The sequence below is a fragment of the Brucella intermedia LMG 3301 genome, assembly GCF_000182645.1.
GTDB lineage: Bacteria > Pseudomonadota > Alphaproteobacteria > Rhizobiales > Rhizobiaceae > Brucella > Brucella intermedia.
The window spans coordinates 1519707-1919951 of the sequence record NZ_ACQA01000002.1 but is presented as its reverse complement, the minus strand read 5'-3'; the positions used below and the strand labels follow the sequence as shown (position 1 = coordinate 1919951).

The window sequence follows — 400245 nt, the reverse complement described above, 5'->3', positions numbered from 1 at the left end:
TCGCCGCCTTCCAGCGTCGAAGAGAGTGCGTGCCGTTATCTTCAACACGCAACCCAATCGCGGTGACCCACTCATGACCATTGCTCGTGTTCGAATCTCTTCGCCGTGACCCGAGTTTCGATCTTAATCTTGACGAGATCACAGTCACTTAGCTTGCTGTCGATCGGGCGATCAAACAACGCTCGGTCTCGCATGCGCGCCTCTCTATCAAGGAAGAAGCGAACTGCCAAAGTTGCCGCTGTTTGAGCGGTTCTTTACGTCAACCTTCCTGCCAGCGTTCCATACGAAGCGCCCAGTGCAGCAGAAGCATATTGTGCGATGCCCATTTGAGTTCTCCCGGCCACCCTGGGCCACTGGAAGAACGAGTCAGTTCGAGATTCGTGGCCGGGGACCGTTGACGAAATGACCAGTTTTACCTAAAAGAATTGGAAAGCAGACATATTGTCCGTCGATCTGATTGAGTGCCAGTCCAAAAGCAGGGGCCTGATTGTAAATTACCAGAGCTTCTACTGCCGGTTAGTTTGCCGATTTGTCAGAACAATCTGCTAACTTCGAAGACCAATACGCCATTCGATCCTTTCTGCTTTCTCAACAGACTTCGAACTCTGGAGATCCGCCAAGACGACATCTCGCACGTCTATGGGCAGATCTGCTGCCCGTGGATGCTTCCCTTCTCGACTTACGTGCATCAAGAGTTGCTCGCAGAGTGCCAACATCTCCCTTTCCGCATTGTACAATCTCATGAATAGATGCAAACGTTTGTGATCGGCATCGATCAAGGCCAGCTCTACCTGTAATATTTCGCCGGCATGACATTCTCTCAAATACGCGATACGACTATCGAGCGTGTAGAGAGTGGCATTGTTGGTCGCACGATAAACAGCGTCGATGCCAATTCGATCCATATAGGCGGTCGCCGCGTCGGAAAAGACGATTCCATAGGCATAGTCCCCCATATGGCCGTTGTAGTCTATCCAGTTTGGCGAAACGCTTGTGCTATAAATCGTTAATGCTTCGCTCATGCTCATTTCCTCCGCTCTAACCACCCGTAGAACTCGCCTATGATTCCCTTCCGGAAGAGGAGGACGCATGCCATGAAGATGACGCCGGTTACGATCGTGACGGGGAAGTCCGATGTTGCGAGATAGTTCTGGAGGGCGACGACGAAGGCGGCGCCGACGATGGGGCCGATGAGCGTGCCAATGCCGCCCAGAAGCGTCATCAGGATCACTTCGCCCGACATCTGCCAGCCGACATCGGTCAGCGTTGCAAACTGGAAGACGAGCGCCTTCAGGCCGCCGGCAAGGCCGGCAAGCGCTGCCGACATGACGAAGGCTGCAAGCTTGTAGCGGTTGACGGAATAGCCCAGCGAGATGGCGCGGTTTTCGTTTTCGCGCACCGATTTCAGGATCATGCCGAAGGGCGAGTTGATGATGCGCCAGATGACGAACACGCCCAGCACGAACACCGCCAGCACAAAATAATACATGGTCATCGGCTGGTTGAGGTCGATGATGCCGAAGAGATAGCCGCGCGGCACGCCCTGCAATCCGTCCTCGCCATGGGTGAAGGATGCTTGCAGGCAGAAGAAGAAGAACATCTGCGCCAGCGCCAGCGTGATCATCGTCGAATAGATGCCCTGACGGCGGATGGCGAGATAGCCGATGACGAGGCCAAGGGCTGCGGCGGCAAGGACGCCGAGCACGAGGCCAAGCTCCGGCGTGACGCCCCAGACCTTGACCGTATGGGCGGTGATATAGGCCGCGCCGCCGAAGAAGGCGGCATGGCCGAAGGACAAAATGCCGGTATAGCCCAGAAGAAGATTGAAGGCGGAGGCGAACAGCGCGAAGCACAGCATCTTCATCAGGAAGATCGGATACACCATGAAGGGTGCGGCCAGCAGCCCGACAAGGGCAATGCCGAGGATGACGGCCGAGAGGCTGTTGACGGCAGGCGCCTTGCTGTCGCGCGAGGCCGTATTTGCCTTGAGAGCGGTATCAGCCATGTCAGGCCTCCTTCCCGAACAGTCCGGCGGGGCGCACCAGAAGAACGATGGCCATGATGACGAAGATGACGATGCTGGAAGCTTCGGGATAGAAGACCTTGGTGAGACCTTCCGCCAGCCCCAGCACATAGCCGGTGATGATGGCGCCGAGGATCGATCCCATGCCGCCGACCACCACCACGGCAAAGACCACGATGATGATGTTGGAGCCCATCAGCGGGCTGACCTGATAGATCGGCGCGGCCATGATGCCCGCAAGTCCGGCAAGGGCGGCACCGAGCGCATAGGTGAAAGTCAGAAGCAGCGGCACATTGATGCCGAAGGCCTTCACCAGCGTCGGGTTTTCAGTCGCGGCGCGCAGATAGGCGCCGAGCTTGGTCTTTTCGATCAGGAGCCATGTGCCCAGGCAGACGATGAGCGAGGCGACGACCACCCAGGCGCGATAGTTCGGCAGGAACATGAAGCCCAGATTATGTCCGCCCGCAAGCGACGGCGGCACCGCATAGGGCTGGCCCGCCGCGCCATAATAATAGCGGAACGTGCCTTCGATCACGAGCGCCAGGCCGAAGGTGAAGAGCAGGCCATAGAGCGGGTCGAGATTATAGAGCCGCGACAGCGCCACGCGCTCCACGATCGCGCCGCCCAGCCCGACGATGAGCGGGGCGAGGATCAGCGCCGGCCAGTAGCCGATGCCGAGCCAGCTCAACAGCAGATAGCCGACAAAGGCGCCCAGCATATATTGCGCGCCATGGGCGAAGTTGATGATGCGCAGGAGGCCGAAGATGATGGCAAGGCCGAGGCTCAGCATCGCATAGAAGGAGCCGTTGATGAGGCCGACCAGCAACTGCCCGAGAAGTGCCTGCAAGGGTATTCCAAAAATCATTGTCATTCAGACCCCCAATGCATGCGTGAGTTCTGCCATGCGGGCGGGCAGTTCGGCGGTGGGGAAGTTGTCCGTCACCACGCCATGATCCATGAGGTAGAAGCGGTCGGCGACCTTGGCGGCAAAGCGGAAGTTCTGCTCGACCAGAAGCACGGTCATGCCGCGTTTCTTCAGTTCCACCAGCACATCGCCGATGCGCTGCACGATGACGGGCGCAAGCCCCTCGGTCGGCTCGTCGAGGAGCAGCACCTTGACGCCGGTGCGCAGGATGCGCGCAATCGCCAGCATCTGCTGCTCACCGCCCGACAGCTTGGTGCCGGGGCTGTTGCGGCGCTCATGCAGGTTGGGAAAGAGTTCGTAGATCTCATCGAGCGACATGGCGCTCTGGCCGTCCCTGGCGACGACCGGCGGCAAAAGCAGGTTTTCGTGCACGTTCAAGGTGGCGAAGATGCCGCGTTCTTCGGGAACAAAGCCCAGGCCCGCATAGGCGATGCGGTGCAACGGCACGCGCATGATGTCCTTGCCGTCGAGCGTGATGGTGCCGGTGCGCTTGCGGATGATGCCCATGATGGCGCGCAGCGTCGTCGTCTTGCCGACGCCGTTGCGGCCCAGAAGCGTGATCGTCTCGCCGGGCCAGATGTCGAGGTCGACGCCGTGCAGGGCATGGCTTTCGCCATACCAGGCATTGAGCCCGCGCACGGACAATAACGGTTGGCCTCTATTCATGTTCGGTTCCCATATAGGCGGTGCGCACGCGCTCGTCCTTCGAGACGGCGGCATAATTGCCGGAGGCAAGTATTTCGCCGCGTTGCAGCACCGTGACGTGGTGGGCAATGTCGGCCACCACCTTGAGATTGTGTTCGACCATCAGCACCGCGCGGTCCTTCGCCACATCGGCGATGAGGGCGGCGATGGTGTGGACGTCCTCATGGCCCATGCCGGCCATCGGCTCATCGAGCAGCAGCACCTTGGGATCGAGCGCCAGCGTGGTGGCGATCTCCAGCGCGCGCTTGCGGCCATAGGACAGGTCGGCGGCCAGCGCATGGCGGGCATCGGCAAGGCCGACGCGCTCCAGAAGCGAAATCGCCTGCGCGTCGAGCCGGTCGAGCGCCGACAACGGACGCCAGAACTGCGTGGCAAGCCCGTTGGGGCGCTGCAGCGCGACCTTGACGTTTTCCAGCACCGTCAGATGCGGAAAGGTTGCCGAAATCTGGAACGAGCGCACCAGCCCCATGCGCGCCACCCGGGCCGGATCGGCTCTGGTGATGGTTTCGCCCAGAAGCGTGATCTCGCCGCTCGATGGCTGCAGGAATTTGGTCAGGAGGTTGAAAACGGTCGTCTTGCCCGCGCCATTCGGCCCGATCAGCGCGTGGACGCGGGCATGTTCCACATCGAGATCGACGTTCCTCACCGCGTGAAAGCCGCCAAAGGACTTGCCCAGTCCGCGCGCCGACAAAACCGTCCGGCCGCCGGATGAGCCGCCATCGTCCGGCCCTGCTTCATGCAGGGCCGTCATATTGCCAGTTGCTGCGTTCATTCAACCAGCCTCTTTTACTGCTTCACAAGCGGGCAGCCGCTTTTATCGAGCGGACGGAACGCTTCATCACCCGGGATGGTGCGCAGAACCTTGTAATAGTCCCACGGGCCGTTGGATTCTTCCGGCGACTTAACCTGAACGAGATACATATCGTGGACCATGCGACCATCTTCGCGCAGTTTGGCGTTTCGGGCGAAGAAATCGTTAATGTCCATGGTGCGCATCTTGTCGAGCACAGCCTTGCCGCTGGTGGATTTTGCAGCTTCGGAAGCTTTGAGGTAATTCATGACAGACGAATAAACGCCAGCATGAACCATGGTCGGCATCTTGCCGTTCATTCGTTCCCCGAAGCGCTTCGACCAAGCACGGGTCTGGTCATCATAATCCCAGTAAAAGCCGGTAGTCAGTGTCAGGCCCTTTGCAGTTTCGAGACCGACGCTGTGCACGTCGGAGAGAAACAGCAGCATTCCTGCAATTTTCTGGCCACCTTGCGCTATCCCATATTCATTCGCCTGCTTAAGGGCGGTCATTGTATCGCCCGACGAGTTAGCAAGAGCAATAACGTCAGCGCCCGATGCTTGCGCCTGCAACAGGAACGAAGAGAAATCGGTGGTTTCGCGCGGATGACGCACAGAGCCCACGACTTCACCGCCGCTAGCCTTGACGGCTTCCGCAGTATCGCGCTCAAGCGCATGACCGAAGGTGTAGTCAACAGTAATGAAGTACCATTTCTTGCCCCCCTCCTGTGTCATGGCGCGTCCCGTTCCGTTGGCAAGCGCATAGGTGTCCCAGGTCCATTGCGCGGTCGTGGGTGAACAAGCTTTCCCCGTCAAATCCGAAGAGCCTGCGGTGGACGCCAGAAACGCCACATCCTTGTTGCGGGTGATTTCCTGCACGGCCATTGCGACCGAGGACGTGGGGACGTCGATAATTGCCTTGACGTTCTTCTCATCGATCCAGCTACGTGCCAGAGTGGACCCGATGTCAGGCTTATTCTGATGATCTCCAACGATGACTTCGATAGGCTCGCCATTCAACTTACCCCCGAAATCCTCCACAGCCATCTTAGCCGCGACGACCGACCCGTCGCCTGCAAGATCGAAATTCATGCCGGACATATCCGTCAACACGCCCAGTCTAACCGGTTCTGCCAAGGTCGGGCTTGCGAGCACCATGGTGGCAAAAGCACCCGAAAGCATCATTGATTTCATTTTCATGTTTTCCTCCTCCCAAATTATAAATGTGTCAGCCCGATTGGCTGCTACTTTCCGCAATCAGTCTCGCCAGATAAAACTGGTCGGCTTCGTAAGATGCGGCCCAGTTGGCGCGGTGTTCCTGATCAATGGCTCTTTTCGTCATCCGCAAGCCCATGGGCGGGCATTCAGCGATGGTCTGCGCGAAGCGCTTGGCGGTTTCGACCGCGCCACCGGCCGGTGAAAACTTGTCGCAAAGCCCCATATGAAGCGCGTCCTGCCCGCCAATTCGTTCATTGGCGAAAAGCGCACGCTTGGCGCGTGTCGGACCGATCAGCGATGAAAGTAACGGCAGTCCGCCCCAGCCTAGCGTCATGCCCAGACGAACTTCAGGAAACTGAAAGAAGGCCCCCTCAGCCATCACGCGGAAATCGGTTGCCAAAGCCAGAATGCCGCCGCCACCAATCGCCGGGCCTTCAACCGCTGCTATAGTGATCTGTGGCAGCAACCGCCACCGATCACACATGACGCCGCCAAGCGACATGGACGTATGGCGTGTGACAGCGCCCGCGTTGACGCGCCACAGATTCTCGTCCGTCAGGTCCACTCCACCGGAGAAACGACTTTCGGTTCCTGTTAGGATAACAACCTGGACACTGTCATCCGCTGATAATTCGTCCGCCGCCTGTATGAGCGCAGTTATCGATTCTTCATTGAGAGCATTGGCCTTACCGCCACGGTCATAGCGCGCCACCGCAATCGGTCCTTCACGCCTTATATCGACTATGGCCATTTCCACATTCCTCAGGTTTTCACTTTGACATACTACCGAGTATGTTGCATATTCCGAATAGGTTTGCAACAGGCCTGTTTTGGCGGTTTAGTTGCGGCCGAGTAGGAGGAATTCAGAACATGACGCCAGACCAGCGCGCGCTCGACCGCAGCCATTCCGTGTTGCGATATCTTCTCGATCGACATGCAGCGGAGCGCCCCGCAGCACCATTCGTGCATTTTTGGCCTTCGACCGAATGGGATTACAAAACGACCAGAGACCGCGTCCGTCAGCGGGCGGCGACGCTTCAATCACACGGCGTGAAACGTGGCCATCATGTGCTTTGTTTTATGGGTAACGGCCCGGATTTGCTCACTACCTGGTTCGCAATCAACTATATCGGGGCGGTCTATGTCCCCATAAACACTGCAGCACTCGGGCGCTCCCTGGAACATATCCTGGGCGATGCGGATGCCGCGCTGATGGTTGCCCATGCCGATCTGGTGGAGCGATTGCTGGACGTTGCCCCCGGCAAGCTGCGCAAAGTCCTGGTGGTCGAAGGCTCTGCAAGCTGCGCCATTGCTGGGGTGGAAATCCTGCCTTTGACTGACGTGGAAACCGTTAGCGAGAGCGAACTTGCCCTCGACACGCCGATTGAGCCGTGGGACACGCTTGCCATCATGTATACGTCGGGCACGACCGGCAATGCCAAGGGCGTCGTGACCTCTTATGTGCAACTTTACACGATGGGTCCCGACGCCTTCGAGTGCGTGGATGAAACGGACCGTTGTATGATTTGTGGTCCGATCTTCCATTGCGGCTCCACGCTCTATGTCTATGCGATGCTGGCGCGCGGGCTGTCGATTGGCATGATGCGCGAGTTCAAAACGCAGCATTTCTGGCAGGCGGTGCGGGAAACGAACTCGACCTATTGCCTGTTGCTAGGCGTCATGGCGAGTTTCCTTCTGAAACAGCCGGTTTCACCGGATGATCGCAACCACCCGCTGCGACGCGCCTTCATTACCCCATTTGGCGAGGATGGCCCCTTATTTGCGGCAAGATTTGGCGTCGAGGCCTGGACTATCTACAACATGACCGAAATCGCTAGCCCACTCGTTGCCGGACCCGGGATTTCGCAAAAGGGAATCGCGGGAACACCGCGCCCCTGGTATCAGCTGCGCATCGTTGACGAGAACGATATCGAGCTGCCCGATGGCACAGCCGGTGAGTTGGTCATTCGTTCCGACCGCCCCTGGGCCTTGATGAAAGGTTACTACAACAATCCGAAAGCTACCGTCGAAGCCATGCGCAACGGCTGGTTTCACACAGGCGATAGCTTTCGCAAGGACGAAAATGGCGTCTATTTCTTCGTTGATCGTCTGAAAGACATCATCCGACGGCGGGGCGAAAATATCTCTTCCTTCGCTTTGGAAGCCGAAGTGCTTTTCCACGACAGCGTCAAAGAGTGCGCGGCTATCGCGGTGCCAAGCGAATTGAGCGAGGATGAAGTTCTTATCGCCGTAACCCCTGTCGAAGGCCACCAAATCAATGCTGGAGAACTGCTGGAGTTTCTAACAGGCCGCCTGCCCCGCTTTATGGTGCCTCGCTATGTACGAATTCTGGATTCTTTGCCGAAGACGTCAAGCGGTAAAATCCAGAAACATATCCTACGCAGCCAAGGCATTACCGGAGATACAATCGATCGCGATTTCAACGCCAAGCGCGCAAGCTGATCTCTCAAAATCGACAGACCTGAAACAAACTTCGTCATCAACACCACGCCATCTATCGTGCAACAAACCGGCGGGCTGGCGAAAATGGTTGATATTACAGAGCGTTTGCTGGGCAAGAGCGTCGTTATCGTCACCGACAAGGGAGCGCAAGCTCGGATCACTGAGCCGGCCAGAGGCGGATGCCCTGTCGATTTATAAAGCCGCATATTGATCGCAACGCAGGCAATCTTATAAAAAAAGGCCGGTTTTCACCGGCCTTTTTCGTTTCCATCAACAAATTTCAAACAGGCCCGCAGCACCCATGCCACCGCCGACGCACATGGTTACCACCACATAGCGTCCATTGCGCCGTTTGCCTTCGATGAGGGCGTGCCCGGTCATTCGCGCGCCCGACATTCCATAGGGATGGCCAATCGAAATAGCGCCGCCACTCACGTTCAGCTTTTCATTATCGATGCCAAGCTTGTCGCGGCAATAAAGCACCTGCGCCGCAAAGGCTTCGTTCAATTCCCACAGATCGATATCATCGACCGTCAGGCCATGCTGTTTGAGCAGTTTCGGCACGGCATAAACAGGGCCGATACCCATCTCGTCCGGTTCACATCCGGCTACAGCCATTCCGCGATAGATACCGAGCGGCGAAAGCCCCCGTTTTTCAGCCTCCTTCGCTTCCATCAGCACCGATGCCGAGGCGCCGTCCGATAATTGCGAGGCGTTGCCAGCAGTGATAAAGTGACCCTGTGCTATCGTCTGACCATCGGAAAAGACAGGCTTCAATCCGCGCAAGCCTTCCAGAGTCGTTTCGGAACGATTGCCTTCGTCCATAGCCAGCTCAACGTTTTTCGCGGAGACTTCTCCGGTGGTCTTGTCCTTGACCAGCATGGTGGAGCGGATCGGGACGATCTCGGCGTTAAGGCGACCTGCGACCTGCGCGGCGGCAGTGCGCTGCTGCGATTGCAACGCATATTCGTCCTGCGCCTCACGCGATATGCCATAACGCGCCGAAACGATCTCCGCTGTTTCGATCATGCTCATATAGGTGGCGGGCAGATGCTCCGTCAGCCACGGATCGCGCCAGCGATAGACGTTCATATGCTCGTTTTGCACCAGCGATATCTGCTCCACGCCACCGCCAATGGCAATCGTCATACCATCGGCGGTAATCTGCTTGGCCGCTGTGGCAATAGCCATCAGGCCGGACGCGCATTGGCGATCCATAGACTGGCCCGGAACGGAAACCGGAAGGCCAGCCCGCAACAAGGATGTACGGGCGATATTCATGTGGGTCGAGCCTTGCTGAAGTGCCGCACCAAGGACGACATCCTCCACTTCCGCGCTATCAATACCGGCGCGCTCCACTGCAGCGGCAATCGCGTGGCCTGCTAGGGTTGGCGCGGTCGTATCGTTGAAGGCTCCGCGATAGGCTTTGCCAATCGGCGTGCGTGCAGTTGATACGATTACAGCTTCTCTCATCAGATCTCCTCCGCTGACGCGGGCACGTAAAGCCTTTCGGCCAATTGTCTCAGCTCCGGGGTCAGCGCAACCGGGCGTCGCGTGTCTCGGTTGACATAGACATGCACATATTCGCTTTTAGCTGCGGCCAGCTCTTCGCCATCCTTGAAAATGCCAAATCCCCACAGCAGACTGGTATTGCCGATATGCTCGACACGAACCCCAACAGCGACATTGTCCGGGTAGGAAATCTCGGCGAAATAATTCGTCGAATTGCGCGCAACGATACCAATGGGCGTGGAGCCAAGCAGATCCAGTGCACCCGCCGCAATAAGCGATCGGTTCAGTGCGGCATCGCAATACTGCATATAGACGACGTTGTTGACATGGCCATAAATGTCCATGTCGCTCCAACGCGTCTGCATCTGATAAAACTCCCGATAGGCTGACCGTGGTTCAGCCTTGGGGCGGGGTTTTGAGGCCGTCATTCGATGACCTCATGTGCGCGGGAGGTCGCGATAATGCGATCAACATGCGCCAAACCGGCATCGGTCTCGATAAAGTTGGATATGTCGCCGATCTTTTTGAAAGCAGCAGCAACGGCTTCTGGCGTCCGCTCACTTTTCGGCAGATAAACGCCTTCACTTTCCACAATCGCCATACGGGCTACAGTGCCCGCGCCTGCCAGAAGCATGGTGCGGCTTGGCGCCTGATCGCTGACAAGGAAGAGAGCCGCAGGAACCACATTTTCGGGTGCGAGACGCACCAGCATTTCCTCGTCCAGCACATCGCCTGTCATACGGGTTGCCGCTGTCGGGGCAATCGCATTGACATGAATGTCATATCTATCACCCTCAAAATGCAACACATTCATCAGACCGACGAGCCCCGCCTTCGCCGCACCATAATTGGACTGGCCGAAATTGCCATAGACGCCCGACGTGGACGTCGTCATCAGGATGCGGCCAAAGTTTTGGCCTTTCATAATGTCCCAGACGGCACGGCTGGCGTTGGCCGAGCCAATAAGATGCACATCCACCACCGCGCGAAAATCAGCCATTTCCATTTTCGCGAAGCTCTTGTCACGCAAGATCCCGGCATTGTTGATGAGAATATCGATGCGACCGAATTCTTCGACTGTGCGCTTTGCCAGCGCCTGCATATCTTCCAACTTCGTGACATTGCCCGCATCAGCAATGGCGACGCCGCCCCTGGCGCGTATCTCCGCAACGACCTTTTCCGCCGCTTCAGAGGTGCCGCCGGTGCCATCACGGCTGCCGCCAAAATCGTTCACGACGACTTTTGCGCCGCGCCCTGCAAGCTCAAGGGCATAAGCACGCCCAAGTCCACCGCCTGCACCCGTTACGATTGCAACACGATTCTCGAAAGAAATAGCCATGTGGTCCTCAACCTACTGTCAGTATGAGCCAGTCAGCGGCGAGTGCTGGCTTGGTTTCGTCTTTGATTTCAATAGTCGCTGCAAGGGACTGGAGCTGACCATTACCCTTTGGTTGAACCGATTTGGAGCTGAACACACCTCGAATGGAAGCTCCCACCTTTACTGGTGAAAGGAAGCGAACCTTGTCGAAACCATAGTTGACTTCAATCGTGCCACTTGCAACCTCCGGCAATACCTGGCGACTGAGCTTGGTCAACAGACCAAGCAGGAGAAAACCGTGGGCGATAGTTCCGCCGAAAATACTTTCCGCCGCTGCGCGTGCCGGGTCGGTATGAATGAATTGATGATCGTCAATCACATCTGCAAACCGATCCACAAGCTGCTGATCGATCTTGATCCAGTCCGAATAAAGGGGCTGGCTTTGTGCGTCTGCTGGGCGTGCACACGCAACAGAATTAGGGCTAGTTTCCAAATTACATCCTCCAAGCGTCGAGAAATGGACAGTAGCCCATTACTTAACAACATACTGAGTAGTATGCACTTGAACGTAGCTCTGTCTAGTGGCATTCTGACATCGAAATTTGCTAAGCTGCCGCTTACCTATGCATAAATCGGAGAAGCAGATGGCTGAAAGCCGCCGTAATAACCGAACGGACAGTACCGGGAATGTCGTAATCCTGGAAACCGCCGCTCAGTGCTTCATGGAGCAAGGCTTCGCCACAACAAGCATTGATGATGTGGCGCGCAGGATGGGTTCGACCAAAGGGCGCATTTATCACTACTACTCGTCGAAGACGGATTTGTTTTTCGACGTGCATCGCGAAGGTATGGATCGGCTGTTCAAGGCTGTCGAACCGGTCATGACGATGAACAGCTCGGGCCTGCACCGACTTGAGGAGATGCTCATGGCGCATGCGCTCGCCATGATGACCAACGTCGCTTTCGAAGCCGTCGTGGTGCAAGGCGTCCATATGCACAAGCTAGCAGCAACCACGCCAGATCAGCGCCGCACACTGAACGAACTTATTTCCATCCGGCGCCGTTTCGAAGGTTTATTCAAGCAGGCTATTCGCGATGGAATAGAGGACGGCAGCATTCGGCAAGTTGATATATCAATAGCTGCCAAGGCGGTGCTCGGCGCGATCAACTGGTTGTCCATTTGGTATCAACCGAGAAGCGCAGAAACCGAAAACGACAAAATCACCTTAGCTAAGGAGATCGTGGGAATTCAGATAAATGGGCTTCGTTTATCCAACTAAGCATACGCTAGCAAACAATTGTAACATCCGAGATTGTACCTTGCCGTGTCCGAAACCATTGTCGGCAAAGCGAGGCCGAAGTGTACGCATTTATCGCGTTGATTAGTCGGAGTTACGCCGAGTAGAAATTGGCCCAACGATCGAGGCGAGGGTGAGTCCTGGGCTCGCGGTGCGTTAGGTGGCGTGAGGAGAACTCTAATCATAAAAAGAACGAATCGAGCCAAGTTGCCTGTCAAGGACCGCGGCAGGTCCAACAACATCGCAGATATTCTGGTAAAGGAAACGAGCGGGATTGACGTTCGTTTCTTCGGTAACGCTGATGTCTTGGAACTCCCGACGCTTGTAAGAACGCCGCACAGGTCAAGGCGCAGAGAGGTGAATACGGACTGGCCGAGAATGTCGATAAGGTCATTCTCTATGGCTCGATCATGGCCAGCGGCTGCAGAAGAACGCACCCTGGCGTAACAAGAAAAAGCGCTAAAGAAGCCCGAATAAATGAATGGCCCGGATATCCGGGCCCTTCATTTATGTCGATCAGAAACGAAATGTCTTCACTTCGTTTCCGCGCTCGATATTTCGGTTTTCGTGATGACGGACAGCCTCTGCATTTTCAATTTCGTCTTCCTGCAGATGTTTCAGGACCATTTCCAGACGTTCCAGCGCCGTTGCCTTGTTTCTATGCTGAGATCGCTCATTGCGCGCGATCAGTTGGATGCCCGTTGGAATATGAACAACACGTACGGCACTGTCGCTTGTGTTCTGGTGCTGACCGCCTGGACCACCAGCACGCAAAGTTTCGAAGCGAACATCATTTGGCTGAATGACAATGTCATTAATTGCTGGCCGCGCGATCCTGCTCACCGAAATAAACCAGTGCTGCCGCTTATGCTGCGGTCGAACTGGGCTTTTGAAAACCAACAGATAGCGAGTCAGCCATAAGATCATTCATTGCCGTAGACAGGGGGGGAGATGTCAGACCTTACCGTAGAAACGGCGGCGATCGACTGGGTGGATGTTACTTGCTGAGTGTTGCGGCCATCGGCAGTGATCGGCGAAACTGGCAGGCCGGGCGGGATTCGAACTTTTAGGGCGCGCTCGACTGACGCTCCGCCATTCCGCAGTATATGTCAGCTTTCGGGGACTCTTGGGGCGCACGGGCGTAGACTGCCGGAGGAAGCCGGCGGCTATAAGGTGGGCGTTCTTGTGCAGAGCAATTTCGGCAAGCGGCGGACCGATACCCGGCTCCTGCTTTATCAATTGAAGCGTCTTGCGCGGCCCGTGCCGATCGGTATCGGCCGCGTGGGTGGCTTTGGTGGCAATGGCAGCGGCGATATCTTCATTGCCTTTTCCACCGCCAACGAAGGGGCTTCAGCCGCGAGAAGAATGCGACAGCCAAAGTCGTTTCCAACGACGAGAGGGACCCGTTGATCCATGCGACGGCGCTCGCGTGGTCAATGCCGTGGTGGCGGCGGGAACCGCGACGACAACCTGTCCTTCGCGATCACACATGGCCATCAGCGGGGGAACCTCAGGAAATACAACCGCCGCAACCAATAGCTTGGATTGCGCGCGCTCAGTCTGCGTTCTTCGGTCGGTGCGGCTTGCCGGGCACCTGTTGACGCAGACTGTTGACGAGATAGCCTCGCCTCCCATTTACTCCAGATAAAGGCCGTTCGCTTCGTCTCGTCGCTCTGGCGTTGGACGACCGGTTGGTGAGCAGGAGTATCCATGGCCAGTCCCGACACTGTACCTTCCGAGCCAGCCGCGAGCGGCTCGCTCGCGATCGGCGACGTGACAATCATCGATAATGCCAAGCTGAAAAAAGCCATCACGGCGGCCGCGCTCGGGAACGCCATGGAATGGTTCGATTTCGGTGTCTATGGCTTCGTGGCCTATGCGCTCGGACAGGTCTTTTTTCCCGACGCTTCGCCCGGCCTTCAGATGATTGCTGCGCTCGGCACGTTCTCGGTGCCCTTCCTGGTGCGTCCGTTGGGTGGAGTGTTTTTCGGCGTGATGGGCGACCGATTTGGTCGTCAGAAAGTGCTGTCGCTTACCATCGTTATCATGGCCGTCAGCACGCTTTGCATTGGACTCATTCCGTCTTACGCGCAGATCGGGATCTGGGCGCCGATTCTGCTTTTATTGTGCAAGCTGGCGCAGGGTTTTTCAGTCGGCGGCGAATATACCGGTGCCGCCATTTATGTCGCTGAATATGCGCCCGACCGTCGACGGGGGTTTTTGGGAAGCTGGCTTGATTTCGGCTCCATAGCGGGCTTTGTGCTTGGCGCGGGGGTGGTGGTGCTGATTTCGACTATTCTCGGCGAAGAACGTCTTCTGGAATGGGGCTGGCGCCTTCCATTTTTCCTTGCGGCCCCGCTTGGCTTAGTGGGGCTTTATCTGCGCCGCGCGGCGGAGGAAACGCCGGCGTTCCAAGAACAGCTGGAAAAGATGGAGCAGGAGGACAGAGATGCAGTCCAGAATCCACCGCGTATCTCCATCCGGGTCATTCTGCGCAAATTTTGGCACGCGTTCGTCGTGTGCATTGGCATCGTGCTGGTAACCAATGTCACCTATTACATGCTGCTTACATATATGCCGAGCTATCTGTCCCACAACCTGAATTATTCCGAGGACCACGGCGTGCTCATCATCATTGTGGTGATGATCGGTATGTTGTTCGTGCAGCCGGTCGTGGGTTTTGCGAGCGACCGCTTGGGACGTAGGCCGTTCATCATGGCGGGCAGCATCGGGCTGTTCGTTATGGCATTGCCCGCCTTCAGGCTCATCATCAGCGGCAATATCGGTTTCATTTTCCTGGGTCTGCTGCTTCTGGCGGTGCTGCTTAATTTCCTTACCGGTGTGATGGCATCCACCCTGCCGGCCATGTTTCCGACACGCATCCGCTACAGCGCTCTTGCAAGTGCTTTCAACGTATCGATCATCGTGGCGGGCCTTACTCCCACGCTTGCCGCCTGGCTGGTCGAAAGCACCGACAACCTGATGATGCCGGCCTACTATCTGATGGCCGTGGCTGTGGTGGGGTTTGTAACGGCACTCATCATGAAGGAAACAGCTAACCGCCCGCTGCGTGGCGATACGCCCAACGCTTCCAGCCATGCGGAGGCGAAGGAACTGCTGCAGGACGCTTATGACCATATCGAGCAACGCGTCGAGGATATCGACGCCGAGATCAAAGCGGTCCGTGCCCAGCTCGCGGAGCTGGAGGCGCGGCGCCGCGACCTGGTGAACCAGCATCCTGAACTGGAGTAAAAGCAACGGTGCCTTTCGTCAAGCGACCCATCGGCTTTCGGGAATGGCGGCACCGGTCGCATAGCGGAGATCGAGGCCGTACCATCTCACGCGGCTGCAGGAAGACTCACTGCGGGCGGTTAGACTCGCCATCGCAAGCGCAGCGCAGGCCTCGGGAGGATCATCGGCGACAGCGGGATCCCTCGTCCACGAGTATTAGTTTCCGCCCCACAGTTGCATGAGTTCCAACCCTCTCCCGGAAATGCGTTAAGCCTATGGCAACGGATGAGGCCCAATAATCAGTCACACCACTGCATCCTATGCTTCAATATCCTCGCCTGCGGTCGATCTCTCCAATAAGCGCTTCGTCTCTATGCAGCCGCTTGAGGTTTTCAACCAGTACGTCTGCCGCGCCTTGGCTGTCAGTCATGCAAGCGATATGCGGGGTAACGATCACCTTTGGATGAGACCAGAGTGGATGTCCGGAGGGGAGCGGTTCCGGTGCTGTTACATCAATGAAGGCGGAGGAAAGCTGGCCGCTATCGAGCGCTGCAAGAAGCGCGTCGTAATCCGTCTGCGGCCCGCGACCGACCAGAACTACGCTTGCCCCTGTGGGCAAGCAGGCCAAAAATTGGGCATTGATCAAGCCTTCCGTCTCTGCCGTGAGCGGTAGCAGACAGACCAGAATGTCTGTTTGCGCAACGAATGTCCTAAACCCTTCTGCCCCGGAGAAACAACGTACGCCCTCGACATTCTTCTCGCTTCGGCTCCAGCCGGACAGAGGGAAGCCGAAAGGCTTGAGGGCCGACAACGCAGCCTGCCCCAGATATCCAAGCCCCATTACACCTACCCGACGGCAGCGGGCGCTTGGCTGGGGCAACGTCTGCCAGATCTCCCTACGACTGTGTTCCAGATAAGCGGGCAATTGTCGGAATAGAGCCAGCACGGCGAGTGTCACGTATTCCTGCATCATACGGGCAAGACCCGGCTCGGTCATGCGGACGATGCGGATATGAGCAGGGATCTCCGCCTGGAGAAATTGCTCTACACCCGCCCCGCTTGAGAAAATAATCTCAAGCGCAGGGAACCGATCCTGCAGCCTGTCAGGAACCTGCCAGCATAGCAAATGACGCACCCTTGCCGAAGCATCGGCATCCAACTCCCCTGAGAGGAACTCCACTTCCGGCAATTCGCGCGCAAATACCCCGCGGATTACTCCGGCGCGGGCCGGATCGAGGGAACAATAGAAAGCCATAACGCCTCCCCTTGCGCGACACGCAACCCGCGTCGCGCATCCATATAAATCAATGATTAAGAACGCGGCGCAGGAAGTCCTGCGTACGCGGATGCTGTGGCGCGCCGAGCACTTCCTTTGCCTTGCCCTGTTCCACGATGACGCCGCCATCAAGGAAAAGTACCCGATCAGCCACGTCGCGGGCGAAGCCCATTTCGTGCGTTACGACCAACATGGTGAGCCCCTCGTCAGCAAGGCTGCGCATGACATCGAGCACATCGCCCACCAGTTCAGGATCGAGCGCTGACGTCGGCTCATCGAACAGGATCGCCTGCGGGCGCATTGCTAAGGCACGGGCAATCGCAACACGCTGCATCTGACCGCCGGAAAGCTGGCCCGGGTAATGGTCGGCCCGGTCTCCTAGACCTACGCGCTGAAGCAGGTGTTGGCCGTATTTACGAGCTTCACTTGGGTTTTCGCCTTTGACGTAAACCGGTCCTTCAACGACATTTTCGAGGGCCGTGCGATGTGGAAACAGGTTGAACCGCTGGAAAACCATCGCCATCCGCGTGCGGAGATCGCGGATCGATCGATCCTGCGCGTCAACCCGCTGACCTTCGATCAAAATGTCGCCACCCTGATAGGTTTCGAGCCCGTTCAGGCAGCGCAGCATCGTCGACTTTCCCGACCCAGAAGGGCCAATCAGACAAACGACTTCACCCTTCTGCACGTCAGCGCTGATGCCTTTGAGGACCTGAAGCGGACCATAGGATTTTGTGACGTTCTTTATTTCAATCATCGCCATGATCAATGTCCGTTTCTTTTACCAAAGAGCTTTTCAAGACGCCCGACAGCCATCATCAGCGGCAAGCTCAGGCAGAGATAGAACATGGCAACCAGCGTATAGACGCTCATATTCTTGAAGGTCGAAGCAGCGAGCAGCTGGCCTTGCAGGGTCAGTTCGGCAACCGTGATGGCAGACGCCTGCGAACTGTCCTTCAAGAGCATGACCATTATGTTGCCATAGGGCGGCAGGATCACTCGAACGGCTTGCGGCAGGATCACGCGGCGCATCGTCATGAACCAGCCCATACCGATGGATTGCGCGGCTTCTGTCTGCCCGTGATCGATGGCCTCGATGCCGGCACGGAAATTCTCTGCCTGGTAGGCCGAATAGGCAATTCCGAGGCCTATGATACCGGCCTGAAGAGCGGAAAGCGCAATGCCGAATTCCGGTAGAACGAAGTAGATATAGAAGAGCTGCACCAGGATAGGAATGCCACGGATCACATTGACGATAGCTCCGGCAACAGCCGACAGCCAGCCGATTCCCGACACCCGCATCAGCGCCCAGACAAGCCCCAGAAGGGTCGAAAGGACAAGTGAGCCCAGCGTCACGAGGAGTGTATATTTCACGCCTTCCAGCAAGATCGGGAAGAACTCGCGGATGTCCATAAGGAAGTTTTGCATTGACTTTAACTCTATTTATTTGGCGCGATCAAACGCGGATGAGGCGCTGCGGCCGGTAAGCCCCGTTTCGGGCGCAGGCCGAGAAGCACAAAGAGCTTCTGCTTGGACGCGCGTGGAGCACACCTGAATTGTGAGCATGGGGATCAATCCCCATGCTCACACCGGAATTATTTCAGTCCGTATTTGGCAAGAATTTTCTGAAGCGTGCCGTCCGACTTGATGCGGGCGATGGCTGCATTGATTTTGGGCATACGTTCGTCGCCTTTGCGGAGGGCCAGACCGAACTCGCCCCCGGCCGACGCTTCATAGCTCTCGACCATCTTCACCTTGGGGTAGCGGCCCTGCGAGAGGTAGTAGGCAGCCATTGGTCCATCCCCGAAGCCGGCATCGATGCGCCCGGCATTCACGTCAGCAATGATATCGGGAATGCCTTTGTAGACCTTGACATCACTGAACAGGCCGCTCTTCCTGAACAGATCAACGAAGGTGGTTCCCACCTGTACGCCGACGGTCTTACCCTTGAGATCCGCATAGGTCTTGTAGGCCGTATCATCGGAAACCGGCACGAAAACGCCTTCACCATAGCCATAGACCGGATCGGAAAAGTCCACGATTTTTGCGCGCTCTTCAGTGATGAACATTGCCGAAGCAATCATATCGATCTTGTTCGCGGTGAGCGACGGCACGAGCGCCGAAAACTGTACGGCCTCGAATTCCGCCTTGATACCGATATCGGGTTCGATGGCCTTGACCACATCGATCAACACGCCATCCATGGCCTTGGTTTCCGTGTTCACAAAGGTAAACGGCAAACCGGTGGGAGACGAACCTACTTTGACCGCTTCCTGAGCCAAGGCAGGCATTGCGCCCCACATGATGATCGCCGTAGCTGCCAAACCAAAAATTTTCTTGAGACGCATGGCATTCTCCTTCCTAAATGCAGCGATAAGTTTTCTATTCGAAACGCCGGTCGTGAAACCACGTTTGATAAAGTGAAATTTGTTGTGACCAGCGTTCACGGTGCAGCTTCTCAATTGCGTTCACCCTGGAAGCTGGCACTGTTTCTCAACGCCCGTTCATTGGATGCTGTTGCTTCCAACTTGCGATCCTTTCGTTCAAGGTCGGCAAAAACCAGCGGCATGAACCAGGCTTTTCCGCGCCAGGTCGGCACAAACTGCGGCGCGCGAAAATCGAAACTGCTTTCGCTGTTCGGCACCCCCAGTATTTTCTGCGCGACCTTGAAGCCGAGCCATGGTGCCCAGACAACACCGGAGCCACAGAATCCTGTTGCATAATGCACTGCCCCGCGCTGAAAAATTCGCGGAACCATGTCCCTGTTCATGGCTACATAGCCGAACCAGCTATGCGAAATACCGACACCTTCCAGTTGCGGAAAAACCTTGCACATTTCCGTATAGTTACGTTGCGTAGCGCTATCCGGATCGCCGCGGCTCGTAACATCCCGACCACCAAACAAGATGCGTCGCCCATCCGGCGACGGGCGGAAATAGTAGGTCATCGCCCGGGTGTCGGTGAGCATTTTCAATCCTGGCACCAACGCGCTTACACGTTCCTCGCCCAGATCCTCGGTTGCGATTATTCGGGAACGCAATGGCACCAGTCGCTGACGCAGCCAGCGGTCCGAATGATCGGTATATCCGTTCGTGCAAACAAGGGCATCGCGCGCCCGGGCACGACCGCGTGCGGTTACTACCGTTTTCCTATCAGCTCCTTGGTTGATGCCTTCCACGCGACATTCGCTGTGGATCAATACTCCCTCAGCAACGACCAGCCGTACCAGTTCTGCATGAAACTTTGCGGGATGCAGGCCACCAATATCCATACGAACACTGCCGCCCGCATAGAGGTCAGTCGCGATATGCCGGTGGACCTCGCTAAGAGGAACCGCGTAGGATTCGACACCGGTTGCTCGCTGGATAGCTTCAGCGCTTCGCGCCATGGCATCATATTCTGCGCGCGTCATCGCACCGCTGAATCGACCCACAAGCTTGAAATCCGCGTCAACGCCTTCATTGGCCAGAAAATCGATCATGAAGCGACGCGCTTCATGGCCTTCAGAAGCAATCTTTGCCGCCCGTTCCATACCGAATTTGCGGATCAGCGTCTTGTCATCGGGACGAATATTGCCACTGGTAAACCCGCCGTTACGACTGGAAGCACCAAAGCCAAGTTGTTCCCGCTCGAAAACCTGAACCTTGCGCCCGGCTCTCGCCAGATAAAGTGCAGCGCAAAGGCCCGCATAACCGGCGCCAACGATGGCCACATCGCAGTCCGGCTCGATGGCACGTTGTCCGACGCTTCGCGGCGGGGCGGCCTCCCACCAGTAGGGCGTATCCTTGTGAGCCATTTCTGACATGTCCCCTCCATGTTCTGGATGGATTTTGTTTTTAGTTTATTGAATGTATGACGATTATGAAGCAGAATACTAAAAACTAATCAACCCCGATTCATTCGAGTTCGTAGCGAGAGCCATTAAAAGATGCCAAAAGTGAACAAGGCAGAGATATCGCGGATCGCCCCTATCAGCGAACCCACACCGAACGATGCGGGGGATATCGGAGCACGTATCCGTACGCGCAGGCAGGCACTGGGCCTCACTCTTGGCTATCTGTCGGAAGTGTCAGGCCTATCGACAGGGGCGCTGTCCCAGATCGAACGCGGTCTGGTGTCGCCAACGGTTCGCACCCTTTATACTATTGCCGATGTGCTCTCCATGAGTCCGGCGCAGCTCATTGACCCGCAGGGGTTCGCAGCTGCAGCTCGCGCCAATCCCTACGTATTGCGGGCAAGCGAACAGCCCGAAGTGTTGAACGGTGGCGGTGTCATCAAGCACCGCGCTTCGCCAGAACTCATTGAAACCATGAAGTCCTTCGCGGTGCGGATCGTTCCGGGAGGGAGTTCCGGTGAGGAGTGCTATACCCATTCCGGCGAGGAGCTAGGGTATGTCATTTCGGGCAGTTTCACGTTGCAGATTGAAGATGCTCAATATCTGCTTTCAGCAGGTGACGGATTTGCCTTGCCTTCAACGACCCGCCACAGATTCTTCAATAATAGTGAAGCGGAAGCTTTCGTTCTCTGGGTGAACAAACCCGAGTGAAATCACCTGGCAGGCCAAAAAAAGCTGGAGAAAGATGAAAATGGCAAGCAGTCCTGAGAGCTTCTCGCGCTCGCTCTGGTGGAACGCGGCTGGCGAAGCAAAGCCGAACCATCCCAAACTGAACGGCGTACACGATGCGGACGTCGTTATTATCGGCGGCGGCTTTACGGGTCTTTCAAGCGCATTGTTCCTTGCCGAGCGTGGCAAGACGGTCGTGGTCCTTGAAGCGCGTCATGTCGGCTTCGGTGCATCTGGACGTAATGGCGGACAGGTGATCCCCGGCTTGAAGCACGATCCGGAAGATCTTATTGCGACCTATGGGCTCGAACATGGCAAGCGCATGATCGACCTTGTAGGGGGCGCAGCCGATCTTGTCTTTAGCCTTGTGCGCGAACACGCTATCCTATGCTCGCCCGTTCGCGCCGGATGGATTCAGGCCGCCCATTCTCAGCTTGCAACCGCTGCCGTTCACAAGCGTGCCCGACAATGGCAGGCGCAAGGCGTCGAAGTCGAGATATTGGACCGCGAACAGATTGCCAGACTTTCCGGCACGGAGCGCTATTTCGGTGGATGGCGTGATCCACGCGCCGGCGCCTTGCAACCGCTGGATTATGCCCGAGGGCTGGCGCGGGCCGCTTCGGCACGCGGCGTTCAGATTTTTGAAGATTCGTCCGTCACGTCTCTCACGCACGAAAACGGCGATTGGGTGGCACGGACGGCGCGTGGAGCAATTCGCGCGAGAGAGGCCCTCGTCGCAACCAACGCCTACACCGACAAACTCGTGCCGAATCTCGCCCAAAGCATTCTTCCTGTGCAAAGCATGCTGATCGCGACAGAGCCCCTTTCAGAAAAGCAACGCGGGGAAATCATGCCGGGGGGTGTGGTACTTTCCGAAACGCGCAAGATTGCTTTTTATATGCGTCAATCAGTAGACGGGCGTTTTCTCATTGGCGGACGCGGCGCCGTGGGAATGAACGAAAAGAAGGCACTCATGGAAGCGCTGAAGGCCGGAATGGTTAGGCTGTTTCCGCAACTGGATGGCATTGGCATCGACTATCACTGGTCCGGTCATGTGGCGCTAACGATGGATGGCCTGCCTCATCTTCACAATCCCGCTCCAGGTTTGCACGCAATGCTTGGCTATAACGGCCGAGGCGTAGCGATGGCGACCGCTTTTGGCAAGATGTATGCCGAATACATCGCCGAAGGCCGCCCCATGGTTTATCCCACCACGCAGATACCGCGCCTTTCCTGGCACTCGATCCGCAAACCCGTCATGGATGTTGGCATCCGCTGGTATTGGGTCAAGGACAGTCTTGGATTCGCATCGAAATAAACCCTCTGCAGAAAGTACTGGACTTGTTGAAAAACGTAATCAATCTGGGAATTGCGCCCTCTTGCGCCGCGGATTTGGAAGCAGCTTTCCAAGCCCTCACTTTGAATGGACAGTCTACTGAACCCTTCGGCGTCGGACGCGCTGTTCTTTCAGGAGAAGGAAAGGGGACGAAAAGCCTGTTCCCCTCTATTGTAATGGTTCGTGAGGGCTCTTTATCGCTCGTGGACAGTAACGGTTTCGAAATCGTGCTGGCCAAGGGTGAGGCCGCGAGCCTACCCGCGTCCAGTTTTGCATGGAAGGCACAGGCGGCCGATTGCGTAATCCTCACGATTCATCAGGGGACCGCGCCAGTGTCGTTCACCAAACTCGACCTTGACCATCCCATGGTTCCCGGTGGCGCGCCCAATGCAGCGCTGCTTACCACGCCCGCTCCGACGACTCATCGTCACGAATTCCAGAGTGACGATCCACTTTCCTGGGGCATTTGGGCGACTACGCCTTACGCCCGCCATCCCATCAACTATTCCTTCTCTGAACTGATGATGCTGCGCAAGGGCGACGTTACCTTATCCAACCCAGACGAGGGGAGCGTGTCTTTTGCGGCAGGGGACATTTTCCTTATTCGCCCCGGCGCTATCGCCGCGTGGAGCAATCCTACGGATCTGCAGAAGTTTTGGATCATCCACGAGCCAGATTAGGTCACATACCCTTGTGCTCCACTGTATCCATCGATTTGAAGGCAGTGATAGCCCCCTTGTTCCGATGAAGTGCGTGATACCCTGTTGACGACCTGAGGATTTTGAACGTAAGCGCGATTTTCGATGCGGATTGACGGCTGTGGCACCGCTAGAGCCGCCTTGCATCGGAAGCGATATCCGGCTCCGTTAGGCGGCGGAGGTTTTCGAGAAGTTGATCGGTAGCAGGTCGCCGATGTCGGCATCGTCGTCTCGCTGCGGCACTCCGTGAGCACGTGCCGCAGCCAGATCAGAGTGTCCACAGGCGCGGCATGTCAGCATCAAACTATAGATCACTGCGCTGGCCCTGGCTCCGTCAGCAGTGTCGCTGAACAGCCATGATTTTCTTCTGGTCGCAAAACTCTGATGTCACATTCCAAAATATTGTTATCGATCGGCATCCTGCCGTCGCTGATGTAACGCGTCAGGCCATTGCCCATTCACTGATGGGCAATTCCGAACTCCTGCTGCTCGAGGAACCTTCGCTAGGTCTGGCGCCGATTATCATTCACCAGATTTTCGAGATCATGATCAAGCTCGCCGAGGCGGGTGTCTCCATTGTTCTGGTCGCACAGAATGTCGATCTGTCCCTCGAAATAGCCGATTATGTTTATGCGTTCGAACATGGCGAGATCCACGTCTCCGGCCCGGCTGACAAGTTGTCCGGCGATGCGCGCGTGCGTGAAATCTACTTGCCAGCTTAACTTGTTTATCAAACGGCAAAGGGGATTATTCAGTAAAGTAAATGATACCCCCTATAGCCACTGAAACCGGACACCAGCCTTCAATGGGACAATACGAATTTGGAGAAAGATCTCTTCTCAATTTAACCTCGATCTACATGATGACGTAGGTTATGAAATACTTTGTCCAACGACAACGTCCTTTGCCGTGAATGGAGCGCCGCTTGCCTCTGCCAATAGGCGATGTGTTGATTGCCAGTCGATACTGGATTCCATGTTTGGCATGGTCAATGCGCTTCGCTCCGTCAGACCTCGACCCCTTCATTTCGTTGGTCAAAGCTTGCAGTGACGGGCCATCATTTCGGCGAGGTGTTCCCGCCCCTCTTCATGCAACTTTTTGATCGCTGCACTCATATCTGCTGCCCGCTCATCCTGTCCCAGCTTGAACTTGACTTCCATCTTCTCAATAGGCATTTCGTAGCCGACAATATTGCGCAGACGCCGCTCCAGACCACCGGGGCCGAGTTCCTTCATCTGCCAGGGGTTGTCACGACCCTTCTCCATATGTTTGACGAGTTCGTGGAGATGCTTTGCAGTCGCTCCTTCCGATAAGATTTTGGGCGTGCCATGGATATGAGCAACCATGAAGCTCCAGGTCGGCGCGCTGTCCCTTTCCGGACAACCCGGATACCAAGACGATGACACATAATGACCAGCATCCATCAGGATTGCAATTGATGGCAGGCCACGTTTCAGAAACTCAACATGATCGTTGGATGCAGCAACATGCGAGACCAGCGTGCCGTTTTCGCCGCGTGTCCGATCCATTATGAAGACCGGGTGCGATATTGCAACACCATCCTCATGACTGGCTTACCACGAATGATGCCTTGAAGACCCATAGACCTCATAAGTCGAGCCACAGTGCAGCGGGCGACATCGAACCCCTCACGCTTCAATTGCCGCCAGACCTTGCGAACGCCATAAACGCAGAAGTTTTGCTCGAAGACACGACGTATCTCGATCTTCAGACTGATATCGTTGCGGGTGCGGACCGACAGCCGGTTGATGTCCAGGCGCTTGGCGACGTTCTCGTATTAGGTTGACGGGGCAATCGGCAATAATCTGCAGATCGGCTCGACCCCAAACACGCTACGGTATTCGTCAATGAATGAAATCATCGTTTGAAGGGGCGGTCGAGCTCCGCCTGGGCAAAATAAGCAGACGCTTTGCGCAATATCTCATTGGCCTGACGAAGCTCGCGATTCTCTCGCTCAAGAGCCTTCATCTTCTCGGCGACATCGCTCGGCAGGCCTGCTCGTTTACCAGTGTTGACCTCGGTCTTCTTCACCCACTCATGCAGGGTGGCTGGCGAACAACCAATCTTGGTAGCGATTGATGAAACGGCAGCCCACCGAGAAGGGTGCTCTGCTTCGTGATCCAGCACCATACGGATGGCACGTTCACGCACTTCAGGTGAAAACTTGTTCGTTGTTTTGCTCATAGTGGCCCCAATCTCTCAGAAGTTGGAGCCTCCGGCAAACCCGGTACGGTTCAGTTTAGATATCTGCGCCGTCAGGAGACCAATGAGGCGATACAAGGATTGGCCAAGAAGGGAATATCAATTCGGCAGATTGTCCGGCAAACCGGTCATAGTCGAAAACTGGTTCGCGATGTCCTGCGTGGTCAACGCCTCGATGTATTCCGAACGAAGCCGAGTTCGCTGGATAACTGGCTGCCATGGCTTAACAACCGTTGGGAAGAAGGGGCGCGAAACGCCTTGGCGCTGTGGCGCGAGATGAAAGCAAAAGGCTTCCCAGGACAGAGCGGTGTTGTCTCGCAATGGGCACAACGTCGACGTTTGGCTGAGAAGGCAGGCCAGAGCGGATTTGCGCGCACGCCATCGTCGCGGGTTATTGCTCGACTGATGACCGCCGCACGCGATGACCTGGCAAAATCCGAGGCTATCCTTGTCGCGGCAATCGAAGTGAACGTTCCGGAGTTGGTTGCTGCCCGCAAGGCCATTGGGGACTTTCAATCTATGATCCGTTCAAAGTCAGCGGCGAAACTTGAAGGCTGGCTTGAAACCGCCAGGGACAGTTTGATTGGGTCCTTTGTAGGCGGCGTTGAAAAGGACCTCGATGCAGTCCGAAATGCTATCGTCTCCCCTTGGTCGAACGGGCAAACAGAAGGCCAAATTACCCGCCTGAAACTGATCAAACGCCAGATGTACGGGCGCGCAAAAATCGACCTTCTGCAAGCACGGCTGATTGGTACATCATAGGGCTTCTACTTCAGCAAATCTGCGTCAGAGCCGAGAATTGACCCGCCTTTTAATTAATGTTCGGGTTTTTATTCACGGTCAAGTTTCGTGTATTCCTTTGCTCGTTTTGGTTCCTGAGCGGAACTGTTTTTGAACCTGAAGCTTTCATTTCCGGTTTCCAGTATGTGGCAGTGATGGGTGAGCCTGTCGAGCAATGCAGTCGTCATTTTGGCGTCTCCAAACACGCTTGCCCATTCACTGAAGCTGAGATTGGTGGTGATTATGACACTCGTGCGCTCGTAAAGTTTGCTGAGCAGGTGGAATAAAAGCGCGCCACCGGATGCACGAATGGTAGATATCCGAGCTCATCAAGAATGATGAGATCAGAATAAATGTAAGCGTGTAGGCGATCCCACGTAGCGCGTTTGTGCTTGGAAGCTCATTTTCTGCATGAATCATGCGGAGAGTCATATGAGCGACAAGGTGAATCAGGTTCGGACATTCGAAGTTTTGACGGCGACGCCGTCGCGACGTTCGCCGCGGCATTGGTCTGATGACGAGAAAGCGCGGCTCGTAGCGGAAGCGTTTTCGCCGGCAGGCACGGTGGCGGAGGTTGCGCGCGCCTATGAACTGGACGTGTCGCAACTTTATGCGTGGCGCAGGAAGGCGCTTTCCAGGGGGGCGATGGCGCCATTGACGGTGCGATTGGGCGGACGAACCATGATGGAAAGCGAGCCGGCGAAGTTCACGCGCTTTGAGGCGAGCGGCGGCGCGACGGTGGAGATCGTGATTGGCGATGTCGTCATGCGGGTACGCGGTGATATCGATCCGGACCAGTTGGCGGGCATTATCGGCGCGGTGCGCAAGGCATGATTGCTTCCGGCGTTGTGGTTTACGTGTCTTGCCAACCGGTCGACTTCCGCAAGGGAGCCGCATCGTTGATGGCGTTGGTGCGGGATGGCGGCCTCGACCCGTTCAATGGCGCGCTTTACGTCTTCCGGTCGAAACGGGCGGACTGTGTCCGCATTGTCTGGTGGGATGGCAGCGGGGTCTGCCTCTACTCGAAAACCCTGGAAGAGAGCAGCTTCTGCTGGCCGGGCATATCGGCGGCGCGGGTGCGTCTCGACCATTCACAACTGATGGCGCTTCTGGCCGGAATGGATTGGAAAAAGATCCGTCCAGCCAAGGTCCGGCGACCGTTGCTGACGGGCTGATACCTGCCTGCGGCAAGATGAATCATGATGGTGTAATGGTTGGGAAAATGGCCGCATTTGTGCTCTATTTCTCCCATGGTTTTGCCTGCTTCCGAATTACCAGATGACGTCAGTGCGCTGAAGGCGGACCTGCCAGCTGTTCCGGTTTCATAAAACCGGAACATAATCATTTCAAACTGGATCATAGCCGCAAGCAGCAAATTATCTGGCGCACAGGATCGTAGCTTTGGATATCGTAGCGTGCTATAGCGTGGTTGCGGGGGTGTGCAACCACCGATGCCGACATTCATTGCAAGTACCTGTTTAGAAACAAGATATCATGGCTCTTTGCCTTTCTCCTTTAGGATCAGCCGCTAGGTTGGTGAAATTTGGGAGGTATTCCAGCACCACGGACGGATAACGATTGGAGAAAAACCATCATAGTTACGAACATTGAGGCGAACTATGATGACAGAGTCTATCAATCTTCAAACGGAAGCAGACTACGAGGCCGCGTCGGCTGAGGCAACCGCTTCCAACGAAGTGATGAAGCGCGACTTCGGCGTTCAAGTCGTTCGCATATCACAAGGCCTTGAACTTTTATGTCAGGTGATTACTTTCGGTGGTACGGCGTGTGCTGCGTGCGCCCAGGGAATGCCCTGACTACGGAGACTGTTTTTAACCGTTTCTGACAGGGAGTTGCCCATGGCTGGCCGCATCCAGAATACTATCCGCAATTTTCTCGACAGCGAATCCGCAGGTGGCCTGCTTCTGATCGCCTCGGCCATCGCCGCCCTGATGGTGGCGAATTCCCCGGTCGCGGATTCCTATTTCCATGTACTGCATTTCCATCTGGGGCCCCTTTCTGTCCAGCACTGGGTCAACGACGCCATGATGGCGGTCTTCTTTCTGATGGTCGGCCTCGAGATCAAGCGTGAAATGGTTGACGGGCATCTTTCGTCATGGCCCCGCCGCATTCTGCCCGGTGCAGCCGCAATGGCCGGGATGGCCGTGCCGGCAGTCATCTATCTCGCCTTCAACCTGAACAGCGGCGCTTCTCACGGATGGGCCATTCCCGCCGCCACCGACATCGCGTTCGCGCTTGGCGTCATATCTCTGCTCGGCCCGCGGGTTCCAACCTCTCTCAAGGTCTTTCTCGCCGCTCTCGCCATTATCGACGACCTCGGTGCAGTGGTCATCATAGGCCTGTTCTACACCACTGGCGTCTCGGCAATTGATCTCGGACTGGCTGCCTTGGTCTTTGCGATTCTTCTCGTCCTTAATCTTACGGGTGTGAAGCGTCTCCTGCCCTATCTGATCCTTGGACTCCTCCTCTGGATCTTCACCTATCGCTCCGGCGTCCACGCAACGATTGCAGGTGTCCTGCTGGCGTTGACGGTGCCGATCAAACGAACACCCGCCGCACCCGAGGCCCATATTTCCGAAAGCCCGCTACACCTCCTCGAACATAGCCTGATCAAACCCGTATCTTTCGTTATCGTTCCGATTTTCGGTTTTGCCAATGCAGGCGTGAACTTTACAGGTCTGGGTATCGATGCAGTCTTTGCTCCGGTGACCATGGGTGTGGCAGCGGGGCTGGCACTTGGTAAGCTCATCGGGATTTTTGGCGCGGTTCTGATTCTTGTAAAGAGCGACATCGTCGATCTGCCTGCCGGTGCAAGCTGGCAGCAGATGTTGGGAACGACACTTCTTTGCGGTATCGGCTTCACGATGAGCCTGTTTATCTCGCTGCTCGCCTTCAACGACGTGCTCCTTCAGGATGAAGCAAAAATAGGAATTCTGATCGGCTCTCTGATCGCCGGCCTGGCTGGCTATATCGTGCTGAGACTATCGAAACGCGCTGACGGGCGTTTTATATCGTGAGGCGCGATTCCGGCAGATTTCCATGTGCCGGAACACCCGACCCTCCTTGCATACTATGTGCGACAGTTGATCCAAGGCAGATCGCGCTCTTCGCTGCTCGAACTGTCCCCAAGAATTATATAGTCAAACCCGCCTGGCGCGGGAGGAAATTATTCTTCCGTCTAACAACGTCCAAAAGCACTTGGGATTTTCTCCGGAATGCTATAGCGTTTTTCTCTCGTTCCAAGGGAGGAAATTTGCGAACGTGGTGAGGGAAATGATCTTCATGAATCTCCCTGCTTCGCAGCAGATTGTCGCGGCACAGCGATATCTATGAAAGGGAGGAGGAAACATGAAATTCCTGGACAAGAAGACGGCCGTTTCTCTGGCGACAGCGCTTGGATTTGTTCTCGGCGCGGCGCAGGCCCGTGCCGAGGAATTCGTCAATATCCTGACCGGCGGCACCAGCGGGGTCTATTATCCACTCGGCGTTGCCATGGAAAAGATCTATTCCGGCATCCCCGACGTACGGCCTTCCGTTCAGGCCACGAAGGCATCGATCGAAAATATCAATCTGATCAACAGCGGCCGTGGTGAAGTCGCCTTCACACTGGGCGATTCCCTGCGCGATGCCTACGAGGGCAATGAAGCCGCCGGTTTCAAGACGAAGCTCACCAAGCTCAGCACGCTGGCGGCTATCTATCCCAATTACGTCCAGATCGTCGCCTCGAAGGAATCGGGCATCAAGACTCTGGCCGACCTGAAGGGCAAGCGCCTTTCCGTCGGCGCGCCGAAGTCCGGCACCGAACTCAATGCGCGCACCATTCTGGAAGCGGCGGGCCTTTCCTACGACGATCTGGGAAAGATCGAATATCTGCCCTTCGCGGAATCGGTCGAACTGATGAAAAACCGCCAGCTTGACGCCACCCTGCAGTCTTCGGGCCTCGGCGTCGCCTCGCTGCGCGATCTCGCCAATTCGGTTGAAATCAATGTCGTTGAGATCCCTTCGGACGTTATCGAGAAGATCGGTGCGCCCTATCAGGTCAACACGATTCCCGCGAACACCTATACTGGGCAGGACAAGGATGTCGTGACCGCCTCGGTCATCAACTATCTGATCGTGCGCCCCGACATGGATGAAGAACTGGTCTACCAGATGACCAAGGGCCTGTTCGAGAATCTCGACCAGCTTGCGGCAGCGCACGCTTCCGCCAAGGCGATCAAGCTCGACAAGAACACCATCGTCTCGCCCGTTCCGGTCCATCCCGGCGCAATGCGCTATTTCAAGGAAAAGGGGATCGAATAGATCGCCGGCAGATCGGCGAGGCCTGCCGCCTCGCCCAATGCTCAGATGCCCGGACGACACATCCGGGCATCCATCCGTTCCCCCCAATGCATAATCTGGTGAAGGTTCCTCATGGCGCAGAGCGAAAAAACGGCTGCCGAAACGGCTATCGAATCGGCTGAACATATTCCCGGCTGGGGTTCAGGCGCAGGCGCAAGGATCCTGTTCGCCATCGCCGTGGCCTTCTCCGTTTTCCAGCTCTGGACCTCGGCTTACTCGCCCCTGCCGAGCCAGGTCGTGCGGTCCGTCCATGTCGGATTTCTGCTTTTACTGCTGTTCGGCCTCTACGCCAATGCGGCGACGGACGCCGCCAGACGGACCGTGTTCTGGCTGGCGGCGGTCGTGGCCTTCGCGCTCAGTCTCTATCACTGGATCTTCTATGAAGACCTCCTGATTCGGGCGGGCGAGCCCAGCCACACCGATATCGTGATCGGGGTCCTCGCCGTCGGGCTCGTCTTCTGGGCCGGCAAGAAAATGATGGGCTGGACCCTGCCGCTCATCTGTCTGATCTTTCTGGCCTACGGCCTGTTCGGCCAGTATCTGCCGCATCCGTTCAATCACCGCGGCTATGATTTCGAGCAGGTGGTCGAGGTCCTGTTTCTGGGAACCGAGGGCATTTACGGCACGCCGATCTATGTGTCGTCGAGCTATATCTTCCTGTTCATCCTGTTCGGCGCGTTTCTGGAGCGCGCCGGCATGATCCAGCTTTTCAATGACATCGCCATGGGCACAGTTGGCGCGTCGCGGGGCGGCCCTGCCAAGGTTTCGGTGATCTCATCCGCGCTGATGGGCACGATCAACGGCTCCGGCGTCGCCAATGTGGTGACGACGGGCGCTTTCACCATTCCGCTCATGAAGCGCTCCGGCTTCCGCCCGGCCTTTGCCGGGGGCGTGGAGGCCGTGGCGTCGATGGGTGGTCAGATCATGCCGCCGGTGATGGGGGCCGTCGCCTTCATCATGGCCGAAACGCTCGGCCTGCCCTATGTCGAGATCGTCAAGGCGGCCATCGTGCCGGCCATCCTCTATTTCATCACCGTCTTCGTGATGGTCGATCTGGAAGCGCGACGCCTGAGGATGAAGGGCCTCAACAAAAGCGAAATGCCGAGCGCGCTGGAAGCAATCCGCAGGCGCTGGTTCCTCATCCTGCCGCTGGCCGCTTTGGTCTGGCTTCTCTTCTCCGGCTATACACCGCTTTTCGCCGGCACGGTCGGTCTCAGCCTCACCGCGCTCATCATACTGGGCGTGCCGGTGTCGGGTGGCCTGTCGATGCCGCTGCGGGTTCTGTTCTGGATCGCGCTCGGCGTGATGTCCGCCGCCGCCTTCGGCACCACGTTCAACATCTTCGGTTATGCGCTGCGCGGGATCACGCTGATCATTCTCCTCGTCGCCCTTCTGGTAGCGATCAATTTCGCGGTGCGCGGAGGTCGGGAAACGCTCAGCCTTTGCTTGGAAAGCCTTGCGGAAGGCGCCAAGAACGCGCTGCCGGTCGGCATCGCCTGTGCGCTGGTAGGCGTCATCATCGGCATTCTCGCGCTGACCGGAGCCGGCTCGACATTTGCCCGCGTCATCGTCAGCGTGGGGGAAAACTCGCTGTTCTTCTCGCTGGTGCTGACCATGCTCGCCTGCCTCGTGCTCGGCATGGGCATTCCCACCATTCCGAACTATATCATCACCTCTTCGATCGCCGGCCCGGCGCTTCTGCATCTAGAAGTGCCGCTTCTCGTCTCGCACATGTTCGTCTTCTATTTCGGCATCATGGCGGACCTCACGCCGCCGGTGGCGCTGGCCGCCTTCGCCGCCGCGCCCATCGCGCGGGAATCGGGGATGAAGATCGGCATGCAGGCGATCCGCATCGCGGTGGCAGGCTTCGCCGTGCCGTTCATGGCCGTCTATGAGCCGGTCATCATGCTTCAGGAAGGCGGGCCCCTTACCGAAAAATACGGCTTCTGGCTGGCCTTCGCGTATATGCTCGTCAAGGCGCTGCTGAGCATTCTTCTGTGGGGCGCGGCGGCCATCGGACATCTGCGCACGCCCCTCCAGCTATGGGAGCGTATCTGGGCATTTGTAGCAATCGCGCTGATGCTCGCCACCTATCCCTATAGCGACGAACTGGGCTTTGCGGCCTGCGCGGCCTTCCTCATATGGCATTTCTGGAGGTCGCGGCCATCCGTCGTCGCGTCGTCGGGTTGATGGCGATCTGCATCACGACGGCCGGCGGCCTCATGAAAATCGCCGCCGCAAGCTTCGTCCTCTCATGGACCCATAGCGTGGAAAAAATTCCTTGGCAGGAACACTGGTCGGTCACGGATCAGGGGCTGGTGCTCACCGAGGCGCGCATCAAGGGATCGGGAGCCGGGATGGAGCCACCGGAAGACGCGGTCTTGCGGAACGGCTGGTACAGCTACCATCCGCACATCCCGCCGCGAAGAGATATCGTCCTCGCTGCGTCCGGCAAGACGGGTGGCGGCTGGACCCTGTGCGCCGGCCAGACCTGTACCGACCTGGGCAAGGAGGCGGAAGCAGAGCCGATCCATATCAGGTCGTGTGACTAAGACGCGATAACGGCGCAAAAAGGAATGTTGCAGCCTGCGCGAGAAGCCAGTCTTTCGAAACAGGCACGTCGGCTCGCGCCGACTGCCTGAATAAGTAGAGATAGCGGCCTCCGACAAAGCTGCTGCCGAATTCACGCTCGCCTTAAATTGCTGCAGGCTCTTTCCGCGCTGCAAGATGGCGGATCAGAACGGGTACCAACAGCAGCAGACCTACGGCCGACGAGTAAATCTCCGGTGCGACCAGAAGCATCGCGCCGACGATCATCAGCACATTTTCCCACGCTTTGGTCCGCACGAGGAAGAAACCGGAAAGTGCAGCTCCCAGTGCGGTGATGCCGATGGCGCAGCCGAGAAATGCCAGCAGGAAATCCGCCCAGTTGAATCCCGACGTTACCAGCAGCAAAGACGGCGAAAAGACGAAGACGAACGGCACCAGCACCTTGCCCAGTCCGAGGCGGAATGCGGTGTTGCCCGTCTTGAACGGGTCCGCACCCGCCATGCCCGCGGCCGCATAAGCCGCCAGCGCTACGGGCGGCGTGATGTCTGCCAGAACGCCGTAATAGAAGACGAAGAAATGCGCGACGATCGGCTCGACGCCCAGAAGGCCGAGGGCCGGAGCGGCGATGGTGGCCATGATGATGTAATTGGCCGTCGTCGGGATGCCACAGCCCATCAGGATGCAGACGACGCCGGTCATGATGAGCGTGAACAGAAGGGTGAGCGTCTGCGGACCGAACCAACTTGCCGGCAGAACGGTACCGAAGAAGGCAGCAAGCTGCCCTGCGGTGGATGTGACGATATAGGAGATCTTGAAGCCCACGCCGGTCAGCGTCACTACGCCAACGATGATGCCGACCGTGGCGGCAGCCGCGCCGACGGCAAGCGCATATTTCGCACCATCGCGCAGACCATCGAAGATTTCGCTGACGGTCATACGCTTGCGCGGATTGAGCAACCCTACCGCGATGCACAGCGTGATGCCCCAGAAGGCCGCGAGATAGGGCGTATAGCCGGACAGAAGCACACCGATCAGCACGATCAGCGGAATGACGGTCGGCCAGTCGCGCTTGAACGCTTCCTTCAGATCAGGCAGTTCCTCGCGGGTCATGCCACGCAGGCCGTTGCGCTTGGCCTCGAAATGCACCTGCATCAAAACGCCGAAGAAATGCATGAAGGCCGGAACAATGGCGGCCAGAATGATCGTCGTATAGGGCAGATTGAGGAATTCTATCATCAGGAAGGCGGCAGCGCCCATGATGGGCGGCGTGATCTGACCGCCGGTCGAGGATGCGGATTCTACGGCGGCCGCGAAATGGCGCTTGTAGCCGAGCCGGATCATGGCCGGGATGGTCAGCGATCCGACAGTGACTGTGTTGGCGACCGAGGAACCGGAAATCATGCCGAACAGCGCGGAGCCGAAAATCGACACTTTCGCGGGACCGCCCGCAAAACGCCCTGCCACCCAGGCTGCACAGTCGAGGAACAACTGGCCAAGGCCGATGCGCGTGGCGAAAACGCCGAACAGCACGAAATGGAAGACATAGGTTGCGACGACGCCGAGCGCGATGCCGTAAATGCCCTGTGTGGTCAGATAAAGATGATTGACCAACTGGCTGACCGTGGCGCCGGGATGAACAAGAATACCCGGCATGGACGGTCCGTAAAGTGCGTAAAGCATGAACAGGATAGAGATGATCGGCAGGGGCCAACCCACCGATCGGCGCGTCGCTTCCAGAAGAATGAGGATCAGGAGGCCCCCGAGCACCACATCGGTGGTCGTCGGATTGCCGACGCGGAAAGCCAGATCGTCAAGCGGGATCAATGGCACATGGAGAACAGCCACGACCGCGACAATCGCCAGCGCCCAGTCGATGATCGATATGCCGAGCGGCCGCAGCAGCGAGGAAACCGCCGGCTTGTCATAACCCGTGCGGGAGAAAGGAAAGACGAGAAACACGAGGCCGAGCACGAACGAGAGATGGATGCCGCGGTGCACCATTTCCGACAGGATACCGAAGCCGGCCGTGTAGTAATGAAAAAGCGACAGGACGATCAGAAGGCCGCCAACGATGCGGGCAGAGAGCGGAGCCAGCGGGCGGAAACGAATTTCGGTATCGAACTGCTCTTCCAGTTCGCGCGCCTTGACCTCGTCCAGTTCCATCGGCGCGAGTTTTACGTTCTGGTCCTCAGACATGTCGGTTCAACTCCATGTCGCCCGTTCTGACTGGGCCAAATAAGAAATTGGGAGACGGCCGCTCAATCTCTGAGTTGCCGTCCCACATGCTTCGATTCTTTCATGAAAACGGTAGGAAGTTTCCTGGAATTATTTCAGGACACCCGCTTCCTTATAAAAGCGTTCCGCTCCCGGATGCAGCGGAATGCCCTGGCTGGCCGTGGCCGTATCGAGCTTGATCAGCTTGCCCTTGGCATGGCCGGCATCGAGGGCCTTCTGACTGGCTTCATTGAACAGCACCTTGGTGATGTTGTAGACGAGTTCATCCGGCTGCTTGGCGCTCGTCACCCATTGCGCAGCGACAGCAAGCGTCTGGGTTTCGCCGACGTCCTTATAGGTGTCGGCGGGGACGGTATCCTTCGTGAAGAATGAATACTTCTCCAGAATCTTGTCGGCTTCCGGGCCGCTGATCGGAACCAGAGCGATACCGTTGGAGGTGGCAAGTTCGGAAATCGCCCCGGTCGGATAGCCGCCAACGAAGAAATAGGCGTCGAGCGCGCCGTCTTTCAGCCGTTCACCCGCAGGGCCGGGCTTGAGATGTTCCGCCTTTACGTCGCTCTCGCTGAGGCCATAGGCTTCAAGAACGATGCGCGCATCGACGATCGTGCCCGAACCCGGCTCATCAAGCGAAACACGCTTGCCCTTGAGATCCGCAACCGACTTGATGCCGGAATCCTTGCGCGCGACCAGATGGATGGTTTCGGGATAGAGCGTGGCAAGAAGCCGGAGGTCTTCCACCTTTCCCTTGCCGTCATAGAGTCCCGTTCCCGTATAGGCCCAATAGGCTACGTCCGACTGTGTGAACCCCGATTCCAGCGAGCCCGACTGCACCGCGTTGATGTTCGCCACCGAACCGTTCGAGGACACCGCCGTCGCCACCAGGCCCGGCACACCCTTGTCGCCCGCGCCGGAGATCGCGTTCGCGATCAGGCCGCCGATGGGATAATAAGTACCGGCCGTACCGCCGGTACCGATGCGGAAAAAGGCAGGAGCCTGTGCAAACGCGATACCGGCGCCTAGAGCCACAGCCCCTGCAAACGCTGCAATCATCCCGCGCCGGGTAAATATTCCAAATGTCATAACCGCCTCTTTCCCTCATAAATTATGTTCGAATTGTGTCCGTCGAGCATGGAAAGCATAACCCGGCTTGTCAATAGTCCGGTGGACAATTTGGATAAGTCGACCGACTCGTCTACCGCTTGTGCATAAAACGGAAACGCGTGAAGCAGCATGACAATCAGTTGCGGGCGGCCTACCAAAAACCTTCACGCTTATAGTCTTAATGCGTCACGAAATCTTGGTCCGGGGATTCGCCCATGGCGTGGTGTGATACGCTGCCGATTCACAGCGATGGATGAGCGACATGGAGAGGATGGACGATGGGCGGGCAAGCGCGTTCGATGAGTATGTGGAGGCGCTGGTCAAAGTGATCGGACACCGCTGATCGTGCGGAATCTCTATTGTACGGGGTTGATGATGCCGTGGCGCGCAACAGCGTAGAGCAACTGGCAGCGGTGAAGGCCCTGCCCGCGCTTCTGCCAAGCACCATCTTTGCTGCATTTCGTAGGATGTCATTAAGCATGGAATAAGGACCCCATTTGAGGGGTTATCGGCATCCAAACGGGACCCCTTATTTAAAGGGTAACATGACCTTCGATTTCAATCGGAGGTTTTCTATTGGATGCTTATTGTGGAGACTATTTCGAAGATACGACGTCTTGTTCATGTGCAGGGCAAAACGATCAAAGCGATCTGTCGGGAACTGGGCGTTTCGCGCAAAGTTGTGCGGAGGGTTCTGCGCAGTGAAGAAACTGAGTTCAAATAGGAGCGCAGCCGTCAACCACAGCCAAAGCTCGGTCCCTGGCGTGACCATCTTGATGGAATACTGCTAGCTAATGAGGCGAAGGCCTCGCGCGAACGCCTGACACTGATCCGGATATTCGAAGATCTACGCGATCTGGGTTACACGGGTGGCTATGATACGGTCCGGCGTTATGCACGCTCGTGGTTGAAAGAGCGTGGGGCCGTAACGGCGGAAGCCTATGTACCACTTTATTACGCACCGGGCGAAGCTTACCAGTTCGACTGGAGCCACGAGATTGTTGTTCTGGGCGGTGTGACGACGACCGTGAAGGTTGCGCATGTCCGGCTCTGCCACAGCCGGATGATGTATGTGCGGGCCTATCCGCGCGAGACGCAGGAGATGGTCTTCGACGCCCATGACCGGGCATTCGCCTTTTTTGGCGGGTCCTGCACGCGCGGCATCTACGACAATCTATGGACGCCTCCCGGGCGAGAAGAACATTTGGCGGCAACTCGGCATTGGATGCGTGAATCTATCCGGCCTATCGCTGGAGCGATCACGCTCCTGGCCTTGATGGGAGTCCGCTACCTCTGTCCTCATAACATGATCGACCTTTATGGCCTTGTCGTAAATCAGGATCCGAAGCTGCGGTCCGTGCCGTTACGCCATCAGTTCTTACCCCGCATTCATCATTGCCTCATCGGCAACGATTGGCAAATGACTATTGTGCGGCGTATCGCTCCTGTCGTGTGAGCAGGGCCCATGCTATCCGCGCGGTCTTATTGGCAAGCGCTACGATCGCTTTGTTATAACCCCGGCGAGAGACGAGCTCTTTCAGCCATTGAGATCGACGATCATCGTGACTGGCAAGTCGGCTGATAACTGCACGTGCGCCATGAATCATCTGGCGACGTAGATAATGGTTCGCTCGGCGGCCAATTCCGCCAAGGCGTGGTTTGCCGCCAGTCGAGTATTGTCGCGGGACCAGCCCGATCCAAGCCGCCAGCTCTCGCCCGGATTTAAAGTGACGTCCGTCCTCAACGCTAGCAACGAGTGCCGTTGCAATGATCGGACCGACGCCTGGCAGTTCGGACAAACGACGGCAATCCTCTCGATCGCGGCAAATCTCGCTAATCTTCCTATCAATCTTGGCAATTCGGTCATTCACATCGGTGAGTTGGTCGAGTAGTTCGAGGAATAGCTCGCGCCCGAGATCGGAGAGATCAGCGCTCTCAACAGCCGCGGGTGCCTGGGATACAAAACGCCATGCTCCTTGCGGCAACACGATGCCATATTCGGCGAGAAGACCGCGTGCATGATTGATCAGCGATGTACGCTGGATGATCATACGTTCTCTAACTCTATGCAGCGACTGAACGTCTTGCTGTGTGATCGATTTGACCGGCACAAATCGCATGGTCGGCCGGGTCGCCGCTTCATAAATTGCCGCAGCATCTACGGCGTCGTTTTTGGAGCCGCGAACGAAGGGCTTCACAAAGCGAGGGTTGATAAGCAGGACCTCTCGCCCATTATCTTTGAATTGCCGTCCCCAGTGATGCGCACTGGCGCACGCTTCCATAGCAATCGTCTTTGGTGCGAGTGCGTTAACAGTCTCGGCCAACTTCGATCTGCTGACCTTGCGCGACAGAATAGCGCCATCTGAAGCAATGCTGTGCAGATGAAACGACGACTTTCCGAGATCGATTGCGAGCAATTCGAATGTCATGACTTCCTCCTTTGGTTGGCCTTTCATTCTGAAGGTTCGGAGGGAGGCGTCCATCCCATAATATGAAGACCGCAGTGGAAACGGTCTTCGTCGGTAAAGAGCGGCAATACAATCGACGCTTTCAGCAAATGTGAAGTCATTTTCTGGTCGAGCCAGTGGCCTGTACACCGGCGTCGGGCTGGGAGAAGGGTCAGGTCGAGAACCAAGTTAATCTGGTCCGGGAACGCTTCTTCACGCCACGGCTACGCTTCAAATCTTACGATGAGTTGAACGGCTGGCTACTGGATAAATGCATCAGCTACGCGCGCGCTCATAAGCATGTCGATCAGACGGAGCGCACGATCTGGGAGGTATTCGAAGAGGAGAAGGCTCATCTGGTCGGTTATCCCGGCAAGTTCGATGGCTTCCACGCAATACAGGCCTCGATCGGCAAGACCTGCCTCGTGCGTTTCGACAACAACAAATATTCGGTGCTATCGACTGCCGTTGGCCGCCCGGCCGAGATACATGCTTATGCCGACCGCATCGTCATACGGCAAAATGGTGTCGAGATCGGCCAGCATGAACGCTGCTTCGGCCGTGGCGAGACGATTTATAATCCATGGCATTATGTTCCGGTCCTGACGCGCAAGCCGGGAGCACTGAGGAACGGTGCACCATTCCTTGATTGGGTCCTGCCAGCCTCCATGGAGCATGTTCGGCGAAAGCTCAAGGCCATGCATGATGGGGACCGGCAGATGGTGTCGATCCTGGAATGTGTCAGTATCGACGGCCTTCCTGCAGTCGAAGCGGCCTGCCAGGAGGCGCTTGATCAAGGCGTATTCTCCGCCGCTGTGATCATCAACATTCTGGCTCGCAAGCGAGACCCACAGCCCGCCGCCATTCTTTCCATCCCCGATGCGCTGCGCCTGACCCATGAGCCTGTGGCAGACTGCGCACGTTATGACAGCCTCAGGAGGGCAAGCTGATATGGAACGATCCCAAATCTTCGACATGATGAGCACGCTGAAGCTTTACGGCATGCGCAGCGCCTATGACGAGATCATGGCCTCTGGCATCAAGCGCCAGCACGAACCACCGCGCATTGTCGGCGACCTGACACGCCGGTCAATGAAGGACTGGTGCGCCAGCTTGCGAGCGGAGCTTTCCTTGCCGAGCAGCACAATATCGTTTTCGTTGGAGGAACTGGCACTGGAAAATCCCATTTGTCCATCGCACTTGCCCGTGCCTTGATCCGCAACGGCGCGCGCGCGCGCTTCTACAACGTCGTCGATCTCGTCAATCGTCTTGAAACGGAAGCGCGTAATGGTAAGCAGGGGCGTCTTGCCGACTTTATCTCCAGGCTCGATTTCGTCATTATGGACGAGCTTGGCTATCTTCCGTTCGCCCAGGCCGGCGGACAGTTGCTGTTCCACCTCATCAGTAAGCTCTACGAGCGGACTTCAATCATCGTCACCACAAACCTGACGTTCGGCGAATGGCCGACAGTCTTCGGCGATGCAAAAATGACCGCCGCTCTGCTCGACCGGCTTACCCATCATTGCGAGATCGTTGAAACGGGAAATGAATCGTGGCGCTTCAAAAATCGCTCTCAAAGCTAAAGCCGAAGAACGCTAACGATCCGCGCGCGCAGACCCTGCACTAAATTTAAAGTTCCGGGCCCGCGCACGCTATACCTTGCAACCTAAAGGAGGGGTACTTTTTGGACGCCGATAAGGGGTCCCGTTTAAACGCCGATTGACAGCGTGATATCGCATGGGACAGTGCCGTCCGAACATTCCACATATACGCACTATCTACGCCGGAGATCGTTAAGGCGACGCCACCTCACTGGCCGGAATTTTGTTATACACAAATTGCGAATTGTTTATAACCTTTGCTCCATTACTAAGTCTGTGCTATCGGTTGTACACAAATTGCGGAAGAGGTACAACGCCCGATGAAAGAGATCGACATCACGTTTAAAACCATGTTCTCGGAGCTCGAACAGCGATCCCTGGATGCATCGTTTGCGACAGAGTTCTCGACCGATGGCAATTTTGTCAGGCAGACATCTAAAGACAAAGAATTCTGGTATTTCCAAATCAGAACGGATGGTGTAGCCCACCGAAAATATGTTGGACCGATCTCAGACGAGGAGATCACAAAACGCGTTCGGGCGTTCAATGAAATCAAGAACGATCTCAAATCACGTCGGCAACTCGTTTCGACCTTGACCCGAAATGCAGGCTTGCCGAAGCCGGAGAATTTCACCGGTGATGTTGTCGAGGCCCTCGGCAACGCGGGCTTCTTCCGGCTGCACGGCGTCTTGGTAGGGACGGTCGCATTTCAATGCTATTCAGGTCTTCTGGGGATCAAGCTGCCGATCAGTGCTATGCAGACAGGCGATACTGATTTCGCCCAATTCCATTCTGTGTCGGTTGCTGTGGGGGACAGTCTGCCGCCGATGCTCGATCTTTTGAAGCAGCTTGATGAAACGTTCAGGGAAATCCCCCATCACAATGACGGCCGATACACCACACAATATGAAAATTCGAAACGCTACAAGGTCGAGTTCTTGACGCCAAATCGTGGCAGTGATGACCTGTCGGGACATGCTTCGCCAATGCCTGCCCTTGGGGGTGCGAGTGCTCAGCCGTTGCGGTTTCTGGATTTCTTGATCCATGAGCCGATCCGAACCGTAATGCTCCATAAAAGCGGTGTGCCTGTCACGATTCCGGCTCCAGAACGCTTTGCCGTGCATAAGTTGATAGTCAGCACCCGCAGGCGAACGGATGCGGCAGGCTATTCGAAGCGGGATAAGGATCTGATGCAGTCGAAAGCCTTAATTGACGCCCTCATTCAGACCCGCAGAGAAGGCGATCTGGCAACAGCGTTTTCGGAAGCTTGGCACAGAGGCCCCTCATGGCAGGAAGCTCTTAAATTGGCACTTGGAACGTTTTCAAGAGGCGAGTTTGGAAACGTGGTGGAGGCGCTGCATCTCGGGTTTAGGCAGATTGGTGAAAAGGCGTCCAATTTTCATTTCTAACGCGAACGCACTTCCCAAATGGTAGAACGTCAAAATCCCCCGGGGCGAGCCATGGGTTTTGAAGTCATTTAGGAGGAGACTTGCCTGAAAAGTGCTTCGACTTTCTAACTCACTCGAAGAATTCGAAAACAAGTTCGGCATTTTTCAACTTCGAAGGGTGGGGTCGCCTTAACGGAAATGTGCGTAGTTGGATGATAAGGCTGGGCATGACCGAAGAACACCAGTTTCACTATCACCGCCATCGTTTTCCTGCTGAGATCATCGCGCATGCGGTTTGGCTTTATTATCGGTTTCCGCTCAGTTTTCGCGACGTTGAAGACCTCTTTGCCGAGCGCGGCATTGAGGTCTCGTTTCAGCTCCAGCACTGAAAGAATAGTGCATTTACGTTCCTCGGGTCCCATCGGCGCGTCGATCATGTCCGATCTGGATCACCACTTGCTTACCGTCTTTTCGTTGATCCCATAGCGACGCGGCAGTTCCGCGACCGGAGCTATCGACCGCTGTAGCTTTGCTCGAATGGCGTCCGTGTCTGAGCGCTCCCGAGCGGAAATTGACCCATAGAGCTTCCCTTTGTATTGGCGTCAAAGATACACCAACACATGCTGGGACCAAACACCTAAAGTGCTAGCAAGCTTTTGATGGGGTGAAGATGGGAAGTGGATAAGTCTGTCCTAAAACCACTCCGGCTTCGCGCAAAACCGCCGGGGGCGCAGCAAAGGGTTTATGAATCCAACAATCCGGTAGTGCTGCAATCTCGGGCACCCATTTGCGCACATAAACGCCTTTTGTATCGAATTTTTCTCCTTGCAGGACCGGATTGAAAACCCGGAAATATGGGGCGGCATCCATCCCGCAACCGGCTACCCACTGCCAGTTCCCCGGATTGCTCGCGACATCCGCGTCCACTAAGGTATCCCAGAACCATTTTTCCCCTTCGCGCCAATCGATTTGCATGTTCTTGCATAAGGCCGATGCCACCAACATTCTCACGCGGTTGTGCATCCAGCCTGTCGCCCAGAGCTGACGCATACCAGCATCGATTATCGGGATGCCTGTTTTACCCCTCCTCCAGGAATTGATCCCCACTGAATTGCTTTGCCAGCGAGTATTGGCCAGAGTGTCGCGCATGTCTATTTCAGCAATATCTGGACGATAATAAAGTTGATGATAATGGAAATCTCGCCAAATCAGTTCAGAAAGAAATTTTTGACCACCAGGCACAGTACTATGATCTTGATCCATAAGTGACACAGTAGCATGCCAGACTTGTCTCGGGCTAATTTCGCCGAAGCGCAAATGGGCCGAAAGTTTTGATGTGCCGTCAAGATCGGGACGATCTCGATCTCCGGCATAATCGCGAATAGTTGTATCGAAGAAATGATACAGTTGGTCAATGGCAGCCGCTTCGCCGATCATCCAAAGACCGCTCATCTTTCTGGACCAGACAGCCTCTTTGTAGTTTTTCTGCTTGGGCGTGTGTTTGACGGTCGTCGTTTCGACACTTCGGTCTGGCAAGGGTAGTGGTCTGCTCACACCATGCTGGCGCAGTGATTTGGCATATGGTGTAAAAACTTGATAAGATCCGCCGTTGCCGGATTTGATCTCCCAGGGTTCCACCAGCAGATTGCCTGCAAAAGACTCCACGCGCAGTCCTTTGTCCTTTAAGCCGGATTTGATGACTGCATCGACTTCTCGCTCTTGAGGAGCATAACGACGGTTCCAGAAAACGGTATCAAAGTTGTTTTCCTCAATTAATTGTTCGATGGTATTGAGCGCTTCGCCGTCGGCAACAATCAACTCTATATTTCGTTCATTGAGACTTCTTGCCAGCAAGTCCAGGCTCTGTTCCAGCCACCAACGGACGGCAGCGCCCGGGTCACGCAATTGCGGATTGGACTCATGCACAAAAAGGGCCGTGATCGCGCCACCCAGCTTGAATGCGGCATGAAGGGCAGGATTGTCAGCAAGGCGCAGATCGTTGCGCAACCATACAAGCGCTTTGGCAATCATTCATTGATCCTTCGTTAAACGGTTGCAGGACATGTTTTCAGACGCAAAAATCTCACCATATTCATGACGAACGCCGTAATCTTCCCGGTGTTTTTCGGGGACCAGGGAAAAACGCGTTGACCCGGCCTTGCAGAGCACGGAATTTTTCACCCCGCGATCTCAGCATGTGTTCTTCAAGCGCAGGGATGCCGGAGACATGCACCAGCAGCCAATACATCTGGATCGGAGCAAGCAGCGACAGCCAACTCCATGGCGATCCGGTAATTGCCATCGACGGCCACGCGCACCAGAACAGCCATTCAAAGAAATAGTTGGGATGTCTGGAAAAAGCCCAAAGACCGGTTTCGCAAATTTCTGTTTTGGCTTCTGGAGTCATGCGAAACTGCGCAAGCTGCGCATCAGACAGCGCTTCACCAATCAACGCTATGGCGATGATTGCAACCCCGACCATATCCCCGACATATGGAAAACCGGGGCGACCAACCACAGCGAGATAGACAGTCACAACCAAAATGAAGGCTGCGAGAGCCTGTATCTGCAAAAACCAGAAGAGGCGAACGGATGCGTTTTCGCCCCATTCTTTTATCAGCCTTGCATAACGGGGGTCTTCCCCATGGCGCATGCTGCGCTTGGCGATGTGAAAGCCAAGGCGAAGAGACCACGCCAGAATGAGGATCAGTATCACTGAACGCCGTTGCCAGGTCGCATCTGCAAACATGACGGCTATGATTGAGCCCGCCCCAACCGAAAACGACCAGATGGCATCGATCCAGCCGCTTTTACCGGTCTTTCGTTCAAGCGCCCAGGCAAATGCCATGATGGCAGACAGGCTGATGGCAACAACTAAGAGCAGACCGGGTTGCATGTCGGACCTTTATTGGAGAGTTTGCTTTTCCGCATGCAATACGTTCTGTTTGTCTGCTTGGTTTCTTAAGCGGCTCAAAAAAATCAAAAAGTTGGGTCGCCGATTGAACCAAACTTCTTCTCAAAACGTAAAACGATGAAAATGCAGCACACACGCAGCCTCAACTCGCGGTGAAGAGAGGGACTATGGATATCACGAACAGTCCGGGCAGCCATAAGCATCTCAGCGTCGCGATCATCGGTAGCGGGATTTCCGGATTGTCTGCTGCATGGCTGCTTTCGCAACGCCACGATGTGACTTTATTTGAAGCATCGGACCGCATTGGCGGTCATAGCAACACCGTCGAATTTGAGAGCGGTCATGGTCCTGTGGCCGTCGATACCGGGTTCATTGTCTATAATGAAGTGACCTATCCCAATCTGACCGCCCTGTTTCGCGCGCTTGAAGTTCCAACCGCCGCGTCGAACATGTCGTTTGCCGTTTCAGTCGGAAACGGCGCTTACGAATATTCCGGCGGTACCCGCCTCGGCCTCTTTTCCCAGCGCTCCAATCTGGTCAGCCCGCGCTTCTGGTCGATGATCCGCGATCTCTTGCGATTTTATCGCAATGCACCAAAAGACCTGAGTATCATGGGCGGTATTTCGCTTGATGATTATCTTGAACGCAATGGTTATGGCCGGGCTTTTCGTGATGATCATCTTTATCCGATGGCGGCAGCGATCTGGTCCACCCCTGCCATGGAAGTCGGGCAATATCCGGCTGCAAGCTTCGTCCGCTTCTGTTGCAATCACGGTCTTCTTGCTCTTCGTGACAGGCCAATCTGGCGTACGGTAACTGGCGGCAGTCGGGAATATCTAAGGCGGATCACAAAGCCCTATGCGGACCGGATCAGGCTCTCAACACCGATCAAATCCGTGCGACGTGCCGAACATTCCGTCGAGTTGATCGACGGAAACGGCATTTCCCATGTGTTCGACGATGTTGTGATTGCCACGCATGCCGATCAGGCTTTGCGGATGTTGGCCGATCGGAGCGGGGATGAAAGCCGCATTCTTGGCGCGTTTCAATATTCACGAAATGAAGCGGTGCTGCACAACGATATTTCACTGATGCCCAATCGTCGTGCGGCGTGGTCCAGTTGGAATTACCTTACCAACGCAGCCACTGGCCCGACGCAACCATCCATTACTTACTGGATGAACCGCCTGCAACCGCTGGGCAACGCGCCTGAGACTTTTGTTACGCTCAATCCTTGTCGTGCACCGCGCGAGGAACTGGTGATCCGTCGCGAGATCTATGAACATCCGATTTTCGACATGGCAACGGATCGTGCGCAGAAAGAAATCTGGTCCTTGCAAGGGCAGCGCCGGACATGGTTTTGCGGCGCGCATTTCGGCTCCGGCTTTCATGAGGACGGTCTTCAGGCCGGTCTCGCCGTGGCAGAAGATCTGGGCGGTATGCGCCGCCCATGGCTGGTCGAGCAGGAAAGTGGGCGCATCGTTCGCCAGAGTTTGACTCTCCGGGAAAGGGCACTGGCATGACCGACAGCTTCCAGTCGGCACTGTTTCCCGGTCATGTGACCCATGCGCGGTTACGACCGAAGGTTCACAAACTGGCCTATAAAATCTACTCGATCCTGCTCGACCTTGATGAACTGGAAGCCCTCGATCGCAAATTGAAGCTGTTTTCACTTGACCGTTTCAATCTGTTTTCTTTCTACAGGAAAGACAGAGGCGATGGATCGGCTCTGCCGCTGCGTAAGCAGGTGGAACATGCCATGGAGGCAGCCGGAATACTGCCTGATGGCGGTGCGATCCGCCTGCTCACTATGCCGCGTATTGCGGGCTGGGCATTTAACCCGCTCAGTGTTTTCTTCTGCTATAATTGTGGCGGTGAGCTTGCGGCAATCCTTTGGGAAGTTGATAATACTTTCCGCCAGCGCCACGGCTATATGATCCCGGTCCATAACTGCGTTAACGGACGCATCGTACAAAGCTGCGACAAGGCTTTTTACGTCTCGCCCTTCATGGACATGAAGCTGCGATATGAGTTTGAAGTCACGCCTCCCGCAGACTGGCTTTCCATCCGGATCAACAGTTTTGACGATGAAGGCCTGCTTTTGACTGCTCGCCATCTGGCGCGCCGGGTTGAATTGAGCGACGCCGCCTTGCTACGCGCCTTTCTTACAATTCCGTTTCTCACCTTGAAAGTGATTGGCGGCATTCACTGGGAGGCGCTGAAAATATGGTTGAAGGGCATCGGTTTACGCAAACGACCCGCAGCGCCTGAGATTTCCATCACATCTGTTCGTAACGAGACCGCCCAGCAGAGGAACAAGGCCGCATGAGCCAGCTCGACGAATATCATCAACTATCGGCATCAAGCCGGACTGAACGACCGGCTTTCAGCCCCTCGGCTATCGTGTTGAAACGGCTGCTGAAGCAGGTTCAGCATGGGCGATTGGTGCTTTCGCTGCCCGACGGTCAGGTCATTGCCGTTAACGGTCGATTGCCCGGACCGGAAGCCAAAATTGCAATTGTTAAATGGAACAGCCTGCGTCGCCTGCTGACGGGCGGGGATATCGGCTTTGCCCAAGCCTATATCGAAGGCGAATGGACATCGCCCCATCTCACATCGGTCATCCGTTTTGCGGCGCGCAATCGCGATACGCTTGTATCCACATTACGCGGATCTGGTTGGACGCGAGCGCTGAACCGTATCGGACATCTGCTCAATGCAAACACGCGTCGCGGCAGCCGGCGCAACATCGAAGCCCACTACGATCTCGGCAATGATTTCTATGCCCGGTGGCTCGACCCTTCGATGCTTTATTCATCAGCGATCTGGACTGAGACGACCCATAGCCTTGAAAGTGCCCAAGAGCAGAAGTTGCAGTATATTTCTGAAAAACTGGCGCTTGAGGGCGGCGAAAGAATTCTGGAGATCGGTTGTGGCTGGGGTGCCTTAGCTGGCTATCTCGCAAACTGTCGTAATGCCCATGTGACAGGAATAACCCTGTCGCCGTCGCAGCTCACCTGGGCAAATGCCGCAGTTGAAAACGTCGGGCTCAGCGAAGCCGTTGACCTTCGCTTGCAGGATTACCGCGATGTCCAGGGCCAGTTCGACCGCATTGTATCAATCGAAATGTTTGAAGCCGTTGGCGAAACCTATTGGCCGGAATATTTCGCAACCCTGAAGCGTTGTCTCAAGCCCGGCGGTCGAGCCGTCCTGCAAGTCATTTCGATAGAAGAAACACGCTACGAAAACTATCGTCGCAAGGCCGATTTCATCCAGAAATTCATCTTTCCGGGAGGCTTTCTGCCGTCGGATAAAGTGCTTGAACGCGACCTTGCAAAGGCCGGTCTGGTTTTAAAGGAGACCGAGCATTTCGGCCGTTCCTATGCGCTTACGCTTGCCGAATGGCGTCAGCGCTTTATCGCCAACTGGCCTGAAATCGAGAAGCTTGGATTTGACGATAAATTCCGGCGGCTTTGGGAATACTACCTTTGCTATTGCGAAGGTGGGTTCGAGGAAGGAGCAATCAACGTTGGGCTCTACACGATTGAACATGCTTAGACTCCACACCTACTAACGAAGGAAGCGTCGATGAAATGGATACTGACGGTCGGCACGATGATGGTGTTGTTTCCTTTCTCGGCGCAGCCGGCTGAGATCAACGGTAACTGGGCGCGCGGAGATGGCAACGCGCGGGTGAGAGTTGTGGGATGCGGCAAGGATCTCTGCGCGACCAACACCTGGATCAAGCCCGGAACACCAAAAGAGAAAACCGGCGACCGGCTGGTGATGAGCATTAACGAAACTGCGGACGGGCAATATTCTGGTACGGCTTTCGATCCGCAACGCAACCTGACCTACAAGATCAGGGTGAAAGTCGACGGCGACACTATGACGACCAATGGCTGCGTTCTGGCTAGCCTCCTGTGTCGCAATGTGGGCTGGACCCGCATCAAGTAAGAGAGCGAGCTATCGATGAAAGATTATCTCATAGCCTATTTAGTGACAGCGGTTGCATTTCTGGCAATCGACTCCGTTTGGTTGTCCAACATGGCGAACGTGTTTTACCGCCCTGTCATGGGTGACATGCTTGCGCCGGGTTTTCGTCTCGCACCAGCTGTCGTTTTCTATGTGATTTTCGTGTTTGGACTGGTTTTCTTCGCGGTCAAGCCCGGACTTCTGGCCGGTAGTGGTACAGTCACACTCGTTCACGGGGCGCTTCTCGGATTTGTCGCTTATGCGACTTATGATCTGACCAATCAGGCCACTTTGAAAAACTGGTCATGGACACTGACAATCGCAGACATGGTCTGGGGCACTCTCCTGTCTACCGCGTCAGCCTATGTTGGCTATTGTGTTACGTCACGGATCAGCGGCTAGGTTGGAGTAAGAATATGCAAAAATGGGGTCTTCTGGCCGCCGTCGTCCTCGTCATCATTGTCGTAGGAATGGCAATCGGTATCGGTTTCCCGCCGGGCGAATGGTATGCAGCGCTTCAAAAACCTTGGTTTACCCCGCCTAACGCTGCCTTTGGCCCCATGTGGACGATACTTTATATCTTCATTGCCACTGCAGGCTGGCGCACATGGATAAACGATCGTGGTTGGCAGCGGCGCGGACCGTGGTTTGGCCAGATGGTATTGAACTTCCTCTGGACGCCTATTTTCTTCGGCGCTCACATGACCGTGCTGGGGCTTGTCGTAATCATCGGCGTCTGGCTTTGCGTGCTTTTGTTTATCATTCGCGCATGGCGACCAGATCGCATCTCGGCACTGCTATTCGTGCCTTACCTCATATGGCTGTCGCTGGCGACAGCATTGAATGCGGCAATTGTCGTGTTGAACTAATGAAAAAGGCGGCAAATATGCCGCCTTTCTTTAGATGCCGATCAATGGCTGCATGAGCCGCATAAGCCAGCTCTGGAATTTGAGCGGTGCGTCAGTCACCGCAAGACAGATGCAATCGCCATCCGATGAGGCAATCGGTTGATGCACGAGATCAGCATCCGCTTCCTCAATATCGCCGCGCGCAAAAAGCCCGGTTCCATCATGGAAACTGCCGCTCAACACCAATGTCAGTTCGCGACCGCCATGCCCATGTTCTGGCACTGGCTTTCCTGCGGGAATTCGCAAAAGTCGAACCTGCGTTTCGCTGTCTCGAGTTTCAATTGACACCTGATAGGCACCCCGGCCAAGCGATTTCCATTTCAGCTCCGGCAAATCGCCACCGACGTAGGATCGCAGTGGTTCCGGTATCACGGCAGGCTGCTTTATCTCGAAGCGCGGTGCCGAAGGTTCCCTTGATTGCGGTGTCTTCTGCAACCTGTCCTTGAAACTATCCCATGTGGATACTTCGAGTTTCTGCGGCTCACCCGCGTCAAGAAGCTGTCCGCCAATCTGTTCAAACTGCTTGAGCCTTGAACGGCAGGCCGGGCAGAGCGCAAGATGAGTGGCGACTGCGATGCTCCAACCCTCGGCCAACGTGCCTGCAGCATAGCCTGAAAGGAGTTCGTCGCTCAAATGATGCTTGATATCCATCAGTGCGCTCCCGAATTATCGAGCGCTGCGCGCAATTTGTTGAATGCCAGCCGCAGGCGGGATTTAACCGTACCAAGCGGGAGGTTCAGCTTCTTTGCGATGGCGCTATGCGTGCGTTCCTCGAAATAAGCGAGTTCAAGCAAGACAGATTGCTCCTTCGGCAAGTCGGCCATTGCAGCGCGCAACTGGCTGGCGGATTGCCGCTCGGCAATACTCAGGTCAGCGAGCTGTTCCTCATCGGGCACAAAGGCCGGATCGGTTGGGTCGAACTCCGGGCGCCGGGCGCGTCGCACTGCATCGATGCGCTGGTTTCGTGCAATGGTGAAAATCCAGGTGGACAAGGCTCCTTTGGCAACATCGAACTGATCTGCCTTGTTCCAGACCGCAATCATAGTCTCTTGCATTAATTCTTCCGCTGCTTGCGTATCAGCAGACAGTTTGGCCATATAAGCCTTCACCCGGGGTGCGAAATGCTTGAAAATCACCTCGAAAGCGTCCACGTCGCGTCGGGAACTGACCGCCAGCATCAATTCTTCCATTGAAGGCTGATCTTCAGTTGCGGTCTGTCCATTCATCCGTATTAAACCCCATCCGCTCAGAAGTAGCGAAGTCAGAACCTGTAAATTAATGCTGAGCTTCCATGTGCCACTATTGCGAGAGGAACGAAAATTTTGTGTTCATCAGCATTATACGCAACCAGATTTAAACTGGATCACACCAGATTTCAAATGTTGGGGGTCAGCGCACGCAGCACTCTCGAACTCTGCCTTTTCAACACTAAATCATGCATCAGCTGAGTTAATTCTAGCCGGCGCGAAGCCTTATCGAAAACGCACTCAAACACGGCGCACAGGACATGCCTGCTGGAGGTGATTTAGAAAGTCGTTTTACGTGCATCTTCTCTCGGGACTGCCAGATTCAGATTTGAATGACGGAAACTGGCGCACGGATTTCCTCCACAATACCGTCGGTGAGGGATAGGGGTGACTTCTATTACTCATAAATATATGTCGTTGAGAGCGATAGAAACGGGAAGCCTCTTAGTCTTGATTGAGTTCGCGCGCCACAGCAGCCTGCTGGCTACTATCCATTGACCGCATATCGACCACAAGAGCGGCAGCCTGTGCATTGTGGTCCTTGCTGTCTGCATTGCTGAAGTTTTTTGATGATGGTGCTGGCGATGACGCTTGTTCCGATGATTGGGCTGGACAAAACGCAGTTCCTCACTTGCCGCAACCCAAAAGACTGCGTTCACCGTCGTCCCGCACAGCAGGCGGGCAGCTGTTCCGACGTCCACCCGCCTGACGGGCTGCGCCGCTATCAGCCTGCCTATCGTTTGCTTTGTCACTTCCACGCAAGCGTTCTGGGTCGACCACTGCGTCGGATCTCTAAGAAAAGCATGTTCAACGAACGAGGCGGTGCGGCGCATCCGAGGATCGAGCGCCATTTCAACCTATATCGCGCCTTCCAGCAGTAAGGCTTCACATTCGTTCGGCACGCTTATCGCCGCCTGCTGCGCGCGCAGTGCCACTTTTAAGTCGACTGGAGCGACGATCACTGCCAGCAAACCCTTCTTGTCACCGACATTATGATAGAGCGTCCCTCGTGCAAGCCCGGCATCTGCAGTCAAACTGCGAGGAAATTTCAGAGGAGCAGGTCATCGCACATCTCTTGACGTGACGGGGAATAGGCAGCGCTTCACCAAAATCTGCTTACTTGCTCATTAATTATCATCCATACCGTTCTGCTTGAGTTCGGCAAACTTGATGGCCATCGTTGGATTTCCGCGGGTGAGCCGTTTGACCGTCAGGTCTTCCGCCTTGTCGTTTGCAAGCCGCAAGTTATTGGCAGACTTGTGAAGCGCTTCCTTCGTTTTCTCCAGATCCTTGATGGCTTCGTCGATGCGTTTGACTGCTTCCTCAAAGCCATCTGAAGCCAGACGCCAGTTGCGCCCGAATGCGGCTTTGAAGTCGTCAAGCTGGGATTCGAAGTTTGTGATGTCGACATTTTGTGCCTTCACCAGTGCCAGCTCATTCTTGTAGTGGAGCGAGTTCATCGCCGCATTGCGCAGCAGCGTGATAATCGGGATGAAAAACTGCGGTCGCACGACGTACATTTTCGGATAGCGGTGGGATACGTCAATGATCCCGGTGTTGTAGAGCTCATTCTCAGGCTCAAGCAACGAGACCAGAACGGCGTATTCACAGCCTTTCGCGCTCCGGTCCTTGTCTAATTCCCTGAGAAAGTCTTCGTTCTTCTTCTTGGTAGCCGTCTCGTCATTTTCGTTCTTCATCTCGAACATGATCGAGACGATTTCAGAACCTGCATCATCCCTCTCGCGGAAGATGAAGTCCCCCTTGCTACCGTTGCGCGCGTCGTTATCCTTCTCAAAATACGCGCGGGGGAAAGCGGTCGCACGAATGCGGTCAAACTCGATTGAGCAGTGCTGCTCCAGCGTCTCGCCGACCATTTTTGTCGATAGTTTCGCTTTCATATCCCTCAGACGCTCGATTGCGTCGTTGCGATCCTTCAGCTGCGTTTCGTATTTGTCCCTAAGTGCAGTTTCAGCAAGCTGCTTTTCGAGCGTGATCCGAGCAAGTCCATTCTTCAGTTCGTCACGCTCTTTCTCAACTGTTATGACGGCTTCGGTAACCGCGAGCTTCTGCGAAAGCGCCCCCGCATCGAGCCTGGCCTTCAGGCTCTGGATCTCCGCGTCTTTAGTAGCGGCTATTTTCTGTAGTTCGGCAATAAGCGTCGCCTGGGCCAGTTTTGATGCAGTTTCTTGCTCCCTTCTTGCTTTCTCAAGCTCATACAAAAGAGTATCGCGTTGTTTTTCGACAGCACCCAGCGCCTCAGCAACTGCGAGTTTCTGCGCGACTTCACCGGATTCAAGTCTCGCCCTCAGTTCCTGGATTTCAGAATCCTTGGCTGCGGCAGTCTTCTGCAGTTCATTGGCAACTTTAGCCTGTGCAAGCTCAACAGCGTTACGCTTGTCCTGATCAGCCAACTCCAAGCGCTCATGCAGCTGTTTCTCGAAATCACTGTCACGCACCTGCCTCAGTATATCGGCATAGCCCGTCTCATCAATTTTGAATGCCTTGTTGCAATGCGGGCAGATGATTTCATTCATGATTATTTCCATTCGCCTTGGCCAGACGCTCTTGGACAAACTCCCGGAGCTTCTGTTGATCCGTCATCTTGTGAACGATCACTGTCTGCGCGGTCAAGGTTGTTTACGGTTGCTTAACAAGCCTGCGGTCTAGCGAACCGAACACCCCGGCTTAGATCAGCCACGCTACAAACATGAAGCAGTGCTCGCCGACTACACAGAAGGCCGATTGTTGGTCAAACGGCTGTACCAACGCACGGATAGGCATCCGGCTTGCCTGAAATTTCAACTGTCGGCTTTAAACCAATAAATATGTCGCGGCCTGCTGGTCGAAGCCAACAATACGCTTACCTTCGTCGAAGGCAGTCAGCAGCTGTTGGCGAAGCGACACCCTTGCATTCATTGCAGCCGCCGGATCAATTGCAAGCAGGTGATCGATATCGCCCGGTATTTTCACGCGTCGAGCATCTGCGGGAAACTCAAGTTTCTGGCCGCGAGATCGAGCTTCTACACGCAGATCGTCCAATTGCCAGTCAGCCACGATTCGGTCCGAAGGCAAGCCAGAATTGATGCCGACCATTGGGCCGTAATAGTCGATATGATAAGTGGACGATGTGGCCCCAAGGCTCGCAATGTTCAGACTGGCGTTGACCGCCCGGATCGGATCATAGGTCCAGCGCACATGCGTAATGCCTCTCGCAAGGCACCAATCGCGCTGGAACCACTTCATCCGCGCGCCAAGTTTCAAGCCTCTTGCTTCCGGAAGAACCGCCAGACGGTGAGAATGCTGAACGCCCGGCGTTGCACTTGGGAAACCAAAGATGAAGCCAATCATCTTCCCGCCATCGAACGCTCCGGCAACAAGGCCGCCTTCGTGCTGGATTGCAAGCAACAGGTCTGAGGCATCGACAGGATCGTCCTCTCCCCACACCAGCCGCTGAACGGTCTCCGAATCCTTCATCTCGTGGAGAGAGGCGAGCTCGCGGACCAATATTACGCTCATGCGACGAAATCCTCACGGTGGCTGGTGACCGTATCGAGAAATGCATGGTCCAACGTCACACCGATACCCGGACCGTTCTTGGGAACGGCCATTCGTCCATTTTCAGCTTCCAGCGGCTCGTTGACAATATCGCGCGGGAAATAGCGGCTGGCGGATGATGTGTCCCCCGGTTTGGTGAAATTCGGCAGGGTGGACAGATGAATATTGTGGGCCCGGCCAATGCCTGCTTCAAGCATCCCGCCGCACCATACAGGTACATCGAAGGCTGCGCAAACATCGTGAATCGCGCGTGACGTACTATGTCCACCGACCCGACCCACCTTGATATTTATGACACGGCAAGCTCCTGCGACAAGCGCCTTGCGCGCATCCACCGAAGACCGAATGCTCTCGTCCAGGCAGATGGCAGTCAGCAGCTTTTCCTGCACATGGACATGGTCGCTAATGTCATCGAAAGCCAGGGGTTGTTCGATATAATCGAGTGCGAAAGCATCCATTGCTTTCAGAAGAGGCAAGTCGGAAAGCCGGTAGTCCGTATTGGCATCAACTGTCAGCTTGGCATCTGGGAAACGCTCGCGGACCGCCTGAATCATTGCGAGATCATGACCGCGCCTGATCTTCAGCTTAACGCGCTTGTAACCGGCATCGAGCGAGGCCGCGACCCGGTCAATCGTCGTTGGAATATCGGCAATCCCAAGGCTGACACCCACATCGATAGCATCGCGAACGCCGCCAAGCGCAACGCTCAATGGCAGGTTCAGTGCTTTCGCCCAAAGGTCCCACACGGCCATTTCAACCATGGCCTTGCTCATTCTATGCCCGCGCCACGGATCAAGAATTGCGGACAGATCCGCCGGACCGGAGAAGCGTTTCCCAACGATCTGTGGCAGCAGGACGTCCCGCAGGAAAGAGAGCGAACCGGAGATAGTCTCCTCCAGATAATCCGGCAACGGATCCATCACGCCTTCGGCGTATCCTTCCAGTCCTCCAGATCGCAGGGTGAGGACCGGAATGATCTTTTCAGTCATTGTTCCGGTGGAAATCACGAAAGGCACGAGCAGCGGCAAACGTATGACACGTATTTCAGCCGCCTCGATTTTTAACCCGGCGAAGATTGGCGCTGCGTGCATCGGACACCCCATCCATGAGTACAAATGATCAATCTGGTCCAGGAGTTCGATGGTGACGAAACGTCATCCTGATTGTTCCCCTCTACCGAATTAAATTCCCTGTTCGCTGTCAAAAGTCCAATAGTTTCACCAGCACACTTAGTGATGTTGATCCGGCAGTGTGTCCAGGGGGAAAATCGGACGCCGCACGCGAGCATAAGTCCGTCTCGACAGGTCAGGCGAGCTCAGGCCACCAGCATCGGTGACAAGGATCTGTGTCGCAATCGCGCCGAACGCCCCTTTGAAATGCTGCATTGATTTGACCGCCAGAATGGATTTTTCTTTCGGCTCGATGCCGACGATACGAAAAATGTTCTGGTCCAGCATCTGCATGCGTTCCGACACAATCATGATATCGATCCCCTCGACGCGGAGGCACACGGCTTTTCCGGTTGTGCCGGGCAAACCCGTAAACATCGGCCCCTCAAAGACGAAGGCACCGTCGCTGACCGACATGACACGACCTGTCACGGTCAAAGGACCGCCACCGACTGATGGATCAGATTTGCCGCCGATCGTTACCGTAACAGTCTCTCCTATCGCCTTGGCTGCAATCTCCGCCACCGCTTCGGGGTCGAGAATCGCGCCTGCGGCAGCATTGGTCACACCTGCCTGAAGCATCGCTGCAATGAGCGCAGTGCAATCGCTATAGGCCCCCGAACCGGGATTATCGGAAAAATCAGCGACGACAATCGTGCCTTCGGCCCCTCGGGCCTCCTTCAATTGCCGAATACATTCATCGAGAGGTATCGGCTGCGACCACTGATCCTTATAAGCCCAGATTTCATCGCACATCTTGTCCGCGACATCGCAAGCGGTTTGTCGGCTAACGCGTTTACAGTCGAAGGTGACGATCACACTCGGGCCCGCCGCCCAGACATCAGCATCGGTAAAACCGGCATTGACCGCCACATTAAGGATTCCCGGTTGTTGCATCTCACCGTATGCACTTTCGAGCAGGCGGCACATGGGACCGTTATCTGTTGTGCGACCATCATCACAACCAAGAAGCATTGGTGGGCGCCCAATGGCCAGCGCAGGTTCGATTTCCCCTTTCATGGCTTGATCCAGCAACGAACAGGCCTCTACTCCGACCTCACTCATATCGATATGAGGATAAGTCCGGAATGAAACTGCGATCTGCGCCAGATCAGCCAATTCATCAAAAATGTTCGCGTGAAGGTCCAGGGTGATGGCGATCGGCACAGCGTAACCAACCACCGACCGGATCTCCCGAAGGAACTGGCTGTCGCCATCCTGATCGGTCTCCGTCACCATGGCACCATGCAGAGCAACAAATATGCCGTCAAAAGGTCCGGCTTCCTTCAGCCGCCGCAGGCACTCGCCGGTGATTTCCTGACGCGCAGTTTCAAGCACCGGTCCGTTAGGTTCCGCATGGGCTGCGGTGATATAAACAGGCGTCCAGCTCTTTTCGTCCGCAACCTTTATCGCGCCACCGACCTCTGAGCCGGTGCCTCGGAAATTGGCTGGAATCTCATCGCCCTTGAAATAATGCGACGCCCGAAAATCACTGATGCTCGTGCGATTTTGCGTGAAGGTATTACTTTCATTGATGAGTTCAATGATCGCAACGCGATAGGACACGGATGGACCTTTCTTTTGTCGGCGAAGACCACTCTGTGTTGGTCGAAACGAAATGGCTGACCTGACAATGCCACACGCAGTGAGCACCTGATCTGATGTGGTGTCTCAAATCAGGTACTCTGGGTGGCAATGGGAGCAAACTACTTCGCGAAGATTTCACTCGCGAATTTCGGCTTTTCCCTGATGTCGAAATCAAAGTACCTGGCACTGATCTTGTCGTAGCTACCGTCTCGGATGATCTCCGCAAGCGCCTTGTTGACGCGCGTTCGCAGTTCAACGTCATCCTTGCGGAAGGCCATTCCGGCACCCAGAGTTCCATCCAGAAGGAACTCGTTGCCGACAAATTCGCAGCAATCTGCACCCTTCTTAATCCAATCGCTGAGAGCGAACTTGGATTCCAGCAAGAGGTCAATGCGGCCATTCTCGATATCCAGGAAGGCTTCTTCAAGTGTCGGATAGAGCTTCACCTCATTATTGGGGAAAAAGCGCTGCAAAGCATCGAATGCGATAGAGCCTGTCTGGGTGCCTATGACCTTTCCCTTGGCACTTTCCGGCGTCACATCCTTGAGGCCAAGCTCCTTCAAAGCAACAAACCGCATGGTGTTGTAATAATAGGGATCGGAGAAGCTGACCTGCTGCATACGCGATTCAGTAATAGCCATTGACGAAGCCATGATGTCGAACTTCTTTGACTGAAGCGCCGGAATAATCCCGCTCCACTCGTTAGCGCTCCATACGCAATCAGCTTTCAGCTTCTCACAGATCGCATTGCCGACGTCGATATCAAAGCCTTTGAGCTGCCCGCTCGGGTCCAGATAATTGAAGGGGGCATAAGCACCTTCAGCTCCCATGCGGATTTCTTCAGCGTGGGCCGGAAGCGCGCCACATACGGCAACAAGAGCAGCAACAATTCCCATTTTAGCTTGCGTAAGCACGTTTCGTTCTCCTTTTATACGCCGTTGTCCGGTACATCTGAGATGCTCTCTGAAGTGCGAGACCAGAACCAAATGATACCCAAGGGCGTTTTTTGTTTATTGACGATTATGCTTGTGCCGTGGGTCGATCAATGCAAAAGAACTATTCAATGGTATTAGAAAAATTCATGACGATATGACTTCAAGGGCGAAGCGGCGAAAACTCCCAAGCTTGAAAGCCTTAAGGGCTTTTGAGGCCGTTTCACATTGCCAAAGCTTCACTGCCGCCGCAGAAGAGCTTGCAGTCAGTCAGGGCGCTGTGAGCCATCAAATCAAACTCCTGGAACAGTCGTTGGGTTGTCAGTTGCTTATTCGCGGCTCGCGCGGTGTATCCGTTACCGCAGAAGGCGCGCTGCTGCTGGAGGTTTGTGCTCGCGCATTTGATGAAATCGGCGCAGTTGCGACGCTGATCGGACAGGACAACAAGACCAAAATCCTCCGGGTTCGCGCCGGTCCTTTTTTCGCAATGGAAGTGATCGCGAGCAGGATTGCTGGCTTCTTGAAGCAAAATCCAGGCATCCAGCTTCACCTGAATAATATCGACATAGATTCCATCGCTCAGGATACAGAAGACGCACAGATAAAATATTGTCTGCATCCGCCAGCAGGCATGTACAACATCGAACTTCTAAAAGAAAAACTGGTACCTGTCTGCAGTCCCTTACTTCTGGCCAATGTGGCAAATCCAGAAGATCTTCTCGTGGACCCTGGCATTCCTCGCTTGCATTATCGGGACGTAAAGGACTGGAAAAGATGGATATCCCACCACGGATTTGATGATCTAACCGCCAATTCAAACCTCTTTTTTGACGACCAACACACATTGTTGGCGGCTGCTCGTTCCGGACAGGGCATCGGTTTTTCTCATCGACCTCTGGTCAAAAACGACGTGGAGCGCGGAAGCCTGTGTATTGTGTCCGAGCGCTATTTCGAGCCCGAGGAATCCTACAAGTTTATATGCTCCCAAGAAAACATTGCCACCAACCAGGCGCTGCAGCTTTTTCGCGACTGGCTCGTCAACGAAGTGTCGACCATCTGTTAGTTAAACATTTGATCCCAGATGGAGAGAGGTAACAGATTTAAACGTGTCGGGCGTTTGGTCATGCTCAGAGGTTTTCCTTGTGAAATGGCGTCAGTTTCGCCAACGCCTTTCCGCCCGGTTTCCGGCTTGTCTTAAACATCGTAGTGCAACCAACGCTCAACGGCGACCAATACGCAGAGAGGTTCGACTATTGCAATATCTCCAAATGGCACGGCGGACAGGCGTAGAGGCTATTAGCGCGAGAAACCCAGTCCTCCATCGCAGCTTAATCGCCAGAGAGCTATGCATCTACTTTAATGATCAAGTCCTATCCTTGTTTATATTGCATTGTTTATGTGGTCGGTTGGCAATGAAGTCGTTGCTGATATATAAAGCTGCAACGTAGTAGCTAACTGCGAAACAGGGGGCCAGTAATGGGGCATAATTTTTCTAAAACCAGATCTTCGCAAAACCAGGTTTTACCGCGTGCTCGAAAATCATTTTGGTTTGCTTCAACTGCATTTGTTCCCAACGTTTTTCTCATTGCCCTCCTCCCCATACAGGTATTGCTTATTAGTCCAGGTGGGGTCACACCATCCTGGGCTGGCATATGTAGCCCGAGCGATTTTACGGGCTGTGGTGCGCCAGGCGGCCTTGGTGTCCCCGGGCGCAGCGGCGACGGAGGGGTCGGCAATGGCCAAGGGGGCGGTTCCAGTCACATCGATAATAATGGCGTAACGCAACAGGACTCCGGCAATTGGGGCGCAGACGGGGCCGGAGGATCCGGCGCACAAGGAGATGGAGGTCTGCCCGCTGATGGAGGCGGACCGGGTTTCATCACATCTGCAGATGGCACTGTTACTTTAACGAGAGTGCAGACGTAACGTATTCTTTGGCGCATCTGTCATGCGGATTTCAGGCACGTGATTTCGCGCCACATGTCAGTGGCGGCTTGTCGTAACTCACGATGATCGGCGGCATTGAATTGGTTTCCGGGGAAATAATTTAGGTTGTAGATCGGATCATGTATCGACGTGAAATTTTGCACATGTCGCGCCGATTTAAAGCGCTTCATAACCCGCTCTCGTCGTCGGATCGGCTGATGCGAATTCTCTGCCCGATTGTTCAAACCCTTATGCTGGCGATGATCGCAAACGCTAAGTCCCATCGTTCGTTTGGCAGCGCCATATGATCGTAGTTTATCGGTGACCATGATCCGGGGTGCACAGCCCTGTGCAGAGAGAAGCTTGCGCATGAAGCGCTTGGCGGCCTTGGTATTACGGCGTTTCTGGACCAGAACATCCAAAACAAAACCATCCTGATCAACTGCTCGCCAAAGAATGTGATGCTCACTTTTGATAGATATTACACATTCATCCAGGTGCCATTTATCGCCAAGCCGCGGTGTGCGGCGACGGATATTACTGGCATAAGCACGTGCGAATTTCTCCGCCCATTCGTACACGGTCTTATATGTGACGAAGATGCCACGATAAGCCAGCATGTCTTCAACCATGCGAAAGCTTAGCGGAAAGCGGAAATACAACCACACCGCCTCTGCAATAATCTCAGATGGATAACGATGGCGGCGGTAAAGCGAAGAACGAGGTTCGGTCATCACCCGTTATCGCAACTGATGTTTACACTTAGGTTAAGGTAACAGTGCCTTCAAAGGCGCCGAATAAAAACCTCGTAGCCCAGTTAAACAGCGAGCGCTGATCGCGAAGGAGATTATCAACTTCCGGCGCCCTTCCCCCCGTAGGTATCCTCGGCCAATTCTGCCACTTCCAGGATTCCAACAAGCTCTGCGACTCTTCCTGACGGCAGTGATCGTCCCTCGTTGGCCAACGCTTCGTCAGCATTAAATCAGGCCCAAGCTTCGGCGAGTTCAGCCGCTGACGCGCCGGTTCGGTTGATTTCCGCAACAAGACTGGAGTCTACCGGGCCCAGGACAGAACTAATTTCATCCAGCGTCATTTAGTTACCTCCTGCATTTCGGGTGCTATCCCGATCATTCACCTGGCTATTAGATAAGCGGCGCGGTCACAGAAAAAAAGTGTTAAGGTGCGCTCGGCGACCTCTTGAACAGGCAAATTGCCAAACCTAAATCGCAGTCGCCGGACGCCCATCGGGGTCTGGCCCGTCGAACGATGAATGACATCGCTGACGGAAATAGAAACTTGTACCCATGTTGCTTCACAAGGAGGATGTGGCTATGAGAACCACTTTCGATTTTACTCCCCTGTTCCGGTCGAGCATCGGCTTCGACCGAATGCTGAACGCGCTCGAAGCTGCGAGCCGTGTCGAGACCATCGACAACTGGCCGCCTTATGACATAGCCAAGACCGGCGAGGACGACTACCGCATCACCATGGCGGTGGCCGGCTTCTCGCAAGACGAACTGACCATCACCCAGGAGCAGAACATGCTCGTGGTGTCCGGTCAGAAGGCTGGCGAGGATAACAGCCAGTATCTGCATCGCGGAATTGCCGCGCGCACATTCCAGCGTCGCTTTGAACTGGCCGACCACGTGAAGGTCGTGGGCGCTAGCCTCGTCAATGGTCTGCTGACGATTGATCTCAAGCGTGAGATTCCCGAAGAGATGAAGCCGCGCAAGATCCAGATCGCGGCCGGCGAGGCACTGCCCAAGGTCGAGACCAGGCAGATCGAGGCCGACAAGCAGGCCGCCTGAGGTAGCTCTCTCAGCGTAATTCGCGCAAGGTGCCGGGCACTTCCGGGCGCCGACGGAAAGCATTGTCAATCGAACGAACAGAAAGGAGAAGAATAATGAGTGTCCGTGATCTGATCCCCTGGGGCCGCAGCAGCGGCAATCAGGTTCCCAGTGTCTTGCGCGATGGCGATCGTGATCCGTTCCTTTCGCTGCATCGCGAGGTAAACAGGCTGTTCGACGACGTCTTCCGCGGCGTCGGCTCGAACCTGCCCTCTATCGTGGGAGCTTCCGCCTTCAGCGGCGGCTGGCCGAGCGTGGAGATCTCCGACGGCGAGAAGGAAATCAAGGTGACAGCTGAGGTGCCGGGCCTCGAAGAGAAGGACATCGAGGTCCTGCTCGACGACGGCGTGCTGACGCTGCGGGGCGAGAAGCGCTCCGAGACGGAGGACAAGGACCGACAGTTCTCCGAGCGCTTCTATGGCCGCTTCGAGCGTCGCATCCCGCTCGGCTACGAGGTCAAGGACGACCAGGTCGACGCGCGGTTCAAAAACGGCGTGCTGACCGTGACCTTGCCCAAGAGCGAAAAGGCGCAGTCGCAGGTGAAGCGCATCGCCATCAAGAGCTGACGCATGGCAGGCGCCGGCGGCGGGCCATCTGGCCGCCGTCGGCTGCATCCTTCGCCAGAGAGGGAGGGATGAACAATGGAGATGACGAGACAGATCAACAGATCAACTGGAAATTCAATTCCGCAAGAGTGGCCGTCGAACGACAACCGGCACAAGCCCCTTTCGATGGGGCGCTCGGTCTTCCCGGATGGCGCGGTTGCGCGTATCTACAAGCCGTCCCGCGCGGTGACGACCTCCGGCAAGGCCCGCACGAAGGGCTGGCGACTTGTGTTCGAGCGGCGCACCGCGCCCTTCATTGAGCCGCTGATGGGCTACACGGGCGGCGACGATACGCTGACCCAGGTCGAGCTGAGCTTCCCGACATTGCAATCGGCCATCCGCTATGCCGAGCGACAGGGTCTGACCTATATGGTCCAGACACCGCCCCGGCAGAAGACAGGCAATGGCCGCAGCCAGCGCGCCGATGAGAAGCAGGCGTATGTAGGAAAATCAACCCACGCCTTCTCGGACGCGACCCTCGACCGGCTCGGGCTCGCCGCCCTTCAGGAGACCTACGGGCGTGCGCTCGACGGCGCGGTGAACCGCAACGACCCGTCCGGTCCTGAAAGCTGGACGACGCCCATGAAGGTGATCAGCGATCCGAAGCTAACGCTAGAGGCGAAGCGCGCGATTCTGATGAACTGGGCCTGGACCGAGTACCTGATCGACCAGGCCACCAACGAAGGCATGCCCGAGAACGACCGGCCGTCGCGGCTCTACGAGGTCGAGCAGGCGCTGCTCGCGCTTGAACGCGAGGTTGCGGATGATCGGGATGATTCAGACACACGAAAGGCAGCATGAGGTGCGGCGATGGATACGCATGTCGTTTTCGATTGCCAGAAGGTTCTGCCGAACCGGTTCGCGCTAACGCTTGCCGCTGCCTCCCGCATCCGGGCGCTCGCCCGGGGCGCGGAACCGAGGCTCGACGCAGTCGATCGCAGCGTGGGCGATCTTGCCCTGCACGAGATCGCAGCGGGCGTGTTCACGCGGGATGAACTCGCACCGTTTCTGCCTGGGGCGGATGAAAGGCAGCTTTTGCCTCCGCCCGATCCGGCTTCCAAGCTTCGTGATGGCGGTGTCGGAGGCGCCGCCGCACCCGCCTCCCGTTCGCGAAAGACGGTTCATTGAAGAGGCAAGCAAACCGACACGGAGGAATGAACGATGCTGAAGTCTTTGTCTTCCTATAACCGGACGGCTTTCGATGTCGTCAACATCATTGCCGGTCTCGGTCTTCTGCTCTCGCCCTGGTATCTCGGCTATGCGGCTGAAACCTATGCCGCATGGAATGCCTGGATCGTCGGTGCTGCCGTGACGCTGATCGCGGTCGCTGCGCTCTACACATTCCATCAGGTCGAGGAATGGACCAACGTGGCGCTCGGCCTTTGGTCCGTAATCGCGCCTTGGGCACTGGGCTTCTCTGCCCTCCCAGCCGCGATGTGGGTGCATGTGGTCGCCGGCCTCGTCGTCGCCGTGCTCGCTGCGGTCAGCCTGTGGTCCACGACAAACCGACCTCTTTCGACAGCATGATTTTGCAACGTGGCCCGGCACGCGCCGGGCCATTTTCTTGCACTCTCCGTCTAACCTCAGGCGGAACAGAGGAGCCAACAGACTGGCCAAACGGAGATCGCTCATGTTCAGGAATCTCATAGCCCTGCGTCCGCCCATCATCACATTATGCGCCATCCTCGCCTTCGCGGGGCTGCCGTGCGCGACAATCGGGCAGGCCGTGCCGGGCGTTGCGGGAGAGCTTCCCACCCTTGCCCCCGTGCTGGAACGGGTGACGCCGGCTGTCGTCAACATCTCGGTTGTCTCAGAAACACCTGGGGCATCAAATCCACTCTACAACGATCCTTACTTCCGACGCTTCTTTGATCTTCCGCATGCGCCGCCTCCGCAACAGCGCATGAGCGCCGGTTCCGGGGTGATCGTCGACGCGGCCAAAGGTCATGTGCTGACCAATCATCACGTGGTGGCCAATGCTCGCACGATCACGGTCACACTGAAGGACGGGCAACGCCTGCGTGCCGAGCTTGTCGGCTCCGATCAAGCAGCGGACATCGCGCTGCTCAAGGTCAAGAGGAGAAATCTCGTCGCGTAGGAGGTCGGCGATTCGGATCGCCTCAAGGTCGGCGACTATGTGGTCGCGATCGGGAACCCCTTCGGCCTGGGACAAACGGTAACCTCCGGTATTGTCAGCGCGCTCGGTCGCAGCGGCATCAGCAATGACGGCTACGAGGACTTCATTCAGACTGACGCCTCAATCAATCCGGGCAATTCCGGCGGTGCCCTGGTGACCCTAGACGGCACGCTAGTCGGCATCAATACGGCGATCCTTACGCCTGCGGGTGGCAACATCGGCATCGGCTTCGCGGTGCCTAGTAACATGGCCGTAACCGTCATGAAGCAGTTGATCGAACACGGTGAAGTGCGGCGCGGCAGGCTGGGCGTCGGTATCCAGGACCTTACGCCGGATATCGCGGAGGCGCTCAAGCTTGGCGAACTGCGCGGAGCTGTGATCGTCAGCATCGAGCCCGGCTCTCCGGCACAGCGCGCCGGCTTGCAGGTGGGCGATGTGGTCACCGCGATCGGCGGGCGTGCTGTTCAGGGCGCGACAGACCTGAGAAACCGCATCGGCCTCACGCCAGTCGGCAGCACGATCAGCTTTACAATCAAGCGTGGTAGTAGCGAGCGGGTCGTCAGCGCTAAGATCGCTTCAGAAACTGGTGCATCCGCCGATCTATCCGGCACCCCGCTCGATGGCGCGCACATGCGCGCCGCTTCCGTTAACGAGGCGCGGCAAGCCGGCGCCCCAGGCATTTTGATTGAAAGCATCACGCCGAGCAGTCCGGCTGCGCGTGCTGGCCTTCGAGCGGGCGACTTGATCGTTGCGGTCAACCGGTCGCCTGTTTCTTCCTTGGCTGATTTGCGCAGCGCGATCGCGCGCCAGCGTGCCATCCTAGCGCTGGAACTGTTTCGCGATGGCGGCCGCCTTCTGCTGGTCGTGAGATAACCGGGAGCGGCCACAATGGAAATGAACAAGAAAACGCAGTTCAACATCTGGTACTGGATCGCCGCCTTCTTCCTCCTGATGGCGTTCCAGTATTTCTTCACCACCGCCACCCAGGTGACGCAGATTCCCTACAGCCAGTTCGAGACCTACCTTGACGAGGGCAGGATAGCGGAGGTGGCGGTATCCGACCGCTTCATCCAGGGAACCTTCAAGCAGCCGGTCGACGGCCGGCCAATGTTCATCACCACCCGCGTCGAGCCCGACCTCGCACGTCAGCTTCAGGAGCGCGGCGTGGTGGTCACCGGTCAGATCGAAAGCACCTTCCTGCGCGACCTGCTGTCCTGGATCGTGCCAGTCCTCCTTATCGTCAGCATCTGGATGTTCGCGCTGAAGCGCATGGGGGGCGGCATCGGCGGCGGGCTCATGCAGATCGGCAAGTCGAAGGCGAAGGTCTACGTCCAGTCTGACACCGGCGTCACCTTCAAGGACGTGGCCGGCGTCGACGAGGCCAAGGACGAGTTGAAGGAGATCGTCGACTTCCTCAAGGATCCGCAGGGCTACGGCCGGCTGGGCGGGCGCATGCCAAAGGGCGTGCTGTTGGTCGGCCCGCCGGGCACCGGCAAGACGCTGCTGGCAAGGGCCGTGGCGGGCGAGGCCGGCGTGCCGTTCTTCTCCATCTCGGGCTCCGAGTTCGTGGAAATGTTCGTCGGCGTCGGCGCAGCGCGCGTGCGCGACCTCTTCGAGCAGGCCCGGGCCAAGGCGCCGGCCATCATCTTCATCGACGAGCTGGACGCGCTCGGTCGCGCCCGCGGCATCGGCCCCATGGCCGGCGGCCACGATGAGAAGGAGTAGACGCTCAACCAGCTCCTTGTCGAGCTGGACGGCTTCGATCCCTCGACCGGCCTCGTGCTGCTCGCCGCCACGAACCGGCCGGAAATCCTCGACCCGGCGCTCCTGCGCGCCGGCCGCTTCGACCGGCAGGTTCTCGTCGACCGCCCGAACAGAAAAGGCCGCGTGCAGATCCTGAACGTGCGACTGAAGAAGGCGAAGCTCGCGCCGGACGTCGAGCCGGAAAAGATCGCGGCGCTGACCCCCGGCTTCACCGGCGCGGACCTCGCCAATCTCGTCAACGAGGCGACGCTGCTTGCCACCCGCCGCAAGGCCGGCGCGGTGACGATGGAGGATTTCAACAATGCGGTGGAGCGCATCGTGGCGGGTCTCGAAAAGCGCAACCGGCTGCTCAACCCGAAGGAGCGCGAGATCGTCGCCTATCACGAGATGGGCCACGCGCTCGTGGCCATGGCGCTGCCGGGCGTCGATCCGGTCCACAAGGTCTCGATCATCCCGCGCGGTATCGGCGCGCTGGGCTACACCATCCAGCGGCCGACGGAGGACCGTTTCCTGATGACGCTGGAGGAACTGGAGAACAAGATGGCGGTGCTCCTCGGCGGCCGCGCGGCGGAAAAGATCGTGTTCGGCCATCTGTCCACCGGCGCCGCGGACGACCTCGCCAAGGTCACCGACATCGCCCGTGCCATCGTCACGCGCTACGGCATGTCGGAGAGGCTCGGCCATATCGCACTGGAGAAGGACCGGCGCTCGTTCCTCGCCACCGACCAGCCATATTATGGCCCGCAGGAACGCACCTATTCCGACGAGACGGCCGCCGCCGTCGACAAGGAGGTGCGCCGGATCGTCGACGAGACGTTCGAGCGGACCGTCGGCCTGCTGGCGGAACGCCGGGACATGCTCGAGCGCACCGCCCGCCGCCTGCTGGAGAAGGAGACCCTGGATGGGTTGGAAATACAAGAGCTTGTCGGCAAGCTCGAGGAATCAGTCACGAGTGCCGCTGTCTGATGCCGCAGATCTGGCTTGGAGAGGGGCATGCGGCAAACTCGGTCTACTGGCTGATGATGTCCACCGGCCCCAAGGCGTCGGAATGTGCTGAAGATGCTCTAAAGCCGGAGGAGCCGGATAATCTGGTCTACCACCGAAGCATGGCGCGCTTGGACAGGGCCGCCTTCGTGGCTTCGTCGGCCAAAAGCAGACAGGCAAAACAACCATCCCAATTTGCAATGCGACAATTGCACTAATTTGAAGTGCCATGGAGGGATATGGAGTAGATATAGTTCTCATGGCTATCCGTTTTTTCCCAGCCATCTTGGTCGGGCCAATCCGTGTCCGAGATCTGCCGCCGCCAATGACTGCCTTTTCCCGCTTCAATCATTTTTCTCAAAGTGCCTCTTGAAGCATCGAGAGAAACGCGCGGACAGCAGGATTTGCGCGTCGGCTTTCTGGCCACAGCGCCGTAATATTATGGCGCTCGACAGCAAAGTCCGAGAGCACCGGCACCAGTTCGCCGCGGGTCACATAAGGTGCCGTGACGAATGTTGCGCACATTCCAATGCCCGCGCCCGCTGCCAGAGCGGCAATCAGAGCATCGCTTGCATCGACCGTCATGCCGGAAGCTGGCGTGATCTCCAGAAGGCGGCCTCGCAGGAAGATGGGCAGAAGGTTCGCCTTCGGGCGGAAAGCTTTGCCGACCATTACAGCCAGGCGCGCCAGTTCTACCTGAGCCAGACCGAGACGGAGCAGAAGCATATAGCGATGGCGCTGACCTTCGAACTGTCGAAGGTGGAAACGCCTGTGATCCGCGAGCGTATTGTGTCTAATCTGCTCAACATCGATGCCAACCTTGCGGAAGCGGTCGCCGGCAAGCTTGGCATCCGCAAGATGCCGAAAGCTGCGGATGCGATGGTGCCCGTACGTGACGATCTTGCTCCGTCTCCTGCACTCAGCATTATTGAGAACGGACCCGGCAGCTTCAACGGCAGAAAGATCGGCGTGCTTGTTGCCAATGGCACTGATGCGCAGGTGCTCAAGGGTATCCGGCACGCCGCGGAGAAGGAAGGCGCAATGGTGGAACTGGTTGCGCCGACGGTCGGAGGTTTCGAGGCCTCCAGCGGCGACTGGATAGAGGCCGATCATATGATCGATGGCGGTCCATCCGTCTTGTTCGACGCTGTCGCACTTGTACTGTCCGACGAGGCAGCTGATCGATTGACCAGAGAAGCCGCGGCGCGGGATTTCGTTGCCGACGCCTTTGCCCATTGTAAGTTTATCGGGTTTACCGCAGGCGCGATGCCGCTACTGGCAAAGGCGGGCATTGAACCCGATATGGATGAGGGACTAATCTCGCTGGACAATGAAAAGGGAGCGTCGGAATTTGTTACATCCTGCCGCAAGCTCCGGTTGTGGGCGCGGGAAAATGCCGTCAAGCTCTGATCTCGCAGCATACAACTGATGTGAAGAGATGTTCGAACTGCAAACACAAGCGGGCCGGCCCAGCTGGGCCGTTTACCACGCGTATTGGAATGTGGAGAAATTGGTAATCGCCCATGAAGAACATTGCTATTGTCGGCACCGGTCCGACCGGGATCTACACTTTCTTTTCGCTGCTCAAATTCGCAGAGCCAATGTCCATCTCGATCTACGAGAAGGAAGATGAAGCTGGCGTAGGCATGCCTTATAATGACGATGAGAACAGCCGGATGATGCTGGCCAACATCGCCAGCATCGAGATTCCGCCGATTACCTCGACCTATCTGGACTGGCTGCGCAAGCAGGACGAGACGCGTCTCGCTCGATACCGGGTCGACAAGGAAGGTCTTCACGATCGACAATTCCTGCCTCGCATTCTGCTGGGCGAATATTTCCGGGATCAGTTTCTGGCTCTTGTCGAGGCAGCGCGTCGAAAAAACTTTGAAGTCGAAGTGCACGAATCCTGCGAGGTCACGGATATCGAAGCCACGGCCGATGGTGTCAAACTCTGGACTGAGGGGAAGCTCGATTCGAAACTCCTCGATCTCGTCGTCATCGCCACCGGCCACGTCTGGCCCGACGGCGACGAAGCAACGCGCAGTTATTTTCCCAGCCCCTGGTCTGGACTGATCGAAGCCAGGATACCAGCGTGTAAAGTGGGCATTATGGGGACATCGCTCAGCGCCATCGACGCAGCAATGGCGGTCGTTGCCCAACATGGAAGCTTTATCGAGGAAGAAGACGAAAACCTGCGCTTCGACCTTGACCCGGACAGTAAAGGTCTGGCGATAACGCTTATGTCCCGTTCAGGCATCCTGCCAGAAGCGGATTTTTATTGCCCGATCCCTTACGAGCCCTTGCAGATTGCCACGGAGCAGGCGATCAACAGGGAGATCGAGAGCGGTGCCAGTGGCTTGCTTGACAGGATATTCGCCTTGGTCGCGCGCGAAATCGAGGACGCCGATCCGGCCTGGAGCGAGCGTGTTTCGCTTTCGGAACTCAACGCTGACAGCTTCGCTGATGCCTACTTTGCCGACCGCCAAAACCACGATGCGTTCCGCTGGGCAGAATACAATCTCAAAGAAGTCGAGCGCAACAAGCGGGAGAAGCATACCGTCCCCTGGCGCTATGCAATCCTTCGGCTGCACGAGGTCGTTCAGGAGATTATTCCGCGTCTCAATGAAGAGGACCGCAAGCGGTTCGATACAGGACTCTGCAAGGTCTTCGTCGACAACTATGCTGCAATCCCGTCGGAATCGATCCGCAGGCTACTGGCGCTGCGCAAGGCCGGCCTGATAGACGTCCTCGAACTAGGGCACGATTACGACATGGAGGTAAGGAACGATCACACCGTCATCGCCATCGGCTCGGAAGTACGGACATTCGACGTGTTCATCGACGCCCGAGGCCAGAAGCCACTCAAGACGAAGGATTTGCCGTTTCCGTCACTGCGCCGGCAACTCGTTTCGGTCGGAGAGGATATTCCGGAGGTCTCAGACGACTACACTCTGCTGGTACCGGACATTGCATGTGGCAAGATTGCGTTCGGCGCGCTGCCGTATCTGATGCACGACCAGCCCTTCGTGCAGGGAATTACGGCAAGTGCCGACATTGGAGCAGCAATGGCCACTGCTGTCAGTGAACTAAAACACCAAACGCGCCGGCGGCTTCCTTTTATTGATCTCTCCTGATCGAAGCTGAAACATTGACGGGTCAGACAGATACGCCCATGCGAGCGGCCTGGATTATATCTTCGATCAATTCACGCCTTGCACGTTCTCTCGCGACACTGTCGTTTAACCGCAAGATATAGGATGGATGCCAGGAGATCAGCACCGGTCCACCATGTAACCCGATTTCAGCCTGACCGCGTCGCGAAGTAAGAGGAGCGTTGTTATCCGTCAGAGCGAACGCCGCAGAGGCCCCCAACGCAACCACCATGCGTGGACGGATGAAAGCCAATTCGAGCCCCAGCCACCAGCGACAATGCAGAATTTCCTGCCGGTCAGGATTTTGATGCAGGCGGCGCTTGCCACGCGGCATGAACTTGAAGTGCTTAACTGCATTGGTCAGCCATGTCTGCCTGACTTCTGCTCCTGCTGCAACCATGGCTTCACGCAAGAGGTGACCTGCCGGACCTACGAACGGTCGACCTTCCAGATCCTCACGATCACCCGGCTGTTCTCCTACAATCATGAGCTCAGCGTCTTCGGGCCCCTCACCCCAAACAGTCTGGGTTGCGGCCTCGCATAATCCACATCGCCGACAATGTCCGGCAGCCGCTCGCGCTTCGACCATTGTCTGAGGGAACTCGGGCGTTTGCGGCATCGCAGCGCGATAACGGGTCGAAATCGCGACTGCGCCAGCCGCTGGTGACGTTTCTGCGGCCGCGCGCATTCGCTCCACTCGCGACTCGGCATCTCGTAACATATCTGGAATCAGGCGCGTTTCGGGTAGGTTCTTCCAATACTTCTTAGGCATTTCCGCGCGCATCGCATTCAACTTTACCCGTGCCGGATTGAAGATGTTCGCGAAATAGGTGCCCCAAAGCGTTTCGGTGGCATCTTCCGATAAGTCAGGGCGTGAACCGCCTGGATGGTAGCTAAGTCTGCCGGCTTCAAATCGAGCTGTAAGCCTTGGCGTGGCGATCACCCAGTCCATATCCGCGAAACGCTTTGCGAAAAAGGAACTACCCGGCTCGACTATATTATGCTCCGGCTCAAACCAAGCAGCAAAGCGACGACGCAATCCAGTCTCAGGTAATTCGCGAAACCGTACGAAAGCATGCATCTTGTGGATATCACGACCAACCGATTTTGCCATGAGATGCAGCCGCCGCCCAAGCGGGTCCGCATGGCTTAAAGGTTCTCCCGCGTTTCGGTCAAGCCGCCACAACGCCTGATAGAGCAGTCCGAACCGTTCCGGATTAGAATGCCAGATAACCGAATGCGCAAGCTTCAAAAACCCCTGCGTAACGCTTGCCTTATGCTCACCAGGCGCATTGGGCAGCGACGCCCCATCAAACAATCCGTCTGCTCCGATCCAATCGATATCATTTGGCTCGATACCATGTGATATCGCGATGCGCGCCATCTCACGCCACGCATCGAAGGTGCCGCCGTCGGGTAGTTTAACGGAATAGATCATAATAGCCGCAGTTGCTCAGCGGGAGGTGCACATCGAGCGCGTAAATCGACGTTGTCGATGAGCCGCCCCGGCGACCAGCCAGGTGTCATGATAAAAGGGCGTGCCTTGTTCATGTTGGCACCTATCCGCACCAGATCTTCGTATCTTAAACCGCCGTTCTGGCGCGCAACGATTATGCGATCCACCGTGCGGGTGCCAAATCCAGGAACACGCAGCAGCAATTCACGGCTTGCACGGTTTACATCCAGAGGGAACAGGCCACGGTGCTGTATGGCCCAGGCAAGTTTTGGGTCCAGTTCCAGATCAAGATGACCAGCCTTCATGCCGGTAGCGATTTCCTCGGCAGTGAAACCATAAAAACGCAAAAGCCAATCTGCCTGATATAGGCGGTGTTCACGCAGTAGAGGAGGCTGGATCAAGGGCAGAGCTGCGGAGGCGTCCGGGATCGGGGAGAATGCTGAATAATAAACCCGTCGCAGCTTGTAACCACTGTAAAGCCGTGTCGACATTTTGAGGATGGTCACATCGTCTGCCCCATCCGCGCCGATGATCATCTGCGTACTTTGCCCGGCCGGTGCAAACCGGCGCGGCTTACGCCCGGTATGGGTCTTATCTTTTGCCGCCTCGCCTTCCAGCCGCACTTGTGCCATCGCACCACGGATCGTTTCAGGGCGTTTTTCCGGAGCGAATTTGCGCACACTTGCGTCCTCCGGCAATTCGACATTAATCGATAGCCGATCAGCCCAAAGCCCGGCCTCCCGGATCAAGTCCGGACTTGCATCGGGAATCGTCTTGAGATGGATATAGCCGCGGAAGCCGTGACCCTCCCGCAATGTCCGCGCGATGCGTACCATATCGGACATGGTCTGGTCGGGGGACTTGATGATGCCCGAGGACAAGAACAGGCCCTCGATGTAATTGCGTCGATAAAATTCCAGCGTGAGTGAGACAACTTCCTCGACTGAGAACCGCGCCCGTTCCACGTTCGAGCTGACCCGGTTTATGCAATAGGCACAGTCGAAGATGCAGAAGTTGGTCATAAGAATTTTCAGCAGGCTGATACAGCGCCCATCCGGAGTGTAAGCATGGCAAATCCCTGCGCCTCCCGACGATCCGACACCGCCCTTGCTTGCATCGCGCTTCTCGCCACCGCTTGACGCACAAGATGCATCGTATTTTGCCGCATCCGATAGGATGGCAAGTTTATCCTGAAGGCTCTTTTTCACCATGTGAGCGAAGATACATGTTCATGTTTTGTTCGTCAATAAAAGAGATTTTTTTGCGGATCGCTCACCACGACGTGACCTGTCGCCTGCAAATCTGTTCCCGAAGCCACCGACGCACCGATCTTCCCGATTTCCCAAATGCCAATAGACACCCGATCGAAGTGGGAAAGCGTGCGTCTAATGGCGGCTGCCTTCGACATAAGCCTCGCAAGCGGCCCCCTGCAGGACACGCGCGACGGCGGCAAAGACCTCTTCGCGTTCCTTGATGCTGAGGTCTTTGATGAGTTTTATCTTCTCTTCTCTTCTCTTCCCTATCCGGTCTCACTCTGAACAGACGTGGGATATTGACCGATCTCATCAAGCCTCGGTCACGACAGAGCTAGGATAGAGGAAATTTCTGTTCAAGACCTCAGTGAAGCTTGAACTCGCCTTCGACGCGGCGCCATTCATTCGGTCCGATCAAGCACTGATGCGTATAGCGGACAGAATGGAGCGGGCCTTCAAGCCTGGACTGCCAGAAATCCAGGAACCTGTGCATCTCAGGAAAATCGGGTGCCAGATCGTAGTCCTGCCAGACATAGGTCTGCAGCACGGATTCGAAATCAGGAATGCGATAGAGGATGTGCGCGGTGGTGAGGCCGTAGCCATTGAGCTGACGTTCCAGATCCGATGAGAATTGCATGCTTCATCTCCGTTTCATGACACTGTGAAGTGTGTCGCAAAATTTCACGACCATCAACGGATTTTTAGACGCAATCGCGCCGTTTATTGTTCCTTTCCAGTATGTTAGTAGCATCAGAAGACGAGTGCTAATTTTTTCGTTTCTCCCTCTTGAAATCGAAAAATCTCAAAACCAGATCATTTTGCGCAAAATGCTCGACTTGAGGTTTTGCACCCGCCTGGACCGATCATTCGGTCCGGCCAGAGGGAACAACGTCATCATTTTTGCTCAACGGAGGAAAACATGTCGTTCCGACCGCTTCATGATCGCATTCTCGTCCGCCGGGTCGAATCCGAAGAAAAGACCAAGGGCGGCATCATCATTCCCGACACCGCCAAGGAAAAGCCGCAGGAAGGCGAAGTCATCGCCGTAGGTCCCGGCGCGCGCAACGATGCCGGCCAGATCCAGGCGCTCGACGTCAAGGCCGGCGACCGCATCCTGTTCGGCAAATGGTCCGGCACCGAGATCAAGATCAACGGCGAAGACCTGCTGATCATGAAGGAAAGCGATGTCATGGGCATCATCGAAACCCAGGCAGAGCAGAAAAAAGCTGCCTGAGGCGATAACCCGTCAATCCAACCCATCAGTCAAATAGCTGCCTATTGAGGAGTTAGAGAAAATGGCTGCGAAAGAAGTCAAGTTCCACACCGATGCCCGTGAACGCATGCTGCGGGGAGTCGACGTACTGGCCAATGCCGTGAAGGTCACGCTCGGTCCAAAGGGCCGCAATGTCGTGATCGACAAGTCCTTCGGTGCCCCTCGTATAACCAAGGACGGCGTTTCCGTCGCCAAGGAAATTGAACTGGAAGACAAGTTCGAGAACATGGGCGCCCAGATGCTGCGCGAAGTGGCATCGAAGACGAACGATCTCGCCGGCGACGGCACGACAACCGCGACCGTGCTTGCCCAGGCCATCGTTAAGGAAGGCGCCAAAGCCGTCGCCTCCGGCATGAATCCGATGGACCTGAAGCGTGGCATCGATCTCGCCGTCGATGCGGTTGTCAAGGAGTTGAAGACCAACGCCCGCAAGATCACCAGCAATTCCGAAATTGCTCAAGTTGGTACCATCTCCGCCAACGGGGATACGGAGATCGGTCGTTATCTTGCCGAGGCGATGGAGAAAGTCGGCAACGAAGGTGTGATAACGGTCGAAGAAGCCAAGACCGCTGAAACCGAACTCGAAGTCGTCGAAGGCATGCAGTTCGATCGCGGCTATCTCAGCCCCTACTTCGTCACCAACCAAGACAAGATGCGGGTGGAACTGGAAGATCCCTATATCCTGATCCATGAGAAGAAGTTGTCGAACCTGCAGGCGATGCTGCCGGTTCTCGAAGCCGTGGTCCAGTCCGGCAAACCGCTCGTCATCATCGCTGAAGACGTCGAAGGGGAAGCTCTTGCAACGCTCGTCGTCAACAAGCTGCGTGGCGGCCTCAAGATCGCTGCCGTCAAGGCTCCTGGCTTCGGCGACCGCCGCAAGGCCATGCTGGAAGACATCGCCATCCTGACGGGAGGAACCGTGATCTCGGAAGACCTCGGCATCAAGTTGGAAAACGTCACCCTCAACATGCTCGGCCGGGCGAAGAGAGTGGCGATCGAGAAGGAGAACACCACCATTATCGATGGCGTCGGTTCCAAGGCGGAAATCGATGGCCGCGTTGCCCAGATTCGGGCTCAGATCGAGGAGACAACCTCCGACTACGACCGCGAAAAGCTACAGGAACGTCTTGCCAAGCTTGCCGGGGGCGTTGCCGTCATCCGCGTCGGTGGCTCGACGGAAGTCGAAGTGAAGGAGAAAAAGGACCGCGTCGACGATGCGCTGCATGCGACCCGCGCCGCGGTAGAGGAAGGCATTCTCCCGGGTGGCGGTGTCGCTCTCCTGCGTGCCGTTAAGGCGCTCGAGGGCCTTCCGATCGCGAACGACGATCAGCGTGTCGGCGTCGAGATCGTGCGACGGGCGATTGAAGCACCTGTTCGCCAGATCGCCGAAAATGCCGGTGCCGAAGGTTCGATCATTGTCGGCAAACTGCGTGAAAAAACCGACTTCTCCTATGGCTGGAACGCCCAGACCGGCGAATATGGTGATCTTTATGCTCAGGGTGTCATCGATCCGGTCAAGGTTGTGCGCACTGCGCTGCAGGACGCAGCCTCGGTTGCCGGTCTTCTGGTGACAACGGAAGCGATGATCGCGGAGAAGCCCAAAAAGGAAGCCACTCCAGCCCTGCCGGCTAGCGCCGGCATGGATTTCTAAGCGATTGTCTTTGGCTCGCCTCCGCTGGGGGCGAGCCTCCAATGAGGAGATGAAACATGGTTCAGACTACAATCAAGCGCTCACCCCAACCACTCTATTCTAGAGACCTTGTTGTCTGTCAGAGGGTTTTCGATGACATTCGATCGAGAGCTGGAGTTACCAAGGAAACTGAGGAAGCGGAGCGGATGGCGGCCATCACTGTGGAATTATACAGGCAAGGTGTTCGCGAACCGAGCCATCTAAAAACAATGGTCGAGGCCGCGCGAGGCGTGTTCGATCACCAGGCGCACTAACGACCTGCGCCACATGCAACCGAAACCATCCACTTGGCATCAAAAGGGGGGTCAACCTATGAGAAAGGAAAGATTGCAAAATTCGATTCCGGAGAAACCAGCAGCAATTAGCGCCGAGCATCTGCATCATCCGGCCCAACATTTCGGTCATCCCCGAGACGTTCTTGCAGCCGACGATATCGACATAGACGAGAAACGCGCCATTCTTGCGTCGTGGGCATCTGACATCTTTGCCATCGATTCCAGTCCGACCCTTCGCCTTTATCCTGGAACCGATAAGGCCGTCTCATATGACGAGATCATCGAAGCGCTGAAGACGCTGGACCTGTCTGATCGGCAAGGGCGAGGCGCTCAAGTATCGAAGAATGCACGGCAAAATCCGCAGCTAATCCGTCGAACGGCCAGCGCTACCAGATGTTTCACCAATCGCGGATTAAAGCCCTGTACGGGCCTTTGAAGTTAGCGCATCATCAAGAAACCGGACGGCATTGAGGATCGCTTGATCCGCTTCAGGCAGGAGACCGGCCAGCAGATGCCAGACATGGACATGCCCGGCCAGACTTCGAGCGACGTGCGCACCCGTGCCTCGCCCAGATTGGACGCAAGACGGATCGCATCGCTAAGCATGACCTCGTTTTCGCCGATCTGGATCAGCACCGGCGCCAGATCGTGAACATCGGCGAAGACTGGAGAGGCATCAGGATGTGTCGGCAATTCACCGGCGAGGAACATGCGCGCTAGCTTGTTCAGGAATTCCACGCTGCAAAGCGGATCGATCCCATCGCGCACGGTGGCTGACCGCCCGCTATGGGTCAGATTGGCCCAGGGCGAAAAGGCGACACCTGCCGCAGGCAATGCGATCCCCGCATCGCGGGCCTTGCGCATCATGGTGACGACCATAGCGCCACCAGCGGAATCGCCCGCAAGAACGAGATTTTTCGGATCAACGTCCGATGAGAGAATCGCGCGATAGGCGGCAAACACATCATCAATCGGGGTTGGAAACGGAAATTCCGGTGCCTGACGATAATCGGGTGCATAGATCTTCGCATTCAAGGCCTTGGCCAATCGTCCAGTCAGACCACGATAGCCCTCGACACCGCCATGAACATAGCCACCACCGTGGATATAGAGCAAGACCCGTTGAGGTTCCGAGCCTTCAGGAACAGCCCTCATCGTCGGCACGGAATCCAGCGTGGCGGTTCCATAGGAAACGTCTTTAAGCGCGGGAAACAGGTGGCCAAGACCGCTCATATAATCAGTACGGACTTGCGCCCAACTGGCTTCTGACGTGCCGTGAATCTTTTCTACCACGGGACCCGCGGCCTCGATCCAGCCGTTGAGGGCCGCCTGTGCATTTTCGTAGCCTGCAACTGCTCGAAGACCTTGCCGAAGCCGGGGCGAGCATTCGTCAGAATCAGCTTCGACCGCACGGCACACTGCGCCTGACGGTCTCCGAAGGCTACGGGAAGGCGAAAATCATTCCCTACCTTGCAACCTATCTCGAAACCGCACCCGATCTGGCCGTGGAAGTGAGCTTCACCGACCGGCTGGTCGATCTTGTCGAGGAAGGGTTCGACCTTGCGATCCGGGTCGGGTCGGTCGCGCCGAACGGGCAGTATATCACGCAGGTGATCGACCGGGCGCGGCTCGGAATTTACGCTTCGCCCGAATATCTCCTCAAACAGGGCATACCGGCCAGCGTCACCGATCTGGCGCATCACAAGCGGCTGGTCTATGGATTAGGCTCGACATCAACGGTATGGAGCCTGCCCGGCGAAGACGGGCAGCCCGTCACGATCCATGGCGGTGCCCATGCCCGCTTTGACAGCGGCGACGCGATCCGTGTGGCCGCGCTCGCGGGCCTTGGGATCGCGCTTCTGCCTTCATTCATCATTGAAAAAGACATCGAGCACGGCAATCTGGTGGAAATCCTGCCGGAAACCGCAATGAACGAAGTCGCCATCCATGCGATTTATCCCAGCAGGCGTCACCTTTCGATCCGCACCCGAAGCTTCATAGAGGGACTGAGGCGTTCTTTCAGTTAGGCCGCGCCATACCGTTCAATTTGGCTCATTCACATTTATGGTCAGGGATAGACCCGCCATAAGGATGATGAATGCGCCAAACCCCAGCACAGTATCGAAAACACCAATCTGGCCTGCGGCATATCCGGCGATCATCGCCAGAAGCGCGTTCGGCAGATAGCTGGCAATGTAGAAGGACGAGATCAGGCCGGCGCGTTCTTCGGGCCTTGCACGCGCCACCAGACCGCGCAATACGCCAAGGAACCCGGCGCCAAAGCCGATGCCTGTCGGCAGTGAACCAAGCAGAAGCAAGACAGGGCTGTGAAAAAGCGCACCAAGCAGGACGATCCCGGTTCCGGCAATAATCGTCAGCCCGGCCCAGTTGCGAGCGCTTGCAGCCGAACGGTCGCGGAACAGCATGACGGCACCTGCACCCGCCAGAGTCAGAATTCCGACCGCAGCGCCACTCAGCCACGCCATCGACGGTCCTGTCGCCATTTCATGCAGAAGTCCGGGCAACAGCGACAGGAACAGCGCGCCCAATCCCCAGACGGCGACATTCAGCGGGATGATGCGGAGAAACATTCCCCGCACCTCGGTCGGAATCTCGACCTTTGGCCGCAGGGACAAGCCTTTGCTGGTTCGATTCCGGAAAGTCTCCGCTGAAAGCAAGGTGCGCAGGATCTGGATCAGGGAAAGCCCCAAGGTCAGCGCATAGACCAGCCGCAAGGGCAACGGCGCGAACTGAATCAGTACACCCGCCCCGATCGCGCCCAATGCCATGCCGACCATAGGCGCTAAGCTGTTGATCACCGCACCCGCCTTGTGATCGACATCCAGAAGCGCTGCCGCAACCGCCGTGGTCGCGATGCCTGTGGCAAAGCCCTGAACCAGACGCGCCGCCACGAGCCAGCTTCCGCCGTCCGCAACGAGGAACATGACAAGTGCTGCGCATTCCACCGCGAGCGCCGCCACGATGACAGGCCGTCGGCCATAATGGTTGGATAAAGCCCCCAGAAACAACAGCGAGACGAGCAGCGTGCCGACATAGACCGCGAAAATCACGCTGATCAGAAAGGCCGAAATGCCCCAGCTTGCCTGATGAAGCGGAAAGAGCGGCGTCGTCATGCTCGATGCCGCGAAAAACAGAATGATGGTGAGGCCGTGCAAAGCAAGGGCGGATGATCTTTCCGCCCCACCCCGCGTCTCGTTACAAAGGGTGGTCATGTCAGCGATTCCATGCTAAAAGCGAATTTGTTGCGTTTGTAGCGCAAATTGACCACTAAAGCAAATTATTTGCGTTAGTGGCGTTTGATGCGTCATGCCATACCGTGGAAGACCTTGAATTGTCCTTGAGAGATCAAACAGATACAGCCCCTGCCCCAATCAGCCGACCGGGAGGCCGCGCGGCGCGGATACAGGCCGCCGTTCTGGAAGCCGTGGAAACACTGCGGCAGGAAAAGGCCGCATCCGAGATCACCGTGCCGATGATCGCGGCCCGCGCAGGCGTCACGCCCTCGACCATCTACCGCCGTTGGGGTGATCTTTCACAATTGCTGGCCGATGTCGCCGTGCGGCAGTTTCAGGCTGATGCCCTGCCGCCGGATAGCGGTAACTGGCAAAGCGACCTTGGCCTTTGGCTTGAACAATTCGTCGATGAAATGAGTTCCGGCCCCGGACGCGAATTGCTGCGTGAAGCGCTGGCCGGAAGCTCGACCGAACGTGCGGGCCAATGCACGGAATGTATCCTGCGCAACCTCGCCAGCATCATTGCTCGCGGTGTCCGGCAAGGCGCAACCCCGCCCGACGCGGAAACCCTGCTCGACCGAGTCGTGGCACCGGTGATCTACCGGATATTGTTCACGAAAACACCTCCCACCACGCGATATGCCGCAGGACTGCTGCGGCAGTGCCTTGATGGAGAGATAGATTGACTTTCGCCGCCTGCCTGAATCTTTCGGTCAATGGGTAGCCGCTACGGCTTCCAGTTGCGCGGGTGCCATAAGCGCGAATGCGGAGCGCATCTCGCGCGCCTCTTCTCCGGGACTGCGACCGAAAAGCCGTTTGAACTCGCGGTTGAACTGTGACGCGCTTTCATAGCCGACCCGTGCCGCAGCGCCCGCAGCCGTTACATCGTCACGGATCATCATAAGGCGCGCCTGATGCAGGCGAACCGACTTGATATATTGAATGGGTGAAGTTGCTGTAACCGCCTTGAAATGGGCATGGAACGCGGGAGTGCTAAGGCCTGCTTCACTTGCCAGCGAGCTCACATCGAGCTGCTGCGCGTAATCGCTATGAATGCGCCGCAGAACACGCGCGATGCGTCCGAAATTGCCATGGCTTGCCAAGGCGGCCCGGATCGCACCGCCCTGCCCGCCCACCAGAACGCGGAAACACAATTCCCGCACGATGGCAGGCCCCAGCACCCTTGCTTCCAGCGGCGAACACAATGCGCGAAGCAGCCGCACCGTCGTATCGGCCAGTGTGGCGTCCAATGGCGTGGAAACGATGCCGGCGGGCGGGCTTGCCGGACTGGTGGCCTGTTGATCGACCTCGATGATCAGATCGGCCACGGCGGTCATGTCGAGACGAACGGAGACAGCCAGCAAAGGCTCTTCGGGGCTGGCTTCCGTCTCTGTCGAGAAAGGCAGCGGGACGGAAAGCACCAGATAATGCTGTGCATCGTAATGATAGACCTGATTGGCCAGATAGCCGCGTTTGTGCCCCTGACAGACGATCACGATGCTGGGCTCATAAAGCACCGGCGTGCGGCCCAGCGGATGATCCGCCCGCATCAGGCGCACGCCATCGAGCAGCGATTTCGTATGACCCTCATGCGGAGCAAGCTGCCGGATCAGCGACGCCATCTCGGCTTGCCGCGAGGTATCCGACTTGAATTCTCTCGTATTTATGTGCCGGTTATCCATACAAAATGGATACAATAACACGCATATTATCTGCAATAGGCATCAAAAGAAATAGTTTTAGGCAATGATGCAAGAGGCTTCGGTCTAGCTCGCTCCGCACCGCCTAACTAACTTCTTTCTCGTTCAAACACCCTCTGCGGTGCCGCATGCGACTGCCGCGGGAAAGGAGGAAAAAACATGGATATATCACCAGATGCCAAAGTCATTCTTTTGACTGGTGCCAGCAGCGGCATTGGCGAAGCCACCGCCCGCCATCTGGCCCGAATGGGCCATCATCTCGTCATAGGTGCGCGTCGCACCGAACGTCTTGCAGTATTGCAGAAAGAATTGCGGGCCGAAGGCTGTGAGGTTGACACCGTGGAACTCGACGTCACACGGCTTGAAGGCCTTCAGCGCATGGTTGATTTCGCGCGCGAACGGCATGGGCAAATCGACGTGCTGATCAACAATGCCGGCGTCATGCCGCTTTCCCCTCTGGCGGCGCTAAAAGTCGATGAATGGAACCGCATGATCGACGTCAATATAAAGGGGGTCTTGCACGGCATTGCAGCCGTCCTGCCGGTCATGCATGCAGAGGGCAAAGGGCACATCATCAACATCGCTTCAATCGGCGCGCATGCCGTCTCGCCCACTGCCGCAGTCTATTGTGCAAGCAAGTTTGCAGTACGCGCCATTTCAGATGGTCTGCGTCAGGAAACCGACCAGATTCGGGTGAGCGTCATCAGTCCCGGTGTCGTGCAATCTGAACTGGCGGATCACATCACTGATGAAACGGCGCGCGCCGCCATGGAGGAATTTCGCCGTGTTGCCCTGCCCCCGCAGGCGGTGGCGCAGGCAATCGCCTATGCGATCTCGCAACCGGACGACGTGGATGTCAGCGAAATCATCGTGCGTCCCACTGCCAGCCCCTTTTGAGCGACAAATCCCAATCGACAAGGACTATCATGTCACAGACAATGACAACATCACCCCAACACGACCTGCCCTTTGCAGGCAGGGTCGCTATCGTCACCGGTGCCGCCAGCGGCATCGGCCTTGCGACAGTCGAGCTTCTTCACGCTCAAGGCGCACGTATCGTGGCGGTCGGCCGTAGCGATAATGTCAAGGCCCTCGCCCGCGACAGCATCGTGCCACTGGTTGCGGACGTCGCGCAGGAAGCGAGCGCGGCACGTGCGGTGGATACAGCGCTTTCAGAATTCGGGCAACTGGATATTCTGGTTAACAATGCCGGTATCATCATCAACCGGCCCTTGGCCGAGATGAGCCTTGATGAGTGGAACCAGGTGCTTGCGGTCAACGCGACTGGTGCCTTCCTGTTTTCGCGTGAAGCCATGCGGGCGATGATGCCTGCCCGACGCGGGGCAATCGTCAATATTGGCTCCTATGCCTGCTTCCAGTCCTTTCCCGGCATTGCCGCCTATGCGGCATCCAAGGGCGCGCTGGCGCAACTCACCCGCACGTTGGCGCTTGAGGCCATCGGCCACGGCATCCGCGTCAATGCGGTCGGCTCAGGTGATGCAGTGACCAATATCACGAATGCAATCCAGCCAGATGGCCGCGCCTATCTTGCCGAACATGGCCGCAAAGCACCGATCGGTCGCGCTGCTTCCCCTGAGGAAATCGCTGAAGTCGTCGCTTTCCTCGCCTCGGACCGCGCAAGCTACATAGTGGGTGCCATCGTCATGGCCGATGGCGGGATGAGCGTGGCCATTCAATAATCAACAAACAACAGGAGTATCCATTCATGCAGCAACAAACTCAAAACAAGGTCTGGTTCATCACGGGGGCTGCGCGCGGCATCGGCCTTTCTCTGGCACGGCAGGCCATGGCCAAAGGCGATAGCGTGGCCGCCACCTCGCGCACGCTCGAAAGCCTGCGGCAGGCATTTGGCGACGACAGCGCGCAATTTCTGGCACTGGAAGTCGATCTCGTCAGCGAGGCAAGCGTGAAAGCCGCCATCGACAAGACCATCGCCAGTTTCGGTCGCATCGACCGCGTGGTCAACAATGCCGGCTATGGTCAACAGGGCGCTGTGGAGGCGCTGAGCGACGCCGAACTGCGCCGCAATTTCGACGTCAACGTCTTCGCGCCCCTGCATGTGCTGCGCCATTCATTGCCGCATCTGCGCAGGCAGCGTAGCGGCCATATCTTCAATGTGGCATCCATCGTCGGCTTTCAGGGTGGTTATGCCGGATGGGGCAGTTATGTCGCGAGCAAATTCGCGCTTGCCGGTCTGACCGAAACCCTTGCCGCCGAACTTTCAGAACTGGGCATCAAGGCGACGGTCGTCTATCCCGGCCCGGTGCGCACGGGGTTCCTGTCGAAGGACAGTCTCGTCGTGGCCGAGCGCTCCATCGACGATTATACTGAAGCTCAGGCTTCGCTCGATCTGCATCTCAACGAGTTGGACGGCAAGCAGGCGGGCGATCCCGAAAAAGTGGCGACGCTGGTCCTGCAGGCGGCAAGCGTGGCCGAACCGCCGGTGCATCTGTTTGCGGGCAAGATCGCCAATATGCTGGCCGAACAGAAGATGGAAGCCGTGCGCAAGGACATCGATGCATGGCGTGGCGCGTCAGACGCCACCGACTTCGACGAATAACCGCATGAATAAGGCCCTCCGCAGGCATGGCTTGCGGCGGGCCATCAAATTCACGATGGATCTGTATCATGTTTGACGAATTTCCGGCTGAACAGGCCTATCGCATTCTCGAATCCGGCCCAATCCTGCTTGTATCCACGCGCGGGACGGATGGTTCCGCTAACCTGATGACCATGGGCTTTCACATGATGATAAGCCACGATCCGGCATTGGTCGGCGCCATCATCGGTCCGTGGGATTACAGCCATCAGGCGCTTTTAGAAAGCCGTGAATGCGTGCTGGCCGTGCCGACTGTCGATCTGGCGGAAAAGGTGGTGGATATCGGCAATTGTTCAGGCGAAACGCTCGATAAATTCGAGCGTTTCGGCCTCACACCCGTCGCTGCAAAAACCGTGAACGCGCCGCTGGTGGGCGAATGCTGGGCCAATCTCGAATGCCGCATCGCGGATGATGGATGGTCGCAACGCTATAATCTGCTTGTGCTGGAGGTCCAGCGCATATGGGTGGATAACACACGGCAAGAAAAGCGGCTGATCCACCATAAGGGCGATGGCCGCTTCAGCGTCGACGGCGAGATGATCGATCTGGGCGAACGCATGGTGAAATGGCGTTATCTCATGGATTGATCCGTCGGCTCTGTTTTGCTAACAGCGTCGCACGCTCATTCGAAAGCACGGCGCTATAATTTATTAAAGCTTTGTATAATATTTCAAAAGTCGACTCTAATTATAGCGAATGCTGTACGCAAACTTAAACATCATGCCCGATAAGGTTAGCCCTCGCCACATGCTGGCGGGTGTCATTTCACAGCTGGAAATAGTACCCAGGCAATCGCAGACAGCCTGATATCTGTAAGGTGAATTCACGCCGATATTCATAAAAGGTGAAAGAGCGCCTGTACAACGGTTAAGTGCAAATTCCACTGGCAGACAGCACGTTATCGAAACTGCTACAGTCAAACGGCGAAGCCTGCAATCCTGAAACACCTCTGCCGGAAGCTCGACGGTGATCTTGACCGGCTTATCGTCAGGAATCGCGGAGAGTTTCAGCTTGGTCATGTCGGCTCCTTCGCCGCGCCATATATCTGCATCTGTAAATCCCGCTGGACGATCACGCGCACCAGGAAGCCCGGCCGGATGGTGAGCGTCGGCTGGATGTTGAGCCGGCGTCGCACGATCTGCTGGCCGACGTCGGATGCGGTATCCTGCGCGCTTTCGCGGATCGCCTTGGCAATCTCGGCCTCGTCATTGCTGGAACCGATTTCCGTGCCGATATCAAGCAGCGTCGAGAGGGCCGCGGCCCTGAACAATTGGCCCCAATGGTAATCGACGCCATCCTCCAGACCGGAGTAGCCTTGCGGATCAGCCCCTGAAGGCGTTCGAGCACGATGGATGTACCGTCCGGCATGATGAGCCGGTTCCATACCAGCAATACGCGGGACTGACCGAACGCGACCTGGCTGTCATACTGACCGATCAGGCGGGAGCCTTGCGGGATCAGCAGGTGGCTCCCGGTCGGGCTGTCATAAACGTGTTCCGTGACCTGCGCGATGATCTGGCCGGGAAGATCGGACTTGATGCCGGTAATCAGCGCGGCGGCGATCACGGTTCCGGCCTGCACGATATAGGGCGACGCCTTTTCCTGCACGCGGTCAGCGCTGACGGTGCGGTGGTCGTTATCGGCGTTGACGAAGGCAAGTTTGCGATCCTGCATGTTCTGCGCCGAACCGGAATCGAGCGGCGGGGTTTCGGCCGCAAGAGCGAGACCGGTCGCGGAATCTATGCCCGAACCTGTTGCCGTCGCCGCCGTAGTGGATGCGACCTGCGGATTACCGGCAGTCCGCTCTCCACGGCTATCGGTGAAGAGTTTCGCCTGCCGCGCCGCCTCGATCTCGGCAAGCCGGCGCTGCTCTTCGGGATCGACGCGCGGCGTCTGGATATTCGGCGCCATGGACGCCGTCATTGACCAAAACCCGCGAGTGGAAGCGCGAGAGGCTTTGGCCATTTTGACGAGCAGCATCAGAGGTCAACCTTTTGACTCCCATCCGCCACGCATCCAAGTAATATTTAAGGAGAATATTCCAGAGCTTTAGAAGCCCTGTCTATTCCCGATAAAGACGCAAAGGATACCTGTTTCAAAAAACAATTCTAGGTCACTTTCAAGTCGATAGTTTTGAACACGATCCATCAAAGGTCTCACATACATCTAGCTTACCCGCGCGCAACACGCTGGGAGCTGGAACAAGGCAAATAACATGGCACTTCAATCAATCTTGCAATGCGCTGATTGCCAGTCAACAACGGGTCTTCACAGCCATCCGGTGTTCAATACCGTGCTTGTTGAACGTGGCATCCCTCTTAAAGAGTGCTGTACAGGTATTGCGCGGTAAACAGATCGAGATGCCCGCCGCCAACATTTTTGTAGACGGTGATCTGGCGGTCGTCGCTGCGGCCTGGATGTTTTCCCTGACATAGCTCAATCAGATCAGCTTCGATTTGCTCATGGTTGATAAGTCCTGTAGCGAGCGGAATTCCGAGTTCACCCGAACCATCACAGCAATGGCGCGTATCGACAAATACCCGTCCGGCACGACGGAACACGTCATCATCGGCTTCACGCATGTCTGGCATATAGGCACCGATCAGATCAACATGAGCGCCCTCTTTGAGGAGTTTTCCCTTAACCAGCGGACTGGTCGACATGGTGACACACGATATCACTTCCGCCTTCGAGACTGTGTTATCGAGATCCTCCACGGCAACGATGTTGACGCCGGCAATGTCAATTCGGCTGGCAAGTTTTTCCGCCCTGTCGAAGTTGCGGTTCCAGATAAAGACTTGATCGATCGACGGTCGGCTGGCGCAATGAGCCTCCACCACATGGGGCGCTAGCCCCCCGGCACCAACCACCAGCAAGGTACGGGCGTCCTTGCGCGCCAGCAGGCTGGCGCCAAGTGCCGAATCTGCCGCCGTCTTCTTGAAGGTTTCAATGGCGCCATCACAGACCATGAGTGCTTCGCCGGTCTGACCGCTGAACAGCGTTACCGTGCCCTGGATCGAAGGTTGGGCCACAGGAAGTTTGACATTCGCAGGGAAAACACCGACCAGCTTGACGGCAACCGCCTCCCCTTCGAGCCAAGCTACCAGGGACACAAACTGGTTGTCTGCGCTTTTCCGATCCTGAAGCACGGTAGTGTCGCTTTGCGGTCGTTTGCCGCTCGCATGCGCTTGACGCAAGGCTTCGATCAATCCCGGATAATCGAGCGCGGCTTCGGTTTGCTGTGCATTGAGAATTATCATCATTCGTTCCTGTCACGCCACGCGCTTCAAAAAACTTTTAGTACGCGGATGTTGTGGATTGCCCATAACCTTTTTAGGCGGGCCGGATTCAACAATCACGCCACCATCCATGAAAATCAGAAGGTCGGCGACTTCGCGAGCGAAGTTCATTTCATGCGTGACGACAATCATGGTCACGCCATCTTCGGCCAACTGGCGCATCACCGCCAGAACCTCACCGACCAGTTCCGGATCAAGAGCTGATGTGGGTTCATCAAAAAGCATCAGCCGAGGCTGCATCGCCAATGAACGGGCAATCGCCACGCGTTGCTGCTGCCCACCGGAGAGCTGGTCGGGATAATAATTCGCGCGCTCGGTAAGGCCGACTTTTTCCAGCAGCTTCATCGCCGCGGCGGTGGCCGACTGGCGACCTATCTTGCGTACGATCATAGGCGCCTCGATGATGTTTTCCACCACGGTCTTATGGGGGAAGAGATGGAAGCCCTGGAACACCATGCCCATTTTCTGGCGCTGGCGTGCCAGTTCGTTGAAGGACATCGTATAAAGCCGCTCACCCTGCCAACGCATGCCGATCGGCTCGCCTTCGAGCAACACGGCACCGGAATCCGGCACTTCGAGATAGTTCAGGCAGCGCAGCAATGTGCTTTTGCCGGAGCCGGATGGGCCGACAATGCAGGTCACGTCCCCCTTTTCCACCGTCATATCGATGCCGTCGAGCACCCGGTGATTGCCAAAAGATTTGGTCAGTCTTTCCACCTGCAACAGTGGCAAGCTCGCGGGCGTTTCACTCATTTTTGATATCCAAGCGCAAATTTGAAGGGGAGCAGTCTGGACAGGAATGACGCGGAACAGGTGATCTGCCGGGATTTCAGGTGGTTCTCGATATGGTGTTCGATGATAGTCAGGGCGGTTGACAGGATGAGATACCAGATCGTAGCCACGATCAGCAGCGGAATGGTCTGATATGTGCGCGAATAAATCATCTGCGCCGAATAGAGCAGATCGGGCAAGGCAAGCACGCTGACCAGCGACGTGAATTTCAGCATTGAAATGGTGTCATTGCCGATCGGCGGAATGATAATACGGATTGCCTGCGGCAGCACGATGCGCTTCATGATCTGAAACCGCGTCATGCCAAGTGTCGCGGCGGCCTCGGTCTGGCCCGGATTGATCGCCTGGATGCCAGCGCGGATGGTTTCGGCGGCATAGGCGCTTTCTGTAAAGGACAGGCCAAGCAGTGCTGCACTCATCGGCGTGATCAGCGTGTTCATGTCCCAGGACCACAAGGTCGGCCCGAACGGGATGCCAATGGTCAGATTGGGAACCAGAAGCGCCAGATTGTACCAGAAAATCAGCTGAACCAGGGGTGGAACGCCGCGAAAGAACCATATCCACAGCCAGCTTGCCCATTGCAGCACCGGATTGGCCGAAAGGCGCATCACGGCCAGTATGATGCCGATTGCAAAACCGAAGATCATTGCGGCAAAAGTCAGGAACAGCGTGCGCGCCAAGCCAGCGAGAATGTCGGGATGAAACATGTAGCGCACAACAATGTTCCATTGCAGGTTCTCATTGGTCGCCAGCATATTGGCAAAACTCAATGCGATCAGAATGAGCACGGCGCCGGTGATCCATCGAGACGGATGGCGCACGGGTATCGGTTTGACACTATGTATATCCGGCCGGTGCGCGACCGTCTTTGCTGTTCTTGCCATGATTTACTCCAGACTACCGTATCGTGTTTAGCGAAATTCGTATTCGAACTTACCAAACCCGCCGGCCCGTGTTCCGGGCCGGCCCTTGCGTAATGGACCGCGGCTGTATTCGCACCGCCGCCGGCTGACAGGCGTTCTCCTTCAATCGGCCCTGACTATTTTGGCTCCGGATTGTCCTTAGTAACCAGCACCGCCTTTTCCAGGGTGCCGGCGCCATCAACGCCCCACTTTGCCATGATTTCCTTGTAGGAGCCGTCATCGATCATGGACTGGATGGCATCACGGAAAACTGGCCCAAGCGCATCACCCTTGCGCACGCCAATGCCGTTGAAGACCGGATTGCTGACCAGTTCAGATACGCTGAAGCGCCCCGTAATCTTGGCCATATAGTGCATTTTTGCCGATCCGGCCGCCACCATCTCAACACGCCCCGAGGACACAGCCAGTTCGGCGGCGTTCTGGGTGGTGAATTGCTGCAGGTTAATCGGCTTCTCACCGGCGGATTCGCACAATTCCGCGCTCTTTTCCTTCAGATATTGGTAGTCCCAGGCGCCTGTCATCACTGCAACGCTCTGGCCGCACAGATCTTTTTCCGACTTGATGGAAAAGTCTTTGCCTTTCAAGAAGGCATAGGCGGTACCTTCCTTGCGCTGAGGAATGAAATCAAGCGAATCAAGCCGTTCCGGCGTCACACCGAAGGAAGAAAATCCGGCGTCAAAACGCTTGCTGGCCAGTCCCGGAATGATGGCGTCGAAACTGGTTGCGGTAAATTCGAATGGTACGCCAATGCGTTCCGACATGGCTTTGGCCATGTCGATGCTCCAGCCTTTCAGGACGCCGTCTTCGACAAACTCGTCCGGTGGCCAGTCATTGAAGGCAGCAATCTTGACGCCCTTCCTGTAATTCTCCGGCACAGCGTCCTGTAGTGCCTTGATCGGTGCGGCATGCACCGAGGTGATGCTGGCGGCCGTGGCCAGCGCCGCCAGCGCTACCATCATGCGCCGGGATGCGGTTTTGCGACGATTGGTCATTTATCTCCCCTTTGATTGGAACTTTATCCCCGTGCGAGGCTCGTCTTCTACTTGCGTTGCTGAGAATGATATGCGAACGTTCTCACAATATAGCCATTGATTGAACGCATCCGTCAAGTTGAAAGTTGAGATCAGGCCCATCATCGCCTATGAAACGGTACAGGTATTGAGCAGCGTGGAACTGCTTGGAAGGAACGCGCAGACATGAGTGAACGACGCGCCGACAAGACGACCATTGCCGATGTAGCGCGCCTGGCCGGCGTCAGCACCGCGACCGCCGGACGTGTCTTGGGCGGCTATGGCTATACCAGCGAAGAAATCCGCGACAAGGTGAAGAAATCCGCTGATATGTTGGGCTATCGCCCCAATCTGCTGGCACGCAGTCTTATCACCGGGCGCAGCAAGACCATAGGCGTTGTCGCGGGCGACATGCAAAGCCCGTTTTACGCCAGTATTCTGCGCGGTATTTCCGATGTGGTTCGTGCGCGCGGCTTTGGCTTGATCGTCACCAACAGCGATGAATCGATCGATCGTGAGCTGGAGGCAGTGGATCTTCTGCGCGAAAAGCAGGCCGACGGCATCATCATTGCGCCCTGTGATATTCTCAAGGCGCAGCACTTGCACGATGTCGTTGCCAGCGGCTGTCCGGTGGTTCAGATCGATCGCCGCGTGAAGGGATTGAAGGCGGATTCGGTGACCGTCAATGGCCGCCAGGCCGCCCACGCCGCAGTGACCCAAATGATTCTCGACGGCCACAGTCGGATTGGCGTACTGGCGGAACTCGAGCATGGCCGCTACAAGAATCTCAACGCATTTCTTCACGACCGCCAGCACAAGAAAATCGATATTTCATCGCTTTATCCGAGCTGGCAACGTCTGCTCGGCTATATCGAAGCGCATGAGGAAGCCGGGATCGCCTTTGATCCGAGCCTCGTTGGCCAGGTGGGCAGCTATTCGATCGATATTGCCCGCCAGCACGCCATCGCGTTGCTGACCCGGGAAACCCCGCCTTCAGCGCTGTTTACCACCGATGGATTGATGTCAGCCGGCGCCATGCTGGCAATTAGCGAACTCGATATTTCCATTCCGCAGCAACTGTCCGTGGTCTGCTTCGACGATCTGGACTGGATGTCGTTCTTTACCCCTAAACTGACGGCAATCCGGCAGCCGCTGCTCGAGGTTGGCGAAGCCGCGGCCCGTCTGGTCCTGGAGCGGCTCGATAGCGCCGATCGCGCGCAGCAGGATATCGTGCTGCATGCCGAATGGCAGCCCCGTTGTTCGCTCGCCCGCCATCCCGGTTGATCTGGCCGGTCTTAACCTCGAAAAGACATGCGCAGCGAGCTCAATCCTGCAACTCGGCTATAGGCTCGCCGAGATCAATCGGCGCGGCATGACCTGTACCACCATATTGGCCACATGTCGCCGCAGCAACGCGTGACGCCGCCTGTAGCAATGTTGCGGGCGCCTCGCCTTTCACCAGGCCATAAAGGGTGCGGGCGATGAAACTGTCACCAGCGCCTAACGTGTCAACCGCCACAATCGGCGTTGCTTCGGTATGGAAAACCCCTTGCGCACTGGCAAGAACTGCGCCCTTGGTGCCGCGGGTGACCAGCACCCAATCCGCGCCGCTCTCGCGCAGGCAGGCAATGGTCGCCGTAATCTCGTCCGGCGAAAGCTCACCGCCCGAAACAGCGGCCAGAAAGCATTTCGGGCCGATGCGTCGATAGTGTTCCACGTCGCGACGGGTGGAGAAATCATAGGACAGACGTTGCGGCGCAATGGCATCCAGCCAGCCGTCAAGGCCGCTCGACTGACCGATATGGACGGCATCGAACCGGCGCGCAAACTGAATATCGGCGGCGCTCGGCTCAAACATCGACACTCCGAGATCAAAGCGGATGAAATAGCGATCATTGTTACCGCGATGACCAATGATGCAATAGGCCGTCTTGCCTGTGCCCTCCATGCGCAGATGCGAAGTATCGACGTCCTCGTCGCGCAGTGCGGCCTGAATGACCCTTCCGGCCGCATCTGCGGCAACCACACCGATATAGGCCGCCTCGGCCCCAAAACGGCTCATATGGATAGCGACATTGACACAGTTACCGCCTGGAAACATTTCCCGACGCGAAATGTAACAATCGACGACATTATCGCCCATCGCCGCGATTTTGATCATTCTTATTTTCCCAATTGACAAGATGTGAGAACGTTCGCACACTAAAGTAGAACTGTCAATGTATCGCGGGGTTGGTACCGGGAAATGTTGCACTGGACCGGAACGGCTGCCGATCGGCGCAGCCAGGCTCTTCAAGACGCTGAAAAGAGGAATAGAATGCCCAAACAACTTCCTACCGATATTGCTGAAACCCTGAATGCGCTTGCGCAGCGGGATTTTTCGCATGTGTTTCTGGTTGCCTGCGGCGGATCGCTGTCAATCATGCATCCGGGCAAGTATTTTCTGGATCGCCATTCGGGACTGCTGACCTCTGATGTCTATAATGGCGAGGAGTTCGTCACACGCGACCCGCGTCGCCTCAACAGCGATGCCATTGTAATTCTGTGCTCCCAGACGGGCACCACCAAGGAAACGGTGCGGGCGGCAGAACATGCCCGTCGCCGGGGCGCCTGCGTGATCTCCCTGACGCTGGATCCGCAATCGCCGCTCGCCGCCGCCGCCGACCACGTGCTGCAATACCAGGCGTCCTACACCACCGGCATTCCGATCGATGGTGCCGACAGCAATTACAGCGTGCTTTACATGTTGCTGGCGGGCATTGTCGATTTACGCGACAAGACCAGCCTGCTGCCCAAACTGCTGGAAAGCCTGCCGGCACTGCAACCGGCCATTGAACGCGGTCAGCAGCATTTTGATGAAACCTTTACCAGATATGCAGAGCGCTACGGCCGCGAAAAAGTCGTGTACACCATGGCTAGCGGTCCGGTTTATGGCGCAGCCTATTCATTCTCCATCTGCGTGCTCATGGAAATGCTGTGGATCAACTCGCAAGCTATCCACGCCAATGAGTTCTTCCATGGCCCATTCGAAGTCGTCGATAAAAATGCCTGCTTCGTCGTCATGATTGGACTCGATGAAACGCGTGCGCTGGCCGAGCGTGGCCGGGATTTCCTGTACCGTTTCGGCGAGCCGGACAATATATTGGTGCTGGATGCAGCGAAACTCGATCTCGCTGACATAGATGACACTTTCAAGGGATATTTCGTGCCGTTGATTTTCTTCGATGCGCTTTGGAAATTTGCCTACAAACTGGCGGCGAAGCGTGAGCAGGTCATGCTGGATGGTCGCCGCTACATGAAAAAGATCACCGATTACTAAACAGCATCGGGTGCTGGTCCATCTCTGTTGAAGCTGGGCCGGCGCTGCGCGTAATTCTCACGAGACAGTCGAGCCGCTCAGCGTCGCCAAGGTCCTGGCGTGAGCCATCTGTTTCGCTGATTTACGGTGCTTCTCAACTAGAACTAATCACTTTTTTTGGCAAGCAAGAACCCAGAGGAGATAAAGTCCCCCTAATAGCCCGGTCGTAAGACCAATCGGCATTTTGATGCCGAATGGCACATGCTGGCTTAACAAGTCAGCAACCACCAGAAGGGTTGCCCCCATAAGGGCGCCCGAAATGAGTGGGACATTCGAACTCGCCGTCAGACGCCGGGCCAACTGTGGCGCTGCCAGAGCGACAAAGGAAATCGGTCCGGCGGATGCGGTAGCAACAGATGTTAGCGTGACCGCGACCAACACCATTGCCAGACGCGTACGCTCCGGCTGGATGCCGAGCTGGCATGCTGCATCATCGCCCATTTCCAAGATATTGACAGATTTGGCGTAATGAAGCGCCAACGGCACGGTTACCGCGAAACCGACCATTGCTGGGACAACATGTGCCCAGCTTCTTGTATTGAGTGATCCCGATAGCCAGAGTTGGGCCGACGCGGCCTGGTCCAGATCGCCCGCGACCAGAAGTACGGTATTGATGCCCGAAAGAATGGCCCCCACGCCAATTCCGACAAGGATAAGCCTATAGCCGCCGGTTCGTCGCCCCTTGACAGCCAACATAAACACAAGAACTGCCGCCGCCATTCCACTTGCAACGGCTGAAAGCGCTGTTTCAAGCGGACCGGCATTGAACAATATGATTTGTGCAATAGCGCCAGTTGCTGCACCTGTCGTAAAGCCGATCACGTCGGGCGAGCCAAGGGCATTGCGCGAGATTGATTGGAAGATCGCGCCTGCCATACCGAGTGAAGCACCCACAAACAAGGCTGTGACAAGGCGAGGTAAACGTACGCGCTGGATTATGCGATCGGCGGTCGCGTTGTCGCTTCCACCAACCAGACTCGAAATGACCTGGAAAGAGCTGAATGACATTGTACCTGTTGCGATATGGAAAACCGCAAGCAGCAGGATGGCTGCAAGCAAGAGGCAGCAGATCATCAATGGGCGCGATTTCCAGCGAACAGAAACAGGACCTATCCGAAATATATTCATTGATGTGCTCATAGTTTCGTCAACCGGAATTTGCGCACGACAAAGATAAAGAACGGCCCGCCGATCAACATGGAGACAATCCCGGCTGCAACTTCCGAAGGTGCTACAATCAGCCTTCCTATGATGTCAGCGCCTAGCAAAAGATTGGACGCCAGCAATGCGGAATATGGCAGTATCCAACGATAGTCCGGTCCAGTGATGGTCCGGGCCAGATGAGGAGCCACCAGTCCGACGAACGCGATGGGGCCAGCCCCAGCAGTGGCAGAACCTGCCAGAAGCATTACGGAAAGACAGGCCACAAGCCAGGTCACGTGCAGGTTGACGCCAAGCGCAGCACCAAAATCCCTGCCCAGCGCCATTGCATTCAGGTTTCCGGCGATCGACATCGCCACGCCAAGCCCTGCGATGACTGCCGGAGCCAGAATGGCGACGACATCAAGGCCGCGCCCCTCAACGGAGCCTGCGGCCCAGTGACGAAACTGGTCAAGGACAGCGAGCGGTGCATTGATGACAACAATGCCCGTGACCGATGCAAGCACAACCGACAATCCGGCTCCGGCCAGCACCAATTGCACGGGATTATTCGCTTTGCCGTGGGTGTCTCCGAGAATGAAGACGGCAATTCCTGCAAGAGCAGCGCCCGCAAATCCGAACCAGACATATTGCGCCATTGTCGTCAGGTTAAAGGTCACGATCCCCAGAATGACCGCGACGGCTGCACCTGCATTGATCCCCAGCAATCCTGGTTCGGCGAGCGGATTGCGCGTTACAGCCTGCATGATGGCGCCAGCGGTTCCAAGAGCCATCCCTGCGATGATTGCAACGATGGTGCGCGGGATACGCAGTTCGAGAATGACAAGATGTTCGTTGTTCGAAAAATCAGGCTGCCATAGCGCATGGATGGTCTCGGTAAGGGCGATTGACCGGGAGCCCAGAGCAAGGCTGCAAAGCGCCATAGCGGCTAAACTGGCGGCGACAATAACAAGACCCCGAACACGCCGCTTCTGCAATGGCATGATGAATTGTATCCGTCTGGGCATCATTTGCGAAAATTGGACGCGACAGCCTCGATCATCTGGAGACCGGAATAATAGTCGATACGGAATGAAGATGGTCCGAGAGGATAGACGTTATGATCGCGGACCGCAGGAAGGTTCGCCAGTACTGGATCTTCCAGCAATGCCTGAACGTCATTTTGTGAGCCGCGCAATAGAAAAATGCTCTTGCCTGTAATCGCTGCCGAGAGGTTCTCGTGGGAAATGAAATCGAAATCAGACCGGCGTCTGACATCCTTGGCTACCGTATCGGGCAAGCCATCGACCTTGAAACCCAATGCTTGCAGAAGCAGGGACTGCGGGCTTGAGGTTCTGCCGACCGAGTAACTGTTTCCGATATTGTAGCCGACGATTGTAACCGGTTCGTTGGGCGGCATAATCGTTGCAGCCACCTCTGCAACCTTGGCGTCGAAACGGGCGATCGTCGCGCCGGTCTCATCTTCCAACCCCAACGCTGTGCCGAGCTCAGTAGCAATCTCCTGCCAGCTCTGGTTGGAATAATTGACGACCAGCGTTGGAATGCCTTGCGCTTCCAATTCGCTATAATGTTGAACGACACTGTCGGCTCCGGTCGCCGATGCGATCAGCAGGTCCGGTTCAACCCCGATAATAGCTTCCATGTCGAATTCGAGATTGGGATATAGCACTTCGACGCCCCGCTCGTCGGCAACTTCTGCCCATTGAAGGAAGAAGCCCTTGTTATCTGTCAGTGGGCTCGGGGTCGTCGCGGCTGTCGCAACCAGAGGAGCGCCCATGGCCAGCAGTATACCGGTTATGCTGGGTGTGGTCGATACGATGCGAACGGGTTTGGTTTTCAGTACGAGTTCGCCCGCTTCATGCTTTACGGTACGTGGCCAGGCCTGTTCGGCGACCATGACCGTCCGAGGTGGAGAAAACAGAATGACCATGGTGGCGAGAAGCAAGAAAATCGGACGTGCAGCTTGCATGGCTATTCTCCACCAACGCAAATTGGAAATCTTCAGATGGAAAGCTTTCCGAACGAACGCGCGACCAGCCAGCGTTTCGAATGGGAAAACACTGCGCCGTTATCGAACAAGGAGCGAGCGGTCTGCTTCGGCTCCGAAAACTGGAGCTGATTACTCCATATTGCAGAATGCGTTCTACAATGCAATACGAACAGCCACGTGATTTCCTCCAGGGACGACCAACCATGATGCAACGCCTGCATGCAGACGCCATTACATTGCGCTACGATGATCGGGTCATCGTCGAGAACTTGTCGATCATTATTCCCGATGCGTCTTTCACTGTCATTGTCGGTCCCAATGCGTGCGGGAAGTCCACATTGCTGCGTGCCTTGTCACCATTGCTTGCTCCGGTCAGTGGAAAAGTCGTGCTGGATGGCAGGAACATAAGCCATTTGCCGGCGAAGGAAGTCGCGCGCAGGCTTGGTCTTCTGCCACAAACCTCGGTCGCCCCAGACGGCATCACCGTTGCGGATCTGGTATCTCGAGGTCGGTATCCGCATCAGTCCTTTCTGCGGCAATGGTCAGTGGAGGACGAGGAAGCAGTAGCACGCGCCCTGGAAGTCACCCGTATTTCCGACCTCGCCAACCGTTCAGTCAACGAACTTTCCGGCGGCCAGCGTCAGCGCGTCTGGATTGCTCTTGTCCTGGCCCAGGAAACACCGATCCTTCTGCTCGATGAACCGACAACTTATCTCGATATCGCGCATCAGATCGAACTTCTGGAATTGCTGGCGGAACTTAACCGCGAGGGCCGGACTGTCGTTGCCGTACTACACGATCTCAATCATGCCTGCCGATATGCTTCACATCTGGTGGCCATGCGAAACGGGGCGATCATGGCGGAAGGCGCTCCATCCGAGATCGTTACAGAAAAGCTGATAGAAGATGTGTTCGGCCTTGCATCGGTAATCATTACCGATCCGGTTTCGGGAACGCCGCTCGTCGTCCCCCGAGGAACGCCCCCGCAATCTCCGTGACATTTCAATCGATGGCGTCGCCCCCCTCCCCGTCTACGATCCTTCCGCCAGTTGCCTGATTGACCAGTGACGCCTCATGAAAGAGCGCTCTCCGCTCGTCCTCGCTTCGCAATTGTCCAAGATCAGCCACCGTCGTCATGACGCAAACGATTTCCCGCTGCGCGTCGAAGACCGGTGCGGCCTGCCCTGTAACATTTGAAAGAAGATGGCTGGTCATTTCGGACCATCGTTCGTTGCGCACTTGGTCCAGCAATGACTTTGCCGGCGGGCTGCCCCGAAAGTGAGCTGGCTGTACCTTACGCGCTGCATCGACCGTAGCCTTGGGTAGAAAAGCCTGAAAAACCAGACCGCAAGCCGTATTATCGATGGGCAATGTGTCTCCCAGAGCCAGAGGATTGACCGAGAAATACGCACTTCGATACCAGCGCACGAGGGTCGGGCCACGATCTGTCCAGATAGCAACACCACCACTGACGGCATGTCGTTGCGAAAGGGCCTTCATGTGTTGCGCCGCAATCTCCACGGCGTCCACACGTTTCAAAGCGCCAATGCCGATGCTCAGCGCAGTCGGCCCCAGATCGTAAAGACCGCTCGCAGCGTCCTGTTTCGCAAGGCCTTCCTTGACAAGGCTCTGCAGATAACGATGCGCTGTCGATCCTCCCGTCTTTGCCCGTCGAGCGACTTCGCCCAACGCAAGCTCGGTTTCAGCATTGGCCAGAATCCGGAGAAAGCGCGCGGCAATGGAAACCGACTGTATTGTACCCGAGCGTTTTTCACTCGTGGTGTCGCTCTCATCGGACAGGTCGTTCTCGTTCAAATGCTTTGCCTCCTCCGCGGTAATAGCAAAACAATGTTTAGCGACAAGCCGTTGGAAAGTCATGCCCTCTGCATTGCGAATGCGATGGGCGAACCTCGAGGGTTTTGGACGGATTGAATTGGCCCTCCCTCACTGTTGCGGGCATGCAACACATATCGGAGGCTTGATAGTATACTGTATTGCGGCATGCATTCCTTATTGCGGAATGACACCCTTATGCTTTAACAGAACATGACTAATATACTCATGTTTGGGGCGACTTATGAATATCCGTTTGAATCGTGGCTTGATGTCCAGCGCCAGTGCACTCACGCTGGCGGTGTTTGTGGTAACGCCTGCGCTTGCCCAGGAGGCTGCGAAAGCCAGCTCCGATGCGATTGTGCTTGATACTGTGGTCGTGACAGGGGAAAAAGTTGCGCGCGACATCAAGAACACGGCGTCATCTGTCACCGTCATTTCGGCCAAGGAAATCGACAAGGAAAAGACAGGCGATTCATCCGTGGCTGAAGTGATCGCGAACGTTCCGAACGTCATCTATACCGACAATGTCGGCGCTCCTATTATTCGCGGGCAGGATACGCAGGGCCCAAACACAGGGCAGAACGTGTTCTGGGGCGGCACCGTGCCGCGCGCCACGATCAATCTCGATGGGCATTATCTGAATTATAACGAATATTACTTCGGCGCGACTTCGGTGTGGGACCTCGATAGTATCGAGGTGTTCCGTGGCCCACAGACTACATCTCAGGGTGCGAATGCAATTGCAGGTGCGATCATCGTGAACACCAAGGACCCGGTATTCACACGTGAAGGTGCTTATCAGGTCGAGATCGGCAACTACAATACCAAACGCACCTCAATCATGCTGAACAGTCCCATCTACAAGGATGAGCTGGCCGCGCGCCTCGCGATCGACTATTCGGGCCGCGATACCTTCATCGACTATATCAGCCCCAACTTCATTTCCGAAAAGACAAATCAGGATTTCGAGGCGTTGAATGCACGGCTGAAACTGCTGTGGGAACCAGCGGAGATACCAGGCCTTACGGCAAAGCTGACCTATTCCCACAATCGATCCAACCGTCCAAGCCAGGAAGCAGCATCCGCACCATTCGATGAGCTCGAACATCTGACCACGACCATGCCAAGCTGGAAGCAGGATACCAATACAGGCATCCTTGATGTCGGCTATGATTTCGGCAACGGCGTGAAATTCTACAATCAGGCGCAATATTCCGCCTCCTCGGTGCATCGCCATACCGGCATTGCGAATAACGGCAAGGCCGATATCAATCAGAAGAACATTTCCAATGAGTCTCGTATCACGTTTGGCGAGCAGGAAGACGTCATCAGCGGTGTCGCCGGTATTTTCTACGCCAATACCAAGTCGGACGAGTTCATGCTGCTTCAAGGCACGACGACGTTTGACGATACGAAAGACAATCTGGGGCTTTTTGCCGAAGTGAGCTACCGGCTCGATGACCAGTGGACGTTGACCGGTGGGCTACGTTACCAGCAGGATCGTGTACAGCGCATCGGAAAATCGGCACTGGCGCCAACGCCACTCGATTACGACGAAACATTCTCCGCGCTCTTGCCAAAGGTATCGCTGGCATATGCTGTCACCCCCGATCTGACGATCGGAGCGTTGGTCAGCAAAGGTTACAACCCCGGCGGGGTTTCCCTCAATCTCAATTCGCGGCAGTGGAAGCCTTTTGAGGATGAGACACTGTGGAACTACGAGTTGTTCACGCGCGCCAATCTGCTCGACGACAAGCTCACGCTGACAGGCAATCTGTTCTACATGGACTTCAAGAACGCCCAGTACAACATTCCTGTCGTCGTCTCTCCCGGTGTGGCGCAATCCTATACGATCAATGCCGAAAAGGCTCATGCCTATGGTCTTGAAATGGGGCTCGACTATCAGCTTTTGTCTAATCTGACGATCAAGACAAGTGCTGGTATTCTCCGCACCGAAATCGACGAAATTTCGAGCAATGTAAGCTATGAGGGCAATGAGTTCGCCAAGTCTCCCGGTTATATGTTCAGCATCGGTGCGAGCTGGGATGCAACGGAAAAGCTCAATATCTCCGGACAGGTTCGCCACACTGACGGCTACTATTCAGACCTTGCCAATACACCGATCTATGTCGTGGACGCCTATACGATTGCCGACGCGCGAGTGAGCTATGATTTCCATGAATCGCTGCAGCTTTATGGCTATGTGAAGAATATCTTCGACGAGCGCACTCCAACCTATCTGCAGCAGAACCGCGGCATTGGTGGCATCGAGGCAAGTATAACCACGCCACGCACATTCGGCGTCGGTATCAAGGGCACGTTCTAAGTATCCTGTAAAACCGCCAACCAGTCGGTCACATCTGTGGTCGACACAGCTTTTTATATGCATTAACGGGAGCCTGGAATGGGTGCGCAACGGAAACTTCACATTGGTATGTCGCTGGCACCGACCTGGCTGAGTGGCGACGGGTGGCGGCATCCGGACAGCAACATCGAAGGGACATTCGGCTCGGACTTTTACGTCGATATCGCCCGACGTGCGGAAGCAGCAAAACTTGATTTCGTATTCCGTCCCGATAGCCTTTTCATGAACCATCAGATCATGGAAACCACTCCGGGCTTCGGCAGCATGGATGCAACGCTCGTCATGGCGACACTGGCTCGGGAGACTTCGCATATCGGTCTTCTGACCACGATATCGACAACTTTCATGCCGCCTTATGTCGTTGCTCGTCAGGTCCAGTCCCTGCACTGGCTCAGCAAAGGCCGGGCCGGTTGGAACATTGTTACGGCACTCGATGGCAACGAGAATTTCGGTTTGACGGAAATGCCTTCATCTGACGAACGCTATGCAAGGGCAGCCGAATTCACCGGCGTCGTGCGTGATTTGTGGAAGAGTTTTCCCGGATCGGCCTTGAAACGTGATCGTGAAAGTGGCCGCTTTGCGGATACGGCAGCCATACATCCGATAGACCACGAAGGTACCTTTTACCGGGTTAAGGGTCCGCTCAATGTCCCCTCCGTTCAAGATGTTCCCATTCCGCTTATTCAGGCTGGCGCGTCACCGGCAGGGCGCGACTTTGCGGCATCCGTTGCCGACGCCGTCTTTTCCGCGACCCCGGATATGGAAGCGGCAATCGATCTTCGCCGCAATCTTCGCGACCGTGCGCAATTCCATGGCCGAAAGCCGAACGACGTCCGCCTGCTCCCCGGTCTCAGCCTCTATTTGGCACCAACGCGGAAAGAAGCGGATGAACTGTTCGCCTACACGCATGCGCGAGGTGATCGGGCTCGAAAAATCGCATTCATCCACGAAATGACCGGCCTCGACCTATCGAAATGGCCCGCAAATCGTCTCATTCGACCGGACGACCTGCCACCTCGACCGGAAAAGGTTCGAAGCAAAACCCATGCAGGATTGCTTCGGCGTTTGTTACAGCGTGAAGAGCTTTCACTAGATGAACTCTTGCGCAGACCAGAGGTTATCAGCGCCGCACACTGGCAGGTCATCGGCACGGTGGATGATGCTGCCAAAGACATTCGCAAATGGTTTGAAGCAGGTGCGATCGACGGGTTCATAACCGCGCCGGGTGGCTCAACCGGATCAATGCGGCTAGCGCTTGATGAACTCATGCCAAGGCTTAGCGAAGAAGGATTGCTGCGTTCAGAATATTCAGGAGATACGTTCTTCGGGCATCTCACGGAGTAAGGCGGTTCTCGTACAAAAGATGGAACGGATTCTTAAAAAGACGCCTTCCAGCCGAGTTGTTTCCGATCTCTCAGGCATTCAGCATCGTAGACCGAAATCATCAGGATTGGGGTGGGAACAAGATCTGTTCCCACAAACACGATAAGGCAAACGATAGCCGCCCTGGGTATTCTCCTGACGGAACGGCGGCTAGGTTTGTGACAAATCCAGCCCGTTCGGCAGCGCGATCCAGATGACAGTCTGTGCTTTCGACGAATGACGTGACAAGTATCTTTTGCCATGTACGTCCTGGACCAGCACAAAACTGCCTGCCGGAACATGGCGGACCTCGCCATCGCTCGTCTCATAATCTACTGATCCGTCCAGCCTGACAGTTGGAACCGGCTCAGGGACTTTACGCCAAATAACCTCACGCATACCGGCCGGGATATGGGTGACCCGGATGCGGAAGGCCGGATAGCTGGCCGTTACGTCAAAGGGCGCTCTCCTCCACGACCTGCCTCCGCTCCCGAACCTGATCGGACTCAAGGCCGGCATATTGCTTCTTCCATCGATAATAGGCAATCCCAGCTCTACCTGCTTCAACGCCGCGACGATCTGCTCCGTCGAATACCATCTCTTCTTCATGGCAAATTCTCCTTCTCAAATCGGGAAAATCCACCGGAAAAATAACATTAAATCCGGACCATTTTAACACGGGCACGTCACACACTTTTCCGCGCCTGATCACATCCGGACCATCTTCAGGGCTAGCGATGCTGAATTCAACGCCCCAACATCAACGCCGTCGCAAACGAGATTTCCGATTCCATGCAATAATGTGACAGCCATCACTATTCCCTATAGCTCACCTAAATCGATCGAAGTTTTACGCCCTGTCAGTTCTCAGAACCATCCTGCTTCGCTTTTAACCGCTCATTCAATAGGAGCTTGAGCCGCGCATTTTCCGCTTCCAGCTCTTCCAGTTCTTCGTCTGTCACCGGTCCATCTTCAGTCTTGGAACTTGGCCTTTTCGCACGAAGCCGCTTTTGTGGTGATTTGCGAATGGGAGGTAAGGTGACAGTTTCATCTATCCCCTCCTCTTTCCGCTCGGGCTCCACAACAACTGGCGCTTCTTGAGGGACCTTCGGCTCTTCAGCGAACGATAATACCTCCTGAAGAGGTGCCAGTTCAACCTGCCGGATTGCCTTGTCACTCTCTTCGTCGGGATCTTTGGTCGTAACTTTGATGGATAGTCGCGTTGGCAATATAGGTTCAGGCTGCTCAGGGCTTTCACTGGCCGCCGGTCCAGCGTCTGGCATTTCGTCCGGCAAAGCCGGCTTCTTCCGCGATCGCCAGCTTTTCAATCCCGCAATAAGACGCTTACCCAGTGACTTCATCGTGATCGACCTCCCTATACCTGCCGCAACAGTACGCAGAAATGCTGTCAGCTTAAGCCTGACAACACAATAGTTTTGGCAACCATAGCTCTTACACATGTCACCAGAACGCGTGAACAGATCAGTTATGAGGCCAGCAGAGCAGTCTTAGCGACCGTTTCTCTATTGCTTTTCCAATCGTCGAAGCATTTTGAGCAACTGCCTGTTCTCCATGCGTAATCTGGCGGCCAGTTCACGTTTCAGATCGGCATTCTCTATTTCAAGAGCTGACAATTCAGCCTGAATATCAGGCTCGGCAAACACCCGAATTGCCGCTTGTTGTTTCTGCGGAGCTGATTTTTTCATACCACGTCGAACAGACGGCTTTTTCTCACTGACAACAGGATTTCCCACCATGTTTTCCGTTTGCAGCTCTTCCATTGTAAGGGGTGCTTCTTCCGGTTTCGAGGCGTCCATGTTGGAAAGTTCTTGCTCGCTCAAAGCCTCTTCAACTTGCTCGATGACCGGCTCAGTTTGCGACACAGCATTTATGGTCGTAGTCTCAGTTTTGCGTTCAATCGGCTTGGATAGATCAGGCTGGACCTGAGCGTCCATAGGAGATTGGGGCGCATCCGCTTCCACTTGTTCGGTGATCGACTTCAGATCCAGATTCCCCCACAAAGATGACGAGCCCTTGCGAGTACGCTTGTTCTTATAATCAACGACAACATTGCGGATTCGATTTTTCATCCGTGAGTAGCTTTCCCGAGGAAATTTGAAGGTACGCTCTACGCGCGTCAAAGGGCTTTTAGCAGTAGCTACATATTATGCGGCGGATTTTCAACACTCAACAGAATGTCCGACCTGATCGATATGCCCTGAAAGCAAGTTTATCTCATCTTGAACACATGATGTACACGGCCTTATTGTTACATCAACCATTGACCTGTATTTTTGACGCCTAAATGAATTTCCAAACATCGATCTGGAGAAGCATACCATGGCAGACGAAACCATTGCAGCAGTAAACGAGACACCAGTTGAGGTTAGAACCGCCGAGCCTGTAGGCATCACGAAGAAAACCCGTGCGTCACGCAAAAAAGCTGAGCCTAGGCCCGCAAAGGCGGCTACAGCACCTGCCGCTAAAACTACCAGGGCCGCAGCAAAATCAGCCTCCGTTGCAGCAGAGCCAGCCACCCGCACGGTCAAGAAATATACTCCCGCACAACGCACTTCAATTCTTGCTTCCGTTGAAAAGGCGACCAAAAGTGGCAAGACCACATTGAAAGCCGCGCTGCAGCAGTTGGAAGTCAGCGAACAGACTTATTACAACTGGAAGAACGCCGCCGGAAAAACAGCACCGGCAGCAGCAAAGGCAAAAACGACAGCGGGGGCGAGCGACGATCTAAAGGCCCTGATTGCGCTTGAAGCGGAAAACCTGAAGCTGCGCAAGGAACTCGCCGCAAAACTGCGCGCAGAAAACGAAGAACTGCGCAGACGTCTCGGACAGGCTTGAGACTAATTGCAATCGTAGTATCTGCGAAAGCGCCATCAGAACAGGTGACTTCCTACACGCCGGTCACCTGTTCGCATTTCAGTGAAAGAAATCCGGACCCGTTGCTTTCTCTTTTGAGAAGTCATCCAACACGGCCGTGAGTTATGATCGAATTCGCATTTGACTTAGATTGACGGAGCCGCCCATGCTTTTAAACGACGCTCAAGCCCAGGCGCTCTACAAAGCGATACAAGCCCTGAATGAAGGTGGCTGCCAGCTACTTACGGCTTCCTTTGACGCATTTGCCCTCGGTGAGGCAATCATTGACGTTTGCACGCACACTGATGATCGCATCGAACTGCGATCTGCAGGCAATGTACTGAAGTACACGTCGACCTATCCGCTTTCGCAGCTGCCTATCGTTTGCAAGCACTGTGATTGCTTAAGCGAAGAATGACATTGTTTTTGATTTCAGTTTTCTATCTATAAAATCTTCGTCCAGACCGCTCGACGGAGACTTAACAGAAGTCAATTAAAGAAAGCGCTTGGCCTCTAGACAGGGTCATCGTCCGATGACGGACTTTTTTGCTATTTCCAAGGCCTTCCGTGCATTGTTCTCAGCGGCCTCCTCAGTCGGTGCGGCCGACTGGATTGTGAGCCTGTCTCCGGCTTCTACGACAAAAATATTCACCCCTTTCAGGCCACCTACATTCGGAAGGCGGATAAGTCGCCCAATTGCAGGGGAGAGGTCGATTTTCTCAATCTTGAACCCGATTTTTTCGGAACTGACGTCCAGCTCTGTGAGATAACCTTCGTCCGTTCTGTTTTCTTGCCCTTGCTCGTCGACATGGCGATCGATAGCGATCATCAAATGCTGGTCGTCATCTGTTCCGCAGCAGGACATCCGAAAGTTAGTCGGTTCTTCCGCATGATGCGCGGAGGCATCGAAAATTGACCAGAACTCCTGCTTGATGGGCGTCAGCTCATGGATTTTGAAACCGTCGGCCCGCACGGGGACATTAATTCCGGCAAGTGCAATCGCGATGACGACCGCTATAAAAGTTCTATTGTTCATTCAGGGCACCATTACATTAATTTAAGCGCGGCCAAGTTAGGTCTGAACCATTGCGCTTAGACCGAACCCAAGCAAGTGGTTTCACGCCTCTTGCAGAGGTGGTTTGGCTCGCCGGGACTACCACTTTCTTGTCCGGCAGGAAGCTCATTCTCCGATTTTGGCATTGGCCTGGAGTGCTATCGTGGAGAGATTGGAACGACAGGCCCAATAATTTTATTTAACCGTTCTTCGGGCCCGATCTCTTCGGCAGTCCTATTCTTGATCAATGTAAATCCCACCGTAAGCTACGGATTGCTGGCCTATTTCAAGGCGGAGAAACGAGGACGGATGGCCTATTGGGGACGAATTATTGCGGCTGCAACCGCCACAATAGCGCTCGCAGCAATCAGTTATTACCACTTCCCGCTAGGCGTTTTGTTTCCAATCACCATCCTGCTGATGATCTACAGTGAATGGAGCAGTCGTACGCCCAAGCTATAAATACGGGGCTCACTACTGGGATGGATTTGAGAAACCAAGGCGTAAAATTTGCTATACCATTAAATTCGTAGACACCCAGCTTTGTCATTGGGGAGACCTATTGGCGGGGAACGATCTTGCCGCTTTTGTGAGCCTTCGTTGTAACCGATCATCGTCCGATGTCTCATTCAGCGCCGCATCTATGGCCTCCTGCCCGGACTTTCGCATCATCACGAGACCAAAGATTGCGGCCTCGCTTACCTTTTCGTCGTCAGTCCGCTTCAGGATGGCTACATAGGCGGAGGACAACCGTGGATCATTGTGAAAGCTACTGTTCGTAAGCCTCATTATATCAGTTATCTCATCTGGATCGTTGGAAGCCTGCAAAGCGGCAAATAACTGCTTCTCACCGGGCTCGCCGGTGGCCCGCATTGCAGATACAAGTTCGGCTCTCTCCTCAATCCTATGTGCCCGGTTGAATGCATCCGCAAGCGCACTAGCGACGCGATCGCTGCCGTCGGTCTGTTTCCTGACTTTACCGGCGGCGAGGCTCAATTCGACTTCTGTTCGGGCGGAAGCGAGATCTTTCAAGGCAGATTCCAGCAAAGCGTCATTTTTTAAGCCCGCCTTCCCGAGTGTTCGCGCAGCCGACTGACGTGCGCCAGCGTTGTCAGATTTAAGCAAATCCTGCATTTTGGCAATCGACCGTTCACTGAGGTCCGTATCGGCGAGCAAATGTGCCAGATCTCCGCTGAACCTGTCATTGGTGCTGGCGTAGAATGCGTTGTGTACAAGAGGTAGAGCCTCTTCCCCCTGATAGACGATTGCTGCCGAAGTGGTGGCTCGCAAGGCTTCGTTTTCCGTTCGCTCCAGCAGGGCGAGTAATCCCGGACCGAATTCGGCGGGATGAGGAGCTACAACGGTGAAATTGGCAAGATTGGCTTCAAGTTGCAGGTTTCTCGTTTCAAAAAGAAGTCTTCCGATAAGAGAGACTAGTTCAGGCGGCAACTCGATTGGCTCTCGCTTGAATTTCATCGGACCAATAATTCCGGCAAGGAGATAGGTGACCTCGATACGCTCATCGTCGTCCTTGGCTGCAGCTAGACGTTTTGTCAGACTCGGCAACGCGTTAGGGCCAAGTGCAATGATGCTGCGCGTTGCAGCAAAATATGCATCTTCGCTTTGGGCAGACGCCATCGCATCAAAAGCGTTCTGAACAGACGTTTCAACTGTGTCAGCCCAGGACGGAGCACTCGCCGATAGAAATATCGCAATCAGACAAGCGGTTGAGAAGGGGGTCTTCATAGTTTTTGGGCATTCCTGAATTTGAGTTTCCGAGAGCGGCGATGTGTAGCAAAAATTTCTGCAATCAATTCTGTGGTCCTGAAGGTGGAGCTTTATGTTCGTTGCGCGGCCACAAGGCGATGAACCAGAACAGCCCTGCGACAACGGCGCTGTGAGCTGCCATCGCTGCAAAGCCAAGAATGATCGGCGACGGGCGCCCGTGATATCCGCCATCAAACGCGACCATCACACAGCGCACGAATAACCCAAGTCCGGCACCGCCAAGGAGCACAGCCCTTAAGCTCAGCCACCCAAGATATCGGGCAACGAAGAATCCAGGTATTCCGAACATCAATGCGAGTGGATAGCTGAACATAATGATCGGGAAGCCGTGAAAGCCTCCCATGAGGATCATGTTCAGTACGCCCGATGCAAGAGGTGACAAAGCAAATCCCAGTATGATCCTTGCGGTACCTGTCACGCGCCCACCCCGAAGCATTCGTCCAGCAGCGATCTGAAAGCCAGCAGGACTGTGACGCAAACGATCAGCATCCCGCCACTGGGAATGAACGAAAAAGATGTAGCCTGTCTCAGAATGCCCATTCCTATACATACCAGGAATTGAACGCCGGCGACCGCAACTAGGATCGATCTGATTTCGCCGCACGCTATCTCAGGCTGGGTGATTGAAATGAGCCGGTGATAGCCGTAGACGAAAAGCGGGATGAGGATGGCGGACAATGCCAGAGCCCCCAGGTTCAGCAGCCAGGGCGTGTCGGAAAACAATTCCGGGGTGAAGATCAGCGGGACGATGAACAGATAGCCGGCAACGGTACTGGCGAGAAATGGTGGCCAGAGCAGAACCGTCAGCGAAAGTTTTGGCGCTGCTTCACCACCCTTTCCTGATAACAGTGCATTGGCGACAACGATCATCCAAACGGCCAGAAGGATGACAGGGGTGGCGATCAGCCAGTCCATGGCGGAAACCGCGCCAAAGCGCGTCAGTTCGATTGATGTGACGAGATCAAGCGGTAACGCGCCGAGAAGCGGGATCGCCAGAAGCAACCAGACGCCATTACCCAAATTGGGGAAGCGCGCGATGTCGTTTAGCCAGATCAGCACCGCGGTTGTGCCGACGAATGACACGATTCCGACACTCGTCGCTCCAGGAAATCCCTCCACGAGGTCCATGGCCGCCAGCGCGCTCATCATGCCGTATGCCTGGATGGCAGTAAAAAGGAGGACAATGGACTTGATGACTACGCTAATCCGAAAAGCATTTCCCGAAGAGGCAATCTGACAACGCGCCAAAGAGGGGAAAATCAGTTTCGCAATTTCCACATGGGCAAGCACAGTGAAGAGCGGCATGACCCCAAGCGCGAAGATTGAGAAACGCGCCAGCGCTCCGTTAGGAGAGTAAATCGCCTGCTCGGCCAGTACAGACGTATCGATACCAGGCAAGGGGATTTGCGAGGCGACAAGAACGACGATGACTGCTGCTGTGACCGGTACAACTGATTGCCATAACAAGGTCGCCGATCTATCTGGCGGTAGAGAATCAATACTCATACAGATTAGCTTACTCAATACTCGCCACATCTCAAAATTGGCCAGAATGTGCGAAAAGCCAGACGATCATTCTAGGTCGATATCTGCTTTGCCGAGCCATATGTGCTGGATTATTGTTAAACGTCATTAACATCGTTCGGCAGAAATTGGCGTTTGTTTTTTCCAGTTCCCCATCTTACTTTGGAGATCAGTCAATTTCGTCATGGATAGCGATTCAGGATATTGCAAGACCCTGCAATATCGGCCGCTTCACAATGAAGGATGGGACAATTGATGGAAGGAAATGAATGTCGAAACTATTGAGACCTTTCGTTTCTCTGGCAGTTTTTGGCGTTCTCGCTGTCACTCCAGTTTTAGCCCAGGAACAGCAGGAAAGCATCGTCTTATCCGTTTCACCGAAAATGGTACGGTGGGCCGACGTCTATAAAGTACGTCCGGAGCGAGCAGATGATCCTTATTATCATGTACGGGTCATTGAGAGGCAAAAAGGCTGGAAAGTCTGGCAGTTCAATGAGCTGGCCTTTCATATGGCCGTAACCCCGAAAGCGCTGCAGGCGAGCCGCATCGACAAGAAGGTGAAAATCTACAGTTATAAGGACGTGGAGATTCGTAGCGCGTATCATCGGTGGCTGGATGAGCCCGCAACACGGTCCGAAGTTCCCGTTTGCGATGTTGATATTCTAAGTTGCATTAAAAAACTACCACCGCAATAAACGAGGAGCCGTCCATGCAAGGTTTGATCTATGGCGCGGTTTTATCCGCATTGCTCTGCAGTTCGGCGACCGCCGAAGATACTGGCGGCGTTGCCTTTCAGAATAGACTGGCAGCATGCGTGACGGTCAAAGCCGCAGAAACTGAGACGATAACGAACCTCGTTTCGGTCAGAACCAGTTTTCAATTATACAAGCCAATTGGTGACTGCGGATGTTTCTCGGCGCGGGCAGCCTATATTAGCAGCGTCAATATAGGAGGCGCGCGAGAAGTATTGCAGCAAGGCGTTATCGTGATCAATAAGAATGCAACAAAGTCTCTTGTTCTTGCGAGCGAACCTGGACTGGCCGCCAATCGGGAAATCCAGATCCAGTTGACTTGCGCAAGTCCAACATAGGTCAAAGCTTTCGCCACTTACTTTCAATACTGCGCCGAAAAGGATCTGACGATGCTCAGAAAATTTGTTCTCCTGGCGATTTTTATAGCGACGACGTTTGGGGCTAGCGGGATGATTAACGGCTGGCCAAAAACTGCGATAGTGAGGTGCACCCCGAGTAGCCAAAGAAATTGTCACTAATTGACGCTGGATACGATCCCTGCAATTATTTGAATCGGATATTTTCAATTCACAGGTTGATCATATGATTCGGCTGGCTGAGGCTCCGAGTGCAAAGTTCGGTTTATAGGCTCAGGATTGTATAATGCTAAAGTGACGTGCCAGTTTCGAAAACAAATACAGAAAAATGACCAGAGGATTAAACCTCTGGCCATTATCCTACTGCTATACTCTCTATCGAGAGTTAATGGTCCAGAAATCCTGCCAATCCTGTAGCTTCGAATAGTCGCTTTCAGCAGTCTCGGAATGTGGAACATAGAGTTGGTCGATGACGTTAACGATGCCGGAAACTTCGCTTTCCGGAATCTTCGCTCCCTTGCTCGATGAGATCTTTCCGTCGGCCAGCTGCGGCGCCATGCCCTCTTCCGTCATCATGTAATGCACGAAGAGCTTCGATGCATTCGGGCTTTTCGTACCAGATGCGATAACGGCAACGCGTGGTGTCAGCTGTCCGGCCCAGGGCTTCATGCCCGCGCAAATGCCCATCGTGTAGCCATTCTTCTTGGCGTCACGGAAGATTGAGGTGCTGAGGAAGCCCATAAATGGCTTTTCCTGCCCCTTTGCACCGATGATCGGACCGACTTCCGTATCGCTGCGTGTAACGCTCGGACGGTTCTTGGCGAAGCGCTTGACCCATTCGGCAGTCGCGCTTGCTTCCTCGGTTTTCAGTGGCTCACCCAAGAACTCTTCATATGCCTTGCGCATGGCTTCATCATCATGCTCGGCAATCTGATTGAACCAGAACATGGTTTCGTTGCGCAGAAGCGGATCAGGAATAGCAATGCGGCCCTTCCATTCTTCCGTGGTCAACGCCCAGATATTGTCGATCGGGCACTTATCGCCATGAACATCAGAGTTATAAGCCCACACCCATGGATTGAGACTGGTAATGGCTGGGTTCTGATATTCCGCCGGCACCTGATCCTTGAGATCGACGGGAAGCCAGCTGAGACCTGCGCCCTGAACGATGATTTCCGACGTAACTGATGGTAGATTGCTCATGTTGAAGACGTCCGTGCGAACATTGTTCGCGGCCGCTTCACGCAGAATGACCTGCTCCTGGTTCTGGCCGTTCATCTTCACGCCTGTAGCCTTGACACCGTATTTTGCGGTGAAGGCTTCAGCCATGGTGACGATCTTGCCAGTGGCATCCACAACGGTAATGCCAGGCTCTTTCTTGGCCGCTTCAATCAGTGCGTCGAGCGAATAATCTGCATCCTTGATACCGATTTCAGCGACAGGCTCTGCGAAGGCAGCTGTGCTTGCCAGAAGTGCGGCACTCAATGAAAGGGCCGCATATTTGCGAAGGGTTGAACTCATTATTTCCTCCAAAGTTGATAGTTATTGTTTGAAAGCGAAAGCATCGACGCGCATTCGATACGCCTCTTTTCAGTCGCTGATGCGCTTGCCTTCTCTGTCGAACACATGGACGTGACTGCGTTCGACATGGAACCAGATTTCATCGCCAGCCTTCTGGGCTGGAGCATCTGCGACGATTGCAAAAAACTGCTCGCCATGAACTGACATTTCGACGATCCAGCTACCGCCGGTGGGCACGATATCGACCACTTTGGCCACACATCCCTGCTCAACAGGCGTATCGCTGAGTGGCACGGATTCCGGCCGGATACCGACGGAACCGACATTGCTTGCCGCAATGCTCTGCGCCTTGAGGTAATCGCGTGCCCATGTCGCCAACGCGCCGTTATTGCTGTCATTAAGCTCGATGATATTGATCGGCAGATTGCCGATGAATTCAGCCACAAAGCGATTGGCCGGCCGCTCGTAAATGTCGTCAGGCGTGCCGAGCTGTTGCAACTCGCCTTCGCTCATCACCGCAATCGTGGTTGCCAATGTCATGGCCTCCCACTGGTCGTGGGTTACGAATACGACCGTCGACCCCATCTCCTGATGAATACGCTTGAGTTCCGCACGCATTTCGAGACGCAGTTTCGCATCGAGATTGGAAAGTGGTTCATCGAGCAAAATAATATCGGGCTTAAGCGCCAGCATACGCGCAAGCGCTACGCGCTGCTGCTGACCGCCAGACATCTGCGCTGGCAAACGGTCGCGATAACGCTCAATGCCAAGCTTCTGCAGAACGTCATCGATAATACGCTGACGCTCAGCCTTGGCTACCTTATGCAACTTCAAGCCGAACTCGACATTCTGTTCGACCGTCATATGCGGCCAAAGGGCATAGTTCTGGAACACCAGCCCCATGCCACGCTTTTCTGGTGGTACATAAATGCCGTCATCCACCGATACGATCTTCTGACCATCAACGAGGATCTGACCTTCGGTTGGATATTCAAGACCCGCAATCATGCGGAGCGTCGTCGTCTTGCCGCAGCCCGAAGGTCCAAGCAGGCAGAGAAACTCCGACTTTGGAATTTCGAGTGAAAGCTTTTCAATTGCGGCGCGGGCGGCTTTGCCGTAGCTCTTTCTGACATCGCGAATAGTAATGCTCGACATTATTTGCCTCCCAATCCGTCAGACAATTTGCTGTTGGTGAGTTTTTGAACGATGACCGTGCCGCCAAAGGCGATGACGCAGATCATCAAAACGACTGCATTCGCGGCCTGGCTATAGCTGTAGTCGACGAGGCGCAATGCATAGGTGGTGAGAACATCCGTGCCCGGCACAGCCAGCACGACGACGAGGCTCAAGCCTTTGATGCCGGAGATAAACGGCAGCAGAATACCAGAAACCAGAGAGCCTTTCTGGATCGGCGCGACAATCGAAACCAGACGACGCCAGAAACCGGCACCCACGATCTGGGCCGCTTCTTCAGGCGCTTTGCCAAGCTGCATCATTGCAGAGATACCCGCGCGCGATGCGAATGGCATCTGATCGGCAAGGATCGCGAGAACCAGCAGGATCGGCGTTCCGTAAAGGGGCGGGAAGCGGACCACGCTGCACTGCAAACATCGTGAGATAGGCCGCAGCAAAGGCAATGCCCGGAACCAGATAAGGCAGGAATGTCACCTGACGCAGGAACGTGCCAACAAGCGAAACAGGCGTGCGAGCCACGACATAGCCGACCAGAAGACCAAGCAGACCTGCACCCAAAGCAGCCGAGCCGACGATCCACAACGTGTTCCAGGTCGCTTTCCAGAACTCGCCTGTCAAGAGGATGCCATTGCTCATCGCGGTGGTGTTAAGATCGGTGCTGAACTGCCCCCCATTTCGACCGGACAGTCGGCATAAGCAGAAAGGCTCAAGCACAGGCTTGGGTATAGGCTTATGTCTAACGAGTATCGACACGTTGAATTGCTGACGGGTGATGTTCGCCGCAGGCGGTGGACAACCGAGCAAAAGCTGACAATCATTGAGCAGAGTTTCGAACCAGGCGAGACGGTATCGTCCACCGCTCGCCGCCATGGCGTCGCGCCCAATCTGCTTTATCGGTGGCGCAGGCTCTTGAGCGAGGGAGGTGCTGCAGCTGTGGATTCTGACGAGCCGGTGGTCGGCAATTCGGAAGTGAAGAAGCTGGAAGATCGCGTCCGCGAGCTGGAGCGCATGCTCGGCCGCAAGACGATGGAGGTCGAAATCCTTCGGGAAGCCTTGTCCAAAGCAGACTCAAAAAAACGGATATCGCGGCCGATCTTGTTGCCGAAGGACGGTTCGCGATGAAGGCCGTCGCAGACACGCTGGGCGTATCCCGTTCCAACCTCAACGAGCGGCTGAAAGGCAGATCGAAGCCGCGCGGCTCCTATCACAAGGCCGAGGATGCAGAGCTTTTGCCCATCATTCGCAGGCTGGTAGATCAAAGGCCAACCTATGGCTATCGGCGGATCGCCGCGCTCCTCAATCGCGAAAGGCGAGCCGCCGATAAGCCTGTCATCAACGCCAAACGGGTCCATCGCATCATGGGCAACCACGCCATGCTGCTGGAAAAGCACACAGCCGTTCGCAAGGGCCGCCTCCACGATGGCAAGGTCATGGTCATGCGCTCCAACCTGCGCTGGTGCTCGGATGGGCTGGAGTTCACCTGCTGGAACGGCGAGGTCATCCGTCTCGCCTTCATCATCGACGCCTTCGACCGCGAGATCATTGCCTGGACGGCGGTCGCCAACGCGGGCATCTCCGGCTCAGACGTGCGCGACATGATGCTGGAGGCGGTCGAGAAACGCTTCAATGGAACCAGAGCCCCACATGCAATCGAGCATCTCTCGGACAACGGCTCTGCTTACACCGCGAGGGACACGAGGCTGTTTGCGCAAGCACTCAATCTGACACCCTGCTTCACGCCGGTCGCCAGCCCGCAGTCGAACGGCATGTCGGAGGCCTTCGTCAAAACCCTGAAGCGGGATTATATTCGCATCGCAGCACTACCGGACGCAGAAACAGCGCTCCAGTTCATCGACGGATGGATCGAGGACTATAATGAAATCCATCCACATTCCGCGCTCAAGATGGCTTCCCCTCGGCAGTTCATCAGGGCTAAATCAAACTAGCCGACCTGTCCGGTGAAATGGGGAGCACTCCAGGTGCCGATCCAGAAATCCAGCGTGAAATTATCCAGCGTGAAAACGCCCGGCACACGCATAACCGTCGTCAGCAAAAGCGCCATCAACGGAATGAACGCGCTGACAACGAACATGAGTGCGGCGAAGCTGAATGCAGGTACACGGAAGCGCCCAAGGTCTGTCTCACGGTTCATCGAGCCCTTATTGCCAATAGTGACGAAACGGCGCGCTTCCTTGAGCAGATACATATCGAGGAAGATTGAAATGCTACCAAGCACGACAATGGTTGCCGCAAGAACGGCACTCATGCCAGTCTGACTGGTTGAAATTGCACGGAAAAGAGACGTCGCCAGAACGTCAAAACCAACCGGCACGCCAAGAATATAGGCAACACCAAAGTCGCCGAGGCATTTGGCGAAGATCAGCGTTGAAGCCGACACAAGCGAGGGCAGCATCAATGGAAGAATGATGCGGCGCGCAATCAGCAATTTGCCTGCGCCCATGACACGGGCTGAATCTTCAAGCGTGGAATCAAACTGCCGCAACGCATTGCCGAAAAGCAGGATCACGAATGGCGTATAGTGCATGGCCAGGATGATCGTGATTGGCAACATGCCGTAAGCAAGCCAATCAGGTGGCGAGAAGCCCAAAGCTTCCATCCAGCTTGGCTGACCACCGGTGGTGCGGTTTTTAAACAGGGTCAGCCAAGCCAGTGCGAAGGTCCACGAAGGCAGCATGTAAGGAACGATCAATGCTGTCGAGAACCACTTCTTGCCCGGCAAATTTGTGCGACTCAAAAGCCATGCGAGTGGAATGCCTGTGACAAGCGCAAAGGCAATCGAACCAAGTGCGATGATTGCTGTGTTCCAAAGCGGACGCCAGAACACATCGGTCGAAATCGCCGAGAAGAACGCACGGTTGAGATAATAAAAGGTCAATTCACCAATCTGCTGGCCCGAGCGTGCCCGATCAGCAAATTGGACAATCACTGCATCTGACAAAAGCAGCACGATTGGCGCTGCAATCAGATAGGCAAAAACGATTGCCAGCATAACCCCGATCAGTGTCGTGGGGTCTGCATTATAGACCTTATATTTGTAGGGTAGTTGCTTGTAAAAACTCATTATTTTATCCACTTTGAGCCGAAGAGACTCCGACCGAAACCCAATCGGGTTGCAGTTAACTGTGTTCTGGCTTGCTGCGGGAGCTGGCACTCAGAGAAATGCCATGCGAATTGATCGCTTGCTGCGAAGCGAATTATGGAGGCGGTGCGCCAGCCTTCTCGCTCACCTCACGCACCACGGACCACGCGGCTGCATAATCTATGGGAATGAAGTGATCGTCGCCCTGAAACTCGGCTCTCATTTCAGGCGTGAATGTGAAATTGAAGAAGCAGCGCTTCATCTCCGCCACGAGCGACGGCGCAAGATTGTGAGCATAAGCAAATGAAGAGGTCGGAAACAGATCGCTCTGATAGATCAGACGAACGGCATCACGCTTCACAAGCCCCCGCTCGATCATGCGTTCAAGTACATCGGAGGCAACAGCCGCCATATCGTAATCACCGGCGACAACACCGAGGATCGATTTATCGTGTCCGCCCGACATGATAGGCGCATAGTCCTGCCCCGGCGTGAGACCTTCTTTTGGAAAGAGAGCGCGTGGCGCGACATTGCCAGAATTTGAGAACAATGATGCATGGGCGACGCGATGCCCTTTAAGATCACCCAATTTTTCATAGGGCGAGCCCGCGCGCACGACCGCGACCAGCCTATAGCCGCGCATCTGATCGCCAGTGCCTTTGGCGGCAAAAGGAACCGCACCTGCACGATTGACCGCCTCAATTGTCGGCCCTGTAGAGAAGCCCGCAAAATGCAGGCGTCCTGAACGCATCGCCTCAACTTCATCAGCACTGGACTGAATCGGATAATAAACGATCTGCCGTCCAAGGCAGGCTTCAAGATGCTGGGTGAACGGCTTAAAGAGCCGAGCATAAACCGCCGGGTCTTCGATGGGCGAATAAGCCCATACGAGTGTTTGCGGATCACGCCATTGGGAAGCGTCTTTGGGAGTATCTGCGACAAGGTCGCGGTTCTCGTCGCAATAACGCTCATCCAGCGCACCGCGATAAGCGCAAGCAGCATCAGCAGCATTCGCATAAGCGATGCACAGCTGAAGCCCAAACAAGGTCATGCCGATACGACATGCCAACCCGCGCCAGAACATTTTTTCCTCCCTGGACACTTGCTATGATACAAGTGCCGCAGCCTCATCCAGTATTTTCTCAGATACTAGCAATTCTAACTGTCAGAATCCTGTCGTCCCGAAAACCTTGAATAGAATCGTCGAACACAACATGCGTATCCTTCTTGTAGAAGACACAATCGATATTGCGTTTGCTATTGCTTCAAAGCTTGAAAAGGAAGGCCACTCTGTCACGACTGCCTATGATGGTGTGCAGGGGGAAGATCTGGCTGTGAATGGCTCCTTTGATCTGATCGTACTCGACATCAACCTTCCGGGACGTGACGGTTTTGCCATCCTGCGCAGTATGCGAGAACAATCCTTGTCATGCCCGGTATTGGTGATCACCGCTCGCAATCAGATTGCCGACAAGATCGATCTTCTCGAGCTTGGCGCTGATGATTATCTGGTAAAGCCCTTCGATCTCAGGGAGCTTTTTGCCCGTATCAGAGCCGTCGCAAGACGGCATATGGGCGTGGCACAGCCGGTTTTGCGGATCGGCGAATTATCGATCAACCTAACACAAAGATCAGTGATGCAGGGTGACGGGCCACTGGATTTCGGGCGGCGGGAATTCGACGTTCTGGAAATGCTTGCCACCCGTTTCAATGTCACGGTTCCAAAAGATATGCTGGTTCTGAAACTGTTTGGCCATGAAGATACCGGCACACCCAATGCTATCGAACTGCTGGTTTCACGCGTGCGGAAGAAGCTCGAGCACAGCACAGTTGAGATTGTTACACAACGCGGCGTGGGTTATTTGCTCCGGCTTAAAGCGCCGCAGCTCTGATGGTCAAAGGAGCCGCAAACAGGGAATATTCGATCCAGCGCCGCATTTTGGTGGGCAGTGGATTAACGCTGCTTGCCGTCACCGTTCTGCTCTTCTTTCTTGGTCGCTGGTATGCGCATCGTGCAGCCGATGAAGCATTCGACCGTGTTCTTGGAGCGGCGGCCCTATCGATCGCAGACACGATAACTCTGCAGGATGGTGCGCTCAGCGTCGATCTTCCACACTCGGCCTTTTCCATTCTGGGCACTTCGCGCCTCAATCGCATTTTCTATCGTATCGTAGCACCCGATGGCAGCCTCCTGACCGGTTCGCCTATTCTCGGGCTCGAAATTCCGCATGGCAACAATAGCCGCATTCGCCTCAGCGACAGTGTTTATCGCGGTGAAAAAGTACGAATTGCTGCAGTCGCACGCTATCACAGCGACGCAAGAGGCGGCGGCTGGGTCGATGTTCTGGTGGGTGAAACGCGCGAAGCGCGGAGGCAGCTAACCTTGCAACTAAGCCTCAACACTCTCTTGCCTGCGCTTGGAGTGGCTTTGCTCGCACTGGTCCTTATCTGGCTCGCAATCCGGTTTGCATTCAGACCGCTGCGAACGGTTGAGTTTGATCTGCGCCAGCGCTCCTCATCCGACCTTAACCCGGTTGCCGGTCCTATTCCCAAGGAAGTCAGCGCACTTGTCACAGCGCTCAATGATTTCATGGGGCGGCTGAACGATGTGCTTGCCGGATTAAAGCTGGTCACAGCCGATGCAGCACATCAGATGCGCACGCCACTTACCGCCTTGCGTGCCCTGACCGAACTGTCATTCGAAGAAACTGATCCAGACCGGCAAAAGGAAATCCTTGCCCGTGTCCATACCAACTCCATAAGCGCAAGTCTTCTCGCAAATCAGCTTTTATCTGAGGCGACGACGCTGCACAGTATTCAATCGCGAAGGCTCGAAACGCTCGATCTACGGCAGGTTACACAGGAAGCAGTCCGAAGACTGCGCGCTGAAGGCAGTTATTTCGATCTGCAACAAACCATCAGCTTTGATATGCCCGATGAGCCGCTCTATATGAGTGGCGAAGCCATCAGCCTCAGAGAAATGATCCGCAATATCGTCGAAAACGCACTTATTCATGCGCCCGGCCCTGTTACTATCAGCCTTAGCCAGAATGGAGCTACGATCACCCTTGGTGTTCATGACAGAGGCGCAGGGCTTGCGACCGACATGAAAGACCGTGTCTTCGAACGCTTCGTCCGAGCAAATCAATCAAAGCCCGGTTCCGGCCTTGGTTTGTCGATAGCAAAAATGGTTGCGGAAGCGTTGGGCGGCCAGATTAAACTGCGCGACCGCGAAGGTGGTGGAACAAGCGTGCTGGTGACATTGCCCGCAACGACACCGGAGCCGCGCGCATGAAATGCATTATCCTGCAATTCTGTGCCGTTCTGATATTGATTGTTCCTTCATGGCATAACACGCATGCGCAAAATGACCCGGTCTCAAAACCCGAATTTCAGATTGTCGGCGACATCGCACCCGGAACCATAGCCCCCGTACAGGCTGGTCTTGCCCGTCAATTGCTCGGTGTGAACATTGCTTATCGGCAGATCAGACCGGGTGAATGGACTTTGCGGCTTCTTGCTGGCGCTAAAGAAGCGAGCACCGCCGATCTCGTTATCCTTTCGACGCCCGATCTTGCGGTACTCATCGCCAATGAAGGTGGCGCGCAACCAAAAAATGGAATTGTTCGCAATGCAGGTTTAGCACCACAAGCTCATTGGCGTAGCGAATTGTTCAGCATCGGTTTCGATCCAGCGGTGAGCGTTGTCAGACGTCGCGCGCTCGACAATGAACTGCCAACGACACGCATTGAACTTGCACGATTGTTAGAGCAAAACGCACCGCGTTTTCAACGGCGCGTCGGCGTCGTCAATATCGGCATTGATAATGTCAGCTATACGCTGGCGGCTCAGGATTCGATCCGCTCTCCATTATTCTGGCGTATTGTCCGCGCCTTCGGCGCATCGCAAGCGCGTATTTTCGACACGAGTGAAGAGCTATTACAGGCATTGTCGGCTGGCAGCATCGATCTTGCCTATAACGTGTCGTTGTCAGACGTGAGCAAATGGCAATATGACGCACGGGATTTTACAGTGATCATACCACAGGATTACGTCGTCGCTCTACCCTGGACCGCGCTCATCCCAGACCGAAGTAGACACGCAAACATTGCCGAACAGGCAATCACATATCTTCTGTCTTCTAACGGTCAGGCGATCCTTCAACAAACTGGTCTTGTATCGGAAACGAGCCCTTCGGATGTAGCATCGCTGCAACCTGTCGAGCTTGGGCCGGAGCTTCTGGTTTATCTGGATGGATTAAAACGAAGCCGCTTTCTCGACACTTGGTTTCAACTCACTGTTCATGAGTAACAACACCAGTCAACAAATCCTGACAATGACTTATCCGGGTTAGGAGTATTACTCCTTCGTCTTTCGAATGGATAGCAAGAACACCGTCACCCTCTTGCCATCGGGACGAAAATCGAGGGTGTTGGGGGCCTCCAAACCTCCATACTGGCTTGTCAGCTCGTACAATCTGAATCCCACTGAAAATTCAGAAAGTTGGACAGATTAATTGGTTGGCACTCCGTCTTTGATCTAAAGACACAGGTAAGATGCTCTGGTCCGACCAAAGGCGAACCGCTTAATTTCCAGGTTGCCAGTCAAAAATGCAGCTGTCGCCGGAGTGCCTCTCCGACGAACATAAATTAATCTCGATTTCGCTAAATTACCATTATCTTGATCCAGGAAACAACAAATCGAGAAATCTTGCGGCAGTCGGTTGGGGCTCATGATTAGCAAGCCCCGGACGCTCATTGGCTTCAACGAAGATATAATCCGGGTTTTTGGGTTGCTTGACCATGAAATCGATCCCGACAACGGGAATACCGATTGCCCGGGCAGCCTTACAGGCAGCATCAACAAGGTCTCTATGAACAGTAGCTGTAACGTCGTGGATCGTACCGCCTGTATGAAGATTGGCCGCCTTGCGGACCGTAATTTCGCGATGATCCTCCAAAACAGAATCGAGCGACAGACCTTGTTCCTCCAGGCATCTTTTCGTTTCAGCATCTACAGGAATACGGCTTTCTCCGCCTGTCGCCGCAGCGCGTCTGCGGGATTGTATCTCGATAAGCTTGCGGATTGTTGCTTTGCCATCGCCGACCACCCGTGGCGGGCGGCGAACCGCAGCTGCAACGAGCTGGTAGTCTATTATCACCAGCCGAAGGTCCTCGCCTTCAAAACACGCCTCCAGCAGCACACGGTCGCACACGGTTCGCGCCTGTTTGATCGCCGTTCGCAGGTCTTTCATGGTCGAAATCCCGACGGAAATGCCTCTTCCCTGTTCGCCCCGGGCTGGTTTCACCACCAGCTTGCCGTGATGCTTTAGAAAATCTTCCAGCGCACCGTCATTCGCTTCGGCGGCAATCTGCTCCGGCACTGTCAAACCCGCCTTCTCGACGACACGCCGCGTCACGGCCTTGTCGTCACAGATCGACATTGCGACACCAGATGTCATTTCAGATAGGCTCTCACGACAATGAACCGAGCGTCCGCCATAGGAGAGACGGAAAAAGCCACCATCGGCATCGGTCACTTCAACCTGAACACCACGGCGCACCGCTTCATCAATAATGATGCGGGCATAGGGATTGAGCGCGTCAAAGGATTCCAGATGTGAGGCGAAGAACTTCTCATTTATTGCGTTCTTGCGCTTGATCGCGAAGAGCGGAACACGGCGAAACCTCAGCTTTTCATAGAGCCTTATAGCATTCTCATTGTCGTGCAGAACCGATAGATCGATATGGCTCAAACCACGAGCCTGAAAATGCTCGGCAAGTTTACGCACCAGTTTTTCGCCAATACCGGGCTGTCGTGCTTGCGGATGGACCGCAAGACACCAGAGCGAAGCACTGCGATCAGGATCGTCGAAAAGACGCTGATGATCGATACCCGTCACAGTGCCAACAATTTCGCCGGTAGCATCGTCCTGAGCCACAAAATAGGTAACAGCACGGTTGTCTCGCTCCGATGAGAAAAAGTCGGGACGCAGTTGAACCATGCCACAGGCCGCATAGACGGCGTTGATGCCTTCCGCGTCCACTTCGGAGACTGCACGACGGATGGTTATGCCGCGTGTCCGCCGCCCGCCCGGGCGATAGGTAGCAAGTTCAATCCGATACGTATGCGACGGATCGAGAAATATCTCGTGTGGTGCGAGCGACAGCAGCACATGAGGATCGCTGACGTAAAAGACGATATCGCGGCTTGCTGGTGCTTCCGCCCGCAAAGCTTCCACAATGGCCTCATTGGTTTCGAAGGTCTGCGCGAAGAGCAGCCGACCCCAGCCACAATCGACAAACACATCCTGCTTGCGATCTCCGCTTCCCGTCTTGTCGTGGCCATGCGCATGTTCCTGATAAAAGCCAGCGCTTTCAGGCGTACGCAAGCGCGTTAGACGGTGCGAAAAGGCTTTGCGACCTTTCGCTTTCTGCCGGGTCATATCCACCTCACCGGTTTTCCGCATTTCATGCCTCCTGCGTTTGCAGCCACATTTCAAGGAGGCCAACCTGCCAAAGCTCCGAACCGCGCAACGGCGTTATGTGTTCGGACGGTTTTGCAAACAGGCGTTCAAGATAATCGCGTTGGAAAAGTCCGCGCTCCCTCGCCTTTTGTGAAGAGAGGGCATCTCGCAACATATCGAGATAAGGGCCATCGATGTATTTGAGCTGCGGAACCGGGAAATATCCCTTCTTGCGGTCGATCACTTCGCTTGGAACGACCTTCCTCGCCACATCCTTGAGGATACCCTTGCCGCCGTCACGCAGTTTTTCCTCCGGCGGAATGCGGGCGGCAAGCTCGACCAGCTCATGATCCAGAAACGGCACCCGCGCTTCAAGCCCCCAGGCCATCGTCATGTTGTCCACGCGCTTGACCGGATCGTCCACGAGCATCACATTCGTATCGAGCCGCAGCGCACGGTCGACAGGCGTATCCGCTCCATCCTGCAGCAGATGTTCTTCCAGAAGGTCCTGACTGTAATCACGTTCCGGCATCCATTCCGGCGATAGCTGCGTGACGAGAACGTCGTGCGAGCGGTCACGGAACCCTTTGGCATAGTCGCTGACGACATCGTTGGAATCGACTAGCGGTGGATACCAGTGATAGCCGCCGAACCCTTCATCCGCGCCCTGTCCCGACTGGACAACCTTGATATGCTTCGAAACTTCCTTGGAAAGAAGGTAGAAGCCGACATTATCATAGGACACCATTGGTTCGGACATTGCCGCGATCGTTCCCGGCAAGGCGTCCATGAGGTCTGCAGAAGGCACAAAGATCTTATGATGTTCGGTCCCGAAATGCTCGGCGATCAGATCGGAATAGACAAATTCGTCGCCTTTTTCCCCGTTTGCTTCCTCAAAACCAACTGAAAAACTCATCAGGCCCGATTGACCTGCCTCAGCCAGCAGACCGACGATCAGGCTTGAATCCACCCCTCCGGATAAAAGCACGCCGACCGGCACGTCGGAAATCATCCGGCGCTTGACAGCGACACGCAGCATGGCGAGCAATTGCTCCTGCCATTCCTCGCGGCTCAACGCGCCGTCGCCGGGTAGACGACGATAAGGCGCCTGCCAATAGACGCGGTCAGCAAAACGTCCATTCGGTTCATAGACACGGATTGTCGCCGGGGGGAGCTTTCGAACACCATTATAGATCGTGCGTGGTGGCGGCACCACGGCATGAAAACTCATGTAATTGTGCAAGGCCGCGCGGTCTATCGAGGTGTCGATGCCGCCTGCCTTAACCAGAGCAGGCAAAGAAGAGGCGAACCGCAAGGCACCGGCCACCTCGGCGATATAGAGCGGCTTGATGCCGAAGCGATCACGCGCCAGGATAACCCTGCCGGTATCGCGTTCGTGAATGGCGAAAGCAAACATGCCAAGAAAACGCGTAACGCAGCTTTCGCCCCATGCATGCCATGCCTTGAGAATGACTTCTGTGTCACCGTCGGAGAAGAACTTGTAGCCCTTCTGTTCCAGCTCTGTGCGCAATTCGCGGAAATTATAGATGCAGCCATTGAAAACAAGCGTCAAACCGAGGTCGGCGTCGATCATCGGTTGCTGCGATTTTTCGGAAAGATCAAGGATTCTCAATCTTCGATGCCCGAAGCCGATATTGCCCCGGACCACAATCCCGGATGCATCGGGCCCGCGAGGACTGAGTACATCCGCCATTTTCGAGACTGCCGAAACTGACGGGGAACGACCGTCAAACCTGACTTCTCCGCAAATACCACACATAAAAAGGGTCGAAACCTCCATTATCAGTCATAAACAAATGAGGCCGTCGCATCTTTCATGGCGACGGCCTGCATAATTGCAAATGCGGGAGCGCCGGGATGGTTCCCAACTTTTTAGTTTCCGTTATGCGATCTTTCGGACCGTTTCCGCTTTGGAAAGCATATAGTTTTCGGCGGAAACCATATGTTCAAACGCGATGAGTCGCGCATCTTCGCTGCGATTTTCGACAAGCGCCGCCAGCAATCGATGCTGAAAGATGAGCCCTTCTTCACGCGAGGCTGGCGTGGGGTCCGCATAAATTGCGCGTGCGATTGGCAGGCTTCGCAGCAGGTTATGGGTCAATCCGCAGATGAAGCCGAGCAGGCGGTCCGGACAAAGTTGCGCCAGCAGGGAATGGAAATCCAGCTCCGCAACACGCTGGCGATACTGGTCGTCGAGATCAACTGGTGGACGGTCATAAATCCGCATTGTGTCTTCTAGTCGGATGATCTCGTCCTCGGTCAGCCTTCCCGACAGGATAGCCGCGACCTCCGGTTCAAGAAGCTTGCGGATAGCGTAGACTTCCGCAAGGCTCGGATGGTCGAAGAAAAAATAACTCCCAAGCATTTCCATTGCGTGCTGGGCGGAAGGTTCGGCCACAAAAGCCCCGCCCCCGGGACCGCTGCGCGTAAAAATCAGACCCTGCGTCTCCAGCGCCTTCATCGCTTCGCGCACAGTGCCCTTGGCGGCCTTGAACTGGTCAATCAGTTCCTTTTCCTGTGGCAGTCGATCTCCCGGCCTCAATGCATCGGAACGGATAACATCCTTGATACGGTCGGCAATCTCTTCCGGTCGCCGACGGACCTTTGCCGCCCTCGCGCGATATTGCGGTTCGTGATCGGAATTCAGGCCCATTTTGACCATATCCTGCTACTCTCTCCTGATGCGCGGCGCGCTTTCCACGAGTTTTCGTGTATAGGCATGTTCAGGTCTGGCAAAAAGAGCGCTTGCGGTTGCTTCTTCAACGATTTCCCCGAAATACATAACCGCAACCCTGTCGGAGATGGCTTCCACCACAGCAAGGTCGTGACTGATGAAGAGATAGGAGAGACCAAACTCTTTCTTCAGTTGATCCAAAAGCAGAAGAACCTGCGCCTGAACAGAGACATCCAGCGCGCTAACCGGTTCGTCGAGCACGACGATTTCCGCTTCAGCCGCCAGCGTGCGCGCAATGGCGATACGCTGGGCCTGGCCCCCGGAGAATTCGTGCGGAAAGCGTTTCAGCGTATCCTTGGGCATATGAACGGCGTCCAACAATTGGATCATGCGTTCCTGCCGTTGAGTTGGATCGAGGCCGCACAGAAGCCTGAGGGGTGTTTCCAGGATCTGCCCGATTGTCTTTCGGGGATTGAGCGACGCGACAGGATCCTGAAACACATATTGTATGACCTTGCCAAATGCCCGTGCGCCGGCATTTCGCAGTTTACGCGCATCGCGGCCAGCAATCGTCATCGTACCACCCGTCGGCTCTGTCAGTCCGACAAGCATTCTGGCGAGCGTGCTTTTGCCCGATCCGCTTTCACCGACGATCGCCAAGGTCTCACCGCTTCTAAGATCGAACGAAACATTTTTAACCGCCTCGACTTTGTGACGCTCCTTCCCCAGAAGTGTTCGCCCGCCACCGAAGGTTTTTGTGAGATCGCGAACGCTGATTGCATTTCCGCTCATCCTGTCGCCTTCCCGTTTTCGCGCTTGAAGAGACCCGCCACACGCTCCAGAAAGTCGGCGCCTTGCCCAAGTTCGGGAACGCAAGCTATCAAGCGTTTCGTATAGCTGTGCTGCGGATTGGACAGAACTGCCGAAGTTGTACCCGTCTCGACAATCTCGCCGTCTTTCATCACTGCCACGCGGTCACAAATCTCCGAAACCACTCCGAAATCATGGGTAATAAACAGAAGAGCCATGCCGCGCTCGCGCTGGAGATTGCGCAGCAGTTCAAGAATGTGCGCCTGCACCGTGACATCGAGCGCTGTGGTCGGCTCGTCTGCAATGATGATGTCAGGATCGTTGGCCAGAGCCATGGCAATGCCGACGCGCTGGCGTTGACCGCCTGACAGCTGGTGCGGATAGTGATGGGCCCGCTGTGAGGCGTCCGGAATGCCAACTTTGTCAAGAAGCGCAACCGCCTGTTTCCGCCGTTCACTGGCTCCAACCCGCCGATGCGCCGTAATCGCCTCCTCGACTTGACGTCCGACCGGATACATAGGATGCAACGTCGTCAGTGGGTCCTGAAACACATAAGCAACTCTTGCGCCCCGTGCCGCCGTCAACTCGGTTTCAGACATTGAAAGAACGTCCCGGTCGCCCAGACAGATCGCGCCGTTGCGGATAAGTCCGGGCGGGGACGCCACGAGGCCCATTACTGACAGGGCGGTCACGCTTTTTCCCGATCCGCTCTCCCCAATCAGGCCGAGACATTCGCCGCGTTCAAGTTCGAGTGAAACATTGCGGACAGCGGGGGTGAAATGCCCGCCATTGACGAAGCCCGTTTCGAGACCGGCAATAGAAAGAGCTTTTTGGCCATCCTTGATCATAGGCGATGACCGGTCCTTGGCAATATCGGTTATCGCGCCTGGCCGCCCCAGCGCACCTGACCGCAATCGCGGATCGAGAACATCGCGCACCCCATCTCCCAATACGTTGAGACTGATGACCAACAGCAAGATCATCAATCCCGGCACGATGGAGACATGCGGGGCATTGAACAGTTGCGCGCGGCCTTCGCCGAGCATGGAGCCGAGATCGGCCTGCGGCGGCTGCGCGCCAAGACCGAGGAAGCTCAGGCCCGCCGTTTCGAGGATCATCCAGCCCGCCGTGGTCGACATGGTAATGACGATAACCGGCAGCACATTGGGCAGCACTTCGCTTAACAGGATCGAAACCGGACTTTTCCCGGAGAGCCGGGCAGCATCAATAAACCCACGATGCGCGAGACCAAGCGTAACCCCGCGAACATTACGCGCGAAGAACGGAATATTGACCACCGCAATCGCGTAAAGCGCATTCATCAAGCCCGGCCCGAGCACTGCCACGATAGCCAGCGCCAGCAGGATATAAGGAAATGCCATCAGCATATCGATGCCGCGCATCATCAAATTGTCGGTTCGTCCGCCCGCATAGCCGGCCACAAGACCGATAGCCGAGCCGACGATTGCTGCGATCAGCGTCGCTGCAAAGCCAACTGCAACGGACACACGCGTGCCCCATATGACACGGCTCAGTATATCGCGCCCGAGCTGATCCGTTCCAAGAAGATGTCCTTCGCTGAACATGGGTTTCAATCGCATTGCAGGAGAAGTCGCGTCGGGATTGGGAAGCGGGAGAACCGGGGCCAGCAGAATGATGAAGCAGATCAGAACCAGCAGAAAAAAACCGAAAGCCGCCAGACGATTGCTCATCAGGAGACGCCAGGAGGACATGCGGACCGCCGCAGGCGCGACAGAAATTTCTGGAAGCGCGCTCATCAGCGTATCCTTGGATCGAGCATAGTCTGGATGACATCGGCCAGCAGATTGAAGAGGACATAACTCGCGGCAACCACTAGCACGCCACCCTGCACCAGCAAGATATCGCGGGTGGAAATGGCTTTCACCAGCATGGCGCCAATACCGGGCCACTGGAATACAGTCTCGATGTAGACCGCGCCGCCCAGCACAAATCCCGCCTGAATTCCGATCACAGGAATGACGCTGACAAGTGCGGCGCGAAACGCATGACCGTAAATCACGCGACGTTCGTTGAGACCTTTCGCCCGGGCTGTCCGGATATAGTCCTGGCGAAGCACTTCCAGCATCGCGCCGCGGGTCAGACGGGCGATCACCCCTGCCGCTACCACGGCCAGCGTCGTGGCAGGCAGGATCAGATGCCAGAGCAGATCCTTCAGGTCACCGCCGCCATAAACAGCATACATGCCGGACGCGGGCAGAATGCGCCAATGGACCGCGAAGAGATAGATCAGAAGCAAACCCAACCAGAATGAGGGAATGGAAATTCCCGCAAGCACGATGAAAGTGATCATCCTGTCAGCCCGGCCGAACTGGCGTACCGCCGAAACGATGCCCGCGAGCAGGCCGAAGACTGAACACAGTATCAGTGCTACGCCCGCAAGCACGAGTGTCGCCTGAAATCGCTCCATAACCTCATCCAGCACCGGACGATTGAGCACGAAGGAACGCCCGAAATCTCCATGCAGGAGATTGCCCATCCAGATGATCTATTGTTGCAGCAACGGCTTGTCGAGACCAAGATCGCGATTGATCCGCTCTACATTTTCCGGTGTTGCGTATGATCCAAGCAACGCAGTCGCCGTATCACCGGGGATCATCGCCATGACGAGAAAAACGATGATCGAGAGCCCGAGCAACACAGGAACAACGGCCAAAAGTCGCTTGAGGAAATAGGCTGGCATGAATGCCCTCCCTGCTTATTCCTTGGTTACGTCTTTCAAATGCAGCAGGAAGGACGGCTGCAACTTGAACCCCTTGACGGCAGCGGTCGTGACTGCGTTTTGCTCCCAGTTCGCCACGAACAGCCATGGTGCATCGTCATGGACAATGCGCTGCACTTCGCCATAAAGCTTGCCGCGCTGCTTTGATCGGTCGATGACCGCGCCTTTTCCAGAAGCTCATCCACCTTGGGGTTGGAATAGTAACCGGAATTGAAGCCGCCCTTGTCCGGCAATGCATCACTGCGCAGCGTCAGATAAGGCACCGTGTCCGGATCATTGGTCATCCACGCCATCTCAGCCATATCGGCCTTGCCCTCCAGCCCCGGATTGACCCGGCCAAGGAACGTGTTCCACTCATAGGTTTCTATCTTGACCTTGAAGCCCACAGCCTGGAGATCGGCCTGGATTGCCGCACCCATCGTGATGGGATCAAGCATGCCCGAACCGCCTTCGGTCACATAGAACGTAATTTCAGGATTGCTTGCACCAGCTTCGGCAAGGAGCGCCTTGGCCTTTTCCGGATCATAAGGATAGGGTTCGGTTTTGTTCTCGACCCAATTGAAGGCGGGTGGAATCGGCCCCGCAGCAACAGTTGCGGAACCCTGCAACACATTATCTACAAGGCCTTGCTTGTTAACCGCATAATTCGCCGCCTGACGCACTTTCTTATCCGCGAATGGACCGCTCTTCGCGTTCAGGATGGTAAACCAGACATGGGGGCCCGCCTGTTCGGCGACCGCGAAATTCGCGTCCTGTTTGAAGGTGGCAAGATTATCTGGCGGCACTTCCACCATGACATCCAGCCCGCCTGCCATCATCTCCGCGACGCGTGTATTGGCATCCGTGATCGGGCGGAACGCAACTGCTTCCAATGCTGGCGCTGTGTCCCAATAGTCGGGATTACGCTCCACCACCACACGCTGGCCGGATTGCCATTCCGCGAACTTGAACGGGCCGGTTCCAGATGGATGACGGCCAAATTCCTTACCGTATTTCTTGACCTCTTCCGGCGACACGATCAGGCCGGTCGGATAGGCCAGATTGGAAAGAAATGGAGCGAAAGGCTCCTTCAGCTTGAACTCGACAGTGTGTTCATCGAGCACATTGACTGCATCAATGGACGAGAAATTGAACGAAAGCGGAAATGGGCCGGTGTTATAGAACGGATGGTCTTCCTTTAGCATTCTGTCGAAGTTGAACTTGACCGCTTCGGCATTGAAATCCGAACCATCATGGAACTTCACACCTTGACGCAGCTTGAACGTATAGGTCTTGCCGTCGTCCGAAACCGCCCAGCTTTCCGCCAGTGCCGGTTCTACTTCCAGCGTTCCGTCCTTGTAGCGAACAAGGCCGTCATAAATATTGACGAGGATGCGGAAATCATTGGTGGCCGTGACTGTATGCGGATCGAGCGATTGCGGCTCAGCAATCTGCCCGACAATCAGCACATTGGGCGGCGTTTGGGCCAGCGCGACTGTGCCCGCCCCGGCGATCGAAAGCGCCATAGCAGTCAGGACGGCACGGAATAACCTTCTCATGGGGTTCCCCTTCATTTGTCAAATCCGTCAGACTCTAATTTATAGGCATAAATCAACAATCATCAATGAATTATCATAATTAATTTTCGCGAGACAAAAAAGCGGGCCTGAGCCCGCTCGCGATTTCAGAAAGTTCAGAGCCTATTCTGCAGGCGTATCCTCGGGTTTCAAATCCTGCTCCGCCTTGCTCGATTTCTGATGCGTGAAACCCTTGAGGCCCTTGGCGGTTTCCTCGGCATCTCGTTTGATCTCGACTTCGCTCATTGCATAATGAACTGCAAGTTTTGCGATGGACGTGAGCGCGCTCAGATGAATGCGCTCATAACCATGCGAGGCATCGACACCGAAGGTCAGCAAAGCCGTGCGCACATCATGCCCCGCCTCAACCGCAGACGCAGCATCGGAACGGTAATAACGGAACACGTCCTTCTGGACCTGAATGTCATGCTCTCCGCAAAGCTCATAGAGTTTTTTGGTCAAATGGTAATCGAACGGCCCGGTCTGGTCCGCCATGGCAAGCGTGACGCCGAACTCCGACGAATTCTGGCCTGGTGCAGTCGTTCCATTATCGATGGCGACCAGCGAGGCAATATCCGGCACAACCACCGCAGAGGCCCCCACTCCAACTTCCTCGCCGATGGTGAACAGCCAATAGCTGTCGACCGGCGTTTCCAAATTGGATCTCTGCATTGCCTCAAGGGCTGCAAGCATTATGGCGACACCCGCCTTGTCATCAAGGTGGCGCGAGACGATAAAGCCATTATCGATGAATTCTGGCGCCGGATCGATGGCGACAATATCACCGACATCGATACCGAGTTGTAGCAGATCATCGCGATTTCGGGCGAGCGCATCGACGCGGAGTTCAACATAAGGCCAGCCGACCGGTTGCGTATCGACTTCCTCATTGAAAGTATGCCCCGAAGCTTTCAACGGCAGGATTGACCCGCGATAGATTCCTTTGCACGAGAAGATGGAAACCCGAGCACCTTCGGCGAAACGCGCGGACCAATTACCGATGGAAACCAGTTCCAGGCGCCCGTTTTCCTTCAGATATTTTACCTGCGCACCGAGTGTATCGATATGCGATACGATCCCGCGCGCCGGTTTCTCGCTCAGACCCGTCCTGCGCGCACGAATAGCACCCCGGCGCGTCAGCATAACCTCAAGCCCAAGAAGCTCCAGCTCTCGCGCAACGTAACGCACGGCTTCGTCAGTAAATCCGGTGGGACTCGGGATGGCAAGAAGCGCCTTCAGTCGTTTTACGAGATAGTCCTGATCGATCATAATTGCGGTCTGCATCTTTCATGTTTCGCAAAACAAGACCCTAACGTCAACGTGTCATCGGCGCCTTGGGGGCGCTTTCGATGACGATCATTAACGCAAAAGGAGCTAAGCAATGGCATCCTCCTTGGGCGATATCCAAATTCCAGTCACAGCGTGAGACGGGGGCTGCCGATTGTCTGTCGGAGCGCTTGAGATTGAACCCTGGAAACGCTAGCGAATCCTCTTGCTTGTGCGAGACATTTAAAAAATCAATGCGCGAAAGTTCCTTATTCCTGGCAAATAGTTTTGACGATCATCGCTGCACATGGGAAAAATAGCGGCTAAGCTCAACGGAGCAACAATACACCCGCGAGATTGTTCATGATCAATGGATGGCTGTCGTGAATCGGGAAATAGTCTGGACGTTGTCATTGTTGATAGTCCTGATTGTCAGCGCGGCCGCGGGCGCATTTTTACGGGTCCGGCTCCCCGCTCCACACCGCAGCAATGAATCCTTGGACTTTCTCCGAATTGTAACTGCACTCCTGGCAACCTTTGTTGCGTTGGTTCTGAGCCTGCTACTGGCTTCCGAACTGGCTTCCTATAACACAGCCTCTCATGACCGTAATCATTATGCCGCAAAACTGACGCAGCTGGATGGCTGCATGAGAGATTTCGGTCACGAACTGGCAGAACAGCGGCAGCAATTGCACGGTTACACAGCGGCAGTCATAGCAAGCACCTGGCCCGACGAACCGCACCCTACAGGCGTGAATTATCCCGACACGTCGCAGTTTCCGCTCGTGGGAGAAGTCCCTGTGCTCACGGGCGTGATGAACGAGATCGGCATTGCATTGGCAGCTTTGCAACCACAAGACTCGCTACATAAAGCGCTTGCGACCCGTTGCAAGGACATCTTCGCCGCTGTCTCCGCAGCCCGCTGGACCGTTATCGAAGATACCCAAGGGGCGCTTTCAGAACCTTTTGTTGGGGTACTGGTGTTCTGGCTCACGATGATGTTTCTCAGTTTCGGCCTCCAGGCGCCGCGAAACTCCCTATCCTTCTGCATCATCGCAATTGCTATAGCGTCGGTAATAAGCGTGGTGTTCGTTATTCTGGACCTTGATCTACCGTATGGTGGAATTTTTGGTATCTCGAGCCACTCGATGCGCCTCACACTTGCCGACATGTTGCGTTGAACAGCGTGTCAGCAGACACATGGGGAGTTTCTCGACCCAATCGTGGTTTCGACTGTTTGCCATTGTAAGAACCGGCCCTGGTTCCAACCTGCTGAAAAAACTGAGCGGCCCACCGATCCTTTCGCTATTTGAATAATCCAATCCCACAAACTGATTGCCAGTCAAGATTCGACATCCTCGCTTAATCATTCGAGTGATATGCTATCGCTGAGCATAATTAATCAGTGCTAAACATCGCTGCGTTAATGGGGGGGTAGTTTGATTCTGGACAATGAACGTCGACAACATCCTGTGGGACAAGGTTTTTTTCATTCTGGCTTCATCCTTGAAGACAGAGAAATTCGCCTGTCTTATGTGTATGACTGCGGCTCTATGGCTGCATACAAGGGTGAACGCGACCGGGAGATCGATAGCTTTCATCGCCAAGCTGCAAATTTAAAAACGCTGGATCTACTTTATCTTTCCCATGTTCATGCCGATCATATAAACGGGGTCGAAAAGCTATTAGAAACGGATGCTATCGCTCATGCCCTGGAACTGGACACAGTATGCTTGGCCACATTTCCGCTATGACGTGTCTGCACTCGCGGCACTGGAACAGCGATTTCTGCTCTCCTCCGGCGAAGTCTCGGCGCTGTGCGTCACATCGATCCCGATGACCGCGATCGGCTGCGCATCGAACTAACGGTTTCTAGCCAGCCATCAAGTTTCGCCGATGACTTTGAACGGATCATAGATTGAAAGTCCCAATGGCCTTGCGGGCAGCAACCAGCTTCGGAACGTTCACTTCGATTGCCGCGACAAGGATTGCCTCGGATTTTGCCAGGTCTTCGCGTGCGGCGGTCACGAGTCGAGCAATAACATGCGACGAGGGCGTGCGCGCAAGTCCGCTCTGGCCTGCCTTCTCAGCCAAAACGTCGACGTTGTGCCCATTGCGAGACCACACCACTCTGCTCTGGGAAGCGTTTTGCTTTCATCTCGAGCCACAGCGAGCCAGCGTCAATGAATCAAAACAAAACTGATTTGGGAACCGCTGTCGATTCAGAATAAAACGGAAACGCTCTAAACAAAAGCTCTCTCCAGCGCCTTGTCAGCGGCAGTTCGAAGCGGATTTTCTTGATCCTCTTTTCACCCCAGCGGTCAGCGGTCCTACTCCGCAATGGCCGAGCTTTGAAACAGCGACAAATAGCGTTCTCCACTATCGGGCAACACAGCGACTATGGTCTTTCCTGCATTCTCCTGCCGCTTTGCAACTTGAAGCGCAGCAGCAATCGCTGCACCTGAAGACGTACCGACCAGAAAGCCCTCTTCACGCGCAACCGACACGGCCGCCCGGCGGGACTGTTCCGTGGTCACAGCGATGATTTCATCAACAACGGTCCTGTCGTAGTTTTCAGGCAGTACGTTTTCTTCGATGTCGGTGACTTTATGGACACCCTCGATGGTTTCAACGCGCGGATTATCGATCGAGGGCACGGAATCCGCCGTCGGCTCCACAAGGATAACACGAAGCGATGACTTCTTTTCCTTTAGATATCTACCCGTACCAGAAATGGTACCGCCCGTACCGACCGTACTCACCAGAATATCCACCGCCCCATCCGTATCACGCCAAATCTCGGGTCCCGTGGTTTCAAAATGGATCGCCGGATTGGCAGGATTGGAACGCTGGCCAGTATAATATGCGTCGGGATTTTCGCTGCGAATGCGATCAAGCACCCTTTGCAGCACTCCCGGCTCCAGCAGTTCGTCATTATCGATCAGGACGATTTCAGACCCGAACTGACGGAGAATATTAATCTTGTCTTCGCTGATCGTATCGCGCAGATAAAACTTTGTCCGGTAGCCCTTTGCAGTGGCAATGGCCGCAATGCCAATGCCGGTATTGCCGCTTGTCAGATCGACCAGAAGATCACCCGGTTTGATTTTACCGCCCCGTTCCGCATACCGAATGATCCCCAACGCTGTCCGATCTTTGATGCTACCAGCTGGATTGAGATACTCGATCTTTGCGAGAAGCCGCGCTGATATTTCATTGCTCTTTTGCAGCCGCGAGAATGAAACAAGGGGTGTATCGCCGATAAGCTCCGAAATGTCATTATATATCTTACCCACGTTCCACTCCCTTTAGGTGACTTACATCAATATTCGGCGCCTAATTTTCACCAGCCAAAGATTTTTATTAAGAAAATTATTTACTTAGTTCGCTAGGCGCGTAGATTTGCACCCCATTGCGGACAGCCAATTTGCATTGATATTCACGTGTCGACGCTACTTGGATCATTAAGAATGATGTCCCCTGTTCGATAGACTGACCGGATTGGTACGAACCTTGCTGACCGCTGCCTTAAGAACCGAGGGTTCCGGTTTTTCATGCCCCAACCATCGGAACCGTATCCAGCCGTTCTGATCCACGAGAAAGCTTGCGCCATCGGCAGTAGGTGTCAGAAGCCGCATGACCACAGCCGCAGTCTGGTCGGAAACATCACATTCTGTCGCGATGCCATTGCTATCGAGAGCAAAGACTTCAAGATGTTTGTCCTCAAGAAGAAGCAGCCAGAAATTGTCGTGTTGCCGCCCGACTTCATGGAGCTTTCCCCCGCAATAAACTGCAATCCGCGGGCTGGATGCCGGGTAAACCGCGCCATCTGGCGCTGGTAGGCTAATTGTCCGGGCAGACGCAATCGTGCGAATATAGTCCACAAGCGACCAAGCTGTTTTTGCATCCAGCACCGATTCAAAACCGGGCATGGATTGACGACTATCTTGTAACTCCTTGCCATGCATTATCGTCCAGAAGAATTCGCCGTCTCGGCGATCCGCAAACAAGGGTGCCGTCAGATCGGGCGGCCATATGGGGTCGCCGGTTGCCTGTTCACCGCGGCCGCGCCCGTCATTACCATGACAAGACGCACAATTGCTTCCAAAAGCTGCAGCGCCCCTCGCGATTGCGATCGACGTATAGGACGTGGGCGAGCGCAGAAAACTCGCCTCATTGGCATCCTGAAGAAACAATTCCGTTCGTGGTGGCTGGAAAAATATCAGACCGGCAAATGCCACAACAATAACCGCCTGCCACCGCCATTTGGGCAGAAACAGACAGCCGATACCGATCAATAGCGCCACCGGCAGCGGCTTGAAACTGCGCCACGCTGCATCGGCAAGAAGCGGATCGCTAAGAATGTTGTCGCGCAGGCGATAGTCAAACGGCCAGATTATATTCTCATGCACAGCAGGCGGCTGCGTTGCCAAAAGAGAGGCGGCGAAAAACACAGCCAGGCCGATTATCATCTCAAAGATCAGGGCATAACGAAGTCCCTGCCCGCTGCGTCCATCGGCGCTCAACCGGAAGCGATTAAGCGCTGCAATCATAAGCATGAAGGCAAGCAGAACGACTTTTATAATAATGATCTTGCCGTAACTGGTGCCGATCAATCCCGGAACTCCACCGGTCAGCACCCATCCGGCAATGGCGGCTCCGGCAATAAGAAATGTAACAAAAACAATGCCGAACCGGGAAAAGCGCCGCGCGACCTGAAGACCTGAATCACGCGAAACGCGCAGAAGCAGATACAGCGGCAGCAGCGATCCGAACCATAATGATCCGGCAATAACATGGGCTGCTACGGCTGATGGCAGCCAAAGGCCGTCGGCGGCAGCGGCATGACCCATGCGCATCTGAAGGCCTAACGCCAAAACAGCTATCAAAAACAACAGGATGCGTATGGTCGGAGATTTTTCTGCATGAGGCAGAAGCAAAACCAGGAGCACGATTGCCAAGGCCCGCAGGCACGATGCGATGCCGAACGCTGTGCCCAACAGTCCGCTTGGGAGAAAAGCTAATGCATCAGAAAAACTATTCGCACCAGATAGCAGTGAGAACTGAAGTGGTACCCACAGGGCCAGTCCGAAAGCGCTGACCGCCACGAAATAGCCACAAAATCGGCACCACATTCTCAAAAAAGCCGTCGTTTTGCCTTCGCTTTTTACGCCTGGAACGACCAATATGCGCAAAAATACCGCGCCTGCGAACGTGGCAAGGCCAGCAAGATTGAGGCATCGCACAAGCGCAATGACAATATCAATTCCAGTCATTGCGCCCGGCAACCTTAATTAGTGATCTTGAACTTGAACGAGCCTTCGGTGCGGTGCGTATCGACCGATGCAGCGCCCCACTCGACCGTATAAGTACCCGGCTTCAAAGCTGGCGGTGTGACCGAGAGCGTCTTGGGGTTGCCGTCAATATGTTCAGGCTTACTGGTCTCGATAGTTGCCCCGCTCTCATCCTTGAGGACAAGTTTGCTAAGGCCTAGTTCCAGCGCATCGGTATATTCTATGGAAACAGTGGCAGGCGTTTTATTGAGCACAGCGTCTTCGGCTGGCTCGGACTGTGCGAGATGAGCATGAGCATAAAGTTGCGTCATCGACCCCAATAAAAGGGCCGCTGTAAGAATTGGTTTTTTGAACATTTTTCTTTCCTGATTTTACCAGTCTGCATCCAGCCCGAGATGCGCAAGCGCCTGCCTGCGCAGTTCCGCCAATCGCGGATCGCCGCGATGGCGCGGATAGCTGAGATCCACTTTAAGTTCGGCTTCGATGCTTGCCGGACGGTTGCCAAAGATGATGACCCGCTGCGCAAGGAAAATCGCTTCCTCGACATCATGCGTGACGAGCAGTGTGGTAAAGCCGTTGCGTTGCCAAAGATCGAGAAGCTCAGCCTGCATGGCAAGCCGCGTCAGGGAATCGAGTTTCCCCAATGGCTCGTCCAGAATGAGCAATTTCGGATCATTGACCAGCGCACGCGCCAAGGCTGCACGCTGCGCCATGCCGCCCGAAAGCTGACGCGGATAGGTATTGGCAAAAGCCGACAATCCCACCAGCTCAATTGCTTCATCGATGCGGTGTCCCTGAGTTTTAAGCACGCCACGCGCCTGAAGCCCCAAAGCCACATTGTCCCGCACCGTGCGCCATGGATAAAGTGTAGGGTCTTGGAAGACCACCACGCGCGACGGATTAGGACCGAGGATTTCCTCGCCATCGGCCAGAATCCGCCCTTCACTTGGCGGCTCCAGGCCGGCAGCGAGCCGCAAAAGCGTACTCTTGCCGCAACCCGATGGACCAAGAATGGCAACAAATTCACCCGGTTGCACATCAAGCTCGATGTGGTTGAGGACTGGCAATGACTTGCCTTCAAGACCAAAGCAATGGCTTACTTTTTCAACCTGGATATGAAAGCCACGGCTTTCATTAACGGAAGTGGCGGGCGTTTGTTTGAGGGCAGCATTTACCATTTCACATCCCCCTTCTGCCATGTCAGAACGCGATCACGCACAGTAAAGAGCAGCGTAATCAGACCGGAAAACACAATCGCCATGATGATAAGCGCGCCATAGAGATTGTTATAGGCCGCCCAGCCTTGCGCCCATTGCAGATACCAGCCGAGACCGGACTTGACGCCCATCATTTCGGCGGCGACCAGCACCGAGAAAGATGCACCCAACCCCATGAAAAGACCGACAAAAACATGCGGCAATGCTGCGGGAATTGCGACGCGCAGGATAAGGAACAACTGACTGGCGCCCAAAGTGCGGGCAACATCGTAATAAGCTTTATCGACACTCGCCACGCCCGACCATGTCAGAACCGTAAGCGGAAACCATGTTGCAAGCGCGATGAGAAAGACAGCGGCTGAAAAGCCCGATGGAAAGAAATAGAATGCCATTGGTAATAGTGCAGTCGATGGAATTGGCCCCAGAAACCGTAACACCGGATGAACCCAATAACCGATTGCCTGTACCCAGCCGATGGAAACACCCGTCAGAAAGCCGGCAATTGCACCAAGCACAAAGCCGGAGGCCAGCAGCTTGAACGAGTTATACAGGCTGTCGAGCAGACGCGGCCAGTCATCGAGATAGACCTCCAGCAGAGATGATGGCGGTTGGAAGAACGGCACCGGGAGCACTGCAAACTTGGCCGTAAGCAATTCCCATACACCAAAAAATATCGCCAGAGCCGTCAGCCATGGCGACCAGTAAACCAGCCGTTTGCCAAATACCGGATGGACCGCAACCAATGCCGCACCGACTGCCAGAAGGATCGTCCAGCCGATGAACACGCCATTGGTTTCACGAACGTAAAGCGGCTCTGCAAAGCCAACCACCACATTGGGAAGGAAGAAGGAAATCGCGCTGACGATAGCCCAGGCGACCACCGCCACAAACGGCCATAGCGAGCGGCGAAGTGCGGAGGGCAGAGCCTCCCGCGCATCGCCCTTGGACGAGATATAGACTGTGTCAGGTGATGACATTGGCGACGATCTTTTCGGCAAATGTATCCGTATTGGTATTTGGCCGGATGACATTGATGATCTTGAGTTCGTCCACGAACAAAGCGACGTCCTTACGCAGCGCGTCACCTGTTGAATGGTGATCATGCGTGTGGCTGCGCAGGATACGCGCCACATCAGTTGCAGAGACATTGCCCGGAACGAACGGAGCGAAGATTTCCGCACTTTCATCAGGATGGGCCGCAGTCCATGCCTGAGCCTCCACGATGGCACGCGAAAGCGCTCCAGCGACTTCCGGTTCATCGCGGACAAGGCTGCCACGCAGGCCAAGCACGCAGCACGCCGAGTTGACATATTGTCCGTCAAGATTGGTTGCGACTTCCTTCAGGCCATCGCGTTCGCGCTGTAGGAAGGCATGAGGGTCATCGCCAGCCACCGCCTGCACTTCGCCCTTTTTCAAGGCCTCTGCAAAGAGGTCGGCAGGATATTGCAGCCATTCGATTTCGGTATCGGGATTAATGCCTTGCTTGGCGGCCTGAATGGCGAAGAAATTGCGGATCGGGCTTGCCTGATCGCTGACAGCAACCTTCTTGCCCTTCAAGTCCGCAATCGAATTGATGCCGGAATCCGGCGCTGCGAGAAGGCGCATACATCCTCCATGCGTACCGACTGTCAGCGACACGTCAAAACCCTGCTCCAATGGCTTGAGCCAGCGCAGCGCCATGCCGATGCCGCCATCCGCCTTGCCGGTCGCGATTGCCTGTAGCAACTGATCTGTCGGACCGGAGAAATTCACCGGCTCAACAGTCAGACCATATTTTTCAAACAGCCCCTGTTTGAGCGCAACCGAAATTGGCGACTGACAAACAGCGGTCTGCCCCCACGCCAGCTTGATCACTCTCGGTGATGATGAGGTACTTTGTGCAAAGGCCCTGCGCACCAGGCCACCGGAACCGCCAACCGCTACAGCACCAACACCAGCCGCAGAAATTCCCAGAAAAGAACGCCGGGAAAGATGAGATTTCTTACTGTCGGAAGCCATTAATTCACCCCAATTAAAATTATATATTTTATCTTATTGATACAATTAAAAATATGTCAGAAATTTATATTTAAAATCCCCAGATCAATTGGAAATTGTTTTTAAATATAATCGACTTTCTCTATCGTATAATCTGAATTTATATTTTCAAATCTCGGCATCTTTATCGGAACCATCTTCATAAGGCCATCTACCACTAATCGCCGTCTGGAAAAGCACCAGGGAGGATCGCGAAGATGCTTCACAACGCAATCCCGTTTCCCACATGCGTGAACTGATCTGAAAATCTAGGGCGCCTCGCCGCGCAGATGGCTCGACAGGAAACCCAGATTATCCTGGCCCCAGTAAATTTCGCCGTCATAAATGTAGGTCGGAAATCCGAAGACGCCTTTTTGGGTTGCGATCTCACGATCGTTTCGCCATTTTTCCTGAACGTCGCTATCCTGCTCGCGTGACAAGAGATGATCACCGTCGAAGCCTAAGGCATCGGCCACCGCGCTCCGCACAATTGATTGTCCTATATCCTTTGCTTCTTCCCAGAAGGCCTGTTGCAGTGCCCGCGCCAGTTGCAACCAGTTTTGGCCGTCAAGATAAGCAGCTATTACCAGATAAGATGCGGGCGTCGGGTCTCCCAGCGCAGGACGATTTTCCACCAGCAAGGGCTTACCGCGAAACTTCGCCCATCGTTTCAGATCACGAGAGCCGTAGGCACGGCGCGCGTCGGGACGGTTTCTGGCAAAAATCCCGCCATTCTCCTCAATGATAGTAGTCAGATACGGCTTGATCTCGACCAGATGTCTTGCGGCCAGCTCTTCCAGTGTATCTAGTCCGAGATAGGACCACGGCGACCCGAGGGAAAAGAAATACTCAACAGTTTTTGTCACTTTCGATCCTTCAATTGCATGGAAACAACGTCCCGGTTCAGTTGAACTTCGGCAATCCAGGCGGATTTGTCTCGGAACGGGGAAGCGCTTCTTCCTCCAAATGCCAGCGTTTGAGAATTTTGGCATAGGTCCCATCTTCAATCAGCCCATTGGTGGCGACTGTCAGCGCGTCAGCCAGGCCACTTCCCTTGCGGGTTGTGATCGCAACATCAGAACGATCCGGCCACCCGGCGCTCAACGTCCCGACCCTTTTGATGTTCTTGTCACGTGCTGCAATGAAAACGAGTTGGGCGTGGGGTTGCACGATCACATCCGCGCGGCCCGACCGGAGCGCGAGCAGGCTTGCTGCCTCATCGTCGTAATATTGAAGATCAATAGGCTTCAGACCCGCCGCCACATTCTCCTCGCTCCATTTTACGAGAATGCGCTCCTGATTTGTCCCCGCCCCAACGATGATGCGCAAACCAGCAGCATCCTTTGGTTCTTTGATGGAGGTGAACGGACTGTCCGACTTGACGAAGAACCCATGCAGGCCCTGCCGATAAGTTGAAAAGTCAAATTTTTCCTTGCGTTCCTCGGTCACGCCAACATTCGAGATGACGGCATCATACTTGCCGGAAGCCAGCCCCAGCGGCCAGTCAATCCATGCCACCGGAACGAGCTCCAGTTGCAGGCCCAGACTTTCAGCGATCGCAGAAGCATATTCCGGATCCGCGCCGACGACCGTTCGCGCATCAGTGGCATAACTGGCCAGAGGCGGGCCACCCGGAGCCACGGCTACAGTTAAATTACCCGGCGCAACGAATTTGAAGCCGGGGGGAACGGCTGTCACAGCGGTCTCATTCTTCTTCGTGTGAATACGACCAGGTTGCTCTGGAGAGAGGTCGAAACCGTCCCCTGCCATTGCCGTCAGAACCGGAAATGCCACCCACGCAAGGGCCGCGATTAACAGAGCTCCTGCTCTCATGTAAATTTCTCCAATATCGCAGAAATATGCGGGTCGGTTCGCGTCCCCTCAAACCAACCCGCCTCTCACCTTTCAACTTACGAGCCGCTCTTTGGCAGTCCTTGCGGATTGGTTTTCGCTTCGGTGATTGCTTCCGGTCCGAGATTCCAGGTTTCCAGAACCTTCTGATATGCCCCGCTGGCGATCAGATCGTTGAGAACGCCGGTCAGCGGCTGGGCAAGGCCACTTCCCTTGCGCGTCGTGACAGCGATTTCAGCCGTAATTGGCCAGCCCCCACTCACAGTGCCGACGAGCTTCGTCTTGCCATTAATGCCCGCAGAGTAAGCTTGGGTAGCATTCACGCTGAAAACAGCGTCGGCGCGTCCGCTCTGGATGGCGAGATCCTTGACCGCATCGTCATCGTAATATTGAACCTCGATGGGCTTCAAACCGGCAGCGACATTCTGGCGATCCCATTCCAGCAGGATTTTCTCCTGATTGGTGCCAGCATCGGTGATAACCCTGAGGCCCGCAATATCTGCCGGAGACTTGATCTCGCTGATCTTGCTGTCCGACTTCACGTAGAAGCCAAGCTCATCCTTGCGATAGGTGGAGAAATCGAACTTCTCCTTGCGTTCTTCCGTCACCGTCACATTCGAAATCACCGCGTCGAACTTGCCGGAAGAAAGCCCCATCGGCCAGTCGGCCCATGCGACAGAAACCAGTTCCAGCTTGAGACCCAGACTATCGGCGATGATCTGCGCCAGATCGACGTCATAACCGATGACGGTCTTTGAATCCGACGCATAGTCATGTAACGGCAGATGTCCGCTGGTGCTGATGCCGATGGTCAGAACACCATCCTTGACGAACTTGAAGTCCTTGATCTCCTCAATGCGCTTGTCGATCTTTTCGACACGCAGCCGGTTCGGTTGTTCCGGGCTGAGATCGAATTTCCCCTCGCTTCGCGCAATACCGGAACCAAACAGCCCGATCGCGATAATCCCGGCGGTCCAGTAGGCTGCCTTTCTGATAAATGTCATTTCCCGTCTCCTTGTTGTGTCAGTTCTTCCGGCACCGGTTCAAAGAACCTTGGCCAGAAATTCGCGTGTGCGCGGATGCTGCGCGTCGTTGAAAATGCTGGACGGCGGACCGGCCTCTACAACCTGTCCGGCTTCCATAAAGACAACCGTGTCCGCAACTTCGCGCGCAAAGCCGATCTCATGGGTGACGATCACAAGCGTGGTCCCGGTGCGGGCAAGTTCCTTGATGACGTCGAGCACCTCACCAACCAGTTCCGGATCAAGCGCCGACGTCGGTTCGTCGAACAGGATGACCTTCGGACGGAGCGCCAACGCCCGGGCAATCGCCACGCGCTGCTGCTGCCCTCCTGACAATTGGCGTGGATAGGCTTCAGCCTTGTCACAGAGGCCAACGCGCGCCAGCAGATCAAGCGCCAGCCGGATCGCTGCATCGCGTGCAAGGCCGCCTACCTGAATCGGCGCTTCGATAATGTTTTCCAGGACCGTCATGTGCGGAAATAGATTGAAGTTCTGAAACACCATCGCGATATCGGCACGACGCTTTAGAATGTCCTTTTCCTTCAGCTCATAGAGCGTATCTCCATCTTGACGGTAACCGACCAGTGCCCCATCAACGGAAATGAAGCCCTCATTCACACGCTCCAGATGATTGATCGAGCGTAGTAGTGTGGACTTACCGGAACCGGACGGGCCGAGAATTGCCGTCACGCTGCCTGCCGGAAAGGACAGTTCCACATGGTTCAGCACCGTGTTCGTACCGAAGCGCTTGGAAATATCGTGGATATGAATAGGTGCGCCCGCAGACATTGTGCCGGCATCGCCGAAACCGGCGACTGGAACCGTCCTGTGTACTTGTCCCGACAGCCCCGAGGTCAACGGCAAGGAGCGCTTGTAGCGATTGAAGAAGGTCTGGAATGGCAGGGGAACGGGATTGCGAACCGCGCCCTTCGCGAAATAGCGCTCGATGTAATACTGCGCCACAGAAAGCACGGTCATGATGACCAGATACCAGACGGTCGCGACCATCAGCAGCGGAATGACTTCCAGATTGCGCCTGTAGATCACCTGGACCGTGTAGAACAGCTCAGGCAAGGCGAGCACATAGACCATGGAAGTGCCCTTGGCGAGACCGATAATCTCGTTGAAACCCGTCGGAAGGATGGAGCGCATGGCCTGTGGCAAAACAATTCGCAAGGCTTGCCGGGTGCGCGGCAGGCCAAGCGCCGCAGCGGCTTCATGTTGCCCCTGATCGACGGAAAGGATGCCGCCGCGCACAATCTCGGCGAAAAAGGCGGACTGGTTCAGCGTCAGACCGAGAAAGGCAGCTGCAAACGGCGTCAACAATTGCACCGTCGGGTAATCGAACAATACGCGATCCGTGAAAGGCACACTCAGCGTGATGTTCGCATAGAGGTAGCCGAGATTATTCAGGATGAGCAGCAATACAATAAGGGGTATGGAGCGCAGCAACCATATATAGCCCCAGGACAGACCCGAAAGCAGAGGCGACCTCGATACACGGGCTAATGCCAGCAGCGTACCGAGAATGGAACCTGATACGGCCGCGAGCGCTGTTAACAGCAGTGTTCGCCCGAGGCCGACCAGTACCGGTTCGGCAAAGAACCATTCCGCAAAAACGTTCCAGCCCCACTGTGGATTGGTAAAGATCGAATAGAGCACAAGGCCGATCACGATGGCCGCGAACACGCTGCCGGCTAAACGTGCTGGATGCTTTGCCGGAACGATCCTGTAGCGCGAATAGTCCTGCTTGCGCTCCACCGAACGGGTTGCAATCTGCACGTTTGTGAATTCTGTCGTTACTGCCATCTGGTCGTTCCTTGGCCTTCAGCCCTGTGATGAAATTCACGGGTTGGCGATTTGTTGACGGTCCGTGATGCGATGATCAGTGCCGCGCCCCAGCGGAGCGCACAGATGGCCGATCTCCTTTTCAAAGGGCAGCGTCTTGTAAATTTCAGGATCTGCACTCGTGTCGAAAAGCGCCGTATACCCGTTGTTGAGATAGAGACCTACGGCTTCCGGCTGACGAAAGCCCGTCGTCAGGTAGATGCGGGAATAGCCCTGTCTTGCTGCCTGCTCTTCCAGTTCCACGAGAAGCTTGCGCGCCAGCCCCTGTCGCCGCAGATCCGACCGGGTCCAGATACGCTTGAACTCCGCAGTACGTGCATCAAAAGCCTTGAAGGCACCGCCGCCGATGGTTTCACCGTCCCGGATCAACAGCAAAAAATTACCGCTGGGTGGCGCAAATGCTTCGGGCGGATAGCGGTTCATTTCCGCCGCTGCACCTTCCGCGTTGAAATATGTGCCGTAACGGCTGTCATATTCATACAGAAGTTCATCGATGAGCGGCTTTGCACGCGGATCAAGAGAACTGGTATACAGAAAGACATCGCTCATCATCATCACCGTCTGTTTTCATTGAGAAAGGCTTCGGCGAGCTGCACCCAATAGAGAGCGGCTGGCGCGATGATCTGATCGTTGAAGTTGTATTCGGCACTGTGCAGCGGCGCGCTGTCGCCGTTACCGATGAAGAGATAGCTGCCAGGCTTTGCCTGCAACAAGAAAGCAAAATCCTCGCTGGCAGTGCGCGGCGCAAATGCGCCCTCCAGGACATCATCCCCGAACGCATCGGCTGCAACCTTGCGGGCGAATGCGGTCTCCTCAACCGGATTGATGACAGAAGGAAAGCCCAACCTATAATCGACCTCCGCAACGCCACCAAAACTTTCAGCCTGAGCGCGAGCAAGCGCCGGGATACGTACTTGCAATCCGCGCCGCACCTCTTCGCTGTAGGAACGGATCGTCAGTTGCAGTTCCACCGAACCAGGAATGACGTTTGAAGCTTCGCCGCCATGGATGGAGCCAACCGTGACAACCGCCATTTCACGCGGATCGACATTGCGCGAAACAATACTCTGCAAGGCAGTTATGAGAGACGCAGCGGCGACAACAGGGTCGACAGCATTGTGCGGTTCAGCTCCATGACCACCCTTGCCGACGATCTTGATGACAGCCTTGTCCACGGATGCCATAGCCGGTCCGTTGACAAACCCGAAACGTCCAGCAGTGACACCCGGCCAGTTGTGCAATCCGAACACCGCATCGACGGGAAACTGCTCGAAAAGCCCTTCGCTTATCATCTTGCGCGCTCCGGCGCCGATTTCCTCTGCTGGTTGAAAGACAAGATCGAGCGTACCGCTGAAATCGCCCTCCTCGGCCAGATATCGTGCGGCGGCGAGCAAGATCGTCGTGTGCCCGTCATGGCCGCAAGCGTGCATCACACCCTTGTTTCGGCTGGCGTAGTCAAGCCCCGTCGCCTCTTCTATCGGCAGAGCATCCATATCTGCCCGGATCGCGAGACGGCGCCGACCTTCCCCCCGGGGCAAGGTCGCTACCACGCCGGTTCTCGCAATTCCCGTCGTGACGTCATAACCCCAGGAGGCGAGTTTTGACGCAACGAGACGACTCGTGCGATGCTCATGGAAAGCGAGCTCCGGATACTGATGTATGTCATGGCGAAGCGCTATGAATTCATCGAGATGCGCGGCAATGGCTTCTCTCGCGGCATCAAGCCTGTTGCGGGGTCGGGAGGTAACATCCATGAAACCGGCTCCTCAGGCCCGCGCAGCCTTGTTTACCGGTTGATCCACAGCCGACGAATAACGGCTTTCGCGGAACGGCAGCCCAAGATGATCGCGGAGCGTTTCACCGGGCAGTTCCGGGTTGAAATAGCCCCGCTTTTCCAGGATCGGCAGTACATGTTGAATGAAATCGTCGAGACCTTCCGCAATGACGGGAAAGCCGAGAATGAAACCATCGGCAGCTTCGCTTTCCACCCAATTGATCAGTTCATTGGCGATAGCGTCCGCAGTTCCAATGAAGGCAGTGCGTGGTGTCGCGACATCGAGTGCGATCTCGCGTAATGTGGCACCGGTTTCCCTTGCCGTCTTCTTGATGCGATCTGTCGTGGCGCGGAAACTGTTCTTGCCGATTTCACCGAGTTCAGGGAAAGGCTCGTCGAGCGGATAGATGCTGAAATCGTGATGGTCGAAGAAGCGACCGAGATAAAGCAGCGCCTCATCAACCGAAACCAGATTACGGATGGCTTGATACTTCTCCTCTGCTTCTTCCTGCGTACGCCCGACAATTGGGCCGATACCGGGAAAAATCCCAACATCAGAAGAACTGCGGCCTTGAGCGACCGCGCTTTGCTTTACCTGCCTGTAGAAGGATCGCACGTCCTCAATCTTGGTGCCGTTCGTAAACACTGCATCGGCATGTTTACCGGCAAGCCGGATGCCGGAATCCGACGATCCAGCCTGAAACACCACCGGCTGCCCCTGCCTGGAGCGACTGATATTCAGCGGGCCTTCGACATTGAAAAAGCGCCCTTTGTGATTGATGCGATGTAACTTATTCTTGTCGACATAGACACCGTTTTCGCGATCGCGGACGAAGGCATCGTCATCCCAGGAATCCCATAGCCCTTTGATGACGTCGAGATATTCGTCTGCTATTTCATAGCGCAATTCATGCTCGGGATGCGGGCGCCCGTAATTGCGGCCTGAGCCTTCCAGCGGTGACGTGACTGCATTCCATCCGGCGCGTCCGCCGGAGATAAGATCAAGTGACGCAAACTGGCGTGCAATGGTGAACGGGTCGCTGTAGGACGTCGATACGGTGCCGACCAAGCCAATTTTCGATGTGGAGGCCGCGAGTGCCGAAAGGATCGAAATCGGTTCGAAACGATTGAGAAAATGCGGTATCGACTGCTCATTGATGTAAAGTCCATCAGCAACGAACGCAAAAGCGATCCCTGCTGCCTCCGCCTTGCGTGCGGCATTGACGAAAAACTCGAAATTGGTGCTCGCATCGGCAGGGCCGCTGGGATGCTTCCATGCGTTCATATGACTGCCAGGCCCCTGCAGCATGACGCCAAACGTGATTTGTTTTCGTCCACTCATGTCATTTCTCCAAGGAAGTGTTCCGACGCCAGGCGTCTATCTCGGGGCTCCCGGTGGCGCCGCAATCGCACCGAGCGACTTGCCATTTTCCATCTGAAACAGCCTAAACACACACTCGCGCATCCGTAAGAAAAGTAATTCTATAATTTTTATATACTTTGAAATTGCGAGGCAGCCTGAAGCGGTGCGGTGCAGAATAGAATGGAGCCAATCGGGGAGAGAGATTGTGAGATCGTTCTTTTTTGCGGGGTAACGGGTTCAGGAAAGGCAGACTGAAAAACGCGGATATCGAGGCGTCTCATCCTTGAGGCAGAGCGCTCAGCGCCCCTTTCAAACATCGATACGAGCTATACCTGCATCTTCATCATCGCGTTGCTCCGTTTCATCATTGAAGCGCGATAATCATCGTCTCTGCTTTATTATTATATGTCGCCCTCACCGTGCGAAATCGGCCAAACCCGCGCTACTGCGACACTCGGCCAATTACGGTAGGCTATTAATTCTCTCGATTTCATGCAAAAGCAGCCTGGCGAAACATCGGCGGAGTGCACATGCTCACCAAGAAGGGCAAGTATGGTTTGAAGGCTCTGGCTCACCTCGCGGCGCTTGCGCCGGGTGAAAGCGCCTTTGTCGCGGAAATTGCCGCTCGGAACAATATTTCCAAGAAGTTTCTCGACGCCATCCTGCTGGAGTTGCGCAATGACGGGATTCTCCGGTCGAAGAAAGGTCCCGGCGGCGGTTACAGTCTTTCCAAACCGGCATCCGAAATTACCATCGGGCAAGTCGTCCGCGTTCTCGATGGGCCGCTGGCGCCAATCCGCTGCGCCAGCCGCACGGCCTACGAGCCATGCGACGATTGCGAGGATCATCGCGCTTGTCAGGTTCGCCGTTCCATGCTGCTGGTGCGCGAAGCAATAGCTGGCGTTCTTGATACAATGACGCTCGAACAGTTTGCACGCAATGGCGGGCTGGAAGATGATGGTTCTGCACCCGCATGGGCGCAGCTAAGTGCCTGAGAGCGCATCGAGAAGGCGATAGCCCCCATTGTGATAGAGGAGAGGATCACCTGAGCCGGTGACGATCTTCAGAACGCGCCCGATCACGATCGCATGGGTATGCCGCTCGATGACATCTTCCACGGCGCAATCAACCGAAGCCAACGCACCGGCAAGAGCCAGCGCACCGCTTTCGAGCGCATACCAATCAGCATCCGCATAGCGTTCAACGCCCTTGATGCCACCCTTGCCAGCGAAACGATCGGCAATGGACTGCTGGCCGGAAGACAGCACATTCACGCAGAAATGGTTATGGCGACTAATCGCCGTCCAGACCGACGAACCCCGATTAATGTTTACGATAATCGTAGGCGGCTCAACCGAAAGCGCAGTGGCTGACGTTACAGTCGCCCCGGTGCGCCCCTCATCGAAACCCGCTGTAACAACACTCACGCCGCCTGCAAGCTGACGCATTGCTGCCTTGAGCTCACCTGGAGAAACTTCGATATCTACCGGTTCTTCGATATATTGCTCAATACTTTCGCGGAGATATGTAACCGTTGATCCCATGTCTGTATTTTACTCCCGATTTACCATTCCCTGCACGGTAGCAGCGACCGGAAGATTGGCCGAGAATGCACTTTCTATATTCTACTGACTTTGTAGAAAATTAAAGCCTACAGCTAAAACAGAGTGAAAGCGGGTCCGGTCAAAAAACAGGTTCACGGGAACCGCTCTAATTCATCGTTTTACGCATTATCCGACGCATCGAAGCAGGACCAGAAATCAGTCCGGTGAACTGGTTTCCCGTCCGTGCGCTTCGCCCTTTTGCTGGCAATACTATGAATGTAGGGTGACGCGATTGCGCTGCTACCAATTGCATTTGGTGATCACGCTGACAAGCCGAGATTTTCTTTCAGTGTTTCTCCGGTATACTCGCCACGAAGCACGCCTTTTTCCTGAAGAATTGGAACGACTTTCTCGACAAATTCGTCGAAGCCACCAGGCGTGAGATGGGGCGCAAACACGAACCCATCTGCCGCATCCGCTTGCACATAGGCGTTGATTTCCTCGGCAATTGTCTGCGGGGTGCCGACAAACTGCTGACGCGCTGTTACTTTGATAATAAGGTCACGAATGCTGAGCTTTTCCCGCTCTGCCAACTCGCGCCATGTTCGAGCGGTTTCAATGCGGTCATCGTAGCGTGCTGCACGACCCAAAGCCAGCTGCTCATGCGCAACATCCGGCTCCAGTTCCGGCAACGGCCCATCTGGATCGTAAGCGGAAAGATCGCGGTTCCACACCTGCTCCAGAAAGGTGATCGCGGATTTCGGGCTGACCTGCTGCAAACGGATTTCGCGCAGCTTTTCCTCCGCATCCTCTTGCGTGTCACCAAGGACAAAGGTTGCTCCCGGGAGAATTTTGAGTGAATTCGGGCTGCGCCCGTAGCCAGCCAAACGCTTCTTCACATCGCGGTAGAACGCCTGCCCTGCTTCCAGCGTTCCGTGACGGGAGTAGATGACATCAGCGTGGCTTGCGGCAAGTTCCCGCCCTTCCTGCGAGTCGCCCGCCTGCGCAATGACCGGCGCGCCTTGTGGCGGCACCAGATCTGAGCGACCGGCGATGTCGAAATGCTTGCCCTTAAAAGCAAAATCGCCGCCAGCCCATATTCTCTGCGCGGCGTCGATAAATTCTCGCGCGCGCTCATAGCGCTCCTTGAAAGGCAAATGATCGCCACGCCGGAAGTTTGCGCCAGTAAACGCGCCTGGCGATGTCACCACATTCCAGCCAGCCCGCCCGCCGGAGAGAGTGTCAAAGGTCGCCAGCTGCCGCGCAAGCGCATAAGGCTCGTTGAACGTGGTCGTCAGTGTGCCGATCAGCCCCACATTTTCGGTGATCGCAGCGAGCGCGGTAAGAATAGCCAGCGTATTGGGACGGCCAGCAACATCAAGCTCGTGAAGCTTTCCCTTTTGCTCGCGCACGCGCAAGCCTTCCGCAAGAAAGATGAAATCAAACTTCCCGCGCTCAACCGTTTCGGCAAAATGCTTGAACGACGAGAACTCGATCTGGCTACCCGCTGCCGGATCACTCCATACGGTGAAATTGTTGACGCCCGGAAATTGCGCTCCAAGAATAACCTGCTTCAGCTTTGTCATTTTCCCGGTTCCTTCGCTCATGCGGCTGTGGAGTAACGATTGATTGCTTCCGGCAAACCGAACCGCGCTCGCAGCGTAGTGCCTTCGCCGTTGTGAACGAGCTTGTGAACCTGCAATGCGGGCAGCAGTTCTTTGAGAACGAAATCGCTTTGCGATTGCGGATCAGACAAGAGCAACCGTATGCCTGAAGCGCCCAACTTTTGGCTCTCAGTAACCGCATCAATTATTTGCTGAACACTCGGTTTGTCAGAAAGCGTGATGTCGGTGACGACAAACGGCGCCGGGCGATCATGCACGGATGCGCCCGCAGCTCTGATAAGCTGTTCATCTGCTGGAACAAAAACCACATCCGCACTGCGAGCGATGTTCAGCTCATCAAGGTTTGAAAGTGCGGCCGCTACAATCGGCTGGCCCTGCGGTGGACGCGGGGTGATCGAAGGCCCAAGAACCCTGAAATTGTCGCTTTCAAAGTTGATGTAATGCAGTTTGGATGCATCCAGAAAACGTTGCGTTTTCTTGTCATGGATAACGGCATCGTCTTCCCAGCTATCCCAAAGCCTCCGAATAACTTCGATTGCGTCTTGAGTGTCCGTTTTAAGCGCCTGTTGATCAAGCGAAGGATAACCATCCAATGCACCCAGCGCTTTGCTGGCTTCCAGATTGCGCTGGTTTGTGAGCCACTGGACAAGAAGTCCAGCACGCCCTTCGCTGACATAATCGAGCGTCGCAATGGCGGTCGAAAGGTGGAAAGGTTCCAGAAAATTCAGCGGCGCACCGGCGATGACACCAATATTGCTAAGACGCGGTGCAAGCCAGTTTGCCAGCAAGAGGGCGTCCAGCCCATCGCCGCCCTTGTGTGCAAACTCATCTTCCAGTGTCAGAAATGTAACGGCACCATCGAACGATTTTGTCAGCTCCGTCCAGAACTGCCGTGATTGCTTGAGGCTGGTTTGAGGTGCGATTGCGGCGCTGAGACCCACCCCCAGAAGCAGGGCTTTAGACTGCGTCATGATTGAATTCCGATCGTAGTTGAATGGTTTGGATACCTAGCCAGCGCGAACAACGCTCAGCTCTGGCTTGCTTGGGGCCGACGCAGGAAGAAGCCGCGCGAAATCTGTGAGTATTTGCGCATAATCCGCGGCATGAAACTCATAAGGCAGCTCCAACCGAAATTCGGAGACAAGCGGCAAAACAGGATCGGCTGCGAGTGTTTCCAGAATTTGTTCTGTCGTGCCCACAATATCGGGCAGAAACAGCGTGCGGCGCGGACCATGGGCAAAACCCGTTCGCTTGTCGCGATCTGCCGCAAATTCCGCGTAGCGACGTCGCGCATCGGGACTTGCGCTGTCCGTGGGCAGGATCACCCGGCCAAGTGCAACACGCGGCGCACGGTCATGCACCCACTCCTGACGGAACCTTTCTATGAGTGCTTTCTGGGCCGTCAGAAAATCATCCGTGTTGTCACCGCTGACAATGTTTCCGGTCAGAAGATTGAACCCAGCCTGACCCGCCCAACGTGCGGAATTCTGTGATCCACCTCCATACCACAAGCGGTTGGGCAGCCCTTCGGCAAAAGGCCTCAAACGGGGAATTTGCGCACTAGCGGCATTGCCCGCTTCGGTTTCGCCCGAAAGCGGTTCTGATCGCAGTGCCTGTGCCAGTTTTTCTGCGCGCGTATGGCTGTAATCGGCAATTGGTGCGGCATCGACTAAATCTGCGATAAGATGAGCGAAAGGCGGCGCCCCCACTGAAACCCCAACATTCAGCCTGCCGTTTGACAGCAGGTCCACAGTTGCAAGATCTTCGGCGAGCCGGAACGGGTTTTCATAGCCGAGCTGGATAACGGCAGTGCCAAGACCAATGCGTTTCGTCCGCTGCGAAGCGGCAGCGAGAAAGGTAGCAGCAGAAGAAATACCACGCTCCAGATGGCGCTGACGCACCCATGCGCTGTTATATCTCAGTCGCTCTCCATGTTCGAAAAGCTGGAGCGTATCCTCTAGCCCCCTTGCGGGATCATTCTCCTGATGACTGCCCGGAACGAGAAAGGCGAAATGTTCGATATGTGAAACGGGCATGGCTTGATTCCCTTCTCACGCAGCGGTTTCGCGATAGCTCTGAAGTCGCGCCAGAATTTTTACTTCCTGCTCCGCTTTGCGCTCTTGCACGCGCTGCGTTGCCTCTTCAAATGAAGCCGATGCGGGATAGAGCGGCGACGATATCGGCTGGCCCAGCTTGGCACCAATGTGCTTCTCAAAAGGCAGCGAGCGATATTGCTGAACATCTAAAGATGTGTCGAAGAGCGGGCGATAACCGAGTGAAATGTAAAGCGCTGTTGCCTCGGGCTGGCGAAAGCCGGTCGAGAGATAGGCGCGCGTGTAACCCAGATCACCGGCACTTTTTTCAAGCGCCAAAACGATACGGCGCGCCAGCCCCTGTCTGCGCAAATGCGGTGCGGTCCATATTCGCTTGAGTTCGACGGTTTCTTCGTCATGGCTCATATAGCCGCCACCGGCAATGGTTTCACCATCGCGCTGCAGCAAATGGAAACCGCCAAGTGGCGGCGCAAACACCTCCGCGGGATAGCGCAGAATTTCACTGCGCGCCCCGCCCGGCCGATCCAGATTCGCATAACGGCTATCATATTCATGAACCAGACCGTCAATAAGCGGCTGTGCGGCAGGGTCCAAAAGAGAAGACTGGACGATAATATCAACCATAGAAAGCCTCCGCTGAAACAAATCCTGTCCAACCTGTGTTGTGTGGAGGCAAAGGCCGCCATCGAACAGGGTCTCCTTTAACGGTGCCTCGTTGCTCGCCCGTTTGCACGGCATGAACGTTTAATGAGCGTGCAAATATTGGAAGATCGTTGCTCGATTAATATTCTATAAAAAACATAGATTATCTCCTCATTGAAGTTGTTGGTGAGGATCAAATGCCCTACGCGCTCAGTTTTCTCGATAAAAGTCCCATTCATGATGGCGAAGCAGCCCAGGCGGCGCTGACCCGCACGATAAAGCTTGCGCAGAAAGCAGAAGCTGCAGGCTTTCACCGTTTCTGGGTGGCAGAGCACCACAACTCACCGGGGCTTGCCAGTTCGTCACCGGAGGTACTAATCGGCTTTTTGCTGGCCCACACCCAGCATATCCGGATTGGTTCGGGCGGTGTGATGCTGCAGCACTACAGCGCTTATAAAGTCGCTGAGAACTTCAACCTTCTTGCTTCGCTTGCCCCTGGACGGGTCGATCTGGGGGTCGGAAAAGCGCCCGGAGGTCTGCCGCTTTCAACCCGCGCCTTGCAAGGCGCTTATGACCCGGACCGAAAACCATCCTTCCAAAAGCAACTCGCAGAGCTCGATGGCTTTCTCGATCATGGTTCTGAAAAATCAGATGATGATAAGGGCATCGCCGCATATCCGGTGCCGCCGCAAAAACCTGAACGTTTCCTGCTGGGTGCGAGTGTCGAAAGTGCTGAACTTGCGGCTCACCTTGATTGGAACTTCGTCTATGCCGGCCATATTCAGGGCGATCCGGCAGCGATCGAAGAAGCGGTTGACGCCTATCGGGCAATCGCGAACCGTCCTGCCGTGTTAGCGGTCAGCGTTATCGTTGCTGAGAGCGACTCTGAGGCAGAAAAACTGGCAGGTGATATTCGCCGCTTCCGTGTTGCGGTCGAAGGCCTGCAGCCGGTCAATGTGGGGAGTCACGAACAGGCGCTTGAATATGTGCGGCAGGCCGGCGCCACACAATACAGCATCGAAGAGCGCACGCCCCGTGTCATTCGTGGAACAGCCTCGCAAGTTCACACGGAACTTCAACGTCTGCACCGCGAGTTGAGTATCGCTGAGTTCGTTATCGACTGCCCTGTTTCCGAAGGCAGCCAACGTCTCAAAACCATTGAGCTGCTTGCCAATAGTCGCCCTGCAATCGCGGCATAACACTCTCCCAATTCCCGACACTGGATATTCAACGTGATTACGAGACGAGATTTTCTGGCTGGCGCAAGCGGTATTGTTCTAACTATCGCCACCGGAGCTGAAATCGCTTTGACGGAAGCGCGTGCCGAACCCGTGAGGGGCGGTTCGCTCACATGGGGCGTCGAGTCGGAGCCAAGCACCCTCAATCCCCATTTGAACGGTCAGGCCAAAGCCAAGCTCATCCTGCGTAACAGCTATGAATCCCTTCTGGCACGCACGCCGGACGGTAGTTACGTGCCCTGGCTCGCCAGGAGCCATGAAGTATCAGAAGACGGCAAGACCTATACGTTCAAGCTCCGCGATGGCGTGAAATTTTGGGACGGCGAGAAATTCGATGCAGCAGCCGTTGCGCTCAACTTTACCAAACTCAAAGAACCTACCTATTCGGGAAGCATCAGTGCGGGCCACGTCGCGCGTGTCAGCGAAGTCACCGCCGTTGACCCGCTCACACTCGTCATCAGGCTTGACCGCGTTTACGCACCTTTCCTGGATGGTGCGGCTGGCATTGAATTGATCTCACCCAAAGCATTCGGGTCTGCCCAGCTAAAGGCCGGTGGAAGAGAAGTCGCGGGAACCGGGCCATTCATAATCGACCGTTATATCAAGGGTCAGGAAATCCGCTTCGTCAAAAACCCGGACTATAACTGGGCGCCTGAAAATGCGGCCCATCAAGGTCCAGCCTATCTGGATGATGTGACCTATCGCTTCCTGCCGGAATCTTCGGTGCGTATCGGCGCACTCACCTCCGGCCAGATCGACGCAGCTGAAGGCATTTCCGGCAATGACGCGCAACTTTTCAAGGATAACCCGGAATTTACCTACCAAACTTCGATCAACACCGGAACGCCTTATACGCTCTACCTCAACGTCAATCGTGCGCCCACTTCTGATGTCAACGTGCGCAAGGCCGTGCTGGCTGCAATTGATGTCGAACGCATTATTCAGTCGGTATATCGCGGAGAACGTGAACGCGCCTGGGGCATCCTCACCCCAGCCGATACTGACTTTTACGACAAGTCCATTGAAGGTACTTACGGCTTTAATCCGGAACTTGCCAACAAGCTTCTCGATGAGGCTGGCTGGACAGAGCGCGATGCCGACGGGTTTCGCAACAAAGACGGCAAGCGCCTGACAATCGAGGTTGTGCAGTCACAATCCACCGTGCGCGACCAGCGGGATATTCTGTTGCAGGCCGTACAGGCGCAGGCCCGGCAGAATGCCGGCATCGATATTGCGCTGCAATATGTTGATGCGGGAACCTATTCCAGCCGCCAGAAAGACGGCGAATACGGCATCATTCCAAATTCGACGACGACGCAGGAAAACGGCGTCACCATCTACTTCCACTATCTGCCCCGCGATAAGGGCGGCTCGATCAACTATAGTCGAACCGAAGACCCGAAAGTCTCCGCATGGCTGGACCAAGGCGCTTCCACGCTCGATTCCAAAAAACGCTTTGAAATTTACGCAGAACTGCAACGTTTTGCGCTGCTCGATCAGGCTTATGGCCTGCCGCTCTATGTGCCTGCCGATCAGATCGTCGCATCATCTCGCGTTCAAGGCATCGGTTTCCGCCCTTTCAAGCGGCTTCCGGAAAACGCCTACGATATCTGGCTTCAAGATTAATTTCATCCTGCTTACGAGAAACCGATACATGTTTAATCGCCGTTATTTTCTCACGCTCGGAACTGCACTTTTCGCGGCAGTCGCACTGCCAAAAATCGCTTTCGCGCAAGATGCCAAACCCATTGAAGGCGGCAAGCTGGGCTGGGGTGTTGAAACCCAGCCGGCGACCCTTAACCCGCAGCTCAACGGTCAGGACAAGACCAAACTCCTGCTGCGAAATTCCTATGAATCGCTGCTTGCGCGCACCGCTGAAGGCGGTTACGTGCCTTGGCTGGCGAAAGACCATGAGATTTCGGAAGACGGTAAAACCTACACATTCACACTGCGGGACGATGTAAAGTTTACGGACGGCGAAAAGTTCAATGCGGAAGCCGTGGTAGCCAACATTACGGCGCTCAAAGACCCGGCTTATTCAGGCAGCACAAGCACCGGGCCTGTTTCGCGCATTGCAGAAGCGAAGGTGCTTGACGAAAATACCGTCAGTTTCACGCTCAAAGGCATTTACGCGCCATTTCTCGATTATATTGCCAGCCTGGAAATTCTCTCGCCTGCTGCATTCAAATCCGAAGAAATCAAATCCGGCGGACCTGAGATTGCAGGAACCGGTCCTTTCATTTTGAAGCGTTATGCCAAAGGACAGGAACTCAATTTCGTAAAAAACCCGGAATACAACTGGGCACCGGCGAATGCGGGTCATCAGGGTCCAGCCTACCTTGATGAAGTGACCTACCGTTTCTTGGGCGAGTCATCGGTCAGAACCGGCGCGCTTACCTCTGGTCAGGTTGATGTCATTGAAGGTGTATCCGGCAATGATGCAGCGCTGTTCAATGACAATCCTGATTTCACCTATCAGACAGCGTTGAACACCGGCACACCTTATTCGCTTTTCCTCAATGTCGAACGGGGTCCGACGCAGGAGCTCAATGTCCGCAAAGCGCTCATTGCTGCGATCGACGTCGATGCCGTACTCAAATCCGTCTATCGGGGTGAGCGCACTCGCGCATGGGGCATCACTTCGCCGATTGATCCGCAGTTTTACGACAAAAGCATCGAAGGAAAATACGGGGCCAATCCAGAACTTGCCAACAAACTTCTCGATGAAGCGGGCTGGACCGAACGCAATGCGGAAGGCTTCCGCACCAAGGATGGTAAGCCGCTGACGATTGAAGTTATTCAGGCGCAGGCAACGGTGCGTGACCAGCGCGATGTTCTCTTGCAGGCTTTGCAGGCACAGGCGCGCCAGAGCGCGGGTATCGATCTGAAGATTGTTTATGTTGATGCCGGGACCTACACAGACCGCCGCAAGACAGGTGACTTTGGCTCGATTGCCAATTCCAACACGCCAACCGACGCCATCGACATAGAACTGCACTACCTGCCACTCGATAAAGGTGGTTATATCAATTACAGCCGCGCTTCAGCACCTGAATTGGCGCAATGGCTGAATGAAGCCGCCTCAACGCTCGATCAGGCCAAGCGGTTTGAACTTTACAGCAAGCTGCAGAATTTCGCCATTCTGGATCAAGCCTATGCCTTGCCGCTCTATGAGCCAGAGGATCAGATTGCTGCTGCAAGCTATGTCAAGGGCATCAGCTTCCGTCCCTTCAAGCAACTTCCTGAAAGCGCATACGACGTATGGCGCAGCGAGTAGCTACGTCTTCCCGCGGATTTCGGCACAGAGGAGCTACAGATCATGGATGCTGAAAATACCACGACCATCGGTCGCGCACCTGCAAGCTGGTTGCCCCGGCGTTTCGGAGTCCCGCGTAACAGTCTTATGGGACAAATCACCCTTCGCATAAGCTCAGGCCTGCTGGTTCTTTGGGCTGCAATCACCCTGAGCTTCATAAGCGTCCATCTCGCACCCGGCGACATTGTCAGCATATTGATAGGCGAGCAGCTGCGCACGCCTGAAGTTGAAGCGGCCATTCGCGCAGAATGGGGGCTGGATGATCCAATCTTCATGCAATACCTGTCCTATCTCGGACGTATTCTGCATGGCGATTTTGGCCGCTCCTATTACCTGCAGACGGATGTCTCGCAGCTTCTGTTTTCTCAGATGTGGCCCACCTTGAAACTTGCCGGTGCAGCACTTGTCGTCGCAATCGTCTTTGCAACTGTTAGCGCTGTTTTGACAGCCGGCAAAAAGCTGCCGCGCTCAATCGCGGCAGGCGTTGAACTGGTGCTCATTTCAACACCATCCTTCTGGCTCGGTATTGTCCTCCTTTTCGTCTTCTCCTTCACGCTCAAGCTATTTCCAGTGTCAGGGGACAGGAATTTTGCGGCACTCATCCTGCCAGCGCTTTCGCTGGGCTTGTCCTTGGGCGCTGTCATTGGACAGGTTCTACGCGAAGGCCTGGAGCGCGCGCTGGAGGAGCCCTTTGCCCTCACGGTGCGCAGCTGGGGGACCAGCAATCTTGTGTTGCGGCTGAGGCACGGTTTGCGCCATGCGTCGCTGCCAGCCGTAACACTCACCGGCTGGCTGATTGGTGGGCTTCTTTCAGGCGCCGTCATTACCGAAGCCGTCTTCGGGCGTCCCGGTCTTGGCCGCATCACGGTTGATGCAGTGCTTTATCACGACCTGCCGGTCGTGCTGGCTGTCGCTATTTTCTCGGCGTTTATCTATGTGGTGATGAGCACCATCGTTGATGTGCTCTATCTGCTGATTGATCCGCGCCTGAGAACCGAAGGCCGGAGATAAGCCATGAGTGTCACCCCCGCACTGGAAACACGCCCGGCGGCAAAGCCGGCTGCCACTAGCTTACCTAAACAGGTCCGATTGGTCCTTTCCAGCCCGACACTGGCACTACCAACGCTCTTTCTAACGCTAATTACCGTTGCAACGCTCTGGCCGGGTTTACTTACAACAGCCGATCCATTGCTAGCGGATCCTCTACAGGCACAATTGCCGCCTTCGGTAGATCATTGGTTTGGTACTGATCATCTGGGCCGTGACGTGTTTTCACGCGTGGTTCACGGTGCGCGTTATTCCGTTCTGATAGGCTTTAGCGCTGTGGCAATCGGTGCTGTCGCCGGTTCCATTTTCGGGCTGCTTGCTGGATTATCGCGCGGCCTGATTGATGAAGCAGTTTCCCGTTTTCTCGATGTGGTGTCTTCGTTTCCCGATCTGCTGCTGGCATTGGTGCTCATCTCGTTCACGGGACCGGGCACCGTCAATCTGATTTTTGCGCTTGGCGTGGCCATCATTCCGCGTTTTGCCCGCGTCGTGCGTGCACAGACCTTTGTCGTCGCGCAGAGCGGTTATGTCGAGCAGGCCAAAACATTTGGGCTGAAGCGTCACATCCTCGTGCTGCGGCACGTATTGCCTCACGCCATTGCACAAGTGCCGATCCTTGCAACAATAGGACTTGGCACAGCAATCATCAGCGCAGCGGGCTTGAGCTTTCTTGGTATGGGACCGCAACCCCCAGCACCGGAATGGGGGGCGATGCTTTCAGAGGCGCGCAATTATCTGCGTGTTGCATGGTGGATTGGCGTCTGGCCCGGTCTGGCCATCACACTCACCGTTATCTCCATCAGCATTCTCGGACGCCGTTGGCAGCTTGCCTTTGAAGGCCGGAGGCAGTCATGACAACGCCCCTTGTTGAAATCCGCAATCTATCCATCAGCTTTCAACGCGATGACCAGTTGGTCAAAGTCGTTGAAGGCATTAATCTGACCATCCACCCAGGAGAGACGATGGCGCTGGTCGGAGAGTCCGGTTCGGGCAAATCTGTGACGGCACGCGCATTGATCGGACTCTCAGCACCTGGCGCAATCGTCAAGGCCGACCTTTTCGAGATCGATGGCTTGAGTGTCCTTGATTACCGTGACAAGGAATGGCGGAGTTTACGCGGCCACAAGATCGGCTTTGTCCTACAGGACGCACTTGTCTCGCTTGATCCACTGCGTCGCATCTCGCAACAGCTTTCCGATGCCTTCGGCGTGAAGGGCTTTTTCCAACGACCAGATGTCAGGGATCGTAGCAAGGCTTTGCTGCGCTCGGTTGGCATTCCCGACCCGGATCGCAGGTTGCTGCAATATCCACATCAGCTTTCGGGCGGTTTGCGACAACGTGCGCTGATCGCAACAGCGGTTGCACGTTCGCCGTCGCTGCTCATTGCCGACGAGCCGACCACAGCGCTTGATGCAACGGTTCAAAAGCAGATTCTTGATCTTCTTGCGGAGCGCCGCCGGGCTGGCGAGACGCTTCTTCTGATCAGCCATGATCTTGCTGTTGTATCACAGATGGCCGATCGCATTCTGGTCATGCACAATGGGCGGATAGTTGAGGAAGGCCCAACGATGCAGATACTCAACACACCGAAGGAAGCCTATACGCGACATTTGCTTGAAGCCGTACCGTCGGCGGGATCACGCGGCTATCGCCTCTCGCCCGTACAGCCGCACCAACCGCAAGTCAGGATGGCCCTACCAGCAAAGCGCATCGATGAGAGCACTAATGTTCTGGAAGCCAAAGGGCTTTTCAAACATTATGGTAAGGCCAACACGCCTTTTGCCGTCAATGATGTCTCATTCTCGCTAAAAGCGGGTGAAGCGCTTGGCATTGTTGGGGAATCCGGCTCAGGTAAAACCACCGTCGCCAAGATTGTTCTCGGGCTTACAGAACCCGATCAAGGCACATTGCATATTGATGGCAAGCTGTGGAGCAATCTGCGCGAGGAAGAACGCCGCTCGCAACGTAAGCATATGCAACTGATTGCGCAGGATGCGCTCAGTTCGTTCGACCCGCGTTATACGGTTGAAAAGATTGTCGGTGAAAGCCTTGACTCGGTTCATGTCTATGGTGACGAACGGCGCAGGCGCGTGGTGGAAGTGCTGGATGCCGTGCGTTTGGGATCGCAGCTTCTCAAACGCTATCCCCGCGAGTTGTCTGGCGGTCAGCGCCAGCGTGTTGCCATCGCGCGTGCCTTTGCACCGCGTCCGAAACTTCTGGTCGCTGATGAGCCTGTGAGCGCGCTTGATGTATCGGTGCAAGCTCAGGTACTCGACCTTCTGGCTGAGCTACAAGCTGCCTGCGGCACGTCGCTTCTGTTCATTTCCCACGACCTTGGCGTCGTCCAACATCTGACAGACCGTGTTCTGGTGATGAAGGACGGTCGCATCGTTGAAAGCGGCGCTGTTGAACGCGTCTTTTCCCAACCCCAACACAGTTACACACGCGCATTGCTGGATGCAGTTCCAACGATAAGCGCCGCTTGAATTATTATTTAACGCGCATCTTGTCCGAAAACCGTTTCTCACTTTTCGGGATGCGCTTCTTGAGGAGATCACAATGACCAGAACACGTACCCGCCGCTTGAAAACCCTGTTTGGAGCCAGCAACGTTGTTTGCGCGGACAATGATCAGGACAAGACCTTTGGGTTCAAACGCGCAATTGAGCTGGCAAAGAAGGCTGAAGCCGAGAAAATCACCGGCCTTTTTACAGCCGACCTTCTGCAACTTGATCCGGCGGGTCTTGCAGGCACAACCGGCACACAAGACCCGGTTATCGCTCTTGCAGCGCTGGCCCATGCCACATCGCATATCGGGCTTATTGCGACCGTCTCAACGACGTTTCTGCATCCTTACAATCTTGCACGCCAGATCGGAACGCTGGACCATTTGAGCGGTGGCAGAACAGGCTGGAATGCCGTGACCTCTTCGGTCGGCGAAGAAAATTTCGGCGGCGACCTGCCAAGTCCGGAAGAACGCTATGAACGGGCTGCAGAATTTATTGAGATCGTCAACGCCCTCTATGATGCGAATGAACGCGATGCAATCACCCGCAAGGCGTCAGGTAATATCTCTGTCCACCCGAAAAAATTTCACCCTATCAACTATCACGGCAAGCATTTCAGCGTCGAAGGCCCCCTGAATGTGCCACCTCTGCCGCAGGGTCGTCCGGTTCAGTTTCAGGCTGGTCAATCCGATGCCGGTATCACGGTTGGCGCGCGCTATGCCGAGGTCGTCTATACGTCACAGCCGAAGCTTGAAGATGCAGTGGCATTTGCCACCGAGCTGCGCCGCCGCGCGACACAGTTTGGCCGTGGGAATAATCTGCCATTCATCATGAACTCGCTTCATTCGCTGATTGGCTCTTCTGAAGCGGATGTGGCCCGACGCCTGAAAGACAAGCACGAGGCAATCGACTATGATCAGGGACGGATCAAGCTTGCTGATATGCTCGGCGGGCATATAGATCTGAGCGATCTGCCGCTTGACAAGCCGCTGCCAGAAAACCTGTTGCCGGAAATCACCAGCATTAACCGTCGCCGGGGCCGTGTCGAGGTGTTCCGTCGTTATGCGCGTGAAGGCCTCACCTTGCGCCGGTTGATCATTGAGGCGCAGGAAACCGGCCACTGGTCGATTGCAGGTACGCCAGAGCAACTCGTCGATGCTATTGAAGAACGTTTCAATACAGGTGCTGTTGACGTTCTCACGCTGCACGGTATTGGTAACCCCGATCAGGAAGATCTGCTTCTAAATGGTCTGATCCCGGAGCTTCGCCGCCGGTCGCTGATTGATACAGATTACATCGGAGCAGATTTCCGCACCAACCTGGAACTGCCGCCCTTATCTGTTACCACACCATCTCAGGCCCGGAGCGCTTGAAATGGCAAAGCGTGAGGGTTTTCTGCGTTTTGGTTTGTTCGTCTATCCTGTCGGCCACCATATTGCGGCATGGCGACACCCGAACGCTGTCGCAAATGCTGGCATCAATTTCGACTATTACCGCAACGTTGCCTCGCTGGCAGAAGCAGCCAAATTCGATCTGCTGTTTCTTGCTGATGGTGCGGGAACTCGCGGCGACAATCTCGAAATTCTGAGCCGCACCGCGCATAGCTATGTAGCACAGTTCGAGCCCCTCACGCTTTTGTCCGCGCTCTCGGCTGTCACTAGCCATATCGGTTTAGTTGCAACCGCCTCATCGAGCTTCAATGAGCCTTTTCACATCGCACGAAAATTTGCGTCACTTGATCATTTAAGCGGTGGACGTGCGGGCTATAACCTTGTGACTTCCGCGAGCGACTTTGAGGCGCGCAATTTCAATCTCGACCGGCATTATGAACATGCCGACCGTTATGAGCGGGCGGAAGAATTGGCAGATGTCGTCAAGGGTCTTTGGGACAGCTGGGAAGAGGACGCCTTCCTCTATGATAAGGAAGAGGCGCGTTTCTTCGACCCTAGCAAGCGGCACGTGCTCAATCACAAGGGAAAGTACTTCTCGGTTCAGGGGCCGTTAAATGTGCCACGTTCCCCGCAAGGACATCCCGTGACGGTGCAGGCCGGTTCGTCAGCGGCTGGAAAGGAACTGGCAGCGAAAAGTGCGGATGTCGTTTTCACAGCACAGCAGACAGTTGAGGAAGCCGCCGCCTTCTATAAGGACGTCAAACAACGTGCAGCGCACTATGGCCGTGATGCCGACGACATCAAAATCATGCCAGGCATTTTTCCGGTCGTTGGCCGCACCCGGCAAGAAGCCCAAGATAAATTTGACGAATTGCAGAATCTCATTCACCCATCAGTGGGGCTCAATATTCTTTCTTCAGGCTGGTCTGGTCCGGACCTCTCCCAATTTGATCTAGACGGCCCCGTGCCCGAATTACCAGAAACCCAAGGCAGCAAAAGCAGACAGGAGCTCCTGTTTGAACTGGCGCGGCGCGAAAACCTGACCATCCGCGAACTATATCTGCGGGTTGCAGGCGCTCGTGGTCATCTGCAAATCGTAGGCACGGCAACAGACGTGGCCGACGCACTCGAAGAGCGTTTTGAAACCTACGGCGCAGATGGATTTAATGTCATGCCACCGATCTTTCCAACCGGTCTTGAAGATTTTGCCAAGCTGGTTCTGCCGGAGTTGCGCCGCCGCGGGATTGCCCGCAGCAATTATGATGGCCCGACATTGCGGGAAAACCTTGGGCTGAGAGCCCCAACAGCCAGCGACAGAAATACAAATCAAACTTAGGTAAGGCAGATCTTTGTGACTCCGCCGAACCTAGACGCGTCCATCAAACTCCGGATGCTTTGAAATAGAGAGGTGGCTACGAGAAAGTATGATCGCTCTAACGCAGCCACCACCGTGATGACGCGGCGGATGGTCTCTACGTTCCTCCGAGCAACCCGTTTCGCGGCTCCCCTTCGGCCCTCTTAATGGTGATGGCCGCCTCCCGTATCCCGATGTGGTTCGGTTCAGTGACACTGACCGGTTTTTGACGAAGCCGGATTTGAACTTTTAAACCGGCCACTCGTCTGGTTCGCAGCGTTTCGCATCCCCGATGAGGTTGTGCCAGAACGTTGGCGAAATGCAGGGTTAAAATAAGAAAGATCGCCAAAGCCAGCCTCATAAGCGATTGAGCTGACTAGACACTTAGCCGAGTTCATAACGCGCCCTCTTGACATATCTAATCGACGTTCAAACGTATCGGGAGAATGTCGTATTCTCGGCCTGAAAGAGCTTTTGTACCTAACGGGCCGACTGAGATGAGGACGCGCTACTGGCCTGCAGCTTTTGTGGTCCCATTGAAGGCATTCTTTTTATTCGCCTGGATCAGTACAAGATGACAATCGACAGTCGCGGTTTTTTTTGATCTCTTGCGACAGAATACTACTATCGATCGAATGCCTTTGCGGAGCCAGATAAGTTCGCATATTATTCGCGCGCCGGTTCAATCGTGACGGTTGCGGTGCGGCCCGCAATGAGCCGGACCGCATCCGGGATGTCATCGATCTCGATCCGTACCGGAATCCTCTGGGCCAGACGGATCCAGGAAAATGTAGGAGCCACACTTGCGAAAGAGCCGACAGAGTCGCTTCGCTCCCGATCCTCTATACCGGCGGCGATGCTTGCGACATGCCCGACTAGCGGTTCCCGCTCACCCATAATATCGATCCTCACCACATCATTGATGTGGATTCTAGGAAGCTTCGTCTCTTCGAAATATCCTGCGACATAGATGGATTCTCTTTCAACAAGAACACCGATCGCACTTCCCGCAGAAACATAATTCCCTTTGCGCAAGGAGAAATTGGTGATCGCCCCTGATGCCGGTGCCTTCACGGTTGTGCGCTCAAGGTTGAGTGCGGCCAGATCCCTCGCCGCAAGCGCCGCTTGATATGCTGCGTCTGCCTGATGCATCTGGCTCTCCGCCTGCTGCCGCTGCTTTAGGCTGGCTGCTCCTTTCGAGGCGAGCAGTTGATATCGTTCGAAATCTGCCCTCGCCAGCTGCACGGCGGCCTTCATGCTCTGTATCCGGGCTTCCGCTTCGCGGAGAGCAAGCTTGAAACGATCTGTTTCTATGCGGAACAGCGGCGCTCCTTTCTCCACCCAGGCGTTGTCGGGCACCAAAATCTCGGCAACGGGTCCAGAGACATCCGGCGCAAGTTGCACAATATCAGCACGGATGTGAGCGTCGCGCGTCCACGGCGCCTCCATGTAGAAGGTCCATAGGTGCCAGCTCAGTACCGCCGCGCAGCCAACCATGGAAAGTGTCAAAAGGACACGCCCTGAAATAATGGTAATGTATTTCATCTTTGAAGCCAGTTTAAAACGGCGGACAACCCTCCGAGGAGCGTGACGTAGAATGCTAGATTGAAAAGCGGACGATGCCATACCAGTCTATAAAATCCGATTTTGCCGAGAACGGGAGCGAGAACGCGGAATACGCCGTACGCGAGAAGGGCCACCACCGCAAACCACGGCATGAAGACTCCGTAGAGATCAAACTGCCCGGTCACGCGACGATCCCCCTTGCAGGTCGCGTTGTTAAAACCGGCGGATCAGCGTCCGGGGAGAGGCAAACTCGAAGAGCGGCCGCGCTCACCAAAAGCTCCCTTTCCACAATCGATGGGACCTTGCCCGAAGGGGAAACAACAAGATCATCCAAAGTCGTGAGGACATTTTCCAAAGATCCCCGACGGCGACCCGACCGAGGGTCGTACACCTCTTCCAGCGCCTCGAAGACTGCTTCCGCTTTACAGCGGATAGAGCTGGACGCTTCATCGGCAAGTCTTCGCATCGCCATCATATGAAATCCCGTTCGCAGATCGCGTGTAAGATCGGCATTTGCGGCATCGGAAGTCGATGGAAGTTTTGCAGCTCGGGAAGCGAAGAGGCCGGCAACATCGATGAGGCGATGGTGCGTGACGTGGCTGTCGGTATGTCTTCCAGCAGCGATTTTCGCGACATGCTTCTGTGCAACGGAAAAAAGCCTTCTGGCGTTGGTCTCCGCCCTGACCGATCGGAAAAGCCTGCAGACCACAATCGTCCAGATCATCGCAAGAATGGTCGCGATTCCTGTGTTCGCGAACATGACGAAGTCATTGCTCTGGTGTGACTGGAGCATCAGAAGAAGAGGAAAGTTTATACACAACCCCATCCCGACGACTGCCAGGGAGGGCAAAGCGAGACATATCCCGGCCGGAATCAGAAACAGCCCGAGAGCGGCGGCGAGCGGCACGAAACCATCGATCATCGGAAGAACCGCGAAGCCGTAGACGAACGCCGCGACGAACGCCCCGATTGTCACGACAACAAACTTGCGCATGGCAGGGACTGGATCGTCCATCATCGCGAGGAGGCAACAAAGAACACCTGATATCTGGGTGAGTGTCATTCCCTCAGACCAACCGCTCGCGATCCAGAATGACGACGTGGACGCGAGGCAAATCGCAACTGCCAGCGCTGATAACAAAGCCATGCCGACGTCATGATGCTGGGCCGGGGGCTGGTTGGGAGCAGCGAGGCGGCGCGCCGCTCTCGCCGTGTTCTCCTCTTCTAAGGCTTCACGAAGGGTGGCGCAGTCGTCGTTGATCCGAAGAGTATCCCGGAGGTTTCGAGCGGCATTGGCCAGAAGGAGCTTTTCCCAAGAAAGGGCCGCATCAGAAGGGCCCAGCGCGTCAATTTGTGTCTGGAAGCTTCTTGGGAGGGGCTTTGATTGGGAGCCGATCGCCGAGCCGACAACCGCAATCAACGACAAAGCCTCGTTCGAACCGGGCGTATCAAGCTTGACCAGTGATCGTCGTAAATCCTCCAATTCTGACAAGAGCGGGAGGAGAGCAACCATGCGGTGCTGCAGGGATCGCACCAACGATATCCCAAACCGATATCTGGAACCATCATATTGAAGATGGATTGTAAATGACCGCAAGTCTGCCGCGTCCGCAGCCAAACACTGTCGTTCTATTCTGTTCCGGGTTTCGCCATATTCTCCGACCGCTGTTGCTGTCAGGAGCGGCCACGCCCTGGCGATCCATCCGTCGATCCGATTGACGAGAACGGTACCCAGATGAGCCGGAAACACGACATGACTGATGATTGACGCACATATAATTGCAAGACCGATTTCCTCAATGCGGGACACAACCGTGTCGAATGTGTTCGCCGGCGCCGTGACCAACGGCAATCCTGCAAGAAGCACCGTATATCCGGCCAGCAATGGAACATAGCTACGCGGTGTGCGGTCAAGAAGACTGACGAAAGTGCATGCCGATACCCATGCAATGATAGCTGCTGAAAGCATCATCGGTTCGTTCACCAGGTTTGGAACCATTGCGATCGTTACACCGCCGCCGATGAGTGTTCCGAACAATCGATAGACCGACTTCGATGAGGTCGCGCCCGAAAGCGGATGAGCGACGATGTATACGGTCGCCACCGCCCAGAACGGTCGAGGAAGATCGAAACTGATGGCGATGAAATAGGCAAGCATTGCCGCGAGGAATGTCTTCAATGAAAAGACGACTGCCGCGGTGGTAACAACCGGCCGAGCGTTCACACCTCATCTCCTGGCTGGAAATTCCTTCCCGAAAAGCCTCGCTCGTCAATGGTGCCGATGAGGCCGTAAAGCGCAGGAGAAACATAGAAAAAAGGCGACGCGGCAACGCAGGCGTGGAAGTAAGATTCCGCAGGGTCTACACATGCAATGGCCGGCGTATTTATTGTCGGAGAAGTCAGCAAGACCCGGCACCTGGAAAGGGAGGAGCTCACTCTCCTCAGTACAGGGAGGAGGCGACTTAGAGCTGCCCCGATCCGCGATGGCTGGAATGAGACTTCGATTGATGAGGGGCGGTTATATTGAGGATCGTTTGGTTGAAATGCCATTGTAGTCTCCGAACGTCGTGTCCATTCGAAAGCCTATCGACAAATGAGATCGGGGAATTTAGTTATTCTCCCAGATGATAGCGAAATCCAACCAACCTCCGCTTTCCCTTTCCTGGGCTCGGGACGATCATGATCTTGACAAATCTCCGGCACGGGTGAGTGCTGTGAGGATTGATGTGTCGCAAAATGAACGCGAAGCCCCTGAACATCGCCATTGCAAAGGCCAGCTCGTTATGGCTTTGCGCGGTGGAGTGACTTGTCGCGTTCCGAGCGGAATGTGGATGGTGCCTCCTCATTGTGGCATCTGGGTTCCAGGGGGTATGCTGCACAGCAATGTGGCGACTGCCAATGCTCGATTATTCTTCTTGTTCATTGAGCCAGGCGCTGCCGAACTCCCGAACCGATGCTGCACGCTTTCCCTGTCTCCGCTTGTCAGGGAACTTATCATCGAGATGGCTGACCAGTCTCCCGTCGCGATGGCCAATACGGAACTTATCACCACGTTGCTTCTATCGGCTCTGTCGCGTATGCCAGTACAGGATCTGCATCTGCCACTGCCGGATGAACCTCGGCTTGGGCGGATCGCGAGAGCCCTGGTCGACGATCCTTCCGACCGTAGCACGATAGCGCAATGGGCCACGCGAATGGCGATGAGCGAGAATTCGCTCGCTCGTCTGGTTCAACACAAAACCGGCTTGAGTTTCGGTCGTTGGCGACAGCAGTTGCAGTTGATCATCGCACTGCGAAGCCTTGCAGCCGGGGCGACGGTGCAGCAGGTTTCTGGCGATCTTGGATATGAATCTGTGTCCGCGTTCATCACTATGTTCAAGAAAGCGCTCGGCACGACGCCGGCCAAATATCTCAAGAACTGGGATCTTTAATCCTCGGTGACTAGGTTAAAGACGCGAAAGGCAATTATGAATAACCTTTGGAAGGAAGACTGCTATATCACCCAATTCCCAACTCTATCACCAAGTTCGCAGCCAGCAAAAATGTTCGACATTCCTGTCGGATAGTTGAGTGGTGTGTCTGCTTTTACAGACAGCCATCTGCACGACCGTAAACCCGAACCCCGACAAGCAAACTATCGGCGTTCGCGTTGATCAGTTTGCCCCCAGATCATAGCCTCCTGCTTTTAGAGCATTTCCAGCAAAAGTGTGAAACGATTTTGCTGGAAATGCGATAAAATAAATAGTTAGAGCGGTTCCGGCGATTCTGTTAGAACGGGAACCGCTCTAGCACACAGCCCCCGGCACCAATTTCCAGTCCATAAGCTATTCGACCACATCTTCCATGGCTTCGGTTCCAAATTCCCTTCCTTCAAGGGCGCATCCGCTTTCGGCGGCTGGCCGAGCGCGGATATCTCCGGCGGCAAGAGGAAATCAAGGTGACAGCTGAGGTGCCGGGTCTCGAAGAAAAGGACATTGAGGTCCTGCTCAACCAGGGCGTGCTGACGTTGAAGCTCGAAAGCGCTCCGGGACGGAGGACAAGGACGACCAAGTGGATGCGCGATTCAATAATGGCGTTCTGACCGGTAGCTTGCCGAATAGCGAAGAGGCGCAGTCGCAGGTGAAGCGCATCACCATCAAGAGTTAGCGTATGGCAGGCGTCGGCGGGGGCATCTGCCGCCGTCGGCTGCATCCTTCTCCAGAGAGGAAGGGATGAACAATTGAGATAATGAGACAGATCAACTGGAAATTCAGTTGCGCAGGGTTACCCTCGAACGACAATCGGTACTCTCGCGCTGACGTTTGCCGCTGTCGCCGGGCGCTCGTGCGTGGCGCGTGAGCGAGGTTAGACGCGGTTGATCGCGTCTCCTTAAAGCCAATACGCCGTGGCGATTGCTGCTTATGGAATTGTTGGCTGTGATCTGAATGGCCGAAATGGAGGCGCAAACAAGACCCGCAGCGACGTATCTCGCAGCATTTGCGCCGGGAAATAGGCCAGCTTAACCCGCTAAAATATTTGCGACAGAACCGTTACAAGGACGTTCGCCGCGACAAAAGGACGAGGAAGCAAGTCCCGCCGAGAAGCGAAGCGAAGAGGCCAAGCGGCAAATTGTAGGGAAAGGTCACTATCCGCGCGAGCCAATCGGCGCTGACCATCATCACCACGCCAATCAGCATGGAGGACGTGAGGAAGCGCTTGGGCGTGTGCAGCCCGAAATTGCGCGTCAGATGCGGAGCGATCAGCCCAACAAATGAGAGCGGCCCGACCATCATGGACGCAATCGCCGTCAGAAGCGCTGCAATCAGCACGATCACAAGGCGCGGCAAAATGAGCGAAAGACCGAGGCTGCGCATCGTCACCGAACCGAGCGGCAAAATGTCGAGCCAGCGCGACAAAGCGAGCAGGATTGTAAAGCCGACGACCAAAGCGAAACCGGCCATCCAAAGCTGCATGGGCGCCGACTGCGTGCCGGTGCCGCTCAACCAGCCGAGCAGGACAAGGGCCTGTGGCGAACCAGTTGCTATGATTGCGGTCAGAATGGAGCTGACCATCGCGCCAAGGCCGACACCAGCCAGAAGCAGTTTTTCCGCACCGAAACCACTCCGTGCGGCGACCGCCAGAACGAAGATCAGCGCCAGCACCGAGCCGATCGAAGCGCCCAGCCATTGCAGGGAAACGCTCCCGACGGGAAGCAGGAGAACCACCGCCAGACCGGCACCGGCACCAAGGCCGACGCCCAGAATTTCGGGGCTGGCGAGCGTATTGCCGGTCATGCGCTGAAGAATGGCTCCAGCCAGAGCCAGCATGCCGCCGGATAAGCCCGCAAGCGCAAGTCTTTGCGCCCTCCAGTTGAAAAGCGCATCAAACAGTTCACCTCGAGCGAGAACGAAGCCTTCCTCACTCCGACCAAGACCGAGCGTGATGGCGGCGACAATCAAGACAAGGAGCAGCAGAATGCCGAAGAAAAGCCCCGTGCGCCTGAGGCGAACGGCCCTTACCTCACTCTGGCCCGATGGCCATTCGAACATACGCAGACGCGGTAGCATCCACAACAGCACGGGGCCGCCAAGCAGTGCAGTCGCAGCGCCCACCGGCAGGCGGTCACCGGTGACGTTCTGCAACAGGCTGACGCATCCGTCGGTCAACCAGAGCAAAATCGCTCCAATGGCAGGCGCGGTGATCAGCTTCGTCTTGAGACGCCGCGCACCGGACAGTTGCGCCAGCGTCGGGGCGACCAGACCAACAAAGCCTAGTATGCCAACCTCGGCGGTGATGCTCGCCGCCAGCCAGACAGCGATGGTAATCACCAGAAGGCGGCTTGCCGCCAGCGACAGGCCGAGGCTGCGCGCATTGGCGTTGTCGAGCGCCAGCAATGTCAACGGACGCAGCAGGAACAAAGCAGTACCGCCGCCGATCAGAACCCTGAGGCCAAGCGAGATGCCGGGTCCCCAGCTTTGCTGTTCCAGCGAACCTCCGCCCCAGACGAACAGCGAGAAAACATATTCGCCATTGGCGAGGATAAGCGCCGTGCTTGCCGCCGTTGCGGTCAGCGACACGATCATGCCGCAAAGAATAACCGAAGCCGGTTCCAGCACGCGTTTCCAGTTGAGCGCCAGCACCAGACTGACCGCCGCCAGCCCACCCGCCAAAGCCAACCATTCGCGAAAGATGAGGGCCGCGGGCAGATAGAGCATACCCGCCGTCATGGCGAGTTGCGCACCGGCAGCGATGCCGAGTGTCGACGGTTCGGCGAGCGGATTGCGTAAGACCTGCTGCAACAGCAGACCGGAAAGCCCGAGACCTGCGCCGCAGATCAGCGCCATGGCATTGCGCGGCAGAACGGTGTCGAACGCTATGACCCGGTAAAGCGCCAGCAGTTCCGGTGAATCGGCAGGGGCATTCAGCGCCCGCGTGAACTCGAAAGCGGCCATTAGGGCTGCGACGAGCGCGAGCAGTGCCCAGAACAGAAGCGGCCTGAGGCCTGCAACTCTATTCTCCGTCATAGGCTGCTCTTCCAGTTTTCATGAAGAAGCTGGGCAAAGCGGCGTGCAGCTGGCAATCCGCCAAAATGGTCGAGCGGCGGCAGAAACAGAACCCGCTTTTCACGGATAGCGGGCAGCGCATTCCACAAGGCATTCTGCGGCAGACGATAAAGCGTTTCCGGATCGGTTGGACCGACGACCACGATGGATGCGTCTGGCATTTCGGCCAATTGCTCCAGTCCTACCGGCGCTGCGGCTGAATAGCTTGTTTCGCGCGTCCACGCATTCTCGAAATCAAGCCGAACCAAAACGTCGCCAAACAGGCTGTCGCGCCCGAATGCGCGAAAATGGCGGGCATCGCCCAAACTGATGACAAAGACCTTCCGTCCCGATACCGAGGCCAAGTGCTGCCGCGCCTCTCCAATCTCGCGTGCAACAGTCGCGACGTAAGCGCGCCCTTCCGCAGCCAGACCAAGCTTTTCGCCAAGGCTTGACGTCGCCTCTTCCAGCATCGCATAGGGCAGCTGACCGGCGCTGTAGACAGTCGGTGCAAAGACCGGCGCAATGCGTTCAAGGGCTGCACGCTGATATTCATAGAAGTTGGAGGCAACAATCAGGTTCGGTTCGATCATGCGCAGCAGTTCAAGATTGGGCGCACCGCGCAGACCGAGATCGGCGACGCTATCCGGCAAGGCAGGTTCAAGCTGCATCTGCCGGTATTGGCGCAGTTCTGCCGCTGCCACAGGCACAGCGCCGATGGCCAGAGCGGTCTCCAGCATGGCCCAGTCGATCGCTGCGAAACGCACTCTCGCCGCTCGAGCCGAACGCAGTGCAGGCGCCGCAAAAAGGGCGCCTGCAAATCCGAGAACCGTGCGACGACTGACTGTCACGAGGGAACCCGCGTCCGGAACCGGCGCGTCACCACTGGGTGTGCACCCTGAGCAAAGCCTTCCTGCCTTCGCCGTAACCGCAGACATAGACGCCCTGGCATCCAGCAACATAATCCTTGTCGAACAGATTGGTCACGTTGAGATCGATGCCCCAATTATCTTTTTCATAGCCGATTTTCAAATCGGCGAGTGCCACGGCGGGTACCTTGAGCGTGTTCTGCTCGTCGGCGTAGGACGAACCGACATAACGCACGCCGCCGCCCAGCGTCACGCCTTTCAGTGCGCCTTCGGGCACCGTATACTCGACGAAGACCGAAGCCTGATGCTCCGGCATGAGATAAGGACGCTTGCCGACAAGCGACCCGTCCGAGGCGTTTTCCTTGACCTTCAGGTCATAGGCGGTGACACTCGCCGTGACCTTCCAGTCTTCGGCAATATTGGCCTGCATCTCAAGTTCGAAGCCGCGCGAATTGACCTTGCCGAGCTGTTCACGGGCAAAGCTGGAGCCGGTCAGCGAGTTTTCCTTAGTCAGGTCGAAAAAGGACGCGGTGATCAGGCCATCGAAGAATGTCGGACGATATTTGACCCCCGCTTCATACTGAACGCCGGTTTCCGGCTTGGCGTAGCTCCCGTCATACAGGGTCTCAATGATTGGATTGAAGAAGGTCGCAGCACTCACATAAGGTGTGATGCCATTTTCGAATTCATATCCGAGACCCGCGCGTCCGGAAAAGCGACCCGTATCATATTCGAAGCTCGGCAGGCCTGAGGCCTCGGTCCAGATATGATCGTAACGACCGTTCAGCGTCAGTATCCAGCCATCGCCGAATTCCATGCGGTCCTGCGCATAGACACCCACCTGATTGCGGCGCAGATCCTGATCAATATAGGGATCCCACATCGGCCCCTGCGGCTCGCCATAAACCGGGTTGTAGGCGTCGATGATCGTCGCGCCGCCGGTCTGCTGCATCTGGTCGATGCGGAAATACCGGTATTCCGCACCGAACAGCAGATTGTGGTCGATGGCCCCGGTCGTCACCTTACCTTCAAGCTGGTTATCAGCCTGGAAGGTGTTGACCGTCGTATCGTGCTTGAAGTTGATGCGGGCGAGGTAGGGATTGCCCGCCGCTGGCTGCATCAGAAAACCGTCATAGCCGTACGGGTAGAGGCTATGCTCCCTCACATTGGCAAAGCCGTAACGCACATTCTGGCGGATGGTCCAGTCACTGTCGAATGTGTGTTCAAACTCATAGCCGATCGATAGCTGCTCGCGATCATAGGAATCGACATCCGGCTCAGTAAAATTGGCCTTGCGCGAAATCTTGCCGAACTCGGTCGGCACCACGGTGCCATAGTAAGGCAGAAAGCCGCCATCATGCGTCAGGTCCAGATGGGTATAGTTGGCCAGAATAGTCAGGCTGGTCGATTCATCCGGCTTGTATTCGATGCTGGGTGAGATGACGCCGCGAAATTCCTTGGAGAAATCCGTATAGTTGTCGCCGCCCTGGATTTTGCCGTTAACGCGGTAATTGACCGTTTCCGTCGCCTTGTCGCCAATGTCAAAGCCGAGATAGCCATTGCCATAGCTGTTGATGCCCGCCTCAAGATAGCGCAGGCGTTCACCAGTCGGGCGCTTGCTGATATAGTTCACGATACCGCCAGGGTTGGCGCCACCATAAAGGGCGGATGCTGGACCGCGCAGCACGTCGATGCGCTCAATCCCGAAACTGTCGATCAAAAAGCCGCCAAAGCCATAGCTGAAATTCTGCAGCCCATCGAGATAGGTGCCATTGGCCGTCGCGTCGAAGCCGCGAATATAAAGCCAGTTCGTATCATTATCGACGCCGAAGGGCTGCGCCAGTACGCCGGGCGTATAACGCAAGGCTTCATCGATCTTCTGCGCGCCGAGCGCGTCCATCTGATCGCGCCCCACGACCGATACGGATTGCGGGATTTTATCGATGGCAACGCTGTCTTTTGAACCGGTGATGGTGGCGCGCGGGACAAAACCCTTGACCGGCCCAAGACCTTCGGCGCGCGTGGTGCCGCCATTACCATCGGACTGGATGACAACCGTGTTCAACTCGAGGGGTTTATTGGCTTCCTGCGCCGAGGCTGGAATGCTGGCAAGCGCGGTACCGCTTACCAGCAGGGCGAGAAGATTGTGCTTCATCGACGGCATATGATGTGACCCCTCAATGGATAAAAACGCGAACCTTCACAGGCTCCCGCGCCCCCGCAGACGGGCGCGTTAATATGAGTGCTTATATCAAGAATATTCGGCAGGATTGTTCGTTTTTATGAGAAATTGAACGATCTTCGGTTCATCTCAGCGTGCAGTAAAAAGGCAATCCTTACTGTGGCTCTGTTAGACCTGTTGTCTCAGCCATGCCGCCGGCGTTGTCCCGGTTTGCTTCTTGAAAACACGCGTGAAATGGGCCTGATCGGAAAACCCGACCAGCGCCGCAATATGCGGCAGCGGCGTGTGTGCCTGACGCAGCAGAACCTGCGCACGCGCAATGCGACGTTCCATCTGCCAGTTATGGGGCGACAGGCCTGTCGATGCCTTGAAGGCGCTACAAAAATACGTTTCCGACAGGCCCGCCAGATCGGCCAGCTCCTGCAAACGGATGATGCGCGCGTAATTGTCCTCGATGAATTCGGTCACGCGCCGGAGCCGCCAGGGTGACAGCCTGCTCGCGCATGCACGCGGCTGCGCTTCCGGCCCGAATAGTTCCGCGACCAGCGCGTTGATCAGGCCTTCGCCATAGAGATCATGCAACGGCGCTTTGGACAGGCACTCCTCCGCCAGAAGCCCGCCGATCTGTTCAATCCTGGCGTTGGAAAACAACAGGCGCGGACGCTCAACCGCAGCCCTGTCGAGCGCGCCACCAAAGCGTTGCTGAAGCGTGTTGATGTCGAGATGCAGATCGAGATGCTTGAGCTTTCCGGGTCTCACGCTCTCGCTCCAGATCGTCATGCCCGCCGGAATATAGCAAAGACGCGAAGGGCTCGCGCCTTGCGCAACTGCACGCCCCTTGCTGCCGGGACGGATATCGAGTTCGCCCTGACTTTCGCAGACGAGAAACAGGCGTGGCGCTTGTGAGACATATTCACCCCGCGCATCGGGACCGCATTGGACAGACCACACGTCAGCAATCGCGCCATTCCAGACGCGATAATGAAGATCGTCCAACAAGGCGACGTCTTCGATGCGGCTTTTCATATGCGGATGGAAACCCAAATCTGCTTTCCTGAAATCTCAATCTAAAAGAGGTATAACTTACTCATGTTTTGGTGGCAACTTTCGAAAAGCTGCGTTATTGCAGGGAAAGAACCGCGCCAAAGGACGACGATAGATGACCAACTTGTTCGAACTTGAGAATGTAAGCTTCTCGGTTGCCGGGCGCACTCTGCTGCAGCCTTTGACCATGTCGATACCAGCAGGAAGCGTGACAGCCCTGATCGGACATAACGGTTCTGGCAAGTCGACGCTGCTTAAAATCCTTGCCCGCCAGCAGCCTGCGTCTGGCGGCACAATACAATTTGCGGGCAAGCGCCTCGACCAATGGGGCGACCGCGAGTTTGCGCGCAAACTTGCCTATCTGCCGCAGCAGACCGCATCCGCATCGGGCATGTTGGTCAAGGAACTGGTCGCGCTCGGCCGCTATCCCTGGCACGGCGCCCTGGGCCGCTTTGGCGATACGGACCGCACAAAGGTGGAAGAGGCCATCGAACTGACCGGCATCGCACCTTTGGTAGATCGGCTTGTCGATACGCTTTCCGGTGGCGAACGGCAGCGCGTCTGGCTGGCCATGCTGGTGGCGCAGGATGCGCAATGCCTGCTTCTCGATGAGCCAACCTCGGCGCTTGATATCGCCCATCAGCTGGAAGTTCTCTCTCTGGTGCGCAAGCTGTCGCAGGAAAAGGAACTGAGCGTTTTCATTGTGCTGCACGACGTGAACATGGCCGCGCGCTTCTGCGATTCCATCTTCGCGCTGCACAGTGGTCGCCTCATTGCCCAATCAACACCCGCCGGTGTAATGGAGCCCAGGCGGCTACAGGAGATTTACGGCGTGCCGATGGAAGTCATGCACCACGCCGCAACCGGGCATTTGATTGCCGCTCCTCTCTAATCAGAGCGACCAACTTCCCAGGGTAGCGTTCCAACAGCTTGACCGTGTTGCAAGGCGGCAGACGAGCTTGTGATTTGCGATCGGAGGGAACGGTGGGCGCGCGCCGACCCGCCGTCGCGCTACCTTCGCTGGCAGTGGCTGCAACTTTCGGCCAACTCGTCGTCTCAAACAGATTAAGAAGCGTGGCTGGGATGAACCGCGCACCTCGGATTCGCTGATGGTGATCATAATTGTTGTGAGTTCAGGATGAAGCGTATTACGGAAGGTTACTTTCTATGTATCCAAAAGCTGCATTCCCGTAGCGTGAGCTGCTCGCCGGTCGAAGGTCACCGTTTCACGACATCCCGCAAGCCGTCCGCCGTGTGCAATCAGCGCGTCAGAAAAATCTGCATTGCTGCTGCGAAAGGTTGCAAGTGCCAGATAACCAACCTCGGCGCCCTCGATGACCAGTTCGCGTGTGCGCAAAAGCATTTCAATCACTTCGACCAAAGCGGCGCGCGGCATTTTATAAGAGCGCAGGAGCACCCAAACGGTTTCGACCAGCACAACCTGGGAAATATATCCCGGCAGTTCGGTCGTGAGGCTATCGATGATCTGTGACGCTGCTGCCGATTGGGCTTCGTCGTCCTGCGCAAGGTACCGCACAAGCACGTTCGTATCGATGCCGATCACCTGCGAGTAGCCCCGCTTGCAATTGCTGCGTCCATGTCCTCCAGGCTAACCGGCGTGTCGGGCTGGGGGACAATCCCTTTCAATGATTTCACCGAACCAGATGCTGACACGACGGCATAGTGACCATCCTCCATGCGAATAAATTCAATACGGTCGCCAACTGACAACCCCATGTCATGGCGTACCTTGATCGGAATGGTGATCTGACCTTTCGACGTGACGGTTGAGAACGACATGACGCACTCTCCTTACTACTGGTAAGGAATAATGTAAGAAATAATTATCCGATGTCAAGGCTGCGCCACGGGCAACATGGGCGTCCTTACTTCTCATAACGTGAAAACCCCTCGCTCCAAGGGGATGTCGAGGCGGCACACTGGTAGGGGTTGAACGGATCGACCCGGTATGCTCCTTTAAATTATCATTTAGCAGATAAAAGAAAACCCGGACATGTCTCTCCCGCCGTCGCGATGAGCTTAGCCAAAGTGAGGCGGAATGTGTCGGGCTGGAGCACCGCGTTGCAGGATTACGAAAAATTCACAGCGCTTTTATAGCTCTCCGATAAACTTCGACCTGAACAACGCTGTTCATTTTGCGTCAGGCGTGAAACTTCAGCACATCAACCGCCTGATGCATTTGCAGTGACCTGCTCCCTGTGATCTCGCAATTACAAGTTGGCTCTCTTCGGTCTTCGAGGTGCCCGCCCCTATTCTGGGTGATACAGAACTGAAATTTTCCGGGTTTAAGTCTCAACGCGGCAGGGGCGTCGCTGAGCCATTTATCCGCGAAATCGGCGACTAATTGCTTGATCTTCGGCGCGAGATACGCTGACGATGCACAACCGAATAAGCCGTACAGGATTCCATCCGCCGCCTTGACGGGATATGAACCGCTGGCCCTTGCCATTGGTAGATGTGCTGATTGCCAGTCAAGAACTTTGCCTATCCTTGGTGATCTCGTAATCTATGTCACGATCGCGGCTGAGCTCGGCAAGGTTTTCGGTCTACCTGCGGGCTCCAAGTTCGGCCTGTTTGTCCTTGTCACGGATGATAATCTCGCCGGTCCCGACGGTGACACACACTTCCGGACGTGTATCGCCGAACAGATACGTGCCATGTTGTTCGTGGCGGTGACGTCTGATCGGGTTGCTGCTGCTTGTTGCCGTCTACATGCTCCAGGGTAAGCGCTGTTTTCAGGCCACGGCTTTGAGATCGTGCGTTGCGGCATAGGCCCAAGGCAGCAGGTCGTCGATCTGGCTATTTGGATGATTGTTGACGATCTTGGTGAGGACGTCTGAGAGATAGGCCAGTGGCTCGACATTGTTGAGCTTTGCCGTCTCGATGAGCGAGGCGATAGTCGCCCAGTGTTCGGCTCCGGCGTCAGAACCGGCAAATAGCGCATTTTTGCGATTGAGGGCAATTGGCCTGATTGACCGTTCGACGACGTTGGAATCGATCTCGATCCGGCCATCGTCGATGAAGCGGGTCAAGCCGTCCCAGCGTGACAAGGCATAGCGGATTGCTTCGGCGAGTTTTGTCTTCTGGCTGATGTAGCCGAGTTGTTCACGCAGCCAGGGAGCGAGGCTGTCGGTAATCGGACGACTTTTTTCCTGACGGGCGACACGACGCTCCTCGTGGGGCCCGCCACGTATCTCTTCTTCGATCCTGTAAAGTTCGCCGATGCGTCGCAGCGCCTCGCTGGCGATGGGTGCCGGACCAGCGGCAGCAAGCTCATAGAAGCGGCGTCGAACGTGGGACCAGCAGAAGGCCAGCGACACGGTGTTCTTTGCCGCGAGCGGGCGATATCCACTGTAGCCGTCTACCTGCAGGATGCCATCTGCGGTCAATCAACACCGCAACCGGCAGCGAGTGCGGTCACGCCGGATTGGGCGGCGGCTAAAGGTATGTTCTCGGTGGCATCCGACAACGTGACGCGCAGCTGGGTCCCGTTCAAGACGGCGCGCATCGGCGCGTCGAGCGGCGTTTCCGCACGTAGGATGACCTGGTCGCCCAGCTCCTGTTTCTCGGCCAGCATCTCAAGGGATTTCTGTCCGGCCTCGGAAGCGAACACCACGTCGGCCTTCATACCGTCGTGCACACGGTCTCGATCATCCTGGTAGTGGAGCGCGAACTGGCGGGATTTGGTGTCGCAGGTCAGCACGAGGACCTGATCGCTGGTTTCGGGAACCTCGTAGGCGAGGAAGATCATCCCTTCGCTGTCGCGCTGCTGCCAGGTCATTTCCTGTGCCTGAGCCGGGAGGCTCCAAAGCAGACCGACGATTCCCGCGTGGATCAGGCCGTAATATTGCCGTCTCATTTAAACCCTCCATACGCCCAAGGCAAAGCAAGCGTTGTGTCTAACGGTGGCGAAAATAAGAGATCGCGGCGGACGCGGCAAGGGGTCATGTGTGGATGCCCCCGGTTATGCAAGAAGATTCTTGAAGTCATGAATATGCGATCGGTTGCGGTCGTGTGTCAGGCCTCTCAATTACGGCTTTCACACGCCACGCTGGCACCGTTACGTTAACCTGCCTACGGACATATCCTGGCCTTTGATGGCGTTTTAAGCGGATTACAGGCCAGCGATATCGTGCCAAACAGTGTTGGCGGCTTGTCTCAATAACCGATGATCAGCGGCGTTGAATTTGTTGCGGGGAAAGTAGTAAAGATTGTAAATTGGATCGTGTATCGAAGCGAACCTATGTACATGTCGAGCTGACTTGAAACGCTTCATGCCCCGTTCTCGTCGTCGTGTGGATTGATGCGAATTCTCGGCCCTATTGTTCAAGCCCTTGTGCTGGCGATGATCACAGAGCGTGAGACCGATCTTGCGGTTGGCGGCACCATAAGAGCCGAGCTTATCGGTGACCATGACGCGGGGAACGGCGCCCAGACCCGACAGCAACTTCCGAATGAAACGCCTCGCGGCTCTAGTATCGCGGCGTTTCTGGACCAGTACTTCCAGCACAAAGCCATCCTGATCAACGGCGCGCCACAGAAAGTGGCGTTCACCATTAATCGTCACGACAGCCTCATCGAGATGCCATTTGTCACCAAGACGCGGTATGCGGCGACGGATTGTATTGGCATAGGCTCGTCCAAACTTTTCAGCCCACTCGCGCACTTTTATGGGTGACGATAATCCCTCGGTATGCCAGCATGTCTTCGACCATGCGAAAGCTCAGCGGAAACCGGAAATACCGCCACACAGTTTCAGCGATAATGTCAGGCTGAAAGCGGTGACGGTGGTAAAGCGAGGAGCGACGGTCGTGCATGCCATCTTATCCACCGCTGAGCTTTAAAACAAAGTTAATGTTACAGTGCCCGTTTTCCATGGTCCCGAGCGAGGTGACATGGCCGTAGAAGTTGCCCACGGCGACGTGCTCGGAACTGTGGCCGGACAGATGGAGCTGCACGACACTTGTGTAGGATATGCGCACAGCCCAATTCAGGAATCCGGCTGAAGTGACTCTTCTTAGATGTCGGCTACATCGCGTAGCCGCACGCCGGAGAAGTTGGCCGCACTCAACGCATCAAACATCGCGCGGTTGCATATGGGAGGTGCTCCCATACGATCCTGGCGGAAGATATGGGCATCTCCCAAAACATCCTGTTTGAACACCAGGCTGGCTCCGCCGACCAGGCTATAAAGTTTCTCGTCCTCGCCGGTCTGATAGTTGTGGTCGAGCCTGATCCTCACGCGAGAGGATGCTTCATCCACGGCATCGACTCTGCGCAGCACATCGCCCAGGTAGTACGGAGGGCCGGGGTTCCCGTCAGCAAGGCTGAATTCGCATGCCACAAATGCAAACGCCTCGGCGTCCATCTGCTCAAACAGTTGCTTCAAAGGCTCCGACACAATCCATATGCCAGCGAGTTCTTCCAGATCGCGTGGCATTCCGCCCTTCTCCGGTACATGAACCAGGTGAGGACGCTCTGGATACTGATCTGGCATTCCGTTAGGACGCAAGACGACATTCATCCCCGGTTGGATCAGCTTCTCTTCGTTGGCGATTTCTATGCCGGGAACCCTGCCCTTACCCAGGAAGCTGGTGTCGACCAGAAAAAATTCGCCCTTATGAGGCGCGACTTCGGCTGAAATTTCAATGGCGGTCGGTTGGGTCACGGTGGCTTCCATCATAATTGCGGGGGCAGAACGGGAAAGCATTGCCTCAGCTCATTACTTCCCTTCAAAAAGCAGTTTGAATCGAGCTTCGTTCAGTACATCGACCAATTCGTCCACGACACAACTTGGAAGCTGCTTTTCAAGCTCGTCGTCCCTGTAGTGAACGATAGGACGATATCTACTCTTCACCGGACAGCCCATTTGAATAAGCTTCCATATCATCTGCGAAAACCCATCCCTGTGGGCAATCAATGTAGCCTTTGATACTGTCCTGGCGGCACTTGGCCATAATTGACTGGTATCTGGTTGGCAGTGGCGCAGGCTTTTTGCATAGCTCTCCACCTTTGCATTCTGGTCCGTAGTCCATCGGGAGTGCCATGACAAAGTATTCCGTCTCGTGCATTCCTACCTGTGCAGCGGCTCTGATACAGACCAGTTGATTTGGTGCTAATTCTCCTTCAGTCTTCCCCTCGGTACCAGTGGTGGCAACATCTTTTCTCAGGGAAGTGGATTTGTCGTTGGTTCTGCCAAAATAGGCTGCCTTTGCACAATCGCCATAAACACGCACATCGTAATAGTCGCCGCGCTCAGTATTGCCAGCAACGCAATCGCCGTTTCCCTTTGCGCCGCAATCTATGCCAGCAGATTGCAATAAATCCGTCCTGTCACGGCTGGACAGATCGCCTGTTTCACTCGCCCCGGCCATAGAATGGGAAAATAAAAATATCGACGAAATTAATCCGCAAGAAATGGCGCTTAAGCGGTTCCTGGAAAACATTTTTGCGAGCTCCGTACCTTACGAATAATTCCAAAATTCAATGATCGTTTTCCGAGCAAATCCACACTATTTCGGGGTGAAGATCAACCGTATTTCATGGATCAACGAATATATCGTCACACTCGATAATTCAGGTGGAGTTTTCTCCCGACTATTGGGGCCCATTACGCTCAATTGATTAGCACTAATTTGGCAGTTTAGATTCTCGGGCGTGTGCCAGCAGCTTCTGACGGTGCGGGCATCTGCCGGGTGGCGACCGCATGAAGAGGTCGAGAATGGCTTGTCTAACCGCTGGCATGCTCGGTTGTGGCGGTGGACCGCCGACACTTTTTTTTCCGTCCCGCAGCTTTAAGGCGGCGGGCTTGGAGAAAGGCGTAGGCGATCATGGTCATCAAGGCGTGTCTATGTAATCCAGTCCATGATCGACCTTCGAAGTGGTCGAGACCGAGCTCTTCCTTCAATTGCTGATGTGCCTGTTCACAGATCCATCTGGCCTTAACCGTGGCGGCAAGTATCTTGAGGCTCGTATCGGATGGTAAGTTGGACACATAGTATTTTTGTTCGCTAGTCGACCGGCGTTCGCCGACGAGCCAGATCTCCTCGCCTGGCATGCATTGCATGCGATTGTCGAGCATCCGGTGCTTATGACCATCCGCAACGCGGACACGTCGAGCCGCAAACAAGCATGTCAGCCGGCCTTTAGTGCCACGCCGCCAGCTTATCTTGTGCCATTTCTCGCCAGACAGCATCGCCTCGGCAGAGACCGGCGGCTGGTCCGGGATGTGATATTGACGGCGCCTGCCGCTAGTCGCCACCGGGAAGATCAGATCAACATCGGCCGGATATACGTTTTGACGCCGCGATAATCCGACTGCCCACAGCAAACCGCGCTCACTCAGAGCTTGACGAAAAGCGCTGCTCGACCCGTAGCCCGCGTCAGCAAGCACACAGCCAAAACGAGAGCCTGAAGCGATGACACGATCAATCTCTTCGATGGCGATCTCCGGCTTTGTAAGAGCGACCTGTCGATCCTTCGGGACGCGCGCCCGCTTCATCCGCTCAGGATCATTCGTCCATGTGTCGGGCAGGAAGAGCCGAAGGCCCACCATCACGGGCACTTCGCGCGAGGCCAGGGTCACAGACACCGGTGACTAGCAATTGGATGTCTTGCCAAGCGACGAAGCGTATTGCGGCGCGACGCCAACTGAATATTGTCCCTTCTTCGGTAATGCTGTGTCGTCGATGACGAGAAAGCCCGCCTGATCGCCGACCAGGCGATCTGCTTCCTTCAGTAGCGCGGCCTCCAGCGGAGAGCTGTCCCAAACCCCGGCCGCAACAAAATGATGAAGCTGATCGTAGCCGACATCCTCTGCGCGCGCGGCCATCGGTTGCACGCTCTTACGGTCGCCTGGCCCAATCAGTCCCGCAATGTAAAGCGGACACATCCTGCGTCGGGCTCGATGCGAAAGACCCGCCAAAAATGGCTGAAGCCAGTGCTCCAGGTCGTCCATCAAATCAGCATTCATCACCAGCTCCCTTCAAAAGCTGGTTTCTTATGAATCACCGAAACTCCGCGGAGGGAAGCCCTAAATAATCAATCTGCCAAAGTAGTGTTACAGCGTAGACTCATAAACTGATGCACCAGATGCGGACAGCGATCAGTTTGACAGCAGCGAGGAAATTGTCCGGGTTCTTGTCGTAACGCGTGGCGATGCCACGATAGTGCGATTAAAGAAGCGCTCGACCAGGTTTCTCTGGCGATATACCCATGGCGAGAACGCAAAGACGTCCTTACGGTTGGATTTGGGAGGAATATTGGCCCAGATTTTTCGTTCTGCTGTTGTCTTCCGGATAGCATCGGTATCATAGGCCTTGTCCGCAAGCAGGGTGCCGCCTGCTTTGATGCGTTCAATGAGGCCCTCGGCCTGAGAGCAATCTGCAACCTGTCCGCCGGTCAGGCAAAGATTGATCGGACGGCCTTCTGCATCAACAATCGCGTGGATTTTGCTTGTGAGGCCGCCGCGGGAACGTCCCATGCAACCATCGTCGGCATCCCCTTTTTTCCTGTGGCTCCGTGCTGGTGAACACGAACACAGGTGCTGTCGATCATCACGATGTCGCCATCATAGGCCTCAGAGACAGCCTCAAGAAGCCGATCCCAGACACCGGAACGACGCCAGCGAACGAAACGGTTGTAGCAGGTCGTTGCAATACCATAGCGTTCAGGGATTTCTGACCATGATGACCCGGTGCGGAAGCGCCACAGGATCCCGTTGAGAACCATGCGATCATCAACCCGTGGAACGCCACGAGGTTTGCTCGGCAACAGCGGTGCAATAATCGACCATTCTCGTTCTGTGAGTTCATAGCGGCGACGTGACATCAAAGACCTCCAAATCCAAGGCCCTTGAATAACTATCCATTCAAATAGCTAGCCTATTTATGAGTGCACGGCCTAAGCTGTAAGCATTTTTTCAAACGTATTGGACGTATATCCGCTTTTGATCGTCGTCCACGTGATGTAGTAGCGGTAAATCCGTGAGGGGCGTTAAAATTGTGACTGATCTCCATCTTCCTGCCGCCCTGGACAATAGTCCCGTAACGGCGCCAGATCGTAGCTTCATATTGAGCCAGGCTGTGGCCAGTAAACTCTTGTCCGTGATCACAATTGAAATTTCCAATAGGCTAACGTCGGTTCCGAAACTTTCGCATATGGTGGAGTGCTCCCCATTTCACCGGACAGGTCGGCTAGTTTGATTTAGCCCTGATGAACTGCCGAGGGGAAGCCATCTTGAGCGCGGAATGTGGATGGATTTCATTATAGTCCTCGATCCATCCGTCGATGAACTGGAGCGCTGTTTCTGCGTCCGGTAGTGCTGCGATGCGAATATAATCCCGCTTCAGGGTTTTGACGAAGGCCTCCGACATGCCGTTCGACTGCGGGCTGGCGACCGGCGTGAAGCAGGGTGTCAGATTGAGTGCTTGCGCAAACAGCCTCGTGTCCCTCGCGGTGTAAGCAGAGCCGTTGTCCGAGAGATGCTCGATTGCATGTGGGGCTCTGGTTCCATTGAAGCGTTTCTCGACCGCCTCCAGCATCATGTCGCGCACGTCTGAGCCGGAGATGCCCGCGTTGGCGACCGCCGTCCAGGCAATGATCTCGCGGTCGAAGGCGTCGATGATGAAGGCGAGACGGATGACCTCGCCGTTCCAGCAGGTGAACTCCAGCCCATCCGAGCACCAGCGCAGGTTGGAGCGCATGACCATGACCTTGCCATCGTGGAGGCGGCCCTTGCGAACGGCTGTGTGCTTTTCCAGCAGCATGGCGTGGTTGCCCATGATGCGATGGACCCGTTTGGCGTTGATGACAGGCTTATCGGCGGCTCGCCTTTCGCGATTGAGGAGCGCGGCGATCCGCCGATAGCCATAGGTTGGCCTTTGATCTACCAGCCTGCGAATGATGGGCAAAAGCTCTGCATCCTCGGCCTTGTGATAGGAGCCGCGCGGCTTCGATCTGCCTTTCAGCCGCTCGTTGAGGTTGGAACGGGATACGCCCAGCGTGTCTGCGACGGCCTTCATCGCGAACCGTCCTTCGGCAACAAGATCGGCCGCGATATCCGTTTTTTTGAGTCTGCTTTGGACAAGGCTTCCCGAAGGATTTCGACCTCCATCGTCTTGCGGCCGAGCATGCGCTCCAGCTCGCGGACGCGATCTTCCAGCTTCTTCACTTCCGAATTGCCGACCACCGGCTCGTCAGAATCCACAGCTGCAGCACCTCCCTCGCTCAAGAGCCTGCGCCACCGATAAAGCAGATTGGGCGCGACGCCATGGCGGCGAGCGGTGGACGATACCGTCTCGCCTGGTTCGAAACTCTGCTCAATGATTGTCAGCTTTTGCTCGGTTGTCCACCGCCTGCGGCGAACATCACCCGTCAGCAATTCAACGTGTCGATACTCGTTAGACATAAGCCTATACCCAAGCCTGTGCTTGAGCCTTTCTGCTTATGCCGACTGTCCGGTCGAAATGGGGGGCAGTTCATATGGCAAGGTTCTTGTCTTGTTCGACATACCCGACAAGATGGCTGATGCATGATAAATGGCTTGGGAACCCAACGTGCGTTGATAGGGCGGACGGTTAGCTGCTCGCATGAGCGACACCATACAAATACGTTACTGCAACCAGTATTCCCGCTCTACAAACTCCTCGTTTGCCACTGGATAAACCCATTAAGTAGTCGCTCACGCACTATAGCGTTTCTGGTTCCAAGTGTCGCGCGAATCTGTTTTAGAATTACTATGAGGTATGCTGTCAGGAGGGTTCCTTGAAAAATTCAACCAAATGGGTGTTCGGCGCGACAGCTCTCCTGACTGCGCTTGCAAAGCCAGCCTATGCTGTGCCTGAAGCCGCGGCCTCCAGTGTGAAAGTTCCCGCAGGGCGTATGCAATGCGCGTTCAGTGCATGGACTTCCTTCCGTGCAAACGCACCAATCACAGTGCATGCAGAGCCCAGCACAGCCGCAAAGGTAGTTGGACATCTGCCAGTGTCGGGGACAAACGATGATGCCGACACGGCTAGTACAGAGTTCAATGTGGTTGAAGCGCGGTTTGGGTGGTTAAAGATAGAAAATGCTTACGATCCGGTGCAATCCGATGAGGATGGGCGAACTTTGCCATCCCGGGCGTTCTACCAGAAAGGCTGGATATCTGGAGAGTTCGCCCAGGTGGGTATACAGTCTGCCCTGGGTTATGAGCGCCCAGTCGCCGATAGTGCTTTGCTGGCTGATTTTGGAGATGACTGGCTTACCGATGTCGCAGAGATTACGGCCATCAGGGGCTGCTCGGCTGAATGGCTGTTGATTGAATATCGCCTTCGCAGTGTCGACGATGCTTTGGAATCTTCGCAACAAACCGGGACTGGCGACCGGAAAACAGGAGCGGCATGGTTCCGCGGGATCTGCGAAAATCAGTTCACGACCTGCGATATGAAATCGGTAGATCAGCGCAAATGAAAACGAGCGGGTAAGGAACCTCAAAAAGATAGGCGAATCTTTCCAATGGCTTCCAGAGTGTTGGCAAGTCGTCTCGAATATCCGGTCGTTTAACATGAGCGTGTTTAATTTGGAATCGCCCGCAGAAACCTGTAATTGGTGAATTCAGATGAAATGTTGATAAACATGTGGCTTGAGTATTTTTTGAAAAAGAAATCATTGCAAACTCTCGACAAGCGACGCTAAAGAAACAATGGTTATCATCGAGTGTAGAATATGAATCCGGTCAATCATTGCTTCAGTTTCATTGTATTATTAGCGGCATTCGCATTTTGTTGCAGCCCGGCCAATGCTCAGGCCGGTTTCGATTGTAAAAAAGCATCGACGGAGACAGAAAAAGCGATTTGTTCTGACCCGGAGATTGCTGAATCCGACCGGGGAATGACGGTTTCATATAAATCGCTTCTTGACAGGGCAGGAACGAAGTTAAGGGAAACGCTTCGTGCAGATCAGGCAGCTTTTCTCAAAATTCGAACAGAGGCTTTTGAAAGTAGTTTAGCCAATCGCGATATGAGAATGCAGAAGCTGCTTGATTACACCGATATGCGGGCAGAATTCCTTAACTGGATCGCTGTGACCGACCAGTTATCTCTTGAAGGCACCTGGAGCAATGCCCAGGGCTCTGTCGTCTTGAAGAGGAAAGCATCTGGTGGTCTGGCAGTGAAAATTGACGTCGCAGATCAAGCTAACGGAAGTTGGGTTTGTAGTTTCGAGGGCGACCTTGAGCAGGGGTACACGGATGAAGCCAAGCTGCAAAGCGCGGGTGGCCCCCTCGTGCTGCGTCTTGATGGAGCTACCTTGGAGATTCCAACGCCCTTTTGCGACGGCTCGACATCAGGTGGTTTCGGCTCTGCGGCAGGGACTTATTTTCACGTCGGCGCAAGCCCGTCTTGATTGCGATCAGTTTGTATGCGCGCAATGCGTGCTCCAGGATTCGCAAAGAGCACGATACCGCGCAACAATAGCCGGAATTTCGAGCAATCTTGCTGAGATTACTTAAATCAGGGGCATTCATGAACTTCGCTTTTCGCTTCAGATCGGGTCGACTACTTCTTGCACTGGGTTTGCCCCTTGCCTTGGCAATGCCCAACGCGCCCATATCGGTCCAGGCACAAACTCTCGTTGAAAATGGCTCAGCTGACCCCGCATCTATAGAAGAAAGCCTGAACATCTGGGAACGGCGTCTCGTTCAGGAGGGCCTTGTCCTTACCGGATATTACAATGGTTTTGCGGATGGCGAATTTGGTCCAATCAGTCGCAATGCCATTACAAACTACCAGAAGAATCGCAACAGGCCAGCCTCCGGAAGGATTTCCGGCCAAGATGCGCTCGAGTTGAGCGATGTTGCCTTGAACCTTCGCAAACAACTGGGATGGGGGCACCTGGAGAACTCGCTATCCAGGATGACGCTGTCTTATCCTGGCGCAGTTTTGACAAAGCGTGATGAAAATCAAATCGGCGGGGAGACATTACAGTCCGGTGACGGTTCGATTGTGTTGAAAACTGCGCGCTTTGCCAATAGCAGCTCCAGCGACTTCGAGAGTCTTTACGGCAGATTTGTCAATGAAGATGGCAGTGCGATTACGTATAAAGTCAAGCGTCCCAACTGGTTTATTGTTTCCGGGACTGGCCAGAACCGCAAATTCTACACACGCTTTGAAGCAAGAGGCAATGAAGTTCGCGGGTATGATCTCAGCTGGAACGAAGATGAAAACAGCAAGCTGGTGGACAATATCTCGGTATTGATTTCAAACAGCTTCCACCCGTTTGGGGAAAACACATCAGATGGAGATCCAAGCTACCCCACATTGATCCGTCTTGCGAATGCTGCGAGTGCCGATGCACCGGCGACTGCGCCACGGGAGCGTGGCACGCCAGGCCAGTCCACGGCGTCGGCCGGGACGCAACCGTCCCAGACTGCTTCAGCTGGACTGACTGAACAGCGTGAAGATGCCCTTCCGCCACCCACGGATGGCTCCTTGGTCACAACGGACGGAAAGGGGTTGCGTTTCGTCTACCATTATTTCCCGCCGCAGGATGCCAGACTCGATTACGCTTACAAATGGGCGAGCGATACACATCTTTTCCTCAACATTCCGGAGATCAATGCGCTTGACGGGCTTTTTGTGACTCCGCGGCAACTGCATTATGTTACACGCCAATGCGATACGATAAACGCGTTTTACGATCCACAAAACAGCGCCATTTTCCTATGCTATGAGATGATTGACGATCTCCTGAAGATGGGACAGTCCTTGTCGAAGGATGCTTCTGATCCTGACGGCTTGGCCGCGGAATTCGTCAAGAACAACCTTCGTTTTATTCTGCTGCACGAATCCGGTCATGCTTTGATAGACCTGCTGGATATTCCTGCTGTGGGGAGAGAAGAGGATTCCGTTGACCAATTGGCAGCTGTCCTTCTGCTTATGGGTGTTGATACCCGTGAATCCAGAAATGACATCGCGCGTGTCCTTCAGCTGGCGTCGGTCTGGTTCAAGATCAACAGCCAGCTGGCAAATACGCCGGATGTTCGGTCATTTGCTGATGAACATTCCCTCGATGCGCAACGTTATTACAATCTGCTCTGCATCGTTTATGGGCGAGATCCAGAAAATAACCGTGCAATCGTGGAAAACGGTATGCTGCCAAAAGAGAGGGCTGCGCGCTGTCAGGACGAGTCATCGAAAATCAGCCGTTCATGGGCGCGCTTGACCGTGCCCCATTTTTCCCCGCGATTCAAACCAAAGGAAGATGACGGTCAGCCCCCTGCGGGAGCCACAACTCCAGGTAAACCTGCCGCCAGAAATCCGCTCGAATGGGATGGCAAGTCAAATCCGTTCGCAAACTAGATTACAGACCAATCCAGTTAAATATTGGGTACTCTGATCGAAACGTGAATCATTTGCCGGGAAGACCTGATTTAAATCCAGCATACAGGTCAGTCGCTATCAGGGAGGGCCCATAGAAAGGGATTGAGGTATGCTGTCAAGTGAACACTGTAAAAGGTATTATTTAGGAGTGAATGTTCATATGAAACTTTCCAGTCTCATCCTTGGTTGCATGATGACCATGCTAACTACACTGCCTGCGGTTTCATCAGAAAAACCTTTGATCGAAGTGACCGATGTTGATCGTGACACTGTACCGGCCGGCACACCCGCCGCGTTTGAAGTTGCATTCCCACTTGCAAGCCAGAATGAGGCAGTACGCAAAATTGGAGAGGACAATTTTCATTTCGTACCTCTTGCATTCATCCCGCTCTCCGAGACGAGAACCGCACTTGTGAGCACCGGTGCAAATGAATGTACAGGAGCCGCCTGTTCCGGGATGAACGCGGTGCATTATCTTGATCACGAAGCCGGAGAACCCAGGTATCCGTTCACACTTCGTGGGGAGTGGTTGAACGTTGGAGCCGTTGGGTCTGTCGGGAATCCGGCAGAACGATGGGGATGGTCATCGGATATCAGTGATGCTCCGGTTCTCTACACAGAAGGTGGCGGTGGCGGACAAGGGCTCTTTTGCTATTACGCCATTCTGACTGAGCTTACGGATTCGGGGCCTGTTGAGCTCGCCAGGATTCCAATCGAATATTCCAACGCAAGCGACGACGACAATTCGGCACAGATCAACGGTGCCATTACTGCCGCTGAGAAAGGCCGGAGCCTCACCGTTTCCTATAAGAGTGGCACGGAGACGTTTCAGGAAATCTACCATCGTGCAGAGGACGGTCGCTTCAGGCTTGATGGCCAGACACGTGTTCCAAGCTGCTGATTAATCCCCGTCTCCAGATAACGGAGACCTAAACTTGATCTTACATCTTCTTTAAATAATCCGCTGATAGACAGGTGAAATCAATGCTTACAAACGTGTTCCCTATTCTGCGTGTGATAACAATGGTGGCTGGTGTCACGGCAACGGGTGCGACGATGGCCGAAACACCTGCGGGCGAGGACATGGCCGTAAAGGAAATCAGCCAGCTGTCCGAAGCCGAACTTGATCTAACAACGCCGGGTGGGAAATCTTTCCTCCAGAAGATTGCACCTGAAGCAGGTACGGCCTGTGCCGTGCCGAACGACAACCGGCCCGATTTTGATCAGGTTTGCTCATGGGCGCTGGATGCTGCAGAAACTGGATTCGACATTTTAATTGGCATAAAGGACAACAGGATCGTCAGCTTTGTTTCGCCTTTCACGCCTGAAAAGGACGATCTGTGGGAATGCAAAGCCACGCTGCAGGACGTACCTGAGAGCGATATGAAAACCTGTAGTATCAGGTCCGCTTCCCCCGACAAACGCCAGCATTGGGCATCGAGCTGGGCAAGTTATCTCGACTCAATCAACTAGCAATTTGCCAGGATAGTTGAAAACGGGATCGCCCCTCAAAAGCGAGTAGGCAATGAGGTATTTCCTTCAGCTCTATCCGACCTTTCCTGACCGGTGGGGTAGAGCAATCTGTCTCTTGATGGGTTCGATTCTTGTAGGCACCAGCACGCGCCCGCCTCGAGCGACCGAATGTAGTCTAGCCGATGCCGGAATCCTCAAAGTACAACGAAGTTGCCAACGGGGACCAGTCGTGATCACGGGATCGCACGGCGCGGGACTCGCACGTCATTCCCGGACTGAGACTTGCCGCTCCAGGTCATGATTGCCGTTAATGGTCCGTCTGGCCTGGTAAAATGTGCACATCCTGCATCATAAACCGCGTCAGGAATATCTGCGGCCTGCGTCGCACCAACAAAGACACCCTCTTGCCAGATTCTCGCCCACTCCTGTTCGTCATTTGCAAGTTTCGCGCGCGCGGCTTCCAGTTCTGCGCGGCTGTTCGCGAGGATCGCTTGAGCATCTTCTTCGGTGAGCTTACGACACAGTTGTCCGATCATAACCAGACGCTGGATACGTGCATCAGTTCTGGCGACACCTTTGAACCTCTCTTGTGCCAGCGATGCCGACTCTGAAATCTGGGGTGCCCCTGCGACCATCATTAGAAGGAAAACCGGGAGCCAAACATTTATTGGCGCTTGAAACCGTTTCATCTGTCTATCCTGCTTAACAAACTGGAGGACTCATCCGTGAGAGCCACCGGAGCTCCTCAAGGGGACGTATCGCTTGTATAGATCGAAAAGCAATATTGTTTCAGTGTTAATGAGTCGACTAACTAACTCATTCATCGCCGGTGCTCGCTGAGGTATGTACTATGACTTGGGTGAGAACTGTATCCTTACGTTCGAACCGGCCCGAACTGTTGTGTTAACAGGGCCATAGTCAGGGCTGAAAGTCGGGTGCCAAGCTCGGAGCACTTTATCCGATATCCATTCCAGCTCGAGTTGCTCGTCCGCTACCTTGCTGTCGAACTGAACCAATGCATTCACAAAAGAGTTGCAGGGTTCTGATCTCCCGGCCTCCAGCACGGAAACTTGCGCCATTTCGGTCCATTGCAAAAACGCGCCTGCTTGCGGACATTTGCGAACCTCAACATGGACGGACTTGTTGGGAGATGGCAAATCGACGACAATTTGGTCAGGGCCGCATGCCGTCAATATGATCAACAGACAACAGAGATACATGTTTTTCATTATCATCAGCGAAACCTCTGTGTTCGAAAGATAACGGGCTCATTATTGTCCAGCTGACCGCATACAACACTCCAGCTGCGGATATACCAGGCCATCTTGATACCGCTGAAATTGATCGTAAGCCAAAATCCCGCCTCTGCCCAAGAATACCGCCCCTGCAGCGATCAAACCCTTACACCAGTTTTTCATATCGATCACTATCAGTCTCTGTAGCAGGGTTTCATTTGTTTCCTCGAAAAAGAACCTGCGTTGTGGTGTTAATGTTTTCCACCGGAGGTTTTGGAGATAGCGTTAACCACCCGGCCTGCAGTTCATCTCGGTGAAGGCAGCGAGCTCTTTCTTGTCGATGCTAAAGCCGTAAGCCTTGATGGTGAGCTTGCCGATCATCGTATCGTTACACAACATTATTGAAGTGGGCTTTTTACCGGAAATACTCATATCACAAATCGCACCAACGCTTTCGTCGTTAGTTTCGCCCTTACTTCCGATGAGCAGATCGCAGTTCAGCTTTGCTTTAATACCAAGCTGGTTAAGATCGCTCTCAAAATCGCCGGCACGTTCTGATATCTCTTGTTGATCAGTGATATCGCGGACCTTCAGCGTTTCGGCAACTACTGGCGCTGTCGAAAAAATCAACCCTGCGGCCATCACGCTACCCAATTGGAAATACATGGTTTCTTCTCCTACGCGTTAGCCAAATCTGCAATTCCAGAACAGATTATGAATACAATCACATTGCCTGTGTCTAGACCTTACGTATGTAGTTGGAGCGATTTGTTCGCCGGTTTGGGGTTTTTGATTTAAAGCCGAGATTCTCGGTCTGCGCTCGTCACAGTAATCTCCCTTCGAGGGAGGTGTGATGCGGGCATTAATAGCCGATATGCAAGCGCAGCAACTTCTTGATGCCGCGGTAGCTGAAACTCAAACTTTCTTGCCATGGGCCTTTCTTTGCCAGACGACCGCTTTGCAAAGATTCCGAACCGGGGACTGCGCGAGACGACCACCTCAGTTTGACCAGTTCCGAACGCTGGATGCGAATGATCACCGTTCCCAAACAGTCATCCGCGTCGCAAAGTCATCGCAAGAGTTTGACATCGCTGGACAAATGAAACCCTCATCGGTTTATGCTCGCGTGGTCGATGTTATGGAAAACTGACGAAACCCACACGTCTGATTCTTCGTATCACGGATCATCTCACCGATCAGTACAGCGAACGCAAGGAAGAAGCTACCAAACTCGAATATGAGTTTCATAACGGTAAGGGACGCCTTTCGAAAAGAGACCGCTAGCGAACAGCAATTATTATTATCCTCTCAACCGATGTTACTTTTTCTGCAGCGCTTTGACTTGCAGAGCAATACTTCCGCGATCCAGCTCAGAAACAATTATCTCGGCGGGAACCTGTAGTTTTAAACGGAAAATTTTGGCGCCAACTCGCTGATAAGCCTGATCAGGTGTTTCATTTCTGCCCACGCAGTTCGAAACGAACGCCGCGACTGCTTTAACCGTCGAATCTTCCAGCACGCACGACCAACTCACCGAGGATACATTCGTGCGCAAAAACAACACGGCAAAAATTGCTTCCAGTTAAGGTGAGCTTTGATGGATAAACGTCCACATCCTTTGGCGGCACGTCAGCAGCGACATTTTTAAAGTTAACTTTCGATTGTTTGATGACCTGCTTCAACGTTGAGCAATCCTTCCGAGCATCTAAAGCATAGGCTGAGCTGGATGTGAAAACCCCAACCGATACAAGTGCGGCCATAAACAAAGATTTCATCAGAACCTCCGAATAGCTTAGGCATAATCGATTGAAACCAATCAAATAATCATGTTTATGCCGGACCTAAAGCGTATTTCTGAATGGGTATTCGATCAACGCTTCGATGTAAAGGCGACATTGCCCAGCGGGATGGCTTGGTAAACGAACAATAATTGGAGATTAGCCTGGGTTTGCAATCTGTAGGGAGCGCGCTCATTTTCATCATGGCTTGCGAACCGGCCGCCTGGTTAGGACTCGTGCCACGACAAATTAGGCGGCGATAAGCCTCGCCTGCTGCCCGGGACATGCACCACAATGTCCTGATCGTAGCGCTTGCGAACAACTCACTCTGGGCACAATACGCTAAACGATGGCGGGAAACTAATTGATTGCCAGTCAGAATCTATTTTCTAGCATCTGAGTTATACAGTGAAACTGTACAGTTGGAACTTGCAATTTAAGCCAAACAGCCGAACACTTGTGACTGTCGAAGGCTTCATTGCCCGTTCCAGTGATGGTTTAGTTTTCTCAATAACTGGGACAGCCGCAACCTCGAGCTAAGAATTCGCCCCGTTATCGGCTTTACCCGAACGTCCTGCTCTTTTGCGCATATCATTTAATACCCGCGCGCATAAAGCTCTGAACGAACTGGCGCTGGAACAGCAAAAAACCGATCAGCAAAGGCGCTGACGTCATCAATGCAGCAGCCGAGATAATACTCCATTGCACACCCTGATCCGGTGATGAAAACACCTGTAACCCAACCGTTAGCGGGCGGGTGGAAACGGAATTGGTAATGACCAGCGGCCAGAGTAGGTTGTTCCAGTGATAGCTGACCGATACGAGACCGTAGGCCACATAGATCGGTTTAGCCAACGGCACGTAGACTTTACGAAGCGTGGTGAGTGCCCCCGCCCCTTCGACACGCGCTGCGTCGTCCAGTTCCTTCGGCACAGTGAGGAAGGTCTGGCGTAGTAGGAAAATACCAAAGGCCGATGCCATATAAGGCAGCCCCATAGCCACAACTGTATCCACCAGACCAAGCTTCGCAATGGTGCGGTAGTTTTCGACCAGCAGCACTTCCGGCATGATCATCAACTGTACCAATACCAGCATAAAGACAATCGTTTTGCCGCGGAATTCATAGCGAGCAAAAGCATAGGCCGCCAGCGTGCAGACGATGAATTGGCTGATCAGTATCGTGGTGATCAGCAAGAATGTGTTGAGGAAATAACGCCCGAAAGGTGCGGCATTCCACGCATTGCTGAAGTTCTCCAGTGTCACCGGAGCGAAGAGATCAAACCGAGCTTCATATTGCGCTGGATGAAACGCCATCCACACGGCGTAGAGCAAAGGCAGTATCCAGAGCAACCCCAGCAGATAACACCCAACGGTTTCAAGGCTCCGCCAAAACGAGAATTCGCGTGGCTGATGAGGTAATGTCATTGCACTCATTTGTAATGCACCTTGCGATCAAGAACCCCGAACTGGACGAAGGCGATAAGAGCAAGCGCCAGCAGCAGCACAACCGTCAAAGCCGATGCGTAGGCCGTATCCCAGAAACGGAATGCAACATTGTAAACATAGTAGAGCAGCAGAGTGCTGGCATTGTCCGGCCCACCACGGGTCATTACAATCACATGGTCGATCAGGCGGAACGCATTGATCACCGCATTGATCAGCACAAACAGAGTGGTTGGCATCAATAGTGGAAACGTCACACGGCGGAAGAAGTACCAGCGTCCCGTGCCTTCAAGCGCTGCCGCTTCGGACAAGCTCGGGCTGATCTGCTGTAATGCCGCCAGATAGAAGATCATGAAGAAACCGGCTTCCTTCCAGATGGCCAACACCATCAGACTGCCAAGCACGGTATCGGGATTACCCAGCCAGTTGGTTTCATGGAAACCGAACAGGCCCAGAAACTGGTCGATCAAACCATAGCCCGGCGTGTAGAAAAACAGCCAGATATTGGCAACTGCAATCATCGGCAGCACGGTCGGCATGAAGAACGACATCCGCATCAACGAGCGGCCGCGAATGGACGAATTCACGATGATCGCCATCAGCATGGCCAATGCTATGGATGCAGGTACAGTGCCGAGCGCGTAAATCGCGTTATTCTTGAGGGCCGCCCAGAAAACCGGGTCGCTTATCATTGTCGTATAGTGATCAACGCCGACAAAGCGAGGCGGACGCTTGCCGCGCGGCGTCTGGTAGAAGCTGTTGATGAACGTCATGACGGCTGGAATATGCGTAAACACTGCCAGCAAGACAGTGGCCGGCAGCAGCAGAAGCCATGGTGTTATCTGGTTTTTCGCCTGGTTCACGCGAGTTCTCCAGCCATCTTGCGATGATGCGAACCGGCTCGGCCGGGCACACGCCGCATTGTCATTCTTCTATGATAATGAGCTTCGTATGGACGGGCCGCACGAAGCTCTGATGCCAACCTATCACTGGTAGGGCTTAAGGATACGTTCAGCCTCGGCCTGCGCATCGTCGAGAGCTTGTTTAACGCTCTTGTTACCCGTCAGCGACGCCTCGATCGCATCATCGATCACGCGTGCGACACGCTGATTTTCATAGGTTGAAAGTTCCGGCACCATGTGAGGAATCTGGTCATGCGGCACCTTGGCGCCGGGGAATTCCTCAACATATTTCTTCATGGCTTCCGTTTGCCAAGCATCATCACGGGCAGCGATATAGCCGGTCTTGATGCTCCATTCGGCAGCCTGATCCGCAGAGGAGAGCCATTTCACGAACTGGAATGCCGCCTCCTGCTTTGCCTTATCTTCAACGTTGAAAATATACGCATTGCCGCCACTGGTCGGTGCACCATGGGCTTTGTTTTTTGGCAGGATCTGCACGCCGAACGGAAAAGGCGCATTGGTTTTCACATTGGTGAGATTGCCGCTGGTGGTGGTGATCATAGCGGCGCGACCTTCGAAGAAGTCTTTTGGATTGGTCGCCCATTCGATCACGCCGGGTTTCATCACCTTATGCTTATGGGCTAGATCAACCCAATATTGCATCGCCTCGACAACTTCAGGCGCGTTGAAATAAGTGGTTTTCCCATCCGGCTCGGCAAGCTTGCCGCCATTCTGCGCAACATATCCCTGCAACAACCAGTAGGAGGTCAGCGAAGACGGCACCTGCATGCCCCAGCGCGCGACGCTTCCATCAGCAGAACGCTTGGTCAACTTTGTTGCGAAGTCGACAACGTCTTTCCAATCCTGCGGGCCTTTTTCTGGATCAAGACCAACTTCCTTGAAGGCATCCTTGTTCCAGAAGAAAACGGTGGTGCCTCGCTGGAACGGCACGCCCCATGTTTTGTCTTCGCTCTTGCTGTTGACCATGAAAACCGGCGTGAAGCCTGCAAGCCATGCCTTGTCATCGTCGGTCTTGGCCAGATCCTCATAAGGAACGATGGCATCTTCATCGATCAACGTGAACATGTCGGTCGAGAGCATGACCGCGACTTCAGGCGCCTGACCGGATTTGAAAGCCGTCAACGATTTGCTCAGGGTTTCCGGATAGGTGCCGGAGTAGATCGGCTTTACCTTGATATCCGGATGCTGCCCTTCAAAACGGGTGATCAGATCATCCACGATTTTGGTGACCGGACCGCCGATAGCGACCGGATAGTAAAAGCTGATTTCGACGGGTTCTGCCTGGGCTGCTCCCCAACCGCCCACTACGGCCAGCATAGCAGATGTGGCCAAGAGCGTTACAGATCGTTTTACCTGCAAATTCATTGTTCTCTCCTCCCAAGGGATGATCGTTCCCCGATCATTTTCTGGTTAAACGGCTAAGGCGGTGCGCTCGACGCGATGTCCTCCCGCCTCATCAAACACATGCACCGCAGACGGCGCCCATGTCAGACCGACGGTATCGCCGCGATTGAGGCGACGAATGCCTTCAACGCGCACTTGCAAAGACTGATCGCCCACGCGGCATTCGAGAATGCTGTCCGCACCGTGATATTCGATGGCTTCGATAGAGGCTTTCACGCGCCCCTCCTCCGCCACACGGATTTCCTCGGGGCGCAATCCCAGTACAAGTCCCCGGGCAGGATCGCTCAAAATCGCCGGTCCATTTGGGGCGCCGCTGATAGCGGCCTTGCCGTCATAATCGGCCATACGGATGATGTTCATTGGTGGTGTCCCGATAAAACGGGCAACGAACGTGGTGGCGGGCTCCAGATAGAGTTCGGAAGGCTTTGCCTTCTGCTCAATCTTCCCACCCTTCATCAGAATAACTTGATCGGCAAGGCTCATGGCCTCGATCTGATCATGGGTCACGTAAACCATGGTCATACCGAGTTGCTGCTGCAGGTTACGGATTTCCTTGCGCATATCGTGGCGCAGCTGCGCATCGAGATTTGAAAGCGGTTCGTCCATCAAGCACACCGAAGCTTCTGCGACGATAGCGCGTCCCAGAGCAACACGCTGCTGCTGACCGCCAGAGAGCTGCGACGGGCGCCGATCCAGCAGATGTGACAGACCCAGAATATCGGCAGCGCGCTTCAAACGCTGGTCACGCTCACCGGCAGACACTTTGCGCACACGCAGGCCGAAAATAATGTTCTCTGCAACGGTTAAATGAGGAAACAGGGCATAGGACTGGAACACCATCGCCAGACCCCGCTTCGCGGGCGGCGCGTTGGTGACGTCTTTGCCGCCGATGATGATCTGGCCCGAGGTCACAGAATCCAGCCCGGCGATCAGACGCAGAGAGGTGGATTTACCGCAACCCGAAGGCCCAAGCAGCACAGTCAGCGTGCCGGGCTCAACGGTAAAGTTCACATCATTGACCGCGTGGAATGTCGTCCACTTCTTGTTGAGATTGACGATCTCAATTCCCGACATTCGCGTCCCCTCCCAATGCTTATATCTGCCTTTGACACCGCATCGGCGCAAAGACAGCTCCCGACTGGCAACTGATTGGGACAGACCCAAGGAACCAGTCTCCATCCGCAAAAAATTATTGAACTTTTTATTCACAGTCAATACTTTTGTACAAAATGAGTTTCTTTGTATTGGGACTCATTCATTATGGGAGCGAACATGTCCAGATTCAGCATATTACAAATTTCAGATACTCACCTTTCGCCGCGAACCGACCATTTCCGCGAGAACAATCGCCTGCTCGCCGAACCACTGGCGGAATCCGATCATGACTTCATCGTCCACACGGGCGATGTGACCCTGGACGGGATTCGTTATGACGAGGATTATGCGTTATGTAGGGATTTCTTTAAGGAATCCGGCAAAACTATCCATTTTCTTGCGGGCAATCATGACGTGGGCGACAATCCAAACCTTTCCAAGCCGGAAAGTGAAAATGGCAGCGCCATCAATGCCGCGCGCTATGCGAGATTTGCAGATTATTTTGGCGCCGACCGCTGGGTTATCGATCAAGGCAAATGGCGAATCATCGGTATAAGCTCGATGCTGATTGGTTCCGGCTTGCCGCAGGAAGCCGAACAATATGACTGGATAGACCAACAGATCACGTCATCCGGTGACCGTTACCTCGCCGTATTCTCCCACCAGCCGATTTACATCGATAATATGGACAGCACCGAGCTGACCTATTGGACTGTCGATCCAAAGGGTTGGGGTCGCCTTGAGGGTCTGATCAACCACCCAAAGCTGCGGCTGATCGCCAGCGGCCACCTGCATCAGCAGCGCTCATCCAAGCGCGGCAATGTGCATCTGGAATGGTGCTCCTCGATTGCGTTTACGACAACGGAAGAGCTTGTTCCGGAAATGGGTGGCACTCGCGAAGTCGGCTATATGGAACATCACTTCTCTGATGATGGTCGCGTTGAGAGCAAAGTGCTGAAGCACGACGGTTTCGCCAATGATCACCTCGAAGACATGATCAAGGTGGTTTACCCGCTGATCAGTGGCTAAGCTCTTAAAAGGCCAGAAACCGACCATTTTTAAACAAGCACACCCCCGTTGGCAGAGGCTAACGGGGGTGTGTTTTTACGCGCCACAGATATCAAGCAGGCTTATGTCCGGTCACCGATGCCGGCACTTTCGAATGGCCAAACCAGTTGGGGTTGGTCACGCTGGCCTTGCCTGCGTCAATCAACGCATTCTCATCATTGCCGTTGGATTTGTAATCACGATCCGCTAATGGCTGGATGCGAACTGAATTCTCCGTTTCCTCGAAAAGATTCACATATTTCAGATTCTTGTCGCGGCCGATTTCAGCCATTTCCAATGCGGCGGGCAGTTTGCGCGGCAGATTGACGTTCAGCCAATGACCGTCATGCGCCCAATCGCTTCTAGTTTCCCAGAAATTGCGAATATGACTGGCAAGCCACGCCAGAGCATCTGCATCGAACGCTTCACAATCACGCGGCGCGGAAAAAGCAACCGAAGCAATGCCGTTCAGCGCGCCTTCGCGGGCAACCGCCATCGTCCCGGAATAGGACACATCCTCCGCCACATTGCGCCCGGCATTGATACCCGACAAAACGAGATCCGGCATTTGCTGATCACGGAATACCCAATGAATTGCAGCGATCACGCAATCCACCGGCGTACCCGTGCACGCGTAACGCTTGTCTGCAAGCTTGTTGACCGAAAACCCAGCCGTGAGAGAGACACAATGACCGTTTGCACTGCGATTTCCATCCGGCGCGATGATCCACACATCATCACTCAAAAGACGCGCGGCTTTCTCAAGCACCACAATGCCGGGAGCATCAATACCGTCGTCGTTTGAAATCAGAATTCGCATTTCCCACCTCTTGAAAACCCCTCTCCCAGCAGGAGAGTCTCCGCAATTTATGTGGCAACATATGATTTATTTGTACATTTTTTGCAATGACAATATTTTTGTTCATTTATGTTTTCAAACAATTCTTGACGTAAAGGTAATTATCGCATCATTATCGCACGCAAATGAGATAGTGAGCCTTCTTGGAAGAAAGACGCAAAAAGGTAGGATGATGGCCCGCAGCACAAAGCCGAAAACCAAGTTTCAGGCAGATCAGGACGAGCTGAAACTACGTGCCGCGTGGCTCTATTATATTGAAGGGCTGACGCAGGAGCAGGTTGCGCAGAATCTGGATATCAGCCGGATCAAGGCTTTCCGGCTGTTGGCTGCCACGCGCGACGAGGGCATCGTCCAGATTTCTCTGAATTCCCATGCCGAGCCGCTCATCCGTTTGCAACGTGCGCTGGAAAAACACCTCGGGCTGTTTGAAGCCATTGTCGTCCCCTCTTCCGATCAATCCGAAGCCAGTATCTCCGCCGTGATCGGCCACGCCACCGGACGTTATCTTTCAGATCGCCTGCAAGACGGGCTGACAGTCGGCGTTGGCTGGGGTGCAACGTTGCAGGCTTGTATGAGCCATCTGAAGTGGCGTGAAATCAATGACCTGTCGGTTATCTCCCTGCTCGGCGGGTTGACACATTCCATGGCTGATAATCCATCAGCTGTCGCATGGCGGCTGGCTGAGTTTTACAAGACGGAACTCTTCCAGATCACCGCCCCCGTCTTCGTGCCTCATGTGGCGCTGGCGAAGGAACTGTGGGAAATCCAGGAACTGAAAGCACTGAAGAGCAAAGTTTCCGACATAGATCTCGCTGTTTTGAGTGTAGCGGACGTCAGCAAACAGGCATCGATTTTCCGTCGCGGTTTGCTGACGACACAAGATGCCGAAAGCCTGCAGGCAGCAGGCGCAGTTGGCGATGTGTTGTGCCAATTTGTTGATGAGGCCGGTGAGATTGTCGATCATCCGATTAACAAACGCGCTATGGCCATCAACCCAACGCAACTGCGCAAAGTGCCGAAGGTGATCATCTCGGCAGGCGGCATTCGCAAAGCAAAAATCATCCGCGCCAGCATCATGACTACCAGGGCTCAAGTGCTTATAACAGATGAAGCCACAGCACAGGAATTGCTGTCACTGGAGAGCCTGGTCTGATTGTCGAGGACAGCAGATTTGACGGTTCTGTTACATTAACCCACATCTGAATATGACCCGGCCTTTAGTGGCTTTGTCGCGCGGATTTCAGCCACGCGATTTCGCGCCACATGGTGTTGGCGGTTTGGCGTAACTCACGGCGATCGGCGGCGTTGATTTTGTTGCGAGGAAAGTAACGCAAGTTGTAAATGGGATCATGGATCGACGTGCCCCTTTGCACATGTCGTGCCAATTCGAAGTACTCCATCAGGATCTGTTGCAAACGTTTGATCAATGAAGGGCGTGATAGGGTTCTGGCTTTTTATGAGCTGAGGAATACTTGATGTTTAAAGTCCCCCATTTCGACATAACAGTGATCCTTTTATGCGTGCGATGGTATCTGGCTTACAATCTGAGCCTGCGCAATCTGAAGGAAATGTGGGCTGAACGCGGCATTGCAATGGACAATTCCACTGTGCATCGCTGGGTCCTTCATTTCAGTCCAAAGCTGCTTGACCGGTTCAATAGAAGAAAGCGCCCGGTGGCACACAGATGGAACCTTGACGATATCTATGTGAAGGTCAAAGGAAATTGGCTCTATCTGTACCGCGCCATCGATAGTAATGGCGATATGTTCGAGGTCTATCTTAGTATAGAACGCGACGTGACTGCCGCCAAATGCTTCCTGCTCAAGGCTCTCGCCCGCCACGAGCGGCCAGAGAGGATCACCATTAATGGTAGCTAAACCAATCGCATGGCTGGCATGCAATGCGAAGCTGAGAGCCGGTTGTGACAGGGTGGAAAGCCCATCACCATCCGCTCCAGCAAATATATGAACAACGCCATTGAACAGGATCATCGCCGTGTCAAACGCCAGATACGCTCCATGCTCGGCTTCAACTCCGAGGCTACTGCCAGTATCACGCTTGCTGGCATCGAACTCATTCACATGATGCGCAAACACCAAGGCATCGTCGCCTCAACGGAAGTGCTTTCTCTTAAACAACAATTCACAGCGTTCGAAGGATAATTGCGTCCAGAGTTAAGGTGTGTTCTGCGCTTAAGAAGTTTTTGCAACAGATCCCAAAGAGCCCGTCATAAGCAATGTGCGCTTCATGAAGCAGCACTACAATCTAGACCGAACGTGACCGAGGCACAAAACGATATTTCCCAAGCGAAACGTTAGTCCCCTACCAGGAAACGCACCTGTCGATGACACTTGAACGGCTCGCCTTGTTGGGAAACGAGCCTCTGAATCCCGCCATTGGGAGTTGTGCTGATTGCCAGTCAAGAACCTTGGCGCCAATTCCCCCCCAACAGCATTATGGCCCCTTCGCCGCCGGGTCGATCTGAACTACTGTCCCCGGCATTGAGCAATGTGGTGGTTCCCAACCCAAAATGTGGCTAGAGTTCAATTGCGCCCACCTCTTCACCGCATGCGGCGGAAGCATTGAAAGATGGTCGTCGTTCTCGCGCACGAAGTACAAAGCAGTGCTTGCAACGCGGTTATAAATGCTTGCGTCTGCCCTTGTGACTTTGGTCAGAGATCGATGTGCTCCTGTCCCGATAATGTACAGAAGCTACTGCGGGGCCTTCATAGCTGTCGCCATTCGCGTCAAGATAATCTTGCTAACGATAAGGATCGGCGCCGCAAAAACGAAAAGCAATGCAATCGCGAAAAATGCCGTATCGAAAGCGATTACCGTAGACTGGTACGCGACAGCCTTGCTCAATAACGCCTTGGACGCCTGATTTGCAGCAGCCGTATTCATCCCGCGGGCCTCGAGAACTGCCGCAGTTGTTCCTAACCGATCGCCTACAGCAGTGTATCCAGCTGTGATATGGCTGGCGAGCACAGATACATTGCCTGCGATATTCCGCGTCATAAGAGACTGAAGACAAGCTATTCCCAGAAGACCGCCAAACTGGCGGCCAGTATTGAAGATGCCGATTGCGGCAGGGAGACTACGTGCACCCATCCTACCGAATGCGATCAAGGTAATAGACAGAAATAGAAAGCCAAGGCTCAATCCCCGCAGGAGAACGGCGTTCATCATGTCGTCCATTCCGCTGTCGCCAGCGGAGCCTGACAGTAGCCACATAGCGATCATGATCATCACGATCCCGAAGGGTACGGTGGCAATTGGAGAGACGCCCAGGCCCTGAAATACGAAGGCAGACAAGAAAAGCGAAAATACAAAAAGAATGCTACTGGCGAGCAAAAGCATACCGGTATCCGTTGGCGTGAAAGCCAGGACCGAGATTGCAAAACTCGGAATCAAATAAGTGCTCCCAAACAACGCCGCACCAGCTACAAAACTTACTATGAATGCGAACGTAAAATCGACAGACCTGAAAACACAGAGCTCGAGCAGTCTTTCATCCTCAGGCCGGCTCGCTTGTTGACCGACAAACAGGCAAAGCGTCACTACACCTATTCCGGTTAGCCACTGGACGCGACGTTCATCGAACCAGTTCCAACGGTCGCCCTGGCTGAGCACATAGACGAGACAGAAAAGCGTGATCGATGCCAGCAGAAGGCCACTCCAGTCAAAGCGTCTATAGGAAATATGGTTATCGCTGGTTTCTTCTGATAGGAGCACAAGCCCGGCTGCCAGTAATCCGATAGGAACCACTGAGAGAAATATCCACGTCCAGGAATAACCGTCCAATAGCCATCCTTGCAGTGCCGGTACGATGGTCGCAGGTGCAACCACTGCCCCGGTTGCGAACAAGGCTTGCAGAACGGGTTGACGAGAAGGCGAGAAGTCTCGGAAGATAACTATTTGTCCAATTACCAGTAAGAGACCTCCCGAAAACCCCTGAAATGCGCGCAGAACAATCAGCAAATCCAGTCGGGTCGTCAACGCAGTGGCCGCACTTACCAATGTTATCATCACAGTTGCCGCAACAACGATAATCCGCAAATTAACGGTCGTCGCAATCCAGGATGCCAGAAGGAACGCGATCATCTTCAGTGTCGTATATCCGATGTCAAGCCAGGCGAATTCATCGGGAGTAGCGTATACGTCACCAATTATATCTCCTTTCCCAAGCGTCAAAGCGGTACCCGCAATCGCCTCAGTCAAAGTGGCAATCACAATGCCCGCGAGGAGAAGGCATCCTGTATTCTGCCTGGTCTGGCTCGAGACGTTTGGGGGAGAAATCATCAGCTCTCGCTCCCCAGAATGATCTGAACCCGGGCAGAAAGTCCCGGAACCAGGCGGCCGGGAATTGGGTTCTGAACAAGTTTGATCTTGACTGGAACACGTTGCACGACACGGACGAAATTGCCAGTAGCATTATCAGCGGGCAGGAGACTGAAGGCCGATCCGCTACCCGGTGCAAAACTGTCAACTTTTCCCTCGATAATTATGCCGGGATAGGCGTCGACCGTTACCTGGGCTGACTGCCCGGGCTGAATACTCTCGATCTGTGTCTCCTTGAAATTTGCAACAATCCACACGTCCTTGATTGGCACCAGATCGATCAAGGAAGCTCCGGGGGATACCAGGCGTCCGACGCGGACCTGACGGTTACCAATAACACCGTCAAAGGGAGCACGGACGACTGTATTGTCGAGATCAATTCGGGCCAGGTCACGCGCAGCCCTGGCTTGAAGCACAGCAGCCAAGGCAGCTTCCTTTTGTGTGGTGAGAACCTTGATACGTGTTTCTTGTGCCTCCACCGCAGCCTTAGCACCTAACAAGCCAGCCTCTGCTTTCGACCTCGCAGCGTCACTTTCATCGACCTGAGCTCTGCTGACCGAATTTGTGCGAACAAGTTCACGCTGTCGCTGAGACGCTTTGACCGCGAGAGCAAGATCTGCCTCTGCTGCCCGTTTCTGCGCCGTCGCCTGCTTGACCAGAATATGCTGCAGCTGTATCTCCGCCTCCACATTGTCGATATGTGCCTGTGCCGCCTCCACATTTGCTTCAGCCTGCGCCAGACGTGCGCGGAAATCCCTGTCATCAATTCTGAACAGAACATCATTCGCCCGTACATACTGGTTGTCGGCTACGTCAACCACGGTGACATATCCGGTTACCTTCGATGCGATTGCTGTCGTGTTACCGCGAACATAGGCATTGTCCGTCGCCGTCCGCTCGGTCGAACGCGCCCACATCCAACCTCCTACAGCGGTTGCAATCGCGCTGAGACAAAACACCAGCCCAACGATTTGCTTTTTCGTCCAAGACATCATCTTCGGCATCGCTATTATGTAAATTTATACTATGTCCTAATCCGCAATGAGCAGTTCTCAATGCTACGCCCGCCTCCAAAACTGAAGCGGGCCATAGCAATGCGCCGGGTGTGAAGGACTATATGCGGAGTCAACGCTGCGATAGTTCTAGAAATCAACGGTCCGCGCTGTCTGAACGTTTTCATATGCCGCGGTCCGTTCAGGTGCCGGCGGATAAATCCAGACGGTGTTTATCTCCTGTTTCACCTTTTTTGCCTCCGCGCCCGTAAGTTCGACCTTACCATCCCAACCACGAGTAAAGATCGCCGCATCAGGGCCCAAATCGAGGCAGACGACATAGGCTGGCTGATCATATTTAAGGGTGGCTTCACCCAATAGTTCGGCTGCTGCGTTATGTCCTGCAAACGCACCAAGCCGACGAGCATGCTGACATGACATCAGCGAGAAATTGCCCTTATCGTCGGTGGCTGCCTTTGCCGTATCGCCGGTTGCAAAAATATAAGAATAGCCAGGCACACGTAAATCGGGATCGACAATGATGCGACCCAAGGAGTCCTTGTCCGCATCAAGCTGGGATGTAAGTGAAGAAGCGCGCATTCCGCCAGACCAAATGACGGTTGAGGTCTCTATCCGCTCGCCGCTATCGAGCGTCACGGAAGAACTGTCGAGTTGCGCGATACCCGTGTTGAGCCTCGTTTCGATACCAAGCCCCTCAAGACGGCTTTCAATATAGGGCCTTGGATGTTCTCCCATCGCAGGTGCGACGTGAGGGTTCCTGTCAACGATAATGATGCGAGGTTGAGCAGTCGGCCCCAAAATGGTCTGAAGACGTGCCTTAAGCTCGGTCGCAACTTCCAAACCTGTGAAACCGGCGCCCCCAACCACCAGGGTATCTCGCGCCGGACTTGCTGGCTGCGCAGCGAGACTGTGCAAATGTTGATCCAGTATTATCGCTTCCTCGAGATGGTTGGACGCAAAGCCATATTCGGAGAGACCAGGAATTGGTGGTTGAAAGCCGCGACTACCGGAAGCAAGGACGAGCCTGTCATAGGGTAGTGAGGAACTTTGACCGCGATCGTCAAGGACCGTAACACGGTTGTTGGCCGCATCAATTCTTTCTACCGTAGCTGGAACAAATTCTATCTCGGTGGCTTCGAATAATTCGCCGAGGGGAGCGGTCATTTTCTCCGGGTGAGGTTCATAAAGTCGAGGACGGATGACGAGTTCCGGGTCCGGCGACACGACCGAAATTTTCAAGCTCTCCGCTGACACACCCTTTTCGTGCCTCAGTCGAGACGCGGCCAAAGCCGCCATAACGCCAGCAAAACCAGCGCCTACGATGAGGATATGCTTGGTCATTAGTTTATCTCCTGCTTAAGAAGTAAGAATTATTCATCCAGATCGCTAACTGGAACCCGACGGCGTTTTCAGGAAAAATTTTTCACATCTCACGCTTGCGAATTCATCATTTTGCGATCGGCGAGGCACTGGAACCGAGATTTCAGCGCTGACGCGAATTACCAGCCACACGTCAACGGTAACCCGGAGCGCAAAACACGGTCTATCGGCGATTGGGGTGGAGCGTCCTATGCTCGATACTTGCCCAATTAGGCCCAAAGTATAGGTGCAGCCGCGACGTAATCAAAGATTGCCAGACTTGCATCAATGTGCTCGACAGCTATCTTTCGCTGTCGAGCCAACCTCCAGCAGGCGAGTCCTTTTAGATCAACCCCATTCCACCGTCGACATGAAGATCGATGCCGTTGATGAAACCGCTTGCATCTGAAGCGAGGAAGAGAGCGGCTTCCGCCAATTCCTCGCTGGTTCCCATTCTTCCTGCGGGAATCGTTTCAGCCATCTTACTGAGGAACGGGCCACGCTCAGCATCCGGCATGCCCAGTTTCCCAAGGATTTCAGTATCCGTTGGGCCGGGACTAATGACGTTCGCCCGTATTCTCCGGTTTTTGAGCTCCAGCGCCCAGTTCTTCACGAAAGCGACCACGGCAGCCTTCGAGCCCGCATAGACCGTATGATCGGGAAGCACTTTGGTCGCAGCCAGAGAACTGGTGACAAGGATTGTTCCACCGTCGCGCATAAGTGGCAAAAGGGTTTGAACGCCAAAGAATACGCCTTTCGTATTGACGTCAAAATGCCGATCATAGCTCGCTTCCGATATTGCTTCTGACGGCTTCAAATCGATGACGCCGGCATTGGCAAAATAGATGTCGAACCCACCAAAACGGCGAGAGACCTCCTCCGCAACACGTTTATGATGGGCCAAGTCTGATACATCGCCACAAATGCCAACGACGTCTCCCCCTATTTCGCTCACCGCATTATCCAGAACGTCTTGGCGTCGCGCTGTTATTACGACCCGTGCCCCGTTCTCGACAAAAAGTTTAGCCGCCGCTTTGCCAATTCCGCTGTTACCACCCGTGATGATAGCAACCTTGTTTTTGAGAACACCCATATACTTTCTCCATATTGATCTGGGGATAAAATATGGATTGAATTCCGTTTCATTAGTCAGTGATTGGGTACTTCACTTTTGCTCCCGGAGCTTGAATGGCAAACCTGTTGAATGAGACGGCCGGTCTTCTCGCATTTGTCCGCACCGTGGAAGCGGGCACCTTCAGCGCAGCCGCCCGGCTGCTCAAAACGTCACCGTCAGCAGTCTCCAGAAGCGTGGCAAGGCTTGAAACGCTGATACAAACCCGCCTCTTCCTTCGATCCACCCGCACACTTGTGCTGACCGCGGATGGACATTCACTTTTTGAGCGATTGTCCCCGTTACTTCGTGAGCTCAATATGGCCGGGGACGACATAAACGCTTCAAAGGAGATATCCGGTCGTGTCCGCTTTAGTATGCCCAGCGAACTTGCACCGCTGTTCCTTGAAACGATATTGTCTGACTTCGCAGTTCGATATCCAGCAATTCAACTTGAAATCGGCCTAACGGACCAACATGTCGATATTATCCGCGACGATTACGATGTTGCATTTCGGGTTGGAACTGTTGCTAACTGCGACCTTATGATCAGGCGGCTCGTTGATTTCAAAATGATTATGGTCAGCTCGCCCCCATTCGCGAAAAAACACGGCTCGCCAAGCACTGCAGAGGAAGCAGCCCGCGTGCCTTTTGCACGATATGAATTAAACGGCATTTCGAGAAAGATAAGACTATCAGATGGAAGTGAGTTCACTCCGACAGGCCCCATCGCCTGTGATACGGGGCAGGCACTGAAAGCGGCTGCGAGACATGGTATCGGCGCGGCCGTTGTTATGCGCTGCATCGTCAAAGACGAACTTGAAGAGGGAAAACTGGTTGAATTTGGACGGCAACTGAAAATTCAACCAATGCCTTTCAATGTCGTCCACGCATTCAAACACCAGGTCCCCCTGCGTGTACGTCTTCTCTGTGACCTGGTGGAGCGGCGCGCGAAGGAACTCGCTGCGTTTTGAGTTCGAGCTATCTTTCGCACGGAGATTGTCTGGCTGGCGCTCGCGTTCAGGACCTTTGGATTGGCAATGGCAGGGTTTCCCAGATCCTGATCAGTTCACCGATGGAAGATGCCTCCATCTTCCGCATCACGTTTCCACGATGAAGTTTCACTGTCACTTCGCTGATACCAAGATCGAAAGCGATCTGCTTGTTGAGGCGGCCTCTTGCGACTTCCCGCAAAACTTCGCGTTCACGCGGCGTCAATGTCATATGACGCTCGATATTCCGTTTGACAATGACGGATTGCGCTCGCCGTCGCGCATCCATATCAATTGCCGAAGCGACTGCATCGAGCAGTGTCTGATCGCGGACCGGTTTCGTGAGAAAATCCACAGCGCCAGCTTTCATCGCTTCCACAGTCATAGGGATATCGCCATGGCCTGTCAGGAAGATAATCGGTTTGGGATTGCCGTTCTGTGCCAGTTGACGTTGTAAATCCAATCCGCTTGTCCCCGGCATGCGCACATCGAGGATCAAGCAACCGGGTGCTTCCAATAGTTCGGTTCCCACGAGCTCACGCGTGGACCCAAAGGCAACGGGCCGAAACCCTGCGGACAAGATGAGATCAGAAAGAGCCTCTCTTACGGCTTCATCATCATCGACTATGATGACCAACGGCTGCTCTGTCTCCTTCGCAGGTTGCAAAGGCAGTGTTGGTTTGTGGTTCCGCGCGTACTGTTCGGTTCTCATATCAACCCTCCGTTCGGCGTACATTGAGTGCGTCGCTGATAGCGGTTAGCAAAGTTTGCCCATCAAACGGCTTACGGAAAAACCCCGTCACACCCTGAGCACGTTCCTGATCGGCAATTTCATGACGGCCTGTGATCAGAAAAACTGGTAAATCGGGATGAATTTCCTGCACGATTTCTCTGAGCTCGAACCCATCGATATCGGGCATACCAACGTCGGTAATAATCAGATCCACGCCAGCAAGCCCCCGCGTCAACAAAGAGGCAGCTGACGAGTAACACCGGGCCGTATAGCCAGTCGCTTCCAGCAGATCCTCCATGGATTCCAGCAAGCGGGAATCGTCATCGACAACTGCGATCACGAGTCTGTCGTTGATCATCATTCGTCTCCTTTCGATCGCCGAGCATGGGTAATCGGGATCCTCAATTTGTCCGCAATGCGTACAAGATCAGCAAGCGAAGCGGCTGCCATTTTTTGCATGACATTTCTTCTGTGCAACTGCAGTGTGACTTCTCTTATACCAAGTTCGGCTGCTGCCTGCTTATTGAGGAGCCCACTGACAACGAGCGGCAGCACTTCACGCTCGCGGGCGGTGAGCTCGCGATAACGTTGTCTCAACTCAGTAATTTCCGATCGATTGGCACGTGTTTCACAATCCTGCGCTATCGCAGCACGGATCGCCGCCATGAGTTTCACGTCGCTGAAAGGCTTGGTCAGAAAATCGACTGCACCACCTTTCATGGCGCGAACGGAACTGGGAATGTCACCATGTCCCGTAATGAATACGATGGGAGGATGGTCTCCTGTCGAAATTTGCTTTTGCAGTTCCAAGCCGTTGATGTCGGGCAATTTCACGTCCAGTATGAGGCACGAGGAAACATCGGGCTTAGGCGCATTGACATAATCTGCCGCCGACCCAAATGCCATGGTGTGCATGCCGTAGGACTCCAGCAACTCCTCCAGGGCCTCCCGAATGCGCTCGTCATCGTCTACGATGAATACCAGTTGACCTTCGTTCATACGGCTACAGCTTTCATGACGACTGGAAGGGTAAAAACCAACGATGTCCCTTGTGGTTCATTTTTCTCTGCCCATAACCGACCGCCATGTGCCTCCACAATAGACCGGGAAATTGCCAGTCCCATGCCCATTCCCTGTTCTTTCGTTGTAATAAATGGTTCGAACATTCTTTCCGTGGGCGATATTCCCACACCCCTATCGCTGATTTTTGTCCGGACTACATCTTCGTCCCTAACCACTTCGATAGTCAAAAGACGATCCGAAACAGTCTCCATCGCTTCGACTGCATTCCGAATAAGATTAAGTATTACCTGCTGTATTTGAACCTTATCAGCCATCACAAACGGCAAGCCATCAGCCGCATCGACGACTGTGCGAATGCGCCAACGCGTCAATTCTTCCGCCATCAGATCGCGAACTTCGCTTATAATATCGCTCAGCATGATCTTCTTTTTCGCGACGAAAGATTGCTTGAACAATGCGCGGATGCGCCCCACGATTTCGGCAGCGGACGTCGCATCTCTTGTAATACGCTCCACTGTCTTGAGCGCCCTTTCGGTATTCGGCGGCTCAGCCATGAGCCAACGCTGGCAAGCGTGCGAATTGGCAACGATTGCGGCCAGAGGCTGATTCACTTCATGCGCAATCGAGGCCGAGAGCTCCGCAAGACTGGACGCCTGGCTCGCCCGAGCGAGTTTCTCAAGGGTCAGGCGCAATTCCTCCTGAGCTCGCACTTCGCGATCGATATCCAGACAGATAACGTTCCATTGAACGATATTACCGCTTCCGTCGCGCATCGCCTCCGCCCGTGTCTCGACCCATCGATACTGCCCATCGAAACGACGCAACCGGTGCCGGCGGGCGTAGGGCTCACCTGTCGCCAGACAATGGGCATATTGCTCCAGAACACCCTGCAGATCATCAGGATGCACGCCAGCATCGAGCGTTGTCCTGAGTTTTCTATTTTCCTCAAGCTGATCGAGACCGAAGCCGAGAAATTCGCACAAACGATCACTTCGATAGATCGGTTCACCGTTGGCGTCCGCGCAGTCGATCATCACGGGTAAGGCCTCGACAAGCCGCCAAAGGGAGCGCTCCCGCTCTTGCAATGCTTCCTCAGCCTTTTTTCGCTGAGTTATGTCGATAAATCCAACAAGGCTTTTATCAGCCACCGCGTCTGGTCGTGCGGTTGTGAAAAGGACATCGATTACGCTGCCGTCCAGGCGCATAACCTTTGTTTCTTCCTGAAAAACCTCTTCCCCACGGTAACGCGCTTCGATCGAACGACGGATCGTGTCCAATCCTGGCTGCCAATAACGCCCAGCGGAACCATACATTTCGCTTGGGCTGCTTGCGCCGAACATACCAAGAATATGGTCGTTGACCTCCTCAACTTCCAAAGCCTCGACAGCGCGCATAAGAAAATCCGGATGCTCGTCTATATAGTCCCGCAGTTCCTCAACACCTTGGGAACGCAACTCCTTGAAAAGGACAGCAAGTTTCTGCGCATCGATTTGAGTGAGCGCTATCGGCATGTACTGAAACAAATCCCGGTAACGACGCTCGCTTTGCTTCAGCGCATCTTCCGCTTTGACCTGATCATCAATATCGGTCGACAAGCCATACCATTGCACAATTCGTCCGTCGTTATCCCGCAGTGGGTCAGCTTGACCGGAAACCCAACGATAGACGCCATCAGCTCGGCGAACGCGATATCTCATTGAAAAGCGCTTGCCCGTATTGATGCTAAGACTCAGAGCTTGCGAAACGCCTTCAAGGTCATCAGGGTGGATGATCTTCTCGATGACGGCGGCTCGCCGCTTCGTCTGCGCCCCGCCCAGATCATCAATCCTTACGCCACAAAAATCAATCAAACGCTTGTTAAAGTAGTCGGGTTCGCCTTCTGCGTTGAGCCGCCAGATAAAGCTTGGCACCATATCGACCAGCATAGAAAGCTCGCGTTCCCGCTCGGACAGCGATTTCTGAGCAGCCACCAAATCATCAATATCAACGCAGACACCGTACCACTGGACGACCGTGCCCGTCTCGTCGCGCAAAGGCTCGGCCCGGGTTTCAGTCCACCGATAGCTGCCATCTGCTCGTATCTGCCGGTATCTCTGGAGATATGGCTCATTCGTCGCCAACGAATAGTCCATGGCGTCACGCGCCTTCTGAACGTCGTCGGGGTGAATCACACTGAAATTCAGGAAATTGTCGGGCGCTGAGATATCTTGCAGCCTCGCCCCTGTTACCTCGATGAAGCGCTTGTTTACATAAGTTGGCGTGCCTGTAGACGATGTACTCCAGACCATTGCGGGTACCGTGTCGATCAATTGCTGAAGGCTTTTCTCGCGTTCGCGTAGCGCAGTGACCGTCTTTTTATAAACATCATTGTCCAACGCAATTCCGTACCAACCAGCGATGCGACCACTATGATCACGCACCGCCCGGGCGGCAGTACGCGCCCAGACATATACGTCACTTGCCCGTCGAAAGCGGAACTCAACGTTAAAATCTTCTCCGGTTGCGAGACAATGAAGCCAACGCTTCGCAACGTCATGGTAGTCATCGGGGTGCAACAAACGTTTCCAGGCTGTGTGACCCTCGTCTACAGCCTCGTTGAGATAATCCAAACTCACGCCAAGCGAACTTTGCGCAAACGGATGGAGGAATATCCACCTTCCCGTTGCATCGAATGCCCAGCCGTTTCCAAAAATACTCTCGACCACCATGGCAGACCGCATCGGCTCTGCCTCATCATTGCCGGATGGGCCGGCGACGGACCGCGGAATAGAATCTCTCTCCGTGACGAGATTACCAATTTCCACACTAACACTATAGCCAGGTTCGGACCGGGTTTCGATCCAACGATAACTGCCATCCGGTTGGCGACGCCGATGCCGGGTAATTTGCGGTACGCCTGTCCAGAAAGCCCGTGCAGTTGCATGCGAGATCGAAAGCTGGTCATCGGGATGGGTGAGATCGAGCCGTTGGGCAGTGTCGGATTGCGTGACTCCGTCTAAACTAGCGTTCGTCGCATGGGTGAAACGTTCACCTGTGATCGACGGGACATAGGCATCTATGACAGTTCCATACCAGCCGACAATTCGAGACCCTTTATCGCGCACCGGCTCGCCCGCGCTGCGGCACCACCGATAAGCGCCGCTGGAACTCAAGACACGATGCTCGATGGCGTAGCGTTCGCCTGTCTCCAGGCTGCGAAGCCGAGTGGCGGCAAAATAAGCATAATCATCTGGATGAATGAGTTTTGACCAGCCACGCGTGCCAGCGCCAGCCGGTTCGTTGAACTGGTCCAGTGAAAATCCGACCAATGAAAGCATTGATTCAGTCATGTAGATTATTCCGCCGGCGCTGTCGGTTGCCCAAGCATTTCCGACCACGCGCTCCACAGTCCGTGCAGCTTCGATTGCCTGATTATGACCTGGTACATTCAATGTTGAAGCGAGCGTCATTTGCTGCAGCCTTCTCAGCTTTCATCCCGGTGGAGTCTAATCCCAACGCCGCCGGATGGCATGCTATGGAAACATATATATCTTCATTACTGCACCGCTTATTCTGTATGCAGCGTAAAAACCTTGTCATTTACCAGCTCACAGGCTGATCTGAGCGTAACCATTACCCCACGGACAAAAGGGGCCACAACGCCCCAGCCCTTTCTCCTGCACTGAATTACGGGGTACCGAGTCCTGCTCCCTAGCGCCGTTTACTCGCGGATATTCCCATTTTCGTCGCAGAACCAGTGCAAGAAGGTGCTCTTTCCTGAGCTCAATACTGTCCTCCGCTAGCCATCCCGATAGGGATATCCGTCCAACGGTATGATCGTCCGAGGAAGAGGGGACCTTTACCTTTCATATTGCGCCATGTCGCGTAAGTCTGACACTGGAGAACAACTATGAAAGCGACTATCCAAATTGCTGCTGCACTTCTTCTGGTAGGAGGTAGTGCCCAAGCCCAGAGTGACCATATCGGGTCGAACTGGCAATATCCATCAACAAAAACCGAAATCCGGGGTAAAACCCCCTCCAAGCCGGCGAATACAGGCCAGATAATATTACTTCGGAAGAAATCACCTGTAACACCACAGCCTATCAAGGAAGGGGGACGAACACTCTGGGGGAAATAGAAATAGTAAAAACTGCTTCCCCGACAGGAGGATCGGCTGTGCCGATCCTCCATTTCAACGACTTACTCGTATAAGTGATTATTAATATTTGAAACTATTTAGCTCCCGGCAGCCTCAGTAAAACCGTGGTTCCGGTCCCTGCCTCACTGAAAAGCTTCACGCTGCCACCTACGTCTTCAGCGAAGCGTTTAACAAGTGCAAGTCCAACGCCACCCAATCCCGACACTTTGGTCGTAAAAAATGGATCAAATGCGCGCCTGATTGTATCGGGTGACATTCCGATGCCACTGTCCGAGACCCGCACCTCCACGATCTGCTGCATATTGTGTTGTAGCACTGCATTCGCTTCAATTATGACTTCGCCGCCTTCAGGCATGGAATCCCGAGCATTCAGCGCAAGATTCAGGATGGCACTTTGAAGTTCCAGGCATAAGCATCTGACCGCTGGCAAACGCTCACTGAACCGAATATCAACCCTGTGTCCCGGTGCCCAGTTATCCCGAATGAGGTCTCCAATTTCGACGAGTGAGCGTTTAACGTCTATTGGTTCAACTGTGGTTTCGATACGGCCCGCCTGACGAATTGCGTTTCTCACGAGCACGCCCGCGCGATCCAGCGATACTCTGGCGCCATCTATCGCGGCACCGTGCACAGGGTGTCCATCCGCCTCGGCTTTTCGGGCGATTATGTTAAGCGCCGAAGCGGCAATTTGAATGAGGTTACCCAACTCGTGCGCAACGCCTGCTCTTTCAATGAGATCAGGTGATACGAATACATTTGAATTGGGGCCTCGAGATTTATATGCACTTCGATCGGGTTTTAGCTGCACCATAGTAATCTCCCTGCTCGTTAGGCCCGGCTGACCTGCCGGTGCCTGGGCGATGCTAGGAGCAAGGGTTGGCAAGATCGATTGGATGCAAGACGTAGCAGGTCCATACTCGTGTACAGGCTTAGCTCTCTTCGCAGCGTTTGGTTTCCCGATCCCGCAGAAGGGACAGTCATCCATTTCTTTCCAACCATTACTGGCTCAAAGTTCTTATATGCATGACCTGGGATGGAAGGTTGCCGGGAAGACGATGCCACCGCCCCGCCCTTGGGATAGGGTTTCCTGAACAATGATCTAAACGTTTCACTTCGTCAAAACGGTAGAAACATGGCCTACTGAGCACTCATAATTGCCATCCATCAACCTGACGGGAGGTTAAGTTATGGGATCCTGGGTACCATCGGTGCGGATCTATCCGCCCAGCCAGAATGAAACGATTGCCGCCAGCGCGAAACCGGATGAACATGAGGAAAAGAAGCTCTGTCCTCAAGCCTGCTCATCCTGCACAAGACTGCCTGAACATGCCGCCTGTGCAGCACGTTTGAAAGTCCAGTTCTGATGGGAATGTTCTCATTTAACCAAAATTTATAAGTGAAACCGGCGCTTTTCTTCGCGTTCAGACAACAGCGGCCACCAAAACCGGGGCGACGATCTGGCAGTATCTGTCGGAAAAACGCAACCCCTCCCTGCGTTGTCGCTCTCACAGCAGATCGCTGCGTAGTTTCTGCGCAGCGATCTGCTCGGCCCCCAGTGCGAATTATCTGGTTCGGAACAGTTTCCGGTATTTATCCCGCTACATCGCTGAAAACAATAATAACTCTTTCAGATATTACGTCCATGAGCAGTCTGTATTTGTTCAGTTGGAGCGTTTCTCGAAAGACATCTTTCGTCCGATCGCGTTCTCTGGTACTGAACACCGGACACACCAACAGGAGCGTGTCCGGCATTTACCCTGTTAGTAGTCCCAGAATACCGGAACCCAGCGATAGGCGTTACCTTCAAGCGCCACCCGACCAACGGATGGAAAGGGAAGATGGGTAGCCACGAGCTGCTCGCCAGTTTCCGCCAATTCCTTCAAGAGCCGTGCACGAACACGGGCGGCCTCTTCCGGATCATGTTCGAAACCATTGTACCAATCGGGATGATCAAATCCCACTGCGAAAATCGCATCACCGGCGAATGTCAGGCGATCTTCGCCTGATGCCAGCCGAACGACACTATGCCCCGGCGTATGTCCGCCGGTGCGATAGGCGACGACACCCGGGGCTACCTCGAACTGCTCGTCAAATGTTTGTAGATTATTGCGATATAGTTCAGCAAAACGTTTTGCCGTTGCTCTAAGCGCTTCTGGAAAGCCATCAGGCATATGTACGTGGGTAAAGTCGGGCGACTGCCAGAATTCCACCTCAGCAGCCGCCACGTGTATGCGAAGATCGGGGCGTAGCTTCTCTTTCACACCATCGACAAGAAGGCCGCCGATATGATCCATATGCATATGGGTAATCACGACATCGGTTACGGAAGCCAGATCGATACCGGCTGCGGCCAACCGTTTCACCAGCTGCCCCGCCCGGGGCAAGTTAAGATCGGGGTCGAGCCCCAATCCCGCATCGACGAGAATAGTCTGGTTGCCGCTACGCACCACCACTACATTCAAAGACCAGTCGAACGCATCCTTGGGCAGGAACATATCGTCCAACCATTCGGCCCGTGAAGCAGCGTCGGCATTATACCCCAACATCTCGGTAGGAAGCGGAAGAACACCATCGCTGACCACCAGTACATCGATATCGCCGATACGTACCGCATATCGCGATGGTACCAGTTCTTCCGGCCCAGATTTGCTTGTGCTTGTCTCGTGTTTCATAAGAAGTCTCCGTTTTGCGCCCTTTTGACGAGCGTGCCTATTTAGGAGCACTCCTATCTTCCATCGTTGGTCAGGACAAAACGATGCAGCCGCTTCTCGCAGGCACCCACCGTTAATTGATCGGGCAGACCGCTATTCGAGCACTGAACAATGACATGACCCCGTGCTCCAACAAGGATGATTGAGTGCGCATCAATCATCACCGCAAGAGGCTGTAGTAGACTATTATTCCGAGGTGTCCAATCGCGTATTGAAGGTCTATCATTGACGATACTGAAGTATAGATCGGTGTGTTGAGCTTTGAATCTGAGCACACGCTTGTCGCGCTTGAAGCATTGCTCGCGATGATCTCTTGCCTCAAAAAATAGGAAAGAAAGCGTCTACACATCCTGGAACTTATTCACCTCCTGGAAGCTGACCTCTCAAGCCATGCGATAAAGTTTCGCTGAAGCGCCTTTGCCCAAAAGATTTCACTCAGCTGTTAGAACCGTCCATTTGACGTTCGCACCGGCGTCTCGTTCTTTTTTCACAGATCAATTGTGCTGCAGCATTTACAGAGATGCAGCTGCCAAGAACTACGTGTACTAAAGTAACTGTAAACTGCGTTTCGAAGGCGAGCGCATAAGGCGTGACCACTATCCAGCAGCCGAGAACAAAGTTGATCCACTCGGCAAAGGTTCGATAGTGGCATATCGCCACGACGGAGCAACATACCACCACCGTGCCCACGGCACCCGCGTTCCAGGCAATGAACGGTCGCTCAGTATATGCAAACACACAATAGGTGACCGCCAGTCCCAGCAATAGACTCGTCCATTCCAACCATTTTTTTGGTACCTGCTCATCCATAGATCGACCCTCCAGACGTTCGAAATTTCCTTAGTTTGTGTTAATTGCAATCATGAGACGGGCCTGCTGCGCTTGCTATTTGTTCTTGGGTCTAAGGATGCGATACGAGCGTCGATATTCTCTCACCCGAAATTCAGGTTTCAGCTGGCCAGTCCCTCTACACCTCGTGGTCTTTTGAGAGTCGGTTTTCTTGGCCGCGATCCATCGATACCAGATGCATGCTGCTTCCAAGGGAGAGGCGCAGCTGATCATGAGGATAGGTCCTCTCTCCAACTAACTCTGTTAGCGTTTTGAAGTGAGCTATCAGTTCATGAAATCAACCGTCGCTTCAATTTACCTTTAGGAGTGTGAGATGACACAGCTATCAATGACGGCCACCCGCCGTTCAATCATGTCCGGCACCATCGCCCTTGCGGCTGCCGGCACCACACTGGGTTCAGCACCCGCCCAGGCCAGCAATCCCCTGAAAACTCGTTCCGGCGATAATCGTGTCGTTACAAAGGACGGCGTGGCTATCTTCTACAAGGATTGGGGCCCCAAGGATGCGCAACCCATCGTGTTTCACCATGGCTGGCCGTTGAGCGGAGATGACTGGGACAACCAGATGCTCTTCTTTCTGGGCAAAGGCTTCCGCGTGATAGCGCACGACCGCAGAGGTCACGGACGTTCTGCCCAAGTCAGCGATGGACACGACATGGATCATTACGCCGCTGACGTGTTTGCAGTCATCGAACATCTGGGAATTCATAATGCCATCCATATCGGCCACTCGACTGGCGGCGGAGAAGCGACCCGTTATACGGCGAAGTATGGAAAAGGCCGCGTTTCGAAGCTTGTACTGATCGGGGCCGTTCCGCCGATCATGGTGAAAACGCCGTCCAATCCTGGTGGTCTGCCAATCGAAGTATTCGATGGCTTTAGAAGTGCTTTGGCTGCAAATCGCTCGGAGTTCTACAGAGATCTGGCAAGCGGTCCATTCTATGGCTTCAATCGACCAGGAGCCAAGATCTCGGAACCGCTCATTCAGAATTGGTGGCGTCAGGGCATGGCAGGTGCCGCAAATGCTCATTATCTAGGTATCAAAGCGTTCTCGGAAACGGAGTTTACGGAAGACTTGAGGTCGATTTCCGTTCCGACGTTGGTTATGCATGGCGATGACGACCAGGTGGTCCCGATCGCCGACTCCGCTCCTCTTTCGGCCAAATTGCTGCAAAATGCGGAACTCAAAATCTACAAGGGATTTCCGCACGGTATGGCGACCGTTCAAGCGGACATTATCAATGCAGACTTATTGGAATTCATCAAAAAATAGAGTTCTGAACTGGCCTTGGTAGTCTTCGGCCACAGGAGAAATTTCTGGTTCACCGCTAATATTGATTTATGGCGGTGAACCGGTATTTATTCCGGTCCACCCCGACCATCCCAAATCATCAGCTTGGGTCTAATGATGCAATCGAATTGCTGCTGCTAAGCGCCATTGTTCACAATCGGCAGCGTAAAGATGAATGTGGCTCCATGGGGTTCGTTTTTTTTCACCCATAGATCACCACCGTGCGACGCTATGATTGATCTGCAGATTGCCAGCCCCATACCCATACCTTGGGCCTTCGTGGTGAAGAATGGCTCAAATATCTGCAGCGGCGATTCCACACCGCAACCCGTGTCACTGATCGCAGTCTCGACGACGTCGTCTTTTCGCGTTACGCTAATGCGAAGCAATCGATGTTGAGAGGTGGAACTGATCGCATCAATCCCGTTGCGCATGAAGTTGATAAGAGCCTGTTGAACCTGAATGCGATCCAGCATCAGCAAAGGAAGATTCTTTTCGGCTTCGAATTCAAACTTCACCCGGTTTTTCGATAATTCTTCCGCCAAAAGATCACGAGCGTCGTTGATCAACCGTGGCAAATCTGTCATTTGCCTGTTGTCGTTAGACTGGGCGAAAAGCGCGCGGATGCGGCTGATGATTTCGCGCGCAGAATTTCCGCTGCGAATAATGCGCTCCAAGGATTGTTGGGCCCGGGCGACATTCGGTGGCTCCAATGAAAGCCATCTCTGGCACGCTTCAGAACTGGATAACAAAGCTGTCAGGGGCTGCGATACCTCATGTGCGATCGAAGCCGATAATTCAGCAAGATTTGCCGTTTGGCTGGCATGAGCAAGCTCTTCATGGGCAAGCCTTAGTTCATCTTGTGCCAGCACCTGATCGTGAACGTCGAGCGAAACGGCATACCATTCGACGATGATTCCGCTCTTGTCGCGTATGGCTTCAGCCCGCGTATCCATCCAGCGATATGCCCCATCATAACGCCGCAAGCGGTATCTCAGTGCAACATTGTCGGCGGTTAGAAGTGCATGGCGCAGCGCTGTCTGGACCCTCTCTTTGTCGTCGGAATGAATGGATGCGGACATCGTCGTCAAAACGCTCTCCGAATGGTCCATATATTCATCACCAAGGTCGAAGTAGTCCAGTGTTGCTTTGCTAAAAAAGATCGGTCGACCGTTGCCGGAAAACCGCATAATGTGGATCGGAAGCATATTGACGAGCTGCGTCAATTCCTGCTCTCTGATGCGAAGGGCTGCCTCAGTTTCTTTGTAAACTGTAATATCGATAGACATCCCGTACCAGCCCGTGACGCGTCCATCGCTCCCGCGCGTTGGCCTCATGGCAACTCGATGCCAGCCATACTCGCCAGTCGAAAATCGTCTCAAACGATATTCATTGTTCCAATGTTCCCCTGTTTTGAGGCTGTGACGGAGCGACGTTGCGACACGCTCATACTCGTCAGGATGGAATATTCTTTTCCACCCGAGATCGCCTCCGTCGAGAAATTCCTGCTCCGTCAACTGTTCATTCATTTGCTCGAGGGTCTGCCCAATAGTGGTCTGAGCATTGGGCGTTGCATAGGTAAATCGTCCGGTCGTATCCATCGCCCAACCGGTCCCGAAAATTGTCTCGAACACGAGCGCAATTCGTGCTGCTTCGCCAGTTTCGCCAATCGACCCGGCTGCTGACCATGGCAAGTGCTGAGCCGAAACCTTCGCGGGTGTGTCGCCCGCAATAGTGTAACCCGGTTCCGCTCTGAATTCGGTCCATTGATAGCTACCGTCCGGTTGTAAACTGCGATACCTGATGATCTGCGGAAAGCCGCTCCAAAACGCTCTGGAGGTAGCCTGATGCGCAATGTCAAGGTCTTCCGGGTGAACCAGACCAAGATTCTTTTCTCTTGAAACTACGGAAATCTGCTCCTCAACAGCCTCTGAACTACCTTCCCAGGCAATAGCGAGCGCTACGCCGAGACCTGTAATAAGCAGAGCTGCCCATTGGGCAGCCGGATTCAGCGGATTGGTCGAACCTGAAAATGCTAGTAAGCATGCGACGATAGCTGCAACAGCAAATATTCCGGAAACAAACCAGACCAGGCGATGATTGCTGTTTCGCATCAAGATAAAAATCGGGAGGATAAACCCAGCAGGAACAGAAGTAACCCAATACAAAGCGCCGGCTGCAGCGCACGCTCCCAATGCACAGGCCAGATGGAAGGGGGAGAGATTGCGCTTCATTTCTTATTATCAGTCAACTTTTGCGATCTGGGATCTATCTGATCATAATACTGGGTTTATCATTTATTCTTCCCGGATGAAATATCAACTGGAAGCATATCTCCGTTTTCATTCTCGGCGCTCAAGAAGAATGTAAGTGAAAAGACACCGATAATAAGCACTAGCGAACCGAAGATCGGAGCGTCGGGGCTTTGCTGGTACAGCATCGTGCCAAGGACCGGGCCGATCGCTGAACCGAGACCACGGGCAGCCATGTTCAAGCCGCCTATCTTGCCCTGGTCCCCATCGCCACTGATGAGGCTTATCGCGCCCAGTATAGCGGGCGCCAGAAAGCCCACTGCGAAGCCTATCAGGCCCATTGCCAGGCACATCCCAACTAGGCTCTCAGCCTGCAGAAGAAACAAAAGACCGACAAAGATTCCCACGCTTCCCCAACGCAGCATCGCGGCGGGGCGCCACTTCAGCTGGATAGCAATAAACACCTGCGACAAGCAAACGGCGAAGACACCGATAGTCAGCACAAGCCCCGTCTGTGTTACCGCCATGGCGGCATCCATACCGTGCCGGTCCATTAATCGTACGGCAAAGATCGGCGGGACGGTCGTGTAGCAAGTAAAGCCGATCAGCGTCATGGCAAAATAACGCCACAGTTTCCGATATGGCAGGGTAAATGCGCGGCTGCTTGGCTCGTGGTGAAAGACCTCTTTTGAGGTGAACGCCGCAATAGCGGCGCAAGCCATTACTCCCAGCAGCGCAATTATTGCAAACCCTGATGCGACGCTGAATTGCCCGGTCAGCCACAGCAACAGGGAACCAAGCAACGTGCCGGAACTGATGGCTGCGCTCAGGATGCCCATCCCGCTAACCCGTCGGGACGAATGGGTGAGCTTGGCCATATATGCCTGTCCCGCCGGTATCAGTGCTGCGCCGAACACGGCTTGGGTTAAACGCGCTGCCGCCAAGGCGCCTCCGGCCACAAGTGGAAGAAGCGAAACCAGTTTTCCGGTGATGACCGCCATTGCCGCGGGCCCGATGGTGACCATCGATACGGCCAACAGCAGCAACCTGCGCCTGTCCCACACATCGGTGACAAAACCCCACACCGGTGCAGCGATAACGCCTATCAAAGCGCCGCTGCCAAGTATAAGTCCGACCTGAACCTCTCCCAAGCCCAGTTGGCGCCCAGTGACAGTGAGACCGCCAGTCATGAAACCATTGGCGGACGTGTAAACGATCACCCCAGCCAACACTGCGCACAGTTCGAGCAAGGAGCGCGATCGCTGGCCTTGTCCTACATCCACTTGGTTGAGCATCGCGTCCTCTGAACGTTGGATGAAGAATTAGCGAATATATGGCGGCTACACAGAGATCCACTGGTTTCTCGGTTTTCGCTTTATCTCAGCCACTATATCTGGAAGTTCCCGACAGGCACACTGTCCCTGGGAATAGGTTACAGAACACGTATTCAATGGGTGAAGATCGTGCGAATTGCCTTCAATACTGAGTGTGGATTATCATCGTTATTCTTCTCCGCCAAGGAGGATTGCCTGTTTGAACTTGTCTGCCGCGATAGTTTAGACGCGATCTCCCGCGCGACAGAAGGTTTTGATGCGAATATCCTTTCGATATGAGCCCGATCGACCTCGAAAACTGTTACAGACGTCAGAGCGCGTATACTGAAATCGATCCCATCATTTTCTTGCAATTCTAATCTTCCAAAGAAATCGCCCGGCGATAATCTCCACAGGTCTTCATCGTTTCGCAGTGCCTTAACGACGCCCGCGCAGATTATTATGACAGATGAAAGTTCTTGCCCCTGCTGGACGATCTTATCGCCCTCACGATAATGTTTGATTGCCCCGGCCCTAACCAATCTTTCCTTATCTTCTTCTGGGAGTTCTGCGAGGATCGGACTCTGCTTAACCGTTATATGCAGTCGGGCATCGATCGATTCCTCGTTCTCGACACTCGATGAGGCTTCATTGGCTACGATCACCGATGACGCTGGCGCAAATACCAACCCAGCAGCTTTGCAATGACGCATGATTAGATCAATTACCTCGTTACGTGCCTTGATAATGTTCGAAGGATCTTTGACCCTGAAGAAGAGATCGACATCGACTGCTGTAGCATCAACTCCTCTAAGAGCAACAGCCGGCTGAGGGTCTTTGATGATGAAATTGCATCCACAAAGCGCCGTATTCAGGACATCCTCAATAGTAGAGGGAAGCCGTGTGGGCTTGATCCTTAAATTCAACTGAAGAAGATGTGCTTCACTGGGTCGACTGAGATTTGTTAGCCCCAGTTTTGCCAGAGCACTGTTTGGCAAGACAACAACGTTATGGGAGACCGTAAGTATTTGTGTCGAGCGCCAGGTACTGGCAATAACGCGCCCCTCAACTCCGTCGCTAAGACGTATCCAGTCACCGAGTGTAAATGCACGTCCCAGCGTCAGTGCGATACCTGAAAATACATCGCCAAGCGTGTTTTGCAGTGCAAGCCCGAATGCTATCGCTATCACACCAGACGTGGCGATCAAAGTTCCCACCGGAACTCCAAATACGAATGCAAGCGAAGACAGACTAGCAAATGTATAGACGGCTCCGACAACGATGTCCTGAAGGAGTCGAGCCTCACGTGGCCTCCCCTCAAGGACAAGAAAAATACGAACAAATCCAATCACAGCCCAAGATAGATGAAGCCACCAAAGAATTTGAGCGAATGCTATCAGTATTGTACTGGCACTATTAAAGCCCACATCTTCTGCTCGGCTCAGCGGAACATCTCCAATTATGATGACAGACGTCATCGCAGCAAAGAACGCGATTTGCACAACCAAACGCAGATTTGAGCGCCTCGGTCCGATGAGCTTCCAGACAATCATTCCAACAATGCCGATAACTGCCAGCCATAACAGCGGAGCAGTTACGAATTCACCCCAACTTAGGCGCATCGACGTATTATCCTGTAAATTCGGCTTTGTTCGACAAGCGAACCACGCCCCCGGGAAAAAGCTCGAGCGTCACCTCAGTAGCCAATTCCGGCTATGTAGTCGGTAAGCATATGTTCCTGGATCCGCTCCTGCTCGAAGAGAACCTTGAGCGCGTCACGAATATCAAGAACCCCCAATGGTTTCGCCTCGGCCCCGATAACCGGCATGTTCTGCAGCCGGTTATTGACCATGACCTGCCAAGCGGCTTGCAAGTCATCAGCAGGATCGCACGCAATTATGTTGCGGCTCATCAATGTTCCGACGGTCGCGGGACGGTTGCGATCAGAGATATGCCGTATAAGGTCTGTTTTAGTTAAAACCCCTGTTGCAGTACCTGCGTTGTTGCTCACGATGAGCAATCCGATGCCGGGGTGAGACAACGCAATGGCCGCACTTTCCAACGTCGCGTCGATGTCAACCACGCTGAGCCGCGCTAACGTAATAGGAGAAATTTGCTCAATTCTCACGACGGCCTCTTTCCTTAATTACGATATTCTGGAGACAGGCCTAAAAGAACCGCACTCCCTGAAACTGCGCGGTTCATTAATCGGCCTGACGTCCACAAACAGGCGGGCACCCCGCCCGATTGACGTGTGATGCTGCTATAAGCGATCACTCCTCATAGGTAGTCAGCTCGGTCTCGTTTGTATCTACGACGAAGACTGCAAGGAGCCGGGCGGGCTCCGTCTTGCTTGCATTTTCGCTTACCGCGTGATGATCGCCCGGAAATTCTGAAAAATTATCTCCTGCATGGTACACCACTACAGGGCCGCCATTAACCTGGCTGGTGATCGCTCCCTCCAATACGGTCGCGTAAATAAACGCCGACTTTGCATGGGTATGAGCGGGCGAACTACCCCCTGGCGCGTATTCCACGAGTATGCCTTTGATACTTTTACCCGGAACGTTTGGAAGAGGCTGGTCGTAGACGACTGTTACCTTATCATCCTTGCTATCATGTGCGAATACCGCGACCGCCGAAGCGAATAAGAACGCCGCCGCGTATGGAAAAATCTTGACCATAATCAATCTCCCGATCAGGTACTTGTTGTTCATAATATGCAGTGGAAATCCGGAACCTTTATCGCTTCCGGGGCGCATTTGTTTTGATCCACTCATCAAAACGGATGTTGCCCAAGCGGGCGCTGCCATCTGGAACCAGCGTATGATCATCGATTGCAACGTCGAAATAGCGGGCGTTTGGATCGGCAATGACCGTTCTTTTATCGCCTGTAGCGCTGAAATAGCGCTCTACGAATTTGTACATCGGACCGCGATCAGGGCCTGCGATTTGAACGATGCCATTCGATGGTACCGAAAGGGCCGCATCGGCCATCACATCAGCTACATCGTCGGCCGCAATCGGTTGGAAAGCGCCGGTTGGCAGCTTGACCATGTTTCCTGTTGCCGCTGACTCTGCAATTGCATCGACAAATTCGAAGAACTGTGTAGCCCGCACGATCGTATAGGGGATACCCGATGCGCGAATATACTCTTCCTGGCGCGACTTGGCCCGAAAGTACCCCATCGTCTGCATGCGTTCAGTTCCCACTACCGACAATGCTACGTGATGACGGACGTGAAACCGTTTCTCGGCAGCGAATAGATTGCGACCAACTGCTTCGAAGAAATCCATAGCTGCTTTCTCTTCGAAGGATGGGGAATTTGCCAGATCAACGACCACCTCTGCACCCAAGAGGGCCGTGTCGAGCCCCTCTCCCGTGACTGCATTGACGCCGGAATTCGGTGATGCTGCCACTGCTTCATGGCCCTTTGCTTCGAGCCGTTCGACGGTTTTGGAACCAATCAAACCGGTGCCTCCAATGACGAAGATCTTCATACATCTCTCCCGCGTCTAAATGTTAATGATTAAATCCACCGTTGATCGGTATGAAAGATAGTATGCTTCCGAAAGCAGAAAAATGGATGCAAAGGCAGAGGCATAGTCTTGGCTTTAAAACGGATTTATAAGCCAATATCCTCATTGATCCCAACAAATACTATGATGTTTATCTGCACTTTTACACTTCTATACCAACATTCAATCGGTCCCAGAGGAAATCCACATTCATCTGCTGGCAATAACTATGAATTACATCGAAGCGGCAGCCAATTAGACTTAGGATGCGGTGCATTAGTTCCAAGGTACAGGTGATATGGATCGGGGGCCGCGTTATGTCCGTTCGGCGCTCTATATTTTAAGACGCGACCACCACACGGTTACGCCAAGTTAGCCCAGCCCAAAATATGCTTTCGTTTACTGAAAAGGCGAAGGTGGCAGCGCAATAAGAAGAGCCGTGATCGTCGTCGATCCTATTCGTGTGGCTACATTCTTCATACCCCTGTGTAGCTGATTTTGATGTTCACGCTGAACTAGCTTCGTTCTTGCGGCTTAACAAAAGCCACTCAGCGCGGCGTGTCGAACCAGTCCTCCGCGAAAAATCAAAGCAACGGAGACCGTTATGAATTTCACATTTCACCAAAAGGCTACCAGCGCACGCGATGAGCGGGTGCCTTCTCGCTATGCTATCGAAATTGGCGATATTGACGTCATGATTATCAGCGATGGTGTGGTAACACCCCCTGCCGAGTCCATGGCCACAAACGCGGATAGACCAACATTCAATGCCTGGCTGGATGAGCGTTTTCTGTCCCACGACGCATTCGACTGGGCACTGAACGCCGTAGTCGTGAAAAGCGGCAGCCAGACAATTTTGATCGACAGCGGGCTAGGTGAAGAATATCCGGATTTTTCTCGCGCCGGTCAGTTTGTGTCGCGACTGGAGGCCGCCGGAATCGACCTATCCTCTGTAACCGATGTTGTCCTCACCCACATGCATTTTGATCATGTGGGCGGCCTCCTGATCCCTGGGGTAAAGGAAAAGCTGAATCCAAAAATGCGCGTTCACCTGTCAAAAGCGGAGGCACTGTTCTGGCAGGATCCAGACTTCTCGCGGACAGCTATGCCACCAGCACTTGCAGATCTCGCCCGGAAAGCTTCGAAAAATTTTTTGGAGGCCTATTCCGACCATCTGCAAACCTTTGAAGAGACTAGTCGTATAGCGCCTGGGGTTACGACTGAGCGCACCGGCGGCCACACGCCTGGTCATAGCGTAGTTCGCGTATCGTCAGGTTCCGATCATCTAATGTTCGGTGGGGATGCGATATTCCCAGTCTCTTTCGATCACCCTGAATGGCACAATGGCTTTGAGCACGATCCAGAAGAGGCAACCCGCGTGCGTCTTAGACTTATGAAGGAATTGGCTGAAACAGGTTCCTGGCTGATTTCCACCCATATGCCCTTTCCCTCGGTGGGCCGCGTAGCTGGTTCAGATGAACGTTATCGTTGGGTGCCAGCTCTTTGGGATTACTAATTCCGAAATCATCTCGCTCCTCAGATCACATCTAGCGCGACCCAGCATCCCAACGTTCCTGCCGCCGCTGTGAATTCAACGGAGAACTTCAATTGTTAACTTGAGGGCGGCGAGTTTTGCGGCCCTCAAGGCACATTTCCAGTACAAGAAAGCATACTTAAAATTTATAAATTACTGGATAGAAGCCTGCAGATTCGCGACCGGAACGGGGCAGGTCAGAAGGAGCAAGCCCGGTCCGGACAAAGAATGTGCTGAATTGGGCATAATTCGCTGTCGGCACAACCTCCTGATTGCCAGTCAAGAGCCCATGCTTTTTCAATTCCGAGGTCCGGAATAAGGCCCGAAGCGGCCATTCGGCTTGTTTGCTGTGAATTGGAATAGCTGCCGTCAGGATCTAACGCCGCCAGCCCCCGCCTGTTTTACCTGCGACAGCTCTGATACAGGCAAGCACCATATCTTGCGCCCGTTTCCTGGGCGTTTATTCGCGGTCGATTCGTTATGAGGTTTTGGCAAAAACTTTTAACGCTGCTAACGGTAAGATTGGCTATAAGGTTTTTGGCAGGAAGATATAACGACATAGTTCAACTCGCCGCCGGTACGACCAACTCATTCAAAAAGGCCAAGACCGACATCAGTTATAGAACGATGTTCGCGGAGTTGGCGCAGCGGACAATGGATGCACAATTCGTAGCAGACAAAGATCGCGATTATTGGTATTTCGATCTCCTCACCCCCGAGGGCAAAGACCAAACGTCGGCCCCGCAAGCGACGAAGCCGTCACTAAGCGGGTAAGAGCCCACAAAGAGATCAAGGACAACATCCGAGAGGGTAGATTGTTGTAAAGCCTTTATAGATCATGAAATTCCGGTAGACCTTCCCAGAAGCTTTAAGGGCGTTACGATTGCCTTCAGCCCATTTAGCGCAAAAAGCGTTCCACGATAATTGTGATAAGATGGAAGGTAGTCTTATTGATCAATTCCATTTCCGTTCCGTCATTGCACAATTGCTGTCACGCAGAAGCTTCGCTTGGACACGGGATTCCGCCAGGAGCTTGTTGCGTGGTTACGGCGAACGCCATCCGTTACTAGTTCATTCAATACCTCGAGTGTTAACAGTGCGTCATTCGAGCTTAAACTTGCGCCTTCCCGGCAATTGAGACTGCAGCCGCAAATGATCTGGAATCGACTTGTGGTTTTCTGTCTAGAGTCAGAAAGCTGATTTCAACCTCACGCCGATAGCGTGATTGTGTTCTGAACTGCTGGTAATGTGGCGATAGTCCACACCAAGAGACCAGCCATTCTCAAAGCTTGTATCGAGACCTAGACCCAATGTCAGCCGATCACTGTCCGAGCCGTCGATCTCGATGATGCTGGGAAGTCTTCCGATGTCAGAATATCCGGCGTTGATATGGGACCTTCCGTCGAAATCCCGAGTGTACTCGATCCTGGCTGAGGGTTTCATCCTTCCGAAGTCTGAATCGATTTCGTACTCAATACGACCACCGATCACACCTGCAAAGCTGGAAACGGTTTGCTCGCCGTAACTGACGGAATATGGCCCGCCCCGCTCGGCAAACGCTTCGAGTTTTGCATGTGCACATTCCAGTCTGACATATGGTGAAACGAGGAACTTGTGCTGTCGGTATTCATACCCAGCCGTGATCGAACCGAACAGCTGGCTACCCTTGCGGTCACCGAGGGCATAGTCGCCCATAGGTGTCACAAATCTTCTACTGGAGAAATCCAGCCACGAGTATCCAACAAGGCCGTCAAAGAAGGTGCCATTTGCAGGATGATACGAGCCATATATCGCTGCAGAAATGGCCTTTGCTTCGCTTTCAGAACCTTGGGCACCGACATCGGATTTGTCACGTCCGTAACCGATGCCAATGCCTGCAACGAAGGATTTCGAAAAACGATAATCAACCCCGCCCGAAACGCCTGCAGTTGTCGAGGAGATAGCGGTATCGTCGGAATTGAAGTCCCCGAAATTCACATATCCACCGGACCAGAAAGCGGTCTTATTACCGGTAGCGATAGGGATGCGTTTTTCTACGAAATTATTGGGCGACATTCCAGATTTATGTTTGTCGACTTGATAGAACGGGTCGGCTTCCTCCTGTTTGTCGTTTTTCTCTGATGCAAAACCCAGTCGGATGCCACCAAGATCGTTTAGTCTCGCCCCCTCGCCTTCGCTGTGCAGCTTTTCCATACGGCTCGCGAAATTGCTAATCTGATCGCGGGCCATTCGTCGCGTCGATTGAACCTGCGCTGACAGAACACCGATCACTTCCTGATCCCTGGCTATGTCGGGTCGTTCGGCCACCAGGAAGGTGATCGTTCTGATTTCCGACGTGCCGAAAGCGTTCGACAGGCTGAATTTTACTGTTGCCGGACCACTGAATCCCGCCTCCGGAATGAACGTAACGATGGTATCCGAAGCTGTTGCGCTACCGCGATCAGGACCTGTGACGATAGCAGCTGATGTAAATGGACCGCCTTTGGCTCCTTCCGAGACGTCAACGGTTCCTGTCTTTCCGTGTTCAAGCATGACGGTGTGATCGACGGCTTCCGGTACTGGAGGGGAAGCGATCTCGACAGCGACCGTGGCGACGCTTTCGCCGCCGGGGCCCATGGCACGATAAGACAACGCGTCAAAACCATATGCGTCTTGAGGCGCGACGTATGTGAGCTGCGATCCATTGATCGTCGCCGATCCCTTGGCAGGAGCCTTTGCAATCTCAATGGTCTCGAAGTGACCAGTTACGTAGTTACCAAGATCGACAGATACAGTCCCTCCAGAGGCTACCGATAACTGTGCACCGGTTGCTTTTGGGGCATCAGGTTTGCTGATTGTCACGCGGATCATCGCTGGCGAAGAATCTCTTCCTGCGTTCGAAGCAATGAAGGTGAAGTTATCCGCACCGAATACCCCAGCGTTCGGGGTATAGATGGCTTTCGATCCTTCAAGGCGCACCACACCTTTAACTGGATGGCGATCAATTCTAATTGCATCGAACCGACCAGAAACAAGCGTTGCGAGGTCGAAATCGGTCGGACCTCCGTCATAATCAACGAGCACATTGCCGTTGCCTGCTTGCGGCGCATCCGATTCATCGACGACCAGTTCAAATGCTTGTTCCACAGCTTCCGCGTCGGTCGTGTTGTCTCTGACGGCGATCTTGAACACAAACGTCCCCGCTGTTACGGGTTCGCCAGTAATCCTGAGATTGTGCGGATCGAACAACAATCCATCTGGCAGATGGCCAATCAAACTGTAGCTGTAAGGGGCATTGCCACCTGTTGCGGGTGAAATCGCGGCCTCATAGTAAACGCCAGCTTTTGCCTTTGGCAGTTTCGTCGGCGGGAAAACGATGTCCGGTTGGCCGACCTGGACGTCGTAGCCGACGAAGACGGTTTCATCGTTCGCATCAAGAGCAGTGATGGTGAAAATATAGCGTCCTGATGCTGTTGGCACGCCTTCCAGTCTATCCCCATTCAGAGAAAGGCCAGAAGGAAGCTTGCCTGACGCTGTGTATCGGTAAGGAGCAACACCGCCAGTTGCCACGAATCTTTGTTGAAATCGAACACCCGGAACAAGTGAGGATAGCTGTGCTGGAGTTAACTCCATCGCTGAATTGTCGATAACCAACGTAAAGTTGGCGGTCGCCGTCGTTCCGACCTCGTCTTCTGCTGTCAGAGCGAGCGTAAAACTCCCGGAGACATTCGGCACGCCGATGAGTTTTAAAGTAGTCAGATCGAGTGCAATTCCGCGTGGCAAATCACCGCGAAAATCGTATGAGATCGTGCCGATACCGCCAGTGGCAGGAGGTATCTGGCCATCATAGGGCTGGCCGTATTTTCCCGACGTCAGGGTCGTCGACGAGAAGTTTATGGGCTTGCGTGCCACACGGGCCGAGAAAGATCCACGACCTTCATATCCATTGGCGTCGACGGCAATGACTTCAAAATCGAAGTTTCCCTCGGCCGCCGGTTTACCGACGAGTGTATCGCCTTGAAGTGCCAATCCCGCAGGAACTGAGCCCAGAAGCCTGAACGTATATGGCGCTCTTCCTCCTGATGCTGCGAACCCATGGGATACGTCATCGCCGACGTATAATGCGGGTATCGCGGTCGCTGTTACAGCGATATTGGGGGGCGCGATTTCAAATTCGAAACTGGCTGGCGCGGATTCCCGTCCCCATTGATCTATTGCGATGGCTTGAAAACTGTCTAACCCAGATTCATGTGCCATGTACGATACCGCTCCCGAGCTGGTATTCATGCTTAACACCCCTTTTCCCGGGGTGCTTTTCAAGGCAAAGCGGATAGTTGACGGATCGCTTACGCCAATCAGGTGATCGCGCAGCTGAATCGTAATGGGCAGATTGTAAATGGCGCGGTATTTCGCGCCTTCCAAGGCAGGCGACGGCGGTTTGGCGACATTGAAGGTCAGCAACGCGGGGGCAGACTGAATTCCAAAGTGGGATGCCGTGATGTAGACCCTGTCTTGCCCGGAAACATCGCTTCGCGGGGTGTATGTCAACTTTCCAAAAGGATTGATCGAAATCGAGCCAAGAGACGGCCCGATGATCATTCTGAAGTCCAACTGCCCCAAGTAATTCGAAGCAAGGGTGTTAAGATCAACGCTCAGGCTTTCGTTGAAAGCCAAATCAAAGGTGCTGCTTTTCAGGACCGGTGGTGCTGGCGGTGTGACCGTAATCGAGATCGTTCCCTCACCCGATTGACCACTTGAGCTGATTGCTTTGAAACGAAAAGAGTCGGTGCCATGAAAATCGTAATTCGGCGAATATGAGAAAATGCCGCCGGTGAGCAACGTAAGGTTACCGTTGACCGGTTGCTCAATGATTTGAAAGTCGGACACATCGCCATCTACGAATGCCGTGAGATGTCGTTCGAGGTACGACCGAAATCCCACCGTCATTTTGCCATCGCGGACAACAAAATCGTCGTCCGCAGGTTGAACAGTGAAACTCAGACGTTGCGCGCCAACTGCGTCAGTGGCCAAATCCCGAACGTTCGTAACCAGACTGAATGTACCGGATTCTTCTGGTACCCCGTTGAACGAACCGTCATCAAATCTTAGGACGCCTTTAGGGAAGGTTCCGCCCACGCGCTCAAAAAAGAAATATGAGCCGCTCCCACCGCTAACGCTCAATCGAGCATTGTACGGTTGCCCGACTTTACCGTCGGGAAGTCGGGCTGGTGTAATCGTCAGAGGGGAAGGCTCTACGTTAACAGTCACCGTGGCTTCCAGGGATTCAGCACCGTTATTCAATGCGGTGAATGTGAACTGGTCGGATACTCCCGCATGCTCAAAACCGGAATTATAGAAGAGTGCATTGCGTTCAAAACGTACCGTTCCGAACTTCGGATGTGTCTTGATTTTAATGTCATCCCAGATACCGCGCACCATCCAGTCTGGCGCAATCGGCAAAGTCGTTGCGAACTTTGCTGAAAAGGTTCCGTTGATAACCGTCGGAGCTATCGGTTCCCCGATAACGAGATTGAAGTATGAGACACTCGGGGCGTAGGTCACGTCTTCACGGAACTGAACCTCGAACAGAACCGGTATCGGCGAATCGTGGGCAGTCCAGTTTATCTTTTCGTATCCATTCTGGATCGGCTTCCACGGACCGACAAGTCCTCCACGTATGACGCGATACTCCCCGTTCGGTCTGCTCTGGTCCTCGGCCGTGACCGTTATGGTGATCTCGAATATTTCACCGGGATCGACAACTCTTTTCGACGGCACGGCGAGAGTTGTCGTTTTGATCAACGCGGCATTGGCATGCGATATCGAAACCGCCATCAACAAGGTTGCGACTGCCAAACAGAGTGCAGCCAGGCAGCTCCTTTTGATTTTCACTACGAACATGTTTCCCCAAGCCCAAAAAAGTGATAACGATATAACAGAATAGGTTTTTGTTATATGGGAATCACAAAATTGGCAAATGGGGAATCATGACCGCGACAAAAGGTGCCCGTACGAGACAGCAATTAATCGCGGCTGCAGCGTCCGAAATCGCTCTCCATGGGCGCGAAGCAAAAATGGTTGATGTCGCTGCCAGGGTGGGTCTGACGCAGCCTGCCGTCTATCGACATTTCAAAACGCGGGACGAGGTTCACACCGCTGTTGTGCAAGAGTTTCGCGAAAAATTACGCCATTTGATAGCGAACGCACTCATCCCGCCGTCCGCCAAGGTCGATGACCTGCAATCCCTGACCGCTCTTGCCGTCACAAATCTCATGCAATTTCTGGAAGCCAATCGCGACGCAATGACCGTTGCAATGCTGCAGGAACCCGAAGGAGAGCAGACACGGCAAGAGCTCATCAGCATGATCGCCACAAATGTGCAAGCGGAAATCGCGGCAGGTCATTTTCGCGCCGACATCACGCCCAAGTTCTTCGCAACCTGTCTCGTAGGTATCGTTACCCAGTTCATCAGACATCCGGGTTCGCAACGGGCGCTGAAGCAGACGGCCCAAACGATAGCCGTGGTACTGCTTTCTGGAATTCAGAGCGAGAAGAACTAGGCTTCGTACTGCGCGCAGCCTTGCAAAAGAAAGAACGAAGTTACCTCCACGTCCTGTCGACTCCGACTGGCACTCCCCATATCCACGTTTTGTAGTAGATGTTGAGTGGGTAATACCGCAGGAACCAGATTGCTACGGAAGCCATGGATAAGCCGTCCGGAACGGGGCCGGTTGCGGGCTGGCAGCTCTTGACTAATAGCATTCAAAAACGGACATTCTGAACGGGCGCAAACATTGCTTGTGTCGTGAAGAGAAATCCACCGGTAGGTTCGGATCCGGTGGCAATAGCTGTTTGCAGTTGGGGGAATTGCAGTTTGAGCCCGGAGATCCTAGCACGACTTCTCGCATCTATGAATGCCGGACGCCTTCTGGTGGTCTGTGGGGCGGGCCTCTCGATGGCGCCGCCCAGCAGCCTTCCTTCGGCCAAGACCGTGGCGGAACGCTGCTTCGACAAGTACCGGCTCGAGGTCAATCCTGCGTGCGATATCGGGCTGCGTGACAATCTTGAAGCGCTAGCCGAGCATTTCGTGGCCACGAACACGCTCCAGTCCGTATTCATTGAGCATCTGGTTCCTTGGCCCGCCTTTGCGCGGCCGTACAATCCCGGTCATGCCGCCATCGCGGATTTTCTGCTCACGCGGGCAGCTGTGGCCGGCATATCCAGCAATTACGACATCCTCATAGAGCGCAGGGCTTGGGACTACGGCGCCGCCTTCCGTGGTTCCCTCGACGGCGACGAGGCCAACGTCGATGCGACACGTCAGGCGCCCCTTCTGAAGTTTCACGGCTGTGCGCAGCGCGATCCCGCCTCGACCGTCTGGGCCCCCTCCCAGCTTGACGATCCCGTCATTTCGGCCCGCATCGAGCGCAGCAAAATCTGGATGGCGGCCAATCTGCGCAAGAAGGACCTGCTGGTCGTCGGATTCTGGTCCGATTGGGAATATCTCAACGCCGTGATCGGCTGCGCGCTGGCCGACGTCCAGCCGCTTTCCGTCACCGTCGTCGATCTCTCGCCGACCGACGCGCTGGAAGCAAAAGCGCCGCAGCTCTGGCAGATCGCCCATGCTGAGAATGTTCAATTCGAACATGTCCGCGAGTCCGGCGCAGACGTCCTTGATGAACTGCGACGGGCGTTCTCCATAAACTACCTACGCCAGGTTCTCGCCGCCGGTCAATCCGTCTTCGAGGAGACAACCGGCAGTCCCTGCAACCCGGACTGGCTCGATATCACCGCATATGATAGCGAGACGCTTTACGGGCTGCGCAGGGATGCGGAAGGCGTCCCGACTCTGCAGCCGGCCATGCTCATCCGTCCCGGCAATGTCGAGGCTTTGGGATATTTCCACCTCCTGCTGCGCCAGGCCGGAGCGACCCAGCGCCCGGACGGCTACGACCTACACGGCCGCAGCATCCGGGTGATCAATGGTGCCTCAGCAATACTCGGCTCGCTGAGGACTAAGTTCATCGAACCACCAGTCGCCATCACGTCCGACATCGTCGTCGCCGTGGGCGCGACCGATCTCGGCCTGCCTAGCAATGTCGTCCGGGGCGGTAGAAGCGGCGACCTCATAAGACCTGATGCGGCGGGTGACTGGTTCGACCTCAACGGCGCACGAGCGGAGCTGAACATCTGATGGATATCTCGACCCAAGCCCAAATCGCACTCCGGAACGCCCAGTATGAAACTTGGTCCTGGTCTGGCCAGAACGGTCCGGTGACCTGTTTCGAGAGCGCCGCCATAATGGGCTTCATCCATGTCTTCGAAAGCGCCGATGCGCTTATGGCGCTTTGGCAGGCCAGCCAGAAGTCCGCCCTGGCACGTCACGCCGCCTCGCTTCGGGGAGCGGGGCCTAAGGCATGGAACGTCTACTCAGTCTTACTTACTCCCGAGCGCGCGCCGTCACTGGCCCGCGCTATTGAGCGGATCGAGGAGGACTTCTCGCTCACCCGCAAGATCGCCCGTACGGCCGTCACGACCGCCGAGGATGTCGAGCGGGCGCTACTCCCCCTGATGGGGATCCGTGCGCAACCGCTGATCGGCGCGTCGAATTTCGAAGACCGCCTTCGCGCCCGCCTGAAGGATGTTCCGCTCGACGCCGTGACGGCCTTCCTCAACGAAACGCCCGCAGTCGACGTCGCCCGCATCCTAGGAGCCAAGTCATGAAGTTCGACTATGTTGAAGTCTGCGGCTTCAGGGGATTTCGAGACAAGGTCAGGATCGACTTCGGTAGGGGCTTCACCGTCATCACCGGCCGTAACGGCGTCGGAAAGAGCACCCTGTGTGATGCCGTCGAGTTCGCTATCACCGGCCTGATCGAGAAATACGCCGTCGAAAAGGCAGCCAAGGAGAGCCTCGCCGATTATCTCTGGTGGCGCGGCGCCGGCAAGCCGCAGGCTCATTACGTCACCGCCGCCTTCATCCGCGACGATGGAGAGCCATTCACGATCACGCGCACACGGGAAGGCGGCGCCGATCGGTCGCCGGAGGAAATCCAAGCAGCCTTGTGCTGCGGACCCGCACCCGACGACGCACTGCGCCAACTTACGCGCATTTCCATCATTCGCGACGAATGGATCGCCGCCCTCAGTCTTGACCTGTCCGAGACCGAGCGCTTCGACCTCGTCCGTTCGGCGCTTGGCGCGCTCGAAGGATCCGAGGCGGCGGCAAAGGCCAGGGAGGTCGTCGCGGCGGCCGACGCCGCTCACACCCTCAACGAAGCCGCCTATGAAACCGCGCGCACTAGATTAGGCGAACGCTTGACCCAACAGTCCGAGATACAGGCCACGCTCAGTCGCGCCGACGACGTCTCGGCCGCCCTCGCGACAGTGGCCGCCGCCGCACCGGAAGCACCGATAGACATGGCCGCTCGCCTCGAGGCCGCTCGCGGCGCGCTTGTGGATGGGCGGGCGCGAGCCGCCCGGATCGCAGATGCGGTCGAGGCTGGGCAAGAACTGCTTGCGCTCCAGAGGACGTTCAATGCACCCGGCGCGGCAGCGGCGCGTGAAGGCGCAATTGCCGAGCTCGAAACAGCGCGCGAGGCGAAAGACCTCGCTATGGCGGCGGTCGAAGGAGCCGAGGCGCTGCTGGCCCGAGAAGAGGATGCGGACGCAGTGGCGGCCTCGCTTGCCATTCTGGTCGAGCATGGCGAGCGCCTTGGCATCCATGACGAGCATTGCCCGCTTTGCGCCGCCGAGCGCTCCTCCGCCGAGTTCGCTGCCGGTCTGGACGCCGCGCGCCGGCGCATTTCGAGCCTCGCCTCCGGCGTTCAGGAAGCGCGCCGCAGATTGACTGCGGCCAGCGACGAGGCGCGCGAAGCGGTGGCGACCTTCACCATGGCGAACGCACAGGTTGCGGCCCACCAGGACGAGGAACGCACCTTACGTACCGCCGAGCAGACCTATGTGGCCTTCCTTGAGCGCTGGAGGCTCGACCCGCGCTTCCTCAATGACCCGGGGAAGCTCTCAGCTTATCTCGAAGCCGAACGCGACAGGCTGATCAACCTTGAACGCGCACTACTGGTCCTCGATGCGTCCCAATCGGTCTCCCGCATAGCCTCGATCGAGAAAAACATTGAAGGGCTGCGCGAAGAGATCGATAAGCTCGCCGACGCTGTCAGTGGGTCGCAAGCCGCTGTGACAAGCGCCCGCGAGATTGAGCGGGCGGTCAAACGGGTCAGCGCCGAGATTATCGACGAAAGGCTGGCTCAGATCAGCCCCTTGCTCAATGAACTCTATCAGCGTCTGAGGCCGCACGCCGACTGGCGGACGATCGATTACAGCATTCGCGGCGACATCAAACGCTTTCTCAGCCTGAAGGTGGGCGACGGACTGAACCCTCAGTTCGTGTTCAGCTCCGGCCAGCGGCGTGCGGCGGGACTGGCTTTCCTTCTGTCAGTTTACCTAGCACGCTCCTGGACCTCTTTGCACTCCCTCCTGCTCGATGATCCAGTCCAGCATATCGACGATTTCCGCGCGCTACATCTCGTCGAGGTACTTGCCGCGCTTCGCCTCGATCACCGCCAAATCATTTGTGCGGTCGAGGACACGGCACTGGCTGATCTGCTTTGTCGGCGGCTGGTCAGCACGAGCGGCGAGCCCGGTCGCAGATACGATATTGACCTAGGGCCCGAGGGCGCGACGAGCGTCCTGACGGCCGCAGATATCCCGCCCATGCCTGTCGGCGTCCTGCGGAGCGGCCTCCAGGTCGTTGGAGCTTGAGGCGACGCTAATGGTGAAACGGTCCGAAACGCGGTGCGCCAACGACACCGTTCTCGCGACCGGAGTATAAGTCCTTTCACGGGCGCTGGTTCATGCAGGAGATCGTCGGCAACGACGCCGTTGAACCATTTGCTCGCCGAACCTGTGTTATCATTAAGAGTGGTCTGTCATGCCTTCAGTGCTTTCCCTTGATTTGCCCAGGCCGAAAAATTGGCAAGATTTCGAGTCGATTGTTCTCGATGCGCAGCGACTGCGCTGGAAGGCACCTTCCCTTCAGAAAAATGGTCGCCCGGGCCAGGCGCAGCAAGGAGTCGACGTCTTCGGTCCTGACGACATTGGTCGGCGGGTGGGTATCCAGTGCAAGCGCTACGCTACAGCTCTGACCTTGGCGACCGTCGAGGAGGAGGCTGTGAACGCTGAAGCGTTCCAGCCAACCTTGAATACACTGTTCATAGCGACAACGAACGATCATGATTCCAAGTTGCAACAGCAGGTCCGACTGTACTCGGATGCTAGGGTGGCCGCTGGCAAATTCGCCGTGTCCCTCTTATTCTGGGAGGATATCGTCGGCGGTCTTGCACTCAATCCGGCCGTTTTCAAACTGCACTACCCCACGATTCAATTACCCACCGCCATCGCGACAGATCGGGATCGTCTCCTGGCAGCGCTAGAGCTAGGCTACTATGGGCCCTACCTATGGGAATACGTCGAACTAACGTTTGGCGAGTTTGGATGGATGGCAAACGCGGATCCTGAAAACGTCCCCATCATCATCCGGCTTGTCGAGCAGCGTTCGCAGCAACTGCTCCCACCGGCTGACGCGAACGCTATTTTGTCAAGCCTGGCTCAGGTTTCGGAAATTGTCGTCGAGCAGTCAAAGCACTCTGAAGAGGGCTGGGCAGCAGTCAGAACCTTGTGCACGCGCGTCGCGATGCGCATTAAGACACTCGCGGCTATGCCGATCTCGGAAAGCAACATGTTGGAAGCAGGCCGCCGATTGGGTGCCATCTATCATCATGTCGATGATGCCGTGCCCGCAGACCTAAGCGAGGAGATCAGGCGACAGCTTCGCGCAGTGTTGCCCGCAGAGAGCCATGCCATCATTGATGCACGAATTGCGAGGGCGAATGCGGCTCAGTACCCCTACGGGTACCACTGGGCTCCGTCGATCTACACATGCGTTGAGCGAGAGATTAGGTACGCGAGTTTTGCCTAACCTGACCGATCGGAGCTGCAAGAGTTTCGATTTTTAGATGTCCCTTTTGGCAGCGCAGGGCCGCGCCGGTCGGTCCATTGCGCAAGCGCGATCTGAAGTCGCGCCGAAACCCGCGGCGGATGAGCCTGAAAGGCAACTCGCCCCTTTTCATCTCTTGACGCCAGTCCGACCCTCATGCAAATCGACACCTTGAGCGGAGTGGCTGCTTTTAGGAACTGGCGAAGTTACTTTAGTCGGCCGGAATGAAGGCGCATTACTGACCGGCCGCTTTCAACCTTACAGCGGCTAATTTTCGCTAAGCCGGCGGATAATTCGGCGACGGCGGCGTCGCGAAGGTGATCGGATTGCCATCGGGATCACGCACTTGCGCCGGCAAACTTTTCGTCAATGAACACTATTTAGGGTTCTAGCTTTCAACACGCTGGGTTGTTCGATGTTCAAAGGCCGCCGTTTCGATAAGTCGGTCATCCTTCTGTGTGTTCGATGGTATTTGGCTTACAACCTGAGCCTGCGCAATCTGAAGGAAATGATGGCTGAGCGCGGTATTGCGATGGACCATTCGACGGTGCATCGGTGGGTTTTGCATTTCAGCCCTAAATTGCTCGAGCGCTTCAATCGGAGGAAGCGCCAAGTCACGCGAAAATGGAACCTGGATGAGACCTATGTGAAGGTCAAAGGCGAATGGCTTTATCTATAACGTGCCATCGACAGCAATGGCGATACGGTCGAGTTCCTGTTTAGCCGAAACCGCGATCTGCAAAGCGCTTCCTGCGAAAGGCTCTGGTCCGTCATGGCAGGCCGGCGAGGATCACCATTGATGGCGGTCAGACAACCGCCTGGCAATCATGCAGTGCGATGCAGAGAACCAGTTACGACGGGGTGGACAGCCTATCACCATCCGCTCCAGTAAATATATGAACAACACCATCGAGCAGGATCATCGCCGTGTCAAACGGCGGATACGATCCATGCTCGGCTTCAATTCTGAAGCCACTGCCGGGATCACTCTGGCTGGTATCGAACGCGTTCACATGATGCGAAAGCAGCAGGGCGACTTTGCCTCAACGGCGCCGCTAACCCTCAAGCAACAATTTTCAGCGCTCGCACCGTAATTGCATCTCCAGATAGAGCACGTTCCCTGCTATACAAATTTTTGCAACACAGCCAACGTACGCACCCGGCAAACTCTCGTTGATTGTTCAACCCAGCGACGCCATCCCAAATCGACTCATTCTGAGATTTTTGCACGAGCGAGCATGATTCTGTCTAGGACGCTTTGGTCGCTAAGGACGATCGTCTCAGGGTTTCCGAGCTGAGTGTATCGTATTGCATCTGATCTAGAGACGACCTTCTGGACAAGCGTTCGGGCGACATCAATTTCAATTCCCCTCACCGTTGCAATCCTCCCCACCAACTTCTCAAACCAACGAGGATCAAGACCGTTTATCTCAAAATTTGCCCTTTTCTGGAGTTCATTGTACGCGGCACTGCCGGGAACCCCCACCAATGCGATGTTGATTTCAGTAGCTAGTGACATTCGAAGCATGCCTGAAACGACTTCCATCCACGTCACGGCCCGTTTATATTCTTTTATAGCGGCTGGAATGAACTCAGCTACTCGGTGCATTAGCCGCGCAACAAACATCGCGGAACGAGGTCCGTCGACCGGTAAAAATGTTCCAAGGACAGTTCGTGCACCAAGCGCGATGAAGCCGTTTCCGACTGTTGCGTGGCTTGTTGCATCGATCCCTTGGGTATCGCAGGCGCTGAGGATTACGATGGGCGGGCATCGGATCCTTCCTCTGAGACTCCAGACATCAAGCTTTTGGCGGCCGATCACGATCGTGCTAATTGGCGTACTGGCATTGGCGGCGCCGTGTCCGTCAAAGATCAGGATCTGACCATCGAACTCATTTAGCGCGTTCTCAAATTGCTCCACGGTCGCGACGCGGACCTGTTTTAGATCAACAACCTTTTCCCAAGACGATCGGTTCGCTTCCAGTGCGTCGGACAGCACGCTTTTCAAAGGGTCATCGTCCTCAAAGGAACTGATGACCAGGACCCTGCGAAGAGCGTCTGGTGGGATCGACATTGGCTGCACCGGAACCAACTCGCCCATCATAATGTTCCCCGGGGTAACGGGTATCCTTGAGCAATCACGAGCGAATGACAAGGGCAGGCCATTAATCGGCATCCACTCGATCGGTGCGTCCGAAATGATCTTAATCGGTCCACTCGTTCGAGAGATAAAATCGATTCTCTCATCTCCGACCGCGGAACGCAATTGCTCCTGAATGTCGGTAAAGAGCCGAGTTGCTTTTCGGCGGGCTTCATAACGATCGGCCCGGATGTTCCTAGCGTAAGCCGAAAGTGATGAGAACACGTGGTTTACACCAGGCGATAGTCTCACAACCGGTGATGTTGTTTGCGCGGCAAAAAGGCCAACTCCAAATGTTTGGGTTAGAAGTTCCTCCGACCTAATTTGCGCGACAATCATACCTTCTCTGGTATCTCTTAGGAATTTCCCGGTCTCGCGATCAACGGAGGGGCGCAGCAGCTTCTGCTGTTGGAAGTATCCTAGCGCTCTACGGAAAGCGGCTCCGCCCGGGGTATTTCCTGCTAAGCGTCGATATCCGAGGCGGAAGAGCGCCGGTTCAAAAAGGATGGCGCCCGGTGCTTGCGCGCCCAGAGTAAAAACATCGTGATCCCCGATCGCTCTTCGTATCAACGCAACGCTTAGCGCGCTATCTAGAATGGCATCGGTGTAATCCGTCTCCACTTCTGCTGCGAAGGGTGCGCCTTCTTTCAGCGTGTACCCTAGCCGAGCCAATACCATGTGGTTTGGAATCGTCACGTTGTGACCCTTGACGTCATAACTCTCCAATACGACGTCTGGCCATCGCCAGTCGACAGCCGCCATAGCGACGAGTTCTCGCTGTCCCTCGTTCAGCTGCTCACTCTCCTGCTCAAGGCGCCCAAGGCAATAGTCCCTTAGCACATCGAGGTTGAAATCGCTCGCGGCTGTACTGCTCTTACTTTCAATGGTGGTGACGTGTAGGGCTTTGAAGCTGTTCTTTTCCTGCCATGCTTCAACCCGCGCGGCCACAGCAGCATCGCCCGAAAACATCACACAACAAGGCGGAAGCTGAGCTGACGACAGGCTTTCTAAGGCGGACACTGTCAAGGGTAGCCACATCAGTGGCCTCAACCCGGCAATTCGTTGGATTGCAATCTGCTCTGGAGTGCTTGCACGCTCGCTGACATCGCCTGGCATTGTGCAAAGTCCACGCATCGCCCAGTGTAGAGCTGGCCAGCTGCTCCCAAAGCCTTGAAAGGGGGACATGTCGTCCCAATCATCCTCGCCCATTATCAGAAAGTAATATATTCGCAGGGGATCGGACCATAGATCGATTGTCATGTCTCTCAAACTCATCGGGTCGCTAGTGGCGACGCATTCTGACCGAGGTCTTGACCTCGATGGGGCGACTAACGAAACAGGATACTAGGCGTTGCGCTGCAGGCTCCGGCTTGCTTGTTCATCGTCATCAGCATGCCGCGCGATGAATTCCTCGAAATGCTTGTCTTCCTCGTAATCGACATCGTCGGAAAATGTCTCTTCATCCTCAGCTTCTGGCGTATCGGGATCCAATGGCGATGCGCCTTCGACTGGGTTGGCTTGGAGAAATTCGTAAAGCGCCTTCAGCTTGTGAAGCAGTTCATCGAACGTTATGACTAACACGTCTCGAAGGTTGCTTCTGAATAGCTCAAACGACTTCCGTCGATCTTCGTCGTTTGGCACCCGCCCGGCAATAATGATGCACTGCACGGCAAAAGCAAAAACGTCATATGTTTTTGAGTGGATTTTCTTGTCATTGATTGACTGTTGCAGCTGAAACCGCTGATCCAGCACCTGATTGACGCTCCCCACAATTTCCCGGCTTGGGGCGAAAATTCCCTCACGATAGGGATTGGCTTGGAGCAGGTTCGTCGATGGACGTTTAATTTCGATAACAGCAAGATTTCCGAGTAATCCGGAGTCCACCAAAAAGTCTGCAATCTTTCCGCCTTTGCCTTTGAAGTCCGCACCTCCGACCGACACTTGCTCTCCAAAGATCGCCACCGGCAAGCCGAAGGCAAGCTTAAGGATGAAGGGATTTCGCATAAGCAGCTTCTGCCAATAGCTTTCGGCCAGCGATCTATCTAACTTCTCTGCAAGTAATTGAATCAGGCTCTCCAGAGTTACCAACTCGATTTCCCGATTCAACTCCAGAATCTCGGCGGGGCTCTCTTTCACAACGGATCTCGCGGCGCTTCGTATTGTACGAACAGCGGCGATAGCGTTTTCATTTGAGCGCCTCAATCTGGTTGTGCCGCTCAATGCTGCCTTAAGAGATCGGTCGAGATCGTAGGCACTACGCTGGAACGAACCCTGGATCTGGTATCCCGGCATAAGTTCTGACAATATTTCACTTCGAAGATATGACTTTTTCTCATCGTTCGCGAAATCAAGGGCCGCACGATGAGCCCTATTAATGGCGGTGCGGACGAAGTGATATTTGAAGATCGGAAAGCGGACGACACCATCTTTGAAGGACATGTGTTCGTCATCACACATCGTGATGTCCTCAACGCCCAGTGTCTGCTCGAAAACTTTAAAAATGAAACGTAGAGGATAATAGAGCCCAAACCCGTCCATTGGATTTGGCTCAAAGCCACTAGGTAGACCGTGAACGATGGTCGTATCAGCATTGAGTTGTAGTGGCTGCTGATTTTCGAAAGTGATGCTCCTGAAATCGTACTTTGGATCGTACACATACTTGTTAGGTTTTGTACTGCACGGAAAAGTAACGAGTTTTCGCTCGTTGGCGTAATACTTCGCGAGAACGTGCGGCAGCTGCAAGCCTTCGGGTTCAGGAATTCCGTTCCTGTGGAACTCAGCAAATTCGAGAGCTTTCTTGCCGAGGACCATGACGAGCTGTTGGTCGCCGTCGGGCGCGGTCCACAGTTCCACCTTTGTGCCGTCCTCGGTGCGGATTGCAACCTTATCGACTTTATATTTCCGTTCTGCCATTAGTCTTCCCTCTATGGATGCTTGATGCACTTCTACTTCGATTTCATAGAACTCCCCACGCCCGAAACCGCCCCCTGCCTGTCATCTCGCGCAGATTGAGCTCTGCGACAAGGCGAAGGGCGGCTCGGGGGGTGATATCGAGTTCCGCAGCAATCAGGCCAGTCGATACCAGTGGCCTCGCCAGCACCAGTTCAATGAGCCCCGGCAGATTTGAGGACGCGCGCCGGCCCGTCAGCCGTCGTTCCAGCATCTGGCGCGCCAGCAGCAACCGGTCATGCTCTTTGAAGCCGAGCTCTATCCCGGCCATCAGCCCCTCGAGACTGGCGGTGAGCCGGGTTTCAAAATTGCGATGCCGGCGCCGTTCGACGCGGATGGTTTTCAGGCCGGCATTGAAGGCGAGAAGATGCGCCTGGCTTGTCAGCCCGTCGCGCCGCATTAGTGAGGCCACCAGCAGACGGCCCAGCCACGGCGCTCGCTGCAACACCGCGAGCTCGTTCCAGGCATCGAGCGCCAGGATGGCCTGCAGTACCGGCGGCAGATCCCTGATCGAATGCAACAAGGCTCGCCATTCCTCGAGCCGTTCGTCCTCATCCCAGTCAGGGTCGCGGATCAGCGGATCGGTATCGCGTAGCGCCAACCGCTGAGGCTGTTTCGCTTTGGTCAGTACGTCTTCGGACCGTGCCAGAACCGCGTCGATGGCGTCCAGATCGATACCGGGCAAGTCGAGCCCGTCCTCCGGACGATTTTTTCTCCCCTCCCCGTCCTGCTCCGGCCGGCCGACTGCCTCATCGTGCACCGCGGTGTTTTCGCTCGCAACAATGATGCCGCCATCCCCAGGAGTGGACGCTGGTCCCGCCTGCCCGCCAACCCGCAGACTGCGCAAGCCGTTCGGGCTCAACGCCCAGTCTGGCGCCTGCGCTGCAATGCGTCGCCGTGTCTGCAACACGTCGCGGGCAATGGTCAGGGCGTGGCTGGGTGAGCGGATATCACGGGCTGCTTCATGCAGGACGAGATCTTCCATCTCGACCAGTTCGCCATCGAGCCAAAGTGAGGCGCAGGCATCGGCAAAATGCAACCGTTCGATCAAGCCTTGGCCGACCGGCGAATGCGCAAGACGCTCATCAAGACGCGCCAGCGCTTCGCTGGCTCGCGCCAGCGGTTGCAGCAAGGTCTTCAGTGGCAATTGGTCGAGATCGTAACGCATTGAAAACATGGTAAACAAATTCTCAAACGGACACCAGTGAATATTTACTGTCCAGCACTGGTGACGCTATTTGGTTGGGCTTATAACATCCGATAAGTATCGCTTATCGAAGGTGATGTGTACGAGGCACTTGTACGTGCTGTAAAACAATGGTATCAATGGCGTACGGCCAATTTCGGAGGTCCCGATGCCCCAGACAAGCTACAAGATCAGCGAAGCCCGCAAGAATTTCGCCGAAGTCCTCGATCGCGCCAACCAGGGCGAAGAGATCGTCATCATGCGTGGCAACGAAGTTTACGCCCGCATCGGTCCAGCAGCTGACGGTGGCAAGCGCCCATTTGGCCTGTTGCGCCATCGTCGCCTGCCCGACAACCTGTTCGATACAGTTGATGCAGAGCAGGCGGCGATCGATGCCGGCGACTGGAATGATGATACCGGCGTCTGGCAAGGCAAATCCAACAATAGCGAAAACACGCAATGAAAATCCTGCTCGACAGCCACGCCGTCTACTGGTGGACAATCGGTAGTGATCGCCTGTCCACGAAGGCACGATCGCTGATCGAGGACAAGGCAAATGCTATCCTCGTCAGTGCGGTCACGTTCTACGAACTGGACAACAAGATGCGCCTGAACAAGCTTGATCTCAAGCCCCAGGAACTGCGGGCAGCCGTCACGGAAAGCGGCCTGCAAACACTAGCCATCACCGATCTGCATGCCGAACTTGCAGCAAATTTTGATTGGGAACATCGCGATCCGTGGGACCGGATTCTCGCCGCTCAGGCGCGGCTTGAGCACTGCACTTTCATCTCGACGGATCTGGCCTTCGACGCGATTCTGCATGAGCGCGTCTGGTAAGGGCAGTGGCGGGGAAGGTATTCGTGGACATTGCCGAGGCAGCGGAGCGATTTGAGGAACTGATCGACATCGTTTTGCGCGATGACGAGGTTGTCATCTGTCGAGCTGGCGATCCTATTGCCGCGATCGTGCCAATTTCGCAGAACGGCCAGGGCACATGGGATGAAGTCTGGGCGCTGGCGCTTAAGGGAAGGCCTGCAAACACGCACCAGACTTCGAACCACGATGAACTATATGACGAGAACGGACTGCCGAAATGAGCAGCTCGTCGTCAAGTTCGATTGAAAAACGCACCGAGACTTTAGATACGATAGCGGCTGTTCTGCCGCTGAGCCGCCGCGGCAGGCTCGCCGGGATATTGACGGATGAGGATGTCGAAACGCTGCGTCATCTGGTCAATGAAGGCATGGGCGAAAACACGCTGCGGGCCCTGACGTCGGACCTGGCCTATCTCGAAGCCTGGTCAATGGCCGCAACCGGCAGACCCCTCCCCTTTCCCGCACCGGAAGCCCTGCTCCTGAACTTCGTGGCCCATCATCTGTGGCGGCCGCAGCAGCGCGAAATCGAACCCGAGCACGGCATGCCGTCCACTGTGGAGCAGGTATTGCGCAGCCAAGGCTTTCTGCGTGTGTCCGGACCGCATGCGCCGGCAACCGTGCGCCGGCGTCTGGCCAACTGGTCGACGCTGACCCGCTGGCGCGGCCTGGAAGGGGCGTTTTCGTCACCGGCCGTCAAATCGGCGATCAGGCTTGCGGTCCGCGCCATTAACCGACCACCAAGCCGCAAGAGTGCCAGCGCCATCACTGGTGATATCCTCGGCAAGCTGCTGGCGACCTGTTCCGGCGAGGATCTCACCGCTTTGCGGGATCGGGCCATCCTGATGGTGGCCTTTGCCTCGGGCGGACGAAGGCGCAGTGAAATTGCGGGCTTGCGCGTAGAACAGTTTGTCAAACAGGTGCCTGTCACTGACGACGATGGTTCTCCCCTCCCCTCGCTCGCCATTCATCTCGGCCGGACCAAAACCAGTGGCGCCGATCAGGACGAGATGGTCTATCTGACCGGACGACCCGTCGAAGCCCTCACGCGCTGGCTGGAAGCCGCCAAAATCGACAAGGGCAGCGTGTTTCGCAAAGTGGATCGTTGGGGCAACGTTTCCGCGCGGGCTCTGGAACCGAGCGCGGTCAACCGGATCGTCAAGCAACGCGCGCAAATGGCTGGTCTCGATGCAAGTGAATTCTCCGCGCACGGCCTGCGCTCCGGCTATCTCACCGAAGCAGCCAATCGTGGCATTCCGCTGCCCGAAGCCATGGAACAATCCCGCCATCGCTCCGTCCAGCAGGCCTCCAACTATTACAACAACGCCAAACGGCGCAGCGGGAGGGCGTCGCGGCTATTGTAATGAGAAACTGACCATAATCCATCGCTCAACAGCCTCTCATCTACTTAATAGGAGACGCTTCGCTGTGAGATTATATTGCATAGGCCATGTACTCTGTTGCCAATATACCTTCCCCGCTTGCTGATACCCAGTAATGTGGTTTTCCCTCCAGTTGAATGCCCTCGCGGAACAAGTCCCAACCAGGCGGCCATGTCGCGAGTCCTTTTGAACTGGCGACCCGTTCCCGCTGCAGCCAATAGCCCAGTAGCAGTCAATGCCCCGATGCCGGGAACAGTCATGAGGCGACGGGCGGTATCGTCCGCGTTGGCCGCTGCTTCGATCTGACGGCTCACTTCAGCAATTCTTTGCTCAAGATAGCGAATGTCCTCGAAGAGAGACATAAGCAACTGCCGCATTGGTGCCGACAGGTCGTTGTCCTCATCCTCCAGGACCCTCGGCATGTCCGCCTTGAACTTACCCGCCCCTGATGCATCGCAATGCAGTATTCGAGGCAGAAGGCGCGCATCTGGCATATAACCCTGGTGCGCTGAGCCAGGAGGCGGTCTCGTACCTCGTACTCTATGCAGTGCCTGAACATCGATCTGATCAGACGTACGCACCTCGACAAACCGCATTGTTGGCCGTGTCACGGCCCCGGCTATAGCTTCGGCATCAATGATGTCACTTTTGTTGGATTTGACGAAGGGCTCCACAAATTTTGCAGCAACAATTCGAACTGTGTGGCCAAAGCCTTGGAGCTTCCTCGCCAGCCACGGTGAACCGGGGCATGCCTCTATTCCAACGATTGTCGGCGTAGCTCCTTCGAAGAATTGCAGGACAGTGTCACGCCGGAAAGTCGCCTTTTGTATTGGATGATGACCAGCAGGGTCCAATCCGACGACGTGGAACACGTTCTTGCCAATGTCGACGCAATACGGCTGCTTCTCGGGATTTGTTACGAACGCTCATGACGATCCTCCCTTTTTTGTTCGTCTCCCTTATGTGGGGTGGAAGGACGAGGCGAACCATCCCATTAAGAGCGCTTGTCGACACTATTAAGTCGGATTGGAAAGTCTCGGTACAACGCGCCTGTTCGGTGCTCAAGATTGACCGGTCACTTTATGTCTACAAGTCAAGGCGCGACGAGCAGGCTGAACTGAAGGTCGGGAACAAGAACATCTGTCAGACACGGGTTCGTTACGGGTATCGGCGCGTGCGGGGTGCACCTCACGCGAGAGCATTGGATGGATATGGCTCGATACTCCCTATTATCTAACCCCGAGCGATCCCGTCGGCGAGGAGGCGTTTGCTGTCATTCGTGAAGCAATGAAAGCCGAGAATAGGGTGGGTATATCCCGGCTGGTCCTGTCTCGTCGTGAGCGGGCTGTAATGCTGGAGCCCAGAGGTAAAGGGATAGTTCTCTGGACGCTGCGCTATGGCGATGAAGTACGCGACGAGGATTTATATTTTGCAAGGATCGGCAATGAAAAAGCCGGCTCCGATGCGCTTCCTCTGATTGAGAAATTCATAAAAAAGCAAACACGAGATTGGAGCCCCGACCTGGTTCACGATCCAGTGCAGGAACGCCTCCTCGACATAATCGCAGACAAAAAGAAGTCGCTGAAGAAACCGGTAAAAGCAAAGTCCAAAAAGGCCGAAACGGAACCAGCCACCGGCAATGTCATTAATATCATGGATGCACTGCGGAATTCTCTGAAGAAAGAAACCAGCAAGACGAAATAGGCTTTGGAGCGAGCAAAATGGCCCAGAAGAAAAATCCATGGTCAGATCCCGATCTGGTACGGGAAAAGGACGCAACCGACCCATCACCGGTCGAACCGAGGGACCATCAGGAGAAACCCACGCACGAGCAAACAAACGCGCCGGGCAATCCTAATATACGGGTACCTAAAGAGCCCTACCCTGACCGATCGAAAGATTGATCAAACCAATAATCGCCTTTCGCTGAGACTTTTTGGTGGCTGGCGAGTTGTCACAGATAGAAAAACCCGCCGCAATAAAGAATTGCAAGCCGGTTGCTTCTTTGTCGAAAGGAGATACTCAAAATGAACTCCATTATCTATTTAGTCGGTCTAGTCGTTATCGTGTTGTTCATCCTCTCTTTTCTGGGATTACGCTGATGGTAGATCCAACTATTGTAGAAAACACGAATGATCGCGGCTACGTTGACTGGGCCGCCATCTTCGCTGGCGCCACAGTCGCATCTGGTGTTATGGCTGTCCTCACCACCTTTGCCAGTGGTCTCGGTTTAAGTTCATTCTCCGTCGATGAAGGGGGAGACATAAGCGTAGTTTGGCTCGTGGTCACTGCGCTTTTTATGATCATATCAATGGTCGCTTCCTACATGCTTGGTGGCTACATCACCGGAAGAATGCGGCGACCTGCTGGGACAGCTACACGCGATGAATTGACCGTTCGAGACGGATTAAACGGCCTCGTTGTATGGGGCCTTGGCACAATCATATCGACGCTGTTGCTCGTTAGCGCTATCTCCGGCGGCGCAAAAGCAGTTGGAAGTGCCGCTGAAACCGCTGTGCAGACCGCAGGAACTGTGGCTGGTGCAACTGCGCAAGGTGCTGGTCAATTAGCTGGTGGACTTGCTTCAGGCGCCGGGCAAGCGGTGTCCGGGTTAGCCCAGGGCGCAGGTCAAGCGGCTGCTCCATCCGTTGAACAAATGTTGCCAGAGGGTTTGAAAACAAACCCGTTGGATTACCTCACGGATAGTCTCCTGCGCACGGATGGCCAGGGTAGCTCGGTGGTTGGCCAGGAAGCCCAGAATATGGCGGATTTCCAACGTCAAGTCAGTGGTATCCTCGGAAATCTCCTAAGCACGGGTGAAATCTCCGACGCGGATCGTACATGGCTCACTAACCAGGTTGCTAGTCGAACTGGCCTTAGTCAAACCGACGCACAGGCGCGTGTAAACCAGTCCGTAGAGCGTGTGCAGGCACTGCGCACCGAAGCTCAGGCCAGAGTGGAAGAAGCGAAAAAGGCGATTGCTGACGTTCAGGCCCAGGCTGCAAAAACCGCGGAAGAAGTCAAAGCAAAGGCAGCCGACGCAGCTGAGAAGGCCAGAATAACTGGTATTCTGACGGCGTTCCTCCTTGCGGCATCTGCGCTCGTTGCAGCCGTGGCCGCGTACATCGGTGCGGTCCATGGCGGTCGTCATCGTGACGAAGGCCGCATCTGGGGTGGTTTAGCCTATCGCAGGTAAGAGCGACATTACGCAAGAAGGGCTTCGGAAGAATCCGGAGCCCCATTTTTAGATCAGTCGGCTTAAGATCCAACAGGTGCTCGCGCTGCAAATCGCAGCGAAATCCGTAAGTTCGCTAGCTATAACGGTTAAGTCCATCCACCGCCCAACTTCGCGGAGTTTCAACCGTCTTTAACGTCACAGGTTATGAAAGAAGTCAAAAAATACCATTTAAAGCACGGCGCGCAATCGGCGTGATACCGGGGACCTTGCAGTCTGCCTAAGCAATCGCCCAAACTTTGGAATTGCGCCTGGCAACGGACTTTTCAGATGAGAGTGCGGATCAGTTTTTGGACCTACTTCTGAGGTTAGATCAGGCCGAACAGGGGCGCGACCGACGACGCTGTCCTGATCGACGCGGACAATCTTCTGAAGTAGTTCTCACGGTAGATATCCATTGCTTTGGATTTGGCCAGAGCCTTCACCTCGACTTTCGATACCTTTCGCCCCTCCAGGCGGACAGCGTAGAGAGCGTGATGCCCATATTCGTCGCGCCGCCGGCTCTTTCGGACGGTCGACGTATCCGTCCTCTTCCGAGGAGACAGGCGGCATCGCTTTAGCAAAGGTTCCCTTGGCCATTGTATTCTCCTTATTTTGTCTGTTGGATTGCGTGCCTGAAACTCGATGATGGAGTGAGGACACGAACGGTTTTTCTTGAGGAAACGTCTAGCGGTGGGTTGCTCGACCAACGAGCAAGCGTCATTACCGCCATACGTCCCCTCAAGACAAAGGTAATTCAGTAAATGCTCGTAAGATGGTCAGGCTTCGGAATGGTATCGGTATTTGTGCTGATTGCAGGGATGCTTGGAGCGACTTTCCTACTGCGGCCGTATTTCATGCAGAGCATGGCGCTTCATCCAGCCGCTTACGTCGCCAACGGTATCGGTCTGATCGTCGGTGCCGCTGCAAACCTTTTTGTGGCCGCAGCTTTCAAGAAAATTTCAGCGGACACTTATCACAGCTTCATGGGTATTAGCATGGTTGGGTGGTCGGTGATTGGTGCCGTTGGTGGGGCAGCTCTCGCGGTTTACGGCTGGACGCTTTAAGCGATTTGGCAGCTGGTTGCATATTCCCTGGATTGTGACATGATGAAAACGCGCTGTTGAAGCCCCCGCTTTTCCGGCGCAACCTCGGCAGCCCCCGCGCCGAGGTTTTTTGTGGCAAATTGAACACCACGCTGAAGGCGGAGCAGTCTTGCTAGGAAGCAATTTGGGTTATGCGATGCAGCGCCGATCTGCGCTTACATATTGGATTGGATGACGCCGATATTCGGAGCCGCACGGTGCTATCCTTTTGTCAGGCGATGTGGCACCTTGGAGCGAGATTTCCAGTCAACTCGCACCCACACCGTATCACTCGTGCCGCATCCCGGTTCTGGTGGCTGCGATTGGAATTTCGAGCAGCGAAGCAAGTGATGCGCCATCGTTGAACACTGAAGTGTCTCGGCAGCCTTTAGTAGGATGTTCGCCGCGACACACGCGCAAGCAAGTATTCCCGCTAAGAAGTTATGAGGCCAGGAGACAAATTGTCAGGAAACCTCACCAAGCGAGCATCCGGTAGACCACCATCAGCTGGCTCTGACACCACTGTCCCGTCACCAGTTCTGATTACTTGGATGAAGTGCAACCTACATAGTCATTATGCCAGCACCACTACGCGGACGCTCCGGCTGACAAACAACATTGGGTTTCGCAGTTGGCATTGGCTAGCACAATTTCAGCGAGCTTCCAGCATCTTCGAAGCGTTCAATCCGGAATATGGTCGAATTCCGGCGGAATTAACAATATCAAGCCAGCACCGATGAATAGAGTTCCGGTGCGACTAACAGGAAGTTCGCCAAAATCATCAGGACGTTCTCCCACGGTTTTGTTCTCACCAATAAAAAGCCGGAAAGCGCAGCGCCAACTCTAGCAATCCTCACCGGTAAATATCGTAATCAGCATCCATTGGTTGGGAACCTCGGCTTCTCGCATAGCCATGCCCTGCATGGGTTGCGGTCGCGATGATACCGGGAGAAAGGCAGTCCCCAATGCGTTCGACGGTTTCCAAACCATGATCCATCCATTGATGTTTCAAGGCTACCAGATCATGCCAGAGTTGATCGTTTGGCAGGCGTGAGGTGACCGGAACCAGCGTCGCACAGTCGATCGTCCGTATTTTTCCGGAATAGGAGCAGGCGATATTGAGCGTATCGTTCGTCCGTCCTGCAAGCTGATGCAGCGGGATAATCTCAACGCCTTTTTCAATCAGGCGACGCTGCACGCGAATCTGTTCGAGCGTGTGTTCTGTCCATGGCGCGACAATCGAGGCAGGAGTGATGAAAGTCACGGATCGCCCTGATGAAGCGATAAGCTCGGCAAGAACGCTCGCCATATAATAACGATCGTCATCGAAGACGACGACCGGACCATCGTTCGCAAGCGCAGCCACGCCGTTTTCGAGCAGTGCATTGACGCCGACTGTCGTCCCCTCTGCGAGATAATCGAGCGGGTCACGATGAACCCGCCCCACACCATCGTTACGCCAGCGCGCCCCTGTGGCGATTGCTATGTGCGGGATGCCAAAGGAAAGAACATCTTCCGCGCTAAGCCGGCTATCAAGATAAAGTTGCGCGTTGGATGCCTGCCGCAATTGGCCAAGGCGCCAATCCCGCACACGGCCCCAGGCAGCAAGCCCGGGAAGGCGGCATTCCTGCGTAACGCGACCACCCCACTCTTGTGTAGCCTCAGCCAGCGCCACCTCCGCGCCGCGCTGCGCCATGGCGCGCGCCGCTTCCAACCCGGTGGGGCCGCCGCCAATAATGAGCACCGATTGCTGCTTCTGCAGGGGCGGAATGATTTCCGGATGCCAGCCCTTGCGCCATTCTTCGCCTATCGTCGGATTTTGCGTGCAGCGCATCGGGGCAACCGTATTATCGCTTGCCGTGCAGATGTTGCAGCCGATGCATTCGCGGATATCGTCGATACGGCCATCGCGAATTTTCGCTGGCAGGAAGGGATCGGCAATCGATGGCCGCGCTGCGCCGATCAGATCGAAAATGCCCTTCTTGATTGCACGCACCATCGCGTCGGGGGAAGTGTAACGCCCTACCCCGACGACGGGTTTCGAGGTGAGAGGTTTTACGAAGGAAACAAACTCCTCCTGAAAGCCTTCCTGCGAGAACCGGGAGGTCTGACTGTCGTTCGACCAATTTGAAAGGTTAACGTCCCACAGGTCGGGTTCGTCGGCCAGCGCTGTTATAACATCGCGTCCTTCACCGTCATGGGTCAGATCTTCCGCGCCCAAAAACTCCTCTACGGCAAATCGCACCGCAATGGCGCATTTATCGCCTACTGCGTCGCGCGTATCGGCAATCACCTCGCGAAACAGACGCAGGCGGTTTTCAAAGCTGCCGCCATATTCATCCGTGCGCTTGTTATAACGGTTAAGCAGGAAGTGCTGCAGAAGCGTCATGTCGTGACCGGCATAGACATAGATGATGTCAAAGCCCGCACGCTTGGCGCGCAAGGCCGCATCGCGATGCCATTTGCGGAATTGGGCTATGTCGCTTTTATCCATGGCGCGCGCCTGAACCGGATCTTCCACATCGACCATAATGTCGGACGGTCCGATCGGTGAAAGTCGCGTCAGTCGGTTGGCGATGTGGATGCCGTTGTGCACGAGTTGAATGGCTGCGAGGCTTCCCTGCTCATGCACAGCCTCCGTGAGCTGGATGAGACGAGGAATGTCCTTGTCGTCCCACAGCCTGCCCTGATTGGACGGCGTTATGTCGGAAGTGGGATGGATTTCGGTTTCCTGTGTGGCAATGACACCCCAACCGCCTTCCGCCTTCATACGCCGCATATGTCGATCAGCGTCGGGATAGCGATGACCCATGCCGCTGCAATGCGGCACCTGATAAAAACGGTTAGGCGCGGTGACCGGACCGATCTTGATGGGTTCGAAGAGTATGTCGTAACGCGGGTCGCGCATGGGCATAATTCCATTGTTCCGGAAAGCGCAGCTTCGCTTTGCCGGTTAATCACTATTGGTTTGTGTTTCACGCAAAGTCTTCAGCCTCCGCTCGACACACTTTGGAGCCTAAAAACGCTCTGCAAGCGGGGGCCAAAGAGATATCCCTGCCGCCCTGTTGAAACTCTCCCTGAGCAGTTCTTTATGCTGAAAGCTATACACAGACGCACTATTATGCAAGTGCATAATAGTGCGTCTCCATGCTTTGCCTTTGCCCTCATATATGCGAGAGATAATCCAAAGGAGAGTTGCGCTTCATGACGAGCCTGTTCAAACGCGCCCCAGAAAGCGAACGCCGACGCGAACTGATTGAAGCGACATTGGAATGTATATCCGAGGTCGGGATTCAGGCCACGACCGTGCGTGCCGTTGCCGCTCGTGCGGGCGTAACAAACGGGCTGATACGCCATCACTTTGAGAACAAGGCCAATCTCATCGTCGAAGCTTATCGTCGTACAATGGAGCTGATCACCGCTTCCAGCATGGCGATATTGGAAGGGCGAGAGGGGAAACCGCATCAGCGGCTATTGCAATTCATCAAGGCAACACTGGAAGGGCAAGCCTCCGATGATCGGATGCTGTCGCTTTGGGCCACGTTCATCAGTCAGAATCGCGTGGATCCGATGATCATGGCGGTGCGCGATGAAAGCTATGCAAACCTTCGCAGGGCAACCGAGCCGCTTCTCGCCGAAGTTTTCACCGCCGAAGGACGCGCGTTCACCCCTGCGGAAATCGAACGCGCCGCCATTTGTGTGCACGCCATACTGGATGGTCTGTGGCTCGAAGCTTGCCTCGATCAGAGGCGCGAGAAAACGGATATGTTTGTGCAGCTTGCAAAAGAAATGATCGAAAAGGTTCTGGACACCTCTCTTTCCGAAGATTGAGCCAAGGTCGATCATTTCGCGATAGGGGCCTGCTGACTGCCTCAAGAAGCTTCCCGTTTCCAATCCCCCTCTAACTCAACACGATACCGCCATCGACGTTGAGGCTTTGTCCTGTAACAAAAGCGGCATCATCAGATGCCAGAAATGCGACCGGCCCAACAACGTCCTCCGGATCGCCGATACGACGCATCGCCGTCTTTTCCTGCCACGCCTGGCGCACGGCGGCATCATCCAGATTGACCCGCCCCATGTCCGTCAGAATAATTCCAGGGCAAATGCAGTTGGCCGTAATCCCATACGTGCCGACCTCCAGGGCCAGAACGCGGGTGAAGCCCATGACGGCAGCCTTCGATGCGGAATAATGGGCCTGTCCAAGCGCACCGTGCTTGCCGCCGATGGAGGCGATATTGACGATGCGACCGTATTTCTGCCGCTTCATGTGAGGAAGCGCTGCTTGAACGACCAAAAACGTACCCTTTGCGTTGACATCAAGCACACTGTCCCAGTGCTCTTCCTTCAGGTGCTCGACATCACCGGCGATCAGAATCCCGGCATTGTTTACGAGAGCATCGATGCGGCCGAACACATCAACAACATTGCTGACCATCGCTTCTACCTGGGCTTTGTTGCTCACATCAGCATAGACGGTCAGAGCCCGCCGGCTTGTGGCCTCGATTGCGCGCGCTACTTCCTGCAAGGCATCCTGTTGGCGCTCGATGTCGTTGATAGCAACATCGAAGCCACGTTTGGCCATGCCGATTGCAATGGCCCGGCCAATACCGCGACTTGCACCGGTAACGAGGGCGATTTTTGCCTGTTCTGTCATTTCATTCTCCCAAAATCAAAGCGCGGTATAGCCGCCATCCACGGCAAGCACGGTGCCGGTCACAAAACTTGCAGCATCGGACGCCAGAAACAGAACGGCATTCGCGATCTCTCTCGGTTCTCCCAGCCGTCCCTGTGGCGTCATGCGCATCCAGGTTGAGAACCATTCCTCATTGCTGCGGCCAGCAAGCGTCAGTTCCGTCGCGGTGTAGCCGGGTGCAACCGCATTGACGCGAACGCCCTGCTTTGCCCATTCCACAGCCAAGGACTTGGTAATGAGGTTTACTCCGGCTTTAGCGGCGTTGTAGGCAACCTGCGGCTGCGGATAGACGACGATCTCGCCGCACATCGACGAAATATTGACGATAGTGCCGCGTCCGACAGCGGCCATGCGCTTGCCGAAGGATTGGGCACAATAAAAGACGCCGTTAAGATTGATGTCGATTACAGCGTGCCAGTCCGCTTCGGATGTTTCGCTCGCGGGACTGTTGCGAACGATGCCCGCATTGTTGACGAGGACGTCCGGGACGCCAAACTCCGCGGCAATAGCATCGGCGGTTCGCTCCACCGCATCGCGGTCGGTCACGTCCAGAATGTACATGCTCGCAGAAGAAGGACGACGGGCATTGAGTTCCGCAGCCGCCTGCCTGGCAGCCGCTTCGTCGCGGTCGGTGATGATGACCGTCGCGCCGGCTTCAACGAAAAGCTCGGCAATCGCACGCCCGATACCCCGCGCGCCACCTGTAATAACGGCGTGCTTGCCGGTCAGTTGAAAATCAGTGAGCATTCAGTCCTCCCGCGACAATGTTTCAGGTAGCCCGAACGGCTTTCAATGCCGGATAAAGCGCCCGATATTGCTGATAGATTTCATTGTAGAGAGCCATCTCGCGCGGACGCGGCTCTATGCGCTTGCCGGGCTTTACCATGGCGGCAATACCCTCATCGATGGTTGCGAAATGGCCTGCTCCATGCGCAGCGAGCACCGCAGCTCCCACGGAAGGCGCATCGCGTGACTGCGGCACACAGACAGGCAAGGCCGCAGTGTCGGCATGGATTTGCAGCCAGAGCGGGGACGCGCTCGCACCGCCGCCGACGGTGATTTCCTGGCCTCGATAACCGGCTTCAGCCATGGCATCAAGAATAGTACGGGTGCCGAAACTGATACCTTCCATGATGGCACGGAAGATATGATGCGGTTCATGCGCCAGCGTCAGTCCGACGATTGCACCACGAGACAAGGCATCGGTATAGGGCGTGCGGTTGCCCTGAAAATGATCCTGCACCAGAAGCCCTTCAGCGCCCGGCTCCAGCGCAGCCGCCTTGGCGTTGAGCGCTTCCATGTCCATGGTCCCGTTCATCAGGCGTCCGAGCCATGCGATGATCGAGCCGGTGGAAGTCTGCCCGCCTTCGATAATATAGCGTCCCGGATAGACCATGTCGGGATAGCTGCCCCATATGCCCGGCGCGTGCAAAGGTTTGTCCGCAACACCAAATTGCAAGTGGGACGAGCCGGTTATCAGCGCAAGCTGACCGGGCTTGGCCACGCCCAGTCCTATCATGCCGATAAGTGCATCAGCGCCCCCCTGCACTACCTTTAGGCTCTGCGAGAGGCCGAGTTCGGAAGCAGCGGTTGCACACAGCCCGCCGATGACCTCTCCGGGTGCGACCACGCGAGAAGGCCATTTCTGCAATAGATCACTGAGGCCGAGTTTCTCCAGGAGTGTGACCGGGAAACCGCCGCGATCCGTCGAATAGTGCCAGCGGAGCGACACGTTGTTCAGACTGGCAGCTTTTTCACCGGTCAGGCGCAGTGTCATGAAATCCTGATACTCGCAGATCGTATCTGCTTTTTCGAATATCTCCGGCTCATTCCGCGCGAGCCACAGTGCTTTCGGGATCATCCATTCCGCCGAAACCGGTCCTCGCCCCCCGCCATTGGCCTGCAAGGCAATATCCGCAGTGGCAAGGACAGCATCGGCCTCGGCACTTGCTCGAACGTCCATCCAGATGATCGATGGACGCAGCGGTTTACCAGCCGCGTCCAGAGCCACGACCGTGCAGCTCGTCGTCGCCAGCGTGATTGCTTCTATCGCGGACGGGTCGACGGACGAATCCGCAATCGCCTTGCGCGCAGCCGTTACAAAGCCTGACCACCAGTCTTCGGGGTTCTGCTCGGCACGAGCGCCGCTGGAAAACTTGGTCTCATAAGGAACTGCGGCACTTGCAAGGCACGTGCCCGAAAGATCGTAAACCCGCGCGCGGACACTTTCCGTTCCTCCATCGGCGGTGAGAAAATAAGCCATTCAACTCCTCCCGAGGCAGATGCGAAAACTCCTCCAGTCTTCGCATACCTCATCGCGCATGTTTCAACTCAGGCTCCGAAACACTTCCAGCGCCTTGCCCGCATACATGACAGCCGGTCCGCCGCCCATTTCAACGGCTACCTCAAGCGCCTCGATCAGTTCCTGCTCGCTTGCTCCATGCCGGATCGCTGCATCCACGTGGTAAAGGATGCAATCTTCGCATCCCTTCACGACGGCAATACCGACAGCGATCAATTCGCGCTGGCCGGACGAAAACGCGCCGGCAGCGGTTGCGGTTTTGCTGACCTTGGCGAAGCCAGTCATCAATTCGGGCGCAGCTTTCGCAAAAGCGCCGAGCTGAGCCTGCGCTTCCTTGAGACGAAGCCTGACGTCCTCAGTCATGGGAACCTCCGATGGAACTCAAAATCAGATCGAGAACGTCCTTGGCCTGATCCCATTGCGGCATATGGCCGGACTGGCCGAGAAAATGCACCGCAATGGAAGGCGGAAGTGTCGTCGCCTGTTGCCATGGAATGATGCGATCCAGAAGACCGACCAGAACACGTACCGGTTTCGCGCGGGAAAGCTTTTCCAGTCCCGGAACAATATCGATCTTTTGCCCTGTAGGGGCCACAATGGCTGCTGCCAGCGCCTTGAGACGCCCTTGGGCCATGGTTTTAGCAAACTTCGCCGCCAGTTCCGGCGAAAGCTCTGCGGGCTTGGCAACGATACGACGCAGCAGATGGCTGACCTCGCCTGCCGTTGTTAAATGGGCCATGCCGGAAATGAATCCGACGTCCACGTCAGAACCGAGGCCGGCAGGAGCGATCAGCGTCAAGCTCGAAACACGGCTCACATGCACAGCTGCAAATTGTGCAGCTACGACGGCTCCAAGAGAATGCGCAACGACATCCACCTCGGCAATGCCCAGAGCGTCGAGGAATGCGGGCAGGAATGCGCTGAGTTCATCCGCATTCGTCGCATTGATGGTCGTCAGTCCGTGAGCAGGAAGATCGGGCGCAATTACCCTGAAATTCGCCCGGCGCAGACCCGATGCAATACCGGTCCAGGTCGTCCGGTCACCAGAGAAACCGTGCAGCAACAGGATTGTGCGGGCATTTTGGGGACCCTGATCCAGATAGGCGACACGGCCATTCGCCAGATCGGCAAAGTGCACAGCGCTGTTTGAATTCGAATTGCTCGACGCCGCCAGCACGTCTTCTTTCTCGATCCGCCCCCGGCGTCCGCTACCCGAAAGCGAATTGATGTCGATGCCATTCTGGCGGGCAACCTTGCGAGCAAGCGGCGTGGCCCGGACCCGCTCGCCCTCTCTTGCCGGAGTCATCTGTCTGGCGGCTAACGCTTTGGCTTCAGGCCGAATGGGTTCAGCCTTGTGCACCGCCACTTCAGGCGTTGCCGCAACTGCAGCGGCCACTTCGATACGGGCTATGGTCTCGCCAACCGTGACCATCTCGCCTTCCTCGCGCAAGATATCGACAAGCGTTCCACTCGCCAGTGCCGGAAACTCCGCAACGGTTTTGTCTGTCTCGATCTCAAGCACGGCCTCGCCGCGCTCGAAGCTCTCGCCTGCGTTCTTCAGCCAGCGAACGATACGGCCTTCTGCCATCGTTTCACCAAGACGCGGCATAGCGAGATCGGTGACAACGCGTTCGTTCTGCGAACCGGCTGCGCGTGCGGGGTGCAACGCAGCCGGTTCTTCAGGAGAAGGCGCGCTTTCGCCACCTTCATCCGTCCAGTCGGGACCATCGCCGATATCGATACGCGCCAATGGCGCACCAACCATGACCTGATCGCCAATAGCTCCGATCCATTCGTTCAACGTACCGTCACCCAAGGCGGGAAACTCAGCCACGGTCTTGTCCGTTTCGATTTCTATTATGGAATCCCCGCGCTTGAAACTGTCCCCCGGCTTGACGAGGAAGCCGACGATCCTGCCTTCCTCCATTGTCTCGCCAAGGCGTGGCATTTTGAGAATCCGTTCGGTCATGACAGCATCTTCTCGGCAACGGAACGAATGAAATCGGGCGTCGGAACGCTTCCGGTTTCCAACTCCTGCGAAACCGAAATCGGAATATCTTCACCGGCGACACGTACAACGGGCTGTTCGAGATAGTCGAAACATTCCTCGGTAATGCGAGCGGCCAGCTCGGCCGCAACGCCTGCAGTCATGACACCTTCGGAAACCACCATTGCCTTGCCGACACGCTCGACATGTTCACGCACTGTGTCGAAATCGAGCGGGTTAAGCGTCCGAAGATCGACGACCGTCGCTTCGATGCCCTTCGCGGAAAGTTTCTCGGCGGCATCGAGTGCATAATGAAGCTGGCGCGAATAGGTGATGATAACGAGATCCTTGCCGGTGCGGCGCACCGCAGCCTTGCCCCATTCAAGCGGCTCGGCGTCGAGATCGACTTCTTCCTTGCGGGTGTAAAGCGCCTTGTGCTCGATGAAGACCACGGGATCAGGCTTCGTCAGGCTTTGGCGCAGCAGATGATAGGCATCCTGGACTGTGGCGGGCATGGCAAGGCGCAGACCTGGCGTATGCATTATCCATGCCTCAAGGCTCTGGGAATGCTGGGCACCGGCGGAGCGTCCGGTACCGCCCTGGGTGCGCAGCACCATCGGCACGCCGATCTGCCCACCGAACATGTAGCGTATCTTTGCTGCCTGATTGGCAAGCTGGTCCATCGTCATGCCGAGAAAATCGATATACATCAGCTCGGCAACTGGCCGCAGCCCCGTCATCGCAGCCCCGACCGCCGTACCAACAATAGCCGGTTCGGATATGGGCGTATCGATCAGGCGTTCAGGACCGTACTTTCCGATAAGGTCCTTCGTAACGCCATAGGCACCACCATAGCGCCCGACCTCCTCGCCGATCACGACGATGGTGTTGTCTTCCGCCATGGCGTCATCCAGCGCTTTGCGCAGCGCGTCGCGGTAAGTCATGGCAACCATTATGCTTCATCCTTGGAAAGTATGCGGTCGATACGGGTGCGGACAGGTTCGGGCTCGGGCTCCCCTACCGCATAAACATCCTTGAACATGGAAGTGAGCGGCGGCGCCTTGGATTCGACGGTGAAGTCGATGGTGGCGTCCATCTCGGCAGCAATGTCGCTATCCATGGCGTCAAGTGAGGCTTCCTGCGCGAAACCGGAGGATAAGAGCTGGTCGCGCGTGAATTTTACAGGATCTTTCTTGCGACCTTCGAGTTCTTCCGCCTCTGCGCGGTATGGGCTCTTATCCATGCGCGCATGACCAAAGAACCGATAGCAGGTGACAGACAGGAAGCCCGGCTTGCCGAGCCGCGCATCATCGATCAATCCCTGGGCAGCGTGCTTGACCTCCTCGACATCAATGCCATCGACAACCCTTCCGTTGAGGCCGAATGCGTGGGCCCGCTGATCAAAGGCGGTGTTGGCGGTCGCCTGATCGACGCGCGTTCCCATGCCGTACTGGTTGTTGATGCAGACAAAGACCACCGGCAGGCCCCACAGGGCGGCCATGTTCATGCTCTCATAGAGAATGCCCTGCTGCATCGCGCCGTCGCCAAAGAATGCGAGCGAAACGGAATTTTTCTTCAGGTATTTGCTCGACAGGCCTGCCCCGACAACAGATGGGATACCGCCGCCTACGATAGCGTTGGCCCCAAGATGACCGAGTGCCATGTCGGCAATGTGCATGGAGCCGCCCTTGCCATGGCAATAGCCGGTTTCCTTGCCGCCGATTTCGGCCATCATCTGCCTGGGATCGGCGCCGCGGGCGAGAAAGATGCCATGGCCGCGATGATGCGTCGTAAATGTGTCCTGTGGCTGCATGGCGGCGCACACACCGGCGGCAGCGGCTTCTTCGCCAATGGAAAGGTGAAGCATCGAACCTGCCGTCTGGCCGCGCACGAAGAGTTCGCCGACGCGTTCTTCAAAGGTGCGGATGCGGCGCATCGTTCGATAGAGTTCGAGAAGATTGGAGTTACTCGGATTTTGCACGTGCGCCTCCGACAGACCTGTCTGTTGCAAATGTTTCATGATGTCCGGTTCAATGCCCTCACAGGAGCTTTAGTTTGGTGGTACGCGAGACAACCGCGACCGCGACGAGAATGATGAGGCCCTTCACGATGCTCTGGATATACGTATCCATGCCAATCAGATTGAGGCCGTTATTGATGACGCCGATAAACAGCGCGCCGAAGAAAGTTCCGGCAACCGTCGCCGTACCGGGACGGAACATGGTCATGCCGATGAATACCGTAGCTAAACCGTCGAGGAGATAGCGCTCGCCGGCATTCGGCTGGCCGGAGCCGAGGCGCGCTGCCAGAAGCGCCCCTGCAACGGCTGCGAAAATCGAGCAGACGATCAGGGCGGCGGCGCGATAGAAGCGACCGTTCACGCCAGACAGCTCCGCAGCCTTGAGGTTGCCGCCCACAGCGTAAATGTAACGACCGAAGACCGTGCGCTCCATCAGGAACCAGGCGACGAACACCACGACGACCATGGCATAGGCAAGCACGGGAACACCAAAGAGCTGCCCCTGTCCCAGCCAGAGATAGCTGGCCGGAAGCCCGCCATAGATCGCGCGTCCGCCCGTCATCAGAAAGTTGATCCCATATAGAATGGAGCCTACTGCCAGCGTCGCAATCAATGAGGGTACGCCGACCAGGGTGACGAGCGCCGCATTGACGGCACCGACGACAAATCCTGCCCCCAATCCGGCCAGCAACGCCAATGGCAAAGGCGTGCCCGCAACCAGCAGCAGCGGCACCACAATACCGGCCATGCCGACCATATAGCCGACCGAAAGGTCCATTTCGCGCGCGGCGAAGCCGAAGGTCAGGCCCGCGCCGACGATGGTGAGCATGGCAATCTGCTGGAGGATGTTGAGCAGATTGTTGGCCGTCAGAAAGCGGTCCACTGTCAGCGAAAAGCCCACGAACAGCAGGAGCAACACGAAGAGCGTTGAATATTTCAGCAGCCATTCACCCTTAAGCTTCTTGCCAAAGCTCTGCGCGTGACGCGACGATCGTGGGGCAACGGCGGGGTTTTGTGTATTCATTGGATAACTCCTGCCATTGCGGCAATGAACTTCGCTTCGGAAAAGGCCTCACGCGGAATTTCAGCACCCGTAGAACCGTTCACGAAGGGGATGACGCGGTCTGCCACGTCAGCAATTTCCAGCAGGTCGGACGAAGTGACCAGAATTGCCACGCCCTTGTCGGCGAGCCGGCGCATCTGAGCATGAATTTCACGCTTGGCCCCAATGTCGACACCCTCGGTGGGTTCGATGAAAATCATCAGCCGGTAGTGGTCGTCTGCGCCGTACAGCCACTTGCCGATAGAAACCTTCTGCTTGTTGCCGCCGCTCAGGTCCTTCACGAACTGATTGCGCGAATGCGCCTTCACGTTCAAAAGCTGCATGGTGCGGTCGGCTTCCTGCGCTTCACGGCGCATCGACAGCACGCCCGTGCCGCCCATGGCCGCAAATGACGGATGCACCATAGCAAGGTTTTCACGCACATCCCAATCGCCGATCAGCGAGTATTCCATGCGGTGATCGGGGACCAGAGCGACACCTTTTTTCTGCATGGAACGCGCATCGATCCGGGCGATGGCGTCGCCCCGAAAACGGCAGCTGCCGCTGGTGACACCACTCCCCGCATAGAGCGAACGAGCGAAGCCAAAATGGCCGGCACCGGTCAAACCGATCAGGCCGACGATTTCACCGGCACGGATGGAAAATTTGTCAACTTCGACATTGCCTGCACGCCAGTCACTCACTTCCAGAACCACGGGGCCGAAACTGCGATTTTGGCTGCTCTCCGACGCCATCGCCGTTTTTCCGCCAGTGCGTTGCAGCATCAGATCAATCAGCCCGGCTTCGCTCGCTTCAGCAGCCCGAAGCGTCGCAACATGTCGGCCGTCGCGCAGGACCGTAATTCTATCGCTCAGTGCTTTTATTTCCGAGAGGAAATGGCTGATCAACACGATGCCAACCCCTTGCTGCGGCAAAGTCCTGATAATCTCCCAGAGGCTTTCCTTTTCGCGTGCAGGCAAGGTGGCCGTGGGCTCGTCAAGGATGAGCAGCCGGACATCGCCACGCAGTGCGCGAACAATCTCGATGATCTTCTGGTCAGCCATCGGCAGCATGTCGACCTGCTGGTCGAGATCGATGGAAACTTGCGGAAACCAGCGCCTGAGCAGTTCGCAGGCACGCGACAGCAGTTTGCGCTTATCAATGACACCGAGCCCAAGCCGGGGCTCGTCGCCAAGCAGAATATTCTCTGCGCCGGTCACCCCGGGCACGAGACTGCCCTCCTGCGATACATGCGCGATGCCTTTGCGCAGCGCATCCCCGGCGCTTGTCAGCTTCACCGGCGCACCATCAATGGTGATTGTGCCGGATGTCGGGCTTTTGCTACCGCCAAGAATGCTGACCAGAGTGGTCTTTCCCGCGCCGTTTTCTCCGATCAGTCCATGCACCTCATCAAACCGAAACTCAGCGCTCACCTGATCCAGTGCCAGCGTTCCGGGATAGGACATAACGATCTGCGACAGGCTTACCGCCATCGGAGAACTCCCATGAATTCAATCTATTCCAAAAGGGGCCGGAGCGCGGAACGATCACGCTCCGGCCAGATGCAGGCAACGTTGGGGGCTTGCCTACTTCTTCGGGAGGAAGTCCTTGCAGTTCTGCTTGGTGACGAGAGGCGCATCGAGATAAACGGTCTTCGACGGAATGACCTTCGCGGCGTCATCCTTCTTGACCACTATGCTCTCGATCCATTCGCCAGTCTGCGCACCCATCTTTTCGAATGGCTGCGAGACCGTCGCGATCATCAGGCTGTCAGGCTTGCAAACTTCTTCGATGGCCTGCGGATGGCCGTCAATGCCAATCACTTTGACATTCTTCAGACCAGCGGCATTCAGCGCGTTGATCGCGGCCTGTGCAGGCTCATCCCATGGGGCCCAGACCGCATTGATCTCCTCGCCAAAGCGCGATGCATAGTCCTGCATGGTCTTGGTCGTGTCTTCGAAGAACGCCGTGTAGTCGATATTATGCTCAGCGATTACCTTTACTTCCGGGTATTCCTTCAGCACGGTCTCCATCACGTCGCCGCGCTTGCGCGTGCCATGGTGCTCAGCCATACGCAGGAAGACAAGATTGCCCTTGCCGCCCATCTCATTGAGCAAAAAGGGCGACACATCGGCCGACATTGCCCAGTTATTGGTGGTCACATCCACCACCACACCGTCGACCTGGCCGCTATCGATAGCGAAAACCGGAATCTTGGCCGCAACAGCGGAATCGATGGCAGCGCGTGAAGCGCGCAAATCCGACATGCTGACGATGATCGCATCCACCCCGCGCGAGGCCGCATCCTGAATGTTCGACGCCGTGCGCTCACCGGAGCCACCGCTATCAAGCACGCTTATGCTCCAGTCCTTGTTCGTCTCCTTGAGCCAGGCATCAAAGCCCGCCTTTGCGCGCTGCTCGGACTGCGCAGCAGCGTTGGAATGCACCCAGGCTACATTTGTAGCTGAAGCGCTTGCCGTGCCCATAAGCATGGCAAGGGCCGTGACAGCCACTGCTTTCTTGAAAAATCCAGAACCCATTTTTTCCTCCCAAAAGCCATGTGGTTGGCTCCACATCCGACTTTGATTGCTGCTTGCAGGCACATTCAGTTCGCTTGACGTCGAACTGGACCGTGACCATCGCGAAAAGCGCCATCGGCGCTCCGCCGTTCTCCCCTTCTGTCGCATCGGCGAATGCCTGTTTCTGCTCCTCCAGAACCACCATTCCGTCGCCTTGCGCCAGTTTCGTTTCCGATTGACCTCACTGCCCTTTCGCGCTCTTGTCCGCCGGAACGATTGGTATTAAGCGTCACCAAATTACAAATGTCAAATAGAAATACATTTGTAATTTGGTGAATGAAAAATCGAAAGAGAGACAGATGAGCGAATCCGAAGACAGCCTCATGGTGCGCGTGGCGTGGCTCTACTATGTTGGAGGATTCAACCAGGAGGCGACAGCATCCCGTCTCGGCCTGACCCGGGCCCGTGTAAACAAGATACTGGGCGAAGCCCGCGAAAGCGGTCTCGTCAGCATCTCCATCGACCATCAGAACGCTGGCACATTGCCCGTGGAAAATGAGCTGATGCGTCAGTACGGTCTGGATTTTTGTATTTCAACACCGCCATTTGGCTTTCAATCCGATGACGACACTGCCTCTGAAATCCGCAAACAGGTATCATTCCGAGCTGTCGGTGTTGCAGCCGCCACCTATCTGAAAAGCTTTCTGGCCGATCATGAGGATGCAACAATCGGCACCGGCTGGGGGCGAACCATAGAACAGATGACGCTGCAACTTGCTGGTGTACGTGCACCGCAGGCGCGCTTCATTTCCGTGATGGGATCGCTGACCGCAAACTCCGCCTATAATCCGTTCGAAGTTGTGCATATGCTGGCGCGGCGGACAGGCGGACAAGGCTTCTTCCTTCCTGTACCCTTCATCGCCGATTCCGCCGAAGATCGAAAAGTTCTCATCTCCCAACGCTCTGTGGCACGCGCGCTGGAAATTGCCCGTACCGCTTCCGTCTGCTTCATCAGTGCCGGTGAACTGACAGAGGATTCGCTGCTGCGCCGCCAGAACATGTTGAGCAAATCCGAACTGGAAAGCCTGCGTGCTGCCGGCGCCATCGGCGACACCAACGGCATCTTCTTTGACGAGAACGGGCAGCAGGTCGAACACGAGATGAACCAGCGGACCATTGCTCTGAGCTTCGCCGACTTGAAGAAGGTTCAGGTGGTCCTGCTCATCGCCGGGCAGGAGAAGGCCGTTGCCGCCAAAGCACTGCTCAAGAGCGGGATCGTGAACGGCCTGATTATAGACGGAGACGCAGCCGAGGCCCTGATAGCTATTCTATGACGGCATAGCGTGACCCGCCTTTCGATGGGAAGTCGCGCCGAAAACGGGAGAATGAGTCTCATCAGGTCGTTGCATGAAATATTGCCATTCTTCCCGAGCATGCTACCAAATGAATGACTAGATCAAACTGCCCTTCCCGGTCTTCAGACCAATCAGGCGGGCGATTGCGATGATATGTCACTCTTTCGCACTGAGTAACTGCGACAGCGATCAAACTCATCACCCTGTAAAAGGTCTAAGCAGGACTCCCAGTTCATCTCCGAAGATTACTCTTTCCGACTAAATGCACTTGCTATTGTTGACATCAGATCATTGAAGCGGTCGCCTTGAATTGCGACATGATTGCGAAGCAGTTCACGAGCGGCAGAGGCGTCGCCTGCAACGATAGCATCAAGGATTTCAGTGTGTTCCTGAATTGAAGTACGCATACGATTATGGATGCGCAATTGTAAGCGCCGTTAAGGTCGCAGGCATATGTGCAGCATGAGGCATTGTTCGGCAAGGAAGCCCCAATGACTGGCGGCGTAGATAACCTTATGGAACTGCTCATTATCGTAATAATAGCGGTCTTTATCCTCGCTGTTCGCGGAATTTGCGCATGGTTCATGAGCCGCCAACAGGGCCAGTTTGTCGTCCGTGGTAAAGCGCTGCGCCGCACGTGCTCGGGCAGCCCCTCCAGTTCCGACGTGACTGCGAACTTTTCGAGAATTTGATGGCGTTGAGGATTCGGCGAGCAGGGTTTGGAAAACAACCCCCTTTGTGCGAAGCGCGCGCCAAGCCCTCTGAGGTGCGCTGCGGCAATCAGGAGCAACGCTCTGCAGAGTCCCCAGGAATAAGAATGGATACGATGGCGCCCCCGCCAGGCCGGTTTTGGAGTTCGAGCTTTCCACCATGGGCTGCCGCTATCGCCTGCACAACCGAAAGGCCCAGTCCGGTTCCTCCGGTGGCCCGCGAACGAGACGCGTCCCCTCGCCAGAAGGGATTGACGTTTATGTCGCCCATATTTTCAGGAAAGCCGGGACCTCGATCCAGGACGCGTATGGCGATGAAGCCATCAGTGGTCAGTTCAGTCTGGCATCGCAACACTCCGCCACCGGCAGCATAACGGCAGGCATTTTCCAGAAGCGCGAGTATGGCCTGCCGAATACGCTGGCGATCGGCTATCGCTGTCCTTGGCGACAATTCCTTTTCGACAGTAAGCTTGCTTGCTTCGAGCATCGGCTTGGCTGAATCGATTACGGCGTCCACCAGTTCCGCCACTTCAAAGCGCTCGCGGTCCATGACGAGTTTTTGTCCTATCGCCAGCGACAGCGTTCGCAGATCCTCGACAAGACGGGACAACCCCTCCACCTGCAGCAAAAGGCTCGCCACCGTCTTCGTGTCCATCGGAAATACGCCGTCCACCATGCCCTGCATGGAGCCACGCAATATGGTCAGTGGTGTGCGCAACTCATGTGCTACAGCCATATTGTTGAAGCGCAGACGTTCTTCCATAGTTTCAAGGCTGGTTGCCAATGCATTGAAGCTTTCGATAAGGCTCTTGACCTCCACCGTGCTCGTATGAGATTCCGCCAGCCGGACGGTAAAGTCCCCCGATTTTAGCCCCTCCGCTACCTGCGTCAGCTGCTCCAGAGGCCGAGCGATCCGTCGCGCCAGATATATTCCGATGACACTGCAAATAAGCGCCGAAAACAGACCGCAGACAAGCACGGACAAGTAGAGCTGAAAGTCGACCGGATCAGAAAGACCATCAAGATGGTCGAACAGTTCCCTGATCGCGGCAGGTTCCGGAACGATGCCGGAATTCATATCGCGGTAAGCCTGCGCCGCATTGGCGGGCAGGCTCTTTACTACGCCCTCTTCCAGATAAGCGGCATAAGAGGTCACCCCCAGATAGGCCAGTCCGACACTGAGCACCAGCATGGCAGCAATTATGATGGCAGTCAGCGTGGCAAGAGGGAGCGTGGGTAGCTTCATTTGGGGTCTGCCAAGCGATAACCGATGCCACGGACGGCGGGGAAGAAATCCTTCTGCCCAAGTGCTTCGAGCTTCTTTCGCAGATTGGATATGTGCGTATCCACCGTGCGGACCAGCGCGTCGCTTTCCGGCAGGCAGGCATCGAGAATATCGGCACGGTCGAAGGCGTGCGTGGGACGTCGCACCATGTAAGCAAGAATTCTGAATTCGCTGAGTGTTAATTGGAGGGCAATCCGTTCTCCGTTACAATTGACGAAAGCCGAGTAGGCATTGAAATCCACTTCAATCGCCCCGAAGCGGCGGAGCGTCTCCTGCTGATCGCCTTTTGTACGGCGGAGCACCGCCTTGACGCGAGCTACAACCTCCTGCGGATTGAAGGGTTTGACGACATAATCGTCCGCACCGAGGCGAAGTCCGCTGAGCCGGTCTATGTCTTCGGCCAGCGCGGTCACCATGATGACCGGCGTGTTTTTGGTTTGTCGCAGACGTGCAAGCACGGCAAAACCATCAAGCTTGGGAATGCGAACATCGAGCAGAACGATATCCGGCGACAGCAGCGCGTGATGTTGCAGCGCCGTTTCGCCATCGGCGGCCCGCACCGTGCGATAGCCCTCCCGCACGAGATAGGCATCCAGGATTTGCGCAATTTCCGGCTCATCCTCCACAATAAGAACGAGACTGTTGTCCACTGGCGGCTCCAGATATAGGTCGTTGATAATAATCCCGGTAAAATCTGCGCGGACTATGACCGGCAAATCCTCAACGTGCAATTTCCAAACAATATGCGCGCCATCCGAAGATCGGTTTTAGACACTTTGCCGGTTCGATCTTCGCAGAGTCTTGATAATCGGCCTTCAAATCGCGGTCGTTCAACTCTTTCGAGGTGTCGACATGCAGGAAACTATCCTTGGCTCAAGCGATTCTCATTCGGCAGCCAGCGTTCCCGAACATTACAAGTCTGCGTCCCGCCAGACGCAGTTTGTGGTTCGCTCTATTCTTGCTGCAAGCTTCATCCTCGTGGTGTTTCCGTCGGTCGACCTCACCATCTCGCGCGTTTTTGCGGACGGCCATGGGTTTCCATTGTCTGAGAATCCGTTTTTGAAAGCTGTGCGCGATATAAACCGGCAGGGCTTGATCTACCTTTTGCCTTTGATGCTACTCTCAACGGGCTTGTATGCCTTCTTGCCGCGCAAATTCTCCTTCTGCCCGCCGCATAAAGCCCTGTTCGTACTGCTGAGTTTTTTAGTCGGTCCGCTCGTCACAGTACAGTTTCTGAAGAACACCATTGGAAGAGCTCGTCCGCGCGAAATCGTCGAATTCGGTGGAACCGCCGATTTTACGCCCGTATGGCAATATGCGGCCGCTTGCAGGCACAGTTGCTCCTTTCCCTCGGGCGAGGCCGCGGTAGCCGCCGCAACCCTGTCGCTTATCGTCTTCGTTCCCTTGCAATGGCGATCCGTCGGAACTGTGGTCGCAGTTCCGATCCTGTTCTTCGTTTCCTTCAACAGGGTTATCTTCGGCGCTCATTTCCTGTCCGATGTCATAGTCGCCTGGGGGCTGGTCCTGTGCCTGATGATGTGGCTCTGGCGACGAATTTCCAGCCAGGCGAGGGCGATCGACAACGGCGTAAAGCAATTCGGCATGCGGTTTTACGCTCGCCGAGCACACGACAATTCTCCATCGAACCTTGACAAAGCTGACGAAAATTCCGGCACGCATCCTACCCGCCGTAACGGACAATGATCATGCTGGCTGAACAACTTTCCCATTCGACGTCCGCCACAAGAAGGCCTGAACCAGGCCAACCCCATCATAGTGCCGAGCCAAGCAACCAGAATGTGCCCCTGAAGCATCTGGCTGCTTCCCATTCGATGTTGCGGCAGACGGTCAGCATTGTTTCGCGACTGAAGTTCCGCAAAACTCTGGCTTTCATGCTTAGAAGCAGTCTGTCGCCTAGACTCACTCTTCGCTGGCTTAGATTTCTCGGTGAATACACCGAGCAGCACACCTTCGCTCCGCCTCACGACGATCTTATCCGCAAATCCCTCTCGTCATTCCTCGTGCATCGGATGGCGTGGAAAACCCGGTTCAACATTCTCACCCAGCATTTCGAACTGGCACGGCAGTTATTGTGCCCACACGTATTGCAAGCGCTCTGGCGAGGCGAAAAGATCGAGCTTGGGACGATTTGTGGCCGGGAACGCGCGTATCACCTCCAATTGCTGCTTTCCGATCATTGCGGCAGTCGGCACGAAGGCGCGTTTACGGTGCGCCTGGTGGACGCGACAGATGACGCACTTCTCTGCATGGCGAGCTTCGTGTTCGTGCGTCGTCCGGGCCAATCATACAGTCTGATCGTCGGCGGATTGCAAGGGTCGGCCCGTGCAGACGCCAAACGCGCGGTAATTTCCGCAACCCGTGATCTCGGCGGTTTGCGACCGAAAGATTCGATCATGCTCGTGCTGAAAGGTTTGATAGCGCACGGCGCCACTTCCTATCTGATTGCAGTCAGCAACTCCAACCATGTCATCAATCACCGCACCTCGAAACGGCGAAAAAGAAAGCTGCCGGATCTGAATGCGTATTGGCTTGATCGTGGCGGAGTTCCCTTTCCCCCGTTTGGGTTTCGGATTCCCGCCGATCCCGCAATTAACGAAGGATGCGGCAGCCGACGCAGCAACACAAAAATCGCTTTCTGGAAAATTGGAGCGAACCTGATTACGCGCAAGGGCAATAATTAACAGGCCTGCCGCAGATCGCCTACCGGTTTGAAGATGAAACAGTTTGAGGAAAGACCAGCCTCATGCGTGCGCCGCCCGAGCTGGCTTCACCCACTTCAATGGTTCCCTCATGAAGCGCCATGATCTGTTGGACAAGATTAAGCCCAAGGCCCGCCCCGGGGCCTTGGTCATCAAGGCGACTAAAGGGCTCAAAGATGCTCCTTCTCATATCCGAAGGAATACCTTTGCCCTCGTCAGCAACTTCAATCACGGCTGGCCTCAGAACGCTTATTGCAATCGTCCCTTGCTTATCTCCATGATCAATCGCGTTCTGAAACAGATTGGTAATGGCACGCTCTATCGCCTGACGATCACCACGGACGTTAATGACTTCGGCATCGTTATCGAAAACCACGTCGTGTCCAGCAGCGAATGCGAGCGGCGCCATATCCGAAATCACCTGCCGGGCAGCGGAGACAATATCTACCGCATGAAACTTGTTTGACTGCCCTTCCAGTCGCACTGCCGCGGCCGCGCAATCTTCGCAGCACGGACAATCCATCCCCGTCGGGCAGACGGCGGTCCAGAATGACGGCATCGTAGCAATCTTCCGCGAGCATATGTTCGGCTTCAGCACAGGTAGCGACAGTGTCCGCCACCATGTTTTGCGACGTTAGAACCTGTTCCAACATCGACGCCAGTTCGCGTTCATCCTCAACCACCAGAATTCGCATCTGCCGTGCCTTTTCCTGCTCGCATTTGCTCGGTGTACCCATCGTGTCTGGCATCAGGCTGGCATCGGCCAACGGTTCCCGAAGCCCCGGCCTATTTTACGATTACACGCGACCCGGACGACAGGTCTTTGACAGGTGAAGCTTCGAAATTGCAGCGGTTCTGCCGGACGAATCGGAGAACAGTTTTCACGAGGAGCCGCCGAATGCCAATTGCAGATTTCGTTCCCTTCTTTGCTGCATGGTTGCGCAATCCGCTGCTAACTGCCGCAATAGCACCGTCCGGGCCGTCTCTTGCCCGGTTGATCACGCGCGAAATCAGCCCGGGCACCGGCCCCGTCATCGAATTGGGCCCTGGAACGGGCGTATTCACTTATGCTCTGCTCAAACGAGGCGTCGATCCCCGCGATCTGATACTGATCGAATTCAATCCGGATTTTGTGAGTATGTTACGCAAACGCTTTCCGCGTTCAACTGTCATTCAGGCCGACGCGACACAACTCGCCGCGCTCGACCTTTTACCGCCGGGGTCCTGCAAGAACATCGTCAGCGGTCTCGGCCTATTGGCGATGGATAAAGTGCAGGTGGAAGCGGTCTTGCGGGGGAGCTTCCACTATCTCGCGCAGCTCGGTTCATTCTATCAGTTCACCTACGCCATGCGTTGTCCCGTCCATACAGAACTGCTCTCTGCACTCGGACTCAAAACGGAAGAGATTGGCCGCTCGTTCCGCAATATCCCACCGGCGTCGGTGCACAAGTTCCAAAGACAAAGAACTGACGTCTGATCGCGGCTCGAAGAAAATTAACCGCGCGTGAAGCAAAAGAGCGGCTCGCGCCGCTCCTTTTTCCTTATTTCTGTTTCAAGACCGGCAGTGACTCCACTGCTGTCGGAATCTTGATCGTCAGAAGTTCCTTGACATCAAGGTCGAGGTCCTTGAGGGAAACTCCCCGCAGGATTTGTTCCTCATAGGTCTTGACGTAGTACACGTCATTCTTCATGTCGGCGACCGTCGACAACTGCGTATAATCAACAGGCTTGTCTTCCTCACCCGCTTCGCCCTGAACAAGGCCGATCGGGATATCGAAACTGTTCAAAATGTGTTCCGCCAGGCGCACGCTCTCGATGCCGCTTCCTACGCTGCGAGCCGATAGAAGATTGGCGCTGGCACGAACAAAGCGCGACGGTGGCGTCATATCGCCCGGTACGCCGAGCATGCCAGATCCCTCGCCCAGCTGCTTGATGGTTTCATTGTTGATTTTCAGCGCCTTGACATTCTTTGGCGACAGATTCACGTAGTTGCGCAGATTTGTCATATGCCAGTCGAATGTAGGCGCGTTGGTCAAGACACTTAGCGGATTGTCATAGACCTTCAGCTTGCCATCGACCGGTTCAATCACTATCGACGCGCCGGTTGTGTCGTGCAGCGTGTAATGGACCGGTGGGACGAAGCCCATATCAGACTGCTTGACGCCCACGACGGCTACCGTTTCGAGCGCAGCTTTCACTTCTGCCACTGTCGAGAAATTGCCCAGCGCCCAGCTCAGGAAATCCCATGGGCGAGGCTGTTTTCCGGCTTTACAGAGGACGGATCAGGATACTGCGCAAAATCCGGGAAATAGAGGATGCCACCCGCAAGACCTTTTTCGTTCATGCCATCGATCAGTGCCGGGAGGCCAAAGGCGTTCATGCCTACAGCCGCATACTTGGCATTCCACGTCTTCCCTGCGGTATCGGCCGAAAGCTGCGAAGTCATTTTGAAGTTGCGCGGGATCATGATCATTTTGGAATCGATATTAAAACCCAACTCCATCGTGCGCCCGTAAACGAAACTGCCGTCTTTTGTCGGAAGAATGAAACTGGTGCATGCATAAGCAGCCTGAGGCAGGATAAGACCTGCAGTCACAAGCGCTACAGCAACGCCGCGCGCCAACATTCGACGGGAAGATTTCCAGATTGAATAACTGCCAGACATGCTTTCTCCTCGCACCAGCGGCGCCTTAAAAAATAAGTGCCGTGCAGGGAGAAAAATGCAACCAAAAGTAATGATTGCCTCCCCTTAACGAAACTGAATCAACCAGCGTGGTTATACGCATCAAGTATTACCGGAACAAGTTAGAACGCATGTTTTGGTTAATCGTAAAATTACTAACTGATTATTGTTTATGACTTATGATTGAAATATTAGGTAAATGTAATTTATTGGCTTAGTACTAGCAGGGGAACCTGCTCAGAAAGCCTATGCAGGGTGCCTGGCGACTGGAAAACCCAATTGGCGGTTCCTAGCTTTGGGAGCCGTAATTCCATCGGGTTCTTCAGCGCACCTTGAGGGTCACTCACCTATGTTCTGATATTCCACATCTGGATGATGACTGTCGTGGAGTGGCGTAACAGGCGAGAAGGTTCCCTAACACCGCCCGATCACAACGAACTATCAAGCTTAGGGTGAAACGGGCGGGACCCCGACTGGCACCTGTTTACCTCATCATCGCCGCCACGTTGCCGCCATCAACGGTTATGACAGCGCCAGTGGATGCGCGTGCCTGCACCAGATGCAGAACCGCCTCGGCAACGTCCTCGCCAGAGACTTCACGCTTCAGCAAATTGCCGCGCATATAGACTTCCGGGGTCACACCACGTGCCCGCGCACGCTCATCGACCATTTCGTCGGTCATCAGGCCCGTGCGTATTCGATCTGGATTGACCGCGTTTACCGTAATGCCATCAGCGGCATGCTCCAGGGAATATTGACGCATCAGTGCCATCAATGCCGCCTTCGATGTGCCATAAGGGCCGAAATCAGGCCCCGGGTTTACGGCCTGCTTGCTGACATTGAACACGATGGCACCGCCGGTGCCTTGCTTCTGCATGACCTTGATCGCAGCCCGCGCAATATAATGATGGCTCCAGAAATTGAGATCGAACGCAGCCTTGAACAGATCGTCATCGACAGAGGTCAAAGCGCCCTGAAAAGCTGCACCCGCATTGGAGACGAGTATATCAACCCCGCCAAATTTTGCGGCGATCTGTGCAAGTGCATTGTCCGCCGCAACGGGATCAGTCAGGTCACATGCAAGGGCAAAGCCACCCAGCCGCTTCGCTTCCGCGGCTACACGCTCCCCATCGATGTCAATCAGCGCAAGTTCCGCACCCTGATTTTTCAGTTGCTCCGCGATAGCCAGACCGAGACCGCCTGCTCCGCCTGTCACGACCGCCACCTGCCGAGTGAGCGGCTTTTCGGTCTGCTTGGTAAGCTTTGCCTGTTCCAGTGACCAGTATTCGATGTCAAAAAGGTCTTCTTCGGAAAGTGCTTCAAAACGGTCGATACCTTCGGCACCGCGAATGACCTCAATCGTCGCTTCGGCGACGTCCGCGCAGACGCCAGCGGATTTCTGCGTGTTTCCAGCCGCAAAAAGTCCCACACCCTCGACATAGAAAACGCGCGGCATCGGATCGAGCATCTTCTTGCCGCCGCCGACACGCGCATTGTTACGCTCGAAATAGGCCGTGTAGTCGGCCGCATAGGCGGCCACCGCCTCTTTTACGCCGACTGTCCACGCTTCAAAGTTATCGGCTTCCGGCCTTGGCAGCGCCACGCCATAGCGCTTGATATGAATGACATGTTCTGGTGTCGCATTCCCGCACCGCACCAGATCCGCGATGTTCGGCGCACCGCAAAAATCAAGAATATCGTCATTAGAGCGGTGCTCGAGAATGAAGCGGCGCGGCCGTCCCTCTCCCCTGCCAGGGAGTGCAATCGCTCCACGCAATAGAGGTGCGATTTCCTCCGCCGAGGCCAGGGTTTTAGCCGATCGTGCTGCGCTCGCCGTTCCGAATGGGCGTGACCTGCCTTCCGCGATGCGCTTTTCAGCACGGTCAATCGCGGCAATCATATTTTCATAGGCTTCACGCGGGTCCTCCGACCAGGTGAAAATACCGTGCTTCAGCAAGATCATGCCGGGTGCATCGGGCCTTGCGGAAAATGCCTTCAGACACGCCTTCGAAAGATCGAAGCCCGGCATGACATAAGGCACGATAATCATCTCCGGGAATAGTTCCCGAATGATCTCTTCGCCCCGCGGCTGATTGGTAAGCGCCACGATCGCGTTGGCGTGCGTGTGGTCGACATGCTTGAATGGCAGGATCGCATGAAGGATGGCTTCCACGGATGGATTGGGCGCTGCGGGATCGAGCAGCAAGCGGCGTTGCAGCATGACCATATCGTCATCCGACAAGGTTTCGTAGTTCACCATCGCTTTCAACGGTTCCAGATGCAGAGCGGGGAGACCTGCCGGCTCAATCCTGCCCATGTCCCACCCACTGCCCTTGACGCACAGTACGGAAACTTCACTGCCGTCATGATCAATCAGCGTGGTCTTGACCGAGGTGTTGCCGCCGCCGTGCAAAACCAGCTTGGGCTCGGAACCGAGAAGACGCGTGGTATAAGTACGGATCGCGACATCGCGGTTCACGCCTGCCCGTTCATACACACCGACAATCCTGTCGAAATCCGCTTGTGACCAATTCGATTTCATCCGCCGTTCCCTTAGCTGCAAGCCTGCGCATTGAAGTGCAGACACAAAGGCGCCATCGTGGAAAACCTCGCATTTTCCACGGCGCAACAAAGACTTGTGGAGATTCCTCTTCCTCTCATATACAATTGACACCAATAACTGACATTAGTCAACTCGATTGATTGTCGTGTTGATCGAAAGGGTTTTCTGTGCAACTCAGGAACAACAGAGACAACAGGAAACGAGTATGACATCGGGCGCTCAAACATCGTCTACGCATGCTATCCCGGCCGAGTTCGATGACGCCGTTGTCTGGGCAGCCTGGCTTTATTACGAGAACCAGCTGACCCAGAACGAAATCGCGCAAATGATCGGTGTTTCGCGCGCAACCATCGTCAACTATCTGCAGGAGGCGAGGCAGAGAGGTGTCGTGCGCATCCTGATGAACCCTGAAATCGCGACACGCACGCATATCGCTCGCAAATTGGCGACGCGGTTCGGGCTGGCGGAGGCACTCGTCATTCCATCCGAAAAATCAATCACCGCCGAAGCTCGCCTGAAAGCGCTGGGCGCGGGCGGAGCGCGATTGATGGAGCGTATGGTGAAGCCCGGCGAGACTATCTGCGTCTCATGGGGACGCACGGTACTCGCCATTGCCGATGCAATTTCGCTGCCGCAGCCGATGGAAGGGCTCACGATAGTACAGGTCACAGGCTCATCCATCGGCAAACGGGAGTTTTCCGCAGAGCTTTGCACCTCCATCATGGCGCGCAACATGGGCGCCACCAGCATCAACATGCTGGCCCCTGCCGTGCTCAGCACGGCTGAACTACGAGATGCGCTGATGGGCGAACCTGTACTCCAGCGCCAGTTCGAACTGATCGGCCAGGCCGACATGATTGTTTTCGGCGTCGGCGGTCTTGCTGCCGAAAGCACGATGCGCATTGCGGATGTGACCAGCAATGACGAAATCGACGCTTATGCACGTGAAGGGGCGGCGGCGGTTCTGATCTGCCGCTTCCTTGATCGAGACGGAAAGCAGATTGTCCGCGAGCTCGACCAGCGCGTCATCGGCATCGAGCTTGATGAACTGCGTGGCGTCCCGAACAGGTTGTGCGTTGCAGGTGGCGCGCAAAAGGTCGAAGCAATTCGCGCTGTTCTGGCGGGCGGGTATGCCACGCATCTGGTGACCGATATGGAGGCTGCCGAACGGCTCCTTGCTGATTAGAAGGCGGGGCGGTCTTCTAAACCCACCCGCCTCTGTTAAACTATTGCCGGACAGGCACGGTGTTCATGAACGCCAGCGTCTCGTCGAAGGAGCGAATACCCGCATCCGAGCCGAGGCCTGTTGCAACGAGCGCGGCCGACGCCTGAGCGAAGTTCAAGGCCGCTTTCAAATCCATCTTGTGATGCAAGGCCGCAATGAAACCGGCATCGAAAGCATCGCCGCATCCGGTGGTATCCACGACTTCGATCTGGAAAGCAGGCTGGCGCACGATTTGGCCTGATGCGTCCATGAAACAGACGCCGTCACCGCCGAGCGTGAATACACAATGCTTCACGCCACGCTCAAGAAAGAAGACGCCTGCGCCCTCAACATCCTCAGCACCCGAAATCTGCTTCGCTTCCTCGATGGAAGGCATGAAATAGTCGATATGCGGGAAAAGCGGAGCAATCAGGTCGAGAGTGCCATCATTTGCACCGAGAAGATCGAAGGTCGTCGTTCTTCCGCGTGCCTTCGCTTCAGCAAGAAGCTTTCGGCTGGGTTCGCCATCAAGCTTGGCCAGAAGACCAGTTCCGCCAAGATGGATGATCGGCGGCGCCAGCACTGCATCCAGCGCACTGTCCGCAATCTCGAAATGGTCCGATGCCCCGCGTGCATGCAGAGCCGGACGATCGCCGTTGTGGCGAATATTCAGGATGCTCGCTGAGGTCGGCACGCCTTTGAGACGTTGCATCTGCGCGGTATCGACACCGAACCTTTGTAGCGTCGCAATGACGAAATCGGCTTTCTCGTCGTCTCCAACGGCACCGACGGCCAGACAGTTGAGACCAAGCTTGGCCAGATCGACAACCGTACCGCCAGCGGTACCCGCGACGGTCAACCGAATTTCATCAATGAATTCGACATTCCCGCCCGGTGGAATTGCATCGACCGGTCGACCGAGCACATCAAGAATATAAAGCCCTACGACCGACACATCGTGTGACATGAAACCCTCCCAGAAAATACGTGAGGCCGCACCTGTGCTGTGACAGAAAAGCGCGGCCGATTTGATTTCAACTGCGATTGCGCAAGGCGAAGATCGTACCGGCAAGCAGGATGAAAATGCCCACAATGGCAAGCTGCAGCGTGCTCGGAATTCCCACGAAGATCAGAACGTTGCTGACGATCGTGATCAAAAGCACCCCCAACAGTGTTCCAATCACCGAACCGGAACCACCCGTAATTCGCGCACCGCCGAGCACGACAGCAGCGATGATTTCAAGTTCCATACCGGCAAGATCGAATGGATTGGCGAGACGATTGCTTGAGACGTGAACCACGCCCGCAATACCAGCCAGAAGCCCCGCATAGGCGAAGACGAAAATACGCACGCGGAAGAGATTGATGCCAAGTCGTTCGGCTATGCCCGGATTGCCGCCGACAGCGAAGATTGCCCGTCCCATCAACGTCCGCTCAAGGATGAACCATGTTACCAGCGCGGCGGCAACGAGAACCAGAACCGTGGCTGGTAGTACTGAAACGACGCCGTTCGATGCGTGATGGGTAAAGAGCGAGGCCTTGCCGAAAGCATCCATTGCCGCCGGAATATTCATGAACAGCGCAGTGCCGACAAAGGTCAGCAGAAAGCTGCGGATGACATATTGCGTTCCGATGGTGACGATCAGCGAGGGCGCTTGCAGTTTCTGGACGAGGAGGCCGTTCAGAGCCCCAAACGCCGCGCCGCCCAGAGCCGCAAGGATCAGGGTGATCGTCATCGGCATTTCAGGGAACCAGTTCGTGACCAGCATGGTCAGAGCATACATCACAAAGGCTGCAATAGCCGTGAATGAAACGTCGATCCCACCGGAAGCGAGCACGACCAGCACGCCCATCGCAAACAATCCTCTCACGACGGAAGCGCGTAGAATATCCACGATATTGCTCATCTGAAGGAAATCAGGATTGGCACCGATAACCACCAGACAGGTGACGATAATCAGAAGCAGTGTGAAGATTTCTGGCCGGCGCCCCAGCAGATCCCAGAGACGCGAGCCAATGCCGCCCCGACCCTTATCCGAAACCGAAGCAGATGCGATCTCAGTCATTGTGCCACCTCCTTCGACGTGCTGGCCATGGATTGGTAGATGGCATCTTCGCTCAGGTCCTCGGCAGCGTGCGTAGCGACGATACGGCCCTGACGCATGACGAGAATGCGGTCACAGTTCTGCAAAAGCTCCGGTAAATCATCACTGATGATAATGACGCCCATACCATCATCAGCCAGACGCTGGATGATACGGAAAATCGTGTCCTTCGAGCCTACATCCACCCCCACCGTCGGACCATGCAGGATCAGAAGCTGAGGGTTGATCGTCAGCCATCGGCCGATCAGAACGCGCTGCTGATTGCCTCCGGACAGGGACTGCACCGGTATGGTTACGTCCGGCGCGACGATCTGCAGGTCGGCAACGCTTTGCTCGGCGACGCTACGCGCACGCCGGACGCTAATCACGCCAAGCGCATTGCGCAACCGGTCGAGGATCGGAAGGGTAATGTTGTCCTGAATCGGTTTCTCGAGGAAAAGACCTTCAGTCAGCCGGTCTTCCGGCACGTAACCGATCCCATATTCAATGGCTTGCGCCGTCGACTGCGGTGCGATCTCCTGCCCGTTCAAGCGCATCTTTCCGGTTGTTGCTGTTTTGACACCAGCAAGAGCGAGCGCAAGCTCGTTGCGGCCCGAATCCAGCAGGCCAGTGATACCGAGGATTTCACCTTTTCTAAGCTTGAGTGAAACATCCCGAAATGCCTTGCCATCGCCAAGCTTTTCGACTTCGAGCATGACTTCGCCAAGTTTCGGATCCGTGCGATAGCGTGTTTCGCTGATTTCACGACCGGTCATCCAATGACTGAACTCCGCCTTGCTGTGCAAGGCGACATCAAGCTCGGCAACCTTCAGCCCGTCGCGCATGATGATTGCACGCCCACCAAGAGACTTGCACTCATCGAGTTTGTGCGTGACGAACAGCACGGCCACACCCTTGCTGCGAAGGCGTTCCACCACATGCAGCAGGTTTTCAACTTCCTGGCGGGTCAACGATGTCGTGGGCTCGTCCATGATGACAAGGCGTGCCTCGGAAGCGACCGCGCGCGCAATGGCGATCAACTGGCGCGTTGCCAGCGGCAGCGTGTCGGTTCGGAGCGAAAGAAACGCATTGTCTGTAGGCAAATGCACTTCCGCAAGCGCCCGCCGCGCAGTTTCGTTCAGAAGCGAAATATTCAACCGGCGGGCAAGACGCCCGGAAGCTTCAACGAGTTGTTCGGTAAATGCTACATTCTCTGCCACTGAGAGATTGGGTAGCAGCGACAGATCCTGATAAACAGTTTCTATTCCTGCACGAAGCGCTCCAATAGCGCCAAGATCGCCAGCCGTTGCACCGGTCGCCTCGCCGTCGATCAGTATCTGCCCCTCATCGGCGGGCTGTGCGCCTGAGAGGATTTTGATCAGCGTGCTCTTGCCGCAACCGTTCTCTCCCATCAAATGGTAGATTTGTCCGGCCTCAATTGTCAGGCTGACGTCTTTGAGTGCTTTTACGCCGCCAAAGGATTTCTTGACGTTTCTGACCTCTAGAAACGGCGGCGCAGAATGTGTCGTTGTATCGGTGGCGAGCATGGCGAATTCCTGAAATTCCGGATGGTCCCTCCAGGGCCGCTGTGGTGCGGGCGGCCCTGGAGGTCAGCGTGGCGCGTTGCTTCGTAGTCAGAACGGGAAGTTCTTGTAGTTGGACTTGTCCGCATCAACCCAGGCCTGGCCCTGGATGATGATGCCCTTGCCCGGCCCCTTGATGACGGTCATCTTCTCGTAACCCGGAACACCCAGATCCATGCCATCCTTGATTTCCTCGCCCTTGAGAACGAGATCGGAGACCTTGTTCATGACGTAGCCGGCATCCTTCGGGTCCCAGAAAAAAATCTGGTCGACAGCACCGCTTTCGAGATATGGACCGGTATCCTTCGGAAGCCCGAGACCGAACACGCAGGTCTTGTCCTGCAGTCCCGCTTCCTCCACGGCACGACCTATGCCGATCACATCGATAGCGGACGATCCCTGAAAGCCCTTGATATCCGGATATTTACGGAGGATTTCCTTGGCCTTTTCATAGGCCCGGTTGGCATCATTGAAGGATTCGTTCTTCTCTGCCACCAGTTCCATATCGGGATACTGCTTGGCGTTTTCGGCACCGGCATCGACCCATTGATTATGCGTGAGGCTGCCAAGCGATCCCACGAACGAGGTCCACTTGCCCGATTTGCCCATGCATTCGGCAAGTTTTTCATTTATACGCGCGCCGAATGCCTTGTTGTCGAAGGCTTCGATATCGACATCGGTATTCACGAGGCTGTCACCCTCATGGGTGATGACCTTGATGCCGCGCTGTGAAGCGCGGCGTAGCACGCCTTCAAGTGCAGAAGGGTCCATCGGCACAACGGCAATCGCCGAGACATTCTTGGCAACGAGGTCTTCGATGATGCGGGTCTGCTGCGCGGCATCAGCCTTTGCCGGGCCCACCTGGCTGGCGCTCACATTGGCATTGTCCTTGCCATAAGCATCAACCCCTTCGTTCATGCGGGTAAACCAGTTTTCACCAGTAACCTTGACTACCGTCACGATGGTCGGCTTGTCTGCCGCGAGTGCGGCGCCGGCCATGACTGTTCCCGCAAGCATCGTGCCCGCTATCAGTTTGGAAAACATGCTCATAAGACTCCTCCATTAATATAAGCAGATTGTTTTTTGGGTCCTCGGCTGGCGGCTTCATCCCGGAACCGCAGCCTTGTCGCTATTGTCTTCTGGGCCGCAGCCAGTAGCTGAAGTGCATGCGTGCCGATGCCAGAAGCGCCATCAGCAGAACACCCCAGGCAAGATCGCGGAAGAAATTCGAGATATTCATGAAATTGAACAGGCTTGAGAGTATCTGCAGAGCCGTAGCGGCCAGAAGCACACAGAGTATCTTCCCGCAGCCGCCCTCCGGCTTCACACCGCCCAAGACGGCAATCAGGATCGCAATCAGGACGTAAGACCCGCCATAATCCCACTTCACCGAAGAGTTGCGCGCAGCAATGATGATCCCCGCAACTGAAGCAAGAAGGCCGCACAGCGTATAGGTGATGAGAAGCATGCGCCTTTCATTGATACCGCCATAGCGAGCCGCCTTGGCATTGCTGCCAAGTAGCATCAGTTTCACGCCGAAAGGCGTGTATTTGAGCAGGAATGACAGCGCCAGAGCGATAGCGATAAACAGCGCAAAGCACATCGGAACGCCAAGAACGGGCATGTTGCCGAAATTATCGAGCGGCTCGATAAAGCCCATGCTGACGGCGGAGCCGTTGGTCAGGAACACGGCAATGCCGGTAAAAAGAAGCTGGGTTCCGAGCGTTGCGATCAATGGCGTCAGGCGCGCATAGGCAATCACGATCCCATTGATGACACCGCCGATCAACCCGACGACCAGCGCCAGACCGGCAAATACCCACGAGAAAAGCAGCGGTGCATCGGCAGCCGGAATATAATGGCGTGTCAGCAGAAACGCGACGATGCCGGAAAGATTTGCCAGCGCGATGCCCGAAAGATCGATACCGCCATTGCCTGAAATCATCGCCAGCATGACACCGAAGGCCAGCAGTCCCAATTCGGGAACCTGCGACGCCATCGATTGCAGGTTATAGCTGTCCATGAAATTTGAACCGGCCAGAAAGCCGCCCGCCGCCAGAACGGCGACATTGATCAACGCCAGAAACAGCGTCTGTCGATCTAGGCTGTTCGATGACACGTCCATCCTCCCGCTATCGAAGCATTTCTCGTTCTTCAAACCCTGCCGCCTCCTGACAGGTGATAGCTTGAAGACCGCCTCCACATTTTGACATTTGTCAGACAGTTCTGTCTCTTGTCAACACATTTCCCCTCAACACCGAAATCTTCTCAAAAACGGGAGATCCCTCAGCTGGAAGCGCAATCACGGGCCAGATCTACACTCAAAACCTGCCGATCCGTCTGATTACACTTAACCCATTGAATAGGAACGTTATTGTCGCCGCCCAGCTACCGTCAGGGCTGATGTTGCTTTTCCCCTTTTTGTCCTTCTTACATGAAAGGTTGACATTTGTCGATCATTTATCGAATATTGTCAAAACGACGGCGAGGCCGTTGAAACCGGCGGCAGAACAACTGCCGCCACCGGAGGAAATGCATTGGAACTTCTGCTGGATGTGGAGGGGCTGAAAAAGTCCTTTGGCGGCGTTGCCGCCTTGCGGAACGGACGCCTCCAGTTGCGGCCCGGCTCGGTGCATGCACTTTGCGGGGGCAACGGCGCGGGCAAATCCACCTTTCTGAAAATTTTGATGGGCATTCACGCCCGTGACGAAGGTCATATCCGGCGGCGCGGAAAAGAAGTCACATATTCCAGCCCTGCTGAAGCGTTGCAGGCGGGCATCGCCATAATCGAGCAGGAGCTGAGCCCCATCCCGCACATGACCGTGGCGGAAAACATCTATCTGGGCAGAGAACCGCTTCGTCGTTTCGGCGGCATCGACTTCAAAACGATGAACCGGAATGCCCAAAAACTTCTCGACCAACTCGAATTCAAAATTCGCGCCAATCAGTTCATGATGAATCTGTCCGTCGCCCAGATTCAACTGGTTGAGATCGCAAAAGCGCTCAGTCACGACGCCGAAGTCATTTTCATGGACGAACCGACGTCTGCCATTGGCGAAAAGGAAGCCCAGCAGCTTTTTGCCGCGATCGAACGGCTGAAAGCGAGCGGCAAAGGGGTCGTTTACGTCTCGCATCGCCTGTCGGAAATTTTTCAGATTGCCGACACCTATACCGTGTTTCGCGACGGCAGCTATATCGACAGCGGCGATCTCGGAGCTATCACGCGCGCAGAATTGATCCGTTTGATCATCGGACGGGAATTGGGTGACGAATACATCAAGACGAATGTCCCGACAGAAGTTCCAGGCCTCGAGGTCTTGGGCCTCAGCGCACCAGGCAAGATAACCGATATCTCCTTCACCGCGCACAAGGGTGAGATCTTCGGCATCTACGGATTGATGGGGTCGGGTCGTTCGGAAATATTCAACTGTCTTTTCGGACTGGATAAAGCCTCCCAAGGCGCAATCCGTCTGGAAGGTGAGACGATAAGCATCCGGCGTCCCTCGGATGCCATGGCGCTCGGGCTCGCCTTCGTGACGGAGGACCGAAAACTCACCGGACTCAATCTTGGCGACAGCGTTCGCAACAATATCTGCCTTGCCAGCCTGCCCGAGATGAGCCCGCATTTTGCAATGAACCGACGCGAGGAATCGTCAGCCAGCAGGGCAATGATCGAGCGTTTCAGGATCAAGGTCGCGCATGACACGATGGCGGTTTCCGGCCTTTCGGGTGGCAACCAGCAGAAGGTCGTACTTGGAAAATGGTTCCTGCGAAGCCCGCGCGTTCTGCTGCTTGATGAACCAACGCGCGGTGTCGATGTCGGCGCAAAACAGGAAATTTACCGCGTCATCTGCGAATTTGCCGCCGAAGGCGGAACTGTAGTCATGATCTCATCGGAGATCGATGAGGTTCTCGGCATGTCCGATCGCATCATGGTCATGCGCGGGGGACAATCGGTTGGCATTTATCGCAGGGCGGAAACGAACGCGCAGACGCTGGTGCATCTTTCGACATGAAGATTGACACGGAAGCACCGCGTATCGGTTGAGACCAAGGAGATAGAACAGTCGCCTGCATCAGCACTTGCGGCCGGTTCTGGAGAGGTAGAACAGTGTCCACCACAGAGAATAATTCACCAACCAGTTGGTTTGGCTCCGAACGTCGCAGGCTGGTCGTTCAGGAATATGGCATATTCATCGCCTTCCTGCTTCTGGCCACGATCCTCTCGTTCTCCAACGAGTATTTCCTGACAGCAGGCAATATTTCCAACGTTTTGCTGCAAACCTCCATCAACGGCATTCTCGCCATCGGCATGACCTTCGTCATTCTGACGCGTGGCATCGACCTCTCCGTTGGCTCTGTGGTCGCATTGGCCGGTATCGTCAGCGCCAGCCTTGCAACCACGTCGGCGACGGCAGGCATTGCGGGGGCTCCATATTCACCGTTCATAGCCATTCCCGTCGGCCTGCTCGTGGGCATCGGCTGTGGCGCGCTGGTCGGCACGATAGTCTCACGCTTCGCGGTTCCGGCATTCGTGGCCACGCTCGGCATGCTTTCCGCAGCGCGCGGCCTGACCTTGATCTACGGCGGCGGCAAGCCGGTACCCGCCCTTGTCCCGGATTTTCGCTGGATTGGAACCGGCAACATTCTCGGCGTTCCGGTTCCTGTCATTCTGCTCGCGATCGTGTTTCTGGTATCATGGTGGATTCTGAATCGCTCGCGGTTCGGCCGCTATATCTACGCTGTTGGCGGCAATCCCCACGCCGCGAATACTTCTGGCATCAACATATCACGGGTGCGCTTTTCTGTTTACGTCATCTCCGGCGGGCTGGCCGGCCTTGCAGGCATGGTCCTGTCGGCCCGCACCGGATCGGCGCTGCCGCAAGCGGGTATCAGCTATGAACTCGATGCCATCGCAGCGGTCGTCATTGGCGGCACCAGCCTGTCGGGCGGCGTCGGGCGCATCACGGGAACACTCATCGGCGCGCTCATCATCGGTGTCATGAACAACGGTCTCGATCTGATGGGTATCCAGTCCTACTACCAGCAGGTTTTGAAGGGAGCACTCATCGTAGGCGCGGTCATGCTTGATCAGAAACGCAACCAGGGCGCCTAGAGCAGGCCTCCCGAAAGCAGGAAACGGTTTCGGGGTAAGGACATGCGCAAAAGCAAACGGAAGGGCATTTCTTCCGATTCAATTCAAACGGGAAATTGCCTAGCCGCACCGCCCCCATTTTCAAGAACGGCATACTGATCGGTATGCCAAATCAACAAGGAGGAGATTGCAATGAAAAAACTGTTGATCGCGCTCGCTGCGGCGTCCGCACTAATCGTTACGCCATCACTGGCACAAGACAAGAAGCTCAAGATCGGCGCGGCGCCTTACGGATTGAATGCCGAGTTCATGCAGGTCTGGTCGGAAGCCCTGAAAAAGCATCCGGCGGTCAAGAACGGCGAGGTTGACCTGACTATATTCGACGGGCGTTATGATGCGCTGGTCCAGCAGGAACAGTTCAATACGATGATTACGCAGAAGTTCGACGCGATCATCTTCGTGCCTATTGATATCGAGGCAGGTGCTACCGCCGTTCAGGCCGCCAGCGACGCAGGCATCCCGGTTGTAGGTTCGAACACACGCGTCAACTCCGATTTGCTCGCGGCCTATGTCGGCTCCGACGATACGGTGTCGGGCTATATGGAAGCCAAGGACGTGCTCGACAAGATCGGCTGCAAGGGAAATGTCGTCATCCTTGAAGGACCAATCGGCCAATCCGCACAGATTTCCCGTCTGGAAGGCAACAAGAAAGCGCTGGCCGAATGCCCGGACGTGAATGTTCTTGAAGACCAGACTGCGAATTGGTCTCGCGCTGAAGCGCAGACCCTTATGGAGAATTGGCTGACCGCACATCCCGGTCAGATCAAGGGCGTGATCGGCCAGAATGACGAAATGGCGCTCGGAGCGATCGAGGCGATCAAGGCCGCCAACCTCAAGGTGAGTGATTTCGCAATCGCCGGCATCGACGGTATTACCGATGCACTGCATGCGGTCAAGGAAGGCACGATGACTTCCATTCTGCAGGATGCAAATGCGCAGGCACAAGGCGCTCTCGACCTTGCGATCTTCCACGCCAAGAAGGGCGAGTACAAGCCTCAATCCGATATCTGGGCGCAGTATCCGGATATGCCGTTTAACGACGGCAAGAACAAGAACTACAATGTTCCATGGACGCCCGTGACCGCTCAAAACGTCGACAAGCTCCTGGAAAGCCGCAAGTAACGCTGCCTGGGCGGCCCCGCCACTTATCGTGAAAGTCATGATAGGGATGCCGGGCCGCCAGGCTCACAAACCAGACTCCCGAGGCACAAAATGTCCGATCAAGCTCCCCAAATTGACCTGAACTTCCCGCTTTCCGGAAAAATTGCAATCGTGACCGGAGGCGCTTCCGGGATCGGTGCTGCAATATCCAGAGCTTTCATCGCCAAAGGCGCCAAAGTCGCAGTGCTCGATATCAGCGCTGATATTGCGAAAGCCAAAGCCGCGGAACTCGGCGAAAACGCAAAGCCGTTCGTTTGCGATGTTTCGAGCCAGCAGTCGGTCAATGACGCAATCGCAGCGGTCAATGATGAGTTCGGCACAATCGACATTGCGGTCAATAGCGCAGGTGTCGTCTATCTGGCTCCCGCAGAAGAAATTTCGCTCGATGAATGGGATAAGACCATCTCCAATAATCTGAAAGGAAGTTTCCTCGTTACTCAGGCGGTCGGTCGCGCCATGATCGCTGCGGGCAAGGGCGGCAAGATCATCAATCTCGCCTCTCAGGCAGGCACAGTCGCTATTGAAGAACACGTCGCCTACTGCGCGTCGAAGTTCGGCGTCATCGGCATGTCGAAGACCTTCGCAGCCGAATGGGGCAAGCATGGAATATGCGTCAACACACTTTCACCGACCATCGTGCTCACGGAACTCGGCAAGAAGGCCTGGGCCGGTGAAAAGGGCGAGGCCGCAAAGAAGCGTATCCCCGCAGGGCGTTTTGCCTATCCAGAAGAGATTGCCGCAGCAGCCGTATTCCTCGCATCTGCAGGAGCCGACATGATTACTGGTGCCGATCTCCTGATCGACGGCGGCTATACCATTCTTTGAGCCCAGCGCTCATTCATCTTACAGGAGATATCATGCAGCGCTTCATCAACAATCCGGACGAAGTCGTGGAAGATACCGTGAAGGGTTTTGTCAAAGCTCATTCCGACATCGTCCGGCTCGCGGAAAACCCGCGTGTCATTGCTGCGAAAGATGCCCCCGTCGCCGGCAAGGTCGGTGTCGTTACAGGTGGCGGTTCCGGTCATGAGCCCGCTTTCATCGGTTACACGGGGAAGAACATGCTTGATGCGGTAGCGGTGGGGGAACTGTTTTCCTCGCCAACCGCCAAGAGTTTTCACGATGCCATACGCGAAGCAGACGGCGGCAAGGGCGTTGTCGTCCTTTATGGCAACTACGCGGGCGACAACATGAATGTGAAGATGGCGACCAAGTTGGCCGCCAAGGACGGCATCGAAGTTGCGACAGTCGTCGCGAACGACGATGTCTGTTCAGCCCCTGCCGACGAACGCGAAAAGCGGCGCGGCGTTGCCGGCGAGATTTTCATGTGGAAGGTTGGCGGCGCAAAAGCGGCAACTGGAGCCGCGCTGGAGGAGGTTCGCGCCACAGCGCAGAAGGCCATCGATAACTGCCGTTCGATCGGTGTGGGGCTCGGTCCATGCACGCTGCCTGCCGTCGGTCATCCGAATTTCGAGATCGCGCCGGGAACGATGGAAGTCGGGATCGGGCATCACGGCGAGCCTGGGGTGCGGGTGGAGCCGCTCAAGCCCGCAGCCGAAGTCGCAAAAGATATGTGCCAGATCGTGCTCGATGACTACGAACTTGCTGAAGGCACCGAAGTGGCCGTGCTTATTTCGGGTCTGGGCGCAACGCCGCTGAACGAGCTTTATATCCTCAACGACACGATTGAATCCGAGATCCGGGCACGCGGACTGACAATCCATCGCACTTATATCGGCAATTATTTCACTTCGCTTGAAATGGTCGGCGCAACGCTGACGATCATGGCGCTGGACAACGAACTGAAAGAACTGCTCGACGTGGAAGTGCGCTGCACCACCATTCTGTAAGGAAGAGACCTGTGCAAACACTCAATAACGCAAAAGCCGGAGACATCGTGCTGGCAATGGCCGACCGGATTGTCGAGAACCGCGCCTATCTCAGCGAGATCGACGGCAAGATCGGTGATGGCGATCACGGCGTCAACATGGCCAAGGGGTTCAACATGGCCGCCGAACGACTGAAGGGGAAGAACGAGACACTGGCCGCTTCTCTCGATACGCTTGGCACAGTGCTCATGACCGAGATCGGCGGCTCGATGGGGCCGCTTTACGGCGTGATGTTCACCGAATTTGCGGAAAAAATAGACGGGATCGAGAATATCGATGCGGCTGCGTTCAGCCGCATGCTTCACGCCGGGCTTGAAGGTATCCAGTCAATCGGCTCTGCAAAGGTCGGTGACAAGACATTGCTGGACACGCTCGTGCCTGCCATCGAAGCTTTCGATGAAGCCACCGCTGCCGGAAAGTCATTTGCCGAGGCCCTCGAAGCTCTCGTCTTAGCCGCTGAGAAAGGCCGGGATTCGACGATCGATCTGGTGGCGAAGATCGGTCGCGCCAGCCGTCTTGGCGAAAGGTCGCTGGGTGTTCTGGATGCCGGAGCGACATCCTGCGCCATTATCCTCAAGGAACTTTCCGACGGCGCACGGGTGCGGTTCCAGTAGGGATTACCGACGATCAGCAGGCCCGGTGTAAAGCCAGGAACCGGGCCTGCTGTTTCCGCGCATTCTAAAAAACTCCAAGCAAAACCGTTGTATTGCCAGGCAACCCGACGATAGAGCAGTCCGGTTAAGACAGGTTCAGCAGAACCGCTCAATCTTCTGTTTTTACGCATTATCCAACACAAAACCGCTTCGCACTTTTGTTGGATATGTTTAGAAGGAAACAAGAGGTTCAGTGCAGAGAACATGGCGCCAAACGGAAAAACAACCGCAAGCAAGATTGGACAGGTGGAACCGACCCACGGCATTCCGCTGCGCTATGGTGACGATCCGTACGTTTGGGCGTGCTGGCTCTATTATGAAGATGGGCGCACGCAGGGTGAAATCGCTGAAATCATGGGGATTTCGCGGGCTACCGTGAACAGCTATCTGGCGGATGCCCGTAGCCGTGGCATCGTCAACATCTCGATCGAACCCGCGCGCCTCGGTTCCCTTGCAATCGCGCAGGAACTCAAGCGCCATTTCGGATTGAACGACTGTCTGGTAGTGCCAAATGATGACGGCGCGCAGGCGCTTATCGACCGGCTTGGAACCGCAGCTGCGCAAGCAATCGCCAAGCTTCTAAAATCCGGGGATACGCTCGCTGTCGCCTGGGGGCGGACGGTCCTCGCTATCGCTGAGAACACCCGCATAGCCAATCTGCAGGATGTGACCGTCGTTCAGGCTACCGGTGGAACACGCGCCAGTTTCGCTTACACCCCCGAATTATGCGCGGCAGCCATGGCACGGGCGACAAATGCGCATCTCGTCAACATCACAGCGCCAGCTATCGTATCCAGTGCTCACGTCAAGGCAGCAATAGTCGGAGAACCGATTATTGCGGAGCAGTTCCAGGCATTGGACCACGCGAACAAGGCGTTGTTCGGTATTTCTTCGCTCCGACCGAATTCCACGATTCATACCAGCGGCTTTTTCGAGAACGTCTCCATACAGGAATATCTGGCCAAGAATGCCGTCGGCGTCGTCGCCGGGCGCTTCATCGATTCTCATGGACAGCCTGTATCAGGCCCGCTTGACGACAGGACCATCGGTATTACGCTCGACAGGTTGCGCAACATCGACATGCGCATCGCAGTTGCAGGTGGTTTCGACAAAGTACCTGCAATTCTCGCCGCCTTGCGGGGCGGTTATATCAACATTCTGATTACCGATGCCGCGACAGGACGCGGTATCCTCAACGCGGATGGCGTGACTGAAATCGACAGCAAGCTTTCGCAGAAGCTGCGTGCGGAGCCGGCCCACGTGTCCAGCCATTACCGCACGCATATCAAGAAGTTTCTGAACAGTCCCGACGATGTCGTGGAGGAAATGCTTGATGGCGCCACCAGAGCGCACCGGTCCTATCTCGCTCCTATCAACGGATCGAAACGCGCGCTCGTCGCACGGACCGGGCCCCGACAGGGAAAAGTAGGACTGGTGATTGGCGGCGGGTCCGGGCATGAACCGTGTTTTCTGGGCTATGTCGGAAAAGGGCTTGCCGATGCGGTAGCCATCGGGAATGTCTTTTCCTCGCCTCCCCCTGCCCCAATTCTCGAATGCGCCAAGGCCGCCTCCGGCGGAGAAGGCGTCCTCTTCGTCTATGGCAACTATGTCGGGGATGTCATGAATTTCGAGATGGCGGCCGAAATGGCGCAGGAAGCTGGCATTCCCACACGGACCGTTCTGACAACAGACGATATATCGTCGTCCCCAGTGGAGGATCGCGACGGTCGGCGCGGCGTAGCGGGAAATTTCTTCATCTTCAAGGCAGCCGGTGCAGCGTGTGACCGCGGCATGTCGCTCGAGGCATGCGAAGCGGTGACGCGCAAGGCCAACCGAAGAACCTTTACGATGGGCGTTGCGCTGGAGCCCTGTTCCCTGCCCCAGACACGGCGCCACAATTTCGAAATCGGCGCTGAAGAAATGGAGATCGGCGTGGGTATTCACGGCGAACGTGGCGTTGTTCGCGAGAAAATGATGTCCGCCGATGCCATTGTCGATCACATCATGGACCGGATTTTCAGTGAGATGAATGCATCGCCGGGAGATCGGGTGGCGGTACTGGTAAATTCGTTCGGCTCAACGCCGCTGATGGAACTCTACATTTTGTTCCGACGCGTCGAACAACGGCTGAGCGCCAAGCAAATAACAATCGAAGCCAATTGGGTAGGCCACTACTGCACATCGCTGGACATGAACGGAGCATCTATATCCGTCATGCACCTCGATCAGGAATTGTCCGATCTCTTGTCGCATCCTTGCGATACGGCTTTTCTGCGGGTCAACTGATTAAAGCCGCTTTCGGCGGTTACATGAATTCCAGATTGTCTGGGAGGTACAAATGCAGGAAACTGCAGCGCGTCGTCTAAGCCGAATGTTCCAGCTCATTGCCTTTTCGATGAAGGAGGAAAAAGAACGACTTTCCGATCTCGACGGAGCAATTGGCGATGCGGATCACGGCATCACCATGGTGCTGGGCTTTTCAGCCATCAACAGCGCGCTTGCCAAGTTGGATTTGGAGCACATACTCCCTTCCGAGATTTTCGCCGCAGCTGCAGCCGCTTTTCTCGACACCGTGGGCGCTTCCACCGGTCCCCTCTATGCGACGGCATTTCGCCACGCTTCCAAGGCCCTTAAACCGCGCGAAAGCCTCGACGCCGAGGACCAGGCCGGCATCGTCGAGGCGATCACACGAGGCATTCAGGAACGCGGAAAGGGACAACGTGGCGATAAAACCATGCTGGATGCATGGATACCGGCGATGGAAACGGCTGTTGACGCGCGAACGCACGGCTTGAGCAGCCTGGAAATGTGGAACAGAATTCTCGAAGCAGCTGAAAAGGGTGCGGATTCAACCCGTTCTATGGTGGCCGCACGGGGCCGCGCTGCTCGTTTGGGTGAGCGCTCGCTTGGTCATGTCGATCCCGGTGCTGCTTCTGCGGTCATCATCCTGCGCTCCATGCGGGACAGCTTCTACGAAACCGTTTAAAGCCGATTTCGACTTATTCAGTCACTGGTGGTTTACACCCACGACTCAGCGAGCCCATTGGGAAATGGCATTCTCGCCACGCGGATAATACAAGCCAACTATCTTTCCCGGAGTGCTTCCCGCGCTCTGTTGAAAGGCTTGATGAGGTAATCCATAACAGTCTTGCTGCCGGTATGAATGTCAACGGTAGCGACCATGCCGGGGACGATTGGAAAACGCTCGCCAGTTTTGTTGAAAAGTGCGTCTGTTTCGGTCTTTATGAAGACACGATAGTAGAACTCTTCCGGTTTGACCTCGTCCTGAATTGTATCCGGTGAAATACTGACGACCTTTCCCTTCAAGCTGCCATATATCGCATAGTCATACGCGGTGACCTTGACCGTTGCTGGCTGGTCGGGATGGATATAGGCAATGTCGCGCGGGGAGATGCGAGCCTCGATGAGAAGCTGTTCATCCAGCGGGACGATAATCATCAGCTTGCCGTTGGGAGGAACCACACCGCCTATCGTCGAAACTTCAATGTTCTTCACGATGCCGCGCACTGGAGAGCGCAGGGTCAGCCGCGCAAGCGAGTCCGCCCGGCCCCTTATCACCGAAGAAAGCGATTCCACGTCCGCATTAGCTTTCGCGAGTTCCTCACGTGCCTTGACAATATAGTCCGATTGGATCTCGGTTTCCTTGAGTTGAAGCTCGACAAGCTGCCGCTTCAGCCGGATGACTTCCACATTGCTGGCAGCGCCCATCTTTGTCAGCGACTGGCTGATGGCGAGTTCGTCCTGCGCCAGTTTCTTAGACTCCGCAAGCCAATCGAGCGACTCCTTGAGGCTGCGTTTGCGCGCTTCATATAACTTGGTCTCTGATGCCTGAAGCGAAGGAAATGCATCCAGTTCGTCAGGAAATTCCAGATCGCTCCCATTGACTTCCGCCGTCAGACGAGCGGAACTGGCCAGCGCAGCACGGTATTTGGCGGAACTTTCCTGTACCGTTGCCTCAGTGACCGTTGGATCGAGCTGAGCCAGTATCTTGCCTGGTTCGACGACATCGTCCTGACGAACATAAAGCTTCGCTAGAACCCCGCCCTCCAAGGACTGGATCACCTGCTCCTGGGACGTTGGAACTACCTTGCCGGTGCCAGTCGACACTTCATCGAGCAAAGCCAGATAAGCCCAGATCAGCAGAACCGCGAAGAACAGGAATACAAGCCGGACAAAACGCTTCGAACGTTTCAGCCGTGCACCGTCGACACTCCCGTTCACCCAATCGCCGAAATCTTCGCCAAGGGCTGCCATATCGCCATTCTCCCAACCAGAGCCAGTTCCTATGTTCTGGCCGATGCTGCAGGGGCCGTTCTCGGGGCTTCGACCTTGCTTACGCCGAGCAGGGCCTGCAGCCCACGTTCTTTGGTATCGTTCAGTGCTATCTGTCCGTTTTCGACGACGATAAGCCGTTCAACCAGTTCCAGCACCCGCGTGCGATGTGTCGCGAGGACCACGGTGCGCCCTGCGCTCCACTTTGCGAATTGCTGGATGAAATGGCGCTCGGTCGCCTCATCCATCGTGGATGTCGGTTCATCGAGCAGCACCACCGACGGGTCCCGTATCAGCAGCCGCGCCAGCAATATGGCCTGCTTCTGGCCCCCGGAAAGACCGCTTCCCCCTTCCTGAACAAGATATTCGAGGCCTTGCGGAAGTTTGCGGATAAAGCCATCGGCTCCGACCATGGCAAGAACGCGCCGGATCTCATCGTCCGAAGCGTCAGGCGCACCCATCGTGATATTGTCGCGCAATGTGCCGAAGAACAGGCGCGAATTCTGTGTCAGAAGACCGATGTCGCGCCGGACGTCCGCCGGATCGATCTGCGGCAAGGAGAGATCGTCCAGCAGAACCTCACCGTCACTTGCGTCCATAAGCCCCGACAGGGCGAGCAGGAGCGTGGATTTACCTGCACCGTTTCGTCCGAGAACAGCAACCCGCTCACCGTGTTCGATCTTAAGGTCGCGCACCAGCAGCGCTGGAGGCGAGCTTTCATCACCATAACGGAAGAGCGCGTTCTTCAGGAGATAGGAACCCTTGATATGCGGGCAGTGAATCCGGGTTTCGCTGTCGGGATGGTCGACCGGCATCTGCATAAGACGGTCCAGTCCTTGTTTTGCGATCCTCGCATGCTGCAAACGCCCGGCGATCTGCGTAAATTGCGCCATCGGCGCCAGCATACGCGAACCGAGAATGGATGCGCCGACAAGTGCGCCGGTGGTTATGTCACCACTGATGACCATGGGCGCACCGATAAATACCGTCAACGCGTAAACGCCCGTCTGCACATTCTGGGTCCATACGCTCAATCCGTTTGTAACGGAACGAAGCCTGATCTGCGCCTCGCCGGTAACAGCATTGAAATGGTTCCACTGCTGTTGGAAGCGATCCTCCGCCTGCAGGCTTTTGATGTCTTCTATGCCCTGTACTGTTTCCACCAGCATGGCGTTTCGTAATGATGACTCGCGCATGGCCTCATTGGCGTGCCGGCGGAGACGCCTTTGCAGAAAGACACCGGGCAAGATCAAGGCTGCGATCGCGGCCAGCGGGATAAAGACCAACGGCCCCGCCAGCCACCAGAACAGCACGAGAAACAGAAGGAAAAACGGCAGGTCCGCAATTGCTGCAACGGTCGTTGAGGTCAACAATTCGCGCACTTGTTCAATATCGCGCAACTGCGCGATGAAAGAACCTGTAGAAGTCGGTCGGGCCCGGTTACGCACCCGGAGCGCGTGACCGAACACGACATCTGACATTTGCAGGTCGGTACGCTTTCCGAGCATATCAATGATGCCCATTCGTGCGCGACGCATCATGAAATCGAAGCAAATCGCCAGCACGACGCCGCTGAACAGAACATAGAGCGTATTGAACGACTGCGCAGGGATGACACGGTCATAGACCTGCATCGAAAAAATGATACCCGTCAGCCCAAGCACATTGGCGATAAATGAAGCGACCAGCACATGGCTATAGGACCCAAGATCATGAAAGACGATCCGCCTTAGCCAGTTTTCCTCGAAAGGCTTGATATAGGCATCGACGCGCGCATCAGGAACAGTCCGGGCCGGGCGAGCCAGCAGAACATGACGGGTTTGGACGACAAGAGCATCAAGGGGAAATGCATGTTCCAGCCCCTGTTCGCCGCTCAGCCAGACCCCAGCTTCCCTATCCGTTGAAATCTTGTGAACAACCGCCAATTGCCCATCCGTCAATTCAAGAATGAAAGGCACATGCCAGTTGGAAAGATTGATATTTTGTGGGTCGACCAGCTTGATACCCAGCCCCATGCGGCGGGCCATCGCATGAAGCTTCATCTCGTCAGTTGAATTGGGGTCTATGGAAGCGGCGGCGAGTTTTACACCCTGAACAGAAAGCGGAAGTCGGTAATATTGTGCAACAAGCCGCAAGGCTTCCAGCCAGCGTTCCTGGCAAAACCTCGGCTCCTGTACGTCTTCTTCTGGCTCAAAGCTCAAGACTGATCCCATTTCGGGAGAGATTTCGCCATGTTTCATTGGCTGACCGTGCCTCCTCGCACCATCGCGGGATTGATGCCGAACTCGCGGCGTATCTTACCGGAATTATAAAGGCAGCTGATATTGAGCCGCCGCAGATCATGGACGGTATTGGCGATCTGAAACCGCGATTCATGTAATTCCTGCTCGGCATTGAGCAGGTCCAGAAGCGTTCGGGTCCCCAGTTCCAGATATTGTTCGCGGTAAAGATCGCGCGTCTTGACCATCATGTTCGCACGCGATTCCAGCGATCCCATCAACCGGCCCAACGTACCAATCTGGCTTCTCGCCTCCATGAGATTGCGCTCGATATCGTAGCGGGCGGTACTGATGGCTGCTTCTGCCGACTGGAGTGCATAGGCCGCAGCTCTTTTACGGGCTGTCGTCTGGCCGCCATTGTAGAGGTTCGACGAAACATTCAGGCCTACGGAATATTCCGGCTGGCGATCATTGCTTCGTGTATCGTCCCTCGACGCGTTGAGATCGTATCCGGTCATCGCCTCAAGGGATACGGTTGGGAGAGCTTCAGCCCGGCTGGCGGCCAGTTGCGCCTCAGCCTCCTCCTTCTCCGCCTTGGCCTGCAGCATTGCAGGCACTTCTTCCCAGTCCGGGGTTGCAGCATCGCAGGCCTTGCCCAGCCAGCCGGGCTCACCAGAAACGGGGTTTGGCGAACCGCCGCCGATCAGCGCTCCGAGAGCCACCTGCCAGCGGTTCAATTCGGACTGGTATTGCAACTGGGTAGCCAGCGCGGACTCTACACGCGCATCGGCTTGTACCTTGTCGGACATGGTGCTCGCCCCCTTGTCCGTGCGTTGGTTGACGAGGCCCGCGATGACTTTAACCCCTGCCACCTGTTCCTGGGCCAGCGCCGAAAGCCTTCTGTAGCGCTGCACCTCGACAACGGCATTGGCAGTGTCGCGCGATAGATCATCGATAGCGAGAAGAAGGCGAGCATTGCTGATATCCTTTACGGCCCGTTCAATGTCGACCGAACTGGAAACCTTGCCGAAATCGTAAAGCATCTGCGACGCCGAGACATTGAAATTCGGCCGCCAGCCTTCCCTATTGCTGCTCTGATAACCGGAAGCGACGCCCGCATTGAGCTTGGGATAGTACCCTGCCTGCGCAGCCCGAATGCGTTCGTCGGCCTGATAAATCCGGCCTGTCGCTTCGTCGACGGCTGGATGCCAGCCGACGGCACGCCGAACGGCAGTTTCCATTGTTAGGGACCCCGCTGAAGCCTGTATCGCGGGCGCGGGATTTCGAGCAGGATTGCCCCCGTCAGCAACAGGGTTTGGGGGAACGGAACCCGTTGTTGACGGGGGCCGGGGAGCCTCCGCTTTCCTTGTTGGCCGGGCAGAAAGCTGGTCTCCCGGAGCCGGGTCAATTGTAGTGGTCTGGCACGCCGCCAGAAGGCATGAACTGAGCAATATGGTTGGCAAATGATTTAAGACCGGGGCTTTATGCATCTAATATCCGTTATAACCGGCCGAAGCCTGAAAATTTTCGGATGAAACCCTGCCGCCGACCAGCCGGCGGCAGGGAAGATCGATCAAACCATATGTGCAGAGTGGGGTGGGTCCTCCTGTCTCAGCGGATCGGGTGTCAGATAAGCCAACGGATCGATCACCGTGCTGCCCTCATCTACCGTTATCAGATCGGTATCTGTGCTGCTTACCGCCGCATCGGCAGAGCTGCCTCCGCCCGTTTCGCTATCGCTGGAAGGCAGAACGATCTCACCGCCGCCGTCGTCAAGGAGGAGAGCCTCTGACAGATTATGCTGCGCCGGTTCTGGCGAGCTGTCCGAAGCATCCGATCCGGCGAGACCGCCAAGCGCCACGACATCGCCTGATGTGTCCGCCGAGAAACTCTCTGCCGATACCGGATCAGCCGTCTCCGTTGTAAACGTTACGGCCGCGCCGTCATGAAGCTGGACAACCAGTTCCGCCGTCGTTTCATAACCGCCCGGAAGCACGATCTTGTAGGTGAAGCTGTCCGTCCCTTCGCGGTCGGCATAGGCCAACGTGTCCAGCGGCTCATACTTGTATGTACCATTGCTATAGACGGTCAGGTCACCATGGACACCATGGATGACAGTGCCCGCTGCGCTTGCGTCAACAAAAGTACCGCCGTCTGAAACTACGACCCGCGAGCCTTCAGGGACGACACCATCATTGGCGACCAAGCTGCCGCTGATTGACGGATCACCAGAGATCACATGCTGATCCAGATGGGTGACGTTCACGTCAGTCGTGATAGAGATTGCCGCAAGGGCGCCCGAAAGCGTCGTATGAACCCGATAGGTTCCAGCATCTAGATCCAGACTGCCGATATCGATCGTCTTGACATTCCCGAGCACACCAACAGCCACGTTGAATGCGTTGTCGGTATTAACATCCTGCCAGACACTGCCAACCAATTTCTGGATTGTGACCGTACCACTGGCTAGTGCTGCAGCGGTGACCGAAACAACCACACTACCGGTCGCGTCCATATTGCTCCCGATAGTGAACTGATTGCTGTTCGCTGTCACGGTACCCAGCGCCCCGATCAAAGGCTGCGCCTGGTCGAAGTAGGCGGTATCCGTGGGGTTGATCCACGTAATATCGATTTCCGTCGCATCATTGGTAGCAGCAACACTGTAGGTCGCATCTGCACCGAGATCGGCGTCATTCCACACCAGCCCCTGTCCATCGCTGTCGATACGGACATAGAGGATAGCCTGGGTATTCGTGTTCGCCACCGGATCATGGAGCGTATAGGTGAACTGGTCCACCTTGCCGATTGCGGTGCCGTCTGCATTCGGCGTGTAGGTGTAGCTGCCATCCTGATGAATGACGAGCTGTCCGTACTGCCCGATGATCGTCGTGCCTGCCGGACCTGCCGCCACGGGATAATCGGTGCCATTGAAGTTCACGCTGGTGACGATATGCCCGGCAGCGGCAGCGCCGCCATCATTGTCGAGCACATTGCCCGTGGCTTCGCCGGTTACTATGCTCGTGTTGATATAGTCGTGATCCAGACCACTTACGGTCATGGTGGTCAGTACCGACAGTCCCACACCATTATAGACCATGAAGGCGCGATACTGGCCTGCATCCATGTCAGGGATCACAACACCATTGGCACCACCATCAAGAAGGCCAATATTGAGGATGGAGCCGCCCGTAGCGGAACCGTCAACGCTGGTCCACTGGCCTGTCAAGGCATCCCATTTCTGGACAACGACCTGATAGTCGCCCAGCACGCCGACATTGGCAAGACCGCCGAAGGCGAAGGTCAGGTCCTGAGTATGTCCCTCCGTGATCGTGAACCCGACTGAAGGAACACCGAGGACCGTCGCCTGGAGATCGATAATTCCCAGACCGATACCGATGCCCAGCAGATAGGTCGCATCTCCATTATCCACGGCCGTTTCTGTCGGCACGACGTCGACACTGGCGGCAGCGAGATCATCAGCAGCACCCGGCGTTGTGGTGCTCGGCGTCCAGCCGCCCGAACCGCTTCCGGGATTGCCTGCCGGGTCCGTCACCGCGACCGACACGGTACCAGCGGGTTGGGCCAAAACAGCCGTCGCCGTCCATGCGCCGGTCGTGCCATCCGCCGTCACCTGCGAGGTCGTGCCGTCCGGCCAGGTCACCACAACCGTCGAACCCGGTTCCGTCGTGCCGGAAGCTGTCGGGATATTGTCTCCTTCCGGATCGGTGATGGCGACATCGGTCGTCGGTGGAGTTACATCGACCGTATAGGTCTGCGTGCCGGTCACAGGCGCAGCATCATTGCCGGCTGCATCCGCAAACACGACTTCCGCCGTCACCGTCGGCGTCGCAGCACCGGCAAGCGCACTGCCGGGAACCGAAGCCGTCCATGTGCCGTCGCCATTGGAAACTGCCGCATAAGGCACGCCATCGACAAGCACGTTCACCGTCGTCGTCGCAGCATCCGAAGGCGGGTTGGTGATCGTTACCGTTACCGCAACATTGCCTGCCGCCTCGGCGGCATTGACCACACCGTCACCGGCAATCGCACCAACCGTCACGGTCGTCGCACTCGTGTCCGGCGGGGTCGTGTCACTCGAAGTCCACGTGCCGCTTCCCGTTCCCGGATTGCCAGCCGGGTCCGTCACCGCAACCGTCACATTGCCATCGGGCTGTTCAACCGGGGCCGTCGCCGTCCATGCGCCGGTCGTGCCATCCGCCGTCACCTGCGAGGTCGTGCCGTCCGGCCAGGTCACCACAACCGTCGAACCCGGTTCCGTCGTGCCGGAAGCTGTCGGGATATTGTCTCCTTCCGGATCGGTGATGGCGACATCGGTCGTCGGTGGAGTTACATCGACCGTATAGGTCTGCGTGCCGGTCACAGGCGCAGCATCATTGCCGGCTGCATCCGCAAACACGACTTCCGCCGTCACCGTCGGCGTCGCAGCACCGGCAAGCGCACTGCCGGGAACCGAAGCCGTCCACGTGCCGTCGCCATTGGAAACCGCCGCATAAGGCACGCCATCGACAAGCACGTTCACCGTCGTCGTCGCAGCATCCGAAGGCGGGTTGGCGATCGTTACCGTTACCGCAACATTGCCTGCCGCCTCGGCGGCATTGACCACACCGTCACCGGCAATCGCACCAACCGTCACGGTCGTCGCACTCGTGTCCGGCGGGGTCGTGTCACTCGAAGTCCACGTGCCGCTTCCCGTTCCCGGATTGCCTGCAGGATCGGTCACCGCAACCGTCACATTGCCATCGGGCTGTTCAGCCGGGGCCGTCGCCGTCCATGCGCCGGTCGTGCCATCCGCCGTCACCTGCGAGGTCGTGCCGTCCGGCCAGGTCACCACAACCGTCGAACCCGGTTCCGTCGTGCCGGAAGCTGTCGGGATATTGTCTCCTTCCGGATCGGTGATGGCGACATCGGTCGTCGGTGGAGTTACATCGACCGTATAGGTCTGCGTGCCGGTCACAGGCGCAGCATCATTGCCGGCTGCATCCGCAAACACGACTTCCGCCGTCACCGTCGGCGTCGCAGCACCGGCAAGCGCACTGCCGGGAACCGAAGCCGTCCATGTGCCGTCGCCATTGGAAACTGCCGCATAAGGCACGCCATCGACAAGCACGTTCACCGTCGTCGTCGCAGCATCCGAAGGCGGGTTGGCGATCGTTACCGTTACCGCAACATTGCCTGCCGCCTCGGCGGCATTGACCACACCGTCACCGGCAATCGCACCAACCGTCACGGTCGTCGCACTCGTGTCCGGCGGGGTCGTGTCACTCGAAGTCCACGTGCCGCTTCCCGTTCCCGGATTGCCAGCCGGGTCCGTCACCGCAACCGTCACATTGCCATCGGGCTGTTCAGCCGGGGCCGTCGCCGTCCATGCGCCGGTCGTGCCATCCGCCGTCACCTGCGAGGTCGTGCCATCCGGCCAGGTCACCACAACCGTCGAACCCGGTTCCGTCGTGCCGGAAGCTGTCGGGATATTGTCTCCTTCCGGATCGGTGATGGCGACATCGGTCGTCGGTGGAGTTACATCGACCGTATAGGTCTGCGTGCCGGTCACAGGCGCAGCATCATTGCCGGCTGCATCCGCAAACACGACTTCCGCCGTCACCGTCGGCGTCGCAGCACCGGCAAGCGCACTGCCGGGAACCGAAGCCGTCCATGTGCCGTCGCCATTGGAAACTGCCGCATAAGGCACGCCATCGACAAGCACGTTCACCGTCGTCGTCGCAGCATCCGAAGGCGGGTTGGCGATCGTTACCGTTACCGCAACATTGCCTGCCGCCTCGGCGGCATTGACCACACCGTCACCGGCAATCGCACCAACCGTCACGGTCGTCGCACTCGTGTCCGGCGGGGTCGTGTCACTCGAAGTCCACGTGCCGCTTCCCGTTCCCGGATTGCCTGCAGGATCGGTCACCGCAACCGTCACATTGCCATCGGGCTGTTCAGCCGGGGCCGTCGCCGTCCATGCGCCGGTCGTGCCATCCGCCGTCACCTGCGAGGTCGTGCCGTCCGGCCAGGTCACCACAACCGTCGAACCCGGTTCCGTCGTGCCGGAAGCTGTCGGGATATTGTCTCCTTCCGGATCGGTGATGGCGACATCGGTCGTCGGTGGAGTTACATCGACCGTATAGGTCTGCGTGCCGGTCACAGGCGCAGCATCATTGCCGGCTGCATCCGCAAACACGACTTCCGCCGTCACCGTCGGCGTCGCAGCACCGGCAAGCGCACTGCCGGGAACCGAAGCCGTCCACGTGCCGTCGCCATTGGAAACTGCCGCATAAGGCACGCCATCGACAAGCACGTTCACCGTCGTCGTCGCAGCATCCGAAGGCGGGTTGGTGATCGTTACCGTTACCGCAACATTGCCTGCCGCCTCGGCGGCATTGACCACACCGTCACCGGCAATCGCACCAACCGTCACGGTCGTCGCACTCGTGTCCGGCGGGGTCGTGTCACTCGAAGTCCACGTGCCGCTTCCCGTTCCCGGATTGCCAGCCGGGTCCGTCACCGCAACCGTCACATTGCCATCGGGCTGTTCAGCCGGGGCCGTCGCCGTCCATGCGCCGGTCGTGCCATCCGCCGTCACCTGCGAGGTCGTGCCATCCGGCCAGGTCACCACAACCGTCGAACCCGGTTCCGTCGTGCCGGAAGCTGTCGGGATATTGTCTCCTTCCGGATCGGTGATGGCGACATCGGTCGTCGGTGGAGTTACATCGACCGTATAGGTCTGCGTGCCGGTCACAGGCGCAGCATCATTGCCGGCTGCATCCGCAAACACGACTTCCGCCGTCACCGTCGGCGTCGCAGCACCGGCAAGCGCACTGCCGGGAACCGAAGCCGTCCATGTGCCGTCGCCATTGGAAACTGCCGCATAAGGCACGCCATCGACAAGCACGTTCACCGTCGTCGTCGCAGCATCCGAAGGCGGGTTGGCGATCGTTACCGTTACCGCAACATTGCCTGCCGCCTCGGCGGCATTGACCACACCGTCACCGGCAATCGCACCAACCGTCACGGTCGTCGCACTCGTGTCCGGCGGGGTCGTGTCACTCGAAGTCCACGTGCCGCTTCCCGTTCCCGGATTGCCTGCAGGATCGGTCACCGCAACCGTCACATTGCCATCGGGCTGTTCAGCCGGGGCCGTCGCCGTCCATGCGCCGGTCGTGCCATCCGCCGTCACCTGCGTGGTCGTGCCGTCCGGCCAGGTCACCACAACCGTCGAACCCGGTTCCGTCGTGCCGGAAGCTGTCGGGATATTGTCTCCTTCCGGATCGGTGATGGCGACATCGGTCGTCGGTGGAGTTACATCGACCGTATAGGTCTGCGTGCCGGTCACAGGCGCAGCATCATTGCCGGCTGCATCCGCAAACACGACTTCCGCCGTCACCGTCGGCGTCGCAGCACCGGCAAGCGCACTGCCGGGAACCGAAGCCGTCCACGTGCCGTCGCCATTGGAAACTGCCGCATAAGGCACGCCATCGACAAGCACGTTCACCGTCGTCGTCGCAGCATCCGAAGGCGGGTTGGTGATCGTTACCGTTACCGCAACATTGCCTGCCGCCTCGGCGGCATTGACCACACCGTCACCGGCAATCGCACCAACCGTCACGGTCGTCGCACTCGTGTCCGGCGGGGTCGTGTCACTCGAAGTCCACGTGCCGCTTCCCGTTCCCGGATTGCCAGCCGGGTCCGTCACCGCAACCGTCACATTGCCATCGGGCTGTTCAGCCGGGGCCGTCGCCGTCCATGCGCCGGTCGTGCCATCCGCCGTCACCTGCGAGGTCGTGCCATCCGGCCAGGTCACCACAACCGTCGAACCCGGTTCCGTCGTGCCGGAAGCTGTCGGGATATTGTCTCCTTCCGGATCGGTGATGGCGACATCGGTCGTCGGTGGAGTTACATCGACCGTATAGGTCTGCGTGCCGGTCACAGGCGCAGCATCATTGCCGGCTGCATCCGCAAACACGACTTCCGCCGTCACCGTCGGCGTCGCAGCACCGGCAAGCGCACTGCCGGGAACCGAAGCCGTCCATGTGCCGTCGCCATTGGAAACTGCCGCATAAGGCACGCCATCGACAAGCACGTTCACCGTCGTCGTCGCAGCATCCGAAGGCGGGTTGGCGATCGTTACCGTTACCGCAACATTGCCTGCCGCCTCGGCGGCATTGACCACACCGTCACCGGCAATCGCACCAACCGTCACGGTCGTCGCACTCGTGTCCGGCGGGGTCGTGTCACTCGAAGTCCACGTGCCGCTTCCCGTTCCCGGATTGCCAGCCGGGTCCGTCACCGCAACCGTCACATTGCCATCGGGCTGTTCAGCCGGGGCCGTCGCCGTCCATGCGCCGGTCGTGCCATCCGCCGTCACCTGCGAGGTCGTGCCATCCGGCCAGGTCACCACAACCGTCGAACCCGGTTCCGTCGTGCCGGAAGCTGTCGGGATATTGTCTCCTTCCGGATCGGTGATGGCGACATCGGTCGTCGGTGGAGTTACATCGACCGTATAGGTCTGCGTGCCGGTCACAGGCGCAGCATCATTGCCGGCTGCATCCGCAAACACGACTTCCGCCGTCACCGTCGGCGTCGCAGCACCGGCAAGCGCACTGCCGGGAACCGAAGCCGTCCATGTGCCGTCGCCATTGGAAACTGCCGCATAAGGCACGCCATCGACAAGCACGTTCACCGTCGTCGTCGCAGCATCCGAAGGCGGGTTGGTGATCGTTACCGTTACCGCAACATTGCCTGCCGCCTCGGCGGCATTGACCACACCGTCACCGGCAATCGCACCAACCGTCACGGTCGTCGCACTCGTGTCCGGCGGGGTCGTGTCACTCGAAGTCCACGTGCCGCTTCCCGTTCCCGGATTGCCTGCAGGATCGGTCACCGCAACCGTCACATTGCCATCGGGCTGTTCAGCCGGGGCCGTCGCCGTCCATGCGCCGGTCGTGCCATCCGCCGTCACCTGCGAGGTCGTGCCATCCGGCCAGGTCACCACAACCGTCGAACCCGGTTCCGTCGTGCCGGAAGCTGTCGGGATATTGTCTCCTTCCGGATCGGTGATGGCGACATCGGTCGTCGGTGCGGTTACATCAACATTTACGGGTCCGAGTGAAGTCGCGGGACCAATATTCCCCGCGGAGTCTATCTGACGGACCAGAATATCCCCATCGCCATAGACACCAGGCTGAAGTTCAAAACTTGCGCCGCTCCCGTCATGCCAGGTCTTGCCCCCATCTGTGCTGTACTGCCAAGTAGCACCCTCCTCGAGGTTACTTACAACGACCGTCCCATCGCCAGTAATGCCGTCATCTGGAAGGCCGGTATCGTTTTCAAGCGCCACGGCAGGCTCTGCCGGGGGCTCCCTATCAACACCTGCGCCATTGTCATTGTCGTCATCGTTATCGGAACTTGACGCCGCAGCAATAATCCCGCCAACCGCGCCAAGGCCAAGCAACCCGAGAAGAACGGGACTTACGCCGCCTGTTGCGCCACCCATCAGTTGGTCAACCGACTGAATTTCCGCAAAGTTGAAATCTGCTAATCCATCACCGTGCTGACCAACCCACAGCTTCCCGTCCTCGTCTTGCAGGACTAAATCATTATCATCGCCATTCGGATAATGAGCATAAAAATGAACAATTCGGATTGTTTCGCCATTGTGAAGGCGAATGACGAGATCATCGCCGATCTTCTGGTAATCTGCAATTGCGCGGGGGCTCAATGACAGTTTAACAACACTCGGAGACGAAAGAATAATGTTATTACCCGCGACTGTACTGGATGAACCGGTCGCTTTGTTCGTGACAATAACCATGATGAGCCCCTCCTCGGCGTTACGACCGGCAAAGAGACAAGAATCGCAGTCAAGAAGAGAGAGGCCCTTTATTGATTAGCCTAACAAATGATGAGGATACTTTTATCTTGAGCAAAAATCTCCTCAATCTTTCAATTCTAGCTTATGTCGCACTCTCTTCTACATTCGACTGCAAATCCATTTATTCAGTGCCAGACCTATCCGACAAGAAGTATAGATGTTTATATTAAATTCTATGCAGATATCGACACGTTTGCACAAAATTGACATTGGTCACAAACTATGAAGTTGACCCGACAATCGATTTCGCGCCTTCCTTCTGAAAGAAGCCGGACTGGTCCCAACAATGCGGCTAAAAAATCGGGAGAGATGCACCTGATCGGAAAAACCGCATTCCTGAGCGATCTCCACAATGGGGAGATCTGTTTCCTCCAGCAAGGCCCGCGCGCGTTCTATCCTGCGCAATATAATATATTGATGCAGCGTGACATTCGTTGATCGCTTGAACAATCGAGCAAACTGCGCAGGGCCTAATCCCGCCATTGCAGAAAAATGATTTACAGTGATACGCCGGCTTATATTGTTATCTATAAAATCAATCACATCGCGTAGGATGCTTGGTGGCAGACTACCTTCCCCAACGTGTTCTTCCTGACCGCTATTTGAATATTTGGCGATCAAACGTGCGGTAAGCACCCGGGTCAAATATTCAAGCTCTATTCGTGCGAACGTCCCTTCCCTTTCTACTATCTCCTTAATCGATAGGATCGTTTGGGTCAGAAACTGGTCTGAAATAGAGAACCTGGAGCCTAGATTAAAAAGACCTTCACTCGCCGCCAAAAACTCCTGTTCGATATTTTTAAAAAGGCGGTCGGAAACATATATTTGAATGATTTCGGCATTGGATTCAATCTCGGCGTCAAAAGTCGTATTGGGCGGTATTACGAAAATTGACCCCGGCGCCAAGGAAAGTTGAGAAAGAGTGTTTCTAATCGAAAATCTACCTCTCACATATCCTCTCGTAGCCATTCCCACCAATAGAGATGGCACTGCCGAAAATCTTGCCTTGAAGGGCCAAATTCTGGATGTATAAACATATGCGTTAGGCGAGGCTAACGCCGCGCTGGTTTTAATCACCTCAATTCCATCTAGATCCTCCACCTTATGTGTAGCCACCATACTGAAATTTAAGCTACTCATTTCCCCTCCAGCCTCGAGAAAACGTAAGTTAGACTGAATGTCATCTGAAATGATGTTATTTTGTATTGTTTACTATGACAGCAAAACCTCTCCCTCTCGAAATAGAGCGCAGTAACCTGAAGGCCAGAACATCTCCCTAAAAAATGGAAGTCTACAATACGAACCAAGCATGGAAAAGACATGTCATGCGATAAGCATTGATTGAATGGGGTTACCCCCATATTTCGGGTCCCCTCCATTTAAATGACATCATGTTTTCTGGCGAACATTGCGCCGGTCGTGACCAAGAACTGAAGGGCGCTGAAGTAAAAAATAGCGTGGGCTCGGCAAGGCGCGTTGTTTGGCGAGGACGCTAAGGCGCAGGCGCTTTAATTTCCAAAATCGAATCTGCTGTCAGTGCCGACATGGGATGACCGAAGCGTCGCTCATGCGCCATTTGCTTATATGGAAATTACCACTTCGAGGTTTTTCAGCTGGTTGTTCTTTACGCAAATTCCTCGCAATGTGACATTCATGGGCGTAACGGTGTTCAGTTGCAGTTCACTCCACATTGCCTGGAAGCGCTAACAGATACCCGTTGGAAAGTTGCAGGGCGGGCTTTCCTCCACATGCTGGTGCAGCCCCGCCGCAATTGGTTTCTAAAGTAATCAGAAGGTCTTCTGCAGCTCTGGCAGGACGGTAAAGAGATCACCGACGAGGCCATAATCGGCGACCTGGAAGATCGGCGCTTCCTCATCCTTGTTGATGGCGACGATGACGCGTGAGTCCTTCATGCCCGCCAGATGCTGGATCGCGCCGGAGATACCGACAGCGATGTAAAGGTCCGGTGCAACCACCTTGCCCGTCTGGCCAACCTGCCAGTCGTTCGGCGCATAGCCGGCATCAACGGCTGCGCGGCTGGCGCCGACTGCGGCACCCAGCTTGTCGGCAACCGGCAGGATCACTTCCTGGAACTTTTCGGCAGAACCAAGCGCACGACCGCCCGAGATGATGATCTTCGCCGAGGTCAGTTCCGGACGATCCGATTCCGAAAGTGCATTGCCGACGAAGCTCGACAGCGCCGGATCGGCAGCCGCATTGACGCTTTCAACCCCAGCCGAACCGCCTTCGCCCGTTGCCGAGAAGGAAGCCGTGCGCACCGTGATGACCTTCTTCGCGTCGGTCGACTGCACCGTCTGGATCGCATTACCTGCATAGATCGGACGCTTGAACGTATCAGCCGACACGACTTCCATGATTTCGGAAAGCTGCATCACATCGAGAAGGGCTGCCACGCGCGGCAGGATGTTCTTGGCCGAAGTCGTCGCAGGCGCAATGATCGTGTCGTAATTGGCAGCCAGTTCCACGATGAGCGCTGCCGTCGGCTCGGCCAGACGGTTTTCCAGCGCATCGCTTTCAGCAAGCAGAACCTTGCGCACGCCATTGAGCTTTGCGGCCGCATCAGCTGCAGGTTTTGCACCTTTGCCAGCAACCAGCACATCCACGTCGCCGCCAATTTGGGCGGCAGCCGTCAGCGCCTTGGCCGTCTGGTCGGAAAGGGTTGCATTGTCGTGTTCGGCAATAAGAAGAATAGCCATTTGTCTCGTCCCTTCCGATTTCTTAGATGATGCCGTCGGCTTTCAGCTTCTCAACCAGCTCTGCGACAGAGCCGACCTTGACGCCAGCCTTGCGGCCGCCCGGCTCTTCCGTCTTCAGAACCTTCAGACGCGGCGCAATATCGGCGCCGAAATCGGCAGGCGACTTTTCGTCTAGCGGCTTCTTCTTGGCCTTCATGATGTTGGGCAGCGACGCATAGCGCGGCTGGTTCAAGCGAAGATCGACCGTGACGATCGCCGGAAGCTTCACATCGATGGTCTGGAGACCGCCGTCCACTTCACGCGTTACCTTGGCCGAACCATCGCCCAGCTCCACTTTAGAGGCAAAGGTTGCCTGGCTCCAGCTCAAGAGCGCCGACAGCATCTGGCCGGTCTGGTTGGAATCATCGTCGATTGCCTGTTTGCCGAGGAAGACGAGGTCCGGCTTTTCCGCTTCGACCACGCCCTTCAAGACCTTGGCAACGCCAAGCGGCTCGACCGTCTCGTCGGTCTTGACCAGGATCGCGCGATCCGCACCCATGGCAAGTGCCGTACGCAGCGTTTCCTGCGCCTGTGCCGGGCCAACCGAAACCGCGACGATCTCCGTCACCTTGCCCGCTTCCTTCAGACGGATCGCCTCTTCAACCGCGATCTCGTCAAAAGGGTTCATCGACATCTTCACGTTCGAAAGCTCAACCCCCGAACCGTCTCCCTTTACACGGATCTTCACGTTGTAATCGACAACCCGTTTCACTGCGACAACTGCCTTCATGGGGCTAACCTTTCCTTGCAGCGAACCGGATCGTCGTAACGATATATCGGGGCCAGTTCGCACAGACTAATGGACGGACGATCAGAGGCGCGCGCGCTTGGCTTCCGGATCGTAGGGCGATTCCTCAATCACGCGGGCCTTGCGCATCTCACCCAGAACCGGGATTTCCAGCTCCGTGCCCGGCACGCCAAGCTCGACCGGCAGCAGCGCCAGCGCGATATCGTGCCCGAACGTATAGGAGTAGCCGCCCGAGGTGACGCGACCCACCAGCTTGCCATGATGGTATACACCCTCGCAGGTCAGCGTGCTGGCGCCATCGGTTTCAACCGCCAGCGTGACGGAGCGGCGCTTGATGCCTCGTTCCTTTTCCTCGACCAGCGCCTGCCTGCCGATGAAATCGCCCTTGTCCAGGCGGATAAAGCGTTCAAGGCCGCTTTCCCAGGCACTTAGCTCGCTGTTCATATCGCGGTACATGGCACGATAGGATTTGTCGAGACGCAGCGATTCCAGCGCATGCAGGCCGATAAGGCGCAGGCCGTGCTCCTTGCCGGATGCGAGCAAGGCTTCCAGCAGATGCCGCTGATAGCTAAGCGGATGATAAAGCTCCCAGCCCAATTCGCCTTCATAATTGACGCGCAGCAGACGCACATCACTGGCGAGGCCGACCGTTCCCGACTTGATGCCGAACCACGGGAATGCCTCGTTTGAGAGATCGATTTCGGTAAGCGGCTGCAATACCTCGCGCGCCTTCGGCCCCACGATCGTGAAGCAGCCCCTGTCATTCGTCACGTTACGCAGAGTAACGCTTCCATCCTTCGGCAGGAGTTTCGACATTTCGTCAAAGTTCCAACGTTCGGCTCGCGGAGTTGAAATCATGTAGAAAGAGCCGTCATCGAGACGCGCCACCACATATTCCGCCTGCACACCGCCCTTCGGGGTCAAATGATGAGAAAGGTTGACGCGTCCCGCCTTCGGCAAGCGATTGGCGAGAATGCCATCAAGCCATGCTTCGGCACCGGGACCGCTAACCTCGAATTTGGTCATCGGCGTCATTTCGACGAGACCTACCGCGTTGCGCACGGCTTCGACTTCCTCGCTTACATATTTGCCCTTTTCGGTCCAGCGCCAGCTATACTGATCCCTGGCTTCTACACCCTCAGGCGCGAACCAGTTCGGCATTTCCCAACCGTTGAGGCAGCCCCAGACAGCACCCAGTTCCGTCAGGCGATCGTATGACGGCGCGGTTTTCTGCGGGCGAGCGGCAGGCATATCCTGCCCCGGATAATGCTGCTCGGCATGGGTGCCCCATGCTTCGCGCACTTTTTCGCGGGTCCAGTTCTTGTTGGCGTAGTCGCCAAAACGACGCGGATCGAGATCAGATGTGTCGATGCTGTTGCCGCCTTCAACGATACGCTCGGAAAGATAATAGCCGATCGCGCCGCCCCACAGGATGCCGCCGGGCACCCCTTCTGCAATCCAGACATTGTCCAGCCCCCAGGCCGGGCCGACCAGCGGCAGTTCATCAGCCGTCATCTGGAACGGTCCGCGCACATTGGCCTTGATGCCAACGCGGCCGAGAGCGGGAGCCAGCTCGATGGCCTGCTCCCAGTTCCATGAAACCGAATCGAAATCCTCTTCCAGAAGATCCGCTCCAAACCATTCGGGGACGCCGTTTTCGGCAAAGAGCTTCAAATGTTCGGTCCTCTCGTAGGGGCCGAACATCAGGCCGTCGCCCTCCTCACGCAGATAGCCTTCAAAGCCCTCATCGCGCAGGATCGGCATTTCCGGCAGGCCCTGACGCTTGCGCTCGATCACTTCCGGCACGGCATCAGTGATCCAGTATTGATGAATGATAGGAATTGCCGGAATGTCGAGCCCCAGCATGGCTCCGGTCTGGCGGGCATAATTTCCTGTCGCCGAGATGATATGCTCGCAGATGATATCGCCCTGATTGGTCTTCACCTTCCACTCACCGCTTGGCAGGCGCTCGAAACCTTTGACCTCGGTGTTGAGATAGATCTTGGCGCCATTGTCGCGCGCACCTTTGGCGAGCGCCATGGTGACATCGGCAGGCGCAATATGGCCATCATCGGGGTGATAGAGCGCGCCCAACATATCATGGTTGTTTTCAAGCAGCGGCCACAGTTCACGGGCGCGTGCCGGGGAAACCAGTTCGGCGCGCACGCCCTGCACTGCGGCGACACTCATATAGCTCTTGTATTCGTCAAGGCGGTCGCGCGTGTTGGCAATACGCAGCTGGCCGCATTTGTGCCAGCCGACATGCTGACCAGTTTCGGCTTCGAGCCCTTCGTAAATCTCAATGGACTTGTTGATCATACGGCCGATATTGATATTGCGCGCGTAGGAAGGGATCAGCCCCGCCGCATGCCACGTGGAACCTGCGGTAAGCTGCGTGCGCTCCAAAAGCACGACGTCCGACCAACCCCTCTTGGCCAGCCCGTAAAGAATGGAGGCGCCGACACAACCTCCCCCGATGACAACCGCGCGCGCATGAGTCTGCATTCCACGTTCCCTTCCAGTATATTTTGGAGATTGCCGGAGCGCCGCTACGGGCCACGGTACGGACTCCTTTGTGCGTTACATTACAGAGGGTTCTGCGCCATGTGAGCTTGATAAAAAATCTGCGAAGATATAACTTCAGATTATGCACAGGCTCCGCTCGCTCATCCCCTCGGCCAATTACCTCTTCGTGTTTGAGGCTGCAGCTCGACGGCTGAGCTTTACGGCGGCGGCGGAAGAGCTGAATGTCAGCCAGCCAGCGGTGAGCAAGACGATCAAGCTTCTCGAGGAAGCTACCGGACTGAAGCTTTTCCGCCGTGAAAGGAGCCGCCTTGAACTGACGGCTGAAGGACAGAGGCTTTATCGCGAAACGCAGGAAGCATTCGACCATCTGCACATGGTCATCTCGTCAATGCGCAAGAAGCACTCGCGCGATATCATCCGCGTGTCGTTCTCGGCATCTTTCGTGCAGCTATGGCTTCTGCCGCGTCTCAAAGGGTTCAAGGAGAAACATCCGGACGTAGCGTTGCGCATCGAAGAAAGCAGCCGTGACGATCAGGACCTGCTGGAAGAGGATATCGACGTTTCAGCGCGTCTGGGAAGAGGCAAATGGCCGGGTATCCTCGCCTGGCCGTTCGTGACGGAAGAAGTCTGGCCTCTATGCAGTCCTGCCTATCTCAAAGAGCGCGGAGCGATCAGGGAAGCAAGCGACCTTCTGAACCACACTCTGCTACATTTCGAGGAGCGCCATCGCTCGCGGCTTGGCTGGCGCGAATGGCTTGAGCGTTCCGGTGTGCCGAACCCGCGTATCGAACAGGATTTCGTCTTCACCGACGCACTCAGTTCCATCGAGGCGGCTGTGCAGGGGCAAGGCGTGGCGCTTGGCTGGAAACACCTCGTTCATGATCATGTCGTGGCGGGTCGGCTGGTTCCGGCCACGCATATGTGCCATCGTTCCGGCGACACGATCCATCTGGTGATGCCTGCACAGCGTCCGCCGAAGCGAGGTGCGGAACTGTTCCGCGAGTGGCTTCTCGAACAGGGCGCCGACGCGGAACTGAAGCTGTAGGCCCATTTGCTTATTACGCGAACACCACGGTCTTGTGACCGTTGAGCATGACGCGGTGCTCGAGATGCATCTTCACCGCTCGCGCAAGAACCCGGCTTTCGATATCTCGCCCCGTGGCGACGAAATCTTCCGCACTCATGGAATGAGTGACCCGCTCGGTTTCCTGTTCGATGATTGGGCCCTCGTCCAGGTCCGGCGTCACATAATGCGCCGTTGCGCCAATCAGCTTCACGCCCCGCTCGAACGCCTGATGATAGGGCTTTGCACCCTTGAAGGATGGCAGGAACGAATGGTGAATGTTGATGATCTTGCCGAACAGGCGATTGGATAGATTATCCGATAGCACCTGCATATAGCGTGCGAGGACCACCAGATCGGCCTGCGTCTCACGCACCAGATCGATCAGGCGAGCTTCCTGCTCGGCCTTGTTATCCTTGTTCACGCCCCAGCAATGATAGGGAATGCCCGCACTTTCCGCCGTCTCGCGGCTATCTTCATGATTAGAGACGATGGCAACGACCTCGGCATTCAGCCAGCCAACGCGGATCTGATAGAGAAGATGCAGCATGGCGTGATCGAATTTGGACACCATAAGCACGATCTTGGGCTTGCGGCTGGCATCGGCCACCGCGAATTTCATGCCGAACCGCTCGCCTGCCGGTTTCAGTGAGTGCTCGACCGCCTCACGCGGCATGCCGAGCGGCGCGCTGAAAGCAATGCGCATGAAAAAGCGATTGGTCACCCTGTCACGAAACTGATTGCTCTCAACGATATTGCCGCCAATTGCAGCGAGTTCTGTGGTAATCGCTGCAACAATACCGGGCTTATCATCACAATCGAGCGTCAAGACAAAAAGCGTAGGGTCGATGCTGGCCGCAGGCCGCATCCTAGAAGGCATGTCATTCATGATCTTTTCTCGGGAAGTTTCAAGGTTTTAGGGGCTTACCGAAAGCGTAATCTTCCACTTTCGGCACAAAACGGGGGTGTGCATATCCGGCGGGCTTTTCACCCACCGACACGCCGGTATTGAGAATGCCAGCCTGATAATCCGCCGCGAATAATGAGTAGGGATATGTCGGAGGGATGACACTCGCTGCATCCAGCTTGGCACGCAGTTCGTCAGGGATCGAGAAAGCCAGCGCGCCGAGATTGTCTCCGAGTTGTGACAGCTTGCTCGCGCCTATGATCGCTGCCCCGATACCCGGTTGCGACACCGCCCAATTCAACGCCACCTGCGCCATGGATTTGCCAAGCACGCCAGAAACTTCCGCAAGTATGGCGACAATCCTCATATTGCGTTCGGTGAACAGCCCCAGCCCGCCCGCATCGTCGCGACTAAGACGCCCTTCACCACCGGCCCGGTATTTGCCTGTCAGAAGCCCCATGGCGAGCGGGCTCCAAGCGGTAATACCCAGTCCCAGGTTCTGTCCCAGCGGGACAAATTCCTGCTCTATGCTGCGCTCGACCAGCGAATAGGGCAGTTGCAAACTGATCGGCTGCGAAAGCGCGTGGGCTTCTGCCCAGGTCTGCGCACGGGCAGCATACCAGGATGGTACATCCGAGAGGCCGCAGTAGCGGATTTTTCCCGCGCGGATCAGATCGTCGAAGCCGCGAATCACCTCTTCCACAGGCGTCATGCCATCCCAGGTATGCACCATATAAAGATCGATATAGTCAGTCTTCAGCCGTTTCAGCGACTGATCAACCGCACGGAACATATTCTTGCGGCCATTGCCGCCGGCATTGGGATTGCCAGGCTGCAGATTGTTGGAATATTTGGTCGCGATCACCACCCGATCACGGGCGCCGGCTTCCTCGACAAACCTGCCGACCAGCGTCTCGCTCAAGCCCGCACCGTAGGAATCCGCCGTGTCGATGAAATTGCCGCCCGCGTCGAGATAGCGATCAAAGATGGCCCGCGCATTCTCTTCATCCGTACCCCAAGCCCCCCCAATCCCTCTGATCCCCGCATTTCCGAATGTCATCGTCCCGAGCGCCAGACGGCTGACACGCAGACCGGAGCGGCCAAGGAGGAAATAATGATCGAGCGACATAGGAAACCTCCTGACTGTCAGGTCACATAAAGCCGTGATAAGCGCGACAGGCGACGGTCTGTTGGACGTAGTTGATCATTGAAATGAAATCGAACACGGGACGCCCGGTCACCTTCTGCACGGCATGAGCATAAGGGGGAAGATCGCTGCATTCGAGCAGGATGGAGCGAACCTCTGGATTGTCCCGCACGAGCTTCATCGCCACTTCGCAAACTTCGCGCTCGATGGCGGCGGAATCGAGTGTCCCTTTCTCTTCCAGAATCGCCTCACGGAACTCGGCCTGATCTTCCATTCCGGCAAGCACGATCGGGATCGTTTCTGGAATGCCGCTGGCGGCGAAATGCCGTGGACTGAGGCGCTCTGCATTGGCAGTAATTACGCCTACAGTGCCGCGCGCCACAGCGTGCATGAAGGGTATCTGCATCAGGCTCGACAGGAAGACTGGTATATCGACGGCCTCAGCAACCTCTTCCTGGAAATATGCCATGAACCCGCAGGCGCCAGTAATGGCTTTCACACCCCGCCCCTGAAGTTCCAGAGCCGCTTCCACAAAAGCTTCTTTCAATGCCGGATCACGCTGATTCAGAAGACGGTCAATGGAAGCGCCGCGCACCTCCTGATAGCGAACCGGATATGTATAGGTAGTCGCATTACCGACATTGCCGGGCACGCAGGGATAGGCGGCATCCAGAATGAGGATGCCGATCTGTTCCCCATACCATGACTGGCTGTTCCGGCTGACCGCGTAAACAGTCATCGTTGCAGTCTCCGATATGAAATGTGGTTGAAGTGGATGCAGCAGCAAGCCGCTGCATCAAGTGGTGCCGTTCCGGATCACTCGATGAGTTTTGGCGCGCCAGTATTTCCGGCGCTCTCGTCGAGGCCATAGGATTTCAGGATCTTGGCAATGGTGCCGTCCTTGTGCATTTCCTCGATATTCGCGTCGAGAGCAGCACCAAAATCCGTCGCGCTCTTGGCATAAGGCAGACTGGCCTGTGCTGCTTCGCGGGTTGCGCGGATGCGCTCATCAGGCTGCGCGATCTCGACCTTGATGTCCTTCAATGTGCCATTCTTGGCCGCATAAGCGCCTGTCGAGTAGCCGTCGATGCCGACATCGATACGCCCTGATGCAAGATCCTGATGCATGTTCACCGAGTTCGGATAAAGGCGAAGATTGGCACCCAGAAGCTTCTTGGCATCGGTCACCCAGAGATAACCCTGCACCGTTCCGACATTCTTGCCGACGAGTTCCTCGACCGTCTTGATGCCATCCTTTGAATAAAGGCCCATCTGGTCTTTATAAAGCGGATAGGAAAGATTCATCACCTTGGCGCGCTCTGCCGTGCGATACCAGTCACCGGTCGTGATATCAGCCTGACCCGACAGGACATATTGGATAGCAGCCGCGGGATCGACCGCCACTGGCTTCACAGTAAGGCATTCGCGTTTCGCGAATTCGGCCGCAATGTCACCATCGAGGCCGCTCATCTTGCCGCTTTCATCCATGAAGGAATGCGGCGCATAAGTAGTGACGGCAACCATCAGCGTACCGGGCGTAATGGTTTTGAATTCGTGCTTGGGTTTGCAATCCTGCGCCAATGCTGTCGCCGACAGCCCGACGAAAATGGCAAAGCCGATCAGGCCCTTGTGAATGATCCCGTTATTCATGTGCGACTCCCCTTGTTATTGTGCGTTATCGGGTGGCGTAAGCGGACGACCGCTTCTCCACGTAAGAAACGATCCATGCCGCCGGGATGCAGATGGTTGCATAGAGCAGACCGGCCAGCAGCAGCGCAGGCATGTAGCGAAAGGTATTGGACCCAATTTCATAGGCATTGCTGACCAGTTCCGGCAGCGCGATGGTGAAGCAGAGCGAAGTGCCTTGAAAGATAAGGATCGCGAAGCCCAGCAGGGCTGGCAGCGCAACTCTCAAAGCCTGAGGCAGCAACACAAAACGCAACTCGTCCAGAACACTGAAGCCCAGGGCTTCTGCCGCTTCGCGCTGACCATGATGGATCGACTGGAGGCTGGCCCGAATGATTTCACTCGTATAGGCACCGGTATTCCAAGCCAGCGCTATGACCGCTGCTGCGAACGAAGTCAGGGTCAGGCCTGTCGCAGGTAAGCCGAAATACATGAACTGCAACAGAACCAGCGCTGGGGCGCCCCGCCCTATTTCAACAAGGAACAGGCTCACGATCCGCGCCATGCGCGTCTTGGCACCGACGCCAAGCGCCAAAAGAAGCCCAAGCGGAATACCGATGGCAAGGCTCAAAGCAGCTACCTGCAAACTGATTTTTAGCCCACCGAGCAACGCCGGCATCCATTCAAGAAATTCATCCGCGGTCGGAAACATCAGCGCGCCACCTTTGCTCTCAGATAGCTGTCCGCGGAACGCGACAGCCATGCGACCGGCAAGCTCAGGAAAATGTAGAACAAGCCGACCAGGGCGAAGACCTCAATGCCCTTGAAGGTGAGTTGCGATACTTGGTTGCCGCGAAAGGCCAGATCGGCAACCCCGATGGTTGATGCCACGGCGGTTTCCTTCATGAGCCCGATCAGATAGCTCGCCGCCGATGGCAGAGCGACGCGAAAAGCCTGCGGGGCAACCACATCGATCAACGTATATCTGGTGCCAAAATTCAGGGCGGTCGCCGCTTCCCATTGGCCATGATGCAGCGACGCTAATGCCCCGCGATAGATTTCGGCCATATTGGCAGAGGCTATCAAACCGAGACCGATCAGTGCCGCGACAAATGGATTGATAGGCATTATGCCCATGCCGATGCCGAAGAAAATGATGAACAGCCAAAGGATGGGAGGGAGTGCGCGCACGATCTGGATCAACAGCGCCGCAAGCCAGCGTATGAGGGCGAAGCGAGCGCTTCGTGCTGCCAGTAAGGGCACGCCGAGAATGCAACCGATACCGAATGACCCCAGAGTAAGAGCGATGGTCCACGGCAGCCCGCTCAAAATGAGAAGAACATTGTCGGCCGTCATCGGTCGTGCACCGCACGAAGAAACCGCTTCGTACGCTCCTCTTGAGGATTGCGCATAACCTCTTTCGATGCACCTTTTTCAATGATCTTGCCATCGGCCATGATCATCACGGTGTCGGAAACATTCTCCGCAAATCCCATTTCGTGTGTGACAACCAGCATCGTCATGCCGCTTTCCGCCAGTTCCCGCATAACGGCCAGAACTTCGAGACCGAGTTCCGGATCGAGCGCCGAGGTCGGTTCATCAAAAAGCATGACCTGCGGGTCGAGCGCCAGCGAGCGCGCAATGGCGATGCGCTGTTGCTGACCGCCGGAGCACCTGCCCGGATATTGGGTGGCTTTATCTGCAAGTCCGACACGCTCCAGCAGTTGAAGCGCCCGTTCCTCCGCCTCAGCGCGGCTGCGGCCAAGAACGCGCTCTTGCGGCAGACTGACATTGCGCAGAACACTCATATGCGGAAACAGGTTGAATGACTGGAACACCATGCCAACCGTATTGCGCAGCTCCTTCAACTGCGCCTTACGCGGCTCCTGGGTAGCATCAAGCCTGAGCTTGCCGACCGTAATCATCCCACCATCGGGTTTTTCGAGATAATTGATGCAACGCAACAGTGTGCTCTTACCGGAGCCGCTGGGGCCAATGATCGCCAGAACCTCGCCCTGCGCCACGTCAAGATCGATATTCTCAAGAACGCGATGCGCACCAAAATGCTTGCTGAGTCCTTCAAGCCGAATGATCTTTGGCGTGGAAGCGGGAGTATGGGCCGTGTCGGTCACCAGTGTCGGTCGCGTTGCGTTCAACGGGCAAACTCCCCATTTTCCTCGTTCATCACGATTATCCCATCATCCCCACGGCTCGCAGATTTCGATTTTCTGCAACAGACGCTGGATCGCTGTGTTCGGCGGCTGGTTGATATTTTATGCCGCCAATGTTCCCTTGGTTAATCACGATAGTTCCCGGCCAACAGATTACAAACGCAAAAAATATCCGGGACCTCATAACCTGAAGTAATGGAGGGAACAACGCGATTACAGCAGCCGCCCCAGGCGCAAACCATCATAGATTGCTGCGTGTGTGTTGCGCGCCGAAACCGCATCGCCAATGCGGTAAAGCTCGAACGAACTTTCCGCATTCCTGACCAGATTCTGGGGACGCCCGTCCATGAGAGCATCGTAGTCCACGACACCCAGATTTCGTGACAGTGGCTTCAGCTCAAAGTAGAGATCGTCCATCGGTCGCGTCCCGTCATTGACGACGATCTGGTCAAATTCGCGCTCGAAACTGATTCCCACGTAATCACTGCCAATCTGCGCTATCAGACGATTATTATCGCGCCGGATCGCTATCAGTCGATAAGATACGCTGAAGGCCACATCCTTCCTTTGCAGGCTGCGCATATAAGGCACCAGATTCATTCCCATCACTTCGGGCGCAAAGGTGCGATCTGCCGTCATGATTTCGACTTTTCCTCCAGTATTCGCGATGAATTCCGCAGCCTGAAGCCCGGCATGGTCGCCCGCTTCGTCGAAAACAAGCACATTTGCACCCGGCTGCACATCGCCTGAGATTATGTCCCAGGGGGAAACTGCGAGGTCATTGCCTTCGCGCAGGATTTGCATGTCGGGAATGCCGCCGGTAGCGATAATCGCCACATCGGGCGTTTCCGCAAGCACGGTACCTGCCTCGGCCCATGTATTGAAACGAAAATCGACGCCAAGCTTTTCACACTGCGCCATCCGCCAGTCGATGATCCCCATCATTTCCCGGCGGCGCGGGCTTTGGGCCGTCAAGCGAACCTGTCCTCCGGGCTGGTTCGCAGCTTCAAAGACCATGACCTTATGCCCCCGTTCAGCGCTCACCCGCGCAGCTTCCAGACCGGCAGGCCCTGTCCCCACCACGATGATGCGGCGACGTTTCTCTGCCCGACGCAGAGTATGCGGCATGGTCAACTCTCGCCCGGTCGAAGGATTATGGATGCAATAGGCAGCCCCACCCTGATAGATGCGATCAAGACAATAATTAGCGCCCACGCAAGGCCGTATTTCTTCCTCCCGCTTTTCAAGAATCTTGCGAACGATATGCGGATCAGTCATGTGTGCACGCGTCATGCCAACCATATCGAGCTTACCCGATGCAATCGCATGGCGTGCCGTCGCTACATCCTGAATTTTCGACGCATGAAATGTGGCCATCCCCGTGCTGGAACGGATTTCGCCAGCAAAATCCAGATGCGGTGCGCTCGGCATTCCCTGTATGGGGATGACATCGACTAGCCCCGCATCGGTCTCGATATGACCGCGAATGACGTTGAGAAAATCGACCAGTCCGCTTTCCTTGAGCTTGCGCGAAATCTCAAGTCCATCGCTTTTCGTCAACCCGCCCTCAAGAACTTCATCGGCGACATAACGTATCCCGATCAGAAAATCAGGCCCCACGCGCTCCCGAATGGCAGTCAGAACCTGCAACGAAAAACGCATACGATTATCGAGATCGCCGCCGAAAGCGCCGTCGAGTTCATTGGTAAGCGGCGACCAGAACTGATCTAGCAGATGACCGTAGGCTTCAAGCTCCAGCCCGTCGAGACCGGCTGCCTGCATGCGTTCTGCGGCATCTGCATAATCCGCAATAATGCGCTCAATGTCCCAATCCTCCGCTTTTTTGGGATAGGCGCGATGAGCAGGCTCGTGCTTGCCCGTTGAGGATAGCGAAGGCAACCAGTCTCCCTTATCCCAACGTGTTCGACGACCGAGATGAGTAAGCTGGATCATCACCGCCGCGCCATGTTCATGACACTCGTCGGCGAGATCCCGAAGCCACGGCACGACCTCGTCCTTGTAGGCGAGCACATTGTTGAAAGCCGGCGGACTGTCTCTGGAAACCGATGCCGAACCCGCTGTCATCGTCAAGGCAATACCGGCTTTTGCACGCTCGACATGGTAGGCGCGATAGCGTTCCTTCGGCATGCCCTCTTCGGCATAAGCAGGTTCGTGGGAGGTAAGCATGATGCGGTTGCGAAGCATCAGATGCTTGATCTGAAGCGGCTGCAGCAGCGGATCGACCGACATGGCGAGAGTTCCCGTTGATTGTTTGTCCTGAGCTAAATATAAATGTACATAAGTGTCAATTTAATAATCATATATGTACATAACTCTTGTCAAACTTGTTCGGCTTGATAAAATTCCGATATGGAACAAAACATCACGAATGATGCAGGGTGGCGCGGCTCGCCCGATTTATGGCTTCAGGCAGCTTATGATGCGCTGATCGAAAGTGGCATTGACGCCGTTCGCATCATGCCGCTTGCCAAGTCGCTCGATATTTCGCGCACAAGTTTTTACTGGTTTTTCAAGGACCGCGAAGAGCTGCTCGACGCGCTTATTGCACGCTGGCGCGACAAGAATACGGGCGCTCTTCTGCGTCAGGCTGATGCCTATGCTGAAACAATACAGGAAGCGGTCCTGAACGTGTTTGACTGCTGGCTGGACCACAGTCTGTTCGATTCCGCTTTTGAATTTGCGATCCGCAGCTGGGCGCTTCAATCGACCGACGTCGAAGACGAGGTGAGGAACGCCGACGCCATACGCCTGGAAGGCCTGGCGCGGATGTTTGAACGTTTTGGCTTTGGCGGCCCCGTGTCCGATGTGCGTGCCCGCACGCTCTATCTGGTGCAGATCGGATACTTTTCCATGCGAACGCGGGAAGAGACCGATGTGCGCCTCGCGCGCATCCCCTATTATGTCGAGACATTCACAGGCCAGGCGCCAGAGCAAAGGGAACTGGACAGATTTCTCTCACGACACAGGGCGCGATGATGGGATATGTAAGTCCGAGTGACCGCTCGATAAGAAATTCCGCCCCGTGCAATAATTTAATGCCAATTATCGATCAACTCTTCCGTGCAAACCAGTTCGAGCTGCTCGCTAAAACGCTGATGGCAGAGGGAAATGATCGCGTCATGCGTCTGATCGGAAACACTGCACACGGCGTCGGTGACCACAATCACCCGGTATCCTCGATCCACGGCGCCCAATAGCGTTGCCAGGACACAAAGGTCGGTCTCAGCGCCGCTGACGATCAGTGTGTGAACACGCCTTTTGTGCAGATATCGCTGGAGAAAGCCTTCTGTCCAGGGAGAATATACAGTCTTGTCGAGCAGAGCGGCGGGTGGCGAAAATTCCCGCAGCGGGGCGACGAGTTCAATAAGCCACGGATCCACACGTTCAAGGGTAAGGGCTTCCCACTTGCGGTAATAACTCTTCCATGCTCCCATCGCCGCCTCTGGTGACTTGGGGGGTATGAAACGGGTGAAAACCGTATCCTCACTGCGTCGGGAACAGATATCGACGATATTGGGCAGGATTGCCTCGACCCACGGCACATGCCAGGGCGATGCGGGGCCAAAGAGATTCTGCATATCAATGCAAAGATGCATGCAGCCTTCTCGCAGGTTGCCCCGTAAAAGCCCGGTTTCCAGAGGCATTTATCCTTCGATCCTTTCCACGGCGCTTTGGCCGCTCGCTCCCTCGATCATAAGCAACATCCGCGCCAATGCCTCATTCACCGCATCGGCCGGGGAAAGTTGAATACATTGAGGATTTTGAAAGTAAACGGAAACGGTGTTGCCGGAATCGTCAAAGAACTGAACGGAATAGGCTTCATCGTCTTCTATCGAAACGACCTGTGTTGCCATCATCATCTGCCAAACTCCTGTTGGACTTACCGAACTCACCAGAATGGCTTTCGTTCCCGCGATGTTTCCTGGAGCAGAGGTGGTTTGAGGTGCGAGCGATAAAGATCGCGATCGTTCTCGCGGCGGCGAGCTGTAAGAATGTACGCTAGCGTACATTTACCCACTTTGGAGGGAACCAACTGGCCGGCACGATCTTACTTCCCCGGTGAAGGAGGAATACACCATGCCATCAAAATCGGATTTCGAAAAAGAGGTGTTGGCGCTGGTGCCCGCGTTGCACCAGTTCGCCCGGACGATGTGCCATCAAAGTTCCGACGTCGATGATCTGGTGCAGGAGACGCTTCTGAAAGCTCTGCGCCATCGAGACAGGTTCACCCCTTACGGCTCGCTCAAGTCGTGGCTGTTCACCATTATGAAAAACACGTTCTGCACCAGGATCAAGAAAGCGCGCCGCGAAGATGCGCTCGAGACGTGGGAGGAGCCGACGATAAGCGCGCCTCAGGAATTGGCGCTCGAATTGCAGGATGTCGGCGAGGCATATGGTAAATTGTCCCCCGCGCATAAAAAGGTGCTCGATCTGGTGATATTCAACGGGCTAAGCTACGAACACGCCGCGATGGCAACCGGCTGCACGATCGGAACGATCAAGAGCAGGCTTAACAGGGCGAGAGCTCGGCTCGAAAGCAATTTACACCCGGGTGGGATAAGCGTTTCGGAGCAATAGCCGAAGCGGGGTGGGCGAACCTTGCTCACAGTCTGGAAACGAGATCTCTGCAAAGTGCTTCCGGAACCAATTTTTGCTCCGCAGGTTCACCCTCATGACGAACGACCGAGGTGCACCAGATGTCTTTTCCGCCGACAGATGCCAGGGCCAATAAGCTTCTGGCATTGCTTTCTCCGTCCGACTACGAGAACGTCATCCGCGAGACATCATATGCGGAACTCCCACGCGGTACGATACTCGCGAAAACGGGAAAGCCGATCGAAAAGGTCTATTTCCTCACGGCGGGTATCGGTTCAATTGTCGTTACCACCACGGAAGGACGCCGGGCAGAAGCGGGAATCTTCGGATGTGACGGATATATTCCGACCTCCGCGATCGCCGGGGTCGAAACCAGTTCATATGATGTCCTCGTGCAGGTCGCCGCGCAAGGCTACGAAATGCCTTATGACAAGTTTCGCCGGTGGATGGAAGGAAACCGCAACTTTTCGAAGATCATGATCCGATCCATCGAGGCCTTTTCTATTCAGCTTGCTTATACAGCCGTTTCGAACGCCATTCACGGCGTCACGCAACGCTTAGCCCGTTGGCTGCTGATGTGCGATGACCGAATATCCGGCCATAAAATTTCTCTCACCCACGAATTCCTCTCAGTCATGCTTGCCGTTCGTCGTCCCAGTGTCACGACTTCCCTTCACATTCTTGAGGGATTAGGCCTGATCAAGTCAGAACGAGGAGTGGTTTTTATTCGTAACCGCCACGAACTGGAACGCTATGCCCGGGACGCCTATGGCTGGCCGGAAAGGGAATCCGCGCGACTGATGCAGGGCATTGGGCCGATGCAGGATTAGGATCGGTCTTCCAAAAAATTTCCAACAATTCGGTTGTCTCTTCAGGTTGGAGCGAACTGAAACCTTTTGCCGCGCTGTTGGTTGCGTTTCCGAAACCCAGGAACAGGAGACAGGAAATGCAGTTCAAAGTACTGGGAGAAGGCGAAGGCCAGCGCACTTTCATCGTTGTGCTGCCCCGGGAAGAAGCCGTGGTCGCAACGCTTGAACGTTTTGTCCGCGAACAGGCCCTCACTGCGGCCTCGTTGTCCGGGATCGGCGCTTTCAGCCAAGCGACGCTGGGATTTTTCGACCTTGAACGGCAGGACTATCACCGGATCGAGATCAACGAACAATGCGAAGTGCTCAGCCTGCTCGGCGATTGCGCGCTGGATGAACAAGGAAGGCCCGGCCTGCATTTGCATGTCGTTGTTGGAATGCGCAGTGGTGAGGCGAAAGGCGGTCATCTGATCGAAGCGACAGTCCGCCCAACGCTGGAGGTGATCATCAAGGAAAACGCAAGCACCATGATGCGGACCTATCGACCGGAACTGGGCCTGGCATTGATCGATCCGAAAAAATAGCGGTGGAATGCGCCTGCCGCAGCTGGCAGATACATCCCGCTACAGGAGCGGCTTGCCGCCGGTGACAGCTACGGTGGCGCCCGAAGTGAAGCTCGACAGCGGGTCTGCCAGCATGACATAAGCAGAAGCAAGTTCTGCCGGTTGGGCAGGCCTTTTCATAGGTGTCTGCTTGCCGAAATTTCGTACCGCATCTTCGGGAAGGGTTGAGGGAATGAGTGGGGTCCATACCGGCCCGGGAGCGACAGCATTGGCGCGAATGTCCTTTTCCGCCAGAAGCTGCGCCAGTCCCGCAGTAAAATTCTGGATCGCGCCCTTGGTCGTTGCATAGGCCAGCAGACTCGGATTCGGCATATCAGAATTGATGGAAGCCGTATTAATGATCGCAGATCCGGGTTTCATGTGAGGAATGGCTGCTTTCGTCAGATAGAACATCGCGTGGATGTTGACGCGAAACGTCAGTTCCCACTCCTCGTCGCTGATATCGTCGAGCGCCGAGAAACTTGCCTGATGAGCCGCATTGTTCACCAGAATATCGATGCCGCCCAGCTCGCTCACAGCGCGATCAACCACATCGCGGCAAGTCTGTGCATGCTGGATATCGCACTTCATCAGGACAGCCTTTCTGCCCTCTTTCTCAATGAGTGATTTGGTGGCGAGCGCGTCTTCATCTTCTTCCAGATAGGCGATCAGCATATCCGCGCCTTCGCGTGCATATGCTATCGCCACAGCTCGGCCGATACCGCTGTCTCCCCCCGTGATAATCGCCCGCAACCCCTCCAGTTTGCCCGACCCCTTGTAGGAGGTTTCCCCATGGTCGGGCGTCGGATTCATCTTTTCTGTGTAACCGGGCATGGGTTGGTGCTGGGTTTCGAACGGCGGCTGTGGATATTGTCTTTCCATTTCGGCTTGTCCTTTCTTTCGCTCACCGCCCTAACAGCGAGCTGCGGCATATGTTCCAGGACAAAACTTTGGTGGTGCCAGCCACGAAGACAATTTGGGGGTATTTATCCCCTCTGGAACGCGGTCGAGGTGCTCATAGAAGGTTTCTCTTGACCACCTCAAAGATATGCAGACGCCTCCGGGCCCGGTGTGTGCGAGCCTATGCTCTGAAGCGATAAATCCGCTAATCACCACTTTACGCGAAAGCCGATATTTCCCTTGTAGCAGTAACTATCACCGAATTCGGCCAGGCTGGTGTTAACTGAACCCTTTCCATAGATCGAATATTTATCGCCATCCCAATTGTAGCTACCGCCCAGCCCGACGCCACCCCATAGGCGTTCGTTGCTGTTGGCGAAGCTGGGGCAGCGCCGGATCAATCATAAGTCCGCTCGTAAGATCACGTGCCCCACAACGCCACGAAGTGCTCCGGCGAAACCTCGCGATATTCACGCAAAGGCACGACAAAATCCGCGGGCCGAATAGGGCTCTTGAGTTCTCCCCCTTCGCTTGAAAGCCTGGTCTTGCGTCGGTCAGGGTCAGGGATCGGAACCGCCGCCATCAGCTTGCGTGTATAGTCGTGTTGGGGGTTTTCAAAGACCGACGACCTCGGCCCTATTTCTACGATCTCGCCCAGATACATTACGGCCACGCGATGGCTTACACGCTCCACAACGGCCATGTCATGCGAGATGAACAGGAACGCTAGATCAAGGCTCTCCTGAAGATCCAGCATGAGGTTGATGACCTGAGCCTTGATCGAGACATCCAGCGCCGACACACTTTCATCGGCAACGATAACCTTGGGCTTCAGGGCAAGCGCGCGGGCGATACAGATGCGCTGTCTTTGCCCGCCGGAAAATTCATGCGGGTAGCGCTTTGCCATATCCGGCGTCAGGCCGACCTTTTCCAGCATGTCTGCGACAACATTCTTCGCATCCCTTGCGCTTCCCAACCGGTGTTCAATGTAAGGTTCCGCAATGGCGGCTCCCACCGTCATACGCGGGTTCAACGACGCGTAAGGATCCTGAAAGATCATCTGAACAGTTCGGCGCATCTCGCGCATGGACTGCCTGCCGAGGCTGAGGATATTCTGGCCTTCCACCAGAACCTCACCGGAGTCCGGTTCGGTCAATCGCATGATGGCGCGCCCGGTCGTCGATTTCCCGCACCCGCTTTCGCCGACCAGCGAAAGGGTTTCCCCCTTGCGCAGAGTGAAAGACACGTTCTCCACCGCATGGACACGCCCGCTCAGTCGAGACATGAAGCCTGAATAAATCTCGAAGCGCTTTGTAAGACCTTTTACTTCCAGCACCGGAACATCGACGTTGTCGACGGTATCCGCCACTTCGACCGGTTTTTCCGCGAGCCCAGTCGCATCGTCTACTATCGGAAACCGTAGAGGACGTTGATAGCCCTGCATCGAACCCAGTACAGGAACCGCCGACAAAAGTGCTCGCGTATAGGGATGTTTGCTTTGCCTGAAAATATCGGCCGTCTGTCCTGTCTCAACCTGCTTTCCACGAAACATGACAACAGTACGATCCGATATTTCCGCCACCACGCCCATATCATGCGTAATGAAAAGAACCGAAGTGCCCTCTTCTTCCTGCAACGTTTTGATAAGATCGAGGATTTGGCCTTGAATGGTTACATCCAGTGCCGTGGTCGGTTCGTCGGCGATCAGCAATTTGGGTCTCGATGCCAGAGCCATTGCAATCATGACGCGCTGACGCATACCGCCCGAAAAACGATGCGGATATTCATCAAAGCGGGATGCAGCGGACGGAATGCGGACCTTTTCAAGCAAGCGGACCGTCTCAGCGCGCGCGTCTGCCTTCGACATTTGCGAATGGCAGAGCAATGCTTCGGAAATCTGGTCGCCGATTGTGAAGAGCGGATTGAGGCTCGTCATCGGCTCCTGAAAGATCATGGCAATTTCGTTGCCGCGAATGCGGCGCATTTCATTTTCCGAGAGCGTCAGAAGCTCCCGACTGGCCAAGCTGATACTGCCTTCGATGCGGCTCGTATCCTTCTGCAGAAGACGCATGATCGACAGCGAAGTAACACTCTTGCCCGAGCCGGATTCGCCGACGATTGCGACGGTTTCTCCCGGATGAACGTCGAAGGAAACATCATCGACAACCGGTTTCCATGCGCCGTCGACCAGAAAGGAGGTAGTCAGTCCTCGAACGGATAAAACAGGTTCGTGTTTTCCAACCGTCGCAAATTTCCCAGACGTCATAATGTTCCTCCGCGTTACTCAGCCTCTGCCAGCCATCAATCCGGCCAACGCAGCAAGCCATCGAAGCGATGCCTGCTTCGGTCCTCAAAGGGGGTAGCGATAATCTCGTTCGATGCCCGGGCTCTGTCGAGTTCCTCACCCAAACGTCGAGCCACGACAGTCTCCTGTCCGGGATGCAGATTGCATGGGTCGAGATAGAAATAGTTGTGCTCTACCTCATGGTCACGGGTTATGATCGGTGGATTCCCATGCGCAAGAGCGGTTACGAGATCCCAAGCCGTGATGTGCGCATCGGCTGCAGACACAATCACTCGCAGGCGGTCGAGCGGATTGTTCGTCGGATCTGGTTCGATCAGAGCCGTGACACCGGGGCGGCCATCAAGCGTTCTCTTCCACAGTTCCAGATATCCGGTTTCCCGTTCGCGAATTCCGGCATGGTCACGCTTTTCCCATGCTTCCAGTGCAGCCATGACGCCGTAAATGCTCTCTTTGCCAACTTTCATGCCGCGCCCAATGCCGAGATTTTGCAGGAAAGCATGGCGAACGAGTTCCTTCTTGCCTGCGACAATCCCCGAGCTTGGGCCGCCAAGAAACTTGTGTCCCGAATAGATTGCAATATCTGCGCCCTTTTCCAGAAAGAGCTTCAGGTCATATTCGGATGCAGCATCCACGATCACCGGCACGCCCCTGGCGTGCGCGATCTCGACAAACTCGCTTAGATGCAGAAGGCCATAGTCCACAACATGGTGCGATACGACATAAACCGCCGCAGCCGTCTTTTCGGTAATCGCATTCTCCATGTGATAGCGATGGGTAGATGTCGCCTGTCCGATCAGGACGACCTTGCCTCCCGCAAGCCGGATTGCCTGATCGACCGGAGCGCCGTAACTGACCACGTGACCGGTCTGCACCAGAACTTCGTTCTTTTCAGGCGTCGTATCCGGCAGCCTTTCAATCGCGAGAAGGTTGTTGCCTGTCATGGTTCCGGCAACAGTAAGTGTAATGCCTGACGAGCAGGACGCCGTGACGAAGCCAGCTTCGCCGCCTGTCAACCGTGCAATCACTTCGCTTGCCTTGCGCTGGAGATCGTTGACCTCGACGAACTGGGGCAAGATCGCTGCCATCGCCTCTATTGCCTCGGGCACCACGATGGATGCGCCAAGCGATGTCATCGTGCCGGAAACATTGATGACCGGTCGAAGCCCGATCTTGCGGCGGATATCATCGGTCATGTCAATTCTCCCATTTCTTTCGCTGTCTCAGGTATCGACATATATGCCATAATAATGTAATAACTTCTCGAATTTCACACGGAGCACTTGAGTGAGCGTATTGTCAACCGCTATTCCCGCCGAAACGTCCCCTGCAGACGATACCGAAACCAAGTCGACACGCCGCTCGCGTGTCAGCGGCATCGACCGTGCGTTGCAGGTGATTGACTATCTTTATGAGGCCGGCGCTCCAGCTGGTCCCTATGCGATTGCCAAGGCGATCAAGGCGCCTCTGTCCACGGTCTATGTGACCATCGATGATCTCGTTGAGAAAAACATGCTCGCCCGCAACGCGGACGGTGCGATCTGGCTCGGTGCGCGGCTCTATCATTACGGTCTTGCCTACGCGCGGTCGCTTGATTTCATGAGCGTCGCCACGCACGAAATGCATGATCTCTGCCGCGAAGCGAACGAAGCAGTGCAACTGTGCGGCCGGGATGGAGACCATATGCTTGTTCTGGCCATGGCGGACGGACCAAGCCCGTTTCAGGTTGCCTCGCGTGTCGGCACAAGAGTACCTTTGAACTGGACTGCATCCGGTCGGCTTCTGGTGGGGCATTTGGCTGAGAATGAACGGATCGAGCTTTTCAAGCGCTGCGCCCGGACTTCTCCGACCGGTCGGGCCGAAATCGACGCCACGAGTCTCTCGGAGGCTGCGGCGAAAGCCTTCGATGAGCGGCTCTCGATCCAGATTGCGGAATCCGACTATGCCGTTGCCTGCATTGCTTCCCCGATCTGCGACCGCGATGGACAATGCGTTGCGACAATCTCCATCGTGCTTCCTGAACAGAAAGTGCTTTCCGACGAAAGCCGCTACACCGGTCAGGTGCGCGCTTCGGCGGCGAAGATCGAAAAGCTGATGGGCTGGCGCAATCATTGACGCTGTCCTAGTCTTTCAGGGCGACGATCGCTTCGATCTCAACCGTGATATTGCCCGGCAAGGAACCGAAGCCGACGGCTGAACGCGCATGTTGACCGGCTGCACCAAACACTTCGATGAAAAGATCGGAGCAGCCGTTGATGACATTGGGGTGTAGCTCGAAGTCGGGCACGGCGTTGACCATGCCCAACAGCTTCACGACACGCTTTACACGGGAAAGGTCGCCAAGCGCTCCGTGCATGACGGCCAGCAGATTGATACCGGTGAGACGGGCATCCTGATAGGCCTGATCCACGCCGATGTCGCCGCCGACCTTACCGGCCCGCAAATGTCCGCTCTCTTCCCTTGGCCCTTGCCCGGAAAGATAGAGGATGTTGCCTTCCCGAACATGCGTGACAAAGTTCGCGATGGGCGGCGGCGGCGGCGGCAAGGTTATGCCAAGTGAAGCCAGGCGCTCATAGGGGGAGTATCGTACTTCGGTCGTTTGGAGAGAATGGGACACGAATTTTCCTCATCATTTCGTCACGGGACGTTCCCGCAAAATTCAATGCGGCGCTGCCAGTTTCAGCGCCACGAATAGCCGTGGCTGTGGCGAACGAGTTTGCGCGCACGCGGCACATAGCGGCTGGCCGTAATCGCCTCAGCGCCAATGACTGCGTAGCGGGGCTCAAAAAGCCTGTTCAGCCGAGACACATCACCATTGGAATCCGTCGCTTCCAAGTCGGCATCAACCAGATCGAAGATCGTGAAATCGGCACGTTGCCCAACAGAAAGCCGGTTTTCCATCGAGAGCTTGATCACCGATGCCGGGTTATGCGTGACGGCTTCGATGACATTTTCAAACGGCATGTTGACCGACAGCAATTTGGACATTGTTGTCGCCAGATCCCAGACAGGAAAGTTCATCGAATGTCCGTGCAGGTCTGTCGAGATCGAGAATGGAAGGAGTCCCCGTTCAATTGCCGCCTCCGCGACCTTGAACGAGAAGGACGCCCCGCCGTGGCCAATATCCAGCCGGATGCCCTCGCCCGCGCAGCGTTCCGCGAGGTTGAACAGGTCTTCGTCTTCCATGATGCTGGAGCCGGACTTGCCGTTGAAGCAATGCGTAACCACATCGCCGGGCCCGAGAATTTCAAGAACTTCATCATAGAGCGCGGGCGGCTCACCCACATGGACCATCATGGGCACTTTCAGTATCTTCGCGATCTTCTTGCCAAGCTTGACTGGCGTAACGCCCCACGACCCGGTTATGACGTGGCTGGCCCGGACCTTGATCCCCACGATATGCTCGCTATTGGCTGCGTAGCATTCGAGAATACGGTCGAGATCAATATCTTTGATATCGCGCAATTCCGGAACCCGGTTGCAGGCGACAAGGCCGATTGAACCAAGATTGAGGAAGGCTTTGATCCGTTCCCTGGCAGGTTCAATGATATATTCCCGGAAGCCGTGAAAATTGGCCTCCCCCGCCGAACCGGCATCGACGAGTGTCGTCACCCCTCGTTCAGCGCCGCATTCGGAAGGGCGTATCGAGATATCCGTACCACCATGCCAGATATGAACATGCAGATCGACCCAACCCGGCGAAATCCAGGCTCCCTTGCCATCGATCCGCTCCACCTCTGCCGGTGCGTTCAACGACTTGCCGATGGCGCTGATATTGCCGTCCTTCCCGACGAGAATATCGGTCGTCGTATCGGAATGTTCACCGAAAGCTACCGGTCTGACATTGGTGATGAGAAGCGGCTTCGCCTGTTCACCGGAAATCATATTACAAATCCCTTCGCAGTCTTGGATCGAGCATGTCGCGTAGTCCGTCGCCAACCATCTGAAGCGAGAGGACGGAAAGAATGATGGCGAAGCCGGGGAAGTAGGTCATCCAGTCGGCTTGGCCGATATATTGGCGTCCCGCGGCGATCATGGTTCCCCAAGTTGGAATCTCGGGGCTTACGCCGAGACCAAGGAAGGAGAGCCCCGCTTCGGCAAGCATTGCGCTCGCAAAGAGGAAAGTGCACTGCACGATGATGGGCGAGATCAGATTTCTCAGCACGTGCCGCGTCATGATGTGGAATGTCGAGATTCCAAGCGATTGAGCCGCCTCGACATAAGGCAATTCACGGATCACCAGCGTCGAGGCGCGCACGATGCGCGCCAGCCTCGGTGAGTAGACGACTGACAGGGCAACGATGACCGTCGCCAGCGATGGGCCGAGCGCAGCGACCAGCGCGATGGCCAGCAGAATGTCGGGGAACGCCATCATCGCGTCGATCAGGCGAGCGATGGGAGTATCCAGACGCTGAAAGAAACCTGCGAGCAATCCGAGTGTCACTCCTATGATCGCCGACAGGACGACAACAGCCGCGCCCACCATAAGTGACAGCCGTCCGGCATAGATCGTACGAGAAAAGACGTCACGTCCGAACTCATCCGTGCCAAACCAGAACATTTCGCTCGGCGGCTTGAGACGGTTGACGATGGATAGCTTCGACGGCGAATAAGGTGCAATCCAGGGCGCCAGCAGCGCGAGGATGGCAAAGACCGCAAGCACGATAATGCCAGCCGCCACTGTCTTGCGTTTGAACAGCCGACGGACAAACAAAGCGCGTTCCGAGGGTGCTTTTTGCGTAGTCGTAACCAGATCGGCCATCAGTAGCGAACCCTCGGATCTACGAACAGATAGAGCATGTCGATGATGAAATTGATCAAGACATAGAGCCCCGCGATGACGAGCAGCGCGCCTTGGATTACCGGATAATCCCGACGCAGGACTGCAGACACCACAAGATTGCCAACCCCCGGCAGGCCGAACACTGTTTCCGTCACCACGGCGCCGGAGATCAGGACGGCCGCGGTGAGACCAATCACGGTCAGGATCGGGATCAGCGCGTTCTTCAAGGCATGCTTCATGATCACACGCCGCTCTATCAGGCCCTTTGCGCGCGCCGTGCGGATGTAATCGTCACCTAGAACATCAAGCATTGAGGCACGTGTGAAGCGCAGGATCAGGGCAGAGGAAACCAGCCCCAGCGCGATGGCTGGCAGGATCAGATGATACATTCGATCCATGAAGCTCGAACCCGGCCCGCCATAGCCGGACACCGGAAACAGGTTCAGCCGGACCGCAAAAAACTGCATGAGGATAAGGCCGAGCCAGAAGCTCGGTATGCTCGCTGCGAGCATGGCAACCGTCGTTGCAGCCTGATCCACAAAGGAACCACGTCTGTAAGCCGCATAAACTCCGACCGGCAGAGCAATGATGCATGCAATCAGAAGCGAAAGAACTGTCAGAAAGAACGTCGGCTCGGCTCTATCGAGCAATGCTGCGCCGACTGGCATGTTGAGGAATATCGACTGGCCGAGATCGCCCTTCAGCAGCTGACCTATGTAGTAAAAGTACTGAATGACCAGCGACTGATCCAGACCAAGCCGGGCGCGCAGATCGGCAATATCCTGCGCCGATGCATCTGGTCCAAGCATGACGGCGGCAGGATCGCCGGGCGTCACCCGGACAATCACGAACACGATCGTCACGACCAGAAACATGACGACAGCCATGCCGACAAATCGCTGAAGGATGTAGCGCACCATGCGATCAGATTCTCCAGATTGAAGATTTCAGCAAATGCCGACCGGACGGACGGCATTTGCATTGCCGGGAGTTACTTCTTCAACGAAGCATTCCAGAAGTAAGGCCACGGCGCTGGCTCAACGCCCTCCAGCTTGGTGGACATCGCCGCGACAGCATTGAAGTCGCCGATCTTGATCAGGGGCAGTTCGTCATAGATGGTCTTCTGAACGTCTGCCCACAGCGCAATGCGCTTGTCCGGATTGGATTCCGACGTGAAAGCATCGACTACGGTTTTACGCGCTGGCGTGTCCCACCAGCCCGGCGAACTGGTCGACAGAGACCCCATCAAAGCAGGTTCGGGCAGGAAAGGGCTGTGCGTTATATAGATATCCCAGAGCTTGGGATCAGCACGGCGCTGCGTCAGCGTCGCCCAATCGACAACCTGCAAATCCACGTTGAAACCGGCAAGCTTCAGATATTCGGCGGCCACCTGCGCCATCTTGTAATGGAACTCATATTGGCGGCTGGTCAGAATGCGCAGCGGCTCTCCATTGTAGCCGGCAGCCTTCAAATCTTCTGCTGCAGCTTCCGGCTGGGCCACGTTATAATTGCCTTCCACACCCGCGTCCGTATTCCAGACGAAATTGGAAGGATAGAAGGCACCGTCTAATGCGTAGAATTCCGTACTGCCGAACGCAGCCGCAAGCATGTCTTCCATACTCAATGCGTGTGTTACAGCCTTTCGTACCGGCAATTTCGACGCCACCCCTTCCTTGGTGTTGAAGACAAACACAGGATAGCCGAAGGGCTTCAGAAGCAATGGCTGGGAAGCTGTCGAAGACTTGATCTTGTCAAAGGATTCGACCGGAATGGAATCGACATAATCATACTGTCCGGAAACCGCGGCCTCGACACGAGTGTTGGCGTCCGGGACCGATACGAAACGGATTTCGTCGAGATATTGATGACGCGCGCCGCCATAACCGTCGCTCTCGCCGTCGCGCGACTTGTAACCGTCGAAACGCACGAGCTGAATATACTGATCTGCCTTTCGCTCCTTGAGCATATAGGGACCGGTGCCGATAAATTCGTTCATCGGCTCAGCCTGCTTTTCTGAGGGTATGATGATCGCCGCAGAATTGTTGAAGGCAAGCAGTGAGGTCAGTGGCGCATATGGCTGCTTGAGCGTTATCGTCACCGTAGCCGGATCGGTCGCCGCGATATTTTCAATAAAGACCGATGCCTGTTTTCCCCGCGAAGCGAGCTTTGTCCAGCGCTCCAGCGACGCAACCACGTCTTCCGACGTCATGTCGCTACCGTCATGGAACTTGATGCCGGAACGGAGCTTGATCGTATAGGTTTTTCCGTCCGCGCTGATTTCCGGCAGGCTTTCTGCCAATAATGGCGTCGGCTTCCATTCCTTGTCGAAGGTGTAGAGCGTTTCGAAAATATGCTGCGTGACGATCCCCACCAGATCAGCGGTGGAAACCATCGGATCGAGCGTCGGCGGCTCGCCGATTGTCGCGACATTGATAACGCCGCCCTTATCCTGCGCCAGTGAAGCACCGGGACTCAAGAGCATCGCAGAAGCCAGAAGGAGTGCTAGTTTGATCCGCAAGACAAAATCCCCATTTTTGAATTGTTCCACAATTATGTTATATAAGCTTTTATAAAAGAATACCGGAGAACGTGGAGGTGTCAATCCATCAAAGGTCATCGACCGGAAATCCTCCGTCGAAAACGATGGCGAACTCTTTCTGTGTGCTAATTTCGGATTTTGAGGTATCCGCGCCGAGGGCTGCATCGATGAGATGTGCACCCTGATCCAGGCAAAGACCAAGGTTGTCTCAATGCGAGATGCGCGACAATTGACGAACGAACCGTAACAGCAAACACTTACCATCGAGGAAGAAATGAACCGAGATATCGTCACCGTTGGCGCGCTACTCGTCGTCGGAGTGGCCTCTTGTATTGGCTGGTCGCAAAACATGGCCGGTAAAGCAAGGTTGGTTTCGCCACCCGATCAATCGCAGCAGCCGCGACGGGACGAAACAAAGATCATCACGATCGCGGACGGGACGCGTGGAGAAAAGAGATCCGTGGACACCGGCTCAGACGGACCATCACAGGGTGACCTGTTCGTCTTCGATCAACCTTTGATGGATTAGTACCGGCGCGATATAGGCACCAATAGCGGCTGCTGCGTGACGACCAAAAGCGGTGCTCACGGACAGTGCCAATGGACACTGAAATTCGAAGCCGGAAGCATCGTGGTAGCAGGACAAGAGGCTGAAAACGGAAAATCGGCGCTTGCCGTAATCGGAACCACTGGCAAATTCTCCGGCTTTCTGGGCGAGATGTCGTCAGAACCCAAGGGTGATGGAACGTTCCTCCAGGAACTTACCTTGTTTCGCCCATAGGAAACCAAAGGCACGAAGTTCCAGCTGCAGCATGTTTAGGATTTGCCATCTGGATTTGATGGGTCGTCACCAGACAAGCGCTGGAGCATTCGCATCATCCCTCTCCCCCCCCCCCGCCTCGCGTTATGCAGGCCTGACAGTGATCAATTTCACTCCTTACGAAGCCTACCTTATCATCTTTGGCTATTTCGGCTGGCCCTTGACAGGTTTGCTCGCAATCGTGTCGGCCGGGCTCGGCTATCGGGCTGTTCCTCCCGGCTGGCGAATCTTCTTTTTGATGATCGCGGCAATTTTCGTCTTTCCGATTGTCACCGTATGGACTCCTCCGGTTTGAGTAACCGCATGGGAGGAGGATCGGGAGCGCGGCAAGACCCAAAGTGGTTGGAGAACGGGAATTAGCGGCGTAACTTCGATGACTTGTGGAAATCTCAAAGGTTGCTCAATCGGAAACGCGGCGTTGCCTCGTGTTCCTTTGTTCAGCACCGGACAGTCCGCTGGAGTAAGCTTCGATATCATCTGCGACAACTCATCCTTGAAGGCACCCAAGGAACCTTTGGCGCGCCGGTAGTAAGCGCCAAGAGATTGCAGCGAAGCCACTACGCCGTTATCGCTTGGTGAAGTCGTTCTTCTATTTAGGCTCCAGTGTTGCTTTGGGGACCAGCAAGCTGATTTCGAGACCAGTCGAGGTCCAGTTCCGTTGAACCCTGGCGTTGAGAGCGCCCGAGAGCGCGGCCTCCAACCGGGTTCCAAACCCTTCAACATTGGGTTCTTCGGGGTGATCCTGTACGGTTTCCGACCAGAGCAATTCAAACGTATCTTCGGTTTCAAGGGCAGTTACAGAAAGGTTGCCCCCAGGCGCTGAAAGCGCCCCATGCTTGGCCGCATTGGTCGCGAACTCGTGGAGCAACAACGAAAGACTGCTCAGCTGCTTTCCGGAGACCGCGGGATTGGCGCCGGTAACGGTTATATTCTGGTGATCGTAAGGTTCGAGTATTGTCTGAAGAAGCGCGTGGAGAGAGATGGACGCCGCTCCAACTTCTTCCCAATCGGGCATTGTTAGTGCGTGGGCTCTTGCAAGTGAAGAAAGTCTGGACTGCAAATGCTGACGCAATTCCTCGGCGGTTTTCACTTCCCGCCCGCTCAAGGAAACAATCGCGTTTGCCAGTGCAAAAAGGTTTTTGATCCGATGATTCATTTCGCCCATCAGGAGGCGCTGTTGTTCCTGAGCCCGACGCCGCTCGGTGATATCCCTGGCTATTTTGGATGCGCCAATAATTTTGCCCCCTGCATTCCGGATCGGAGAGATGGTTAGAGAGATATCAAAAAGCGTCCCGTTTTTTTTCTTTCGTACGGTTTCGAAATGATCCACGCGGTTTCCCGCGCGAATCTGGGCCAAAATCGCCGGCTCCTCTTGCAGGCGATCATCCGGGATAAGGATGGTGATCGGCTTTCCCACAATTTCATCAGGTTCGTATCCGAATAGTCGCTGGGCTCCCCTGTTCCAGGTTTTAACGTTACCATTCAGGTCCTTGCTGATTATCGCGTCATCAGAACCGTCAATGATGGCTGCCAGCCAGTCACGTGGATCGAGTTCGGCATCATAGAAACTCGTTTGCCACGCATATGACCCGGAATAGGAATGCGAAGGTAACACCACCCCGCCCTGCTGATCCATATTTTCGTCATTCATCGGCGTCACCTGAAGTTTGAACGGAATGCTCTAATTTAATACAATAGAGCCACGAGAGTCACTTTTTAGCTAGGACCCAACCTGCTTCGCCCACCCTATAACTTGGTCTTATAACTCGCTCTGGCCGCGCTTGCTATCGCAGAAGGCTTCTCGGCTAAACTTCGCAGTATGGTTCCACCATTTTGAACACATCCAGTACGGTTCAGCCTGTTTCCCGATGCGATTGAGGCTCGTGGTTGTGAAGCTCAGTCCTTAAAACCATTGAAAATCTGGCCCTGGGGCTTTATGCGAAAGCAATCTTCCATATTTTTCCGTGGCAGAGACGTAATGAAATTTTGTTTGCCGGGCTTGGCAGGGAAATCTGTTGCGCCGGGCTGACACCCGCATCGGAGGAGAGCCAGAATGGATTTCACCCTGACACGCCGTCAGACATTGATGGGACTTGGTGCAGTGGGCATCAGCACGGCTTTCGGCTCCCCTGCCCGGGCCGCGACGCGCAATCTGGCGGTGCTCCATCTGGCGAGCCATGCGCCGAGCTATATTGCGCATGAGCGCGGTTATTTCAAAGACGCAGGTCTCGATATCGAGCTGAAATTCTTCGAGGCCGCCCAACCCATGGCGGTCGCCATCGCATCCGGCGACGCTGATTTCGGTGTGACCGCGATGAGCGGCGGGCTTATCAGTCTGGCCGACAAAGGCGCGATCAAGGTCATCGGCGGAGCGCTTGCGGAAGAAAAAGGGATCACCGGCAATGTTATTCTGGCCTCCAACAAGGCTTATGAAGGCGGGCTGAGGGAGCCATCCAAGCTGGCCGGACACAGTTTCGGCATCACCACGGCGGGTTCGTCATTCCATTTCATGGCGCACAAGTTCGCCAAGGCCAATAATATTCCGCTTTCAGAAATCCAGCTCCGACCGCTACAGAAACTCGGCGCCTTGGTAGGCGCCCTGTCAACCGGGCAGATCGATTCCTGGGCGATCCAGCCCAATATCGCGAAAAAGCTCATTCGCGAAGGCGCTGCCAAACAGATCGGCCTCGTTTCCGACTACGCTCCGGATTATCAGGTCACTACAGCATTCACGTCTACTAAGAATGCGAGCGACGAGCGCGCCATGACGGAAGCTTTCGTGAAAGCCTACTCCCGGGCAATCGACGATTATAATGCGGCTTTCGTCGACAACACGGCGGATGATGCGGCGCGCGACGACATCGCAAAAATCGTGCACAAATATGTCGAAAGCGACAGCCCGTTCGAGACGGCAAAACAAAACCTGATCGATGGGGCAATGCGCATCAACAAGGGGCTGGCCCTTTCGCTCAACAGCTGTATGGAGCAACTGGATTGGTTCCGCTCCGAGGGCATGGTCAAGGAAGACGTCACGCAGGAAAAACTTTTCGACACATCCTACGTCAAGACGATCTAAGTCTGGCTAAACTTAAATCTTCCGTGCCCGGCTGGCTTGCCGAGCACAAGCCGGAACAGGCATCCAAAGCTGGGATGTTGTCGTCGGCGAGCGTACTTTCCGACTGGAGTTGAAATGGATCTGCAGCTTAAGAACGTCAGCCATTTTTATGGTCCGGTCGAAGTTCTGAACGATATTTCGCTCGCCATCCCGCAAGGGCAGATAGTCTGCCTGATCGGACCGTCGGGCTGCGGAAAATCCACGCTCCTGCGATTTCTCGGCGGGCTTGAAAAACCTTCCTCGGGTGAGGTGCTGCAAATTGGGTCGCCGCCAAAGGATTCGCTCAATCCCCTCACTTATGTCTTCCAGCATTTTGCTCTGCTGCCGTGGCGCACCGTCGAAGGAAATATCAAGCTGGTGCTTGAGGATCACGGACTTGGTCGAGCTGAAATGGACAGGATTGTCACCAATGTTCTGGAGCGCACCCGGCTGTTGGATTTCCGGCAGGCATTGCCGAAGCAGCTTTCGGGCGGCATGCGCCAGCGCGTGGCGATCGCGCGTGCCTTGTCGGTGCGCCCTGCCGTCATGCTGATGGACGAACCCCTGTCGGCTCTCGACAGCCAGACGCGAGAACTGCTGATGGACGATCTGATTGCGCTGTGGACGCGTCAACCGTTCACATCGGTCTATGTCACGCACAATCTCAACGAAGCTGTTCGGCTTGGTCATCGGGTCGTGGTGTTGTCGCGAAGGCCCGGAAGGATCAGGGAAATTGTCGATATCGATATTCCCCTTTCCGAGCGTCATCTTGGCGACCCCGTTCTTGAAGAAAAGCAGAGAGAGCTCTGGGAGTTGATGCGGGCGGAGGCGCAGGCTGCAGATCAGGAGTTGATCAATGGTTGAGATCACAGAAATGAAGCAGCCCCGCCCGGATGTTCGCCCGGTCCCTTTCCGGGGGGGCGGTTTTGCGCCCCAGCCGGTGTCCCATATGGCCCTGATCCTGTTCGCGGCACTGCTGGCGCTCGCGGAAATCGGAACCCGTAGCGGCTTCATATCCAACCTGACATTGCCACGCCCATCCGCCGTGCTGGAAACCTTCGTCCAGCTCTGGCAGACCGGCCTCCTGTGGCAACACCTGCTGCCATCACTAAGGCGACTTGTCATCGGCGCCAGCCTCGGTATCGCAGTCGGCGTCGGTCTCGGCGTGATGATCGGCCTGTTCAGTTATGTTCGGGCAGGTCTGGTACCGCTCGTCGCAGCCCTTTTCCCGATTCCCAAGATCGCGCTCCTGCCGCTTTTCGTCATTTGGTTCGGCATCGACGAAATGTCGAAATACATGCTCATCGCTTTTGGCACCTTTACGCCAACGGTCGTCGCCACTTACGGCGCAGTCGACAATGTGGATCGGTCGCTCGTGCGCATGGGCCAGAGTTTCGGTCTCGGCTGGTGGTCCATCGTCCGCAAGATCATCCTGCCGGGCGCCTTTCCTGCAATCCTGTCCGGATTGCGGGTCTCGATCTCCATCGGCATCATTCTGCTGGTCGCAGCCGAAATGCTCGGCGCCCAGTTCGGCGTCGGTTCCTATATCCTTGAAGCAGGCTCGCTCTACGACCTTGAAAAGCTGTTTGCCGGGGTCACAATCCTGTCGGTGATGGGCCTGATTGTCAATTTCATCATCGGGCAGATCGAGAAACGTTTCCTGACCTGGCGCGGCTGATCGCAACAATATTTCGCCTGAGCTTCTTTTTGTCGATAGTTTGAAACGCACCATGCGCTTTTCGTTGCATGTTCTTGCCGGGACGTTATACGAAGAGACTCTATCGCAAATTTTTGCGCCTCACTTTTTGATGGACAAGATTATGCATCTTGTGCGTTCCCCCTTTCATGAGGCGCTACCCGAAGAGGAGCGGATATATGAGCCGTTATGGCAGAGCACATCGTCAGTTCACGGGATGTGACTAGCGATGAGCGCCGAACCAAGCCCTATTCAAGTGGAAGAGACACGCAAGACAGCAATTGCGCTCAAGGATGTGCAGATTTCGTTCAAACTGGCCGATGGTGGCCGTTTCGATGCTGTCGCCGAAAGCAATCTTGAAGTTGCCGAAAACGAATTCGTGGCGATTGTTGGCCCGACCGGTTGCGGAAAATCCACATTGCTCAATGCCGTTGCCGGGCTTCTAGTACCCGCCAGCGGCACTGTCGAGATCAGCGGCCAGCGGCTGCAAGGCCTCAATCGCAAGGCAGGTTATCTCTTCCAGCAGGACGCTCTCATGCCCTGGAAGACCGTGCTGGACAATGTTGCCATCGGGCTGGAAATCACAGGCACGCCAAAGGCACAGGCCCGCGAACAGGCTCGCGAGTGGCTGGCCCGCGTCGGTCTTGCAAGTTTTGGTGACCGCTATCCGCATATGCTGTCGGGGGGACAGCGCAAGCGCGTCGGCCTTGCGCAGGTGCTGATCCGCAATCCGAAATATCTGCTGATGGACGAGCCCTTCGGCCCTCTCGATGCGCAGACGCGTGTCATCATGGGCGACCTTCTGCTCGACCTGTGGTCGCAGGACAAGAAGGCGGTCATGTTCGTGACCCACGATCTGGAAGAGGCCATCGCGCTGGCGGATCGCGTCGTCATCATGTCTGCCGGGCCGCGTGCCCGCATCATGGCTGAGTATAAAATTCCCCTCGCCCGCCCGCGCGAGATTTCCGAAATACGCCTCGACGACAAGTTCCACGAAATTCATCGCGAAATATGGAGTGCGCTCAAGGAAGAGGTTCTCAAGGGCTATCAGCAGACGAGTGGGGAAAAGAAATGAAAAAGCCTATGCTGTTTCTGGCGCAGCTCAGCGTGGCGGTGGCCGTCATTCTGGTCTGGCACCTCTTCACCGCAACCCACTTGCTGGGCAATCCGGCCAAAGCGAAGTTTTTCTTTGCCACGCCGGGCGATGTGGCCGTTCGCATCTCCAAATGGTTTGCGGAAGGCACGATCTGGTATCATCTCGGCATCACACTGCTTGAAGCCATGCTGGCCTTTGCCATCGGCGCAATCGGCGGTGTGCTGATCGGCTTCTGGTTTGCCCGCAAGCCTTTGCTCGCCGCGATCTTCGACCCCTACGTGAAGGCCGCCAATTCGCTGCCGCGTGTCGTGCTGGCGCCGATCTTCGCGCTGTGGCTCGGTCTCGGCATCTGGTCCAAAGTCGCACTTGGCGTATCGCTGGTCTTCTTCATCGTCTTCTTCAACGTCTATCAGGGCGTGAAGGAAGTGAACCAGACTGTGCTCGCCAATGCCCGTATGCTCGGCATGAACGAGCGCCAGCTTTTGCGCAACGTCTATCTGCCATCCGCGCTGTCGTGGATGTTCTCAAGCCTGCATACGGCTGTCGGCTTTGCCGTCGTCGGCGCGGTCGTGGGGGAATATCTCGGTTCATCGGCGGGGCTTGGCTACCTGATCCATCAGGCCGAAGGCGTGTTCGACGTTACCGGCGTCTTTGCCGGCATGCTGGTGCTGACGGCCTTCGTGCTCGTCATCGACTGGGGCGTCTCTATCATCGAAGCCCGCCTGCTGGTCTGGCGCCCGAAAGCTGCCGGACACAATGGTTAAAAGGATTCAAGGAGGAAACCATGAGAACAACACGTAGAGATATCTTGCTGGGCGCCGCTGCCTTCGGGCTTGCGAGCATCGCCTCGCGCCTGCCCGCCTATGCGCAGGATGCATCCGCGGCACCTGAAAAACCGGAACTGATGTTCGGCGTCGGCGGCAAGCCGCTCTTCTATTACCTCCCCCTCACCATTGCCGAGCGCAAGGGATTCTTCGAGGAAGAAGGCATCAAGGCCACCATCAATGATTTCGGCGGTGGCGCAAAGTCCCTGCAGGCGCTGATCGGCGGTTCGGTCGATGTGGTCACTGGCGCATATGAGCACACCATTCGCATGCAGAACAAGGGACAGGACATCAAGGCCGTCTGCGAGCTTGGCCGTTTTCCGGGAATCTGCATCGGCGTGCGCAAGGACCTTGCCGGTGAGATCAAGACGATTGCCGATCTCAAGGGCCAAAATGTCGGCGTCACGGCGCCAGGTTCATCGACGTCGCTGTTGCTGCAATATGCGCTCATCAAGAACGGTCTCGCCGAAGACGCCGCTTCGATCATCGGTGTGGGCGGTGGCGCAAGTGCGGTCGCAGCCATCAAGAAGGGTGAAATTGCCGCTCTCGTCCATCTCGATCCGGTCATCACGCGACTAGAAGTGGATGGCGACATCACACTGCTTCTCGACACGCGCACCGAAGAGGGCACGCGTCAGCTTTTCGGCGGCACCAATCCCGCAGCGACCGTATATGCGCAACAGAGCTTCATCGATGCCAATCCGGTTACAACGCAGCGTGTCGTCAATGCATTCGTCAAATCGCTGAACTGGATCCATAAGGCTTCTGCCGATGAAGTGGCGGATGCCGTGCCGGAGGAATATCTGCTGGGTGACCGGGAACTGTACAAGACCGGCTTCGAAAAGTCCCGCGCCATGTATTCTGAAAAGGGTCTGATCGCGGAAGACGGCTTCAAGAGCCTGTTTGAAATGCTCAAGGCTCTCGACCCAGAGTTGGCGAATGCAGATATTTCGTTTGCGCAGACCTTCAATCCACGCTTCGTGGAAGCGGCAAAGGCATAATATCCGCTTTGGGGCAGGGTCGTTTCCCTGCCCCTTTTCAGGTCGCAGTCGGCTGATTGAAGTGGCCCGTGCGTAGGGCGGTCAATCCCCATCCAGAAAGAGCCATCGCCCAGGACACCCGCTCGACAGGTTGGAGCAGCAAGAAGAACGCGTAGGTCCCGACCGGACCAGCGCACTTGGTTCACGTTCTGACATGATAAACGGTCCGGCTTGTGGCCGGACCGCTTTGTGATCTGTCTTCGAAAGGCCTCTTCACATCGGTCTTGTGCCGCATGTCAAAGCTTGACGGCATTTTCCCGCGCCCACAACCGGAGCTTGCGGCAGGATGTAACAAATTCCGACGCTCCCTTTTCATTGTCCAGCGAGATTAGTCCCTCATCCATATCGGGTTCAATGCCCGCCTTTGCCAGTAGCGGCATCGCGCCTGCGGTAAACCCGATAAACTTGCAATGGGCAAAGGCGTCGGCAACGAAATCCCGCGCCGCGGCTTCTCTGGTCAATCGATCCGCTGCCTCCTCGGACAGTACAAGTGCGACAGCGTCGAACAAGACGGATGGACCGCCATCGATCATATGATCGGCCTCCATCCAGTCGCCGCTGGACGCCTCGAAACCTCCGACCGTAGGCGCGACCAGTTCCAACGTTGCGCCCTCCTGTTCAGTGGCCTGCCGGATTGCGTCCAGCACCTGGGCATTCGAGCCGTTGGCGGCAAGTACACCAATCTTCCGGCCCTTGAAGCTGCCGGGCCCGTTTGCAATGATGCTCAGCGCCGGAGACGGAGCAAGATCGTCGCGCACCGGCACCATCACATCTGCCGCCTGCGGCATCGTGCGGATGCCAAGCTTGCCGGCGACCGTTTCCGCAAGGGTGGCATCGATGTTGAGCAGGTGGGACACAATACGCTCGCGGATCCTGGGCGTTTCCACCTTCGACAGTTCGAAGGTCAGCGCCATCGCTATATGCTTCTGCTCCGTCTCGGTCTGGCTCAGGTAGAACTGGCGCGCCTGGCTGTAATGATCGGCAAAGCTTTCCGCCCGAAGGCGAACCTTCTGCCCATCTTCCTGCGCCGCAAATGATCGGAATCCGAGCTTTTGATCGGGCCTCGGTCCCTCCCCCCACGAATTTGGCTGATAGTTTGCCCGCCCCACAGGGTTGCGCATCGCCATATGTCCGTCCTGCTGAAAATGGTGAAATGGACACTTGGGTGCATTGATGGGGATGTGGGTGAAATTGGGACTACCCAGCCGTTTCAATTGCGTGTCGAGATAGGAGAAATTGCGCCCCTGAAGCAGCGGATCATTCGAGAAGTCGATGCCGGGGGGAACGTTCTGCGTCATGAACGCGACCTGTTCAGTCTCGGCGAAGAAATTGTCCGGCATGCGGTTGAGGACCAGCCGCCCAACCGGCATGGGCTTTATGATTTCTTCCGGGATCAGCTTGGTCGGGTCCAGCACATCGAAGTCGAAGCTGTCGGCAAAATCCTGATCAAAGAGTTGCACGCACAGTTCCCATTCCGGAAAGTCACCCGCCTGGATGGCATTCCAGAGATCGCGCCGATGGAAATCGGGGTCGGCGCCATTGATCTTGACCGCTTCGTTCCATACGATGGATTGGAGGCCAAGTTTCGGCTTCCAGATGAATTTGACAAAGGTCGACTGATCCCTGTCATTCACGAAGCGGAAAGTATGGACGCCAAATCCTTCCATGAAACGGAACGAGCGCGGTATGGCGCGGTCCGACATGATCCACATGATCATGTGCATGGATTCTGGTGTCAGGCTGATGAAGTCCCAAAAATTGTCATGTGCCGACTGGGCCTGCGGGAATGCCCGATCCGGCTCCTCCTTGACGGCGTGTACCATATCAGGGAATCGGATGGCGTCCTGAATGAAGAAGACTGGAATGTTATTGCCGACAATATCCCAGTTGCCTTCCTTGGTGTAAATCTTGACGGCGAAGCCCCGGACGTCCCGGGCGAGGTCGAACGAACCCTTCGATCCGGCGACCGTGGAGAAACGGACAAAGACCGGCGTCTTCTCGCCAACCCGTTGGAAAATGTCTGCGCGCGTATATTCGCTAAGTGATGCTGTCGTCTCGAAATAGCCATGCGCGCCATAGCCTCGGGCATGGACGACGCGCTCGGGAATACGTTCGTGGTCGAAGTGAAATATCTTTTCCCGAAAATGGAAATCCTCGATAAGCGTCGGACCGCGTGCACCGATCTTGAGCGTATTGAGGTCATCTGAAATCGGTCCGCCCTGGGCCGTGGTCATGACCGGTGTCTTGTCGTCGGCAACCTGATGAAGCTCACCACCCTGACCAGCCTCAAGCGTCTGGTCATGAATCTGGCGTGGCTTCCGTTTAGATGCGGCTTTGTCGCTGGCTGACATGGCTGGCTCCTCCTTTTACGTGATCTCTGTTCACATGAAAAAGGTGCCGAACAGCACCCTTCCATAATTACGCTGCCGTGGGACGCTGGTTGACTGAACCGCCCGCAAGCTTCATCAGATTGCAGTCGGTCCTGGGTTTTTCCTGAAGCGTCTGATCAAGCAGATTTTGTGCATGGTTCAAGCCGCGTTCTTTCGCCCATCGCTTCAAGGTGCCGGAGCGAGCGATCTCGTCGTTCCCGACTGCCTGCGCTGGCCTGCGCTCGTAGGAGATGTCCTTGTGCGCATCGCGGAACAGGTCTTCGCGGGGCTTTTCCTTTCCCATAGTTCGTTTCCTCATAGTGTCGGATAGACATTTGAAGCCTGGCTCGCCGTGAAATTCCCGCCAACTAGTGTTCGCGCAACGGTGCGCAAGGCAGGAAACTGGCATCTCCGTCCTTTGAGTAACGCGACGTGGTAATTTAAGTTCCTTGATAGGTCGCGCGCAGGGCTAAGCCTGAGCGAATCCCGCCAACTACCTCGGGTCCTCGAAGCCACCATAAGGTGCTCGCCACCACAGCACGAAACGGTGAGCGCCCCTTTTTACACAACGATACAAAATGGGGGGCTGGCGGACACATCCCGGATAATCGGTCGATGCATCTTCTCGTCATCAAGCGACGCAGAGCCCCGCAATGACGCAGGGCAGCAGATTTCGCTAGGTAGAACAAAGAAGGATATCGCCATGAACAAGATCGTTTTTGCAGCCGCCACCGCCATCATCGCCCTGAGCAGCAGCGCATCATTTGCTGAGAACCCTTATGTTGGCCAGCCAGAGGCGCTTGCCTTTCAGGATAAGGCGGCACGCGCTCCCGGCAACAGCCCGGTCTCGGTAAAGCTGGACTTCCGTGCGCCTGCCTCCATCGGCAAGGATGCCGCCGTTTATCATGACGGCTCCGCGCATCGTTTTGGTGATGCCTCTCCGTCCAGCTACGAATAAGCGCGCCAGACAACCTTTCACCGAATGCGGCTGGACATGACTTTCAGCCGCATCCGGTGGCGAACGCCATTTCTACAAGCTTCAGCTCCAAACAACACATAGGCCATTAAGGAAACAACAATGCGTAAGCTGATCATCGCAGCTTCAATTGCAGCCGCCACACTCGTTTCGGGAAATGCTATCGCCCAGGAGGACAAACCTACTGTCGTGCTGGTGCATGGTGCGTTTGCGGACTCGTCAAGCTGGAACGGAGTTGTCGCCCGCCTTGAAAAGGACGGCTACCCGGTTATCGCCATCGCCAATCCGCTGCGCAGCCTCTTGACAGATGCGGACTATGTCAAGCGCACCCTTGCCAGTCTCAAGACGTCTGTTGTTCTGGTTGGCCATTCCTATGGCGGCGCAGTTATCAGTCAGGCTGCTGCGCAATCCGACAATGTGAAGTCGCTTGTATTTGTCGCCGCTTTTGCCCCTGAAAAGGGTGAAAATCTGACAGGTCTCTCGGTTAAGTTCCCCGGCAGCACGCTTGGAGCAGCCCTGGCGGTGCCGGTCGAGATCGAAAATGGCGGCAAGGATCTCTACATTCAACAGGATAAATTCCATCAGCAGTTCGCTGCCGATGTTCCGGAAGAAGAGGCCCTGCTCATGGCAGCTGCGCAACGACCGCTCAGCGAGGCAGGCTTGACGGAACAGGCCACGGAAGCCGCCTGGAAATCCAGGCCATCCTGGTTCATCTATGGGGATGCGGACAAGAACATTCCCCCGCAAGCAATGGGCTGGATGGCCGAGAGAGCCGCATCCCGCAAGACGGTCGTTATCAATGGCGGATCGCATGTCGTGATGGTTTCCCATCCCGACATGGTGGTGGACCTGATCGAAGAAGCGGCCGCTGCAAGGTGATCTTCATATATTTGCCAGAGCGTGATTGGGGGGTCGTCAACAGCGTGAAACCGCAAGTGGATCGATCGGCTTCCGGGAACGTTCTACGTATCGGCAAGAAAAGGCGCGGAACATTCTCCGCGCCCTTTCTTTTCGTTCAAAGTCTCCGTCGTCACATTTTCCATCGGGGTCATCCCCGGAGGAGTGCCCCTGACGGATACTACGCGTGCGATTTCTATAACGGCTCGCTCACCGGAGACCTTTGAACGCTGCCCGGAGCTCCTCGGAAAAGAGTTGCGGCTGTTCCCAGGCCGCGAAATGGCCACCCTTTGCCGGGCGATTGTAATAGATCAGACTTGGAAAGGCCTGTTTTGCCCAGCTTTCCGGTGCCTGATAAAGCTCGTCCGGGAAGGCGCTGACGGCGACCGGGATCTTGATCCCCTTCGGTGCAAAGAAAGCGAACTTGTTTTCCCAATAGAGCCGTGCCGAAGACACAGCGGTGTTGGTCAGCCAGTAGAGCGTAATGTTGTCGAGCACATCATCGCGCGTCAGGCCTTCTTCCTGTCCGTCAAATACGCGTGCGATCAGCTGGTAGCTTTTTGCGTCGTGATCGAGCATCCACGAGGCGAGGCCAATTGGGGAATCCTCCACGCCATAGAGCGTCTGGGGACGGGCCGTCATTTCCTGCGCGTAGGCAAGGCCGTGTTTGTAGAAGAAATCCAGCTGCCCATAGGCGCGCTTTTCCTCCGCGGATAGTCCGGCGGGTGCCGGCCGGTTCGCATCCAGCGACTTCTGGATATCGTCCGGAACGGCACCGGGCATATTGGTGTGTATCCCCAGCAGGCCCTTCGGTGCCTGCACGGCCATTTGTTCGGTTACAGCGTCCCCCCAATCGCCGCCCTGAGCGACATAACTGGTGTAGCCGAGCCGTTTCATCAGTTCCGTCCAGGCGCGGGCGATGCGTGCCGGTTCCCATCCCAGTTCGGTAGGCTTGCCGGAGAAGCCGTAGCCCGGCAGTGACGGGATGACGATGTCGAAGGCGTCTGCATCGGTGCCGCCGTGCGCGGTGGGGTTCGTCAGTGGATCGATGATCTTGAGCTGCTCGACTATGGAACCCGGCCAGCCATGCGTGACGATGATCGGCAGAGCATTCCTGTGCCGGGAGCGTACATGGATGAAGTGAATATCCACGCCGTCGATATTGGTCACGAACTGGGGAAGGCTTTCGAGCCTCGCCTCGACGCGCCGCCAGTCGTAATCGGTCGACCAATATTGCGCGAGCTTGCGCATCGTTTCCAGCTGCCCGCCCTGCGTGTCGTCGCCAACAAGCTCCTGACTCGGCCATTTGGTGGCGGAGATGCGGCGACGCAGATCGGCCAGAGCCTCATCGGACGCGCGAAAATGAAATGGCCTGATGGAGGTGTCTGCCGGAAGCTGGGTTTCAGCTACCCTCACGGGCTTCGCAATATCGGCCTGCGCGCCGATCGGAAGCCCGGCTGCGATCAGAAATGCTGCCGAGGCGGCCAACTTCCAAGCGGCGGGTCGTTTCAATGTTGTCACGGATAAATCTCCTTGTTTGTACCAGCTTTCCGGCGGGCCAGGGCGCGCAGGAATCCGCCCGATGCACAGGGTGGATCGGGGGAATTGGATGTCAGCGCGAAAGGCGCGGCGAGTAAGTGGAAGTAGGCTAGAGGCCGTAAAGGCTGCGCGGGAAGGCGCACAGACCTTTTGCTTCGAGTAGATGGAGGGGAGCCCGTAAGGTCACACGAACGACCCCCGGATTGCGGCCGATCTCGATTGCTCCGGCCACTGTCGCGCGATTCATGACTTCCGGCACGCTCATCTCGAGGACCTCGGCAGCACGCTGCAAACCGTTCTCCGTCGCGAGATTGAGGTTGGCTCCGGTTCCGATAAAGGTGACCGGCGCATCCTCTTCCACCGTCGTGACCCCGTGTCTGGCGGCCAGAGCCTTGACCGCATGTTTTTCACTCGAAGTGAGCGGACGTGCAAGATAGGGCAGATCCTCGGCGACCGGGAAAAGAATCGGGCCGTCAAGCCTCAGTCCCTTGATAACGTGAACTTCCAGAGTGGCCGTGCCTGCCACGTCTGCGGTATGACCGGCGATTTCCCCGTCACCCTGGAATGCGTGCATATCTCCCAGATAGATGCCGCCGCCGGGAACTTTGACTGGGCAGATGAGGACGGCGCCTTCGCGAACCGTGTTGACGTCGAGATGGCCGTCGGTCTTGTTTGCGATCAGCTCTTCCTCGGTCAATGAATAAGCGTGGGGAGCGTTGAGCAGAAACGACCCGAAATCGCCTGCATTGTGCGAGTCGGGCATAGCCTTGCCGGGCGTCGTTCCGAGTTGGCCAAGAAAAGGCCGCAGTCGCGTCGCGACGGCAACGAGATCGGCTGGCGCGAAGGTCAGGATGGGATTCTGGATCGAGGCATCCGGCAGGGCCATGAGCCGGGCAGCGTCAGCAGCCATTTTCTCTGCTTCAGCGCGACCAAGGGTGAGACCCACGCTGCGCTCATCGTCGAACGCAATCGTGTAGCCATGGGTGGAAGTGAATGGCGCAGCGTCGGCTCCACATGTCTCGCAGCGGACAGCGGTTTGACCAATGCCTTCGATACGTGTCGCTGGCCATTGTGTTCCACAGCCAGGGCACACGGCAGCACAGAAGGGATCGCCGTTGAAACGACCCTCCATGACCTTGTCGTTCCCGGATGCCGTGGCGGCGGATGTGACGACGAGGGACCGGATTCTGATTGCTATCGCGTCTCCGACCTCAGCCCCCTCCACGGCGACAGGTCTGGTGACTTCATGACCACCGCGGATTTCAGGCGTGATCATTGGCCCCCAGCAACCCGGCGATGTGTTGGCGATGATCACGCCTCCGTCCGCGACCGGGCCGAGCATGGGCGCTGCAGGATCGAGCAAGCCATTTGTCAGTTCGTTGACAAAGACGGTGCGTTGAGCTGTTCGCGCGTTTGCTGTTGAATTGTTTGTCAAGCTGGTTCTCCTCCGTGAATTCCTGCATTTGCCGTTTTGGCAGGAGCGATGCTGGGTTTATTGTCGTCCAAGGTATCCTGAATATGTCCGCATACGGGCAGTTTTGTAGAGTATTGTACAATGGCGCCTGCGCGGCGCGCACGCCGTTGCCGTCTGCCCGGTGCAGGTTCTTCCTGCACAGTGTCCTCCAGCGTCTACGATGACATTCTTCTTCCGGTGTTTGACCACACCGCTCGCTTCAGCCAAAGGTAAAGGCATAGGCTTCAACACCGGCATCGAGGAAACGGATTTCGAACTCGCGGGGCTCCACCTGACCGGGTTGCCGGACGAGCTGATAAAGCCTGGTCGACGTCACAACACCGTTGCCGTCTGCGTTCGTATCGGCGCCGTGATCGACTCCAGGCGCCTGGCCGTCGATTGTCACCTGAAAACGAACTGCTTTTTCGGAAGCATCCGGACCGAGGACCAGATGCAGGTCACGGGCGCTGAAACGGTAGACGATGCTGCCGCCCTTCTGGTCCAGCTTCGCTTGCTCCGCACCGACGGTCCAGCTCCCGGACAGGCCCCATTCGTTGAGGCCCGGTCTGGAGATCGAATAGGCGACTCCAGTATCGGCACGCAGGTTTTCCCGCGACGCAAAATTGGTGGCGCGCTCGTAACCAAGATAGGTTTCGCCAGAGCGGATGTTCTTCAGGTCGGGGCTGGCTTCCGCGCCTTTGACGGTCGGTTTTACTGCAGTTGTCGCCGCCCTGTCGCTGCCAGCTTCGCGCAACAGCTCCTGAATCGCCTGCTCGGTTCCGCTATAATTGCCTTCTCCGAAATGATGATGGCGAATCTGGCCTTTGGCATCAATCAGATAGTGAGCGGGCCAATAGCTGTTTTCGAAGGCACGCCAGATCCTGTAATTGTTGTCGATTGCAACCGGATAGCCGATCTTGAAGTCAGCGACAGCCTTTTTGACATTATCGATCTTCTTTTCGAACGCAAATTCCGGAGCGTGCACACCGATTACGACCAGTCCCTGATCCTTGTATTTTTCCGCCCAGGCGCGAACGTAGGGCAGAGTGCGGATGCAATTGATGCAGGAATAGGTCCAGAAATCCACCAGTACGACCTTGCCGCGCAGTTGTTCATTCGTGAGCGGGGGTGAATTTAGCCACTCGACAGCACCATCCAGAGAGGGAGCACGACCTTCGACCGGCAGGTCGCTGCGGAACGGTCCTGCGGTATCTGCGGCAGTTGTCGCCATACCATTGCTGGTGAAACCCGATGTCCTACCGGCGTTTGATTTCGAAATCAGGCGGTCGAGCACGACCTGTTCGAAGGCGCTGGTTTTAGCATAGGAGACCCGCGCCAGAAGGCCGGTATCGAGCCCCAGCGCGATGACGGTGACGCCGGCCAGCACCGCAAGGCCGAGCATCTGGCGGATCTTCTCACTGACGCCGAGCGAACGCTTCATTCCCGCAAAGACCTTTCCGCCAACGAGCAAGGCAACAGCAAGCGAGGTCGCCGCTCCTGCTGCATAGGCAGCAAGCAGGAAAGTGGTCTGAAGGTTGGCGCCCTGTAACGCAGCACCCGTCAGCACAAGGCCGAGTATCGGGCCAGCGCATGGCGCCCAAAGCAGGCCGGTCGCAATCCCGAGTATCAGCGAGCTTGCAAGGGTCGGTGCGGAACCGGACTTGCCGGAAGCATTCAGAATCCGGTTGCCAAAATCGACGATCGGCCGGGTGATCGCGCTCGCAACACGCGGCGAAAGCAGGCTTATGCCAAAGACGGCAAGGAGCAGCAGTGCGGCGGCGCGACCATAATCATTGGCGTGGATCGCCCAGCTGCCCCCTACTGCGGCAAGTGTCGCCACAAGCGCAAACGTGACGGCCATGCCTCCCAGCATCGGCAAGGTGCTGCGAATGAAGGGGTGCCCGGCTCGGGCAAAGACGAAGGGAAGGATGGGGAGGATGCAGGGGCTGAGGATAGTCAGCGCTCCTCCGAGATAGGCAATAACAAGAAGCGTCATAATCGTCACCTCGAAAACCGAAATTTGGGGATCTGGACGTCGATGAGGCACGGCCAGTAACGGCGCCAAACTGATCAAGGCGACGTATCCCCTGTATTTCCGGGAACATGGCAAAGTGTATCGAAGTGTAGAAAACGCCCGGCACGAGACTGCATGCAGGGGCCCTGCGGACGGGAAATCGAATTGTATCAAAATGTATCCAGACCACAGGATGCTACATTTGCATTCAATAGCCCGTCGCCAGGACACAACGGGGATACAAGCGGGCGGCAATTTTCGATCGCAATCAACAAGGATCGGAACCACGCCATGTCCAACGAAATCAATCATCAGCGCCGCCGTTTCTTCGGCATCGCCGCCATGACAGTCGCTGCTGTCGAATTCGGCATCACCTCGCTGGCCAGCGCGCGACCGGCCGGGGCCTCGCCGCAACCGGTCGCTGGGGCCGGCAGGCATATGTCCTTCAAAACGCTGAAGCAGGTCAAGGCGGGCGTCCTGAATATCGGCTACGCGGAAGCGGGGCCTAAGGACGGTCCGGCTGTTCTGCTAGTCCACGGCTGGCCTTACGACATTTACAGTTATGTGGATGTCGCGCCCTTATTGGCGTCTGCCGGTTATCGCGTAATCGTGCCTTACCTTCGCGGCTACGGAACCACGCATTTCCTGTCGAGCGAAACCCCACGCAACGGCCAGCAATCATCACTCGCCGTAGACATGATAGCACTGATGGATGCACTCGAGATCGACAAGGCGATTGTCGCTGGCTACGACTGGGGCGCGCGCACCGTCAACATCATGGCCGCGCTCTGGCCGGAACGGTGCCAGGCAATGGTGTCGGTGAGCGGCTATCTGATCGGCAGCCAGGAAGCAAACATGAAACCGCTGCCGCCGAAGGCAGAACTTTCCTGGTGGTACCAGTTTTACTTCGCGACCGAGCGTGGCCGTCTTGGTTATCAGGCGAATACGCGCGAGTTCGCCCGTTTGATCTGGCAAACCGCCTCTCCAACCTGGAAATTTGATGATGCGACATTCGAGCGATCGGCAGCCGCCTTCGACAATCCGGATCATGTGGCGATCACCATCCATAATTATCGCTGGCGGTTGGGCCTTGCCGATGGCGAGAAGAAATTTGACCCTTACGAACAAAAGCTCGCCAACGCGCCTCTCATCTCCGTGCCGACGATCACGATGGAGGGGGATGCCAACGGCGCGCCGCATCCTGATCCGGCAGCTTATGCCAGGAAGTTCACTGGAAAATATGAACATCGCACCATTGGCGGCGGAATAGGTCACAACCTGCCCCAGGAGGCGCCACAAGCATTTGCTCAGGCGATTTTGGACGTTGCCAAATTCTGAAGCATTTTGGTTGCCGGAAAACGCATGACCGCTTTTCGGCAGCCGGTTCCAAGCTTAAACAGAGTAAACCGCGCCGCGATAACACGCGAGGATTCGAGGGATGTCCATGGAGCATGTCGATCACATTCTGATCGTTGACGATGATCGTGAAATTCGAGAACTGGTGTCGTCTTATCTGAAGAAGAACGGGCTGCGGACGTCGGTTGCCGCCGATGGCCGCCAAATGCGTACATTCCTTGAGGCGAATGCTGTCGACCTGATTGTTCTCGACGTAATGATGCCGGGCGATGACGGACTGGTGTTGTGCCGCGAACTGCGCTCCGGCAAACACAGAAGCGTCCCGGTTCTCCTGCTGACAGCGCGCAGCGACGAAATGGATCGGATCATCGGTCTCGAAATGGGTGCAGACGACTATATCGTGAAGCCTTTCGCGGCGCGTGAACTTCTCGCACGCATCAAGGCTGTGCTGCGGCGCACCCGCATGCTGCCGCCAAACCTACAGATCAGCGAGGCGGGACAAGTGCTGAGGTTCGGAAGCTGGCGGCTGGACACCGTCGGCCGTCATCTTATCGACGAGCAAGGCACGGAAATTGCGCTCAGCGGCGCGGAATATCGTCTGTTACGTGTCTTCATCGATCATCCCCAGCGCGTGCTCAACCGCGATCAGCTGCTGAACCTTACTCAGGGGCGCGATGCGGAACTGTTCGACCGATCAATTGATCTTCTGGTCAGCCGGCTGCGCCAGCGGCTGGGCGACCATGCACGTGACGCCACCTATATCAAAACAGTACGCAGTGAAGGCTACGTGTTTTCAGTCCCGATAGAGATATCGGAGCCACGGCCATGACGTTCGGCAGCATTGCCCGCATAGTGCCGTGGCCCAAGCACGCTGCGCGCCCGTATCTTCGTCATTCTTCTCCTCGGGCTCGCGGTCGCCTACGGCCTTTCGTTCAGCCTCCTTTATGCGGAACGCTATATGTCTGCGAAGGCAGTGATGCTCGGCACGCTCGAGAGCGATGTCGCCACTTCCATCGCCGTCCTCGATCGCCTTCCGGCAAACGAAAGGGCAAATTTTACCGACTGGCTGAGCCGGGGCAATTACAGATTTGTGTTGGGCGAAGGATTGAAAGGCGTCCCCGATAATTCGCCCACAGGAGCTGAAATCGCTGCACGTGTCGAGGAAGCGGCCGGGCATCGGGTTCCGTTACGGGTTGAATCTATCCCTGGTGATGTGAGGCGGCTTCAGATCCATCTGACACTCAGCGACGGAGACCCGCTCACCATAGACGTGACCCCCCGCCCGATCATGCCCTTAGCAAAATGGCTGCCCTACGTCTTCGCCTTGCAAATGCTCCTACTCCTTCTGTGTGCCTTTTACGCGGTCCGACAAACGACCCGGCCACTGGCCTACCTCGCCGCTGCCGCCGATACGCTTGATCCAAACAAGGCGGGGCCAGCGATTAGCGAAGCCGGCCCACGCGAGGTTGCCCATGCAGCGCGGGCCTTCAATGCTATGCGCGAGCGTATTGTCCACTATCTGGAGGAGCGGGTGCAAATCCTGGCGGCAATTTCTCACGACCTTCAAACGCCTATCACGCGGATGCGGCTGCGCGCCGATATGACGGATGATTCACCAGAGAAGGACAAGCTGGCCAATGACCTTGCTGAGATCGAAAGGCTGGTCCAGGATGGCATTGCCTATGCCCGCAGCTCGCATAGCAATGGTGAGAAGACTTCCCGTATCGACCTATCCTCTTTTATCGATAGCATTGCCTACGATTATCAGGACACCGGAAAGCCGGTTACCGTTCTGGGTATCGTTCGGGGAACAGCATCGACAAAACCGCATGCGCTGCGCCGCATCCTGACCAATCTGATCGACAACGCACTGAAATATGGAGGAGAGGCTGAATTGAGCGTCGAATGGAGAGATGGCGGGATTGTCATTTCGGTTCTCGACCACGGTCCGGGAATACCAGACGACAAGCTGGAAGCTGCCATGCAACCCTTCTTCCGGCTGGAGCAATCTCGCAACCGGGAAACCGGGGGCACGGGTCTTGGGCTCGCGATCGCTCAGCAACTTGTCGCCACGATCGGCGGTTCGATTGCGCTGCGCAACCGACCGGAGGGAGGACTGGTGGCGGAAGTAGTCCTGCCCTCCCGGACGTAAAACTGTGTATGAAAACATGTCGCCCGAGCGCGCGATTACATTGCGATACATTTCGGGCAAATTCTGAAACATTCCGGAGACGTCGATCCTTCAAACATCTCTCCATCAACAACGTCGCAGCAGCGACAAACCAAAGGAGTGTTCGATGGCACAGATTGACAAGGTTCTCTACACCGGCAAGACCCGCACCACAGGTGGACGTGACGGTTTCGCACGCAGCGACGACGCCCAGCTCGACGTGAAGCTCTCGCCTCCCGGTACGCCACAGCCAGGCACCAATCCGGAGCAACTCTTTGCAGCTGCCTGGTCGGCTTGCTTCATCGGGGCGATGGGTCTGGCTGCCGGTAAGCGGAAACTGAAGCTGCCCGCTGAAACGACCGTTGATGCGGAAGTCGATCTCGGAACCACGGACGGGGCGTATTTCCTACAGGCCCGCCTGACCATCAGCCTGCCGGGTCTGGATCGGGAACTGGCTCGCGAACTCGTCACCGACGCCCACCAGAATTGCCCTTACTCCAAGGCAACTCGCGGCAATATCAATGTTGAACTGAAGGTCGCCTGAACAGTGCACTCACCACAGGAGCATCCAATGCGTATCCTCATTGTCGGCTTTCTGACGATTGCAACCTTCGCAGCGCCGTGTGTCTACGACGTGTTCTCGTCCGAGCCTTCGTCGCTCACCACTCTCCTGGCGGTCGCGGGGCTGGTCAGCTGAGCCCTGAATAGCGTCCGGTCTGCCCATTCTGGTGAGCGGACCGGATAGATTTGCTGTGGCGATATCGTTCGCTAAGGCAATCGACTTGGCTTTCCTTAGGTATGCTAGCACCAACGACAGTGAGAACATAACCACCACGGATAACCATTTAGAGCCTGAATCAAAAAAACGATATGTATTTGCGAGAATGACCATTTTGGAGTACCGAAGCGAAGTGTACTTTGGGTACCCCAGCACCGGAGCGCAACAAATTGCCATCGGCCATACTGGCCGCTTTGTGATCTATACTCTGATGCTGAGCTGGTGACGTTTCGTAACTTATTGGTCCGTCGGCGCCTTTCAAGCTGCAAGTTACCCGCATGAGAACATGCCGGCAAACACCGTCGTGCCCGCGCCATCCTTGGTCAGGCCCTAAGGCCGCTTATCTCGGTCGGCAGCGGTTGTTCTGTACAGACGCGTCCGCTCCCTAGAGCATTTATGTTTTTTTCTGAATCGAGAGCGGTTCCCAAATCAGTTTTGTTCTGATTCATTGATGCTGGCTGGATGGAGGCCAGCATCCGATGACCGCACCGATATCGAATGACCTTCGCGAACGTGTTGTTGCCGCCGTCCTGGACGGCGAAAGCGTTCGTTGCGTGGCGGCGCGGTTTGAAATTGCCCCGTCTTCAGTCGTGAAATGGTCGCAGCGCCATCGTGCGACCGGATCGGTTCATCCCGGCAAGATGGGCGGCCATCGCAAGCGGATACTCGAACCGCATCGTGATATCATTGTGCAACGGCTCGCCGAGAACCCGCACCTGACGTTGCATGGCCTGAAGGCGGAGCTGTCCGAGCGCGGTATTTCCGTCTCGCACAATACGATCTGGGAATTCATTCGCAGCGAAGGGCTGCGCTTCAAAAAAAAACGCTGTTCGCCCTTGAGCAGGCGCGTGCCGACGTTGCTCACAGAAGACAGCGATGGAAGGCCCTGCAAAATCATCTCGATCCCGAAACGGCTGGTCTTCATTGACGAGACCTGGATCAAGACCAACATGTCGCCGATCAGGGGCTGGGGTCCAAAAGGCAAGCGACTGCGGGCATTCGCGCCGCATGGCCACTGGCGCACGCTGACATTCCTGGGTGCCTTGAGAAACGATCGGCTTACAGCACCTGTGTCTTCGACGGACCGATGAACGGCCAGTGCTTCTGCGCCTATGTCGAGCAACAGTTGGTGCCGGTGCTCAAGCCAGGCGACATTGTCGTCATGGATAATCTCGGCAGCCACAAATCGGCAGCCATCCGACAATTGATCAAAGCAGCCGGTGCGAGGCTCTGGTTCCTGCCACCCTATTCGCCGGACCTTAATCCGATCGAACAGGCCTTCTCCAAGATTAAACACTGGATGAGAAATGCACAAAAGCGCACCATCGACGACACATGGCGTCATATCGGCAGGCTGGTCGAAACCATTCAGCCCGCCGAATGCCAAAACTATCTCGAAAGTGCCGGGTATGATTCCGTCAAAAGATGAAACGCTCTAGGCTGTAGTGACGATTTAAGGATTTGGGATTCCCAACTGGGAGCAAATCAGATTCAAGGCTGACTTTTGGAGGTTGGTCATGGATATTGATAGGCTGAGTGCCGAACAATGGTCTCGAATCGAGCCGTTCGTTCCAGGAGGACGCAAAGGGCGGCGGGGTCCGCGTTCCAACAACCGCCGATTTATCGAAGCGCTGATCTGGATGGCCCGCTCCGGCGGGCGCTGGCGCGATCTGCCTGAGCATTATGGCGATCACCAGACCGTCAAGCGACGCTATTACCGCTGGATCGAGATGGGTGTTCTGGAAAGCTTGTTCGAGGCGCTGGCGCGAGAAGCGGACCTTGATTGGGTCTCTATCGATTCCACGTCCATCCGTGCCCAACCTCAAGCCGCTGGCGCGAGGCGAAAAAGGGGGGAGCGGACGCCCAAGGCCTTGGCCGCTCACGCGGCGGGTTAGGCACCAAGATCCATGCTGCCGTCGATGCTTTAGGCTTGCCGGTGCGCTTTGTGCTTGCGCCAGGACACCGCGGTGACGTGATCTATGGCAAAGAATTGCTCGCTGGTCTCAACCCCGGCTATGTCATCGCCGACAGGGCCTATGATGCCGAGCATTTCCACGACACCATTCTGGATGCCGGCGCTATTCCAGTCATCCCGCCACGGCCCGAGCGGCGGCGACCACACCCATGCAACTGGCGCATTTATAAAGAACGAAACCTCGTCGAACGCTTCTTTGCAAAGCTCAAGCAGTTCCGTCGCGTTGCCACTCGTTACGACAAGCTGCTGGCCAACTTCAGGGGCTTCGTCACATCGCAGCCATAGCCATATGGCTGCGATAGTTAAATCGTCACTACAGCCTAGGGCACAAGCCGCGTGGCGCGACAAATGTCCTTGATCGTCTTCAACGTACGTTCGTATCACCGGGCACCCCGAAGACTATCTCCACACCCTAGCCAATCAGTATTTGCACCAATATACCGCGTCGCGCATTCCACTGCTCCATGTGAATTCGATGAACCGAAAATAGTTGCAGTCGATTTCGAGCTGTACCGGCGGATCGGTGGCCAGATCATATCCACGCCGACGAAATGCAGGCGGGGGTCGGCATGATCTGACTGCTCGTAGCGGCAAAAAATCGTCAGTCACGCAGGCACAAACAATATCTGATGTGAGTTTCTTTACGTCATCCAGATTATGAACGCGTTATCATCGGTAATCCGGCAGATGCCCGGCCGGGTTCTCCGGCTTCAGAGGTCACCTAGGCAAAGACGGAACTTAAATCATCCGAATAGTCATTGACTTCGCGAAGATCGAGTTGGCGTTCCACATGATCGAGGTGATGCGCCATCAGACGAACGGCTCTCGCCACATTCTTCTGCAATATCGCATCAACGATCTCGGCGTGTTCGTCTGGTCCGCAATTGAAATAATCAGCTTTGCGATAGACCGCAGTGATAAGCGATGTGCGGGACACAAGGTCACGCATCATAGTGAACAGGAAATCCGAAGATGCCAGTTCGGCCAGAAGAAGATGAAAGCCACCGGAGAGCTTGATGATGTCGGTCGTGATATTTCCCGCATTGGCGATCCGCTCCTTGTCAACGTGATCGCTGAGGCGCCCGAAATCGGTTTGCGTTGCTGACCGGCACAGCCGCTCCACGACGCAACGTTCGACCGTGCGCCTTACAAAGAAAACATCCCGGGCTTCCCCGACAGTAGGCTTGCAGACGAACGCGCCGCGATTAGGCAGAATATCAACAAGGCCCTCCCGTTTGAGTGAAGCAAGCGCTTGCCGGATACGAGCGCGGCTGACATCGAAAATCTCCGCCATCTTCTCTTCCTTGAGCTGCACGCCGGGACGAAGACGCCGCTCCGCTATGGACAACCAGACTTTCTCGACAATCTGCTGCGTCGACACCCCCCTCCACTCAGCCATGACTTTGCTCCCTCTTCTGTTCACGAAGCTTGATGCAAAGCAGAAAGTCAACCATCACAGCAAGCAAAGAGGACAATATTGTCAACAATTATTGAGGCTCACCCCTTTTGAGCCGAAACCCTGCACCCGCGCTCGTTTTTGACACGGGGATAGTCGTAGCTGTTCGCCTTGGAGGTTGCGAATCTGGCACCCACCAGCGCTTCGGCCATTTTGACGGCAGCCGTCACGCCATCAATAACAGGTATACCGCTCGCCTCCTTGAGGCGTTCGCACAATGACGACATTCCTGCGCAACCCAGCACGATCGCTTCTGCACCGTCCTCTGCCTTGGCGCGCTCAATTTCTTTCAGCAGCAACTGTTCAGCTTTATACGAGTCGTCCTCCAGAGCCAGCACCGGAAGATCGATTGCTCGCACCTTCCGGCAGTGACGGTCGGCGCCGTATTCACTCACTAGATCCTCGATGATAGCCACCGACCGCGGAAGCGTCGTTATCACGGAAAAACGGCGGCTGATGGTCATCGCCACCTGAACGGCAGCCTGACAAATGCCGATGACAGGCCCCTTCGCCACTTCCCGCGCGGCATGCAAACCGGGATCGTCAAAGCAAGCTATAACATAAGCGTCCACCCCCAGAGCTTCACCCTTTCGGATTTCCGCCAGCATTCCGGGTATGGCCATCGCCTCATCCGCATAACCTTCGATACTTACCGGTGTATCCGTCGGATTTGCGGAGGAAATAAGGGTACGATCATGCTTGACCAGCAAGGCGCTTTCGAGCGCTTGCGCTGTCATGGAATCTGTGGAGTTAGGATTGATGAGACGAATATGCATAATGGTATTCTCGTTGCCTAAGCTTTTTAACCTACTGTTTCGGCTTCTTGAAATCGCCGATAGGCGGGGCTTTCAAAACGGACTGGCGATCTGAAGTCACATAGTTGTCCGCGTGAAGCCGGGCTATGGGTTGATAGAACTCCGGGTCCACATAATGGCCCTCGGCATCAAGACAATTGCGACGGACGTGCATCTGCACCACCTCGCCCAGGACCAGAGTGCGTCGCGGATAATCGATCAGGCGTTCGACCCGACATTCAAAGACGCATGGCGCCTCCTGAGGGTAAGCGACATCAATCTTGCGGCACTCAACGGGGGTCAATCCTGCAACGTCAAGTTCGTCGACCTCGCTGTCGAAGCCAAGTCCGCAAATCAACATTTGCCGGGAAAGGGCCATGTCGACCATGCTGATGGCGAACGCGCCGGAACGACGTATGTTGACCATTGTGTCCTTCTGCTCGCCCGTCAGACGGGGTTGAATACCCAGTACAACGATAGCCGGGTCGTGTGAAAACACGTTGAAAAAACTCATCGGCGCAGCGTTGTTATGTCCCGCCTCAGATCGGGTCGTCACCAGCGCAATAGGACGGGGGCCGATGAAATTCGTCAGCAGCCTATAGCGGCTTTGCGGTTCGATGGCTTCGAAATCAAATTCCATTGGTGACCCAAAAGGTGATACTATCATCTACAATCATCTTTCATATTGTCGACAATACTGCAAGCAATTAAATGCCCGAGTTGACTTTTTCACGCGTTTGGCGCTTGTCTGCGTCAACAAGGAGAACCACAGATGAACGCACCAGCCGCAATGCCGGTCGAGCAGATAGTTGAAAGGGTTTGGCTTTCGATCGCTGAACGGCGATTGCGTCCTGGCGTACAGCTCAAAGAAGAACAATTGGCCTCGATCTTTCACGTCAGTCGCGCCCGTGTCCGCCAGGCGCTGACAGTCCTTGAACGCGATGGCCTTGTGACCATCATTCCCAATCGCGGGGCCTTCGTCAGCAAGCCGTCTGTAGAAGAGGCGCGGGACGTTTTCTTTGTTCGGCAAGCCGTCGAGCGTTGCATCGTGGAGCGGCTCTGCACATTGACCCCGAAGGACAGCGTGAAAAGGCTTCGCGAGCACGTGAATCTGGAGCGTGTTGCAAACGCGAAAGACAGCACCACGGACATTATTAAACTTTCGGGCGGCTTCCACCTTTTGCTGGCGGAACTGACCGGCTCCGATTTCCTGTTCACAACGATGCGGGACCTTATTGCGCGCAGTTCGCTCATCACAGCGGTCTATCGAAATACTGCCCGGTTCAATTGCGGGCCTGATGAGCATGCCGAGATCGTTGAAGCGATTTCGGCAAAGGAAGCGCAGAAGGCCGTGCATCTTATGGCGCATCATCTGGAACATGTGGAATCCGAACTGGACTTGAGCGAGATACGGGATCTTTCCCATGATCTGCGAGCAGCCTTGGCTTGAAGCGATGGAAGCCGGATGTCGGCTTCTCAATCCTCTATCTCGACCAGGTGACAGGCGACGCGAGTACGATTTGGCAATAGCTGCATCGCCGGTACTTCCTTGGAACAACGCTCGATTGCGAATGGGCAGCGCGGATGAAAGGTGCAGCCGGAGGGCGGCTTGAGCGGGCTCGGCACTTCGCCACTTGCCGGTTCGCGATTGCGATTGGGCGCTTCGATATTGGGGATCGTTTGCAGCAGAAGCTGCGTGTAGGGATGACGCGGGTAGGCAAAAAGCTCTTCTGTATCCCCTTCTTCGACTATACGTCCCAGATACATCACCGCGATACGATCTGACATATGGCGAACGACGCTCATGTCATGGCTGATGAACAGATAAGTCAGGCCCAGTTCGTCCTGCAGTCGGCGCATCAGGTTCAAAACCTGTGCCTGAACCGATACGTCGAGCGCCGAGGTGGGTTCGTCGCAGACAAGAAACTCCGGCTCGCTCGCCAGGGCGCGGGCAATTGAAATACGCTGGCGCTGTCCACCCGAAAATTCGTGCGGGAACTTCTCCCCATCCGATGGAGAGAGCCCCACAATACGAAGAAGTTCTTCCACACGTTCTGTCACTTCGGCAGCGCTGTTGCGCAACTTCAGCTCGCGCAGCGGTTCTGCAATGATGTTCTTCACTCGCCAGCGTGGATTGAGTGAGGCGTATGGGTCCTGGAAAATCATCTGGGCTGACAAGGGGGTACCGCTTTTGCCCGGCGCAAAGCGCATCTCACCGCTCGTCGCATGGTGCAGACCAGTGACCAGCCGCGCCACCGTGGACTTCCCGCAGCCGCTTTCGCCTACAATACTGAGACAACCGCCCGCCGGCACCGTAAAGCTGATATCATTCACGGCCTGCAGATATTGTTTGGGCTTGCGCTCCACCACACGGTTCAGCCAGGGAGCGGACACATCAAAAGTTTTGACGAGCCGATCGACAGTCAGGGCCGGAGTTCTCTCCAAGGGTTTCGTCATGCGGTGCCTCCTGCATTTAGCCAGCATGCACTAGCGGTCTGATCGGAAAAAATGAGGTCCGGGCGCTCACGCAGACAGCGCGGTCCCGCTGCCTTGCAGCGCGGATTGAAGGCACAGCCATCGGGGATCGCATCGAGGCGCGGCATGGAGCCATCGATCTGGTTGAGCTTCTCGACCCGCGCGCCAAGCGAAGGGATCGAAGCCATCAGTCCTTGCGTGTAGGGATGACGCGGCTGGTGCAAAACCTGCTCCACCGGCCCGATTTCAATCAACCGTCCAGCGTACATCACTGCAATTCGGTCCGCAGCTTCCGCAATCACACCCATATCGTGGGTTACGAGCATGACGGCGGTCTGTTTTTCCTTGCACAGCTTGCGCAGGAGCGAAATGATCTGCGCCTGGATCGACACATCCAATGCGGTTGTGGGCTCATCAGCGATGACCAGTTTCGGCGATGCCGCGAGCGCGAGCGCGATCACCACTCGCTGCCGCATGCCGCCCGAAAACTGGTGAGGATACTGGTTAACCCGTTCTTCGGGTGACGGAATACCCACATCGCGCAACAGTTGCACAGCGCGGGCACGCGCTTCGGCCTTGCCGAGACCGAGATGCCGTCGAATGGTTTCCACGAGCTGCGCGCCTACGGTGAACAGCGGATTGAGCGACGTGAGTGGGTCCTGAAAGATCGCGCCGATTTCACGTCCGCGAATTTTTTCCATGGCGCGATCATCGAGCGTATCGATGCGCCGCTTGCCGAGCCAGACCTCACCGCCAGCGATGTGACCGGGTCGTTCAAGCAGTCCCTGTATGGCGAGACCGGTCATGGACTTTCCCGCACCGGATTCGCCTACCACGCCCAGAATCTCACCTGGACGGATCGACAGGCTGACATCCGACAGCGCGGTTACAGTACCGCGACGGCCCGGAAAATCCACGCGGAGGTTGCGGACGTCAATGACAGGCTCTTGTGTGTCACCCATTTGCTTTTCCCTCTGTCGGCCCTTCTATCGGATAGCTAGGCGGGAATATCTTGGCGACCGGAGGGTTGTTCCAGCTCCGCTGTGGATATTTATCGACAAGGCCATCGTACTGGACTTGCGCCTGATCCCGCGCCTTCTGCATGTCGAACCCGGCCAGTCGGCGGTCGACCATGGAGACCCGCCCATCGACAAAGACGGCCTGTGTGATCTTGCCTGAACCACCGGTAACGATTGTCGTAATCGGATCGATGGATGGTGCCATGAACGTATCGTCGAGACGGAAGACGGCTATATCTGCCCGCGCACCCGGCGAGAGATGACCAAGATCCCCACGACCGAGCGCCCGTGCGCCCCCGATCGTCGCGGCGTCGTACAGATCGGCTGCGCGCAAGCAATCCGGCGCGCCATCGGCAATGCGACCCGTGATGAGGCCGGCCAGCAAATTCATCAACATGTCCGGAGGCGTCGTATCGGTGCCCATGGCGATGTTGATCCCGCGCCTGCGGCAATCGGAGAACGATCTAAGAATTGACCCGCCGCGGCCGGAGACCAGCGGGCAATGGACGATGGAAACACCGTATTCGGCATAGAGACCAAGGTCTTCATCGGTGGCATTGGTGGCATGTGGCGCGATCAGACGATCACTCAGCAGGCCATTCCTGGCGAGCCAGACCGGGGCAGTCGAACCGTGCAGCATACGCACCGTATCGACCTCCATCGCGCCCTGCGCCATATGCAGACGGAATTTGCAGCCAAGGTCGCGTGCTGCAGCGTCGGTACGCTGGATAAGCCCGAGTGTCGAAGTCTCCACACGATCCGGGGCCAGCATGCCGCGCACCAGATCGCCGTAGCGACCATTCTGGCGCTCGATATAGGCAATCGCGTCCCTCAACCCTTGGAAGCCGCGCTCCTCGTCGAAGACAGGTACCATATGGCCCGGTGCTTCCAGCACCATCCCGCCTGAACGGTAGGCAGGACTGAGATAGACACGCAGGCCGAGCTCACCTGCAGCGTCGGCAGCAGCATCGAACTCGGCGACCGTTTCTCCCCATTCGCGGTAAAACAGCGAGGCAATCGGAGCGGCAGTGGTGATACCGTTCAACAATAGCTGGCCGAAAGCGAACCGCTTCTGGAAGGCCAGTTCCTCCTGCGTGTACATTTCGTACGGACCTGCTTCGACATAGGAGCGCGGCCAAACGCGACCCTTCGCCCAGCCAGGATGGTGGTCGATGCCTAGGATGGTCGTGTCGAGATCTGAAAGCGCATCAAGATCGATCAATCCAGGGCTGATCAATGCGTTGCCGAAGTCGATGCGACGGGCCACTTCGCCCTCAAAGTCATGTCCGACGAATAGAATCTCGCCGTTCTCGAAGACGACTTCGCCGTTCTTCAGAAGCCGGTGGCCGCCGTCCTTGTGTCCGACCACCCAGCTGGCGGTTATAAGCGTGCGTCCTTCCGGTCTCCGGCCAAGCGGAAGGGTCTCCAGTGTCTTGTCCATTACGGCATCTCCACCAGGGCCACACCCTGACGGGCCGTCACGCGACCTCCCTTGACGACCAGCGGACGCGGAGCAACATCTACCACCGCATGAGCCAGCGTCTCACCGGTCAGAAGGGTAAGGTCGGCGTTGCAGCCAACATCCAGTCCGTAGTTCTCAAGACGCATGACATCTGCACCGCCCTGAGAGACGATATGCAGGACATGCTCCAGATCGTGATCCGAACGCACACCATTTTTCATGCCGATGATCTTCGCGCGATCAAGCATGTCGGGCTGCCCCCAAGGACCCCAGGTGTCACGGATACCGTCGCAACCGCCGCCAATGCGCACTCCTGCTTCCTTGAGCCGCTTGATTGAGGGCACAGTGGCCGAAGGCGCACCCGTGGTCAGGATGGCAACATCGAGGATAGCGAGCTGTTCGATCAACTGATTCACACGCAGATAGTCGTTCATGCCGAGCGCAAAAGCGTGGCTGATCGCAACCCTGCCTTCCATGCCGTTGGCGCGAATACGCTCGAAAATGAGTTCCATCGTGAAGGCGCCTAGGTCCCCCGTTTCGTGGAGATGGATGTCGATAGGCACCCCATGCCTGGTTGCGAGAGCAAACAAAATATCGAGCTGACCCTTCGGGTCGCGGTCGATGCCGCACGGATCGATCCCGCCGAGGACTTCGCAACCCTGGCGGAGGGCCTCATCTAGCAGTTCTTTCGTGCCGGGCATGACCATCAGCCCCGACTGGGGGAAGGCGACGATTTCGATATCGATAATGCCCTTGAGCTTTTCCCGCGTTTCCCAGACACCTTCGACCAATGACAGGCCATGTGTCGGATCGATGTCGACGTGACTGCGAATATGCGTGCTGCCGTGGGCAACAAGCCCAATGGCGTGGCGCATTGACTGGCGATGCGGATCAAGGCCGATTTCCAGCCGATGCTCGCGTTCAAAATCAATACGCTCGCGCAGAATAGCTGCACGATTGTTGACATGCCAGGGCATGCCCCATGTAGTCTTGTCGAGATGCGTATGTGCATCGATCAGCCCCGGCGCGACGATAGCACTGCCGCCGTCTTCCACAGCCATTCCTGGTTCAGCCTCGAACCGCCCGAAACCGGCAATCTTTCCGTCCCTGATGAGGATATCGCAGGTTTCGCCTGCCATCGGCCGGACGTTGCGGAGCAAAAGATTGTTCATAAGACTTACCTCAATTTCGGATTAAGAGCATCACGCAGCCAGTCGCCGAGCATGTTGACAGCGACCACCAGCAGACAGAGCTGAATGACGGGGAAGAGCACGATCCACCAGGAGCCGGAAAACAGGAACTGATTGCCGATACGGATCAGCGTTCCGAGCGACGGCTGGCTGGGCGGCATGCCGATGCCGAGGAACGAAAGCGTTGCTTCTGTAAGGATTGCCATGCCGAAATTGAGCGTCGCCGCAACCATTATCGGCGTAAGTGTGTTGGGAAGAATGTGCTTGGCCATGATGCGCCGTGCCGGAACGCCGATCAATCGCGCCGCCGATACGTAATCCTTGCCGGTCTCGACAATGGCCTGCGCGCGCACTGTGCGGGCATATTGAACCCACGCCGAAAGGGCGATCGCCAGAATAAGAACCCCAGAAGCGCCAATTTCACGCAGGCCGACCGGCAGCATCTGACGCACGACCGTGGATACCAGAATGGCGACAAGGATGGTCGGGATCGACAGGGTGATATCGCCGAACCGCATTAGCAGATTGTCGATAAAGCCGCCGAAATACCCCGAGACCAGCCCCGCACTCATACCGATCAAGAGCGAGAGAACCACCGAAGCGATGCCTATGACGATGGAAATGCGCGTGCCGTAAAGAATGGCAGACAGCATATCTCGACCCTGGGTATCGGTGCCGAGAAGATATGGCCATTCGCCGCCCTCCTCCCATACCGGTGGCAATTCGGCCTTCCACATATCAAGCGCGGCGCCATCATAGGGGTTCTGCGGCGCAATCAGCGGTGCGAAAAGAGCCGTGAGGATCAGGATTGCCAGAAGAGCGGCGCTGAACATGGCCGTCTTGCTACGCGTAAAAGACCACCAAAGATCGCTTTTACGGATACGCTGGAAAAGCGACTGTCGCATGACGGGAGTAATTTGTGACGTTTGGGTGCTCATGGATATGGACTCCCGTTAATCAGCGAGCAGTGCGCAAGCGGGGATCGATTACCGCGTAGGCAATATCCACCAGCGTGTTGAGCACGACGAAGATGAAGGAAATGATGCAGAGATACGCCGCCATCACCGGAATATCGAGGAAGGTGACGGCCTGAATGAACAACATGCCCATGCCCGGCCACTGGAACACTGTCTCGGTGATGAGGGCGAAGGCAATCAACGACCCGACATTCATGGCGGTCATCGTCACCACCGGCATGAGACAATTGCGCAGCGCATGCCTGAAATAGATGCGCCAACGTGGAATGCCGCGAGCGCGGGCGAATTTCACATAATCAGAACGCAGCACTTCCAGCATTTCGGCACGCACAAGCCGCATGACGAGAGTCACTTGATAAAGCGAAAGCGCAATGGATGGCAGCAGGATAGCGGCGCGGCCCGAAGGATACAGCAGCCCTGTAGACCACCAGCCGAGCTGAACCACATCACCGCGCCCAAATGCCGGAAGCCATCCAAGCGACACTGAAAAAACGAGGATCAGCAGAATACCGACCACGAAGCTCGGCAGCGAAACGCCGACAATGGAGAGAAATTGGAGGCCCTCCGTATACCATTTGCCTCGTTTGATCGCGGTCAGCACACCCAGGGGCAGGCCGACCAGCAGCGAGATCAGGGTGGCAACGAGCACAAGCTCAAGTGTTGCAGGAAAGCGTTCACCAATGAGGTTCAATACATCCTGCCCATTTCGATAGGAAATGCCGAAATTGCCCTGCGCCGCATTGACTACAAAACGGGTGTATTGCGTCATAAGACCATCGTTAAGGCCAAGTCGCTCGCGCAGATTATCACGATCGGCCTGCGTCATCTGCTCGTTAGCCATCATCTCGACAGGGTCGCCAGCCAGCCGAAAAATCAAAAAGGCAAGCAAAGCGACGGCCAACATCACCATGACAGCGTTTGCCAGGCGCTTAATGATAAAAACCAGCATGGAATTCCCTCGGTAAGAACAGGGCGCCGCGGGGGACGCCGGTCCCCTGCGGCCTCATGATTGTATTATTTTGCAAAGTGCGTCAGCCAATGACGCGGTTTGTTGTCCGGCAGTTGCACGATCTTGTCGATCTTCTTCGACATGACCCATGCCATCGGTTGCTGGTGCAAAGGCAGCATTACGATTTCCTCCTTCACCATCTTTAAGGCTTCGGTCTGCAATGCCAGACGCTTGGTTCGATCCATCTCGGTCGATGCCTGCACGATAAGCTTGTCGATATCCGGATAGCTCCAGCCACCCCAGTTGAAGACACCGGCATTGGCTGTCTTGGTCTCGATCATCTGTAGAAGAATGGAATAACTGTCGAGCATCGGCTCAGTCGCCCAGCCGATTAGATAGACGTCGGCCTTGCCGCCTGTGCGTTTGGGCGCCTGCGCTGCGGTCGGGGCGATGTCGAGCTGGGGCTTGAATCCGCCCCTGCTCAGCATATTCACCAGGCCCTGACACAGCTCCTCCTCATTCACATAAGCATCCGTCGTGCACACCAGCGTGAATGGATATTCAGTGGCGTCGGCCTCTGCCAGAAGCTTCTTCGAGAGCTCTGGGTCATATTTGAGCGTGGTGTCCAATTCCGGCGTATAGCCCGGAATTTCCGGCGCGACTACGGCACCTGCCGTGCGCGACTTGCCCCGCATGATGCGCTTCTGGATCAGGTCACGGTCAAGCGCATGGGCAAAAGCCTGGCGCACACGCAGATCGTTGAACTTGTTCTCCGAACCATTGGCAAGCTTCGATTTTCGATTGAAGCCAACCATCACCGTGCGCAAGTCCGTACGCTCGAGCACATTGAGGTCCGGCTGGGCCTGCAAACGCGGAAGATCCTGCGACGGCGCGTTCTCCGTAAAGTTGATTTCACCAGAGAGAAGGGCCGCCACACGGGTCGCCGCCGAGGTAATGGGTGTGAACTCAATCCGATCGATGTTCGACTGCGACTTGTCCCACCAGTCCGCGTTCTTCACAAGGATGGTTTTGGAATCCGGCACGCGGCTTTCAAGCTTGAACGGGCCGGTGCCATTGGTGTTGTAGGTGGCATATCCTTCAATTTTCGCGCCGACATCCGTCGGCTTTTCCGAATTGTTGTTCTTCAACCAGCCGGCATCGAAGATATGAATGTTGGTAAGGTCGTTGAGCAGCAGCGGGTAAGGCCCGCTCAACTCGATATCGACCGTATGGTCGTCTACCTTCTTGGAGGACTTGTAGGCAGGAAGATTTCCACGCAATGGCGAGACTGGATCACTCACGCGTTTCAATGAAGCGAGGACGTCATCTGCGTTGAACTCGGCACCGTCATGAAACTTTACGCCTTTGCGCAGGTGAAAACGCCACACCGTATCCGAAACATTTTCCCAGGATTCGGCAAGTGCAGGCTCGATTTTCAGTTCGGCATCGTAACGCACCAAACCTTCATAAACATGATTGAGGAAAGACAAGGTATAGCTGTCACCATAGGAGTATGGATCGAGCGAGTAGATATCGCGCGATGCCCCCCATTTCAGCGTCTCCGCGTGGCCTGACAGGGTCAGGCTCGCCAGCACGGTCGCCGCAAGGCCCAGTTTTTTCAACATTGATTTGCTCCGCTTCTGGAAATTTGCGCCTCTTTTCGAGGTCTATTTTCATGGATAGCCGCAACCATGGCTCGCATGGTGACTTCGCACCCCTATGGCACGCTTCGCATTGATTGTGATTTTCCTCCCTCCAACACGGGCCTGCCTTTCCGGCTTGCTTCTTGGCCACGAGGGACAGTATGGCTATTAGTCAAAAGTTGTCAACGTGATTGTTGACAATATAATTATATTTGCGCGGCTGATATGTCGACAAAGATCGCCGATGGGGGCAGCGTTCCAAGCTGTCTTTATCAGAACCGCCTACCACCAAATGCCGTAGCCGGGCCGATGCTGGGCGTCATATAAATGTGTCGGGACGAAAGGCAGCGATGTTGACGCTTCTGCTCGCCTGCATCTTCCGATGTCACGGTCGTCCGGATACTAAAAGAGCGTCTCATCGAGATGAAACGCTCCATTTTTCCAATTATCTGGTGACTAACCTTACTCAGCCATCATGGTGTGCCAGTGACGCGGCTTGTTGTCGGCACGGAAATCCACGTTTTGGACCTTGTCGAGCATTCCCCAGGCGATAGGCTGCTGGTGAAGCGGGATCAGGATGGCCTTCTCCTTGGCGAACTTCAGCGCTTCCTCCTCCAGCGCCAGACGTTTGGCGGTGTCCGGCTCCTGAGCCGCCTTTTTCACCAGTTCGTCAAGTTCTGGATAGGACCATCCACCATAATTGGAAACACCGGTGGAACCGCTGCGTGTCGAGAGAACCTGGGAAAGCAACGAATAGGCATCGAGGGTCGGCTCGTTGGCCCAACTCAGATTGAACATATCAGCTTTGCCGTTCGTACGCTTGGGCTGTTGCACGGCACGCGGACCCATATCGATGGTCGGCTCGAAGCCGGAACGCTTCAGCATGTTTGCAATGCCAGAGCAAATATCTTCCTCGTTGATGCTCTCGTCATTCATGCACAGATAGGTGAAGGTCAACCCCTTCTGGCCTGCTTCTTCCAGCAGCTTTTGTGCAAGCTTGGGATCTGCGGGCTGATAGACGTCGAGGGATTTGGCATAACCCGCGATTTCCGGTGCTATGAGCGAACCGGAAGGCCGCGCCAGACCGCGCATGATCTTCTTGTTGATAAGATCGCGGTCGATGCTCGCTTCGACTGCCTGGCGGACGCGAACGTCGAGGAACGGGTTTGGACGCCCATCCTCAAGTTTTTCCTTGCCGTTGAAACCTATGAAGACCGTGCGCAGTTCGGTACGCTTGCTCACCTTGATACCCGGTGAAGATTCCAGCCTTGGAAGATCCTGAATAGGAGCGGAGTCAACCAGATCTATTTCGTTGGAAAGCAATGCAGCAACGCGGGTCGCAGCAGAGGAGATCGGGACATACTCGATGCGGTCGAGATTATGCTTTTTCTCATCCCACCACTGATCGTTGACCACGAGAACCGTTTTCGAATCCGGAACGCGGCTGTCCAGCTTGAATGGACCGGTGCCATTGGTATTGTGGGTGGCATAATTTTCGGTTTTGGAGGCGATATCGGTCGGCTTTTCGGCATTGTTGTCCTTGAGCCATTTTGCATTGAACATGAAGACGTTGGTCATGTCGTTCAGGAACAATGCGGTTGGCGACGAAACTTCGATATCTACTGTGAAGTCGTCCACTTTCTTCACGCCGACATAGAGCGGAATATTTCCACGCAGCGGCGAGGTCGGATCTGAAACACGGTTCATCGATGCGACAACATCGTCAGCCGTGAAGTCCGCACCGTTGTGAAACTTCACGCCCTTGCGCAAGGTAAAGCGCCAGTACTTGTTGTCGACGAGCTTCCATTCCGTCGCAAGCGCCGGTTCAATCTCGAAATTCGGACCGTAGCGGATCAGTCCTTCGTAAATATGGTTCAAGAACGCGAGATTGGAAGTCGAAGGAACTGAATCCGGATCAAGGGAGTAGATGTCCGCGCGGCTGCCCCAGCGCAATGTAGCCGCACCCGCCGATGAAACCGCGAGTGGAGCAGCGACAGCCGCTGCGGTCAGCGCCGATATGAGAAATCTGTTTAGACGCGTCATGCTCTTCCCTTCATGAGTAACGATCAAATTCGTTCGTCCGAATTTTTAAGCAGTATCATAATCCGTTTCATTATTGTCAACGATATTGTTGCCAATTATGCTTTAGAACATCGACACTAAAAAGCGGTTTTCAATGCGGCAAACGCGCAGGGAAACGGACAACGAGGGGAAAGTGAATGGATGGATTTCTGCTGCTCCACGGGACAATCGTAACGGTCGACAGCACGCGGCGGATCATTGAGGACGGTGGTCTGGCGATCGAAAAGGACAGGATCGTCGATATCGGCACGGCAGAAGAACTCCATGTCCGGCATGCCAGTAAAAAAATAATGGACTGCACCGGCAAACTGATCATCCCCGGACTGGTCGACGCTCACGGGCATGCTGGGCATGCCTTGATCCGCAGCATCGGTGCTGACACCAACTCGCTGTGGATGCGGATCGTCACTCCAACCTACTATCACTATGTCACGCGCGATTATTGGTACGCTGATGGTCTGGTCTCTGGCCTCGAAAGATTGTGCGCCGGTGTAACGACATCCGCCAGCGTCATCACCTCCATGCCGCGCAGCGATGATCCGGCCTTCGCAATCAATCATGCTCGCGCCTATTCAGAACTCGGTTTACGGGAGATCATCTGCGTCGGCCCCGGGGGCCTGCCATGGCCGCAATCGGTTACACGTTGGGATAGAGGCGAACCGGAGCGACACAGCGTTTCTTTCGAGGAAATGATGGATGGTGCCGAGGCCGTGATCGAAAGCCTGAACGGAACCGCCGATGGACGCATAAAGGTCTTTCTGACGCCCTTCACCATCGTCCCGTCGGTTGAACCGTCGAACGCGTCGACGCCGGATTTCGCCGTAACATTGACCAAGGATGACCGGATGCAGGCAAGGCGCATTCGTGAAACCGCGCGCAAATGGGGTGTGCGTATCCATTCCGACGCTTTTGCCGGACAAATCCGCATGGCCTGGCAGGACAAGGAGAATGGGCTTCTCGGCCCCGACGTGCACCTCCAGCATTGCTGGGGTATTTCATATGAAGAGATTGACATCCTTGCCGAGACAGGCACGCATGTCACCCACGCTCCGCCTGGCCGTTCGACACCGATCATGCAGATGATGGCCCGAGGCGTTCCTGTCGCCATCACTTCGGACGGCGCGGCTCCCAGCCGCCATTTTGACATGCTGCAAATCGCACGCATCGCCCAGTCGACGCAGCATATCCTGCACAATCACGATCGCTATATCCTCCCGCCGGGCAAAGTCTTCGAAATGATCACCATCGACGCGGCGCGTGCAATCGGCATGGATCACGAGATCGGGTCTCTCGAAAAAGGCAAAAAGGCCGATATCGCCATTATCGATATGCGCAAGCCTCATCTGACACCCAACTGGATGCCGGTTCACCGTCTGATCCATCAGGCGCTGGGAAGCGACGTGGATACCGTGATCGTGGACGGAAAAATCCTCATGGAGGATGGCAAGGTGCTCACCGCCAATATGCATGAAGCGCTGGCCTTCGGTGAAGCGGAAGCGCTTGCGCTGGTGGCGAGAGCGGGCTTGCAAAGCCATATGCATGACCCGGGCTGGGGGCAACTGCACCGCACCTTTCGTGAACCTATAAACCTGCCCTCGTTGCCCGATATCCGGCGGTAAGCACCCGCCTTTGCGAATTCTGAAATTGGGGCTGATCACAACGTCACGGGTTCGTTTCGATCGGGAGGTTGCGGCAGCAAGATTTGCAACATCTTGCTGCCATTCGACCAATTCAGGCTTCTGGCGAGTAACCGAAGGTTGCAGCCGGGTTTTCGGCTGTTTCCACCCAGATACTCTTCGCCTGCGTATAAGCCATCAACGCATCCTTACCGCTCGAGCGACCGTAGCCGCTGCGACCGAAACCGCCGAACGGCGACATGACGGAAATGGTCTTGTAACCGTTGATCCAGAAGGTTCCGGCCCGAACACTGGCTGCAACACGGTGAGCTCGCGCGACATTCTCCGTCCAGACAGCGCCTGCGAGTCCGTAGGCGTTGTCATTGGTGAGCGCAATTGCTTCCGCTTCGTCATCGAAAGACATGACGGCCACAACCGGACCGAACACTTCCTCCCTGGCAATCGTCATTGCCGGATCGACATGATCGAGGATTGTCGGCGCATAATAGTAGCCTCCGGTTTCCTCCAGGGCCGTCGGCTTTCCGCCTCCCGCCGCGAGCACCGCCCCATCCGTCACGCCGTCCCGGACCATCTGGTCGATCTTCGACCATTGCCGCGCATTGTTGATCGGACCGATATGTGAATTGTCGTCATAAGGGTCGCCTACGACGATACGGTTTGCGGCAGCGGCGTAACGCTCCACAAATTCCTGATGAATGGAACGGTGAACCAGCAAGCGTGAACCGGAGACACAACTCTGGCCTGCCCCACTGAAAATGGCCGATTGCGCACCGATCAGTGCACGGTCAATATTGGCGTCCGCGAAGACGATATTGCCGGATTTCCCGCCCAGTTCGAGAATACACGGAACAACGTTCTTCGCCGCCGTTGCCGCGATCGCTGAACCGGCCTGTGCCGAACCGACGAAAACGACCAGGCCTGTAGTTGGATGGGAAACCGCAGCCTGTCCGGCGGTCGGGCCCTGCCCGGCAATCACATTCACCAGACCACGCGGCGCGCCACCCAGTTCACACATGAGGCCGAGAATAAGCGTGGAGAGCGGCGTCAACTCGGATGGCTTGATGACGACACCGTTCCCCGCACAAATTGCCGGTGCTATCTGCCACCCGCCGGTGAACAGAGGCGCATTCCACGGCGTAATCTGTGTAACGACGCCGATGGGTTCATGGCGCGTATAGTTGAGATGGCTGCTCGGCACCGGGATGACATCGCCATAGAGCTTGTCGCACCAGCCGGCGTAATATTCGAACATCTCGGCGACACGCACTGCTTCACCCCGAATATCGCGAATGGGGCGACCGGCAGAACGGCTTTCGATTTCAGCGATCAAAGGAGCATGTTCGCGAATGCGCCGGGCAATCTCGTTCATCACGCGGCCCCGGGCGGACGCTGTCAGGGCCATCCATTCCTTTTGAGCGCGGGCGGCAGCGTCCATTGCCGCATCGACAATCGACTGGTCGGCATCCCTGAAGGACGCGAATACCTTGCCGGTCGCCGGATCGGTCAGTTTCTGTTCGTCACCGCTTCCGACAACGATTTCTCCATTCACGAAGCTGCCGATCTCACTCTTCGGGAAGAAGCTCTGGAAAATTTCGGCAATGCGCGCGGCTTGCGCTTTGGGGTCAATTGGGTGCGTCATTATTCTGGCCTTTACTTGGACGAGTCAGGTTGGAAAGCACCCATGCGGGTGAAGTCGTCGCGATCCTCAAGATGGTTCGAGCCAGCCCAGAGCTTCGCCACGACGGATGTCAGGGGGATATCTGCCCCGGTGCGTTCGGCCAGTTCCTGCGCCAAGCGCACATCCTTGCGCATCAAGCCCATCGTGAAACCACTGTCGAAACGGTCGTTCATTATCCAAGTCGGAAAGTGAACCTCGCTGATCATGGATTTTCCTGAAGCTGCATTCAGAACACGGAGTGCGGATTCGGGGCTTATTCCAGCGGCAAGCGCCAGCTTCAGGCCTTCGCTGGTGGTCACCATGTGGGCTGCTGCAAGCAGATTGTTGACGAGTTTTGCAACATTGCCCGCGCCGCTCGGTCCCACATGCAATGCCTTGGCGGCCATGGTTTCGATAACGGGCTGAGCCAGTGCCAGATCCGCATCGCTGCCACCGATCATCATTGTCAGTTTACCCGACGCAGCCCCGGCCGGGCCGCCGCTCACAGGGGCGTCGAGGAAGCCATGACCAAGCGCATCGAGCTTCTGGGCAAGCGCGCGGCTGACATCCGGTTCGGATGTTGATGTATCGATAATGACGACGCGGCTGCGCCCAGCACCCAACTGGTGGATATGCGCATTGACAACCGTCTCGACATCACGCGCAGTTGGAAGTGAGAAAACCAGAAAATCAGCGTTCTCGAACAGTTTGTCGAGCGTATCTGCGGGCGTCACATTCACCTTCTGGGCCAATGCCTTACGCTCCGGCGACAAATCGAATCCCAGCGTAGCGAACCCCTTTGCCGCCAGGGTTTGCGCCATGCCGAGCCCCATGCTGCCGAGGCCGACCACACCGATCACCGGGAGTTCCTGTTGCGCCATTCCTAATCTCCATTGCTCCTCGACCCCCGTGCGGCAGATCGCGTTTCGAATGGAGAAAAGCTCGCACCAAAGCGCGCGGTCGCATAGCCGGTTTGCAGACAACGCTGCGTCCCGTCATGCGCAACAGCAACACGCAAGACCTATCGAAACGCTGCCATGTTGTTGGCGAGAAACCCGCTCAACCGTTCTACCGATAGCGGCAGTCGGCGCCGCGCACGCACCATCAGATGTGCACTCGCTTCAGCCAGAAGCGGGTCGGACAGTTCGCGTATGGCGACGGCCTCGCGAGCCAGTTCCGTGGATACGGCGAACCGGGGCAGAAAAGATATGCCAAGCCCTGCAATCACGAACCGCCTCAAGACATCGATCGATGTCGTTTCGACCAGGGGTGAAATTGCAAATCCACGATCAGCTGCGACCCGCGTGACAAGTTGTGTAATGCCATGGCCTGGCCCTAGCAACGCATTGGGCAAACCTGCGCAGTCAGCGAGTTCCAGCCGGTCCTTTGCCAATACCGGATGGCCTGGCGGTGCGACCACGCAGAGCGGCTGTTTGGAAATGGCAAGCGACCGAACCCGGGCATCCGTCAGCGGATTATAGGCGATGCCAATATCGGCGTCTCCGTTGGCAATCCCGTCCAGCACGCTTTCCGTGCCGCCCAGCTGTAGATCGTACTGCACGTCCGGATAGATCCTGACAAAGGAACCAAGTCCATGTTGCAGAATGTCAGCGAGAAACCCTTCGCCGCACAGGATGCGGACCCGCCTTTGCTGCACACCTTTAAGAAAGCCCAGTTGCTCCCTCAGGAGACTGTGTTCTTCCAGAACACGCCTGCTATGCTCCAGGACCAGCTCGCCAGCTTCTGTCAAAGCCATGCCGCGTGCGTTTCGTTCAAACAAGGTCAAACCGATCTTGCGCTCTGTTTCGGCAATCTGACGGCTCACGACAGAAGGCGCAACGTTCACATGCTCGGCGGCACCTCGAATCGACCCGATCCGAACAACCGCCATGAACATTCGCAATTCTTTCGCATCGAGCGTTTCCATGGCACTATGTTGCTTGATTGGTGTCCGGGATCAAGGGAAGATGGGAACGAGGCCGAGCAGCCATCAGCCTGACGCCAGTTCGCTTGCAACCAGTTTGATCCAGAAGTTGGCACCTATCGGCAGAAGGGCGTCATTGAAATCATAATATGGTGAATGCAGACCCGGATTGCGTCCGTCACGACGGCTACCGAGCCAGAAGTAACAACCCGGTTTCTCCTGCAGCATGAAAGCGAAATCTTCGGCTGCCATGCTCGGGGCCACATCAAGAACCTCGAGGCCAAGGTCGGGTGACACAGCGAGTTCACGGATTCTGCGGGCATTGTCTGCTGTATTGATCGTTGAAGGATAACGTTTTTCGTAATCGACGCGTGCCGTACAACCAAAACCACTTGCGATTGAAGCAGCGAGCTCCTGCATCCGGCGGATAATCGTCTCCCCGACATCGGGCAAGAACCAGCGGGTGGTTCCGCGGATCACCATGCTTTCCGGAATGACATTCCAGGCGTCACCGCCATGCATCTGCGTGACGGAAACAACCGCGGATTCCAGCGGCGAAACATTGCGGCTGGCAATAGTCTGCAATGCCGTGACCAATTGCGCGGCGGCGACCACCGGGTCTGCGCCCTCATGCGGCATCGCCCCGTGCGCTCCCTTGCCGATCAGTTCGATCTCGAACGTCCCGAATGCTGCCATCATCGCATCGTCACGAGCTACGCAGGTCCCTACATCGAGCGCCGGCCAGTTGTGCAAGCCGTAAACCGCATCGACTGGAAAGTCCGTAAACAGTCCCCCACGCACCATTTCGCGACCGCCGCCTTCGTTTTCCTCGGCCGGTTGGAAAATGAAGCGTACGGTTCCGTCAAATTCAAGTTTGCTGACCACCTTTGCGGCAGCAAGAGCCATGGCTACATGTCCGTCATGACCACAGGCATGCATTTTGCCGGGTCTCTCCGATTCATAGCCGACACCGCTCTTTTCGATGATCGGCAAGGCATCCATATCCGCTCGGATGCCGATAGCGCGTTTCGACGTACCGCGCGTCAGGCTGCCGATCACGCCCGTTCCCGCAAAGCCGGACCGGACGCTAAACCCCCAGAGTTGGAGCTTTTCCGCTATGAAGGCGGCTGTGCGTTTTTCCTCGAAAGCAAGTTCGGGATGCCGGTGCAGATCATGCCGCCATCCCGTTGCTTCCGCTATATCGGCTTCACTGAGAAAAACAGCCATGCGAGCAATTCCCCTATATTATTCATGGCAGGCCCGCGGATCGAGCCTGCCATGATGCATTTAACCCGTAATGCGCAACGTCAGATCTGCGATGATTACCGAACCAAGGTAAGTGCCGATCATCACGCAGATAGCGACAACGACGATCTTCCAGCCGGAACGGCGAGCAATCTCGAATTCGTTGCGCGTCAACGCCAGACCGCCATAGGCCAGCGCGGGTGTTGCCAGCGCGAGAAAGTTCAGTTCCCCCACTTTCGCCAGAACAAACTCCGATCCGGGGACGCCGGGAATGGTGATGACAATGGCAATGAGGGAAACCCAGGCAACGCTCGGCAGATAGAAAGGCATATAACGGGCCAATATCAAGCCGCCGATGGATGCAGCGTAAAGCACCGCCATGCCCGGCAGCGCCTGTGCAGGTGTCACGCCCGTGCCGACCCAGTTCGCGACTAATCCGAGAAAGCAGGCAATAACCAGAAGCAAGGCATTTTCTACAATATCGATCTTGCGTTCGTCAGTCGTCTCGACAGACAGGGTCAGATGGTCGATCGTATTTTTCACTGATTTTGAAGTCATCAGTCTCTCCCTTACGCCGCGTCGCGATATTCTTCGGGGCGGCACTTTTTATAGAGCCATTCCGTGAGCGGCAGCGCCACAAACAGGCCGACATATAGTCCCGTCGCATAGGTGAGGATGTTGCTGGCGGCAGCCAGCGCCAGAATGAGATCCTTCTGTTCCGGCAAGACGCTGACCAGACCGCCCGTGCAGGCCGCAAGCATGCTGCCCGAACCGACACCGCACGACATGGCCAGCGCACGAAAATCAAAAAGCCCCAGACTGTTGACGAGCGGCGGCATCAAGGCAAAAACGAACGTGCCAATCAGAGTTCCGGTAGCGTAGACTCCCATCACGCCCGCACCTTCCGGACTGTCCAGACCATATTTGTCAGCAATCAGGGCCAAGTTAGGCTCCCGGTCAATCGAATAGGTTGCGCCGATGGTCTCCCGTCCCATGCGCAGCAGGAAAACGGCGATAGGAAAGGCGACGGCAATCGTTCCCAGATTGCCAATCTCCTGCAAAACGAGAGCAGGTCCGGCAGCAATAATATTCTCGATCTGAGGACCGACCGTCGTTCCGAACTTGGCGATGAACGGCATGATAGCAATGGTGATCATTGTGCCTGACAGCTTGACCGAGTCAGACTTCAGAACTTTCCCCGTCGCCTTCAAGATATTTGGATTCAGGATGACACCGAGAGCAAAGGCATAGAGCATCGGCAGAAAGATTACGGCACCGATGCCGATGGATATTTTCCGTATACCGATCAGTTCGGAAATACAGATGATTGCCAGTACAAACGCGTGCAACCAGATATGGCGCATCGCAAATACATTATTCCCCTTCACGCGGGCCTCCTTGTTTTTCTTCATACGCGCTATGCTTCAGTATGATGAGTTTGGGTCGAAGCACCAGCCTCAGGGGAAGGAACACAGTGTTGCTTTTGCAACAACGGCAGCCCTCGAACACGAGGCTGCGAAGACTTCTTGATCGTCCATGATCAAATGTCATGGCCTTCGCGAAATCCGCGAAAGCCAACTTTTCAGCGTTTTCCCGCTCTTATGATGAGCCGCTTGCGATTTGGCTACCGACCCGCGGCCGCATATCGGTCCCAGCAATCGCCAAGGTCCCTTGACAATTTGTGCTTCATGATGCGTTGGCTCGGTGTGCGTTCGAACTCCTCGACCACCGCAATGTAACGAGGGTTCTGATAGGCCGCGAGACGGCTCGTCAGCCATTCCGAAAGCGCCCCCGGATCAACTTCGCAGCCGGATTTCGGCTTGACGAACAGCTTTATGTCCTGCTCGCCGATTTCGGCGGCAACGCCGACAATCGCGCAATCCTCCACCGATGGATAGGCTCCGGCGACATGTTCGACTTCCCATGCCGAAACGTTCTCGCCCTTGCAGCGCACGCTGTCGGTCAGTCGACCATGGAACCAGAGATTGCCATCCGCATCGAACGAACCGGAATCGCCGGTATGAAGCGCGCCGTTGCGCAATGTCTTTGCAGTCGCTTCAGGGTTGTGCAGATATCCCTGGAACAACGCGCCTTCGATGGAAGACCGCACAACGATCTCACCTTTCTCACCGTCAGCCACCGGCTTTCCTGTTTCGTCGAGAAGCTCGACCGTGAACCACGGCATTGGCTTGCCGACAGCACCGACTGTTCCGTTATCGTTGCAGGTGGTGATGCTGGAGGCTTCAGTCATGCCGTAGCATTCGCGCATTTCCACCCCGAAGCGGTCGCGGAAAAGCGGCCAGACTTCTTTCGGGCACCCGCCGCCCCAGGCGATGCGCACGGGGTGATCTCGATCAGAAGCGCGCTCCGGCTGCTTCAGCAAAATTTGCAGAATGCCGCCCAGATAATGGATATGCGTTGCTCCATATTCGCGGACCTGTGCCCAAAAGCGGCTGGCGCTGAACCGGTCGACCATCGCGAGTGTGACGTCTTCCAGCGTCGGCAGAACAATAAGCTGCGCACCACCGATGTGATAAAGCGGCTCCCAGACAAAAAATACGTCGCCCGGACGCACCAAAGTCAGTTGCCGTACCGCTTCTCCAGCAAGACGCATCATGCCGTGGGTAACAAGTACCCCCTTTGGCCGCCCGGTAGTGCCGGACGTATACATGATTGCGAAGAGGTCGTCCGCCACCGGCAATTCTTCGGCTGGGCCCCACGCATCCTGAGCGACAATATCCTGTAACGATCCTTCCCCGGAAGTCAGGATAAAGGCATGCGCTGGTAATTCCGCACCGCATTCGCGGATCGTTTCCTGCGCATCCGGGTCGCAGATGACCACGCCAGGTTCACAATGTTCCAGAATATAGCGCAGCCCCTCGCCGCGCTGCTGCGCATTAACCGGCACCCACACGATGCCTGCGCGGGCAAGGGCGAACAACACTGTCAACGAAAGTTCTGAGTTACGCATCATCACGGCGGCCCGATCACCGCGCTTCAGTCCACGAGCGTTGAAATGCGATGCAAGCGCCGCCGATTGACGGTCAATGGCGGCAAACGTGATCGGCTGGCCATTGAAAAGTGCAAAGTTCTGGTCCGGCTTTTGCGCAGCCTTGGTCAGGAAGCTTCCAAGGAAGCCTTCAAATTTCATAGTCATGGGAGGCACTCTGTTTGGTCAGGAGGAGCGGCGGAGTTTTTCCGCCGCCAGAAGAAGTGTTGTGACGATGAGGAATACGACGACTGATACCGCTGCGAGCGTCGGATTGAGCTGGAGGATCATGTCGTCCCACATCTGTTTGGGCAGAGTGGTCTTTATGCCGCCGCTGACAAAGATCGCCACCGTCAGTTCATCGAAGGAGGTAATGAAGGCGAAGAGAAATGCCGCGGTCAGACCGCTACGGATGAGCGGAACGGTCACGAAACGCAACGCCTGTACCTTGTTCGCGCCGAGCGTTGCCGCGGCCTGATCAAGACGCCAGTCATAATTTTTCAGGATTGCCGCAATCGCAACGAAGGCAAAGGGCAAGGCCAGTACCGTATGACCGATCACGAGACCGGTATTCGTGGCCACAAGGCCGATCTGGGCGAACAGATAAAACAGGCCGACCGCGATAACGATACGTGGAACGATCATGGGAGCGAGGAAGAATGCGAATATCAGCCCGGCCCAACGGGACCGCGAGCGAGCCAGCGCCAGCGCAGCAAAGCCGCCGATGACTGTCGCGAGGATTGCCGTTGCAAAAGCCACACCGAACGACCGCACGGTTGCGGATAACCAGAGGTCGGAGGTGAAATAGGCTCGAAACCAGTCGAGACTGAAACCGGGAGGCGGAAATTCCAGAAACTGCGAACTGGTGAAAGCAATCGGGATCACGATCAGCGTCGGCAGCATCAGAAACGCGCAGGACAGAAAGCAGTAAATTCCCAATAGACGCTTCGTGATGGCTTGTCCGAGCAAAGTGCGGACAGCCATGGCAATGCGGCTGGACGCAAGTGCACTGATTTCCAGAATACGCAAGCCGATATTTCGCAGAATACCATTCTTGCCTTTGTGTGCAGCTCCCGTATCACCTGAAAGGCTTGAAAGGCCGAAGACGCGATCATAGACCCAGCATGTGACAAGGGCCGCGACCAGCATCATGGCAGCCAGCGCCCCCGCGAAGGCCCAGTTCAGGATTTCCTGCACCTGGACGATAATCAACTGCGCGAGCATGGTCTGCTGGCGTCCGCCCAAAAGGGCGGGAACAATGAAGAAGCCGAGGGAAGAAATAAAGGTGAGGAGACCGGCCGCAGCCGCGCCCGGCAGGGACAACGGGAAATAAACCAGCCAGAAACTCTTGGCCGAATCCGCCCCCAGCGTGCCCGAAGCCTGTGTGAGCCTGCGGTCGATCCCGCTCATGACTGGCAGCATGGTCAATACGGCAAGCGGCAGCATGGCATGAACCATGCCTATCATGACGCCGAACTCATTGTGTAACATTTCCAACGGCGAGCCTATCACGCCCGAACCGAGACCAAGCTGATTGATAACCCCGGTGCGTCCAAGAAGAATAACCCACGCAAAACTCTTAACGAGATAACTCGTCCAGAACGGCACCATCACCAGCAAAATCATCATGCCGCGCTTGCGCTCCGGCAGGCGCGACAGCCAATAGGCGAGCGGATAGCCGAACAGAAGCGAGAACATCGTGGTCAGGGCCGCAATGCGAAACGTGATAAGCAAAACACGAAAATATACATCCGTGTCGAAAATTCGCGTGTAATGCGCTCCCGTAATCGCACCGGTGTCCGCGTTTTCGAAGCTCAAGCCCATCAGCCGCGCGACAGGCACCAGAAAGAAAATGATCAGGAAGACAAGTCCCGGCGCGACCAGCCAAAGCGGACCGAAACGGAAGCGAGCACGTGTCGTACCCGCCTGAGAAACTGCAGCAACACTCATGGCGTCACCAGAACAGCCGCTTCCGGCTGCCAGCTCAGGGTAACATTTTCGCCGAGCGCTGGGATAGGCCGACCCGGCAGCACCCGTACAGTCAGAAGGCGCGCTTCGGCTGCATCCACCAATACGCGCGTTTCAGAACCTGCATAGACCACTTCCGCTACCCGGCCGCGAACGCGATTTGCGCCGGCATCGCCGAGTTCCATATGTTCAGGCCGCACCACCAGCGCCATCTCGCCATCGTGAATGTCACATGCCTTATCGAGAAGAAGCTTCGCATTTTTGGTCGAAAGGTGCGGGCGACCGTCACTGCCGGTTTCGATATTGCCGCGAAATATGTTGGAGATCCCGATGAAGTCTGCGGCAAAGGCTGTCGTGGGACGGGAATAGATTTCTTGCGGCGGCGCAATCTGTTCGACCATTGCGTGGTTCATCAGGCAAATGCGATCCGAGAGAGCAAGTGCCTCCTCCTGATCATGGGTCACATAAACGATGGTGGCACCTGTCTGGCGATGCAATTGCTTGATTTCGAATTGCATATGCTCGCGCAGTTTCTTGTCGAGCGCTCCCAGCGGTTCATCCATGAGAATGATGGACGGCTGGTAGACAAAGCAGCGGGCGAGAGCCACGCGCTGTTGCTGGCCGCCCGAAAGCTCACGCGGGAATCGCGAGGCAAGATGACCAAGCTGCACCATATCCAGCGTGCGCTGCACCTGAGCCTTGACGTCAGCAGACTTCTGACCCCGCATCTTTAGCGGAAAGGCGATGTTTTCCTCGACAGTAAGATGCGGAAACAACGCGTAATGCTGGAAAACAAGGCCGATATCGCGCTTATGCACCGGCGTATCCGTTTCGTCCCTGCCATCGATGAAGAGTCGGCCTTCACTCGGCAGAACGAGACCGCTGATCATCTGAAGGAGCGTCGTCTTACCGGACCCCGAGGGTCCAAGAAGCGTCAAGAACTCGCCCGGCTTCACCGCAATATTTGTCGGTTTGAGCGCGATGGTTTCGCCATAGCGCTTGGATAGTCCGTCAACGAGAAGTTTCGGCTCAAGAGCGTGTTCGGGTTTGGCAAGCATGTCGTTCCCCTTAAACCCGGAGCCAGCGACCTCGCCGGCCGCTGCTCCATCTTTTGTTTTTCATATTGCGTAGTCAGTCCGACCGCATGGGTCGCCCAGGTTCAGCTTTGCTCAAGTGCAGCTCAGCCAAGTATCCAGGCATTGAAGCGCTCGGTCATTTCCGAACGATTGGCGCTCCACCAGTCTTCGCTGGCGATGCTCATCTGTTTCAGATTGGCTTCGAAGGTCGGCAACGACGATGCCCGTTCCGCCGGAATATGCTCGTAGGCCTTCAGGTTGGTCGGGCCGTAAGCGAGAAACTCCGTGAACAGCGCCTGCTGTTTCGGATCGGTGCAGAACTTGACGAACTGACGGGCGATATCGGCACGCGGCGATCCTTTGGGGATACCCCAACCTTCGATGGAATAAAGGCCCTGGTTCCAGCCGATTTTCACCGGAGCGCCCCCATCGATGACGGCTTGCGCACGTGCGTTCCACAAGGCGATCATGTCCACTTCGCCGCTCTGGATAAGCTGGCTCGACTGGGCGCCGCCCGTCCACCATACATCCACATGCGGCTTGATCTTTTCGAGGCTGGCATAGGCGCGCTCAATATCGAGCGGGTAGAGCTTGTCGAGCGGAACGCCATCGGCGAGCAATGCCTGTTCCAGCGTATCGATTGGGTTCTTGCGCAACGACCGGCGGCCCGGAAACTTTTCGACGTTCCAGAAGTCCGCCCAGGATTTTGGCGCTGCCGCATCGTCAAATCGGTCGGTGCGATAGGCCATGATCGTTGAATAGACATCTACACCGAGCCAGACTTCGGTCAGCGAATCCGGCATCAGGCCCGGAGCATCGGCGGCGACAATACCGATCGGCTCGAGCAGATTACGCTTCTGGAGAATATCGCGTGCTGATAGCGTCAGCGTGCAGACATCCCAGCTATAGGAACCGGTCTCGACCATGGCGCGAAATTGCGCCGTAGGTTCGGCATCGCGCGCTACATTGACCACCTTGATCCCTGTCGCCTTCTCAAAGGGATCATAGAATGCCTTGCGATAGCCGGGGCTGTAAGGTCCACCCGGATCGGCTACCGTCAGTGGCTCCGCGGCTGAAGCCCGACGCGTAAGAATGGCCGGGGTAGCAAGTGCTATGCCGAGCCCGCCTCCGAGCTTCAGTAGATTCCGGCGATGAATTGTAATCGTCTTCCCATTTTTCATTGTTTTCCCTCCGGCATGTCATTCGGTATGCGATATCAAACCGTCCGCCCCTTTTTGGGACGGACGGACATTGGTTGGTCAGGAAGCTTTGCGGGCCGCACGCTCGGCGAGAAACTGCTCCATCATGCGAGCCGGTTCACCCGATGCATAGGCTTCCTTCTGAATGCGCGATCCCGCAGCCAGACAGTCGCGGAAGCCTGCTTCCGTCATTTCGCGGAAACGCTGCTTGTTGAGACGCATGGCTACCGGCGGCTTGGCGCCGAGTTCCCGTCCGAGCGCGACAGCTTCATCCAGGACCTTGGACTGATCGACAATGCGATTTATGATTCCGATGGCGTGGCATTCCTCGGAATCCATCAGGCGCCCGCTCAGCGTGAGGTCGATGGTGCGGGCAAGACCGATGATCTCGCGCATGATCCACGGGCCGGTGGTGCTGGCGATGCCGGAATTGATCTCCGGTTGGCCCATGCGGACGGCCGGATGGCCGATACGGAAATCACAGAGAAGCGCTACCTGAAAGGCAGACCCGGCAGCGACACCGTTGAGCGCCGCGATCAGTGGTTTGGAGAGCGAACGCATGCGATCATAAAGACGCTCCCATTCGCCAACCCATTCCTTGCCGCGCTCGGCATCGAACGTCCGGGTTTCATTGAGATCCTGACCTGCGCTGAACGCACGGTCGCCGCCCCCGGTCAGAATGATCGCACGGATATCGGCGTCGCCTTCAAACACATCGAAAGCCTCGATGAGCTGGCGGCGCATCGCGCTGTGCCACGCATTGAGGATGTGGGGACGGTTGAGCGTGATGATGCCGACCTCGCCTCGACGCTCAGTCAGGATAAAGCGATCCATTGTGTTCTCCCTTTGGGGTTATGCGCTTACAAATCTTTTATTGCATTGCAATAACTATTATGTTATGGTGATTTTATTGTATTATAATGTCAAGCATCTTTTCAGATTCTTGATAATTCTGCTATTAAACGACGATTATCTCAGGCGAGTTTTTGATGGTACGCAAAGCGGAAAAGTCAGTGAAATCAGTCAATGAAAGCGTGGGCAGTGATCGCGATCCACTGCTCGTGCAATCCGTCGAAAAAGCATTTCGTGTTTTGCGGGCCTTTGATGGCAGCAGGCCAACTCTCAGCCTGTCTCAGATCGCGGAAGAGACCGGGCTGGATATTTCAGCGGCGCAGCGGTTCACTTATACACTCACCAAACTGGGCTATCTGACCAAGAGCAGCGAAACGAAGCGTTTTGAACTGGGCGTAAAGACGCTGGACTTCGGCTACCATTACAGCCGCGCCAGTGTGCTCGTCGAACGGGGTACGCCTTATCTTCTTCACCTGAGCAAAACCACGGAAGAGACGGTAAACCTGACCGTTCTGGACGAGACCGACATCGTTTTCGTCCAGCGATTCATGAGCCGCCATGTATTGAACAACGATGTCGTCACCGGCATGCGTCTACCGGCTTACTGCACGGCACCCGGCATTGCTATCCTCTCGGCCCTGTCGGAAGATGAAGCGAACGCAGTGCTGGATCGCTCTCATTTGCATCCCTACACACCCCACACCACATGGAATCGCGACGAGTTGAATGCAAAGCTCAAGCAAGCCGCAGCCAAGGGCTATGCAACTGCATTTGAGGAATATTTCCACGGCGATCTTTCCTTCGCATCGCCTATTCTGGACGCTCGGGGCCATCCCTATGGCGCAATCAATATTGCTGTATCTCGCAGCCGCTATACGCCAGAGGAAGCAGAAGAGAAATATGCGCCTCTTGTGACGGCGGCAGCCCGTTCAATCACTCTTATTACGAACGCAAGGCGCTAGGTTTCTGAGGAGAGCAGGAGTTCAGTGAAGGCAATGAGGTTTTCGCGGTCGTTCCAATCCGGTGACGGTTGGTCCCGGGGACTTTAGAGAATTGTCTATCGAGACGTTCTCATCTCACGTTCTCATTCAATTTGGACGTTATCTGAAGCGGATCGTTACCGTGGATAAACGCGGTCCACTAAAAGTTGCATAATCGCCACATTCACCCCATTGCTTTTTCCGATTGCTGTTTATATGAGGTCTGCGATTTCTCCCCCTAAAAGGGGGGAACAACGCATTTCAGGAACATGTTCAGGCTCGGTTCATCTTGGATGTCCCAATAGCCGTCACAGAACTGGAGCCTCTCTGAGGCCCGGTCAATCGCATCACGTTAATCACTACGAGCTCAGAATGACTCTTCCTACGAATGGCCACGAACGTCTGGCACATGGCGGGTTCGCCACCCCCGAGCAACTTGCCAACCAGATCCGCGCCGTCTGGCAGGACAATGGCCTGACGTGGAAACCTACCGCCCGTTGGTTTCCACGTATGCCTGCACATCTGGACGAGATATTCGGCCTGCTATTTGACACGGACGCAGACGGGCATGTCGATGCCATTCTGTTCGCCGACGAGCGGCGTTCGTCGCCTCTGCACAACATTCGCGATTTTGTCGGCTCACTTCAGTCCCCGCTCATAGACCTCAAGGGGCGTGCCGGCGATTTTGCTGACGCGCATTTCGACCTGCAAGAGCCCCGGACGTGGACAGAAACCGCCCGGCGCATCCTCAAGTTTCGTCAGCAGGGGGACGCACTGACCCTGCAGTTCCGTCAGTCGGTGGATCCCGAGATCCAATTGCTGGCGCACATGTACGTTTCGAACAAAGAGCTGCGAGCAATGCGCTATCCGCTGGCACCGGAAGCCGTCTGCTATCCGGGATTCTACTCGGCCGGGAAGATCGTCCCGCTTGCCGAAAGCCTTGTGTTGCGCGGGTTCCTGAAACGGCGTTTCTTCGATCGGCTGCACGAGTGTCCAAACTGCCACTCGCGTCGTCTGTCCGTCCGCGAGGAATGCCCATCCTGCCGCTCGGCCGATCTGCGCGAAAGTCCGCTCATTCATCATTTCCATTGTGCGACCATATTGCCGCAAGAGCAATTCCGGCAGGGAATGTCGCTGGTCTGCCCCAAATGCCAGCGCCAGCTTCGCAACTACGGGAAAGACTACGATCGCCCGGGCGAAGCGTATACTTGCAACACATGTGAAGCTACATCGTCGGAAGTCGAAGTCGGGTTCGTCTGTCTGGATTGCAATGCCCGTACGGATGGTGAAGCAATCCAGCAAGTGGATCTCCACAGCTATCTCCTGACGGACGCCGGTGCGGCATTTCTGGAGGGCAGGCTTTCCGTGACCGACTCTTCTCTACCAGTTCCGCTGCAAAGAGAGATCGACCGCATCAATGCATCCGCGGGTGCGAATGCAGCCCTGGCAGAAATTCGGTTCGCCGATGGCGAACAGGTAATCTCGGTCAATGGCCGCCCCACATTCGACAAGTCCCGGGATCTCTTTTTCGAGAATCTGCGTAACCGTTTGGGCGTTGCCGCTTCGCTCTTTGTAGATGGTGATATGGCCTATCTTCTGGCAGAACGCTTTGATGCGGTCCTTGAGCGGGAGTTGCAGGACACCGTGCGAAGCAGCGAGGAAGTCCTACGTGTCAAGCTGTCTCCCGTGTTGACGGTGAAACAACGTCTCGGAAGAGGCTGACCGTGAACACGCTGGAACTGGGCTTCGCATTTCTGCTGAGCCAGACGACCCTTAGTATCATGTCGGTCTTCTGGTACACGTTGATCTTCGAATTTCCACGCTACATCCTGCCATTTCTCGTGGCGGGAATGGTCATGCGTTCGCCGGATGCCGAGGCGCTGATCGAAGAAGACGGCACGGCCAGCGAGCATCCCAGCGTCAGTGTCATTCTCGTGGGGCATAACGAGGAAGATGCGCTTGAGGCTTGCGTCCGCTCTCTGCACGAGCAGTCTATACAGAACTTTGAGATCGTCATCGTCAGCGACGGTTCTACTGACCGCATGGTCGAGGTCGCTCAATCCCTCGTCAAACAGGGACTGGCAACGAAAGTGCTATCCACCAGTCTGCGCGGCGGCAAGTCCAGCGGCATCAATCTAGCATGCGCCTACGCTTCGGGCGATATCATAATCAATGTCGACTGTGACTGTTCGTTCGACCGATACGCATTCGAATATCTGCTGAGGCCGTTTTCCGATCCTGCAGTGGGCGCCGTCTGTGGGGATATCGCTCCTCGCAACAGCGATGCGAGTGTTATCAGCCAGTTTCAGGAAATCGAATACCTGCAATCTATTGCAGTCGGCAAGCGCATTGCCAGCGCGGTCAATCAGGTCGTCTGCGCGTCAGGCGCCTTCAGTGCTTTCCGGCGCAAGGCTCTGGACGACATCCGTGGCTTTGATGTTGGCGGCGGGGAAGACCTGGATACGACAATCAGACTTCGCCTGAAGGGCTGGCGGATCGAATACGCCCCCGAGGCGGTGTGTTATACCGATGTGCCTACGACTGTTTATCAGTACATACGGCAACGCCTGCGGTGGGAACGCGACGCGATCTGGATTCGCTATCGCAAGCACGTTCAGCTGATGAACCCGCTATCGCCCGCATTCCGGATCACCGAGGCCGTCCATCAGTGGGATTTCCTGCTCTTCAACGTCGTGGGAGCTTTTATCTTCCCGGTCTATCTGGTCTGGCTGTTCATCCAGTATGGAGCCTTCACACCAGCAATCCTGATCGCAATGCAGATCGGTCTGCTGGCAATCGATGTGCTCATTCTGGCTGCTTCCGCCTGGTGTACGGGTCGGCATGTTTTCCTGCGCAACCTCTTGTTCCTGCCGGGTTATTCCCTGTTCATGACTTATGTCATGCGCCCCGTCAGACTCATTGCCTATATTGACGAATGGGTGTTCTCCGGCTCTCACCGTGACAATTACACACCGGTGAAAGTCCGCATGCAACGTCCCTGGTAAAAACGGAAAATCAAGTGAAACGTCTACGCAAACAAACTCGCATCGATGTTCTCGATGCTCAGAAGCGCTCGTCCTCCGGAAAACTCGGGCGTATGATCTATCTCGGCCTGGTCTTCGTTTTTCTAGGTTCGCTCGCTTATTACCTCATCGGCAACATGTTCGTCCTGTCTATCGATGGCACTGTCCTGAAAGAGCGCTATCTGGTTAGCGCCAACTATCCAGGCAAGGTGACAGAGGTTTTTGTCAAGGAAGGTGATGAAGTGCAAGCCGGTACGCAGCTTGCGCGCATTGAGTCATTCGAGATGATTCAGGAACTCGCCAATATCGCCTTCCGGGACAGCGATCTCGCTATCCGTGAGGGGCAGCTTCAAGGCAAACTCGGCTCCATCACTGCTGTATTTCCTCTGGCAGAGCGCACCGCACGCGAAACGAAAGGCACTTCGAGCCAGTTCGATACTGTTTCAGGGAAAGGCATCGTGTCTTCGCTTGCCAAGGACGACGCGCTTCGCAACAGCCTGCAAGCCGCTGAACGTGTTGCCCAACTGCAAAGCGAAAAGGCAGCTACGGAAAACGAACTGAAGCTCCTTCAGCAATCGCGTGCCATCTATCGTCAGGCGATGGACAAACTGAATGGGATTTATGATCAGGGTTTCCTGCGTGCCAGCATGGCAGGAACCGTGGGCGCCAAGGTGCCTCTCCCGGGCCAGGTGGTGAAGTTCAGTGACGAGCTTATGCAGATCAATGGCGGAGAATCCTATATTCTCGCATACCTGCCGGATGAATATCTGTTCAATGTCCGCAAAGGCATGACGGTGAATGTTTCCGGTGGAGCACAGTCTGCCAAGGGTAAAATCGAAACTATATTGACCGTTGCCGATGCCCTGCCCGCGGAGTTCCAGAACATGTTCCGTCCACGTGACCGGTCTCGGTTGATCCGCATCGCGCTTGAGAATGAAAACCCCTTCGCAGTATCCCAGAAAGTAACCATTTCCGGCTGCGCTTTCGGCTATTGCTGGGCCAATTAGCGGCTACAATCTACCGCTTTCCATAGAGCATTTCCAGCAAAAGTGTGAAACGGTTTTGCGTTGGATAATGCGATAAAACAAATAGTTAGAGCGGTTCCGGCGATTCTGTCAGAACAGGAACCGCCCTAGCAACCGTCTCTACGCGGCGGGTTCGTTCGCCCAGGCGCGGTTGCGAGGAGATATTGTTTAATAGCTTGACTTGACCATTTCTGCGCGATCAGGAACCCGCTTGCCTCTGTTGAGAAAAGTTATTATTTCAGATCGTCCTAGTTTCAATGAAAGCCGCGTGAACCTTGCCGGAACAGAATTCGAGAATGGAGACGAAGCCGGCAGTCATTCAGGTCAACGATTTATCCGTCGACTATGACGGTTCGCCTGCGCTGACATCCGTTAATGTCTCTGTCAGCGCCGGTCGGATAACTGCGATATGCGGCGCCAATGGTTCCGGCAAAAGCACATTGTTGCGTTGCATGGCACGCTTGCAAAAAGCCTCGCAGGGCACCGTGCTTTTCGAAGGACGGAACATCAGTGGCATGCGCCGCCACGAACTTGCCAGAAAGGTCGCAGTACTTGGGCAGATGCCTGAAGTTCCGGCAGGCCTTACGGTCGAGGAACTCGTTGAAAATGGTCGCCATCCTCATCGGGGGCTGCTCTCGCGCCTGGGGCAGGCCGACCGGGCCATCATCGCACAATCGATCACACAGGTCGGACTGGAAAACCTTCGGCACCGGCAGGTCGCTTCATTGTCGGGCGGCGAACGGCAACGGGCCTGGGTTGCCCTTGCTCTTGCGCAGAACCCTTCCGTACTCTTCCTTGATGAGCCGACGAACTTTCTCGATATACGGCATCAGTCCGAGCTTCTAACTCTTCTGAAAAAGCTCAACCGAGAGCGTAATCTCACCATCATAGCCGTACTTCACGATCTCAATCAGGTAATTGAGCTGGCTGACGATGTCATTCTAATGCGCAAGGGGCGGCTTATGGCTTCCGGCGACCCGCAAAGCGTCCTGACGAGACAGCATCTCAAGGAAGCC

334 protein-coding genes, 35 pseudogenes and 1 other annotated feature (1 of these 370 cut by a window edge) are annotated in these 400245 nt (G+C 55.7%); of the genes and pseudogenes, 147 read left to right on the top strand and 222 right to left on the bottom strand.

Annotation, left to right across the window (positions count from 1 at the left end; all coding sequences use genetic code 11):
* Positions 1-545: 545 nt before the first annotated feature.
* Genes OINT_RS21430 through OINT_RS21400 form a run of 7 tightly spaced genes read right to left on the bottom strand, consistent with a single transcriptional unit; the run spans position 546 to position 6411 of the window.
* The gene (locus OINT_RS21430; protein WP_022569828.1) at positions 546-1022 is read right to left on the bottom strand and encodes a thioesterase family protein; all 477 of its coding nucleotides are present in this window, start codon (positions 1020-1022) and stop codon (positions 546-548) included.
* A 2-nt stretch (positions 1023-1024) separates the two neighbouring features.
* Positions 1025-2005 carry a branched-chain amino acid ABC transporter permease gene (locus OINT_RS21425; RefSeq protein ID WP_006470030.1) on the bottom strand — a complete coding sequence of 327 codons (981 nt, stop codon included), beginning with the start codon at positions 2003-2005 and terminating at the stop codon, positions 1025-1027.
* Position 2006: 1 nt separating this feature from the next.
* A complete protein-coding gene (locus OINT_RS21420) occupies positions 2007-2894 on the bottom strand; it encodes a branched-chain amino acid ABC transporter permease (protein WP_006467529.1) in 888 nt (295 codons plus the stop codon).
* Positions 2895-3614 (bottom strand): ABC transporter ATP-binding protein, encoded by a 720-nt coding sequence (locus tag OINT_RS21415; RefSeq protein ID WP_006467528.1) that lies wholly within the window; start codon positions 3612-3614, stop codon positions 2895-2897.
* On the bottom strand, positions 3607-4425 hold the full coding sequence (locus OINT_RS21410) for an ABC transporter ATP-binding protein (protein ID WP_006470028.1): 819 nt from the start codon (positions 4423-4425) through the stop codon (positions 3607-3609). The genes OINT_RS21415 and OINT_RS21410 overlap by 8 nt, the downstream gene beginning before the upstream one ends.
* Before the next feature lie 14 nt (positions 4426-4439).
* On the bottom strand, positions 4440-5642 hold the full coding sequence (locus OINT_RS21405; RefSeq protein ID WP_006473178.1) for an ABC transporter substrate-binding protein: 1203 nt from the start codon (positions 5640-5642) through the stop codon (positions 4440-4442).
* A gap of 28 nt (positions 5643-5670) precedes the next feature.
* Complete coding sequence (locus OINT_RS21400) at positions 5671-6411, bottom strand: enoyl-CoA hydratase/isomerase family protein (RefSeq protein WP_006473179.1); 741 nt, start codon at positions 6409-6411, stop codon at positions 5671-5673.
* A gap of 119 nt (positions 6412-6530) precedes the next feature.
* Here OINT_RS21400 and OINT_RS21395 point away from each other — a divergent pair, with 119 nt between their 5' ends.
* The gene (locus OINT_RS21395; RefSeq protein WP_006473180.1) at positions 6531-8123 is read left to right on the top strand and encodes an AMP-binding protein; all 1593 of its coding nucleotides are present in this window, start codon (positions 6531-6533) and stop codon (positions 8121-8123) included.
* Positions 8124-8393: 270 nt separating this feature from the next.
* Here the strand turns inward: OINT_RS21395 and OINT_RS21390 are convergent, their stop codons facing one another.
* From OINT_RS21390 to OINT_RS21375, 4 genes are read right to left on the bottom strand one after another with little or no spacing between them, the layout of a single operon-like run.
* On the bottom strand, positions 8394-9596 hold the full coding sequence (locus OINT_RS21390; protein ID WP_006470026.1) for an acetyl-CoA C-acyltransferase: 1203 nt from the start codon (positions 9594-9596) through the stop codon (positions 8394-8396).
* A complete protein-coding gene (locus OINT_RS21385) occupies positions 9596-10000 on the bottom strand; it encodes an acyl-CoA thioesterase (RefSeq protein WP_006473181.1) in 405 nt (134 codons plus the stop codon). Before OINT_RS21385 ends, OINT_RS21390 begins: the two co-directional genes overlap by 1 nt.
* A gap of 59 nt (positions 10001-10059) precedes the next feature.
* Complete coding sequence (locus OINT_RS21380; protein ID WP_006470024.1) at positions 10060-10974, bottom strand: SDR family NAD(P)-dependent oxidoreductase; 915 nt, start codon at positions 10972-10974, stop codon at positions 10060-10062.
* 7 nt (positions 10975-10981) lie between these two features.
* Positions 10982-11446, bottom strand: coding sequence for a MaoC family dehydratase (locus OINT_RS21375; RefSeq protein ID WP_006470023.1), 465 nt, complete (start codon positions 11444-11446; stop codon positions 10982-10984).
* Between the two features lie 151 nt (positions 11447-11597).
* Between OINT_RS21375 and OINT_RS21370 the strand changes: the two genes are divergently transcribed.
* Complete coding sequence (locus OINT_RS21370; protein WP_006473182.1) at positions 11598-12233, top strand: TetR/AcrR family transcriptional regulator; 636 nt, start codon at positions 11598-11600, stop codon at positions 12231-12233.
* Positions 12234-12767: 534 nt separating this feature from the next.
* Here the strand turns inward: OINT_RS21370 and OINT_RS21365 are convergent.
* Entirely contained in the window at positions 12768-13178 is a 411-nt protein-coding gene (locus OINT_RS21365; protein ID WP_006470021.1) for a peptide chain release factor-like protein, read from the bottom strand.
* A gap of 246 nt (positions 13179-13424) precedes the next feature.
* Here OINT_RS21365 and OINT_RS24255 point away from each other — a divergent pair, with 246 nt between their 5' ends.
* Complete coding sequence (locus tag OINT_RS24255) at positions 13425-13661, top strand: P1 family peptidase (protein WP_006473183.1); 237 nt, start codon at positions 13425-13427, stop codon at positions 13659-13661.
* Positions 13662-13961: 300 nt separating this feature from the next.
* The gene (gene proP, locus OINT_RS21355) at positions 13962-15503 is read left to right on the top strand and encodes a glycine betaine/L-proline transporter ProP (RefSeq protein WP_006470019.1); all 1542 of its coding nucleotides are present in this window, start codon (positions 13962-13964) and stop codon (positions 15501-15503) included.
* 304 nt (positions 15504-15807) lie between these two features.
* Here the strand turns inward: proP and OINT_RS21350 are convergent, their stop codons facing one another.
* The 5 genes from OINT_RS21350 to OINT_RS21330 all read right to left on the bottom strand — a co-directional run bounded on the left by OINT_RS21350 (position 15808) and on the right by OINT_RS21330 (position 20554).
* Positions 15808-16737 carry a 2-hydroxyacid dehydrogenase gene (locus OINT_RS21350; RefSeq protein ID WP_006470018.1) on the bottom strand — a complete coding sequence of 310 codons (930 nt, stop codon included), beginning with the start codon at positions 16735-16737 and terminating at the stop codon, positions 15808-15810.
* A gap of 49 nt (positions 16738-16786) precedes the next feature.
* Positions 16787-17515 (bottom strand): amino acid ABC transporter ATP-binding protein, encoded by a 729-nt coding sequence (locus tag OINT_RS21345; protein ID WP_006473184.1) that lies wholly within the window; start codon positions 17513-17515, stop codon positions 16787-16789.
* A gap of 8 nt (positions 17516-17523) precedes the next feature.
* The gene (locus OINT_RS21340) at positions 17524-18186 is read right to left on the bottom strand and encodes an amino acid ABC transporter permease (protein WP_006470016.1); all 663 of its coding nucleotides are present in this window, start codon (positions 18184-18186) and stop codon (positions 17524-17526) included.
* A 167-nt stretch (positions 18187-18353) separates the two neighbouring features.
* Positions 18354-19106: an ABC transporter substrate-binding protein gene (locus tag OINT_RS21335; protein ID WP_006473186.1), complete on the bottom strand. Its 753-nt coding sequence runs from the start codon at positions 19104-19106 to the stop codon at positions 18354-18356.
* A gap of 110 nt (positions 19107-19216) precedes the next feature.
* The gene (locus OINT_RS21330) at positions 19217-20554 is read right to left on the bottom strand and encodes an NAD(P)/FAD-dependent oxidoreductase (RefSeq protein WP_006473187.1); all 1338 of its coding nucleotides are present in this window, start codon (positions 20552-20554) and stop codon (positions 19217-19219) included.
* Positions 20555-20686: 132 nt separating this feature from the next.
* On the opposite strand from OINT_RS21330, the gene OINT_RS21325 reads away from it, so the two are divergent.
* The 3 genes from OINT_RS21325 to OINT_RS21315 are packed head-to-tail and all read left to right on the top strand — an operon-like array spanning position 20687 to position 23338.
* Positions 20687-21304, top strand: a complete 618-nt coding sequence (locus tag OINT_RS21325) for a cupin domain-containing protein (RefSeq protein ID WP_006470013.1) — start codon at positions 20687-20689, stop codon at positions 21302-21304.
* Positions 21305-21344: 40 nt separating this feature from the next.
* Complete coding sequence (locus tag OINT_RS21320; RefSeq protein WP_006473188.1) at positions 21345-22640, top strand: NAD(P)/FAD-dependent oxidoreductase; 1296 nt, start codon at positions 21345-21347, stop codon at positions 22638-22640.
* Positions 22641-22663: 23 nt separating this feature from the next.
* On the top strand, positions 22664-23338 hold the full coding sequence (locus tag OINT_RS21315; RefSeq protein WP_006473189.1) for a cupin domain-containing protein: 675 nt from the start codon (positions 22664-22666) through the stop codon (positions 23336-23338).
* Between the two features lie 186 nt (positions 23339-23524).
* On the opposite strand, the pseudogene OINT_RS23970 reads toward OINT_RS21315, so the two are convergent.
* Positions 23525-23802, bottom strand: a pseudogene (locus OINT_RS23970) (IS66 family transposase); the annotation flags it as partial.
* Between OINT_RS23970 and OINT_RS21310 the strand changes: the two are divergent.
* Positions 23758-24078 carry an ATP-binding cassette domain-containing protein gene (locus OINT_RS21310; RefSeq protein WP_235691721.1) on the top strand — a complete coding sequence of 107 codons (321 nt, stop codon included), beginning with the start codon at positions 23758-23760 and terminating at the stop codon, positions 24076-24078. The pseudogene OINT_RS23970 and the gene OINT_RS21310 overlap by 45 nt on opposite strands.
* 312 nt (positions 24079-24390) lie before the next feature.
* Here OINT_RS21310 and OINT_RS21305 read toward each other — a convergent pair whose 3' ends face one another.
* Both OINT_RS21305 and OINT_RS23430 read right to left on the bottom strand, forming a co-directional pair.
* Positions 24391-24885 (bottom strand): FMN-binding negative transcriptional regulator, encoded by a 495-nt coding sequence (locus tag OINT_RS21305; RefSeq protein WP_006470008.1) that lies wholly within the window; start codon positions 24883-24885, stop codon positions 24391-24393.
* A 26-nt stretch (positions 24886-24911) separates the two neighbouring features.
* Positions 24912-25561: pseudogene (locus tag OINT_RS23430) on the bottom strand (IS3 family transposase); the annotation flags it as partial.
* Positions 25164-25280 (bottom strand) — a sequence feature (AL1L pseudoknot). (Overlaps the previous pseudogene by 117 nt.)
* A gap of 99 nt (positions 25562-25660) precedes the next feature.
* Here OINT_RS23430 and OINT_RS21290 point away from each other — a divergent pair.
* A complete protein-coding gene (locus OINT_RS21290) occupies positions 25661-26341 on the top strand; it encodes an ISL3 family transposase (RefSeq protein WP_006470005.1) in 681 nt (226 codons plus the stop codon).
* Positions 26342-26409: 68 nt separating this feature from the next.
* Here OINT_RS21290 and OINT_RS23270 read toward each other — a convergent pair.
* Positions 26410-26714: pseudogene (locus tag OINT_RS23270) on the bottom strand (ATP-binding protein); the annotation flags it as partial.
* 77 nt (positions 26715-26791) lie between these two features.
* Here OINT_RS23270 and OINT_RS21280 point away from each other — a divergent pair.
* From OINT_RS21280 to OINT_RS21250, 6 genes are all read left to right on the top strand, one after another.
* A complete protein-coding gene (locus tag OINT_RS21280) occupies positions 26792-27193 on the top strand; it encodes a transposase (RefSeq protein WP_006473258.1) in 402 nt (133 codons plus the stop codon).
* A complete protein-coding gene (gene tnpB, locus OINT_RS21275; RefSeq protein WP_006470002.1) occupies positions 27190-27534 on the top strand; it encodes an IS66 family insertion sequence element accessory protein TnpB in 345 nt (114 codons plus the stop codon). The genes OINT_RS21280 and tnpB overlap by 4 nt, the downstream gene beginning before the upstream one ends.
* A 684-nt stretch (positions 27535-28218) precedes the next feature.
* Positions 28219-29397: a Na+/H+ antiporter NhaA gene (gene nhaA, locus OINT_RS21265; RefSeq protein WP_039853465.1), complete on the top strand. Its 1179-nt coding sequence runs from the start codon at positions 28219-28221 to the stop codon at positions 29395-29397.
* Between the two features lie 331 nt (positions 29398-29728).
* A complete protein-coding gene (locus OINT_RS21260) occupies positions 29729-30682 on the top strand; it encodes a TAXI family TRAP transporter solute-binding subunit (protein ID WP_006469999.1) in 954 nt (317 codons plus the stop codon).
* A gap of 111 nt (positions 30683-30793) precedes the next feature.
* A complete protein-coding gene (locus OINT_RS21255) occupies positions 30794-32911 on the top strand; it encodes a TRAP transporter permease (RefSeq protein WP_006469998.1) in 2118 nt (705 codons plus the stop codon).
* A complete protein-coding gene (locus OINT_RS21250) occupies positions 32911-33273 on the top strand; it encodes a DUF1850 domain-containing protein (protein ID WP_022569761.1) in 363 nt (120 codons plus the stop codon). The genes OINT_RS21255 and OINT_RS21250 overlap by 1 nt, the downstream gene beginning before the upstream one ends.
* A 142-nt stretch (positions 33274-33415) precedes the next feature.
* Here the strand turns inward: OINT_RS21250 and OINT_RS21245 are convergent, their stop codons facing one another.
* Positions 33416-35467 (bottom strand): TRAP transporter permease, encoded by a 2052-nt coding sequence (locus OINT_RS21245; protein ID WP_006469997.1) that lies wholly within the window; start codon positions 35465-35467, stop codon positions 33416-33418.
* A 129-nt stretch (positions 35468-35596) separates the two neighbouring features.
* Positions 35597-36586, bottom strand: a complete 990-nt coding sequence (locus OINT_RS21240) for a TAXI family TRAP transporter solute-binding subunit (RefSeq protein ID WP_006469996.1) — start codon at positions 36584-36586, stop codon at positions 35597-35599.
* A gap of 601 nt (positions 36587-37187) precedes the next feature.
* On the opposite strand from OINT_RS21240, the pseudogene istA reads away from it, so the two are divergent.
* A pseudogene (istA, locus tag OINT_RS21235) lies at positions 37188-37790 on the top strand (IS21 family transposase); the annotation flags it as partial.
* A gap of 241 nt (positions 37791-38031) precedes the next feature.
* On the opposite strand, the gene OINT_RS21230 reads toward istA, so the two are convergent.
* Positions 38032-39036, bottom strand: coding sequence for an IS110 family RNA-guided transposase (locus OINT_RS21230; RefSeq protein ID WP_006471171.1), 1005 nt, complete (start codon positions 39034-39036; stop codon positions 38032-38034).
* Between the two features lie 59 nt (positions 39037-39095).
* Here OINT_RS21230 and OINT_RS21225 point away from each other — a divergent pair.
* From OINT_RS21225 to OINT_RS21210, 4 genes and pseudogenes are all read left to right on the top strand, one after another.
* Positions 39096-40073: pseudogene (locus OINT_RS21225) on the top strand (Mu transposase domain-containing protein); the annotation flags it as partial.
* Positions 40006-40637 (top strand): annotated as a pseudogene (istB, locus tag OINT_RS21220) (IS21-like element helper ATPase IstB). The pseudogenes OINT_RS21225 and istB, both read left to right, overlap by 68 nt.
* Before the next feature lie 338 nt (positions 40638-40975).
* Positions 40976-42064 carry a nucleotidyltransferase family protein gene (locus tag OINT_RS21215; RefSeq protein WP_006469994.1) on the top strand — a complete coding sequence of 363 codons (1089 nt, stop codon included), beginning with the start codon at positions 40976-40978 and terminating at the stop codon, positions 42062-42064.
* A gap of 206 nt (positions 42065-42270) precedes the next feature.
* Positions 42271-42420 (top strand): annotated as a pseudogene (locus tag OINT_RS21210) (IS6 family transposase); the annotation flags it as partial.
* Here OINT_RS21210 and OINT_RS24250 read toward each other — a convergent pair.
* The 3 genes and pseudogenes from OINT_RS24250 to OINT_RS21200 all read right to left on the bottom strand — a co-directional run.
* Positions 42421-42615 (bottom strand): annotated as a pseudogene (locus OINT_RS24250) (hypothetical protein); the annotation flags it as partial. It abuts the pseudogene before it with no gap.
* Between the two features lie 73 nt (positions 42616-42688).
* A complete protein-coding gene (locus OINT_RS21205) occupies positions 42689-44074 on the bottom strand; it encodes a cryptochrome/photolyase family protein (protein WP_006469992.1) in 1386 nt (461 codons plus the stop codon).
* 61 nt (positions 44075-44135) lie between these two features.
* Positions 44136-44939: a DUF1295 domain-containing protein gene (locus OINT_RS21200; protein ID WP_006469991.1), complete on the bottom strand. Its 804-nt coding sequence runs from the start codon at positions 44937-44939 to the stop codon at positions 44136-44138.
* A gap of 185 nt (positions 44940-45124) precedes the next feature.
* Between OINT_RS21200 and OINT_RS21195 the strand changes: the two genes are divergently transcribed.
* The 6 genes from OINT_RS21195 to OINT_RS21170 are packed head-to-tail and all read left to right on the top strand — an operon-like array spanning position 45125 to position 49801.
* On the top strand, positions 45125-46480 hold the full coding sequence (locus OINT_RS21195; RefSeq protein WP_006471167.1) for an NAD(P)/FAD-dependent oxidoreductase: 1356 nt from the start codon (positions 45125-45127) through the stop codon (positions 46478-46480).
* Positions 46477-47286 carry a DUF1365 domain-containing protein gene (locus OINT_RS21190; protein WP_006471166.1) on the top strand — a complete coding sequence of 270 codons (810 nt, stop codon included), beginning with the start codon at positions 46477-46479 and terminating at the stop codon, positions 47284-47286. The genes OINT_RS21195 and OINT_RS21190 overlap by 4 nt, the downstream gene beginning before the upstream one ends.
* On the top strand, positions 47283-48515 hold the full coding sequence (locus tag OINT_RS21185) for an SAM-dependent methyltransferase (RefSeq protein ID WP_006469989.1): 1233 nt from the start codon (positions 47283-47285) through the stop codon (positions 48513-48515). Before OINT_RS21190 ends, OINT_RS21185 begins: the two co-directional genes overlap by 4 nt.
* A gap of 30 nt (positions 48516-48545) precedes the next feature.
* A complete protein-coding gene (locus tag OINT_RS21180; RefSeq protein ID WP_006469988.1) occupies positions 48546-48914 on the top strand; it encodes a DUF2147 domain-containing protein in 369 nt (122 codons plus the stop codon).
* A 15-nt stretch (positions 48915-48929) separates the two neighbouring features.
* Positions 48930-49334: a DUF2177 family protein gene (locus OINT_RS21175; protein WP_006469987.1), complete on the top strand. Its 405-nt coding sequence runs from the start codon at positions 48930-48932 to the stop codon at positions 49332-49334.
* A 14-nt stretch (positions 49335-49348) separates the two neighbouring features.
* Positions 49349-49801, top strand: a complete 453-nt coding sequence (locus OINT_RS21170) for a TspO/MBR family protein (RefSeq protein WP_006471165.1) — start codon at positions 49349-49351, stop codon at positions 49799-49801.
* Between the two features lie 30 nt (positions 49802-49831).
* On the opposite strand, the gene OINT_RS21165 is transcribed toward OINT_RS21170, so the two are convergent.
* The 9 genes from OINT_RS21165 to OINT_RS21130 all read right to left on the bottom strand — a co-directional run bounded on the left by OINT_RS21165 (position 49832) and on the right by OINT_RS21130 (position 58384).
* Positions 49832-50491 (bottom strand): ChrR family anti-sigma-E factor, encoded by a 660-nt coding sequence (locus OINT_RS21165; protein ID WP_006469985.1) that lies wholly within the window; start codon positions 50489-50491, stop codon positions 49832-49834.
* Positions 50491-51030, bottom strand: coding sequence for a sigma-70 family RNA polymerase sigma factor (locus tag OINT_RS21160; RefSeq protein WP_006471164.1), 540 nt, complete (start codon positions 51028-51030; stop codon positions 50491-50493). The genes OINT_RS21165 and OINT_RS21160 overlap by 1 nt, the downstream gene beginning before the upstream one ends.
* Positions 51031-51488: 458 nt before the next feature.
* The gene (locus OINT_RS24485) at positions 51489-51920 is read right to left on the bottom strand and encodes a hypothetical protein (RefSeq protein ID WP_368649847.1); all 432 of its coding nucleotides are present in this window, start codon (positions 51918-51920) and stop codon (positions 51489-51491) included.
* 24 nt (positions 51921-51944) lie between these two features.
* Positions 51945-52121, bottom strand: coding sequence for a hypothetical protein (locus tag OINT_RS23965; protein ID WP_006469982.1), 177 nt, complete (start codon positions 52119-52121; stop codon positions 51945-51947).
* Between the two features lie 93 nt (positions 52122-52214).
* On the bottom strand, positions 52215-53621 hold the full coding sequence (locus OINT_RS21150) for a DUF2130 domain-containing protein (RefSeq protein WP_006471162.1): 1407 nt from the start codon (positions 53619-53621) through the stop codon (positions 52215-52217).
* A 277-nt stretch (positions 53622-53898) separates the two neighbouring features.
* A complete protein-coding gene (locus OINT_RS21145; protein WP_235691699.1) occupies positions 53899-54591 on the bottom strand; it encodes a GNAT family N-acetyltransferase in 693 nt (230 codons plus the stop codon).
* An 8-nt stretch (positions 54592-54599) separates the two neighbouring features.
* Positions 54600-55733 (bottom strand): o-succinylbenzoate synthase, encoded by a 1134-nt coding sequence (menC, locus tag OINT_RS21140; RefSeq protein WP_006471161.1) that lies wholly within the window; start codon positions 55731-55733, stop codon positions 54600-54602.
* Between the two features lie 138 nt (positions 55734-55871).
* On the bottom strand, positions 55872-57377 hold the full coding sequence (locus OINT_RS21135; protein WP_039853460.1) for a M81 family metallopeptidase: 1506 nt from the start codon (positions 57375-57377) through the stop codon (positions 55872-55874).
* 140 nt (positions 57378-57517) lie between these two features.
* Complete coding sequence (locus tag OINT_RS21130; RefSeq protein WP_006469977.1) at positions 57518-58384, bottom strand: ABC transporter substrate-binding protein; 867 nt, start codon at positions 58382-58384, stop codon at positions 57518-57520.
* 40 nt (positions 58385-58424) lie between these two features.
* Between OINT_RS21130 and OINT_RS21125 the strand changes: the two genes are divergently transcribed.
* Complete coding sequence (locus OINT_RS21125) at positions 58425-59393, top strand: LysR family transcriptional regulator (protein ID WP_006469976.1); 969 nt, start codon at positions 58425-58427, stop codon at positions 59391-59393.
* An 883-nt stretch (positions 59394-60276) separates the two neighbouring features.
* Here the strand turns inward: OINT_RS21125 and OINT_RS21120 are convergent.
* A complete protein-coding gene (locus OINT_RS21120) occupies positions 60277-60990 on the bottom strand; it encodes an IS6 family transposase (RefSeq protein WP_006471532.1) in 714 nt (237 codons plus the stop codon).
* A 116-nt stretch (positions 60991-61106) separates the two neighbouring features.
* A pseudogene (locus OINT_RS24245) lies at positions 61107-61349 on the bottom strand (hypothetical protein).
* A gap of 238 nt (positions 61350-61587) precedes the next feature.
* On the opposite strand from OINT_RS24245, the gene OINT_RS21115 reads away from it, so the two are divergent.
* The 8 genes and pseudogenes from OINT_RS21115 (at position 61588) to OINT_RS21075 (ending at position 67811) form a co-directional block, all read left to right on the top strand.
* Positions 61588-62064, top strand: a complete 477-nt coding sequence (locus OINT_RS21115; RefSeq protein ID WP_006471531.1) for an Hsp20 family protein — start codon at positions 61588-61590, stop codon at positions 62062-62064.
* A gap of 95 nt (positions 62065-62159) precedes the next feature.
* Positions 62160-62669: an Hsp20/alpha crystallin family protein gene (locus tag OINT_RS21110; protein ID WP_006471530.1), complete on the top strand. Its 510-nt coding sequence runs from the start codon at positions 62160-62162 to the stop codon at positions 62667-62669.
* A 75-nt stretch (positions 62670-62744) separates the two neighbouring features.
* Positions 62745-63509: an ETC complex I subunit gene (locus OINT_RS21105; protein ID WP_006469969.1), complete on the top strand. Its 765-nt coding sequence runs from the start codon at positions 62745-62747 to the stop codon at positions 63507-63509.
* Between the two features lie 9 nt (positions 63510-63518).
* A complete protein-coding gene (locus OINT_RS21100) occupies positions 63519-63836 on the top strand; it encodes a DNA-directed RNA polymerase subunit omega (protein ID WP_006469968.1) in 318 nt (105 codons plus the stop codon).
* 33 nt (positions 63837-63869) lie between these two features.
* Complete coding sequence (locus tag OINT_RS21095) at positions 63870-64235, top strand: SPW repeat protein (RefSeq protein WP_006469967.1); 366 nt, start codon at positions 63870-63872, stop codon at positions 64233-64235.
* Positions 64236-64338: 103 nt separating this feature from the next.
* Positions 64339-65718, top strand: a pseudogene (locus OINT_RS24240) (DegQ family serine endoprotease).
* Between the two features lie 15 nt (positions 65719-65733).
* Positions 65734-67575 (top strand): annotated as a pseudogene (ftsH, locus tag OINT_RS21080) (ATP-dependent zinc metalloprotease FtsH).
* Positions 67575-67811, top strand: a complete 237-nt coding sequence (locus OINT_RS21075) for a hypothetical protein (RefSeq protein ID WP_006469964.1) — start codon at positions 67575-67577, stop codon at positions 67809-67811. Before ftsH ends, OINT_RS21075 begins: the two are co-directional and overlap by 1 nt.
* A 139-nt stretch (positions 67812-67950) precedes the next feature.
* Here the strand turns inward: OINT_RS21075 and OINT_RS23255 are convergent.
* Positions 67951-68208 (bottom strand): annotated as a pseudogene (locus OINT_RS23255) (LysR substrate-binding domain-containing protein); the annotation flags it as partial.
* On the opposite strand from OINT_RS23255, the pseudogene OINT_RS21070 reads away from it, so the two are divergent.
* Together OINT_RS21070 and OINT_RS21065 are read left to right on the top strand one after the other, a co-directional pair.
* A pseudogene (locus tag OINT_RS21070) lies at positions 68209-69003 on the top strand (catalase-related domain-containing protein); the annotation flags it as partial. It abuts the pseudogene before it with no gap.
* 113 nt (positions 69004-69116) lie between these two features.
* A complete protein-coding gene (locus OINT_RS21065) occupies positions 69117-70730 on the top strand; it encodes an FAD-NAD(P)-binding protein (protein WP_006469962.1) in 1614 nt (537 codons plus the stop codon).
* 22 nt (positions 70731-70752) lie between these two features.
* Here OINT_RS21065 and OINT_RS21060 read toward each other — a convergent pair whose 3' ends face one another.
* Together OINT_RS21060 and OINT_RS21055 are read right to left on the bottom strand one after the other, a co-directional pair.
* Positions 70753-72186: a UdgX family uracil-DNA binding protein gene (locus OINT_RS21060; RefSeq protein ID WP_006469961.1), complete on the bottom strand. Its 1434-nt coding sequence runs from the start codon at positions 72184-72186 to the stop codon at positions 70753-70755.
* On the bottom strand, positions 72183-73412 hold the full coding sequence (locus OINT_RS21055) for a putative DNA modification/repair radical SAM protein (protein WP_006471527.1): 1230 nt from the start codon (positions 73410-73412) through the stop codon (positions 72183-72185). Before OINT_RS21055 ends, OINT_RS21060 begins: the two co-directional genes overlap by 4 nt.
* A gap of 180 nt (positions 73413-73592) precedes the next feature.
* On the opposite strand from OINT_RS21055, the gene OINT_RS23950 reads away from it, so the two are divergent.
* Entirely contained in the window at positions 73593-73742 is a 150-nt protein-coding gene (locus OINT_RS23950; RefSeq protein ID WP_022569095.1) for a hypothetical protein, read from the top strand.
* A gap of 79 nt (positions 73743-73821) precedes the next feature.
* Here OINT_RS23950 and OINT_RS21050 read toward each other — a convergent pair whose 3' ends face one another.
* Positions 73822-74094, bottom strand: coding sequence for an usg protein (locus OINT_RS21050; RefSeq protein ID WP_006469958.1), 273 nt, complete (start codon positions 74092-74094; stop codon positions 73822-73824).
* A gap of 282 nt (positions 74095-74376) precedes the next feature.
* Here OINT_RS21050 and groES point away from each other — a divergent pair, with 282 nt between their 5' ends.
* The 4 genes from groES (at position 74377) to OINT_RS23995 (ending at position 77131) form a co-directional block, all read left to right on the top strand.
* Entirely contained in the window at positions 74377-74691 is a 315-nt protein-coding gene (gene groES / locus OINT_RS21045; protein ID WP_006471526.1) for a co-chaperone GroES, read from the top strand.
* Positions 74692-74752: 61 nt separating this feature from the next.
* Positions 74753-76381: a chaperonin GroEL gene (gene groL, locus OINT_RS21040; protein ID WP_006469956.1), complete on the top strand. Its 1629-nt coding sequence runs from the start codon at positions 74753-74755 to the stop codon at positions 76379-76381.
* Between the two features lie 56 nt (positions 76382-76437).
* Positions 76438-76674 (top strand): hypothetical protein, encoded by a 237-nt coding sequence (locus OINT_RS24235; RefSeq protein ID WP_006469955.1) that lies wholly within the window; start codon positions 76438-76440, stop codon positions 76672-76674.
* Between the two features lie 58 nt (positions 76675-76732).
* Entirely contained in the window at positions 76733-77131 is a 399-nt protein-coding gene (locus OINT_RS23995; RefSeq protein ID WP_006471525.1) for a hypothetical protein, read from the top strand.
* A 2-nt stretch (positions 77132-77133) separates the two neighbouring features.
* On the opposite strand, the gene OINT_RS21025 is transcribed toward OINT_RS23995, so the two are convergent.
* Positions 77134-77988, bottom strand: coding sequence for an alpha/beta hydrolase (locus tag OINT_RS21025; protein WP_006469953.1), 855 nt, complete (start codon positions 77986-77988; stop codon positions 77134-77136).
* Positions 77989-78026: 38 nt separating this feature from the next.
* Between OINT_RS21025 and OINT_RS21020 the strand changes: the two genes are divergently transcribed.
* Positions 78027-78722, top strand: coding sequence for a substrate binding domain-containing protein (locus OINT_RS21020; protein WP_006469952.1), 696 nt, complete (start codon positions 78027-78029; stop codon positions 78720-78722).
* Positions 78723-78737: 15 nt separating this feature from the next.
* Here OINT_RS21020 and OINT_RS21015 read toward each other — a convergent pair whose 3' ends face one another.
* Positions 78738-79928, bottom strand: a complete 1191-nt coding sequence (locus OINT_RS21015) for an MFS transporter (protein WP_006469951.1) — start codon at positions 79926-79928, stop codon at positions 78738-78740.
* A 125-nt stretch (positions 79929-80053) separates the two neighbouring features.
* Between OINT_RS21015 and OINT_RS21010 the strand changes: the two genes are divergently transcribed.
* Positions 80054-80635, top strand: coding sequence for a TetR/AcrR family transcriptional regulator (locus OINT_RS21010; protein ID WP_198510842.1), 582 nt, complete (start codon positions 80054-80056; stop codon positions 80633-80635).
* Between the two features lie 27 nt (positions 80636-80662).
* On the opposite strand, the gene OINT_RS21005 is transcribed toward OINT_RS21010, so the two are convergent.
* Entirely contained in the window at positions 80663-81571 is a 909-nt protein-coding gene (locus OINT_RS21005) for an AraC family transcriptional regulator (RefSeq protein WP_006471521.1), read from the bottom strand.
* A 237-nt stretch (positions 81572-81808) separates the two neighbouring features.
* Between OINT_RS21005 and OINT_RS21000 the strand changes: the two genes are divergently transcribed.
* The 4 genes from OINT_RS21000 (at position 81809) to OINT_RS20985 (ending at position 84856) form a co-directional block, all read left to right on the top strand.
* On the top strand, positions 81809-82546 hold the full coding sequence (locus tag OINT_RS21000) for an SDR family oxidoreductase (protein ID WP_006469948.1): 738 nt from the start codon (positions 81809-81811) through the stop codon (positions 82544-82546).
* Positions 82547-82575: 29 nt separating this feature from the next.
* Positions 82576-83349, top strand: coding sequence for an SDR family NAD(P)-dependent oxidoreductase (locus OINT_RS20995; RefSeq protein ID WP_006471520.1), 774 nt, complete (start codon positions 82576-82578; stop codon positions 83347-83349).
* Between the two features lie 26 nt (positions 83350-83375).
* The gene (locus tag OINT_RS20990; RefSeq protein WP_006469946.1) at positions 83376-84230 is read left to right on the top strand and encodes an SDR family oxidoreductase; all 855 of its coding nucleotides are present in this window, start codon (positions 83376-83378) and stop codon (positions 84228-84230) included.
* Positions 84231-84298: 68 nt separating this feature from the next.
* Positions 84299-84856: a flavin reductase family protein gene (locus OINT_RS20985; RefSeq protein WP_006471519.1), complete on the top strand. Its 558-nt coding sequence runs from the start codon at positions 84299-84301 to the stop codon at positions 84854-84856.
* Between the two features lie 348 nt (positions 84857-85204).
* On the opposite strand, the pseudogene OINT_RS24230 reads toward OINT_RS20985, so the two are convergent.
* The 6 genes and pseudogenes from OINT_RS24230 to OINT_RS20960 all read right to left on the bottom strand — a co-directional run.
* Positions 85205-85288: pseudogene (locus OINT_RS24230) on the bottom strand (DUF2274 domain-containing protein); the annotation flags it as partial.
* Positions 85285-86180 (bottom strand): annotated as a pseudogene (locus OINT_RS20980) (TraB/TrbI/VirB10 family type IV secretion system protein); the annotation flags it as partial. The pseudogenes OINT_RS20980 and OINT_RS24230, both read right to left, overlap by 4 nt.
* A 407-nt stretch (positions 86181-86587) precedes the next feature.
* Positions 86588-87532, bottom strand: a complete 945-nt coding sequence (locus tag OINT_RS20975; protein WP_006469943.1) for an ornithine cyclodeaminase — start codon at positions 87530-87532, stop codon at positions 86588-86590.
* Between the two features lie 9 nt (positions 87533-87541).
* Positions 87542-88321 carry an amino acid ABC transporter ATP-binding protein gene (locus OINT_RS20970; RefSeq protein WP_006469942.1) on the bottom strand — a complete coding sequence of 260 codons (780 nt, stop codon included), beginning with the start codon at positions 88319-88321 and terminating at the stop codon, positions 87542-87544.
* Entirely contained in the window at positions 88318-89244 is a 927-nt protein-coding gene (locus OINT_RS20965; protein WP_006469941.1) for an amino acid ABC transporter permease, read from the bottom strand. The genes OINT_RS20970 and OINT_RS20965 overlap by 4 nt, the downstream gene beginning before the upstream one ends.
* Positions 89245-89399: 155 nt before the next feature.
* On the bottom strand, positions 89400-90275 hold the full coding sequence (locus tag OINT_RS20960) for a transporter substrate-binding domain-containing protein (RefSeq protein WP_006469940.1): 876 nt from the start codon (positions 90273-90275) through the stop codon (positions 89400-89402).
* A gap of 204 nt (positions 90276-90479) precedes the next feature.
* Here OINT_RS20960 and OINT_RS20955 point away from each other — a divergent pair, with 204 nt between their 5' ends.
* Complete coding sequence (locus OINT_RS20955; RefSeq protein WP_006469938.1) at positions 90480-91577, top strand: LacI family DNA-binding transcriptional regulator; 1098 nt, start codon at positions 90480-90482, stop codon at positions 91575-91577.
* Positions 91578-91617: 40 nt separating this feature from the next.
* Here OINT_RS20955 and OINT_RS20950 read toward each other — a convergent pair whose 3' ends face one another.
* Positions 91618-92679 carry a PfkB family carbohydrate kinase gene (locus tag OINT_RS20950; protein WP_077684364.1) on the bottom strand — a complete coding sequence of 354 codons (1062 nt, stop codon included), beginning with the start codon at positions 92677-92679 and terminating at the stop codon, positions 91618-91620.
* On the opposite strand from OINT_RS20950, the gene OINT_RS20945 reads away from it, so the two are divergent.
* Positions 92611-93612: an SIS domain-containing protein gene (locus tag OINT_RS20945; RefSeq protein WP_006469937.1), complete on the top strand. Its 1002-nt coding sequence runs from the start codon at positions 92611-92613 to the stop codon at positions 93610-93612. The two genes, OINT_RS20950 and OINT_RS20945, sit on opposite strands and share 69 nt — an antisense overlap.
* Before the next feature lie 147 nt (positions 93613-93759).
* Here the strand turns inward: OINT_RS20945 and OINT_RS20940 are convergent, their stop codons facing one another.
* The 3 genes from OINT_RS20940 to fepB are packed head-to-tail and all read right to left on the bottom strand — an operon-like array spanning position 93760 to position 96781.
* The gene (locus OINT_RS20940; protein ID WP_235691698.1) at positions 93760-94779 is read right to left on the bottom strand and encodes a FecCD family ABC transporter permease; all 1020 of its coding nucleotides are present in this window, start codon (positions 94777-94779) and stop codon (positions 93760-93762) included.
* An 8-nt stretch (positions 94780-94787) separates the two neighbouring features.
* Positions 94788-95795 (bottom strand): FecCD family ABC transporter permease, encoded by a 1008-nt coding sequence (locus tag OINT_RS20935; RefSeq protein ID WP_036565062.1) that lies wholly within the window; start codon positions 95793-95795, stop codon positions 94788-94790.
* 23 nt (positions 95796-95818) lie between these two features.
* Positions 95819-96781: a Fe2+-enterobactin ABC transporter substrate-binding protein gene (gene fepB, locus OINT_RS20930; RefSeq protein WP_006471514.1), complete on the bottom strand. Its 963-nt coding sequence runs from the start codon at positions 96779-96781 to the stop codon at positions 95819-95821.
* Between the two features lie 224 nt (positions 96782-97005).
* On the opposite strand from fepB, the gene OINT_RS20925 reads away from it, so the two are divergent.
* On the top strand, positions 97006-97800 hold the full coding sequence (locus tag OINT_RS20925; protein WP_039853455.1) for an ABC transporter ATP-binding protein: 795 nt from the start codon (positions 97006-97008) through the stop codon (positions 97798-97800).
* Positions 97801-97804: 4 nt separating this feature from the next.
* Here the strand turns inward: OINT_RS20925 and OINT_RS20920 are convergent, their stop codons facing one another.
* Positions 97805-98617, bottom strand: coding sequence for an IclR family transcriptional regulator (locus tag OINT_RS20920; RefSeq protein WP_006471512.1), 813 nt, complete (start codon positions 98615-98617; stop codon positions 97805-97807).
* Positions 98618-98879: 262 nt separating this feature from the next.
* Between OINT_RS20920 and OINT_RS20915 the strand changes: the two genes are divergently transcribed.
* Both OINT_RS20915 and OINT_RS20910 read left to right on the top strand, forming a co-directional pair.
* Positions 98880-100964 carry a TonB-dependent receptor gene (locus OINT_RS20915; RefSeq protein WP_039853453.1) on the top strand — a complete coding sequence of 695 codons (2085 nt, stop codon included), beginning with the start codon at positions 98880-98882 and terminating at the stop codon, positions 100962-100964.
* 78 nt (positions 100965-101042) lie between these two features.
* On the top strand, positions 101043-102347 hold the full coding sequence (locus tag OINT_RS20910; protein WP_006469929.1) for an NtaA/DmoA family FMN-dependent monooxygenase: 1305 nt from the start codon (positions 101043-101045) through the stop codon (positions 102345-102347).
* A 189-nt stretch (positions 102348-102536) separates the two neighbouring features.
* On the opposite strand, the gene OINT_RS20905 is transcribed toward OINT_RS20910, so the two are convergent.
* The 4 genes and pseudogenes from OINT_RS20905 to OINT_RS20895 form a co-directional block, all read right to left on the bottom strand.
* A complete protein-coding gene (locus OINT_RS20905) occupies positions 102537-102884 on the bottom strand; it encodes a hypothetical protein (protein ID WP_050791049.1) in 348 nt (115 codons plus the stop codon).
* A pseudogene (locus tag OINT_RS23690) lies at positions 102829-102974 on the bottom strand (IS3-like element ISBcen22 family transposase); the annotation flags it as partial. The gene OINT_RS20905 and the pseudogene OINT_RS23690, both read right to left, overlap by 56 nt.
* Positions 102975-103225: 251 nt before the next feature.
* Entirely contained in the window at positions 103226-103726 is a 501-nt protein-coding gene (locus OINT_RS20900; protein ID WP_006471510.1) for a hypothetical protein, read from the bottom strand.
* Positions 103727-103888: 162 nt separating this feature from the next.
* Positions 103889-104455 carry a hypothetical protein gene (locus OINT_RS20895; RefSeq protein ID WP_006471509.1) on the bottom strand — a complete coding sequence of 189 codons (567 nt, stop codon included), beginning with the start codon at positions 104453-104455 and terminating at the stop codon, positions 103889-103891.
* A gap of 250 nt (positions 104456-104705) precedes the next feature.
* Between OINT_RS20895 and OINT_RS20890 the strand changes: the two genes are divergently transcribed.
* Positions 104706-105221, top strand: a complete 516-nt coding sequence (locus OINT_RS20890) for a transposase (RefSeq protein WP_006469922.1) — start codon at positions 104706-104708, stop codon at positions 105219-105221.
* A 184-nt stretch (positions 105222-105405) separates the two neighbouring features.
* Positions 105406-105657, top strand: a complete 252-nt coding sequence (locus OINT_RS20885) for a hypothetical protein (RefSeq protein ID WP_006471508.1) — start codon at positions 105406-105408, stop codon at positions 105655-105657.
* A 105-nt stretch (positions 105658-105762) separates the two neighbouring features.
* On the opposite strand, the gene OINT_RS20880 is transcribed toward OINT_RS20885, so the two are convergent.
* Complete coding sequence (locus OINT_RS20880; RefSeq protein WP_006469920.1) at positions 105763-106275, bottom strand: hypothetical protein; 513 nt, start codon at positions 106273-106275, stop codon at positions 105763-105765.
* Positions 106276-106533: 258 nt separating this feature from the next.
* Between OINT_RS20880 and OINT_RS23990 the strand changes: the two genes are divergently transcribed.
* Positions 106534-106755: a hypothetical protein gene (locus OINT_RS23990; RefSeq protein WP_128570247.1), complete on the top strand. Its 222-nt coding sequence runs from the start codon at positions 106534-106536 to the stop codon at positions 106753-106755.
* Positions 106756-106839: 84 nt separating this feature from the next.
* Here the strand turns inward: OINT_RS23990 and OINT_RS20875 are convergent, their stop codons facing one another.
* From OINT_RS20875 to OINT_RS20865, 3 genes are all read right to left on the bottom strand, one after another.
* Complete coding sequence (locus OINT_RS20875) at positions 106840-108039, bottom strand: hypothetical protein (RefSeq protein ID WP_006471507.1); 1200 nt, start codon at positions 108037-108039, stop codon at positions 106840-106842.
* Between the two features lie 64 nt (positions 108040-108103).
* Positions 108104-108499 (bottom strand): hypothetical protein, encoded by a 396-nt coding sequence (locus tag OINT_RS20870; RefSeq protein WP_128006246.1) that lies wholly within the window; start codon positions 108497-108499, stop codon positions 108104-108106.
* Complete coding sequence (locus tag OINT_RS20865) at positions 108496-109587, bottom strand: preprotein translocase subunit SecY (protein ID WP_157796378.1); 1092 nt, start codon at positions 109585-109587, stop codon at positions 108496-108498. The genes OINT_RS20870 and OINT_RS20865 overlap by 4 nt, the downstream gene beginning before the upstream one ends.
* 287 nt (positions 109588-109874) lie before the next feature.
* Here OINT_RS20865 and OINT_RS20860 point away from each other — a divergent pair, with 287 nt between their 5' ends.
* Together OINT_RS20860 and OINT_RS20855 are read left to right on the top strand one after the other, a co-directional pair.
* Complete coding sequence (locus OINT_RS20860; protein WP_006469915.1) at positions 109875-110300, top strand: DUF5086 domain-containing protein; 426 nt, start codon at positions 109875-109877, stop codon at positions 110298-110300.
* Positions 110301-110314: 14 nt separating this feature from the next.
* Positions 110315-110695 (top strand): DUF2195 family protein, encoded by a 381-nt coding sequence (locus tag OINT_RS20855; RefSeq protein WP_006469914.1) that lies wholly within the window; start codon positions 110315-110317, stop codon positions 110693-110695.
* A 393-nt stretch (positions 110696-111088) separates the two neighbouring features.
* Here OINT_RS20855 and OINT_RS20850 read toward each other — a convergent pair whose 3' ends face one another.
* The 3 genes and pseudogenes from OINT_RS20850 to OINT_RS20840 form a co-directional block, all read right to left on the bottom strand.
* Complete coding sequence (locus OINT_RS20850) at positions 111089-112234, bottom strand: ABC transporter substrate-binding protein (RefSeq protein ID WP_039853447.1); 1146 nt, start codon at positions 112232-112234, stop codon at positions 111089-111091.
* Between the two features lie 69 nt (positions 112235-112303).
* On the bottom strand, positions 112304-113389 hold the full coding sequence (locus OINT_RS20845; protein WP_006469912.1) for an ABC transporter ATP-binding protein: 1086 nt from the start codon (positions 113387-113389) through the stop codon (positions 112304-112306).
* Positions 113389-114085 (bottom strand): annotated as a pseudogene (locus tag OINT_RS20840) (ABC transporter permease); the annotation flags it as partial. The pseudogene OINT_RS20840 and the gene OINT_RS20845, both read right to left, overlap by 1 nt.
* Before the next feature lie 75 nt (positions 114086-114160).
* Between OINT_RS20840 and OINT_RS20830 the strand changes: the two are divergent.
* Positions 114161-115374, top strand: a protein-coding gene (locus OINT_RS20830; protein WP_115168607.1) for an IS3 family transposase whose coding sequence is annotated in 2 segments (ribosomal slippage) — positions 114161-114497 and positions 114497-115374 — 1215 coding nt in all. Because the reading frame shifts where the segments join, the coding sequence is not laid out codon by codon here.
* Between the two features lie 32 nt (positions 115375-115406).
* On the opposite strand, the pseudogene OINT_RS20825 reads toward OINT_RS20830, so the two are convergent.
* Positions 115407-116510, bottom strand: a pseudogene (locus OINT_RS20825) (ABC transporter permease); the annotation flags it as partial.
* A 133-nt stretch (positions 116511-116643) separates the two neighbouring features.
* Entirely contained in the window at positions 116644-117612 is a 969-nt protein-coding gene (phnD, locus tag OINT_RS20820; RefSeq protein WP_006471502.1) for a phosphate/phosphite/phosphonate ABC transporter substrate-binding protein, read from the bottom strand.
* Between phnD and OINT_RS20815 the strand changes: the two genes are divergently transcribed.
* The 3 genes from OINT_RS20815 to OINT_RS20805 are packed head-to-tail and all read left to right on the top strand — an operon-like array spanning position 117578 to position 120839.
* Entirely contained in the window at positions 117578-118420 is an 843-nt protein-coding gene (locus OINT_RS20815; RefSeq protein WP_006469908.1) for a response regulator transcription factor, read from the top strand. The genes phnD and OINT_RS20815 overlap by 35 nt on opposite strands.
* Positions 118420-119823: a HAMP domain-containing histidine kinase gene (locus tag OINT_RS20810; protein WP_006469907.1), complete on the top strand. Its 1404-nt coding sequence runs from the start codon at positions 118420-118422 to the stop codon at positions 119821-119823. The genes OINT_RS20815 and OINT_RS20810 overlap by 1 nt, the downstream gene beginning before the upstream one ends.
* On the top strand, positions 119820-120839 hold the full coding sequence (locus tag OINT_RS20805) for an ABC transporter substrate-binding protein (protein WP_006469906.1): 1020 nt from the start codon (positions 119820-119822) through the stop codon (positions 120837-120839). Before OINT_RS20810 ends, OINT_RS20805 begins: the two co-directional genes overlap by 4 nt.
* 364 nt (positions 120840-121203) lie before the next feature.
* On the opposite strand, the gene ngg is transcribed toward OINT_RS20805, so the two are convergent.
* The 8 genes and pseudogenes from ngg to OINT_RS20765 form a co-directional block, all read right to left on the bottom strand.
* Entirely contained in the window at positions 121204-122997 is a 1794-nt protein-coding gene (gene ngg / locus OINT_RS20800) for an N-acetylglutaminylglutamine synthetase (RefSeq protein WP_006471500.1), read from the bottom strand.
* A gap of 1 nt (position 122998) precedes the next feature.
* On the bottom strand, positions 122999-124774 hold the full coding sequence (locus tag OINT_RS20795) for an N-acetylglutaminylglutamine amidotransferase (protein ID WP_006471499.1): 1776 nt from the start codon (positions 124772-124774) through the stop codon (positions 122999-123001).
* A 123-nt stretch (positions 124775-124897) separates the two neighbouring features.
* Entirely contained in the window at positions 124898-125677 is a 780-nt protein-coding gene (locus tag OINT_RS20790; protein ID WP_006469903.1) for a FadR/GntR family transcriptional regulator, read from the bottom strand.
* Between the two features lie 6 nt (positions 125678-125683).
* On the bottom strand, positions 125684-126481 hold the full coding sequence (locus OINT_RS20785) for an ATP-binding cassette domain-containing protein (protein ID WP_006471498.1): 798 nt from the start codon (positions 126479-126481) through the stop codon (positions 125684-125686).
* A complete protein-coding gene (locus OINT_RS20780; protein WP_006469901.1) occupies positions 126478-128277 on the bottom strand; it encodes a dipeptide/oligopeptide/nickel ABC transporter permease/ATP-binding protein in 1800 nt (599 codons plus the stop codon). The genes OINT_RS20785 and OINT_RS20780 overlap by 4 nt, the downstream gene beginning before the upstream one ends.
* Positions 128277-129221 (bottom strand): annotated as a pseudogene (locus OINT_RS20775) (ABC transporter permease). The gene OINT_RS20780 and the pseudogene OINT_RS20775 overlap by 1 nt, the downstream one beginning before the upstream one ends.
* Before the next feature lie 15 nt (positions 129222-129236).
* Positions 129237-130798 (bottom strand): annotated as a pseudogene (locus OINT_RS20770) (ABC transporter substrate-binding protein).
* Between the two features lie 141 nt (positions 130799-130939).
* Positions 130940-132100: an osmoprotectant NAGGN system M42 family peptidase gene (locus OINT_RS20765; RefSeq protein WP_006469900.1), complete on the bottom strand. Its 1161-nt coding sequence runs from the start codon at positions 132098-132100 to the stop codon at positions 130940-130942.
* A gap of 356 nt (positions 132101-132456) precedes the next feature.
* Here OINT_RS20765 and OINT_RS20760 point away from each other — a divergent pair, with 356 nt between their 5' ends.
* From OINT_RS20760 to OINT_RS24480, 3 genes are all read left to right on the top strand, one after another.
* Entirely contained in the window at positions 132457-133263 is an 807-nt protein-coding gene (locus tag OINT_RS20760) for a bestrophin-like domain (protein ID WP_006469899.1), read from the top strand.
* Between the two features lie 258 nt (positions 133264-133521).
* Entirely contained in the window at positions 133522-133836 is a 315-nt protein-coding gene (locus tag OINT_RS23685; RefSeq protein ID WP_006469898.1) for an MBL fold metallo-hydrolase, read from the top strand.
* Positions 133778-133948, top strand: a complete 171-nt coding sequence (locus tag OINT_RS24480) for a DUF4172 domain-containing protein (RefSeq protein ID WP_006469897.1) — start codon at positions 133778-133780, stop codon at positions 133946-133948. Before OINT_RS23685 ends, OINT_RS24480 begins: the two co-directional genes overlap by 59 nt.
* Positions 133949-133993: 45 nt before the next feature.
* Here the strand turns inward: OINT_RS24480 and OINT_RS20750 are convergent, their stop codons facing one another.
* The 14 genes from OINT_RS20750 to OINT_RS20680 all read right to left on the bottom strand — a co-directional run bounded on the left by OINT_RS20750 (position 133994) and on the right by OINT_RS20680 (position 148446).
* A complete protein-coding gene (locus OINT_RS20750) occupies positions 133994-134209 on the bottom strand; it encodes a hypothetical protein (RefSeq protein ID WP_006471494.1) in 216 nt (71 codons plus the stop codon).
* 203 nt (positions 134210-134412) lie between these two features.
* A complete protein-coding gene (locus OINT_RS20745) occupies positions 134413-135378 on the bottom strand; it encodes a PLP-dependent cysteine synthase family protein (protein ID WP_006469895.1) in 966 nt (321 codons plus the stop codon).
* Between the two features lie 168 nt (positions 135379-135546).
* Positions 135547-137358: a CopD family protein gene (locus OINT_RS20740; protein WP_006471493.1), complete on the bottom strand. Its 1812-nt coding sequence runs from the start codon at positions 137356-137358 to the stop codon at positions 135547-135549.
* A 14-nt stretch (positions 137359-137372) separates the two neighbouring features.
* The gene (locus OINT_RS20735) at positions 137373-137732 is read right to left on the bottom strand and encodes a copper resistance CopC family protein (protein WP_006469893.1); all 360 of its coding nucleotides are present in this window, start codon (positions 137730-137732) and stop codon (positions 137373-137375) included.
* A gap of 15 nt (positions 137733-137747) precedes the next feature.
* Complete coding sequence (locus OINT_RS20730; RefSeq protein WP_006471492.1) at positions 137748-138554, bottom strand: ABC transporter ATP-binding protein; 807 nt, start codon at positions 138552-138554, stop codon at positions 137748-137750.
* Positions 138548-139570 carry an ABC transporter permease gene (locus OINT_RS20725; protein WP_039853443.1) on the bottom strand — a complete coding sequence of 341 codons (1023 nt, stop codon included), beginning with the start codon at positions 139568-139570 and terminating at the stop codon, positions 138548-138550. Before OINT_RS20725 ends, OINT_RS20730 begins: the two co-directional genes overlap by 7 nt.
* A complete protein-coding gene (locus OINT_RS20720) occupies positions 139557-140447 on the bottom strand; it encodes an ABC transporter substrate-binding protein (protein WP_006471490.1) in 891 nt (296 codons plus the stop codon). The genes OINT_RS20725 and OINT_RS20720 overlap by 14 nt, the downstream gene beginning before the upstream one ends.
* 431 nt (positions 140448-140878) lie before the next feature.
* Complete coding sequence (locus OINT_RS20715; RefSeq protein WP_006469889.1) at positions 140879-141475, bottom strand: 2-hydroxychromene-2-carboxylate isomerase; 597 nt, start codon at positions 141473-141475, stop codon at positions 140879-140881.
* A 37-nt stretch (positions 141476-141512) separates the two neighbouring features.
* A complete protein-coding gene (locus OINT_RS20710; protein WP_006469888.1) occupies positions 141513-142442 on the bottom strand; it encodes an ABC transporter substrate-binding protein in 930 nt (309 codons plus the stop codon).
* Between the two features lie 77 nt (positions 142443-142519).
* Positions 142520-143464: an ABC transporter substrate-binding protein gene (locus tag OINT_RS20705; RefSeq protein ID WP_006469887.1), complete on the bottom strand. Its 945-nt coding sequence runs from the start codon at positions 143462-143464 to the stop codon at positions 142520-142522.
* 39 nt (positions 143465-143503) lie between these two features.
* Entirely contained in the window at positions 143504-145291 is a 1788-nt protein-coding gene (locus OINT_RS24405; RefSeq protein WP_006469886.1) for an amino acid ABC transporter permease/ATP-binding protein, read from the bottom strand.
* Between the two features lie 36 nt (positions 145292-145327).
* Positions 145328-145879 carry a GNAT family N-acetyltransferase gene (locus OINT_RS20690; RefSeq protein WP_031346277.1) on the bottom strand — a complete coding sequence of 184 codons (552 nt, stop codon included), beginning with the start codon at positions 145877-145879 and terminating at the stop codon, positions 145328-145330.
* Positions 145880-145884: 5 nt separating this feature from the next.
* Positions 145885-147084, bottom strand: coding sequence for a M20 aminoacylase family protein (locus OINT_RS20685; protein WP_006469884.1), 1200 nt, complete (start codon positions 147082-147084; stop codon positions 145885-145887).
* A gap of 12 nt (positions 147085-147096) precedes the next feature.
* A complete protein-coding gene (locus tag OINT_RS20680) occupies positions 147097-148446 on the bottom strand; it encodes an LLM class flavin-dependent oxidoreductase (protein ID WP_006469883.1) in 1350 nt (449 codons plus the stop codon).
* Positions 148447-148997: 551 nt separating this feature from the next.
* On the opposite strand from OINT_RS20680, the gene OINT_RS20675 reads away from it, so the two are divergent.
* Positions 148998-149462, top strand: coding sequence for an RrF2 family transcriptional regulator (locus OINT_RS20675; RefSeq protein WP_006471487.1), 465 nt, complete (start codon positions 148998-149000; stop codon positions 149460-149462).
* Here the strand turns inward: OINT_RS20675 and OINT_RS20670 are convergent.
* The 5 genes from OINT_RS20670 to OINT_RS20650 all read right to left on the bottom strand — a co-directional run bounded on the left by OINT_RS20670 (position 149451) and on the right by OINT_RS20650 (position 154314).
* Entirely contained in the window at positions 149451-150011 is a 561-nt protein-coding gene (locus OINT_RS20670) for a flavin reductase family protein (RefSeq protein WP_006469881.1), read from the bottom strand. The two genes, OINT_RS20675 and OINT_RS20670, sit on opposite strands and share 12 nt — an antisense overlap.
* A gap of 320 nt (positions 150012-150331) precedes the next feature.
* On the bottom strand, positions 150332-151597 hold the full coding sequence (locus OINT_RS20665) for an LLM class flavin-dependent oxidoreductase (protein WP_006471486.1): 1266 nt from the start codon (positions 151595-151597) through the stop codon (positions 150332-150334).
* 17 nt (positions 151598-151614) lie between these two features.
* On the bottom strand, positions 151615-152577 hold the full coding sequence (locus OINT_RS20660; protein WP_235691693.1) for an LLM class flavin-dependent oxidoreductase: 963 nt from the start codon (positions 152575-152577) through the stop codon (positions 151615-151617).
* A 66-nt stretch (positions 152578-152643) separates the two neighbouring features.
* Positions 152644-153672, bottom strand: a complete 1029-nt coding sequence (locus tag OINT_RS20655; RefSeq protein ID WP_006469878.1) for an LLM class flavin-dependent oxidoreductase — start codon at positions 153670-153672, stop codon at positions 152644-152646.
* Positions 153673-153687: 15 nt separating this feature from the next.
* Positions 153688-154314, bottom strand: a complete 627-nt coding sequence (locus tag OINT_RS20650) for a GNAT family N-acetyltransferase (RefSeq protein ID WP_006471485.1) — start codon at positions 154312-154314, stop codon at positions 153688-153690.
* A 215-nt stretch (positions 154315-154529) separates the two neighbouring features.
* On the opposite strand from OINT_RS20650, the gene OINT_RS20645 reads away from it, so the two are divergent.
* The 8 genes from OINT_RS20645 to OINT_RS20610 all read left to right on the top strand — a co-directional run bounded on the left by OINT_RS20645 (position 154530) and on the right by OINT_RS20610 (position 165166).
* Positions 154530-155531 carry an LLM class flavin-dependent oxidoreductase gene (locus OINT_RS20645; protein WP_006469876.1) on the top strand — a complete coding sequence of 334 codons (1002 nt, stop codon included), beginning with the start codon at positions 154530-154532 and terminating at the stop codon, positions 155529-155531.
* A gap of 33 nt (positions 155532-155564) precedes the next feature.
* The gene (locus OINT_RS20640; RefSeq protein ID WP_006469875.1) at positions 155565-157196 is read left to right on the top strand and encodes an ABC transporter substrate-binding protein; all 1632 of its coding nucleotides are present in this window, start codon (positions 155565-155567) and stop codon (positions 157194-157196) included.
* 28 nt (positions 157197-157224) lie between these two features.
* On the top strand, positions 157225-158847 hold the full coding sequence (locus OINT_RS20635; protein WP_006471483.1) for an ABC transporter substrate-binding protein: 1623 nt from the start codon (positions 157225-157227) through the stop codon (positions 158845-158847).
* A 42-nt stretch (positions 158848-158889) separates the two neighbouring features.
* Positions 158890-159897 (top strand): ABC transporter permease, encoded by a 1008-nt coding sequence (locus OINT_RS20630; RefSeq protein ID WP_006469873.1) that lies wholly within the window; start codon positions 158890-158892, stop codon positions 159895-159897.
* Between the two features lie 3 nt (positions 159898-159900).
* Positions 159901-160788, top strand: a complete 888-nt coding sequence (locus OINT_RS20625; RefSeq protein WP_006469872.1) for an ABC transporter permease — start codon at positions 159901-159903, stop codon at positions 160786-160788.
* The gene (locus OINT_RS20620) at positions 160785-162419 is read left to right on the top strand and encodes a dipeptide ABC transporter ATP-binding protein (protein ID WP_006469871.1); all 1635 of its coding nucleotides are present in this window, start codon (positions 160785-160787) and stop codon (positions 162417-162419) included. Before OINT_RS20625 ends, OINT_RS20620 begins: the two co-directional genes overlap by 4 nt.
* Before the next feature lie 73 nt (positions 162420-162492).
* Positions 162493-163812 carry an NtaA/DmoA family FMN-dependent monooxygenase gene (locus OINT_RS20615; protein WP_006469870.1) on the top strand — a complete coding sequence of 440 codons (1320 nt, stop codon included), beginning with the start codon at positions 162493-162495 and terminating at the stop codon, positions 163810-163812.
* 1 nt (position 163813) lies between these two features.
* Positions 163814-165166, top strand: a complete 1353-nt coding sequence (locus tag OINT_RS20610) for an LLM class flavin-dependent oxidoreductase (RefSeq protein WP_006471481.1) — start codon at positions 163814-163816, stop codon at positions 165164-165166.
* Between the two features lie 684 nt (positions 165167-165850).
* Here OINT_RS20610 and OINT_RS20605 read toward each other — a convergent pair.
* The 3 genes from OINT_RS20605 to OINT_RS20595 are packed head-to-tail and all read right to left on the bottom strand — an operon-like array spanning position 165851 to position 168974.
* The gene (locus tag OINT_RS20605; RefSeq protein WP_036565058.1) at positions 165851-166729 is read right to left on the bottom strand and encodes an efflux RND transporter periplasmic adaptor subunit; all 879 of its coding nucleotides are present in this window, start codon (positions 166727-166729) and stop codon (positions 165851-165853) included.
* A complete protein-coding gene (locus OINT_RS20600) occupies positions 166726-166935 on the bottom strand; it encodes a DUF1656 domain-containing protein (protein WP_006469865.1) in 210 nt (69 codons plus the stop codon). The genes OINT_RS20605 and OINT_RS20600 overlap by 4 nt, the downstream gene beginning before the upstream one ends.
* Positions 166932-168974 (bottom strand): FUSC family protein, encoded by a 2043-nt coding sequence (locus tag OINT_RS20595; RefSeq protein ID WP_006469864.1) that lies wholly within the window; start codon positions 168972-168974, stop codon positions 166932-166934. The genes OINT_RS20600 and OINT_RS20595 overlap by 4 nt, the downstream gene beginning before the upstream one ends.
* A 400-nt stretch (positions 168975-169374) precedes the next feature.
* On the opposite strand from OINT_RS20595, the gene OINT_RS20590 reads away from it, so the two are divergent.
* Both OINT_RS20590 and OINT_RS23235 read left to right on the top strand, forming a co-directional pair.
* Positions 169375-170181 carry an AraC family transcriptional regulator gene (locus tag OINT_RS20590; protein WP_006469862.1) on the top strand — a complete coding sequence of 269 codons (807 nt, stop codon included), beginning with the start codon at positions 169375-169377 and terminating at the stop codon, positions 170179-170181.
* 384 nt (positions 170182-170565) lie between these two features.
* A pseudogene (locus OINT_RS23235) lies at positions 170566-170896 on the top strand (Hsp20/alpha crystallin family protein); the annotation flags it as partial.
* Positions 170897-171279: 383 nt separating this feature from the next.
* Here OINT_RS23235 and fhuB read toward each other — a convergent pair.
* The 4 genes from fhuB to OINT_RS20570 form a co-directional block, all read right to left on the bottom strand.
* Positions 171280-173253, bottom strand: a complete 1974-nt coding sequence (gene fhuB / locus OINT_RS20585) for a Fe(3+)-hydroxamate ABC transporter permease FhuB (protein ID WP_006469859.1) — start codon at positions 173251-173253, stop codon at positions 171280-171282.
* On the bottom strand, positions 173250-174122 hold the full coding sequence (locus OINT_RS20580; RefSeq protein WP_031352613.1) for an ABC transporter substrate-binding protein: 873 nt from the start codon (positions 174120-174122) through the stop codon (positions 173250-173252). The genes fhuB and OINT_RS20580 overlap by 4 nt, the downstream gene beginning before the upstream one ends.
* Before the next feature lie 28 nt (positions 174123-174150).
* Positions 174151-176304, bottom strand: coding sequence for a TonB-dependent siderophore receptor (locus tag OINT_RS20575; protein ID WP_006469858.1), 2154 nt, complete (start codon positions 176302-176304; stop codon positions 174151-174153).
* A gap of 186 nt (positions 176305-176490) precedes the next feature.
* Positions 176491-177366 (bottom strand): helix-turn-helix transcriptional regulator, encoded by an 876-nt coding sequence (locus tag OINT_RS20570; protein ID WP_006469857.1) that lies wholly within the window; start codon positions 177364-177366, stop codon positions 176491-176493.
* A gap of 115 nt (positions 177367-177481) precedes the next feature.
* Here OINT_RS20570 and OINT_RS20565 point away from each other — a divergent pair, with 115 nt between their 5' ends.
* Positions 177482-178258 (top strand): ATP-binding cassette domain-containing protein, encoded by a 777-nt coding sequence (locus tag OINT_RS20565; protein ID WP_006469856.1) that lies wholly within the window; start codon positions 177482-177484, stop codon positions 178256-178258.
* A 273-nt stretch (positions 178259-178531) separates the two neighbouring features.
* Here the strand turns inward: OINT_RS20565 and OINT_RS20560 are convergent, their stop codons facing one another.
* The 10 genes and pseudogenes from OINT_RS20560 to OINT_RS20505 all read right to left on the bottom strand — a co-directional run bounded on the left by OINT_RS20560 (position 178532) and on the right by OINT_RS20505 (position 187795).
* Positions 178532-178930 (bottom strand): PIN domain-containing protein, encoded by a 399-nt coding sequence (locus OINT_RS20560; protein WP_006469855.1) that lies wholly within the window; start codon positions 178928-178930, stop codon positions 178532-178534.
* Positions 178927-179166, bottom strand: a complete 240-nt coding sequence (locus tag OINT_RS20555) for an AbrB/MazE/SpoVT family DNA-binding domain-containing protein (RefSeq protein ID WP_006469854.1) — start codon at positions 179164-179166, stop codon at positions 178927-178929. Before OINT_RS20555 ends, OINT_RS20560 begins: the two co-directional genes overlap by 4 nt.
* A 956-nt stretch (positions 179167-180122) precedes the next feature.
* Positions 180123-180764 (bottom strand): annotated as a pseudogene (tnpC, locus tag OINT_RS20540) (IS66 family transposase); the annotation flags it as partial.
* Positions 180765-180772: 8 nt separating this feature from the next.
* Positions 180773-181246: a hypothetical protein gene (locus OINT_RS20535; protein ID WP_006469852.1), complete on the bottom strand. Its 474-nt coding sequence runs from the start codon at positions 181244-181246 to the stop codon at positions 180773-180775.
* A gap of 255 nt (positions 181247-181501) precedes the next feature.
* A pseudogene (locus OINT_RS23230) lies at positions 181502-182150 on the bottom strand (IS6 family transposase).
* Positions 182151-182404: 254 nt separating this feature from the next.
* Positions 182405-183055 carry an imm11 family protein gene (locus OINT_RS20525; protein ID WP_235691692.1) on the bottom strand — a complete coding sequence of 217 codons (651 nt, stop codon included), beginning with the start codon at positions 183053-183055 and terminating at the stop codon, positions 182405-182407.
* Between the two features lie 178 nt (positions 183056-183233).
* Entirely contained in the window at positions 183234-183833 is a 600-nt protein-coding gene (locus tag OINT_RS20520; RefSeq protein WP_006471472.1) for a hypothetical protein, read from the bottom strand.
* A gap of 197 nt (positions 183834-184030) precedes the next feature.
* Positions 184031-185359, bottom strand: a pseudogene (locus OINT_RS20515) (IS701 family transposase).
* A gap of 132 nt (positions 185360-185491) precedes the next feature.
* A pseudogene (locus tag OINT_RS23225) lies at positions 185492-186216 on the bottom strand (IS5 family transposase).
* 365 nt (positions 186217-186581) lie between these two features.
* A protein-coding gene (locus OINT_RS20505) for an IS3 family transposase (RefSeq protein ID WP_115168607.1) occupies positions 186582-187795 on the bottom strand; the annotation gives its coding sequence in 2 pieces (ribosomal slippage) (positions 186582-187459 and positions 187459-187795; 1215 coding nt in all).
* A gap of 356 nt (positions 187796-188151) precedes the next feature.
* Between OINT_RS20505 and OINT_RS20495 the strand changes: the two genes are divergently transcribed.
* From OINT_RS20495 to OINT_RS20475, 5 genes are all read left to right on the top strand, one after another.
* Positions 188152-188838, top strand: a complete 687-nt coding sequence (locus OINT_RS20495) for an SH3 domain-containing protein (protein WP_006469842.1) — start codon at positions 188152-188154, stop codon at positions 188836-188838.
* A 255-nt stretch (positions 188839-189093) separates the two neighbouring features.
* Positions 189094-189771 carry a lysozyme inhibitor LprI family protein gene (locus tag OINT_RS20490; RefSeq protein ID WP_006469840.1) on the top strand — a complete coding sequence of 226 codons (678 nt, stop codon included), beginning with the start codon at positions 189094-189096 and terminating at the stop codon, positions 189769-189771.
* A gap of 119 nt (positions 189772-189890) precedes the next feature.
* Positions 189891-191726, top strand: coding sequence for a DUF4344 domain-containing metallopeptidase (locus OINT_RS20485; protein WP_006471468.1), 1836 nt, complete (start codon positions 189891-189893; stop codon positions 191724-191726).
* Between the two features lie 181 nt (positions 191727-191907).
* A complete protein-coding gene (locus OINT_RS20480; protein ID WP_006471467.1) occupies positions 191908-192648 on the top strand; it encodes a hypothetical protein in 741 nt (246 codons plus the stop codon).
* An 83-nt stretch (positions 192649-192731) separates the two neighbouring features.
* Positions 192732-193220, top strand: a complete 489-nt coding sequence (locus OINT_RS20475; protein WP_022568641.1) for a hypothetical protein — start codon at positions 192732-192734, stop codon at positions 193218-193220.
* 233 nt (positions 193221-193453) lie between these two features.
* On the opposite strand, the gene OINT_RS20470 is transcribed toward OINT_RS20475, so the two are convergent.
* Together OINT_RS20470 and OINT_RS20460 are read right to left on the bottom strand one after the other, a co-directional pair.
* Entirely contained in the window at positions 193454-193909 is a 456-nt protein-coding gene (locus OINT_RS20470; protein ID WP_006469836.1) for a hypothetical protein, read from the bottom strand.
* 831 nt (positions 193910-194740) lie between these two features.
* Positions 194741-195121 (bottom strand): hypothetical protein, encoded by a 381-nt coding sequence (locus tag OINT_RS20460; RefSeq protein ID WP_006469834.1) that lies wholly within the window; start codon positions 195119-195121, stop codon positions 194741-194743.
* A 353-nt stretch (positions 195122-195474) separates the two neighbouring features.
* Here OINT_RS20460 and OINT_RS24215 point away from each other — a divergent pair.
* Positions 195475-195739, top strand: a pseudogene (locus tag OINT_RS24215) (arsenical resistance protein ArsH); the annotation flags it as partial.
* 212 nt (positions 195740-195951) lie between these two features.
* Here OINT_RS24215 and OINT_RS20450 read toward each other — a convergent pair.
* From OINT_RS20450 to OINT_RS20430, 5 genes are all read right to left on the bottom strand, one after another.
* Positions 195952-196230 carry a hypothetical protein gene (locus OINT_RS20450; protein ID WP_006471465.1) on the bottom strand — a complete coding sequence of 93 codons (279 nt, stop codon included), beginning with the start codon at positions 196228-196230 and terminating at the stop codon, positions 195952-195954.
* A 594-nt stretch (positions 196231-196824) separates the two neighbouring features.
* The gene (locus OINT_RS20445) at positions 196825-197667 is read right to left on the bottom strand and encodes a carbohydrate ABC transporter permease (RefSeq protein ID WP_006469829.1); all 843 of its coding nucleotides are present in this window, start codon (positions 197665-197667) and stop codon (positions 196825-196827) included.
* Positions 197664-198539 carry a carbohydrate ABC transporter permease gene (locus tag OINT_RS20440; protein ID WP_006469828.1) on the bottom strand — a complete coding sequence of 292 codons (876 nt, stop codon included), beginning with the start codon at positions 198537-198539 and terminating at the stop codon, positions 197664-197666. The genes OINT_RS20445 and OINT_RS20440 overlap by 4 nt, the downstream gene beginning before the upstream one ends.
* 123 nt (positions 198540-198662) lie before the next feature.
* The gene (locus tag OINT_RS20435; RefSeq protein WP_006469827.1) at positions 198663-199964 is read right to left on the bottom strand and encodes an ABC transporter substrate-binding protein; all 1302 of its coding nucleotides are present in this window, start codon (positions 199962-199964) and stop codon (positions 198663-198665) included.
* A 45-nt stretch (positions 199965-200009) separates the two neighbouring features.
* Positions 200010-201077 (bottom strand): ABC transporter ATP-binding protein, encoded by a 1068-nt coding sequence (locus OINT_RS20430; protein ID WP_006471461.1) that lies wholly within the window; start codon positions 201075-201077, stop codon positions 200010-200012.
* A 198-nt stretch (positions 201078-201275) separates the two neighbouring features.
* Between OINT_RS20430 and OINT_RS20425 the strand changes: the two genes are divergently transcribed.
* A complete protein-coding gene (locus OINT_RS20425) occupies positions 201276-202127 on the top strand; it encodes a metallophosphoesterase family protein (protein WP_006471460.1) in 852 nt (283 codons plus the stop codon).
* 91 nt (positions 202128-202218) lie between these two features.
* On the opposite strand, the gene surE is transcribed toward OINT_RS20425, so the two are convergent.
* A complete protein-coding gene (gene surE, locus OINT_RS20420; RefSeq protein ID WP_006471459.1) occupies positions 202219-202965 on the bottom strand; it encodes a 5'/3'-nucleotidase SurE in 747 nt (248 codons plus the stop codon).
* A gap of 61 nt (positions 202966-203026) precedes the next feature.
* Between surE and OINT_RS20415 the strand changes: the two genes are divergently transcribed.
* Positions 203027-204157, top strand: a complete 1131-nt coding sequence (locus OINT_RS20415; RefSeq protein WP_235691690.1) for a sugar-binding transcriptional regulator — start codon at positions 203027-203029, stop codon at positions 204155-204157.
* Positions 204158-204479: 322 nt separating this feature from the next.
* Positions 204480-205166 (top strand): annotated as a pseudogene (locus tag OINT_RS20410) (IS6 family transposase).
* Between the two features lie 550 nt (positions 205167-205716).
* Here the strand turns inward: OINT_RS20410 and OINT_RS20405 are convergent.
* The 4 genes from OINT_RS20405 to OINT_RS20390 all read right to left on the bottom strand — a co-directional run bounded on the left by OINT_RS20405 (position 205717) and on the right by OINT_RS20390 (position 210810).
* Positions 205717-207306 (bottom strand): DHA2 family efflux MFS transporter permease subunit, encoded by a 1590-nt coding sequence (locus tag OINT_RS20405; protein ID WP_006469820.1) that lies wholly within the window; start codon positions 207304-207306, stop codon positions 205717-205719.
* Positions 207306-208340 (bottom strand): HlyD family secretion protein, encoded by a 1035-nt coding sequence (locus tag OINT_RS20400; protein ID WP_036565070.1) that lies wholly within the window; start codon positions 208338-208340, stop codon positions 207306-207308. The genes OINT_RS20405 and OINT_RS20400 overlap by 1 nt, the downstream gene beginning before the upstream one ends.
* A gap of 147 nt (positions 208341-208487) precedes the next feature.
* On the bottom strand, positions 208488-209699 hold the full coding sequence (locus OINT_RS20395; RefSeq protein ID WP_006469818.1) for an NAD(P)/FAD-dependent oxidoreductase: 1212 nt from the start codon (positions 209697-209699) through the stop codon (positions 208488-208490).
* A gap of 361 nt (positions 209700-210060) precedes the next feature.
* Entirely contained in the window at positions 210061-210810 is a 750-nt protein-coding gene (locus tag OINT_RS20390) for an SDR family NAD(P)-dependent oxidoreductase (RefSeq protein WP_006469817.1), read from the bottom strand.
* Between the two features lie 95 nt (positions 210811-210905).
* Here OINT_RS20390 and OINT_RS20385 point away from each other — a divergent pair, with 95 nt between their 5' ends.
* Positions 210906-211802 (top strand): LysR family transcriptional regulator, encoded by an 897-nt coding sequence (locus OINT_RS20385; protein WP_006469816.1) that lies wholly within the window; start codon positions 210906-210908, stop codon positions 211800-211802.
* A gap of 46 nt (positions 211803-211848) precedes the next feature.
* Here the strand turns inward: OINT_RS20385 and OINT_RS20380 are convergent, their stop codons facing one another.
* The 5 genes from OINT_RS20380 to OINT_RS20360 all read right to left on the bottom strand — a co-directional run bounded on the left by OINT_RS20380 (position 211849) and on the right by OINT_RS20360 (position 218528).
* Positions 211849-212532, bottom strand: a complete 684-nt coding sequence (locus OINT_RS20380; RefSeq protein WP_036565055.1) for a response regulator transcription factor — start codon at positions 212530-212532, stop codon at positions 211849-211851.
* A gap of 1 nt (position 212533) precedes the next feature.
* Positions 212534-212911 (bottom strand): response regulator, encoded by a 378-nt coding sequence (locus OINT_RS20375; protein ID WP_006471454.1) that lies wholly within the window; start codon positions 212909-212911, stop codon positions 212534-212536.
* Positions 212911-213552 carry a response regulator transcription factor gene (locus OINT_RS20370; protein ID WP_006469813.1) on the bottom strand — a complete coding sequence of 214 codons (642 nt, stop codon included), beginning with the start codon at positions 213550-213552 and terminating at the stop codon, positions 212911-212913. The genes OINT_RS20375 and OINT_RS20370 overlap by 1 nt, the downstream gene beginning before the upstream one ends.
* A complete protein-coding gene (locus tag OINT_RS20365; protein WP_006469812.1) occupies positions 213549-217025 on the bottom strand; it encodes a PAS domain-containing protein in 3477 nt (1158 codons plus the stop codon). Before OINT_RS20365 ends, OINT_RS20370 begins: the two co-directional genes overlap by 4 nt.
* Before the next feature lie 765 nt (positions 217026-217790).
* The gene (locus OINT_RS20360; RefSeq protein ID WP_172491082.1) at positions 217791-218528 is read right to left on the bottom strand and encodes a sensor histidine kinase; all 738 of its coding nucleotides are present in this window, start codon (positions 218526-218528) and stop codon (positions 217791-217793) included.
* A gap of 376 nt (positions 218529-218904) precedes the next feature.
* Between OINT_RS20360 and OINT_RS23945 the strand changes: the two genes are divergently transcribed.
* Positions 218905-219081 (top strand): hypothetical protein, encoded by a 177-nt coding sequence (locus tag OINT_RS23945; RefSeq protein WP_006469810.1) that lies wholly within the window; start codon positions 218905-218907, stop codon positions 219079-219081.
* Between the two features lie 396 nt (positions 219082-219477).
* Here OINT_RS23945 and OINT_RS20355 read toward each other — a convergent pair whose 3' ends face one another.
* Together OINT_RS20355 and OINT_RS23215 are read right to left on the bottom strand one after the other, a co-directional pair.
* Positions 219478-220389 carry an MBL fold metallo-hydrolase gene (locus tag OINT_RS20355; RefSeq protein WP_006471180.1) on the bottom strand — a complete coding sequence of 304 codons (912 nt, stop codon included), beginning with the start codon at positions 220387-220389 and terminating at the stop codon, positions 219478-219480.
* A gap of 474 nt (positions 220390-220863) precedes the next feature.
* On the bottom strand, positions 220864-221238 hold the full coding sequence (locus OINT_RS23215; RefSeq protein WP_006471179.1) for an SPW repeat protein: 375 nt from the start codon (positions 221236-221238) through the stop codon (positions 220864-220866).
* Between the two features lie 352 nt (positions 221239-221590).
* On the opposite strand from OINT_RS23215, the gene OINT_RS20350 reads away from it, so the two are divergent.
* Positions 221591-222550: an alpha/beta fold hydrolase gene (locus tag OINT_RS20350; protein WP_006469807.1), complete on the top strand. Its 960-nt coding sequence runs from the start codon at positions 221591-221593 to the stop codon at positions 222548-222550.
* Positions 222551-222705: 155 nt separating this feature from the next.
* On the opposite strand, the gene OINT_RS20345 is transcribed toward OINT_RS20350, so the two are convergent.
* The 6 genes from OINT_RS20345 to OINT_RS20320 all read right to left on the bottom strand — a co-directional run bounded on the left by OINT_RS20345 (position 222706) and on the right by OINT_RS20320 (position 229634).
* The gene (locus OINT_RS20345) at positions 222706-224802 is read right to left on the bottom strand and encodes a PAS domain-containing sensor histidine kinase (RefSeq protein WP_006469806.1); all 2097 of its coding nucleotides are present in this window, start codon (positions 224800-224802) and stop codon (positions 222706-222708) included.
* 59 nt (positions 224803-224861) lie between these two features.
* Positions 224862-226115, bottom strand: a complete 1254-nt coding sequence (locus OINT_RS20340; RefSeq protein WP_006469805.1) for an MFS transporter — start codon at positions 226113-226115, stop codon at positions 224862-224864.
* A gap of 152 nt (positions 226116-226267) precedes the next feature.
* A complete protein-coding gene (locus OINT_RS20335; RefSeq protein ID WP_006469804.1) occupies positions 226268-227755 on the bottom strand; it encodes a mechanosensitive ion channel family protein in 1488 nt (495 codons plus the stop codon).
* A 74-nt stretch (positions 227756-227829) separates the two neighbouring features.
* Positions 227830-228261, bottom strand: a complete 432-nt coding sequence (locus OINT_RS20330) for a CBS domain-containing protein (protein WP_006469803.1) — start codon at positions 228259-228261, stop codon at positions 227830-227832.
* Between the two features lie 145 nt (positions 228262-228406).
* Entirely contained in the window at positions 228407-228817 is a 411-nt protein-coding gene (locus OINT_RS20325; protein WP_036564925.1) for a cupin domain-containing protein, read from the bottom strand.
* Between the two features lie 58 nt (positions 228818-228875).
* Positions 228876-229634 carry an SDR family oxidoreductase gene (locus OINT_RS20320; protein WP_006469801.1) on the bottom strand — a complete coding sequence of 253 codons (759 nt, stop codon included), beginning with the start codon at positions 229632-229634 and terminating at the stop codon, positions 228876-228878.
* 622 nt (positions 229635-230256) lie between these two features.
* Between OINT_RS20320 and OINT_RS20315 the strand changes: the two genes are divergently transcribed.
* Positions 230257-231168, top strand: a complete 912-nt coding sequence (locus tag OINT_RS20315) for an MBL fold metallo-hydrolase (RefSeq protein ID WP_006469800.1) — start codon at positions 230257-230259, stop codon at positions 231166-231168.
* Between the two features lie 645 nt (positions 231169-231813).
* Positions 231814-232001, top strand: a pseudogene (locus OINT_RS24210) (nucleotidyltransferase family protein); the annotation flags it as partial.
* 373 nt (positions 232002-232374) lie between these two features.
* Here OINT_RS24210 and OINT_RS20300 read toward each other — a convergent pair.
* Positions 232375-237066 carry an autotransporter domain-containing protein gene (locus OINT_RS20300; RefSeq protein WP_006469798.1) on the bottom strand — a complete coding sequence of 1564 codons (4692 nt, stop codon included), beginning with the start codon at positions 237064-237066 and terminating at the stop codon, positions 232375-232377.
* 86 nt (positions 237067-237152) lie between these two features.
* Between OINT_RS20300 and OINT_RS20295 the strand changes: the two genes are divergently transcribed.
* The 6 genes and pseudogenes from OINT_RS20295 to OINT_RS20270 all read left to right on the top strand — a co-directional run bounded on the left by OINT_RS20295 (position 237153) and on the right by OINT_RS20270 (position 244271).
* Positions 237153-237725: a TetR/AcrR family transcriptional regulator gene (locus OINT_RS20295; protein WP_006472891.1), complete on the top strand. Its 573-nt coding sequence runs from the start codon at positions 237153-237155 to the stop codon at positions 237723-237725.
* 395 nt (positions 237726-238120) lie between these two features.
* Positions 238121-239359 (top strand): SIR2 family protein, encoded by a 1239-nt coding sequence (locus OINT_RS20290; RefSeq protein ID WP_006472890.1) that lies wholly within the window; start codon positions 238121-238123, stop codon positions 239357-239359.
* On the top strand, positions 239359-239889 hold the full coding sequence (locus OINT_RS20285) for a hypothetical protein (protein ID WP_006469795.1): 531 nt from the start codon (positions 239359-239361) through the stop codon (positions 239887-239889). Before OINT_RS20290 ends, OINT_RS20285 begins: the two co-directional genes overlap by 1 nt.
* Positions 239886-241943, top strand: coding sequence for an AAA family ATPase (locus tag OINT_RS20280; RefSeq protein ID WP_006469794.1), 2058 nt, complete (start codon positions 239886-239888; stop codon positions 241941-241943). Before OINT_RS20285 ends, OINT_RS20280 begins: the two co-directional genes overlap by 4 nt.
* Positions 241944-242112: 169 nt before the next feature.
* Positions 242113-243159 (top strand): hypothetical protein, encoded by a 1047-nt coding sequence (locus tag OINT_RS20275; RefSeq protein ID WP_006469793.1) that lies wholly within the window; start codon positions 242113-242115, stop codon positions 243157-243159.
* A 433-nt stretch (positions 243160-243592) separates the two neighbouring features.
* Positions 243593-244271: pseudogene (locus OINT_RS20270) on the top strand (IS6 family transposase).
* Between the two features lie 116 nt (positions 244272-244387).
* Here the strand turns inward: OINT_RS20270 and OINT_RS20265 are convergent.
* The 3 genes from OINT_RS20265 to OINT_RS20255 form a co-directional block, all read right to left on the bottom strand.
* Positions 244388-246577 (bottom strand): CHAT domain-containing protein, encoded by a 2190-nt coding sequence (locus OINT_RS20265; RefSeq protein ID WP_006472889.1) that lies wholly within the window; start codon positions 246575-246577, stop codon positions 244388-244390.
* Positions 246578-246661: 84 nt separating this feature from the next.
* Complete coding sequence (locus tag OINT_RS20260) at positions 246662-248230, bottom strand: Shedu immune nuclease family protein (protein WP_006472888.1); 1569 nt, start codon at positions 248228-248230, stop codon at positions 246662-246664.
* Positions 248231-248273: 43 nt separating this feature from the next.
* Positions 248274-249443, bottom strand: a complete 1170-nt coding sequence (locus OINT_RS20255) for an RHE_PE00001 family protein (protein WP_006472887.1) — start codon at positions 249441-249443, stop codon at positions 248274-248276.
* 178 nt (positions 249444-249621) lie between these two features.
* Between OINT_RS20255 and OINT_RS20250 the strand changes: the two genes are divergently transcribed.
* From OINT_RS20250 to OINT_RS20235, 4 genes are read left to right on the top strand one after another with little or no spacing between them, the layout of a single operon-like run.
* Entirely contained in the window at positions 249622-249915 is a 294-nt protein-coding gene (locus tag OINT_RS20250) for a type II toxin-antitoxin system Phd/YefM family antitoxin (protein WP_006469786.1), read from the top strand.
* Complete coding sequence (locus tag OINT_RS20245; protein ID WP_006469785.1) at positions 249912-250289, top strand: type II toxin-antitoxin system VapC family toxin; 378 nt, start codon at positions 249912-249914, stop codon at positions 250287-250289. The genes OINT_RS20250 and OINT_RS20245 overlap by 4 nt, the downstream gene beginning before the upstream one ends.
* Positions 250290-250312: 23 nt before the next feature.
* Entirely contained in the window at positions 250313-250549 is a 237-nt protein-coding gene (locus tag OINT_RS20240) for a type II toxin-antitoxin system Phd/YefM family antitoxin (RefSeq protein ID WP_006472886.1), read from the top strand.
* Positions 250546-251688, top strand: coding sequence for a site-specific integrase (locus OINT_RS20235; RefSeq protein ID WP_006469783.1), 1143 nt, complete (start codon positions 250546-250548; stop codon positions 251686-251688). The genes OINT_RS20240 and OINT_RS20235 overlap by 4 nt, the downstream gene beginning before the upstream one ends.
* A gap of 44 nt (positions 251689-251732) precedes the next feature.
* Here OINT_RS20235 and OINT_RS24475 read toward each other — a convergent pair whose 3' ends face one another.
* Positions 251733-252578, bottom strand: coding sequence for an IS110 family RNA-guided transposase (locus OINT_RS24475; protein WP_006469782.1), 846 nt, complete (start codon positions 252576-252578; stop codon positions 251733-251735).
* 313 nt (positions 252579-252891) lie between these two features.
* Between OINT_RS24475 and ku the strand changes: the two are divergent.
* From ku to OINT_RS20205, 3 genes and pseudogenes are all read left to right on the top strand, one after another.
* Positions 252892-253410 (top strand): annotated as a pseudogene (gene ku, locus OINT_RS20220) (non-homologous end joining protein Ku); the annotation flags it as partial.
* Between the two features lie 397 nt (positions 253411-253807).
* Positions 253808-254902, top strand: coding sequence for a hypothetical protein (locus OINT_RS20215; protein WP_006472883.1), 1095 nt, complete (start codon positions 253808-253810; stop codon positions 254900-254902).
* Positions 254903-255711: 809 nt separating this feature from the next.
* Entirely contained in the window at positions 255712-255987 is a 276-nt protein-coding gene (locus OINT_RS20205) for a hypothetical protein (RefSeq protein ID WP_006472882.1), read from the top strand.
* A gap of 871 nt (positions 255988-256858) precedes the next feature.
* On the opposite strand, the gene OINT_RS20200 is transcribed toward OINT_RS20205, so the two are convergent.
* On the bottom strand, positions 256859-258919 hold the full coding sequence (locus OINT_RS20200) for an oxidoreductase (RefSeq protein WP_006469772.1): 2061 nt from the start codon (positions 258917-258919) through the stop codon (positions 256859-256861).
* 290 nt (positions 258920-259209) lie between these two features.
* Between OINT_RS20200 and OINT_RS20195 the strand changes: the two genes are divergently transcribed.
* A complete protein-coding gene (locus OINT_RS20195; protein ID WP_039853426.1) occupies positions 259210-259836 on the top strand; it encodes a TetR/AcrR family transcriptional regulator in 627 nt (208 codons plus the stop codon).
* A 70-nt stretch (positions 259837-259906) separates the two neighbouring features.
* Here OINT_RS20195 and OINT_RS20190 read toward each other — a convergent pair whose 3' ends face one another.
* The 10 genes from OINT_RS20190 to OINT_RS20145 all read right to left on the bottom strand — a co-directional run bounded on the left by OINT_RS20190 (position 259907) and on the right by OINT_RS20145 (position 270592).
* Complete coding sequence (locus OINT_RS20190; RefSeq protein ID WP_006469769.1) at positions 259907-260662, bottom strand: SDR family NAD(P)-dependent oxidoreductase; 756 nt, start codon at positions 260660-260662, stop codon at positions 259907-259909.
* 15 nt (positions 260663-260677) lie between these two features.
* Positions 260678-261448 (bottom strand): SDR family NAD(P)-dependent oxidoreductase, encoded by a 771-nt coding sequence (locus tag OINT_RS20185; RefSeq protein WP_006469767.1) that lies wholly within the window; start codon positions 261446-261448, stop codon positions 260678-260680.
* Between the two features lie 22 nt (positions 261449-261470).
* On the bottom strand, positions 261471-262964 hold the full coding sequence (locus OINT_RS20180; protein ID WP_006469766.1) for an FGGY-family carbohydrate kinase: 1494 nt from the start codon (positions 262962-262964) through the stop codon (positions 261471-261473).
* 63 nt (positions 262965-263027) lie between these two features.
* Complete coding sequence (locus OINT_RS20175; protein ID WP_006469765.1) at positions 263028-263366, bottom strand: carboxymuconolactone decarboxylase family protein; 339 nt, start codon at positions 263364-263366, stop codon at positions 263028-263030.
* Positions 263359-264972 (bottom strand): acetoin dehydrogenase dihydrolipoyllysine-residue acetyltransferase subunit, encoded by a 1614-nt coding sequence (locus tag OINT_RS20170; RefSeq protein ID WP_006469764.1) that lies wholly within the window; start codon positions 264970-264972, stop codon positions 263359-263361. The genes OINT_RS20175 and OINT_RS20170 overlap by 8 nt, the downstream gene beginning before the upstream one ends.
* Entirely contained in the window at positions 264969-265943 is a 975-nt protein-coding gene (locus OINT_RS20165; protein ID WP_006469763.1) for an alpha-ketoacid dehydrogenase subunit beta, read from the bottom strand. The genes OINT_RS20170 and OINT_RS20165 overlap by 4 nt, the downstream gene beginning before the upstream one ends.
* Positions 265943-266971 (bottom strand): thiamine pyrophosphate-dependent dehydrogenase E1 component subunit alpha, encoded by a 1029-nt coding sequence (locus OINT_RS20160; RefSeq protein WP_085979586.1) that lies wholly within the window; start codon positions 266969-266971, stop codon positions 265943-265945. The genes OINT_RS20165 and OINT_RS20160 overlap by 1 nt, the downstream gene beginning before the upstream one ends.
* A gap of 58 nt (positions 266972-267029) precedes the next feature.
* Complete coding sequence (locus OINT_RS20155; RefSeq protein ID WP_006469761.1) at positions 267030-268034, bottom strand: ABC transporter permease; 1005 nt, start codon at positions 268032-268034, stop codon at positions 267030-267032.
* Positions 268031-269545: a sugar ABC transporter ATP-binding protein gene (locus OINT_RS20150; protein WP_006469760.1), complete on the bottom strand. Its 1515-nt coding sequence runs from the start codon at positions 269543-269545 to the stop codon at positions 268031-268033. The genes OINT_RS20155 and OINT_RS20150 overlap by 4 nt, the downstream gene beginning before the upstream one ends.
* 93 nt (positions 269546-269638) lie before the next feature.
* Positions 269639-270592: a sugar ABC transporter substrate-binding protein gene (locus OINT_RS20145; protein ID WP_022568402.1), complete on the bottom strand. Its 954-nt coding sequence runs from the start codon at positions 270590-270592 to the stop codon at positions 269639-269641.
* 338 nt (positions 270593-270930) lie between these two features.
* Between OINT_RS20145 and OINT_RS20135 the strand changes: the two genes are divergently transcribed.
* The gene (locus OINT_RS20135; protein ID WP_006471919.1) at positions 270931-271905 is read left to right on the top strand and encodes a sugar-binding transcriptional regulator; all 975 of its coding nucleotides are present in this window, start codon (positions 270931-270933) and stop codon (positions 271903-271905) included.
* Between the two features lie 266 nt (positions 271906-272171).
* Here the strand turns inward: OINT_RS20135 and OINT_RS24395 are convergent.
* From OINT_RS24395 to OINT_RS20120, 3 genes and pseudogenes are all read right to left on the bottom strand, one after another.
* Positions 272172-272798, bottom strand: a pseudogene (locus OINT_RS24395) (GntR family transcriptional regulator).
* A complete protein-coding gene (locus tag OINT_RS20125) occupies positions 272707-273882 on the bottom strand; it encodes an ATP-binding protein (protein WP_006469754.1) in 1176 nt (391 codons plus the stop codon). The pseudogene OINT_RS24395 and the gene OINT_RS20125 overlap by 92 nt, the downstream one beginning before the upstream one ends.
* Positions 273879-274571, bottom strand: coding sequence for a response regulator (locus OINT_RS20120; protein ID WP_036565313.1), 693 nt, complete (start codon positions 274569-274571; stop codon positions 273879-273881). The genes OINT_RS20125 and OINT_RS20120 overlap by 4 nt, the downstream gene beginning before the upstream one ends.
* Before the next feature lie 292 nt (positions 274572-274863).
* On the opposite strand from OINT_RS20120, the gene OINT_RS20115 reads away from it, so the two are divergent.
* Complete coding sequence (locus tag OINT_RS20115; RefSeq protein WP_206740736.1) at positions 274864-275625, top strand: phosphatase PAP2 family protein; 762 nt, start codon at positions 274864-274866, stop codon at positions 275623-275625.
* A 2-nt stretch (positions 275626-275627) separates the two neighbouring features.
* Positions 275628-276623, top strand: coding sequence for a DUF535 family protein (locus OINT_RS20110; protein WP_157796387.1), 996 nt, complete (start codon positions 275628-275630; stop codon positions 276621-276623).
* A gap of 19 nt (positions 276624-276642) precedes the next feature.
* On the opposite strand, the gene OINT_RS23205 is transcribed toward OINT_RS20110, so the two are convergent.
* Both OINT_RS23205 and OINT_RS24470 read right to left on the bottom strand, forming a co-directional pair.
* Positions 276643-277050: a sensor histidine kinase gene (locus tag OINT_RS23205; protein WP_157808512.1), complete on the bottom strand. Its 408-nt coding sequence runs from the start codon at positions 277048-277050 to the stop codon at positions 276643-276645.
* The gene (locus OINT_RS24470; protein WP_376748986.1) at positions 277004-277294 is read right to left on the bottom strand and encodes a response regulator; all 291 of its coding nucleotides are present in this window, start codon (positions 277292-277294) and stop codon (positions 277004-277006) included. Before OINT_RS24470 ends, OINT_RS23205 begins: the two co-directional genes overlap by 47 nt.
* Positions 277295-277539: 245 nt before the next feature.
* On the opposite strand from OINT_RS24470, the gene OINT_RS20100 reads away from it, so the two are divergent.
* Positions 277540-278118, top strand: coding sequence for a class I SAM-dependent methyltransferase (locus tag OINT_RS20100; RefSeq protein WP_006471927.1), 579 nt, complete (start codon positions 277540-277542; stop codon positions 278116-278118).
* Between the two features lie 64 nt (positions 278119-278182).
* Here the strand turns inward: OINT_RS20100 and OINT_RS20095 are convergent.
* Both OINT_RS20095 and OINT_RS20090 read right to left on the bottom strand, forming a co-directional pair.
* Positions 278183-279306, bottom strand: a pseudogene (locus OINT_RS20095) (linear amide C-N hydrolase).
* Positions 279307-279808: 502 nt separating this feature from the next.
* Positions 279809-281866 carry a bifunctional aldolase/short-chain dehydrogenase gene (locus OINT_RS20090; RefSeq protein ID WP_006471928.1) on the bottom strand — a complete coding sequence of 686 codons (2058 nt, stop codon included), beginning with the start codon at positions 281864-281866 and terminating at the stop codon, positions 279809-279811.
* Between the two features lie 226 nt (positions 281867-282092).
* On the opposite strand from OINT_RS20090, the gene OINT_RS20085 reads away from it, so the two are divergent.
* A complete protein-coding gene (locus tag OINT_RS20085) occupies positions 282093-283073 on the top strand; it encodes a sugar-binding transcriptional regulator (RefSeq protein ID WP_006471929.1) in 981 nt (326 codons plus the stop codon).
* Positions 283074-283113: 40 nt separating this feature from the next.
* Here OINT_RS20085 and OINT_RS20080 read toward each other — a convergent pair whose 3' ends face one another.
* From OINT_RS20080 to OINT_RS20060, 5 genes are all read right to left on the bottom strand, one after another.
* On the bottom strand, positions 283114-284058 hold the full coding sequence (locus tag OINT_RS20080) for a carbohydrate kinase family protein (protein ID WP_006471930.1): 945 nt from the start codon (positions 284056-284058) through the stop codon (positions 283114-283116).
* Positions 284059-284125: 67 nt separating this feature from the next.
* A complete protein-coding gene (locus tag OINT_RS20075) occupies positions 284126-285157 on the bottom strand; it encodes an ABC transporter permease (RefSeq protein WP_006469743.1) in 1032 nt (343 codons plus the stop codon).
* Positions 285154-286722: a sugar ABC transporter ATP-binding protein gene (locus OINT_RS20070; RefSeq protein WP_006469742.1), complete on the bottom strand. Its 1569-nt coding sequence runs from the start codon at positions 286720-286722 to the stop codon at positions 285154-285156. The genes OINT_RS20075 and OINT_RS20070 overlap by 4 nt, the downstream gene beginning before the upstream one ends.
* 87 nt (positions 286723-286809) lie before the next feature.
* The gene (locus tag OINT_RS20065; protein ID WP_006469741.1) at positions 286810-287808 is read right to left on the bottom strand and encodes an autoinducer 2 ABC transporter substrate-binding protein; all 999 of its coding nucleotides are present in this window, start codon (positions 287806-287808) and stop codon (positions 286810-286812) included.
* 79 nt (positions 287809-287887) lie between these two features.
* Positions 287888-288877: an ABC transporter permease gene (locus OINT_RS20060; RefSeq protein ID WP_006471931.1), complete on the bottom strand. Its 990-nt coding sequence runs from the start codon at positions 288875-288877 to the stop codon at positions 287888-287890.
* A gap of 418 nt (positions 288878-289295) precedes the next feature.
* On the opposite strand from OINT_RS20060, the gene OINT_RS20055 reads away from it, so the two are divergent.
* From OINT_RS20055 to dhaL (OINT_RS20015), 8 genes are all read left to right on the top strand, one after another.
* Positions 289296-290774, top strand: a complete 1479-nt coding sequence (locus OINT_RS20055; protein ID WP_006469739.1) for a sugar ABC transporter ATP-binding protein — start codon at positions 289296-289298, stop codon at positions 290772-290774.
* Positions 290775-290869: 95 nt separating this feature from the next.
* Positions 290870-291874 (top strand): ABC transporter permease, encoded by a 1005-nt coding sequence (locus OINT_RS20050; protein ID WP_006469738.1) that lies wholly within the window; start codon positions 290870-290872, stop codon positions 291872-291874.
* A gap of 171 nt (positions 291875-292045) precedes the next feature.
* Positions 292046-293035, top strand: a complete 990-nt coding sequence (locus OINT_RS20045) for a substrate-binding domain-containing protein (RefSeq protein WP_006469737.1) — start codon at positions 292046-292048, stop codon at positions 293033-293035.
* 90 nt (positions 293036-293125) lie between these two features.
* Positions 293126-293899: an SDR family oxidoreductase gene (locus tag OINT_RS20040; protein ID WP_006469736.1), complete on the top strand. Its 774-nt coding sequence runs from the start codon at positions 293126-293128 to the stop codon at positions 293897-293899.
* A 32-nt stretch (positions 293900-293931) separates the two neighbouring features.
* Entirely contained in the window at positions 293932-294924 is a 993-nt protein-coding gene (locus OINT_RS20035; RefSeq protein ID WP_006471932.1) for a dihydroxyacetone kinase subunit DhaK, read from the top strand.
* 11 nt (positions 294925-294935) lie between these two features.
* Positions 294936-295577, top strand: a complete 642-nt coding sequence (gene dhaL, locus OINT_RS20030) for a dihydroxyacetone kinase subunit DhaL (protein WP_006469734.1) — start codon at positions 294936-294938, stop codon at positions 295575-295577.
* A gap of 243 nt (positions 295578-295820) precedes the next feature.
* The gene (locus OINT_RS23195) at positions 295821-297902 is read left to right on the top strand and encodes a bifunctional sugar-binding transcriptional regulator/dihydroxyacetone kinase subunit DhaK (RefSeq protein WP_006469733.1); all 2082 of its coding nucleotides are present in this window, start codon (positions 295821-295823) and stop codon (positions 297900-297902) included.
* Between the two features lie 52 nt (positions 297903-297954).
* Entirely contained in the window at positions 297955-298602 is a 648-nt protein-coding gene (gene dhaL / locus OINT_RS20015) for a dihydroxyacetone kinase subunit DhaL (RefSeq protein WP_006469732.1), read from the top strand.
* A 98-nt stretch (positions 298603-298700) separates the two neighbouring features.
* Here dhaL (OINT_RS20015) and OINT_RS20010 read toward each other — a convergent pair whose 3' ends face one another.
* The 8 genes from OINT_RS20010 to OINT_RS19975 form a co-directional block, all read right to left on the bottom strand.
* Positions 298701-299891 carry an HlyD family efflux transporter periplasmic adaptor subunit gene (locus OINT_RS20010; protein ID WP_006469731.1) on the bottom strand — a complete coding sequence of 397 codons (1191 nt, stop codon included), beginning with the start codon at positions 299889-299891 and terminating at the stop codon, positions 298701-298703.
* Between the two features lie 29 nt (positions 299892-299920).
* Positions 299921-302149, bottom strand: a complete 2229-nt coding sequence (locus OINT_RS20005) for a type I secretion system permease/ATPase (RefSeq protein ID WP_006469730.1) — start codon at positions 302147-302149, stop codon at positions 299921-299923.
* The gene (locus tag OINT_RS20000; protein WP_006471933.1) at positions 302146-303369 is read right to left on the bottom strand and encodes a TolC family outer membrane protein; all 1224 of its coding nucleotides are present in this window, start codon (positions 303367-303369) and stop codon (positions 302146-302148) included. Before OINT_RS20000 ends, OINT_RS20005 begins: the two co-directional genes overlap by 4 nt.
* A gap of 332 nt (positions 303370-303701) precedes the next feature.
* Positions 303702-311957 (bottom strand): BapA/Bap/LapF family large adhesin, encoded by an 8256-nt coding sequence (locus OINT_RS22575; protein ID WP_006469728.1) that lies wholly within the window; start codon positions 311955-311957, stop codon positions 303702-303704.
* A gap of 273 nt (positions 311958-312230) precedes the next feature.
* Complete coding sequence (locus tag OINT_RS19990) at positions 312231-313157, bottom strand: helix-turn-helix domain-containing protein (protein WP_006469727.1); 927 nt, start codon at positions 313155-313157, stop codon at positions 312231-312233.
* A 647-nt stretch (positions 313158-313804) separates the two neighbouring features.
* A complete protein-coding gene (locus OINT_RS19985) occupies positions 313805-314734 on the bottom strand; it encodes an electron transfer flavoprotein subunit alpha/FixB family protein (RefSeq protein WP_006469725.1) in 930 nt (309 codons plus the stop codon).
* A 22-nt stretch (positions 314735-314756) separates the two neighbouring features.
* Positions 314757-315503 carry an electron transfer flavoprotein subunit beta/FixA family protein gene (locus OINT_RS19980; protein ID WP_039853418.1) on the bottom strand — a complete coding sequence of 249 codons (747 nt, stop codon included), beginning with the start codon at positions 315501-315503 and terminating at the stop codon, positions 314757-314759.
* A gap of 81 nt (positions 315504-315584) precedes the next feature.
* A complete protein-coding gene (locus tag OINT_RS19975) occupies positions 315585-318026 on the bottom strand; it encodes a GcvT family protein (protein WP_006469723.1) in 2442 nt (813 codons plus the stop codon).
* 142 nt (positions 318027-318168) lie between these two features.
* On the opposite strand from OINT_RS19975, the gene OINT_RS19970 reads away from it, so the two are divergent.
* Complete coding sequence (locus OINT_RS19970; protein ID WP_006469722.1) at positions 318169-319092, top strand: LysR substrate-binding domain-containing protein; 924 nt, start codon at positions 318169-318171, stop codon at positions 319090-319092.
* Positions 319093-319105: 13 nt separating this feature from the next.
* On the opposite strand, the gene purU is transcribed toward OINT_RS19970, so the two are convergent.
* The 8 genes from purU to OINT_RS19930 form a co-directional block, all read right to left on the bottom strand.
* Positions 319106-319999 carry a formyltetrahydrofolate deformylase gene (gene purU, locus OINT_RS19965; protein ID WP_006469721.1) on the bottom strand — a complete coding sequence of 298 codons (894 nt, stop codon included), beginning with the start codon at positions 319997-319999 and terminating at the stop codon, positions 319106-319108.
* A gap of 19 nt (positions 320000-320018) precedes the next feature.
* Complete coding sequence (locus tag OINT_RS19960) at positions 320019-321146, bottom strand: aldo/keto reductase (protein ID WP_006469720.1); 1128 nt, start codon at positions 321144-321146, stop codon at positions 320019-320021.
* 22 nt (positions 321147-321168) lie between these two features.
* Positions 321169-321903 (bottom strand): aspartate/glutamate racemase family protein, encoded by a 735-nt coding sequence (locus OINT_RS19955; RefSeq protein WP_006470708.1) that lies wholly within the window; start codon positions 321901-321903, stop codon positions 321169-321171.
* Between the two features lie 77 nt (positions 321904-321980).
* The gene (locus OINT_RS19950) at positions 321981-322814 is read right to left on the bottom strand and encodes an ABC transporter substrate-binding protein (protein WP_006469718.1); all 834 of its coding nucleotides are present in this window, start codon (positions 322812-322814) and stop codon (positions 321981-321983) included.
* Between the two features lie 25 nt (positions 322815-322839).
* Complete coding sequence (locus tag OINT_RS19945; protein WP_006469717.1) at positions 322840-323553, bottom strand: amino acid ABC transporter permease; 714 nt, start codon at positions 323551-323553, stop codon at positions 322840-322842.
* Positions 323502-324146, bottom strand: a complete 645-nt coding sequence (locus tag OINT_RS19940; protein ID WP_006469716.1) for an amino acid ABC transporter permease — start codon at positions 324144-324146, stop codon at positions 323502-323504. The genes OINT_RS19945 and OINT_RS19940 overlap by 52 nt, the downstream gene beginning before the upstream one ends.
* Positions 324143-324946 (bottom strand): amino acid ABC transporter ATP-binding protein, encoded by an 804-nt coding sequence (locus tag OINT_RS19935; RefSeq protein WP_006469715.1) that lies wholly within the window; start codon positions 324944-324946, stop codon positions 324143-324145. The genes OINT_RS19940 and OINT_RS19935 overlap by 4 nt, the downstream gene beginning before the upstream one ends.
* A 228-nt stretch (positions 324947-325174) precedes the next feature.
* A complete protein-coding gene (locus OINT_RS19930; RefSeq protein WP_006469714.1) occupies positions 325175-327211 on the bottom strand; it encodes an NADH:flavin oxidoreductase in 2037 nt (678 codons plus the stop codon).
* A gap of 120 nt (positions 327212-327331) precedes the next feature.
* Between OINT_RS19930 and OINT_RS19925 the strand changes: the two genes are divergently transcribed.
* Positions 327332-327958, top strand: a complete 627-nt coding sequence (locus OINT_RS19925; protein ID WP_006469713.1) for a TetR/AcrR family transcriptional regulator — start codon at positions 327332-327334, stop codon at positions 327956-327958.
* A 56-nt stretch (positions 327959-328014) separates the two neighbouring features.
* Here the strand turns inward: OINT_RS19925 and OINT_RS19920 are convergent, their stop codons facing one another.
* Positions 328015-328626, bottom strand: coding sequence for a cysteine hydrolase family protein (locus OINT_RS19920; RefSeq protein WP_006469712.1), 612 nt, complete (start codon positions 328624-328626; stop codon positions 328015-328017).
* The gene (locus tag OINT_RS19915; RefSeq protein ID WP_006470710.1) at positions 328627-328842 is read right to left on the bottom strand and encodes a hypothetical protein; all 216 of its coding nucleotides are present in this window, start codon (positions 328840-328842) and stop codon (positions 328627-328629) included.
* Between the two features lie 217 nt (positions 328843-329059).
* Here OINT_RS19915 and OINT_RS19910 point away from each other — a divergent pair, with 217 nt between their 5' ends.
* The 3 genes from OINT_RS19910 (at position 329060) to OINT_RS19900 (ending at position 330968) form a co-directional block, all read left to right on the top strand.
* Positions 329060-329560, top strand: a complete 501-nt coding sequence (locus tag OINT_RS19910; RefSeq protein ID WP_006470711.1) for an RNA polymerase sigma factor — start codon at positions 329060-329062, stop codon at positions 329558-329560.
* Between the two features lie 119 nt (positions 329561-329679).
* Positions 329680-330408 (top strand): Crp/Fnr family transcriptional regulator, encoded by a 729-nt coding sequence (locus OINT_RS19905; protein ID WP_006469709.1) that lies wholly within the window; start codon positions 329680-329682, stop codon positions 330406-330408.
* Positions 330409-330524: 116 nt separating this feature from the next.
* Positions 330525-330968: a PPC domain-containing DNA-binding protein gene (locus OINT_RS19900; protein ID WP_006470712.1), complete on the top strand. Its 444-nt coding sequence runs from the start codon at positions 330525-330527 to the stop codon at positions 330966-330968.
* Between the two features lie 39 nt (positions 330969-331007).
* On the opposite strand, the gene OINT_RS19895 is transcribed toward OINT_RS19900, so the two are convergent.
* The 4 genes and pseudogenes from OINT_RS19895 to OINT_RS19885 form a co-directional block, all read right to left on the bottom strand.
* The gene (locus OINT_RS19895) at positions 331008-331868 is read right to left on the bottom strand and encodes an SDR family oxidoreductase (protein ID WP_006469707.1); all 861 of its coding nucleotides are present in this window, start codon (positions 331866-331868) and stop codon (positions 331008-331010) included.
* A 227-nt stretch (positions 331869-332095) separates the two neighbouring features.
* Positions 332096-332269: pseudogene (locus OINT_RS24465) on the bottom strand (autotransporter outer membrane beta-barrel domain-containing protein); the annotation flags it as partial.
* Positions 332270-332307: 38 nt separating this feature from the next.
* Positions 332308-334152: an ABC transporter ATP-binding protein gene (locus OINT_RS19890; RefSeq protein WP_006469704.1), complete on the bottom strand. Its 1845-nt coding sequence runs from the start codon at positions 334150-334152 to the stop codon at positions 332308-332310.
* 35 nt (positions 334153-334187) lie between these two features.
* Positions 334188-335384 (bottom strand): aminotransferase class V-fold PLP-dependent enzyme, encoded by a 1197-nt coding sequence (locus OINT_RS19885; RefSeq protein ID WP_006469703.1) that lies wholly within the window; start codon positions 335382-335384, stop codon positions 334188-334190.
* A 91-nt stretch (positions 335385-335475) separates the two neighbouring features.
* Between OINT_RS19885 and OINT_RS19880 the strand changes: the two genes are divergently transcribed.
* Positions 335476-336303 carry an IclR family transcriptional regulator gene (locus OINT_RS19880; protein WP_006469702.1) on the top strand — a complete coding sequence of 276 codons (828 nt, stop codon included), beginning with the start codon at positions 335476-335478 and terminating at the stop codon, positions 336301-336303.
* Between the two features lie 7 nt (positions 336304-336310).
* On the opposite strand, the gene OINT_RS19875 is transcribed toward OINT_RS19880, so the two are convergent.
* The 5 genes from OINT_RS19875 to OINT_RS19855 all read right to left on the bottom strand — a co-directional run bounded on the left by OINT_RS19875 (position 336311) and on the right by OINT_RS19855 (position 341453).
* Positions 336311-336805, bottom strand: coding sequence for a RidA family protein (locus OINT_RS19875; protein ID WP_006469701.1), 495 nt, complete (start codon positions 336803-336805; stop codon positions 336311-336313).
* 62 nt (positions 336806-336867) lie between these two features.
* On the bottom strand, positions 336868-338073 hold the full coding sequence (locus OINT_RS19870; protein ID WP_006470715.1) for an amidohydrolase/deacetylase family metallohydrolase: 1206 nt from the start codon (positions 338071-338073) through the stop codon (positions 336868-336870).
* A 1-nt stretch (position 338074) separates the two neighbouring features.
* Positions 338075-338950 carry an ABC transporter permease gene (locus OINT_RS19865; RefSeq protein WP_006469699.1) on the bottom strand — a complete coding sequence of 292 codons (876 nt, stop codon included), beginning with the start codon at positions 338948-338950 and terminating at the stop codon, positions 338075-338077.
* Entirely contained in the window at positions 338950-339891 is a 942-nt protein-coding gene (locus OINT_RS19860) for an ABC transporter permease (RefSeq protein ID WP_006469698.1), read from the bottom strand. The genes OINT_RS19865 and OINT_RS19860 overlap by 1 nt, the downstream gene beginning before the upstream one ends.
* A gap of 71 nt (positions 339892-339962) precedes the next feature.
* Positions 339963-341453: an ABC transporter substrate-binding protein gene (locus OINT_RS19855; RefSeq protein WP_266018360.1), complete on the bottom strand. Its 1491-nt coding sequence runs from the start codon at positions 341451-341453 to the stop codon at positions 339963-339965.
* A gap of 331 nt (positions 341454-341784) precedes the next feature.
* Here OINT_RS19855 and OINT_RS22570 point away from each other — a divergent pair, with 331 nt between their 5' ends.
* Positions 341785-342039 (top strand): hypothetical protein, encoded by a 255-nt coding sequence (locus OINT_RS22570; protein ID WP_006470717.1) that lies wholly within the window; start codon positions 341785-341787, stop codon positions 342037-342039.
* Positions 342040-342528: 489 nt separating this feature from the next.
* Here OINT_RS22570 and OINT_RS23940 read toward each other — a convergent pair whose 3' ends face one another.
* Together OINT_RS23940 and OINT_RS19840 are read right to left on the bottom strand one after the other, a co-directional pair.
* Positions 342529-342888, bottom strand: coding sequence for a hypothetical protein (locus OINT_RS23940; protein WP_164874701.1), 360 nt, complete (start codon positions 342886-342888; stop codon positions 342529-342531).
* 31 nt (positions 342889-342919) lie between these two features.
* Entirely contained in the window at positions 342920-343981 is a 1062-nt protein-coding gene (locus OINT_RS19840) for a PAS domain S-box protein (protein WP_100229464.1), read from the bottom strand.
* Between the two features lie 402 nt (positions 343982-344383).
* Between OINT_RS19840 and OINT_RS19835 the strand changes: the two genes are divergently transcribed.
* From OINT_RS19835 to OINT_RS19805, 6 genes are all read left to right on the top strand, one after another.
* On the top strand, positions 344384-345406 hold the full coding sequence (locus OINT_RS19835) for an ABC transporter substrate-binding protein (RefSeq protein ID WP_006469693.1): 1023 nt from the start codon (positions 344384-344386) through the stop codon (positions 345404-345406).
* A gap of 114 nt (positions 345407-345520) precedes the next feature.
* The gene (locus tag OINT_RS19830; protein WP_006470719.1) at positions 345521-346288 is read left to right on the top strand and encodes an ABC transporter ATP-binding protein; all 768 of its coding nucleotides are present in this window, start codon (positions 345521-345523) and stop codon (positions 346286-346288) included.
* Complete coding sequence (locus OINT_RS19825) at positions 346281-347102, top strand: ABC transporter permease (RefSeq protein WP_006469691.1); 822 nt, start codon at positions 346281-346283, stop codon at positions 347100-347102. Before OINT_RS19830 ends, OINT_RS19825 begins: the two co-directional genes overlap by 8 nt.
* Positions 347103-347349: 247 nt before the next feature.
* The gene (locus tag OINT_RS19815; protein ID WP_006469689.1) at positions 347350-348195 is read left to right on the top strand and encodes an ABC transporter ATP-binding protein; all 846 of its coding nucleotides are present in this window, start codon (positions 347350-347352) and stop codon (positions 348193-348195) included.
* On the top strand, positions 348192-348980 hold the full coding sequence (locus OINT_RS19810; RefSeq protein ID WP_006470720.1) for an ABC transporter permease: 789 nt from the start codon (positions 348192-348194) through the stop codon (positions 348978-348980). Before OINT_RS19815 ends, OINT_RS19810 begins: the two co-directional genes overlap by 4 nt.
* Positions 348981-349000: 20 nt before the next feature.
* Positions 349001-350041 carry an ABC transporter substrate-binding protein gene (locus OINT_RS19805; RefSeq protein ID WP_006469687.1) on the top strand — a complete coding sequence of 347 codons (1041 nt, stop codon included), beginning with the start codon at positions 349001-349003 and terminating at the stop codon, positions 350039-350041.
* A gap of 275 nt (positions 350042-350316) precedes the next feature.
* Here the strand turns inward: OINT_RS19805 and katE are convergent, their stop codons facing one another.
* Positions 350317-352431 (bottom strand): catalase, encoded by a 2115-nt coding sequence (gene katE / locus OINT_RS19800; protein WP_006469686.1) that lies wholly within the window; start codon positions 352429-352431, stop codon positions 350317-350319.
* A 67-nt stretch (positions 352432-352498) separates the two neighbouring features.
* Complete coding sequence (locus OINT_RS22565; protein WP_006470721.1) at positions 352499-352753, bottom strand: DUF892 family protein; 255 nt, start codon at positions 352751-352753, stop codon at positions 352499-352501.
* Between the two features lie 399 nt (positions 352754-353152).
* Between OINT_RS22565 and OINT_RS19790 the strand changes: the two genes are divergently transcribed.
* Both OINT_RS19790 and OINT_RS19785 read left to right on the top strand, forming a co-directional pair.
* A complete protein-coding gene (locus tag OINT_RS19790; RefSeq protein WP_006470722.1) occupies positions 353153-353407 on the top strand; it encodes a hypothetical protein in 255 nt (84 codons plus the stop codon).
* A gap of 120 nt (positions 353408-353527) precedes the next feature.
* The gene (locus OINT_RS19785; RefSeq protein ID WP_006469683.1) at positions 353528-354304 is read left to right on the top strand and encodes an alpha/beta fold hydrolase; all 777 of its coding nucleotides are present in this window, start codon (positions 353528-353530) and stop codon (positions 354302-354304) included.
* A 228-nt stretch (positions 354305-354532) separates the two neighbouring features.
* On the opposite strand, the gene OINT_RS19780 is transcribed toward OINT_RS19785, so the two are convergent.
* From OINT_RS19780 to OINT_RS19770, 3 genes are all read right to left on the bottom strand, one after another.
* Positions 354533-355750, bottom strand: coding sequence for an epoxide hydrolase family protein (locus OINT_RS19780; RefSeq protein ID WP_235691715.1), 1218 nt, complete (start codon positions 355748-355750; stop codon positions 354533-354535).
* 220 nt (positions 355751-355970) lie between these two features.
* Positions 355971-357296 (bottom strand): acetamidase/formamidase family protein, encoded by a 1326-nt coding sequence (locus OINT_RS19775; RefSeq protein WP_006469681.1) that lies wholly within the window; start codon positions 357294-357296, stop codon positions 355971-355973.
* A 238-nt stretch (positions 357297-357534) separates the two neighbouring features.
* A complete protein-coding gene (locus OINT_RS19770) occupies positions 357535-359310 on the bottom strand; it encodes a cytochrome c biogenesis protein DipZ (protein ID WP_006470725.1) in 1776 nt (591 codons plus the stop codon).
* A 309-nt stretch (positions 359311-359619) separates the two neighbouring features.
* Here OINT_RS19770 and OINT_RS19765 point away from each other — a divergent pair, with 309 nt between their 5' ends.
* The 7 genes and pseudogenes from OINT_RS19765 (at position 359620) to OINT_RS19720 (ending at position 365909) form a co-directional block, all read left to right on the top strand.
* On the top strand, positions 359620-360666 hold the full coding sequence (locus OINT_RS19765) for an alpha/beta fold hydrolase (protein WP_006470726.1): 1047 nt from the start codon (positions 359620-359622) through the stop codon (positions 360664-360666).
* Between the two features lie 106 nt (positions 360667-360772).
* Positions 360773-361513: a response regulator gene (locus OINT_RS19760; RefSeq protein ID WP_006470727.1), complete on the top strand. Its 741-nt coding sequence runs from the start codon at positions 360773-360775 to the stop codon at positions 361511-361513.
* Between the two features lie 129 nt (positions 361514-361642).
* The gene (locus OINT_RS19755; protein WP_006469677.1) at positions 361643-362836 is read left to right on the top strand and encodes an ATP-binding protein; all 1194 of its coding nucleotides are present in this window, start codon (positions 361643-361645) and stop codon (positions 362834-362836) included.
* A gap of 145 nt (positions 362837-362981) precedes the next feature.
* Positions 362982-363398 (top strand): organic hydroperoxide resistance protein, encoded by a 417-nt coding sequence (locus OINT_RS19750; RefSeq protein ID WP_006469676.1) that lies wholly within the window; start codon positions 362982-362984, stop codon positions 363396-363398.
* Positions 363399-363425: 27 nt separating this feature from the next.
* Positions 363426-363551 (top strand): hypothetical protein, encoded by a 126-nt coding sequence (locus tag OINT_RS24325; protein WP_006470728.1) that lies wholly within the window; start codon positions 363426-363428, stop codon positions 363549-363551.
* Positions 363552-364111: 560 nt separating this feature from the next.
* Positions 364112-365061: pseudogene (locus tag OINT_RS23185) on the top strand (IS630 family transposase).
* Positions 365062-365149: 88 nt separating this feature from the next.
* Positions 365150-365909: pseudogene (locus OINT_RS19720) on the top strand (IS5 family transposase).
* Between the two features lie 419 nt (positions 365910-366328).
* On the opposite strand, the gene OINT_RS19715 reads toward OINT_RS19720, so the two are convergent.
* The 3 genes from OINT_RS19715 to OINT_RS19705 all read right to left on the bottom strand — a co-directional run bounded on the left by OINT_RS19715 (position 366329) and on the right by OINT_RS19705 (position 368497).
* Entirely contained in the window at positions 366329-367006 is a 678-nt protein-coding gene (locus OINT_RS19715; protein WP_039853409.1) for a GntR family transcriptional regulator, read from the bottom strand.
* A 98-nt stretch (positions 367007-367104) separates the two neighbouring features.
* Positions 367105-367839, bottom strand: coding sequence for an aspartate/glutamate racemase family protein (locus OINT_RS19710; RefSeq protein WP_006469668.1), 735 nt, complete (start codon positions 367837-367839; stop codon positions 367105-367107).
* Between the two features lie 31 nt (positions 367840-367870).
* Positions 367871-368497, bottom strand: a complete 627-nt coding sequence (locus tag OINT_RS19705) for a flavin reductase family protein (RefSeq protein WP_006470731.1) — start codon at positions 368495-368497, stop codon at positions 367871-367873.
* 132 nt (positions 368498-368629) lie between these two features.
* Between OINT_RS19705 and OINT_RS19700 the strand changes: the two genes are divergently transcribed.
* Positions 368630-369307 carry a GntR family transcriptional regulator gene (locus OINT_RS19700; RefSeq protein ID WP_006469666.1) on the top strand — a complete coding sequence of 226 codons (678 nt, stop codon included), beginning with the start codon at positions 368630-368632 and terminating at the stop codon, positions 369305-369307.
* 26 nt (positions 369308-369333) lie between these two features.
* On the opposite strand, the gene OINT_RS19695 is transcribed toward OINT_RS19700, so the two are convergent.
* The 8 genes from OINT_RS19695 to OINT_RS19660 all read right to left on the bottom strand — a co-directional run bounded on the left by OINT_RS19695 (position 369334) and on the right by OINT_RS19660 (position 379615).
* Positions 369334-370314 (bottom strand): ABC transporter ATP-binding protein, encoded by a 981-nt coding sequence (locus OINT_RS19695; RefSeq protein WP_006470732.1) that lies wholly within the window; start codon positions 370312-370314, stop codon positions 369334-369336.
* Positions 370311-371294: an ABC transporter ATP-binding protein gene (locus tag OINT_RS19690; protein ID WP_006469664.1), complete on the bottom strand. Its 984-nt coding sequence runs from the start codon at positions 371292-371294 to the stop codon at positions 370311-370313. The genes OINT_RS19695 and OINT_RS19690 overlap by 4 nt, the downstream gene beginning before the upstream one ends.
* A complete protein-coding gene (locus tag OINT_RS19685) occupies positions 371287-372792 on the bottom strand; it encodes an amidohydrolase family protein (protein ID WP_006469663.1) in 1506 nt (501 codons plus the stop codon). The genes OINT_RS19690 and OINT_RS19685 overlap by 8 nt, the downstream gene beginning before the upstream one ends.
* Positions 372792-373985 carry an amidohydrolase family protein gene (locus OINT_RS19680; protein WP_006469662.1) on the bottom strand — a complete coding sequence of 398 codons (1194 nt, stop codon included), beginning with the start codon at positions 373983-373985 and terminating at the stop codon, positions 372792-372794. Before OINT_RS19680 ends, OINT_RS19685 begins: the two co-directional genes overlap by 1 nt.
* Positions 373986-373990: 5 nt before the next feature.
* Complete coding sequence (locus OINT_RS19675; protein WP_006469661.1) at positions 373991-374941, bottom strand: ABC transporter permease; 951 nt, start codon at positions 374939-374941, stop codon at positions 373991-373993.
* A gap of 19 nt (positions 374942-374960) precedes the next feature.
* On the bottom strand, positions 374961-375929 hold the full coding sequence (locus OINT_RS19670; protein ID WP_006469660.1) for an ABC transporter permease: 969 nt from the start codon (positions 375927-375929) through the stop codon (positions 374961-374963).
* Positions 375930-375994: 65 nt separating this feature from the next.
* Entirely contained in the window at positions 375995-377554 is a 1560-nt protein-coding gene (locus tag OINT_RS19665) for an ABC transporter substrate-binding protein (protein WP_006469659.1), read from the bottom strand.
* A gap of 480 nt (positions 377555-378034) precedes the next feature.
* The gene (locus tag OINT_RS19660) at positions 378035-379615 is read right to left on the bottom strand and encodes an ABC transporter substrate-binding protein (RefSeq protein ID WP_039853406.1); all 1581 of its coding nucleotides are present in this window, start codon (positions 379613-379615) and stop codon (positions 378035-378037) included.
* A 176-nt stretch (positions 379616-379791) separates the two neighbouring features.
* Here OINT_RS19660 and OINT_RS19655 point away from each other — a divergent pair, with 176 nt between their 5' ends.
* Entirely contained in the window at positions 379792-381273 is a 1482-nt protein-coding gene (locus OINT_RS19655; RefSeq protein WP_006469657.1) for an amidohydrolase family protein, read from the top strand.
* Positions 381274-381385: 112 nt separating this feature from the next.
* Here OINT_RS19655 and OINT_RS19650 read toward each other — a convergent pair whose 3' ends face one another.
* From OINT_RS19650 to OINT_RS19600, 11 genes are all read right to left on the bottom strand, one after another.
* Positions 381386-382930 carry an aldehyde dehydrogenase family protein gene (locus tag OINT_RS19650; protein WP_006469656.1) on the bottom strand — a complete coding sequence of 515 codons (1545 nt, stop codon included), beginning with the start codon at positions 382928-382930 and terminating at the stop codon, positions 381386-381388.
* A gap of 11 nt (positions 382931-382941) precedes the next feature.
* Complete coding sequence (locus tag OINT_RS19645; protein ID WP_006470735.1) at positions 382942-383829, bottom strand: NAD(P)-dependent oxidoreductase; 888 nt, start codon at positions 383827-383829, stop codon at positions 382942-382944.
* Between the two features lie 140 nt (positions 383830-383969).
* Positions 383970-384839, bottom strand: a complete 870-nt coding sequence (locus OINT_RS19640; protein ID WP_230350363.1) for a LysR family transcriptional regulator — start codon at positions 384837-384839, stop codon at positions 383970-383972.
* Positions 384840-384938: 99 nt separating this feature from the next.
* Positions 384939-386099 carry a M20 aminoacylase family protein gene (locus OINT_RS19635; protein ID WP_006470736.1) on the bottom strand — a complete coding sequence of 387 codons (1161 nt, stop codon included), beginning with the start codon at positions 386097-386099 and terminating at the stop codon, positions 384939-384941.
* A gap of 60 nt (positions 386100-386159) precedes the next feature.
* Positions 386160-386675: a hypothetical protein gene (locus OINT_RS19630; protein WP_006470737.1), complete on the bottom strand. Its 516-nt coding sequence runs from the start codon at positions 386673-386675 to the stop codon at positions 386160-386162.
* Positions 386676-386686: 11 nt separating this feature from the next.
* Positions 386687-387529 (bottom strand): DUF3100 domain-containing protein, encoded by an 843-nt coding sequence (locus tag OINT_RS19625; protein WP_006469653.1) that lies wholly within the window; start codon positions 387527-387529, stop codon positions 386687-386689.
* A 212-nt stretch (positions 387530-387741) separates the two neighbouring features.
* Positions 387742-389274: an AMP-binding protein gene (locus OINT_RS19620; protein WP_036564777.1), complete on the bottom strand. Its 1533-nt coding sequence runs from the start codon at positions 389272-389274 to the stop codon at positions 387742-387744.
* An 18-nt stretch (positions 389275-389292) separates the two neighbouring features.
* Positions 389293-391056, bottom strand: a complete 1764-nt coding sequence (locus tag OINT_RS19615; RefSeq protein WP_006469651.1) for an ABC transporter permease subunit — start codon at positions 391054-391056, stop codon at positions 389293-389295.
* Complete coding sequence (locus OINT_RS19610; RefSeq protein ID WP_006469650.1) at positions 391053-392132, bottom strand: ABC transporter ATP-binding protein; 1080 nt, start codon at positions 392130-392132, stop codon at positions 391053-391055. Before OINT_RS19610 ends, OINT_RS19615 begins: the two co-directional genes overlap by 4 nt.
* A gap of 122 nt (positions 392133-392254) precedes the next feature.
* Complete coding sequence (locus OINT_RS19605) at positions 392255-393331, bottom strand: ABC transporter substrate-binding protein (RefSeq protein ID WP_006469649.1); 1077 nt, start codon at positions 393329-393331, stop codon at positions 392255-392257.
* A 78-nt stretch (positions 393332-393409) separates the two neighbouring features.
* Entirely contained in the window at positions 393410-394183 is a 774-nt protein-coding gene (locus tag OINT_RS19600; protein ID WP_006469648.1) for an enoyl-CoA hydratase/isomerase family protein, read from the bottom strand.
* A 155-nt stretch (positions 394184-394338) separates the two neighbouring features.
* Here OINT_RS19600 and OINT_RS19595 point away from each other — a divergent pair, with 155 nt between their 5' ends.
* The 5 genes from OINT_RS19595 to OINT_RS19575 form a co-directional block, all read left to right on the top strand.
* Entirely contained in the window at positions 394339-395163 is an 825-nt protein-coding gene (locus OINT_RS19595; protein ID WP_006470739.1) for an IclR family transcriptional regulator, read from the top strand.
* Positions 395164-395553: 390 nt separating this feature from the next.
* Positions 395554-396903 carry a TackOD1 domain-containing metal-binding protein gene (locus tag OINT_RS19590; protein ID WP_006470740.1) on the top strand — a complete coding sequence of 450 codons (1350 nt, stop codon included), beginning with the start codon at positions 395554-395556 and terminating at the stop codon, positions 396901-396903.
* Positions 396904-396905: 2 nt separating this feature from the next.
* Positions 396906-398186 (top strand): glycosyltransferase family 2 protein, encoded by a 1281-nt coding sequence (locus OINT_RS19585; protein ID WP_006469645.1) that lies wholly within the window; start codon positions 396906-396908, stop codon positions 398184-398186.
* A 14-nt stretch (positions 398187-398200) separates the two neighbouring features.
* Positions 398201-399211 (top strand): HlyD family secretion protein, encoded by a 1011-nt coding sequence (locus OINT_RS19580; RefSeq protein WP_006469644.1) that lies wholly within the window; start codon positions 398201-398203, stop codon positions 399209-399211.
* A gap of 314 nt (positions 399212-399525) precedes the next feature.
* Positions 399526-400245, top strand: the 5' portion of a protein-coding gene (locus OINT_RS19575; protein WP_006470742.1) for an ABC transporter ATP-binding protein. The gene runs 99 nt beyond the window's last position; only the first 720 of its 819 coding nucleotides appear in the window; its start codon is at positions 399526-399528; its stop codon lies beyond the right edge, outside the window.

Bases quoted from the DNA above. Each gene is read 5' to 3' on its own strand.
- OINT_RS19915 (WP_006470710.1), bottom strand. From the start codon at position 328,842: ATGATGATGGCAACACAGGTCGTTTCGATAGAAGACGATGAAGCCTAT.
- OINT_RS20070 (WP_006469742.1), bottom strand. From the start codon at position 286,722: ATGCTCGCCACCGATACAACGACACATTCTGCGCCGCCGTTTCTAGAG.
- fepB (WP_006471514.1), bottom strand. From the start codon at position 96,781: ATGCAAGCTGCACGTCCGATTTTCTTGCTTCTCGCCACCATGGTCATT.
- OINT_RS20645 (WP_006469876.1), top strand. From the start codon at position 154,530: ATGCCCTACGCGCTCAGTTTTCTCGATAAAAGTCCCATTCATGATGGC.
- OINT_RS23215 (WP_006471179.1), bottom strand. From the start codon at position 221,238: ATGGATGAGCAGGTACCAAAAAAATGGTTGGAATGGACGAGTCTATTG.
- OINT_RS21095 (WP_006469967.1), top strand. From the start codon at position 63,870: ATGCTGAAGTCTTTGTCTTCCTATAACCGGACGGCTTTCGATGTCGTC.
- OINT_RS21200 (WP_006469991.1), bottom strand. From the start codon at position 44,939: ATGCAACCCGGTCTGCTCTTAGTTGTTGCCATCAGCCTGTCTGCCATC.
- OINT_RS19855 (WP_266018360.1), bottom strand. From the start codon at position 341,453: ATGCTCTTGAGTCCCGGTGCTTCACTGGCGCAGGATAAGGGCGGCGTT.
- proP (WP_006470019.1), top strand. From the start codon at position 13,962: ATGGCCAGTCCCGACACTGTACCTTCCGAGCCAGCCGCGAGCGGCTCG.
- OINT_RS20430 (WP_006471461.1), bottom strand. From the start codon at position 201,077: ATGTCGGGAATTGAGATCGTCAATCTCAACAAGAAGTGGACGACATTC.
- OINT_RS21175 (WP_006469987.1), top strand. From the start codon at position 48,930: ATGAAAGATTATCTCATAGCCTATTTAGTGACAGCGGTTGCATTTCTG.
- OINT_RS19885 (WP_006469703.1), bottom strand. From the start codon at position 335,384: ATGACCGATGATATCCGCCGCAAGATCGGGCTTCGACCGGTCATCAAT.
- OINT_RS20855 (WP_006469914.1), top strand. From the start codon at position 110,315: ATGCAAGGTTTGATCTATGGCGCGGTTTTATCCGCATTGCTCTGCAGT.
- OINT_RS20810 (WP_006469907.1), top strand. From the start codon at position 118,420: ATGGTCAAAGGAGCCGCAAACAGGGAATATTCGATCCAGCGCCGCATT.
- OINT_RS20350 (WP_006469807.1), top strand. From the start codon at position 221,591: ATGACACAGCTATCAATGACGGCCACCCGCCGTTCAATCATGTCCGGC.
- OINT_RS20085 (WP_006471929.1), top strand. From the start codon at position 282,093: ATGACATCGGGCGCTCAAACATCGTCTACGCATGCTATCCCGGCCGAG.
- OINT_RS20260 (WP_006472888.1), bottom strand. From the start codon at position 248,230: ATGGCAGAACGGAAATATAAAGTCGATAAGGTTGCAATCCGCACCGAG.
- OINT_RS20940 (WP_235691698.1), bottom strand. From the start codon at position 94,779: ATGAATATATTTCGGATAGGTCCTGTTTCTGTTCGCTGGAAATCGCGC.
- OINT_RS19605 (WP_006469649.1), bottom strand. From the start codon at position 393,331: ATGAAAAATGGGAAGACGATTACAATTCATCGCCGGAATCTACTGAAG.
- OINT_RS20370 (WP_006469813.1), bottom strand. From the start codon at position 213,552: ATGAACGAAGGTCAACTGGTATTCATCGTAGACGATGACGAGCGCATT.
- OINT_RS19860 (WP_006469698.1), bottom strand. From the start codon at position 339,891: ATGGTGCGCTACATCCTTCAGCGATTTGTCGGCATGGCTGTCGTCATG.
- OINT_RS20065 (WP_006469741.1), bottom strand. From the start codon at position 287,808: ATGAGCATGTTTTCCAAACTGATAGCGGGCACGATGCTTGCGGGAACA.
- OINT_RS20915 (WP_039853453.1), top strand. From the start codon at position 98,880: ATGAATATCCGTTTGAATCGTGGCTTGATGTCCAGCGCCAGTGCACTC.
- OINT_RS19930 (WP_006469714.1), bottom strand. From the start codon at position 327,211: ATGTCGGTCGATCCGCTGCTGCAGCCGCTTCAGATCAAGCATCTGATG.
- OINT_RS21395 (WP_006473180.1), top strand. From the start codon at position 6,531: ATGACGCCAGACCAGCGCGCGCTCGACCGCAGCCATTCCGTGTTGCGA.
- OINT_RS19595 (WP_006470739.1), top strand. From the start codon at position 394,339: ATGGTACGCAAAGCGGAAAAGTCAGTGAAATCAGTCAATGAAAGCGTG.
- OINT_RS20400 (WP_036565070.1), bottom strand. From the start codon at position 208,340: ATGATGTCTTGGACGAAAAAGCAAATCGTTGGGCTGGTGTTTTGTCTC.
- OINT_RS20615 (WP_006469870.1), top strand. From the start codon at position 162,493: ATGACCAGAACACGTACCCGCCGCTTGAAAACCCTGTTTGGAGCCAGC.
- OINT_RS20295 (WP_006472891.1), top strand. From the start codon at position 237,153: ATGACCGCGACAAAAGGTGCCCGTACGAGACAGCAATTAATCGCGGCT.
- OINT_RS19635 (WP_006470736.1), bottom strand. From the start codon at position 386,099: ATGGCTGTTTTTCTCAGTGAAGCCGATATAGCGGAAGCAACGGGATGG.
- OINT_RS20805 (WP_006469906.1), top strand. From the start codon at position 119,820: ATGAAATGCATTATCCTGCAATTCTGTGCCGTTCTGATATTGATTGTT.
- OINT_RS20710 (WP_006469888.1), bottom strand. From the start codon at position 142,442: ATGAGAGCAGGAGCTCTGTTAATCGCGGCCCTTGCGTGGGTGGCATTT.
- OINT_RS24470 (WP_376748986.1), bottom strand. From the start codon at position 277,294: ATGTTGGAACAGGTTCTAACGTCGCAAAACATGGTGGCGGACACTGTC.
- OINT_RS20045 (WP_006469737.1), top strand. From the start codon at position 292,046: ATGAAAAAACTGTTGATCGCGCTCGCTGCGGCGTCCGCACTAATCGTT.
- OINT_RS20665 (WP_006471486.1), bottom strand. From the start codon at position 151,597: ATGACAAAGCTGAAGCAGGTTATTCTTGGAGCGCAATTTCCGGGCGTC.
- OINT_RS20845 (WP_006469912.1), bottom strand. From the start codon at position 113,389: ATGTCGAGCATTACTATTCGCGATGTCAGAAAGAGCTACGGCAAAGCC.
- OINT_RS19810 (WP_006470720.1), top strand. From the start codon at position 348,192: ATGAAAAAGCCTATGCTGTTTCTGGCGCAGCTCAGCGTGGCGGTGGCC.
- OINT_RS19660 (WP_039853406.1), bottom strand. From the start codon at position 379,615: ATGACGCGTCTAAACAGATTTCTCATATCGGCGCTGACCGCAGCGGCT.
- OINT_RS20815 (WP_006469908.1), top strand. From the start codon at position 117,578: ATGCCGATACGACATGCCAACCCGCGCCAGAACATTTTTTCCTCCCTG.
- OINT_RS21385 (WP_006473181.1), bottom strand. From the start codon at position 10,000: ATGCAGACGCGTTGGAGCGACATGGACATTTATGGCCATGTCAACAAC.
- OINT_RS19975 (WP_006469723.1), bottom strand. From the start codon at position 318,026: ATGCAGACTCATGCGCGCGCGGTTGTCATCGGGGGAGGTTGTGTCGGC.
- OINT_RS19685 (WP_006469663.1), bottom strand. From the start codon at position 372,792: ATGGACAAGACACTGGAGACCCTTCCGCTTGGCCGGAGACCGGAAGGA.
- OINT_RS21005 (WP_006471521.1), bottom strand. From the start codon at position 81,571: ATGGCGTCGCTGATCCGGCAGCTTGCTCCGCATGAGGGTCATACGAAA.
- OINT_RS20365 (WP_006469812.1), bottom strand. From the start codon at position 217,025: ATGACGCTCGCTTCAACATTGAATGTACCAGGTCATAATCAGGCAATC.
- OINT_RS20195 (WP_039853426.1), top strand. From the start codon at position 259,210: ATGACGAGCCTGTTCAAACGCGCCCCAGAAAGCGAACGCCGACGCGAA.
- OINT_RS19750 (WP_006469676.1), top strand. From the start codon at position 362,982: ATGGCACAGATTGACAAGGTTCTCTACACCGGCAAGACCCGCACCACA.
- OINT_RS20875 (WP_006471507.1), bottom strand. From the start codon at position 108,039: ATGAAGACCCCCTTCTCAACCGCTTGTCTGATTGCGATATTTCTATCG.
- OINT_RS20405 (WP_006469820.1), bottom strand. From the start codon at position 207,306: ATGATTTCTCCCCCAAACGTCTCGAGCCAGACCAGGCAGAATACAGGA.
- OINT_RS20865 (WP_157796378.1), bottom strand. From the start codon at position 109,587: ATGAGTATTGATTCTCTACCGCCAGATAGATCGGCGACCTTGTTATGG.
- OINT_RS20040 (WP_006469736.1), top strand. From the start codon at position 293,126: ATGTCCGATCAAGCTCCCCAAATTGACCTGAACTTCCCGCTTTCCGGA.
- OINT_RS22565 (WP_006470721.1), bottom strand. From the start codon at position 352,753: ATGGGAAAGGAAAAGCCCCGCGAAGACCTGTTCCGCGATGCGCACAAG.
- OINT_RS20565 (WP_006469856.1), top strand. From the start codon at position 177,482: ATGACCAACTTGTTCGAACTTGAGAATGTAAGCTTCTCGGTTGCCGGG.
- OINT_RS19630 (WP_006470737.1), bottom strand. From the start codon at position 386,675: ATGACTTCAAAATCAGTGAAAAATACGATCGACCATCTGACCCTGTCT.
- OINT_RS20340 (WP_006469805.1), bottom strand. From the start codon at position 226,115: ATGCTCAACCAAGTGGATGTAGGACAAGGCCAGCGATCGCGCTCCTTG.
- OINT_RS20450 (WP_006471465.1), bottom strand. From the start codon at position 196,230: ATGAAATCTTTGTTTATGGCCGCACTTGTATCGGTTGGGGTTTTCACA.
- OINT_RS24485 (WP_368649847.1), bottom strand. From the start codon at position 51,920: ATGCGCCGCACCGCCTCGTTCGTTGAACATGCTTTTCTTAGAGATCCG.
- OINT_RS20395 (WP_006469818.1), bottom strand. From the start codon at position 209,699: ATGACCAAGCATATCCTCATCGTAGGCGCTGGTTTTGCTGGCGTTATG.
- OINT_RS20955 (WP_006469938.1), top strand. From the start codon at position 90,480: ATGAGTGAACGACGCGCCGACAAGACGACCATTGCCGATGTAGCGCGC.
- OINT_RS19890 (WP_006469704.1), bottom strand. From the start codon at position 334,152: ATGACGTCTGGGAAATTTGCGACGGTTGGAAAACACGAACCTGTTTTA.
- OINT_RS19670 (WP_006469660.1), bottom strand. From the start codon at position 375,929: ATGCTGGTTTTTATCATTAAGCGCCTGGCAAACGCTGTCATGGTGATG.
- OINT_RS20555 (WP_006469854.1), bottom strand. From the start codon at position 179,166: ATGTCGTTCTCAACCGTCACGTCGAAAGGTCAGATCACCATTCCGATC.
- OINT_RS20725 (WP_039853443.1), bottom strand. From the start codon at position 139,570: ATGTCATCACCTGACACAGTCTATATCTCGTCCAAGGGCGATGCGCGG.
- OINT_RS20185 (WP_006469767.1), bottom strand. From the start codon at position 261,448: ATGCTCACTGATTTTCAACTGACCGGCAAGCACGCCGTTATTACAGGT.
- OINT_RS19985 (WP_006469725.1), bottom strand. From the start codon at position 314,734: ATGGCTATTCTTCTTATTGCCGAACACGACAATGCAACCCTTTCCGAC.
- OINT_RS20285 (WP_006469795.1), top strand. From the start codon at position 239,359: ATGGATATCTCGACCCAAGCCCAAATCGCACTCCGGAACGCCCAGTAT.
- OINT_RS21170 (WP_006471165.1), top strand. From the start codon at position 49,349: ATGCAAAAATGGGGTCTTCTGGCCGCCGTCGTCCTCGTCATCATTGTC.
- OINT_RS19905 (WP_006469709.1), top strand. From the start codon at position 329,680: ATGTCTTTTCCGCCGACAGATGCCAGGGCCAATAAGCTTCTGGCATTG.
- OINT_RS21100 (WP_006469968.1), top strand. From the start codon at position 63,519: ATGGATACGCATGTCGTTTTCGATTGCCAGAAGGTTCTGCCGAACCGG.
- OINT_RS20355 (WP_006471180.1), bottom strand. From the start codon at position 220,389: ATGAAACACGAGACAAGCACAAGCAAATCTGGGCCGGAAGAACTGGTA.
- OINT_RS21260 (WP_006469999.1), top strand. From the start codon at position 29,729: ATGAAATTCCTGGACAAGAAGACGGCCGTTTCTCTGGCGACAGCGCTT.
- OINT_RS21065 (WP_006469962.1), top strand. From the start codon at position 69,117: ATGAAGAACATTGCTATTGTCGGCACCGGTCCGACCGGGATCTACACT.
- OINT_RS20010 (WP_006469731.1), bottom strand. From the start codon at position 299,891: ATGGCAGCCCTTGGCGAAGATTTCGGCGATTGGGTGAACGGGAGTGTC.
- OINT_RS21120 (WP_006471532.1), bottom strand. From the start codon at position 60,990: ATGACCGAACCTCGTTCTTCGCTTTACCGCCGCCATCGTTATCCATCT.
- surE (WP_006471459.1), bottom strand. From the start codon at position 202,965: ATGCGAATTCTGATTTCAAACGACGACGGTATTGATGCTCCCGGCATT.
- OINT_RS21400 (WP_006473179.1), bottom strand. From the start codon at position 6,411: ATGGCCATAGTCGATATAAGGCGTGAAGGACCGATTGCGGTGGCGCGC.
- OINT_RS20280 (WP_006469794.1), top strand. From the start codon at position 239,886: ATGAAGTTCGACTATGTTGAAGTCTGCGGCTTCAGGGGATTTCGAGAC.
- OINT_RS19610 (WP_006469650.1), bottom strand. From the start codon at position 392,132: ATGCTTGCCAAACCCGAACACGCTCTTGAGCCGAAACTTCTCGTTGAC.
- OINT_RS21180 (WP_006469988.1), top strand. From the start codon at position 48,546: ATGAAATGGATACTGACGGTCGGCACGATGATGGTGTTGTTTCCTTTC.
- OINT_RS20190 (WP_006469769.1), bottom strand. From the start codon at position 260,662: ATGACAGAACAGGCAAAAATCGCCCTCGTTACCGGTGCAAGTCGCGGT.
- OINT_RS19825 (WP_006469691.1), top strand. From the start codon at position 346,281: ATGGTTGAGATCACAGAAATGAAGCAGCCCCGCCCGGATGTTCGCCCG.
- OINT_RS20895 (WP_006471509.1), bottom strand. From the start codon at position 104,455: ATGAAAAATCGAATCCGCAATGTTGTCGTTGATTATAAGAACAAGCGT.
- OINT_RS20300 (WP_006469798.1), bottom strand. From the start codon at position 237,066: ATGTTCGTAGTGAAAATCAAAAGGAGCTGCCTGGCTGCACTCTGTTTG.
- OINT_RS20445 (WP_006469829.1), bottom strand. From the start codon at position 197,667: ATGAGTGCAATGACATTACCTCATCAGCCACGCGAATTCTCGTTTTGG.
- OINT_RS20165 (WP_006469763.1), bottom strand. From the start codon at position 265,943: ATGGTTGCCATGACTTACCGCGACGCGCTGCGCAAAGCGCTGGATGAC.
- OINT_RS19900 (WP_006470712.1), top strand. From the start codon at position 330,525: ATGCAGTTCAAAGTACTGGGAGAAGGCGAAGGCCAGCGCACTTTCATC.
- OINT_RS20885 (WP_006471508.1), top strand. From the start codon at position 105,406: ATGCTTTTAAACGACGCTCAAGCCCAGGCGCTCTACAAAGCGATACAA.
- OINT_RS24325 (WP_006470728.1), top strand. From the start codon at position 363,426: ATGCGTATCCTCATTGTCGGCTTTCTGACGATTGCAACCTTCGCAGCG.
- OINT_RS19620 (WP_036564777.1), bottom strand. From the start codon at position 389,274: ATGACTATGAAATTTGAAGGCTTCCTTGGAAGCTTCCTGACCAAGGCT.
- OINT_RS19870 (WP_006470715.1), bottom strand. From the start codon at position 338,073: ATGATTTCCGGTGAACAGGCGAAGCCGCTTCTCATCACCAATGTCAGA.
- OINT_RS19675 (WP_006469661.1), bottom strand. From the start codon at position 374,941: ATGAGCACCCAAACGTCACAAATTACTCCCGTCATGCGACAGTCGCTT.
- OINT_RS19830 (WP_006470719.1), top strand. From the start codon at position 345,521: ATGGATCTGCAGCTTAAGAACGTCAGCCATTTTTATGGTCCGGTCGAA.
- groES (WP_006471526.1), top strand. From the start codon at position 74,377: ATGTCGTTCCGACCGCTTCATGATCGCATTCTCGTCCGCCGGGTCGAA.
- OINT_RS19645 (WP_006470735.1), bottom strand. From the start codon at position 383,829: ATGGCGCAACAGGAACTCCCGGTGATCGGTGTGGTCGGCCTCGGCAGC.
- OINT_RS22570 (WP_006470717.1), top strand. From the start codon at position 341,785: ATGAACCGAGATATCGTCACCGTTGGCGCGCTACTCGTCGTCGGAGTG.
- OINT_RS21255 (WP_006469998.1), top strand. From the start codon at position 30,794: ATGGCGCAGAGCGAAAAAACGGCTGCCGAAACGGCTATCGAATCGGCT.
- OINT_RS20960 (WP_006469940.1), bottom strand. From the start codon at position 90,275: ATGACCAATCGTCGCAAAACCGCATCCCGGCGCATGATGGTAGCGCTG.
- OINT_RS20075 (WP_006469743.1), bottom strand. From the start codon at position 285,157: ATGACTGAGATCGCATCTGCTTCGGTTTCGGATAAGGGTCGGGGCGGC.
- OINT_RS20605 (WP_036565058.1), bottom strand. From the start codon at position 166,729: ATGAAATACATTACCATTATTTCAGGGCGTGTCCTTTTGACACTTTCC.
- OINT_RS20635 (WP_006471483.1), top strand. From the start codon at position 157,225: ATGTTTAATCGCCGTTATTTTCTCACGCTCGGAACTGCACTTTTCGCG.
- OINT_RS20630 (WP_006469873.1), top strand. From the start codon at position 158,890: ATGGATGCTGAAAATACCACGACCATCGGTCGCGCACCTGCAAGCTGG.
- OINT_RS23995 (WP_006471525.1), top strand. From the start codon at position 76,733: ATGAGAAAGGAAAGATTGCAAAATTCGATTCCGGAGAAACCAGCAGCA.
- OINT_RS21050 (WP_006469958.1), bottom strand. From the start codon at position 74,094: ATGCAATTCTCATCGGATCTGGAACGTCAGCTCAATGGCTACGGCCTC.
- OINT_RS20100 (WP_006471927.1), top strand. From the start codon at position 277,540: ATGCCAATTGCAGATTTCGTTCCCTTCTTTGCTGCATGGTTGCGCAAT.
- OINT_RS20005 (WP_006469730.1), bottom strand. From the start codon at position 302,149: ATGAAACATGGCGAAATCTCTCCCGAAATGGGATCAGTCTTGAGCTTT.
- OINT_RS22575 (WP_006469728.1), bottom strand. From the start codon at position 311,957: ATGGTTATTGTCACGAACAAAGCGACCGGTTCATCCAGTACAGTCGCG.
- OINT_RS20740 (WP_006471493.1), bottom strand. From the start codon at position 137,358: ATGACTGGAATTGATATTGTCATTGCGCTTGTGCGATGCCTCAATCTT.
- OINT_RS20265 (WP_006472889.1), bottom strand. From the start codon at position 246,577: ATGACAATCGATCTATGGTCCGATCCCCTGCGAATATATTACTTTCTG.
- OINT_RS24405 (WP_006469886.1), bottom strand. From the start codon at position 145,291: ATGGCAGTAACGACAGAATTCACAAACGTGCAGATTGCAACCCGTTCG.
- OINT_RS19910 (WP_006470711.1), top strand. From the start codon at position 329,060: ATGCCATCAAAATCGGATTTCGAAAAAGAGGTGTTGGCGCTGGTGCCC.
- OINT_RS21075 (WP_006469964.1), top strand. From the start codon at position 67,575: ATGCCGCAGATCTGGCTTGGAGAGGGGCATGCGGCAAACTCGGTCTAC.
- OINT_RS21415 (WP_006467528.1), bottom strand. From the start codon at position 3,614: ATGAATAGAGGCCAACCGTTATTGTCCGTGCGCGGGCTCAATGCCTGG.
- OINT_RS20125 (WP_006469754.1), bottom strand. From the start codon at position 273,882: ATGAAGCTACCCACGCTCCCTCTTGCCACGCTGACTGCCATCATAATT.
- OINT_RS23205 (WP_157808512.1), bottom strand. From the start codon at position 277,050: ATGGCGCCGCTCGCATTCGCTGCTGGACACGACGTGGTTTTCGATAAC.
- OINT_RS21195 (WP_006471167.1), top strand. From the start codon at position 45,125: ATGGATATCACGAACAGTCCGGGCAGCCATAAGCATCTCAGCGTCGCG.
- OINT_RS19655 (WP_006469657.1), top strand. From the start codon at position 379,792: ATGGATGGATTTCTGCTGCTCCACGGGACAATCGTAACGGTCGACAGC.
- OINT_RS20945 (WP_006469937.1), top strand. From the start codon at position 92,611: ATGCCCAAACAACTTCCTACCGATATTGCTGAAACCCTGAATGCGCTT.
- OINT_RS20000 (WP_006471933.1), bottom strand. From the start codon at position 303,369: ATGGAAACTGCCGTTCGGCGTGCCGTCGGCTGGCATCCAGCCGTCGAC.
- OINT_RS20250 (WP_006469786.1), top strand. From the start codon at position 249,622: ATGCCCCAGACAAGCTACAAGATCAGCGAAGCCCGCAAGAATTTCGCC.
- OINT_RS19895 (WP_006469707.1), bottom strand. From the start codon at position 331,868: ATGGAAAGACAATATCCACAGCCGCCGTTCGAAACCCAGCACCAACCC.
- OINT_RS19990 (WP_006469727.1), bottom strand. From the start codon at position 313,157: ATGAGTAGCTTAAATTTCAGTATGGTGGCTACACATAAGGTGGAGGAT.
- OINT_RS20490 (WP_006469840.1), top strand. From the start codon at position 189,094: ATGAATCCGGTCAATCATTGCTTCAGTTTCATTGTATTATTAGCGGCA.
- OINT_RS20460 (WP_006469834.1), bottom strand. From the start codon at position 195,121: ATGTATTTCCAATTGGGTAGCGTGATGGCCGCAGGGTTGATTTTTTCG.
- OINT_RS20255 (WP_006472887.1), bottom strand. From the start codon at position 249,443: ATGTTTTCAATGCGTTACGATCTCGACCAATTGCCACTGAAGACCTTG.
- OINT_RS21015 (WP_006469951.1), bottom strand. From the start codon at position 79,928: ATGACCACCCTTTGTAACGAGACGCGGGGTGGGGCGGAAAGATCATCC.
- OINT_RS19680 (WP_006469662.1), bottom strand. From the start codon at position 373,985: ATGAACAATCTTTTGCTCCGCAACGTCCGGCCGATGGCAGGCGAAACC.
- OINT_RS19840 (WP_100229464.1), bottom strand. From the start codon at position 343,981: ATGAATGACGAAAATATGGATCAGCAGGGCGGGGTGGTGTTACCTTCG.
- OINT_RS20080 (WP_006471930.1), bottom strand. From the start codon at position 284,058: ATGTCACACGATGTGTCGGTCGTAGGGCTTTATATTCTTGATGTGCTC.
- OINT_RS19790 (WP_006470722.1), top strand. From the start codon at position 353,153: ATGAACAAGATCGTTTTTGCAGCCGCCACCGCCATCATCGCCCTGAGC.
- OINT_RS21115 (WP_006471531.1), top strand. From the start codon at position 61,588: ATGAGAACCACTTTCGATTTTACTCCCCTGTTCCGGTCGAGCATCGGC.
- OINT_RS20685 (WP_006469884.1), bottom strand. From the start codon at position 147,084: ATGGATGTTACCTCCCGACCCCGCAACAGGCTTGATGCCGCGAGAGAA.
- OINT_RS21280 (WP_006473258.1), top strand. From the start codon at position 26,792: ATGAGCGACAAGGTGAATCAGGTTCGGACATTCGAAGTTTTGACGGCG.
- OINT_RS20860 (WP_006469915.1), top strand. From the start codon at position 109,875: ATGTCGAAACTATTGAGACCTTTCGTTTCTCTGGCAGTTTTTGGCGTT.
- phnD (WP_006471502.1), bottom strand. From the start codon at position 117,612: ATGTTCTGGCGCGGGTTGGCATGTCGTATCGGCATGACCTTGTTTGGG.
- OINT_RS20425 (WP_006471460.1), top strand. From the start codon at position 201,276: ATGTCCAGATTCAGCATATTACAAATTTCAGATACTCACCTTTCGCCG.
- OINT_RS20535 (WP_006469852.1), bottom strand. From the start codon at position 181,246: ATGAGACGGCAATATTACGGCCTGATCCACGCGGGAATCGTCGGTCTG.
- OINT_RS20655 (WP_006469878.1), bottom strand. From the start codon at position 153,672: ATGCCCGTTTCACATATCGAACATTTCGCCTTTCTCGTTCCGGGCAGT.
- OINT_RS20135 (WP_006471919.1), top strand. From the start codon at position 270,931: ATGAGCGAATCCGAAGACAGCCTCATGGTGCGCGTGGCGTGGCTCTAC.
- OINT_RS20415 (WP_235691690.1), top strand. From the start codon at position 203,027: ATGATTTATTTGTACATTTTTTGCAATGACAATATTTTTGTTCATTTA.
- OINT_RS20315 (WP_006469800.1), top strand. From the start codon at position 230,257: ATGAATTTCACATTTCACCAAAAGGCTACCAGCGCACGCGATGAGCGG.
- dhaL (WP_006469732.1), top strand. From the start codon at position 297,955: ATGCAGGAAACTGCAGCGCGTCGTCTAAGCCGAATGTTCCAGCTCATT.
- OINT_RS20475 (WP_022568641.1), top strand. From the start codon at position 192,732: ATGCTTACAAACGTGTTCCCTATTCTGCGTGTGATAACAATGGTGGCT.
- OINT_RS20985 (WP_006471519.1), top strand. From the start codon at position 84,299: ATGTTTGACGAATTTCCGGCTGAACAGGCCTATCGCATTCTCGAATCC.
- OINT_RS20345 (WP_006469806.1), bottom strand. From the start codon at position 224,802: ATGAAGCGCAATCTCTCCCCCTTCCATCTGGCCTGTGCATTGGGAGCG.
- OINT_RS21000 (WP_006469948.1), top strand. From the start codon at position 81,809: ATGGATATATCACCAGATGCCAAAGTCATTCTTTTGACTGGTGCCAGC.
- OINT_RS19925 (WP_006469713.1), top strand. From the start codon at position 327,332: ATGGAACAAAACATCACGAATGATGCAGGGTGGCGCGGCTCGCCCGAT.
- OINT_RS20735 (WP_006469893.1), bottom strand. From the start codon at position 137,732: ATGTTCAAAAAACCAATTCTTACAGCGGCCCTTTTATTGGGGTCGATG.
- OINT_RS19695 (WP_006470732.1), bottom strand. From the start codon at position 370,314: ATGACGAAACCCTTGGAGAGAACTCCGGCCCTGACTGTCGATCGGCTC.
- OINT_RS20275 (WP_006469793.1), top strand. From the start codon at position 242,113: ATGCCTTCAGTGCTTTCCCTTGATTTGCCCAGGCCGAAAAATTGGCAA.
- OINT_RS20360 (WP_172491082.1), bottom strand. From the start codon at position 218,528: ATGGTGCAGCTAAAACCCGATCGAAGTGCATATAAATCTCGAGGCCCC.
- OINT_RS21305 (WP_006470008.1), bottom strand. From the start codon at position 24,885: ATGGATCGGACACGCGGCGAAAACGGCACGCTGGTCTCGCATGTTGCT.
- OINT_RS19970 (WP_006469722.1), top strand. From the start codon at position 318,169: ATGCACAGGCTCCGCTCGCTCATCCCCTCGGCCAATTACCTCTTCGTG.
- OINT_RS21330 (WP_006473187.1), bottom strand. From the start codon at position 20,554: ATGGCTCACAAGGATACGCCCTACTGGTGGGAGGCCGCCCCGCCGCGA.
- OINT_RS20690 (WP_031346277.1), bottom strand. From the start codon at position 145,879: ATGAGCGATGTCTTTCTGTATACCAGTTCTCTTGATCCGCGTGCAAAG.
- OINT_RS20765 (WP_006469900.1), bottom strand. From the start codon at position 132,100: ATGCAGACCGCAATTATGATCGATCAGGACTATCTCGTAAAACGACTG.
- OINT_RS20970 (WP_006469942.1), bottom strand. From the start codon at position 88,321: ATGAGTGAAACGCCCGCGAGCTTGCCACTGTTGCAGGTGGAAAGACTG.
- OINT_RS19615 (WP_006469651.1), bottom strand. From the start codon at position 391,056: ATGAGTGTTGCTGCAGTTTCTCAGGCGGGTACGACACGTGCTCGCTTC.
- OINT_RS19950 (WP_006469718.1), bottom strand. From the start codon at position 322,814: ATGAATAACGGGATCATTCACAAGGGCCTGATCGGCTTTGCCATTTTC.
- OINT_RS20975 (WP_006469943.1), bottom strand. From the start codon at position 87,532: ATGATGATAATTCTCAATGCACAGCAAACCGAAGCCGCGCTCGATTAT.
- OINT_RS19705 (WP_006470731.1), bottom strand. From the start codon at position 368,497: ATGGAATTTGATTTCGAAGCCATCGAACCGCAAAGCCGCTATAGGCTG.
- OINT_RS21420 (WP_006467529.1), bottom strand. From the start codon at position 2,894: ATGACAATGATTTTTGGAATACCCTTGCAGGCACTTCTCGGGCAGTTG.
- tnpB (WP_006470002.1), top strand. From the start codon at position 27,190: ATGATTGCTTCCGGCGTTGTGGTTTACGTGTCTTGCCAACCGGTCGAC.
- OINT_RS19755 (WP_006469677.1), top strand. From the start codon at position 361,643: ATGTCTGCGAAGGCAGTGATGCTCGGCACGCTCGAGAGCGATGTCGCC.
- OINT_RS19665 (WP_006469659.1), bottom strand. From the start codon at position 377,554: ATGTTGAAAAAACTGGGCCTTGCGGCGACCGTGCTGGCGAGCCTGACC.
- OINT_RS19715 (WP_039853409.1), bottom strand. From the start codon at position 367,006: ATGGCTGAGTGGAGGGGGGTGTCGACGCAGCAGATTGTCGAGAAAGTC.
- OINT_RS20590 (WP_006469862.1), top strand. From the start codon at position 169,375: ATGATAGCGAAATCCAACCAACCTCCGCTTTCCCTTTCCTGGGCTCGG.
- OINT_RS19710 (WP_006469668.1), bottom strand. From the start codon at position 367,839: ATGCATATTCGTCTCATCAATCCTAACTCCACAGATTCCATGACAGCG.
- OINT_RS21185 (WP_006469989.1), top strand. From the start codon at position 47,283: ATGAGCCAGCTCGACGAATATCATCAACTATCGGCATCAAGCCGGACT.
- OINT_RS21190 (WP_006471166.1), top strand. From the start codon at position 46,477: ATGACCGACAGCTTCCAGTCGGCACTGTTTCCCGGTCATGTGACCCAT.
- OINT_RS19640 (WP_230350363.1), bottom strand. From the start codon at position 384,839: ATGGCGGTTGTTCGGATCGGGTCGATTCGAGGTGCCGCCGAGCATGTG.
- OINT_RS20900 (WP_006471510.1), bottom strand. From the start codon at position 103,726: ATGAAGTCACTGGGTAAGCGTCTTATTGCGGGATTGAAAAGCTGGCGA.
- OINT_RS19650 (WP_006469656.1), bottom strand. From the start codon at position 382,930: ATGACGCACCCAATTGACCCCAAAGCGCAAGCCGCGCGCATTGCCGAA.
- OINT_RS21160 (WP_006471164.1), bottom strand. From the start codon at position 51,030: ATGGAAGAATTGATGCTGGCGGTCAGTTCCCGACGCGACGTGGACGCT.
- OINT_RS21105 (WP_006469969.1), top strand. From the start codon at position 62,745: ATGGAGATGACGAGACAGATCAACAGATCAACTGGAAATTCAATTCCG.
- OINT_RS20520 (WP_006471472.1), bottom strand. From the start codon at position 183,833: ATGTTTTCCAGGAACCGCTTAAGCGCCATTTCTTGCGGATTAATTTCG.
- OINT_RS21390 (WP_006470026.1), bottom strand. From the start codon at position 9,596: ATGAGAGAAGCTGTAATCGTATCAACTGCACGCACGCCGATTGGCAAA.
- OINT_RS19770 (WP_006470725.1), bottom strand. From the start codon at position 359,310: ATGACGCTTCTTGTTATTGCCTATCTCGGAGGAGCGCTGACTATCCTC.
- OINT_RS20170 (WP_006469764.1), bottom strand. From the start codon at position 264,972: ATGACCGAACGGATTCTCAAAATGCCACGCCTTGGCGAGACAATGGAG.
- OINT_RS20910 (WP_006469929.1), top strand. From the start codon at position 101,043: ATGGGTGCGCAACGGAAACTTCACATTGGTATGTCGCTGGCACCGACC.
- OINT_RS21230 (WP_006471171.1), bottom strand. From the start codon at position 39,036: ATGACATTCGAATTGCTCGCAATCGATCTCGGAAAGTCGTCGTTTCAT.
- OINT_RS20035 (WP_006471932.1), top strand. From the start codon at position 293,932: ATGCAGCGCTTCATCAACAATCCGGACGAAGTCGTGGAAGATACCGTG.
- OINT_RS20610 (WP_006471481.1), top strand. From the start codon at position 163,814: ATGGCAAAGCGTGAGGGTTTTCTGCGTTTTGGTTTGTTCGTCTATCCT.
- OINT_RS21350 (WP_006470018.1), bottom strand. From the start codon at position 16,737: ATGGCTTTCTATTGTTCCCTCGATCCGGCCCGCGCCGGAGTAATCCGC.
- OINT_RS20110 (WP_157796387.1), top strand. From the start codon at position 275,628: ATGCTGGCTGAACAACTTTCCCATTCGACGTCCGCCACAAGAAGGCCT.
- OINT_RS21380 (WP_006470024.1), bottom strand. From the start codon at position 10,974: ATGGCTATTTCTTTCGAGAATCGTGTTGCAATCGTAACGGGTGCAGGC.
- OINT_RS19980 (WP_039853418.1), bottom strand. From the start codon at position 315,503: ATGAAGGCAGTTGTCGCAGTGAAACGGGTTGTCGATTACAACGTGAAG.
- OINT_RS19960 (WP_006469720.1), bottom strand. From the start codon at position 321,146: ATGTCGCTCGATCATTATTTCCTCCTTGGCCGCTCCGGTCTGCGTGTC.
- OINT_RS20375 (WP_006471454.1), bottom strand. From the start codon at position 212,911: ATGATCAACGACAGACTCGTGATCGCAGTTGTCGATGACGATTCCCGC.
- OINT_RS19600 (WP_006469648.1), bottom strand. From the start codon at position 394,183: ATGGATCGCTTTATCCTGACTGAGCGTCGAGGCGAGGTCGGCATCATC.
- OINT_RS20200 (WP_006469772.1), bottom strand. From the start codon at position 258,919: ATGCCCATGCGCGACCCGCGTTACGACATACTCTTCGAACCCATCAAG.
- OINT_RS19815 (WP_006469689.1), top strand. From the start codon at position 347,350: ATGAGCGCCGAACCAAGCCCTATTCAAGTGGAAGAGACACGCAAGACA.
- OINT_RS20155 (WP_006469761.1), bottom strand. From the start codon at position 268,034: ATGAATACACAAAACCCCGCCGTTGCCCCACGATCGTCGCGTCACGCG.
- OINT_RS21110 (WP_006471530.1), top strand. From the start codon at position 62,160: ATGAGTGTCCGTGATCTGATCCCCTGGGGCCGCAGCAGCGGCAATCAG.
- OINT_RS21240 (WP_006469996.1), bottom strand. From the start codon at position 36,586: ATGACATTTGGAATATTTACCCGGCGCGGGATGATTGCAGCGTTTGCA.
- OINT_RS20785 (WP_006471498.1), bottom strand. From the start codon at position 126,481: ATGAGCGGAAATGCAATCAGCGTTCGCGATCTCACAAAAACCTTCGGT.
- OINT_RS23945 (WP_006469810.1), top strand. From the start codon at position 218,905: ATGGGATCCTGGGTACCATCGGTGCGGATCTATCCGCCCAGCCAGAAT.
- OINT_RS21150 (WP_006471162.1), bottom strand. From the start codon at position 53,621: ATGAATGAAATCATCTGCCCGCATTGCAACAAGGCATTCAAAATTGAT.
- katE (WP_006469686.1), bottom strand. From the start codon at position 352,431: ATGTCAGCCAGCGACAAAGCCGCATCTAAACGGAAGCCACGCCAGATT.
- OINT_RS19590 (WP_006470740.1), top strand. From the start codon at position 395,554: ATGACTCTTCCTACGAATGGCCACGAACGTCTGGCACATGGCGGGTTC.
- OINT_RS20090 (WP_006471928.1), bottom strand. From the start codon at position 281,866: ATGAAATCGAATTGGTCACAAGCGGATTTCGACAGGATTGTCGGTGTG.
- OINT_RS23195 (WP_006469733.1), top strand. From the start codon at position 295,821: ATGGCGCCAAACGGAAAAACAACCGCAAGCAAGATTGGACAGGTGGAA.
- OINT_RS20675 (WP_006471487.1), top strand. From the start codon at position 148,998: ATGCTCACCAAGAAGGGCAAGTATGGTTTGAAGGCTCTGGCTCACCTC.
- OINT_RS19700 (WP_006469666.1), top strand. From the start codon at position 368,630: ATGAACGCACCAGCCGCAATGCCGGTCGAGCAGATAGTTGAAAGGGTT.
- OINT_RS20795 (WP_006471499.1), bottom strand. From the start codon at position 124,774: ATGTGTGGTATTTGCGGAGAAGTCAGGTTTGACGGTCGTTCCCCGTCA.
- OINT_RS19920 (WP_006469712.1), bottom strand. From the start codon at position 328,626: ATGCCTCTGGAAACCGGGCTTTTACGGGGCAACCTGCGAGAAGGCTGC.
- OINT_RS21320 (WP_006473188.1), top strand. From the start codon at position 21,345: ATGGCAAGCAGTCCTGAGAGCTTCTCGCGCTCGCTCTGGTGGAACGCG.
- OINT_RS20965 (WP_006469941.1), bottom strand. From the start codon at position 89,244: ATGGCAAGAACAGCAAAGACGGTCGCGCACCGGCCGGATATACATAGT.
- OINT_RS21325 (WP_006470013.1), top strand. From the start codon at position 20,687: ATGCCAAAAGTGAACAAGGCAGAGATATCGCGGATCGCCCCTATCAGC.
- OINT_RS20730 (WP_006471492.1), bottom strand. From the start codon at position 138,554: ATGGTAAATGCTGCCCTCAAACAAACGCCCGCCACTTCCGTTAATGAA.
- OINT_RS24480 (WP_006469897.1), top strand. From the start codon at position 133,778: ATGCTATCGCTCATGCCCTGGAACTGGACACAGTATGCTTGGCCACAT.
- OINT_RS20435 (WP_006469827.1), bottom strand. From the start codon at position 199,964: ATGAATTTGCAGGTAAAACGATCTGTAACGCTCTTGGCCACATCTGCT.
- OINT_RS19765 (WP_006470726.1), top strand. From the start codon at position 359,620: ATGTCCAACGAAATCAATCATCAGCGCCGCCGTTTCTTCGGCATCGCC.
- OINT_RS20390 (WP_006469817.1), bottom strand. From the start codon at position 210,810: ATGGGTGTTCTCAAAAACAAGGTTGCTATCATCACGGGTGGTAACAGC.
- OINT_RS21365 (WP_006470021.1), bottom strand. From the start codon at position 13,178: ATGATCTTATGGCTGACTCGCTATCTGTTGGTTTTCAAAAGCCCAGTT.
- OINT_RS20780 (WP_006469901.1), bottom strand. From the start codon at position 128,277: ATGAGCGCGCTTCCAGAAATTTCTGTCGCGCCTGCGGCGGTCCGCATG.
- OINT_RS20485 (WP_006471468.1), top strand. From the start codon at position 189,891: ATGAACTTCGCTTTTCGCTTCAGATCGGGTCGACTACTTCTTGCACTG.
- OINT_RS20470 (WP_006469836.1), bottom strand. From the start codon at position 193,909: ATGAAACGGTTTCAAGCGCCAATAAATGTTTGGCTCCCGGTTTTCCTT.
- OINT_RS21370 (WP_006473182.1), top strand. From the start codon at position 11,598: ATGGCTGAAAGCCGCCGTAATAACCGAACGGACAGTACCGGGAATGTC.
- OINT_RS20925 (WP_039853455.1), top strand. From the start codon at position 97,006: ATGATGCAACGCCTGCATGCAGACGCCATTACATTGCGCTACGATGAT.
- OINT_RS21430 (WP_022569828.1), bottom strand. From the start codon at position 1,022: ATGAGCGAAGCATTAACGATTTATAGCACAAGCGTTTCGCCAAACTGG.
- OINT_RS21340 (WP_006470016.1), bottom strand. From the start codon at position 18,186: ATGCAAAACTTCCTTATGGACATCCGCGAGTTCTTCCCGATCTTGCTG.
- OINT_RS20245 (WP_006469785.1), top strand. From the start codon at position 249,912: ATGAAAATCCTGCTCGACAGCCACGCCGTCTACTGGTGGACAATCGGT.
- OINT_RS20790 (WP_006469903.1), bottom strand. From the start codon at position 125,677: ATGGTCAAAATGGGCCTGAATTCCGATCACGAACCGCAATATCGCGCG.
- menC (WP_006471161.1), bottom strand. From the start codon at position 55,733: ATGCACGCAGCGCCAATCTTCGCCGGGTTAAAAATCGAGGCGGCTGAA.
- fhuB (WP_006469859.1), bottom strand. From the start codon at position 173,253: ATGACGGAGAATAGAGTTGCAGGCCTCAGGCCGCTTCTGTTCTGGGCA.
- OINT_RS19690 (WP_006469664.1), bottom strand. From the start codon at position 371,294: ATGGGTGACACACAAGAGCCTGTCATTGACGTCCGCAACCTCCGCGTG.
- OINT_RS20290 (WP_006472890.1), top strand. From the start codon at position 238,121: ATGGCGCCGCCCAGCAGCCTTCCTTCGGCCAAGACCGTGGCGGAACGC.
- OINT_RS21205 (WP_006469992.1), bottom strand. From the start codon at position 44,074: ATGATTGCCAAAGCGCTTGTATGGTTGCGCAACGATCTGCGCCTTGCT.
- OINT_RS20705 (WP_006469887.1), bottom strand. From the start codon at position 143,464: ATGACATTTATCAGAAAGGCAGCCTACTGGACCGCCGGGATTATCGCG.
- OINT_RS20995 (WP_006471520.1), top strand. From the start codon at position 82,576: ATGTCACAGACAATGACAACATCACCCCAACACGACCTGCCCTTTGCA.
- OINT_RS20235 (WP_006469783.1), top strand. From the start codon at position 250,546: ATGAGCAGCTCGTCGTCAAGTTCGATTGAAAAACGCACCGAGACTTTA.
- OINT_RS20575 (WP_006469858.1), bottom strand. From the start codon at position 176,304: ATGCCGTCGATGAAGCACAATCTTCTCGCCCTGCTGGTAAGCGGTACC.
- groL (WP_006469956.1), top strand. From the start codon at position 74,753: ATGGCTGCGAAAGAAGTCAAGTTCCACACCGATGCCCGTGAACGCATG.
- OINT_RS20150 (WP_006469760.1), bottom strand. From the start codon at position 269,545: ATGGCGGTAAGCCTGTCGCAGATCGTTATGTCCTATCCCGGAACGCTG.
- OINT_RS20625 (WP_006469872.1), top strand. From the start codon at position 159,901: ATGAGTGTCACCCCCGCACTGGAAACACGCCCGGCGGCAAAGCCGGCT.
- OINT_RS20950 (WP_077684364.1), bottom strand. From the start codon at position 92,679: ATGCGAAAAATCCCGCTGCGCAAGCGCATTCAGGGTTTCAGCAATATC.
- OINT_RS20905 (WP_050791049.1), bottom strand. From the start codon at position 102,884: ATGCCGGCCTTGAGTCCGATCAGGTTCGGGAGCGGAGGCAGGTCGTGG.
- OINT_RS23950 (WP_022569095.1), top strand. From the start codon at position 73,593: ATGGCGGCTGCCTTCGACATAAGCCTCGCAAGCGGCCCCCTGCAGGAC.
- OINT_RS20380 (WP_036565055.1), bottom strand. From the start codon at position 212,532: ATGAGAACCGAACAGTACGCGCGGAACCACAAACCAACACTGCCTTTG.
- nhaA (WP_039853465.1), top strand. From the start codon at position 28,219: ATGGCTGGCCGCATCCAGAATACTATCCGCAATTTTCTCGACAGCGAA.
- OINT_RS21245 (WP_006469997.1), bottom strand. From the start codon at position 35,467: ATGTCTGAGGACCAGAACGTAAAACTCGCGCCGATGGAACTGGACGAG.
- OINT_RS20335 (WP_006469804.1), bottom strand. From the start codon at position 227,755: ATGCGCCTAAGTTGGGGTGAATTCGTAACTGCTCCGCTGTTATGGCTG.
- OINT_RS20320 (WP_006469801.1), bottom strand. From the start codon at position 229,634: ATGAAGATCTTCGTCATTGGAGGCACCGGTTTGATTGGTTCCAAAACC.
- OINT_RS20850 (WP_039853447.1), bottom strand. From the start codon at position 112,234: ATGAGTTCAACCCTTCGCAAATATGCGGCCCTTTCATTGAGTGCCGCA.
- OINT_RS21425 (WP_006470030.1), bottom strand. From the start codon at position 2,005: ATGGCTGATACCGCTCTCAAGGCAAATACGGCCTCGCGCGACAGCAAG.
- OINT_RS21215 (WP_006469994.1), top strand. From the start codon at position 40,976: ATGAAAGAGATCGACATCACGTTTAAAACCATGTTCTCGGAGCTCGAA.
- OINT_RS19945 (WP_006469717.1), bottom strand. From the start codon at position 323,553: ATGGCTGTCGCGTTCCGCGGACAGCTATCTGAGAGCAAAGGTGGCGCG.
- OINT_RS20385 (WP_006469816.1), top strand. From the start codon at position 210,906: ATGGCAAACCTGTTGAATGAGACGGCCGGTCTTCTCGCATTTGTCCGC.
- OINT_RS21165 (WP_006469985.1), bottom strand. From the start codon at position 50,491: ATGGATATCAAGCATCATTTGAGCGACGAACTCCTTTCAGGCTATGCT.
- OINT_RS21410 (WP_006470028.1), bottom strand. From the start codon at position 4,425: ATGAACGCAGCAACTGGCAATATGACGGCCCTGCATGAAGCAGGGCCG.
- OINT_RS20180 (WP_006469766.1), bottom strand. From the start codon at position 262,964: ATGGCTTATTTTCTCACCGCCGATGGAGGAACGGAAAGTGTCCGCGCG.
- OINT_RS19955 (WP_006470708.1), bottom strand. From the start codon at position 321,903: ATGACTGTTTACGCGGTCAGCCGGAACAGCCAGTCATGGTATGGGGAA.
- OINT_RS19865 (WP_006469699.1), bottom strand. From the start codon at position 338,950: ATGGCCGATCTGGTTACGACTACGCAAAAAGCACCCTCGGAACGCGCT.
- purU (WP_006469721.1), bottom strand. From the start codon at position 319,999: ATGAATGACATGCCTTCTAGGATGCGGCCTGCGGCCAGCATCGACCCT.
- OINT_RS20145 (WP_022568402.1), bottom strand. From the start codon at position 270,592: ATGGGTTCTGGATTTTTCAAGAAAGCAGTGGCTGTCACGGCCCTTGCC.
- OINT_RS20620 (WP_006469871.1), top strand. From the start codon at position 160,785: ATGACAACGCCCCTTGTTGAAATCCGCAATCTATCCATCAGCTTTCAA.
- OINT_RS24235 (WP_006469955.1), top strand. From the start codon at position 76,438: ATGGTTCAGACTACAATCAAGCGCTCACCCCAACCACTCTATTCTAGA.
- ngg (WP_006471500.1), bottom strand. From the start codon at position 122,997: ATGCGGAAAACCGGTGAGGTGGATATGACCCGGCAGAAAGCGAAAGGT.
- OINT_RS19805 (WP_006469687.1), top strand. From the start codon at position 349,001: ATGAGAACAACACGTAGAGATATCTTGCTGGGCGCCGCTGCCTTCGGG.
- OINT_RS20215 (WP_006472883.1), top strand. From the start codon at position 253,808: ATGGTAGATCCAACTATTGTAGAAAACACGAATGATCGCGGCTACGTT.
- OINT_RS21060 (WP_006469961.1), bottom strand. From the start codon at position 72,186: ATGATCTATTCCGTTAAACTACCCGACGGCGGCACCTTCGATGCGTGG.
- OINT_RS19785 (WP_006469683.1), top strand. From the start codon at position 353,528: ATGCGTAAGCTGATCATCGCAGCTTCAATTGCAGCCGCCACACTCGTT.
- OINT_RS20760 (WP_006469899.1), top strand. From the start codon at position 132,457: ATGGCTGTCGTGAATCGGGAAATAGTCTGGACGTTGTCATTGTTGATA.
- OINT_RS20205 (WP_006472882.1), top strand. From the start codon at position 255,712: ATGGTATCGGTATTTGTGCTGATTGCAGGGATGCTTGGAGCGACTTTC.
- OINT_RS20480 (WP_006471467.1), top strand. From the start codon at position 191,908: ATGAAACTTTCCAGTCTCATCCTTGGTTGCATGATGACCATGCTAACT.
- OINT_RS21405 (WP_006473178.1), bottom strand. From the start codon at position 5,642: ATGAAAATGAAATCAATGATGCTTTCGGGTGCTTTTGCCACCATGGTG.
- OINT_RS20680 (WP_006469883.1), bottom strand. From the start codon at position 148,446: ATGAGTGGACGAAAACAAATCACGTTTGGCGTCATGCTGCAGGGGCCT.
- OINT_RS20890 (WP_006469922.1), top strand. From the start codon at position 104,706: ATGGCAGACGAAACCATTGCAGCAGTAAACGAGACACCAGTTGAGGTT.
- OINT_RS19625 (WP_006469653.1), bottom strand. From the start codon at position 387,529: ATGAAGAAAAACAAGGAGGCCCGCGTGAAGGGGAATAATGTATTTGCG.
- OINT_RS19760 (WP_006470727.1), top strand. From the start codon at position 360,773: ATGGAGCATGTCGATCACATTCTGATCGTTGACGATGATCGTGAAATT.
- OINT_RS19835 (WP_006469693.1), top strand. From the start codon at position 344,384: ATGGATTTCACCCTGACACGCCGTCAGACATTGATGGGACTTGGTGCA.
- OINT_RS20670 (WP_006469881.1), bottom strand. From the start codon at position 150,011: ATGGGATCAACGGTTACATATCTCCGCGAAAGTATTGAGCAATATATC.
- OINT_RS20650 (WP_006471485.1), bottom strand. From the start codon at position 154,314: ATGGTTGATATTATCGTCCAGTCTTCTCTTTTGGACCCTGCCGCACAG.
- OINT_RS21335 (WP_006473186.1), bottom strand. From the start codon at position 19,106: ATGCGTCTCAAGAAAATTTTTGGTTTGGCAGCTACGGCGATCATCATG.
- OINT_RS20175 (WP_006469765.1), bottom strand. From the start codon at position 263,366: ATGACTGAGGACGTCAGGCTTCGTCTCAAGGAAGCGCAGGCTCAGCTC.
- OINT_RS20990 (WP_006469946.1), top strand. From the start codon at position 83,376: ATGCAGCAACAAACTCAAAACAAGGTCTGGTTCATCACGGGGGCTGCG.
- OINT_RS21250 (WP_022569761.1), top strand. From the start codon at position 32,911: ATGGCGATCTGCATCACGACGGCCGGCGGCCTCATGAAAATCGCCGCC.
- OINT_RS20935 (WP_036565062.1), bottom strand. From the start codon at position 95,795: ATGCCATTGCAGAAGCGGCGTGTTCGGGGTCTTGTTATTGTCGCCGCC.
- OINT_RS19940 (WP_006469716.1), bottom strand. From the start codon at position 324,146: ATGACGGCCGACAATGTTCTTCTCATTTTGAGCGGGCTGCCGTGGACC.
- OINT_RS20325 (WP_036564925.1), bottom strand. From the start codon at position 228,817: ATGGTCAAGATTTTTCCATACGCGGCGGCGTTCTTATTCGCTTCGGCG.
- OINT_RS20880 (WP_006469920.1), bottom strand. From the start codon at position 106,275: ATGAACAATAGAACTTTTATAGCGGTCGTCATCGCGATTGCACTTGCC.
- OINT_RS21345 (WP_006473184.1), bottom strand. From the start codon at position 17,515: ATGATTGAAATAAAGAACGTCACAAAATCCTATGGTCCGCTTCAGGTC.